General features: G+C 62.8%; 403 protein-coding genes, 12 tRNA genes, 1 pseudogene and 1 riboswitch (2 of these 417 running past the window's edge). Of the genes and pseudogenes, 179 read left to right on the top strand and 237 right to left on the bottom strand.

Annotated elements, in window-relative coordinates; genetic code table 11:
* The 6 genes from ACVC5H_RS11195 to ACVC5H_RS11170 form a co-directional block, all read right to left on the bottom strand.
* A protein-coding gene (locus ACVC5H_RS11195; protein WP_489622363.1) for an alpha/beta fold hydrolase crosses the window boundary here: on the bottom strand, positions 1-716 show its 5' portion. Its footprint begins 100 nt before the window's first position; only the first 716 of its 816 coding nucleotides appear in the window; the start codon lies at positions 714-716; its stop codon lies off the left edge, out of view.
* Between the two features lie 116 nt (positions 717-832).
* Positions 833-3322 (bottom strand): DNA internalization-related competence protein ComEC/Rec2, encoded by a 2490-nt coding sequence (locus ACVC5H_RS11190; protein ID WP_489622362.1) that lies wholly within the window; start codon positions 3320-3322, stop codon positions 833-835.
* On the bottom strand, positions 3322-4128 hold the full coding sequence (locus tag ACVC5H_RS11185; protein WP_489622361.1) for a TatD family hydrolase: 807 nt from the start codon (positions 4126-4128) through the stop codon (positions 3322-3324). Before ACVC5H_RS11185 ends, ACVC5H_RS11190 begins: the two co-directional genes overlap by 1 nt.
* A 292-nt stretch (positions 4129-4420) precedes the next feature.
* On the bottom strand, positions 4421-5593 hold the full coding sequence (argE, locus tag ACVC5H_RS11180) for an acetylornithine deacetylase (RefSeq protein WP_489622360.1): 1173 nt from the start codon (positions 5591-5593) through the stop codon (positions 4421-4423).
* A 104-nt stretch (positions 5594-5697) separates the two neighbouring features.
* The gene (gene lolD / locus ACVC5H_RS11175; RefSeq protein WP_489622359.1) at positions 5698-6414 is read right to left on the bottom strand and encodes a lipoprotein-releasing ABC transporter ATP-binding protein LolD; all 717 of its coding nucleotides are present in this window, start codon (positions 6412-6414) and stop codon (positions 5698-5700) included.
* Positions 6407-7672, bottom strand: coding sequence for a lipoprotein-releasing ABC transporter permease subunit (locus tag ACVC5H_RS11170; RefSeq protein ID WP_489622358.1), 1266 nt, complete (start codon positions 7670-7672; stop codon positions 6407-6409). The genes lolD and ACVC5H_RS11170 overlap by 8 nt, the downstream gene beginning before the upstream one ends.
* Positions 7673-8001: 329 nt before the next feature.
* On the opposite strand from ACVC5H_RS11170, the gene ACVC5H_RS11165 reads away from it, so the two are divergent.
* The 4 genes from ACVC5H_RS11165 to ACVC5H_RS11150 all read left to right on the top strand — a co-directional run bounded on the left by ACVC5H_RS11165 (position 8002) and on the right by ACVC5H_RS11150 (position 14802).
* Positions 8002-10125 (top strand): ATP-dependent helicase, encoded by a 2124-nt coding sequence (locus tag ACVC5H_RS11165; RefSeq protein ID WP_489622357.1) that lies wholly within the window; start codon positions 8002-8004, stop codon positions 10123-10125.
* A gap of 71 nt (positions 10126-10196) precedes the next feature.
* Positions 10197-11228, top strand: a complete 1032-nt coding sequence (locus tag ACVC5H_RS11160) for a hypothetical protein (protein ID WP_489622356.1) — start codon at positions 10197-10199, stop codon at positions 11226-11228.
* On the top strand, positions 11225-12919 hold the full coding sequence (recJ, locus tag ACVC5H_RS11155; RefSeq protein ID WP_489622355.1) for a single-stranded-DNA-specific exonuclease RecJ: 1695 nt from the start codon (positions 11225-11227) through the stop codon (positions 12917-12919). Before ACVC5H_RS11160 ends, recJ begins: the two co-directional genes overlap by 4 nt.
* 200 nt (positions 12920-13119) lie before the next feature.
* Entirely contained in the window at positions 13120-14802 is a 1683-nt protein-coding gene (locus ACVC5H_RS11150; RefSeq protein ID WP_489622354.1) for a bifunctional diguanylate cyclase/phosphodiesterase, read from the top strand.
* Here the strand turns inward: ACVC5H_RS11150 and ACVC5H_RS11145 are convergent.
* Together ACVC5H_RS11145 and ACVC5H_RS11140 are read right to left on the bottom strand one after the other, a co-directional pair.
* Positions 14744-15475 (bottom strand): hypothetical protein, encoded by a 732-nt coding sequence (locus tag ACVC5H_RS11145; RefSeq protein ID WP_489622353.1) that lies wholly within the window; start codon positions 15473-15475, stop codon positions 14744-14746. The genes ACVC5H_RS11150 and ACVC5H_RS11145 overlap by 59 nt on opposite strands.
* An 89-nt stretch (positions 15476-15564) precedes the next feature.
* On the bottom strand, positions 15565-17520 hold the full coding sequence (locus tag ACVC5H_RS11140; RefSeq protein ID WP_489622352.1) for a PhoX family protein: 1956 nt from the start codon (positions 17518-17520) through the stop codon (positions 15565-15567).
* 176 nt (positions 17521-17696) lie between these two features.
* Between ACVC5H_RS11140 and prfB the strand changes: the two genes are divergently transcribed.
* The 6 genes from prfB to ACVC5H_RS11110 all read left to right on the top strand — a co-directional run bounded on the left by prfB (position 17697) and on the right by ACVC5H_RS11110 (position 23884).
* A protein-coding gene (prfB, locus tag ACVC5H_RS11135; RefSeq protein ID WP_489622351.1) for a peptide chain release factor 2 occupies positions 17697-18801 on the top strand; the annotation gives its coding sequence in 2 pieces (ribosomal slippage) (positions 17697-17777 and positions 17779-18801; 1104 coding nt in all).
* A gap of 76 nt (positions 18802-18877) precedes the next feature.
* Positions 18878-20419 (top strand): lysine--tRNA ligase, encoded by a 1542-nt coding sequence (lysS, locus tag ACVC5H_RS11130; RefSeq protein WP_489622350.1) that lies wholly within the window; start codon positions 18878-18880, stop codon positions 20417-20419.
* Between the two features lie 277 nt (positions 20420-20696).
* Positions 20697-21371, top strand: coding sequence for a glycine zipper 2TM domain-containing protein (locus ACVC5H_RS11125; RefSeq protein WP_489622349.1), 675 nt, complete (start codon positions 20697-20699; stop codon positions 21369-21371).
* Positions 21372-21793: 422 nt separating this feature from the next.
* Entirely contained in the window at positions 21794-22726 is a 933-nt protein-coding gene (locus ACVC5H_RS11120) for an alpha/beta hydrolase (protein WP_489622348.1), read from the top strand.
* Positions 22727-22815: 89 nt separating this feature from the next.
* Positions 22816-23331, top strand: coding sequence for a DUF4118 domain-containing protein (locus ACVC5H_RS11115; RefSeq protein ID WP_489622684.1), 516 nt, complete (start codon positions 22816-22818; stop codon positions 23329-23331).
* Positions 23332-23449: 118 nt separating this feature from the next.
* Positions 23450-23884 carry a response regulator gene (locus tag ACVC5H_RS11110; protein WP_489622347.1) on the top strand — a complete coding sequence of 145 codons (435 nt, stop codon included), beginning with the start codon at positions 23450-23452 and terminating at the stop codon, positions 23882-23884.
* On the opposite strand, the gene pdxR (ACVC5H_RS11105) is transcribed toward ACVC5H_RS11110, so the two are convergent.
* Positions 23866-25338: a MocR-like pyridoxine biosynthesis transcription factor PdxR gene (gene pdxR / locus ACVC5H_RS11105; RefSeq protein ID WP_489622346.1), complete on the bottom strand. Its 1473-nt coding sequence runs from the start codon at positions 25336-25338 to the stop codon at positions 23866-23868. The genes ACVC5H_RS11110 and pdxR (ACVC5H_RS11105) overlap by 19 nt on opposite strands.
* Positions 25339-25441: 103 nt before the next feature.
* Between pdxR (ACVC5H_RS11105) and ACVC5H_RS11100 the strand changes: the two genes are divergently transcribed.
* Positions 25442-26200: a GNAT family N-acetyltransferase gene (locus ACVC5H_RS11100; protein WP_489622345.1), complete on the top strand. Its 759-nt coding sequence runs from the start codon at positions 25442-25444 to the stop codon at positions 26198-26200.
* On the opposite strand, the gene ACVC5H_RS11095 is transcribed toward ACVC5H_RS11100, so the two are convergent.
* A complete protein-coding gene (locus ACVC5H_RS11095; RefSeq protein WP_489622344.1) occupies positions 26166-27083 on the bottom strand; it encodes a LysR family transcriptional regulator in 918 nt (305 codons plus the stop codon). The two genes, ACVC5H_RS11100 and ACVC5H_RS11095, sit on opposite strands and share 35 nt — an antisense overlap.
* Before the next feature lie 155 nt (positions 27084-27238).
* Between ACVC5H_RS11095 and argC the strand changes: the two genes are divergently transcribed.
* Together argC and ACVC5H_RS11085 are read left to right on the top strand one after the other, a co-directional pair.
* Positions 27239-28168 (top strand): N-acetyl-gamma-glutamyl-phosphate reductase, encoded by a 930-nt coding sequence (gene argC, locus ACVC5H_RS11090; RefSeq protein ID WP_489622343.1) that lies wholly within the window; start codon positions 27239-27241, stop codon positions 28166-28168.
* A gap of 224 nt (positions 28169-28392) precedes the next feature.
* On the top strand, positions 28393-28620 hold the full coding sequence (locus ACVC5H_RS11085) for a hypothetical protein (RefSeq protein ID WP_489622342.1): 228 nt from the start codon (positions 28393-28395) through the stop codon (positions 28618-28620).
* A gap of 82 nt (positions 28621-28702) precedes the next feature.
* On the opposite strand, the gene ACVC5H_RS11080 is transcribed toward ACVC5H_RS11085, so the two are convergent.
* The 6 genes from ACVC5H_RS11080 to ACVC5H_RS11055 form a co-directional block, all read right to left on the bottom strand.
* Positions 28703-29728, bottom strand: a complete 1026-nt coding sequence (locus ACVC5H_RS11080; protein WP_489622341.1) for a TRAP transporter substrate-binding protein — start codon at positions 29726-29728, stop codon at positions 28703-28705.
* Positions 29729-29780: 52 nt separating this feature from the next.
* Positions 29781-30905 carry a zinc-dependent alcohol dehydrogenase family protein gene (locus ACVC5H_RS11075; protein WP_489622340.1) on the bottom strand — a complete coding sequence of 375 codons (1125 nt, stop codon included), beginning with the start codon at positions 30903-30905 and terminating at the stop codon, positions 29781-29783.
* A 66-nt stretch (positions 30906-30971) separates the two neighbouring features.
* Positions 30972-31811, bottom strand: a complete 840-nt coding sequence (locus ACVC5H_RS11070) for an HpcH/HpaI aldolase/citrate lyase family protein (protein ID WP_489622339.1) — start codon at positions 31809-31811, stop codon at positions 30972-30974.
* Entirely contained in the window at positions 31811-33001 is a 1191-nt protein-coding gene (locus tag ACVC5H_RS11065) for a CaiB/BaiF CoA transferase family protein (RefSeq protein WP_489622338.1), read from the bottom strand. Before ACVC5H_RS11065 ends, ACVC5H_RS11070 begins: the two co-directional genes overlap by 1 nt.
* A gap of 24 nt (positions 33002-33025) precedes the next feature.
* Positions 33026-34192, bottom strand: a complete 1167-nt coding sequence (locus ACVC5H_RS11060; RefSeq protein ID WP_489622337.1) for an acyl-CoA dehydrogenase family protein — start codon at positions 34190-34192, stop codon at positions 33026-33028.
* A 43-nt stretch (positions 34193-34235) separates the two neighbouring features.
* On the bottom strand, positions 34236-35096 hold the full coding sequence (locus ACVC5H_RS11055) for an HTD2 family dehydratase (RefSeq protein ID WP_489622336.1): 861 nt from the start codon (positions 35094-35096) through the stop codon (positions 34236-34238).
* Between the two features lie 242 nt (positions 35097-35338).
* On the opposite strand from ACVC5H_RS11055, the gene ACVC5H_RS11050 reads away from it, so the two are divergent.
* Positions 35339-36280: a LysR family transcriptional regulator gene (locus tag ACVC5H_RS11050; RefSeq protein WP_489622335.1), complete on the top strand. Its 942-nt coding sequence runs from the start codon at positions 35339-35341 to the stop codon at positions 36278-36280.
* A gap of 26 nt (positions 36281-36306) precedes the next feature.
* Here ACVC5H_RS11050 and ACVC5H_RS11045 read toward each other — a convergent pair whose 3' ends face one another.
* Complete coding sequence (locus ACVC5H_RS11045; RefSeq protein ID WP_489622334.1) at positions 36307-37071, bottom strand: sulfite exporter TauE/SafE family protein; 765 nt, start codon at positions 37069-37071, stop codon at positions 36307-36309.
* A gap of 12 nt (positions 37072-37083) precedes the next feature.
* On the opposite strand from ACVC5H_RS11045, the gene ACVC5H_RS11040 reads away from it, so the two are divergent.
* The 3 genes from ACVC5H_RS11040 (at position 37084) to ACVC5H_RS11030 (ending at position 38323) form a co-directional block, all read left to right on the top strand.
* Positions 37084-37230 carry a hypothetical protein gene (locus ACVC5H_RS11040; RefSeq protein ID WP_489622333.1) on the top strand — a complete coding sequence of 49 codons (147 nt, stop codon included), beginning with the start codon at positions 37084-37086 and terminating at the stop codon, positions 37228-37230.
* A gap of 97 nt (positions 37231-37327) precedes the next feature.
* Entirely contained in the window at positions 37328-38116 is a 789-nt protein-coding gene (locus ACVC5H_RS11035; RefSeq protein WP_489622332.1) for an SDR family oxidoreductase, read from the top strand.
* 117 nt (positions 38117-38233) lie between these two features.
* Positions 38234-38323, top strand: a tRNA-Ser gene (locus tag ACVC5H_RS11030).
* Between the two features lie 98 nt (positions 38324-38421).
* Here ACVC5H_RS11030 and ACVC5H_RS11025 read toward each other — a convergent pair.
* Positions 38422-39228, bottom strand: a complete 807-nt coding sequence (locus ACVC5H_RS11025; protein ID WP_489622331.1) for a DMT family transporter — start codon at positions 39226-39228, stop codon at positions 38422-38424.
* Positions 39229-39514: 286 nt separating this feature from the next.
* Between ACVC5H_RS11025 and ACVC5H_RS11020 the strand changes: the two genes are divergently transcribed.
* Complete coding sequence (locus ACVC5H_RS11020; RefSeq protein WP_489622330.1) at positions 39515-40012, top strand: TetR/AcrR family transcriptional regulator; 498 nt, start codon at positions 39515-39517, stop codon at positions 40010-40012.
* A 41-nt stretch (positions 40013-40053) separates the two neighbouring features.
* Here the strand turns inward: ACVC5H_RS11020 and ACVC5H_RS11015 are convergent, their stop codons facing one another.
* The 5 genes from ACVC5H_RS11015 to ACVC5H_RS10995 all read right to left on the bottom strand — a co-directional run bounded on the left by ACVC5H_RS11015 (position 40054) and on the right by ACVC5H_RS10995 (position 49854).
* Positions 40054-41505 carry a TolC family protein gene (locus ACVC5H_RS11015; RefSeq protein ID WP_489622329.1) on the bottom strand — a complete coding sequence of 484 codons (1452 nt, stop codon included), beginning with the start codon at positions 41503-41505 and terminating at the stop codon, positions 40054-40056.
* A complete protein-coding gene (locus ACVC5H_RS11010; protein WP_489622328.1) occupies positions 41495-42838 on the bottom strand; it encodes an HlyD family type I secretion periplasmic adaptor subunit in 1344 nt (447 codons plus the stop codon). Before ACVC5H_RS11010 ends, ACVC5H_RS11015 begins: the two co-directional genes overlap by 11 nt.
* Positions 42835-45009, bottom strand: a complete 2175-nt coding sequence (locus ACVC5H_RS11005; RefSeq protein WP_489622327.1) for a type I secretion system permease/ATPase — start codon at positions 45007-45009, stop codon at positions 42835-42837. Before ACVC5H_RS11005 ends, ACVC5H_RS11010 begins: the two co-directional genes overlap by 4 nt.
* A gap of 86 nt (positions 45010-45095) precedes the next feature.
* Complete coding sequence (locus ACVC5H_RS11000) at positions 45096-48314, bottom strand: calcium-binding protein (RefSeq protein ID WP_489622326.1); 3219 nt, start codon at positions 48312-48314, stop codon at positions 45096-45098.
* 418 nt (positions 48315-48732) lie between these two features.
* Positions 48733-49854: a porin gene (locus ACVC5H_RS10995; protein WP_489622325.1), complete on the bottom strand. Its 1122-nt coding sequence runs from the start codon at positions 49852-49854 to the stop codon at positions 48733-48735.
* 294 nt (positions 49855-50148) lie between these two features.
* On the opposite strand from ACVC5H_RS10995, the gene ACVC5H_RS10990 reads away from it, so the two are divergent.
* From ACVC5H_RS10990 to ACVC5H_RS10970, 5 genes are all read left to right on the top strand, one after another.
* Complete coding sequence (locus ACVC5H_RS10990; RefSeq protein WP_489622324.1) at positions 50149-51282, top strand: MlaE family ABC transporter permease; 1134 nt, start codon at positions 50149-50151, stop codon at positions 51280-51282.
* Entirely contained in the window at positions 51276-52106 is an 831-nt protein-coding gene (locus ACVC5H_RS10985; RefSeq protein ID WP_489622323.1) for an ABC transporter ATP-binding protein, read from the top strand. Before ACVC5H_RS10990 ends, ACVC5H_RS10985 begins: the two co-directional genes overlap by 7 nt.
* The gene (locus tag ACVC5H_RS10980; RefSeq protein ID WP_489622322.1) at positions 52106-53023 is read left to right on the top strand and encodes an MlaD family protein; all 918 of its coding nucleotides are present in this window, start codon (positions 52106-52108) and stop codon (positions 53021-53023) included. Before ACVC5H_RS10985 ends, ACVC5H_RS10980 begins: the two co-directional genes overlap by 1 nt.
* Positions 53020-53622, top strand: coding sequence for an ABC-type transport auxiliary lipoprotein family protein (locus ACVC5H_RS10975; RefSeq protein ID WP_489622321.1), 603 nt, complete (start codon positions 53020-53022; stop codon positions 53620-53622). The genes ACVC5H_RS10980 and ACVC5H_RS10975 overlap by 4 nt, the downstream gene beginning before the upstream one ends.
* A 100-nt stretch (positions 53623-53722) precedes the next feature.
* Complete coding sequence (locus tag ACVC5H_RS10970; RefSeq protein ID WP_489622320.1) at positions 53723-54640, top strand: LysR family transcriptional regulator; 918 nt, start codon at positions 53723-53725, stop codon at positions 54638-54640.
* A 13-nt stretch (positions 54641-54653) separates the two neighbouring features.
* Here ACVC5H_RS10970 and ACVC5H_RS10965 read toward each other — a convergent pair whose 3' ends face one another.
* From ACVC5H_RS10965 to ACVC5H_RS10955, 3 genes are all read right to left on the bottom strand, one after another.
* The gene (locus ACVC5H_RS10965; protein WP_489622319.1) at positions 54654-55397 is read right to left on the bottom strand and encodes an LrgB family protein; all 744 of its coding nucleotides are present in this window, start codon (positions 55395-55397) and stop codon (positions 54654-54656) included.
* Positions 55397-55777: a CidA/LrgA family protein gene (locus tag ACVC5H_RS10960; RefSeq protein ID WP_489622318.1), complete on the bottom strand. Its 381-nt coding sequence runs from the start codon at positions 55775-55777 to the stop codon at positions 55397-55399. Before ACVC5H_RS10960 ends, ACVC5H_RS10965 begins: the two co-directional genes overlap by 1 nt.
* Before the next feature lie 76 nt (positions 55778-55853).
* Positions 55854-56609, bottom strand: a complete 756-nt coding sequence (locus ACVC5H_RS10955; protein ID WP_489622317.1) for a sulfite exporter TauE/SafE family protein — start codon at positions 56607-56609, stop codon at positions 55854-55856.
* 432 nt (positions 56610-57041) lie between these two features.
* On the opposite strand from ACVC5H_RS10955, the gene tauA reads away from it, so the two are divergent.
* From tauA to pdxR (ACVC5H_RS10935), 4 genes are all read left to right on the top strand, one after another.
* Positions 57042-58070 (top strand): taurine ABC transporter substrate-binding protein, encoded by a 1029-nt coding sequence (gene tauA, locus ACVC5H_RS10950; RefSeq protein WP_489622316.1) that lies wholly within the window; start codon positions 57042-57044, stop codon positions 58068-58070.
* A 43-nt stretch (positions 58071-58113) separates the two neighbouring features.
* On the top strand, positions 58114-58899 hold the full coding sequence (locus tag ACVC5H_RS10945) for a taurine ABC transporter ATP-binding protein (RefSeq protein WP_489622315.1): 786 nt from the start codon (positions 58114-58116) through the stop codon (positions 58897-58899).
* A gap of 47 nt (positions 58900-58946) precedes the next feature.
* On the top strand, positions 58947-59798 hold the full coding sequence (locus tag ACVC5H_RS10940) for an ABC transporter permease subunit (protein WP_489622683.1): 852 nt from the start codon (positions 58947-58949) through the stop codon (positions 59796-59798).
* Between the two features lie 68 nt (positions 59799-59866).
* Entirely contained in the window at positions 59867-61378 is a 1512-nt protein-coding gene (pdxR, locus tag ACVC5H_RS10935) for a MocR-like pyridoxine biosynthesis transcription factor PdxR (protein ID WP_489622314.1), read from the top strand.
* A gap of 29 nt (positions 61379-61407) precedes the next feature.
* On the opposite strand, the gene ACVC5H_RS10930 is transcribed toward pdxR (ACVC5H_RS10935), so the two are convergent.
* From ACVC5H_RS10930 to ACVC5H_RS10915, 4 genes are all read right to left on the bottom strand, one after another.
* Positions 61408-62811: an NAD(P)/FAD-dependent oxidoreductase gene (locus tag ACVC5H_RS10930; protein ID WP_489622313.1), complete on the bottom strand. Its 1404-nt coding sequence runs from the start codon at positions 62809-62811 to the stop codon at positions 61408-61410.
* Between the two features lie 47 nt (positions 62812-62858).
* A complete protein-coding gene (locus ACVC5H_RS10925; protein WP_489622312.1) occupies positions 62859-63281 on the bottom strand; it encodes a nuclear transport factor 2 family protein in 423 nt (140 codons plus the stop codon).
* A gap of 91 nt (positions 63282-63372) precedes the next feature.
* Positions 63373-64194: an ABC transporter permease gene (locus ACVC5H_RS10920; protein WP_489622311.1), complete on the bottom strand. Its 822-nt coding sequence runs from the start codon at positions 64192-64194 to the stop codon at positions 63373-63375.
* Positions 64191-64772 carry an ABC transporter ATP-binding protein gene (locus tag ACVC5H_RS10915; protein WP_489622310.1) on the bottom strand — a complete coding sequence of 194 codons (582 nt, stop codon included), beginning with the start codon at positions 64770-64772 and terminating at the stop codon, positions 64191-64193. Before ACVC5H_RS10915 ends, ACVC5H_RS10920 begins: the two co-directional genes overlap by 4 nt.
* Before the next feature lie 252 nt (positions 64773-65024).
* On the opposite strand from ACVC5H_RS10915, the gene ACVC5H_RS10910 reads away from it, so the two are divergent.
* From ACVC5H_RS10910 to ACVC5H_RS10845, 14 genes are all read left to right on the top strand, one after another.
* On the top strand, positions 65025-65993 hold the full coding sequence (locus tag ACVC5H_RS10910; RefSeq protein ID WP_489622309.1) for a hypothetical protein: 969 nt from the start codon (positions 65025-65027) through the stop codon (positions 65991-65993).
* Between the two features lie 121 nt (positions 65994-66114).
* Complete coding sequence (locus ACVC5H_RS10905; RefSeq protein ID WP_489622308.1) at positions 66115-66687, top strand: kinase inhibitor; 573 nt, start codon at positions 66115-66117, stop codon at positions 66685-66687.
* Positions 66677-67498 carry a helix-turn-helix transcriptional regulator gene (locus ACVC5H_RS10900; RefSeq protein WP_489622307.1) on the top strand — a complete coding sequence of 274 codons (822 nt, stop codon included), beginning with the start codon at positions 66677-66679 and terminating at the stop codon, positions 67496-67498. The genes ACVC5H_RS10905 and ACVC5H_RS10900 overlap by 11 nt, the downstream gene beginning before the upstream one ends.
* A gap of 189 nt (positions 67499-67687) precedes the next feature.
* The gene (locus tag ACVC5H_RS10895; protein WP_489622306.1) at positions 67688-68122 is read left to right on the top strand and encodes a hypothetical protein; all 435 of its coding nucleotides are present in this window, start codon (positions 67688-67690) and stop codon (positions 68120-68122) included.
* A gap of 248 nt (positions 68123-68370) precedes the next feature.
* Positions 68371-68862, top strand: a complete 492-nt coding sequence (locus ACVC5H_RS10890) for an MgtC/SapB family protein (RefSeq protein WP_489622305.1) — start codon at positions 68371-68373, stop codon at positions 68860-68862.
* Between the two features lie 11 nt (positions 68863-68873).
* Positions 68874-69191, top strand: coding sequence for a YnfA family protein (locus ACVC5H_RS10885; protein ID WP_489622304.1), 318 nt, complete (start codon positions 68874-68876; stop codon positions 69189-69191).
* Between the two features lie 366 nt (positions 69192-69557).
* Complete coding sequence (locus ACVC5H_RS10880) at positions 69558-70865, top strand: MFS transporter (RefSeq protein WP_489622303.1); 1308 nt, start codon at positions 69558-69560, stop codon at positions 70863-70865.
* A 10-nt stretch (positions 70866-70875) separates the two neighbouring features.
* Positions 70876-73449 carry a nitrite reductase large subunit NirB gene (nirB, locus tag ACVC5H_RS10875; RefSeq protein WP_489622302.1) on the top strand — a complete coding sequence of 858 codons (2574 nt, stop codon included), beginning with the start codon at positions 70876-70878 and terminating at the stop codon, positions 73447-73449.
* A gap of 146 nt (positions 73450-73595) precedes the next feature.
* Positions 73596-73958, top strand: coding sequence for a nitrite reductase small subunit NirD (nirD, locus tag ACVC5H_RS10870; RefSeq protein ID WP_489622301.1), 363 nt, complete (start codon positions 73596-73598; stop codon positions 73956-73958).
* Between the two features lies 1 nt (position 73959).
* A complete protein-coding gene (locus ACVC5H_RS10865) occupies positions 73960-75183 on the top strand; it encodes an NAD(P)/FAD-dependent oxidoreductase (RefSeq protein ID WP_489622300.1) in 1224 nt (407 codons plus the stop codon).
* Between the two features lie 40 nt (positions 75184-75223).
* Positions 75224-77992: a molybdopterin-dependent oxidoreductase gene (locus ACVC5H_RS10860; RefSeq protein ID WP_489622299.1), complete on the top strand. Its 2769-nt coding sequence runs from the start codon at positions 75224-75226 to the stop codon at positions 77990-77992.
* Between the two features lie 68 nt (positions 77993-78060).
* A tRNA-Pro gene (locus ACVC5H_RS10855) sits at positions 78061-78137 on the top strand.
* Positions 78138-78233: 96 nt separating this feature from the next.
* Positions 78234-78310: transfer RNA gene (locus tag ACVC5H_RS10850), tRNA-Arg, on the top strand.
* Positions 78311-78509: 199 nt separating this feature from the next.
* Positions 78510-79736 (top strand): IS256 family transposase, encoded by a 1227-nt coding sequence (locus ACVC5H_RS10845; protein ID WP_209585377.1) that lies wholly within the window; start codon positions 78510-78512, stop codon positions 79734-79736.
* Positions 79737-79748: 12 nt separating this feature from the next.
* Here the strand turns inward: ACVC5H_RS10845 and ACVC5H_RS10840 are convergent, their stop codons facing one another.
* Positions 79749-80105: a hypothetical protein gene (locus ACVC5H_RS10840; RefSeq protein WP_489622298.1), complete on the bottom strand. Its 357-nt coding sequence runs from the start codon at positions 80103-80105 to the stop codon at positions 79749-79751.
* Between the two features lie 566 nt (positions 80106-80671).
* Between ACVC5H_RS10840 and ACVC5H_RS10835 the strand changes: the two genes are divergently transcribed.
* Together ACVC5H_RS10835 and ACVC5H_RS10830 are read left to right on the top strand one after the other, a co-directional pair.
* Positions 80672-81319 (top strand): MCP four helix bundle domain-containing protein, encoded by a 648-nt coding sequence (locus tag ACVC5H_RS10835; protein WP_489622297.1) that lies wholly within the window; start codon positions 80672-80674, stop codon positions 81317-81319.
* Between the two features lie 190 nt (positions 81320-81509).
* On the top strand, positions 81510-82028 hold the full coding sequence (locus ACVC5H_RS10830) for a DUF4440 domain-containing protein (RefSeq protein WP_489622296.1): 519 nt from the start codon (positions 81510-81512) through the stop codon (positions 82026-82028).
* Positions 82029-82138: 110 nt separating this feature from the next.
* Here ACVC5H_RS10830 and ACVC5H_RS10825 read toward each other — a convergent pair whose 3' ends face one another.
* Together ACVC5H_RS10825 and ACVC5H_RS10820 are read right to left on the bottom strand one after the other, a co-directional pair.
* A complete protein-coding gene (locus tag ACVC5H_RS10825; protein WP_489622295.1) occupies positions 82139-83755 on the bottom strand; it encodes a methyl-accepting chemotaxis protein in 1617 nt (538 codons plus the stop codon).
* A 419-nt stretch (positions 83756-84174) separates the two neighbouring features.
* Entirely contained in the window at positions 84175-84633 is a 459-nt protein-coding gene (locus tag ACVC5H_RS10820) for a GNAT family N-acetyltransferase (protein ID WP_338715410.1), read from the bottom strand.
* A 447-nt stretch (positions 84634-85080) separates the two neighbouring features.
* On the opposite strand from ACVC5H_RS10820, the gene ACVC5H_RS10815 reads away from it, so the two are divergent.
* Both ACVC5H_RS10815 and ACVC5H_RS10810 read left to right on the top strand, forming a co-directional pair.
* Positions 85081-86568: a DUF3300 domain-containing protein gene (locus ACVC5H_RS10815; protein WP_489622294.1), complete on the top strand. Its 1488-nt coding sequence runs from the start codon at positions 85081-85083 to the stop codon at positions 86566-86568.
* 233 nt (positions 86569-86801) lie between these two features.
* On the top strand, positions 86802-88487 hold the full coding sequence (locus ACVC5H_RS10810; RefSeq protein ID WP_489622293.1) for a peptide chain release factor 3: 1686 nt from the start codon (positions 86802-86804) through the stop codon (positions 88485-88487).
* A 256-nt stretch (positions 88488-88743) separates the two neighbouring features.
* Here ACVC5H_RS10810 and ppa read toward each other — a convergent pair whose 3' ends face one another.
* The 5 genes from ppa to hemC all read right to left on the bottom strand — a co-directional run bounded on the left by ppa (position 88744) and on the right by hemC (position 93748).
* Positions 88744-89277, bottom strand: coding sequence for an inorganic diphosphatase (ppa, locus tag ACVC5H_RS10805; protein ID WP_489622292.1), 534 nt, complete (start codon positions 89275-89277; stop codon positions 88744-88746).
* A 269-nt stretch (positions 89278-89546) separates the two neighbouring features.
* Complete coding sequence (locus ACVC5H_RS10800) at positions 89547-90746, bottom strand: heme biosynthesis protein HemY (RefSeq protein WP_489622291.1); 1200 nt, start codon at positions 90744-90746, stop codon at positions 89547-89549.
* Between the two features lie 20 nt (positions 90747-90766).
* The gene (locus ACVC5H_RS10795) at positions 90767-91975 is read right to left on the bottom strand and encodes a uroporphyrinogen-III C-methyltransferase (RefSeq protein WP_489622290.1); all 1209 of its coding nucleotides are present in this window, start codon (positions 91973-91975) and stop codon (positions 90767-90769) included.
* 35 nt (positions 91976-92010) lie between these two features.
* Entirely contained in the window at positions 92011-92808 is a 798-nt protein-coding gene (locus ACVC5H_RS10790) for a uroporphyrinogen-III synthase (protein WP_489622289.1), read from the bottom strand.
* On the bottom strand, positions 92792-93748 hold the full coding sequence (gene hemC / locus ACVC5H_RS10785) for a hydroxymethylbilane synthase (RefSeq protein WP_489622288.1): 957 nt from the start codon (positions 93746-93748) through the stop codon (positions 92792-92794). Before hemC ends, ACVC5H_RS10790 begins: the two co-directional genes overlap by 17 nt.
* Before the next feature lie 244 nt (positions 93749-93992).
* Between hemC and ppc the strand changes: the two genes are divergently transcribed.
* Positions 93993-96908, top strand: a complete 2916-nt coding sequence (gene ppc, locus ACVC5H_RS10780) for a phosphoenolpyruvate carboxylase (RefSeq protein WP_489622287.1) — start codon at positions 93993-93995, stop codon at positions 96906-96908.
* A 68-nt stretch (positions 96909-96976) separates the two neighbouring features.
* Here the strand turns inward: ppc and ACVC5H_RS10775 are convergent, their stop codons facing one another.
* Positions 96977-97435, bottom strand: coding sequence for a YbaN family protein (locus tag ACVC5H_RS10775; RefSeq protein ID WP_489622286.1), 459 nt, complete (start codon positions 97433-97435; stop codon positions 96977-96979).
* Entirely contained in the window at positions 97432-98076 is a 645-nt protein-coding gene (locus ACVC5H_RS10770) for a biliverdin-producing heme oxygenase (protein ID WP_489622285.1), read from the bottom strand. Before ACVC5H_RS10770 ends, ACVC5H_RS10775 begins: the two co-directional genes overlap by 4 nt.
* A gap of 269 nt (positions 98077-98345) precedes the next feature.
* On the opposite strand from ACVC5H_RS10770, the gene ACVC5H_RS10765 reads away from it, so the two are divergent.
* Complete coding sequence (locus ACVC5H_RS10765; RefSeq protein ID WP_489622284.1) at positions 98346-100622, top strand: TonB-dependent receptor domain-containing protein; 2277 nt, start codon at positions 98346-98348, stop codon at positions 100620-100622.
* Between the two features lie 374 nt (positions 100623-100996).
* Complete coding sequence (locus ACVC5H_RS10760; protein ID WP_489622283.1) at positions 100997-101929, top strand: dienelactone hydrolase family protein; 933 nt, start codon at positions 100997-100999, stop codon at positions 101927-101929.
* Positions 101930-102091: 162 nt separating this feature from the next.
* On the opposite strand, the gene ACVC5H_RS10755 is transcribed toward ACVC5H_RS10760, so the two are convergent.
* Positions 102092-102916: an HDOD domain-containing protein gene (locus ACVC5H_RS10755; RefSeq protein ID WP_489622282.1), complete on the bottom strand. Its 825-nt coding sequence runs from the start codon at positions 102914-102916 to the stop codon at positions 102092-102094.
* A gap of 502 nt (positions 102917-103418) precedes the next feature.
* Between ACVC5H_RS10755 and argH the strand changes: the two genes are divergently transcribed.
* The 9 genes from argH (at position 103419) to ACVC5H_RS10710 (ending at position 112888) form a co-directional block, all read left to right on the top strand.
* Positions 103419-104813 (top strand): argininosuccinate lyase, encoded by a 1395-nt coding sequence (gene argH / locus ACVC5H_RS10750; RefSeq protein WP_489622281.1) that lies wholly within the window; start codon positions 103419-103421, stop codon positions 104811-104813.
* A 305-nt stretch (positions 104814-105118) separates the two neighbouring features.
* Positions 105119-106276: an ABC transporter substrate-binding protein gene (locus ACVC5H_RS10745; protein ID WP_034335504.1), complete on the top strand. Its 1158-nt coding sequence runs from the start codon at positions 105119-105121 to the stop codon at positions 106274-106276.
* Between the two features lie 292 nt (positions 106277-106568).
* Complete coding sequence (locus ACVC5H_RS10740) at positions 106569-107450, top strand: branched-chain amino acid ABC transporter permease (RefSeq protein ID WP_489622280.1); 882 nt, start codon at positions 106569-106571, stop codon at positions 107448-107450.
* Position 107451: 1 nt separating this feature from the next.
* Complete coding sequence (locus tag ACVC5H_RS10735) at positions 107452-108327, top strand: branched-chain amino acid ABC transporter permease (RefSeq protein WP_489622279.1); 876 nt, start codon at positions 107452-107454, stop codon at positions 108325-108327.
* Positions 108327-109088 carry an ABC transporter ATP-binding protein gene (locus ACVC5H_RS10730; RefSeq protein ID WP_489622278.1) on the top strand — a complete coding sequence of 254 codons (762 nt, stop codon included), beginning with the start codon at positions 108327-108329 and terminating at the stop codon, positions 109086-109088. The genes ACVC5H_RS10735 and ACVC5H_RS10730 overlap by 1 nt, the downstream gene beginning before the upstream one ends.
* On the top strand, positions 109085-109816 hold the full coding sequence (locus ACVC5H_RS10725) for an ABC transporter ATP-binding protein (protein WP_489622277.1): 732 nt from the start codon (positions 109085-109087) through the stop codon (positions 109814-109816). Before ACVC5H_RS10730 ends, ACVC5H_RS10725 begins: the two co-directional genes overlap by 4 nt.
* A 137-nt stretch (positions 109817-109953) precedes the next feature.
* Positions 109954-110038: transfer RNA gene (locus ACVC5H_RS10720), tRNA-Leu, on the top strand.
* A gap of 271 nt (positions 110039-110309) precedes the next feature.
* Positions 110310-110394: transfer RNA gene (locus tag ACVC5H_RS10715), tRNA-Leu, on the top strand.
* A gap of 277 nt (positions 110395-110671) precedes the next feature.
* Complete coding sequence (locus ACVC5H_RS10710; protein ID WP_489622276.1) at positions 110672-112888, top strand: alpha/beta hydrolase domain-containing protein; 2217 nt, start codon at positions 110672-110674, stop codon at positions 112886-112888.
* A 62-nt stretch (positions 112889-112950) separates the two neighbouring features.
* Here the strand turns inward: ACVC5H_RS10710 and ACVC5H_RS10705 are convergent, their stop codons facing one another.
* From ACVC5H_RS10705 to speB, 7 genes are all read right to left on the bottom strand, one after another.
* Complete coding sequence (locus ACVC5H_RS10705; protein ID WP_489622275.1) at positions 112951-113895, bottom strand: 2-hydroxyacid dehydrogenase; 945 nt, start codon at positions 113893-113895, stop codon at positions 112951-112953.
* Between the two features lie 11 nt (positions 113896-113906).
* Complete coding sequence (locus ACVC5H_RS10700) at positions 113907-114662, bottom strand: class II aldolase/adducin family protein (RefSeq protein ID WP_489622274.1); 756 nt, start codon at positions 114660-114662, stop codon at positions 113907-113909.
* Between the two features lies 1 nt (position 114663).
* Positions 114664-116193, bottom strand: a complete 1530-nt coding sequence (locus ACVC5H_RS10695) for an amino acid ABC transporter permease/ATP-binding protein (RefSeq protein ID WP_489622273.1) — start codon at positions 116191-116193, stop codon at positions 114664-114666.
* Between the two features lie 30 nt (positions 116194-116223).
* Positions 116224-117033 carry a transporter substrate-binding domain-containing protein gene (locus ACVC5H_RS10690; protein ID WP_489622272.1) on the bottom strand — a complete coding sequence of 270 codons (810 nt, stop codon included), beginning with the start codon at positions 117031-117033 and terminating at the stop codon, positions 116224-116226.
* Positions 117034-117094: 61 nt separating this feature from the next.
* Positions 117095-118159, bottom strand: a complete 1065-nt coding sequence (locus ACVC5H_RS10685) for an isopenicillin N synthase family dioxygenase (RefSeq protein WP_489622271.1) — start codon at positions 118157-118159, stop codon at positions 117095-117097.
* Positions 118160-118161: 2 nt separating this feature from the next.
* Positions 118162-119055 carry a sugar phosphate isomerase/epimerase family protein gene (locus tag ACVC5H_RS10680; RefSeq protein WP_489622270.1) on the bottom strand — a complete coding sequence of 298 codons (894 nt, stop codon included), beginning with the start codon at positions 119053-119055 and terminating at the stop codon, positions 118162-118164.
* Between the two features lie 11 nt (positions 119056-119066).
* Positions 119067-120017, bottom strand: coding sequence for an agmatinase (speB, locus tag ACVC5H_RS10675; RefSeq protein WP_489622269.1), 951 nt, complete (start codon positions 120015-120017; stop codon positions 119067-119069).
* A gap of 131 nt (positions 120018-120148) precedes the next feature.
* On the opposite strand from speB, the gene ACVC5H_RS10670 reads away from it, so the two are divergent.
* Complete coding sequence (locus ACVC5H_RS10670; protein ID WP_489622268.1) at positions 120149-121084, top strand: LysR family transcriptional regulator; 936 nt, start codon at positions 120149-120151, stop codon at positions 121082-121084.
* On the opposite strand, the gene pbpC is transcribed toward ACVC5H_RS10670, so the two are convergent.
* The 3 genes from pbpC to ACVC5H_RS10655 form a co-directional block, all read right to left on the bottom strand.
* Positions 121081-123273 (bottom strand): penicillin-binding protein 1C, encoded by a 2193-nt coding sequence (gene pbpC / locus ACVC5H_RS10665; protein WP_489622682.1) that lies wholly within the window; start codon positions 123271-123273, stop codon positions 121081-121083. The genes ACVC5H_RS10670 and pbpC overlap by 4 nt on opposite strands.
* A 62-nt stretch (positions 123274-123335) precedes the next feature.
* Positions 123336-129200 carry an alpha-2-macroglobulin family protein gene (locus tag ACVC5H_RS10660; protein ID WP_489622267.1) on the bottom strand — a complete coding sequence of 1955 codons (5865 nt, stop codon included), beginning with the start codon at positions 129198-129200 and terminating at the stop codon, positions 123336-123338.
* A 104-nt stretch (positions 129201-129304) separates the two neighbouring features.
* A complete protein-coding gene (locus ACVC5H_RS10655) occupies positions 129305-130186 on the bottom strand; it encodes a LysR substrate-binding domain-containing protein (RefSeq protein ID WP_489622266.1) in 882 nt (293 codons plus the stop codon).
* A gap of 134 nt (positions 130187-130320) precedes the next feature.
* On the opposite strand from ACVC5H_RS10655, the gene ACVC5H_RS10650 reads away from it, so the two are divergent.
* Positions 130321-131502: an MFS transporter gene (locus tag ACVC5H_RS10650; protein ID WP_489622265.1), complete on the top strand. Its 1182-nt coding sequence runs from the start codon at positions 130321-130323 to the stop codon at positions 131500-131502.
* Between the two features lie 15 nt (positions 131503-131517).
* On the top strand, positions 131518-132615 hold the full coding sequence (locus ACVC5H_RS10645; protein ID WP_489622264.1) for an SDR family oxidoreductase: 1098 nt from the start codon (positions 131518-131520) through the stop codon (positions 132613-132615).
* A gap of 88 nt (positions 132616-132703) precedes the next feature.
* On the opposite strand, the gene ACVC5H_RS10640 is transcribed toward ACVC5H_RS10645, so the two are convergent.
* From ACVC5H_RS10640 to ndk, 15 genes are all read right to left on the bottom strand, one after another.
* Positions 132704-133234 carry a phosphoribosyltransferase gene (locus tag ACVC5H_RS10640; protein ID WP_034332511.1) on the bottom strand — a complete coding sequence of 177 codons (531 nt, stop codon included), beginning with the start codon at positions 133232-133234 and terminating at the stop codon, positions 132704-132706.
* Positions 133235-133287: 53 nt separating this feature from the next.
* Positions 133288-134601: an adenylosuccinate synthase gene (locus tag ACVC5H_RS10635; RefSeq protein ID WP_489622263.1), complete on the bottom strand. Its 1314-nt coding sequence runs from the start codon at positions 134599-134601 to the stop codon at positions 133288-133290.
* 3 nt (positions 134602-134604) lie between these two features.
* Positions 134605-135765: an ATP phosphoribosyltransferase regulatory subunit gene (locus tag ACVC5H_RS10630; RefSeq protein ID WP_489622262.1), complete on the bottom strand. Its 1161-nt coding sequence runs from the start codon at positions 135763-135765 to the stop codon at positions 134605-134607.
* Positions 135766-136039: 274 nt separating this feature from the next.
* On the bottom strand, positions 136040-136933 hold the full coding sequence (gene hflC / locus ACVC5H_RS10625) for a protease modulator HflC (RefSeq protein WP_489622261.1): 894 nt from the start codon (positions 136931-136933) through the stop codon (positions 136040-136042).
* Positions 136933-138291, bottom strand: a complete 1359-nt coding sequence (gene hflK / locus ACVC5H_RS10620) for an FtsH protease activity modulator HflK (protein WP_489622260.1) — start codon at positions 138289-138291, stop codon at positions 136933-136935. Before hflK ends, hflC begins: the two co-directional genes overlap by 1 nt.
* Before the next feature lie 89 nt (positions 138292-138380).
* Positions 138381-139505 carry a GTPase HflX gene (gene hflX, locus ACVC5H_RS10615; RefSeq protein ID WP_338715515.1) on the bottom strand — a complete coding sequence of 375 codons (1125 nt, stop codon included), beginning with the start codon at positions 139503-139505 and terminating at the stop codon, positions 138381-138383.
* A 39-nt stretch (positions 139506-139544) separates the two neighbouring features.
* Entirely contained in the window at positions 139545-139784 is a 240-nt protein-coding gene (hfq, locus tag ACVC5H_RS10610; protein ID WP_006463311.1) for an RNA chaperone Hfq, read from the bottom strand.
* 140 nt (positions 139785-139924) lie between these two features.
* On the bottom strand, positions 139925-141268 hold the full coding sequence (gene der, locus ACVC5H_RS10605) for a ribosome biogenesis GTPase Der (RefSeq protein ID WP_489622259.1): 1344 nt from the start codon (positions 141266-141268) through the stop codon (positions 139925-139927).
* Positions 141269-141300: 32 nt separating this feature from the next.
* The gene (gene bamB, locus ACVC5H_RS10600; RefSeq protein ID WP_489622258.1) at positions 141301-142500 is read right to left on the bottom strand and encodes an outer membrane protein assembly factor BamB; all 1200 of its coding nucleotides are present in this window, start codon (positions 142498-142500) and stop codon (positions 141301-141303) included.
* Positions 142501-142627: 127 nt separating this feature from the next.
* A complete protein-coding gene (locus ACVC5H_RS10595; RefSeq protein ID WP_489622257.1) occupies positions 142628-143272 on the bottom strand; it encodes a YfgM family protein in 645 nt (214 codons plus the stop codon).
* A gap of 45 nt (positions 143273-143317) precedes the next feature.
* Positions 143318-144673: a histidine--tRNA ligase gene (hisS, locus tag ACVC5H_RS10590; protein WP_489622256.1), complete on the bottom strand. Its 1356-nt coding sequence runs from the start codon at positions 144671-144673 to the stop codon at positions 143318-143320.
* A 129-nt stretch (positions 144674-144802) separates the two neighbouring features.
* A complete protein-coding gene (ispG, locus tag ACVC5H_RS10585) occupies positions 144803-146065 on the bottom strand; it encodes a flavodoxin-dependent (E)-4-hydroxy-3-methylbut-2-enyl-diphosphate synthase (RefSeq protein ID WP_489622255.1) in 1263 nt (420 codons plus the stop codon).
* Between the two features lie 14 nt (positions 146066-146079).
* Positions 146080-147159, bottom strand: a complete 1080-nt coding sequence (locus ACVC5H_RS10580; RefSeq protein ID WP_489622254.1) for a RodZ domain-containing protein — start codon at positions 147157-147159, stop codon at positions 146080-146082.
* A 300-nt stretch (positions 147160-147459) separates the two neighbouring features.
* Complete coding sequence (gene rlmN, locus ACVC5H_RS10575) at positions 147460-148632, bottom strand: dual-specificity RNA methyltransferase RlmN (protein ID WP_175344317.1); 1173 nt, start codon at positions 148630-148632, stop codon at positions 147460-147462.
* Between the two features lie 96 nt (positions 148633-148728).
* A complete protein-coding gene (gene ndk / locus ACVC5H_RS10570; RefSeq protein ID WP_338715540.1) occupies positions 148729-149154 on the bottom strand; it encodes a nucleoside-diphosphate kinase in 426 nt (141 codons plus the stop codon).
* 269 nt (positions 149155-149423) lie between these two features.
* On the opposite strand from ndk, the gene ACVC5H_RS10565 reads away from it, so the two are divergent.
* The gene (locus tag ACVC5H_RS10565; RefSeq protein WP_489622253.1) at positions 149424-150113 is read left to right on the top strand and encodes a Bax inhibitor-1/YccA family protein; all 690 of its coding nucleotides are present in this window, start codon (positions 149424-149426) and stop codon (positions 150111-150113) included.
* A 71-nt stretch (positions 150114-150184) separates the two neighbouring features.
* Here the strand turns inward: ACVC5H_RS10565 and rlmD are convergent, their stop codons facing one another.
* The 20 genes from rlmD to ACVC5H_RS10465 all read right to left on the bottom strand — a co-directional run bounded on the left by rlmD (position 150185) and on the right by ACVC5H_RS10465 (position 173948).
* On the bottom strand, positions 150185-151546 hold the full coding sequence (rlmD, locus tag ACVC5H_RS10560; protein ID WP_489622252.1) for a 23S rRNA (uracil(1939)-C(5))-methyltransferase RlmD: 1362 nt from the start codon (positions 151544-151546) through the stop codon (positions 150185-150187).
* Positions 151547-151949: 403 nt separating this feature from the next.
* Positions 151950-152963 (bottom strand): RNA polymerase sigma factor RpoS, encoded by a 1014-nt coding sequence (rpoS, locus tag ACVC5H_RS10555; RefSeq protein WP_489622251.1) that lies wholly within the window; start codon positions 152961-152963, stop codon positions 151950-151952.
* Between the two features lie 3 nt (positions 152964-152966).
* Positions 152967-153935 carry a peptidoglycan DD-metalloendopeptidase family protein gene (locus ACVC5H_RS10550; protein ID WP_489622250.1) on the bottom strand — a complete coding sequence of 323 codons (969 nt, stop codon included), beginning with the start codon at positions 153933-153935 and terminating at the stop codon, positions 152967-152969.
* A 219-nt stretch (positions 153936-154154) separates the two neighbouring features.
* Positions 154155-155120 carry a protein-L-isoaspartate(D-aspartate) O-methyltransferase gene (locus ACVC5H_RS10545; protein WP_489622249.1) on the bottom strand — a complete coding sequence of 322 codons (966 nt, stop codon included), beginning with the start codon at positions 155118-155120 and terminating at the stop codon, positions 154155-154157.
* Positions 155117-155854 carry a 5'/3'-nucleotidase SurE gene (gene surE / locus ACVC5H_RS10540; RefSeq protein ID WP_489622248.1) on the bottom strand — a complete coding sequence of 246 codons (738 nt, stop codon included), beginning with the start codon at positions 155852-155854 and terminating at the stop codon, positions 155117-155119. The genes ACVC5H_RS10545 and surE overlap by 4 nt, the downstream gene beginning before the upstream one ends.
* Positions 155855-155926: 72 nt before the next feature.
* Positions 155927-156874, bottom strand: a complete 948-nt coding sequence (locus ACVC5H_RS10535; protein WP_489622247.1) for a flagellar brake protein — start codon at positions 156872-156874, stop codon at positions 155927-155929.
* Between the two features lies 1 nt (position 156875).
* A complete protein-coding gene (gene yoaA, locus ACVC5H_RS10530; RefSeq protein WP_489622681.1) occupies positions 156876-159026 on the bottom strand; it encodes a DNA repair helicase YoaA in 2151 nt (716 codons plus the stop codon).
* 217 nt (positions 159027-159243) lie between these two features.
* Entirely contained in the window at positions 159244-159450 is a 207-nt protein-coding gene (locus ACVC5H_RS10525) for a YdcH family protein (protein WP_006463294.1), read from the bottom strand.
* Between the two features lie 99 nt (positions 159451-159549).
* Positions 159550-160491 (bottom strand): hypothetical protein, encoded by a 942-nt coding sequence (locus ACVC5H_RS10520; RefSeq protein WP_489622246.1) that lies wholly within the window; start codon positions 160489-160491, stop codon positions 159550-159552.
* 11 nt (positions 160492-160502) lie between these two features.
* The gene (gene zapE / locus ACVC5H_RS10515) at positions 160503-161600 is read right to left on the bottom strand and encodes a cell division protein ZapE (protein WP_489622245.1); all 1098 of its coding nucleotides are present in this window, start codon (positions 161598-161600) and stop codon (positions 160503-160505) included.
* 137 nt (positions 161601-161737) lie between these two features.
* Positions 161738-163165 (bottom strand): dihydrolipoyl dehydrogenase, encoded by a 1428-nt coding sequence (gene lpdA / locus ACVC5H_RS10510; protein ID WP_489622244.1) that lies wholly within the window; start codon positions 163163-163165, stop codon positions 161738-161740.
* A gap of 113 nt (positions 163166-163278) precedes the next feature.
* Complete coding sequence (gene odhB / locus ACVC5H_RS10505; protein WP_489622243.1) at positions 163279-164517, bottom strand: 2-oxoglutarate dehydrogenase complex dihydrolipoyllysine-residue succinyltransferase; 1239 nt, start codon at positions 164515-164517, stop codon at positions 163279-163281.
* Positions 164518-164605: 88 nt separating this feature from the next.
* Positions 164606-167470 (bottom strand): 2-oxoglutarate dehydrogenase E1 component, encoded by a 2865-nt coding sequence (locus ACVC5H_RS10500; RefSeq protein ID WP_489622242.1) that lies wholly within the window; start codon positions 167468-167470, stop codon positions 164606-164608.
* A 368-nt stretch (positions 167471-167838) separates the two neighbouring features.
* Positions 167839-169140 carry a citrate synthase gene (gene gltA / locus ACVC5H_RS10495; protein ID WP_338715558.1) on the bottom strand — a complete coding sequence of 434 codons (1302 nt, stop codon included), beginning with the start codon at positions 169138-169140 and terminating at the stop codon, positions 167839-167841.
* Positions 169141-169299: 159 nt separating this feature from the next.
* Positions 169300-169581 carry an FAD assembly factor SdhE gene (locus ACVC5H_RS10490; protein WP_489622241.1) on the bottom strand — a complete coding sequence of 94 codons (282 nt, stop codon included), beginning with the start codon at positions 169579-169581 and terminating at the stop codon, positions 169300-169302.
* A gap of 133 nt (positions 169582-169714) precedes the next feature.
* Complete coding sequence (locus tag ACVC5H_RS10485) at positions 169715-170425, bottom strand: succinate dehydrogenase iron-sulfur subunit (protein WP_006463281.1); 711 nt, start codon at positions 170423-170425, stop codon at positions 169715-169717.
* 11 nt (positions 170426-170436) lie between these two features.
* On the bottom strand, positions 170437-172215 hold the full coding sequence (sdhA, locus tag ACVC5H_RS10480; protein WP_058896047.1) for a succinate dehydrogenase flavoprotein subunit: 1779 nt from the start codon (positions 172213-172215) through the stop codon (positions 170437-170439).
* Positions 172216-172217: 2 nt separating this feature from the next.
* Complete coding sequence (gene sdhD / locus ACVC5H_RS10475; RefSeq protein WP_489622240.1) at positions 172218-172583, bottom strand: succinate dehydrogenase, hydrophobic membrane anchor protein; 366 nt, start codon at positions 172581-172583, stop codon at positions 172218-172220.
* A gap of 2 nt (positions 172584-172585) precedes the next feature.
* Entirely contained in the window at positions 172586-172996 is a 411-nt protein-coding gene (sdhC, locus tag ACVC5H_RS10470) for a succinate dehydrogenase, cytochrome b556 subunit (RefSeq protein ID WP_338715568.1), read from the bottom strand.
* A gap of 166 nt (positions 172997-173162) precedes the next feature.
* Entirely contained in the window at positions 173163-173948 is a 786-nt protein-coding gene (locus tag ACVC5H_RS10465) for a GntR family transcriptional regulator (RefSeq protein ID WP_489622680.1), read from the bottom strand.
* 467 nt (positions 173949-174415) lie between these two features.
* Here ACVC5H_RS10465 and ACVC5H_RS10460 point away from each other — a divergent pair, with 467 nt between their 5' ends.
* The 5 genes from ACVC5H_RS10460 to ACVC5H_RS10440 all read left to right on the top strand — a co-directional run bounded on the left by ACVC5H_RS10460 (position 174416) and on the right by ACVC5H_RS10440 (position 181462).
* Entirely contained in the window at positions 174416-175405 is a 990-nt protein-coding gene (locus ACVC5H_RS10460; RefSeq protein ID WP_017451784.1) for a malate dehydrogenase, read from the top strand.
* 105 nt (positions 175406-175510) lie between these two features.
* Positions 175511-176512: an HpcH/HpaI aldolase/citrate lyase family protein gene (locus ACVC5H_RS10455; protein WP_489622239.1), complete on the top strand. Its 1002-nt coding sequence runs from the start codon at positions 175511-175513 to the stop codon at positions 176510-176512.
* 20 nt (positions 176513-176532) lie between these two features.
* A complete protein-coding gene (locus tag ACVC5H_RS10450; RefSeq protein ID WP_489622238.1) occupies positions 176533-177168 on the top strand; it encodes a hypothetical protein in 636 nt (211 codons plus the stop codon).
* Positions 177169-177305: 137 nt separating this feature from the next.
* Positions 177306-180017, top strand: coding sequence for an aconitate hydratase AcnA (acnA, locus tag ACVC5H_RS10445; protein WP_489622237.1), 2712 nt, complete (start codon positions 177306-177308; stop codon positions 180015-180017).
* 197 nt (positions 180018-180214) lie between these two features.
* Complete coding sequence (locus tag ACVC5H_RS10440; RefSeq protein ID WP_489622236.1) at positions 180215-181462, top strand: DUF2863 family protein; 1248 nt, start codon at positions 180215-180217, stop codon at positions 181460-181462.
* 264 nt (positions 181463-181726) lie between these two features.
* On the opposite strand, the gene ACVC5H_RS10435 is transcribed toward ACVC5H_RS10440, so the two are convergent.
* The 15 genes from ACVC5H_RS10435 to phaC all read right to left on the bottom strand — a co-directional run bounded on the left by ACVC5H_RS10435 (position 181727) and on the right by phaC (position 197449).
* On the bottom strand, positions 181727-182233 hold the full coding sequence (locus ACVC5H_RS10435) for a chemotaxis protein CheW (protein WP_489622235.1): 507 nt from the start codon (positions 182231-182233) through the stop codon (positions 181727-181729).
* A gap of 18 nt (positions 182234-182251) precedes the next feature.
* Positions 182252-184432 carry a chemotaxis protein CheA gene (gene cheA, locus ACVC5H_RS10430; RefSeq protein WP_489622234.1) on the bottom strand — a complete coding sequence of 727 codons (2181 nt, stop codon included), beginning with the start codon at positions 184430-184432 and terminating at the stop codon, positions 182252-182254.
* A 52-nt stretch (positions 184433-184484) separates the two neighbouring features.
* Positions 184485-184850: a response regulator gene (locus tag ACVC5H_RS10425; RefSeq protein WP_338715577.1), complete on the bottom strand. Its 366-nt coding sequence runs from the start codon at positions 184848-184850 to the stop codon at positions 184485-184487.
* Between the two features lie 129 nt (positions 184851-184979).
* Complete coding sequence (locus ACVC5H_RS10420) at positions 184980-185534, bottom strand: chemotaxis protein (RefSeq protein WP_489622233.1); 555 nt, start codon at positions 185532-185534, stop codon at positions 184980-184982.
* Positions 185535-185618: 84 nt separating this feature from the next.
* Positions 185619-186557, bottom strand: coding sequence for a flagellar motor protein MotB (gene motB / locus ACVC5H_RS10415; RefSeq protein ID WP_489622232.1), 939 nt, complete (start codon positions 186555-186557; stop codon positions 185619-185621).
* 56 nt (positions 186558-186613) lie between these two features.
* Positions 186614-187474: a flagellar motor stator protein MotA gene (gene motA / locus ACVC5H_RS10410; RefSeq protein ID WP_039785305.1), complete on the bottom strand. Its 861-nt coding sequence runs from the start codon at positions 187472-187474 to the stop codon at positions 186614-186616.
* A 200-nt stretch (positions 187475-187674) separates the two neighbouring features.
* On the bottom strand, positions 187675-188469 hold the full coding sequence (locus ACVC5H_RS10405; protein WP_489622231.1) for a class I SAM-dependent methyltransferase: 795 nt from the start codon (positions 188467-188469) through the stop codon (positions 187675-187677).
* 77 nt (positions 188470-188546) lie between these two features.
* Positions 188547-189161, bottom strand: a complete 615-nt coding sequence (gene flhC, locus ACVC5H_RS10400; protein WP_489622230.1) for a flagellar transcriptional regulator FlhC — start codon at positions 189159-189161, stop codon at positions 188547-188549.
* Between the two features lie 173 nt (positions 189162-189334).
* The gene (flhD, locus tag ACVC5H_RS10395) at positions 189335-189652 is read right to left on the bottom strand and encodes a flagellar transcriptional regulator FlhD (protein WP_008329990.1); all 318 of its coding nucleotides are present in this window, start codon (positions 189650-189652) and stop codon (positions 189335-189337) included.
* Between the two features lie 689 nt (positions 189653-190341).
* Complete coding sequence (locus tag ACVC5H_RS10390; RefSeq protein ID WP_489622229.1) at positions 190342-191541, bottom strand: cystathionine beta-lyase; 1200 nt, start codon at positions 191539-191541, stop codon at positions 190342-190344.
* A 195-nt stretch (positions 191542-191736) separates the two neighbouring features.
* Positions 191737-192165, bottom strand: coding sequence for a hypothetical protein (locus ACVC5H_RS10385; RefSeq protein WP_489622228.1), 429 nt, complete (start codon positions 192163-192165; stop codon positions 191737-191739).
* Complete coding sequence (rimO, locus tag ACVC5H_RS10380) at positions 192165-193541, bottom strand: 30S ribosomal protein S12 methylthiotransferase RimO (RefSeq protein WP_489622227.1); 1377 nt, start codon at positions 193539-193541, stop codon at positions 192165-192167. Before rimO ends, ACVC5H_RS10385 begins: the two co-directional genes overlap by 1 nt.
* Positions 193542-193733: 192 nt before the next feature.
* Positions 193734-194300, bottom strand: coding sequence for a polyhydroxyalkanoate synthesis repressor PhaR (phaR, locus tag ACVC5H_RS10375; protein ID WP_139971410.1), 567 nt, complete (start codon positions 194298-194300; stop codon positions 193734-193736).
* A gap of 310 nt (positions 194301-194610) precedes the next feature.
* A complete protein-coding gene (locus ACVC5H_RS10370) occupies positions 194611-195351 on the bottom strand; it encodes a 3-ketoacyl-ACP reductase (RefSeq protein ID WP_489622226.1) in 741 nt (246 codons plus the stop codon).
* Between the two features lie 247 nt (positions 195352-195598).
* Positions 195599-197449: a class I poly(R)-hydroxyalkanoic acid synthase gene (gene phaC / locus ACVC5H_RS10365; protein WP_489622225.1), complete on the bottom strand. Its 1851-nt coding sequence runs from the start codon at positions 197447-197449 to the stop codon at positions 195599-195601.
* Between the two features lie 57 nt (positions 197450-197506).
* Here phaC and ACVC5H_RS10360 point away from each other — a divergent pair, with 57 nt between their 5' ends.
* Positions 197507-197776: a hypothetical protein gene (locus ACVC5H_RS10360; protein ID WP_489622224.1), complete on the top strand. Its 270-nt coding sequence runs from the start codon at positions 197507-197509 to the stop codon at positions 197774-197776.
* Positions 197777-197917: 141 nt separating this feature from the next.
* On the opposite strand, the gene ACVC5H_RS10355 is transcribed toward ACVC5H_RS10360, so the two are convergent.
* Complete coding sequence (locus ACVC5H_RS10355) at positions 197918-198196, bottom strand: hypothetical protein (RefSeq protein WP_489622223.1); 279 nt, start codon at positions 198194-198196, stop codon at positions 197918-197920.
* On the bottom strand, positions 198193-198978 hold the full coding sequence (locus ACVC5H_RS10350; RefSeq protein WP_489622222.1) for a sulfite exporter TauE/SafE family protein: 786 nt from the start codon (positions 198976-198978) through the stop codon (positions 198193-198195). Before ACVC5H_RS10350 ends, ACVC5H_RS10355 begins: the two co-directional genes overlap by 4 nt.
* Before the next feature lie 171 nt (positions 198979-199149).
* Here ACVC5H_RS10350 and ACVC5H_RS10345 point away from each other — a divergent pair, with 171 nt between their 5' ends.
* Entirely contained in the window at positions 199150-200043 is an 894-nt protein-coding gene (locus tag ACVC5H_RS10345; protein ID WP_489622221.1) for a LysR substrate-binding domain-containing protein, read from the top strand.
* An 89-nt stretch (positions 200044-200132) separates the two neighbouring features.
* On the opposite strand, the gene pgeF is transcribed toward ACVC5H_RS10345, so the two are convergent.
* The gene (gene pgeF, locus ACVC5H_RS10340; RefSeq protein WP_489622220.1) at positions 200133-200879 is read right to left on the bottom strand and encodes a peptidoglycan editing factor PgeF; all 747 of its coding nucleotides are present in this window, start codon (positions 200877-200879) and stop codon (positions 200133-200135) included.
* Between the two features lie 12 nt (positions 200880-200891).
* A complete protein-coding gene (locus ACVC5H_RS10335) occupies positions 200892-202007 on the bottom strand; it encodes an RluA family pseudouridine synthase (RefSeq protein WP_489622219.1) in 1116 nt (371 codons plus the stop codon).
* 111 nt (positions 202008-202118) lie between these two features.
* Here ACVC5H_RS10335 and ACVC5H_RS10330 point away from each other — a divergent pair, with 111 nt between their 5' ends.
* Positions 202119-202919, top strand: a complete 801-nt coding sequence (locus ACVC5H_RS10330; protein WP_489622218.1) for an outer membrane protein assembly factor BamD — start codon at positions 202119-202121, stop codon at positions 202917-202919.
* A gap of 105 nt (positions 202920-203024) precedes the next feature.
* Here the strand turns inward: ACVC5H_RS10330 and yaaA are convergent, their stop codons facing one another.
* Positions 203025-203801, bottom strand: a complete 777-nt coding sequence (gene yaaA / locus ACVC5H_RS10325; protein ID WP_489622217.1) for a peroxide stress protein YaaA — start codon at positions 203799-203801, stop codon at positions 203025-203027.
* Positions 203802-204151: 350 nt separating this feature from the next.
* Here yaaA and ACVC5H_RS10320 point away from each other — a divergent pair, with 350 nt between their 5' ends.
* From ACVC5H_RS10320 to ACVC5H_RS10305, 4 genes are all read left to right on the top strand, one after another.
* Positions 204152-204436, top strand: coding sequence for a hypothetical protein (locus ACVC5H_RS10320; RefSeq protein ID WP_489622216.1), 285 nt, complete (start codon positions 204152-204154; stop codon positions 204434-204436).
* Positions 204437-204450: 14 nt separating this feature from the next.
* The gene (locus ACVC5H_RS10315) at positions 204451-204972 is read left to right on the top strand and encodes a putative toxin-antitoxin system toxin component, PIN family (protein ID WP_489622215.1); all 522 of its coding nucleotides are present in this window, start codon (positions 204451-204453) and stop codon (positions 204970-204972) included.
* A gap of 63 nt (positions 204973-205035) precedes the next feature.
* Positions 205036-206193, top strand: coding sequence for a pyridoxal phosphate-dependent aminotransferase (locus ACVC5H_RS10310; RefSeq protein WP_489622214.1), 1158 nt, complete (start codon positions 205036-205038; stop codon positions 206191-206193).
* 81 nt (positions 206194-206274) lie between these two features.
* Positions 206275-206967, top strand: coding sequence for a glutathione binding-like protein (locus ACVC5H_RS10305; protein ID WP_489622213.1), 693 nt, complete (start codon positions 206275-206277; stop codon positions 206965-206967).
* Positions 206968-207012: 45 nt separating this feature from the next.
* Here the strand turns inward: ACVC5H_RS10305 and ACVC5H_RS10300 are convergent, their stop codons facing one another.
* The 12 genes from ACVC5H_RS10300 to mfd form a co-directional block, all read right to left on the bottom strand.
* Positions 207013-208851: a sensor domain-containing diguanylate cyclase gene (locus tag ACVC5H_RS10300; protein ID WP_489622212.1), complete on the bottom strand. Its 1839-nt coding sequence runs from the start codon at positions 208849-208851 to the stop codon at positions 207013-207015.
* Between the two features lie 204 nt (positions 208852-209055).
* Positions 209056-209511: a MaoC family dehydratase gene (locus tag ACVC5H_RS10295; RefSeq protein WP_489622211.1), complete on the bottom strand. Its 456-nt coding sequence runs from the start codon at positions 209509-209511 to the stop codon at positions 209056-209058.
* A gap of 64 nt (positions 209512-209575) precedes the next feature.
* Positions 209576-210604, bottom strand: coding sequence for a GGDEF domain-containing response regulator (locus tag ACVC5H_RS10290; protein WP_489622210.1), 1029 nt, complete (start codon positions 210602-210604; stop codon positions 209576-209578).
* 25 nt (positions 210605-210629) lie between these two features.
* On the bottom strand, positions 210630-211652 hold the full coding sequence (locus ACVC5H_RS10285) for a chemotaxis response regulator protein-glutamate methylesterase (RefSeq protein WP_489622209.1): 1023 nt from the start codon (positions 211650-211652) through the stop codon (positions 210630-210632).
* Positions 211649-213943 (bottom strand): hybrid sensor histidine kinase/response regulator, encoded by a 2295-nt coding sequence (locus ACVC5H_RS10280; protein WP_489622208.1) that lies wholly within the window; start codon positions 213941-213943, stop codon positions 211649-211651. Before ACVC5H_RS10280 ends, ACVC5H_RS10285 begins: the two co-directional genes overlap by 4 nt.
* Positions 213940-214617 (bottom strand): chemotaxis protein CheW, encoded by a 678-nt coding sequence (locus ACVC5H_RS10275; protein WP_489622207.1) that lies wholly within the window; start codon positions 214615-214617, stop codon positions 213940-213942. Before ACVC5H_RS10275 ends, ACVC5H_RS10280 begins: the two co-directional genes overlap by 4 nt.
* The gene (locus tag ACVC5H_RS10270) at positions 214610-215881 is read right to left on the bottom strand and encodes a CheR family methyltransferase (protein WP_489622206.1); all 1272 of its coding nucleotides are present in this window, start codon (positions 215879-215881) and stop codon (positions 214610-214612) included. Before ACVC5H_RS10270 ends, ACVC5H_RS10275 begins: the two co-directional genes overlap by 8 nt.
* Positions 215878-216345: a chemotaxis protein CheW gene (locus ACVC5H_RS10265; RefSeq protein WP_489622205.1), complete on the bottom strand. Its 468-nt coding sequence runs from the start codon at positions 216343-216345 to the stop codon at positions 215878-215880. Before ACVC5H_RS10265 ends, ACVC5H_RS10270 begins: the two co-directional genes overlap by 4 nt.
* A gap of 26 nt (positions 216346-216371) precedes the next feature.
* The gene (locus ACVC5H_RS10260) at positions 216372-217997 is read right to left on the bottom strand and encodes a methyl-accepting chemotaxis protein (protein WP_489622204.1); all 1626 of its coding nucleotides are present in this window, start codon (positions 217995-217997) and stop codon (positions 216372-216374) included.
* A gap of 213 nt (positions 217998-218210) precedes the next feature.
* Positions 218211-218573 (bottom strand): hypothetical protein, encoded by a 363-nt coding sequence (locus ACVC5H_RS10255; protein WP_145603708.1) that lies wholly within the window; start codon positions 218571-218573, stop codon positions 218211-218213.
* 37 nt (positions 218574-218610) lie between these two features.
* A complete protein-coding gene (gene serB, locus ACVC5H_RS10250; protein WP_489622203.1) occupies positions 218611-219477 on the bottom strand; it encodes a phosphoserine phosphatase SerB in 867 nt (288 codons plus the stop codon).
* Positions 219478-219535: 58 nt separating this feature from the next.
* Positions 219536-222973 (bottom strand): transcription-repair coupling factor, encoded by a 3438-nt coding sequence (mfd, locus tag ACVC5H_RS10245; RefSeq protein WP_489622202.1) that lies wholly within the window; start codon positions 222971-222973, stop codon positions 219536-219538.
* Between the two features lie 187 nt (positions 222974-223160).
* Here mfd and ispD point away from each other — a divergent pair, with 187 nt between their 5' ends.
* From ispD to ACVC5H_RS10230, 3 genes are all read left to right on the top strand, one after another.
* On the top strand, positions 223161-223901 hold the full coding sequence (ispD, locus tag ACVC5H_RS10240) for a 2-C-methyl-D-erythritol 4-phosphate cytidylyltransferase (RefSeq protein ID WP_489622201.1): 741 nt from the start codon (positions 223161-223163) through the stop codon (positions 223899-223901).
* On the top strand, positions 223898-224401 hold the full coding sequence (ispF, locus tag ACVC5H_RS10235) for a 2-C-methyl-D-erythritol 2,4-cyclodiphosphate synthase (protein WP_489622200.1): 504 nt from the start codon (positions 223898-223900) through the stop codon (positions 224399-224401). The genes ispD and ispF overlap by 4 nt, the downstream gene beginning before the upstream one ends.
* Before the next feature lie 316 nt (positions 224402-224717).
* Entirely contained in the window at positions 224718-224924 is a 207-nt protein-coding gene (locus ACVC5H_RS10230; RefSeq protein ID WP_006464465.1) for a cold-shock protein, read from the top strand.
* A gap of 144 nt (positions 224925-225068) precedes the next feature.
* Here the strand turns inward: ACVC5H_RS10230 and aceB are convergent, their stop codons facing one another.
* The gene (gene aceB / locus ACVC5H_RS10225) at positions 225069-226655 is read right to left on the bottom strand and encodes a malate synthase A (RefSeq protein ID WP_489622199.1); all 1587 of its coding nucleotides are present in this window, start codon (positions 226653-226655) and stop codon (positions 225069-225071) included.
* 253 nt (positions 226656-226908) lie between these two features.
* Between aceB and ACVC5H_RS10220 the strand changes: the two genes are divergently transcribed.
* Positions 226909-227817, top strand: a complete 909-nt coding sequence (locus ACVC5H_RS10220) for a LysR family transcriptional regulator (protein ID WP_489622198.1) — start codon at positions 226909-226911, stop codon at positions 227815-227817.
* 23 nt (positions 227818-227840) lie between these two features.
* Here the strand turns inward: ACVC5H_RS10220 and ACVC5H_RS10215 are convergent, their stop codons facing one another.
* Entirely contained in the window at positions 227841-229451 is a 1611-nt protein-coding gene (locus ACVC5H_RS10215) for a methyl-accepting chemotaxis protein (RefSeq protein WP_489622197.1), read from the bottom strand.
* 661 nt (positions 229452-230112) lie between these two features.
* Here ACVC5H_RS10215 and ACVC5H_RS10210 point away from each other — a divergent pair.
* Positions 230113-231414 (top strand): MFS transporter, encoded by a 1302-nt coding sequence (locus tag ACVC5H_RS10210; protein WP_489622196.1) that lies wholly within the window; start codon positions 230113-230115, stop codon positions 231412-231414.
* Positions 231415-231429: 15 nt separating this feature from the next.
* On the opposite strand, the gene ACVC5H_RS10205 is transcribed toward ACVC5H_RS10210, so the two are convergent.
* The 5 genes from ACVC5H_RS10205 to ACVC5H_RS10185 form a co-directional block, all read right to left on the bottom strand.
* Positions 231430-231765, bottom strand: a complete 336-nt coding sequence (locus ACVC5H_RS10205; protein ID WP_489622195.1) for a helix-turn-helix domain-containing protein — start codon at positions 231763-231765, stop codon at positions 231430-231432.
* A 109-nt stretch (positions 231766-231874) separates the two neighbouring features.
* Entirely contained in the window at positions 231875-232261 is a 387-nt protein-coding gene (locus ACVC5H_RS10200) for a helix-turn-helix domain-containing protein (protein ID WP_489622194.1), read from the bottom strand.
* A gap of 20 nt (positions 232262-232281) precedes the next feature.
* A complete protein-coding gene (locus ACVC5H_RS10195) occupies positions 232282-232674 on the bottom strand; it encodes a hypothetical protein (protein ID WP_489622193.1) in 393 nt (130 codons plus the stop codon).
* Between the two features lie 9 nt (positions 232675-232683).
* Complete coding sequence (locus tag ACVC5H_RS10190) at positions 232684-233526, bottom strand: vesicle formation protein (protein WP_489622192.1); 843 nt, start codon at positions 233524-233526, stop codon at positions 232684-232686.
* Between the two features lie 223 nt (positions 233527-233749).
* Positions 233750-235615, bottom strand: a complete 1866-nt coding sequence (locus ACVC5H_RS10185) for an ABC transporter transmembrane domain-containing protein (RefSeq protein ID WP_489622191.1) — start codon at positions 235613-235615, stop codon at positions 233750-233752.
* Here ACVC5H_RS10185 and ACVC5H_RS10180 point away from each other — a divergent pair.
* Entirely contained in the window at positions 235605-235838 is a 234-nt protein-coding gene (locus tag ACVC5H_RS10180; protein WP_489622190.1) for a hypothetical protein, read from the top strand. The two genes, ACVC5H_RS10185 and ACVC5H_RS10180, sit on opposite strands and share 11 nt — an antisense overlap.
* A gap of 912 nt (positions 235839-236750) precedes the next feature.
* Here ACVC5H_RS10180 and ACVC5H_RS10175 read toward each other — a convergent pair.
* The 6 genes from ACVC5H_RS10175 to msrP form a co-directional block, all read right to left on the bottom strand.
* Complete coding sequence (locus ACVC5H_RS10175) at positions 236751-237596, bottom strand: EAL domain-containing protein (RefSeq protein ID WP_489622189.1); 846 nt, start codon at positions 237594-237596, stop codon at positions 236751-236753.
* A 65-nt stretch (positions 237597-237661) separates the two neighbouring features.
* Positions 237662-238987: a TolC family protein gene (locus ACVC5H_RS10170; protein ID WP_489622188.1), complete on the bottom strand. Its 1326-nt coding sequence runs from the start codon at positions 238985-238987 to the stop codon at positions 237662-237664.
* Positions 238988-239230: 243 nt separating this feature from the next.
* On the bottom strand, positions 239231-240946 hold the full coding sequence (locus ACVC5H_RS10165) for a tetratricopeptide repeat protein (RefSeq protein WP_489622187.1): 1716 nt from the start codon (positions 240944-240946) through the stop codon (positions 239231-239233).
* Between the two features lie 55 nt (positions 240947-241001).
* On the bottom strand, positions 241002-241697 hold the full coding sequence (gene msrA / locus ACVC5H_RS10160) for a peptide-methionine (S)-S-oxide reductase MsrA (protein ID WP_489622186.1): 696 nt from the start codon (positions 241695-241697) through the stop codon (positions 241002-241004).
* Positions 241698-241767: 70 nt separating this feature from the next.
* Positions 241768-242424 (bottom strand): protein-methionine-sulfoxide reductase heme-binding subunit MsrQ, encoded by a 657-nt coding sequence (gene msrQ, locus ACVC5H_RS10155; RefSeq protein WP_489622185.1) that lies wholly within the window; start codon positions 242422-242424, stop codon positions 241768-241770.
* A gap of 16 nt (positions 242425-242440) precedes the next feature.
* On the bottom strand, positions 242441-243409 hold the full coding sequence (msrP, locus tag ACVC5H_RS10150; RefSeq protein WP_489622184.1) for a protein-methionine-sulfoxide reductase catalytic subunit MsrP: 969 nt from the start codon (positions 243407-243409) through the stop codon (positions 242441-242443).
* A 231-nt stretch (positions 243410-243640) separates the two neighbouring features.
* Between msrP and ACVC5H_RS10145 the strand changes: the two genes are divergently transcribed.
* The 8 genes from ACVC5H_RS10145 to ACVC5H_RS10110 all read left to right on the top strand — a co-directional run bounded on the left by ACVC5H_RS10145 (position 243641) and on the right by ACVC5H_RS10110 (position 250535).
* On the top strand, positions 243641-244312 hold the full coding sequence (locus ACVC5H_RS10145; protein ID WP_338715651.1) for a heavy metal response regulator transcription factor: 672 nt from the start codon (positions 243641-243643) through the stop codon (positions 244310-244312).
* Positions 244309-245754: a heavy metal sensor histidine kinase gene (locus ACVC5H_RS10140; protein WP_489622183.1), complete on the top strand. Its 1446-nt coding sequence runs from the start codon at positions 244309-244311 to the stop codon at positions 245752-245754. Before ACVC5H_RS10145 ends, ACVC5H_RS10140 begins: the two co-directional genes overlap by 4 nt.
* A 336-nt stretch (positions 245755-246090) precedes the next feature.
* Complete coding sequence (locus tag ACVC5H_RS10135; protein WP_489622182.1) at positions 246091-246660, top strand: GbsR/MarR family transcriptional regulator; 570 nt, start codon at positions 246091-246093, stop codon at positions 246658-246660.
* Between the two features lie 5 nt (positions 246661-246665).
* Complete coding sequence (gene cydP, locus ACVC5H_RS10130) at positions 246666-246926, top strand: cytochrome oxidase putative small subunit CydP (RefSeq protein WP_044528720.1); 261 nt, start codon at positions 246666-246668, stop codon at positions 246924-246926.
* A gap of 6 nt (positions 246927-246932) precedes the next feature.
* Positions 246933-248558 carry a cytochrome ubiquinol oxidase subunit I gene (locus ACVC5H_RS10125; RefSeq protein ID WP_489622181.1) on the top strand — a complete coding sequence of 542 codons (1626 nt, stop codon included), beginning with the start codon at positions 246933-246935 and terminating at the stop codon, positions 248556-248558.
* A gap of 28 nt (positions 248559-248586) precedes the next feature.
* Positions 248587-249726 carry a cytochrome d ubiquinol oxidase subunit II gene (gene cydB, locus ACVC5H_RS10120; RefSeq protein WP_489622180.1) on the top strand — a complete coding sequence of 380 codons (1140 nt, stop codon included), beginning with the start codon at positions 248587-248589 and terminating at the stop codon, positions 249724-249726.
* Positions 249727-249762: 36 nt separating this feature from the next.
* On the top strand, positions 249763-249933 hold the full coding sequence (cydX, locus tag ACVC5H_RS10115; RefSeq protein WP_008330178.1) for a cytochrome bd-I oxidase subunit CydX: 171 nt from the start codon (positions 249763-249765) through the stop codon (positions 249931-249933).
* 80 nt (positions 249934-250013) lie between these two features.
* Positions 250014-250535, top strand: coding sequence for a DUF2867 domain-containing protein (locus ACVC5H_RS10110; protein ID WP_489622179.1), 522 nt, complete (start codon positions 250014-250016; stop codon positions 250533-250535).
* Between the two features lie 109 nt (positions 250536-250644).
* Here the strand turns inward: ACVC5H_RS10110 and ACVC5H_RS10105 are convergent, their stop codons facing one another.
* Both ACVC5H_RS10105 and ACVC5H_RS10100 read right to left on the bottom strand, forming a co-directional pair.
* Complete coding sequence (locus ACVC5H_RS10105; protein WP_338715657.1) at positions 250645-251079, bottom strand: organic hydroperoxide resistance protein; 435 nt, start codon at positions 251077-251079, stop codon at positions 250645-250647.
* Between the two features lie 236 nt (positions 251080-251315).
* Complete coding sequence (locus ACVC5H_RS10100) at positions 251316-251801, bottom strand: MarR family winged helix-turn-helix transcriptional regulator (RefSeq protein ID WP_489622178.1); 486 nt, start codon at positions 251799-251801, stop codon at positions 251316-251318.
* 131 nt (positions 251802-251932) lie between these two features.
* On the opposite strand from ACVC5H_RS10100, the gene earP reads away from it, so the two are divergent.
* Both earP and ACVC5H_RS10090 read left to right on the top strand, forming a co-directional pair.
* A complete protein-coding gene (gene earP, locus ACVC5H_RS10095) occupies positions 251933-253126 on the top strand; it encodes an elongation factor P maturation arginine rhamnosyltransferase EarP (RefSeq protein WP_489622177.1) in 1194 nt (397 codons plus the stop codon).
* Between the two features lie 116 nt (positions 253127-253242).
* Entirely contained in the window at positions 253243-253818 is a 576-nt protein-coding gene (locus ACVC5H_RS10090; protein ID WP_017451702.1) for an elongation factor P, read from the top strand.
* Between the two features lie 250 nt (positions 253819-254068).
* Here ACVC5H_RS10090 and ACVC5H_RS10085 read toward each other — a convergent pair whose 3' ends face one another.
* On the bottom strand, positions 254069-254905 hold the full coding sequence (locus ACVC5H_RS10085; RefSeq protein ID WP_489622176.1) for a FadR/GntR family transcriptional regulator: 837 nt from the start codon (positions 254903-254905) through the stop codon (positions 254069-254071).
* Positions 254906-255046: 141 nt separating this feature from the next.
* Here ACVC5H_RS10085 and denD point away from each other — a divergent pair, with 141 nt between their 5' ends.
* Positions 255047-256021, top strand: a complete 975-nt coding sequence (gene denD / locus ACVC5H_RS10080; protein WP_489622175.1) for a D-erythronate dehydrogenase — start codon at positions 255047-255049, stop codon at positions 256019-256021.
* A gap of 80 nt (positions 256022-256101) precedes the next feature.
* Here denD and mmsB read toward each other — a convergent pair whose 3' ends face one another.
* From mmsB to ACVC5H_RS10065, 3 genes are all read right to left on the bottom strand, one after another.
* On the bottom strand, positions 256102-256995 hold the full coding sequence (mmsB, locus tag ACVC5H_RS10075) for a 3-hydroxyisobutyrate dehydrogenase (RefSeq protein ID WP_489622174.1): 894 nt from the start codon (positions 256993-256995) through the stop codon (positions 256102-256104).
* Between the two features lie 10 nt (positions 256996-257005).
* Positions 257006-258514 carry a CoA-acylating methylmalonate-semialdehyde dehydrogenase gene (locus ACVC5H_RS10070; protein ID WP_489622173.1) on the bottom strand — a complete coding sequence of 503 codons (1509 nt, stop codon included), beginning with the start codon at positions 258512-258514 and terminating at the stop codon, positions 257006-257008.
* 64 nt (positions 258515-258578) lie between these two features.
* The gene (locus tag ACVC5H_RS10065; protein ID WP_489622172.1) at positions 258579-259811 is read right to left on the bottom strand and encodes an ABC transporter substrate-binding protein; all 1233 of its coding nucleotides are present in this window, start codon (positions 259809-259811) and stop codon (positions 258579-258581) included.
* A 209-nt stretch (positions 259812-260020) separates the two neighbouring features.
* Here ACVC5H_RS10065 and ACVC5H_RS10060 point away from each other — a divergent pair, with 209 nt between their 5' ends.
* The 4 genes from ACVC5H_RS10060 to ACVC5H_RS10045 all read left to right on the top strand — a co-directional run bounded on the left by ACVC5H_RS10060 (position 260021) and on the right by ACVC5H_RS10045 (position 262714).
* Positions 260021-260938: a LysR family transcriptional regulator gene (locus tag ACVC5H_RS10060; protein WP_489622171.1), complete on the top strand. Its 918-nt coding sequence runs from the start codon at positions 260021-260023 to the stop codon at positions 260936-260938.
* Between the two features lie 92 nt (positions 260939-261030).
* On the top strand, positions 261031-261612 hold the full coding sequence (locus ACVC5H_RS10055) for a DJ-1/PfpI family protein (RefSeq protein ID WP_489622170.1): 582 nt from the start codon (positions 261031-261033) through the stop codon (positions 261610-261612).
* 152 nt (positions 261613-261764) lie between these two features.
* Positions 261765-262352, top strand: a complete 588-nt coding sequence (locus ACVC5H_RS10050) for an RNA polymerase sigma factor (RefSeq protein WP_489622169.1) — start codon at positions 261765-261767, stop codon at positions 262350-262352.
* Entirely contained in the window at positions 262352-262714 is a 363-nt protein-coding gene (locus ACVC5H_RS10045) for a hypothetical protein (RefSeq protein WP_489622168.1), read from the top strand. Before ACVC5H_RS10050 ends, ACVC5H_RS10045 begins: the two co-directional genes overlap by 1 nt.
* Before the next feature lie 154 nt (positions 262715-262868).
* Here the strand turns inward: ACVC5H_RS10045 and ACVC5H_RS10040 are convergent, their stop codons facing one another.
* From ACVC5H_RS10040 to apbC, 8 genes are all read right to left on the bottom strand, one after another.
* Entirely contained in the window at positions 262869-263678 is an 810-nt protein-coding gene (locus tag ACVC5H_RS10040; RefSeq protein ID WP_489622167.1) for an enoyl-CoA hydratase-related protein, read from the bottom strand.
* A 284-nt stretch (positions 263679-263962) separates the two neighbouring features.
* Positions 263963-264038 (bottom strand) — tRNA-Glu (locus tag ACVC5H_RS10035).
* A gap of 73 nt (positions 264039-264111) precedes the next feature.
* Positions 264112-264187, bottom strand: a tRNA-Ala gene (locus ACVC5H_RS10030).
* Between the two features lie 109 nt (positions 264188-264296).
* Positions 264297-264372: transfer RNA gene (locus tag ACVC5H_RS10025), tRNA-Glu, on the bottom strand.
* A gap of 56 nt (positions 264373-264428) precedes the next feature.
* A tRNA-Glu gene (locus tag ACVC5H_RS10020) sits at positions 264429-264504 on the bottom strand.
* A gap of 80 nt (positions 264505-264584) precedes the next feature.
* A tRNA-Ala gene (locus ACVC5H_RS10015) sits at positions 264585-264660 on the bottom strand.
* A 73-nt stretch (positions 264661-264733) separates the two neighbouring features.
* On the bottom strand, positions 264734-266134 hold the full coding sequence (gltX, locus tag ACVC5H_RS10010; protein WP_489622166.1) for a glutamate--tRNA ligase: 1401 nt from the start codon (positions 266132-266134) through the stop codon (positions 264734-264736).
* A gap of 135 nt (positions 266135-266269) precedes the next feature.
* Complete coding sequence (gene apbC / locus ACVC5H_RS10005) at positions 266270-267358, bottom strand: iron-sulfur cluster carrier protein ApbC (RefSeq protein ID WP_489622165.1); 1089 nt, start codon at positions 267356-267358, stop codon at positions 266270-266272.
* A gap of 230 nt (positions 267359-267588) precedes the next feature.
* On the opposite strand from apbC, the gene metG reads away from it, so the two are divergent.
* The 7 genes from metG (at position 267589) to ACVC5H_RS09970 (ending at position 275507) form a co-directional block, all read left to right on the top strand.
* Entirely contained in the window at positions 267589-269652 is a 2064-nt protein-coding gene (gene metG / locus ACVC5H_RS10000; protein ID WP_489622164.1) for a methionine--tRNA ligase, read from the top strand.
* A gap of 33 nt (positions 269653-269685) precedes the next feature.
* Positions 269686-270165 carry a GNAT family N-acetyltransferase gene (locus ACVC5H_RS09995; protein ID WP_489622163.1) on the top strand — a complete coding sequence of 160 codons (480 nt, stop codon included), beginning with the start codon at positions 269686-269688 and terminating at the stop codon, positions 270163-270165.
* A 215-nt stretch (positions 270166-270380) separates the two neighbouring features.
* The gene (locus ACVC5H_RS09990) at positions 270381-271358 is read left to right on the top strand and encodes a sugar-binding transcriptional regulator (RefSeq protein WP_489622162.1); all 978 of its coding nucleotides are present in this window, start codon (positions 270381-270383) and stop codon (positions 271356-271358) included.
* A 24-nt stretch (positions 271359-271382) separates the two neighbouring features.
* Complete coding sequence (locus ACVC5H_RS09985; protein WP_489622161.1) at positions 271383-272432, top strand: ABC transporter ATP-binding protein; 1050 nt, start codon at positions 271383-271385, stop codon at positions 272430-272432.
* Positions 272433-272486: 54 nt separating this feature from the next.
* Positions 272487-273779, top strand: a complete 1293-nt coding sequence (locus ACVC5H_RS09980) for an ABC transporter substrate-binding protein (RefSeq protein ID WP_489622160.1) — start codon at positions 272487-272489, stop codon at positions 273777-273779.
* Positions 273780-273804: 25 nt separating this feature from the next.
* Positions 273805-274680: a carbohydrate ABC transporter permease gene (locus ACVC5H_RS09975; RefSeq protein WP_489622159.1), complete on the top strand. Its 876-nt coding sequence runs from the start codon at positions 273805-273807 to the stop codon at positions 274678-274680.
* A complete protein-coding gene (locus ACVC5H_RS09970; RefSeq protein ID WP_489622158.1) occupies positions 274677-275507 on the top strand; it encodes a carbohydrate ABC transporter permease in 831 nt (276 codons plus the stop codon). Before ACVC5H_RS09975 ends, ACVC5H_RS09970 begins: the two co-directional genes overlap by 4 nt.
* Before the next feature lie 12 nt (positions 275508-275519).
* Here ACVC5H_RS09970 and bamE read toward each other — a convergent pair whose 3' ends face one another.
* On the bottom strand, positions 275520-276047 hold the full coding sequence (bamE, locus tag ACVC5H_RS09965) for an outer membrane protein assembly factor BamE domain-containing protein (RefSeq protein WP_489622157.1): 528 nt from the start codon (positions 276045-276047) through the stop codon (positions 275520-275522).
* A 70-nt stretch (positions 276048-276117) separates the two neighbouring features.
* Here bamE and ACVC5H_RS09960 point away from each other — a divergent pair, with 70 nt between their 5' ends.
* Genes ACVC5H_RS09960 through ACVC5H_RS09945 form a run of 4 tightly spaced genes read left to right on the top strand, consistent with a single transcriptional unit; the run spans position 276118 to position 279014 of the window.
* Positions 276118-276321, top strand: a complete 204-nt coding sequence (locus tag ACVC5H_RS09960) for a DUF3460 family protein (RefSeq protein WP_489622156.1) — start codon at positions 276118-276120, stop codon at positions 276319-276321.
* Positions 276322-276330: 9 nt separating this feature from the next.
* Positions 276331-277227, top strand: a complete 897-nt coding sequence (locus tag ACVC5H_RS09955; protein WP_034337179.1) for a segregation and condensation protein A — start codon at positions 276331-276333, stop codon at positions 277225-277227.
* A 56-nt stretch (positions 277228-277283) separates the two neighbouring features.
* A complete protein-coding gene (panC, locus tag ACVC5H_RS09950; RefSeq protein ID WP_489622155.1) occupies positions 277284-278123 on the top strand; it encodes a pantoate--beta-alanine ligase in 840 nt (279 codons plus the stop codon).
* Between the two features lie 3 nt (positions 278124-278126).
* Positions 278127-279014 (top strand): cobalamin-binding protein, encoded by an 888-nt coding sequence (locus tag ACVC5H_RS09945; protein ID WP_489622154.1) that lies wholly within the window; start codon positions 278127-278129, stop codon positions 279012-279014.
* 104 nt (positions 279015-279118) lie between these two features.
* Here ACVC5H_RS09945 and ACVC5H_RS09940 read toward each other — a convergent pair whose 3' ends face one another.
* The 4 genes from ACVC5H_RS09940 to ACVC5H_RS09925 all read right to left on the bottom strand — a co-directional run bounded on the left by ACVC5H_RS09940 (position 279119) and on the right by ACVC5H_RS09925 (position 283668).
* Complete coding sequence (locus ACVC5H_RS09940) at positions 279119-279718, bottom strand: outer membrane protein (RefSeq protein WP_489622153.1); 600 nt, start codon at positions 279716-279718, stop codon at positions 279119-279121.
* A 196-nt stretch (positions 279719-279914) separates the two neighbouring features.
* On the bottom strand, positions 279915-280685 hold the full coding sequence (locus ACVC5H_RS09935) for an ABC transporter ATP-binding protein (RefSeq protein WP_489622152.1): 771 nt from the start codon (positions 280683-280685) through the stop codon (positions 279915-279917).
* Positions 280682-281662 carry a FecCD family ABC transporter permease gene (locus ACVC5H_RS09930; protein WP_489622679.1) on the bottom strand — a complete coding sequence of 327 codons (981 nt, stop codon included), beginning with the start codon at positions 281660-281662 and terminating at the stop codon, positions 280682-280684. Before ACVC5H_RS09930 ends, ACVC5H_RS09935 begins: the two co-directional genes overlap by 4 nt.
* A gap of 23 nt (positions 281663-281685) precedes the next feature.
* Positions 281686-283668 (bottom strand): TonB-dependent receptor, encoded by a 1983-nt coding sequence (locus ACVC5H_RS09925; RefSeq protein ID WP_489622151.1) that lies wholly within the window; start codon positions 283666-283668, stop codon positions 281686-281688.
* Here ACVC5H_RS09925 and ACVC5H_RS09920 point away from each other — a divergent pair.
* The 3 genes from ACVC5H_RS09920 (at position 283667) to ACVC5H_RS09910 (ending at position 287204) form a co-directional block, all read left to right on the top strand.
* Entirely contained in the window at positions 283667-283792 is a 126-nt protein-coding gene (locus ACVC5H_RS09920; protein ID WP_489622150.1) for a hypothetical protein, read from the top strand. The two genes, ACVC5H_RS09925 and ACVC5H_RS09920, sit on opposite strands and share 2 nt — an antisense overlap.
* Positions 283750-284041: riboswitch (cobalamin riboswitch) on the bottom strand. (Overlaps the previous gene by 43 nt.)
* 497 nt (positions 284042-284538) lie before the next feature.
* A complete protein-coding gene (locus tag ACVC5H_RS09915) occupies positions 284539-285282 on the top strand; it encodes a protein phosphatase CheZ (protein WP_489622149.1) in 744 nt (247 codons plus the stop codon).
* The gene (locus tag ACVC5H_RS09910; protein ID WP_489622148.1) at positions 285282-287204 is read left to right on the top strand and encodes a chemotaxis protein CheA; all 1923 of its coding nucleotides are present in this window, start codon (positions 285282-285284) and stop codon (positions 287202-287204) included. Before ACVC5H_RS09915 ends, ACVC5H_RS09910 begins: the two co-directional genes overlap by 1 nt.
* A gap of 244 nt (positions 287205-287448) precedes the next feature.
* On the opposite strand, the gene ACVC5H_RS09905 is transcribed toward ACVC5H_RS09910, so the two are convergent.
* A complete protein-coding gene (locus ACVC5H_RS09905; protein ID WP_075258928.1) occupies positions 287449-288390 on the bottom strand; it encodes a CysB family HTH-type transcriptional regulator in 942 nt (313 codons plus the stop codon).
* A gap of 171 nt (positions 288391-288561) precedes the next feature.
* On the opposite strand from ACVC5H_RS09905, the gene ACVC5H_RS09900 reads away from it, so the two are divergent.
* From ACVC5H_RS09900 to cobA, 7 genes are all read left to right on the top strand, one after another.
* The gene (locus ACVC5H_RS09900) at positions 288562-289335 is read left to right on the top strand and encodes a sulfite exporter TauE/SafE family protein (RefSeq protein ID WP_489622147.1); all 774 of its coding nucleotides are present in this window, start codon (positions 288562-288564) and stop codon (positions 289333-289335) included.
* A gap of 63 nt (positions 289336-289398) precedes the next feature.
* A complete protein-coding gene (locus ACVC5H_RS09895) occupies positions 289399-291096 on the top strand; it encodes a nitrite/sulfite reductase (protein WP_489622146.1) in 1698 nt (565 codons plus the stop codon).
* Positions 291089-291616 carry a DUF934 domain-containing protein gene (locus ACVC5H_RS09890; RefSeq protein ID WP_489622145.1) on the top strand — a complete coding sequence of 176 codons (528 nt, stop codon included), beginning with the start codon at positions 291089-291091 and terminating at the stop codon, positions 291614-291616. Before ACVC5H_RS09895 ends, ACVC5H_RS09890 begins: the two co-directional genes overlap by 8 nt.
* A 30-nt stretch (positions 291617-291646) precedes the next feature.
* A complete protein-coding gene (locus ACVC5H_RS09885; protein WP_489622144.1) occupies positions 291647-292378 on the top strand; it encodes a phosphoadenylyl-sulfate reductase in 732 nt (243 codons plus the stop codon).
* Between the two features lie 49 nt (positions 292379-292427).
* Positions 292428-293363, top strand: coding sequence for a sulfate adenylyltransferase subunit CysD (gene cysD, locus ACVC5H_RS09880; protein ID WP_489622143.1), 936 nt, complete (start codon positions 292428-292430; stop codon positions 293361-293363).
* Entirely contained in the window at positions 293363-294694 is a 1332-nt protein-coding gene (locus ACVC5H_RS09875) for a sulfate adenylyltransferase subunit 1 (protein ID WP_489622142.1), read from the top strand. The genes cysD and ACVC5H_RS09875 overlap by 1 nt, the downstream gene beginning before the upstream one ends.
* Before the next feature lie 37 nt (positions 294695-294731).
* Positions 294732-295505, top strand: a complete 774-nt coding sequence (gene cobA / locus ACVC5H_RS09870; RefSeq protein ID WP_489622141.1) for a uroporphyrinogen-III C-methyltransferase — start codon at positions 294732-294734, stop codon at positions 295503-295505.
* A 105-nt stretch (positions 295506-295610) separates the two neighbouring features.
* Here cobA and ACVC5H_RS09865 read toward each other — a convergent pair whose 3' ends face one another.
* Genes ACVC5H_RS09865 through lptF form a run of 3 tightly spaced genes read right to left on the bottom strand, consistent with a single transcriptional unit; the run spans position 295611 to position 298314 of the window.
* Positions 295611-295994, bottom strand: coding sequence for a sirohydrochlorin chelatase (locus tag ACVC5H_RS09865; protein WP_489622140.1), 384 nt, complete (start codon positions 295992-295994; stop codon positions 295611-295613).
* Positions 295995-296051: 57 nt separating this feature from the next.
* On the bottom strand, positions 296052-297182 hold the full coding sequence (gene lptG, locus ACVC5H_RS09860; protein WP_489622139.1) for an LPS export ABC transporter permease LptG: 1131 nt from the start codon (positions 297180-297182) through the stop codon (positions 296052-296054).
* Position 297183: 1 nt separating this feature from the next.
* The gene (gene lptF, locus ACVC5H_RS09855; protein WP_489622138.1) at positions 297184-298314 is read right to left on the bottom strand and encodes an LPS export ABC transporter permease LptF; all 1131 of its coding nucleotides are present in this window, start codon (positions 298312-298314) and stop codon (positions 297184-297186) included.
* A 166-nt stretch (positions 298315-298480) separates the two neighbouring features.
* Between lptF and ACVC5H_RS09850 the strand changes: the two genes are divergently transcribed.
* The 7 genes from ACVC5H_RS09850 (at position 298481) to xth (ending at position 306907) form a co-directional block, all read left to right on the top strand.
* On the top strand, positions 298481-300001 hold the full coding sequence (locus tag ACVC5H_RS09850) for a leucyl aminopeptidase (RefSeq protein WP_489622137.1): 1521 nt from the start codon (positions 298481-298483) through the stop codon (positions 299999-300001).
* 170 nt (positions 300002-300171) lie between these two features.
* On the top strand, positions 300172-301017 hold the full coding sequence (locus ACVC5H_RS09845; protein WP_489622136.1) for a dienelactone hydrolase family protein: 846 nt from the start codon (positions 300172-300174) through the stop codon (positions 301015-301017).
* Positions 301018-301170: 153 nt separating this feature from the next.
* Positions 301171-302277: an alkene reductase gene (locus tag ACVC5H_RS09840; protein WP_489622135.1), complete on the top strand. Its 1107-nt coding sequence runs from the start codon at positions 301171-301173 to the stop codon at positions 302275-302277.
* 146 nt (positions 302278-302423) lie between these two features.
* Entirely contained in the window at positions 302424-303191 is a 768-nt protein-coding gene (locus ACVC5H_RS09835) for a MipA/OmpV family protein (protein WP_489622134.1), read from the top strand.
* Between the two features lie 668 nt (positions 303192-303859).
* Positions 303860-304435 carry an FxDxF family PEP-CTERM protein gene (locus ACVC5H_RS09830; protein WP_489622133.1) on the top strand — a complete coding sequence of 192 codons (576 nt, stop codon included), beginning with the start codon at positions 303860-303862 and terminating at the stop codon, positions 304433-304435.
* Positions 304436-304936: 501 nt separating this feature from the next.
* A complete protein-coding gene (locus tag ACVC5H_RS09825) occupies positions 304937-305875 on the top strand; it encodes a hypothetical protein (protein ID WP_489622132.1) in 939 nt (312 codons plus the stop codon).
* Between the two features lie 264 nt (positions 305876-306139).
* Positions 306140-306907, top strand: coding sequence for an exodeoxyribonuclease III (gene xth, locus ACVC5H_RS09820; RefSeq protein ID WP_489622131.1), 768 nt, complete (start codon positions 306140-306142; stop codon positions 306905-306907).
* 48 nt (positions 306908-306955) lie between these two features.
* Here xth and ACVC5H_RS09815 read toward each other — a convergent pair whose 3' ends face one another.
* The 6 genes from ACVC5H_RS09815 to prpB all read right to left on the bottom strand — a co-directional run bounded on the left by ACVC5H_RS09815 (position 306956) and on the right by prpB (position 312864).
* A complete protein-coding gene (locus ACVC5H_RS09815; RefSeq protein ID WP_489622678.1) occupies positions 306956-307243 on the bottom strand; it encodes a hypothetical protein in 288 nt (95 codons plus the stop codon).
* Complete coding sequence (locus tag ACVC5H_RS09810; RefSeq protein ID WP_489622130.1) at positions 307243-307746, bottom strand: arsinothricin resistance N-acetyltransferase ArsN1 family B; 504 nt, start codon at positions 307744-307746, stop codon at positions 307243-307245. Before ACVC5H_RS09810 ends, ACVC5H_RS09815 begins: the two co-directional genes overlap by 1 nt.
* 101 nt (positions 307747-307847) lie before the next feature.
* A complete protein-coding gene (locus ACVC5H_RS09805) occupies positions 307848-309734 on the bottom strand; it encodes a propionate--CoA ligase (RefSeq protein ID WP_489622129.1) in 1887 nt (628 codons plus the stop codon).
* 353 nt (positions 309735-310087) lie between these two features.
* Entirely contained in the window at positions 310088-310555 is a 468-nt protein-coding gene (locus ACVC5H_RS09800; protein WP_489622128.1) for a hypothetical protein, read from the bottom strand.
* Positions 310556-310767: 212 nt separating this feature from the next.
* Positions 310768-311922: a bifunctional 2-methylcitrate synthase/citrate synthase gene (prpC, locus tag ACVC5H_RS09795; RefSeq protein ID WP_489622127.1), complete on the bottom strand. Its 1155-nt coding sequence runs from the start codon at positions 311920-311922 to the stop codon at positions 310768-310770.
* Between the two features lie 51 nt (positions 311923-311973).
* Positions 311974-312864 (bottom strand): methylisocitrate lyase, encoded by an 891-nt coding sequence (gene prpB, locus ACVC5H_RS09790; RefSeq protein WP_489622126.1) that lies wholly within the window; start codon positions 312862-312864, stop codon positions 311974-311976.
* Between the two features lie 312 nt (positions 312865-313176).
* Here prpB and prpR point away from each other — a divergent pair, with 312 nt between their 5' ends.
* The 3 genes from prpR to ACVC5H_RS09775 all read left to right on the top strand — a co-directional run bounded on the left by prpR (position 313177) and on the right by ACVC5H_RS09775 (position 318470).
* The gene (prpR, locus tag ACVC5H_RS09785) at positions 313177-314829 is read left to right on the top strand and encodes a propionate catabolism operon regulatory protein PrpR (protein ID WP_489622125.1); all 1653 of its coding nucleotides are present in this window, start codon (positions 313177-313179) and stop codon (positions 314827-314829) included.
* Positions 314830-315068: 239 nt separating this feature from the next.
* The gene (locus ACVC5H_RS09780; RefSeq protein WP_489622124.1) at positions 315069-316352 is read left to right on the top strand and encodes an MFS transporter; all 1284 of its coding nucleotides are present in this window, start codon (positions 315069-315071) and stop codon (positions 316350-316352) included.
* 462 nt (positions 316353-316814) lie between these two features.
* On the top strand, positions 316815-318470 hold the full coding sequence (locus ACVC5H_RS09775) for a methyl-accepting chemotaxis protein (protein WP_489622123.1): 1656 nt from the start codon (positions 316815-316817) through the stop codon (positions 318468-318470).
* Between the two features lie 130 nt (positions 318471-318600).
* Here the strand turns inward: ACVC5H_RS09775 and ACVC5H_RS09770 are convergent, their stop codons facing one another.
* The gene (locus ACVC5H_RS09770) at positions 318601-319530 is read right to left on the bottom strand and encodes a LysR substrate-binding domain-containing protein (protein ID WP_489622122.1); all 930 of its coding nucleotides are present in this window, start codon (positions 319528-319530) and stop codon (positions 318601-318603) included.
* 157 nt (positions 319531-319687) lie between these two features.
* On the opposite strand from ACVC5H_RS09770, the gene ACVC5H_RS09765 reads away from it, so the two are divergent.
* The 3 genes from ACVC5H_RS09765 to ACVC5H_RS09755 are packed head-to-tail and all read left to right on the top strand — an operon-like array spanning position 319688 to position 321425.
* A complete protein-coding gene (locus ACVC5H_RS09765; protein ID WP_489622677.1) occupies positions 319688-320233 on the top strand; it encodes a sugar ABC transporter in 546 nt (181 codons plus the stop codon).
* 4 nt (positions 320234-320237) lie between these two features.
* On the top strand, positions 320238-320564 hold the full coding sequence (locus ACVC5H_RS09760) for a hypothetical protein (RefSeq protein ID WP_489622121.1): 327 nt from the start codon (positions 320238-320240) through the stop codon (positions 320562-320564).
* Between the two features lie 27 nt (positions 320565-320591).
* On the top strand, positions 320592-321425 hold the full coding sequence (locus ACVC5H_RS09755; RefSeq protein ID WP_489622120.1) for an MBL fold metallo-hydrolase: 834 nt from the start codon (positions 320592-320594) through the stop codon (positions 321423-321425).
* A gap of 190 nt (positions 321426-321615) precedes the next feature.
* On the opposite strand, the gene ntrC is transcribed toward ACVC5H_RS09755, so the two are convergent.
* The 3 genes from ntrC to glnA all read right to left on the bottom strand — a co-directional run bounded on the left by ntrC (position 321616) and on the right by glnA (position 325912).
* Entirely contained in the window at positions 321616-323121 is a 1506-nt protein-coding gene (ntrC, locus tag ACVC5H_RS09750; protein WP_489622119.1) for a nitrogen regulation protein NR(I), read from the bottom strand.
* 136 nt (positions 323122-323257) lie between these two features.
* A complete protein-coding gene (gene glnL / locus ACVC5H_RS09745; protein WP_489622118.1) occupies positions 323258-324331 on the bottom strand; it encodes a nitrogen regulation protein NR(II) in 1074 nt (357 codons plus the stop codon).
* Between the two features lie 165 nt (positions 324332-324496).
* Positions 324497-325912, bottom strand: coding sequence for a type I glutamate--ammonia ligase (gene glnA / locus ACVC5H_RS09740; RefSeq protein ID WP_489622117.1), 1416 nt, complete (start codon positions 325910-325912; stop codon positions 324497-324499).
* A gap of 465 nt (positions 325913-326377) precedes the next feature.
* Between glnA and ACVC5H_RS09735 the strand changes: the two genes are divergently transcribed.
* Positions 326378-326839: a rhodanese-like domain-containing protein gene (locus ACVC5H_RS09735; protein WP_489622116.1), complete on the top strand. Its 462-nt coding sequence runs from the start codon at positions 326378-326380 to the stop codon at positions 326837-326839.
* Between the two features lie 15 nt (positions 326840-326854).
* On the opposite strand, the gene ACVC5H_RS09730 is transcribed toward ACVC5H_RS09735, so the two are convergent.
* Positions 326855-327559 carry a response regulator gene (locus tag ACVC5H_RS09730; RefSeq protein ID WP_489622115.1) on the bottom strand — a complete coding sequence of 235 codons (705 nt, stop codon included), beginning with the start codon at positions 327557-327559 and terminating at the stop codon, positions 326855-326857.
* Positions 327560-327583: 24 nt separating this feature from the next.
* Positions 327584-328309, bottom strand: coding sequence for a response regulator transcription factor (locus tag ACVC5H_RS09725; RefSeq protein WP_489622114.1), 726 nt, complete (start codon positions 328307-328309; stop codon positions 327584-327586).
* Between the two features lie 447 nt (positions 328310-328756).
* On the opposite strand from ACVC5H_RS09725, the gene ACVC5H_RS09720 reads away from it, so the two are divergent.
* The 4 genes from ACVC5H_RS09720 (at position 328757) to ACVC5H_RS09705 (ending at position 333374) form a co-directional block, all read left to right on the top strand.
* A complete protein-coding gene (locus tag ACVC5H_RS09720; protein ID WP_489622676.1) occupies positions 328757-330226 on the top strand; it encodes a DUF1800 domain-containing protein in 1470 nt (489 codons plus the stop codon).
* A gap of 22 nt (positions 330227-330248) precedes the next feature.
* A complete protein-coding gene (locus tag ACVC5H_RS09715) occupies positions 330249-331568 on the top strand; it encodes a DUF1501 domain-containing protein (RefSeq protein WP_489622113.1) in 1320 nt (439 codons plus the stop codon).
* 187 nt (positions 331569-331755) lie between these two features.
* Positions 331756-332976: a DUF6402 family protein gene (locus ACVC5H_RS09710; RefSeq protein WP_489622112.1), complete on the top strand. Its 1221-nt coding sequence runs from the start codon at positions 331756-331758 to the stop codon at positions 332974-332976.
* Between the two features lie 101 nt (positions 332977-333077).
* Positions 333078-333374, top strand: coding sequence for a hypothetical protein (locus tag ACVC5H_RS09705; RefSeq protein WP_489622111.1), 297 nt, complete (start codon positions 333078-333080; stop codon positions 333372-333374).
* Positions 333375-333409: 35 nt separating this feature from the next.
* Here ACVC5H_RS09705 and iscX read toward each other — a convergent pair whose 3' ends face one another.
* From iscX to iscR, 9 genes are all read right to left on the bottom strand, one after another.
* Positions 333410-333604, bottom strand: a complete 195-nt coding sequence (gene iscX / locus ACVC5H_RS09700; RefSeq protein ID WP_488928394.1) for a Fe-S cluster assembly protein IscX — start codon at positions 333602-333604, stop codon at positions 333410-333412.
* A 33-nt stretch (positions 333605-333637) separates the two neighbouring features.
* Entirely contained in the window at positions 333638-333976 is a 339-nt protein-coding gene (gene fdx, locus ACVC5H_RS09695; protein WP_013235088.1) for an ISC system 2Fe-2S type ferredoxin, read from the bottom strand.
* 45 nt (positions 333977-334021) lie between these two features.
* The gene (gene hscA, locus ACVC5H_RS09690) at positions 334022-335887 is read right to left on the bottom strand and encodes a Fe-S protein assembly chaperone HscA (RefSeq protein ID WP_489622110.1); all 1866 of its coding nucleotides are present in this window, start codon (positions 335885-335887) and stop codon (positions 334022-334024) included.
* Between the two features lie 45 nt (positions 335888-335932).
* Complete coding sequence (locus ACVC5H_RS09685) at positions 335933-336559, bottom strand: LysE family translocator (protein ID WP_489622109.1); 627 nt, start codon at positions 336557-336559, stop codon at positions 335933-335935.
* 15 nt (positions 336560-336574) lie between these two features.
* The gene (gene hscB / locus ACVC5H_RS09680; protein ID WP_489622108.1) at positions 336575-337090 is read right to left on the bottom strand and encodes a Fe-S protein assembly co-chaperone HscB; all 516 of its coding nucleotides are present in this window, start codon (positions 337088-337090) and stop codon (positions 336575-336577) included.
* 185 nt (positions 337091-337275) lie between these two features.
* Complete coding sequence (gene iscA, locus ACVC5H_RS09675) at positions 337276-337599, bottom strand: iron-sulfur cluster assembly protein IscA (RefSeq protein WP_006712826.1); 324 nt, start codon at positions 337597-337599, stop codon at positions 337276-337278.
* 54 nt (positions 337600-337653) lie between these two features.
* Complete coding sequence (gene iscU / locus ACVC5H_RS09670; RefSeq protein WP_338715727.1) at positions 337654-338052, bottom strand: Fe-S cluster assembly scaffold IscU; 399 nt, start codon at positions 338050-338052, stop codon at positions 337654-337656.
* 78 nt (positions 338053-338130) lie between these two features.
* Positions 338131-339384 (bottom strand): IscS subfamily cysteine desulfurase, encoded by a 1254-nt coding sequence (locus tag ACVC5H_RS09665; RefSeq protein ID WP_034331343.1) that lies wholly within the window; start codon positions 339382-339384, stop codon positions 338131-338133.
* A gap of 17 nt (positions 339385-339401) precedes the next feature.
* Complete coding sequence (gene iscR / locus ACVC5H_RS09660) at positions 339402-339896, bottom strand: Fe-S cluster assembly transcriptional regulator IscR (RefSeq protein WP_034331344.1); 495 nt, start codon at positions 339894-339896, stop codon at positions 339402-339404.
* Positions 339897-340232: 336 nt separating this feature from the next.
* Between iscR and ACVC5H_RS09655 the strand changes: the two genes are divergently transcribed.
* Both ACVC5H_RS09655 and kdgD read left to right on the top strand, forming a co-directional pair.
* Entirely contained in the window at positions 340233-340997 is a 765-nt protein-coding gene (locus tag ACVC5H_RS09655) for a FadR/GntR family transcriptional regulator (RefSeq protein WP_489622107.1), read from the top strand.
* Between the two features lie 257 nt (positions 340998-341254).
* Positions 341255-342175 (top strand): 5-dehydro-4-deoxyglucarate dehydratase, encoded by a 921-nt coding sequence (gene kdgD / locus ACVC5H_RS09650; protein WP_489622106.1) that lies wholly within the window; start codon positions 341255-341257, stop codon positions 342173-342175.
* 141 nt (positions 342176-342316) lie between these two features.
* On the opposite strand, the gene ACVC5H_RS09645 is transcribed toward kdgD, so the two are convergent.
* The 4 genes from ACVC5H_RS09645 to ACVC5H_RS09630 all read right to left on the bottom strand — a co-directional run bounded on the left by ACVC5H_RS09645 (position 342317) and on the right by ACVC5H_RS09630 (position 348532).
* Positions 342317-344098, bottom strand: a complete 1782-nt coding sequence (locus tag ACVC5H_RS09645) for a methyl-accepting chemotaxis protein (protein ID WP_489622105.1) — start codon at positions 344096-344098, stop codon at positions 342317-342319.
* Positions 344099-344404: 306 nt separating this feature from the next.
* Entirely contained in the window at positions 344405-345463 is a 1059-nt protein-coding gene (locus ACVC5H_RS09640) for a lactonase family protein (RefSeq protein WP_489622104.1), read from the bottom strand.
* Positions 345464-345545: 82 nt separating this feature from the next.
* On the bottom strand, positions 345546-347114 hold the full coding sequence (garD, locus tag ACVC5H_RS09635; protein WP_489622103.1) for a galactarate dehydratase: 1569 nt from the start codon (positions 347112-347114) through the stop codon (positions 345546-345548).
* A 77-nt stretch (positions 347115-347191) separates the two neighbouring features.
* Positions 347192-348532, bottom strand: coding sequence for an MFS transporter (locus tag ACVC5H_RS09630; RefSeq protein WP_489622102.1), 1341 nt, complete (start codon positions 348530-348532; stop codon positions 347192-347194).
* A gap of 351 nt (positions 348533-348883) precedes the next feature.
* On the opposite strand from ACVC5H_RS09630, the gene ACVC5H_RS09625 reads away from it, so the two are divergent.
* Complete coding sequence (locus ACVC5H_RS09625; protein WP_489622101.1) at positions 348884-349951, top strand: permease; 1068 nt, start codon at positions 348884-348886, stop codon at positions 349949-349951.
* Positions 349952-349957: 6 nt separating this feature from the next.
* On the opposite strand, the gene mnmH is transcribed toward ACVC5H_RS09625, so the two are convergent.
* The 7 genes from mnmH to ACVC5H_RS09590 all read right to left on the bottom strand — a co-directional run bounded on the left by mnmH (position 349958) and on the right by ACVC5H_RS09590 (position 354907).
* On the bottom strand, positions 349958-351049 hold the full coding sequence (gene mnmH / locus ACVC5H_RS09620) for a tRNA 2-selenouridine(34) synthase MnmH (protein WP_489622100.1): 1092 nt from the start codon (positions 351047-351049) through the stop codon (positions 349958-349960).
* Positions 351049-352083, bottom strand: coding sequence for a selenide, water dikinase SelD (selD, locus tag ACVC5H_RS09615; protein WP_489622099.1), 1035 nt, complete (start codon positions 352081-352083; stop codon positions 351049-351051). Before selD ends, mnmH begins: the two co-directional genes overlap by 1 nt.
* Positions 352084-352173: 90 nt before the next feature.
* Positions 352174-352575 carry a hypothetical protein gene (locus tag ACVC5H_RS09610; protein ID WP_489622098.1) on the bottom strand — a complete coding sequence of 134 codons (402 nt, stop codon included), beginning with the start codon at positions 352573-352575 and terminating at the stop codon, positions 352174-352176.
* Positions 352562-353143, bottom strand: a complete 582-nt coding sequence (locus tag ACVC5H_RS09605; RefSeq protein ID WP_489622097.1) for a nucleotidyltransferase domain-containing protein — start codon at positions 353141-353143, stop codon at positions 352562-352564. The genes ACVC5H_RS09610 and ACVC5H_RS09605 overlap by 14 nt, the downstream gene beginning before the upstream one ends.
* 114 nt (positions 353144-353257) lie before the next feature.
* A tRNA-Asn gene (locus ACVC5H_RS09600) sits at positions 353258-353333 on the bottom strand.
* A gap of 181 nt (positions 353334-353514) precedes the next feature.
* Positions 353515-353590: transfer RNA gene (locus tag ACVC5H_RS09595), tRNA-Asn, on the bottom strand.
* A 99-nt stretch (positions 353591-353689) separates the two neighbouring features.
* Complete coding sequence (locus tag ACVC5H_RS09590) at positions 353690-354907, bottom strand: amino acid aminotransferase (protein WP_489622096.1); 1218 nt, start codon at positions 354905-354907, stop codon at positions 353690-353692.
* Positions 354908-355329: 422 nt separating this feature from the next.
* Between ACVC5H_RS09590 and uvrB the strand changes: the two genes are divergently transcribed.
* Both uvrB and ACVC5H_RS09580 read left to right on the top strand, forming a co-directional pair.
* A complete protein-coding gene (gene uvrB, locus ACVC5H_RS09585) occupies positions 355330-357411 on the top strand; it encodes an excinuclease ABC subunit UvrB (RefSeq protein WP_489622095.1) in 2082 nt (693 codons plus the stop codon).
* An 86-nt stretch (positions 357412-357497) separates the two neighbouring features.
* Entirely contained in the window at positions 357498-358298 is an 801-nt protein-coding gene (locus tag ACVC5H_RS09580) for a uracil-DNA glycosylase family protein (RefSeq protein ID WP_489622094.1), read from the top strand.
* A 37-nt stretch (positions 358299-358335) separates the two neighbouring features.
* Here ACVC5H_RS09580 and ACVC5H_RS09575 read toward each other — a convergent pair whose 3' ends face one another.
* Positions 358336-360345, bottom strand: coding sequence for a methyl-accepting chemotaxis protein (locus ACVC5H_RS09575; RefSeq protein ID WP_489622093.1), 2010 nt, complete (start codon positions 360343-360345; stop codon positions 358336-358338).
* A 442-nt stretch (positions 360346-360787) separates the two neighbouring features.
* On the bottom strand, positions 360788-361042 hold the full coding sequence (locus tag ACVC5H_RS09570) for a hypothetical protein (RefSeq protein WP_489622092.1): 255 nt from the start codon (positions 361040-361042) through the stop codon (positions 360788-360790).
* A gap of 103 nt (positions 361043-361145) precedes the next feature.
* On the opposite strand from ACVC5H_RS09570, the gene ACVC5H_RS09565 reads away from it, so the two are divergent.
* The gene (locus ACVC5H_RS09565; RefSeq protein WP_489622091.1) at positions 361146-362084 is read left to right on the top strand and encodes a LysR substrate-binding domain-containing protein; all 939 of its coding nucleotides are present in this window, start codon (positions 361146-361148) and stop codon (positions 362082-362084) included.
* A 22-nt stretch (positions 362085-362106) separates the two neighbouring features.
* Here ACVC5H_RS09565 and ACVC5H_RS09560 read toward each other — a convergent pair whose 3' ends face one another.
* From ACVC5H_RS09560 to ACVC5H_RS09545, 4 genes are all read right to left on the bottom strand, one after another.
* Positions 362107-362424: a putative quinol monooxygenase gene (locus tag ACVC5H_RS09560; RefSeq protein WP_489622090.1), complete on the bottom strand. Its 318-nt coding sequence runs from the start codon at positions 362422-362424 to the stop codon at positions 362107-362109.
* An 80-nt stretch (positions 362425-362504) separates the two neighbouring features.
* Positions 362505-363425, bottom strand: coding sequence for a metal ABC transporter substrate-binding protein (locus ACVC5H_RS09555; protein WP_489622089.1), 921 nt, complete (start codon positions 363423-363425; stop codon positions 362505-362507).
* Between the two features lie 49 nt (positions 363426-363474).
* A complete protein-coding gene (locus tag ACVC5H_RS09550; protein WP_489622088.1) occupies positions 363475-364362 on the bottom strand; it encodes a metal ABC transporter permease in 888 nt (295 codons plus the stop codon).
* Positions 364359-365219: a metal ABC transporter ATP-binding protein gene (locus tag ACVC5H_RS09545; RefSeq protein ID WP_489622087.1), complete on the bottom strand. Its 861-nt coding sequence runs from the start codon at positions 365217-365219 to the stop codon at positions 364359-364361. The genes ACVC5H_RS09550 and ACVC5H_RS09545 overlap by 4 nt, the downstream gene beginning before the upstream one ends.
* Before the next feature lie 421 nt (positions 365220-365640).
* Between ACVC5H_RS09545 and ACVC5H_RS09540 the strand changes: the two genes are divergently transcribed.
* The 4 genes from ACVC5H_RS09540 (at position 365641) to ACVC5H_RS09525 (ending at position 369139) form a co-directional block, all read left to right on the top strand.
* On the top strand, positions 365641-366234 hold the full coding sequence (locus tag ACVC5H_RS09540) for a DUF2796 domain-containing protein (RefSeq protein ID WP_489622086.1): 594 nt from the start codon (positions 365641-365643) through the stop codon (positions 366232-366234).
* 122 nt (positions 366235-366356) lie between these two features.
* Positions 366357-367091, top strand: a complete 735-nt coding sequence (locus ACVC5H_RS09535) for an ABC transporter ATP-binding protein (RefSeq protein WP_489622085.1) — start codon at positions 366357-366359, stop codon at positions 367089-367091.
* A complete protein-coding gene (locus tag ACVC5H_RS09530) occupies positions 367088-368356 on the top strand; it encodes an ABC transporter permease (protein WP_489622084.1) in 1269 nt (422 codons plus the stop codon). Before ACVC5H_RS09535 ends, ACVC5H_RS09530 begins: the two co-directional genes overlap by 4 nt.
* 15 nt (positions 368357-368371) lie before the next feature.
* The gene (locus ACVC5H_RS09525) at positions 368372-369139 is read left to right on the top strand and encodes a DUF3299 domain-containing protein (RefSeq protein ID WP_489622083.1); all 768 of its coding nucleotides are present in this window, start codon (positions 368372-368374) and stop codon (positions 369137-369139) included.
* Positions 369140-369279: 140 nt separating this feature from the next.
* On the opposite strand, the gene ACVC5H_RS09520 is transcribed toward ACVC5H_RS09525, so the two are convergent.
* From ACVC5H_RS09520 to ACVC5H_RS09475, 10 genes are all read right to left on the bottom strand, one after another.
* Positions 369280-369855: a hypothetical protein gene (locus ACVC5H_RS09520; RefSeq protein WP_489622082.1), complete on the bottom strand. Its 576-nt coding sequence runs from the start codon at positions 369853-369855 to the stop codon at positions 369280-369282.
* A 763-nt stretch (positions 369856-370618) separates the two neighbouring features.
* Entirely contained in the window at positions 370619-371287 is a 669-nt protein-coding gene (locus ACVC5H_RS09515; RefSeq protein WP_489622081.1) for a DUF2026 family protein, read from the bottom strand.
* 312 nt (positions 371288-371599) lie between these two features.
* On the bottom strand, positions 371600-371911 hold the full coding sequence (locus tag ACVC5H_RS09510; RefSeq protein ID WP_489622080.1) for a hypothetical protein: 312 nt from the start codon (positions 371909-371911) through the stop codon (positions 371600-371602).
* 422 nt (positions 371912-372333) lie between these two features.
* Complete coding sequence (locus tag ACVC5H_RS09505; protein WP_489622079.1) at positions 372334-373533, bottom strand: M20 aminoacylase family protein; 1200 nt, start codon at positions 373531-373533, stop codon at positions 372334-372336.
* Positions 373533-374951: a M20 family metallopeptidase gene (locus tag ACVC5H_RS09500; protein WP_489622078.1), complete on the bottom strand. Its 1419-nt coding sequence runs from the start codon at positions 374949-374951 to the stop codon at positions 373533-373535. Before ACVC5H_RS09500 ends, ACVC5H_RS09505 begins: the two co-directional genes overlap by 1 nt.
* A 39-nt stretch (positions 374952-374990) precedes the next feature.
* A complete protein-coding gene (locus ACVC5H_RS09495; RefSeq protein WP_489622077.1) occupies positions 374991-375836 on the bottom strand; it encodes an ATP-binding cassette domain-containing protein in 846 nt (281 codons plus the stop codon).
* The gene (locus ACVC5H_RS09490; RefSeq protein ID WP_489622076.1) at positions 375833-376837 is read right to left on the bottom strand and encodes an ABC transporter ATP-binding protein; all 1005 of its coding nucleotides are present in this window, start codon (positions 376835-376837) and stop codon (positions 375833-375835) included. The genes ACVC5H_RS09495 and ACVC5H_RS09490 overlap by 4 nt, the downstream gene beginning before the upstream one ends.
* 22 nt (positions 376838-376859) lie before the next feature.
* Positions 376860-377780, bottom strand: coding sequence for an ABC transporter permease (locus ACVC5H_RS09485; RefSeq protein ID WP_489622075.1), 921 nt, complete (start codon positions 377778-377780; stop codon positions 376860-376862).
* A 17-nt stretch (positions 377781-377797) separates the two neighbouring features.
* On the bottom strand, positions 377798-378715 hold the full coding sequence (locus tag ACVC5H_RS09480) for an ABC transporter permease (protein WP_489622074.1): 918 nt from the start codon (positions 378713-378715) through the stop codon (positions 377798-377800).
* 75 nt (positions 378716-378790) lie between these two features.
* The gene (locus ACVC5H_RS09475) at positions 378791-380329 is read right to left on the bottom strand and encodes an ABC transporter substrate-binding protein (RefSeq protein ID WP_489622073.1); all 1539 of its coding nucleotides are present in this window, start codon (positions 380327-380329) and stop codon (positions 378791-378793) included.
* A gap of 334 nt (positions 380330-380663) precedes the next feature.
* Between ACVC5H_RS09475 and ACVC5H_RS09470 the strand changes: the two genes are divergently transcribed.
* The gene (locus ACVC5H_RS09470) at positions 380664-381575 is read left to right on the top strand and encodes a LysR family transcriptional regulator (protein ID WP_489622072.1); all 912 of its coding nucleotides are present in this window, start codon (positions 380664-380666) and stop codon (positions 381573-381575) included.
* A 37-nt stretch (positions 381576-381612) separates the two neighbouring features.
* Here the strand turns inward: ACVC5H_RS09470 and ACVC5H_RS09465 are convergent, their stop codons facing one another.
* The 5 genes from ACVC5H_RS09465 to ACVC5H_RS09445 all read right to left on the bottom strand — a co-directional run bounded on the left by ACVC5H_RS09465 (position 381613) and on the right by ACVC5H_RS09445 (position 391188).
* The gene (locus ACVC5H_RS09465) at positions 381613-385842 is read right to left on the bottom strand and encodes a S8 family serine peptidase (RefSeq protein ID WP_489622071.1); all 4230 of its coding nucleotides are present in this window, start codon (positions 385840-385842) and stop codon (positions 381613-381615) included.
* Positions 385843-386130: 288 nt separating this feature from the next.
* Positions 386131-386658, bottom strand: coding sequence for a hypothetical protein (locus ACVC5H_RS09460; protein WP_489622070.1), 528 nt, complete (start codon positions 386656-386658; stop codon positions 386131-386133).
* 296 nt (positions 386659-386954) lie between these two features.
* Positions 386955-388430, bottom strand: a complete 1476-nt coding sequence (locus tag ACVC5H_RS09455) for an efflux transporter outer membrane subunit (protein WP_489622069.1) — start codon at positions 388428-388430, stop codon at positions 386955-386957.
* Positions 388430-389998, bottom strand: a complete 1569-nt coding sequence (locus ACVC5H_RS09450; protein WP_489622068.1) for an MDR family MFS transporter — start codon at positions 389996-389998, stop codon at positions 388430-388432. The genes ACVC5H_RS09455 and ACVC5H_RS09450 overlap by 1 nt, the downstream gene beginning before the upstream one ends.
* The gene (locus ACVC5H_RS09445) at positions 389995-391188 is read right to left on the bottom strand and encodes an HlyD family secretion protein (protein ID WP_489622067.1); all 1194 of its coding nucleotides are present in this window, start codon (positions 391186-391188) and stop codon (positions 389995-389997) included. The genes ACVC5H_RS09450 and ACVC5H_RS09445 overlap by 4 nt, the downstream gene beginning before the upstream one ends.
* A gap of 191 nt (positions 391189-391379) precedes the next feature.
* Here ACVC5H_RS09445 and ACVC5H_RS09440 point away from each other — a divergent pair, with 191 nt between their 5' ends.
* Positions 391380-391904 carry a MarR family winged helix-turn-helix transcriptional regulator gene (locus ACVC5H_RS09440; RefSeq protein WP_489622066.1) on the top strand — a complete coding sequence of 175 codons (525 nt, stop codon included), beginning with the start codon at positions 391380-391382 and terminating at the stop codon, positions 391902-391904.
* Between the two features lie 69 nt (positions 391905-391973).
* Here ACVC5H_RS09440 and pip read toward each other — a convergent pair whose 3' ends face one another.
* Positions 391974-392942: a prolyl aminopeptidase gene (pip, locus tag ACVC5H_RS09435; protein ID WP_489622065.1), complete on the bottom strand. Its 969-nt coding sequence runs from the start codon at positions 392940-392942 to the stop codon at positions 391974-391976.
* Between the two features lie 59 nt (positions 392943-393001).
* A complete protein-coding gene (locus ACVC5H_RS09430; RefSeq protein WP_008330522.1) occupies positions 393002-393463 on the bottom strand; it encodes an Lrp/AsnC family transcriptional regulator in 462 nt (153 codons plus the stop codon).
* A gap of 198 nt (positions 393464-393661) precedes the next feature.
* On the opposite strand from ACVC5H_RS09430, the gene ACVC5H_RS09425 reads away from it, so the two are divergent.
* From ACVC5H_RS09425 to fnr, 4 genes are all read left to right on the top strand, one after another.
* On the top strand, positions 393662-394729 hold the full coding sequence (locus ACVC5H_RS09425) for a 1-aminocyclopropane-1-carboxylate deaminase (protein WP_489622064.1): 1068 nt from the start codon (positions 393662-393664) through the stop codon (positions 394727-394729).
* 223 nt (positions 394730-394952) lie between these two features.
* A complete protein-coding gene (locus ACVC5H_RS09420; protein ID WP_489622063.1) occupies positions 394953-395579 on the top strand; it encodes an OmpW/AlkL family protein in 627 nt (208 codons plus the stop codon).
* A gap of 255 nt (positions 395580-395834) precedes the next feature.
* Positions 395835-396905, top strand: coding sequence for a fatty acid desaturase (locus ACVC5H_RS09415; RefSeq protein WP_489622675.1), 1071 nt, complete (start codon positions 395835-395837; stop codon positions 396903-396905).
* A gap of 350 nt (positions 396906-397255) precedes the next feature.
* Positions 397256-398104, top strand: a complete 849-nt coding sequence (gene fnr, locus ACVC5H_RS09410) for a fumarate/nitrate reduction transcriptional regulator Fnr (RefSeq protein ID WP_489622062.1) — start codon at positions 397256-397258, stop codon at positions 398102-398104.
* A gap of 75 nt (positions 398105-398179) precedes the next feature.
* On the opposite strand, the gene ACVC5H_RS09405 is transcribed toward fnr, so the two are convergent.
* The 11 genes from ACVC5H_RS09405 to hemN form a co-directional block, all read right to left on the bottom strand.
* Positions 398180-398437: a hypothetical protein gene (locus ACVC5H_RS09405; RefSeq protein ID WP_489622061.1), complete on the bottom strand. Its 258-nt coding sequence runs from the start codon at positions 398435-398437 to the stop codon at positions 398180-398182.
* 75 nt (positions 398438-398512) lie between these two features.
* Complete coding sequence (locus tag ACVC5H_RS09400; RefSeq protein WP_489622060.1) at positions 398513-399058, bottom strand: FixH family protein; 546 nt, start codon at positions 399056-399058, stop codon at positions 398513-398515.
* 54 nt (positions 399059-399112) lie between these two features.
* Positions 399113-400600 (bottom strand): cytochrome c oxidase accessory protein CcoG, encoded by a 1488-nt coding sequence (ccoG, locus tag ACVC5H_RS09395; protein ID WP_489622059.1) that lies wholly within the window; start codon positions 400598-400600, stop codon positions 399113-399115.
* Between the two features lie 140 nt (positions 400601-400740).
* Complete coding sequence (gene ccoP, locus ACVC5H_RS09390; protein WP_489622058.1) at positions 400741-401673, bottom strand: cytochrome-c oxidase, cbb3-type subunit III; 933 nt, start codon at positions 401671-401673, stop codon at positions 400741-400743.
* Positions 401666-401863, bottom strand: a complete 198-nt coding sequence (locus ACVC5H_RS09385; protein WP_489622057.1) for a cbb3-type cytochrome oxidase subunit 3 — start codon at positions 401861-401863, stop codon at positions 401666-401668. Before ACVC5H_RS09385 ends, ccoP begins: the two co-directional genes overlap by 8 nt.
* A gap of 4 nt (positions 401864-401867) precedes the next feature.
* Complete coding sequence (gene ccoO / locus ACVC5H_RS09380) at positions 401868-402482, bottom strand: cytochrome-c oxidase, cbb3-type subunit II (protein WP_338715782.1); 615 nt, start codon at positions 402480-402482, stop codon at positions 401868-401870.
* A 12-nt stretch (positions 402483-402494) separates the two neighbouring features.
* Complete coding sequence (ccoN, locus tag ACVC5H_RS09375; protein ID WP_489622056.1) at positions 402495-403922, bottom strand: cytochrome-c oxidase, cbb3-type subunit I; 1428 nt, start codon at positions 403920-403922, stop codon at positions 402495-402497.
* A 152-nt stretch (positions 403923-404074) separates the two neighbouring features.
* Positions 404075-404248 (bottom strand): cbb3-type cytochrome oxidase assembly protein CcoS, encoded by a 174-nt coding sequence (gene ccoS, locus ACVC5H_RS09370; protein ID WP_489622055.1) that lies wholly within the window; start codon positions 404246-404248, stop codon positions 404075-404077.
* On the bottom strand, positions 404248-406764 hold the full coding sequence (locus tag ACVC5H_RS09365) for a heavy metal translocating P-type ATPase (protein WP_489622054.1): 2517 nt from the start codon (positions 406762-406764) through the stop codon (positions 404248-404250). Before ACVC5H_RS09365 ends, ccoS begins: the two co-directional genes overlap by 1 nt.
* A gap of 2 nt (positions 406765-406766) precedes the next feature.
* The gene (locus ACVC5H_RS09360; protein ID WP_489622053.1) at positions 406767-407618 is read right to left on the bottom strand and encodes a sulfite exporter TauE/SafE family protein; all 852 of its coding nucleotides are present in this window, start codon (positions 407616-407618) and stop codon (positions 406767-406769) included.
* Between the two features lie 16 nt (positions 407619-407634).
* Entirely contained in the window at positions 407635-409086 is a 1452-nt protein-coding gene (hemN, locus tag ACVC5H_RS09355) for an oxygen-independent coproporphyrinogen III oxidase (protein WP_489622052.1), read from the bottom strand.
* 517 nt (positions 409087-409603) lie between these two features.
* Here hemN and ACVC5H_RS09350 point away from each other — a divergent pair.
* Positions 409604-410158, top strand: a complete 555-nt coding sequence (locus tag ACVC5H_RS09350; protein ID WP_489622674.1) for a hypothetical protein — start codon at positions 409604-409606, stop codon at positions 410156-410158.
* 100 nt (positions 410159-410258) lie between these two features.
* Here the strand turns inward: ACVC5H_RS09350 and ACVC5H_RS09345 are convergent, their stop codons facing one another.
* Positions 410259-411137 (bottom strand): LysR family transcriptional regulator, encoded by an 879-nt coding sequence (locus tag ACVC5H_RS09345; protein ID WP_489622051.1) that lies wholly within the window; start codon positions 411135-411137, stop codon positions 410259-410261.
* Between the two features lie 128 nt (positions 411138-411265).
* Here ACVC5H_RS09345 and ACVC5H_RS09340 point away from each other — a divergent pair, with 128 nt between their 5' ends.
* The 4 genes from ACVC5H_RS09340 (at position 411266) to ACVC5H_RS09325 (ending at position 414472) form a co-directional block, all read left to right on the top strand.
* A complete protein-coding gene (locus ACVC5H_RS09340) occupies positions 411266-412279 on the top strand; it encodes an aldo/keto reductase (RefSeq protein WP_489622050.1) in 1014 nt (337 codons plus the stop codon).
* 104 nt (positions 412280-412383) lie between these two features.
* Positions 412384-413625, top strand: a complete 1242-nt coding sequence (locus ACVC5H_RS09335) for an MFS transporter (protein ID WP_489622049.1) — start codon at positions 412384-412386, stop codon at positions 413623-413625.
* A gap of 94 nt (positions 413626-413719) precedes the next feature.
* Positions 413720-414169 (top strand): hypothetical protein, encoded by a 450-nt coding sequence (locus tag ACVC5H_RS09330; RefSeq protein ID WP_489622048.1) that lies wholly within the window; start codon positions 413720-413722, stop codon positions 414167-414169.
* A 39-nt stretch (positions 414170-414208) separates the two neighbouring features.
* Entirely contained in the window at positions 414209-414472 is a 264-nt protein-coding gene (locus ACVC5H_RS09325; protein ID WP_489622047.1) for a hypothetical protein, read from the top strand.
* On the opposite strand, the gene ACVC5H_RS09320 is transcribed toward ACVC5H_RS09325, so the two are convergent.
* From ACVC5H_RS09320 to yddG, 6 genes are all read right to left on the bottom strand, one after another.
* Entirely contained in the window at positions 414469-416130 is a 1662-nt protein-coding gene (locus ACVC5H_RS09320) for a histidine-type phosphatase (protein ID WP_489622046.1), read from the bottom strand. The genes ACVC5H_RS09325 and ACVC5H_RS09320 overlap by 4 nt on opposite strands.
* 49 nt (positions 416131-416179) lie before the next feature.
* Positions 416180-418294: a TonB-dependent siderophore receptor gene (locus tag ACVC5H_RS09315; protein ID WP_489622045.1), complete on the bottom strand. Its 2115-nt coding sequence runs from the start codon at positions 418292-418294 to the stop codon at positions 416180-416182.
* A 121-nt stretch (positions 418295-418415) separates the two neighbouring features.
* Entirely contained in the window at positions 418416-418829 is a 414-nt protein-coding gene (locus tag ACVC5H_RS09310) for an ExbD/TolR family protein (RefSeq protein WP_489622044.1), read from the bottom strand.
* Positions 418829-419563 (bottom strand): MotA/TolQ/ExbB proton channel family protein, encoded by a 735-nt coding sequence (locus ACVC5H_RS09305; RefSeq protein ID WP_489622043.1) that lies wholly within the window; start codon positions 419561-419563, stop codon positions 418829-418831. Before ACVC5H_RS09305 ends, ACVC5H_RS09310 begins: the two co-directional genes overlap by 1 nt.
* Before the next feature lie 21 nt (positions 419564-419584).
* A complete protein-coding gene (locus ACVC5H_RS09300) occupies positions 419585-420292 on the bottom strand; it encodes an energy transducer TonB (RefSeq protein ID WP_489622042.1) in 708 nt (235 codons plus the stop codon).
* A 168-nt stretch (positions 420293-420460) separates the two neighbouring features.
* Entirely contained in the window at positions 420461-421354 is an 894-nt protein-coding gene (yddG, locus tag ACVC5H_RS09295) for an aromatic amino acid DMT transporter YddG (RefSeq protein ID WP_489622041.1), read from the bottom strand.
* A gap of 188 nt (positions 421355-421542) precedes the next feature.
* Between yddG and ACVC5H_RS09290 the strand changes: the two genes are divergently transcribed.
* Complete coding sequence (locus ACVC5H_RS09290; RefSeq protein WP_489622040.1) at positions 421543-422199, top strand: 7-cyano-7-deazaguanine/7-aminomethyl-7-deazaguanine transporter; 657 nt, start codon at positions 421543-421545, stop codon at positions 422197-422199.
* 92 nt (positions 422200-422291) lie between these two features.
* Complete coding sequence (locus ACVC5H_RS09285) at positions 422292-423449, top strand: MFS transporter (RefSeq protein ID WP_489622039.1); 1158 nt, start codon at positions 422292-422294, stop codon at positions 423447-423449.
* Positions 423450-423531: 82 nt separating this feature from the next.
* On the opposite strand, the gene argE (ACVC5H_RS09280) is transcribed toward ACVC5H_RS09285, so the two are convergent.
* Positions 423532-424734 (bottom strand): acetylornithine deacetylase, encoded by a 1203-nt coding sequence (gene argE / locus ACVC5H_RS09280; RefSeq protein WP_489622038.1) that lies wholly within the window; start codon positions 424732-424734, stop codon positions 423532-423534.
* A gap of 522 nt (positions 424735-425256) precedes the next feature.
* Between argE (ACVC5H_RS09280) and ACVC5H_RS09275 the strand changes: the two genes are divergently transcribed.
* Complete coding sequence (locus ACVC5H_RS09275) at positions 425257-425727, top strand: response regulator (RefSeq protein WP_489622037.1); 471 nt, start codon at positions 425257-425259, stop codon at positions 425725-425727.
* An 87-nt stretch (positions 425728-425814) separates the two neighbouring features.
* Here the strand turns inward: ACVC5H_RS09275 and ACVC5H_RS09270 are convergent, their stop codons facing one another.
* From ACVC5H_RS09270 to ACVC5H_RS09260, 3 genes are all read right to left on the bottom strand, one after another.
* Positions 425815-426099 (bottom strand): hypothetical protein, encoded by a 285-nt coding sequence (locus ACVC5H_RS09270; RefSeq protein WP_489622036.1) that lies wholly within the window; start codon positions 426097-426099, stop codon positions 425815-425817.
* A gap of 155 nt (positions 426100-426254) precedes the next feature.
* Complete coding sequence (locus ACVC5H_RS09265; protein WP_489622035.1) at positions 426255-426692, bottom strand: hypothetical protein; 438 nt, start codon at positions 426690-426692, stop codon at positions 426255-426257.
* 36 nt (positions 426693-426728) lie between these two features.
* Positions 426729-427834 (bottom strand): IS3 family transposase gene (locus ACVC5H_RS09260; protein WP_489620920.1). Its coding sequence is split into 2 segments (ribosomal slippage): positions 426729-427588 and positions 427588-427834, totalling 1107 coding nucleotides; the frame shifts between segments, so codons are not numbered across the junction.
* A 264-nt stretch (positions 427835-428098) separates the two neighbouring features.
* Between ACVC5H_RS09260 and ACVC5H_RS09255 the strand changes: the two genes are divergently transcribed.
* The 3 genes from ACVC5H_RS09255 to ACVC5H_RS09245 are packed head-to-tail and all read left to right on the top strand — an operon-like array spanning position 428099 to position 429568.
* Positions 428099-428602, top strand: a complete 504-nt coding sequence (locus ACVC5H_RS09255; protein WP_489622034.1) for a DUF4123 domain-containing protein — start codon at positions 428099-428101, stop codon at positions 428600-428602.
* The gene (locus ACVC5H_RS09250; protein WP_489622033.1) at positions 428586-428933 is read left to right on the top strand and encodes a hypothetical protein; all 348 of its coding nucleotides are present in this window, start codon (positions 428586-428588) and stop codon (positions 428931-428933) included. The genes ACVC5H_RS09255 and ACVC5H_RS09250 overlap by 17 nt, the downstream gene beginning before the upstream one ends.
* Positions 428933-429568 (top strand): Tox-REase-5 domain-containing protein, encoded by a 636-nt coding sequence (locus ACVC5H_RS09245; RefSeq protein ID WP_489622032.1) that lies wholly within the window; start codon positions 428933-428935, stop codon positions 429566-429568. The genes ACVC5H_RS09250 and ACVC5H_RS09245 overlap by 1 nt, the downstream gene beginning before the upstream one ends.
* 662 nt (positions 429569-430230) lie before the next feature.
* Here the strand turns inward: ACVC5H_RS09245 and ACVC5H_RS09240 are convergent.
* The 6 genes and pseudogenes from ACVC5H_RS09240 to ACVC5H_RS09215 form a co-directional block, all read right to left on the bottom strand.
* Entirely contained in the window at positions 430231-432336 is a 2106-nt protein-coding gene (locus ACVC5H_RS09240; protein WP_489622031.1) for a hypothetical protein, read from the bottom strand.
* A gap of 163 nt (positions 432337-432499) precedes the next feature.
* Positions 432500-434134: a hypothetical protein gene (locus ACVC5H_RS09235; RefSeq protein ID WP_489622030.1), complete on the bottom strand. Its 1635-nt coding sequence runs from the start codon at positions 434132-434134 to the stop codon at positions 432500-432502.
* Between the two features lie 144 nt (positions 434135-434278).
* A pseudogene (locus ACVC5H_RS09230) lies at positions 434279-434374 on the bottom strand (IS5/IS1182 family transposase); the annotation flags it as partial.
* A gap of 952 nt (positions 434375-435326) precedes the next feature.
* Complete coding sequence (locus tag ACVC5H_RS09225; protein WP_489622029.1) at positions 435327-436385, bottom strand: hypothetical protein; 1059 nt, start codon at positions 436383-436385, stop codon at positions 435327-435329.
* A gap of 473 nt (positions 436386-436858) precedes the next feature.
* On the bottom strand, positions 436859-437911 hold the full coding sequence (locus ACVC5H_RS09220; protein WP_489622028.1) for a phage portal protein: 1053 nt from the start codon (positions 437909-437911) through the stop codon (positions 436859-436861).
* On the bottom strand, positions 437911-439692 hold the full coding sequence (locus ACVC5H_RS09215; protein ID WP_489622027.1) for a terminase ATPase subunit family protein: 1782 nt from the start codon (positions 439690-439692) through the stop codon (positions 437911-437913). The genes ACVC5H_RS09220 and ACVC5H_RS09215 overlap by 1 nt, the downstream gene beginning before the upstream one ends.
* A 143-nt stretch (positions 439693-439835) precedes the next feature.
* Between ACVC5H_RS09215 and ACVC5H_RS09210 the strand changes: the two genes are divergently transcribed.
* From ACVC5H_RS09210 to ACVC5H_RS09120, 19 genes are all read left to right on the top strand, one after another.
* The gene (locus ACVC5H_RS09210; RefSeq protein ID WP_489622026.1) at positions 439836-440678 is read left to right on the top strand and encodes a GPO family capsid scaffolding protein; all 843 of its coding nucleotides are present in this window, start codon (positions 439836-439838) and stop codon (positions 440676-440678) included.
* A 49-nt stretch (positions 440679-440727) separates the two neighbouring features.
* Positions 440728-441771 carry a phage major capsid protein, P2 family gene (locus ACVC5H_RS09205; protein ID WP_171940856.1) on the top strand — a complete coding sequence of 348 codons (1044 nt, stop codon included), beginning with the start codon at positions 440728-440730 and terminating at the stop codon, positions 441769-441771.
* Entirely contained in the window at positions 441771-442490 is a 720-nt protein-coding gene (gpM, locus tag ACVC5H_RS09200) for a phage terminase small subunit (RefSeq protein ID WP_489622025.1), read from the top strand. Before ACVC5H_RS09205 ends, gpM begins: the two co-directional genes overlap by 1 nt.
* A gap of 89 nt (positions 442491-442579) precedes the next feature.
* A complete protein-coding gene (locus ACVC5H_RS09195; RefSeq protein WP_489622024.1) occupies positions 442580-443071 on the top strand; it encodes a head completion/stabilization protein in 492 nt (163 codons plus the stop codon).
* Entirely contained in the window at positions 443071-443280 is a 210-nt protein-coding gene (locus ACVC5H_RS09190; protein ID WP_209567400.1) for a tail protein X, read from the top strand. Before ACVC5H_RS09195 ends, ACVC5H_RS09190 begins: the two co-directional genes overlap by 1 nt.
* A 40-nt stretch (positions 443281-443320) precedes the next feature.
* A complete protein-coding gene (locus ACVC5H_RS09185) occupies positions 443321-443695 on the top strand; it encodes a hypothetical protein (RefSeq protein ID WP_489622023.1) in 375 nt (124 codons plus the stop codon).
* On the top strand, positions 443692-444222 hold the full coding sequence (locus ACVC5H_RS09180) for a glycoside hydrolase family 24 protein (protein WP_489622022.1): 531 nt from the start codon (positions 443692-443694) through the stop codon (positions 444220-444222). Before ACVC5H_RS09185 ends, ACVC5H_RS09180 begins: the two co-directional genes overlap by 4 nt.
* Entirely contained in the window at positions 444219-444788 is a 570-nt protein-coding gene (locus ACVC5H_RS09175) for a lysis system i-spanin subunit Rz (RefSeq protein WP_489622021.1), read from the top strand. The genes ACVC5H_RS09180 and ACVC5H_RS09175 overlap by 4 nt, the downstream gene beginning before the upstream one ends.
* Complete coding sequence (locus ACVC5H_RS09170) at positions 444742-445227, top strand: phage tail protein (protein WP_489622020.1); 486 nt, start codon at positions 444742-444744, stop codon at positions 445225-445227. The genes ACVC5H_RS09175 and ACVC5H_RS09170 overlap by 47 nt, the downstream gene beginning before the upstream one ends.
* Complete coding sequence (locus tag ACVC5H_RS09165; protein WP_489622019.1) at positions 445224-445694, top strand: phage virion morphogenesis protein; 471 nt, start codon at positions 445224-445226, stop codon at positions 445692-445694. The genes ACVC5H_RS09170 and ACVC5H_RS09165 overlap by 4 nt, the downstream gene beginning before the upstream one ends.
* Before the next feature lie 148 nt (positions 445695-445842).
* The gene (locus ACVC5H_RS09160) at positions 445843-447552 is read left to right on the top strand and encodes a methyl-accepting chemotaxis protein (RefSeq protein WP_489622018.1); all 1710 of its coding nucleotides are present in this window, start codon (positions 445843-445845) and stop codon (positions 447550-447552) included.
* Between the two features lie 110 nt (positions 447553-447662).
* Positions 447663-448307, top strand: coding sequence for a phage baseplate assembly protein V (locus ACVC5H_RS09155; protein WP_489622017.1), 645 nt, complete (start codon positions 447663-447665; stop codon positions 448305-448307).
* Positions 448304-448648 (top strand): GPW/gp25 family protein, encoded by a 345-nt coding sequence (locus tag ACVC5H_RS09150; RefSeq protein ID WP_489622016.1) that lies wholly within the window; start codon positions 448304-448306, stop codon positions 448646-448648. The genes ACVC5H_RS09155 and ACVC5H_RS09150 overlap by 4 nt, the downstream gene beginning before the upstream one ends.
* Positions 448645-449568, top strand: a complete 924-nt coding sequence (locus ACVC5H_RS09145; RefSeq protein WP_489622015.1) for a baseplate assembly protein — start codon at positions 448645-448647, stop codon at positions 449566-449568. The genes ACVC5H_RS09150 and ACVC5H_RS09145 overlap by 4 nt, the downstream gene beginning before the upstream one ends.
* A complete protein-coding gene (locus ACVC5H_RS09140) occupies positions 449561-450181 on the top strand; it encodes a phage tail protein I (protein WP_489622673.1) in 621 nt (206 codons plus the stop codon). Before ACVC5H_RS09145 ends, ACVC5H_RS09140 begins: the two co-directional genes overlap by 8 nt.
* Entirely contained in the window at positions 450178-451404 is a 1227-nt protein-coding gene (locus tag ACVC5H_RS09135) for a phage tail protein (RefSeq protein WP_489622014.1), read from the top strand. The genes ACVC5H_RS09140 and ACVC5H_RS09135 overlap by 4 nt, the downstream gene beginning before the upstream one ends.
* Before the next feature lie 2 nt (positions 451405-451406).
* Positions 451407-451703, top strand: a complete 297-nt coding sequence (locus ACVC5H_RS09130) for a phage tail protein (protein WP_489622013.1) — start codon at positions 451407-451409, stop codon at positions 451701-451703.
* 24 nt (positions 451704-451727) lie between these two features.
* The gene (locus ACVC5H_RS09125) at positions 451728-452903 is read left to right on the top strand and encodes a phage tail sheath protein (protein ID WP_489622012.1); all 1176 of its coding nucleotides are present in this window, start codon (positions 451728-451730) and stop codon (positions 452901-452903) included.
* 57 nt (positions 452904-452960) lie between these two features.
* Positions 452961-453139, top strand: partial view of a phage major tail tube protein gene (locus ACVC5H_RS09120; RefSeq protein ID WP_489622011.1) — the start only. Its footprint extends 331 nt past the window's final position; 179 of the gene's 510 nt are visible here — the first part of the coding sequence; it begins with the start codon at positions 452961-452963; its stop codon lies beyond the right edge, outside the window.

Genomic DNA, 453139 nt, shown 5'->3' with positions numbered 1-453139 from the left:
GCAATCTGGCGGAAATGCCGGCCGACCAGACGCCGGGTGGCGTCCAGTCCGGCCATGCGGCACTCCACCGAATCGATGCCGCCGACGAAGCCCACCGGCAAGGGATAAGGCTGGCGCGCCAGGCGGCCCAGATGATGGGGAATGGTGCGATAGACCTGGGTTTCGGTCTCGCGCGAGAAGCGCAGGCGCACCCCTCCACCGGGCTGGGCCACCAGCCCATGCTGCACGTAGTCGCGCAGCACCTGCTGCGGCCAGGCCGCGAACAAGGCCTTGGCGGCGTAGTGCTGGTAGGCCGCCTCCATGTCGGGCCAGGTATCCCGGCGGCGCGCCGAGGCCACCGAGGGCGAATGCCGGCTTTCAATCTTGAGCAGCTTGGCCAGCCGCAGAACATGTGCACGCCAGCCCGCCACGATGGGCGAATCCAGCAGCACCACGCAACGCACCAGCGCCGGGCGCTTGCGCGCAGCCATGAGCGCCAGGATGCCGCCCATGGAATGGCCGACCAGGATCACCGGCGCCGTATAACTGCGCTCCAGTTCCTCGCGCAGTTCGCGGGCCAGCGTACGCCAGCCGTCATCGACCGGAAAACGCGGATTGTGGGCATGGATCGGCAAGGCGCGTACATCATAATGGGCGCGCAACTGTTCGAAGAACATGCCGTAAGTCCCCGCCGGATAACTGTTGGCGTGGGCGAAATGAAGGATGGGAAGGCTCATGGACAGGCACAGGCTAGGCAATGGCGGCAGCATAGCAAAACGGCCAGCGCCGCGAGCGTGCTATTTTCCCGCATGGCGAAATGCGCATCCGGGCCGCGCCGAAGCGGCCCCGCCCCTCAATGCCCGTACCAGTAACGGGCGTGCTGCTTGCGGTATTGTTCCACCTGCAACTGGTCCCCCATCGTCATGATCAGTGCACCGGTCTCGTCGGTGCGCAGGCGGCGGATGCCAAGGCGGCCATAACGTTCAACCACTTCTGGGTTGGGGTGATTGAAACGGTTGCGATAGCCGACCTGGAAAATCGCCAGCTCCGGCCGCACCGCCCGCAGGAAGGGCTCGGTGGACGAGGTGCCGCTACCGTGATGCGGTGCCAGCAATACGGTGGATGGCAGGCGCTCGGCCAGCGGGCCGTTGACCAGTTCATCCTCCTGGACCGCCTCGATATCGCCGGCCAGCAGGATCGACTGTCGGCCAATCTGCACCTTCAGCACGCAACTGAGGGCGTTCGGTCGCCATTTGTCGCTGTCATAGCTGGCCGCCTGCGGATGCAGGACGGTGAAACCGATACCATCCCAGTTCCAGGATTGCCCGGCCTGGCAGCGTGTATGCTCGGGCGCGGCACGCAGGATGGGGCTGTCCGGGGCCAGCGAGGAATAGACGCTCGCCACCGGCAGTTGCTTGAAGATAGACAGGGCCCCACCGGAATGGTCATTGTCATTGTGCGAGATCACCACGCGGTCCAGGCGATCGATGCCGCGCGCGCGCAGGTAAGGCAGGATCACCCGCGTGGCCCCGTCCGAGTCGGGGGTGTAATAGGGGCCGGTGTCGTAGAGCAGGCGATGGCCCGGCGTTTCCACCAGCACTGCCATGCCCTGGCCGACGTCGAAGGCGGTCACGCGCATGCTGCCCTCGGCCGGCGCCACCGGCGCATTGAGCAGCAGCGGCAGCCAGCCGAACAGGCCCAGCCAGCGCACCGGCCAGCCGCGCGGCGCCAGCACCAGCAAGGTGCCGCCCAGGGCCAGTGCGAACATCCAGGCGCTGGGCAGCGGCGTTTGCCAGACCGCCCAGGGCATGTCATTCAAGGCCTGCAGGAATTCAGCCAGCCATGCCAGCAACTGATGCGGCACCTGCAGGACGAATTGCGCCAGCACCGCCGGCAAGATGCTGCCCAGCAGGGCCAGCGGCGTGATCACCAGCGAGACCAACGGAATGGCCACCGCATTGGCAATCGGGCTGACCAGGGAATACTGCCCGAACAGCAGCATCGTCAACGGCACCAGCCCCAGTGTCACCACATATTGGGCGTAGCCGGCTTCCTTGATCCGCTGCAGCAGCGCCGGCCACCAGTGCTTGCGCGAAGCGGCCGCGGCCATAGCCTGCGGCGGCTGCATGCGGCCCACCGAACCATACAGCAGCAGCGCCACCGCCCCGAAAGACAGCCAGAAGCCCGGCCACAGCACCGCCCACGGATCCAGCAGCAGGACCAGTCCCAGCGCCAGGCATTGCACCACCGAGACGCGCACGATGCGGCCGCGCCAGAACGCGATGCCGACCACGATCAGCATATAAAGCGTGCGCTGGGCCGGCACCCCGAACCCGGCCAGCAAGACATAGAGGAAAGCCGCCAGCATGCCCACGATCACCGCCACCTTCTGGGCGGGCAGGCGCAGCGGCAATTGCGCACCCGTAAAGAAGGACCGCCGCCACAGCCAGCTCGCCAGGCCGCCGCACAGGGCCGCCAGCATGGTGATGTGCAGGCCGGAGATGGCCATCAGGTGGCCGATGCCAGTGCGGTTGAAGACGGTCCAGTCAGCCTGGTTGATGCCGCGCTGGTCACCCATCACCAGGGCTGCGACGACGCCCGCATACGGCGCACCGGGCAAGGCTGCATAGATACGGTCGCGCAGCCAGCCGCGTGCACTGTCGATTACATGGGAAGGCGTCCATACGAAGGAATCGACGCGCCGGTTGACGGCCGTGACCGGCGCCCCTGCCGCAGCCAGGCGGCCGACCACGTAGCCGGTGGCGCGCACGTCATCCTGCAGCAGCCACAATTCATAGTCGAAGCCATCGGGATTGGCATTGCCATGCGGACGCTTGAGCCGCACCTGCAACCGCCAGCGCTCGCCCGGCCGCAGATCGGGCACCGCCAGCCGGGGCGGGGCCGCCTGCTCGCCATCTTCGGACGGCATCTGGTAACGCTGGTTGCCGTACCAGGACAGCGCCAGCCGGGGCGGCACAGGTGGTTTCACGCCGCCCTGCACCACCACCTGCTCCACGTCGAAGCGGAACCGCACGCCCTGCTCGTTGTGCACGGGCAGGTCGGCGACGGTGCCAATGACGGTGATGTCACGCCCTTCCCAAGCGCTCGGCAATTCCTGGTCCAGATAATAGAGCGCAAAGGAAGCCGCCCACAGGAAGCCCAGCCAGGCGCCGCAGGTCAGCAGCGAAGGCACGCGCAGGAAAGGCTGCCAGAACTTCCAGGCGGTGAAGGCCAGCAACACGGAAAGCACCAGCCCGACCGCAACCCATTCGATACCGGGCAACTGGCCCTGCACCTGCAGCAAGCCCACGCCGATGGCAAAACCGATGATCAGCGCGCGCATCAGAGGGCCAGTCCTGCCTGGGCCAGGCGCGGCAGCGCGGCCTGGGCATTGGCCGTGGTAGCGGCAGCGATGTCGTGCAGCGGCAACTGGCGCAGTTCGGCCAGAACCTCGCCGATGCGCGGGATCTGGTCAGGCGTGTTGATCCCGGGATGGCGCCAGGCCGGCGCGATATCCGGCGCATCGGTCTCCAGTACGATGGAGGACAAGGGCAACTCCGCCGCCAGGCGCCGGATCTGCAGCGAGCGCGGGAAGGTCATGGCGCCGCCGAAGCCCAGATGCAAACCCAGCTCCACGAACGTACGGGCCTGCTGGTCGCTGCCATTGAAAGCGTGGGCGATGCCGCCCGTCACGCGGATGCGGCGCAGGTACTTGAGGATGGTGTCCTGCGAGCGCCGCACGTGCAGCAGCACCGGCAGGTCAAAGTCGCGCGCCAGCTTGAGTTGTTCGGCAAAGAAGAATTCCTGCTTCTCGCGCAGCGGGGTTTCCTTCAGGGCGGGCACGAAGAAATCCAGGCCGATCTCGCCGATGCCCACGAAAAGCGGATCTGCCAGCGCATCGTCTACGGCCGTGCGCAGCAGTTCAAGGTCGGATTCCTGGGCCGTGGGGACGTACAGCGGATGAATGCCCAGCGCATAGACGGCATTGCCGGCCTCGCGCGCCAGCCGGCCGACTTCCTGGAAGTTGGCCCTGGCGATGGCCGGGATGACGATGGCACGCACCCCAGCCTGCGCGGCCTCGGCGGCCACGGCAGCGGAACGGGCGCCGAATTCCCCGGCATCGAGATGGCAATGCGTATCAACCCACATGTGCTGGCTTGGCGAAAATCGGAAGACCGGCACATTGCGCGCCAGTTCCGGATGACGACACACGCAATGGGAGCCGCTACCCGGTACGATCCGGCTCGCCTCCCCCGAAGCGTCTTGTTGTTTGTACAGCGTATCCTGTTCGTGCAGGATGCAGACACGGGAGTGTACCGTTTAACCCCCTCTTTCAGGCATTAACAATCGTAAAGAATGACTTCCTGAAAGGCATCAATGCAAAAAAGGACGCGATCACTCGCGCCCTCTCCATTTCCTTCATATCGCTCGTGCAAGGCAATCACGCCGCCTGCAGCGACTTGCCCAGCTTGCGCAGGAACTGCTCGCAGCGTTCCATCTGGGACAAGGTGACGAACTCGTTGGGCTTGTGGGCGTTGCCGATGTCGCCGGGGCCGCAGACGATGGTCGGAATGCCAATCTGCTGGAACAGCCCCGCCTCGGTGCCATAAGCCACCTTGCGGGTTTCGCGGTCGCCCGTGAGCGCACGCACCAGCTCGGTGATGGCCGCCTGCTCGACCGCTTCCAGCGCCGGGCTGCCGGCGAAGTTGTCGATCTCCACTCGGGCCTCGGGGAACTCGCTGCGCATCTTGGGCAGCAACACCTCGGCAATGTACTTGTCGATCTGGGCCTGGATGTCGGTCACGCTCATGCCGGGCAGGTTGCGGAATTCGTAAGTAAATTCACATAGCTCGGGAATGGTGTTGACCGCAATGCCGCCACGGATCTGATTGGTGGTCATGGTGCTGAAAGGCACATCGAAGAATTGGTCATAGGGGCCATTTGCCTTGTAGCCATCGGCAAAATCGCGGATGGCGCAGATCAGGCGAGCGGCGTGCTCGATGGCATTGCAGCCCTGCGGGGTCAGCGAAGAGTGCGCCGACTTGCCGTGCACCTTGCAGGCAAACACGTTGATGCCCTTGTGCGCCACCACCACGTTCATGCTGGTGGGTTCACCGACCACGCAGCCATCCACCTTGATGCCGCGCCTGACGATTTCTTCCAGCATCACGGGCGCACCGATGCAGCCGATTTCTTCATCATAGGAGAAGGCCAGGTGAATCGGCTTCACGCGCGGCATGGCCAGGAATTCCGGCACCAAGGCCAGCGAGGTGGCGATGAAACCCTTCATGTCGCAGGTGCCACGGCCGTACAGGCTGCCATCCTTTTCAGTGATCGTGAAGGGATCGGTATCCCATTTCTGGCCATCGACCGGCACCACGTCGGTGTGGCCCGAGAGCACGATGCCGCCCTCGGTGCTGCCGGCATCGGGGCCGGCGGTGGCGGGCAAGGTGGCGAACAGGTTGGCCTTGGTCTGCTCCTTGTTGTGCGCCAGCCAGGAGGAGATGCCCTGCTTTTGCAGGCTGTCACGCACGGTCGTGATCAGTTCCAGGTTGGAATTGCGGCTGGTGGTATCAAAGGCGACCAGGGTCTCTAGCCATTGGCGGGTGTTCATTGTGTTGCTCCAGTGTCCATCTGTTCAGATATTCGTATCATCAAAAGCACACCGCCGTCTTGCATCAAGACGGCGGCGTCAGGCCCTAGCTTACCCGGAATGCATCAAGGCTGCTGCACAGCCACTTTCAGGCCCTGGTCGGACAAGCGCAACACGCGCGCACAGCGGCCTGCCAGTTCGATGTCGTGGGTCACGATCACGAAGGCCGTGCCCAGCGTGCGCGAAAGCTCGATCATCAGCTCGAAGGTGCGGTCCGCCGTGCTGCGGTCCAGGTTGCCGGTTGGCTCGTCCGCCAGCACGCAGGCCGGACGCGTCACCAGCGCCCGCGCCAATGCCACGCGCTGGCGCTCGCCGCCGGAAAGTTCACCCGGCACGTGCGTCACACGCTGCGCCAGGCCGACCTTCTCCAGCATCTCGCGCGCCTGCTCCTGGGCCTCGGCACGCTTGACGCGCCGGATCATCAGCGGCATGGCCACGTTATCCAGCGCCGAGAATTCCGGCAGCAAATGGTGGAACTGGTAGACGAAGCCCAGCGACTGGTTGCGCAAGCTGCCCCGCTCGCTCTCGCCCAGGTTGGCAAAATCCTTGCCCAGCAGGTTCACGGTGCCGGTGCTGGGCGTATCCAGCCCGCCCAGCAGATGCAGCAGGGTCGACTTGCCCGAGCCCGAGGCACCAACGATGGCCACCTGCTCGCCATGGTAGACGTCGATGTCGACATTGCCCAAGACCTTCACCGAATATTTACCCTGGGTGAAGGTCTTGCCGAGGCCGCGCGACGACAGCACGGCCTGGCGGTTCTTGATCGGATCGGGATTATTCATAGCGCAGCGCCTCCGCCGGTTTGACACGGGCTGCAGCCCAGCTCGGATACAGCGTGGCCAGGAAAGCCAGCACCACGGCCACGCCGCCGATGGTGTAGACATCCGACCAGATCAGGTCGGAGGGCAATTCAGAAATCACGTAGATGCTCTTGGGCAGGAACTGCACATGGAAGGCGTGCTCGATGGCCGGCACCAGCACATCGATGTTGAGCGCCACCAGTACCCCCAGGCCGACGCCGATGGCCGTACCGATCAGCCCCACCAGCGCCCCCTGGATCACGAAGATCTTCATGATGGACCCGGGCGACGCGCCCAGCGTGCGCAGGATGGCGATGTCGGCCTGCTTGTCGGTCACCGTCATCACCAGCGTGGAGACCAGGTTGAAGGCTGCCACCGCAATGATGAGGGTGAGGATGATGAACATCATGCGCTTTTCGGTCTTCACCGCTGCGAACCAGTTGCTGTTCTGCTGCGACCAGTCGCGCAGGTAGAGGTCGCCCGTCAGGGTGCGCGCCAGCTGCTGGGTCACTTCCGGGGCCTGCAGCATGTCGCGGATGCGCAGGCGCACGCCGGTCGGGGCATCCATGCGGAACAGGGTTTCGGCATCCTGGAGATGGATGAAAGCCAGGGTCGAATCAAATTCATAATGGCCCGCCTCGAAGATCCCGGTCACGGTGAACTGCTTCAGGCGCGGCAGTACGCCGGCCGGGGTCACCTGCCCTTGCGGCACGATCACCGTCACCTTGTCGCCCAGCCCCACACGCATGCCGCGCGCCAGCTCGCCGCCGATGACGATGTTGAATTCGCCGGGTTTCAGGGAATCGAAGCTGCCCTGCTTGACCTGCTTGGCCACGTCCGAGACCTTGGGCTCTTCCTCGGGCAGCACGCCGCGCACCAGCACGCCGCGCAGGTTGTCGTCGCGCGTCATCATGGCCTGGCCGGCCACGTAGGGTGCGGCGCCCAGCACTTCGGGATTCTGGAAGGTCTGCTTGGCCACGGACTGCCAGTCCTTCATGGAACCGGAGGCATCGAACACCTCGATATGCGCCAGCACGGACAGCATGCGGTCGCGCACCTCCTTCTGGAAGCCGTTCATCACCGAGAGGACGACGATCAAGGCAGCCACGCCCAGCGCGATGCCGGACATCGAAATAAGGGAAATGAAGGAAATGAAACTGTTGCGGCCGCTGCGCTTGCCGGCCCGCGTGTAGCGGATGCCGACCAGCCATTCGAACGGCAGGTTTTTAATCAGACTCAAAGTTGCTCCGGGAGAGGGCCTGCACAATGTGCCGCCAGTGGCCTCGCGCCCCCGTTGCAGGAACGCAATCCTCTGGCCGCACGCCAACACGGGCGAAGACAAAGCGCGAAGTTTGCCACAGTTTGGCGCCTCGGCCCATCCCTGGCCGGGCTCCCATGCTCGCGCTTGACCCGTCGATTGCTCGCCGTGATGCATGTAGATTCACTTCCACGGCAGAGGTTCGCGCCATCCAGCTTCATATAAAGCATGCGCGACCTGTTGCGGCGGCAACTGTTTATATATACAGTATCCGCTTGCTCACCCATTGCCCCTATGAATTTCCCTGCACCATGCCCACTGAACTGACCCAGGACGCGCCTGAAGCCTGCAGCCCACCCGCTGCCGAGCGCGATCCGTTCGCGCGCCTCAATGCCTGGCAGCGCGAAGCCGTCGATCACGGCAGCAAGCTGCCCCCGGCGCAGCAGCCGCCGCTGCTGATCGTGGCTGGCGCCGGTTCGGGCAAGACCAATACCCTGGCGCACCGGGTGGCGCGGCTGATCCTGGACGGCGCCGACCCGCAGCGCATCCTGCTGCTGACCTTCTCGCGCCGGGCCGCCGCCGACATGGGCCGCCGGGTCGGGCAGGTGATCCGCCAGGTGTTGGGCCTGGGTGCCGCCGATGCCCCGCCGCAACTGCCGTGGTCGGGCACCTTCCACGCCATCGGCGCGCGCCTGCTGCGGGAATACGCGGCCGTCATCGGATTGGAAGAAGACTTCACCATCCAGGATCGCGGCGATTCGGAAGACCTGATCGGACTGCTGCGCCATGAGATGGGGCTGTCTGCCACCGACAAGCGCTTTCCGCTGAAGGCCACCTGCCTGTCCATTTATTCACGTGCGGTCAATACCCGGCAAGATCTGGGCACGGTGCTGCAGACCCAGTTCCCGTGGTGCCGGGAATGGGAAAGGCTGCTGGGCGAGCTCTTCACCCGCTATGTCGAGGCCAAGGAAGCCCAGCACGTGCTGGATTACGATGACCTGCTGCTGTTCTGGGCCGACATGCTGTCGGACCCCGAGATCGCGCAATCGGTCGGGGCGCGTTTCGATCATGTGCTGGTGGATGAGTACCAGGACACCAACCGCCTGCAAGCCGAGATCCTGCAAAGGATGAAGCCCGACGGTGCCGGCGTGACGGCCGTGGGCGACGATGCCCAGTCCATCTATTCTTTCCGTGGCGCAACGGTGCGCAACATCCTCGACTTCCCCGAGCTGTTCACGCAGCCGGCGCGGCTGTTGACACTGGAGCAGAACTACCGCTCCACACAGCCCATCCTGCAGGCCTCCAATGCGGTCATCGCCGACGCGCCGGAGCGCCACGTCAAGCAGCTCTGGAGCGACAAGCCTTCTTCGCAGAAGCCGCAACTGGTGGTGATTCCGGATGAGGCCGAACAGGCGCGCTGGGTGGCCAACCGCATCCTGGCGCATCGTGAAGAAGGGCTCACCCTGAAATCCCAGGCGGTGCTGTTCCGTACCGCCGCCCACAGCGCGGCGCTGGAGCTGGAACTGGTCAGGCGCAACATCCCCTTCGTGAAATTCGGCGGCCTCAAGTTCCTGGAAAGCACCCACATCAAGGACCTGCTGTCGCTGCTGCGCCTGGCGCACAATCCCAGCGGCCGCATGGCGGGTTTTCGCGCGCTGCAGCTGATCCCCGGCGTGGGCCCGGCCACCGCCAGGAAGGTGCTGGACCTGATGGCCACCGCCAGCGACCCGGCCGATGCCCTGCTGCAGTTCGGCGCCCCGGCCAACATCGCCCTGCAATGGCAGGCCTTTGCCGATACCTATGCCCTGATGCGCCGCGCCAGCGCCGCCTGGCCGACCGACATCCAGGCCGCGCGCGACTGGTATCTGCCGCAGCTGGAGCAGCGCTACGAGGATGCCGACGCCCGCGCCGCCGACATCGAGCAACTGGCCGCCCTGGCCAATGGCTACGCCTCGCGCGAGAAATTCCTCACCGAACTGACGCTGGACCCGCCCGAGGCCAGCAGCGATTTCTCCGCCCCGCCCTACCGCGACGAGGATTACCTGACGCTTTCCACCATCCACTCCGCCAAGGGCCAGGAATGGCGCTCGGTGCATGTCCTGAACGTGGTCGATGGCTGCATCCCGTCCGATCTGGCCACCGGCAGCGAGGCCGAGATCGCCGAGGAGCGGCGCCTGCTGTATGTCGCCATGACGCGCGCCAGGCAATATCTGCACCTGGTGGTGCCGCAGCGCTTCTACATCACCCAGCAGACCGCGCAGGGCGACCGCCACGTCAACGGCATCCGCAGCCGCTTCATCACGCCGCGCATGTTGCCCTTCTTCGAAGACAGCCTGTGGCTCTCGGCCGAGGTCAACGGCGCCCGCACGCCCATGCCGGACAGCGTACGCATGCTGGTGCGGCAGCGCGCCAAAACCGCCTGGAACAAGCAATGACACTGCCTTGAAGTGAAGCTTTGTGCAGACGACGGGGCCAAGCGGCGCGCCAGCCGCTAAAATAGCGCCCCATGAATCAACTCGACATCCTCATTCCGTTCGCCCTGCCCCCGGCCGAGCTGGCGCGCGACCTGCTGCGCCAGTGCCAGGCGCCGGCCCTGGCCATGCTGCTGGGCCGGGGCAAGGCCGCGCCGCGCCAGGCGCATGATCCGTTTTCGCGCGCCCTGCCGCATGAACACTGGCTGGCACAGCGTTTCGGCCTGCCCCCGGCACCGCAGGATTCCAGCCCGGCCGCCGCCAGCGCCCTGATGCAAAGCCTGGGCCATGCACCTGCAGCTGGCCACTGGTTCGTGCTGCACCCGGCGCACATCCACGTGGCGCGCGACCATCTGGTGCTGACCGACATCGGCCAGTTGCAACTGGAAGAGGACGAATCGCGCCGCCTGTTCGATGCCGCCCTGCCGCTCTTTACCGAGATCGGCCATGAGCTGGTCTATGGCGATGCCCGCACCTGGTTCATCCGGGCCGATGCCTGGGCCGGCCTGCGCACCTCCACGCCTTCGGCGGCCAGCGGGCGCAATGTCGATATCTGGATGCCGGAAGGTCCGGGCGAGCTGGCCTGGCGCAAACTGCAAAATGAAGTGCAGATGCAATGGTTCGCCGAGTCCCTCAACGAACAGCGCGAAATGCGCGGCCAGAAGGCCATCAATTCGATCTGGATCTGGGGCGGTGCCGACGCCGGCACGCTGGCCCAGGACCGCTATGCCAGCCGCTTCGGCCTGCGTGGCTGGCTGCGCGCCTTCGGCGAAGAGGTCAAGGAGAGTGGCGCAGCCCAGATCGTGCAAACCGGCGGCCATCGCCTGCTGGTCCTCGATGCGCTGGCCGAAGCCGCTCTCGCCGAGGAATGGGGCCTGTGGCTGCAACACCTGGAACATCTGGACCGCGACTGGCTGGCGCCCTTGCTGGTGTCGCTACGGGCCGGTGCGCTGGAGTCGCTGAACCTGATCCTGACCGGCGCGGACCGCAGCCAGGAAGTGGTGGTCACGCGCGGCGCATTGCGGCGTTTCTGGCGCAAACCTTCGCTGTCGGGGCTGTCGGCATGATTCGCGTCACCACCCGTACCTATGACATCGCCCAGGCAGAACAACTCATTGCCGAAGGCGTGCACCCGGTGCTGGCGCGCGTCTATGCGGCGCGCGGCCTGTCCACCGCGCGTGAGCTGGCCAGCGAACTCAACGCCCTGATCGCCCCGTCCGGCCTGCTGCACATCGACGCCGCCGCCAGCTACCTGGCCGATGCCATCGCCGCGCGCAAGAAACTGGTCATCGTCGCCGACTATGACTGCGACGGCGCCACCGCCTGTGCGGTCGGCCTGCGCGGACTGCGCCTGTTGGGGGCGCAGGTGGACTACATCGTGCCCAATCGCTTCGAGTACGGTTATGGCCTCACGCCCGAGATCGTCGAACTGACCGTGCGCGAGAAGAATCCCGACATCATCGTCACCGTCGACAACGGCATCGCCAGCATCGATGGGGTGGCCGAGGCCAAGCGGCGCGGCATCGACGTGGTGGTGACCGACCACCACCTGCCGGGCGACGCCCTGCCCGAGGCGCGCGTGATCGTCAATCCCAACCAGCCGCAGTGCGGCTTCCCGAGCAAGAACCTGGCGGGTGTGGGGGTGATGTTCTACGTACTGCTGGCCTTGCGCGCCGAGATGCGCAAGCGCGGCCTCTTCGATGCCCAGACCCAGCCCCGCCTGGACAGCCTGCTCGACCTGGTGGCCCTGGGCACCGTGGCCGACGTGGTGAAACTGGACGCCAACAACCGTATCCTGGTGGCACAGGGCTTGAAGCGCATGCGCAGCGGCAAGATGCATCCCGGCATCGCCGCCCTGTTCCGCGCGGCCGGCCGCGAGGCACGCCGGGCCACACCCTTCGACCTCGGTTTTGCCGTCGGCCCGCGCCTGAACGCCGCCGGCCGCCTGGCCGACATGTCGCTGGGCATCGAATGCCTGACCACCGACGACGAAGGCCGCGCCTGGGCCATCGCCCAGCAACTGGACGCCATCAACCGCGAACGGCGCGACATCGAAGCCGGCATGCAGGATACCGCCCTGCTGCTGCTGGACGACTTCAACCCGGCCGACCGCCGCACCATCGCGGTCTTCGATCCGTCCTGGCACCAGGGCGTGATCGGCATCGTGGCCTCGCGCCTGAAGGACAAGTTCTACCGTCCCACGATCACCTTCGCGCCGGGAGATGAAGGTTTCATCAAGGGCTCGGGCCGCTCGATTGCAGGCTTCCACCTGCGCGATGCGCTGGACCTGGTGTCCAAGCATGCACCCTCGGTGATGACCAAGTTCGGTGGCCACGCCATGGCGGCCGGACTGACCATCCATGCCGAAGCCTTCGACGCCTTTTCACAGGCCTTCGAGGCGGTCGGCCGCGACTGGCTGACGCAAAACCAGCTGGAGCGGGTCATCGAAACCGATGGCGAACTCGAAGACAGCTACTATTCGGTGGAATTCATCAGCCTGATGGACCAGCAAGTGTGGGGCCAGGGCTTTGCACCGCCGGTCTTCTGCGACCATTTCCGCGTGCTCAGCCAGCGCATCCTCAAGGACAAGCATCTCAAGCTGCAACTGGAAAAAGGTGGCCGCAAATATGACGCCATCTGGTTCGGCCATACCGATGCCCTGCCCGACCACGCGCAGGTCGCCTTCCGCCTGGATGCCAATGAGTACAACGGCAAGACCACCGTGCAACTGATGGTGGAACACGCCGAACCAGCCTGATCCTGACAATCAGCCGACATCCATCCCTGGCCGCGAAAGCCGCGCCAAGCATGGATTGCAGACAGACAACAGTGTACAAAAAAGGCCGCCAAGCGCTTGGTTGCAGTGGCACAATGTTGGGTTGGAGCGACTTCCGGACAGAGTTGAGGGAAGCTGTCAACACGGGCGCTCCAGGAATAACAACAACATCAAACCCCTGAATGAAGATCAAGCGCTTCAATTGCAGCCTGGTGACCCGGCTCGTCCTCTTCGGCCTTGTGCTGATCGTGGGCAGCGCGTTCCTGCGCTATTACCTGCTGGTGGGCTTCCTCGAAAAAGAACAGGCCCAGGTCGCGGCCGACCAGCAAAGCACCATTGCCAGCTATCTGGCCGATGACATCGGCTACCGCGTACAGGAGCGCGTTCATTATCTGGAAGGCTTGTCACGGCATCTGCCGCCAGGTCTGCAGGAAGATCCGGCTGCCGCGCGGGCCTGGCTGGAAGGCCATCAGCAATTGCTCCCCCTGTTTGGACAGGGCCTCTTCATCGCCGACCTCCATGGCCGCATCCTGGTGGAGTACCCGACACAGAACGGCCGCCGCGCGCTGTCGCTGACCCAGTACGCCGACTTCGAGCGGGTGCTGCAAGGCGACACCGTGATCGGCCCGCCACTGGCCAACCCGGTAACTGGCAAACCCATCATCGCCATGCTGACCCCGCTGCGCAACGCGGCAGGCCAGGTCGTCGGCGTCATGGGCGGCAGCCACGAACTGAACGCGCCGGGCTTGCTCGATCACCTGCAGCGGGCACGGCGGGAGCCGATCGGCAGTTTCTTGCTGATTTCACCGGCGCAGCGGATGGTGATCGCCTCCAGCGACGAGGCCCTGCAGTTGACGCTGCTGCCTCCGGCCGGCCAGGACCCCTTGATGGATCAGGCCCTGCAAGGCTTTCGTGGCAATGGGGTGGGCCTGGCCGCCAATGGCGTCAATGAGATCAAGGCATTCGCCTCGGTGCCGGGTACCAGCTGGATGGTCGCCGTGACCTTGCCGCTGGCGGCGGCGATGCCGAAGACCGAACGGACCCGCGCCCTGATCGGACGCGGTGGCCTGATCCAGTCGGTGATCATCCTGGCACTGGTCCTGGGGGCGTATTTCTGGTTCTTCCGTCCCTTGCACCGCGCCGCCGACCTGGCCCGCCGCATGACGCGCGGCGAGCTGCCGCTGTCGCCGCTGCCGGTGGAGCGGCGCGATGAAGTCGGACATCTGACCATGGCCTTCAATGGCTTGCTGTCGCGGCTGAAGATGCACCAGGCCGAACTGCAGCACCAGGCCCATCATGACGTACTGACCGGCCTGCCCAACCGCATGATGCTGGCCGAGCGCATGGAAGCCGCCCTGACGCACGCCTGCCGCGAACGCAATGGCGTGGCACTGTTGTTCCTGGATCTGGACGGCTTCAAGCCCATCAACGATACCCTCGGCCACAAGGCCGGTGACCATGCGCTGCAGGAAGTCACCCGCCGCCTGCGCCAGGTGGCGCGCCATGGCGACACCCTGGCGCGGGTAGGTGGAGACGAGTTCGTGCTGCTCGTCACCGATCTCGGACGGCCCTTCGAAAGCGGCGCCCAGGTGCTGGCCGAAAAATGCATCAAGGTGGTATCCGAACCGCTGCACCTGCCCCAGGGCGAGTTCCAGCTGGGTGTATCGGTCGGCATTGCCGTCTGTGATGGCAGCTGTGATGCCGACAGCCTCCTGCAAGCGGCCGACAAGGCCATGTACGCCGCCAAGGGCAACGGGCGCGGCTGCTACGTGATCGCCCCGGCGCGCCCGGCGGCGGCAGAAGAACTCAGCGCACCGGCAGAAACTGCAGGAATGAGCCGCCCAGCAGGTTCTGCACATAACTGATGCCGGCGCGGCGATAGCGCTCGGTCATGAATTCGGCCATCAGGTCCAGGCGGCCGACGATCTTGCCGAATTCGCGTTCAAAACTGAGATTGCGCGCCTCGTTGCCGATCTCGTCGGACAGCAACAAGGGCACGCCAGCGGCATTACGTCGGCTGGCCAGGATCCATGCGGCAATTTCAACGTTGCGGGCTGCGTTGTAGAGATGCTGGGCATCAAGCCCGTCGACCAGGAAGAATTCGATCCTGTTGCCGTGCGCCACGATAATCATATCGGCAGTGGCATGGATGAAGGCGGCTACGCGGTCTCCCTTGAATTCCGGTGCCAGCGCCAGAGTCATGGCCTGGATGTCGCGCTTGCCTTGCAGCTCGGGCCAGGGCTGGCGCTCTTCGATGGCCTGGCGTACTTTCTTTTCGGCCTCTTCGCGGGTAGTTGCAGTCTTTTTCCATTCGGCCGGATTGCGCCGATACAGCTTGGACATCAACAGGTACAGGCTGTCCAGATTAGCCCGCATGGCCAGCGTGGCCACGCGGTTGCTGTCGGATTGCCCCATCTCGCGCGAACTGGCCTCGACCCCTTTGACCTGGCCGTGCGGCGCGGGAGTGCTGGCACATGCGGCCAGCAGCATGGCACACAGGAGCGGTAGCGATAAGGAGGAAGACAGCTTTCTGGTCATCGGCGAGCGGGACGGAACGAGCTGTTAGGACTGATCCTGGCAGAATGCGTTCCGTCCACCCGCTTCAGGGTGAACCCCTTTACTTCACATCAGGCCTTTCCCGTATGCGGCAAACCGGTCAGGTAGCCGACCGTGGCACCGAAGCGGTCCTTGTAGTTGGCCCGCACCAGCGGATCGAGGGTGTCCTTCACCTTGTCGTGCAAGCCCTTTTCCCAGTCGCCGGCGTGCTGGAAATTGCTCATCACGTAGGTCCAGCCGTTGATCTCGTCGACCGCATGCAGGCCGGTCGATTCGGCACCCGCCGGGCAGGACAGCACCCGGGTGAGCGCCTTGGTATCGACGTTGTAAGCCCACAGGAAGTTGTTGACGTGCATACCGCTGTCTTCGCCGATGAACAAAGTGCGCAGCTTTTCGGAAAACTTGATGTTGTCCGGATTGGCGATGTGTTCCTGGTCGGCCAGGTTGCCCAGCGCATCCGGGGTCTTCAGGTCCACACCGACCAGCGCTGCCGGCGCGGCCATGTCGACGGCCACCCATTCGCTGTCGATGGCCTTGCCCGCCGCATCGCGCTGGCCGCCGCGCAGGTTCAGGGCATACACGGCACCAGCCTTGGGGCCTTCGACCTTGATGTGGCCGGAACCATTGAGCATCGAGGTCTGGATGTAGGACATGGCCGAATAGGCGATCTTGTCGCGCGCATTGACGGTCGTGCCTTCCATCTTGGTGAAGCCCAGGCTGCCGCCAGCCAGGGCAGCGTAGCGGTGGGTCTCCAGGAAGGCCGCGGCCTTTTCCATACCCGGCTTGACGCGCACCCAGTTGAACTTGCCATTGAACGGGATCTTGGAGAAGGAGCCATCGGCCGGATCGCTGGTGCGGATGTCCATGATGTCGGCGGCCTTGTAGCGGTCCGCCATGGCCTTGACTTCGGCGCTGGTGGCGCTGCCCAGGCGCACCCAGGACAGCTTGCCGGCGCCCGGACCGACGCCCGAGACCTGCTCCCAGCGCGCCACGTAGAGCGTGCCGGAGGACAGGTCGGCGGCGCGATCGGCGATGAACATGAACAGGCCGCCATTGGTGGCATCGTCGCCCATCAACACGGTGCGCTGGTCGGGCATGACCTGCACCAGCTCGTGCGAGATGCGGCCCAGGCAGTAGTGCTTCTTGATGGAGCCGGTGCCGTCCGGGTTGACGGTCACTTCCGGCAGGTGGCCGTAGTGGTAGGGATTGGCGCGGTTCTCGTCGCCATAGAGATTCTTGCTGAAGGCCTTGAATTGCGGATTGGATGCGATGGCCGAGGCGTCCGGTTCATATTCTTCCGACGACAGGTGCGTATTCCAGGGCGACAGGCTGGCACCGCAGGTGATCCACAGGCCGTTGACCTGGGATGTGTCGACGTTGTGGTATCGCACCAGCGAGAGCTTGCCCGAGGACGGATCCTGGTCCAGCGTCAGTACGGCGATGGGCGACGGCAGCTGGCCGTACATGGCAGCCTGCTTCTGGTCGCGGGTGGTGTACTCGAATTGCACCACGGCAAACACCGCATTGCCCTTCACGCCGGGCACTTTGGCGTTTTGCAGAGTCAGCAGCGAGGAACCATCCGGGCAGTCGGAATAGAACTGGCGCTCCCGGCCCGCAACCGAGCGGTCGATGATGGGCTGGTTGTGGATGTCCAGGTAGCCGCCGGCCAGGATGGTGCCGCCCTTTCCGTTGGGCACCATGTCGCCGGTCATGAAGAAGGGCTGGTAGGCCAGCTTGTAGCTCTGCTTGCTGCCATCCGTAAAGCTCACTTCCAGGGCCGAACCGACGGTGGTGGCGGCCATGGCGGCCGGGTTGTCCAGGGTCGGGGCAGGCATGCCGGTGAAGCGCGCCGAGGCGAACGGCTTGCCCGCGCCCGGGGTGGCACACGCGGCCAGCAGGGCCGAGGCCGACAGGCCACCGGTCAGCGGCAGCAGGGGCGCGGCACCCAGGGCCTTGAGCAGGCTGCGGCGGCCGGCTTGCGGCGCTTCGGCGGGGGATGGGTGGGCGGTGGGGGCGGGCTGTCTCATCGAAGGTTCTCCGTATTGGCTAGCAGGTGGCAGGCAGCGCCGGGCGCCGCCGTCAGGATTTTGTCAGTCAAACAAGCGCGCCGATGGTAGCGAGGGAAAATGACAGGCGCGTGACGGGGGTGAAACTGCCCTCCTCCTCTTGTATAATTCGAGGTTTGATCGCAAAAGAAACCATCATGGAAGCAGAACGCCTCAATTCCCTCCAATCCCTGCTCGACGACCTGGCCACCCGCGCCACCGAGCTTCGGAGGTATCTTTGACTTCGATGTGAAGTCGGAGAAACTCGAACAAGTCAACGCCGAACTGGAAGACCCCAACGTCTGGAACGACCAGAAGCGGGCCCAGGACCTCGGCAAGGAAAAGAAATCGCTGGAAGCGATCGTCCACACCCTCATCAAGATCGACAGCGAACTCACCGATGCCCGCGACCTCTTCGAGATGGCCCGCGAGGAAAAGGACGAAGACACCATCGTCTCCATCGAAGGCGACGCCGAGAACCTGAAGAAGCTGGTGGAAGAAATGGAATTCCGCCGCATGTTCAGCGGCCCCATGGACGCCAACAACTGCTTCATCGACATCCAGGCCGGTGCGGGTGGCACCGAAGCCCAGGACTGGGCTTCCATGCTGCTGCGCCAGTACCTGCGCTACTGCGAACGCAAGGGCTTCAAGGCCGAGATCCTGGAACAGTCCGACGGTGAAGTGGCCGGCATCAAGACCGCCACCATCAAGGTCGAGGGCGAATACGCCTATGGCTTCCTGCGCACCGAAACCGGCGTGCACCGGCTGGTGCGCAAGTCGCCCTTCGACTCGTCCAATGGCCGCCATACCTCCTTCTCCAGTCTCTTCGTCTACCCCGAAGTGGACGAATCCTTCGAGATCGAGATCAACCCGGCCGACGTGCGGGTGGACACCTACCGCGCCTCCGGTGCCGGTGGCCAGCACATCAACAAGACCGACTCCGCCGTGCGCCTGACGCACGCGCCGTCGGGCATCGTCGTGCAATGCCAGAACGACCGCAGCCAGCACCGCAACCGTGCCGAAGCCTGGGACATGCTGCGCGCCAAGCTGTTCGAACTGGAACTGCGCAAGCGCATGAGCGAGCAGCAGAAGCTGGAAGACTCCAAGACCGACGTCGGCTGGGGCCACCAGATCCGCTCCTACGTGCTGGACCAGTCCCGCATCAAGGACTTGCGCACCAACTTCGAAACCGGCAACACCAAGGCCGTCCTCGATGGCGACCTCGACGACTTCATCGCGGCCTCGCTGAAACAGGGCGTCTGATCCGGAGCGGCCGCGCGGCCTTGCTGCGCGGCCGGCTCTTGCTGATCCGACCGTTCAACCTTCAAGAATTCCAACCATGACCACGCAAAACACCCCCGCCGCCCAGCCGGCAGCCGACGAGAACAGCATCATCGCCGAGCGCCGCGCCAAGCTGGCGGCCATCCGCGAACAGGGCGTCGCCTTCCCCAACGATTTCCGTCCGGCCAACAACGCCGCCGACCTGCATGCGAAATATGACGGCTTCGAGAACGAAGCCCTGGAAGCCGAGCCGGTCACCGTCACCGTCGCCGGCCGCATGATGTTGAAGCGGGTCATGGGCAAGGCTGCCTTCGCCACCCTGCAGGATGCCTCCGGCGTGCGTGCCGATGGCCGCATCCAGCTCTACGTGACCCGTGACGTCACCGGCGAAGAAGCCATGGCCGCCTTCAAGCACTATGACCTGGGCGATATCCTGGGTGCCGAAGGGTCGCTCTTCAAGACCAAGACCGGCGAACTGTCCATCAAGGTCACCAAGCTCAAGCTCATCACCAAGTCGCTGCGCCCGCTGCCGGACAAGTTCCACGGCCTGGCCGACCAGGAAATGAAGTATCGCCAGCGCTACGTCGACCTGATCATGAGCGAAGAGACCCGCCGCACCTTCAAGGCGCGTACCGCCGCGATGTCGTCGATCCGCCGCTTCATGGAAACCAACGGCTTCATGGAAGTGGAAACCCCGATGCTGCACCCGATCCCGGGCGGCGCGGCGGCCAAGCCTTTCATCACCCATCACAATGCGCTGGACATGCAGATGTTCATGCGCATTGCCCCCGAGCTGTACCTGAAGCGCCTGGTGGTGGGCGGCTTCGAGCGCGTCTTCGAGATCAACCGCAACTTCCGCAACGAAGGTGTCTCGCCGCGTCACAATCCCGAATTCACGATGATGGAGTTCTACGCCGCCTACGTGGATTACCAGTGGCTGATGGGCTTCACCGAACAGGTGATCCGCCAGGCCGCCATCGATGCCCACGGCACTGCGGTACTGACCTACCAGGGCCGCGAGCTGGACCTGTCCAAGCCCTTCGACCGCCTGACCATCACCGGCGCGATCCTGAAGTACGCACCCAACTACACCGAAGCGCAACTGGCCGACATCGACTTCCTGCGCACTGAACTGAAGAAGTTCGGCGTCAAGACCGACCAGGCCCCGCTGGCCGGTGCCGGCATCGGCGCACTGCAACTGGCGCTGTTCGAAGAAACGGCCGAATCGCAGCTGTGGAACCCGACCTACATCATCGACTATCCGGTCGAAGTCTCGCCGCTGGCGCGCGCTTCCGACACCGTGGCCGGCATCACCGAGCGCTTTGAGCTCTTCATTACCGGCCGCGAGATCGCCAACGGCTTCTCCGAACTCAACGATGCCGAAGACCAGGCCGCCCGCTTCCAGGCCCAGGTAGCCGCCAAGGATGCCGGTGACGAAGAAGCCATGTATTACGACGCCGACTACATCCGTGCCCTGGAATACGGCATGCCCCCGGCCGGTGGCTGCGGCATCGGCATCGACCGCCTGATGATGTTGATTACCGACTCGCCCAACATCCGCGACGTGATCCTGTTCCCGCACCTGCGCCGCGAAGACTGATCCTGCTGTACCGGGAGACGGCGCCCCCCGCGCCGCTCCCGGGTGGTATCGTCATTGCCCTCCTGCGCCTCCCGTCCGGGATGCGTGCCTCCTCCCCCGTACTTTCCTCACCGTCTCCGGCTAACGTTGTCTTGCCGCAAACCCGCTTTACGTGCCGCTGTTGCAGGATTACATGTCCTTACAACTGACACAGAATCGGGATTTTTTTTGGCCCGTGACCACTCCATAATCCAGTCATCCACTCATCAACGACAACAGAACAACTAGAGAGGTCATCATGGAAACCAATACCCCACAACACGTGAATGCAAACAACAACGGTCTGGCTCAACCCTCCCAGCCGTCGTCCTCAGGCCGCATCCATCCGCTGGTCGCCGGTGCTTCGGTAGCCGTCATCCTGGTCAGCCTGATCGGCGTGGCCGCCATGACGGGCCTCTTGCCCAGCTCCAAGAGCGCCAATTCGCCGCAGCAGATTGCGGCCATGGAACAACCGGGCCAGTCCCCGGCGCAACAGCAGCAAGCGCAGCAACCCGCTGCGCAATCGACTTCCTACCAGCCGCAGCAAGGCGCCTATCCGGCCCAGGCGGCCGCCCCGGTGGCGCAGCGCGCCCCGGCCGTCTGCAGCAGCTGTGGTGAAGTGATCGGCGTGCGCACCGTGCGCCATACCGCCCCCACCAGCGGTGTGGGCATTGCCGGCGGCGCCGTGGTCGGCGGCCTCCTGGGCAACCAGATCGGCGGCGGTACCGGCCGCACCCTGGCCACCATCGCCGGTGCTGTCGGCGGCGGCTATGCCGGTAACGAAGTCGAAAAGAACGTGCGCGCCACCACCAGCTATGTGGTCGATGTCCGCATGGAAAACGGCAAGACCCGCAGCTTCCCGCAGAGCAGCGAGAACTGGCGCGTCGGCGATCAGGTGCGGGTGGTCAATGGCCATCTGGAAGGCCGCGGCTGATCCCGCTGACCGCGCAGTCCTGTTGAGCAAAGCCCTTCGAGTTCGCTCGAAGGGCTTTTTTTGATGGCGCTGTCGCTGCGCGGCCACACAGGGCCCGGTTCAAGGCATTTTCAGCAAAATATGAAGCCTTGTGCACCCATTGCGTACTTACAACGTTATTCTGTCATCGGATTGTCATTTTCCTGCCGGATAGCAACCAAGGCCTCCCTCACCCGGGGTTGGCGGGAATGCATCTGATAAACGCTGGCAACATTCCATTCAGACAGTTAGACTTTCGCCAAAAGTCATCCGCCTGGACGGCAGCGGAGTTGGTAGCCGGGAAACAGAACGCGCTCAAGCGTCGGCCCGCTTACTCGTACTGAACGGGGGGCGAACGATTCGCCAGGCCGCGCCGGCGAGGCGCGAAAAGCGTTTGAAGATTTATGGACTCACTGTCACCCATTGATACCAGCGGCACCACGAGCGCGGTTGCCGAGCCCGCCGACGAGCGGCACACCGAAGAGCGCCATGGCGGTCCCCACAAGGACCACGCAGTCATCCTGCTGCACGGCTTGTGCGGCTCGCATCTGGAAATGGGCTCCATCCCCAAGCAGCTCAAGAAGGCAGGCTGTACCGTCATCCCGCTGAATATCGACAATTATTCCGCCGCCCTGACCAATCCGCGCGTCTCGCCCGACTGGGAAGACTGGTGCGCCGTGGTCGAGAGCCGGGTAGCGCGCCTGAAGGAAGAATTCCGTACCGTCTCGCTGTGCGGCCTGTCCATGGGGGCCACGCTGGCCCTGGCAGTGGCTGCGCGCAGCAAGGACCTGCTCTCGGTGGTGCTGCTCTCGCCGGTGCTGCAATATGACGGCTGGTCGGTTCCCTGGTACTGGAAGCTCCTCACCGTGGTCTACGACCTGGGCCTGCGCAACTGGTCCTACAAGGAAAGCGAACCCTACGGCATCAAGAACTTCGAGATGCGCCGACGCGTGGCCGCTGCGCTGGAAAAGGATGGCGTCGCGGCCGTGGGTGCAGCCTCCATCCCGGCGCGCCACCTGCGCGCGGCGCTGCGCATGATCGCCTTCGTGCGCAGCTCGCTGCCGCTGGTGCGCACCGATACCCTGATCATCCACTCCATCGACGACGAGACCGCCTCCCCGCGCAACGCCGAAATGATCCTCCAGCAGATCAATGCCGAGGTGCGCAAGGTGGTCTGGCTGGGCGACTGTTATCACATCATCACGGTGGACAATGAACGCGAGATCGTCACCAATGAAACCGTGATGTTCATCAAGCGCAGCATCGAGATCCACGGCAACGAGATCAGCCGCAAATATCTCGCCCACTCCTCACCGCTGAAGGACAGACGCTACTGAGTTGATGCGCTGGAACAACGCCAGTAAGCCTTTTGACAGACAACATTCTTAACATGATCCCATTGCACCATGGTGCGATGTAAATGAAGATGGACACGACCCGCCCCCATTCCAAGACCATCATGAGCCTGATCCGACTCAAGAACGCCAAGAGCTGGCGCCCGCAGGGGTTCCGGCCGCTGTACGTGAGCACGTTCGGTTTCGTGGCGGCGTTCGGGTTGCGCTATGCGCTGGCGCCGTTTGTCGAGGAATCGCTGTCGATGCTGTTTTTTGCCGTCAATTGCATCGTGATGAGCTATCTGTTCGGCTATCTGTATTCCCTGGGCCTGCTGGCGGTCAGCATTCCCACGGCCATGTTTTTCTTCCGCAAGCCCTACTACACGATGGATGGACTGGATGACAAGGACATCTTCCTGATCCTGGTCTACATGGTCATCGTCGCCACGGCCTCGATCATCATCGAATGGCTGCAGCGCGAACGCTATGCTGCGGTGTTGCAGCAGCGCGTCTCCGAAACCCGCTATCGCCTCCTGATCGAATCCGACCAGGCGCGCCGCGCCGAATACGCCCGCCAGTTCGAGAACAGCACCCGCGACGGCGTTTGAACGTCTGTCCGGCTGGCCTGCGCCGCTCGCGCGCAGGCAACCGGTCCATCAGGAAGCTCCTGATAGCCCACCCGGCTCAGCTCTCCTAAGATGCCTCCATCCCAGCAAGGAGGCCGCCATGTCCCTGACTCATCACCTGCCCCGCATCCTCGTCATCGACGCCGACCTGGACGCCATCGAAACCGCACGCTTTGCGCTCTGGCGCAGCCAGTTGCCTTGCCAGTTCGAATGGTTCGATGATGCCGAGCTGGCCAATGCCTCCCTGCTCACGCAGGCGCTGTGCCGCAGCAAGGACCTGCCGGCCCTGATCCTGCTGGACCCGCGCAGCTTCTCCGGTACCGAGGGCTATGAATTGCTGCGCACCCTGTGCGTCTACCAGCAACTGGCGCATATCCCGCTGGTGCTCTTCACGGCGGCGCCCCTGTGCGCCGATTTCGCCCAGGAACAGGACACCCGCATCTGGTACGCCGCCAAGCCCGCACGCGCGGCCGATTACATGGCCGTGGTCACGCGCTGCGTACAGCAGCGCCTGCATCAGCCCGCCGTGTTCTGATCCCGCAGGACACGCCGCACGATCATGGCCAGGCGCCGGATCAGCGGACCGAACTGCTCTTGCGCGGTATTGCCGTAGCCGATCACCAGGCCATTGCTGTACCGCTGCGCCTGCCCCACCGAAAACGACGACAGCGCCCCCACATTCATGCCGGCCGCCTGCGCGGCCGTACTGACGGCGCTATCCGGACAGTGCGCCGGCAGCCGCAGCGTCAGGTGCAGGCCGCTGTCACCACCCAGCACCTCCAGTGCCGGCAGATGCGTCTGCAAGGCCATCCGCAAGGCGTGCTGGCGCTCACGATAAAGCCGCCGCATGCGGCCAAGGTGGCGCGCGAACTGGCCAGCACCCATGAACTCCGCCAGCGCCAACTGCTCCAGCCGATGCCCGCCGCGCAGCAGCTCGGCCAGGGCCGGCGCGGCGCCCTTCCCGGCTGAGGCCGGCAACACCAGGAAGCCGATACGCAAGCCCGGGAACAGGGTCTTGCTGAAAGTCCCCACATACAGCACCGGCGCATCCGGCACCAGCCCCTGCATGGCCGGTATCGGATGGCCATGGTGGCGGAACTCGCTGTCGTAATCGTCTTCGATGATCCAGCAACCGTGTTCACGGGCGCGCGCGATGAGCGCCAGGCGCCGCGCCAGCGACAGCACCGCCCCGGTCGGATATTGGTGCGAAGGCGTCACATGGATCAACCGCGGCGGCGAACGCCAGGCCCGATCGGCAATGACGATGCCCTCGCCGTCGACCGGCATTGCACGTATCTTCATATCGCCCGAATGGAAGGCTGCACGCACCCCGCCGTAGCCCGGATCTTCCAGCCAGGCGCGCTCGCCGGGATTGGCAAAGAGCCGCACGCACAGCGACAGCGCTCCCTGTGCGCCCTCGGTCACCACCACCTGCCCGGCCTCGCAGCGCACCCCGCGCGCCACCCGCAGATATTGCGCGATCGCCTCGCGCAGGACGGGCTCGCCCAGCGGATCACCATAGGCCAGGGCCATCGGACCCGCGCGTTTGAGGGCGCGCTCCTGGGCGCGCAGCCAAGCATTGAGAGGAAAGCGATTGAGCGCCGGCATGCCCGGCGTCAGCGGCAGGCATCGGTCACCGGCATCCCGTGTGAGCTGCATGGTACTGACCCGGCGGGACTGGCGTTCACCCGTGCGCCGCAATGGCGGCTCGGCGGGAATCTTCACCGGCGCGGCCAGTAGCGTTGCCACCCGCGTGCCTTGCCGGTCTGCTTCGGCATAGCCTTCGGCCACCAGTTGCTCGTACACCGCCAGCACGGTATTGCGTGCCACCTGCAACTGCTCGCACAGGCCGCGGGTGGAAGGCAGGCGGCTACCCGGTGGCAACTGCCCGCCCAGGATGGCGCGCTTGAAGCGCTTGAGCAATTGCTGCTGGCGCGACGCAGCGCCGGGTCGGACATCGAGTGCGGAAGACAGCAGGGCAAGAGGCATGGCGAGGCGCTTTCGTGGCTCCATCAAATTGTCATTTCGTGGCACTTTTGATGATGCCACGAAAACGCTATCGTGCCAGCTCTCACTCGTCCTGAAAGCCACCATGACCGACCTCGCCTGTCCCCGCACCAATACCTACCAGCAACCCATCGGTCCCGCCCTGCCGGACTGGCAGCCGCGCGCCCGCCCCACCGGCCAGACCTTGCTGGGCCGCAGCTGCCGGCTGGAGCGCCTGGACGCCGCACGCCACGCCGGCCAGCTCTACACCGCCTATGCCGAGGCGGACGACGGACGCGACTGGACCTACCTGATGAGCGGCCCGTTCGCCGATGCCGCCAGCTACCGGCAACACGCCGAACTGATGCAGGCCAGTGAAGACCCCCTGCACCACGCCGTGATCGACCTTGCTACCGGCCAGGCGGTGGGCACCCTGGCACTCATGCGCATCGAACCCGCCCATGGCGTCATCGAAGTAGGCCATGTCACCCTGTCGCCGCGCCTCAAGCGCAGCCGCATGGCCACCGAGGCGCAGTATCTGCTGATGCGCCACGTCTTCGACGAGCTCGGCTATCGCCGCTATGAATGGAAGTGCGACAGCCTCAATGCCCCCTCGCGTGCGGCTGCGCAGCGCCTGGGCTTTCGCTTCGAGGGCATCTTCCGCCAGGCCATCGTCTATCGGGGCCGCAGCCGCGATACGGCCTGGTTTTCCGTGATCGACAGCGAATGGCCGGTGGTACGCCAGGCCTTCGAACGCTGGCTGGACGACCGGAATTTTGATGCGCAGGGACAGCAGCGCCAGTCCCTCTCTTCCCTGATGAAGGCAGCACTCACGACCCTGAACGCGCCGTCTTCAACTGCTTGAGCTCCCACAGTGCCTCCAGCACGTGACGCGTAGCTGGCTCCAGCTGGGTAGCGCGATGTGCGATGCCCAGCGGCCGCCACAGCGCCGGCCGCAATGGCCGCATGACGATGCGCGGGTCCAGCGGCACCGCGCTGGCCTGCGCACTGGCTTCGTGCGGCAACAGCGTGGCGCCGTAACCGGCCGCCACCAGGCTCTTGATGGCATCGTTGAAATTGAGCTGGATACGCGGCACCGGGTTTTCTCCGGCGCCGGCAAACCATTCACCGGTCAGGCGCGAGAGCCGCGTCTCGGGCGCATTGAGGATCAGCGGCTGCGCGGCCAGCCAGGCTGGCGTCACCCACCGTGGCGCCTTCCACGCGGCAGGCACAAACGCCATCACCGGATCACGCCGCCAGGGCTTGACGGTCAAGCCGCCCACAGGCGATTGCGGCAGCGCCACCAGGCCGATGTCGAGCCGCCCTTCAGTCAGTTGCGACAAGGTTTCCTGCGAAGTCAGGATGTGGATCTGCACGTCGATCCCCGGATGGCGCTGCCCCAGCCGCTCCAGCACTTGCGGCAACAAGGTGGCAATGGCGCCGGTGGAGGCGCCCAGCCGCACGCGTCCGGCCAGCCCCTGCACCTGGCGCCCCACTTCTTCCAGCGCCTGGTCGGCCGCGGCCAGCAATTGCCGCGCACGCGCGATCAAGGTGGCACCGATGCCCGAGGGCCGCACCTGGCTGCGCTGGCGCAACAGCAGCGGCGCACCGATACGCTCTTCCAGCTCGCTGATGTGCAGGCTCACCGTAGGAGGCGCCAGGTGCAGCTCACGGGCGGCGGCAGCAAAGGAGCCCAGGTCGGCGATGGCGACCAGGGTACGCAGGCGGTCCAGGCTCAATTCACGCATGACAAGACTCCGGGGCAAGCAAACCAACATTCAGGAAAACTGAATGATCTCTTTGTAATATTCAACTTTTCCAATTATACGATTGCGCGCACCATGCAGGTCTTCGGCAAGCGCCGGCCGTTTTTTCGGCGCCCTTCCCTGCACTGGAGCAAACCGTGAGCACTCTTCCCCTGATCTTCATCGATGGCGACCAAGGCACCACTGGCCTGCAGATCCACGAACGCCTGCGCGGCCGCAATGACCTGCGCGTACTGACCCTGCCGGCCGCCGAACGCAAGGATGCCCGGCGCCGCGCCGAGGCCATCAACAGCGCCGACATCGCATTGCTGTGCCTGCCCGACGCCGCCGCCCGCGAAGCCGTGACCCTGATCGAAAATCCCAAGGTACGCGTAATCGACGCCAGCTCAGCCCATCGCACCACGCCGGGCTGGGTGTATGGCTTCCCGGAGATGGCCGCTGAACAGCCGCAGGCCATTGCCAACGCCCAGCGCGTCACCAACCCCGGCTGCTACCCGACCGGCGCCATCGCCCTGCTGCGTCCGCTGGTACAGGCCGGCCTGGTGCCGGCGGATTATCCGCTGACCATCCATGCGGTCTCCGGCTATTCCGGCGGCGGCCGCGCCCAGGTCGACCAGTACGAAGGCCCCGCTGCCGCCGAGGCCGCGCCCTACGTGCTGTACGGACTGGGGCTGGCGCACAAGCATCCGCCCGAAATGCAACGCTATGCGGGCCTGTCGCAGCGGCCCATCTTCGTGCCCAGCTACGGTGCCTTCCGCCAGGGCATCGTACTCTCCATTGCCTTGCAGACGCGCCTGCTGCCGGCCCACGTCACGCTGGAGAGCCTGCGCGCCACACTGCAGAAGCACTACGCCGGCGCGCGCCATGTCGCGGTACTGGATGCCGAACAAAGCGCCGCCACGGTCCAGCTTGACCCGACCCGCCACAACGACAGCAACGACATGACGCTGGGCGTGTTCGGCAACGCCGCCGAGGGCCACATTCTGCTGTGCGCGGTGTTCGACAACCTGGGCAAGGGCGCTTCCGGCGCCGCCGTGCAGAATCTGGACCTGATGCTGCGCGGCTGATGACTCGCGTATGACGGTTAGCGTGATACGCAGATGAATCAGGAGGAGCGGGTGCATCCCTGGCGCAACGCCCGCCGTCAAGACGGTGGCTCGTAAAATGCCGTAAAGCGTTGATCGGGGCCAGGGCAAAAATGCGCAGGCTGTGGCATGATTGCACCTCGATTCGCCACCCAGACCGCAGGCGACGGCCATGGCAGAGCTGGCCGCCGCCCCCTCGAAGCAAGATGTCCACCACCCTAGGCGCCATCGCGTGCAAGTATTTCGACGCGACTATCAAACTGACTCCCGTATTGCGTACCGATGGCAAATGGACGGCGTTCGTCCATATTGACTTCCCGGACCGCACCACGCATGAATTCGGCGATTTCAAGCCGGGCAATTCCAAGATGGCAGCGTTGCAGAATGCCGTCACTGCCGCCGAGCAATACATCCGCGAGCGCAAGAAAAAATAAGTTTTTCCGCTCTGCCTGCAGCGCAATGGAAAACGGCCTGCATCGCTGCAGGCCGCCATGCACGGCTATCCGGGCGACGGGCTCAGTTCATCTTCACGCCCGCAGCCTCGCTTTCCTTATAGATCGCATCGATCAACTCCTGCCCCACGCGCGCGGCCATGCTCTTGTGCACCGGTAGCAGCGCCCGCCGCCACTCGGCTTTTTCTTCCTCGCTCAGTGTATATACCTTGGTCTTGCCGCTGGCCTTGATGGCGGCCAGGGCATCGTCGTTTTCCTTCTGGGCGATCTGGTTGGCGTAGACCGTGGCCTGCTTCATGGCGCCCTCAAGCTGGCTGCGCACGTCCGCCGGCAGGGCATCCCAGAATTTCTTGTTCACGATCACCGCATAGCCGATGTAGCCATGCTCCGAGACCGTCAGGTTGGACTGCACCTCATGCATCTTCTGTGTATATACGTTGGAGGGCGTGTTCTCGCTACCATCGACCACCCCGGTCTGCATGGCCTGATACACCTCCGAAAACGCCAGCACCTGCGGATTGGCCTTGAGCGCGCGGAACTGTTCATCGAGCACCTTGGAGGACTGGATGCGCATCTTCAGCGCCCGGAAGTCCGACACCTTGTGCAACGGGCGATTGGCCGTCATCACCTTCATGCCGTTATCCCAATAGGCCAGGCCCTTTATGCCACGGCTCTCCAGCTTCTGGAACAGGCCCTGCCCGACCGGGCCTTCGGTCACGCGCTTCAAGACCGTCTTGTTGGGGAAGATGTAGGGCAGATCGAAGACCTCGAATTCCTTGGCGCCCAGCGGCCCGAACTTGGCCAGCGACGGCGCCAGCATCTGCACCGAGCCCAGCTGTAGCGCTTCCAGCTCTTCCTTGTCCTTGTAGAGCGTGCTGTTGGGATAGACCTCGACCTTGACGCGGCCGTTGGTGGCCTTCTCGGCCAGTTCCTTGAAACGTTCCGCGCCCTTGCCCTTGGGCGTGTCATTGGCCACCACGTGGCTGAACTTGATGACGATGGTCTGCTGGGCCAGCGCTGCTGCGGCCGGCCAGCCCAGCGTGGCAAAGGCGCAGGCGGTCAGTGCCGCCCGCATTCTGGTGATGGTCATGCGTGTCTCCTCGGGGTGAAGCCAGGCGACCGATGACCTCGGCCGGCCAGCGTTAAAACACAATCAGGTCGCGCAGGCCCTCCCCGCTGTGCAGGCGGTCAAAGCCGCGATTGATGTCGGCCAGGGCCATGCGCTCGCCCATGAGCTTGTCCACTGGCAGCTTGCCGGCCTGGTACAGGCCGATGTAGCGCGGGATGTCGCGCACCGGCACGCAGGAGCCGATGTAGCTGCCCTTGACGGTGCGTTCCTCGGCCACCAGGCTGACCTGCTGCAAGGCCCAGTTCTGGTTCGGTGCCGGCAGGCCGGCCGTGATTGTCATGCCGCCGCGCCGGGTCATGCGATAGGCCGCCTCCATGGCCTGCACCGAACCGGCCATTTCAAAGGCGTAATCGACACCGCCACGGGTGAGCGCCTTGACCTTCTCCACCGCGTCCGGATCACGGGCATTGACGGTGGCCGTGGCACCGAGTGCGCGCGCCACCTCCAGCTTGCTGTCGTGCAAATCGACTGCGATCACCTCGCGCGCACCCGACGCAAGCGCCCCCAGCATGGCGCACAGACCCACACCACCCAGGCCCAGCACAGCGGCCGTGGTGCCGGCCTTGACCTCGGCCGTATTGACCGCCGCGCCCACGCCAGTGAGCACGGCGCAACCAAAGAGCGCGGCCTCCACCGGATCGATATCGGCCTCGATCTTCACGCAGGAGCGGCGCGACACCACCGCGTGATCGGCAAAGGCCGACACCCCCAAGTGATGATGCACGTGCCCGCTACCGTCATGCAGGCGGCGCTGGCCGCTCAGCAACTGGCCCACCGTATTGGTCGCAGCACCCGGCTCGCACAGCGCCGGGCGGCCTTCCATGCAGGGCAGGCAATGGCCGCAGCTGGGCACGAAGACCAGCACCACCAGATCGCCCGCGCGCAGGTCGCTCACGCCGCTGCCCACCTGCACCACTTCAGCCGAGGCTTCATGACCCAATGCCATGGGCACCGGACGCGGACGCACGCCGGTGATGACCGACAGGTCGGAGTGGCACAGGCCGGCCGCCTTCATCCTGACCAGCACTTCACCGGGGCCGGGCGGATCAAGGTCGAGCTCCTCGATCTTCAGCGGCTGGCTTGCCGCAAACGGGTGGGCCTCGGTCATTTCGCGCAGCACGGCGGCATGGATCTTCATGGTGTCGTCTCCCTCCTGGTTGGAAAACGCCTAGGTTACACGAGCCACGGCTGCCTCGATCCGCGCTCAATCAAACCAGCGCCCGGCCGCGCGCAGCAATTGTTCCGCCTGCAGGATCACCGGCTTGTCGATCATCCGCCCCTTGAGCGAAATGGCGCCGCCATCGCTGGCGCGCACCGCTGCCATCACCTCCTCGGCCCAGGCCAGTTCCTTTTCGCCGGGCATGAAGCCGCGCCTGACGACGGCCACCTGACGCGGGTGGATGCACAGCTTGGCGCCAAAGCCCAGGCGCCGCGCCCGCTGCACCATGCGCGCCAGAAAGGCGTCGTCATTGAAATCGGTAGTCACGCCATCGATGGGTGGCGCAATACCGGCCAGGCGCGACGCCATCACCATTTCCACACGCAAATGCATCAGCTCTTCTTCCTCCGGTCCACATTGCATGCCAAGGTCCACCTGCGCATCGATGGAACCGAAGGCCAGCCGCTGTATGCCCGGCACGGCCGCGATCTCGCGCATGGCGGCCAGGCCGGCTGCGCTTTCGATCAGGGCGATCAGGCCGCATCCCGGTCCCAGGCGGCGTGCAATGGACGTGAGCGTGCTGGCCTCTTGCGCCTTGGGCAGGACGATGCCGGCGATCGATGGCGCAGAAAACGTCAACAGGTCATCGCCATGCCATTCGGTATCAGCTGCGTTGATCCGCACCCACAGGCGGGGTTGCGGGCCATTGCCCTGCAGCCAGCGTGCCAGCGTGGCGCGTGCCTCTTCCTTTTGCGAGGGCGCCACGGCATCTTCCAGGTCGACGATGACGGCATCGGCCCCGCTCTCCAGTGCCCTGGCATAGCGTTCGGGCCGATTGGCCGGCACGAAGAGGTAGCTGCTTGCCGTGCTGATGGGGGGTGCCATCACACTGCTCCCCGTTCACGCAGCGCCGCGATGGCAGCGGCGTCGTAACCCAGCCTGTGCAGGATGGCGTCGGTATGCTGGCCGAGCGCGGGGATGGCGTCCATGCGGTAGCCATAGCGGTCATTGCTGCCCGGCGGCAAGAGCGCGGCGACCTTGCCTGCAGGCGTATCGACCTCGGCCCAGCGCTCGCGCGCGGCCAGTTGCGGGTGCTGCCACAGGTCCTGCATGGTGTTGACGCGGGCATTGGCGATCTGCGCCTGATCCAGCCGCGCGACGACCTGCTCGGCCGTCATGTCGGCGAACATGGCCAGGATCAACTGGCGCAAGGCCTCGCGATGCTCATGCCGAAGCGCATTGCTGGAGAAGCGCGCATCGCCGGCCAGGGCGGCATCCTGCAGGACCACTTCGCAGAAGACCTTCCATTCACGCTCATTCTGCAAGCCCAGCATGACGGTCTTGCCATCGCCCGCGACGAAGGGGCCATAGGGATAGATGGTGGCGTGCTCGGCCCCCGAGCGGGCCGGTGCGCTGGCCCCTTGATAGGCGTAATACAGCGGAAAGCTCATCCACTCGGTCAACGCCTCCAGCATCGACAGATCGATGTGGCTGCCGCGCCCATCGCGCCCACGCTGGATGAGTGCGGCCAGGATGTTGGAATAGGCGTACATGCCGGCCGCGATATCGGCAATCGAGCAGCCGGCCTTGACCACTTCATCGGGCGTGCCGGTCACCGAAAGAAAACCGGCCTCGCTCTGGATCAGCAGGTCATAGGCTTTCTTGTCGCGGTAAGGCCCGTCCTCCCCATAGCCGGAAATATCGCAGACGATCAGACCCGGATACTTCGCCTGCAGCACCTTGGCGGAAAGCCCCAGCCCGGCTGCTGCACCCGGCGCCAGATTCTGTACCAGCACGTCGGCCTGGGCCAGCAGTTGATCGATGATGCGCTTGCCCTCCTCATCCTTGAGATCAAGGGTGAGGCTTTCCTTGGAACGATTGGTCCAGACGAAATGCGAGGACAGGCCATGGACGCGCGTGTCATAACCGCGCGCAAAGTCGCCCGCGCCCGGACGCTCGATCTTGATGACACGGGCACCCAGGTCCGCCAGCTGGCGCGTGCAGAACGGCGCTGCGATGGCGTGTTCCAGACTGATGACGGTGATGCCCTCCAGCGGGCGTGGCGCGTGCGGCATGGAGACTCCCTTGATCGGCCGGATTCAGAAGGACCGGGGCAAACCGAGGACGTGCTCGGCCACGTAAGAAAAAATCAGGTTGGTCGAAATCGGCGCCACCTGGTACAGCCGCGTCTCGCGGAACTTGCGTTCGACGTCGTATTCGCAGGCAAAGCCGAAACCGCCATGCGTCTGCAGGCACACATTGGCCGCTTCCCACGAAGCCTTGGCCGCCAGGTACTTGGCCATGTTGGCCTGGGCGCCGCAGTCCTGCTGTGCGTCGAAGCGTGCGCAAGCCTGGTAGCGCATCAGGTTGGCAGCCTCGATCTCGATATAGGCATCGGCAATCGGGAACTGCACACCCTGGTTCATGCCGATGGGCCGGTCGAACACCACGCGCTCCCTGGCATAGGCGGTGGCCTTGTCGATGAACCAGTAACCATCGCCGATGCATTCGGCCGCGATCAGGGTGCGCTCGGCGTTGAGGCCATCGAGGATGTAGCGGAAGCCGCGTCCTTCCTCGCCGATCAGGTTCTCGGCAGGAATTTCCAGATTATCGAAGAACAGTTCATTGGTCTCATGGTTGACCATGTTGAGGATGGGCCGCACCTCCAGCCCCCGGCCAAGCGCTGCCTGCAAATCCACCAGGAAGATGGACATGCCTTCGGATTTTTTCTTCACCTGCTCCAAAGGCGTGGTCCTTGCGAGCAGGATCATCAGGTCCGAGTGCTGCACCCGCGAGATCCATACCTTCTGGCCATTGACCACGTAGTGGTCCCCTTTCTTCACCGCCACCGTCTTGATGCGGGTGGTGTCAGTGCCGGTGGTGGGCTCGGTCACGCCCATCGATTGCAGGCGCAGTTCACCGCTGGCGATCCTGGGCAGGTAGTGCTGCTTCTGCTGCTCGGAGCCATGGCGCAGCAGCGTGCCCATGTTGTACATCTGGCCGTGGCAGGCACCCGAATTGCCACCGGTCCGATTGATCTCTTCCATGATGACCGAGGCTTCGGTCAGGCCCAGGCCGGAGCCGCCATATTCCTGCGGAATCAGCGCGGCCATCCAGCCGGCCTTGGTGAGCGCATCGACGAAGGCTTCGGGATAGCCGCGCGCCTCGTCGACCTTGCGCCAGTATTCCGCCGGAAAGGTCTGGCACAGGTCGCGCACGGCATCGCGCAGGTCGGTGTAGGCATCGGGGACGGCTTGGTACGACATGAAGGGTCTCCACCAAATTATTATTCAAATGGTTTATATCGTTTCAATCGAGCAGGGCTTCCGCCTGCATGGCCAGCTCGCCCTGCGCGTTCTGCGCCCACAGCGCCACGCTCCTGCCATCGGCAGCGGGATTGCCGCACAGCGTGAAGGCTTCGGTATCGAAGAGACTGCCCACGGCGCGGAAGTTGAATGCGCGCATGACGGCCTGCGGCCTCTCGCGCGCCACTAGATCGGCCAGCAAGGTGGCGATCAGCGGACCGTGCACGATCAGGCCGGGATAGCCCTCCACCTCGGTGACGTAGCTGCGGTCGTAATGGATGCGATGGCCATTGAAGGTCAGCGCCGAATAGCGGAACAGCAGCACCGGGTCCGGCTCTATCCGGCGCGACCACAGCGCATCGGTGGGCGCGCTGCGAGGCTGGACCAGCGGCGCGCCAGGCTGCGGCAGATCGCGGTACACGATGTCATGCTCTTCGGTCAGGCAAACCTGGCCTTGATGCCGAATGGTGTGCTGCACGGTGACGAAGGCCAGCGCCCCGGTGCGCCCTTGCTTGACCTCCACGCTGGCGATGCGCGAGACCTTCTCGGCCTGTGCGCCGATGGGTAGCGGCGCTGCAAAGCGCAGCCGCCCACCCGCCCACATGCGGCGCGGCAAGGGCACCGGCGGCAAGAAGCCGCCGCGCTGCGGATGTCCATCGGGCCCCACTTCGGACTGGCGGCACACATTCCAGAAATAAATCCAGTGCCACAGCGGCGGCAGATCGTCGCCCGCTACCGGCTGGCGCGCGCCATCCAGCGTTGCGGCCAGTGCAGCGGCCATGGCGGGACTGATCTGGTCATGCAGGGTGTCGGTCTTGTCCAGCCATTGCTGCAGCAGGGCCAGATCGAGGTCGGGGTGCGACATGTCTCCTCGCATCGTTATCGGTTGGGCGCCAGTCTGTAGCCGCCACGCGCCGCAGACAATCTGTATTTTTGGAAGGGGGGCTTACGCAGAACTGAAGGCAGGTGTGGTCAGCAACTGCGGCGGCGCAGCACAAGGAAGCTGCATCAGGCTGCATGAAACGGCGCAAATCGGCGTAGCATGGGCCACTATCGCCGACACGTTTTCAGCGCGCGGCCAAGTCGCTGATTCTTCCGGGAGACATCATGCTTTTCGATCTGACCGACCTGCGCCTGTTCATCCTCATCGCCGAGCTCAACAGCCTCACCCGCAGCGCCGAGCGCATGAACCTCTCGCTGGCCGCCACCAGCAATCGCATCAAGGAACTGGAGACCCGCTTCGGTACCCGCCTGCTCTATCGGGAGAGCAAGGGCGTGCAGCTCACCCCGGCCGGGCAGACGCTGCTGCATCATGCGCAGCTTTTCATGCAGCAGGTGGAACACCTCAAGAGCGACATGCAGCAGTACAACAACGGCATCAAGGGTTACATCCGTATCTTCGCCAACACCACGGCGGTCACCGAATTCATGCCCGAGATCCTGGGCAAGTTCCTGGCCAAGCATCCGCAAGTGAATGTCGCACTGGAAGAGCGCCTGAACCACGACATCCTGCGCGGCATCCAGGAAGGCACGGCCGACATCGGCATCGTCGCCGGACCGGTACAGGGCGATGGACTGCAAGTGCTCAACTTCTCCACCGACCGCCTGGTACTGGCCACCGCGCTGGAACACCCGCTGGCCGGCGCCGGCAGCCTGCCCTTCCTCGACACGCTGGAATACGAACACATCGGCCTGCACGAGGGCAGCACCTTGCAGCATTTCTTGAACAAGATCGTTTCCGAACATGGCCAGCGGCTCAAGCTGCGCATCCAGGTCCGCAGCTTCGAAGCCATGTGCCGCATGATCGAGACCAACGTCGGCATCGGCATCCTGCCGCGCTCAGCGGCGCAGCGGCATCAGCAGACCATGCAATTGTCGGTGGTGGAATTGAGCGACCCGTGGAGCGTGCGCGAACGCAGCCTGGTGTTCCAGAACCTGGATACGCTCTCGCCGCATGCGCGCAACCTGGTGGACTTCATCCGGGAAGAGATGATGCGGCCCGATGAAGAGGACAAGATCGTCTCCCTGCTCGACAAGATGAGCGCCTGAAGCCGCGCCCGGCAAGACCGCCGGATTCAGCCGCCGATCATCATCCACACCGACAGCACCAGCAGCGCTGCGCAGAAGAGAATGCGCAGCCGCCGCTCCGGCAGATGGTGTGCCAGCGCCACGCCCCAGGAAATGCTCAGCACGCCCCCGAGCGCCATGGGAATACCGACCGACCAGTCCACATGTCCCGCATGGGCATAGGTCCACAGCGCCACCAGCGTCCCGGGCGTGACCATCGCCAGCCCCAGACCTTGCGCGGCCGTCTGCGTCACACCGAAGAGCGCCGTCAGCAAGGGCACCGCCACGATGGCGCCACCCACGCTGAAGAAGCCCGCCGATGCACCGGCCGACATGCCCACCAGCGGAATGTAGCGGCGCGGCAGGACCAGGGAGGATTCGACGCTGCGCTTGTTGCGCAACAGGGTCCACAGGTAGTACAGCGCCAGCAGCCCCATGAAGGCGGCGAAGCAGACATGCAGGCTGCGCGCCGCCATGGCCGTGGCCACGCGTGCCGAGAGATAGGTCGTGAAGACGGCCGGCACGCACATCATCGCCGCAGTGCTCCACTCGATGCGGTTGCGCTGCTTGTAGCGCCAGAAGGCGATGACCACGTTGGGCACGATCATCACCAGCGCCGTGCCCTGGGCCAGTTGCTGGTCCATGCCGTAGAGGTAGCCCAGCACGGGAATGGCGATCAGGCCGCCGCCAATGCCGAACAGACCGCCCATGGCGCCCAGCAGGCCGCCCAGCAGGAAATTGACTACGCAGGAGAAAAACAAGGAAGACGTCATCGGTGTACAGTGATGCCTCTGCGGACCGGCTGCCGTTGGCAGTGGCCGCATCGAAGGATAAAAAAGGAGACTGACATGAGCGGTGTCATCGTGTTTGCGCTGGAGATGGGCGTGGTCGCCCTCATTGCGCTGGCCATCTACATGGTGATGAAGAAGTAGCCCCGCCGGTCAGGCCCGACAGTGTAGCGCAGCCCGCCCCCTGCTGTCCTGGCGGCCGGTGCTCCCCCTGCAATCCCCCTCAGTCAAGGAAGACAGAATGGATCTCGGCATCAAAGGAAAAACCGCGCTCGTCTGTGCATCGAGCAAGGGCCTGGGCCGCGCCTGCGCGCTCTCGCTGGCGCGCGAGGGCGTGCACGTCACCCTGCTGGCACGCGGCGCGGAAGCGCTGGAAGCCACAGCCCAGGCCATCCGCCAGGAAACCGCCGCCACCGGCGCCATCATCACCACCGTCGCCTGCGACATCACCCCCCCGGAAGGACGTACCCTGGCCCTGGCGGCCTGCCCTGCCCCGGACATCCTGGTCACCAATGCCGGCGGCCCCAAGCCGGGCGATTTCCGGGAGTGGACGCGGGATGACTGGATTGCGGCAGTGGATGCCAACATGCTCACGCCCATCGAGCTCATCAAGGCTACGGTCGATGGCATGATGGCGCGCGGTTTTGGGCGCATCGTCAACATCACCTCCAGTGCGGTGCGTGCGCCGATTGACATCCTGGGGCTGTCCAACGGCGCGCGTTCGGGGCTGACGGGCTTTGTGGCGGGGCTGGCGCGCAAGACGGTGGCGCATAACGTGACCATCAACAATCTGTTGCCCGGTCCCTTCGAGACTGACCGTTTGCGCTCGACCGCCATGGGCGCGGCCAAGGAGAGTGGCCGTACGGTGGATGAGGTGCTGGCCGACCGGCGCAAGCTCAACCCTGCGGGGCGTTTTGGGGATCCGGCCGAGTTTGGCGATGCTTGCGCTTATCTGTGCAGTGCGCAGGCGGGGTTCATCACGGGGCAGAATCTGTTGATGGATGGCGGGGCTTATCCGGGGACGTTCTGATGGAGGGGTTCGCGGGCTCTCGCGTTACATGATGGCAAGGGTGGATGCAAAGCAAGTGATGTGATGTATAATGCGGCCCTCGTGCGACGGGCGCCATGCCCGTAGGTAGCTGCACAAGGAGGTTTGGGTGAGTGGTTTAAACCAGCAGTCTTGAAAACTGCCGACGGGGTGACCCGTCCGTGAGTTCGAATCTCACAGCCTCCGCCAGGACATCATATGGAACGGGCCTTTCAGGCCCGTTTTTCATTTCCACTCGCAAATCCCCAAAAACATTCGTTCTCACGCCCCATCAAGCACACCAATGCCTATCGCATCCCTTGCCGACCAAGAACGAGACCAACCAAGATAATCACCGCCGAAAGAATCAGCGCTAGCTCAATCCGTTCACCTAGAACGACTGCCGCAATTCCGATGCCGAGCACAGGCGTAGCAAGAACCCCGAGAGCTGAAGTAGCAGCGGAAACCCGCCTATTTACGACAGTCATCGCCCAAAACCCAAGTGCCGTACCGATAGCACCGTTGTAGGCCAGTGCGAATACTGTGGCCGAGCTTACGTGAGCAGGCGGCAATCCTTCCAATCCCAGAGCAAGGCCACTGAGCACCAGGGTCGCCAGCAAACATTGCCATGGCATCAGTTGAAGAGGCGTAGCGGCCCAGCGATGAGCACGCGTGTAAATGATGCTGACCGACCAGCTGAGCGAAGCCAGAAGCGGAAGGACATTCCCCCAAATGGCGTCCCTGCTTCGCCAATCAGACGCATTCGATCCGACCAGCAACAAGAGCCCGCCAATGCTGATTACCATGCCCAACATCTGTCGAATTGACATTTTCTCTTTGAGAAAAACGAACGCCGCAGGCGCCACCCAGAGTGGTGTCGTGTAGCCCAGGACAATGGCCCGGCCAGCAGAAATATGCGTCAGCCCCAGCGTCATCAGGGCCGCGAAGCCAACCATGTGAAACAGGGAAATGCTGACGATAACCGGATAGTCACTTCGCGGCGGAAGGATAAGCTGGCGATTCAGATAGAGGATGGGAAAGAGCAATATCGCCGCCAACGCCGTCCTCACCGCGACGGCCCATAACGGTGCGATATCATGAACGGCCAGCTTCATGACCACCCAATTAAGACTCCAGGCTAACACGACAAAAATGAAGAGCCCGATAGTTGACCACGTAGCCGGCACCGGCTGGCCAGAATGCGAAGATGTGCTCGAGGTGGATGTCATGGCCGGCCCTGGTAGACAAGTCGTTCTACATTGCCAGATGTAGACTGATCTGTCTACACTAAAAACCATGCGACCACTTGTAAAGCCCTCACCTCCTCCCCTATCCCCGCGAGACCGCATCCTGCAGGCGGCGCAAGACCTTTTCTATCAGCATGGAGTAAGGGCTACCGGGGTGGATCGGGTGATTGCCGAGGCCGGCGTGACAAAGGTCACTTTTTATCGTCACTTCCCGTCCAAGGATGACCTGATTCAGGTATTTCTGCAGCAGCGCCACGAACGGTGGATCACGTGGTTCCAGACGCAGCTTGCGATAGCACGGGCATCTCAGACGCCAGCAAAAAGAAAGAAGCATCCCCTCGCTCCGCTGCTGGAGGTTGCTCGGGAATGGTTCGAAGCGCCAGGCTTTCGCGGTTGCGCGTTCGCTAACACCGTGGCCGAGGTCGGACACGGCATGCCGTCGATCATGGAGATTGCACAACAACACAAGAGAGAAGTACAGGAGGCCATTGAGGCGCTTCTCCCAAAAGGCGCAACATCTTCCGACATCGCCTGGGCTGCGACTGTGGCCTTGGATGGGGCCATTGTGAATGCTCAATTCAGCGAATCGTCGAAAGAATCTTCCCTTGGGGTTCTGCAGCATCTGCTTCGAGAGTTGGAGAAAAACCTCTGATGACTTTTCTTTAGGCATCCCGCCCTTACTGCGGCGCTCTCTCAACGACGTGCCACCGGTCTGAAACTGGCCCTCCCCATCTCCCCCGCATTAGCCAACAACCGCAACCGCGCCGACCGCCACTCCCCCAGCGAACGAATACGTTCCAGCTCGGCATCACTGAGCCCCGACTGCGCATTGAGCATCTCAACGATATCGGCAGCCCCCGCATCATACTTGCGCCGCACCGACTCCACCGCCCGTTGCGCCGCCTCCAGCAAGCTCCTTGCAGAGGCCATGCTACGCAAGGCCGTGGTCGCCTCGACGTAAGTGGTAGCGATATCACCCAGCACCTGCGCCTGCACATCGCGCAACTCAGCTTCGCGCAATTCGACCTGAGCCTGCGCACCGTCGATCTTGTAATTGCGTGCAAAACCTTCAAACGCGGGAATATTGAGATTCAGCCCCACCACCGTTTCACGGTCACCCCGGCTGCCCCCGCCCTGATTGGGACGTCCGTTGACAAAGCGGCTCGCGCTCAAGTCCAGCGTCGGCAACCCTTCCGAACGTGCCACCTTCACCTTCTCGCGCGCCGCCTCCACCTGCGCGCGCGCGCCCAGGATGGCGGGGTGATACTGCCTGGCTGATTGCAGCCATCCCGGCAGATTCTGCTCCAGCCCCAGCGGATCTTCTTCCACCTCCGTCGACAGCGACAACGCAGGCGCATCCCCGGCCTCGTCCAGCAAACCCAGCCCCACCGCCAGCGCCACCAGGCTGCGCTTGTGCTGGCCGGTAGCACGCGCCAGTTCCAGTTCTGCCTTGGCCACAAAGCTGCGCGCCTGCAGGGTTTCCGGCAAGGCGCCCACGCCCCGCTGCTCGCGCTTGATGGCCGTCTCCAGCACCTGGCGGGCCAGTTGCAGGCTGCGCTCGCGCGCCTGCTGGGTGGCGCGGGCACTGTGGGCGTCATAGTACAGGCCAACCGCACCGGCCATGGCCTTTTGCAGGGTCGCATCCTGGCTGGCCAGAGCAGCCTGCAACAAGACATCGGCCGCACGCTGGTTGGCGCTGCGGCCACCAAAATCAAGCAACCGCCAGGTCAGCGTGGCATAGAGCGTGCTGACCGAGCGGCTGCTGCTGCCCTGCTCCGAACTGGCGCTGTCGCGATAGCGGCTGGCACCGGCACCCAGCGTGGGCAGGTACGCCGCACGCGCCTCGCCCAGTTGCGCCGCCTGCAGCTTGATGCTGGCCCAGGTGGCCTGCACCTGCGGCTGGTGGCACAGCGCCAGGTCCACCGCATCCGCCAGCGTCAATACCTTGCCGGGGACAAAACTGCTGCTGGTGCAAACCATGGCCTGCTGGTCGCCCGGCAGCACCTTGCCATGATCCAGTTCGGGCGGCCGCGCCAGCAAGGGATCGAAGCGCGCAGGCTCGCCGCTGCGGGCCGGGGATGCCGCCAGCAGCGCAGCCGCCATTCCCAGAGCAAGCGGCCAACGGTGCAGAGGATCAGCGCTCATGCAGGGCCTCCTTCTGGTGGCGCAACAAGGGCGAGAGCGCATATTCGATCACGCGGCGGCTGCCCGTGCGGATGCCCACATTGACCGCAAGACCCGCCGACAACGGCAGCCTGCGGCCATCCACATCGAGACTGTTTCTGTCCATGACGATGCGGGCGGTGTAGATCAGGCCCTTCTTCTCATCCTGGATGGCGTCGCGTGAGACCGAGACTACCCTGGCCGGGAGCGTGCCGTACTTGGTGTAGTCGAAGGCATCGACCTTCACCTCCACCTCCTGGCCGACCTCGACGAAGCCCACGTCCTTGTTTTCGATCTGGGCCTCGATTTCGATATCGTCTTCCTCCGGCACGATCTGCATGAGCGGCTGGGTCGCCGCCACCACGCCACCGATGGTATGCACGTTGAGCTGCTGCACGGTGCCCGTGACCGGCGCGGTCAAACGCAACAACTTGCTGTGCTCGTCGGCGCGGCGCTGGTCCTGGCGGGCGGCCTCGATGATCTTCTCGGCCTCGATGCGGCTGTCGTGTGCTTCCTTCTGGATCTGCGCCAGCAAGGCCGCGCGCTGGTTGCGGGCATCGGCCAGCTGGCCCTGCACATCGACGCGCGCTTGCTCCTTCTCCAGCCAGGCATGATGCGACACGCTATGGTCTTCCATCAATGCACGGTAGTCGCTGGCACGCTGGCTGGCCAGGCGCAGCGCTGCACCGTAGCGGACGATCTCGTCATCCAAGCGAGCCAGCCGGGCGCGGAAGTCATGGTACTGCCCCTGCAACTGCCGCTGCACGGAGTCCCATTGCGGCTGCGCCACGTCGGGCACTTCCTCCAGTTGCGGCGCGCGCAGTTGCTGCACCGCCTGCATCATGGCGGCCGCCCGCGCCACCTGCAGCCGCGCCTGCGCCACCGCATCGGCGGCCTTGTCGCGTTCGGCGTCACTGCTGGTGGTGTCGAGTTCCACCAGCGGCTGGCCGACTCGCACGTGCTGCCCTTCGCGTACCAGGATGTCGCGCACGCTGGCCACTTCGACGGAGGCGATGGTCTTGGTGCGGCTGGACGAAATGACCTTGCCATTGGCACTGACCACGATGTCGATCTGCCCGATCAATGACCACGCCAGCACCAGCACGACCATGGACACCAGCACGCGTGCCGTCCAGCGCAGGCTGGCAGAATCGGGCGCTTCCTGCAGTGACAGCGCGGCCGGCAGGAACTCAGCTTCCTGCTGGTTGAACAGGCCAACCTGCTGCTGGTGGCGCGCGCGCCAGGCCTGCAGGAAGCGGCGCCCATAGCGATGCCACAAGGCCATCCAGGCCTGGGAACGATGATGCAGGCTCATGCTGATTCTCCCTGTATCGGCTTGCCTGCCTGCAGCGCATGCAGATGGGCATAGATGCCATTGGCCAGTCCCAGCAGTTCCTCATGGCGGCCACTCTCGACGACGTTGCCGCGCTCCATCACCAGGATGCGGTCGGCCTCGCGCACGGCCGAGAGCCGGTGGGCGATGATGAGCACGGTGCGTCCGGCGCAGATCTGGCGCATGTTGTCCTGGATGATTTTTTCGGATTCATAGTCCAGGGCGCTGGTGGCTTCATCGAAGATCAGGATGCCGGGATTGCTGATCAATGCGCGCGCAATGGCAATGCGTTGGCGCTGGCCCCCGGAGAGGCCCGTGCCCTGCTCGCCGACCAGCGTGTCGTAACCCTCGGGCAGCTCGCAGATGAAGTCATGCGCGCCCGCGAGGCGGGCTGCGGCGATCACTTCCTCGATGGAGGCCGAAGGATCGACCAGGGCAATGTTGTCGCGGATGGAGCGCGAGAACAGCGTGTTCTCCTGCAGCACCACGCCGATCTGCTGGCGCAGCGAGGCAGTATCGATGATGGAAATATCCTGCCCGTCCACGCTGATGCGCCCGCTCTCGCAGACATACAGCCGCTGCACCAGCTTGGCCAGGGTACTCTTGCCGGAACCGGAACGGCCGACGATGCCAATGACCTCGCCCGGCCGGATCTGCAGCGACAAGCCGCGAATCACCTCCGGCGTTTCCGGCCGATAGCGAAAGCTCACGTGCTCAAAGGCAATCGCCCCGGTCACGCGCGGCAAGCGCGTGCGATGGCCGGCGATCTCGCTGCGGGCATCGAGCACGTCCGCCAGCCGGCTCATGGAAATGCCGACCTGCTGGAAGTCGTTCCACAATTGCGCCAGCCGCAGGATGGGCGCGGCCACCTGTCCAGCCAGCATGTTGAAGGCCACCAGCTCGCCGACCGACAAGGCGTTGTCCACCACCTGCAGTGCGCCCAGCCACATGATGCCCACCCCGACGAGCTTGCTGACCAGGCTCACGCCACCGCTGGCCAAAAGGCTGATGTTGGTGGTGGTCAGGCCGGCGGCCACATAGCCGGCCAGTTGCTGGTCCCACTTGCGTTGCCAGTGCGGCTCCACGGCCATGGCCTTGACGGTATCCATGCCGGTCAGCGTCTCCACCAGGAAGGATTGGTTCTCGGCGCTCTTGTTGAACTTGTCGCTCAGACGGGCGCGCAGCAGCGGTGTGAAGATCAGTGACAGCAACAAGTAGACCGGGATGGACGCCAGCACGATCAGGCTCAGCGGCACGCTGTACCAGAGCATCACCGCCAGGAAGATGAAGGAAAACACCAGATCCAGCACCAGCGTCATGGCATTGCTGGTGAGGAAGCTGCGGATGTTCTCCAGCTCGCGCACCCGCGCAATCGAGTCACCTGCACGGCGCACCTGGAAATAGGCCAGCGGCAGGCTCAGCAGATGGGCAAACAGGCGCGCGCCCAGTTCCACGTCGATCTTGCTGCTGGCCTTGGCGAAGATGGCAGTGCGGATGCCATTGAGCAGGGCCTCGAAAATGGTGGCGGCGATCAGGCCCACCGCAATCACGTTCAAGGTCATCATGGCGTGATTGACCAGCACCTTGTCCATCACCACCTGGAAGAACAAGGGCGTGACCAGCCCGATGATCTGCAGCACCAGCGAGATCAGCAAGACCTCGCCCAACACCTTGCGGTACTTGACCACGGCCGGGATGAACCAGGTGAAATCGAAGCGCGCCGATTCCCCGGTGTAAGTCGCCTTGCTCGTCATGAGGATGACCTGCCCACACCAGAAGGCGGAGAATTCCGCACGCGACATCACCTGCGGCGGCTGCCCCGGCTGCTGGATCAGCATGCGCGCGCCCGCACCCGGCTGGCCTTGCCCGGGTTCGATCTTGGCCAGCACGAAGAAGCGGCCCTCATGATCGATGCCGATGGCTGGCAAGGGAGTACGCTCCAGCCGTGCGGGATGCTGGCGAATGCAGCGCGCCTTCATGCCCAGCGTGCGCGCGCCCAGCAGGATGTTCTGCACACCGAAGGGCTGGCGGCCGAAGCGGTGCTGCAATTGCTGCGCATCGGCGGCGATGCCGTGCAACTTGGCCAGCATGATCAGGCACAGCAAGCCACTGTCCATGCCTGCCTGGCCGGCGTCGTTATCGCTCTGGTTCATAGGATTCCCGAAGAGGGTGGATGACTGTCGTCGTGATCGTCGGCCCGATGGCGGGACACCGATCACGTAAGCGCTTCCGGGCCTGCTCAGTGATTGACCGTCAGCAGCACCTTGCCCGCTGCGCTGGCCTGGCCGCTGGTCCATTCGGTCTGCAACGGTGGCGGTGGCCCGAAGCTGGCCATGGCCTGCACCAGCTGGGCCACATCGGTGTCGTAGAGGGTGTAGCCCTCGGCGGTACAGATGCGTTCGACGTGATTGTCGGTGCCACTCATGCCGCCCACGTACCAGTCCTTGATGGTGAGGCGGTCGCTGCTGTCCAGCACGTCGATCTGCAGATCCTGGCCGGACTGGCTGAACCAGAGATTGGTCTGCCTGATGTCCTTGAACTGCAGCAAGTCCTGGTTGCCGCGGGTGGCATCGCTGTCGATGATCTGGTCGCGGCCATCGCCGCGGGCGAAGACATAGGTATCGTTGCCGGCACCGCCGATGAGGATGTCGTCGCCACGTCCGCCGGTGAGGATGTTGTTGCCGCGATTTCCCGTGAGCACGTTATCGAGGGCATTGCCGGTGGCATCGGTGTTCTCGTTGCGCACCTTGATGGGGTCGCGCGTATAGACCATGTTGGCACCGTATGCGTCGGCCACCTTGCGCATGTCCTCGGCCGACAGGTAGCGGTTGGCATCGGCCAGTTGTCCGCGTCCCGAGTCGGCGATGTAGAAGCCAAGCACATCGCCGCTGCCGGCATCACACGCCACGCCGGTGACCGTGACCACGTGGTTGAGCACACCGCCCTGGACATAATCCGGGTCGCCCCACAGCTTGCCTGCGTTGACGGCGATCAGGACGCCACGGCCATCCTTGAGCAGGCTGGCCAGCCTGGCCTGGTCGTAACCGTCGCTGACCTCGGCCGGCAGGCCGAAGCTCTTGAGCAGATTCACCTGATCGTACTGATTGCAGCCCCCGCGCGCAGCGTCGCTGGTGGCCTGCGTACGGCACCAGCCATTGGCGATGGCGCGCTTGACCACATCGGCCTCGTTCTCCTGCTGGCCGGACATGATGCAGATGTTGGCCACGCTGGTCTCGCCGCAGGTTCCCTTGTAGCCCGGCACCTCGTCGCCCTGCGAATAGTCCAGGTCATAGTTGTGCGGGAATCCGTACACCAGCGCCGCCTTGCCGTTGATGGTCTCGGCCTGTGCGCTGGTGCTGTCCATCAGGGTCAGGTTTTCGAGGTTGTCGCCCAGGGTATAGCTGATCTTGGAGAGGACCGTATCGATGCCTTCATCGGCCTGTTCCACCACCTTGTCGCCGGCGTTGTCGACCACATAGGTATCGTTGCCCTTGCCGCCGATGAGGGTGTCGGCGCCCTGGCCGCCGTCGAGCAGGTTGTCCTGGCTGTTGCCGGTGATCAGGTTGTCAAGGGTGTTGCCGGTGCCATTGAAGTTGTCGCCTTCGGCCAGGTGCAGATCTTCCACATAGGCCGTGAGCGTGTAGTTGCAGGAGGCGATGACGGTGTCATGTCCTTCGTTGGCTTGCTCGGCCACCGTGTCACCACTGCAGTCGACCACGTAGGTATCGTCGCCCTTGCCGCCTTCCAGGTAGTCGGCCCCGGTGCCGCCGTCGAGCAGGTCATTGCCCACGCTTCCATACAGGGTATCGTTGCCGGCGCCGCCATAAAGCAGGTCATCGCCACCGATGTCGTTGGTCGCTGCGGCGTAGGCACGCATGTAGTCACCATAGAGCACATCATCGCCGTCGCCGCCTTGCAGGACATCGTTGCCAGCGCCGCCATAGAGACGGTCGTTACCCTCGTCGCCATAGAGCTTGTCATCGCCGTCATCGCCATAGAGGTTGTCATCACCTGTGCCGCCCCATAGCTGGTCATTGCCGAAGCCGCCCGAGATACTGTCGTTACCCGCGCCGCCCACGATCTGGTCGTCATCGGTCTGCCCGGCTTGCAGGCCCTTGGCACCGTGCACGCTCAGGTCATTGCCATACAACTGGTCATCGCCATCGCCGCCCCAGATGCGGTCATTGCCCAGGCCCCCAAAAATATGGTCGGCACCGGCACCACCCGAGAGCAGATCGTTACCGTCATCGCCGACCAACTGATCATCGCCGTTTTCGCCATAGAGTTGGTCGTCGCCTTCCTTGCCCCACAAGAGATCCTTGCCATCGCCGCCCCACAGGATGTCGTCGCCCTTGCTGCCATTGATCACGTCGTCACCGCCGCCACCGGCCAGCTGCCGGAAGGGACCGGCCTGGGTGTTGACGTTGTAGTTGGAGGTGCCGAGGTTGGGGTCGAGCAGGTCATTGCCGTCGGTGCCAACCAGGCAGCCCGGGCAGCTGTTGAGCGCCTTGATCTGGCCCGGGCCGAAGTTCACCGTGCGGCCGTTGTCGAGGTGGAAGGCATTGCCATCGTCACGCAGGCTGCGGAAATTGCTGTCCGGGACGGGCGGCTCCGGGGGCGGTGCCATATAGATCGCAGCGGGCGGCGCTATATAGCCGGTAAGCGCGGGGACGGAGGGAGTTGCAGGAGCGACGGCCGGTGCCACTGCTGGCGGCACATCAGCCGATACCACCGGCGCACCTGGACTGCTTGGCACAGGGGCTGGCACCGGGCAGGGAACGAGCGAAGAGACCGGCACGGGCACGCAATCGAAGCTGAGGATCACGTCCGGAGGAAATGCATCAGCCAGGGGCACCAGGTCGGTGGTCCAGCAAGGCGCCTGATTGGGCTTGGTCTGCGGCGGTGCGGTCTGGACGACCGGGCCAGCGGGATCAGGCTGGAGTGAAGCGGGCATGGCGGAAAAGGGAAGAACCGGGCAGGCCGGCGCCAGCATGGGCGCTGCCGTACCCGCTGCGGATACGGCCTGTACGTCCTCGCCCGGCGCTATCGCCGGCTTGCCCACAGCCGGGACAACGGCACGCCCCTTGACCAGATCGGCCTGCGCCACTTCGGACGAGCCGGCTTCGCTCCAGGCCGGTAAGCCGGGGCTCCCGACAGTCGGTGCCACCAGCGGCGGTGCGCCCTCCTCCTCGTTCTTTGCGCGGGAGGTCTGGTCGCGGCGGCTTGCGCGGGCCGCGCGCGCGGCTGGCGCTGGGGCGGAGAACGGATTGGCCTCCGCCGCCGGGTCCGAAGCGAAGGCGGAGACGGGCGTGATGCCCTCCTCTACCACGGTCGGCGCATGGACGAAACTGGCGGTACTGGTCAGCGTGGCGGCCGCAGCCTTGCGTTGACGAACGGGCGTGGTCGGCGGCGTCGAAGCCAGCGGCGAGACGCGATTGGGGGCAATAGTGATGGTCATGGCGTTTTCCCTGAGCGGTGTGAATCGATGGCAATGACACGCATCGAGCTTGTTGCCGGGCCACGCCTGCACCTTGCGGACGGCACTGCTGCCGGTCAGGTGCGTGTGGCCTCATCTCGAATTTATTCGTGCCAAAACTCGTAAAACTTCTTCCCGCTGCCATTCAACCCAAGCTTGCCGCCGCCCACAATCGCACCATGGTGCCGAGACGGCACGGCCTGGAAAGCCCATCGGACGGGCGCATGGGGGCCAGGTGAACGCTTCTTCAGCACCTCCCTAGGCGGCTAGCCGCACGAACATGATTTATGTGAATAAAAAGGCGAAAACGCAGGCGAAGAAATCTTCACCCTTGCTTCGCTGGAATGGAAAACATACAACACCGGGCAAGGCGGAAAACCGCACCCGCCCGGCGCTGGCCTCAGAACTTGTGCCGCAAGCCAATGCGCAAGACGTTCTGGCTGCTGTCGTCGGCGGGCGCCGACGAATAGGCCGCGCTGATCACACCGGGATTGAGCACGTCACTGGCGCTTTGCCGGCTGGCCATGGCATACACGTCGGTGCGCTTGCTGAAGAAGTAATCGACGCCGAGGTTGAACTGTGTGGTGTGCCCACGGGTTGCCCCGCCATTGGTACGCGCCAGGTCGGCGCGGTCATGGATGACGCTGGCCAGCAGGTGCAGCTTGGCGTCCATCGCATAGTCCACGCCCACGTCGAACACGTTGGCACGGGTAGCGCTGGTGATGGCCACCAGGCCGGTGGCGGCCAGCGGTTGCTGCGTAGGACGGCGTACCTGCGACCAGGCCGCGAACAGCTTGGCTGGCCCAGCCTGATAGCTGGTGCCGAGGGTGAAGGTCTTCAGGTCGGTATCACCGGCCGACGACGGCGGCGCATCGGCGGCCAGCTTGCTCTGGTAATAGGCTGCGCCGATGCCGGCATTGCCACGCTGGTAGTTGGCGCCTACGCCGAAGGCTTGCCCGGCCGAGGTCTGGCCGGCGACTTCACCGAAACCATAGAAGAGGCTGCCGGTGAATCCATCGATCTCGGCCGTATCGAAGCGCACCGAATTGTTGGTGCGCGCTCCGGTCAGACGGTCCAGGCTGTTGAAGTGGCCGGCGCGCACACCGCCGCCGCCGAAGATCTGGAAGGAGCTGTATTGCAGGCCGATCTCTTCCAGATAATCGGTCTGGCGGCCCACGGTGAGGGTGCCGTAACGGCCGCTCAGGCCAACCACCGACTTGCGGTCGAACAGGGTGCCGGGCGTGGCCATGGCGCCGTCGTCGGCCGAGAATCCGGTTTCCAGCTGGAAGATGGCGGCCAGTCCGCCACCCAGTTCTTCCCTGCCGCGAAAGCCGATGCGCGAGGCCATGGCATCGCCCGAGTCCAGGCTCACGCGGCTGTTGTTACCGGTGCCGACCTTGCTGGTGTAGACCATGCTCATGTCGATAACGCCATAGACGGTGACGGTGGAGGTCTGGGCCTGGGCGAGTTGGGCGGCATTGGCAAGGCCCAGCGCTGACAGTGTGAGGATGAGTTTTTTCATGAGAAGCGCGCCGTAAGCGGCATGGTGCAGAAAACGTCAAATCATCCCTGGTGCTTTCTGCCGGGTGAAGGAGCAGGATTGCGCTGGCCAGGTCCAGGCAGAGCGCATGGTAGAAGCCACGCTGCACACCGGCAATTACCTCTTGGGATAGTGCGCGGCAGGCTTGCACAGCGGCTGGCGCGAACCCTCCCTGCATGCCATACTTGCCGCGGCCTGCTGACGCTTTTTGCGCATCGGCGGGCAAGTTCGGTAAACTGCCCTCTTCCAACCCTGCCCGCGCTGGCCTGATCCGATTTGAATACCGCCGCCACCTTCCGCCTGGAACCGTCCAGCCCGCCCGTGCTGCACGTGGAAGGCGACTGGACCTTGCGCAACTACCGCGCGCTGTCGCGCCAGATTGCGCAGCAGCGGCCGGCCGCAGGCGAGGAGGTGGTGTTGACGTTTTCTGCACTGACCGCCTTCGACACCGTGGGCGCCAAGCTGCTGGTGGATCTGCTGGGCGTGCCCGCAGCGCTGCGCCAGACCGGTGACGACAGCAGCCTGCCCCGTGCCTGGCGCGGCCTGCTGGCCGCTGTCGCCGAAGCCAAGGCCATCGCCATGCCCAAGGCCGCGCCACCGTCGCAGGCCTGGATCACCGACATGCTGGAACGCGCCGGTATCGCCACGCTCAACCTGCGTGCCTGTTCGCGCGGGCTGCTGGGCTTTGCCGGGCTTTGCCTGCAGACGCTGGTGGCCTCGTTCTGGCGCCCTTCGCGCTGGCGATTCACCGGCGTGGTGGTGCAGGTCGAGCAGACCGGGCTGGATGCGGTGCCCATCGTGTCCCTGCTGACCTTCATGGTGGGCGCCGTGGTGGCCTTTCTTGGCGCCACCGTGCTGGCCGACTTCGGCGCCAGTCTCTATACGGTGGACCTGGTGGCTTTTTCCTTCCTGCGCGAATTCGCCGTGCTGCTGACCGCCATCCTGATGGCCGGACGTACCGCCAGTTCCTTTACGGCGCAGATCGGTTCGATGAAGGCCAATGAAGAGATCGACGCCATCCGCGCGCTGGGCATGGACCCGGTGAACCTGCTGGTGCTGCCGCGCATCATCGCGCTGTTGATTTCGATGCCGCTGCTGACCTTCATCGCGATGATGTCGGGGCTCTTCGGGGGCGCCATGGTGTGTGCGCTGTCGCTGGACATCAGCCCGACCATGTTCCTCTCGCTGCTGCAGCAGGACGTCGGCATACGTCACTTCGTGCTGGGCATGGTCAAGGCACCGCTGTTCGCCTTCGTGATCGCCATCATCGGCTGCAATGAAGGCTTCAAGGTCAGCGGCAGCGCCCAGTCGGTGGGCCAGCACACCACCTCCAGCGTGGTGCAGTCGATCTTCGTGGTGATCCTGCTGGATGCGCTGGCGGCGCTGTTCTTCATGGAGATGGGATGGTGAATCCTGTTCACGCCAACGGCACCGTGGAGTCCATCATCGACGTGCGCGGCCTGCGCAACCAGTTCGGTACCCAGGTGGTGCACGACCAACTGGACCTGCAGGTGCGGCGCGGTGAAATCCTCGGCGTGGTGGGCGGTTCGGGCACCGGCAAGTCGGTCCTGTTGCGCAGCATCGTCGGCTTGCAGCGTCCGGCAGCGGGCCAGGTGAAAGTGTTTGGCCAAGACCTCTCGGCCTTGTCCACCGAAGCCCGCTCGCAGTACGAGCGGCGCTTTGGGGTGCTGTTCCAGCAGGGTGCGCTGTTCTCCTCCCTGACCGTATTGGAAAACATCGCCCTGCCCCTGACCGAATACGGCGGCCTCGATGCCGACGAGGCGCGCGGCGTCTCGGCCATGAAGCTGGCCCTGGCCGGCCTGCCCATCGCCGCCGGCGACAAGTATCCGGCCGCGCTCTCGGGCGGCATGATCAAGCGCGCCGCGCTGGCCCGCGCACTGGCACTGGACCCGGACATCCTCTTTCTGGACGAGCCCACGGCCGGGCTCGATCCCATCAGCGCGGCCGCCTTCGACCGCCTCATCCTGACCCTGCGCGATGCGCTGGGCCTGACCGTGTTCCTGGTCACGCATGACCTCGATACCCTCTACGCCATCTGTGACCGCGTGGCCGTGCTCTCGGCTAAGCGCGTCCTGGTGGCCGACCGCATCGAGGCGGTGGCGGCCTTCGATGATCCGTGGATACAGCAATACTTCCAGGGCCCGCGCGGACGGGCCGCCAGCCAGGCCGCGCTGCGCGCAGCGGCCGCCCCAACGCATCAAGGAAACGCCTAATGGAAACGCGTGCCCATCACGTCCTCATCGGACTCTTCACGATCCTCGTCGCCCTGGCGGCGCTGGTGTTCTGCCTGTGGCTGACCAAGGTCGGGCAGGACCGCGACGTCGACTACTACACGGTGATCTTCAACGAGGCCGTCAGCGGCCTCTCGCGCGGCAGCCCCGTGCAGTACAGCGGCATCAAGGTGGGCGACGTGGTGGGCCTGAGCCTGGACCCGGCCGATCCGCGCAAGGTGCGTGCGCGCATCCGCGTCACCGGCAAGGCGCCGATCAAGGAAGATACCGGCGCCAAGCTGGCCCTGGCCGGCATTACCGGCACTGCGCTGATCCAGCTCACCAATGGCACCCCCGAGAGTCCGCGGCTGGAATCCAAGGATGGCAGTGATCCCGTCATCATCGCCTCGCCCTCGCCGCTGTCGTCCCTGCTCTCCAATGGCGAAGACCTGCTCTCCAACGTCAACGAAGTGCTGCTCAATGCCAAGCAGTTCCTGGCCCCCGAAAACGCCCGCCGCCTGAACCAGACCCTGGCCCACCTGGAGCAGTTGACCGACACCCTGGCCGCCCAGCGCGGCAACGTCGGCACCGCCATGCAGGAGCTGGCTGCGGCCGCGCGCCAGGCCAACCTGGCCATGCAATCGGCCAACCAGTTGCTGGCCACCCGGGGCAACGATGCCATGGGCAACCTGCAGCAAGCCATGCGTTCGCTGGCCGCCAGCAGCCAGCAGATCGAAAAGCTGATCCAGCAGAACCAGGCTGCGCTCAACAATGGCGCCCAGGGCGTGGCCGAGATCGGCCCGGCCATCACCGAACTGCGCAGTACGCTCTCTTCGGTGCGGGCCATCAGCCGCAAGCTGGAAACCAATCCCGGCGCTTACCTGTTGGGCCAAGACAATCTCCAGGAATTCCAACCATGATGACCCCGCTCCTGCGCACCGCGCTGGTCGCCGCCAGCCTGGCCCTGACGGCGTGTTCCATCCTGCCCAAGGCCGATCCGCTGGCGGTCTATCGCCTGCCGCCGCTGGCCTCTGGCAATTTTCCCCAGTCCGGCACGCCCTATCGCTCGCTGCGCATCGCCACGCCTGCGGCCAATCGCAGCATCGACAGTGAACGCATCCTGGTGCTGCCCGAAGGCGACGTGATCAAGTCCTATGCCGGCGTGCGCTGGAGCGACCCGGCACCGCAGCTGCTACGCGACCGCCTGCTGGATGCCTTCCAGGCCGACGGCCGCTTCCCGCGCCTGTCCGCCGACAACACCAACATCGCGGCCGAGGTCGAGCTCGATGGGACGCTGACGGCCTTCCAGACCGAATATCGCAAGGGAGTACCGAGCGTGATGATCGTCTACGATGCCCGCCTGATCGATACGTCCAGCCGCCAGCAGCTGGCTGCGCGGCGCTTTGCGGCGGTGGAAGCGGTGGATGGCAGCAAGGTGCCGGAAGTGGTCAGCACCTTTGGCAGCGCCTCGGCGCGGCTGGCCGCAGACGTCGTGGCCTGGGCTGCCACGGTGCGATGAACGATTTGCGTCGGCGCGCCATTATCCAAACGTAGCATGGGCAAATCTGCTTGCCTGTGGCAGTCTGGCCGGTATTTTTCTTGCGGATCGGAAGGCAACCATGGACAAGTTGCAAGCGATGGAGACCTTTGTCGCCGTGGTCGAGAGCGGCAGTTTCGTGGCGGCAGTGGATGTCACGGGCCAATCCAAACCGGCCGTCTCGCGCCAGGTGTCGGAACTGGAACAGTTCCTGGGCATCCGCCTGCTCCACCGCACCACGCGGCGGCTCTCGCTGACCGATGAGGGCCGCGTCTACTTCATGCGCTGCAAGGAATTGCTGGAATCCATCCAGGATGTGGAGAGCGAAGTCGGACTCAATTCCGACCAGGCCTGCGGCCGCCTGCGCATCGGTGCCCCGCAGGATTTCGGGGTCGAGCAACTGGCGCCGCTATGGGGCAAGTTCACCGAACAGCATCCGCTGATCACGCTCAACATCGTCCTGTCGGACCGCACCATCGACCTGCTCGAAGAAGGTTTCGACATGGCCATCCGCATCAGCACCCTCGGCGACAGCCGCATGGTGGCGCGCCCGCTGGCGCCGGTGCGCATGATCGCCTGCGCCTCGCCGGCCTTCCTGCAGCGGCATGGCACGCCGGTGAGCCCGGCGGAGCTGCGCGACTTCCCCTTCATCTCCTACAGCTACCGCAACGGTGGCGACGAGTGGCATTTCAAGCACGAGCATGGCGACACCTGCCAGGTGCGCGTGCGCTCCACCGTCTACGTCAACAACGGTGCCACCTGCCGCGCCATGGCCATTGCCGGCCAGGGGATTGCGATCCAGCCGGACTTCATCGTCAATGCCGCCATCCAGTCCGGCCAACTGGTCGAATTGTTCGAAGGATGGACCACCGGCGAGCAGCTGGTAGTGCACACGCTCTACCCGACCCGCACCCATCTGCCGCCTAAAGTGCAGCGCATGCGGGATTTCCTGGTGGAGCAATTCAAGGTGCCGCCATGGTGCCCGAAGCCGTCGGCGTAAATGATTTACGACTTTATCGGTGCCCCATCCAGCGCAGCAACAAGGGCATCAGCACCGGCACCAGCACGGCGGTGAAGACACCATTGAGCCCCATCCCCAAGCCGGCGAAGGCCCCCATCTCGGCACTGACCTGCAAGGCGCGCGCCGTGCCGATGCCATGCGAGGCCACGCCCAGCGCGAAGCCGCGCACCGGATGGCTGTCGATGCGCAGGAAGTTGAGCACGTAGCGCGCCAGCACCGCCCCGAGGATGCCGGTACAGATCACCAGCACGGCGGTCAGTGACGGCAGGCCGCCGAAGCGTTCCGAGATGGCCATGGCAATGGGTGTGGTGGCGGACTTGGGTGCCATGGAAATGACGATATCGCGCGAGGCGCCCATCGCATAGGCGATGCCCACTGCCGAAACAACGGCGGTCACCGAACCTGCCGCCAGCCCCAGCAGTAGCGGCAGCACTGCGCGCCGGAAATTGTGCCACTGCTTGTAGAGCGGCATGGCCAGCGCCACGGTGGCCGGGCCGAGCATGAAGTGGACGAATTGCGCGCCCTCGAAGTAGGTCTTGTAGGGTGTGTGCGTAAGGGTGAGGATGCTGACCACGATGGCAATGGCGATCAACACCGGGTTGGCCAGCGGGTTGTAGCCCAGGCGGCGGTAGACCCACAGGGCAAACAGATAGGCCACCAGCGTGGTGGTCAGCCCCAGCAGCGGCGAGGCTGCGAGATAGACCCAGACGTCGGTCAGGCGGGCCAGGCCGTGCATCAGTGCGACTCCTCGTCGCTGCGCGCTGGCCGCGCGCTGGAGAAGCGTTTCATGGCCGCGTTGGTCACCAGCGCACCGACGGCGATGGCCAGCACGGTACTCACTACCAGCGCCACCACGATGGCCGGCAGATCGCCTTTGAGCTGGCCGGCCGCGGCAATCACGCCTACCCCGGCGGGCACGAACAGCAGCGACAGATGCTGCAGGATGCCCCAGGAAGTTGGCTCCATCAGTTGCGCCAGACGTGGTGAGGAGAGAAAGGCGATCAGCAGCAGGAGCATGCCGATCACCGGACCGGGAATGGGCAGGCCCAGCAATTGCGCGGCACCTTCGCCCAGGCATTGGAAGACCAGCAGGATGGCTAGGGGGGTAAGGTTCATGGTCGGCCTTCAAGGATACGATGCAGTTCAGAGGACGCCATCTTAGCCTGCCCGCCTGATGCCATGTATTTTCGCTTCAGCCGGCCAGGGCCACCATTCCTGCACAAAACAGCAAGCCCGCTACGATGCGCTGGAACCATAGCGGCGACAGCCATCCGTAGATACGTTCGCCCATCAGCACCCCGCCAGCAAAAGCCGGCACCAGCCAGGCGCTCATCGACAGTTGTGACCAGCCGACCTGGCCATCCCAGGCCAGGATCAGGGCAGCGCCAAAGAACAACACCATGAAATACGCCAGCAGATTGGCCCGCAGGCACGCTGTCTGCTCTCGCTGGGCCAACGACCCGGCCCCGCGCCGGATTCCGTCGAAGTAATACACGGCAGCCACCCCGCCAATACCGCACAAGGCAGTCATCATCCCCGAGACCGCACCTGCGGCCAGCGTGGCGGTGGCGCCCCCGCCATGACGCCAGCGCCAGCCCAGCACGTGCAGTGCCGTCACCGCCAGCACGGACAGTCCGATAAGCCGATGCAGATCCGGCAGGCGTCCGCTGGCAATGAGTTGCACGCCCACGGCAGTACAGGCCAGGGCAATGGCGGCCAGTGGCAAGACCGTGGGCCAGTGGGCGCGCCCTATCCAGCCGCGCCAGCCCTGCAGCGAAGCTGCGCAATTGACCAGCACGATCAGGGCCGCGGCCTGCGAAGACGGCAAGACCAGCCCGAATAGCGGCGCCATGACCAGCGCCCCGCCGAAACCGGTCACGCCCTTGGTCAACCCGGCCAGCAGGCTGACCGCCATCAAGCCTGACAGCAGCGGCAAGGAGGGACTCATGCAGCCACCCCGGCAACAAGGAAAAGGGATCGTTCAGACATGGCGCAATCATTGCATTGACCATGGCAGGCACATAAGACCAGGGGGAGCTTTTCATGGAGCCAGCGGCCAAGGCGGGTGCTACCGGCAGCACGCACGAAAACGGTGCCAGCTGCCACCATGCTGCACCATCGCCGGTCTCCGCGACCGGCGCTCCTGCACAGCAGGCGCCCGGGTGCGGCGCCCTGCAGCTCTTGCCGTTGGACAGGATGCGAGGCAGACCGGCATCAAGCCTGCTGGTCCAATCGAAAGCCTGCCGTGGCTCCATCGGATGGCCCGGTTTCTGCGTCACAGTAGACGCGCTGCCAACTCCGTACCAGGCAAGGCAGTCGCAGGCCGCCTTGCCTGCTCCCATTCCTGCATCACGAACATCACGACAACGAGGGGTTCCACATGAAAGCATTCGCATTGCGCCGTACGCTGTCCACTCTGCTGGCTACCGCCTGCCTGTTTTCCGCCACCCTGGCCAGCGCCGCTGACAAGGAGGTCACCATCGCCTACCAGGACATGATGGTGCCCTGGCGCTACGCCCAGCAACTGGACGAAGCGGCCAAGGAAACCGGCTACAAGGTCAGCTACCGCAAGTTCGGCGGAGGCGGCGACGTGATCCGCGCCATGGCCTCGGGCAACGTGCAGATAGGAGAAGCCGGGTCCAGTCCGGTGGCGGCCGGACTGTCACAGGGCCTGCCCATCCAGCTGTTCTGGATCCTGGACAACATCAATGACGCCGAGGCACTGGTGGTACGCAACGGTTCCGGGATCACTTCGGTGGCGCAGTTGAAGGGCAAGCGTCTGGGTGTGCCCTTCGTTTCCACCAGCCACTTCCATGCATTGATGGCCATCAAGCAGGCCGGCCTGTCTCCCTCGGACGTGAAGGTACTCAACATGCGTCCGCCTGAAATCGCCGCCGCCTGGGAGCGCGGCGACATCGATGCGGCTTACGTCTGGAACCCGGTGCTGGCCAAGATCGGTGCCAGCGGTTCGGTGGTGACCAGTTCAGGCAAGATCGCCGCGCAGACCGGTATCGCCACCTTCGATGGCTTCGTGGTCAACCGCGACTGGGCCAAGGAAAACGAAAAATTCATGCTCAGCTTCACCCGCATTCTGGCCAAGTACGACGCCCTGTACCGTGCCAACCCGGCGCAGTGGACCGGCGATACCCCACAGGGCAAGGCGGTAGCCGCCATCTCCGGCGGCGAGCCGGGTGAAGTGGCGGCCGCCCTCAAGCTCTACCAGTTCCCGACGCCGGCCGAACAGGCGTCCACCCGCTGGCTCTCGGGCGGAAAGGAGGCCGGTGCGGTCAAATCGCTGCAGGCCACGGCCGAGTTCCTGAAGGAACAGAAGACGCTGCAAGCCGTCCTGCCGGATTACTCGGTGGGCGTGACCGACCAGTACGTCAAGGCCATTGCGGCCGGCAAGTAAGCCGGGCGGCAGCCGTTCCACCCCTTCAACCTGGAGAGCGACCATGCTGGAAATCGACCAGATCTCAATCGAATACCCGGCCCGCAAGGGGCCACCCAGCCTGGCGCTGGATCAGGTCTCGCTGGCCATTGCGGCAGGCGAATTCGTGGTGGCCCTGGGGGCATCGGGGTGCGGCAAGACCACCCTGCTCAATACTATCGCCGGCTTCATCGCACCGACCCGCGGCGAGATCCGGCTGGGTGGCGAGACGATCGAAGGTCCGGGTTCGGATCGCGGCGTGGTGTTCCAGAAACACGCCCTCATGCCATGGATGAACGTGGTGGAAAACGTCGAGTTCGGCCTCAAGCTACGCAAGATGCCACTGCACGAACGGCGCCGCATCGCCCTGGAATGTCTCAACAAAGTAGGCCTGCTGTCCTCGGCCTACAAGCAGGTCTACGAACTTTCCGGCGGCATGCAGCAACGCGTGGGCGTGGCACGCGCCATCGCTTCCTCGCCTGCGGTCATGCTGCTGGACGAACCGCTGGGGGCCCTGGATGCCTTCACCCGCGAAGCCATCCAGGAACTGTTGCTGGACCTGTGGAATGAATCGCAGGGCGTGTTCTTCTTCATCACCCACGATGTCGAGGAAGCGCTGTTCCTGGCGACCCGCCTGCTCATCATGGCACCCGGTCCGGGCCGGGTGGTACATGATCTCCCCATGCCCTTCGCCAAGCGCTACCTGGCCACCCGCGATGCACGCCGGACCAAGGCCGATCCCGAATTCATCGCCGCACGCGAACACGTGCTGGCGCTGGTGCACCAAACCTCGTCCAGCGGAATGCACTGATGAACACCACCGCCCCTACCCTCACCCCCGATACAACGGAGACTGCCATGCCAGCCAGCCCGCTCCCGGCTGCCACCGGCCAGACCAAGCCACGCAAGCGCCGCCGTCCGCGCAACTATGGCGCGCCTGGCCAGGGCAGTACCTGGGTCATCAGCAGCCTGACCATCGTGGCCCTGCTGCTCTTGTGGTGGCTCGCGACCACGCTGCACTGGATCAAGCCACTGTTCCTGCCCACCCCGCAAGCTACGCTGGCGGCCCTGATGGAGGCCTTGCACGGCCAGACCCAGGGCGATACGCCACTGGCCCAGCACGTGCTCATCAGCATCACCCGGGTGATGGTGGCCTTCCTGCTGGCAGTGCTCACGGCGGTACCGGTTGGCCTGGCCATGGGAACCTCCCGCCTGGTACGCGGCATTGCCGATCCCATCATCGAGTTCTACCGTCCGCTGCCGCCGCTGGCCTACCTGCCGCTGATCGTAATCTGGCTGGGCATCGATGAAAGTGCCAAGGTCACGCTGATCTACCTGGCCTGCTTCGCCCCGCTGGCCATGGCATCCAAGGCCGGTGTGCGTTCGGTGGCCATCGAACAAATCAATGCCGCTCGTTCTCTGGGTGCGAGCAACTGGCAGGTGATCCGCATGGTGGTGTTTCCGGCCGCCTTGCCGGAAATCCTCACCGGCATGCGCATCGCGGTCGGCTTCGGCTGGACCACTCTGGTGGCCGCCGAGATGGTGGCGGCCACGGCCGGCATCGGGCAAATGGTGCTCAATGCCTCCAACTTCCTGCGCACCGATGTGGTCATCATGGGCATCATCGTCATCGGCGTGCTGGCCTACCTGATCGACCTGCTCATGCGCAAGATGGAGCGCAAGCTGATCCCCTGGAAAGGCAAGATGTGAACCGGACACGGCCGCTGGCTGGCACGAATCCTGCGACAGCGCAGGCTTTGGGATTGCGGAGCAGAGGCGTGCGTGACCACCAGGCCCATCAGGTAATGTGGCATCAGATCTTCCCCGAACCGCAGCGCCAGGGGGCCACCCTGCAAAGCCAGCTGCGGGTGCGGCTGGTCGATGCAGTACTGGACGGCCGCCTGGCCGCGGGCATTCGCCTGCCTTCCAGCCGCGAGCTGGCCGACATGCTGGCCATCTCGCGCAATACCGTCGTGCTGGTCTACGAAAAACTGGCCGAGGACGGCTACCTGGAAAACCGTCCGCGCAATGGCTATTACGTCAGCGAACGCTACCTGCACCAGCAGCCGCCAACGCCGGCCGCCGCACAGCCGGCACCGGATACCGCACCGCACGCGGTGAACTGGCAGGCCAGGATGCAGAGCGAACCACCCGGCATCAAATGGCTGGACAAGCCGGAAGACTGGCAGCGCCATCGCTACCCCTTTCTCTATGGCCAGTTCGATCCCAGCCTGTTTCCCATTGCCGACTGGCGCGAATGCAGCCGACAGGCGCTGGACGTCAGCTCGATTCGCGGCTGGGCGCCGGATGCCATCGACCACGACAACGCCTCGCTGGTGGAGCAGCTGATCAAGCGCGTGCTGCCCCGGCGCGGCATCGCCGCGCGCCGTGACGAAGTACTGCTGACGGTGGGCGCCCAGCAGGCGCTGTATCTGGTGAGCGAACTGCTGGTGCCGCCGGGTTCTACCGTGGCTGTGGAAGACCCGGGCTACATGGATGCGCGCAACATCTTCCTGTGTCGTGGGGCGCAACTGGTCGGACTGGAGGTGGACCGCGATGGCGTGCTGCCCGACGCAGCCGTGCTGGCGCAAGCGCAAACCCTCTATTGCACGCCCAGCCACCAATGTCCGACCGGTATCACACTGTCCACCGAACGGCGCCTGGCCTTGCTGGAATGGGCCAGGCACCACGATGGCGTGATCATCGAGGATGATTATGACGCCGAGATGCAATACGCCGGCAAGCCCTCCCCGGCCCTTAAAGCCATCGACCATGACCGGCGGGTGATTTACATCGGCAGCCTGTCAAAGACGCTCTCGCCGGGGCTGCGCATCGGTTACATCGTGGCGCCGGCCGAAGTGGTGGTACGCCTGCGGGTGCTGCGGCGGCTGATGATCCGCCACCCGGCCACCAACAACCAGCTGGCAGCGGCGCTGTTCATCTCGCACGGCCACTACGACCGCTTCCTGCACCAGATGCGCGAAGAACTGGCGCGGCGCGCAGCCCTGCTCATCGCCGCCGTGCACACGCATCTGCCGATGATGGACTTCACGGCGCCCGATGGCGGCTCGGCATTGTGGGGCCGATTTGCGCCTGAGATCGACACCCGTCTGCTGCGGCAAGCGGCCTTCGGGCAAGGCATCCTGATCGAATCGGGCGAGGCCTTCAGCCTGCAGGACCCGGCCCATTTCAACTGCCTGCGCCTGGGGTTCTCGTCGATCCAGGCCGATCGCATCGAACCGGGCATTGCCGCGCTGGCGGCCTTGCTGCCGCGTTGCCGCAGGCGCTGAGGCAGTCCTGCCCGGGGAACAAACGCGCCTCAGAGAATCTCGTCGCGCAGCCAGTACCAGTGATACAGCATTCCCTGTCCGAGGCGGCGAAACGGCGCAGCCCATTCTCCCTGGCGCGGAAAAGGCAGGGCGCTGTCATAGATGGGCAGATCGACCTCGGGCCCGCGCAACCCTGCCACGCGTTGCGCCATGCGGCGCCCGGCGTGGGCCGAGAAGGAGACGCCGTTGCCCCCGTAGCCGAGGGCGTAATACACGCTTTGTAGCGGATCGGGCTGCACTACGCGCGGCATCATGTCGTGACTGACGTCGACCCAGCCCCACCAGGAGTGGTCGATGCGGATACCCTTCAAGGCCGGAAACTTGCGTGCCAGACCATCGACCAGCAGTCGATAGTGGCTGTCGCGGTGGGCATCGGCGCCCGTGATGGCACTGCGGCTGCCAATCTGCACCCGGCGATCGGGTAGCAGGCGGTAATAGAAGCGCAGCGTGCGGGTATCGGTGATGGCCTGGTGCGTCAGGAAATTGGTCGCCTGCAATTCTTCGTCGGTGAGCGGGCGCGTAACGATGGAGTTGGAGAGCACCGGAAAGACCCGGTTCTTCAACAGCGGCGTCAAGCCCGGCAAGCCATACGCGCCGGTGGCCACCGCCACCGCACGGGCGCGCACGGTACCGCCGGGGGTGCGCAGGTAGTGGACGCCATGGCGGGTCTCCCAAGCCGTGACCGGGCTGGAGGGATGCACGCGCGCGCCAAGGGCGCGGGCCATCTTCATGTAGCCGAAAGCCAGTTTGAGGGGATGGACGCAGATCCCCACCGGCTCGTGCATGGCACCGGCGGCCTCCTGGTCGCCGCACCAGTCACGGCGGACATCTTCACCCGTAAGGATGCGGGTGTCGTAGCCGAAACGGCTGCGCATGACCTCGGCTTCGTGGCGCAAGAAGGCCATCTTCTTGGGACGATGGGCGATATAGAGGTGGCCGCCGGGTTGCGCATCGCAATCGATCTCCTCGGTGAGCTGGCGGAAGGTCTCGAAGCCGCTACGGATTTCCTCATCCAGCCGCAAGGCGGTCTGCAAGCCCCAGCGTTCTATCCATTGCGAGCGATACAGGCGGCCGCTGGCGTTCTGCCCTTGCCCGCCATTGCGGCTGGTGCAGCCCCAGGCCACCTGATTGGCTTCGAGCACGGTAGCGCGAATGCCATGTTCGCGCGCCAGGAACAAGGCGGTGGCCAGACCGGTGAAACCGGAACCGATGATGACTACATCGGCGTCGGTATCGCCATTGATGGGGCCGTCGTCCGTGGGCGGCTCACCGGCGCTGGCGACCCAGTAGGTCGGGGCATACTGCATGTTGTGGCCTGGCGAATGCGAAACCAGAGGATCGAAGGCGGGATCGTAGGCGGCGGCGCCCAGTTCGGCGCGGGACAAGCTGTTCATGGCGGTGACCCTGTTGGCGGTTCAGGAAGATGATGCTGCAGCGGCGCTCAGGCCGGCTTGGGGGTGCGGTTCTTGCGGAACACGTTTTTCTGCAGGATCTTGCCGTCGCGGAAGACGAACAGGTCCACGCCATCGGCCTGGATGGGCGTGCCGTCGGCGGCAGTACCTGTGAAGGTCCATTCGGACACACCGCGCTCGCCGGATACCCAGTGCCGGCCATTGCGCCACTGTGCATCAGGCACATTGATCCAGGCCGAAGCGAAGGCCCGCGCTACCGCTTCCGTGCCGGTGTGGCGGGTGCCGTGAGCGTCGTGGCCGGCAGCAGCAAGGAATTCACACTCGGGGTGCATGAAGCGCATCAACGCATCGATGTCATGACGATTCCATGCATCGGAAAAGGCTTGCAGGGTTTCTACCGTCACCGGTGCATCGGCGCTGGAAGAGGAAGGCAACTGGACGGACGAGGACATGCGGGCTCCATGGAATGGCCTGATGCAGGCCGATGACACACAGCCTAAAGGACCCTGGACCGCTGGCCATAGAGCCAGCGGGAGCTTTTGATCAGGCCAGGCCGGTACCGGTGGCACCAGGCTGGCGCAACCGATCCAACCGCAACCGCTGCCGCCCATCCGTCAATCGCCACATGGCCAGCGTCGCCGCACCAAAGGCAGCCAACCCACTGGCCCCGGCCAGGATGAACATCAACAGGATCTGATATTTGGCGGCCGACAAAGCATCCATGCCAGCCAGCACCTGGCCGGTCATGATGCCCGGCAGGGTGATGATGCCCGCCGCCGACATCTGGTTGATGACCGGCAGCAAACCGCTGCGGATGGCCGCCATGCGCGGCGCACGCAGCGCTTGCTGACGGGTCTGGCCCAATGCCAGCCGCGCTTCGATGATGGCCGCCGACTGGCGCGCCCCGGTCAGGAAGGCGTCCAGCGCGATGCTGGCCGAATTGAGGACGCTGCCCAGGACGATCCCCATCAGCGGGATGGCATAGCGCGGGTCGTACCAGGGATCGGGACGCAGCGCCGTGGACAAGGCCAATCCCACCGTCAGCAGGGAGGCCGTGCCCACCACGACGGCGCTGATGCGCAGCCCGGCGCTGCCCGCCAGCGGCGTACGCGGACGGCTGGCGACTTCGCGCGCGGCGGCGGCGATCATCAGCAGTACCGCCACGGCCGTCAGCCAGGGCGATTGATGGCCGAGAATCCAGCGCAACACCAGCCCCACCAGCAACAGCTGCGCCACCATGCGCAGCGCCGCTACCAGCAGTGGACGGTGAATCTGCAAACCCAGCGCCAGCGACGCAATGGCGTTGACCAGCACCAGGATGGCCGACAGGGCCAGGTCGCCAGAGGACAATTCCAGGACGCTCATGCGCACTCCCGCTTCATCACGCGCAGCACACCGCTGGCCAACCGCTGCGCCTGCTCCTGCGCATGCGTCACCAGCAGCAGCGCCATGCCCTGCTGCATGGCCTCCCTCAAGACGGCTTCCACCCGGGCGACGTTATCGGCATCCAGCGCACTGGTCGGTTCATCCAGCAAGAGCACGGCGGGCTGCTGCAGCAAGGAGCGGATCAGCGCGGCGCGCTGGCGTTCGCCGGTCGACAATTGCGCCAGATCGGCATCGAGCCGGCTGGCCGGCAAGGCCAGGCGCGCCGCCAGCGCAACGGCGGCCGCGCGATGCTGCGGGCGCAGGTGCGCCATGACGCAGCTGTCCCACCACGCCGACTCGGCCGCCTGGTACAGCACCTGGCGCCGCCATTCGGGTGCCGGCATGGCACTGCGCGGCTGGCCCTGCAGCCAGGCCTCGCCCTGTCCTTCGTCAAGATCGGCGATCAGGCGCAGCAGGCGCGTCTTGCCGGCGCCGGATGCGCCTTCCACCGCCAGGCACTGGCCGGCCTGCACCGAAAAACTGAGCGGTGCCACGACGGCCGAACCAAGGTCTTGCACGCGCAGGCGCGCAACTGCGCCGGCAGAAGGAAATGAAACGGGGTGAGCAGAAGCCATGGCAAGGAAAGCACGAAAAGGTAGCGCACCGGAGCGGGCAATGCCCGGCAGTTTGACACAAGCGCGCCCCGCGCCGCTCTCGGGCGGGCCGACATCTTCACATCCTGTTACGTTTGTGAACGATCTTCCCATGGTAGCCAGGGCGGGCTGCCACCATGATGGCAAGCCGGCACCCTGCCGCGTCACTGCATCTCCATGGACATCCTCTACCTGCACAGCCCCATCACCTATTCCATCGCGCGGCAACTGGAGCGCGATGGACGGCTGTTGGGGCCCGTGGTGGTGTGCGGGCGCGGCATGGAGTGGCACGGTCCCTTCGTGCGCGTGACCGACGACGGCATCTGGGATCCTGCACGCACCGTGGAGTTTCTCGTCCGGCTGGCAAGCGCACTGCCCGGAACGATGACGCCGCTGCGCATCTTCCTGCCTCATACCGGCTTCCTGCTGGGCAAGCTGCTCAAGCTGGCCACGTCGGTGCAGACCGTGTGCTATCTGGAAGAAGGCAATACCTCCTGCAATCCCGATCTGGCCCGGCCGGCACAGGATGCTGCGGTCGACGCCGCAGCGCTGCTGCAATTGCTGCAAGCCCAGCCCCTGTTGATGCAGCGCCTGGGGCTCACGCCGCAAGCGGTCCTGCAGGTCAACAGCGTGCCCGCCATCTGGTTCGATGCCGCCAGTCCGAAATATGGCGGTGCCTATCGCGTCTCGCCAGCCGCCTTCCCCGGCCTGCCGGGAGTGCACACGGTCAGCCTGGCGCCGCAAGGGGCGCTGCGCGAACCGGGCCGCCACTGGCTGTGCTTCCTGCCCAACATCATCAACATGGTGGCGCGCTGCGGACAGCACAGCGAAGAAGCCCAGCAGAACCTGCACGGCCTGATGAGCTCGCTGCGGACCATGCAGGCGCTGGTGGCCAGTCAACACGCACGGCTGGTGATGAAATTCCATCCGGTCGACGAAGCCAACCTGAACCCGCAGTTCAAGGAGCAGTTCTATGGCTTCGGCCTGAGCTATGCCAGCTTCGCCGCCCAGCAAGCCATCGATGCCCAGCTGGAACCGGCCCTGTTCGACTTCTCCCGCTTCATCGTCATCAATGAATCGGCCGCCAGCCGTTATGTGGAACTGTTCCAGGGCATGGATTACCTGGTCTCGCTGAACCTGTTCTGAACGCGCTGCGCTGGCTCAGGCGCGTTGACGCTTTCTGCACCGAAGCTGACGTTTTCTGCACCATGTGGTGGTCGTTGGCCTTCTACCATGGGCGCTCCTCAACCTTGATTGGAGCGCCTTCATGCCCTTTTCCCGTAATTCCCTGGCCGCGCTGGCCCTGACGTTTTCTGCACTGTCGGCCCAGGCTGCCGATTTCACCGTAACCAGCAGCGACATCAAGGAAGGTCAAACGCTGTCGATCGCGCAAGTCTTCAACGGCTTCGGCTGCATGGGCTTGAACCACTCGCCGCAGTTGTCCTGGTCGGGCGCGCCGGCCGGCACCAAGAGTTTTGCCGTGACCGTGTATGACCCGGATGCACCCACCGGCAGCGGCTGGTGGCACTGGACCGTGTTCAACCTGCCGGCCTCCACCACCAGCCTGCCGGGCGGCATCGATGCGCAAGGCCGCGGCTTGCCGGCCGGTGCCGTGCAGGGCCGCACCGACTTCGGCAGCAGCGGCTTTGGCGGCGCCTGTCCGCCGCAGGGCGATAAACCGCATCGCTATCAGTTCGTCATTTGGGCACTGAAAACCGAAAACTTGCCACTGGATGCGCAAGCCAGCGGTGCTATGCTCGGCTACTTCCTGAATGCCTCGGCACTCGGCCAGGCCAGGCTGACTGCCTACTACGGACGTGAACTCCCGCATGCCAAATGACATCGCCATCCTGCCCTTCGCACATGGTCCGCGCCCCACGCTGACCCGCATCCGCGCCCGCCACGAACAGCAACTGCGCCAGGTCTTCATCGGCCTGGCCAGCATCTGCCACGTACGCCAGGGCAAGAAGCGCCTGCAATGGGGCCATCGCCATCTGCTGTGCGGCCAGGATGTCTTGTTGCTCATCGCGGCCGGCACCCAGGTCAATGTCGCCAACCTGCCCAAGGGGGGTGAGTATGCAGCCGACATGATTTCGCTGCCGCCGGCACTGATCGAGCGCTTTCGTCTGCACTATCCCGGCCAGGGGGTGCAGGCGCGCGATGCCAGCGCGGTCAGCAGCGTGGCCCAGGATGCCGACATCCTGCGTGCCTGGCGCCATCTGCAGGACTGCATCCGCGAAGAAGCCGCCATCGAACTGCAGTGCCAGGCCGCCGAGGGCCTGTTGCTGGCACTGAGCCTGCGCGGGGCCATCGGCGGGCTGCTGCGCGAACGGGGGGATGCCATCAGCCACCACATCGAACAGCACCTGCTGATGCTGGCGCCGGAAGAACGCAGCCTGGAGCGCGTGGCCGAAGCATTTCATTGCAGCATCTCGACGCTGCGCCGGCGCCTGGCACGCGAGCAGACCGGCTTTCGGGAACTGCTTGACAAGGTGCAGCTGGGACTGGCACTGGACCAGTTGCAGGCCTCTTCCCTGCCGATTGCCGACATCGCCTCGGCCTGCGGCTACGACTCGCCCTCGCGCTTTGCGATGCGCTTTCGCCAGCATTACGGCATCAGCCCCAGCGAACTGCGCCAGACCCTGCCCTGAGCGGGCGCACATGCGTGGGCACTGGCGCGATGGCCTGCGCGGCTCAACAACACGCGCCGTCATCCGGGTACGAAAGCACCGACACGCGTTTGAAACTGCGTCCGACTGCCCGCATTCGGTGCAGCACCTAGTATGGCTCCAACGGCTCGCGATGGCGGGACGCCCCCACAACAACCCTAGGAGAACCCCATGTCCAAACCGACTTTGAAATTCCTCGGCACCGCCCTGGTGGTCGCCGCTTTCAGCACCGGCGCCTTTGCGCAGAATTCCGGTGCCGGCGGTAGCGCAGGTTCCGGATCCGGCGCGGCCGGCTCGGGCGCAGCCGGTGCCACTGGCGCACAAACCACGCCCAACAATGGCGCCTCGGACGCAGGCAGCTCTTCCTCCAGCAAGAGCATGCGCAACCACAACAAGTCGGACAAGAGCAGCAGCCACAAATCCCGCTCCGGCACCAATTCAGGCTCCAGCGGCATGAACAACGGCACCCTGGGCACCTCCCCGGGCGGCAACGGTGGTGCTGGTGGTAGTTCCGGCGGGGCTGGAGGCACCGGCACCGGCGCGGGCGGTGCTGCCGGTGGTAGCGGCACCGGCGGTGCCGCAGGGGCTGGCGGTTCGGGTTCCTGACCGGCGCCGACACGCAAGCGCCAGGCGCCGGGAGGCGAATGACGCTTTTCGGTAGTGGATGTTGTTTCCTGTTGTTTGATGCTTGAGCGCAGCATGGCGAAGCCTCCAGAGTCTTGCGCCATGCCTGATTTGCCCCGTCGAAACTGGCGGGGCTTTTTTGTGCGCGCCGCCTGGCAGGTGCGGGGAGATGAAAGTTGCGCAGCGCGCCGGGGTTACAATGTCGCCCTCGCTCACTGCACCTGCCTCCCATGACCGATTACCTGGAAATCTTTTGCCGCCTGCTCTTGGCCATGCTCATCGGCTGCGCCATCGGCATCGACCGCAACCTGCGCGGCAAACCGACGGGCATGAAAACCCTGGGCCTGGTGGCGCTCGGTTCGGCCCTGGTCACGCTGGCGGCGATGAATTTCGCACTGGACGGCAACGAGCAAAACCGGGATGCCGTGAGCCGCGCGATCCAGGGCGTCATCACCGGCATCGGCTTTTTGGGCGCTGGCGTCATCGTCCATGAGCAGCGCAGCGAGAAGGTACGCGGCCTGACGACCGCCGCCTCGATCTGGGTCACGGCGGGAGTGGGCATCGTCTGCGGCGCGGGCTGGTGGCTGGTGGCGCTGATGGCTACGGGCCTGATCTTCATGCTCTTCGTGATCGGCCGTCCGCTGGAGCACTTCCTGCACCGGCAATGGATGCGCAAGACCGCCGACGAGCGCGCCGACATCAGCGCGCGCGAAGAAGACTGAGCCACCCCCGCATGAAAACGGTGTTCCTCTATCTCTGCACCGCCCTGGCCGAAATCGTCGGCTGCTATCTCCCCTACCTTTGGCTCAAGCAAGATCGCAGCATCTGGCTGCTCCTGCCGGCCGCTGCCAGCCTGGCCCTGTTCGCCTGGCTGCTGACGCTGCACGACGCCGCTTCCGGCCGCGTCTATGCGGCCTATGGCGGTGTCTACATCGCCGTGGCCATGGCCTGGCTGTGGGTCGTGGATGGGGTGCGGCCCTCGGCCTGGGATTGCGCCGGGGTGGCGGTTGCGCTGGCGGGCATGGCGCTCATCGCCTTCCAGCCGCGCTAGGCCCTGCCCTGCACGCCAGCGGCGCGTCGCCGCAACCCCACGCACCGCCACGATGCACTGCACCACGAATGCGCAGGCTGCACCCTGATACATCACGCAATGATATATATCGGTGATACCTCAGCCTGCCATGGTCGCGCTGCAGTTCTGCTCCCCACCCAGCAAAGCCGCTCCAGATGGAGCTTCCGGCCAAATTCCGCCGGCTGGCACGGGCTTTGCTCATTGATGGTCAGGATCAAGGACGATCCACCACATTGATGCTGATCTAACGATGGATCTGCAATGCATACGGACAACGGCGTCCGCTCAGACCGGGAAGGTTTCCTGGCGTTGAGCGGACGCCTTTTTGTTTTTACGGGACCCGACATGAGCAAATCCAATCGTATCGCGCTGTTCTCCCTGGGCACGCCCCAGATGCGCGCCTTCCACCTGACCTGGATGGCCTTCTTCGTCTGCTTCTTCGCCTGGTTCGCCTGCGCACCGCTGATGCCGGTGATCAAGGGTGAACTCCATCTCACCCCCGGCCAGATCGCCAACATCAACATCGCCGCCGTGGCCGTGACCATCCTGGTGCGCCTGATCGTCGGCCCGCTGTGCGACCGCTTTGGCCCGCGCAAGACCTATACCGGCCTGCTGCTGGCCGGCGCCGTGCCGGTCATCGGGGTGGCCTTCGCGCAGAGCTATGAGAGCTTCCTGTTCTTCCGCCTGCTCATCGGTGCGGTCGGCGCCAGCTTCGTCATCACCCAATATCACACCTCGGTGATGTTCGCCCCCAACGTGGTGGGTACCGCCAACGCGGCCACGGCCGGCTGGGGCAATGCCGGTGGCGGCGTGGCGCAGGGCGTGATGCCGCTGCTGATGGCGGCCATGCTGATGCTGGGCGTATCGCAGAGCTGGGGCTGGCGTGCGGCGCTGTTGGTGCCGGGCGTGCTGATGCTGATCATGGCCGCGCTCTACTGGCGCTTTACGCAGGACTGCCCGGACGGCAACTATGACGACCTGCGCGCGGCCGGCGCCACCATCGAAAGCGGCAAGCGCGGCGGCTGGGCCAGCTTCCGTGCGGCCGCTGCCAACTATCGCGTGTGGATGCTCTTCGTCACCTATGGCGCCTGCTTCGGCGTGGAGATCTTCATCCACAACATCGCCGCAATCTACTACGTCGAACACTTCCAGCTCTCGCTTGAGTCGGCCGGCATCGCCGCCGCCAGCTTCGGGCTGCTGGCACTGTTTGCCCGCGCCCTGGGCGGATTCATCTCCGACAAGGTGGCCCTGCGTGGCGGCCTGAACCGCCGCGCCACCCTGCTCTTCGTGATGATGCTGGGTGAAGGCCTGGGCCTGCTGTGGTTTGCCCATGCCGGCAGTGTCGTTGCCGCCGTGGTCGCCATGCTGTGCTTTGGCCTGTTCACCCACATGGCCTGCGGAGCCACCTATGCACTGGTGCCCTTCATCGACCGCAAGGCGCTCGGCGGCGTGGCCGGCATCATCGGCGCCGGTGGCAACGTCGGTGCGGTGCTGGCGGGCTTCCTGATGAAGGGGCTGGGCAATACCCAGCAAACCTTGTCGATGCTGGGCGTGCTGGTGACCATCTCGGCCCTGTGCGCCGTGGCCATCCGTTTCACCGCGTCGGACAAGCACGGCGAAGCCGCCCTGGCCGACAACAAAGCTGCAGCCTGAGGAGACACCCATGAACATCATCGTCATCGGCCACGGCATGGTCGGCCACAAATTCCTGGAATGCCTGGCCGAGAGCGGCGCGGGCGATCTCAAGGTCACCATCCTGTGCGAAGAACCGCGCCCGGCCTACGACCGCGTGCATCTCTCCGAATTCTTCGCCGGCAAGAGCGCAGAAGACTTATCTCTGGTGGCGCCGGGCTTCTTCGATGCCGGCCGCAGCGCGGTGCAGTTCGATCTCAAGCTCAACGCCAAGGCCCAGCACATCGACCTGGAACGCAAGCAGGTGCGGGTCAACATGGCCGGCGTGGAAGACACCCTGGCCTATGACAAGCTGGTGCTGGCCACCGGCTCCTATCCCTTCGTGCCGACCGTGGCCGGCAACCAGCGCAAGGATTGCTTCGTCTATCGCACCATCGAAGACCTGGAAGCGATGCTGGAATGCGGCAGCCGTTCGAAGAGCGGCGTGGTCATCGGTGGTGGCCTGCTGGGCCTGGAATGCGCCAAGGCCCTGCGCGACCTCAAGCTGGAAACCCACGTGGTCGAATTCGCCCCGCGCCTCATGGCCGTGCAGGTCGATGAAAGCGGCGGTCGCATCCTGCGCCAGAAGATCGAGGAACTGGGCGTGACCGCCCATACGCAAAAGAACACGGTGGAGATCGTCGATGGCAAGCTGCACACCCATCGCATGAACTTCGAAGACGGCTCGCACCTGGAAACCGATATGATCGTCTTCTCCGCCGGCATCCGCCCGCGTGACGAACTGGCACGCCAGGCCGGCCTGAAGGTGGGCGACCGTGGCGGCATCGTGATCGACAACAGCTGCCTCACCTCGGACGCCGCCGTCTATGCCATCGGCGAATGCGCGCTGTGGAACGGCAAGATCTTCGGCCTGGTCGCCCCCGGCTACGACATGGCCCGTACCGCCGCCAAACATCTGCTGTCGCACCGCGATGAAGCGATCGAAGTGCCCGCCTTCAACGGCGCCGACATGAGCACCAAGTTGAAACTCATGGGCGTGGACGTGGCCAGCATCGGCGATGCGCACGGCAAGGAAGCGGGCAGCCGTTCGTATCAGTTCACCGATGAGCGCAAGCAGATCTACAAGAAGATCGTGGTTTCCGAATCCGGCAAGCACCTGTTGGGCGCAGTGATGGTGGGCGATGCTTCCGAATACGGCACGCTCTTGCAGATGATGCTCAACAAGATCGAGCTGCCGGAGTCGCCCGAATTCCTGATCCTGCCGCAATCGGACGGCAAGGCCAAGCCAGGCCTGGGCGTGGATGCGCTGCCGGAGTCGGCGCAGATCTGCTCCTGCAACAACGTCTCCAAGGGCCAGCTATGCGCGGCGGTGGCCTCGGGGGTGACGACAATTGGCGATCTGAAGGCTTGCACCAAGGCCGGCACCGCCTGCGGCGGCTGCGTGCCGCTGGTCACCCAGGTGATGAAGGCGGAGATGAAGAAACAGGGCCTGGCGGTCAACAACCACGTCTGCGAACACTTCCCCTACTCGCGCCAGGAAATCCATCACCTCGTGCGCGTGGGCCAGATCAAGAGCTTCGATGAACTGCTGACCAAGCATGGCAAGGGACTGGGCTGCGACGTCTGCAAGCCCATGGTGGCCAATGTGCTGGCCTCGCTGTGGAATGATTTCGTGCTCAAGAAGGAGCATGCGGGCCTGCAGGATTCCAACGACTATTTCCTCGGCAACATCCAGAAGGATGGCACCTACTCGGTGGTGCCGCGCATGGCCGGTGGCGAAGTGACGCCCGATGGCCTCATTGCCGTGGGCCAGATCGCCAAGAAATACGGCCTCTACACCAAGATCACCGGTGGCCAGCGCGTGGACCTGTTCGGTGCCCGCGTGGACCAGTTGCCGGACATCTGGGAAGAACTGATCGCTGCCGGCTTCGAGACTGGCCACGCCTACGGCAAGTCGCTGCGCACGGTGAAGTCCTGCGTCGGCTCGACCTGGTGCCGCTATGGCGTGGGCGACAGCGTGGGCTTCGCCGTGCGACTGGAAAACCGCTACAAGGGCCTGCGCTCGCCGCACAAGATCAAGTTCGGTGTCTCCGGCTGCACCCGTGAATGCGCTGAAGCACAGGGCAAGGACGTGGGCATCATCGCCACCGACAAGGGCTGGAACCTCTACGTCTGCGGCAATGGCGGCATGAAGCCGCGCCATGCCGAGCTGATCGCCTCGGACCTGGATGAAGCCACGCTGACCCGCTACGTGGACCGCTTCCTGATGTTCTACGTACGCACCGCCGACCGCCTGCAACGCACCAGCACCTGGCGCGAGAACCTGGAAGGCGGACTGGACTACCTCAAGAGCGTGGTCATCGACGACAAGCTGGGCATCGCCGCCGAGCTGGAAAGCGAGATGCAGCACGTGGTCGACACCTACCAGTGCGAATGGAAGAAGGCCGTCACCGATCCGGAAACGCGCAAGCGCTTCCGCCACTTCGTCAACAGCAAGGCGGCCGATGGCAATATCAAATTCGTCGAGGAACGCGGGCAGATCCGCCCGGCCACGGTGGCCGAGAAAAAGCTGCTCGACATTCCTGTCGTCGTCGAGACCGTCTGATATCCGGCCGTAGTCGCGCCTTCGATACGTCGCGGCGCGACTACTCAGTCCGAACGGTGCTCAATGAACAAAGAACCGTTCGTCCTGAGTAGCGGCAACGCCGCGTATCGAAGGCGCACCCGCCGTACAACCATGAGGAGCCCCGCATGCACAGCGACCAACAAATCAAGCAATGGACCCCGGTCTGCGACCTGGCCGAGATCGTCCCCAACACGGGCGTGGCCGCGCTGATCGGCGACCAGCAGGTAGCCATCTTCCACGTCATCGACCGCAGCCAGGGCGAACCGCAGCCGCGTGTCTTCGCCATCGGCAACTATGATCCCAATGCGCAGGCCGCCGTGCTCTCGCGCGGACTGGTGGGCAACCTGGGCGAACGCATCGTGGTGGCCTCGCCGATCTACAAGCATCACTTTGATCTCACCACCGGGCAGTGCCTGGAAGAACCCGCCAATTCGGTACCCGCCTGGCCGGCGCGCATCGATGAAGGCAAAGTCTGGATCGGTGGCTGAGATGACGAGCGCCAAACCCTCACTGGTCGTGGTCGGCAATGGCATGGCCGGCATGCGCACGGTGGAGGAATTGCTCAAGCTGGCACCGGACCTCTACGACATCACCGTCTTCGGTGCCGAGCCGCACGGCAACTACAACCGCATCATGCTCTCGCCGGTGCTGGCCGGTGACAAGAGCATCGATGACATCATGCTCAACCCGCGTGCCTGGTACGACGACAACGGCATCACCCTGCACGCGGGCGATCCGGTGGAACGTATCGACCGCCGCCAGCGCACCGTGCATGCGCGCTCCGGCCTGGCGGTGAAATACGACCGCCTGCTGCTGGCCACCGGCTCCACGCCGTTCATCATCCCGGTACCGGGCCATCAATTGCCGGGCGTGATTGCCTTCCGCGACATCCAGGACGTGGACACCATGCTGCAGGCCGCACGCACGCATCGCCATGCGGTGGTCATCGGGGGCGGCCTGCTGGGGCTGGAAGCGGCCAATGGCCTGATGCGCCAGGGCATGGACGTGACCGTGGTGCACGTCACCGATGCACTGATGAACCAGCAACTGGACAAACCTGCCGCCGCCCTGCTGAAGAAGGCGCTGGAAGACAAGGGCCTGCGTTTCCTGCTCAATGCCCATACCGAAGAGATCGTCGGCCCGGATCGCGTGAGCGCCGTGCGCTTCAAGGACGGCAGCAGCATTCCCGCCGACCTGGTGGTGATGACGGCGGGCGTGCGTCCCAACATCGCGCTGGCCAGGTCCGCCGGCTTGCACTGCGAGCGCGCCATCATCGTCGACGACACCCTGCAGACCTACGATCCGCGCATCTATGCCGTGGGCGAATGCGTGCAGCACCGCAAGGCCACCTTCGGCCTGGTGGCACCAATTTGGGATCAGGCGCGCGTCTGCGGCGCGCACCTGGCCGGTGCCGGCCATCGCCGCTACGTGCAGCAGGCGACCGCCACCAAGCTGAAGGTAACTGGCGTGGACCTCTATTCGGCGGGTGATTTCATCGGCGGCGAAGATACCGAAGACCTGGTGGTGCGCGATCCGCGCCGGGGCATCTACAAGCGGCTGGTGCTGCGCGGCACGCGGCTGGTTGGTGCGGTACTGTATGGCGACGTCAAGGATGGCCCGTGGTATTTCGACCTGATCCAGAGCGGACGCGACATCAGCGCCTTCCGACGCGAGCTGCCCTTCGGACAGGCCATGTGCCAGCATGCGGCCTAGCCACCAGGCTACCGACGGCAATTAGTAACAAAGGATACCAATGAATCTCTCCCAGACTCCGCTGGCCCTGGCCGTGGCCACCACCTCGACCACCTGCCCCTATTGCGGCGTGGGTTGCGGCGTGACGGCCTCGATGAAGGATGATGGCAGCGTGGGCATCCAGGGCGATGCGCAGCATCCGGCCAACTTCGGCCGCCTGTGCGTCAAAGGATCGGCACTGGGTGAAACGGTCGATCTCGATGGCCGCCTGCTGCATCCGCAACTGCGCGATGCGCAGGGCCAGCTGCAACAGGTATCCTGGGAACAGGCACTGGACCACGTGGCAGGCAGGTTCTCGGCCATCATCGACGAGCATGGTCCGGATGCGGTGGCGCTCTACGTCTCGGGCCAATTGCTGACCGAGGACTACTACATCGCCAACAAGCTCATGAAGGGCTACATCGGCAGCGCCAACATCGATACCAATTCGCGCCTGTGCATGTCCTCGGCGGTGGCCGGACACAAGCGCGCCTTTGGCGAAGACCTGGTGCCGGTCTGTTATGAAGACCTCGAACTGGCCGACCTGATCGTGCTGGTGGGATCGAATGCGGCCTGGTGCCACCCCATCCTGTTCCAGCGCATCGCCAAACTGAAGGAAACCCGCCCGTCCCTGCGCCTGATCGTGATCGACCCGCGCCGCACCGCGACCTGCGAACTGGCGGACCTGCACCTCCCGGTCAAGGCGGGCACCGATGTATGGCTCTTCAATGGCTTGATGAGTTACCTGGCCCATCGCGGCCTGCGCGACAACGCCTTCATCGCCGCGCATACGAATGGCTTTGACGAGGCACTGGCGGTGGCCGATGCCGATTGCGCCGATCCCGCTACGGTAGCGCGGATCTGCAAGGTCGGCCTCGACGATCTGCTGGCCTTCTATGAAGCCTTTGCCCAGACCGAAAAAGTCGTCACCGGTTTTTCCATGGGCGTGAACCAGTCCTCGGCCGGCACCGACAAGGTGAACAGCATCATCAACTGCCATCTGGCCACCGGCCGCATCGGCAAGCCCGGCATGGGCCCCTTCTCCATCACCGGCCAGCCCAATGCGATGGGCGGACGCGAAGTCGGCGGCCTGGCCAACATGCTGGCCGCGCACATGGACCTGGACCAGCCCCTGCACCGCGAGATCGTGCAGGACTTCTGGCAATCTCCGCGCATCGCCGACAAGCCGGGCCTGAAGGCGGTGGACATGTTCCGCGCCATCGAGGAAGGCCGCATCAAGGCCGTGTGGATCATGGCCACCAATCCGCTGGTGAGCCTGCCCGATGCCGACCTGGTGCAGCGTGCCTTGCAGAAGTGCGAGCTGGTGGTGTCTTCGGACGTCATCACCCAGACCGATACCAATGCGCTGGCGCATGTGCTGCTGCCGGCGCTGGCCTGGGGCGAGAAGGATGGCACGGTCACCAATTCCGAGCGCCGCATCTCGCGCCAGCGCGCCTTCCTCAGCGCCCCCGGCCAAGCGCGCGGCGACTGGCAGATCATCTGCCAGGTGGCGCAGCGCATGGGGTTCGACGGTTTTGATTTCACCGGACCGCATGCGATCTTTGACGAACACGCACGCCTGTCTGCGTATCGCAATGGCGAGGCCGATAGCGGCTGCGTGCGGCGCGTCTTCAACCTGGCCGGCCTCACCGGCATGGACAAGGCCGGCTATGACGCCATGGCGCCGATCCAGTGGCCGGTACAGCGTTTGTCCGATGGCAGCGTAAGCGGCACGGCGCGCGTGTTGGAGGACTATCGTTTTACCCACGCCGATGGCCGTGCCCGTTTCGTGCCGACCGCACCGCGCAGCCCCGGCCATGCCGCCTGCGAGGATTACCCGCTGATCCTCAACACCGGCCGCGTGCGCGATCACTGGCACACCATGACGCGCACCGGCAAGTCGGCCACGCTGGCCAGCCACATCCCGGAATCCTTCATCGATATCCACCCGCAGGATGCCTTGCTCTATGGCGTGCGCGAAGGTGGCCTGGCGCGCATCAGCAGCCGCTGGGGTGCGATGGTGGCGCGCGTGCAGCACGGCGGCGGGATTGCGCGCGGGACGGTGTTCGTGCCTATCCACTGGAATGGCCAGTCGGCTTCCGATGCCCGCGTGGGAGCGGTGGTCAATCCGGTGGTCGATCCGGTCTCGGGTGAACCGGAGTTCAAGCACACGCCGGTGGCCATCGAGGAATTCCGCGTGGGCTGGCATGGCTTCATCCTGACCCGCCATGCGCTGGAGCTGGACGACATCACGCACTGGACACGCGTGCAGGGCCGTGATTTCGTGCGCTATGAACTGGCCGGACGCAATCAGATCAGCGACCACACCGCCTGGGCGCGCGCCTTGCAGGGCGTGCAGGCGGACGATGCCGACTGGCTGGAATATGAAGACCTCAGCGACGGCAGCTATCGTGCCGTGCACGTGGTCGATGACCGCATCGACATGTGCCTGTTCATGTCGGCCCGCCCTGACCTGCCCTCGCGCTCGTGGCTGGCGGGCCTGTTCGCCAGGGACAAGCTGGAGGAAGCCGACCGTGTGGGCCTGCTGGTGGGCCAGCCCATCGAGAAAGGCGCGGACACCGGACCGACGGTCTGCTCCTGCTTTGGCGTGGGCCGCAACACCATCTGCAATGCCATCCGCGAGCAGGGCTTGAGCGAGGTGAGCCAGGTCACGGCCTGCCTGAAGGCGGGCGGCAATTGTGGCTCCTGCGTGCCGGAGATCAAGAAGCTGATGGTGGAGATCAAGGTGCTGGCAGCGGCCGAAGCAAGGGAGCGCGAGACGGCGGCCTAGGCGATGACGCGAGGAAATTGCGAACGCAGTTGACCGTCTGCAAGGGATCCTGTTATTATCTCACTTCTCGGAGTGTAGCGCAGCCCGGTAGCGCACCTGGTTTGGGACCAGGGGGTCCAAGGTTCGAATCCTTGTACTCCGACCACTCATCAAAAACGGGCTGTCGTGGACAGCCCGTTTTCTTTTCTGGATCGTTGGCGGTAGCGCATCAGCGCAGCATCACACCGCCAGCCACGCCGAACTGCCCTTAGCTCAACTGGATAGAGCAATGGCCTTCTAAGCCATAGGTCGGGGGTTCGAGTCCCTCAGGGCAGGCCATTCTCATCGGAAAAGGCAATTCTATTCGCCACCTTCGCTTAGGTAAGCGAAGCCGATAAACGCGCCGTTCAAGCCGCTATTATTGGCAGAGAAATCCCCCTGCTAGCGGTAATCGCTAATCTCCTTCACGTGCGGGCCTGTACATAATTTTGTGTAAACGGACTATTGGCAGGAAACTGTCGCCTTGTCCGGAGCCACAATGAGTAAAAAGAAACACGACGTACCCGAAGAATTACTGGCTGGATTGCTAGCCAATTACAAGAATCCCGAAGATTTAATAGGTGAAGAAGGCCTGTTGAAGCATCTCACCAAGCTGGTGGTGGAACGAGCCCTGGAAGCCGAGCTGAGCGAGCACCTGGGCCATGAGAAGCACGGGAGCGTAGCCAATGAGTCGGGCAACACCCGAAACGGCAAGAGTCGCAAGACGCTAAAGGGCGAATTCGGCGAGTTGCCAATTGAAGTTCCTCGAGACCGTCATGGCAGCTTCGAACCGAAGCTGGTAACCAAGCATCAGACGCGCTGGGCCGGCTTCGACGACAAGATTATTTCGCTGTATGCCCGTGGCATGACAGTAAGAGAGATTCAGGCGCACCTGGAAGAGATGTATGGAACCGAGGTGTCACCCAGCCTGATTTCATCGGTCACTGACGCCGTTGTCGATGAAGTCAAAGCCTGGCAAGCTAGGCCATTGAATCCAATTTATCCCATCGTTTATCTCGACTGTATCCATGTCAAAGTGCGTGAAGGAACGGTGCGAGTAAAAGCCGTCTACCTAGCCATCGGCATCACCATGGACGGTGAGAAGGAGGTGTTGGGACTGTGGCTAGCGCAAACGGAAGGCGCCAAGTTCTGGCTGCAGGTTGTCACTGAGCTGCGTAATCGCGGCGTGCAAGATATCTTCATCGCTTGCGTTGACGGCTTGAAGGGCTTCCCGGATGCCATCGAAGCTGTGTTCCCGAAGACCACGGTGCAGCTGTGTATCGTCCACATGGTCCGGCACAGCTTGAATTACGTCTCATGGAAACGACGTCCGGAGGTGGCGGCTGACCTACGATTGATTTACCAGTCGGCAACCGCCGAAGAAGCCGAACTCCGACTCGGTGAATTCGAAGAGAAATGGGATGCAGAGTATCTGCCTATCGGCCAATCCTGGCGGCGCAACTGGCCCCGTCTGATTCCGTTCTTCGACTTCCCACCAGAGATTCGAAAGGTCATCTATACGACCAATGCCATCGAGTCGGTCAACATGAGTTTGCGCAAGCTGACTAAGAACCGGGGCTCGTTCCCCAGCGATGAGGCGCTGATTAAACTCTTCTTCCTGGCCCTGCGCAACATCAGTAAAAAGTGGACGCTGCCCATCCGAGATTGGAAAGCTGCACTGACTCGGTTTACTATCCAGTTCGGTGAACGTATCTCTATGAATTAAACGAAATCCCGTTTACACAAAAAATCGGACACGCCCGATCGAGACTTCATCGAGAAACTTTGTGAGCTTTCTTACTGTATGCAAAAGGTGGTCTTCAGCTTGCTCGCCGGTAGATTGATGCAGATGATGCTTCAAGACATCGAAGTCCAAACAGATCCAATTAACCGTGAAATCCTGATTTCTCTGATAACAAGCAACCGAGCCTCGATTGACAAGCATCTTTTCTAATGTGGACGCTGTAAGTCTGCCCGGGGTTTTAGCATATGCCCCATCCGGTTTTTGAGTTGCGTGAAAAACAGAGCTTGATGAAAAAAAACGCATCAGCAACGCTACAAGCTCCCGCGATCCCTGCTCCATAATTAACCCCATGATTTTTATTTATTCATGACTTTACAATAAAACCATAGGCAGGACGAATTAGAGGTGATCAGCAAGAACTTTATCAATTAAACCAGACAGAAATTACGGAAGTGACTCGCAGATCACGATGATCGCTTGTACAGTGGTCTCACGCCGAGTGCCCCAATAGCAGCAGCATCACATCGACCCAATCCGGGAATCCCCAAGTCGGGCGATCAAAAACCGAGCGCATCGGGTCATGCAGATCGCAATAAACGCGCACTCACATGCCGATGGGACGAACCAGACGACCTGCTCCGCAATGCTTGCCACCGGAGATTGTCAGCCTCCGCTGTAGGTTGACCGGTGCCCAAGTGGGCTCGCTTCCAGCCTTCGTCATCTTGCGCAGAAGCACTACACGCTATGCGCACATCACTTGAACAGGCGTCGCCGCGCGGAGAAAGATCAAAGAGGAAATATGTGATTCTCAATGTCTGGCTACTGGAAACGCCGTATTTGATAGCCCTATTCCCGCAAATGCCCATCGCCGCCTTCGTCTAGGATTGAATGCTCACCGATGAGACGGGAATTGACTGATGACGATTGCAAAAACACTGTACGCAATGGCGGCCATCGCCATTTTCGGCGTGGTTCTGCTTGCCAGCGTCGAAACCTACCATATCGAACAGGTAGATACTGCGGCCAGTTACGCCAGCGTCAATACTGTCCCGAGCATCTTGACACTGGATCGCGTAGTGGAAGGGGTGTACGCCATGCGCGTAGCCACCTGGAAATATCTGGCCGCCCGAACTCCTACCCAACGCCAGGAAACAGAAAAAATCATCAGTGCATCCTCAGCCCAGATAACCAGGGCGCTGGACGTCTACGAAAAAGAGGATATCTCCGACGCCACCGATGCCGATATGCTCAATGATGTCCGCAAGCACATTGCCGCCTATGACGCATCCCTGACCAAGGTGATGACACTGGCCCAGACTGATCCCGTGGCTGCGCATCAAGCCATGGTCGCCGATCAGGCGATTGTCGATGCCATGATGGCAGCGCTGGAAAACCAGAAGAAGTACAACCAGAATCTGGGCAAGGCGGCCGTGCAGACCGCCACCAACAGCAAGAATCGCGCGACGGTCACGGCCCTTGCGATTTCTGCGCTCACAGCAGTACTGGTCGGTCTGTTGCTGCACTTCCTGCTGATCAGACCAGCCACGAACGCCGGGAAGCGGTAGGTACTACCGATTGCAATCTGACAGTGTGGGCAGAGGGCATCAACCATGAACGGCAGTAACGATCCTCTCAGCCGGACATTTGCCATGACTATCATCAGCCACTTAAAATGCCCTGCGCAGAAGACGTCAGATTTGCTCATCCGCCTTCTCCAGAACGCCTGAATGAATCCATTACGAGGGGAGAAAAAAAATGAAATTAGTACTTGGCCTATCCGCATCCGCATTAATCCTCACCGCCTGCGCCACGCCCCAACCAAGCAATCCTGCGCCCGACATGGCAATTGCCGGCCCCGGCAACAACCCGGTCTGCAAGGTCACCAGCGGAAAAGAAATCGCCGGCCTGTTCGACCGCTGGAACCAGTCGCTGCAAACGCTCAAGCCCGAAGCCGTGGCCGCCAACTACGCCCCTCGCTCGCTGCTGTTGCCGACCGTTTCCAACAAGCCCCGCTTTACCAACGAAGAGCGCATCGATTACTTCGAACACTTCCTGCACAACAAACCGGTCGGCAAGATCGACCAGCGCTGGCTCTGGATCGGCTGCAACACCGCCATCGATGCCGGCCTCTACAGCTTCACCTTCGGCACCACCGGCCAGGTCGTGCATGCCCGCTACACCTTCACCTATGAATGGGATGGCAGGGACTGGCTGATCAGCAGCCACCACTCCTCGACCATGCCGGAGAAGACCGGAGAAGCGGCGTCGCATTGATCCCTCCACGCAAACGATGAAAACAACAAGGGCGCAGCAATGCGCCCTTGTTGTTTTCATTGAGGGATGGCGACTTGCACCCGGGTTGCAAGCCAGCCCGCACATCCAAATCAGGCCGGCAGCGCCAATACCTCCTGCTGCATCGTGGCAGCGCTGCCCTGTGGCGCAGCGTCCTCCGCGATCATCTGCACCTCATGCCCCAGCTTGAACACGGCCATCGCATCGGCCAGCACCACGGCTTGCTCCCGCATTGACTGTGAGGCTGCGGCGGCCTGCTCGACCAGGGCGGCGTTCTGCTGGGTGGACTGGTCCATCAAGGCCACGGCCTGGTTGACCTGGACGATGCCATCGCTCTGCTCGGCACTGGCCACCGTGATGTGGCCCACGATATCGGTCACGCGGCGCACGCTGTCGACCACCTGCTGCATCGTCTGGCCGGCCTGCGCGACGAGGTGGGCGCCGCTTTCTACCTTGCCGACCGAGTCATCGATCAGTTCCTTGATCTCACGCGCGGCAGCGGCCGAGCGCTGCGCCAGTGAACGGACTTCGGCAGCCACTACCGCAAAGCCGCGTCCCTGCTCGCCGGCACGGGCGGCTTCGACGGCAGCGTTGAGGGCGAGGATGTTGGTCTGGAAGGCGATGCCGTCGATCACGCTGATGATGTCCACGATCTTCAGCGAGGAAGTATTGATGGCTTCCATGGTCTGCACCACCTGCTGCACCGCCTGGCCGCCGGCAGCGGCGACGCTGGAGGCCGAGGTCGCCAGTGCATTGGCCTGCTGGGCGCTGTCGGCATTCTGGCGCACGGTGGTAGTGAGCTGCTGCATGGCCGCCGCCGTCTCTTCGATGGAACCGGCCTGGGCCTCGGTGCGGGCCGAGAGATCGAGATTGCCGGCCGCGATCTCGGCGGTGGCAGTAGCGATGGTGTTGGCACTGTTGCGCACATTGCCGACGATGCGCACCAGGCTGTCGGTCATCTGCTGGATGGCCTGCATCAACTGGCCCACTTCATCGTTGCTGCGGCGGCGGATGCGCATGCTGAGGTCGCCGGTGGCAATGGCGCGGGCAGCCAGGACGGCTTCGCCCAGGGCCTTGGAAATGGTGCGCGAAATCAACAGGCTCACCGCACCCACTACCACAAACACGGCCAGGCTCATCAGCACGGCCTGGTACACGGCCGAACGCAGGCTGGCCCGTGCGGCCTGCACGCCCTGCTGGCCAAGCTGATCGTTGTAGCTGCGATGCGCGGCCAGGGCCTTGATGAGCTTGTCGCCGGGCGGCACTACCAGTTGCTCCACGGCTTTCAGGGCTTCTTCCGTCTTGCCTTGGGCACCCAGGGCAATGACGGTCTGCCGGTTTTTCTCGTAGTCGGCGAAGGTGTCACGGTCGTCCTGCAGCAACTGGCGATCAGTGGCATCGGAGAGGTCTTCCTTCTCGTAGCGGTCGAAGGCGGCGATGACCTTCTCGCGCTGCTGGTTCATCGATTGCTCCAGCTTGGTACGGGTGGCCGGATCGGTGGCGGCCGCATAGCGCCAGATGCCGACCCGAATGCGGAAGATCGCTTCGCCCGCCTCACCCAGCACCAGCAGGCTGGGCACGGTGTTCATGGAAGAATAGCTGGCGGCATCGGCAATACGGTTGCTGTGGTAGACGCTCAGGCCAGTGAGGCTGGCCAGGCCGAGGACGACGGCGAGCAGCAGAAGGCGGAGTTTGTTGGCAATGGTCATGGTCAGGTGGCGAGCGCCCCATGCGGGCGCGTCGGAGTGATGGACTGAAATGAAGGAATGCCAAAAATTATAAGTCTGCAGAAAATACTGAAAATTCACATCTGGCCACTTCTTGATGCGGATCAGCTTTGTGGCGCAGGCAATGGCACCGGATCAATGGATCGCAAAAACTTAGTTGCATCCTCCGTACAGAGGCGTATAAGGCGATGCAGGCAATAAAAAAACTTAGCTAATCGGGAAAAATAAAGTGTTCTCTCATGGCGGGAAATCACATGAGGAAATCAACGGTACCACTCGGGAGGAGGACGATACAGCCGGGCATGAAGAAAAAACTAAGTTTTTTACCACGCCATCGATCTGCATTGGACAAGAAATCAGCGGAGCCAAGCTGCGCCCCGCTGGTTCAGAAGAGGAAGAATTTACTGCTGTGCGTTCTGGCGATAGATATCCGGACGCGAGATATGCCACACGAAGTCACCGCGGTTGATGGCTTCGAATCCGCAGCTGGCATACAGCCAGGGCGCGGTGGAGGTGGTCAGCATGACGCGGCGCAGTCGCTGCAGGGTCGGATGCTGGTTCACCGATTCGATCATCCAGCGACCCAGGCCCTGGCCGCGCAGGTCGCCGACGACGAAGACGTCGCACAGGTAGCCGAAGGTGGCGTGATCGGTCACCACGCGGGCAAAGCCGATCTGCTGCTTGCCGCGATAGAGGCCGAAGCACAGGCTGTTGGCCAGCGCCGTGCGCACGGTGTTGAGATCGATGCCGGGAGACCAGCTCGAATGGGTCAGTACGTCGTGGATGAGGGGGATGTCCAGCCGGTCGGGATCGGTGTCGATGAGAAAATCATCGCGCCGCCAGATCAGGTGATGGCTCATGGTCGTTCCTTGCTTGTTGGCTTGTTGTCGTAAAAAATTTGCCTTGGTACCTGCTGCCTGCTGTGTGCTGCCTGCTGCACAAACAGTTTAGAACGTTTCTCCTCTTCCGGTGCAACGCAGCGCCGGCCCATCGTGGCGGGCCGTGGCGAAGCCTGGGAGCTCATTGGCGATGGTTCCGAGCGGCCGTGCATATCGCTCGATTCGTCGGCGCCGCTGATGAGATTCGTTCCGTGGCCGTTCATGATGCCACAGGGCCCCCCGCCTTGCGCAAGGCTTTCCGTCGGGCAACCGCATTCCAAACCTCCCCACTCTGCCTGAAACATCGCTTGCACTTCCGTTACACCTTGCCGGTCCGGGCTGGCGGACCATAGCTTCACCTGAGTGCGCTGGACGCTGCAGTATGTTGGTCAGCGCTTTTATCGCACGCATTTCGGCAAGGAGAACGACATGAACAAAACTACCCTGGCCTGGGCCGCTTGCCTGGTCTTTTCGCTGGTCTCGGGCATGCCTGTGCAGGCACAGACCGCAACCCCGCCCGCACCGGCAGTCTATACCCAGCAGCAGCTGGACCAGATGCTGGCGCCCGTGGCGCTGTATCCCGATTCGCTGCTGGCCCAGGTGCTGATGGCCTCGACCTATCCCCTGGAGGTGGTACAGGCCCAGCGCTTCGTGGAAGCGCGTCCCGGCCTGCAGGGCGATGGCCTGGCGCGGGCCGTGGCGCCGATGCCGTGGGATCCGAGTGTGAAAGCACTGGTGCAGTTTCCCTCGGTGCTGGCGATGATGAATGACCGCCTGGACTGGATGCAGCAACTGGGGCAGGCCTTCCTGGGCCAGCAGCCGGCCGTGATGGATACGGTGCAGAACCTGCGCGAACGCGCACGCATTGCCGGTACGCTGGAGTCGAGTCCGCAGCAGCGGGTGGTGGTGCAGGACGAGGTGATCGAGATCCTGCCCGTCAATCCTCAGGTGGTCTACGTGCCCTACTACAACCCGACCGTGGTCTATGGCAGCTGGTGGTGGCCGTCGGCACCGCCGGTGGTATGGGCTCCGCCGCCGCGCTATCGTCCGCCCAGCTATGAGCCGGGATTCTCGGCCAGCATCAGCTTTGGCACGGGTATCGGCGTGATGAGCGCGGTCTTCGGGGATGCCCGTCCGGACTGGCGCCAGCGCCAGGTGCTGGTGACCCAGACGCGCATCAACAACGTCACCAATGTGACCAACGTCAACAACACCAACGTCATCAACAACCGCATCGTGAACAACAACGTCACGATCAATCGCAACGCGACGATGAGCCAGCGCCCGGTGGTATGGCATCACGATGCCCGCTATGCCGGTGGCCGCTATGCCCAGCAGCCGGCCCCTGCCCTGGCGCCGCCACCGGGACAGCGCCCTCTTTCTCCGCCCCAGGCACAGAGTCTGGCGCAAACTCAGCAGGGGCGCGGTGCACAGGCACAGCCGCTGCCCGCCAATGCAGCCCATCCCTTGCCCGTGACCGATAACGCCCAGCAGCGCGTGATACAGCAAGACCAGTTGCGCCAGCGCCAGGCCATCGATCAGCAACGCCAGCGCGAGCAGCAGGCCAACGACCAGTTGCGTCAACGGGAGCAGATGATCCGCGACCAGCAGCACCAGCGTGACCAGCAGGCACAGGCGCAGCGCCAACAGCAGCAGGGCCAGGAGCGCCAGTGGCAGCAGCACCAGCAACAGGTGCAGCAGCAGATGCAGCAACGGCAGCGCGAAGAGCAGATGCGCCAGCAGCAACAGCAGCAGCATGAATCGCAACGCCAGCAACAGATGCTGAACCACCAGCGTGAACAGCAGCATCAGGCCGCGCAGCGCGAGCAGCAGGGGCGCCAGCAGCAAGCCCAGCAGCGCGAAGCCCACCAGCGGCGCGAGGACAGGCGCGATGAGCGCCGTGATGAGCATTCCTGAGTGAACGTTGCCCAGGTCTGGCCGGCCCGCCCCGCACGTTGCCATCCGGCAAACATGCGGGCAAGCGGGCCGCTTCAGTTATAATCTCGGGTTTTCCAGAGCTTACGGAACAGGGCTTGCGGCGCCTCCTTTGATTCATCGAGGACAGTGCGCGCCGGCCCGGCCATGCGGGTTGGATCCTCCAGCCGCGCCAGGGGCCGCGTTCCTGCGGCCTCCGACCCGACCGATCCGCCATGCAAGAACCCAGCAACGAACTCCCCGATGCCGCCGGCGCCGCCGATGAAGGCGCCAGTGCACCCAGCGCCAGCCCCAAGGTCTCGTCCGACCTGATCGCGCGCGAAGTCAAGCGCCGCCGCACCTTCGGCATCATCTCCCACCCCGACGCCGGTAAAACCACGCTGACCGAAAAGCTGCTGCTGTTCTCGGGCGCGATCCAGCTGGCCGGTACCGTGAAGGCCCGCAAGAGCGGCCGCCACGCGACCTCGGACTGGATGGAAATCGAAAAGCAGCGCGGCATCTCGGTGGCCAGCTCGGTGATGCAGTTCGAGTACCGCGACCACGTGGTCAACCTGCTCGACACCCCCGGCCACCAGGACTTCTCCGAAGATACCTATCGCGTGCTGACCGCCGTGGACTCGGCGCTGATGGTGATCGATGCCGCCAAGGGCGTGGAAGAGCAAACCATCAAGCTCTTGAACGTCTGCCGCATGCGCAATACGCCCATCATCACCTTCATGAACAAGCTGGACCGCGAAACCCGCGATTCGCTGGAGCTGCTCGATGAGCTGGAGTCGGTGCTGAAGATCCAGTGCGCGCCGGTGACCTGGCCGATCGGCATGGGCAAGAATTTCCGTGGGGTGTATCACCTGCTGCGTGACGAGATCATGCTGTTCAAGGCCGGTGAAGAGCGCGCCAATGGCAGCGTGGAAATCATCAAGGGCATCGACAATCCCAAGCTGGCCGAGATGTTCCCGCTGGAGATCGAACAGCTCAAGATGGAAGTGGAACTGGTGCATGGCGCCTCCCACCCCTTCAACCTGGACGACTTCCTGGCCGGTGTGCAGACGCCGGTGTTCTTCGGTTCGGCCATCAACAACTTCGGCGTGCGCGAGATCCTGGATGCGCTGCTGGACTGGGCTCCGGGGCCGGGTGGCCGCGATGCTACCGTACGCGAGGTCAAGCCGACCGAGGAGCCCTTCTCCGGCTTCGTCTTCAAGATCCAGGCCAACATGGACCCGGCGCACCGCGACCGCATCGCCTTCCTGCGCGTGTGCTCGGGCCGCTTCGAGCGCGGCATGAAACTGAAGCACCTGCGCCTGAACCGCGACATCAAGGTGTCCTCGGTGGTGACCTTCATGGCCTCCAGCCGCGAACAGGTGGAAGAAGCCTATGCCGGCGACATCATCGGCCTGCCCAACCACGGCAACATGCAGATCGGCGACAGCTTCTCCGAAGGCGAGATGCTGCAGTTCACCGGCATTCCCTACTTCGCCCCGGACTTCTTCCGCGTGGCGCGCATCCGCAATCCGCTCAAGATCAAGCAGCTGCACAAGGGCTTGCAGCAGCTGGGTGAAGAAGGCGCGGTGCAGGTCTTCAAGCCCGTCACCGGCAGCGACCTGATCCTGGGCGCGGTGGGCGTGCTGCAGTTCGAAGTGGTGGCCAGCCGCCTCTTGAATGAATATGGCGTGGATGCGGTGTTTGAAGGCACCAGCATCAGCAGCGCGCGCTGGATCAGCTGTGACGACAAGAAGAAGCTGGCCGACTTCGAGAAGTCCTCGGCCGGTGCCAACCTGGCCATCGATGCGGCGGGCAGTATGGCTTACCTGGCCAGCTCCGGCGTGAACCTGCGCCTGACGCAGGAACGCTGGCCGGAGATCACCTTCCATGCCACCCGCGAGCACGCGGCCAAGCTGGACTAAGGTTTTGCTCTTGCACTGCGCACGCCCCTACCGTTCGGACTGAGTAGACGCGCAGCGTCGTATCGAAGACGCGGCGACAGCGAATATCCGCCGACGGAGCGCCCCTTCGCCAGGCTCAGGACAGGCTTCGATACGGCCCGTTCGGGCCTACTCAGTCCGAACGGTGGTCCTGGTGATCGACGTATAAAAAAATTGCCCGACAGGTGTAAACCTGTCGGGCAATTTTTTTGTCGCGGCTGCAGTGGGCCGCGCGGAATTACTTCGCGTTCTTGAACGCTTCCACACCGGCCAGGATTTCAGCGCGGGCAGCATCCGGGCCTTCCCAGCCTTCGACCTTGACCCACTTGCCCTTTTCCAGGTCCTTGTAGTGCTCGAAGAAGTGCTTGATCTGGTTCAGGCGCAGTTCGTTCAGGTCTTCCGGCTTTTGCCAGTGGGTGTAGATCGGCAGGATCTTGTCGACCGGCACGGCCAGCAGCTTGGCATCGATACCCGATTCATCGGCCATCTTCAGCACGCCGATGGGACGGCAGCGCACCACGACACCGGGGATCAGCGGGAACGGGGTGATCACCAGCACGTCCACCGGATCGCCGTCTTGCGACAGGGTCTGGGGAATGTAGCCGTAGTTGCACGGATAGTGCATGGCGGTGCCCATGAAACGGTCGACGAAGATGGCGCCGGTTTCCTTGTCCACTTCGTACTTGATCGGATCGGCGTTCATCGGGATTTCGATGATCACGTTGAAGTCATTGGGCAGGTCGCGGCCAGCGGGGACGTTGTTCAGGCTCATGGGATTCTCACTAGGGAAAGAAACGGAAAAGCGGTTTCCGGTCGGCATTGCACCAGCATTAACGCTGAATCAAACAGCATTAAGCGGGGCTTAATGCTCATGAAGGGCAAGCCTGACATCGGAAAGCCGCAATTATAGCGGCATTCGGCACCTGTCCGGCATCTTGGCCGGTGCAACTTACGCCAACATGACAGTGCCCGGCACCGCGCGTGAAAAAGGCGGAAGGGCTTGCGCCGCTTCCGCCTTGGTCATTCATCACAGCAACAAGTTCAGCGGATGGCCGTGGCCAGCGCGCATTGCTTGTAGTGGCCGGCGGCCTGGTCGGGCTGGTCCAGGGCCTCGTGCAACTGGGCCAGCGCCAGGTGCGATTCGCGCACGGTACGCGGCTCGATGGCATCCGACAAGGCTTGCTCCAGATGGCGCTGGGCCTTGCCCCACAGCTTCTGGCGCAGGCAGAACATGCCCAGGGTCAGGGCCAGTTCGGCGTCGGTCGGGTTCTTGGCCAGCCAGGATTCGCAATGCTCGATCTGCGAGAGCAGAGCCGGCGAGCCGGCTTCGGCGGTGGATTCACGATAGGCACGCAAGAGGCGGATATCCCAGTCGGCCGCCAGGGCGCGCTCCAGCAGGCTGCGCGCTTCGTCATGCAGGCCACGGCTGGAGAAGGCGTGGGCGGCACGCACCGCGATGTAGGGTTTCAGCTTGTCGGCAGCGGGGACGCCATTCCACAGCAGGCGGATCGATTCGGCATCGTGCGAACGATCCGACAGCAAGGCATCGTAGGACATCTCGCGCAGGCGGTTCGACAAGGCCGGATGCAGGGCATTGCGCTTGTCCAGGGTCTGTACCAGGCGCAGCACTTCGGGCCAGTTCTTGGCTTGCTGGTTGGCCTTCAGCGCCCATTGCAGCGCCTGGATATGGCGGGTGCCGTTGGCGTTCAATTCTTCCACGGTTTCCAGCGCCTGCTTGAAGTGGTGTTCGTCCACTTGCAGTTCCAGTGCCGTCATCAGGCGCGCGGCCTTCAACGTGGGATCGACTTCGGTGCTGGCCAGCCAGATGTCGCGGCGGTCGCCCTGGCGCATGCGGTGCGCGGCGCGGGCGGCCACGAGCGCTGCGATGCCGGCGTTGTCGGGCAGGTCGGCCGCGCGCGTGGCCGATTTTTCAGCCTGGCCGAAACGGCCTTCGAAGTAGGCTTTCAGGGAATCGCGCAGGGCCTTGTTGCTTTCGTTCTCGCGCTTGGCACGGCGATAGGCGATCACGCGGCCGGGCAGCTTCTGCGTCATGCGGATGGCGCGGATAACCACGTAGATCGTCACGAACAGCGCCAGCACGGCAAAGAGGAAGAAGTTCAGCGACAGGTCGATGCGGTACGGCGGATAGAACAGCACCACATTGCCCGGGTTGAAGCGCGCCAGCATGGCCAGGCCGATGGCGGACGCGAAGAGGGTCAGAAGCCAGAACAGTATTTTCATATCAGGTTCCCGTCAGCGGCTCACGGACGGGCCTTGTAGTTGCGCACGGCGTTCAGGCTTTCAGCCAGCGTGGGCAACTGGATGGAGACGTTGCTGCCCTGCACCTGCTTCAACAGCGCCTGCGTGGTCTGGACCTGCTTGGCGCGGGTATCGAAATACTTGGCGATGGTGTCCTGGGCCGAGGCCAGGTCATTGCGGAAGGCGAACTCGTTGCGCGAAAGCAGTGCCAGGCGCGCATTCAAGAGGCGCAGCTTGAGGTTCTCGCGCACGAAATAGGCCTGCCCCGGCGAGAGCAGGATGGCTTCGGGCGTCTGCACTTCGCGGATGCGCACCAGCTGGCGCAGCTCGGTCCACATCTCGGTGCTCATGCTCTGCCAGGTCTCGCGGGCACCAGCCAGCCATTGCGACCAGGCGGAGGCTTCGGCGGGCGCGGCTTCGGCCCGGGTCTTGGCATGATTCGCCTCGCCCTTGGCGGCCGGCTTTTCGGCGGCAGCGGTCTTCACCGGCTGCGGCTTGGGCTCGCTGGCCGATTCCACCGGACGCTCATCGACCAGCAGCGGCAGGTTGTCGACCTGGCCGATAACACTGTCCAGGCGCACGGCAATGCCGGCGATGTCGACGGTGGGCAGGGCCTTGAGGCGTTCGATGTCACGCGCCAGTGCACGGCGGATGGCGATGAACTGCGCCTTGTCCGAGCGCGACAGGCTCTTGTCGGCGTTCTGCAGGGCGATCAGCGCGCCTTGCACGTTGCCGGCCAGTTCCAGTTGCTGGTCGGCGGTGGAGAGGACTTCCTCGATTTCGGAGAGGGCCCAGTCGTCGCGGTTCTTGTTCAGATCCTGGTACATCTGTTCCAGCGCCAGTTGCTGGCTCTGGGATTCGGCCTGCTTGCTGTCGAGCACGCTGACTTTCGATTGCAGTTCCTTGGTGCTTTCCTGTACCGCCTTCAACACGCCCTTCAGTTCATTGCTGTTGTTGTCGCCAGTCTGCAGGCGCTGCGCGACTTCGCTGCGCAGGTCGCGCAGTTCGGTATGCGAGACCCACCACTGCGCGCCCAGGCCGGCGATGACCAGCAGCAACAGGATAGTCTGCGCACGCTGGCGGCGGCGCAGCACGGCCGTGCCATCGGGAGGGGTGAAGGTAAAGGACGCCTGCGGGGCCGCAGTGCCAGCATTGTGGCTGGCTTGCGGTTGAGGCTCCGGCAATTGGGGAGTGGGTTGCTGTTCGTTCATGGGCTGGATTGTAACGCGGCAAATTACGCGGCCGCTCAGGGAGCGGGTGGAGCTAGGGCGGCAAGCAGGCGTTCATCCCCCGAACCGGTCAGCACGACCTGCACGAAACCCAGCTCCCGCGCGGTCTCGGCGATCCTGTGGTGGGAGACGACGATGCGTTGTCGTTGCAGTTTTACCACACGTTCCTCGCCCCCGGCTAGTCTTGCCAAGTGAAGCAAATTGCGCAAGGCCTCGGAACTGGTGATGACCCAATCGGCGCCGCCGTCCAACAAATCCAGCAGTTGCAGGCGGCCCGGGGCGTCCAGTTCGGGGGCCAGGCGGCGATAGGCGGTCACGTGCTCGACCTCGACACCTTGTTGTCGCAAAGCTTCACTGAGGAAATCACGACCGTCCTGGCCGCGCACGATCAGAGCGCGCTTGCCGCGCAATTGTTCCAATGGGAGAGACTTGAACAATTCCTCCGAATCCATCTTGTCGGCGCGCTGCGGACCGTAGATCGTCGCCTGGCTGCCCTCCACGCCATGCGCGCGCAAGGCCACCCGGCTGCCCTCGCCAACGATGCCGATGGACACCTGGCGCGGCCAGCCCTGCAGATGCGCAAAGGCGGCATCAATGGCATTGGGACTGACGAAGACCACCAGTGCAAATTCCTGCAGGCGTGCCAGTGTTGCCTTGAGTTCGGCCTCATCCTCGACCGGGCCGATGGCCAGCAGCGGGAATACCACGGCGCGCCGCCCGATCTGCTGCACGCGCTCGGCAAACCCGCTCGCCTGTTGCAGCGGCCGCGTCACGACCACCGGCAACGGCGCTGCGGTCTCAGGCAGAAGCGGCATCAGCCTGGGCCTTGCAGAGCGCGAGGATGGCGTCGGCGCCGCGCGACTTGAGCAGATCGGCCACTTGGACGCCCAGGGCTTCAGGAGCGTCCGGCGAACCCTCGGCCTCGGCGCAAGCCGCTTGTGTGCCGTCGGGGGTAGCGATCATGGCGCGCAGGTGCAGGCGCTCGCCCTCCAGCGTGGCATAGGCCGCCAGCGGAATCTGGCAGCTGGCGCCAAAGATGCGCGAGACCGACCGCTCGGCGGCCGAGACCACGGCGGCGGGCTCGTCATGCAGCGGGGCCAGCAGGCGCTTGATGTCCTCACGGCCCTCGGGGATCTCGATGGCCAGCGTGCCCTGGCCGGGCGAGGGCAGGCTTTGTTCGGGATCGAGGAAGGAGCGGATACGCGCCTTCAGGCCCAGGCGTTTCAGTCCGGCCACGGCGAGGATGATGGCGGCATAGTCGCCCCGGTCCAGCTTGGACAGGCGGGTATCAAGATTGCCGCGCAGCGGCTTGACCACCAGTTCCGGATAGCGCGCGGCGATCATGGCCTGGCGGCGCAGGCTGCTGGTGCCGACGATGGCGCCGTCCGGCAGGGCATCCAGCGAATCGTAGTCGTTGGAGACGAAGGCGTCGCGCGGATCTTCACGCTCCAGGATGGCGGCCAGCTCGAAGCCTTCGGGCAGGTCCATGGGCATGTCCTTCAAGCAGTGCACGGCGAGATCGGCACGGCCTTCGGCCATGGCCACTTCCAGTTCCTTGACGAAGAGGCCCTTGCCACCGACCTTGGAGAGCGCACGATCAAGAATCTGGTCGCCACGCGTGGTGGTTCCGAGAATATGGATGCTGCACTGCGGATATAATGCGGCCAGACGGTCCCGCACGTATTCGGCCTGCCACATGGCGAGGCGGCTTTCACGCGAGACGATGACGATGTTGGAAGGAGGAAATTCTTTCAAGACGGGCTTTCCGATTCAGTCGTGGCAGACGCGGCAGAGGAGACAGGGAAAGCAGGAGACCGGCGAATCCAGACTGAACAATTCGATTAAAAAACGCGATCAAGAGCGACCAGCTACACAGATCGATCATGGAGACCAAAGCGAGACGCACACCAAAAACGAGGCAAATTCTAGCACGCACACCTACGGCAATCCGATCCAGCAGCACGACTTTCTCCTCCGAAAACCGCAGCAACCGTTGATCATGGCGACTACAAATCCAACTAAACGCAGTGCCCGTTCCGTCACATCCACTCCCCGCGCCACCGCTGCCGCCAAGAGCAGCCCGGCCAGCAAACCCGCCGCCAAACCCTTGCGCAGCACCGACAAGGACGCGCCCCTGAAGGAAGACATCCGCCTGCTAGGCCGCCTCCTGGGCGAAGTCGTACGGGAACAGGAAGGCGATGAAGTCTTCGAGGTAGTGGAAACCATCCGCCAGACCGCCGTGCGTTTTCGCCGCGAATCCGATGCCAAGGCCGGTGCCGAGCTCGACAAGCTCTTGAAGAAACTGACCCGCGACCAGACCAATTCGGTGGTGCGGGCGTTTTCGTATTTCTCGCACCTGGCCAACATTGCCGAGGACCAGCACCACAACCGCCGCCGCCGCGCCCACCTGCTGGCCGGTTCCGAGGCGCAGCCGGGCAGCGTGGCTTATGCGCTCTCGCGCCTGGATGACGCGGGCGTCTCGGGCGCCCAGGTGCGCAGTTTCCTGAAGGAAGCACTGGTCTCGCCGGTGCTCACCGCCCACCCGACCGAAGTGCAGCGCAAGTCCATCCTGGATGCCGAGCGCGAGATCGCCCGCCTGGTGGCCGAACGCGACCTGCCCCTGACGCCGCGCGAGCTGCGCCACAATACCGAACTGCTGCGTGCGCGCATCGCCACCCTGTGGCAGACCCGCATGCTGCGCTATACCAAGCTGACGGTGGCCGACGAGATCGAGAACGCCCTCTCCTACTACCGCATCACCTTCCTGCGCGAACTGCCGGCGCTGTATGACGACATCGAAGCCGAGATCGACAGCCAGTTCCCCTCGCGCGCCAAGACCCGTCCTACCGAACTGCCGCCCTACCTGCAGATGGGCAGCTGGATCGGCGGCGACCGCGACGGCAATCCCAACGTCAACGCGGCCACCATGCAGCACGCGTTGAAGCGCCAGTCCACCACCATCTTCGATTACTACCTCGACGAGGTGCATACCCTGGGTGCCGAGATGTCCATCTCCACCCTGATGGTCGATGCCAGCCCGGAATTGCTGGCCCTGGCCGATGCCTCCCCGGACCACTCCGACCACCGCGCCGACGAGCCCTACCGCCGCGCGCTCATCGGCATCTATGCGCGCCTGGCAGCGACCGCCCGCTCGCTCGGCGTGGTCAACATCCTGCGCCAGGAAATCGGCAGCGCCGCACCCTACGCCAGCCCGGCCGAGTGCGTGGCCGAACTGGAGGTGCTGGTGGCGTCGCTACAGGCCCATCATGGCGCCGCGCTGGTCAAGCCGCGCCTGGCGGGATTAAAGCGTGCGGTCGAGATCTTCGGATTCCACCTGGCCACGCTGGACATGCGCCAGAGCTCCGACGTGCATGAACGCGTACTGGCCGAGCTGTTTGCCAAGGCCCAGGTCGAGGCCGATTACGCGGGCCTGACCGAAGAGCGCAAGATCGCTCTGCTGCTGGGTGAACTGTCGCGCCCTCGCCTGCTGTATTCGCCCTATCTCCAATATGCCGACGAAACCAATTCCGAGCTGACCATCCTGCGCGCGGCGCGCGAGATCCGCCGCCGCTATGGCGAGCGCGCCATCCGCAACTACATCATCTCGCACACCGAAACCCTGTCCGACCTGCTGGAAGTCCTGCTGCTGCAGAAGGAAACGGGGCTGCTGCACATCGAGGGCAACCAGTTGCACGAACTGGAGCTGATGGTCATTCCGCTCTTCGAGACCATTCCCGACCTGCGCTGCGCGGCCGAGATCATGCGCGGCTGGCTGACGCTGCCGCAGGTCAAGGGCCTGATTGCCAAGCATGGCAAGCTGCAGGAAGTGATGCTGGGCTATTCGGATTCGAACAAGGATGGCGGCTTCCTCACCTCCAACTGGGAGCTCTACAAGGCCGAGAACCAGCTGGTGGAACTGTTCAACGAAGCCGGCGTGAAGCTGCGCCTGTTCCATGGCCGTGGCGGCACCGTCGGCCGTGGCGGCGGCCCCAGCTACCAGGCCATCCTGGCGCAGCCGCCGGGCACGGTCAACGGCCAGATCCGCCTGACCGAACAAGGTGAAATCATCGCCTCCAAGTTCTCCAATCCGGAAATCGGCCGCCGCAACCTGGAACTGCTGGTGGCCGCGACGCTCGAGGCGAGCCTGATGCCGGCCGCCACCGACGGCAAGGAAGCCAGGAAGCTCGCCGAGTTCGAACGCGTGATGGAAGAACTCTCCGAACGCGCCTACCGCGCCTATCGCAACCTGGTCTACGAGACACCGGGCTTCACCGATTACTTCTTCGCGGCCACCCCGATTGCCGAGATCGCACAACTGAACATCGGCTCGCGCCCCGCCTCGCGCAAGGCGACCCAGCGCATCGAGGATCTGCGCGCGATTCCCTGGGGCTTCTCGTGGGGCCAGTGCCGCCTGCTCTTCCCCGGCTGGTATGGCTTTGGCAGCGCCGTGTCGGGCTGGCTGGACGACGCCGGCAACGCCAGGGAAACCGCCAGGCGCCTGGCCACGCTGCGCGCCATGTGCAAGGAATGGCCGTTCTTTGCGGCGCTGCTGTCGAACATGGACATGGTGCTCTCCAAGACAGACCTGGCCGTGGCCTCGCGCTATGCCGGGCTGGTGGCCGACCGCAAGCTGCGCACCACCATCTTCGGCCGCATTACCGGCGAGCATGAACGCACCAGCGCCATGCTCTCGGCCATCACCGGCAGCAAGGAACGCCTGTCGGGCAATCCGCTGCTGGCGCGCTCGATCAAGAACCGCTTTGCCTATCTCGATCCGCTGAACCACCTGCAGGTCGAGCTCATCAGGCGCCACCGCGCAACGGCGGCGGCCAAGCGCACGCCGGAAGAGCGCGTGCAGCGCGGTATCCACCTCACCATCAACGGGGTGGCGGCGGGCTTGCGCAACACCGGATGAGTCACGGCCACGTCAGGAACAAGGCTGAGTAGCACCAAGCGCTTGCTCTCTCAGATCCCCCCGCTGCGTCATGCACCGGGGGGATCTTTTTCGAGCAAGGCCTTCCCAGCTTTCCCCCTCCCCGCAGGCTCGGGACGAGACCACATCCACGCGGCCCCCACCGCCATGCCCAGTGCCGCCACGAGGATGATCCAGCGGCGATGATGGATGGTCAGGCCCATGATGATGAGGCAGAGCATCATGGTCAGCGAGGCGCTGAGCTTGGCGCGCATCGTCACGGCACGGCCATGGCGCCAGTTGTAGATCATCGGCCCGAACAGGCGATGCCCTTCCAGCCAGCGCTGCAGACGCGGCGAGCCCCGGCTGGCGGCCCAGGCTGACAGCAGGATGAACTCCGTCGTCGGCAGTCCGGGAATGAAGATGGCAATCACGCCAATGGCCAGGCTCGCATAAGCCAGCAGCAGCCAGGCCCACCGCACCAGCCTGCGCACACCGGCACTGCCCTCACCGGCCGCAAGCCTGGTCACGCTGCCATCCCCGCCGAAGGAACACGGCAGAACTGCCTGACATGGGACGATACCCGTGCAAAGGCATCACAAGCTCCCTCGATGACCTGCGCCTCCGCCGAGGCATCCAGCGCGACGGCATTGAGCTGGGCGACGAAACCGCGCCAGTTGGGCGCGCGCCCCTCCGGATGCGGTGCCAGATGGCGCGCACCATGGTTGCAGTGCAGACCCAGCCGGGCCGCCATCTTGTAGAGAAACGCCCCGCCCAGATTGGAACCTTCTTCGACATACAGCCAGCCGATTGCCGCTGGCAGGCTGAAGCTGCCCGCAGAGAACACCGGCGCCGGCAGGTCCGGCAGCGGCACTCCGACATCCTGCAGGTCGGCGATGACCTGCGCCAGGCGCGAGCGCTCCTTCAGATGGGGAAAGAGGCGGTTCAGCGTGGCGTCTTCAAACAGGGCCGCGACATCGCGATGGAAGGCATATTGCATCTGCAGGAAGCAGCCATAGCGTTGCGCCGAGCCGAACGGATCGAAGCGCATGATGTCCGCATCCAGCGCCTCATGGGCGCGGCTGGTGGCCTGTTTCAAGGAGACGGCGCGATCAGGATTCGGATACGCCGCAGCGTTGGTATCAGTGGGGGTAGAGGTGAAAGTGGTCATGTCCTTGGATCCCTGGAGAAAACAAACCGACGTGGACACTCCCGACTCGGACGAATACATTCTAAATGCAAATGATTATTAATTACATTGCCTTTGCAAAAACTTAACCCTAGAATGCCGAACTCATTCACGCAAGATGAATCAGCCAGCCACTTGTTCTAGTCCACCCGCCGGTACCGATGAAAACAGCGTCAGCGATTTGATGACCCATCACGCCGCCGATCCTGCCAACGCCGGCGGTACCCACAAGACTAGAAGAGGAAGCAGCAATGATTGCAGCAATCAAGCGGCGCGTGACAGCGCCGACCCCGGCACGTCCCACGCCCAAGCACCTGGCCATCGCCATCCAGCTGGCCCTGGCCGCACTGGCCATCAACCCCGCCCATGCCGAAGACGACACCCGCAGCGAAGGCAGCCTTCCGCCCGTCAGCGTGACGGCGGACAAGGCCAGCCGCGCCACCTCGCTGAGCGCGGAAGACCTGCAGCGCAACGGTGCCACCGACATGGCCAGCGTGATCCGCTACCAGCCGCTGGTGAGCGCTCCGTCGGCCCTCAGCGGTGCGGCCAACCTGTGGGATGGCAGCGGCACGTCGGGCTACAACATCCGTGGCGTGGAAGGCAACCGCATCGGCCTGGACGTGGACGGCATCGAGCTGCCCTCGGCCGTGCCCTTGCCGGACAGCCTCAAGGCCACCGGTGTGGGCATCGGCCGCGATTACATCGATCCTGAAATCTTCCGCAAGGTTGACATCATCTCCGGCACCACCTCATCGGGAGAGAACGGTGCCACCGGCCTGGGCGGACGCGTCTCGTTCCAGACCAAATCGCCGGACGACTACCTGAGCGGCGGCAAGACCAGCTATCTCGGTGCCAAACTCGGCTACACCTCGGCCGACCAGGCCTGGGCCGAAGCCCTGACCACGGCCCAGAAGATGGGCGACTGGAAACTGCTGGCCCTGTATTCCAATCGGGATGGCGCGCTTACCCAGTCCAAGGGCGTGAGCGATGGCAACCGGGACAACTGGCATTCGGATGCCATCCTCTTCAAGGCCTTCTACGAAGGGCTGGCTCACCACAAGCTGGGCGTGACGCTGGACTTCTATGACCGCACCGACGACCGCATTCTCGACGGCGCTACCTACAGCGCCTATCCGGCCGGCGCCACCCAATACTCCACGACGCGTCGCCATCGCATCCAGGTCGAGGATGAATACACCCCGGCGGCCGGCAGCATCGCCGCCTTCGACAAGCTGCGCATCCAGGCCTTCTATCAGGACAGCAAGAAGGAGGACTACACCATCGCCGCCAACTCGACCAACAGCTACACCCGCCGCATCGACACCTATCTGGCCACCACCAGCGCCGGTGTGGGCGCCGATGCCAGCAAGCGCATGGGCGCGCATGATCTGTTCTATGGTCTCTCGCTGAGCACCCTGGATGAACAGCGCCCGTGGACCGAGGCGCGCTATACCAATGCCACCGGCGCGCTGATGAGCGGCTATCCCTACACCAAGGACCGCATGGCGCCCACCCGTACCAACAAGCTGGTGGCCTACGTGCGCGACGACTGGCACCTGACCCCGCGCGCCACGCTGACCCCGGGCCTGCGTGCCGAGTACTGGCACACCCAGCCGGGCGACCTGAGCAATTACCTTTCCAACGTCGGCAGCGCCGCCAGCGAAATCAAGTCCGACCATACCGCCTTCCTGGCACCCAGCCTGCGCTTCGCCTATGCGCTCACGCCGACCTACGACTTCTTTGCGCAGTACAGCCGGGGCGTGCGCGTGGCCACCGCCGCCGAGAAGACGGGCACCTACGATTCATCCACCTACGCCAGCTCGGCCTTCCTCTATGCCATCCTGGGCAATCCCGATCTCAAGAACGAGACCAGCGATGCCTTCGAACTGGGTACCAAGGGTGAGCTGATCGATGGCCTGACGCTGAACACCTCGCTGTTCTACACCAAGTACAAGAACTTCATCGACTACCAGACCACCACCTACAGCGGTACCGCCCTGGCCTATCGCCTGCAGAACATCGCCAACGTCGATATCTATGGCGCCGAGGTCTCGGCCCAGCTGGACCTGGGCACCTATGCCGGCGCGCTGCGCGGCTACAGCCTGGGCAGCAGCGCCGGGGTCTCGGCCGGCCGCTCGCGCAACGATGCCGGGGCCAGCGGCTCGGTCAACTCGGTGGGACCGGCCAAGGGCACGCTGCGCGCAGCCTACGATGATGCAGCAGGCCGCTACGGCGGCAGCCTCATCATGACGGCAGTGAAATCCAAGCGTGCCAGCGCGGATGACGTGTCGGTTTATTCCACCAGTGGTGCTTACGTGAACGTGCCCGGTTATGCCTTGTTCGATCTCTCCACCTACTGGAAGCTGAGCACCAACGTCACCCTGCACGCCGGCATCTATAACCTGACCGACCGCAAGTACTGGGACTACGCCACCGTGCGCGGCCTGACCACCTCGCAATCCGTGCTGTTCCAGCGAGCTGCCCAACCCGGCCGCAACGCGGCCATCACCCTCAACATCGATCTCTGAAGCCGCGCTTGCCAGGATGCCGCTGTACAGTTGTCGCGGCGGCATCCTGGGCTTGTTCAGCGGAGAGACGCCCCGTCTCAAGTTCGGCCTTTACATGCCGATAACAGTTGGTTCAGTTGACATTTGACGAAGCAACAAGCTGTTGCGGGCGGCGCACAGGTGCAGACATGCGCCTGTGCCAGATCAGCTTTTTGCAGCGCAAAAATGATTCTTCCCTGCCGCGCGACGCTTCACTTTTGTAAAATGGAAGCTGAACTATTAAATACATCCAGCTGTCGTAATCGCTGAAGGATATTGCTTCAGCGACCATCTTCCCCAGGGGCGGGAAAGATTGGTAAACGTTGGCTGGGCATCGACTCGGGGAATCAAACATCATGCGACATTGGGCAAAACCGCTGGCCGCGTTCTGCATTGCAGCATCGCTGGCCCTGGCCGGTAGCTGGGCGCACGCCGCGTCCAATGCGGCGCCACTGGAGGCGAGCCGCGTCTCGCTCACCAGCGTCGACCAGAAGGGTGGCAAGGCCACCGCACTCTATGGCGTGTGGATCAAGGCGCGCAAGACCCTCAACAGCAAGGGCCCCTTCCCGACCGTGATCGCACTGCATGGCTGTGGCGGCCTCTACAGCATCGTCAAGGATGGCCGTGGCGAATTCACGCCGCGCCACCTGGCCATGGCGCGGGTACTCACCGACGCCGGCTACAACGTGCTGTTCCCCGACAGCTTCACCCCGCGCGGGCGCCGCTCGACCTGCCAGGACACGGTGGCCCAGCGCGAGGCCAGCGCCATGAACCGCCGCTTCGACGTCGAAGCCGCCATGCACTGGGTGACGGCGCAGCCGGACGTGGACGTCAAGCGCATCGCCCTGCTGGGCTGGTCGCATGGCGCCTCGACCCTCTTGGCCTCGATCAACCTGGCCGAGACCGACGTGGCCATCCGCAAGATCCAGCCGCGTGCAGCAGTGGCCTTCTATCCGGACTGCCGCCCCTACGCCAAGACCAGCGAGCCCTTCAAACCGGCCGCGCCCCTGCTGATCCTGATGGGCAAGAACGATGACTGGACCCCGCCCCAGGCTTGCGAAGCCATCGAGCAAAAGATGCAGGGCAGCGACACCGAGATCGCCCTGCGCCTGTATCCCGACACCTATCACGACTTCGACGCTCCCGGCCTGCCGGTGCACGTGCGCATGGACGTGGCCGGCGTGGGCAGCAAGCGCGGCGAAGGCGTCACCAGCGGCGGCAACCCGGATGCGCGCAGCCAGGCCTATCGCTCCATGCTCAACTTCCTGGATGCCAAGCTGAATTACTGAGCGATCCGACCGGACGGAAAAGTCCGGATTTTGGGAATTTTCTTCACCAAAAACAATGCCGGCCCCTTGCGGGAGCCGGCATTGTCGTTTTCTTTGCACCGTTTCTTCACATCGGCCGGAAACCGCCGTCCACTGGCGTTCTCCGGACGATGTCCGGCCTGGTCAGTCGAGCAGGTCTTGCATGCCCTCGCCCAGTTCTTCCAGCGGCGGCATCTCCTCGGTGAAGGTCTGCAGGGTCAGGCCCAGCTTGGCGGCCACCTCGGCCGGGAAGGTCGACTCCAGCTCGTCGGGGGAATACTTGTTTTCCTCGGCGCGGGCGCGCCAGGCGGCCACGTGGATGAGGGCGGCGAAGGGATCGTAAGTCCCCTGCAGCGGCTGCGGGAAGGCCTTGATGACCCGCGCGAACTCATCCGGGAAACGCCAGCGGCGCGCCAGTTCGGCGCCCACGTCGGCAAAGTCGTAGCCGAAGGAGGTGCGCTCCACATCCAGGCGCCGCGCATCCAGGGGCCCGGCCACCTTGTCCACCTCGAGCGCCTGCTCGGGCATGCCGGCATGCATCACCAGCTGGCCGATGGCATGCATCAGGCCCACCGTGAAGGCAAATTCGGAATTGAGCTTGACCTGCTTGGACAACCACTTGGCGATGATGGCCGTATCGAGGCTGTAGCGCCAGAACAGCTTCAGGTCCACGCCGGGCAGCTTCTTGAAGCTGCCGGCCATGCCGGTGCTGATCACCAGCGTGCGCACGGTCATGAAACCCAGCATCAGCACGGCATCATCAACGGTGCCGATGGTACGGGAGACATGGTAATAGGACGAATTGGCCAGGCGCAGGATCTTGGCGCTCAGCACCTGGTCGGCGGCCAGCTTCTTGGCGATCTGTTCAATCGAGACCGCTTCGTTGTTGAAACTTTCGATGACTTCCTGCACCACCTTGGGAATGCTCGGCAAGGCAGTTTGCTGCTGAAACAGTGCTTCCAATTTCATGCTTCTCTCCTGTAAGACGACCCCCAGACATCTCTTGAGCGCTTATCAGGACCACCCCCGTGGCATGTGCGGCCGGACGATGCCCCCACGACGCCGACTGGCCCCGGCATCATCCTGGCTGCGCCTTGGCTGGCAGCCCTCTCTTCTCCGGAAACCAGCAGAACTTCTCCCGGATCTGTCATCGCCCCTTGAGTATAACGTCAGCAAATGTCAGGAACCCACGTCTTTTTTGCAACGCAGGAGTACGGGTACAAAAACAACAAGCCGCACTGATGCCATGGCGAAACTCGTTGATTCGTTCCTCTTCTTGCTGCATGGGGGAAGCCGCAATCACCAGCGGCTGGGAATGGATGGAAAGAAGCTGGTGGAAGGATGCAAAAAAGCAGCGCCCCGGGCGCAGGGAAACGCGAAAAATCCGCGCCAGGCAGCATTTCCGGCTGCATTGCCGTGGCTTGGCGCAGTTGTGCTTGCTATAATCGCCCCTTCTCCGGAATTCCCTGATATGACAGACCAATTTGCTAAAAAGGGCGAAGCCTGGTCGGCTCGCTTTTCTGAACCCGTCTCCGATCTCGTCAAGCGCTATACCGCATCGGTGTTCTTCGACAACCGCATGGCCCAGGTCGACATCCAGGGCTCGCTGGCGCACGCCGAGATGCTGGCCCACCAGGGCATCATCAGCGCCGCCGACTACGCCGACATCCAGCGCGGCATGGCCCAGATCAAGGGCGAAATCGAGTCCGGCCAGTTCGAATGGCTGCTGGACCTGGAAGACGTTCACCTGAACATCGAGAAGCGCCTGACCGAACTGGTCGGTGACGCCGGCAAGCGCCTGCACACCGGCCGTTCGCGCAACGACCAGGTCGCCACCGACATCCGCCTGTACATGCGCGGCGCGGTGGACGACATCATCGGTCTGCTGCGCGAGCTGCGCGGCGCCCTGCTGGACCTGGCCGAGCAGCACGCCGACACCATCCTGCCGGGCTTCACCCACATGCAGGTGGCACAACCGATCACCTTCGGCCACCACGTGCTGGCCTATGTCGAAATGTTCGGCCGCGATGCCGAGCGCATGATCGATGCCCGCAAGCGCATCAACCGTCTGCCGCTGGGCGCGGCCGCCCTGGCCGGCACCACCTTCCCCATCGACCGCCTGCGCGTGGCCAAGACCCTGGGCTTCGACGACGTGTGCCGCAACTCGCTGGACGCCGTCTCGGACCGTGACTTCGCCATCGAATTCTGCGCCGCTGCCGCACTGGTGATGACGCACATCTCGCGCATGTCCGAAGAGCTGGTGATCTGGATGAGCCCGCGCGTGGGCTTCATCGACATCGCCGACCGCTTCTGCACCGGCTCGTCGATCATGCCGCAGAAGAAGAATCCGGACGTCCCCGAACTGGCGCGCGGCAAGACCGGCCGCGTCAACGGCCACCTGATCGCCCTGCTGACCCTGATGAAGGGCCAGCCCCTGGCCTACAACAAGGACAACCAGGAAGACAAGGAACCGCTGTTCGATACCGTCGACACGCTCACCGATACCCTGCGCATCTTCGCCGACATGGCCCGCGGCATCAGCGTCAAGCCGGAAGCCATGCGCGCGGCGGCCCTGCAAGGCTACGCCACCGCCACCGACCTGGCCGACTACCTGGTCAAGAAGGGCCTGCCCTTCCGCGACGCCCACGAAGCCGTCGCCCACGCCGTGCGTACCTGTGTGGACAAGGGTTGCGACCTGGCCGACCTGTCGCTGGATGACCTGCGCGCCTTCTCCAGCCTGATCGGTGAAGACGTGTTTGCCGTGCTGACCCTGGAAGGCTCGGTGGCCGCACGTGACCATATCGGCGGTACTGCACCCAACCAAGTGCGTGCAGCCATTGCGCAACTGCGCAAGGAACTGAACTAAGCAAGACCTGGCACCACCCTCGTCCGCTGGCCGGACGATGTTCGCATGCCGCTCTGGCGCGCCCTACCCGGGCGCGTTGCAGCGGGTTGTAAGCGCTGGCGCAGCCTGTCTTTGCAGGCGGCTGCGGCGGCTGTATCGAAAGAGACCGCAAAACGGTCTTCAGAGGATGGAGCACAAGTCCCGGCCATCCCGGGCGCCTTTTGCATCATCCTCGATGAAGGAATCGCCATGTGACGTTGCGCTGCCCTGGTCAGCGCGCCGTGATGCGGCCGGTTTCTACAATATCTAACTGAGGAGAGAACTCGATGCAATTCAATACCATGCTCAAGACCATTCCGGCCCTGCTGATCGGTGCCACCCTGTCTTCGGCCGCCCTGGCCGCCGACATCAAGCTGGGCGTCGCCGAAGCGCTGACCGGCCCGGCCGCCAAGTATGGCGTGGCCATCAAGAACGGCTTCACGCTGGCGTCCGAAGAAATCAATGCCAAGGGCGGCGTCAACGGCGACAAGCTGGCCCTGGTGATCGAAGACGAACAAGGCAAGAAGGAAGAAGCCATCAACGTCTTCAAGAAGCTGATCTTCCAGGACAAGGTGCTGGCCGTGTTCGGTCCCACCCTGTCGAACTCGGCCTTCGCTGCCGACCCGATCGCCAATGCCGCCAAGGTGGTGGTGTTCGGCACCAGCAACACCGCTGACGGCATCACGGCCATGGGCCCCTTCACCTTCCGCAATTCCGTGATGGAAGCCGACGTGCTGCCCGTCACCGTCAAGGCCGCCGTGAAGCACTTCGGCATCAAGAAGGTCGCCGTGATCTACGGTAACGACGACGCCTTCACCAAGTCCGGCTACGACGTCTTCAAGGCCACCCTGGAACAGCAGAAAATCCCCGTCACCACCACCGAGGCCTATGCCAAGGGCGACGTCGACTTCAAGGCCCAGCTGACCAAGATCAAGGCCGGCAACCCGGACGCCATCGTCTGCTCCTGCCTGGCTGAAGAAGCCGCCAACATCATCCTGCAGACCCGCGCGCTGGGCATGAAGCAGCCCTTCATCGGCGGCAATGGCCTGAACTCGCCCAAGCTGTTCGAGATCGCCAAGGATGCCGGCGACAACACCCTGATGGGCAGCCCCTGGTCGGCCGAGAACCAGACCCCGGCCAACAAGGCCTTCATCGCGGCCTACAAGGCCAAGTTCGGTTCCGACCCTGACCAGTTCGCCGCGCAAGCCTATGACGCCATGTACATCATGGCCGATGCGATCAAGAGCGTGAAGCTCTCCGGCAACCTGGCCAAGGACCGCGACGCCGTGCGCGCCGCGCTGCCGGCAGTCAAGATCGATGGTGCCACCGGCAAGTTCGCCTTCCGTGCAGCCCCGGCCGTAGCCGGCAAGCAGGTCGGCTTCGATGCCGACCAGGAAGCCATCGTCAACATCGCCAAGGGCGGCAAGTTCGTCCTGCTGAAGTAATCCGTACCGTCATCGGTACGATGCAGTCCGCCTGATGGCGGCACGCCCATCAAGGGGCGTGCCGCCACGGCTTTCCCCAGTGGTGCAGCCGCCGCAAGCCGCCTGCAGCATGGCTGGGAGGCGATATGAAGCAAATCGCCAGGCCGGAACGGGAGAACATCCACAACCCGCATCACGCGGGCGAGTTGAACCCGGTCCGACGACGCAACGAGGGATTGCCCCGCGCAAGCTGCACATTCGTGTCATTTTGCGAGCGCGGCGCATGGCGCCCCATCACCTATTGCAGGTTCCAATGTTAGAACAACAGCTCATCAATGCCCTCTCGCTGGGCAGCGTGTACGCGCTCTTCGCGCTCGGTTTCACGCTGGTCTTTGGCGTATTGGGCGTGATCAATCTTTCGCACGGCGCCATCTTCATGCTGGGCAGCTATGCCGCCCTGCTGCTGGTGGAGCAGATGGCCCTGCCCCTGTGGGTGGCGCTGCTGCTGGCCATGGTGGCCACGGGCCTCTTGGGCCTCATCATCGACGTGCTGGTCCTGAAGCCCTTGCGCCGCCGCAATGCGCCGCACCTGATCCCGATGATCGCCACCATTGGCGTGGCCATCATGATCACCAACATTTCGCAGGGCATCTTCGGTGCCGAGAACAAGCGCTTCCCCCAGGGCACCATCCCTGAAGAGAGCGTGAGCCTGGGCAACCTGCACATCAACGCCGTGCAGGTGGCGATCATCGTGATCGCCTTCGTGCTGATGGTGGTGCTGCTGGGCGTGATGCGCAAGACCCAGCTGGGCCGCGCGCTGCGCGCCATTGCCGAGTCGCCCAAGGCGGCTTACCTGCTGGGCATCAACGTCGAGGGCCTGTTCCTGCTGACCTCCTTTGCCGCAGCGGCCCTGGGTGGCGCTGCCGGCGTGCTGGTGGGCGTGTCCTTCAATGCGATCTCGCCCTTCATGGGCCAGCCGATGCTGCACAAGGGCATCGCCGTCATCATCCTGGGCGGCATGGGCGATATCCGTGGCGCGATGATCGGCGGCCTCTTCCTCGGCTTTGCCGAAGTGCTGACGGTGGCCTATATCTCGAGCGACTTCCGCGACGCGGTGGCCTTTGGCCTCCTGTTCCTGATCCTGCTGGTAAAACCCTCCGGCATGTTTGGCAAAGTGCTGGAAAGGAAGGCATAAGATGGGCTTCATGGATTGGTGGGATGGCTTCTGGGCCACCTACAACACCGTCATTTTCAGCATCGGCGTCAATGCCATGCTGGCACTCTCGATCTACGTCACGCTGTCCTGCGGTCTGCTGTCGCTGGCCAATGCGGCCTTCATGGGCATCGGCGCCTATACCGCGTCGCTGTTGACGATGCAGTTCGACATGCCCTTCCCCATCGCACTGGCCGCAGGCGGCGTGCTGCCCGCGCTGGTGGCGCTGGTGATCGGCATCCCCACGCTGCGCCTGTCGGGCGTGTATCTGGCCATGGCAACGCTGGGCTTTGGCGAAGTGGTGCGCGTGATCGTGCTGAACCTGGACATCACCGGTGGCCCCATGGGCCTGAACGGCGTGCCGCCGATCACCGAGTGGTGGCATATCGTGCTGCTCTTGGGCGTGACCATCTATGCGCTGGCGCGCCTGCGCCGTACCAAGATCGGCCGTGCCTTCGAGGCCATCAAGGAAGATGAAATCGCCGCGCGCCTGATGGGCGTGAACGTGGCCGGCTACAAGCTGCTGGCCTTCGTCATCGGTGCGGCCATCGCCGGCGTGGCCGGTGGCCTGAATGCACACTTCACCTTCACCATCGGCCCCAACAACTATGGCTTCGAGAATGCCGTGGACATCCTGACCATGGCCGTCTTCGGCGGCACCAGCAACCTGATCGGCCCGATGATCGGCTCGACCATTCTCTCGCTGCTGCCGGAAGTGCTGCGTCATTTCAAGGACTTCCGCCTGGCCATCAATGGCCTGATCCTGATCCTGGTGGTGCTGTACCTGCCCAAGGGCATCTGGGACCCGCGCCGCATCCGCGCCGTCCTGGGCCGCAACGCTGAGAAGAAGGTGAAGTAATGCTTTTACAACTGAACGACATCAGCAAGAACTTCGGCGGCCTGCAGGTGCTGCAGGGCGTGAACTTCAACGTCAGGGAAGGCGAGATCTTCGGCCTGATCGGCCCCAATGGTGCCGGCAAGACCACCGTCTTCAACCTCATCACGGGCCTGCTGCGCGCCTCTTCGGGCAGCATCCGCTTCAATGACGATGACATCGGCGCGGTCGCCCCGCACAAGATCACCGAGCGCGGCATTGCCCGCACCTTCCAGAACATCCGCGTGTTCAAGGAAATGACGCTGCTGGAAAACGTCGTGGTCGGCATGCACGATCACCTGAACTATGGTGTGGCGGGCATGCTCTTCAACCTCGGCGGTTTCCGCAAGGCCGAGAAAGAAGCCCGCGAACGCGCGCTGGAACTGCTGTCCTGGGTGCGTCTGGATCACAAGGCGCACATGCTGGCCGACAGTCTCTCCTATGGCGAGCAGCGCAAGCTGGAGTTCGCCCGCGCCCTGGCCACCAAGCCCAAGCTGTTGCTGCTGGACGAGCCGGTGGCCGGCATGAACCCGGCCGAGAAGACCGAGCTGATGAGCGAGATCGTCAACATCAAGCAGCGCGGATTCACCATCTTCATGATCGAGCATGACATGCGCTTCGTCATGGGCCTGTGCGAGCGCATCGCGGTGCTGAACTTCGGCAAGATCATCGCCGAGGGCACGCCGGACCAGATCAAGAACAACCAGGAAGTGATCGAGGCCTATCTCGGCAAGGAAGAAGCATGAGCGCCAGCGGCAACAAGCAACCCATCCTGCAGGTCGAGGACCTGGCGGTGGCCTATGGCCACATTGAAGCGGTCAAGGGCATCAGCCTGTCGCTGAACGAAGGCGAGATCACCGCGCTGGTCGGTGCCAATGGCGCCGGCAAGAGCACGTCGCTCTTGGCCATCTCCGGCCTGGTGAAGGCGCAGCGCGGGCGCGTGCTGCTCAATGGGCAGGACCTGCTGCAGATGTCGCCGCACCGCATCGTCGAATCCGGCGTGGTGCAGGTGGCCGAAGGCCGCGCCACCCTGACCACGCTGACCATCGAAGAAAACCTGGCCCTGGGCGCCTACACCCGCAAGGACAAGGACGGCGTGGCGCGTGACCTGGAGTGGGTGTATTCCCTCTTCCCGGTGCTGAAGAACCGTGCGACCGGGCTGGCGGGCAATCTCTCGGGTGGCGAGCAGCAGATGCTGGCCATTGGCCGCGCACTGATGGCCAAGCCCAAGGTGCTGTTGCTGGATGAGCCCTCGATGGGGCTGGCTCCGTTGATCATCCAGGAAATCTTCCGCATCGTGCAGGAGATCAACAAGACCGGCATGACCGTGCTGCTGGTGGAACAGAACGTGCGCCAGGCGCTGCGCATTGCGCAACGGGGCTATGTGCTGGAGACGGGCAAGATCGTGCTGGAGGATAGCGGAGCGAATCTGCTGGGCAATCCGAAGGTGGTGGAGGCTTATCTGGGGGGCTGATGCGCTTGATCTGTTGCATGTGGCGGGGCTGGAGAAAAAATAATAAAAATTTTCTCAATTAGGTGTTGACCATCAGCCTGATAGGCCTTAATATGCAGCCTCTTTCAAGCACAGCAAGTCACCGCTGATGCCAGAAGGCCCACGTGGCGGAATTGGTAGACGCGCATGGTTCAGGTCCATGTGCCGCGAGGTGTGGGGGTTCGAGTCCCTCCGTGGGCACCAGACATAAAAGGCCGGTTGATGAAAATCAACCGGCCTTTTGCGTTTCTTCGGTCAGAAAATAGTTTAATTTTTTGGTAGTTCTCTTCGAGAATTACTTCTCCAATTTGTTAGGTTTCAGGGGTCTTCTTCCCTCTTGGGCAGCAATTTTTTTATTAGTTTTCGGATTAGTTTTTCGGAATAGAAAAACTTAAAAAAATAAGTGACAACTTAAAAGTTTACCCTTAGAATGCAGCCTCTTTCAAGCAATGCAGTTTGAACGCATTTGCAGAAGGCCCACGTGGCGGAATTGGTAGACGCGCATGGTTCAGGTCCATGTACCGCGAGGTGTGGGGGTTCGAGTCCCTCCGTGGGCACCAAAACAAAAAAGGTCGGTTGATGAAAATCAACCGGCCTTTTGTGTTTTGGGGCGCACGAGCAAAGCGCCTGCGCGCTTTGCGGGAGGGACGAGAAAGTCCGGCCTTGCAAGGCCGGACGGGGTCGCGGGACGTGACCGAGTCCCTCCGTGGGCACCAAAATAGAAAAGGTCGATTGACGCAAGTCAGTCGACCTTTTGTGTTTTAGCTCGATAAAAAACGTCAGCCCTGTTTAAGGTAGGCTTAGGCTTCCTCGTCGTTATCGATCATCAGGGAGACCATGAAAACCACCCTCATCCTGCTGGCCACCGTCCTAAGCACGACCGCCCTGGGACAGTCCCACGCCGCCACACCCCGCAAGCCAGCCGGCTATATCGAGCAGCTAGAAATCATCCAGACCGCCGATGCCTTCGGTGGCGCAACACCGGCCGGCGCAGCGGGCCCCTACCAATTGATCTCGGGCATCGTGCACGGCAAGCTCAATGCGCGGCATCCCGACAACGCCAGCATCACCGATCTCGACAAGGCGCCCAGGGACGCCGATGGCTACATCTCCTACACGACCGACTTCGTGATCCTGCGCCCCAAGTCGGCCACGCAGGCGCGCCGCGTGCTCTTCTATGACGTGGCCAATCGTGGCCGCAAGCTGGCCGAGGAATTTTTCATCGGCAGCAAATCCTTGCGCAATGGCCCGGCCCCGGGCGAGAACTACCCTTCCCTGCTGCGCGCCGGCTACACCATCGTCTGGAGCGGCTGGCAGGGTGACCTGAAGCAATCAGGCGCGGCCATCGACGCAGCACTGGGCACACGGTTCCCGGTGGTCACGAACAAGGATGGTTCGGCCATTACCGGCTTGAGCCGCGAGGAATACATTCCCGATTTCCATCAGGGACACAACGCATTCAAACTCACCTACGCCCCCGCATCGTTGCGCGACAAGTCGCAAGTCAGCTTCACCGTGCGCCAGACCTGGCGCAATGCACAGGGCCAGCAGGACTACCAGGCGCCCTCTGCCGTCGTCACCGACTGGCATTACGAACCCAAGGCAGACGGTAGCGTGAACGTGGTCTTCACACCGCCCTCGGCGGTGCCGGGGCCCGATGGCGCAAGCGTGCCTGCCGACCAGGGCAGCATCTACAGCTTCGTCTATCCGGCGACCCATCCCAAGGTCATGGCCATCGGCTTTGCCGCTGTGCGCGACCTGGTGAGCTTCCTGCGCGATACGCCGGCCGATGCCAGGGGCACTGCCAATCCCCTCAACGACATGAAGGACGCTGCCTGCGTCAGCCAGAAGGCCTGCACTGCCCACGACAAGCGTAATTTTGACTTAACCATTGGTGAAGGTATTTCACAGTCGGGGCGGTTCATGCGCGACTTCCTCTACATGGGATTCAACAAGAATGCACAGGGAAACAAGGTCTTCGACGGAATGATGGCGATCATCCCTGGTGGACGCCGCGCCTGGATCAATGAACGCTTTTCGCAACCCGGCCGCTGGTCCAAGGGCCACGAAGAACACTGGATGCCGGGCGACCAGTTCCCCTTCGCGTACAACGTCATGAAAGATCCGGTCAGTGGCGTGACCGATGGCTTGCTCAAGCAATGCAGCGCCAGCGCGACCTGCCCGAAGATCATGCAGATCGATGGCAGCTTTGAATGGTGGGGAGGCCGTGGTGCGCTGGTGGTCACCGATGGCAAGGGCAAGGATCTGGTCTTGCCGGACAACGTGCGCTACTACCTGATCTCCGGCACCCAGCACGCAGGCGGCCCCGGCATCAGGAATGGCGTGGTGAAGCAGAACGGCAAGGACAGCATGTGCCAGTTCCCGGCCAGCCCCGTGACGCAAGCGCCGGTGCTGCGCGCCATGATTCCCGCGATGGAAAACTGGCTGGCAAAAGACCAGTTGCCGCCACCCTCGCGCTACCCGACGGTGGCCAGCGGCACGGCGGTCGCGCCAGAGCAGGCCTCGGTCGGTTTCCCTGCACTGGACAATGTGCTGGTACCACTGGCCGATTCCGCAGGGACGGTGACGCCAACCGCACTGCAGTTGGCCTACAGCGGCATCCACAATCCGCTGACCGTCACCGACTATCGCAACGCCATCCCGGTGGCAGATGTCACGCGGCCCTACCGCATCCTGGTGCCCAAGGTCGATGCCGATGGCAATGAGCTGGGCGGCATCGCCCAGCCGGAAGTGGCGGTCCCCCTGGCGACCTACACGGGATGGAACCTGCGCGCCGCCGGCCATGCGAGAGGGGAAACCTGCTCTTCGCTGGGCAGTGCCATTCCCTTCGCCGTGAGCGGTGCGAGCAAGAGCAGCAGTGATCCCCGGCCTGCACTCGACCAGCGCTACCATGGTCGGGCGGACTATGCCGCGCAGGTCAAGGCCGCTGGCGACAAGTTGGTGCAGGAAGGGTATCTGCTGCCATTGGATGCCGAACACATCTTTGCGGCACATGCGCGGCAGGTGTCGCCGCAATTGATCCCGCAACCCTGAGTGATGTTGCCAGGTCCATGGGTGCAGGCCGGCCCATGGATCACCTACCTTCGTAGTAGGCCTTAATACCCCAGACCGCGATCAACACTATTCAGGACAGCCTCCCCACTGCGCACCCGCTGCAGATTATCCAGAATCTGCCCGACGATCACCTCCGGCTGCGCACTCGACGCCATATGCGGCGTGACCACCACGCGCGGGTGTGCCCATAGGGCATTCGATGTCGGTAGCGGTTCCTGCGCAAACACATCCAGCACGGCTCCGCGCAAATGCTGCCGGTCCAGCGCTTCCAGCAAATCCTCCTCCACCAGATGCTCGCCCCGGCCACAATGCACCAGCGCTGCGCCAGGCTTCATCGCCGCAAATACTTTGCGGCCGAGCAGCTTGCGAGTGGCGTCCGTCAGCGGCAACAGGCAAACCACGATATCGGCCGCCTGCAGGAATATGTCGAGCGTATCGTCACCGGCATAAGTGCTTACGCCATCGATGTGGTGTGCGGAACGCGACCAGCCACTGACCGCAAAGCCCTGATCGCGCAGCACCCGGGCCAGATGGCTACCCAGCGCACCCAGCCCCATCAGGCCCACATGGGTCTGATGCGCGGGCTTTTGCACCGGGATCTTCCACACGCGCTGCACCTGCTGCTGCAGCGCCTGGTCCAGCGCACGGTGGTAATACAGCACGGCCCACAGCACGTATTCGGCCATGCCTGCGGCCAGCCCGGGATCGACGATACGGCAGACAGGGACTGCAGGATGGGCCTGCGCCGGGCCAAGTACATGATCGACACCCGCCGCAATCGAACAAATCAGACGCAGATTGGGCAAGCGCTCGATGACTGCAGGAGGTGGATACCAGGCAGCAATGGCTTCGACCTCGGTTGGGTCGGGTAGGTCCGGCCATAGCCGCACCTGCAGCTCAGGCATGCGACGCGAGGCTTGCTCACGAAAGACCGCGTGCAGATCGCTCAGATCATCGGTAGCGCTACAAAGCAGCAAGGTAGGCATACAACGGCTCCTCAGTCTCGGTAAGAAGGATCGATCCGGTCCAGGCGGCGCAGCCAGGCTTGCCAGAGGATCTGGCGCTCATGCTCGACGCCTTGCAGCTGTTCGCAGGCATGCTGGCTGAGATGCGCGGGGATTTCAGTGACAGGACCGGCGACGGCCGCCATCTGCGCCGCGGCGATCTGAATCTCGCAGGCGCGGTTAAGGTAAAACATGACGTAAAACGCGTCCGCCACCGTGGCACCTACCGACAACAAACCATGATGGCGCAGCAGCAAGGCAATGTTGTTGCCCAGCGATTGCTGAATGCGTACGCGCTCCTCCAGATTGAAGGCGACGCCTTCGTAGGCATGCACGCCCACGCGCTGGTAGAACTCGGTGCTGATCTGATTGAGCTGCAACAGCCCCTGCTCGCAGGCCGCCACCGCCATGCCGGCCAGCGTGTGGGTGTGCAGGACGCAGTGGGCATCCTCACGAGCCATGTGCACGGCGCTATGGATGGTGAAACCGGCGACGTTGTAGTCGGCGCTGCCGGAGACCACGCGCCCGTGCAGGTCGACCACCAGCAAATCGCTGGCGCGCACTTCGTCGAACATCATTCCGAAGGGATTGATCAGGAAACGATCGTCCTCCGGTGCGGCATTGGCCGCACGCGGCAGCCGTACCGAGAAGTGCGTGTAGAGCGTGTCGTCCCAGCCGAACAGCGCGGCCAGTCGGTATGCTGCGGCGAGGTCGCGGCGCAGGCTGAGTTCGTCAGAAGTCATCGTCATCTCAAGCGTCCAATCCCATGAAGCGGCGCACGCGCAGGGTCGCGGCGTCGGAGGTCGTTGCCTGGCGGATGTGCTGGGGCGAGGCATCCAGCTGGACAAGGCCGTTTTCCATGAACAGCACGCGGTCCGAGATCGTCAGCGCAAAGTCCATTTCATGCGTGACGATCACCATCGTCATGCCCTCTTGGGCCAGATCCTGGATCACCTTCAAGACCTCGCCGACCAGTTCGGGGTCCAGCGCCGAGGTGGGTTCGTCAAACAGCATCACATCGGGCGACATGGCCAGTGCGCGGGCAATCGCCACCCGCTGCTGCTGCCCGCCCGAGAGCTGGTGCGGGTATTTGTGCTGGTGCGCCAGCAGGCCAACCTTGTCCAGCAGTTGCAGGGCTTGGGTCTTGCGCAGCACCGCATCGGCCGGCTGGTGATGATAGCGCGGCGCCAGCAACACGTTTTCCAGTACGCTCAGATGCGGGAACAGGTTGAAGCTCTGGAACACCATGCCGATGCGGCCGATGCCATTGCGTACCAGGCTGCTGTCGAGCGAGGCATGGGCGCTGATATAGCCTTCGCCGAAGAGGATGATCTCGCCCTGGTCGATCTTCTCCAGCGCATTGATGGTACGGATCAGCGAGGTCTTGCCGGAGCCCGATGGACCGATGATGGAAATCACCTCGCCCGTGCGTACGCTCAGGTTCACGCCTTTGAGCACCTGATGCGCGCCATAGGCTTTGTGGATGTTGACCAGCTCCAATGCGCTCGGCTGGCCTGGCGCCTGCGTCACTGCTGGCGCGGCCGGCGGCCTACCGAGCTGCTTGCGCAAGGCGCTGCAGTCGGCTTCGCTGAGCGTGGCGGGATGGCGCTTCTGCAGATCCAGCCTGCGTTCGAGCCAACCCAGCAGCGTGCTGAACAGGGTGACCAGCAACACGTAATACACGGCCACCCCGAGCAGGGTTTCCATCACCAGGAAATTCTGCGAATACAGCCGCAGGCCCGTCATCAGCAACTCGGGCAGGGAGATCACCGACACCAGCGAGGTCAGCTTGATGATGGTGACGTATTCGTTGATGAGCGTGGGCAAGGCGATCCGGAATGCTTGCGGGATGACGATCAGCCGCATCGTGCCAAACAGGCTGAAGGCCAGCGCACGCCCGGCTTCGCGCTGACCGCGGGCGACCGACTGCAGGCCGCTGCGGTGGATTTCAGCCATGTAGGCGGCTTCGGTGAGCACCATGGCGACCAGGCCGGCAAAGAAGGGATCGCCAACGATGCTGCGGCTCATCGGGAAGATCTGCGGCAGGTTGAACACCACCACCACCACGACCAGCAGCGGCAGGCTGCGGAAGAGCCAGATATAAAGCCCTGCCGCCCAGCTGACCCAGCGCGTGCCGGAGGTGCGGGCACAGGCCAGCAAAAAGCCCAGCACCATCCCCAGCACCCAGACCAGCGAGCCAAGCTCGACCACCGTGAGGCACGCGCGCCAGAAGATCCCCATCGAAAACAAGGACCAGAAATACGACCAATCTAATGCCATGCGAGGGCTCCCGGAGGGTCAAGCTGGAAATTACTTGGCGGCCACAGGCTCAAGATCGTACTTCTTGATCAGGGCTGCATAGTCGCCGCTGGCCTGGCTTGCCGCCAGCGCCTTTTGCAATGCCTGGTACAGGCCGGTATTACCCTTCTTCACGTAGATGCCGAGCGTCTGCGGATACACCAGGGCGGGCGAGCTGATCACGATACGGCCCTTGCTGCGTTCGGCCAGCATCTTGGCGGCACCGGCGATTTCCATCTGCGCCTGGATGTTTTTCGACAGCAGGGCTTGCGAGACTTCAGGTGCAGTCGGGAACTCGCTCACGGCCACTGCTGGCTTGCCATGGGGAGCACAGTAGTCGCTGGACAGCTTCTTCAATGCGTTGACCCAGCTGGTCCCGGCCTGCAGGCCGACCTTCAGGCCGCACAGATCGTTTTCGGTCTGCGGCATCACACCGCCGTCCTTGGCTACCATGATGGCTGCGCCAGTACGGCCATAGGCGATGGCATCGGCCTGGGCCGTGCGCTCGGGGGTGATGTACATGCCGGAAATGACGGCATCGAACTGTCCACCACCCAGACCCAGAATCAGGCTGGGGAACTTGGTATCGACAAAGGCAGGCTTGACCTTCATCACCTTGCCCAGCATCTCGGCGAACTCGGGATCAAAACCAACCACCTTGTCGCCTTGCCAGGATTCGAACGGCGGATAGGTGATCTCCATGCCGACCTTGAGCTGGCCGGGAACCATGGTTTGGGAGAACGCCGCCAGGGGCAGCAAGGCCGACAAGGCGAAGGTGAACAGACTGCGCTTGAAGGAAACGGAACGGAGGGTGGTGGTCATGGCGCTGGACTCCTGGAGTGAGCGGGGCTGGAAAAAAGAAACAGGGAACAAAGACGGAAACTCAATCGCTGACCGGCGTTTTGGGCCGGGTGTAACCAAAACTGCCAGGCTTCAACGCTCCTGCAGGCATAGCAATCTCACCGGCTTCAACCTTGCGCTTGAGATAGGTATAGGTCTGCTGGGCCTGAGAAACCATATGCTCGCCGATGGACAGTTCGCCGTAGCTGGTAGCGTCATCCGAAGCGCTGGCAAACTGCGGCAATGGCCGGATACGGGTGTGGTAATCGCAGGCAAAGAACAGCGGGAAGGAATAACGTTCATGCCGGACCTTGCGCACACGGTGCGAGGTGGCCGGGAAGGCGCCTGCGGTCATCACTTCCAGCATGTCGCCGATATTGATGACGAAGGCCTCTTCACCCGCCACCGAACACGGCGGCGCATCGATCCAGGCCCCCTGGTCGTTCATCACTTCCAGGCCGGGCTGGTCCGACAGCAGCATGGTGAAGCACTCGTAATCGGTATGTGCGCCGATACCGGGCGCATCGACCGCTTCCGTGTCGACCGGATAATGGATCAGGCGCAGCTTCGAGGGTGGACAGGTCACCAGGGATTCAAACGCATCTTCGGGCTGCCCCAGCGCCAGGGCAAAGCCACGGAACAAGGTGCGGCCCAGCGCGAACACCGCCTCGTAATAGCGGGAAACGGCTTCCTTGAAACCGGGCAGGTCGGGCCATTTGTTGTTGCCAATGAGGGGCGTACCGGCCAGCACCAGCGGATGATCGTCAGGCACCTCGTAGCCGATGTCGAAGGCTTCCTTGTGATCGGGCCGGCCCTTGGAATAGACCTCTTCGCCTTCGGGCACATAACCCTTGTGGCCCCAGGAGTCACCGATGTAGTAACGCATCTTCCACTGCATCTCCTGCGCAAACAGATCGCGGCTGGCCGCACGCAACCCTGCGATCAGTTGCGGATCAATCCCGTGGCCGATGATGTAGAAAAAACCGACGTCACGCGCCGCCGCCCCGAGCTGGTCGGCCACCGCCTGGCGCTGTGCGAGCGCATCGTGGTAGAGGCCACGGATATCGATCACGGGCAAGGCCGTGAAATTGCGTTGTCCGGTGTGCATGGTCAAAGTCCTGACGTAGGTTGATATTGCCTCGGTGACGCAGAGAGAACGCCGTGTTGCTGCGACCAGCGCCCGAAATGCGCGCGCTCCTGCTGCGCCATCCAATGATTGAGCTGCCACAGATCGGCTACCGGGCTACGGGTATAGGGCAGCAGATGCAGGTAGCCGTCCGGGCCGAACTCAGGCGTGAGCGTGGTCGCGGCATAGCCTTTGCCGTGCTGGAAAGCCCAGACCGTCTCCCAGATGCGCTGGTGAAACGCCAGCTCGGGCGCGTACTCGGGCGCGGCCGGATCGGGCACCTGCGGTCCCTGGGCATAGCCCACGCGGGCCTGGACATGGTGTACGCGCTGGAGAAACGGCGTGAGGTCATCCAGCGGATCGTCCAGCAAACGCTCGCACACCACCACCCAGTGGCTGATGTCGGCGGTGTACTGCAGCTGGGGCAACTGGCGCACGATGTCCAGCGTGACCCAGGGACTGTAGAGTGAACTGGCGCGATGGGTTTCAAAGCTGCAGCACACCCCGGCGCTGTCGGCCAAGGCCTGCGCCCGGCCCAGGAAATCGACCTGCTCGGACAAGGACCAGCGATCGTTGCCGGCCAGCAGGTTCACGAAGCGCGGGTTCAGTTCCGCCGCTGCATCGAAGGCCCGGGCCAGGTGCTGCAAATGCACCTCCGGACCGTCCGCCTGGCGCGGGATGACGTCGGCACCACTGAAGACGGTGGCGATGTAGTCCAGCGCATCGGCCTGCAGGCGGTCACGCAATGCGCGCCGCTCTTGCACCACCATGGGCAGGCGCGCTTCCAGACCGGCACAGCCGGCCTCGCGCAGCTGCGCCACACAGGTGCTCCAGCTTACCTGCACGCCCCAGGTGGAGCGGAATATCTTCAGTTCCATACGGCCGCCTCTCAGCGATAGGTCACACCGGGCAGCACACACAGCATTTCGTATAGCAAATTCGCGCCGAGCTGCGAGGTATTGCCGCTTAAGTCATAAGGCGGCGAGACCTCCACCAGGTCACAACCGATCAGGTTCATGCCGCGGCATCCGCGCACGATTTCCAGGGCCTGGATGGAAGTCAGTCCGCCGACTTCGGGGGTGCCCGTGCCGGGTGCCCAGGCCGGGTCGATGCCGTCGATGTCGAAGCTCAGATAGACCGGGCCACTGCCCATCTGTGCGCGCACTTCTTCCATGAGCGGTGCCAGCGAGCGGTGCCAGCATTGTTCGGCCTGCACCAGGCGGAAACCCTGATCCACGCCCCATTGGAAATCGCCGCTGGCGTAGCCTTGCGCACGCTGCCCGATCTGCACCACGCGCTTGCAATCGAGCAAGCCCTCTTCCACGGCGCGACGGAAGGTGGTGCCGTGGGCGATCTTTTCACCGAACATGTCGTCGTTGGTATCGGTGTGGGCATCCACGTGTACCAGGCCGACCGGGCCATGCTTGCGGGCGATGGCGCGCAGGATCGGCAAGGTGATGGTGTGGTCGCCGCCCAGCGTGAGCGGAACGACCGGATGCGCCAGCAGGCTGGCATAGGCTTGCTCGATGACGCGGACCGATTCGAGCAGGTTGTAGGTATTGATGGCGACGTCGCCAATGTCGGCCACCGACAGCGAATCAAAGGGCGCGGCACCGGTGGCCATGTTGTAGGGGCGGATCATGACCGATTCGGCACGGATCTGGCGCGGACCGAATCGGGTACCGGCGCGCAGGGACGTGCCGATATCCAGCGGCACACCGATGAAGGCGGCATCCAGGCCTTCGGCGCTGTCCATCGCGGGCAGGCGCATCATGGTGGAGCGGCCGGCAAAGCGCGGCATGTCGTTGCCGCTCTGGGGCTGGTGGAAGATTTTGGACATTGCGTATCACCCTTGATCTGGCAGCAACATCATGCTGCGACGAGGCGACTATACAATGGGCAATAGTTATCAAAAGATAGCTGTAATCAAATAATAAGTTGTTAAAATCCGAAACTAATGTCAGGAGCCGGATGCCGATCCGGACCGCCCACCCGACCGATGATTTTTCCATGACGCCAGGCATTGATTTCAAGTTATTGCGGATATTTGCCACGGTGGTGCGCCACCAGGGTTTTGCCAGGGCCCAGCAGGAGCTGAACCTGACCACTTCGGCCATCAGCACCTATATGGCGCAACTGGAAAGCGACGTCGGCTTTACCGTGTGCAGGCGCGGCCGGGGCGGTTTTGCGCTGACCGACAAGGGCGAGCTGCTGCTCTCGGAAACCCTGCGCGTGCTGGGTGAGGTAGACAGTTTCGAGCGCTATACCCAATCGCTCAAGGGTGAACTCGGTGGCACCTTGAAGATCGGGGTGCTGGATACCACGGTGACCGACTCTTCGCTGCCGCTGGCGGAGGCCATTGGCATATTTTCCAGCAAGTACCCGGCGATGCACCTGAACCTGCTCATTCGCAGCCCCTACGAATTGCAGAAGGGCCTGCTGGACAATGACCTCGACATCGCGGTCGGCTTTTTCCCCGCCAAGGCCAACGGCCTGGTTTATCAGCCACTCTATCGCGAACAACAGTGGCTGTACTGCAGCGACCGGCATCCTTGTTTTCACCAGAGGAACCTGCGCGCCTCGACGGTTTCGGAACTCAATGTGGTCAGCCGCAGTTACTGGAGCCAGACCGAGCTGAGCCGGCACGGCTTCAAGCGCAGCGTGGCCACCGTGGAGAGTATGGAAGCGCAGTTGATCCTGATCCTGTCGGGCCGCTACATCGGCTACTTGCCCGAACACTACGCCCAGTCCTGGGTCGATCAGGGGCGGCTGAAGGTCTTGCTGCCTTCGGAATTCGGCTACCAGTCGCAGTTCTCGCTGGTGCTGCGCCGGGGCCGCAGCCGCGAACTGCCGTTGCAGGCGATGCGCGAGCTGCTGCAGGCCGGCAAGCGGGGCAGCAAGCGTTAGGGCCTGCGTGCAGCGGCCGGACGCACTACCGCGCCCCGGACTTCAAAGCGCACGCTATCGAGGGGCTTGCCGTCCTTATCCTGCAGCACCAGCACATGCTTGCCCGGCCAGGGCATCCAGTCGAAGCCCAATGCATCTTCTCCCGTGGCGGCCACCTGCTGCGTCCTCACCCTGCCCGCCTGCATCACGGCCTCCGGCATGAGCTTGTCATCCAGCATCCAGCGGCTGCCCATCGGCGCGCCCTGGGCACGGAACCGGATGCGCTGCCGCGCAGGCGGAATATCAGGGTCCAGTGCGGCCAGCATGCCTGCAGTCGGATAGGTGATGGCAGCACGAATGTCACCCGCATGGGCAAGCCGGATCTCGGCCTGCACCGTGCCCGGCAGGAAGTACTCGGTGCGCGCGGCTTCGACCTCCTGCTCATAACGGATCCTCCGCGCCTGCACTCCCGCAGGCTGGGCGGGCGGTCCGTTGCCGGCAGCCCGGCTGGCGCTGCGGCCGCGCTCATGCAGATATTGCATGACCTCCTGCCAGACCGGTGCCGCACCGGTTACGCCTGATACGTCCCACATTGGCGCCCCGGACGCGTTGCCCACCCATACGCCCACGGTATAACGCGAGGAGTAGCCGACGCACCAGTTGTCGCGCATGTCCTTGGAGGTGCCGGTCTTGACGGCCGTCCAGATGCGTGTGGACAGCGCATTCTCCAGCCCGAAGGTGCGGGCGCGGGCGCTGCGGTCGGAGAGGATGTCGCCGACGATCCAGGCCGCATCGGCATCCATCACCTGCGTAGCGTGCGCTGGCGTGCGTGCTTCATCGAGCCGCGTGCGCAAGGGCGTGTAGCGGCCCTGGTTGGCCAGCACGCGGTAGGCGTTGGCCAGATTGGCCAGCGTGACGTCGGCGCTGCCCAGCGCCAGGCTGTAGCCGTAGTAATCGCCGCTCTCGCGCAGGTTGAAACCCAGCGCCTGCAGGCGCCGGAAGAAGCGCTCGGGCGTGACCATCACCAGCGTACGCACGGCCGGGATGTTCAGCGAGGAACCCAGCGAGGTGCGCAGGCTGACCAGGCCCTTGTATTGCCTGTCGTAGTTCTGCGGAATGTAGAGCCCGGCCGAGGTGGCGAGATTGACGGGGGAATCGTCCAGCAAGGAGGCGGCCGTCAGCCACTTCTTTTCAATCGCCAGTTCGTAGAGGAAGGGCTTGAGTGTCGACCCCGCCTGCCGCTGCGCCACCACGCCATCCACATTGGCCGCCGCCGACAGCGGTCCGCTGGAACCGACCCAGGCCAGTACTTCGCCACTGGCGTTATCGATGACGATGAGGGCGCCATCCTCGATGTTGCGGTCGGCCAGTCCCGCCAGTTGATGGCGCAAGGCTTGCGTGGCAAAGCGCTGCAATGGCGCATCCAGCGTGGAACGCAATTGCTGCCCCGCTGTACTCAGGAGCTTGCGCGCCAGATGCGGTGCCAGTTGCGGCGCATCGCTGGTGCCCGGCAAATCGCGCCTGGCCGAGACGCGCGCCAGGGCCAGTTCGGTGCGACCATCGATGCCGCTGCACTGTTCGCCTGCGCCCTCCTCCTTCAGGATGGCACAGGCACGTTCGGCCACGCGGCGCGGCGTGGCGTTGGGCGCACGAATGAGCGCCACGGCGATGGCCGCTTCGCCTTGATCGAGGCCGCTGGGATGCTTGCCGAACATCACGCGCGACAGAGCATGCACGCCCACCAGCTCGCCCCGGAAGGCCACCAGGTTGAGGTAGGCCTCCAGGATCTGGTCCTTGCGCCAGCTGCGTTCCAGCGATTGCGCAATCCACGCCTGCGAAACTTTCTGCGTGAGCGAACGCGCAGCGGATTTGCGGCGCAGATCGTCATAGATCAAACCCGCCAATTGCATCGTGATGGTGGAAGCCCCGCGTGTCTTCGTATTCCACAGATTGCCCCAGGCCGAGGCGGCGACCGCGCTCCAGTCGATGCCGCTGTGCTGGTAGAAGCGCCGGTCTTCGGAAGCGATCAGGGCATGCCGCAGCGCCGGGGACACGTCTTCCAGTTTGACCCAGGCCAGCTTGCGCTCGTCCATGTTGATGCGCAGGCGCTGCAGCAGCTCGCCGTTGCGATCCAGCAGGCTGGCTTCAGAGGGCAGGAAGTCGCGCTGCACCTCGCTGAAGGAAGGCACGGCCCTGGCCGCCACCGGCATCAGCAAGGCCAGCACCAGCACGCACAACGCGCTGGCCCGAGACTTGCGGACAAGCGTGACTATCACTGCGCCGCCTTCACGACCAGCTTGCCATTGGGGACTTCACCGAACATCTCGGGCGCATACATCGCTTCCACCCTTGTCGGCGGCAGCTTGAACTCGCCGGCATTGTTCAGTCGCACGGTGTAGCTGATGCTGGTACGGCCCTTGGGCATGGCTTCGTAGTAGGCACGATAGGCTTCGAAGCTGCGCTCTTCATAGGCCAGCCAGCCCATGCCACGGTCACGCGCGGCGTCCTGCTTGCCTTGGGCAATGGCAGAGTCGCGGCCGAGGCCGGAACCCAGCAAGGTCGCGCCACCCGGCACCGGATCGCTGACCACGACCCAGGTCATCTCGGCTTGCGCATCGATGTCCAGCGTCACGCGCAGCACGTCGCCGCGCGTATAGACACCGGCCTGCTTCTGCTCGATGGCCTCGACCTTGCGCGTGATGCGATAGCCGGCGGCGAAGGGCTGCTTCAATGGCACTGCCGCCAGGCTCTGCAGCGTGACCCAGGGCTTGCCGTTGCCCTCTTGCGCCAGGCGCACACTGCCACCTTGCGCATTGCCTTCGGGCCAGGGCAACTGCAGCTTGCCGCCATTGGCTGCGCCGCTCCAGGCCAGGCTCTGACTGGCGGTGCTGGCGCCGCTCTGCTCCAGCGTGGCGCGGGTGGTGCCGGTGACCGGTTCGGATTCGAACTTGCGTGCGAATTTCTCCAGTGCCAGGCTGCCCCAGACGTTGGCGGTCGTGGTGCTCCAGTGGCCGCGCTGCTGGCGGCCGATGGCACCGGCGATGAGTCGCGGCATGTCCTCGCGCCAGGCCGGATTGTTCAGTTCCAGCAGGATCAGGCGGTTGGCGTTGGCGTCGCCACTGCTCATGAGCCACCACCAATAGTCGCCCTCTTCATTCGAGAAGCCCATGCGCGTGCCCTGGAAATTCAGGCGAGCGCGCAGGATCTGGTCGGCCTCGTCCAGCTTCTTCTGCCGGTCCGGGATGGCGGCGACGCGCTGCAGGATACCGATCCAGTCCAGCAGGCCCGAGGTCGGCCAGGTGTTGGGATTGATCTGCAGCGAGCCCAGCATCGCGGGTTGCACGCGGTTGTAGCGCGACAGCGCTTCCAGGGCGGCCAGCTTGCGTACGTCCAGGTCCTTCTGGGGCGACCAGAAATCCCGCATGAGCTTGCCCTCAACGAAGGCCGACAGACCGTCCAGCATCTTGTCGCGGCTGGCTTGCGGGATGGCATAGCCGGCTTCGTTGGTGGCGGCCAGCAAATAGGCCGTCAAGGTATCGCTGCCACGGCGTGCGCCGCTGTCGCTGGGCGGGAAGTAATAGGCCAGGCCATCGCCATCCAGATAGGTCGGCAGGTCAGCCGCGATCCTCTGCCAGGCGGCCTCATCGCGCAGGCCGATGGCCTTGGAGGTCTTCTGCTCCAGGCAGGCGAAGGGATAGTTGAGGAAATACCGCGTCAGCGCATCGCTGCCACCGGCCAGGCTGGGCTTGAGCGAGATCGCCAATCCACCCCGTCCCGGCAGGCTGTCGGCCGGACGTGCCACGTTGAGGGTGGCGCTCTTGTCCAGCTGGAACAGCGTAGCCTGCTGCACCGTAACCGGCACCGCAGGAACCACGCGCTGGGTGAACTTCATCGTATCGCGGGCGTTCTGGCCGCCCTGCTCCTGAGCGCTGATTTCCCACGCGAGCTGGTTGATGCCGTCGGGGGTCTGCACCGGCCACATCACTTCGGCCGACTGTCCGGCCGCCATCTTCACCTCGCGCTCGGGCAGCGTCAGCGTGCTCGCGGCGGTGCCACCCTGCGCGCGCGCTGCGACCTTGATCGTCATGTCGTGCGTGGTGGTGTTGCGTACGGTGACGCTGCCGTTGAAGCTGTCACCCTCGCGCACCAGCGGCGGCAGGCCGGCGATGATCTGCACGTCCTGCGTGGAGCGGATGCTGATGCTGCCGGTCCCGAAGTCGCCGACGCCACTCTCGGCAATGGCGACGATGCGGAAGGACGTCAACGCATCATTGAGCGGCACATCGAGCCGCGCCCTGCCCTCCGCATCCAGCGTCACGTTGGGTTTCCAGACCAGCAGGGTATCGAACAGTTCGCGCGTGGGCGCACGGCCGCCGCCACCACCGGCAGGCGTAGCCTTCTTGCCGTAGTGGCGCTTGCCGACCACCTGCATCTGTGCGGTGGAGGTCTCCACGCCATAGCTGCGCCGTTGCAGCATGGCGCGCAGGACATCCCAGCTGCCGTTGGGCTGCAGTTCCAGCAACGCTTCATCGACCGCCGCCAGCGCGAATTCGCCACCCGCCGCAGGTTTGCCGTTGGGCAGCGTCACCTGCACCTGCACCTTGGCGGTGGCGCGGATGGGATAGGCGGGCTTGTCGGTACTGACCGCCACCTGCAGGCGATGGCCGGCATCGCCAACGTTGACTTCGGCGATGCCGAATTTCCAGGCCGGCTTGGAGAGATCGACGATGGGGCCCGGTCCCTGATACTCGCGGAATTCGTGCCACCAGTTGATCGGCTCCTTCCATCCCCAGACAAAGAAGGAATACCACGGCACCTCGCGCATGCGGCCACGTACGGCCAGCACCGAGACATAGACGTTGGGGCCGTACTCGGCCTTCATCGGCACGCTGATGGTCGGGTCCTGGCCCGACAGCTGGACCACGCGTGTATCGATCACACCCTCGCGCTCCACTGCTACCAGGGCGGTAGCGTAGCGGAAGGGCATGCGCACCTGGAAGGTGGCGTTTTCGCCTGGCTGGTAATTCTTTTTCTCGGGCAGGATGTCGATACGGTCCTGGTTCTCGCCATCGAACCAGACTTCGCCGCGGCCGGTGACCCACACCGAGGAACGCGCGGAAGCGGCGTTGCCATTGCCATCCTTGACGCTGGCGATCAGGTCTACATTGCCTGCTTCGGCCAGTTCGGTCTCACAGGTGAACATGCCGTGCTGGTCGCTCTTGCCCGCGCAGAGCTTGCCGAGGTCCTGCTTGCTCTCGTCATTTTCATAGGCATAGAAACCACCCACCATGCGCTTGCGATGCGAATTGGTCTTGCGCGCGAGGCCACGGATTTCCACCGGCACGCCTGCCTGCGGCTGGCCGCTGGTGTTGAGGGTGACGGCGGTGAGCGTCAGCTTCTTCTTCACCGAGACCCAGGTGCCGGTGCGCAGGCCCACCACCACGGCCGCAGGCCACAGCGGCGTGACGGTGGAAATGGTCTGCACTTCGCCGTTGGGATCGCTGTAGGTCATCTCGGTGAGCAGTTCCTGCGGGCGTTGCGGTGCGGGCAGCTTGCCGATCACGGCGCGGCCGGCGCCGTTCTTGTCGAGGGTGACGGCCAGCTTGTCGGCGACGATCTTCTGGTCATCGGCATTGCTGTCGTCATCGCTGCGTGGCGCGTCGAAGGAGAAGCCATCGTAGCCCGCGATATTGAGCGAACGCGAACGCAACAACGAGGACACCTGCACGGCCTGGTTGGCCGCTGCGCCGCCATTGATGTAGTTCAGTTGCAGGTCCAGCGGCAGTTCCTTGATGGCCACCTGTGCGCCCTTGGGCGGGGTGATGCGTCCCTGCATCAGCGGCAGGCGGAATTGCTCCACGCGGAAGGTGCCAGTGGCGTAGCTGGCGCGTCCATAACTGCCCCCGTCCTCGCCCTCATCGGATTGGCCACCCGTGTTCGCAGTGACCTTGCCCTGATCGAGCGCCACCTCGTAAGTCCCCAGCTTGGCTTCCTTGGGCAGGACGAAGGTGGTCTCTGCGCTCTTGTTGCCACGCCAGGTGAGCGGGAACAGGTATTGCTGGCCGCTGCCGAGATGGCTGATGCGAATGCGCGTGGGCAGGTCTTCCTTGCGCACCAGACCGAAGCCTTGCAGGGTTTCGGTACGGATCACGTGCTTCATGGAGACCGTCTCCCCGGCGCGGAACAGGGTGCGGTCGAAGATGGTGGTGGCGCGCGTGGTGGCCGACTTGTCCATGTCGGTGGGCAGGTTGAAGCGCCAGGATTCGATGCCTTCGTTCCACGACGTCAGCGCGAAGGCCATGTCCTGGCGGCCCTTCTCATCGGTCTTGCGGGCGCTCACGAAAAGGCCGTTGATCTTGTCGGCGTTGTCGGCACTGTAGCCACGATTGACGCAGGCGTCTTCAAGGGCCGGCATCATGGCCACGCCATTGGCGTTGGTCTTGCCCTGCCAGAGCTGGGTGCCGTCGCAATTGGAGACGCGAACGTCGGCATCGGCCACCGGCCTGGCATCGTCCAGCCGGGTCACCCAGACGGCACCATTGGTGCGGCCCAGCTTGACGTGGACCGACAGGTTGGTCACCAAGGCGCTGGTGCGCACATACATCGGCTGCGGCTTGCCCAGCAGCGACGCGCCCAGCTTCTGCGATTCCAGTTCGACCACGTAGAAGCCGGGGTCTTTCAACGGGATGCCGATCACTTCGAACGGCCATTCGCCGTCCTTGAGCGCCTTCTGTGCGGGCAGATCGAGTTTCTTTGCGCCCGGCTCCTTGTCCAGGAGGCTGATGCTGCGCGTGTCGACCTTCTTCGGATCACCCCATTTTTCGTGATACCTGTTCAGGCGCGTGAGCCAGGCGATGACCGCCTTGTCGCCATCGACCTTGAGGTCGGCCACCTGGCCCGGCATGGCGCGACCATCCTTGCCGCGCACTTGCAGACCGGCTTCCACGCGGCGCAGCGTGACCGGCAGCGTGGGGTCGGCATTGAGTTCGATGATGCCGAACGGGGCAGCCGGGAACTTGGCCAGCGGAGGGAAATCGGCCAGCGCCGACTTCAGCGGAAAAGCGCCCGCATTGGCCAGCGTGCGGCCATCCTCATCCTTGAAGCCGGACGGCAGGCTGATGGTGAATGCGGATTTCTCCGGGAATGGCGGCTTGAAGCGCAGCTCGCGCACGGCTTCGTCCTTGTCGCCCTCCAGCGCGGGCTTGATCTTGCCGGTAGTGGCATTCATCACCACCTGTTCGGCCAGCTTGCGCGGCACCGGTGCCGAGAATGAAAGCGTCACCGGAAGAATCGGCGAGCAGGCCGCATTGGCGTTCTCGCGCTGGCACGACAGGCCGGCGGCAAATTCGCTGCGCACCTGGAAACTGAAGACCTGCGGCCTGGAGGTAACGATGGCCGGTGCGCTGGCCGCAGCGATGCCGCGATCCCAGACCAGCTTCACGTGGGCGTCATTGGGCAGGCGCTGCTGGCACTGCACGATGGTCACGGCAGCCGGGTCCACGCCCTTGGCGAACTGCTGCAGCAGCGCCTTGCGGTCGGTCTCGCCGACGGCCTTGGCGGGAATGCGTTCGTTGATGCCTTCGGCTTCGCAATACAGGTGTTCGCGTACCGACGCCTCGGTGGCCGGCCCGTTCTGGAACAGGATGAAGGCCTGGTCTTCGGCGATCTGCGCGCCACTGTAAGGTTCGACCCGGCTCACTGCCGGACCGCCAGTACTGAACTGGAAGCGGGTCTTGCCGCTGACGGCATTGCCGGCGGCCGATCTGGCATCGGCGCGCAGGCTGAAGCTGCAGCGGGTGCCGGGCGGCAGGTCGCGTTCGAAATCGTAGACCCAATTCTTGTCATCGGCCCAGCGCGCGGTGCCGGCGATGGCGCAATCGGCATCGAAGGGTGAACCCGCCTTGGGATCGCCAAACTTCACCATGGATTCGGAGAAGCGCGCCCGCACCTGGCGGATGCGCTGGACTTCGCCCTGCGGCGAAAACGACAGCACGCTGGCATTGGCGGCCAGGGCTGAAGGTGCAGTCAGGGCGGTGGCCGTCGCCAGGCTGGCGAGGGCTGCGCCTGCCAGCAGCAGGCCGCGCAGCGCCGATCTCCATGGACGACCGGTGGCCGTGCCGTTTTCCGTGTGCTTCATCTTGTTCTCTCCGGATCAATCTTGTCTTGATGACGGCCACAGGTTCCTTCCCCCTTGCGGCGATGCTGGCGCTCAGACTGGAATAACGGCAAAACGTTTCCGATTTATAGCTTGCATTGCAAAAAATCGAGGAAGCAACTGATGCGGCGCGACAGCCGGGTGTTGTGGTAATACACCGCCGATATCTTCTGGCGAAAGCCGCTATCGTAGTGATCCAGCACACGAACCAGACGCCCTGCGGCCAGGTCGGCATCGGTCATGAAGGCGGAGAGGCAAGCGATGCCCTGCCCCTGCAGCGCCAGATGGCGGATGGTTTCGCCGCTGGAAGCGCGAATCGCCGGCCGTACCTGGTAGCGGTCGCCGGCGGTGTGGCGCAGTGGCCAGTGGTTGAGGCTGTCGGGCAGGGAGAAGCCGATCAGCTGGTGCTGTTCCAGCGCCTCCACTGATTCGGGCATGCCATGCCGGGCCAGGTAGTCAGGACTGGCGACGATGTTCAGGCGGGACGAAGTGAGGGGCCGGGCATGCAGGGTGGAATCCTGCAGTTCGCCGATGCGGATGGCGATGTCCGCGCGCTGCTCCACCAGGTCGATGAAGCGGTCATTGGTGGTCAGCTCCAGTTCGATGTCGGGATAGGCGGCGCGGAAAGCGCCCACATGCGGCACCACACAGTGCAGCATGAAAGGCACGGCAGCATCCACGCGCAGCTTGCCGACCGGCTTGCGGCTGCGCATGCGCACGGTGTCTGCGGCCTGTTCCATGGCGGCCAGGATGGCGCGGGCCTGCTCCAGGAAGGCTTCGCCCTCCTCGGTCAATTCCATGCGGCGCGTGGTGCGGGTCAGGAGGCTCGCGCCCAGCTTGTCTTCCAGACGCGACAATGCGCGGCTCACGCCCGAGGTGGTCTGCTCCAATACTTCGGCTGCAGCCGACAGCGTGCCGGCTTCCACCACGGCGACAAAAGTGCGCAATTCCTCGGACTGCATCGTCATTGTTGACTCCAGATCAAATATTCTTTGATTGTAACGGCATTTTTCTCAACAAAGACTGCGCGCACAATCCTTCATATCGCTGGCAATCCATCACCGATGGACCAGCCTGAACCCCTCACCCCACAAGGATTGCCATGCCAATTGCACTTTGGGCGCTGACCATCAGCGCATTTGCCATCGGAACCACCGAGTTCGTCATCATGGGCTTGCTACCGGAGGTCGCCACCAACCTGGGCGTGAGCCTGTCCTCGGCCGGACTGCTGGTGACCGGCTATGCACTGGGCGTGTTCGTGGGCGCCCCGCTGGTGACCGCCACCACCGGCCGCCTGCCACGCAAGACCTTGCTGATCGCGCTGATGGTGGTCTTCGTGGTGGGCAACCTGGCCTGCGCCATCGCGCCGGGCTATGCCACCCTGATGATCGGGCGCGTGGTGGCTTCCTTCGCCCATGGCGCCTTCTTCGGCGTCGGTTCGGTGGTGGCCACCAGCCTGGTGCCCAAGGAAAAGCAGGCCTCGGCCATCGCCCTGATGTTCACCGGCCTGACCGTGGCCAACGTGCTGGGCGTGCCCTTCGGCACCTGGCTGGGCCAGAGCGATGGCTGGCGCGCCACCTTCTGGGCGGTGACCGCGATCGGCGTGATCGCGCTGGTCGCCACGGCCGTGCTGGTGCCGCGCTCGCAAGGCGGCGACGAAGCCGACTTCGGCAAGGAAGTGCGCGTACTGATGCGCCCGCAGGTGATGCTGGGGCTGTTGATGACGGTGCTGGGCTTTGGCGGCGTGTTCGCGGCCTTCACTTACATTGCCCCGATCCTGACGGACATCAGCGGTTTCCCGGCCTCTGCGGTCTCGCCCATCCTGTTGCTGTTCGGCCTGGGCCTGGTGATCGGCAACCTGGCCGGCGGCAAGCTGGCCGACAAGAAGCTCATGGCCACCCTGCTGGGCAGCCTGGTGCTGCTGGCGGTGGTGCTGGTGCTGTTCGGTCTCACCAATGAGAACAAGATCGCCGCCATCATCGGCGTCGGCCTGATGGGCATGGCCGCCTTCGCCACCGTGCCGCCGCTGCAGATGCGCGTGCTGGAAAAGGCGACCGGCGCGCCCAACCTGGCCTCGTCGGCCAACATCGCCGCCTTCAACCTGGGCAATGCGGCCGGGGCCTGGCTGGGTGGCGTGACCATCGATCATGGTCCGGGGCTGCATGCGGTGCCTTACGTCGCGGCGCTGCTGCCGCTGGCGGGGATCGTGGTGGCGTTGGTGAGCTGGAAGATGGATGCCAGCCCGGCCGCGCTGTCCCGCACCGAACGCGCCACGACCTGCTGATCCCCGGAGAGCGCCATGACCCATTGCGCAATCGCCACCCCGCCGCAGCGCCCCACCGCCCTGGTGGTGGGGGCCCACGGCGTGATCGGCAGTCAACTGATCGCATACCTGCTATCCCTGCCGCAATGGGAGGTAATCGGCCTCTCGCGCCGGGGTGGCGAATCCCGCAAGCAGGAGCGCCTGCGCCACGTCGCGGTGGACCTGCTCGACGCCGCCGATACCGAGCGCCGGCTGGCACCGCTGGAACAAGTCACGCACGTGTTCTACGCCGCTTACCAACACCGCCCCAGCTGGAGCGAGCTGGTCGCGCCCAACCTGGCCATGCTGCAGCACACGGTGCAGGCGGTGGAAGCCCATGCGCCTGGCTTGCGGCATATCAGCCTGATGCAGGGCTACAAGGTCTATGGCGGCCATCTCGGTCCCTTCAAGACGCCGGCGCGAGAGAACGATGCGCAGTTCATGCCGCCCGAATTCATGTTCGACCAGCAGCGCTGGCTGGCGCAGCGGCGCATTGATTCAGGGCGCAACTGGAGCTGGTCGGCGCCGCGCCCGGCGGTGGTCGGCGGCGCGGCGCTGGGCAATCCCATGAACCTGGCGTTGGCCATTGCACTGTATGCCTGCATGTCCAAGGCGATGGGGCTGCCGCTGCGATTTCCGGGCAAGCCGGGTGCCTACGACAAGCTGGTCGAAATGACCGATGCCCGCCTGCTGGCCAAGGGCACGGTCTGGGCCGCCACCACCGAGGCCGCCGCCAACCATGCCTTCAACTTCGGCAATGGCGACCTGTTCCGCTGGAGCGAGATGTGGCCGAAGATCGCCCGCTATTTCGGCATGGAAGTGGGCTCGCCACTGCCGCTGAAACTGGCCGAGGTGATGGCCGACAAGGCGCCGTTGTGGGAGCGGATCGTCACGGCGCACGGCTTGAAGCAGCACCCTTATGCTTCACTATCGGCGTGGGAATTTGCCGATTTCGTGTTCTCCTGGGACTATGACATGTTCGGCGATGGCAGCAAGGCGCGCCGGCTGGGGTTTCATGAGTATGTGGAGAGCGAGCAGATGTTTTATCAGCTCTTTGATATCTTCAAGGAGGGCAAGGTCATTCCTTGGTCCTGATGCCTCGCCCGGACTCGACGGACGAAAAAAAAGAGCTTGCCGCGGCAAGCTCTTTTCACATCTGCTTCCATGAAACTGAAGCAAAAGATCAGGCCCCCTTCTTGATCCAAGCTGCCAGCTGATGCGGGCCCAGGCCGTCATATTCTTCGAACGGCTGATGGATCCAGGGATTGGTGGGCAGGTAGTCGATGTGGAAATCGGGTTCCACGACCGAGCAGGCCTTCCACCACAGCACGGCACTCTTGATCTCGGTGACGGAAGGATAGTGTTCCTTCAGGTGGACCATCACCTTCTGCAGGGTCACGCCCGAATCTACCAGGTCGTCCACCAGCAGGATGCGTCCACCCAGGGTTCCCTTGGTGATGGTGATGTACTTGGCGATGTCCAGGGAACTGCGAATGGTGCCGGCCGCTTCACGGTAGGAGCTGGTCGAGAGGATGGCCAGCGGGACATCGAAAATGCGCGACATCACGTCACCCGGGCGCAGGCCGCCGCGCGCCAGGCACAGCACCTGGTCGAACTGGTAGCCGGACTCATAGACCTTCAGCGCCAGTCGTTCGATCAGGCGGTTGTAGTCATCCCAGGAGACCCAGAGGTCTTTGTCGTCAGAGATCTTCATATTCTTGATTGCTTCGTAGTGCCTTGTGCCGATAACGGCGATTGCTTGGTGAATTACTTGAACGGATGGCGCAGGACGATGGTCTCTTCGCGGTCCGGGCCGGTGGAGATCATGTCGATGGGCACGCCCACCAGTTCCTCGATGCGCTTGATGTAGGCGCGGGCGTTGGCCGGCAGCGCATCCAGCGACTTGGCGCCGACGGTGCTCTCGGACCAGCCGGGCATTTCTTCGTAGATCGGCTCGCAAGCGGCAGCTTCTTCGGCGCCAACCGGGAAGATGTCCACGGTCTTGCCGTTGAGCTTGTAGCCGGTGCACAGCTTCAACGACTCCAGGCCGTCCAGCACGTCCAGCTTGGTCAGGCACATGCCGGAGACGCCATTGATCTGCACCGAGCGCTTCAGCAGGGCCGCATCGAACCAGCCGCAACGGCGCGCACGGCCGGTGACGGTACCGAATTCATGACCAACCGAGGCCAGGTGCTTGCCGGTGCCGGCATCCGTCGGCAGTTCGGCCGGGAACGGGCCGGAACCCACGCGGGTGGTGTAGGCCTTGGTGATGCCCATGATGTAGTGCAGCATGCCCGGGCCCACGCCCGCACCGGCGGCGGCGTTGCCGGCCACGCAGTTGCTGGAGGTGACGAACGGGTAGGTGCCGTGGTCCACGTCCAGCAGGCTGCCTTGCGCGCCTTCGAACAGGATCTTGCCGCCGGCCTTGTGGATGGCGTACAGGTCGCTGGAGACGTCGGTGACCATGGGCTTGATGCGCGGCACGTTGGCCAGGGCTTCGTCCAGGGTCTTCTGGTAGTCCACCGGCTGGGTCTTCAGGTAGTGGGTCAGGACGAAGTTGTGGTAGTCCAGGTTGGCCAGCAGCTTCTCGGCAAAGCGCTTTTCGTTCAACAGGTCGGCCACGCGGATGGCGCGGCGGGCCACCTTGTCTTCGTAGGCAGGGCCGATGCCCTTGCCGGTGGTGCCGATCTTGTCGACGCCACGGGCGGCTTCACGCGCCACGTCCAGGGCCACGTGATAGGGCAGGATCAGCGGACAGGCGTCCGAGACCTTCAGGCGCGAGCAGACTTCCACGCCGGCGGCTTCGAGCTTGTCGATCTCGCGCAGCAGGTCGGGCACCGACAGCACCACGCCGTTGCCGATGTAGCAGGCCACGCCAGCGCGCATGATGCCCGAGGGAATCAGTTGCAGCGCAGTCTTCTTGCCGCCGATGACCAGCGTGTGGCCGGCATTGTGGCCGCCCTGGAAACGCACCACGCCTTGAGCGTGATCGGTCAGCCAATCGACGATCTTGCCCTTACCTTCGTCGCCCCATTGCGTACCGATGACGACGACATTCTTTGCATTGCTGTTCTGTAACATGACTCAACCCAAGTTTTTGATAATCCAGTTTCCATTGCTGAAATCGAGTGCGCGATCGCAATCGAATTCGTCCTGATCGTGTTCGTGGCCGGGAAGGCTTTGGATCACGATCTCTCCCGCTTGCCGCAATTGCGCTATTTTCTCACGCAGACCGGCGTCCCTGCCCCAAGGGGCGAGGATGGCGCGTTTTCGTTCTGCGCCCGGCATCAGTCGTGCCAGTTCACGCAGGTCCAGGGAGAAGCCGGTAGCCGGCCGCGCACGGCCGAAGGCTTCACCCACATGGTCGTAGCGGCCGCCGCGCACCACCGCATTGGGCAGGCCCGGCACATAGGCGGAAAACATCACGCCGCTGTGGTAATGGTAGCCGCGCAGGTCGGCCAGATCGATGGTGACGGCCGCGCCTTCATGGCCAGCGGCCAGTTCCACCAAGGCCTGCAGCTCGTCGAGCGCCTGGCCGATGCCGGGCAGCGCCGGCAAGGTGATGCGGGCGCGGGCGATGACCGCGATGTCGCCATACAGGTTGGGCAGCGCCAGCAGCGCGGCGCGGGTGCCCTCCTGGTAAGAGGCGGTGATTTCCTTCAGTCCCGGCACATCCTTGGCCTGCAGCAGGCCGAAGAGCTGGGCTTCGTCGCGCTTGGCGGCCGCATCATGGGCGATGATGGCGCGCAGCACGCCGACGTGGCACAGGTCCAGGCGGATGGTGCGCATGCCGGCCAGGGCCAGCGAATTCAGGGCCAGTTCCTGGATCTCGGCGTCGGCCTCGATGCCGGCATGGCCATAGATCTCGGCACCGATCTGGATCGGCTCGCGGGTGGCGTGCAGGCCGGTCGGGCGCGTATGCAGGACGCTGCCGGCATAGCACAGGCGGGTGACCGAGGCGCGGTTGAGCAGGTGGGCGTCGATGCGCGCCACTTGCGTGGTCATGTCGGCGCGCACGCCCAGGGTACGGCCGGAGAGCTGGTCGACCAGCTTGAAGGTGCGCAGGTCGGTGTCCTGGCCGGCGCCGGTGAGCAGCGACTCGAGGTATTCCAGCAGCGGCGGCATGACCATTTCGTAGCCGTACAGGCGGAAATTGTCGAGCAGGCGTCGACGCAGTTCCTCGATCTTGCGCGCTTCCGAGGGCAAGACGTCGGCGATGTTTTCGGGAAGAAGCCAGTTAGGCATAAACAAAAGTCAAAGCAGAAAAAAACGGTTTGCGTACTTGCGTGGCGCGGGCAACAACGATGCAAGCAGGCGTCCAGACGAACAATCGGGGCGGTCCGGGAATACCTGCCGCCCCTCTTCTTGCAATCCGGGAAAATTGCATCCCGGAACATGATTGTCCGACCCAAAAAAAGGAAAGATGCCCTTTACCAGCGGCATCCATCCGGTTGGCCCTGCCCACAGGAAACGCACGGCGGAGCAGAACACTTCACATTATCGCCTGATCAGCGGATTTTTACTTCTTCGCAGCGCTGGTGGCGCTGCCGCCCACTCCCTTGAAGTACTTGAAGAACTCCGAGCTCGGGTCCACCACCATGACGTCGTGGCGGTTCTTGAAGCTGGCACGGTAGGCTTCCAGGCTACGGTAGAACTTGTAGAAGTCAGGGTTCTGGCCGAAGGCCTGGGCGTAGATCTGCGAAGCCTTGGCATCGCCGGCACCGCGGATCTTTTCGGATTCGCGATAGGCTTCGGCCAGGATCACCACGCGCTGGCGGTCAGCATCGGCGCGGATCTTTTCGGATTCGGCCGCACCGGTGGAGCGCAGTTCGTTGGCCACCCGCACGCGCTCGGACTTCATGCGTTCGAATACCGAGTTGTTGATCTGGTCCACGTAGTCCACCCGGCGCAGGCGCACGTCGATGACTTCCACGCCGATCTGCTTGGCTTCGTTGGCCACGCGGGCCTGGATGGCATCCATGACGTTGTTGCGCTGGCTGGAGATGACTTCGCGCACGGTGCGCTTGGTGATTTCATCGTTCAGCGCAGCCTTGACGATCTGCGACAGGCGGTCCTGGGTACGGCGTTCATCAGCGCCGAAGCTGACGAAGTACAGGCGCGGGTCGACGATGCGCCACTTGACGTAGGCGTCGACCAGCACGTTCATCTTTTCGGCGGTGATGAAGCGGTCGGCGTCCGGGGTATCCAGGGTCTGGATGCGCTTGTCCAGGTACATCACGTTCTGGAACGGCGGCGGCAGCTTGAAGTGCAGGCCGGGTTCGGTGATGACCTGCTTGACTTCACCCAGGGCGAAGACGATGGCCGAAGAACGCTGGTCCACCACGAAGATGGTGGACGAAGCCAACCAGATCGCCACCACGGCGACGATGACGGAAGTAACGAGGCGGCCCATCAGCGCACCTCCCTTTCGCGCGCATCACGGGGATCGCGGTTTCTCGAATCTCGCATCAGCTCGGAAGAATACACGGTGTCGTTTCCTGCAGTCGAATTGGTGGACGCCGCACTGGGCAGCGCCTGGCTGGCCGCCGGGCCCTGCAGCTTGCTGCCGGCCGGGGCTGCATCGGCACCGCTTTGCTGGATCAGCTTGTCCAGGGGCAGGTACAGGAGGTTGCTGCCATTCTTCACATCCACCATGACCTTGGTGGTATTGGCGAAGATCTGCTGCATGGTTTCCAGGTACATGCGGTCGCGGGTGACGGCCGGGGCCTTGGCGTAGGCTTCCTGCACCTGGGTGAAGCGCGAGGCGTCACCTTCGGCATTGGCTACCACGCGGGAGCGATAGGCTTCGGCTTCTTCCAGCAGGCGCGAGGCGGCGCCGGAAGCGCGCGGGATCACGTCGTTGGCATAGGCCTGGCCTTCGTTCTTGAGGCGTTCGCGGTCCTGGCCGGCCTTGACGGCATCATCGAAGGCTGCCTGCACCTGTTCGGGCGGTTGCACGCCTTGCATGGTGACGTTGGTGATCTGCACGCCGGACTTGTAGCGGTCCAGTATCTGCTGCATGCGCTGGCTCACGTCCAATGCGACCTTTTCACGGCCTTCGTAGAGCACGAAGTCCATCTTGCTGCGGCCCACGATTTCGCGGATGGCGGTTTCGGCAACCTGGCGCACGGAATCATCCGGGTCGCGGTTGTTGAACAGCCATTCGGCGGCATTCTTGAGCTTGTACTGGACGGCAAACTGGATGTCGATGATGTTTTCATCATCGGTGAGCATCAGGGATTCCTTCAACTGCTTGTTGCGCACATTGCCGCGGTAGCCGATCTCGGCGGTCCGTACCTGCGACATGTTGACGATCTCGTGGCCCTGGATGGGATAGGGCCAGCGCCAGTTGAAGCCGGGCAGCGTGGTATGGCTGTAGCGACCAAAGGTGGTCACCACGGCGGTCTGGCCTTCCTGCACGATGAAGAAGCCGCTGGCCAGCCAGAGGAAGACGACGATGATGGCGATCACGCCCACGCCGATGCCGGCGCCCTTGACGTCGCCACGATTGAAGCCGCCACCACCGTTGCCGCCATCGGAACCACCACCGCCCTTGCGCCCGAGCAGGCCGGCAATGCGCTGGTTGAAGTCGCGCCAGAGCTGGTCGAGGTCTGGCGGGCCGTCATTGTTGCCGGACGGTTTTTCGGGCCGTTTGTCGCCGTTACTTCCGTTATTCTGATTCTCGCGGTTGTCGTTTTGCGAACCACGTCCCCATTGGGGGTCGTTCAACGAAAACTTGACACCGATTTTCCTGAATAAAGACACAAGCATGCGTTTGCGTTCCGGCTGAAGTGATGGATTAAGAGAATCTAGGAGGAATGCGCGCCAGGAACGAGCAACAGGCCGTCCCCTCGAACGGCTCAAGCGTGCATGTCTTCGGAATCGACTGGCTCAGAACGGCTGCGACCCCTGGCCTCCAAGGCGGCCTTGAGCGAAGCGGCGATCGCTTCGCGCAGCAGATCCAGGCCAGCACCAGACTTGGCACTGACGAAAACCCGCTGGATTTTACCATACTCGTCATATTCGACCGCCGGTTCCAGACCGGCGGCGTCGATCTTGTTCCAGACCAGGATCTGCGGTACGTGGTCAGCGCCGATTTCCTTCAAGACCAGATTGACCTGCTCGATCTGCTCCATCCGCACCGGGCTGGCGGCATCCACCACGTGCAGCAGCAGGTCGGCATGGATGGTTTCTTCCAGGGTGGCACGGAAGGCTTCGACCAGCTGGTGAGGCAGTTCGCGGATGAAACCCACGGTATCCGAAATCACCACGTGCCCAACCTCGCCCAGGTAGACGCGACGGGAAGTCGTATCCAGCGTGGCGAAGAGCTGGTTGGCGGCATACACCCCGGCCTTGGCCAGAGAATTGAAGATGGTCGACTTGCCGGCGTTGGTGTAACCCACCAGCGAGACCGAGAAGGTTTCGCTGCGGCCGCGCGCCCGGCGCTGCGTGGCATGTTGCCGGCGCAACTTGGCCAGCACCGCCCGCAAGGCCTTGACGCGCTCGCCCAGCAGGCGGCGGTCGGTTTCGAGCTGGGTTTCACCGGGACCACGCAGGCCGATACCGCCCTTCTGGCGCTCCAGGTGGGTCCAGCCGCGAATCAGGCGGGTCGCCAGATGCTGCAACTGCGCCAGTTCGACCTGCACCTTGCCCTCGTGGCTCTTGGCGCGCTGCGCGAAGATGTCGAGGATCAGGCTGGTACGGTCGAGCACACGCACCTTCAACACCCGCTCCAGGTTACGTTGCTGGGCCGGTGACAAGGCGTGATTGAAAATGACCAGTTCGAGCTGGAGATCGGCTACGGCCTCGGCGACTTCTTGTGCCTTGCCGGTACCAACGAAGAGAGCGGCATCCGGACTGGCACGGCGACCGGTGATGGTAATCACCGGTTCCGCACCAGCCGATTTTGCCAATAGGAAGAGCTCATCCAGACTAGCGGCGAAATCGTTCTTGCCGAAGTCCAGGCCGACTAACGCGGCACGCATGTCAAAATGCCCACGGCGTCAAGCCGGCCAGGTAGACCATTATTCGTCGGACGAGGATTCGAGACTGAGGTTGACCGCACGTGCAGGCACGACGGTAGAGATGGCGTGTTTGTAAACCATTTGCGTAACAGTGTTACGCAGCAGGACCACGTATTGATCGAAAGACTCCACATGGCCTTGCAGCTTGATGCCGTTGACCAGATAGATAGAGACGGGAACGTGCTCTTTTCTCAATGCGTTCAGGAATGGGTCTTGTAACAATTGCCCTTTGTTGCTCATGGCAGCTCCACGGTGTTGTTGTGATTAGGACTTGGAGGCACTTCAAGGAATATCAAGTGCTTTACCAACTTTATGCTATTCAATTTAAACGATTTTCGCTCCAACGCCAAAAAACATTGATCGAATAGCAGGATTTACGATTATTTTTCCTGCCGGATGAAAGGATTCTTGCCCGACTTGAACTCGATACGCAGTGGAGTGCCGACCAGGGAGAAAGTTTCCCGGAAGTGCTTTTCCAGATAGCGTTTGTAATTGTCGTCGATGGCTTCCAGGGCATTGCCGTGGATCACCACCACCGGCGGGTTCTGGCCACCCTGGTGCGCATAGCGCAGCTTGGGGCGGATCGAACCCTTGCGGCGCGGCTGCTGGTGTTCCAGCGCTTCTTCCAGCGCACGCGTCAGACGCGGCGTGCTCAGCTTGGCCATGGCGGCGGCATAGGCCGAATCGATGGATTTCATCAGCGGGCCGATACCGGTGGACTTCAACGCCGAGATGAAGTGGAACTTGGCGAAGGAAAGGAAATTCAGTTTGCGCTCCAGATCCATCTTGATCTGGTTGCGCTGGTCGCTTTCCATGCCATCCCATTTGTTCACACCGACCACCAGCGCCCTGCCCGACTCCAGCACGAAGCCGGCGATGTGGGCATCCTGTTCGGAAATATCCTGCTGGGCATCCAGCAGCAGCAGCACGACGTTGGCGTCTGAAATCGATTTCAGCGTCTTGACCACGGAAAACTTCTCGATGGCCTCGAACACCTTGCCACGGCGGCGGATGCCGGCGGTATCGATGAGGGTGTAGTGACGGCCTTCGCGCTCGAACGGAATTTCAATCGAGTCGCGCGTGGTGCCCGGCATGTCGAAGGCGATCACGCGCTCTTCGCCCAGCAGGGTATTGACCAGGGTCGACTTGCCCACGTTGGGACGGCCGACGATGGCGATCTTGGTGCCGCGCACGGCCGGCTCTTCTGCTTCGGGCTCCTGAGCACGTTCTGCCTCGACCTGATCCAGCGCTTCCTGCACCAGATCGGCCACGCCGTCGCCGTGGGCGGCGGAGATCACATAGGGATCGCCCATGCCCAGTTCGTAGAAGTCGGCGGTGACCGAGGTGTACTTCATGCCTTCGGACTTGTTGACCACCAGCAGCACGGAACGGCCGCACTTGCGCAGGAAGTCGGTGATGGTCTTGTCGTGCGGCGTCAATCCCTGGCGGCCGTCGACGATGAACACCACGATGTCGGCCTCGACCACTGCCTGCTTGGTCTGCTTGGCCATCTCATACATGATCCCGTCCTTGGCGACGGGTTCGAAGCCACCGGTATCGATCACCAGGAACGGACGTTCGCCGACCCGGCCTTCGCCGTAGTGACGATCGCGCGTCAGGCCGGGCAGGTCCGCCACCAGCGCATCGCGGCTGCGGGTGAGCCTGTTGAACAACGTCGATTTGCCGACGTTGGGACGGCCTACAAGTGCAATTACCGGTTTCATTTCTTTTCTTGGGGGTCGTTCGTCACTGCCGGTTATTCGGCGACGACGGAGACCACGGTTCCTGATTTGGTTTGGAAAACGACAGACGAGCCGGTCGAGACCGGAGGCGCCTGGATAGCACTGCCGTCGGTAGCCAGACGGGCCACGAAGGCACCATCTTCCCGCGACAGGAAGTGAATATAACCCTGGAAGTCACCCACCGCCACAGCCTTGCCGACGCCGATGGGGCTGGAGAGCACGCGGTTCTTCAGGCGGTCGTTGCGCCAGATGACGGCACCGGTATCGCGCGCGAATTCGGTGACGGCACCGTTGACATCGGCCGCGTAGACGTAGGCGTCATCCAGATTGACGCCCACATCGCTGGAAAACTCCTTGATCCAGCGCACATTGCCGTTGAGCAAGTCGAAGCAGCCGATACGGCCCTGATAGGATACCGCGCAGATGTCCCGCGAACCCAGTGCCGGCACGCCCGACACATCGGAGATACGCTCCAGTTCGGTGGTGCCGCGCGGATCGCCCACCGGCACTTCCCAGCGCGGACCGCCGTTGTTCAGTGCCAGGGCCGACAGACGGCCGCCCGGCAATGCGACGAAAGCGGTCTGCGAACCGATCACGATACCCGGCGCATTGCGCAAGGTCAGCGAGGGTACGTTGCGCTGGACCATCCAGCGCTGGCTGCCATTGTCCGCATCATACGCGGTCACGCGGTTGTCGATGCTACGAATGACCACCAGGCCTTCGCCCACGGCCGGAGCCGACAGCACTTCGCTGGGCGCCTGGGCGCTCCAGGTCGGCTTGCCGGAAGCGGCATCGAAGGCCTGGATGCGGCCCTTCTCGCCGACCACCACCACGGTGCTGCCATCGCTGCCCACGCCGGCCGTCAGTTCGCCCTCGGCGCGGCTGCGCCACAGGGTCTGGCCGTTCTGGGCATTGATGCGCACCACGGTGCCATCGTTGGCAGCAGCAAACACGCTGCCGGCGGCAAAGGCCGGGCTGAACTGGTAATTGCCGGACTTGCCGACCGCAACCGTCCAGGCAGCCTGGGCACGCATTTTCTGGGTGAATTCGACCAGCGGTGCCGGCGGATTCGGATCCTTCTTGCTGGAGAACAGCGAGCAGCCGGACAAGGCCACCACGGCGGCCATGGCGGCCACGTTCAGCGCCAGCTTGCCGGCGCGGCGGGATCGAGCAAAGGATGTTGCCTGGGCAGCAGTGGCTGTCACACTACGCATATTCTGTTTCCTCTAAGCGATGGATGGGTTCGCGTGGGATTGCGGTTCAATTCCCTGGCTGCGCGGGCAGCCCGCCGGGCAGGTGATCCGCCGCAGCGGATCATGGCCCCGTCAGTTCAGTAGCGGTTCAGGCCTTGGGGGCTTCGCCGCCGATGGCGTCAAGCTTGATCTGGATCAGCTGGCGGCCAGGGTCCTTGGCGTCGCTCTTTTCCAGTGCCAGCTTGTAGGCGCTGCGGGCTTCGTCGCGCTTGCCCTGGGCCGCCAGCACATCGCCCTTGCGGTCGGCGATGGCGCCGGCAAACTGGGCAGGATAATCGCCCGACAAGACCTTCAGCGCCTCGTCATATGCCTTGGCATCGAGCAGCACGCCAGCCAGGCGCACTGCCGCGATGGCCTTGTATTCCTTGCCGCGGCCATGGTCGAGGACCCACTGCAGCTGCTTCCTGGCCGAGTCCAGATCATTGGCATCGAAGGCCGACTTGGCCGCTACCAGCGCGCTCATCTCGGCGTAGGCGGTGCCGCTGAACTTGTCCTGGATGTCCGCAGCAGCGCGTTGCACCTTGGCATTGTCCTTGGCAGCCAGCGACTTCTGCTGTTCTTCGTAGAGCACCGAGGCTTGCGCCGACTGGCGGCCCTGGTAGGTGTTCCAGCCGGTCCAGGCGGCATAGCCGGCCAGCGCGATGATCAGCGCCCAGGTCACCAGGTTGCCGTATTTCGCCCACCAGGCCTTGATGGAATCCAGCTGTTCTTGTTCTTCGAGATCGTATGCCATGTAACTCTGCGTTTAGATAAGTTGACGGTCGAGGTGGACGGGTCTTCAGGGGTGATAGTGCACGTGGTCGTGATCATGGTCATGATCGCCCACGATCTGTTCCACGATGTAGTCGACCACGCCGTCAAAGGCCAGGTTGCTCTGGTTGGCACGTCCTTCCTCGGCATTGCCTTCGCGCATGTGCTTGACGGTGGCGGTACCGGCCTTGAGCTCGTCTTCGCCGATGATCACGGCAAAGGCAGCGCCACTGGCATCGGCGCGCTTCATCTGCGCCTTGAACGAACCACCACCATTGGACGATGCGCAATGTAGCACAACATCGAGCCCGGCAGTCCGCAAACGTTCAGCCAGGACAAAAGATTGCAACTGTGCATCTTCGCCTTGATGGACCAGATAGACGTCGCACTGATTGGGTGCGTACTGCTCGCCGCTGGCCTTCATCAGCTCCAGCAGGCGTTCCACGCCCATGGCGAAGCCGCAGGCCGGGGTCGGCTTGCCGCCGAACATCTCGATCAACGGATCGTAGCGGCCACCGCCGCAGACCGTGCCCTGCGAGCCCAGTTGATCGGTGACCCACTCGAAGACGGTACGGTTGTAGTAGTCCATGCCGCGCACCAGGCGCGGGTTGATGGTGAAGGGAATATTGTTGTGGCGCAGGATCTTCTGTACGCCCTCGAAGTGCGCGCGCGATTCTTCACCCAGGTAATCCAGCAGCTTGGGGGCCGCGTTCACCATCTCCTGCATGGCAGGATTCTTGGTATCGAGGATGCGCAGCGGATTGGCGTGCAGGCGGCGCTGGGCGTCGGTGTCCAGCAAGTCCTTGTGCTGCTCGAAATAGGCGATCAGGTCGGCACGGTGCTTGTTGCGCTCCTCGGCGTTGCCGATGGAGTTCAGTTCCAGACGGATATCGGACAGGCCCAGGTCGTCCCACAGGCGCTGGCACATCATGATCAGTTCGGCATCGATGTCCGGGCCGCTGAAGCCCACGGCTTCGGCACCCACCTGGTGGAACTGGCGATAACGGCCACGCTGCGGACGCTCGTGGCGGAACATCGGCCCGACATACCACAGGCGCTTGGGGCCGTCGTAGGTCAGGTTGTGTTCGAGGGCGGCACGCACCACGCCGGCGGTGTTTTCCGGACGCAGGGTCAGGTTGTCGCCGTTCATGGAATCGGTGAAGGAATACATCTCCTTCTCGACGATATCGGTCACCTCGCCCAGCCCCCGCGCAAACAGCGCGGTCGGCTCGACGATGGGGGTGCGGATCTGCTGGAAACCGTAGCTCTTGAGCACCGATTGCACGGTGTTCTCGAACAGTTCCCACAGCGGTGCGTCAGCCGGCAGGATGTCATTCATGCCTTTGACGCCAACGATTTTTTCGACTTTCTTTTGTTCTGACATACCGAAATCCGGAATTTTGCTTTTTACTTCATTTTTGGAAGCTGGAATATGTCGCATCTTTCGTGCGACGGGCCAGCGCAAGTGTACTGCATGGCCTGGAACACCCTAGGGTGGCCGGCCACGCGGTGATCAGGCATGGCTACCCTGACCGTAATGCGATTCGACGTATTCCAGCACCACGCTCTGGAATTCCTCGGCGATGCGTTCGCCGCGCAGGGTCATCTTCTTTTCGCCATCGATGAACACCGGTGCCGCCGGCGATTCGCCGGTGCCGGGCAGGCTGATGCCGATGTTGGCGTGCTTGGATTCACCGGGACCATTGACGATGCAGCCCATCACGGCCACGTTCATGGCTTCCACCCCGGGATACTTGCCCTTCCACACCGGCATCTGCTCGCGCAGGAAGGTCTGGATCTTGTCTGCCAGATCCTGGAACACGGTCGAGGTGGTGCGGCCGCAACCCGGGCAGGCGATCACCATCGGGGTGAACTTGCGCAGGCCCATGGTTTGCAGGATTTCCTGGCCGACCACCACTTCCTTGGTGCGGTCGCCGCCCGGCTCGGGCGTCAGCGAAATGCGGATGGTGTCGCCGATGCCCTCCTGCAGCAGCACCGACAGCGCAGCCGTGGAGGCGACGATCCCCTTGCTGCCCATGCCCGCCTCGGTCAGGCCAAGATGCAGCGGATAGTCGCAACGGCGCGCCAGTTCACGGTAGACCGCGATCAGGTCCTGCACGCCGGAGACCTTGCAGGAGAGGATGATCTTGTCGCCTGCCATGCCGAGTTCTTCGGCGCGCTGGGCGTTCTCGATGGCCGAGGTGACCAAGGCTTCATACATCACCGCCTGGGCCGGCCAGGGTTCGGCGCGCCCGGCGTTTTCGTCCATGATGCGCGCCAGCAGGGCCTGGTCCAGGCTGCCCCAGTTGACCCCGATGCGCACCGGCTTGTCGTACTTGCAGGCGACTTCGATCATCTGCGCGAATTGCGTATCGCGCTTGGCCCCCTTGCCGACGTTGCCGGGGTTGATGCGGTACTTGGAAAGCGCCTGGGCGCATTCCGGATAGTCCGTCAGCAGGGTGTGGCCGTTGTAGTGAAAATCTCCCACCAGCGGCACATCCACGCCCATGCGGTCGAGCTGCTCACGGATCGCCGGCACCGCTGCCGCCGCCTCGGGCGTATTGACGGTCAGGCGAACGATTTCGGAGCCGGCGCGGGCCAGCTCCTTGATCTGGATCGCCGTGCCGATGGCGTCGGCGGTGTCGGTATTGGTCATGGATTGCACCATGACCGGTGCGCCACCGCCAACAATGATCTCGCGCGCCCCATGGCTGATGACCACGCGGCGGCTGTTGCGGCGGGCCAGCGGCCCGGAGGCGATCGGGGAGGAAGACATGATAGGCAGTCGGTTCAGTTCAGGTTCAGGCGTGCAACATTGCTGCCGCCCGGGGATTTCAGGTCCAGCGGCTGGCCGCGCAAGGTGGCATCGACGCCGGCAGCGTTGCCGATGATCAGGGTGGTGGCGTCTGACACATCGAAGGTCTCGGTGGTGCCCGCCTTGAGCAGGCGCGAGATGATCGTGCTCTTGTCCGCGCGGCGGATTTCCACCCACGAATCCTCGCGGAAGGTCAGGCGCAGCAAATCCTTGCTGTTGACGATGTTCAAGCCGCTGGGCACGCTGGTCGACGACATCTGCGACGGCGCTGCAGAGGAGGATGCCGCAGAGGCGGACGTCGACGCCGGCTGGCTGGCAGCAGGGGTGGCAGCCTGGACCGGTTCCGGCTTGGACGCAGCGGGTGCCGACACAGCAGGCTCAGGGGCGTCTGCTGCCGGGGCAGCCGGCTTGGTGGCTTCCTCGGTCGCTGCGGGCGTGATGGTCTCGACGCGCGCATTGACGGGCGTATCGCTGGAAGCCACATCGGTGTTCGGCGCAGGGTCCGCTGCGGCGTCCGGCGCTGCGGCCGATTCCACATGGTGCGACTTCAGGAAGGCCAGCTGCGGCACGTTGGCGCCCAGTTCGGTCCAGCGCACGGCGGCAGCGCCAGCCAGCAGTACCACTACTGCCACGCCTGCCAGGATGGGCAGCGCCGAGCTGTTGCCGCGCGTACTCATCATCATGGCCGGCAGCGGACCTTCCGAGAAGGGCGTGGACAGCGAGTGCTGCGGCACGATGTGATCGCGCTGCTGCACTGCCGATTCCTGCGGCATGGCGGCCGCGAGCGCATGGGCATCCAGCCCCAGTACCTTGGCATAGCTGCGCACGAAGCCGCGCGCCACCGCCAGGCCAGGCAGGGCGGCGTAGTTGTCAGCTTCGATGGCCTGGATCTGGCGCGGGGCCAGCTTGACCAGGCTGGCCACCTGCTCGACGGACCAGCCCTTCTTCTGCCGCGCCGCAGCCAGCAAAGCACCGGGCAAGACCTGGGCCGGGGACGGTTGACCGGGGTCTTGCGGTTGCTGCGACGACATTTCGTTCATTTGTTGATCACTCATCAAATGCTCCACATGGAAAAGCTTTTTTTAGCCGGCGCTGGCCGGATTCTTTGGGAGCGTCCCTGCGCGGCAACTGCCGCGTCCCTTCGGGGAAATTCGATAACTTCAGCCTACCCTGACAGACATCGGCAAGGCAGGCGATAACTTCAGTGAAAACACAAAAAGGACGTACGACGCTTGCGCCCCAGCGCAACATCGACGCCCCCGCTACATATTCTGTTAAACACGGTGCAGCCTCCCTCGCCTTGGCGGCAAAGGCTGGCACCGCAGGACCAGCAAGAAAGTGGCACCGCCCTGCCGTCACCCGGAGATCTCCACGATGCGGCCGAAGTCGCGGCCGAACTTGGCCTGGTATTCGGCCATCTTCTGCATGCGCTCCTGCACCCGGGTACGATCCTTCACTTCGCCGGCCAGCTGGCCGCAAGCGGCATCGATATCGTCGCCGCGGGTCTTGCGGATGGTGGTCACGATGCCGGCATCCATCAGTATCTGCGCAAAGGCCTTGATACGCGGATTGTGCGAACGCTTCAAGCCCGACTCAGGGAAGGGATTGAAGGGGATCAGGTTGAACTTGCAGGGAATGGCGGTCTCGCCTTCCTTCACCAGCGCGACCAGTTCGCGCGCATGGGTGTCGGTATCGTTGACGCCATCGAGCATGCAGTACTCGAAGGTGATGAAGTCGCGCGGCGCAAACTCCAGGTAGCGCTTGCAAGCCAGCATCAGCTCGCGCAGCGGATGCTTGCGGTTGAGCGGAATAAGCGAATCGCGCAGCGCATCGTTGGACGCGTGCAGCGAGACGGCCAGCGCCACCGGGCATTCCTGGGACAGCTTGTCAATCATCGGCACCACGCCGCTGGTCGACAGCGTTACGCGGCGGCGCGACAGGCCATAGGCATTGTCGTCCAGCATCAGGCGCAAGGCCGTCACGGTCGGCTCGAAGTTGAGCAGCGGCTCGCCCATGCCCATCATCACCACGTTGGTGATCTGGCGCTCGCCCTTGGGACCACCCTCGATGCCCTTGGTCTTGCGCAATTCGAATTCCGCCATCCACAGCTGGCCGATGATCTCGGCCACGGTCAGATTGCGGTTGAAGCCCTGCTTGCCCGTCGAGCAGAAGCGGCAATTCACGGCACAGCCCGCCTGCGTCGAAACGCACAGCGTGCCGCGGTTTTCTTCAGGAATGAACACGGTTTCCACCGCATTGCCCTGACCCACGTCGACCAGCCACTTGCGTGTGCCGTCGGTGGAGGTATGGTCGCTGATGATGGCCGGCGCACGGACTTCGGCGCGGGTCTTCAGCTTGTCGCGCAGCGATTTGGCCAGATCGGTCATCTGATCGAAATCAGACACGCCGAACTGGTGTATCCAACGCTGCAACTGCTTTGCACGAAACGGCTTCTCACCCAACTCGCCGCAGTAGGCGACGAGTTGCGCGGGATCCATATCCAGCAGATTGGTGAGAGCTGTAGTCATGATGCTTGCGGTCGGGACCAGGACAGAAAGACGCTGCAGGAATTGCGGCGCCGGTTTCCGCCCCAGCCCGGTAGACCGGTGAAAAACAGGAACAGATTAACGCGAATAAACGTTCAGTGCCGGGAAGAAATAAGCGATTTCGCCCTTGGCGGTTTCTTCGGCGTCCGAACCGTGCACGGCATTGGCGTCGATGGAGTCGGCGAAATCGGCGCGGATGGTGCCCTTTTCAGCCTTCTTCGGATCGGTAGCGCCCATCAGGTCGCGGTTCTTCAGGATGGCGCCTTCGCCTTCCAGCACCTGGATCATCACCGGACCGGAGACCATGAAGTCCACCAGATCCTTGAAGAAGGGACGCTCGCGGTGCACGGCATAGAAGCCTTCTGCTTCAGCGCGCGACAGTTGTGCCATGCGGGCAGCGACGATCTTCAGGCCAGCGTTTTCGAAACGGCTGTAGATCTGGCCGATCACGTTCTTGGCGACGGCATCGGGCTTGATAATCGACAGGGTGCGTTCAATTGCCATGAGAAAAACTCCAATAAAAATAATGGCTTAAAGCCAAGAATTGATAATCCAATGAACCTTGTATTTTATCATGAAACCATTACATATCATGTCAATTCACCTCCTTTGACGCGGCATGCGGACGATGGCGGGCGCCCCGGGTCCGCACTGGGCAGGGCACAGGGGTTCATATAATGCGTCCGTATCTCGAACCAGAGCGAGGGAAGATTTGTCTTAAGAGTGAGCCATCATGCTATTCTCTGGCTCGCATTCAACGCTTCGGAGGACATATGAATCAACTGGACACGACCTTCGGCCACTCGACCACGAGCCTGGCCACCCGTAACCGCGTGCTGCGCAACACCTACTGGCTGCTGGCGCTGTCGATGATCCCGACCGTGCTGGGCGCCTGGCTGGGCGTGCAGATGCATTTCAGCCTCTTCGCTGCCAGCCCGATGATCGGCTTCGTGCTGTTCCTGGCGATCGCCTTCGGCTTCTTCTTCGCCATCGAGAAGACCAAGAATTCCGGCTGGGGCGTGGCCTTCCTGCTGGGATTCACCTTCTTCATGGGCCTGATGCTGTCGCGCCTGATCGAGTACACGCTGGGCTTCTCCAACGGTGCCGGCCTGATCATGACAGCCTTCGGCGGCACGGCCATCATCTTCTGCGGCATGGCCACCATCGCTACCGTGTCCAAGCGCGACTTCTCCGGCATGGGCAAGTGGCTCTTCGCAGGCGTGCTGGTGATCCTGGTGGCCTCGCTGGCCAACATCTTCCTGCACCTGCCGGCACTGCAACTGACCATTTCGGTGGTCGCCATCGCCATCTTCTCGGCCTACATCCTGTTTGACGTGCAACAGGTGGTCAACGGCGGTGAAACCAACTACATCTCGGCCACGCTGGCGATTTACCTGGACGTCTACAACGTCTTCGTCAATCTGCTGTCCATCCTGGGCATCCTGGGTGGCAACCGCGACTGAGACAGGCTGCATTATCTCAAGAGCAACAAAAAAAGCCGGCAACGCCGGCTTTTTTTCGTCCTCGCCCGCTCTTATTCGGGCAAGTCGAATACGGCAATGGATTCAACGTGGGCCGTATGCGGGAACATGTTCACCACACCAGCATACTTGAGGGCATATCCACCCAGATGCACCAGCATGCCGGCGTCGCGCGCCAGCGTGGCCGGGTTGCAGGAGACATAGACGATGCGCTTGGGCTTGAGGTGCTGCTGTTCCGGCGGCAACTCCACCAGCGCCTTGCAGACCTCCATGGCGCCTTCGCGCGGCGGGTCGATCAACATGCGGTCGAACTTGCCCAGCGCCACGAAATCCTCCGGCTTGGCTTCGAAGAGGTTGCGGCAATAGAAACTGGTCTTGGCATCCACGCCGTTGACCTTGGCGTTGTCCAGCGCGCGTTCCGTCAGGGCGGTGCTGCCCTCGATCCCGACCACCTCGCGCGCCAGCGTGGCGATGGGCAGCGTGAAGTTGCCCAGGCCGCAGAACAGGTCGGCCACGCGATCTTGCGGCTGCACATCCAGCAAACGCAGTGCACGGGCCACCAGCACGCGGTTGATCTGGTGGTTGACCTGGGTGAAGTCGGTCGGCTTGAACGGCATGCGGATGCCGAATTCGGGCAAGGTGTATTGCAGACGTGACTCGGCCGGATAGTAAGGCGCGGCCGTGTCCGGCCCCTTGGTCTGCAGCCACCATTCAATCTTGTGCTCGTCGGCAAAGCGCTTGAGCAGGGACTCATCGGCCGGGCTCAGCGCCTCCATGATGCGCAACACCAGCACCGTGACCTTGTTGCCATCATCGCCCTCGCCCACGGCCAGTTCGATCTGCGGCATGCGGTCGCGGATCGACAGCGCCGCCACCAGCTCACGCAGTGGCACCAGCATGGCCGAGACATTGGGCGGCAGAATTTCACAAGTCTTCATATCGGCGATGAAGGATGAGCGCTTTTCGTGGAATCCCACCAGCACCCCGCCCTTCTTGGCCACGTGGCGCACCGAAATGCGGGCGCGATAGCGATAACCCCAGGTCGGCCCGTAGATGGGACGCAGCATCACCTCGGCCTTGGTCTTGCCCAGGTGCCAGAGGTTGTCTTCCAGTACGCGCTGTTTCATGGCGACCTGGGCCGAGGGCTCCAGATGCTGCATGGCGCAGCCGCCGCAGGTGCCGAAATAGTCACATTTCGGCTTCACGCGCAGCGAAGACTCGCGGTGCAGCGTGGTCATCACACCGGCTTCCCACTTGGGCTTCTTGCGATAGGACTCGAAACTGACGCGTTCGCCCGGCAACGCGCCTTCGACGAAGATGACCTTGCCTTGCGTGCCATCCTCGTTCTCGAGATGACCAACGCCGCGCCCGTCCATGTCGAGCGACTTGATTTCAATGATGATGTCTTGTTGCATGAGGGAAACCACAGGGTAGGACCGAAGCCCGCTGCCGAAAACAAAAGCGGTATTGTCCGCGATCCGGGACCGGGAGGGAAGCAGCAAGCGCGCCCGGGCGTGGCCGGCGTGCAGAAAACAGCGGCGGTGGAGGTGCTAGGGCCTGTTCACATTAAATCTGCGAGTGCGAGAGGTCGCCAAGCGTTGACTGCCTAGGCGCGGCGACGCGCCGTAGTGGTGCTACGGCAAGGAGCTGCAACAACGGCAGGCGACGCTTGGCGGCCTCTCCCGGAGGGTTGCCCCCAGAAGGCGCGCTGGCCGCGTTGCACGTCAGGGCTGGTGGCACCACCACCAGCCCTGACGCGCGCCTTGCCACCACGCCTTCTGGGGGCAACGCATCTCGCAGATCTAATGTGAACAGGCCCTAGAACAACGCGTCCCGGCTCACGCCACGGGAGGTCAGCAAGCGCTTGAGCTTGACCAGGGCTTCCTGCTGCACCTGACGCACACGCTCCCGCGTGATGCCCATCTCGCCGGCCAGTTGCTCCAGCGTCGAGGGATCATCGTTGTCCAGGCCGAAGCGCCGGGCTACCACGACGCGTTGTTTTTCAGACAGGCTCTTGAGCCATTCACGGATCAGCAAGGCCATTTCCTGGCCCTCGGCCCGCGTATCGGGATGCTCTTCCACGGCACTGGGCAAGAGGTCCATCAGGCTGGCCTGGGGGTCGTTGTCCAGCGGGGTATCCAGCGAGGCGGCGTGCTCGGACAGGGCCAGCACATCCTGCACCTCCTCGACCGGGCGGCCGACCAGGTGCGCGATGTCTTCCGCGCTGGCGTCTCTTCCGTCACGTTGCTGGGCCTCAAGGTGATACTTTGCGCGCAATATCTGGTTCAGTTCGCGCACCATGTGCACGGGAAGCCGCACGGTACGGGCCTGATTCATGATGGCCCGCTCGATGCTCTGGCGAATCCACCAGGTGGCGTAGGTGGAGAAGCGGAAACCGCGCTCGGGCTCGAACTTGTCGATGGCGCGCATCAGACCCAGGTTGCCTTCCTCGATCAGGTCCAGCAGGGCCACACCCCGGTTGATGTAGTGTTTGGCGATCGACACCACTAGCCGCAGGTTGTGCTCGATCATCTTCTGCCGTGCGACGAATTCACCAGCCTTGGCCTGGGTCGCAAAGTGCAATTCCTCAGCGGCCGTCAGCAGCGGCTTGGCGCCGATCTTGTTGAGGTAATGCTGGGTGGTGTCGGTAGAGAGTTCGGCCGCCAGCACCTTCTTGAGCTCGTCCACGCCTTCGGCGGGCGCCGGCTCCTGGGGCTGGTCGGCGGCATCGCCGTCGATCACTTCCGGTTCGTCGATCTCATCAATGGGATCGTCCATGTCCTCTTCGCGAGGGTCCTGGTCTGGCAAGTGATCGCGGCGATTGCTTGTCATACGCTAGCGGGGCGGTAAGTATTTTGAAGGATCAACAGGTTTACCCTGCTGGCGGATCTCGAAGTGCAATTTAACGCTGTCGCTGTCGGACTTGCCCATTTCAGCGATCTTCTGTCCCTTGGTGACACTCTGGCCCTCCTTGACCAGGATGGTCTTGTTGTGGGCATATGCCGACAACAGGTTGTTGGTGTGCTTGATGATCACCAGGTTGCCATAGCCACGGATGCCGCTGCCGGCATACATGACCTTGCCCCCGGCGGCGGCCAGCACGGCCTGGCCATCCTTGCCGGCGATGTCCACACCCTTCTTGCCACCTTCAAAGGTGCCCACCACCTTGCCCTCAGCCGGCCACATCCACGACACGCCTTCATCGTCGCTGGCCACAGGCTGGCTGGCTGCGGCCGGCTTGTCAGCCGCATGCGGCGCTTCCGGCTTGGCCGTGGCAGCAGGCGCCGCAGCGGGTGCGGCATCAGGCTTTTCCAATTCAGCCAGGGCAGCTTCCGAGTAGGCACGCTTGTCGCCGCGCGGGCCGGTCTTGTTGCTGCCCGAGGCCATCGGCGTGGCTGCCGGTGCAGCGGCACCCGGCGCACCCAGCGGCTTGACGTCCAGACCCGCACCCGGCGCGGCCACCACCGCCGCCGTCTGCACCGGACCCGCCCGATCCGGCGGTGCCACACGCAGCACCTGATCGACCTTGATGTCGTTCGGATTGGTCAGGTTGTTCCAGGCGACGATATCGCGCCAGTTCTGCCCGACGTCGAGGGCGATGCGATACAGGGTATCGCCCTTCTTGACGGTGTAGTAGCCACGTCCCGAGGGAACCGGCGCGGCCGGCGCGGCAACAGCCTCAGCCGGCTTGGCGGTGCTGGTGGTGCGCTCGACGACGGGCGCCGGCTGCTGATTCGGTGTCGAGCCGCAGGCGGCCAGCAAACTGACGACACTGCCCAATACAGCCAAACGAATTTTCTTCATGCTCTTACGTTAGATTTTGTACGACGCTAGTTGACACGCAGCCAGCGCCAGAAGTTCATCAGGGAAATGCGGCCCCCTCGCCTGCCCATCCGCTCTTGTCATCGACCTGCGGCTTGGATGCTTGTGCTTGTTGCCGCCCGTCCCTGTTTCGATGATGCGTGGCGGACCTGATATCCGCCGATGCTGCTTGTTTCGTCCTGCACCTGCCGCGCCTTGCGGTCACACCGTTCCCGGCTTCAAGGGCACGAAATGGCATTGTTCCAAAGTGCTACGCCGCCAGTCGCGCTGGCCGACCCGTTCAATCAGTTCCAGCACTTGCTGACGCTCGCCCACGGGTGCCACCAGCCTGCCGCCGATGGCCAGCTGCTCCAGCAGCGCCTGCGGCACTTCCAGCCCGGCCGCCGCCAGGATGATGCCATCGAAGGGCGCCACCTGCGGCAGGCCAAGCATACCATCTCCGTAATGCAAGCGGATGTTTGCCACGCGCAAGGGACGCAGATTGGTCTTGGCCAGTTCATGCAAGGGCTTGATGCGTTCGATGGAATACACCTCGCCCGCCACCCGCGACAGCACGGCGGCCTGGTAGCCGCAGCCGGTGCCGATCTCCAGCACCCGGTCCAGGCGGCCGCCATGGCGGTTCTGGCGCATCAGTTCGATCATGCGCGCCACGATGTAGGGCTGGGAAATGGTCTGGTGATGGCCGATCGGCAGCGAGGCATCGATATAGGCCTGGCTGGCCAGTCCCGGCTCCACGAACATGTGGCGCGGCACCGCCTCCAGCGCGGCCAGCACCTTGGCATCGGCCACCCCCTGCTTGGCCACCCGCGCCACCATGGCCTTGCGTACCGCTTCGGAAGCCAGCGGCGAGGCGTGGTGCGAGGCATTGGTCTGGGTCACCGACATGACGTTCTTGACCGCAGTACGCGGCACCGGAGCTGCGCTCAGCAGCGGCTGGGCCGGTGCCAGCGGGGCGCGCGGAGCGGCCGGGGGCGGGCGCAGTGCCTGGGCCAGGCCCTGCTGCACCGGCTTCAGGGCTGCGCGCTGCGAGGACTGCGCCGCATTCTTGGCCGCCGTCTGGGTGGTGGCCTGGGGACGGCCGGACGCATCACGGCCGGCAGCGGCGGTCTTTTTCTTGTCGACCACCGAGGACAGGCTCAGCGGAAAGCGGCTGGGCTTGTCGCTCATGCAAGCGCTTTCTTGAGATTGTCCAGTTGCGCGGAATGGGTCAGGTCGATCTGCAGCGGCGTAATGGACACGTAGCCATTGGCCGTCGCATGGAAATCGGTGCCCTCCCCGCCGTCCTTGGCGGCCCCGGCCGGACCGATCCAGTACAGGTCGCGGCCATGCGGATCGGTCAGCTTGTGCACCGGCTCGGACACGTGGCGCTTGCCCAAGCGGGTGGCCACGCTGCCCTTGATCTGCGCATAGGGCAGATTGGGAATGTTGACGTTGAGCAGGTAAGGCTTGGGCAGGCTGTCGAAGCGGCGCTCCACGATCTCGCGCGCGATGCGGGCGGCCGCATCCAGTTCGGCCCAGCCCTTGTGCAATTGCGAAAACGCAATGGAGGGGATGCCGAACAGAAAGCCCTCGGTCGCCGCCGCCACAGTCCCGGAGTAGAGCGTATCGTCGCCCATGTTCTGGCCCTGGTTGATACCGGAGACGATCAGGTCCGGCCGCTCCTTGAGCAGGCCGGTCAGCGCCACGTGGACACAATCGGAGGGCGTGCCATTGAGGTAGTAGAAGCCGTTGGCGGCTTGTTCCACCCACAGCGGGCGATCCAGCGTCAGGGAATTGGAGCTGCCCGAGCGATTGCTGTCGGGCGCCACCACGGTGATGTCGGCGATGGGTGCAAGTGCCTCGGCCAGGGCATTGATGCCGGGCGCAAGGTAGCCGTCGTCGTTGCTGATGAGGATTTTCATGGGCTGAATTTTAACCGAAGCCGGGCCTTGGACAGCCCCTCCTCCAGACATTCTCCTGCCCTGTTGTGCCGCCTATTCCTGCAGCGTAAGTTCCTGGTAGACATAGGCGGACAGCACCAGCTTGTCGCGCACCGTCAGTTGCCCGAATTCCACGCCGTACTGATGAAAATCCGCCTCACCCAGCGGTTTCACCGCCCGCAGCACCACCGGCAGCTCCAGTGGCAATTGCTGGTCGGCCACCGAGGCCACGAAGCGCAGCTTGCCGGTCACGCCCTTGCTGGCCGTCACCTTGCCCGATAACGAAGTCGCCACCAGCGAGGCACCGGCCAGGCTCAGGTCGATCACGCTGGCCGCCAGCGGCTGGGCACCATCCACCGCCAGGTAGCCTTCGGCGCCCACGGGTACACGGGTGGCCTGGCGGATCACAGTGGAACGTACTTCCCTGGGCAGGGAAAGATGCAGGTAAACGAAGGGCGTCTGCTGGTACTTGAGCAACTGGGCGGCGAAGGCATAGGCCCGGCGGCCGGTCAGGGCGCGCACCACGAAAGCCTGACCCTCTCGAACGAAGAGCTGCTTGCCCTCCTTTTGCGGGGCCGTGACCAGGATGCTGCGGTTGGGCAGGCAGCCCACCAGCGAGACTGCATAGCGCTGGCCGGCATCATCAGCAAATTGCAGCCAGACGGTATCGCCGATGCGCCAGCGCATCTCGTCCAGCGCAATCACGCTTTCCTGGCCGCGCACGGCGGCGGCGCGCTTCGCAGGCTTCTTGCCGCCATGTTTCTTGCGCAGCACGTCGCGCGCCTGCGGCACGGGGACCGATTCGGTATCGGGTTCGGCAATCCAGCGGGCATTGCGGTAGAGGCCGTTCTCGATCAGGCCGGCCAGTTGATCCGGCGTATCGATCAGGGTGCCGCGTGCCAGCAGCAACTTGCCTCCCTCGTTGTAGATGGACCATGGCGCGGGCTGGCCCAGGCTCAACTCGGAGGCGCGCACCGGCACCAGGGACGTGTGATCGGCCATCTCAACCCTCCGCTGCAGCGTCCTCGCCCGCGGCCGCGGCGGCACGGCGGGCGTCCTGCTCGCGGAAGAAGGCTTGCACCACTTCCAGCTCGCGCGTGCGCTTGAAGGGAGGCAGGCTCTGCCAGATGCGGCGGCCGTAGTTCTTGGTGATGATGCGCGGATCGCAGATCATCAGCACGCCGCGATCACCCTCGTCACGGATCAGGCGGCCTGCGCCCTGTTTGAGGTTGATGATGGCTGCCGGCAACTGATGATGCACGAAACCGTTCAAGCCCTGCTTTTCCATCTCGCTGATGCGGGCGGCCAGCACCGGGTCGTCCGGTGGCGAGAACGGCAGCTTGTCGATGATGACCAGCGACAGCGCATCGCCGCGCACGTCCACACCCTCCCAGAAACTCTGGCTGCCGATCAGCACACCATTGCCGGCGGCGCGGAAGCGGTCCAGCAATTCGGTCCGTCCGGCTTCGCCCTGGACGAACAGCGGGAAGTCATGCCCGCGCGCCTTGAACTCGGTACGCAGGCGCTCGGCGGCACGGTTGACCGCGCGCAGCGTGGTGCACAGGAAGAAGCAGCGGCCGCCAGCGGCCTCGATGGTCGGCAGCGCAGCGTCGATCACCGCATCGGTGTACTCGAAGGAATTGGGCTGCGGCAGATTCTGCGGCACATACAGGATGCCCTGCTCGCCGTAATTGAAGGGACTGGGCCAAGACTGCGCCGGAGCATTCCACAAGCCCATCTGCGCGGCATAGTGATTGAAATCTTTCTTCACTGCCAGCGTTGCCGAAGTGAAGATCCAAGAGCGCGGAGTGCCTTCGCGCTGCTTGTTGAAGATGGGTGCGATCGACAGCGGCGTGCGGTGCAGTTGCAGCGAAGACTGGAACGCTTCCACCCACAGCACGTAGAACGGCTTCTGGGCGGGCGCTTCTTCCTGCGCCTCTGCCTCGCCTGCCCGCTGGGTCTCGGCGGGCTTGCTTGCCTTGGCGGCGGCTTCAGCCTGCATCTTGGCCAGCTCCTCGGGCGTGCCCCAGTTTTCCAGCTGACGCAGCAATTCATTGGCGCGGTCGCGGCACTGTTCGATGGTCTCGGCGCGCTCGGCCTGTTTTTCCAGCACGGCGATCATGTCGTCCATGCAGTCCTTCAAGGTATCCAGGGCCGGGAAGAAGGTGCTGGACGGCGCGATCTGGTTCAGCGCCAGACGCACCGATTCTTCCGGAAACGCCAGTCGCAGATCGCGCGCGGCACGTTCCACGGGCGCGACCAGGCCTGCCCAGTCGGCACCATCGCGGGCATGGGCAAGGCCTTCGGCCAACACGTCGCGGCACAGTTCGAGGATCTGCGAGGTGGTAATGGTTTCGCCAAAGAAAAGCGTGGCAGTATCCGGCAATTGATGGGCCTCGTCGAAGATGACGGTATTGGCCGAGGGCAGCAGTTCGGCGATGCCGGTGTCCTTCAAGGCAACGTCGGCAAAGAACAGGTGATGGTTGACCACTACCACGTCAGCCTGCTGCGCCTCCTTGCGCGCCTTCATGACGAAGCAATCCTGGTAGTACTGGCATTCTGCGCCGAAACAGGTATCGCGCGTGGAGGTAACCAGGTTCCATACCGAGGCCGTTTCCGGCACCTTGGTCAGCTCGGCCTTGTCGCCGGAGGAGGTGGATTTGACGAAGCGCGAGATCTCGCGCAGATAGCCCACGTCCTCGCGCGCGGTCAGGCGGCCGTTCTGCAGCGTGCGCTCCAGATGGAAGTGGCAGACGTAGTTGCTGCGCCCCTTGAGCAGCGCCACCGACACAGGCGCATGCAAGGCCTTGCGCACGGTCGGGATGTCACGATTGAACAGTTGGTCCTGCAATGTCTTGGTGCCGGTGGAGACGATGGTCTTGCCGCCCCACAGAAGGGCCGGGACCAGGTAGGCAAAGGTCTTGCCGGTGCCGGTACCGGCCTCGGCGATCAGCGTGCCCTGGCTGGCAATGGCCGCGGCAATGGCCTTGGCCATTTCGGTCTGGGCGTGACGCGGACGATAGCTGCCGACCGCCCCGCCCAGGGGACCACCGGCACCGAACAGGCGCTCGATCTCGGCATCATGGACACCAGGTTCTTCGGGCGCGGCGCCGTCCGCCTCGGCGGGAACGGTGCGGGCGCTGCTGTCGATGATGTCGGCGGGGGCTTCGGGAGCTGTCACTGCGGCAAACCTGTAGGAAAACACGTGCTCCACAGGGGCCGGCGACACCTGGGCTCTTTGCACGTCATTGGGAACAAGGCGCTATTTTACGCGGAGTCGGCAGTGCGCCCCTGACTTGCATGAAAGACTTCATGCAGCAGGCAATCGGAATACCAGAGGATCGCCGGCACAGGCTGGCGCGCAGCGGGGTTCAGGCGGGGATATCGGGAACGAGCTGCATCTTCAGCAGCGCGATGTGGTCCTTCAATTGCAGCTTGCGCTTCTTGAGGCGGCGCAATTGCAGGTCTTCGGAACGGGCATCGCGGATGAGCATGTCGATCACGCTATCGAGATCACGGTGCTCGACTTCGAGTTCGATGATGCGGCGCTGGATGTCTTCGCGATGCGTACTGGTCATGATGGCGGCTGGTTGCTGATGTGCTTGCTAGTGTAATGCACCCGCTCGCGCACGCCAAATCGGCATGCGCAAGCGGGAGGAAGGCCAGCATACGCCAGCTCAATTGGCTGCTGGGGTGTCCTGGGCCGGTTTCTGCTGTGGCTGCGACTGATTCTGCTGATCCTGTTGTTGCTTCTGCTTGCGTTCGGCGCGCTCACGCTCGTTCTCGGCCTTCTTGCGCTCCACTTCCTGGCGATGCTCTTCGGCTTCCTTGATGCGGCGCTGGCGTTCGGCCGCATTGGCAGCACGGGCGGGAGCGCCGGCAGCGTCCTCGGCCTTCTGGCGCTGCACCTCGGCCTCGTGCTGGCGCACGCGGTAATCGGCCGGGACATTCTTATTCTGGTCGATGCGCTGCTGGACTTCGCGGTTCTTGGAGCGGCTTTCCTGGACCTTGCGGGCGGAATCGGCTTCCTTCTGTTTCTGGTCGGCCAGGCGGCGGGCGGAATCTTCCTGATCCTTGGCGCGCTGCTCGGCCAGCGAACGATCACGGTCATCCACGGTGGCCTGGCGCTGGTAGACCTTGGCCTCATACTCCACCGCCTTGATGCCCTTGTCGGTCAGGCGCTTGCGGTCGCGCGCGGCTTCCAGGCATTGCGAGACCAGAAACTTGGGATAACAGGCGCGCTGGTCCAGGATGTAGCGCAGCTCGGCCACCTGGCGGTCTTCGGCGGCCTCGTCCAGCGCCTTTTGCGCGGCTTCGTCGGACTTGATGGAGCCGGCCGGGTAACGCTGGGCAATCGGCGCGCGAGCCTCCAGTTCATCAAAGCGTTCACGGCTCATGGCCGGGGCTGCTGCGGCGGCCTGTGGCGCCGGGCTGGCCAGATCCTTGGAAGCCTGCGCCTGGGCCTTGATCTGTCCGGGCTGTGCGCCCGAGGTGGTGCTGGCCGACGCCTGCCCTTGCGCCGCGCAGGCGCCGGCAGCCAGGGCCAGCATCAGGCCGCACAGGGAAGAAGTGACGCCCTTGGCATCGGCAAATGGACCTTGCATGGATTTCTTGTTCATCAGGTAGTTGTTCAGGAGAGGCTGTCGGCAATCGAGCGGCGGTCCGCATCCAGATACTCTTTCGACTGCATCTCAATGATACGTGAAACGGTGCGGTGGAATTCGTTGGAGAGCGTGCCGACGGTGTAAAGCTCGTCCGGCTCCACGGCGGCCGACATGATCAGCTTGACCTTGTGGTCGTAGAAGACGTCGATGAGCCAGGTGAAGCGGCGCGCCTCCGAGGACATCGCCGCCGACATGCGCGGAATGCCCGACAGGATCACGGTCTGGAAGCGGCTGGCCAGTTCCAGGTAATCGTTCTGCGAGCGCGGACCGCCGCACAGCGTGGCGAAGTCGAACCAGATGGCGCTGCCGGCCCGGCGCAAGGCGCGGATCTCGCGGGCTTCGATGTGCACGCGCGGATCTTCGTCGGCGGCTTCGGCGACGGCGGCAAAGGCGCTGCGCAATTCTTCATCGGTCTTGGCGTTGAGCGGGGTGTGGTACACCTTCACCTGCTCCAGCACCCGCTTGCGGTAGTCGATGCCGGCGTCGATGTTCATGACGTCCAGTTTTTCCTTCAGCAGGGCAATCGTCGGCAGCATGCGGTCGCGGTGCAGGCCATCCGGATAGAGCGTGCTCGGCTCGTAGTTGGAGGTCATCACGAAGGACACGCCATGATCGAACAGGCCCTTCAACAGGTTGTAGAGGATCATCGCATCGGCGATGTCGGAGACGTGGAATTCGTCGAAACAGATCAGGCGATACTTCTTGGCGATGCGCTTGGCGACTTCATCGAGGGGATCGGAAATCCCCTTCAATTCATCAAGCTGGCGATGCACGTCACGCATGAATTCATGGAAGTGCAGGCGCGTCTTGCGCACCACCGGCACCACGGAATAGAAGCTGTCCATCAGGAAGGACTTGCCGCGCCCTACCCCGCCCCACATGTAGACGCCGCGCGGCACGGCCGGCCGGCTGATCAGACGCTTGAAGGTGGAGGCGCGTTGGGCCTTGTAGGCAACCCATTCCTCATAGGCGCGCTGCAGGCGCTCAATGGCGCGCAACTGCGCTTCGTCGGGTTGATAACCGCGCTGGGACAGCGACTGTTCGTAGAATTGACGGACATCCATGGTGTGGTCTTGTAAAACGACAATGGGCGAGCCAGGCTCGCCCATTGGGTTGGCATCTCAATGCTGACTATGCGGGCAACTCAAACCTGGCCATGCTGGCAGGCATGAGCGACGCGTATTGTCGCACTGATCGCGCATCAGAAGTTCAATGCACGCTTGTCGACGGCCAGAGCCGCTTCCTTGGTCGCTTCAGACAGCGAGGGGTGAGCGTGGCAGATGCGGGCGATGTCTTCGGAAGAAGCACGGAATTCCATCGCCACCACGGCTTCGGAAATCAGCTCGGAAGCCATCGGGCCGACGATGTGCACGCCCAGGATTTCATCGGTCTTGGCATCGGCCAGGAACTTCACCATGCCCGAGGTATCGCCCAGCGCACGGGCGCGGCCGTTGGCCAGGAACGGGAAGGTACCGGCCTTGTACTGCACGCCTTCGGCCTTCAATTGCTGCTCGGTCTTGCCGACCCAGGCGATTTCCGGCGAGGTGTAGATGACCCAGGGAATGGTGTTGAAGTTGACGTGACCATGCTGGCCGGCAATACGCTCGGCCACGGCAACGCCTTCTTCTTCGGCCTTGTGGGCCAGCATCGGGCCGCGCACCACGTCGCCCACCGCCCACACGTTGGGCAGGTTGGTCTTGCAATCACCGTCCACGGCGATGAAGCCGCGCTCGTCCAGCTTCAGGCCCACGCCTTCGGCGTTCAGGCCAATGGTGTTGGGGGTACGGCCAATCGAGATGATCAGCTTGTCGAATTCGCCCGTATGGGCTGCGCCCTTGGCATCGGTGTATTCGACGGAAACGCTGTTCTTGCCGGCCTTGATGGTGCCGATCTTCACACCCAGGTTCACGGCCAGGCCCTGTTTGGTCAGCAGCTTCTGGGCTTCCTTGGCGATCTGTTCATCGACGGCACCCAGGAAGGTCGGCAGGGCTTCCAGCACGGTCACTTCCGCGCCCAGGCGACGCCAGACCGAACCCATTTCCAGGCCGATCACGCCGGCGCCGATCACGCCCAGCTTCTTCGGCACTTCGGTGATCGACAGTGCACCGGTGTTGGAGAGAATCAGCTTTTCATCGAACTCGGCGCCCGGCAGTGCACGGGCGTTCGAACCGGTAGCAACGATGACGTGCTTGGCAGTGATGGTTTCTTCGGCAGCACCGGCGACCTTGATCTCGTAGCCATTGGCATCGCCCTTGACGAAGGAGCCACGGCCGTGGAAGAAGGCGACCTTGTTCTTCTTGAACAGGTACAGGATGCCGTCGTTGTTCTGCTTGACCACGGTGTTCTTGCGGCCCAGCATCTTTTCCAGGTTCAGGCCCAGGCCCTTGACTTCGATGCCGTGCTCGGCGAAGCCGTGGCTGGCGTGTTCGTAGTGCTCGGACGATTGCAGCAGCGCCTTGGAGGGGATGCAACCGACGTTGGTGCAGGTGCCGCCCGGTGCGGGGCCGCCCTTTTCGTTCTTCCATTCGTCGATGCAGGCGGTGTTGAAGCCCAGTTGCGCTGCGCGGATGGCGGCGATGTAACCGCCGGGGCCGCCACCGATGACGACCACGTCAAAATTCTTGCTCATGTGTATTTTCCTGATTCGTTGTGCGCATCCGCCTGAACTGGAAGCGGATGCAAAAAGGCGCTGAATGCCTGGGGGCCGTTCAGCGCCTCGCTCACGCCGTGATGGCCGGTTGCTTACAGATCCAGCAGCAGACGTGCCGGATCTTCCAGTGCTTCCTTGATCGCGACCAGCGACAGGACGGCTTCGCGGCCGTCGATGATGCGGTGGTCATAGGACAGCGCGAAGTAGTTGATCGGACGGACCACGACCTGACCGTTTTCGACCACTGCGCGTTCCTTGGTGGCGTGGATGCCCAAGATCGCCGATTGCGGCGGGTTGATGATCGGGGTCGACAGCATGGAACCGAAGGTACCACCGTTGGAGACGGTGAAGGTACCGCCCGACAGTTCTTCGATGGACAGCTTGCCATCCTTGGCCTTCTGGCCGAATTCACCGATCTTCTTCTCGATGTCGGCAATCGACATCTGGTCCGCATCACGCAGGATGGGCACCACCAGGCCGCGCGGCGAACCGACGGCGACACCGATGTCGAAGTAGCCGTGGTACACGATGTCGTTGCCATCGACCGAGGCGTTGACGATCGGGTACTTCTTCAGGGCGTGCACGACCGCCTTGACGAAGAAGGACATGAAGCCCAGCTTGACGCCGTGTTCCTTCTCGAACTTGTCCTTGTACTTGTTGCGCAGGTCGATGACCGGCTGCATGTTGACTTCGTTGAAGGTAGTCAGGATGGCGTTGGTCGATTGCGACTGGACCAGACGCTCAGCCACGCGGGCACGCAGGCGGCTCATCGGCACGCGCTGTTCCGGACGGCTTTCCAGACCGGCCTTGACCGGCGCGGCCACTTGCGCCAGGGCCGGCTTGGCAGCAGCAGGTGCAGCGGCAGGCGCCGACAGGGCACCCAGCACGTCGCCCTTGGTCACGCGGCCATCCTTGCCGGTGCCGGTGACTTGCGAGGTCGACAGGTTGTTGTCGGCCAGCAGCTTGGCAGCGGCCGGCATGGCGACGTCGCCCTTGGAAGCCAGCTCGGGAGCGGCAACCGGGGTCGGTTCGTTGGTGGCTTGGGGAGCGGGAGCGGCCTTGACTTCGGTCGGGGCCACTTGAGCGGAGGCGTCGGTGTCCAGGATGGCGATCACTTCACCGGCCACGACGGTAGCACCGTCGGCCTTGATGATCTGGGTGATCACGCCAGCGTCCGGCGAGGGCAGTTCCAGCACGACCTTGTCGGTCTCGATGTCGATCAGGTTTTCGTCACGGGCGACGGGTTCGCCAACCTTCTTGTGCCATTGCAGCAGGGTCGCTTCGGCGACGGATTCCGACAACTGCGGGACTTTTACTTCGATTTGAGCCATTTTCAGGATTCTCCGATTTTCGGGTGATTTCGTTCTTATGGAAACAGGGACGCACTGCCCTCGCAGCGCGTCCCGTTTGCATCAATGATTACTTGGTCAGCACAAAGCCCTTGAGCTTGGCGAAGGCGGTTTCGATCAGTGCCTTTTGCTGTGCGTAGTGCTTGTCGTAGTAACCGACGGCCGGCGAAGCGCTGGCCGGGCGGCCTGCATAGGCCAGCTTCTGACCTTCGGAGAGATTCTCGAAGATGTTGTGCTGGATCTGCAGCCAGGCGCCCTGGTTCTGCGGCTCGTCCTGTGCCCACACCAGTTCGTTGAAGTTGGGGAACTGCTTCAACGCGGCCGCGAAGGCCTTGTGCGGGAACGGATACAGCTGCTCGACGCGGATGATGGCGGTATCGGTCTGGCCGCGTTCCTTGCGGGCGTTGACCAGGTCGTAGTACACCTTGCCCGAGCAGGCGACGATGCGCTTGACCTTCTTGGCGTCGATGGTTTCGTCGACTTCCGGAATCACGGTCTGGAACGAACCCTTGGCCAGATCGGACAGCGGAGAACCGGCATCCTTGTTACGCAGCAGCGACTTCGGCGTCATGATGATCAGCGGCTTGCGGAACAGGCGGATCATCTGGCGGCGCAGCAGGTGGAAGATCTGCGCAGCGGTGGTGGGCTGCACGACCTGCATGTTGTTGTCGGCGCACAGCTGGAGGTAACGCTCGATACGGGCCGAGGAGTGTTCCGGACCCTGGCCTTCGTAGCCGTGGGGCAGCATCTGCACCAGACCCGAGGCACGGCCCCACTTCACTTCGCCGGAGCTGATGAACTGGTCCATGACGACCTGGGCACCGTTGGCGAAGTCGCCGAACTGGGCTTCCCAGATGGTCAGGGTGTTCGGTTCAGCAGTCGAGTAGCCGTATTCGAAGGCCAGCACGGCTTCTTCGGACAGCACCGAGTCGATCACGGTGAAGGTGGACTGGTTCTCAGCCACGTTCTGCAGCGGGATGAAGGTACCGGCATCCCAACGCTCGCGGTTCTGATCGTGCAGCACCGCGTGACGGTGGGTGAAGGTGCCACGGCCGGCATCCTGACCGGTCAGGCGCACGGCATAGCCGGAGGAAACCAGGCTGGCGTAGGCCAGGTGCTCGCCCATGCCCCAGTCCAGGTTCATTTCGCCACGACCCATGGCCGCGCGGTCGTTCAAGACCTTCTCGACCAGCGAGTGGACCTTGAAGCCTTCCGGCACGGTGGTGATCTTGGTGGCCAGGCGCTTCAGTTCCGCCATCGGCACGGCGGTTTCGGCGGCGTCGGTCCACTTGCGGTTCAGGAACGGCAGCCAGTCGACGGCGTACTTGCTCTTGAAGTTGGTCAGCACCGGATCGATGGCGTGCTTGCCGGCGTCCATCGCAGCGCGGTAAGCCTTGACCAGCTCTTCGCCGCCATCGGCGGGGATGGTCTGCTGGGTCACCAGCTTGTCGGCGTAGAGCTTGCGGGTGCCGGGGTGCTGGGCGATCTTCTTGTACATCAGCGGCTGGGTCAGCGCAGGGGTATCTTGCTCGTTGTGGCCCAGCTTGCGGAAGCAGATGATGTCGACCACGATGTCCTTCTTGAACTTCATGCGGTAGTCGACAGCGATCTGGGTGGCGAACACGACGGCTTCCGGATCATCGCCGTTGACGTGCAGCACCGGGGCTTCGATCATCTTGACCACGTCCGAGCAGTACAGGGTCGAGCGGGAGTCGCGCGGGTCGGAAGTGGTGAAGCCGATCTGGTTGTTGATGACGATGTGAACGGTGCCACCGGTGCCATAGCCACGGGTCTGTGCCAGGTTCAGGGTTTCCATCACCACGCCTTGGCCGGCGAAGGCGGCATCGCCGTGCACCAGGATCGGCAGCACTTGCGAACCATCCTTGTCGCCGCGGCGATCCATACGGGCCTTGACCGAACCTTCGACCACCGGGTTGACGATTTCCAGGTGGGACGGGTTGAAGGCCAGCGACAAGTGCACCGGGCCGCCAGGGGTGGAGACGTCGGAGGAGAAACCTTGGTGGTACTTGACGTCACCGGCCGGCAGGTCGTCGGCGTGACGGCCTTCGAATTCGGAGAACAGTTCCTGCGGGGTCTTGCCCAGGATGTTGACCAGCACGTTCAGGCGGCCGCGGTGGGCCATGCCGATCACGATTTCCTGCACGCCCTTTTCACCGGCGCGCTGGATGGTTTCATCCAGGGAGGCGATGAAGGATTCGCCGCCTTCCAGCGAGAAGCGCTTCTGGCCGACGTACTTGGTGTGGAGGTAGCGTTCCAGGCCTTCGGCGGCGGTCAGGCGTTCCAGGATGTGCTTCTTCTTCTCGGCCGAGAAGCTGGGCACGGCACGGGTCGGCTCGAGACGCTCTTCCAGCCAGCGCACTTCGGACATGTCCGAGATGTAGGTGAACTCGGCACCGATGGAGCGCGTGTAGGTGTCGCGCAGCATCTGCAGCAGGTCGCGCAGGGAAGCGGTTTCCGGGCCGAAGTAAGTGTTGTTGATGTTGAACACGATGTCCATGTCGGCATCGGTGAAGCCGTAGAAGGAGGGATCGAGTTCGGGGATGTTGGGGCGTTCCTGGCGTTGCAGCGGGTCCAGGTTGGCGAAACGGGAACCGAGGTCACGGTAGCCGGCGATCAGCTGGGTAACAGCGACGCGCTTGCGGCCCATGTCGGAGTCGGCGGAAGCGATGACGGTGCGGATCGGGCCTTGCTTGGCGCGTTCGGCGAAGGAAGCGATCACCGGAGCGTGGGCCACATCGGGACGGGTGGAGCCGTCGGTGGCGGGAACGTGTTGCACGGCGTCGAAGTATGCACGCCAATTGTCAGGGACGGAGCCGGGGTTGTTCAGGTAGGCTTCGTACAGTTCTTCGATGTACGGAGCATTCCCACCGAACAGGTAGGAGTTGATGTTGTATTGCTCGTAGAGCTTTGTCATTTGCTCACCTTTCTTCGCGCTTCGCGAGATTAGCGGGTTTCTACACCTTCCGCGACACGGCCTGACCGGTTAGCGGATTGCATCAAGTTGTGGGGGAAGGACCTTGTCTACCTGAACTTCTGTACGTCATCCAGTCAGCGCATCGGAATTATATCTCCTAATATCAAATAAAAAAGCGAATCCTAAGGGATTCGCTTTTTTATTTGAAACATGAAGCAACAGGCGTTTCTCGCTACCAACGCAGGCCCGCAAAGCCTTGCCGGACGGGCCTTGCGCCCTCCCTCGAAACCATCCCGAATGACGGGAAACCGGGCCATCCGGCTGACTTTGTTGTCCGTCCGGCTAGGCAGACGGACAACAGGCTGCGATCAGCGCTTGTCGATCGGCGGCACGTCGCGGCGCGGCGAACCGACGAACAGCTGGCGGGGACGGCCGATCTTCTGTTCCGGATCCGAGATCATTTCGTTCCACTGCGCGATCCAGCCGATGGTACGGGCCATGGCGAAGATGCAGGTGAACATCGAGGTCGGGATGCCCAGGGCGCGCTGCACGATGCCGGAGTAGAAGTCGACGTTCGGGTACAGCTTGCGGGACACGAAGTATTCGTCTTCCAGCGCGATCTTTTCCAGCTCCATGGCCAGCTTGAACAGCGGGTCGTCGTGCAGGCCCAGTTCGTTCAGGACTTCGTAGCAGGTTTCGCGCATCAGCTTGGCACGCGGGTCGTAGTTCTTGTAGACGCGGTGACCGAAGCCCATCAGCTTCACACCGGAGTTCTTGTCCTTCACTTGCTTGATGAACTCTGGGATCTTGTCGACCGAACCGATCTGTTCCAGCATGTTCAGTGCAGCTTCGTTGGCACCGCCGTGGGCAGGGCCCCACAGGCAGGCGATACCGGCAGCGATACATGCGAACGGGTTGGCACCGGAGGAGCCAGCCAGACGCACGGTCGAGGTCGAGGCGTTCTGCTCGTGGTCAGCGTGCAGGATCAGGATGCGGTCCAGCGCGCGCACCAGCACTTCATTGACCTTGTACTCTTCGCACGGGTTGGCGAACATCATGCGCATGAAGTTGGCGGTGTAGGACAGGTCGTTGCGCGGATACACGAACGGCTGGCCGATGCTGTACTTGTAAGCCATGGCGACCAGGGTCGGCAGCTTGGCGATCATGCGGATGGCCGACACTTCGCGGTGGTTGGCGTTGGAGATGTCCAGCGAGTCGTGGTAGAAGGCCGACAGCGCGCCCACGGAACCGGTCAGCACGGCCATCGGGTGCGCATCGCGGCGGAAGCCGCGGAAGAAGAAGTTCATCTGCTCGTGCACCATGGTGTGCTGGGTCACGGTCTGGACGAATTCTTCCTTCTGCTTGGCATTGGGCAGCTCACCATGCAGCAGCAGGTAGCAGGATTCCAGGAAGTCGCAGTTCACCGCCAGCTGTTCGATCGGGTAGCCACGATACAGCAGCTCGCCCTTGTCGCCATCGATGTAGGTGATGGAGGAATTGCAGGAAGCGGTCGACATGAAGCCCGGGTCGTAGGTGAACTTGCCGGTGGCGCCGTACAGCTTGCGGATATCGATCACATCAGGGCCGATGCTGCCCTTGTAGATAGGAAAATCTACGGACGGAGACCCGTCGGAGAACGACAGGGTAGCTTTGATATCGGTATTGGACATAGCTTTTCCTTTGGCTGGGATGGTGAAACCGTTAATCAAACGCCGCGACCGCAAGCCGGGCGGCATCGTGGTGCGGATGCGCCGGGCGGCGAGTTGGAGCCGGCCGCGATCGGGCAAAATCCGTCTGGCTTGTGGCCAGGCGCAATAATCGTGCAACAGTCAGGCAGTACGCAGTCTCTTGAGCAACGCATGCACTTGGGGCAGATCGACCGCCGCTTCGGGCTCCTTGCGAGCCAGCAACAAGTCCATCAGGTCGTTGTCAGTCAGGTCCATCAGGCGCGAGAAGGCATCCACCTCGTCGTCGCTCATCTCGGCCTCATGGGCATCGAGATAGCGCGTCAGGATCAGGTCGTTCTCCAGCAGCCCGCGGCGCGCTCGCCAGCGCAGACGCGCCCGTTTGGCCGGATCATCCTGGTGACGCTCAGTCGTGAACTCGCTCATTTCTTGTCTTTCCATTCACTTCAACCGGACCAAAACTGACCGGACCGGTCGGGGAAGCGGCTTGCAGCACCGCCTCCCCTCGCTGCAGCCCGCCAGGGACGGCGGGTCTGGCAGGGCTGTCAACCGAAGAGGCTTACACCGAACGGCGCACCATCAGTTCCTTGATCTTGCCGATGGCCTTGTTGGGATTCAGACCCTTGGGGCAGACATCGACGCAGTTCATGATGGAACGGCAACGGAACAGGCGGTACGGGTCTTCCAGGTTGTCCAGGCGCGCGCCGGTGGCTTCGTCGCGGCTGTCGGCGATGAAGCGGTAGGCTTGCAAGAGGCCAGCCGGGCCGACGAACTTGTCCGGGTTCCACCAGAACGACGGGCAGGAGGTCGAGCAGCAGGCGCACAGGATGCACTCGTAGACGCCATCCAGTTCTTCACGCTGTTCAGGCGACTGCAGGCGCTCCTTCTCGGGCGGGATGCTGTCGTTGATCAGGTACGGCTTGATCGAGTCGTACTGCTTGAAGAAGTTCGTCATATCGACGATCAGGTCGCGGATCACCGGCAGGCCAGGCAGGGGCTTCAGAACGATGGGTTCGGTCAGTTCGTTCAGGTTGGTGATGCAGGCCAGGCCGTTCTTGCCGTTGATGTTCATGGCGTCGGAACCGCACACGCCTTCGCGGCAGGAGCGGCGCAGGGCCAGCGAATCGTCGACGTCGGACTTGATGCGCTGCAGGGCATCCAGCAGCATCTTGTCGGTGGGCTTGAGTTCCACCGTCAGGTCTTGCATGTACGGCTTGTCGTCCTTGTCCGGATCGTAACGATAAATCTTGAATTTCAGGGTGCGAGTCATGTTGCGACCTCTTAGAAAGTACGTGCTTTAGGTTTGAAAGTCTCGACGGTCAGCGGCTGCATGTTGACCGGCTTGTAGTCGAGACGATTCCCCTCGGAGAACCACAGCGTGTGCTTGAGCCAGTTCACGTCGTCGCGCTGCTCGTAGTCGCTGTGCGCGTGGGCGCCGCGCGATTCCTTGCGAGCTGCTGCGGAGGTGATGGTGGCCTTGGCCGTTTCGATCAGGTTATCCAGTTCCAGCGCTTCCACGCGGGCGGTGTTGAAGACCTTGGACTTGTCCTTGAAGGAGACGTGCTTGCGGCGCTCGTCCAGCTCCATGATCTTCTTGTAGCCTTCCTGCAGCAGGGCGTCGGTACGGAACACGCCGCAGTACTTCTGCATGGTGGCGCGGATGTCGTTGGCCACGTCCTGCACGCGCTCGGAACCGGTGCTGCTTTCCAGGTGCGCAATGCGTTCCAGCGAACGGTCCAGGGCGCCGGCCGGGATCGGCTTGTGGCTCTGGTCCTGCAGGCGGGTGCCGACGATGTGGTTGCCGGCCGCGCGGCCGAACACCACCAGGTCCAGCAGCGAGTTGGTGCCCAGGCGGTTGGCGCCGTGCACCGACACGCAGGCGCATTCGCCGATGGCGTACATGCCCTGCACCACTTCCTTCATCGAACCGCCCTTGGGCGCGACCACCTGACCGTGGACGTTGGTGGGGATGCCACCCATCTGGTAGTGGATGGTCGGCACGACCGGGATCGGTTCCTTGGTTGCATCGACGTTGGCGAACTTGTGGGCGATTTCCAGGATCGAGGGCAGGCGCTTCTTGATGGTGTCGGCACCGATGTGGCGCAGATCCAGCAGCACGTGATCCTTGTGGGGACCGACGCCGCGACCTTCCTTGATTTCCTGGTCCATCGAGCGCGACACGAAGTCACGCGGCGCCAGGTCCTTCAGGGTCGGCGCATAGCGCTCCATGAAGCGTTCGCCATTGCTGTTGATCAGGATGCCGCCTTCGCCGCGCACACCTTCGGTAATCAGCACGCCCGCGCCAGCCACGCCGGTCGGGTGGAACTGCCAGAATTCCATGTCCTGCAGCGGCAGGCCGGCACGTGCAGCCATGCCCATGCCGTCGCCGGTGTTGATGAAGGCATTGGTCGAGGCAGCCCAGATACGGCCTGCACCGCCGGTGGCGAACAGGGTGGTCTTGGCGTGCAGCATCATGATTTCGCCGGTTTCCATTTCCAGCGCGACCACGCCGAGGACGTCGCCCTCTTCGTTGCGGATCAGGTCCAGCGCCATCCACTCCACGAAGAAGTGGGTCTTGGCGCGCACGTTGCGCTGGTACAGGGTGTGCAGCAGGGCGTGACCGGTACGGTCAGCCGCAGCACAGGCACGCTGCACCGGCTTTTCGCCCAGGTTGGCGGTGTGGCCGCCGAACGGACGCTGGTAGATGGTGCCATCCGGGTTGCGGTCGAAGGGCATGCCGAAGTGTTCCAGCTCGTAGACGGCCTTCGGTGCTTCGCGGCACATGAATTCGATGGCGTCCTGGTCGCCCAGGTAGTCCGAACCCTTGACGGTATCGAACATGTGCCAGTACCAGTTGTCTTCGGACATGTTGCCCAGCGAAGCGCCGATGCCGCCTTGGGCAGCCACGGTGTGCGAGCGGGTCGGGAAGACCTTGGACAGGACAGCGACGTTCAGGCCGGCTTCGGCCAGTTGCAGCGAGGCGCGCATGCCGGAGCCACCGGCGCCGACGATGACCGCGTCAAAGCGGCGGGTAGTGATGGCGGATTTGATTGCAGCCACGATTAGTTTCTCCACAGAATCTGCGCGGCATAGCCAGCGCAACCGATCAGCCACACGATAGTGGCAACTTGCAGGACCAGGCGCAGGCCAACGAGCTTGACGTAGTCCATCAGCGCATCACGCACGCCGATCCAGGCGTGGAAGAACAGCGCCATGAACACGGCAAAGGTGGCCACCTTGAACCATTGATGCGAGAACAGCGCCGCCCAGCCCTCGTAGCTGAAATTGGTCGCGGTAAAGAAGCACACCAGCAGGATCACGGTGTAGATAGCCATCACGACGGCCGTGGCGCGTTGCGCCATCCAGTCACGCAGGCCATAGTGAGCGCCCACGACCAGGCGCTTGGGTCCGATGTTGTTATCAGCCATTTTCAGAATGCTCCGAACAGTTTCAATGCGACCAGGACCATCAGCGTGATGCTGATCACCAGGACAGTTGCCGAGGACTTGCGTGCGCTGTCCTTGTCCAGACCAATGTGGTTGTCCATGATCAGGTGGCGGATGCCGGCGCAGAAGTGGTGGAGATAGGCCCAGGAAAGAGCCAGGATGACGAGCTTGACGAACCAGCCCGATGCCAGGCCCTTGAGATAGGCGAAAGTACCTTCCGAGAGCAGGCTGCTGTCCAACATGAACAGGATGAAAGGCAGCATCAGGAACAGGAACAGACCGCTGATGCGGTGCATGATCGAGACGATGGCAGCCAAAGGCATGCGGTAGCCGGCAATTTGGGTTAGGTGTATGTTACGAAATTGCGGCCGTTGTGGTTTAGCGGCTTCAGACATACAAGGTTCTCCTCAGTTTAAAACAATCATGCAATTTTCGCCGATTTTCGAAATCGCCATCAACTTTTATTGCGCTTCGCAGCAAGCCGAAAAGGCTTGACACCAGCCCTTCTCCGCTGGACAGGCGGTACCCGCCAGCACGCGACAACGACCGGTTCCGGTTTGCTCAGCTCAACTCGCTTTGGTAATGATGATTCGTCGTCAGATACAGACCGCGCCGCATTTCCACCGGCTTGTCGCCATAGGTAAATGAAGCCCGCTCCACACTCAGCAACGGCGTTTGGGGCGCTACGCCCAGAAACTCTGCGGCATCCTGATCCGCCCCGACGGCACGGATGCGTTCTTCGGCACGGATCATGCGCGTGCCGAACTCGGACTCGAACAGGCCATACAGGGGCCCGCGGTACTCCACCAGGCGCTCGGCCGTCAAGCCTTTGAAGATGGCGCCAGGCAGCCAGATGTCTTCGAGGATGATGGGAGTGCCATTGAAGGATTTTACCCGGCGGATGAAAATGACGGAGTCGCCCGACTTCATGTCGAGCTGGCGCGCTACCTCGGCCGAGGCGCGCACGCGCTTGACTTCGACGATCTTGTTTTCGGGACGCTGCGGCTCGTCGCTGTCAGCCATCAGCCGCAGGAAACGGAACTGCGCCTGGGTCTCGTGATGGGTGGCGACGAAGGTGCCCTTGCCCTGGCGGCGCACCACCAGGTTTTCGGCCGCCAGTTCGTCGATGGCCTTGCGCACCGTACCCTGGCTGACCTTGAAGCGGCTGCCCAGCTCCACTTCACTGGGGATCAGCTCGCCCGGCTTCCACTCGCCGGCTTCCAGGCGCTGCATGATGAGCGCCTTGATCTGCTGGTACAACGGACTGAAGGTGGGCGCCGGACTGGCAACACCCGCCCCCGCGGCTTGCGCGTCGACGTTGTTCGGATTGGGCAGGATCGAGCTCATAACCTCGAATTTCACCACAAAACTCCTTACGGCGTCCAGCAAAAACTAGGCAATAATATGTCTTATATAAGACATAAGATATTGATTGACAGCAGTCTTTCGCAAGCCTACACTCGCGTGCAACCTGAAGACCCGCAAGGCAGACTGGATGCGATTTACAGCCCGAAAGACGCTAACGAGAATCACTCTCATCTAGCCCCTTCCAACGCGACGGTTTTCTGCAGGCAGAACGCAAGTTTGACAGGTTTTTGCTTTGTCGGCAGGACCCGGACCGAAAGCAACTGACTGGTTGCGTTTTCGACGGTATCATGGCGGCCTAACAAGAATTCGAGGAAAACCGCGCATTTCTCATGCGCACCCCTGAAGCAACCGCAGATGGCCCTGCCGCGCCTTGCGCGACGCGACCGCAACGTGCGCTTCGATGCAGTCTGAATGCTTTTTTTCATCACCTCTTTTGGAGATTCAACATGGCTAAAGCCCCCATGCGTGTTGCCGTCACCGGCGCCGCCGGTCAGATCGGTTACTCCCTGCTGTTCCGCATCGCCAACGGCGACCTGCTGGGCAAAGACCAGCCGGTCATCCTGCAACTGCTGGAAATCCCCGATGAGAAGGCACAGAAGGCGTTGAAGGGCGTCATCATGGAAATCGATGACTGTGCCTTCCCGCTGCTGGCTGGCGTGACCGCTCACAGCGATCCGATGACCGCCTTCAAGGATGCCGACATCGCCCTGCTGGTCGGCGCCCGTCCCCGTGGCCCCGGCATGGAGCGCAAGGACCTGCTGGAAGCCAATGCCCAGATCTTCACCGTGCAGGGCAAGGCGCTGGACGCCGTGGCCTCGCGCAACGTCAAGGTGCTGGTGGTCGGCAACCCGGCCAACACCAACGCCTACATCGCCATGAAGTCGGCCCCCAACCTGCCGGCCAAGAACTTCACCGCCATGCTGCGCCTGGACCACAACCGCGCCCTGTCGCAAGTGGCTGCCAAGATCGGCAAGCCGGTCTCGGCCATCGAAAAGCTGTGCGTGTGGGGCAACCACTCGCCGACCATGTACGCCGACTACCGCTTCGCTACCGCCGATGGCGCGTCCGTGAAGGACACCATCAACGACCAGGAATGGAACAAGAACGTGTTCCTGCCCACCGTCGGCAAGCGCGGCGCCGCCATCATCGAAGCCCGTGGCCTGTCCTCGGCCGCTTCGGCAGCCAACGCGGCCATCGACCACGTGCGTGACTGGGTGCTGGGCACCAACGGCAAGTGGACAACCATGGGTATCCCCTCCGACGGTTCCTACGGCATCCCCGAAGGCACCATGTTCGGCTTCCCGGTGACCACCGAAAACGGCGAGTACAAGATCGTCCAGGGTCTGGAGATCGATGAGTTCTCGCAAGAGCGCATCAACATCACGCTGAAAGAGCTGATGGAAGAGCGCGAAGGCGTAAAGCATCTGGTCGGCTGATTATTGACCAGGGCGCGGCAGCCCGCAGGGCTTGCCGCGCCTGCTGCCTTGCCCCCCGTGACACCGAACGTTTCGACAACCTCTACCCCGCTCTCATTCGCAGCAATGCATCCTTCCCAGGTCTTGTTCCCAGGTGCCCAGCAGCCGGTTTCGCTTCCGGTGTGCGATCACTACGCCGGCTCCGAAAAGCTGATGCGCAAGTCGATGGCCCTGCAGCAGGAACTCGGCCCCTTGTTCGACATCACCTTCGACTGCGAAGACGGTGCTGCCGCCGGCAATGAAACCGCGCACGCCGAACTGGTCGCCTCGCTCATCGCCAGCCCTGCCAACGTCCACCGCCGCATCGGCGCGCGCGTGCACGACGCGGGCCATGCGCATTTCGAGCAGGACGTAGCCATCATCTGCGGCGCCGCTGCGCGCGAGCTGGCCTACCTGATGCTGCCCAAGCCGGAAGGTATCGAGGATGTGCTGCGCGCCCTGGAGAGCATCAACCGCGCATGCCGCCCGGCCGGCCGTGCGCAGTTGCCGGTGCAGGTCTTGATCGAAACCCACGGCGCCCTGGCCGATGCCGGCAAGATCGCCGCCCTGCCCCAGGTGCAATCGCTGTCCTTCGGGGTGATGGATTTCGTCTCGGCCCATTACGGCGCCATTCCCGGCAGCGCCATGCGTTCACCCGGACAGTTCGACCATCCGCTGGTGCGCCGCGCCAAGCTGGAGATTGCCGCCGCCTGCCATGCGCACGGCAAGGTGCCGTCGCACAACGTGACCACCGACATCAAGAATCCCGCCGCCGTGGCTGACGATGCGCGCCGCGCGGCACAGGAATTTGGCTATACCCGGATGTGGAGCATCCATCCTGACCAGATCCGACCCATCGTGCAGGCCATGTCCCCGGCGACCGCAGAAGCCGAACTGGCGGCACAGATCTTGCTAAAGGCGCAGGCGGTGCAGTGGGGCCCGATCCAGCATGAGGGCAACCTGCACGACCGCGCCAGTTATCGGTATTACTGGAGTATCCTGCAACGCGCGCACGCCACCGGCATTGCGCTGCCGCCGGAAACGGCCTCCTGGTTCGTCCGCGGCGACTCCTCCTCAATCACGCACTAACCTTGTTTCGATAGACGTTCATGAAAAAGTATCTGACCATTTTCGCCCTGCTGGGCGCCCTGTTTGCCACCGCCGGTATCACTGCGGCGCAGGCCCAGACCGATGCAGCGCCGGCTGCCAAGAAGAAGGCCGTCAAGAAGACGACCGACAAGAAAACGACCGGCAAGAAGGCAGCTCACAAGAAGGCCGCTGAGAAGAAGACAACCCACAAGACCAGCGCCAAGACCGCCGCCACCCACAAGACACACCCCAAGAAAGTCGCAGCAGCCGCACCGGCAGCGTCCAAGATGCCGTTCTCCTCGGATGCCGAGGACGATGACCGCGAACCCGAACTGAGCGGTACCCGATCGGACGACTACCTGTGCGAGATGGGCAACAAGCTGACCATCTGGAAGAACGAGGCCGATGACAAGCACATCGCCATCCGCTGGGACAAGCGCATTCATCGCCTGACCCGCGTGCCCACCACCACCGGCGCCAACCGCTTCGAGAACCACAAGCTCGGCCTGGTCTGGATCGGCATTCCGGCCAAGGGCCTGCTGCTGGACTCCAAGAAGGGCCAGCAACTGGCCAACGAATGCAAGGACGCCGACCAGATCAAGGCCGCTGCAGCAGCACCGGCAGCTACCGTCGCGGCGGCGGCCCCGCAGCACTGAGCAGGCGGCAGCCGGCCCAGACCGTTTCAACACACGAAGTCTCACAGAATCAGGCAGCACCCCGCAGTTCACCATTGCAGCGCAAACCGGATTCGACTAGCTAGCATCACTAAATTGCCAAATAAGGAGAAGAGGCCATGTCTCGCAACACATTGAACACCCTGAAGGAATTCAAGATTTCCGGTTCCAAGAAGGGCAAGTTCTACTCCCTGCCCGCCCTGCAAAAGTCGCTGGGCGTGAATATCTCGCGCCTGCCGGTGTCCATCCGCATCGTGCTGGAATCGGTGCTGCGCAACTGCGACGGCCAGAAGGTCACCGAAGAACACGTCAAGCAGCTGGCCAACTGGGGCGCCAAGGCCGCCCGCGTGGATGAGATCCCCTTCGTGGTGGCCCGCGTGGTGCTGCAGGACTTCACCGGCGTGCCCCTGCTGGCCGACCTGGCCGCCATGCGCAACGTCGCCAGCAAGCTGGGCAAGAACCCCAAGAACATCGAACCGCTGGTGCCGGTGGATCTGGTGGTGGACCACTCGGTGCAGATCGACCACTTCCGCGAGAAGAAGGCCCTGGACCTGAACATGAAGCTGGAATTCTCGCGCAACAACGAGCGCTACCAGTTCATGAAGTGGGGCATGCAAGCCTTCGACACCTTCGGCGTGGTGCCCCCGGGCTTCGGCATCGTCCACCAGGTCAACCTGGAATACCTGGCACGCGGCGTGCACAACAAGACTGGCGTCTACTACCCTGACACCCTGGTCGGTACCGACTCCCACACCACCATGATCAACGGCATCGGCGTGGTCGGCTGGGGCGTGGGCGGCATCGAAGCCGAAGCCGGCATGCTGGGCCAGCCGGTCTACTTCCTGACCCCGGACGTGGTCGGTGTGAACCTGACCGGCGCCCTGCGCGAAGGCGTCACCGCCACCGACCTGGTGCTGACCATCACCGAACTGCTGCGCCAGACCAAGGTCGTGGGCAAGTTCGTCGAATTCTTCGGTGAAGGCACCGAATCGCTGTCGCTGACCGACCGCGCCACCATCGCCAACATGGCCCCGGAATACGGCGCCACCATGGGCTTCTTCCCGGTGGACGACGCCACCATCGCCTACTTCAAGGGCACCGGCCGCACCAAGGCCGAGATCGACGCCTTCGAAGCCTACTTCAAGGCGCAAGGCCTGTACGGCGTGCCCAAGGCCGGCCAGATCGACTACACCCAGGAAGTCTCGCTGGACCTGGGCACCGTCGCTCCGTCGCTGGCTGGTCCGAAGCGTCCGCAAGACCGCATCGAGATTGGCAACGTCAAGACCACCTTCTCGGACCTCTTCACCAAGCCGACCGCAGAAAACGGCTTCAACAAGAAGGCCGAAGACCTGACCGCGTCCTACAAGAACGCCGACGGCGTTGACCTGCACAACGGTGACGTGCTGATCGCCGCCATCACCTCCTGCACCAACACCTCCAACCCAAGCGTGCTGCTGGCTGCTGGCCTCCTGGCCAAGAAGGCCGTGGAAGCCGGCCTGAAGGTCGCTCCGCACATCAAGACCTCGCTGGCCCCCGGCTCGCGCGTGGTGACCAAGTACCTGGAAGCCGCCGGCCTGCTGCCGTACCTGGAAAAGCTGGGCTTCGGCGTGACCGCCTATGGCTGCACCACCTGCATCGGCAACGCTGGCGACCTGACCCCGGCCATGAACGAAGCCATCGTCAAGAACGACGTCGTGGCTGCCGCCGTGCTGTCGGGCAACCGCAACTTCGAAGCCCGTATCCACCCGAACATCCGCGCCAACTTCCTGGCTTCGCCCCCGCTGGTGGTGGCCTACGCCATCGCCGGCAACGTCACCCGTGACCTGATGACCGAACCGGTCGGCAAGGGCAAGGGCGGCAAGGACATCTACCTGGGCGACATCTGGCCGACCTCGCAAGAGATCGAAAAGCTGCTCAAGTTCGCCATGAACGCCAAGACCTTCAAGGAAAACTACGCCGATGTGAAGGGTGCTCCCGGCAAGCTGTGGGAAGCCATCAAGGGCGTCGCCAAGGGCGAAGTCTACAACTGGCCGACCTCGACCTACATCGCCGAGCCGCCGTTCTTCGAGAACTTCAGCGAAGAGCCCAAGGCTGCCGCGACCGGCATCAGCGGCGCGCGCGCACTGGGCGTGTTCGGCGACTCGATCACCACCGACCACATCTCCCCGGCCGGTTCGATCAAGGAATCCAGCCCGGCCGGCAAGTGGCTGCAAGCCAATGGCGTGCTGAAGGCTGACTTCAACTCCTACGGCTCGCGCCGCGGCAACCACGAGATCATGATGCGCGGCACCTTCGCCAACGTGCGTATCAAGAACCTGATGATCCCGGCCAAGGAAGACGGCTCGCGCGTGGAAGGCGGCATCACCATTCACCAGCCCTCCGGTGAAGAAATGTCGATCTACGACGCCGCCATGAAGTACGTGGCCGAAGGCACCCCGACCATGGTCTTCGGTGGCGAAGAGTACGGTACCGGCTCCTCCCGTGACTGGGCCGCCAAGGGCACCCAGCTGCTGGGCGTGAAGGCCGTGATCGCACGTTCCTTCGAGCGTATCCACCGTTCCAACCTGGTGGGCATGGGCGTGCTGCCGCTGCAGTTCCTGGGCAGCGACAGCGTGCAGTCGCTGGGCATCACCGGTGAAGAAAGCTTCGACCTGAAGGGCCTGGAAGGCGAAATCAAGCCGCAACAGGAAGCCACCCTGGTGATCCACCGCAAGAACGGCCAGACCCAGGAAGTCAAGCTGCTGCTGCGCATCGATACCCCGATCGAAGTGGACTACTACAAGCATGGCGGCATCCTGCCGTTCGTGCTGCGTCAACTGCTGGCAGCCTGAGCAGTGGACCGGCGGCACTGCCTTCCGAGGCGGCGCCGCCTGTAGCAATAAAAAACGCCGGACATATGTCCGGCGTTTTTTATTGTCCCCGCCCCTTTTATTGCCCCTTGGAGCGATGCAGCCGCTGCAGCGGCTGACAGCCGTGACAAATCAACTACAATAGGCGGTTTCGTTCCCACAGATTACAGATAGCCTACATGCGTCGTCCCGCCAAACGTTCCTCCTCCAAGCTTTCTGCCGACAGCCAGCATCTGGTGACCTTTGCGCAAGCCATCGCGCAGGCTTCCAGCCGGCTCGAAGAGCGCGCCTGGCTGAAGCCCCTGGACGCCCTGCTCAACAAGCTGCTGCGCACCGGCCATCAAGGCTTGATCGATGCCGCCCTGGATCATCTCTTCAAGGCCGACCTGGATGCCTACGACGTCCTGATCGAAGCCGTCGAGGCCGGCAGCGAAGCCACCTCCCTGGAACATGAAGGCCAGGATTATGACGTGCAGCTGCTGGTCCTGCCGGTACTGGCCTGGACCCGCTTTGCCATCGCCTCCGGTCCGATCGGCAGCGAATTGCTCAACGCCATCGCGGCCCACCTGCATGCCCACGTCCTGGCCAAGGATGCCCGCCTGGCGCTGGCGCCGGCCCTGTTCTCCATCGAACAGCTGCCACGCATGCACGCCGACGTCTATGCCCTGACCCGCCAGATGGGCCAGACTGCCCTGAAGACCGGCCCGGTGCAGCTGCGCGGCGATCAGCCGCCCACCGCCGCCTTCCTGGCCGATACCCGCTACGTGATCGCGGCCGTCGTGGTGCCGGCCGGCGGCGCCCTCTTCCACTGGCAGGAAAGCGAACAGCAGAGCCATTTCTCCTCCCGCAAGGCGGCTGCCTTCGACGCCTGGACCCAGCAGGCCACGCCGCTCTTCACGCGCCTGTTGCCCGGCTGCAGCGTGGAACTGCTGCTGCCGCAGGCGTATTTCTTCGGTTGCCGCGAGGCCGACAAGCGCATCCGCCCGGCCTCCATCCGTGCCGCCGACTACTTCCTGACCCAGACGCTGGACATTTCCTCCTCCGAACTGCACGCCAGCATCGGCGGCTTCTCGGAAGACATCAATGGCCAGATCGATGAATACCGCATCGGCTTTTCCATCGGCGGCGACCCGACCGTGGTCTATGGCACGGTCTGGCCCTTGTATGAACAGGAAAGCGGCGAAGAACTGCCCATGATGATCCCGGCCGGTGCCGGTCTGCTGGAAGGCCTGCCGGCCAGTCCGCTGCAGCAGATCCTGACCGTGCTGCGCGAATGCGGCATCGTGCACATCAAGCATCATGCAGAACGCTTCACCATGGAGTTTTGCGATGACTGCGGCGCGCCCCTCTTCCCGGACCGCGAAGGTGAACTGGTACACGCAGAAATGCCCGAAGATACGCCGCCTCCGGTCGAGCACTTCCACTGATAAGTGAAGCAATGCGCTGCCTGACGGCAGCGCCGGCTGGCCGGGCCGCACAAAGCTTCATCTGGGCAAAAAGACGTGCATCAGCAGTAACCCGATGCAAACCCGGCGCCCATAAAAAAGGCATCCACCACACGGCGGATGCCTTTTTCTCTTCTGTATCGGGCTATCGTGCCCGCTTTTCCTGTGCGGCCGAATGACAACAAGGCCAGGTCCGGACGCGTCTCCTCCGGATCCTGCACTGCCAGCCTGCAGAGCCTTGGCGGCTCAGGCGGCCAGTTTTTCGATCAGGCCCATTTCGGCGCTGGACATCAGCTTGTCGATGTCCACCAGGATCAGCATGCGCTGTTCCAGGGTGCCCAGACCGATCAGGTAGTCGGAATCGAAGGTGGTACCCATCTCCGGTGCCGGCTTGATCTGTTCCTGGGTCAGGGTGATCACGTCGGACACGCTATCGACCACCATGCCCACGACGCGACCGCCGATGTTCAGGATGATGACCACCGTGAACTGGTCATAGGTCGGCTCGCCCAGCTGGAACTTGATGCGCATGTCCACGATGGGGACGATGATGCCGCGCAGGTTCACCACGCCCTTGATGAAGTCGGGCGAATTGGCGATGCGGGTGACGGCTTCGTAGCCGCGGATTTCTTGAACCTTCAGAATATCGATGCCGTATTCTTCCTTACCCAGGGTGAAGGCAAGAAATTCGTTTCCGTTGCTGTCGGCTTTTTCGCCGAAGCCGGAAAGATTCTTGGTTGCATTGTCAGACATGTTGAGGCCCTTTAAAAATCAGGAAAATACAGATTCGTCATTCAGTTGGCGGCTGGATCGCAGCAAGGCTGCCACATCGACAATCAGGGCAACGCCGCCGTCGCCCAGAATGGTAGCACCGGAAATGCCCGCGACCTTCCGGTAATTGGATTCCAGATTCTTGACAACGATCTGCTGCTGTCCGATCAGGTCATCCACGAAAAGTGCCGCTTTTTTCCCATCTGACTCCAAAATGACCACCAATCCTTGCGAGGGATCGGTGAATGAAGGCTCGATGTTGAAAATATGATAAAGCGGGATCAGCGGCAGATATTCGCCGCGCACGCGCAGCACCTGGCCCTGACCGGAGATTTCCTTGATATCTTGCGACAAAGGCTGCAAAGATTCAACCACATATCCTAGCGGCAATATGTAAACTTCTTCACCAATCCGGATCGACATGCCATCCAGGATCGCCAGGGTCAGCGGCAGCGAGATCGAAATCGTGGTGCCGAAGCCCTTGCTGGAGCGGATATCCACGGCGCCGCCCATGGCCAGGATGTTGCGTTTGACCACATCCATGCCCACGCCGCGGCCCGAGACATCGGTGACCTGCTCGGCGGTGGAGAAGCCCGGCTCGAAGATCAGTTGCCAGACTTCGGCGTCTGACAGACTGTCGGTCACCGGCATGCCCTGCTGCTTGGCCTTGGCCAGGATCTTTTCGCGGTTCAGGCCGCCACCGTCGTCGGTGACTTCGATGATGATGTTGCCGCCCTGGTGCTCGGCCGACAGCGACAGCACACCGGCTTCGCCCTTGCCGGCAGCGCGCCGGGCTTCGGGCAGTTCGATGCCGTGGTCGATGCTGTTGCGCACCAGGTGCGTGAGCGGATCGACGATGCGCTCGATCAGGCCCTTGTCCAGTTCGGTGGCCGCACCGTGGGTGACGAACTCGACCTGCTTGCCCAGCTTGTGCGCCAGGTCGCGCACCATGCGCGGGAAGCGCGAGAAGACGTAATCCATCGGCATCATGCGGATCGACATCACCGATTCTTGCAGATCCCGGGTGTTGCGGCTCAACTGGCTGACGCTGTTGAGCAGGTGTTCATGGTGCATGGGATCGAGCTTGCCTACGCGCTGCTCGATCATGGCCTGGGTGATGACCAGTTCACCGACCAGGTTGATGAGCTGGTCGACCTTTTCGATGCTGACCCGGATCGAGGACGATTCCTGCCCGGCGCCGGCACCGCCCTTGGCGGACTTCTTTTCTCCGCCATGGTCGCCATGCAGGTGGCCGTCGTCATGATGGCCATTGCCGTTGCCATTTCCGTTGCCGTGAGCGGCAGCCTGCGCCTCGCCCTCGCTCTTCCTGGCGCTGATGTCCAGCGGCACGAAGGGGGCGAAGAAGCCGTAGCCCTGCTCGCGCTCCTTGTCTTCGATGGCGGTGTGGTTGTCGAAGAAGCCGTAACCCTGGGTACGCTCGCGTTCTTCCTGGGTGACGAAATTGTCGAAGAAACCGTAGCCGCGCTCTTCATCCGTGCCCTGGGCCGGCGCGACCGCTTGCGAGACCTTCAGGTCGGCGACATTGACGATGAAGGCGCAGATGGCCACCACGTCATCGATCGGCTCGGCCGTATCCAGGATGAAAATCCACTTGCCTTCAGGCGACTTGGACTTTTCCAGCTTGCCCAGCATGCCCAGTTCCTCGGCCAGCGCCTCGGCATCCTTGTCGGTGATCTCCGGCATGTCCAACCGGTAGCGGCGCTGGCCGTCCGGCCCGACCACGGCACCGGCCGGGGCAACCGCCTCGGTCTTGGGCGCGGCAGCCGAACTCTTGCCCTGGGACAGGGCCTCCAGCAGCATGCGTACATCCCCCACGGCGTCCTGGTCCACCTCGGCACCGTGCTTGTGCCCGTCCAGCATGGACTTGAGCACGTCCTTGGCGGCCAGGAAGGCATCCACGTGTTCCGAGGTCAGCGCCATCTGGCCCTGGCGGATACGATCCAGCAGCGACTCCAGGACGTGGGTGACCTCGGCGATATCGGTCAGGCCGAAGGTGGACGAACCACCCTTGATCGAATGTGCGGCGCGAAACACCGCATTGAGGTCTTCCGGATCGGGAGACGCCACATTGACGGCCAACAACAGCTTTTCCATTTCCGCGAGCCCTTCCTCGGCCTCGTCGAAAAAGACCTGGAAAAACTGGCTCATATCAATGCTCATGCCTGGGCTCCATGCTGGATGCAGTACGTGTCTTCTTATTATTCCGGCAAGATCAGCCGATCACCTTGCGCACCACCTCGGTCAGGCGCTGCGGATCAAACGGCTTGACCAGCCAGCCATTGGCACCGGCGGCCTTGCCCTTGGCCTTCATCTCGTCGCTGAACTCGGTGGTCAGCATCAGGATGGGCACGCGTGCGTAACTGCTCAGCTCGCGCAGGGAGCGGATCAAGGTCAGGCCGTCCATGCGCGGCATGTTCTGGTCGGTCAGCACCAGGTCGAAGGTATGCGTCTTGGCCTTTTCCAGCGCGTCCACCCCATCGACCGCCTCGGTCACGTTGTAACCTGCAGCTTTCAGACTGAATACCACCATCTGACGCAGTGACCCGGAATCATCTACTGCGAGAATCGTTTTGGACATCGTTACTCCCTGTTTCTTCAATAAGGCTCATGCGCGTATGCATTATGCCGCACCCTTGGCCACCGACCTACCATCCTGCCAAGGCCGGAATGACCTAGTTCAATCTTGTACCACTCAGCCAGCCACTGCTCAGAACAGCTCGATGTCGCCGCTTTCCATGCGGGTCTGGCGTACTGCCTTCCACAGCCCGCTATCGAGCACGGTCAGACGCTCTTCGATGGCCTGCACGGTGCTGGCCAGCAATTCCTTGACCTCTTCGTCGGTCTGGCCCTGCTCGGGCACGATCTCGAAGCTGTTGGCGCTCAATACCCCCAGCGCTTCGCGCAGGCCGATCACGCGGCGCACGATACGCTCCAGCAGCTGGCTGGTCATGTCCTGGAACTGCAGGCCGGTCACGGCCGCATTGACGTGGTGACTAACCTGGCCCTGCGTGGACTTGAGCTGCTCGATGCTGTCACTGTCGAATTCGCCGGTGCCGTTCATCAGGCTTTCCAGAATGGCCTGCTGCATCTGTACCGAACGATGCAGTTCCATGAAGCTGTTACCCAGCTTGCCAATGGCTTCCCCCAACAGGATGTTGGTCTGGACCAGGTCCGACTCCACTTCCGTCAATTGGCGGCTGCCGCCGCTGGCAGTATCGAGCAACAAGCGCTTGAGCTCCTGCAGCATGGTCTTGGTCGGCATATCCGGCTCTCTTCCCCTGTTCAATTGGAACATCTCTGCTTCATTGACACGCCCCGCGCAACCGCGCAGGCCGCCCACCCTCTATCAATTCTTGGCCGGCGTACTCAGCCCCTGCTGCACATCTTCATCGCTGGCGTCGGTGGGCACATTGAGCGAGCCACTATCCTTTTCCACCAGTTCTTCGGCCTTCTTGTTCATGACGATGATGCTGATGCGGCGGTTGATCGGGTTGAACGGATCTTCCTTGTCCAGCAAGACCGCCGAGGACAAGCCCACCACGCGCAGCACCTTCGATTCATCCATGCCGCCGGTAATCAGTTCGCGCCGCGAGGCATTGGCGCGGTCGGCTGACAGCTCCCAGTTGCTGTAGCCCTTCTCGCCCCGCGAATACGGCGTGGCATCGGTGTGGCCGGACAGGCTGATCTTGTTGGGCACATCGTTGAGGGTGCGGCCGATCTCGTGCAGGATTTCCTTGGTATAGGGCTGCAGCTGGGCACTGGCCAGGGCAAACATGGGACGGTTCTTCTCGTCCACGATCTGGATGCGCAAGCCTTCCGAGGTGATGTCGATCAACAGCTGGTTCTTGAACTGCTTGAGCGTGGGATTGGAATCGATGGCTTTTTCGATCCGCGCCTTCAGTTCCTCCAGCCGGGTACGCTCGGCGCGCTCCAGTTCCTGCTGTGCCTGCTTCAAGGTCTGCTTGCGCACCGTGATGTCGGTTTCACCCTTGCGCAACTGGCCGTCCTGGCGGGTCAGGTCCTTGCCGCCGCCGGGCAGCACCGTGTTGGCGTCACCACTGCCGGAACCGCCGGCCATGGCCACCTTCAGCGGCGTCTTGAAGTATTCGGCGATACCGTTCAGGTCACCCTTGGCGGTGGAGCCCAGCAGCCACATCAGCAGGAAGAACGCCATCATCGCAGTCACGAAGTCGGCGTACGCAATCTTCCAGGCGCCACCGTGGTGACCCCCGCCGCCCTTCTTGATCCGCTTTACGATAATGGGACGTAGCCCTTCGTCGGCCATGCCTGTGCTCCTGCTTCAATACTGCTGTCTGTGTGAATCGCCCTGCAACCTGTGCCTTACTTGCCCTTGGCCTGCTTGACGTGCTCTTCCAGTTCGAGGAAGGTCGGACGTTCGGTCGAGAACAGGACCTTGCGGCCGAATTCGATCGACAGCGCCGGCGCATAGCCGTTGAGGCTGGCCAGCAGCGTCACCTTCACGCACTGGTAGATCTTGGTCGATTCGTGCAGCTTCTGTTCCAGCAAGCTGGAGAGCGGGCCCACGAAACCGTAGGCCAGCAGAATACCGAGGAAGGTACCGACCAGCGCGTGCGCGATCAGCATACCCAGCTCGGAGGGCGGAATCCCCACCGATTCCATCGTGTGCACCACCCCCATCACCGCCGCCACGATACCGAAAGCCGGCATGCCGTCGCCCAGCTTGGCGATGCAGTGCACCGGAATCTCGCCCTCGTGGTGATGGGTCTCGATTTCGTTGTCCATCAGGTTTTCGATCTGGAACGCATCCATGTTGCCCGAAACCATCAGCCGCAGGTAGTCGGTCATGAACTCGATCAGGTGATGGTCGGCCAGCACGCCAGGGTACTTGCTGAAGATGGGGCTGCTCTCCGGCTCTTCGATGTCGCCTTCAATCGACATCAAACCCTCTTTACGCGACTTGGTAAGGATTTCGAACAGCAGCGCCATCAACTCCATGTACAGCGCCTTGGTATAGGTGCTGCCCTTGAAGACGGTGGGCAAGGCTTTCAGGGTGGCCTTGATGGCCTTGTTGTTGTTACCGACCAGGAAAGCACCCCCGGCGGCACCGCCGATCATGAGCAGTTCGATGGGCTGGAACAGTGCCCCGAGGTGCCCCCCCGCCATGGCAAAGCCGCCAAAGACGGACGCCATGACCACGATATATCCAATGATGACTAACAAGTGCCTACTCCCGTCCCTGTGGCGTTGAGTGTATTTTCACGTTCATCAGATTACAGGTATTCCAGTCAAGCAAATGGGGGAATACATATCCGAAAAACGTCCTTCCTTTTCGATTTACGGCTGAATTCGCGCAAACTTGATACGTCACGTCTCGCCGCCCGTCGACAGGGCTCCCTCACCTCCGGACATTTACATTTTCTTCACATGTACCACCCGTGCAGCACCCGACCGCCCTCGGGTGGCTGGACCACGACGTCAGGCGTGGCACCGGGGATATGAAACTCGTAACTCAAAAGCAGTGTGCCCGGCTTCATTTCAGAGCGCGCCTTGTGCCACAGCGCCACCATCGCCGCCGGCGACAGGTAGGCGAACACCACGTCGTAGTCGCCAAAATCCAGCAGCAGATAATCACCCCGCACGAAGCGGCAGCGGTTGCCCGCCAGCGCCGCCCGCACACGGCTGATCAGCCACGGCAAGGGGGCGATCTCGATACCGGTGAAAGCACTCTCGGGACGGCGGCGCGACAGATCCAGCACGGCGCCGCCCAGGCCGCTGCCGATATCCATGAAGCGGATCGGCCGCCCTTGCGGCAGCAAGCCGGCCACCGCATCCCAAGCGCTCTGGCCGGAAGGATAGAACGGCACCTGGCTGCGGAAGGTCGACCAGAACAACACCAGCAGGAACAGGAATACCGCCAGGAACACCCATGGCGGCCAATGCAGCTGCCCCACCCCCAATGCGGCCACCGGGAACACCAGCAGGATCAGCCACCACCACACTGCCATGCGGCGCAGGCGCGCCAGCAGCGCGGCGAGCACGCCATGCAGCAGTGAAGTCTGGAGGGGGGAGAGAGGAGCAAGACCGGCGCGCTGGCCCAACACATCGAGCACATTGGCGCCGACCAGGCCCAGCACGAACAGCAGCAGGGCCTGGATCGCCGGTGCCTGCCGCAGTGGCCTGCGGGGTACACCAGCGTGGTTCTGATCTTCGGACATCGAGGCTATCGGCCTTGTTCTTGTGGTTGACCGACCCGGCCCATTAACGCATCAATACGACAGCACGGGCGGCCACTTCAGGCCACCGCAGCCAGCACCGGCACGGCTGCCATGGGTGCCGATGCCGCCACCGGCATGGCCGCTTCGACCAGGCCCATGACCACGGCATCCTTGGCCTTCTTGGTCTTGCCGGCACGCGAAGGCATGTGGCACAGGCCGCACAGGTAATCCTGATGCAGGTCCAGGCGATGCACCACGAAGTGGCCGCCGCACTTGCAGCACGGCGTGGTCATGAGCATCTTGCTTTCGAAGAAGCGCACCAGCGTCCAGGCCCGGGTCAGCGAGAGCACCGGCTCGCCGGCATCGTTGTAGCCGACCTGCTCCAGATAGAGCTTGTAGGCCTTCATGACCGCTTCGATGCCGCTGATGCGTGCATGCTCCACCAGATAGCGGTGGATGTTGATGAACAGCGAAGAGTGGATGTTGGGCTGCCAGGTGATGAACCAGTCCGTCGAGAACGGCAGCATGCCCTTGGGCGGCGAGACCCCCTTCAATTCCTTGTACAGCTTCAGCAGGCGCTCACGCGACAGCGAAGTTTCCGATTCCAGCAACTGGAGGCGCGCCCCCAGGTTGATCAATTCAATGGCCAATTGAATTTCCTGCGCCTCTGTGACAACGCTCTTCTTAGCCATGGTGCTACCCCCCGGTGATTTCGTAGTAAAACCGCCTGACCCCAGTCCACGCGCCCCAGGCAGGCGGACTCTCAGGCATGATTCAAGACACAAACGATAACTGCTTAGAAACGACCTCCCCTCCGGCGCGTTGACTTCCCCTGGACACGCCGGCCCTGCTTTGTCTTGTTGTTTTACGAAATTTGTTCGCTGGGCTGACAGGCCATCAGGATGGCGGCATGCGACTGCGCCAGGCTTTTGTCCTTGTTGTAGTTGGTCAGCATGCCGAGGATGGCGCCATCATCGAAACGGAAGCGGGTCAACATCATGTTGGTCGCCGCCAGCTTCATGATCTGCACGTTGGACAGGCCTTCGATCAGATCGGCGATCTCGGCGCTGATGCCCAGACGAAAGATTGCGGTCGGCTTGTCCGAACGGATCATTTGCTGCGCCAGCATGAGATAGCTCAGGTTGGCATCGCGGATCTCCGCCATCATGTCGTTGGTATTCATTGGCACCCCACCTCGGTAAGAACTTCCTACGGCTCACACGGCTGGAGGCCGCATCGAGCTGCTTACAATCGCTTACATTTACTTGACTGCAAGCCAATTCTGAGGGGGGCAGGACAGGCGGGAAATTAGACTTGATCGGTATTTTTCGACCGAAAACAGCCCGTATCACCTGTAGGATTTTGTCTTACACGGAGGAAAGATAGGGAGGAAGTTTTTCGTGCTGTGCACTGAAGAGCCAGTATTCTTGCGACTTTGCGCGCCAATCAGGAATTTCCTGACCAAAAGGTTTCTTGCTCGAAATGAAGGAAGAAAGTTGTCATTAGAGAAACAAAAAATTATGTAAATATTGGGGCTTTTCGCTCTTCTTGTTGCTGGAGGACGACTAGCTCATCAAGAATTCTTCAGATATCCCCAAGTTAAACTGTAGTTTCCTTCTGCACGAGACCTAATAAAACTTGCACATATTTACTCTTCTTGATGAATTTTGCGCAACATCTTCACGTTTCGGAAAACTGGCTGGGGAGCGTATCGAGAATTGCTATCATTTTATGAGCTGTCGAGCTGTCTCAAAACGCTGAACAGACGAGGCATTTACCTTTATTCAATTTCTTGCCAGCAAACCGGGCCTTGGGAATGGCCGGCCAAGTCGGCCTGCTGCCGTGCCGGATGGCAGCAGGATGCATGTCGGCTTACAAGCGGTCCAATGCCTGCCCGATGTCGGCAATCAGGTCTTCCGGGGCTTCCAGCCCGATGTTGAAGCGCACCAGGATGCCTTCGCGCTGCCACTGATGGCGCATGCCCTGCATACGGTAAGGCACGCACAGGCTATGGGCTCCGCCCCAGCTGTAGCCGATCTTGAAGAGCTGCAGGCTGTCGACGAAACGGTCGGTCTGCTCTTCGCTGTAACGCGGATCGAAGATCACCGAGAACAGCCCCCCTGCTCCCGTGAAGTCGCGCTTCCAGTGCGCATGGCCGGGGCAATCCTCGGAGGCCGGATGCAGCACTGCGGCGATTTCCGGGCGCTGCCTGAGCCAGGCCGCGACCTTGCGGGCCGCTGCATCGTGCGCTTCGAAGCGCAGGCGCATCGAGGACAGGCTGCGCAGGACCAGGTAGACGTCATCCATGCCCACGCCAAATCCCAGGCGCATGTGGGCCAGTTCCAGCTTCTCGTTGAGGGCCTGGTCGCGCACGATCACCGCGCCCATGAGCACGTCGGAGCCGCCCGACTGGTATTTGGTAACGGCCTGCATGACGATATCCACGCCGTGTTCGAAGGCCTTGAAGGCCAGGCCCGCCGACCAGGTATTGTCGATGGCCACCAGCACGCCCCTGGCATGGGCCGCACGGCACAGGGCCGGGATGTCGGGCACTTCCATCGACACCGAACCCGGCGCTTCGGTCCAGACCAGCCGTGTATTGGGCTGGATCAGTTCCGCCATGCCTGCTTCACCGATCATGGGATCGTAGAAACGCGCGCTGATCTGGAAATCGCGCTCCAGCCAGCGTCCAAGGTCCTTGCTGGGACCGTAGACGTTATCGGGCAGCAGCACGTCGTCGCCGCTCTTGAGGAAGGCGAAATTGACCATGGCGATGGCCGCCAGGCCGCTGGGAGTCACGCGGCAATAAGTGCCACCCTCGATCTCGGCCAGCCGGGCTTCGAGCACGAAGCTGGTCGGGGTACCGTGCAGGCCATAGGTATAGCCGAGCTTTTCCCGCCAGTCGCGCGAACGCATGGCCGCCACGTTCGGGAACAGCACGGTGGAGGCGTGATGGATGCCCACCGGGAAGGCTTCAAAGCCATCCGGGGCGCGGTAGCTGCTGTGGACCAGTGCGGTCTGGGGATCGAGCGGAAAGGAGGGTGCGGGGGGCGTTGCTTTGAAATCGGACACGGATCTGCCTCTGGAAACGATGGCGCCCCAGGAGCCGGGGCGCAAAAACCTCACTATACGCGCAGCTTGTTCACATCGAAAGCAACAGGCCTGGCCGGACAGCCGCCAATGTCGGCAGGCATGGCTGGACTGCGTGAACAGCGCTTCATATCGCCTGTTCAGCACCCCTGGTCAGCACCTCGGTACGGCCAGCCATCAGGGCAACTGCAAGGTGAAGGGCTTGTTGACGCTGCCATCGGCATTGGACCAGGTTCCGATGATGGACTGGCCCTCGCGATGCCCTTCCCATTGGCCCGATACATCCTTGCCGTTGAGCGACTCTTCCATGAGGAAATCGTCCTTGTCGACCTCCCCCGCCACCAGGATCTCGGACGAACCGCCGAAGAAGAAGTAGCGCCCTTCCAGGCCATCTTCGTTCTTCTTGGGCTGCAGCGAGAGCTGGATCTCGCGTCCATCGATCTGGCCGCGCAGCACCAGGGCGTGCGTCATCAAGGTCTGCTGCAGCGAGCCTTCGGGGGCAGTGGCGGCCAGACCGGAGGCGGCCGCCTGGGCCGGCATCAGCACGGTGGCGCTGCACAGCGCCAGCGCAGCCGCCAGCAGGCCGCGCATCATCCTGGCGCGCATCACTCAGCCGCGCCCCACAGGTCATGGGCGTCGGCAGCGGTGATGCGTACGTCGACGAACTGGCCGACTTCCAGCTTGCGATGCGGCTCGAACGGCGGCTTGACGTAGACCACGCCATCGATCTCGGGCGCATCCGAATAGGTACGGCCGGTGCCGCCATTGCGGTCCACTTCATCGATGAGCACGCGCAGGGTCTTGCCGACCTTGGCTTGCAGGCGATTCTTGGAAATCTCTTCCTGCAGCTGCATGATGCGGCCACGGCGTTCTTCGCGCACTTCTTCGGGTACCGGATTGGCGATCTCGTTGGCGGTCGCCCCTTCCACCGGGGAATAGGCGAAGCAGCCCAGGCGGTCGATCTCGGCTTCCTTCAGGAAGTCCAACAGATATTCGAACTCGGCCTCGGTCTCGCCGGGGAAGCCGGCGATGAAGGTGGAGCGGATCGTGATGTCCGGACACAGGGCGCGCCAGGCCTGGATGCGCTCGATGTTCTTCTCGCCATTGGCGGGACGCTTCATGCGTTTGAGCACGTCCGGGTGGGCGTGCTGCAGCGGCACGTCCAGGTAGGGCAGGATCTTGCCTTCGGCCATCAGGGGGATGATCTGGTCCACGTGCGGGTACGGGTAGACATAATGCAGGCGCACCCAGGCGCCATACTGCTGGGCCAGTTCGCCCAAGGCGCCGACCAGTTGGGTCATGTGGGTCTTGATCGGCTTGCCGTTCCAGAAACCGGTACGGAACTTCACATCCACGCCATAGGCGCTGGTGTCCTGGGAGATCACCAGCAATTCCTTCACACCGGCCTTGAACAGGTTCTCGGCTTCCAGCATGACATCGGCGATGGGACGCGACACCAGGTCGCCACGCATGGAAGGAATGATGCAGAAGCTGCAGCGATGGTTGCAGCCTTCCGAAATCTTCAGATAGGCAAAATGCTTGGGGGTGAGCTTGACGCCCTGCGGCGGCACCAGGTCAATGAAGGGGGCATGCGGCTTGGGCAGGTGCTTGTGGACCGCCTGCATGACTTCACCCACGGCGTGGGGGCCGGTCACTTCCAGGACCTTGGGGTGGATCTTCTGGATGATATCCTCGCCCTCGGCATCCTTCTTGGCGCCCAGGCAGCCGGTGACGATGACCTTGCCGTTTTCGTTCAGGGCTTCGCCGATGGCGTCCAGCGACTCCTGCACGGCGGCATCGATGAAGCCGCAGGTATTGACGATCACCAGATCGGCGCCGTCATAGGACTTGGCGGTATCGTAGCCTTCGGCGCGCAACTGGGTCAGGATCTGTTCGGAATCGACCAGTGCCTTGGGGCAGCCGAGGGAGACGAAGCCGACCTTGGGCAGGGCCGGGGTGGCGGGAGAAGACGGGTTGGACATGGCAGAAGGCTCAGTGAGACGGGCCGGAAACGGCCGAACGTACGGGAAAAAGCGGGAAATGCTTTAAAAATCAGGGCGCTATTGTACATCGTCCGCTCGCCGGCGCCTGATTTTGCTACCTGCGGCATGCCGGCTGCGCCACAAATGCAAAACGGCCCACGTGGGGCCGTTGCTGCAGGGCCGGGCGGCCGCTTACTTCTTCTGATCCGGCGGCGTCCCCGGATTGCCGAAGGGGAAGGTGCCAAACATGTTCTTGGTCTGGCTCTGCATCTGCTCCTGCATCTGGATGAACAGGTTCTTGCTCTGCTCGATGTAGTTGCTCATCATGCCCTGCATCATCGGACCCTGCACGTTCATGAACTGGGTCCACATCTCGGGGCTAAAGGGCTTGCCCTCGTAGAAGCCCTTGGAGTTCTCGGCCAGCTTGTTCTGGATGTCGATGAAGGTCTGGATGTTCTTTTCCAGGTAGTTGCCCATCATGCCCTGCATGGCATGACCGTAATAACGGATGATCTGCGACAGGGCACCGCTGGAGAACATCGGCACGCCATGCGACTCTTCTTCCAGGATGATCTGCAGCAAAATGCTGCGGGTGAGGTCGTCGCCGCTCTTGGCGTCGACCACGGTGAATTCTTCATTGTCCAGCACCAGTTGCTTGACGTCGGTCAGCGTGATGTAGGAACTGGTCTGGGTATCGTACAGACGGCGGTTGGGATATTTCTTGATCAAGCGATCTGCCGAATTTTTTGCAGTAGTCATCTGAAGTCCAGTCTCTCTCTCATTGCAGCCGTCTTGCCGGCCTTGGTTTGCAGCGGTGGCGGGTGGCATCGGTGCAGTCCACACCCCCGGGCGTCCGGGACATTGCGCTGTCCTCTCCTTGCTTCTTCTACTGTGTTCGTCCTGCATTTTGCAGGGCAGCAACGCAAGCCATTATAGGGGCGAAGGCCGCCAAAAGGGGAGCTCTATCGTGCAAGACTGACAAAATCCCAGCCGGCAATACAAAGACAGCGCGCGAAAAAATGGCCACGGATGCGGCGCTGCACCGCAAGCGTGGCCCTGCGCTACGGCATCAGCCCATGTAGAGGCCGCCGTTGAGCGAGAAGTCAGAACCGGTGGCGTAACCGCCTTCGGCCGAAGCGATCCAGGCGACGATGGAGGCGATTTCCTCCGGCTCGCCCAGGCGCTTGACGGGAATGCCCGAGACGATCTTCTCCAGCACTTCCGGACGGATCGCCCGCACCATGTCGGTGCCGATATAGCCCGGCGAGACGGTGTTGACGGTCACGCCCTTGGTCGCCACTTCCTGCGCCAGCGCCATGGTGAAGCCGTGGATGCCGGCCTTGGCGGTGGAGTAGTTGGTCTGGCCGAACTGGCCCTTCTGGCCGTTGACCGAGGAGATGTTGATGATGCGGCCAAAGCCACGCTCGCACATGCCTTCGATGACCTGCTTGGTGACGTTGAAGAGCGAATTCAGGTTGGTGTCGATGACCGCATCCCAGTCCGCCTTGCTCATCTTGCGGAACTGGCCGTCACGGGTGATGCCGGCATTGTTGACCAGCACGTCCACTTCGCCGATCTCGGCGCGCACCTTCTCGAAGGCGGCCTTGGTGGATTCCCAGTCCGAGACGTTGCCTTCGGAGGCGTGGATGTCATAGCCGTGACCGCGCATGGTCGCCAGCCAGGTATCCTTGCGGGTGGAATTGGGGCCGCAGCCGGCCACCACGGTATATCCGTCCTTGCACAGACGGGTGCAGATGGCGGTTCCGATGCCGCCCATGCCGCCGGTCACATATGCGATACGCTTGCTCATTATGTTGCCTCCTATAGGGATGGTGATTATTGGGGTAAGCCCTGCCCCCCTCTTTCGCGTCTGCTTTGCGCCGCATTGGTGGAGGCCCTTCGTGCGAAGGACGCTCCTTTGTCTTGTCAGGCCAGGCTGCGCCGCGGATGCGCTGCTGGCCGTCTCTCTCTGTCGGCGGGCCCGCGTGGGTCACCGCCCTCTTTTTCATCGATGCCGCCGGCTTCTGTCATGCCCCCTGGCCGGCTGGCAGATTTCTTCAGCCCACCAGCTGGTCGGCCTTGACCTTCACGTAGCGCCCCGGTGCCGGCTCGATGTGCTTGTAGCGCGTCGAGCCCAGGGTCTTGGGCGCGGCCACCTTGCGCCCGCCATGCTTGGCCAGGAACGCCGCCCACTCGCCCCACCAGCTGCCGGGATGCTCGGTCGCGCCCGCCATCCAGGTGTCGGCATCGCTGCCCAGCCTGGCCTTGTCGTTGACCCAGTAATTGCGCTTGTTCTTGGAGGCCGGATTGATCACGCCGGCGATATGGCCTGAAGCGCCCAGCACAAAACGGTTGTTGCTGCGCTTGCCGGTATTGATCAGCTCCAGCGAGGCATAGGCCGATTTCCAGGGCACGATGTGGTCATCGCGCGAGGCATAGATGAAGGCCGGCGCGCTGATCTTGCGCAGGTCGATCTTCTCCCCGCCTACGGTCAGCCGGCCAGGTTCCTTGAGCGCATTCTCCAGGTACATGTGCCGCAGGTAGTAGCAGAACATCGGCCCCGGCAGATTAGTACTGTCGGCATTCCAGTACAGCAGGTCGAAGGCGCTGGGCTTCTCGCCCTTGAGGTAATTGGATTCGACGTAGTTCCACAGCAGGTCGTTGGGACGCAGGCTGGAAAAGGCGCTGGCAAAATCGCGCCCGGCCATCAGGCCGCGCTGGCCGATCATCTGCTCACGCAGGGCCAGCTGCATCTCATCGATGTAGACATCGATGGCACCGGTATCGGAAAAATCGAGGAAGGTGGTCAGCAGCGTCAGGCTGGACACCGGATCTTCGCCGCGCGCGGCCAACAGCGCCAGCGCGCAGGACAGGATGGTGCCGCCCACGCAGAAGCCCAAGGCATTGATCTGCGGCTGCTTGCTGATTTCCTGGACGATGTGGATGGAGCGCACCACGGCGTCGTCCACGTAGTTTTCCCAGGTGGCGGTCTCGACGGTCGCATCGGCATTGCGCCAGGAAATCAGGAACACCGTATGGCCCTGCTCCACCGTATAGCGCACCAGCGAATTCTGCGGCTGCAGGTCGAGGATGTAGAACTTGTTGATGCACGGCGGCACGATCAGCAGCGGCACCGCATGCACGGTCTTGGTCAGCGGCGCGTACTGGATCAGCTGGAACAGTTCGTTCTCGAAGATCACCGAACCGGCGCTGGCACCCACGTCGCGGCCGACCTCGAAGGCGGTTTCATCGGTCTGCGAGATGTGGCCCTTCTGCAGGTCCGCCAGCAATTGCGCGATCCCCTGGGTCAGGCTCTCGCCGCGCGTCTCCAGGATCTTCTGCTGCGCCACCGGGTTGGTGGCCAGGAAGTTGGCCGGCGACATGGCATCGATCATCTGCTGCACCGCAAAACGCAGTTTGTGGCGCACCTTCTCGGTGCCCTTGACCGCATCGGCCAGGGCCAGCAGGAAGCGCGAATTCAATTGATAGGCCGCGGCCTGGAATGCGAAGTAAGGATGTTCGTGCCAAGCCGGTGCCGACAGGCGGCGGTCGGTGATGGCCGGCGTCTTGGCCGCCAGCATCGATTGCCACAGCTCGCCGAATTCGCGGGTGTAGTCCTGCTGCAATCGCACCAGGTCGGCGGGATCGAGCGTGGCGCCCATCTCGCCGAGCTGCTTGAGCAGCACGGAAGGATCGATCTGTCCGGCGCCCGGCGGCAGCGTGCCACCCGGGAAGCCTGGCATTTGCGGCATCCCGGCCATCGCGGGCATGGGCGGCAAATGCGACTTGAACTGGTCGAAGTGGGATTGGAACTGGGACTGCAGCGAGGTCCAGAATTTCGGATCGGACATCTGTGCCAGCCACGCGGATACATCGGGAGAGGGTTGCTGCGGATTCTGCTTGTTCATGCTCGGATCTGCAATTTTCGCGTATCGTTATGGTTTGTCTCGAAGCGCCATTTCACCATGATCATCGTCGCTATCGCATGGCTCTACGTCGTCTTCATGATGTCGATCACCGAACAGTCAGCGATCGCTGGCGTCGCTACTTTCCTGCTGTACGGGATAATTCCCTTGACCATCGTTTTATACCTGATGGGTACGCCGCAACGCAAGCGGAATCGTCAAAAGATGAAGAAATTGACAGCTGGCCGCAAGGAAGAAAACAAAGATGACCGTTCCGTTAAACGCGAGCACGACATCAGCGGAGACGAGCCGCCCACCCCTGCCTCATGACCCTGCCAGCGCGCCGGCACCGTTGCTGAAAACTTAGAAAACCCCACCGCCACGCACTATTGTCGTGAGCCCGAAAACCTTCAGCAGCGCAGGTTTGCGCAATGCACCATGACACGCGCGAGGCCTATAAAACTCAGCAAATCAGCGGCTGGCCCATCCGCGCCGTACTGCGCGCCGCAGAGCGATCTGGCGATAACGGGGTTTCAGTACGGCAAGCATATCGCGCAGCACGGCCGATCCGCGCCAGGGTGGCGACACATAAGCCATACGTAACTTCAGATCCCCACAGTCACGTAACTCACAATCAAGCATGGCAATCATGCCGCCATCGAGCCAGGCGTAGACATGCACCTCATTGGCCCGGCCTTGCTTGGGCCCTTCGATCTGCCAGCCGCAAGCGCGCTCGCGCGGGGAGCTCATCGGCCCACTCCGAACAGATCAGGCAGATGCCAGGCCAGATGCAGCCCCAGCAGCAGCAAGCCGATGAAGAAGCAGCGGCGGAAGGTAGCGGCCCGCACCAGCGCACGCACGCGGGTGCCCAGGGCCATACCGAGCAAGGCCGGCAACAGCACGATCAGCGAGGCCCAGCCTACGGCTGCACTGAAGGCTCCGCCCTGCCCCAGGTTGACCGCCAGGGCGAACGTGGAGACGGTGAAGGACAGCCCCAGCGCCTGGATCAGTTGGTCGCGCGGCAACCCCAGCGCCTGCAGGTAAGGTACCACCGGGATCACGAACACCCCGGTAGCGGCAGTGACCAGCCCCGTGAGCAGACCGACGACGGGCGACCACCATCGCTCATGATGCGGCCGTACCGTGGGCGTCCATGCCGCCAGGCCGGCCAGCGCATACAGCATCAGCGCCACGCCCAGTCCGATGATGGCGTGGCGGCCGCCATCGGCGCCCATGAATCCTGCCCCAGCCAGGGTCCCGGCGATGATGCCCGCCAGCAGGCCCCACAGGCGGCGTACCAGCATCAGGAAAGCGCCGCCGGTGGCCAGTTGCCAGCCATTGGTCACCATGGAAGGCAGGATCAGCAGCGCCGCCGCCTGCACCGGCGGCATCACCAGGCTCAGCAAGCCCACCGCCACCGTCGGCAAGCCCAGGCCGATCACGCCCTTGACGAAGCCGGCCAGCAGGAATACCGCCAGGCTGACGGCAAGCAGGGTGGCATTCATGTCGACGAGGCAAAGCAGGCTGGGCATGGCAGGACGAAGACCGGATAACGGGACAGCGGGATAGCAAGGTTTCCCAGTCTGCCAGTCCTCGCCCGCGCTGGAAATGTGGAATACACTTAGCCAGCCTTCGGCCTGGCCGAAGGCTCAATGTCGCGGCAAGACCTTTTCTTTCCCTTCTGCTTCTGCCCCTGCCCGCCGATGAGCCAACGCTTCGAACTGTCCGACCTGCGTCTTTTCCTGCACATCGTCGAAAGCGGCAGCATCACTGCGGGTGCCGAACGCGCCCACATGGCGCTGGCCTCGGCCAGTGCGCGTATCCGCAACATGGAGGATGCGCTGGGCACGGCCTTGCTGGAGCGCGGCCGGCGCGGCGTGCAGACCACCGATGCCGGGCGCGCGCTGGCCCATCACGCGCGCATGATGGCGCAGCAGATGGCGCAGTTGCGCGATGAACTGGGCCAGTATGCGCAGGGCTTGAAGGGGCATATCCGCTTGCTCTGCAATACCTCGGCCATGACCGAATTCCTGCCGGAGGTGCTGGCGCGCTTCCTGGCGCGGCATCCGCACACCGATATCGAACTGGAAGAAAAGCTGAGCTATGAAGTCGTGCAGGCAGTGGTCGATGGCGTGGCCGACGTGGGCATCATCGCCGACTCGGCCGACAGCGGTCCCTTGCAGACCTATCCCTTCCGCCAGGACCATCTGGTGGCGGTGCTCTCGAAAAAACATCCGCTGGCGCGGCGCAAGTCGCTGGCCTTCAGTGAGTTGCTGGGCGAGGATTTTGTCGGGCTGTCCGGTGACAGCGCCTTGCAGCAGCATCTCTCGGGCCACGCCACCCGCGCCGGGCGGCGCCTGCAATACCGCGTGCGGCTGCGCAGTTTCGATGGCATCTGCCGCATGGTGGAGCATCAGGTCGGCGTGGCGGTGATGCCCGAAACGGCCGCCCGGGCCTGCGCCGCCCACATGGACATCCGCGCCATCCCGCTCACCGACGGCTGGAGCCAGCGCCAGTTGCTCATCTGCGTGCGCGGGCTGGAAGGCTTGCCGGGGCATACGCGCGACCTGATCCTGGCCTTGCAACGGCACGCATGAAGCATCATGAAAAATGGCGGCTTCGGAAAGCCGCCATTGCGTCGTCGAGGCCAGGCAGGATCATCTCGACGTGAAGTTTTCGCCCGATTTCACTTGAGCCAGATCAGCGAGCCCATGCGCCCGGTGGTCTTGTCGCGCCGATAGGAATAGAACCGCGGATCGGCCACGGTACACAGGCCGCCACCGCTGACGTCGCGTACATCCACCTTCGCCAGCCGCTGGCGCGCCAACTGGTAGATGTCGGCCAGGTACTTGCCGGGGCGCCCCGGATAAGCCCGGAAGGCGCTTTCCGCCTCGGCCTGCTGATCCATGAATGCCTCGCGCACTTCGCCGCCGACCTCGAAATGCCCGGGCCCGATGGCCGGCCCCAGCCAGGCGAGGATGTCCTGGGCGCCGCGCGCGCGCATGGCGGCCACGGTCCGTTCCAATACACCGGCCGCCAACCCGCGCCAGCCTGCATGGGCCGCGCCCACCACCGTGCCGGCGCGATCGCAGAACAGGACCGGCAGACAATCGGCCGTCATCATCACGCACACCGCGCCGGGCGTGCTGCTGATGCTGGCATCGGCGGTAGGCTGATCGGGCAGCGCGGCCGCGTCCAGCACGTTCACCCCATGCACCTGCGTCAGCCAGGCCGGCTCGGCCGGCAGCAGGCGGCGCAGCAGCGCACGGTTGCGGGCGACCAGCGCCGGATCATCGTCCACGTGGGTGCCCAGGTTCAGGCCCGGACCGCCCTGCCCGTCGCCGTAGGGCGCGGGGCTGAAGCCGCCGGCACGCAAAGTGGTCAGGGCGCCGATGTTGGCCGGTGCGGCCCAGTCGGGGATCAGCAGCTCCATGGGCGGGCTCGCTCAATAGTCGTCATCGTCTTCGTCGTAATCGCCCAGGACGGGATCGGCTTGCTCGCTCATCTCGGGGATCACCGCCAGGGCCGGGTCGATCCTGGCACGCTGGAGCAAGGCCACGATGTCTTCCGGCAAGGGTGCGGCCCATTGGCGGAACTTGCCCGAGGTCGGATGCACCAGGCCCAGCCGACCGGCCAGCAAGGCCTGGCGCGGGAAGATGGAAGCCAGGTGCTGCTTGCCGTAGAGCGCGTCGCCTACCAATGCAAAACCCAGCGATTGCAGGTGCACGCGGATCTGGTGCGTGCGTCCGGTTTCCAGGCGGCAATGCACCAGGCTGACCGGCTTGCGATCGATCTCGCCCGTGGCCAGGCGGCGGTAATGGGTCACGGCCGGCTTGGCCCGCATGCTTTGGGACACGGCCATCTTGATGCGGTCGCGCGGGTGGCGTGCCATCGGCGCATTGATGGTGCCGGAGAGCTGCGGCAGGCCCCATACCAGGGCCAGGTACTGGCGCTTCATGCTGCGCGCCTGCAACTGGCGCACCAGGTCGGTCTGGGCGGCCAGGGTCTTGGCCACCACCATCAGGCCGCTGGTTTCCTTGTCCAGCCGGTGCACGATGCCCGCGCGCGGCACATTGGCCAGGGCCGGGCAATGGTGCAACAGGCCGTTCAAGAGCGTGCCGCTCCAGTTGCCGGCGGCAGGATGCACCACCAGGCCGGCCGGCTTGTTCAGGATGATGATGGACTTGTCCTCGTGCAGGATGTCCAGGTCCATGGCCTCGGGTGCATAGGGCTGGTCGGCCGGCACCGATTGCGGTGCCACCTCCACCAGCTCATCGCCCAGCATGGTCATCTTGCCCTTGGCGGGCGCGCCGTCGACGGTCACATGGCCGTCTTCGATCCATTGCTGGATGCGGCTGCGCGAGAATTCGGGCATGAGGCCGGACAATACCTTGTCCAGCCGCTGGCCGATGACCTCATCGTCGAGGCGGAAACTCAGGGGCTCCAGGCCGGTGGCGCTTTCGTCGGCTTGCTCGCCGTCATCGAAATCGTCCTCGGGCGGAAGGGCGTTCTTTACAGGCTCATCGCCATTTGTAATCGGAAGGGGTTTCTTACGTGACATCAGCTATAATCGCCGGATCGGGTTGATTGTATTTCGGGTATCGATGCAGCCGGCTCGGGTAGGCGCTTGCGCCATGCACAACTGATAGTCCCAGACAAGCACACAAGAGTCATGCACAAAATCTTATTGAAGTTCTTCATCATCGGTTTTGCCCTCTCGCTGACCGCCTGCGGCCTCTTGCCGGAACAAAAAGACGAGACGGTCGGCTGGTCTGCCGCGAAATTATACTCGGAAGCCAAGGATGAACTGAATGCCGGCGGCTACGACAAGGCCATCAAGTACTTCGAGAAGCTCGAATCGCGCTATCCCTTCGGTACCTACGCCCAGCAGGCACAGATGGACATCGCCTACGCCTACTACCGCCAGAACGAGCAGGCACAGGGCCTGGCAGCGGTGGACCGCTTCATCAAGCTGCACCCGAACCACCCCAATGTCGACTACATGTACTACCTGCGTGGCCTGATCAACTTCAATGATCGCACCACCATCTTCGACACCTTCACCGACCAGGACAACACCGAACGCGATCCCAAGGCCATGCGTGACGCCTTCGATTCGTTCAAGCTGCTGGCCGAACGTTTCCCCGACAGCAAGTACACCCCGGACGCCATTGCCCGCATGAAATACCTGGTCAATGCCATGTCCCAGTACGACGTCCACGTGGCCAACTACTACTTCCGCCGTGGTGCCTACGTGTCGGCCGCCAACCGCGCCCAGGCCGCCATCAAGCAGTATCCGGATTCGCCGGCCAACGAAGAAGCCCTGTTCATCCTGATGCGCTCTTACGAAGCGCTGGGCCAGACCAAGCTGAAGGAAGATACCGAACGCATCATCCAGGCCACCTACCCCAACAGCCCCTGGTACAACGGCGGCCCCAAGCCCAAGACCAAGCCGTGGTGGAAGGTCTGGTAAGCCAGCCTGTGCAAGTTTCAATAAAAAACCCTCGCCATGGCGAGGGTTTTTTATTGGCTGGTCCAGGCAGCCCGCCTGATCCCGGCGGGCTGCGAGATCAGGCGATCAGGCTTCCAGCTTGCGGCGGAACACCCACTGGCTCTCGGTAGACGCCTCGGGCGCGAAGGCATAACCCTCCACGTCGAAGGCCTTGAGCTTTTCCGGCTGGCTGATGTTCTTCTGGGCTGCATAGCGCGCCATCAGGCCGCGCGCACGCTTGGCGTAGAAGGAAATGATCTTGTACTTGCCGCCCTTCCAGTCCTCGAATACCGGCGAAATCACCTGGGCCTTGAGCAGCTTGGGCTTGACGACCTTGAAATATTCTTCCGAGGCCAGGTTCACCAGCACCGGTGCCTTCTGTGCGGCCAGCTCGGCGTTGAGCGCCTCGGTGATCTCGCTGCCCCAGAACGCATACAGGTCCTTGCCGCCCGGATTGGCCAGCTTGGTGCCCATCTCCAGGCGGTACGGCTGCATCAGGTCCAGCGGGCGCAGCATGCCGTAGAGGCCCGAGAGGATACGCACGTGGCCTTGCAGATAATCCAGCTGTTTGGGATTGAGCGAGGCCGCATCCAGGCCCTCGTAGACGTCGCCGTTGAAGGCCAGCACCGCCTGCTTGGCGTTCTTGGTGGTGAACTTGCGCGACCAACTGGCATAGCGGTTCACGTTCAGTACCGACAGCTGGTCGGAAATGCCCATGAGGCTGCCGATCTCGGCGGGCGACTTGGTCTTCAGGACCTCGATCAGCTCAGCCGAGCGCGATACGAAAGCCGGTGTGGTGTGGATGTCGGTAGTGGGAGGCGTGTCATAGTCCAGCGACTTGGCGGGAGATAAAACAATCAGCATGAGGGGGCATCCAATGATCAGGTTCAGACAAGGTGGCCGTCATGATACCCAAAGCGCGGCCATTCCGTGCGCTTGGGCCCGGTTTCGGAACGATATGAATATTTGGACAGCAAACCCCGGGCTGTTGCGCCTTTGCTCCCCGGCTGGCAGCTCCTAAACTGAAGTATTGGACGTTTTGGAAGGAAATCCGGATTCAAGTTCAGCCGCGGACTTGCCGTTAATCAACAAGCCAACACCAACCAGGCATGCCCAAAGTGAGCTGCAGCCGGCCGACAGCGAACTTGTGTTGACACGTTGTCGGCACTTTACCCACCTTTCGCTGTCCATGTAGAACCGGCAAGGAGGAGATCATGAAACGCGACAAAGCCCTCATGGGCGAAATCCTGAAGCAACTGGCATCCTTCGGCACCCTCTACGGCGACGTGGAAAAGATCCAGAGCGCCCTGCCCGGACAGGTGGCGCCGGAGGTGATCCTGCATCATCTGCGCCTGCTCTACGACCGCGGACTGGCGGCGGTGGACATGCACAATTTCTGGCGCGTCACCGATCAGGGGTATGATGCGCTCGAAGCCGGCGGCGACCTGTTCAGCCAGCAGGAAGCGCCGCCGCCCGGCCAGCGCGGCATCGACAACTAGTTTCCACTTCTTCAATGAGCATCCAGGCAACACCTTCCCTCACCTCCCCGCTTCCCCTTCCCACCGCCACGTCCGCCGACGCCCCCTCCGGGCGCCAGCGCGTGGTGCTGGACACCAACGTCTGCCTGGACCTGTTCGTCTTCCGCGATCCGCGCTGGGCGGCCCTGCAGGCGGCGCTGGAGCAAGGCACGGTCCAGGCCTATACCCGCGAGGATTGCCGCAGCGAGTGGCTGGCCGTGCTGGATTATCCGCACCTGCCGGTCACACCCGAGACCAAGCCGGCCATCTGCGCCGAATTCGACCGTCTGCTGCAATGCCTGCCGCTGGCCCAGGTCAACACCTTCGGGCTGCCCGTCTGCACCGACCGCGATGATCAGAAATTCCTCGAGCTGGCGCTGCAATGCCAGGCTCACGTCCTGGTGAGCAAGGACAAGGCCGTCCTGAAGCTGGGCAAGCGCACCGTCAAACGCGGCATGTTTGCCATCGTGCCGCCGCAGCTCTGGCGCGCCGATGCCTTCCTTGATCCGGCCACCTGAACGGTGCAGCGAATCCGGCTAGAATAACGGGCTTGCGATCATCACAAGAACGAGCCCGCTGCAATGAGCACCCCCAACATCGTCACCAAGCTGCCCAAGGTCGGCACCACCATCTTCACCGTCATGTCGGCCCTGGCCAGCGAAAAAGGCGCGGTCAACCTGGGCCAGGGTTTCCCCGATTTCCATTGCGATCCGGCGCTGGTGGATGCCGTCACCCGGGCCATGCAGGATGGCCTGAACCAGTATCCCCCCATGGCCGGCGTGCTGCCCCTGCGCGAAGCCATTGCCGCCAAGGTCGAGCGGCTGTACGGTCATCGCTATGATCCGGTCTCCGAAATCACGGTCACGGCCGGTGCCACGCAAGGCATCCTGACCTCGGTGCTGTGCGCCGTGCATCCGGGCGATGAAGTCATCGTGATCGAACCGGTCTATGACTGCTACGTCCCGGCCATCGAGCTGGCCGGTGGCGTGCCGGTGTTCGTGCAGATGGAAGTGGGCGCGGCCGGCTACAGCATTCCCTGGGCCAGGGTTCAGGCTGCCGTGACACCCAAGACCCGCATGATCATGGTCAACACTCCGCACAATCCGACCGGCAGCGTCATGCGCGCGGCCGACGTAGCGGCGCTGGCCGACATCGTGCGCGGCACCGACATCCTGATTCTGTCCGACGAGGTGTACGAGCACATGGTCTTCGACGGCCAGCCGCACGAATCGCTGGCGCGTCATCCGGAACTGGCCGAGCGCAGCTTCATCAATTCCAGCTTCGGCAAGACCTACCACGTCACCGGCTGGAAGGTCGGCTACGTGGCAGCACCGGCCGCGCTGACCGCTGAATTCCGCAAGGTGCACCAGTTCAACGTCTTTACCGTCAATACCCCGGTTCAGTACGGATTGGCCGAATATATGAAGGATCCCGCACCGTACCTGGACTTGCCGGCGTTTTACCAACACAAGCGTGATCTTTTCCGCTCAGGATTGGCCAATACGCGTTTCGAGCTGCTGCCCTCGCAAGGCACCTATTTCCAGTGCGTGAAGTACGGCGCCATTTCGGACCTGCCCGAAGCCGAGTTCTGCAAGTGGCTCACCAGCGAGATCGGCGTGGCCGCCATTCCGGTCTCGGCCTTCTACAACACGCCCAGGGAATCGGGCATCGTGCGCTTCTGCTTCGCCAAGAAGGAAGAGACGCTGCAACTGGCGCTGGACCGGCTGGCCAGGCTGTAATGCCGCCAGCGCGCAAATCATTTATATCGTTTTCCGTTCCGTGACCTCCCCCCTCAACACGACACGCAAAAAAGGAAATCCATGATCGACGTCTACAGCTGGGCCACCCCGAATGGCCACAAGGTCCACATCATGCTGGAAGAATGCGGCCTGCCCTACACCGCGCATGCCATCGATATCGGCGCCGGTGACCAGTTCACGCCCGAATTCCTGAAGATCTCGCCCAACAACAAGATCCCCGCCATCGTCGATCCCGAGGGTCCGGACGGTGCGCCGATCTCGCTGTTCGAATCGGGCGCCATCCTGATCTACCTGGCCGGCAAGACCGGCCGCTTCCTGGGCGAGACCGTGCGCGAGAAGTATGAAGTGCTGCAATGGCTGATGTTCCAGATGGGCGGCCTGGGACCGATGCTTGGCCAGGCGCACCATTTCCGTCTCTATGCACCTGAGCAGATCGAGTACGCCGTCAACCGCTACAGCAATGAAGCGCGCCGCCTGTATCAGGTGATGGACAAGCAGCTGGGCCAGCATGCCTACCTGGCCGGCGACAATTACACCATTGCCGACATCGCCTGCTTCCCCTGGACCCGTTCGCACAAGAATCAGGGCATCGATCTTGCGGACTTCCCCAACGTCAAGCGCTGGTTCGATGCCATCAACGCCCGTCCGGCCGTGCAGCGTGGCGTGACCGTGCTGGCCGACAAGCGCAAGCCGCTGCACGATGACAAGGCCAGGGAATTACTGTTCGGCAAAAGCCAGTACGAAAAACGCTGACCGGTGATGGCTGCAGGCGGGTCGCAGATCCGCCCCGGCATCCCGTCAAGGGCAGGCGAAGGGCGCAAACTCGACACGGTTGCGCCCTTTTTCCTTGGCGCGGTACAAGGCGTCATCGCTGGCCCGCAGGACTTGCTCCTGGCTGCCACAGTCCGCCTGCATCAGGGCGATGCCGACGGAGAGCGTGACCTGCAATGGCTGGCCTTCGTGCAGCAGCGGCTGGCTGGCAAAGCGGGCCTGCAGGCGCATCGCAAATTCGGCGGCGGCCTGCAGATTGGCGCCGGACAGGATCACCGCAAACTCTTCTCCCCCCAGCCGCCCGGCCGCATCGGACTTGCGCAACTGGCGCTGGAGTACCTGCGCAAAATGCTTCAGCACCTGGTCTCCCACGGCATGGCCCAAGCTGTCGTTGATGCGTTTGAAGTGATCCAGATCGCACATCAGCACCGCTGCCGTATCGCGCACGCCGCGCTGGATGCGGCTGTGCTCTTCCTGCAGGCGCTGCATGAAGTGACGGCGGTTGGGCAGCTGCGTGAGGTAATCGGTGAGGGCGTATTCCTGCAGCTCCAGTTCGAAGGCCTTGCTCTGGCTGATGTCGCTGATGAAACCGTGCCAGAGCGTAGTGCCATCCTCCAGCCGGCGCGGACGGGCCTGCCCGCGCAGCCAGCGCACGCCATGGCCGGAGGTGATCACGCGAAACTCCAGCATCCAGTGTGAGGCGCCAGCCAGTACCGCCTGGCGCGCGGCCTCATAGCGCGCCATGTCTTCGGGATGGATGATGGTATCAATGATGGTCGGGGTCTCCAGCAACTGCTGAGGCGTGAGTCCAAAGGTCTCGCGCGCGCCTTCGCTGACGTAGGTGAAATAGCCGCGCTCGCCCGGCGGCACCCGGAACTGGAACACCATGCCGGGAATTTCACTGGTCAGGTAATCGAGCATGCGGCTGCTCTTGGCCAGTTTTTCGGTGAGCTGCCTGACCTCGGTGATGTCCGTAGTGGTACCGATCATGCGCAAGGCATTGCCCTGGGCATCGCGCGCCACCACCTTGCCACGGCTGCTGATCCACTTGTAGCTGCCGTCGCGGCAGCGGATGCGGTGCTCGACCTGATAGGTGTCAGAGCGCGAAGCGAAATGCTGGCGGATGGTTTCCTGCACATAGGGCAGGTCGTCCGGATGGATGCGCTGGTAGGCATCCTCGATATGGCTGGAGAGCTCCCAGTCCTCATAGCCGAGGATGGCCTTCCAGCCGCGCGAATAATAGATCTCGCCGGTGACGGCGTTGCGGTCCCAGATGCCCGTGCCGCTGCCTTCGATGGCCAGCGCCATGCGTTCGTTGGCCTCACCGGGTGGCTCGCTCTTGACCTGTACGTGGGCCGGCACCAGGGCGCGCTCGATGGACAGCATGGCCATCGACACGGCCGCACCGACCGTATCGCGGTAGGCCTGCTCCAGGTGGGACGCATCTCCCGGCGCATCAGCAGCCGTGCAGACGGTCAGCACGCCGGCGAGTTCGCCGGCAAACGAGCGCAGCGGCAGCAGTTCCAGGAGGCAACGTCCGTGACGTGCGCTGAGCGCAGTCAGGCGGTCCCAGAATGGTGGCGTATCGGGGTCATGGCCATCGAGCTCCGCCAGATCGGCCAGGAACGCAGGCGGCAGGCTCGGTGCCGCGCCCACGCTCATGCGCCGCGCCTGGCGGTCGAACAGGAAGATGGCCAGCGCGCGTTGCGGATAGCTGGCCGAGAAGCCGCGGGCGATACGGTCCAGCAATTGTGGAAGCGGCGCGCCGCGCGCGATATAAGAGAGAGTCTGGTTGTTGAAGGCGAGCGCCTTCCGGCAGGATGCGGTATCGGCGTCGACTTGTAGGGGCGGACGTTCTGACATCATCAGTGGCAGGATCAGCAAGGACGCAGCGGCTGCGCCACACTGGCGCTGCCGAACGATTGCACATTAGCACCTAATGACAGCTTCGCGCCATGGCCTCCGTCAAAATCCATGCAGGCAATGGACAGCGATGCGCTCAGGCCACACCATGCATGAGCTTCTGCGAGAAAGGCATCGCTTCCTCGCAGGCTCGAGGGATGACTGCACTCAATAACGGCGCACCAGGAATTCGGCCACGCACACCGGCTTGTCCGATCCTTCGCACTCCACCGTGATGAGCCAGGCCAGCTGGACACCGCCGGGAATGTCCTCGGTGGACTCCAGCCGGATCACGCCCCGCACCTGGCGCCCCACCGGCAAGGGTGCCGGGAAACGCACGCGATTCAAGCCGTAGTTGAGCAGCATGCGCACATCCGGGCCCAGGCTGATGGACTCCGACAGCATGCGCGGCAGCAGCGCCAGCGTCAGAAAACCATGTGCCACCGTGCCGCCGTAGGGCAATTCGCGCGCGGCGCGCTGGGCATCGACGTGGATCCATTGATGGTCGCCGGTGGCATCGGCAAAGCGATCCACCTGCTCCTGCGTGATGGTGATCCATTCGCTGCAGGCCACTTCCTGGCCCGCCAGCGATTTCAATTCTTCCAGGCTGGCGATGGTACGCATGCCGGATTCCTTCCCATGGGGTTATCGTAAGGACTGCGCGCCATCGATGCACGCAGCGTTGTTGTCAGCCATCCTGCCAGACCACCCGGTTGCGGCCCTGCTGCTTGGCCAGGTAGAGGCGGCGGTCGGCCATCTCGACCAATTCACTGACGTCCTGCTCCCTGCCCGGTACGATGCAGGCGGCGCCGATGCTCACCGTGAGCCAGGGGCTGATCCTGGAACCTTCATGCGCCACCTGGTTCGCCTCGATCAGTTGGCATACCTTCTGGCCCAAGGCATGCGCACCTTCCATGGGCGTATGCGGGAGGATCATGGCGAATTCCTCGCCACCAAAGCGCGCCGCCAGGTCGGCCGGACGCTGGATGCTGTTGTCCAGCGTCTGCGCCACCCGGCGCAGTACGGCATCGCCTGCCACGTGACCATAGCTGTCGTTGTAGAGCTTGAAGAAATCGACGTCGATCAGCAGCAGCGACAGGTGCAGGCCGTCACGCCGGGCACGGCGCCATTCGGCACCCAGGTAATCGTCGAAATAGCGGCGGTTGGCAATGCCCGTCAACCCATCGGTATTGGTCAGGCGCTGCAGTTCGAAATTGGTCTTCTGCAACAGCTGCTGGCTCTCGCGCAGTGCACGATACGCTGCGTCCCGCTGCAGCAGGTTGATGTAAGAGCGCGAGTGATAGCGCAGCCGCGCCACCAGTTCGATCACGTCCGGCAGCTTGACCATGTAATCGTTCGCGCCACCGGCAAAGGCATCGCGCTTGATCTCGGGATCGTCGCGCGAGGACAGCACGATGATGGGGACATTGGCCAGCGCCGGGCTGGCACGATACTGGCTCACCAGCGTCATGCCATCCACGCCGGGCATCACCAGGTCCTGCAGGATTACCGTGGGGCGCGTCTGTTCCGCCACGGCCAGCGCTTCATTGGCACGGGTACAGAAATGGAAGTCGATATGCTCTTCATTGAGCAGCGCGCGGCGGATCGCCTCGCCCACCATGGCCTGCTCATCCACCAGCAGCACCATGATCTTGTATTCGTCAGCGGGCAATATGGGGCCGCCGCCCACCGTGTCGGTTGCTTGCACCGAACTCATCATGCTTTCCTTCTGTTCAATTGCGTCATGCCTCTGCCAACAAGGCTTGCAGCCGCGCTGCCATGGCACTGACGGGCAGCACGTCGACGGCGGCATTGAGCGCCACGGCGGCCTTGGGCATGCCGTAGACGGCGCAGCTTTTCTGGTCCTGTGCCAGCGTGTGGTAGCCGTTGTCGCGCAAGGCCTTCAGGCCGGCTGCGCCATCACGGCCCATGCCGGTGAGCAGGACGCCGGTAGCCCGGCCCTCCCAGTGGCGCACGATGCTGTGGAAAAAAGCGTCTACCGAAGGCCGGTAGACATCCGTGGGCGCGCCTTCGGCATAACCCAGGCGGCAGCCCTCCTTGAAAACCAGGTGATGGTTGCTGCCCGCCAGCAAGACGTCGCCGCGCCGAGGCAGGTCGCCTTCCGCGGCCAGCCGCACGCGCAGCACCGACTGTTGCTGCAGCCATTGCGCCATGCCGGGGGCGAAGGCGGCATCGATGTGCTGCACGATCACGATGCTGCCGGGAAACTCGCGCGGCACCTGCTTGAGCAGGGTCGACAGCGCCGAAGGACCGCCCGCTGACGCGCCGATGGCCACCAGCGGCGCCAGCTCGCCGTGGACTACCGGCGACAGCGCGCGCAAGGACGGCCGTACGGGCGCCACCACCTCCTCGGGGCTCAGGCGTCCGAGGTTGTCGATCTTCTCGATCAGGGCAGCCGCGTCGCGCTTGCCGGCCGCCCCGATCAGGGCCGGCGTCTGGGTGGCGTCGAGCGCACCGTGGCCCATGGCTTCGTAGATCTTGGCGGCGCTGGTATCCATGTCGGAGGTCACCACCAGGATAGGGCAAGGGGTTTCCTGCATGATGCGGCGGGTGGCTTCCACGCCATCCATCCTGGGCATGAGCAAATCCATCAGGACCACGTCGGGCAATTGCCAGGCACACATCTGCACTGCCTGCTCGCCGTCGCGGGCGATCCAGATCAGTTCGTGGCGGGCGCTTTCGGCAATCACCCGGCGCAGTACTTCCACCATCATGGGGGTGTCGTTGACGATGCCAATCTTCACGTTGTGGCCTCTCCAATCAAATCCGTGACGGCCTGCAGCAGGCTTTCGTCATGGAAACTGCTCTTGGTGAAATAATGATCGGCACCGGCCGCCAGGCCACGCTGCCGATCTTCTTCGCGGTCCTTGTAGGACACGATCATCACCGGCAGCGACTGCAATTGTGCGGCACCGCGAATCAGGGTGACCAGTTCGATGCCATCCATGCGCGGCATGTCGATATCGGTGATGACCAGATCAAAATGCTCGGCACGCACGGCGTTCCAGCCATCCATGCCATCCACCGCCACCGTGACCTGGTAGCCCCGGTTGGTCAGCAGTTTGCGTTCCAGCTCGCGCACGGTGAGCGAATCGTCCACCACCAGCACCTTCTTGCGCGCGGTCACGGCCGCCGCGCCAGTGCCGTCCTGATCGACCTTCTGCAGGCGCCCGGAAGCGGTCAGCTTTTCCACCGTGCGCAACAGGTCGGCCACGTCCAGGATCAACAGCGGCGCGCCATCTTCCATCAGCGCCCCGGCCAGGATGTCGGGGATCTTGCCCAGCCGCGCATCCAGCGGCTGCACCACCAGCATGCGCTCGCCCAGGAAGGCATCGACGGCCACGCCATAGCTGTGTTCGTCCTGGCCGATGACCACCACGCAGACGTTGCCGTCACGGGCGCGCCACTGGCCGCGCTGCAGCACCTGGTGCGCACTGACCAGGCCGACCTGGCGGCCCTCGCGGCTGAAGTGCTGGTAACCCTCCAGCGTCTGCAAGGCCTCGGCCGGCAAGCGCAGGGTCCGATTCACGTAGGCCAGCGGAAACGCATAAGGTTCACCGGCAATCTCCACCAGCAGGCTGCGGATCACCGAGAGCGTCAACGGCAGCTGCAGCAGGAAGCGGCTGCCCTGCCCCGCACGCGTGGTGATTCGGATCGTGCCGCGCACTTGCTTGAGCATGTCCGCCACCACGTCCAGGCCGACGCCGCGTCCTGAAATCTCGGTGACGGTCTCGCGCAGGCTGAAGCTGGGCAACAGCAGGAAGTCCAGCAGTTCGGCTTCGGACAGGCGCGCGGCGATATCCTCGGTGGACAGTCCGCGCGCCACCACGGTGCGGCGCAGCGCATCCAGGTCGATGCCGGCCCCATCATCGGACACCTCGATCAACAGCATGCCGGCACTGTGGTGCGCCTCCAGCCGCACCACGCCCTGCTCCGGCTTGCCGGCGGCGCGGCGGGTGGCAGCGTCTTCGATACCGTGATCCACCGCATTGCGCAGCAGGTGACCGAGCGGCGCTTCAAGTTTTTCCAGGATGTCGCGGTCGATCTGGGTGGCATTGCCGCTGATCTCCAGCCGCACCGACTTGCCCAGCGTATGGCCGACGTCGCGCACCATGCGGGCAAACCCGGCAGTACCGTCGGCGAAGGGCCGCATCCGGCAGGCCAATGCCTCGTCGTACAGTTGCTGCGAGAGATTGACCGAGCGCCGGTCAAAGGCATCCACCGCAATCAGTTGCTCGCCCAGCAGTTGCTGATTGGTCTGCATCAGGGCCCGCAATTCAGCCAGGGTGGTCTGAGCGAACTCATCGAGCTGGCTGGCCGACATTTTTTGTTGCAGCAGGTCCAGTGCCTGCATCGCCTCGCGCTGCACGCGTTTCATGCGCAACATGCTGGCCGAGAACTGCTTCAAGCGCCGCGACTCCACCAGGGATTCGCCCGTCAGGCTCAGCAGCCGGTCCAGGCTCTCCGGACTGACGCGCACCGCGCGCCCGGCAGAGAACTGCGCAGAGGGATGGACGGGCGCAGTCTCTGCGCCGTGCATGGTTTCCGGCGGCACAGCCGGTGCCGCGGGCAATGGCTGTGCCGCCTGCATTGCCGTCGACGGCGCGGGCCACGGAGCTGCCTCGCCGCCGCTCATCACGGCCGGCAAGGCCTGCAGGAAAGCCTGCACTTCGGCACTGCCGGCATGATCGGCCCAGGCCTCGTCGCCATCGGGTGGCGAGGCAATGCGTCCCAGCAGGTCGGCCCCGCGCAGCAGGACGTCGATGTGTTTTTTCTCCAGATGGAGCTTGCCCTGCTGGGCCAGCACGAAGCAGTCCTCCAGCACGTGGGCCACCTTGACCGCAGTTTCCAGACCGACGATGCGGGCCGCTCCCTTGAGCGAATGGCCGGCGCGCATGCAGGCTTCCAGATGCTCGGCCGCCGTGGGCTGCTGCTCCAGCGCCAGCAGGCTGGTGTTGAGCTGGGCGATCTGGCTTTCCGCCTCGAAGCGGAACAGGTCCAGCATGGACATCTGGCTGAGGTCGGGCGTACTCATGTCATGCTCCGGTTGAGTACGTAGAACAGCAATTCATGATCCAGCAAGCCGATCGGATGGCCGCGCCACTCCACCATGCCGCGCGTGTACTGGATGGCGGACTGGGCCAGCGTGGTCGGCACCGGCATCAGGCCGCCGTGCGGGTAGCGATGCACACCCGCCACCTGTTCCACCGGAAACACCAGAACCTGTCCTTCATGCGAGGCCACCAGCAGATGCGGCGCCGGCGTCCCGGTAGGCAGCTGGAACAGATGCGCCAATGAAACGCAGATGCGCAAGGCGCCACGGATATTCACTATCCCGGCAATGGCCGTATTGCGCTGATGTGGCAGGCTATGCAGCGGCCGTGTCTCGGTCACTTCCTGCACGACGGAAGTGGCGATGGCCAGCCATTCACCGGCGATGCGCACCACCAGGGCCGAGGCCAGGGCACTGTGGTCCTGCTCCTGCTCCTGCTCCTGCACGGCCACGCCGGCGTGCCGCCATTGCTGCGCGACCTCGGCCGAAGCCTCCACCCGATCAAGCTGCTGCAAGGCGGCGCGGGCAAACGTGGGACAGTTCAGGCAGCGGACGTGATGCGCCAGCTCGGGGCAACTGCCATCGCCCTTGATACCGATGCGGTTCCAGCAGTCATCCAGTTCTGCGCGGGACGGTGCCATGGTCGGTTCAGCCATGATGGTTCTCCTCGGCCGGGCTCACGCGTGCGGCACGCTGGCGCATGCGCTCGGCACCGGCCGCATCGCCCCGGGCTTGCAGCAAGGCAGCCAGATGCAGCAAGGCAGCCTGATGCTGAGGTTCCAGGTACAGCACCTTGCGATAGCAGCGCTGGGCCAGTTCGCTTTCACCACCGGCATCGTGGACCAGCGCTTGCAGATAGAATGCCTCGGCACTCGGCCCCTGCTCGCCGATGGCTTGCTCGCACAGGGCCGCGGCCTGGGTGAGCTGTCCCTGGTCGGCCAGCAGGCGGGCCTGCTGCAACAAGGAGGGGGAGGCCGCGCGAAGCACGGTCGGCTTGCCGGGCGCAAACGAGGTCGGCCTTGGTGCCGCTGAAGTCACCGGCACCGCCGTGACTGCCGGCCGCACGGCGCGGGGAAAGCTAAAGGCCGGCAGCGGCACAGCCCGCAGCCGGGCCGGCCGCTCGACGGCCACCCGCTTGCGAAAACCGAAAGCCAGGGCGATACCGGCCGATTCCAGGCGCGGGCTGAGCAGGATGCCCCCTTCAGCCGGACCGACGAAGATCAGGGCGTCGGGTTTCATGAGGCTCTCCAGCAGGGCCACCACCTGGCGCTGCACTTCGCGCTCGAAATAGATCAGCACGTTGCGGCAGAAGATGAAATCGTAAGGCGCGGCCTGGCGCAAGAAATCCGCGGCCAGCAGATTGCCGGGCGCAAAGCGGACCTGCTGGCGAATCGCCTGATGCAGTTGCCAGCCCTGCTCCAGCGGCGCGAAATGGCGCTCCCGGAACCCGAGCTCATGACCACGGAAAGAATTGCGGCCATAGATGCCGGCAGCGGCAATCTCCAGCGAGCGGGTGCGGATATCGTAGGCATCGATGACGAACTGCCCCGGCAGGACACCCTCCTCCAGCAGCGCCATGGCCAGCGAATACGGTTCTTCACCGGTCGAACATGGCAGGCTGAGGATGCGCACCGGCACCTCCGGCTGCAGCGCCAGCCGCTCACGGGCAAGGCGGGCTGCGGCCAGGATGGCTTCGCGGTCGCGGAAGAACCAGGTCTCGGGCACCACTGCCAGTTCGATCAGGGCTTGCAGCTCAGCGGCCGAACCATGCAGACGCGCCAGGTAGCGGCCGTCGTCATCGATCTCCAGCGCCGCCATACGCTCGCGCACCACGCGCTCGATCAGGCTGCTGCCGACGGTGGCCATGTCCATGCCCATGGCCGCCTTGAGCTTGGCGGCGATCAGCGGCAGGGTCTTCATGCCGGCACCTCGGGATAAAGCAAGGCACGGGTGGCCGCATCGAGCAGGTCGCCAACCTGCACGCGCTGCAGCAATCCGCCCTGGTAAGGCATGACCGGTCCCAGGTAAGGCGCCCCCTCGTTGCGAATGGCCGCAGGCACGAACTGGGCCGGGTCGACGCGCAAGGTATCGGTGGCGCGCTCCAGGATCAGGCCCAGCAACACGGGCGCGGCCTGGCCGATCCAGTAATGCACCAGCACCAGGCGCGTACTCACGCGTGCCGGGGCGGGCCGGCCCAGCGCCAGCATGGACAGGTCAATCACCGGCACGTGGCCGCCGCCATACGGCAGCAGCCCGGCCACCCACGCAGGCGCGCCAGGCAGGACCTTGCAGGGCGAGAGCGGCAGCACCATCGCCACCTCGGCGGTGGCCAGGGCATAGCGTTCTTCACCCAGGGAAAAGAGCAGGTACAGGGGCTGCGTCATGGTCAGGAGCGGCGACGGGACCGCAATCAGTCCGTCACCCTGAAGCGCGACACGCCATTGCGCAATTCATTGGAGACCACGTTCAGTTCGTCGATGGCCTGGCTCGATTGCTGCAGGGATTCCACGGTCTGCTGGGCCGCTTCGGACAGCTGCACCAGCGCCTGGTTGATCTGCTCGGCGCTGCTGGCCTGGGCCTGCATGCCTTCGTTGACGATCTGAAAGCGCGGCGCCAGCGCCTGTACCTGGGCGATGATCTGCGAGAGCTGGCTGCCGGCCGTCTGCACATCCTGCATGCCGCGCCGCACCTGGTCGGAGAACTTGTCCATGCCCATCACGCCGGCGGCGACCGCCGACTGGATTTCCTTGACCATCACTTCGATGTCGTAGGTGGCCACGGCAGTCTGGTCGGCCAGGCGGCGAATCTCGGTGGCCACCACCGAGAAACCGCGTCCGTGTTCACCGGCCTTTTCGGCCTCGATGGCCGCGTTCAGCGAGAGCAGGTTGGTCTGGTCCGCCACCTTGGTGATGGTGGTGACGACCTGGTTGATGTTGCCCGCCTTCTCGTTGAGGATGGCCAGCTTGGCGCTGACCGAACCGGCCGCCTCCATCACGTTGTGCATGGTGTCGCCCATGCGGGTCAGGCCGGCCTGGCCGCTGCCGGCCAGGGCCGAGGTCTGTTCGGAGACGACCGACACTTCATTCATGGTGCGCACCAGATCACGCGAGGTGGCGTGGATCTCGCGCGAAGTGGCGCCGATCTCGGTGGTGGTGGCGGCTGTTTCGGCAGCGGTGGCCTGCTGCTGGCGCGCGGTGGCGGCGATCTCGGTGACCGAGGTGGCCACCCGCGCCGAAGACTTCTGCGCCTGCGAGACCAGGCTGGTCAGCTCATCGGTCATGCGGTCAAAACCGTTGCCGAGCATGCCGAACTCATCATTGCGCTCCCACCCAACGCGGCGGGAGAAATCGCCCGAACGCATGATGTCGAGCAGACCCACCAGCTTCTGCAGCGGCTCGTTGATGGCCCGCATGAGGAAGAAACCGCACACCAGCGCCACCAGCAAGGCCGCCATGAGCGCAGTCGTCATGGCGAACTGGGCGGAGGTGACGGCATCGCTGATGCGGCTGGCGGCATCGTCGGCAATGCTCTTGTTGGTATCGACCATGCGCTGGGTGAACTGGTAACCGGCGCGCCACTGCGGACGGATCTGCTCATTGACGATCTTGTCGATGGCCGCACGCTGGCTGAAGTCCATCTTGAGCACCTCGCTGACGATGGCGCGATACTTGTGGCGCGCCTCCTTGAATTGCTCGAAGAGCTTGCGGTCGGTGTCGCTGAAGACGGTCTTGTCGTAATCGTCCTGCAGTCGGTCCAGACGCTCGCCATTGCGGCGTAACAGGATCAGGTCGGCCTGGCGCTCCACATCATTGCTGTCGATCTGGATGATCTGCTGCGTCATCAGCAGGTTTTCGTACCAGGCCGCGTTGATCTGGGTGCTGTAGTAGAGGCCGGGTGTGGAATCCTCGCGCAGGGCCGTGGCGCTCTTCTCGATGCGGCCCAGGTTGACCGCCGAAATGCCGGCCATGAGTGCCATCAGCAGCAGGATGAGCCCGAAGCTCCCGAGGATGCGTTGCTTGATCGTCCAGTTCTTCATGCGCAGGTTCCCCCTTTTTGGAGTGCACGTCCCCGTCCTCGCTCCCGGTTCGGCAGCGCATGAACGAAAGTTCGTATAGTGCTATTTAGAAATACTTCGAGATTATCATTGAAATCTTTCAATATAACCATTATCCCTTGCAATCTCTTTTCGCCTGCGGGAATGGAAAACGGCGCCCGCAGGCGCCGTTCCGGATGAGTTGCAGCAGGTGGATCAAACCGGCATGGGCTTGTTGTCCTGCAGGTCGAGGAAGCCCTTGATGAGACGGTAGGCCTTCCAGATCCAGGCCAGCGAAAAGACCAGAATGGCCAGTGGAATGCCGATCACCGTGGCCCACAGCACGCCACCGGCAAAGAGCCAGAACAGGTACCACCAGAAGGAACGGATCTGCCAGCGATGATGGGTATAGAGGAAGGTATCGCGCACGTCGCCGCGCTTGAGGTAATTGACGATCAGCGGCAGCCACGACAGCATGCCCAGCGAAAACACCAGGCAGGCGGCATGCGCAAGGTAGAGCCACCACACCAGATCACGGCCGGTTTGGGTCTGTGGATCGAATACCAGTTCCTGGTTCATCGCGTCTCCTGAAATGAGGGAAAACCGGCCGCAAGCATCAGGCCAGCAGATTCAAGATGCCGTCCAATCCGACGAAATTCAAGCCCACGCTGGCCTGAGCACGCACCACCGGCTTGGCACGGAAGGCCACCGACAGGCCGGAGATGCCCATCATGCGCAAGTCATTGGCACCATCGCCCATGACGATGGCCTGGGCCGGCCCGGCGCCAATCTCGCGGCAGACACGCTCCACCGTCGCGCGCTTCTCGTCGGCATTGACGATGCCGCCGACCACCTTGCCGGTGAGCTTGCCATCGAGCACTTCCAGCGTATTGGCATGGGTGTAGTCCAGGCCCAGGCGCGCCTTCATGCGGTCGGTGAAGAAGGTAAAACCGCCCGAGACCAGCAGCGTCTTCAGGCCTGCGGCCTGCACGGCTTTCAACATGTTCTCCGCCCCCGGCGACAATTGCAGGCGCTCATCGTAGACGCGCTGCAAGGCACCCGCATCGAGGCCCTTCAACAGCGCCACGCGGCGGGTCAGGCTTTCGTTGAACTCGATCTCGCCACGCATGGCGGCTTCGGTGATTTCGGCCACCTGCGGCTTCAAGCCCTGCATGTCGGCGATCTCATCGATGCATTCGATGGTGATGAGGGTGGAATCCATGTCCATGGCCACCAGGCGAAAATCCGTCAGCTTGCGGCCTTCCTCGATGAAGGCATAGTCCAGTCGTGCCTGCAGGCAGGCGGCGTCAATGCTGGCCTTGAGCGCATCGCCCAGGCTCACCCCGGCCACGCGCCAGGCATCGGCGTTGGGCACGCGGCTGTCACTGATGCGTTCGGCGCGGCCACCGGCCAACTCCGCAATGGTCTCGATGGCCGAAGAAGAAACAGCGTGGTGCTTGGGAGCTTGCAGGATCAGGTTCATGTTGTTCTGTTGATTCGTTGATGCGGTTGGAGTCGGTAATACGCGGCCAGGAAGCGGTTCAGCCGGTGAGTGCCTTCATGGTCGCCTTGACCTGCTGCACGCGGGCATTCAGATCGGGCATGCTGGCCGTGATGCGCAGCTTGTCGGGGCCATTGAGCTTGACCTGGCGGTTCTTCTGCACCAGCTCGATGATGCGCATGGCATCAATCGGCGGATTGGGAACGAACTGCAGCAGCGCAGCCTCCGAATGCGCGTCGATCTTGATGATGCCCAGCGGCTTGGCGGCAATGCGCAGGCGATGCGTTTCGATGAGGGCCTTGGCGGCATCGGGGAGCTTGCCGAAGCGGTCGATCAGCTCTTCCTGCAGGGCGTCGATGGCATCGGGCTTCTCGCAATTGGCCAAGCGCTTGTAGAGCGACAGGCGCTCATGCACATCGCCGCAGAAGTCATTGGGCAGCAGCGCAGGGGCGTGCAGGTTGATCTCGGTGGTGGTCGAGAGCGGCGCGGCGAGGTCGGGTTCGCGGCCATCCTTCAGGGCGCGCACGGCTTCGTTCAACATGTCGGAATACATCTGGAAACCGATCTCGTGGATCTCGCCCGACTGATGATCGCCCAGCACTTCGCCGGCCCCGCGGATTTCGAGGTCGTGCATGGCGAGATAGAAACCGCTGCCCAGTTCCTCCATCTGCTGGATCGCTTCCAGCCGGCGCTGCGCCTGCTTGGACAAGCCCTGCACATCCTGCACCAGCAGGTAGGCATAAGCCTGGTGATGCGAACGGCCGACCCGGCCGCGCAACTGGTGCAGCTGCGCCAGGCCGAACTTGTCGGCGCGATGCATGATGATGGTGTTGGCAGTGGGCACGTCGATGCCGGTCTCGATGATGGTGGTGCAGAGCAGGATGTTGAAGCGCTGCGCCACGAAATCGCGCATCACCTTTTCCAGGTCGCGCTCGTGCATCTGGCCATGCGCCACGCCGATGCGCGCTTCCGGCAACAGCTGCTCCAGGGCGGCCTTGCGGTTGGCGATGGTTTCCACTTCGTTGTGCAGGAAGTAGACCTGGCCGCCGCGTTTCAACTCGCGCAGGCAGGCTTCGCGGATGGTCGATTCCTGCTCGGCGCGCACGAAGGTCTTGATGGCCAGGCGTTTCTGCGGTGCGGTGGCGATCACCGAGAAATCGCGCAGTCCTTCCAGGGCCATGCCCAGGGTGCGCGGGATCGGCGTGGCGGTCAGGGTCAAGACATCCACCTCGGCGCGCAGCGATTTCAGGGCTTCCTTCTGGCGCACGCCAAAACGGTGTTCTTCATCGATGATGACCAGGCCCAGGCGCGAGAACTTCACCTCATCGGAGAGCAGCTTGTGCGTACCGATGACGATATCGATGGTGCCATCGCCCAGGCCCTTGATGGCTTGCGTGACTTCCTTGCCGGTACGGAAACGCGACAACTCGGCAATCTTGACCGGCCAGTTGGCGAAACGGTCGGCGAAAGTGGCCGCGTGCTGTTCGGCCAGCAGCGTGGTCGGCGCCAGGATGGCGACCTGCTTGCCGCCCATCACCGCCACGAAGGCGGCGCGCAAGGCCACTTCGGTCTTGCCGAAGCCGACGTCGCCGCAGATGAGGCGGTCCATGGGCTTGCCGCCGGTCATGTCCTTGATGACGGCATTGATGGCCGCGGCCTGGTCGGCGGTTTCCTCGAAACCGAAGCTGTCGGCGAAAGCTTCATAGTCATGCGCCGAATACTGGAAGGCATGGCCCTGGCGCAGCGCGCGGCGGGCATACAGGTTCAGCAGTTCGGCGGCGGTATCGCGCACCTGCTGGGCGGCCTTGCGCTTGGCCTTTTCCCACTGGCCCGAGCCGAGTGCATGCAGTGGCGCATCTTCGGGCGAGGCACCGGAGTAGCGCGAGATCACATGCAGTTGCGAGACCGGAACGTAGAGCTTGGTTTCCTTGGCGTATTCCAGATGCAGGAATTCGGTCTCGCCCTCCCCCAGGTCCATGCTGACCAGGCCCATGTAGCGGCCGATGCCGTGGCTGCTGTGGACCACCGGGTCGCCGATCTTCAGTTCCGACAGGTCGCGCACCATGTATTCGACGTCGGTGGCGGCCTGCTGCTTGCGGCTGCCGACACGGCGGCCGCTGCCGGCGTACAGTTCGGTCTCGGTGATCAGCGCAAGGCCGCCGGCAGTGACGAAGCCCGCATGCAGCGGGGCCACACCCAGCATCAGCGGCTCATTGCTGGACAGGAAATCGTTCCAGTCATCGCACAGCGCCGGATGCAGGTCGTATTCGGCAAAGTACTGCTGCAGGGTTTCACGCCGGCCATTGCTTTCGGCACAGATCAGCACACGCTCGGCACCCTTCAGGAGGAAGCTGCGCAGGTTCACCAGCGGATCCTCTGCGCGCCGGTTGACGGCGATGTTGGGCAGCGGGGCCGAAATCGCCGAGGGCGCATCATCGCTCTTGAGCACCCAGCGGGCGTGGGGTTTCAGCAGGGTGAAGAAATCTTCATCATCCAGGTAGATGGCGCGCGGCTCCAGCACCGGGCGCTCGCGGTCGGCGTGAAGGAAATTCCATCGGGAGCGGGTATCGCTCCAGAAGCGCTTGATGGCCTGCTCGATGTCGCCGACGGTGGCGAACATGGCATTGGCCGGCAGGTACTGGAACAGCGTAGCCGTCTCTTCGAAGAACAGCGGCAGGTAGTATTCGATACCCGCCGAGGCGATGCCGTTGCCGATGTCCTTGTAGATGGCCGAGCGTGATGGATCACCCTCGAACACTTCGCGCCAGCGGTTGCGGAAGGCCAGGCGCGAAGCCTCGTCCATGGGGAATTCGCGGCCCGGCAACAGGCGCACTTCGGGCACCGGATAGAGCGAGCGCTGGGTATCGGCATCGAAGGTGCGGATGGTCTCGATGGTGTCGCCGAACAGGTCCAGGCGGTACGGCAGTACCGAGCCCATCGGGAAGATGTCGATCAGGCCGCCACGCACCGAGTATTCGCCCGGCGACATCACCTGGCCCACGTGGGTGTAGCCGGCCAGGGTGAGCTGGGACTTGAGCTTGCCTTCGTCGAGCTTTTCGCCCTGCTTGAAGAAGAAGGTATAGGCCGCCAGGAACTGCGGCGGGGCCATGCGCAGCAAGGCGGTAGTAGCCGGTACGATCAGCAGGTCGCATTGGCCGGACTGCACTTCATAGAGCGTGGCCAGGCGTTCGGACACCAGGTCCTGGTGCGGCGAGAAGGCGTCATAAGGCAGCGTTTCCCAGTCCGGCAGCAGGTGGCAGCGCAGGCGCTCGCCCTCCTTGGGCTGGAACCAGGGGATCTCGGCCAGCAGTCGCTGGGCATCGGTAGCACCGGCCACCACCACGGCCAGCATGCGCCCTTCGGCCCTCAGGGCCAGCGCGGCCTGGGCCAGCAGATACGCATCGGCAGAACCGTGCACGGCAGGAGGCTGGAAACGGACACCTGCCTTGGGCAGGCTTTTTTTCGGGTCAAAAGACATCAGGATCGGGAGGATCGGCTTGGTTTGGACTTGATTCGGCCGCAGGCCCGGCGGCGGCGGCCATGCTGGCAGCGCCGCAAAATGCCGGTCGCTTGCAAGGGATTGGCATTAGAATTCAGCCTCTCATTATAAACGAAGGCCCCATCGCAGGCCGCCGCCAGGCGGGTGCCGGGGCCAGGTGCATGGCATGAACCCTTCGCAGTCCGCTTCTTCCCCGGCCCGCCACTTTGCGCTCATCCCCGCCGCAGGCGTGGGCGCGCGCATGGGCGGCCAGGTCCCCAAGCAATACCTGCCGCTGGCCGGCCAGCCCATGCTGCTGCATGCGCTGCAGACCTTTGCCGCCCATGCGCGCATTGCCCATACCTTTGTCGTGGTCAGTGCCGAGGATGGCTGGATCGATTCCCTGATGACGCCGCCCCTGCTGCAACGCGTGAGCATCCTGCGCGCAGGCGGCCCGACGCGCCAGGACAGCGTGTTCAATGGGCTCAACGCCATCGGCGACACGGTGGGCGATGCCGACTGGGTGCTGGTCCATGACGCGGCACGTCCCGGACTGGATGCGCCACTGCTGGACCGTCTGCTCGATGCCCTGGCCGGCGATGAGGTGGGTGGCCTGCTGGCCTTGCCGGTAGTGGACACGCTCAAGCGCGGCGATGGCGCCGCTTCCTCCCGCTCGCAGGAGACCGTGCCGCGCGCGGGCCTGTGGGCGGCGCAGACGCCGCAGATGTTCCCCTACGCCCTGCTGCAGCGCGCCCTGCGCCTGGCGCAGGAGCAAGGCCGGCTGAGCGAGATCACGGACGACGCCAGCGCCATCGAGATGCTGGGCCTGCGCCCGCGCCTGGTGGAGGGCAGCCCCCGCAATCTCAAGGTCACGCTGGCGCAGGACGCCGCGCTGGCCGAATTCTTCCTGAAAGGTCCGCACGCATGAACGCTTCTTCCCCCTTCCCTTTCCGCATCGGCCAGGGTTATGACTGCCACGCCCTGGTGGAAGGCCGCCCGCTGATCCTGGGCGGCGTCACCATTGCCCACAAGAAAGGCCTGCTGGGCCATTCGGACGCTGACGCCCTGCTGCACGCCATCACCGACGCCCTCTTTGGCGCGGCCGCGCTGGGCGACATCGGCCGCCATTTCCCCGATACCGACCCGCAGTTCAAGGGCGCCGATTCGCGCATCCTGCTGCGCGAAGCTGCCAAACGCCTGACCGAGGCCGGCTACGCCATCGGCAACGTGGACGCCACCATCATCGCCCAGGCCCCCAAGATGGCGCCGCATATTCCCATGATGGTGGCCCATGTGGCCGCCGACCTGGGCATTTCTGAGGGACAAGTCAATATCAAGGCGAAAACCAACGAAAAAATGGGATTTTTGGGCCGTGAAGAGGGGATTGCGACCGAAGCGGTTGTGCTGATCCATCGCCAAAACGGCTGAAACGGCCTGTCAGAAACTGCCCGACAGTGTTGCGTAGGACACTCACCGACACGCCGAAACCCGCACCACACAAGGGATTGCGGGCGATGCAATGCACCAGTTTCCGGCACACATGGAAATCTAAAGCACCGAAAAAAACCATTAAAACTTTTAATTGAACTTTCGTACCGAAAATGGCTTGCATTCTCGATTTAATGAGTATAATCGTCGCGTCGTTAGGATTCGAGCTGGTAGTGCGGTTCTTCGCTGTCATTCCTCCCGAGTAACGATAAAGAGCCGGGCGCAAGCCCCAATCAATTAAATTTAGGAGTCCGTAATGGCAACTGGTACCGTCAAGTGGTTCAACGATGCAAAGGGTTTTGGTTTCATCACCCCCGATGAAGGCGGCGAAGATCTGTTCGCTCACTTCTCGGCTATTCAATCGAATGGTTTCAAGTCCCTGAAGGAAAACCAACGCGTTTCCTTCGAAGTGACCACCGGCCCGAAGGGCAAGCAAGCTTCGAACATCGTTCCGGCTGCTTAAGCTTTTCTAGCTGATAAAAAATCCCCGACACGTCGGGGATTTTTTTCGTCTGCAGCTTTCACAGTGTGAAGAAGCAGACCTCAAAAAAATCCCCGCCCTCTTGCGAGCGGCGGGGATCTTCATTTGGACTGAAGCGGATCTGAATCAGATTTCTTCGTACAGCGGCAGCGTCAGGAACTCGGCGAAGGTCTCCGAAGTGGACATTTCTTCAAAGATCTTGGCCGCGCGGTCATAGGTCGGGCCATCGCCTGCCACTTGCTTCACCTTGGCCAGCTCTTCCGGGATCATCGCACGCACCATGTCGGCGGTGACCTTGCGGCCGTCTTCCAGGTTGCCCTTGGCACTGCGGATCCACTGCCACACCTGGGCACGGCTGATTTCGGCGGTGGCCGCATCTTCCATCAGGTTGTGGATGGGCACGCAGCCGTTGCCGGCCAGCCAGGCACCCAGGTAGTGGATGCCGACGTTGATGTTGTAGCGCAGGCCGGCTTCGGTGATCGGGGTTTCCGGCTGGAAGTTCAGCAGGTCGGCGGCCTTGACTTCCACGTCCGGACGCTGCTTTTCGAACTGGTTGGGCTTGTCGCCCAGCACGGCCACGAATTCCTTCATGGAGGCCTCGACCAGGCCCGGGTGGGCCACCCAGCCGCCGTCGTAACCGTCGGTCGCGTCACGGCGCTTGTCGTTGATGATGCCTTGCATGGCGATGGCGTTCTTTTCCGGATCGTTCTTGATCGGGATCAGCGCGCTCATGCCGCCGATGGCCGGGGCGCCGCGCTTGTGGCAGGTCTTCAGCAGCAGCAGTGCGTAAGCGCGCATGAAGGGCGAGGTCATGGTGACCTTGGCGCGGTCGGCCAGGCAGAAGTCCTTGTCGTTCTTGAACTTCTTGATGCAGGAGAAGATGTAGTCCCAACGGCCGGCGTTCAGGCCAGCACTGTGCTCGCGCAGTTCGTACAGGATTTCTTCCATCTCGAAGGCGGCAGTGATGGTTTCGATCAGGACGGTGGCCTTGATGGTGCCTTGCGGCAGGCCGATCTCGTTTTGGGCCATCACGAAGATGTCGTTCCACAGACGGGCTTCCAGGTGCGATTCCATCTTGGGCAGGTAGAAATACGGACCGGCGCCGCGCGCCAGCTGTTCCTTGGCATTGTGGAACAGGAACAGGGCAAAGTCGAAGATGCCGCCGGAGATGCGCTTGCCATCGATGGTGACGTGCTTCTCGTCCAGGTGCCAGCCACGCGGACGCACCACCAGGGTGGCGATCTTGTCGTTGAGCTTGTAGCTCTTGCCGTTCGATTCCAGCGAGATGGTGCGGCGGATCGCGTCAAACAGGTTGATCTGGCCGCTGATCTGGTTATCCCACACCGGCGAGTTGGAATCCTCGAAGTCGGTCATGTAGCTGTCCGCGCCCGAGTTGAAGGCGTTGATGACCATCTTGCGCTCGACCGGGCCGGTGATTTCCACGCGGCGGCACTTCAGGGCTTCGGGGATGGGGGCGATCTTCCAGTCGCCGGTACGGATGGATTCGGTTTCCTTCAGGAAGTCGGGGCGCTCGCCGGCGTCCAGGCGCTTGACGCGCTCGGCACGGGCGGCCAGCAGTTCCTGGCGGCGGCCTTCGAAGGCGCGCGAGAGCTTGGCGACCAGCGACAGGGCATCAAAGGTCAGGACGTTCTCGTAACCCGGCTTGATCTCGCCGGAGATTTCCATGCCGGTGGGCAGCTTCAGTTGCGTCATGCTGGACTCCTCAAAAAGAAAAATGGACTGGGTGATCTTGTTTTCATGATTGTGCCTGAGAGCGTGCAGCTTTTTGCGTCTCATCAGACAGTTGATGTACGCAGTATATTTAAACCAAATCGATATGAGTGAAAGCTTTTATCAATTTATCTTTGCGTTTTAGTCACAAGTGAGCGGATAATGCCCAAATCGCGTCCGGCCACGGCCGGCGCGGCTTTGCTGCCCGTTCCAGGGCGTTTTCAAGGGGTAGCGCATGGACCAGTTCAAACAGATTTCCACCTTTGCCGAGGTGGCCGCCCGCGGCAGCCTCTCGGCTGCTGCGCGCGCCGAGGGCATCGCCCCGGCCATGATCGGCCGCCGGCTGGATGCGCTGGAGGAACGTTTGGGGGTCAAACTGCTGCAGCGGACCACCCGCAAGATCGTGCTCACCAACGAGGGCGCGGCCTTCCTGGAAGACTGCCAGCGCATCCTGGCCGACCTGGAAGATGCCGAATCGGCCGTCTCCGAACGCAGCGCGCGCGCCAGCGGGCAGTTGCTGATCTCGGCCCCGGCCGGTTTCGGCCGCCAGCATGTGGCGCCGCTGGTGCCGTCCTTCCTGGCCGAGCACCGCGACGTCACGCTCACCCTGAACCTGAACGACCGCATCGCCGACGTCATCGGCGAAGGCATCGACGTGGCCATCCGCATCGCCACGCTGACCGATTCCAACCTGGTCAGCGTGAAGCTGGCCGATAACCATCGCGTCATCGTCGCCGCGCCCTCCTACCTGCGTCGCCACGGCACCCCGCAAACCCCGGATGAACTGGTGCGCCACAATTGCCTGGCCATGAGCAGCGAGGGCAGCCAGCGCGGCTGGACCCTCAAGCAATCGGGCAAGGTGAGCGTCTACAAGGTCGGGGGAAACATGGTCTGCAACGATGGCGAAGTGCTGCACAACTGGGCGCTGGCCGGGCGTGGCCTGGCCTGGCGTTCGATGTGGGAAGTCGGTGCAGCCATCGAAGCTGGCGAGCTGGTGACGGTGCTGGACAAGTTTGCCGCTCCGGCACCGTCCATCTATGCGGTATTTGCGCAGCGGCGCCATTTGCCGCTGCGTATTCGCGCCTTCGTGGATTTTCTGCGGCATGCCTATGCGCAGCAGGATTACTGGAAACAGCGGGTCTGAGCCTGTCCCGGTGAGGTGGATGTTCAGCGCGGCAGCGTCGGGCTGGCCGGCGTTACATCGATCTCCGGCCGCATCAGCACTTCCCCTTCACTGAGCCGGAACACGCTGACCGTCTGCGCCAGCCGCCCTGCCTGGTTCTGCATCGACGCCGCCGCCGCTGCGGCCTGTTCCACCAGGGCCGCATTCTGCTGCGTCATCTGGTCCATCTGCGTGATGGCCAGGTTGATCTGTTCGATGCCGGTGGTCTGCTCGGCGCTGGCCGCACTGATTTCGGTCACGATATCGGTTACGTGGCGCACACTGCTGACCACTTCCTGCATGGTCGTGCCCGCCTGTTCGACCAGGCGGCTGCCATCGCCGACCTTTTCCACCGAGTCGTTGATCAATTCCTTGATTTCCTTGGCCGCCGAGGCCGAGCGCTGGGCCAGTGAGCGCACTTCCGAGGCCACCACCGCAAAGCCGCGTCCCTGCTCGCCGGCACGCGCCGCTTCCACCGCCGCATTGAGCGCCAGGATATTGGTCTGGAAGGCGATGCCGTCGATCACGCTGATGATGTCCACGATCTTGCGCGAGGACGCATTGATGGCGCCCATGGTATCGACCACTTGGCTGACCACCCCGCCCCCCTGCTCGGCCACGCTGGAAGCCGACTGCGCCAGCTGGGCCGCCTGGCGCGCGTTGTCGGCGTTCTGGCGCACGGTGGAGATGAGCTCTTCCATGGCCGAGGCGGTTTCTTCGAGCGAACTGGCCTGCTGCTCGGTGCGGCCGGACAGGTCCAGGTTGCCGGCGGCGATCTCGGCCGAGGCCGTGCTGATGGTATCGGTGCCATTACGCACGTTGGAGACGATGCTGCGCAGGCTGTCGTTCATGTCCTTGAGCGATTGCAGCAGCTGGCCGGTCTCGTCGGCGGAAGTCACTTGTACCTGGGTCGCCAGGTCCCCCTCGGCGACCTTGCGGGACACCATCACGGCCTTCTGCAGGGGCTTGGTGATGCCCAGCGTGAGATAGCGCGCCAGCACGATGCCCAGCAGCAGGATCAGGCCTTCCAGCACCAAGATCAGGATGCGGCTCTGGGCGGCGATGTTGTCGATCTCCGCGGCGGTGTCATCGATGTCCTTGCGCTGGATGTCGACCATCTGGCGCATCAACTGCTGGTATGTCGCAGATCCCGGCACAAACACCTTCTCCAGCACGCGCATGGCCTCGTCCACGTTGCCGGCGGCCTTGAGCTTGACGATCTCGTCGCGTGAAGACAGGTAGACCTTGCGCTGCTCGCTGATCTTCTGGAACAGCGCCTTTTCTTCCGGTGTAACCAGCAAGGCTTCGACCTGCTTCTGGTACTCGCCAGAAGCCTTGCTCGAGGCCACGGCCTCCTCGGCGAAATAGGTAGCCAGCGAAGGATCACTGCTCTTGGCGATGGCCAGCGTGCGCCGGATACCGGCGGTGACGTTGGTATACCAGTCCGCCATGATACGCTCCGTCTTGAGCGGATCATTCATCATCGCGCGCGTGGCCGTGGCGACCTGCTCCAGCCGCCACAGACTGATACCGGCCACGACCACGGAAAACGCCAGGATGATGGCAAAGCCCAGCGTGAGGCGCTTGCCGATGTTCATGTTGCCAAGGATATTCATATGAGATCCGCCCCTATCGCTGCTCCCGCGCGGAAGCACGAATTGCCATCTTTGCTTGTTGTTGTGACAGCGACAGTCCCCGACTGCCACTGACGAGCACTATGGCACGCCGGATCGGTCAGGACAAGTCAGCTAAGCCCCGAACAAACGTGCATTGGCGGCTCTCTTCCCTTGCGCAAGGCAGGCCCGGCACGGATGAGCTGAAGTGGCCGGTAAATAGCCCATATGAACAAGTCTTCACCAGCGAGGCTGATTGCACGTGAAACCCGCTCAGCGGTTAACGCAGAGGTGAAGGTTCAGAGCAAAACCCGCAGGCCCTTGTCAGCCAGCAAGTTGAGCAATCCCTGGGCAGGACTGGTGGGGCGGCTTTCGCCCCTTTCCCGTTTGTGCATGAACAAGTGTGTATGAAACAAGATGGCGCCAAGTCAACACCTGACCATCTGTGCTGTCTTTACAGCCTGCATATTGCTTAACTCCCTTCTTGCCCCTACTCTTGCAAGCCGCCCTGTCCGGCCTGCCGCATTGATCCGGATGCGTCTACCGTGCGATGGCGGCACAATATTGCGCGCGCTCATCCGTCAGCGCAGACACTGCGCCCTGCCATCGACACCCGGGCGCGATGAACCCGCCGGTCCGCCGGCCGATACGCCAAGGAGTTCCTTTGAGTCAGCCCCCTGCCCGCCCACCCGCCAGCGCCCCAAGCCAGACGGGTTTCACTCGCTACCAGAAGACCGTGGCCGGTCTGCTGGCTTTCCTGCAATTCGCGGTCATTCTCGATTTCATGCTGATGTCGCCGCTGGGCGCGGTGATCATGCCGGCCATGGAGATCACGCCGCAGCAGTTCGGACTGGTGGTGTCGGCCTATGCCTTCAGCGCCGGCGCCTCTGGCTTGCTCACGGCCGGCTTTGCCGATCGCTTCGATCGCAAGCGGCTGTTGCTGTTCTTCTATAGCGGCTTCGTGCTGGGTACGGTGTGGTGCGGGCTGGCGCAAAGTTTCGAGAGCCTCCTGGTGGCGCGCATCGCCACAGGCATCTTCGGCGGCGTGATCGGCTCCATCACGCTGGCCATTGCCACCGACCTGTTCGCACCGCACCTGCGCGGGCGCGTCATGGGGATCATCCAGACCTCCTTCGCGGCAAGCCAGGTGCTGGGCATCCCGATCGGGCTCTATCTGTCCAATACCTGGAACTGGCATGTGCCCTTCCTGGCCATGGCTGTGCTGGGCCTGGTAGGCGGCCTGGTGGTCAGCATCAAGATGCAGCCGGTGGACGGCCACCTCAAGCTCAAGCAGGAACACTCGGCCTGGATGCACCTCTATCACACCGTCGCCGAGCCGCGCTACCTGGTCGCCTTTGCCACCACGGCGCTGCTGATGACGGGCGGCTTCATGCTCATGCCCTTCAGCAGCGCCTACCTGGTGGGCAACCTGGGCATCAATCTGCATCACCTGCCTACGGTCTACCTGATCACCGGGATGTGCACCATCGTCTTCGGTCCGCTGATCGGACGCGCCGCCGACAAGGTGGGCAAGTTCCGGGTCTTCCTCTTCGGCGCCACGCTCTCCATCATCATGGTGCTGATCTATACGCACCTGGGTCCGGTGACCGTACCCATGATCGTGTTGATCAATGCGGTCCTGTTCCTGGGGATCTTCTCGCGCATGATCCCGTTCCAGGCGCTGGTGGCCTCCGTGCCCGCCCCGCAGCAGCGTGGTTCCTTCAACGCCATCAGCGCCTCGATCCAGCAACTCTCGGGTGGCGTGGCCTCGGTGGTGGCCGGCCATATCGTCACGCTCGGCGCGGACGGTCGCCTGCAGCATTTCGATGTGGTGGGTTACGTCATCGTCGGGAGCACTCTGCTGGCCTCGCTGCTGGTGTGGCGGCTCAACCGCGACGTGCAGGCGCGCGCTGTCGCCACGGCGCAAGCGGCCGCAGCAGAACCGGCTGGCGCTGCCGGCCACTGAGGCGGCATTGCGCGCTCAGGAGGTATTGCGGGCGGCATAACTGGCCAGGATGCGGATGATTTCGCGTCCCTGCACATCGACGCGGCAATAATGATCGACCAGTTGCCGCACGTCCGCATCGCTCTCCTGCGGCAGCACTTCGGGTTCGCTGCCGGTGAGCAGCCAGTTGATGTCGACGGCGAATTCGCGGTAGAGCTGCAGCAGCAGCTCGCCACCGGGCATGGCCTTGCCGGCTTCCAACCAGCTGATGTGGCCGGTGGAGGTGTGGAGGCGCTGTCCCAGTTCACGCTGGCTCAGGCCGTGTGCGAGCCGGATCTCCTTGATCCGGCCGCCGATTTCTTCACTGAACATGTCCTCTCCTCTGTACGGGCCTTGCCTGTATGCGCCGCCCGACTCCCTGTGAGCCGGGCGGCTGCCAGCCACTGCGGACGGCAGCCGCGGCCGGCATGGGCCGCTGTCTTCAACCGCTCCTGGCCACCAGGAAATTGGCCACCGACATCACCAGGGACTTGCCGCGTTCTGTCGCGCGGATGTAATCCCCGATGAGCACCTTGACATGAAAGCCGTGGCGCGGCGGCAATTCCTGCTCCAGCCCCGTCAGCAGCCAGTTGATGTTGACGTCGAACTCCCGGTGCAGCGAGCGCAGGAAACGCCCGCCGGGCATGCTGTGCCCCAGTTCCACGCAACTGATGTAGGCGCCCGAGGTCCCGAGGCGGCTGGCGAAGTCGCGCTGGTTCAGGCCGCTCATCATGCGCGTGGACTTGAGGCGTTCGCCGATGGCTTGCTTGCAGCAGCGCATGGATTGGACCACATGCTCTGCAGCGGCCGCTTCCGTTGGCGTTGGCACGTCAGCTGACTCATCCATCCTCAACCTCCGAACGGAAACACGGAACCATGATTCCATTGCGGTAGCGGCCTGCCCTCCACATCGGCCACATGCAGCGCCGCGTCGACGCCGGAACCGGACTGGTTCAGGAAGTCGAACTGTTCACTTTGCATGAAGATCTGCTGAAGGGTCAGTACGCCATCACTGAACTCCAGGCGCCGGTTGGGATTCACCAGCGCATCCAGCGCGCCTTCCCGCAGCAGGATCTGGCCGCCGCTGCGCAGCACCAGCAAGAGATCGATGCCCAGGCTGCGGACATCGCTGATCGTCTCGATGGGGATCCTGCGCAGGGCGGTGCCGGCCTGGGTCACATCCAGCGTATAGGTGGTCTTGCCGACCAGGGCTTCCTCGATGGAACTTGCGGCATCAGACATCGGGCCTCCTCACTCGGTCTTCTGGATGCGGATTTCCAGGCCTTCCGTCCCGCTCTGGCGCGCCGCCGGCACCGGTTCGATGCGCTGGCGGATACGCGCGGCCGGCACGCCGATGGACAACAGGTGGTTACGCACTGCCACCACGCGATAGAAGGCCATGCGGTTGGACTCCGACAATCCCTCCACAGCGGCCGAGGAGATGGTGAAGTTCTGTTCGCGGTTGTTGTTCCAGTCGAAGTGGCTGATGAAGGTTTCGTTCATGCGCTTGGCCTCATTGGCGTTCAGGTCCACGGTACCGGGGCGGAAGCGCACGCTCGGCCGCAGAGCCAGCTGCTCCACGCCCTTGGGCAGGGAACCTGCGCTGCCGCTGGCATCGACCACGCGGTCGGACGCGCCGTCCTGGGCCAGGTCGGCGTCAGGGGTGGACTTCATGTTGTTGCCGCGTTCCTTCTGGTTGGGCTTTTCGACCTTGGCCAGGCCCGAGGCCTTGAAGCGCTGATCGCTCTCGCGCAGCTTTTCCTTCAGTTCGGCCACATCGGCCTTGTAGCGGATCTCGTTGTTGTTGAGCGTCTGGCGCATCTGTTCGATCTGAGCGTGCAGCTCCTCGGCACTGGGGATCACCGGCGTGAGCGCGTTGGGACCCGGCAACGCCTTGGGGAAAGGCTTGCCCGGCATCTCCATCTCGGTCGCCTTGCTGTCCTTGGCTTCGTCACGGGCGCGCATGGAAAAATACATCACGGCCATGGCCAGGATGGCGATCAACAGCAACAGGTACATGACCATGTTGACCATCGAATCGACATAGCCGGGCCAGAAGTTTTGTTCATCGGAATCTGCGGATTGCGCTGCCATTTTTTTCTCCTTCATCTAGTTTGAAAAATTCCGGACGGAGCCCTGCCGGCCCGTCCGCTTGCTTGCGGGAGCACCGGCCCGAAACGGGCCGATGCGTTTGCAGGTCAACGATCACGGTTGATGTGCAGGCCATCACACCCCGAAGATCGTGTGGGTGTTGACGCTGGCCAGCGGCATGGCATCGATGGCGCTGCCCAGCAGCGCTGCGCCGGAACCATCGGCATCATTGGTGGCGCTGGCGTTGCCCATGCTCAGGCCCAGCGCAGCATAGTCGGTCGCCAGCGGCAGCGCACTGGCCGCCGTATTGGCGCTGCCATCGGCCAACGCAGCGATCTTGGCCACCGTTTCGGCGGCTTTTTGCAGTTGTGACTGATCCTTCACCTTGTCTGCGCCCAGACGCGGCAATGCGCCATCCAGCAAGCCCTTGTTCTGAAGATTCAGACCGGAAAGACCGACTGCTGCATAGTCGTCCACCCTTGTTGGCGAAATTACCGGCAGTAGAGCCGACCTGATCCACGTCCTTCTGGGTCAGGACGTAATCGTAGGTGAAGGGTTTTGCATTCTGGACCGGGCTGCCATTCGCGTCCAACTTGATGAATTCGATGCGCAGCGTATCGCCGGCCTTGGCCGAGGCGGCGGTGTTGACCTTCAGCGTCAGGCCATCGGTAAAGTTGGCCGCGCTGAGGGTGACATCCGCGCCGGGGGCAGGCTTCTGTCCGGCAGGGATGTCTTCCTTGCGCGCATCGATGGTGACATACGGAATCTGCCCGCCATTGGCACCCGTATCCTCCACGGCGGCAGCCTTGAACAGGCGCGCGGCGCCTTCATCCAGGCCAACCTGGGCGGTAGTGTTATCGGCCTTGGTGAAGGTACTGCTGCGGATCTTGTCCAGGTTCAGGACGAGCTTGCCTTCCTGCGTTTCGAACGCGCCGGCCAGCAGCGTCAAGGCGGAGCCCAGGGCCTGGTCGCTGTCCACGCCCGCAGCGCGGTAGGCTTGCGCCACCCCGGCCAGCACGCCCAGGGCCAGACCATAGTTCTGGCTGTCCGCCGTGATGACGGAGCTGCCGCCACCGGCCAGGAAGGTCGGCAGCACATGCACCAGATCGCCGGAGCTGATGCCGAAGGCCTTGGCGATGGCGGCATGGACAGTCTCCATGTTGGCGGCGGACAGGTCTTGTCCGATGCGGGTGTCGGGGGTCAACTGGCGTTCGCTGCCCTGGTCGGTCTGCAGGGCGTAGATCTTTTCCAGTCCGGCCAGGGTGGCCTTGGTATGCGCACGCTGCACCATCAGGCCGGGAATCATGGCCACCGGCGCCAGGATGCGGCCGCCCAGGATGGAACAGGCGATGAGCGCACCCATGGTGATCTGCCCGTTGATGACCAGGAAGGAACCGACGATGACGGTGGTGGAATAGCTCAGTTGCTGCAGCATGGCGGCGATGTAGCCCGCGTGGTCGCCGATGGCGCGCATGGCCATGTCGCTGCGGATGGATTCGGCGCTGACGTCGATCCAGCGTGAAAGGAATTTCCAGCCGCCGGAGCCGGACTTGATGGTTTCCACGCCTTCCACTGTTTCTACCAGCAGGCCGGTCTTGAGATTGGAGGCCGCTGCGCTCTTGTCGGCCAGGCGCACCACCTTGCGATTGGAGAGGTAACCGATGCCGATGGCCGCCAGGCCGAAGAGCGTCGGCACCAGGGCCATCCAGGGGCTGGCGATGAAGGCGATCACCAGCACGAACAGCAGGCCCAGCGGCAGGTCGACCAGGGTGAACAAGGTCTGCGAGGTATAGAAGGAGCGGATCTGTTCATAACCGCGCAACTGCCCGGCCAGACTGCCGACAGAGCCCGGCAGCTGGTCCACCCGCACCGACAGCAGGCGTTCGAAGAGCGCCTGCGAGAGCTTGGCATCGAGGCCCGAGACCACGCTGTCCATGATGTGGGAGCGCGCGAACTTCATGCCCAGTTCGAAGATGATGGCCAGCGAGACGCCAATGGCCAGCACGATCAGCGTGGCCACGCCGTGGGTCGGGATCACCCGGTCATAGACCTGCATGGAGAAGATCGAGGCGCCCAGGGCGATGACGCTCATCACCACCGAGGCGATGACCACCTCGATGAAGACCGGACGGAAGCTGCGCGCGCTCCGGCTTGCCCAGGTGCTGCGCCTTGGGCAGGCTCAGGGCGGTGCACAGGGCGTGGATGTCGACGCCGGCCGCAGCGTCCTTTCCCATTGCGACGGCAATGGCGGCATTGAGCCTTACGCTGTCGATCACGACGCCGTGACGCCGCGCTGCGGTCATCACGGCCCATGACAGGGATGACGCCAGTTCGCTCATTGCAAGGCTCCCGGCAGACGGTCGAGGCAGCAAGATGGCAGGTCGGCGCGACCGTGGTCGGGTGCGGCGCAGGTGCAATGCGGCAATCTGGGGCGGGAATGAATATTCTTTCTCATGGCGATTCGTTTGGTTTGGTATCAGCAGCGACGATCAGCCTTCCTTCAAGGGAAGGACTGTCGATGGCGCCTCTTCAGGACGTACTCGGCTTGATCGACAGTGAGAGCGAAAAGCGGGAGAGAACCCCTCGAACGATGCGTCGCGTGATGCCAGAGAAGACCCGGATGACGTCATCGAAGATGTTTCGCCGCGCTAGGAGAAGTGGGCAAAACCGAGGGAGATCACGTCCGGAATCAGGCGCTGCGGCAGATCGTCAATGAGGCTAATGATCTTTGAAAATATAGAAATTTTTAATTGTCCTTTAGTTCATTGAGGACATATTTTTCATCACATAAAAACTAAGTAAATGACGAATCTTTTTGATCGTGCATTGCGACACAGAGAGATGGAGGACGGAGCGAATTTTTAATAAGTGAAGAGAAATGACATCCCTTCTTTTTCCTGCTCAAAGAAATATGGGCATTTTCCCCAAAGCCTCTATTCATCAGCCTTTAAAAGAGAACTCCCCTCGAACCACAATGAATCCGAGGGGAGCTTGTTGCCATTCGCCACCTGTTGATCCGACACAAAGTCAGCACCGGTGACAGCGTCTCCGCTAGACCATGGACAGCGACGCGGAAATCACTTTATCTAACAAAATTACATTTCAAAATTGTCTGATGGTGCAGTCATGATGCGGCCTCTTTTGGCACATGCTGCCATCGATGAAAGACGCGCCGAAAGGAGACAAACAATGCAGCACAACCCAAGCGTGCGCAACCCGACATCCGCTCACGGAATGCACGCCGGCACCTCCATCGCCTCCTCCCGCCATGCATTTGCACTGGCTTGATCATGCACCGGCAGCGCCGCTGGGGGATCGCCCGGCAAACCGCAATATTGCGCAAATTCGGCGGCCAGCATCGGCCGCGCGTAATGCCACCCCTGCGCATAATCGACCCCGGCCTGTTGCAGATAGCGCGCCTGGGCCGCCGTCTCCACCCCTTCGGCGACGATGCCGAGCTTGAGCTTGCGGGCCATGTCGATGATGCAGCCGAGCACCGGATGCGGCGGCAACCCGGTGCCGATACTGCTGATGAAGGAACGATCCAGCTTGAGCACGTCGCAGGGCAGCTCGTGCAGGTAGCGCAGGCAGGAATAGCCGGTACCAAAATCATCGAGTGCGATGAGATGGCCGTTGCGCCGCGCCCGTTCCATGACTGCGCGGCAGGACTCGGTTTCCATGCTGCTGCCTTCGGTGATTTCCAGCCAGAGCTGGGCCGCAGCGATGCCGGTGGCGGCGAGTTCGGCCTCGATCACCGTCAATATCCTGCCGCTGTTGATGTCCTGGGCCGGTATGTTGACGGCCACGTGCATCCCGGGATGGCAGCGCAAAGTCGGGGCCAGGTCGGCGAGGGTCTGCGTGACCACCAGATCGGTGATGGCGTCCAGGTAGCCGTGCCGTTGCGCGTCCGGCAGGAAACGATCAGGCGCGAGCAAGGCGCCATCGTCGCGCTGCCAGCGCACCAGCGCCTCGGCACCGGCACAGCGGCCATCGGCCAGGGCCACGATGGGCTGATAGACGACGATGAATTCGTTGCGCTGGATGGCGCGCTTGAACTGCGCTTTATTGTTCATGTTCTTCCCCGCCACAGCGACATCGCGGCGCCTGTGGTTGCGCCTTGCCCGGGTGCCGATGAAGTTCAGCGCAGCTGATCCAGACCGTAGGCCCACAACTGCAGCTTGCGGCCATTGGCGATGATCATGGCGGTGACGTCGGCCTTTTGCAAATCGGTCTGCACCACTTCGCGCACGGCATTCATGACGTCCAGCCAGGAACGCCGGCCGGACAGGTACTGGCGGTTATAGGAAGCCAGGACCTCCTCAGCCGACAGCGCCACGTCTTCCAGATTGCGTGAGCGCGCCTCGGCCTGCTGGTACTCGGTGTAGGTGGCGGCGATCTGCGAGATCTGCTCCAGCCGCGCCGCATCCACGGCCAACAGCGCCGCCTGGTAGCGGCCTTGCGCGGCCGCCACTTCGGAGCCCAGCGAGAGGCCGGCGCCCAGCTGCATCTGCATGCCGATGAAGGCGCGGTTGGCACTGGGCAGGTGCGGCACGCTGAAGTTGCCGCGCTGGTGTTCCAGGCGGGCGTAGACCTCCGGCCAGTAGGAGGCGCTGCGGATCTGGATGGCCGACTCCTGCACCTTGGCATCGGCGCGCAGGCGCATGAGCAGCGGACTGCTCTGGATCATGCTCTCGGTGAGCATAGGCAGGTCTTCGCTGACCGACACCCGGATGACATCGGCGCGCAACTGCTCATCGTTGAGCGGCAGGCCCACCAGCTGTTCCAGCTGCAAGCGCGCCGACTGGCGGCTGGCCTTGGCGGCCAGCAGGTCGGTCAGCGCCTGGTCGCGGCGACCACGCACCAGGGTCACGTCGACCCGCGCGGCCGCGCCTTCCTTCTCGCGGCGCTGGCTCTGGGCAAGGAAATCCTCCAGCGCCTTCAGGTTCTTCTGGTTGGCTTCGCTGGCCAGGTCGGAACGCACCCACAGGCTATATTGCGAGATGACCTGCTCGGCCAGGCGGAAGCGCTGTTCACGCAGCGCCTGCTCGGCCGACTGGTGGTTGTGTCCGGCCTGTTCCAGCTGCGCCGTCAGGCGGCCGCCGGACCACAGGGTCTGCTGCAGGCGCAGGGTGACCACGGTGTCGTCGCCGTTGTAGGACACATCGCGCGCACTGGTCACGCCGGCGCGTTCAACCGACATCGAGGGGGTGGGAAAGAATTGCCATTGGGCCGAAGAAATGCTTTCGGCAGCGGCCTCGACGGCGCGCTGGCGCGCCACGGCAGCGGGATTGTTGAAGGCGGCCTGCTTGACCAGTTCACCCAGGGTGATGGCCCCGGCCGGCAGGCTCAGCAAGCCCAGGGAAACTGCCAGCACGGCCGCCAGGCGGGTCCGCCAGCGCTGGCCGGGCAAGGTGAGCAATGACTGCGGGCCACACGCGCCGCCAAGGGGGAGGTTGTCGTTCATCTGCGTTCATTTTCGGTTGATCTCGTCCGGGGAGGGGGCGTCGCGCACCAGGCAGGAGGACAGCGCGCGCCAGCATGCGAAGACGGAAGACGAGAGTTGGCTTTGGATGATCGCGGAAACGACAGGAGGGACTAATTGTCCGTTGGTGCTGAAACCTTCATATCAACTCGAAAACATTCGAGAAACCCGGCGAAGATTCATGAAGAACCAGGACAGACGCTGCCACCAATGTCTGCTGCCCTGTCATTGCGGAGAAAAGGACGCCACCGCCAGTGCGGCGCGCAGCAAGGTGATCACCTCGTCCCAGTCGCCCGCGCGCTGCTGGCGGAACAGGCGAGCGGACGGATACCAGGGCGAATCATGACGTTGCAGGAACCAGCGCCAGTCCGGCGCATAGGGCAACGCGATCCAGACCGGCAGGCCCAAGGCGCCAGCCAAGTGTGCCGCTGCCGTGTCGACGCTGATGACCAGATCCATGCAAGAGAGCGCAGCGGCCGTATCGGAGAAGTCACGGATGCCCCCGCCCAGCGCATGCCATTGCCCGCCTGCCTGCTGCAGCCACTGCGCATCCTGCGCACGCAGGTCGGGCTGAATCGCGAAGAAGGACAAGCCGCCACGCGCCCTCTCCAGTTCGGCAAAGCGGGCCAGCGCAATGGACCGGCGGCCATCGTTGACATTGCCGGGGTTACCGGAACAGACGATGCCCACCCGCAGTTGCCCCGGCGCGCGCGGGGCCAGCTTGGCGATGTGCTGCTCCCACTGCTGCTTCAGGCCGATATGAACATTCAGGTAAGGCACCGGTGCCGGGATATTGTCCCTCGCGGTATTGCACACCAGCGGCAGGCTCATCAGCGGCAGCTGGTAGTCCACTGCGGGCAGCGCCGCGCCGGAGGGCAGCAGCTGGATGCGCGAGGCCGCCGGCAAGCCCTGCATCAGGGTGAACAAACTTTCCGGGATCTCGAACACCACCTCGGCGCCCGCCTCGACGATCTGCTGCACGTAGCGGCTGAAATGGATGGTATCGCCCTGCCCCTGCTCGGCCCACAGCAGGATGCGCTTGCCGGTGAGCGAGCTGCCGCCGTTCCAGGCCGGGATGACGGCGTGGCGATAAGGATCGGCATCGCGCGCTTCCCAGCGCCATTCATAGAGCGGCCAGGCTTCTTCCAGCCGGCCCAGCACCAGCAGCGACAGCGCCAGGTTGACGTGGGCATCAGCGTCCTTGGGATGCATGCGCAGGGCGCGGCGGAAGCTGTCGATGGCTTCTTCGTGATCGCGCAGGCGCGCCAGCGTGGTGCCGCGACTGACGTGAGCATCCACCAGATCGGGGTCGAGGATCAGGGCCTGGTCGTAGTAACGCAGCGCTTCTTCATAATTGCCCAGGGCGTGTTCGATCAGGCCGGCATCCAGCCAGTACTGGGCGCGATGATCGAAGCGCAGCAACACCTGGCGCAGGCATTCGCGCGCATCTTCCCACTGGCGCGCACGCTCATGCAGGCGCGCCTTGCGGTGCCAGGTATCGGGGACATCGGGATTGCGCTGCAGCGCCTCCTCCAGCAAGGCCAGCGCCTGGGCATCATTCTTGCCGGAGGGCGACATGCCCACCAGGGCGGCGGAGGCGGCCACGAAGAATTCGGGACGTTCGTGTCCGGCTTCGATCAGGTCCCGATACAGCAGGAAGGCATCTTCGAAACGCCCCTGCTCGTAGAAAGCGCGTCCCAGACGATAACGCAGGGCCAGGGCTTCTTCGCTGTCCGGGTCCACCAGCGGCAAGGCCTGCTGCCAGGCCAGGGCGGCTTCCTCGAAGCGTCCCTGCTGGGCCACCACGCTGCCCAGCAGCTGCAGGGCATCCTTGTGGCGAGGCTGTGCCTCCAGCAGGCCAAACAGCAATTGCTCGGCGGCGGCGTAGTCGTCCTGGTTGAAATGGTCGAGGGCGAGGCGCAGGGTATCGGTGGCGTTCATGGCAAGCGGGATGAGACAAACCCGCCTATTGTCTCATCCCTGCCCGCCCGGCGCGTCAGCGCTTGAACACCAGCACCGGATCGGCGCGATAGAGGGCGGGATACATCTTCTGCAGATTGCTGATCTTGGGCAGGTCGTTGTAGGCGATGTAGGGCTGGTTGGGATACAGGGTGGCGTAGTCCTGGTGGTAATCCTCGGCACGATAGAAGCCCTGCAGCGGCGCGACCTGGGTCACGATGGGGGCGCTGAAGACCTTGGCCGCATTGATCTGGGCGATGTAGGCCTGGGTCGCCTGGGCCTGCTCGCTGCTGGAAGTGAAGATGGCCGAGCGGTACTGCGTGCCGTGATCCGGTCCCTGGCGATTGAGCTGGGTCGGATCATGCGCGACCGAAAAATAGATCTGCAGGATCTGGCCGTAGGAAATCTTGCGCGGATCATAGGTCACCTGCACCGCCTCCGCATGGCCGGTGCTTCCTGAACTGACCATGGGATAGCTCGCCGTGTCGGGCTTGCCACCGGCATAGCCTGAGACCGCCTGCAACACGCCCTGGGTATGCTGGAACACCCCTTGCACGCCCCAGAAACATCCCCCTGCCAGAACCACGGTGGCACTGCTGGCCGTGGAGTTGAGCACGGCCTTGCCGCTGGGCGCGGGAACGGCGACGGCGGCTTCGGCAGCAAACGCGGGGGCGGCACAGGCCAGCGCCAGGCAGAGACTGGCGGCCAGGGCGGCAGGTTTCAACAGGGACATGGCGAGACTCCGAAAAAAATCCTGAAAATCGGCTAAGACGATCAGTTCAAACAAAAGCGATATGAAGCTTTTAGCGCCGCACGGGCTTTCCCGGCGTGGTCGATGCCCGGCTCTGCCGCCACAGCAGGCGCAAAGCGAGCATCACCCCGACCAGCACGGCAAACAGCAGTGGCTGGGCGATCAGGTTCTTGCCGGCCTTGTCCCACCAGTAATGCAGCACGCCCAGCGGCACGATCAGGTAGATCAGGCGATGCAAGGCCTGCCAGCGCTTGCCGCCCAGGCGCCGCACCATGCCGTTGGTACTGGTGATGGCCAGCGGAATCGACAACAGCAGCGCCAGTACGCCGACGGTAATGAAGGGCCGCTTGACGATATCCTTCCAGATCTCGGCGACATCAAAGAAGTGATCGAACCAGACGAAGGTCGTGAAATGCAGGCACAGATAAAAGAAGGCCATCAACCCCAGCATTCGCCGCATGCGCACCAGCCAGTTCATCCCCGTGATCTTGCGCAGGGGCGTCACGGCCAGGGTGATGCAGAACAGGTAGAGCGTCCAGTCGCCGGTGCTGTGGGTGATGAATTCCAGCGGATTGGCGCCCAGCCCGCCCGTAAAGGCCAGCACCACCAGCCGCGCCAGCGGGACGAAGGCCAGGGCCAGGAACAGCCACCACAGCACGGTGACGCTCTGGGGCTTGAGGTTGCGCAAGGCGGTGGGGGCAAGCTGCATGGGCGGTCCGGTCGAATCAGAAGAACTTGCGCAGGTCCATGCCGGTGTAGAGGCTGGCGACCTCGTTGTAACCGTTGAACATCAGCGTCTTGCGCTTGGGCGTGAAGAGCCCGTCCTCGCCGATGCGGCGCTCGGTGGCCTGCGACCAGCGCGGATGGTCCACGTTCGGGTTGACGTTGGAATAGAAGCCGTATTCCTGGGGTGCGTAGAGATTCCAAGCGGTCTTGGGTTCGTCCTTGACGAAGCGGATCTTGACGATGGACTTGGCCGACTTGAATCCATACTTCCAGGGCACGATGATGCGCACCGGCGCGCCGTTCTGGTTGGGCAGCACTTCGCCGTACATGCCCAGGGTCAGCAGCGTGAGCGGATGATTGGCCTCGTCCATGCGCAAACCTTCACGATAGGGCCAGTTCAGGATCGGGGTGGACAAGCCTGGCATCTGTTTCTTGTCGGCCAGGGTGACGAATTCTACATAGCGCGCGTTTCCGGTGGGTTCGGCCTTCTTGATCAGGGCCGAGAGCGAATAGCCGATCCAGGGAATCACCATCGACCAGCCTTCCACGCAGCGCATGCGATAGACGCGCTCTTCCAGCGGGGCCAGCCTGGTCAGGGCATCGAGGTCCAGGGTCATGGGCTTCTTGACTTCGCCTTCAATGTCGATGGTCCAGGGGCTGGTCTTGAGGGAGCCGGCATTCTTGGCCGGATCGGCCTTGTCGGTGCCGAATTCGTAGTAATTGTTGTAGGTAGTCGCGTCCTTGTAGGCGGTCTGCTTGTCCATGACCGCATAGGCGTTGTTGAGCTGGGCGGACAGCTTCCTGCCCTGTTGCGCAAAGGCCTGGGGCAGCGCGCCCATGCCGCCGGCCAGCGCCGTGCCGGCCGCCACGCGCGCCATGAAGCTGCGGCGCGACAGGTAGAGATCGCGCGGCGTGATCTCGGAGGCGGTCGGAATATCGATCTGGTCGGGACGAATCTTGATCAGCATGGTGCGCTCCAGCAAAAAAAGGGGATGGATGCAAAGCGAAGGCAGGGCATGGACCTTGCCGAATTGACGCCATGGTAAAAGCGCCGCGGTGACACATCAGTGGCAATTGGATGACAATTTTGTCATGAAGAAAAATCCCTCCATTGCTAGAATCGAGTGCATTTTCAAGCCATTCTCCCCGATCCCGCCTGCCTTTGCAGCGGCACTCCATTCCACACGACTCCTCACAGCATGGCCATCCTGGTAATCGAAGACGACCCCAAGACCGGTGACTACCTGCGCAAAGGCTTGCGCGAATCCGGCTATGCCGTCGACCTCGCCCGCACCGGCAGCGACGGCCTGCACATGGCGCTGGAACAGGATTACGACCTCGTGGTGCTGGACGTGATGCTGCCGGGCCTCGATGGCTGGCAGGTCATGAGCGCGCTGCGCAGCAAGCGCGACCTGCCGGTGCTGTTCCTGACCGCCAAGGACCAGGTGGAAGACCGCATCCGCGGCCTGCAGCTGGGCGCCGACGACTACCTGGTCAAGCCCTTTTCCTTCACCGAGCTGGTACTGCGCATCCGCACCCTGCTGCGCCGGGGCGTCACACGTGAAGCTGAAGTCTACGAGATCGCCGACCTGCAGCTGGACCATGTGCGCCACAAGGTCACGCGCCAGGGCGTCAACATCGCCCTGACCAACAAGGAATTCATGCTGCTGCATCTGCTGATCAAACGCCAGGGCGAAGCGCTGTCACGCAGCGTGATCGCCTCGCAGATCTGGGATATGAATTTTGACAGCGACACCAACGTGGTCGACGTCGCCATCAAGCGCCTGCGCGCCAAGATCGATGCACCCTTCGAGAAGAAACTGATCCACACCGTGCGCAGCGTGGGTTACATGTTTTCGGAAGATCCATGAACTCCGGTACATCGACCGTGCGCGGCTGGACCCTGACCTCGCGCGTCACCGCCCTGTTTGCCCTGATGACCGCCCTGGTGGTGACCGGCCTGGGCTTCTACCTGGACCGTGCCGCCAACGACGCCCTGTCCCTGCGCGCCGACCAGGCCCTGATCGGACGCGTGGAACACTTCCGCAACCTGATGCACGATCTCTACAACGTCGAGCAGATGGAGCAACGCCCGGCGCTGTTCGAAAGCATGATGGGCAACGAGCAGGATGTACGTATCTTCCGCCGTCAAGGTGAAGCTCCCTTCATCCAGAGCAATCCCGACCATCTGGTGCCGCCACCCATGACACCGCTGCCGGTGGGCAGCCCGGTCAGCGCGGCCAGCCTGCAGACCAGCCATCGTCCCGATGGCGTGCGGGTGCGCTGGGTGTCGGCGCTGGCCGATGTGGGCAAGGGTGGCCAGGGCGGTGACCGGGTGGAAATCGTGGCGGCCTACGTGATGGTGCAGGAAGACCGCATGATGCACAGCTACCGCTGGCGCATCGCCGGCGCGGCCGGGGCGGCGATCCTGCTGACCTCGCTCCTGGGCTTCCTGTTGCTGCGGCGCGGACTGCAGCCGCTGGAAGCGATGAGCCAGCGCGCCGCCCAGATCACGCCGGATCGTCTGTCCACCCGCCTGGAGCAGGACGGCATGCCCGCCGAACTGCGGCGCGTGGCACTGTCCTTCAATGCCATGCTGGATCGTTTGGAAGCTGGCTACGACCACCTGGCGCAGTTCTCGGGCGACCTGGCCCATGAAATCCGCACCCCCATCAATGTGCTGATGGGCCAGAGCCAGGTCGCGCTGGGCCAGCGCCGCAGCCTGGATGAATATGAACAATTGCTCGAATCGAACGTGGAGGAATTGCAGCGCCTCGCCCGCATCGTCGAGAACATCCTGTTCCTGGCCCAGGCCGACCATGCCACGCTGGCGGTCGAGTGCAGTACGCTGGATCTGCATGAAGAATTGGGCAAGGTAACCGACTACTTCGAGGGCATCGCCGATGAACGCGGCCTGCGCTTCGAACTGCAGGCGCAAGGCAGCTGCCACGCCAACCGCGACATGTGGCGCCGGGCAGTCAACAACCTGGTCATCAATGCAGTGCGCTACGGCCAGGCCGACAGCATCATCCGCATCCAGGCCGAGGGCGATGCCAGCGGCAGCCGCATCCTGGTGGACAACCGCTGCGAGGGCGTCACGCCCCATGCCATGGCCCGCATGTTCGACCGTTTCTATCGCGGCGACCGCTCCCGCAGCGCCTTCACCGAATCCAACGGCCTGGGGCTGGCCATCGTCAAGGCCATCATGGCCTTGCATCGCGGCACGGCGACCGTGGAATGTCCGCAACCGGGGTGGATCCGCTTCAGCCTGCTCTTCCCTGCAGCGGCCGGGCCGCAAATGCAGCTGGTTTGATCCGCATCATGTTTCCTGCTGGCCAGAAGCTTCCGCGTGCGCAGGAAAGCGTGAAAATACGTTCACGCAGCGCAACATGATGCTGAACAGGGCTGCGTCCTTGTGGAACCGGGAAGTCCACAAAGACGCGATGTCGTGAGTCAGAAACGGTCCACCGTTCCTCCCCTGCCAGCCTTCTGAGCCTGCCAACGACCAGCGCCTGCGCGAACGCGCCGGGCGTGCGTCATTCTCATCCGTGATGTCTGTTATCAGCAAATACGCAGGTGCGTAGCATTGCGATGGGTCAAGCATTTGTTTTAAATTTCAGTAATTACTGAAATTTCGAAAGTTTTTGACATGGAAAACACCGTACTCACGCCCATGATGCAGCGTTTCATCAGCCATTTCGGCGAGATGGGCAGCCGCTGGGGCATCAATCGCACCGTCGGCCAGATCTATGCCCTGCTCTATATCTGCGGGCGCGCGCTCAATGCCGACGAGATTGCCGAGTACCTCAGTTTTTCGCGTTCCAACGTCAGCATGGGACTCAAGGAACTGCAGTCCTGGCGGCTGGTGAAACTGCTGCACAAGCCCAATGACCGCCGTGAATATTTCGAACCGCCCGGCGACATCTGGGAAATCTTCAAGGTGCTGCTGGAAGAGCGCCGCCGCCGCGAGATCGAGCCGACGCTCTCCATGCTGCGCGACGCCCTGCTGGAAGCGCCCGGCAACAAGGAAGACAAGGAAGTGCAAAAGCGCATGCGCCAGATGTATGAACTGATCGAACTGTCCAGTTCCTGGTTTGACGACGTGCAGCGCCTGTCGCCGGAAACGCTGGTGTCGCTGATGAAGATGGGTTCCAAGGTCAAGAAGCTGCTGGACGTGCGCGACAAGTTCCGCGTCGGCGGCGCCAGTGAAAAGGAGTAAGCCAGATGCAACTCACGCACCCTTCCCGCAAACGGCCATGGCAATGGCCCCGCCTGACCCGGCTGCCGCTGGGAGTGGAGATCACCGTGCTGCTGGTGATCAAGATCGCCCTCATCACGGTACTGGCCAAGACCTTCTTCGCGCATCCCGAAGCCAAGCACATGCAGATGCCGGTGCAGAGCGTGGAGCAGCGCATGCTGTCCTTCACCTCGCCTGCAGCAACCGCACAACACCAAGACCTATCCGCCAAACAACAACCGGAGTAACACCACATGGTTCCCATCGATGAAGTCGTCTCGCTGTCACGGCTGCAGTTTGCCGTTACGGCGCTCTATCACTTCCTGTTCGTCCCCTTGACGCTAGGTCTGTCCTGGATCCTGGTCATCATGGAGTCGGTCTATGTCATGACCGGCAACCAGATCTATAAAGACATGACCCGCTTCTGGGGCAAGCTGTTCGGCATCAACTTCGCCATGGGCGTGGCCACCGGCATCACGCTGGAATTCCAGTTCGGCACCAACTGGTCCTATTACTCGCACTACGTGGGCGACATCTTCGGCACCCCGCTGGCCATCGAAGGCTTGATGGCCTTCTTCATGGAATCGACCTTCGTGGGCCTGTTCTTCTTCGGCTGGGACAAGCTCTCGCGCAAGCAGCATTTGATCGTTACCGTGCTGGTGGCGGTGGGTTCGAACCTGTCGGCACTGTGGATCCTGATCGCCAACGGCTGGATGAACAATCCCGTGGGCGCCGAATTCAACTTCGAAACCATGCGCATGGAGCTGGTCAGCATGACCGACGTGATCTTCAACCCGGTGGCGCAGGTCAAGTTCGTGCACACCGTGGCAGCTGGATATGTGACTGCCTCCATGTTCGTGCTGGGCATCTCGGCCTGGTATCTGCTCAAGGCCCGCGACACCGCCTTTGCGCTGCGCTCCTTTGCGGTGGCTGCCGGTTTCGGCCTGGCCGCCACGCTCTCGGTGATCGTGCTGGGTGACGAATCGGGCTACACCGCCGGTGAAGTCAACAAGGTCAAGCTGGCCGCCATCGAAGCCGAGTGGGACACCCACCCTGCCCCGGCCGGCCTGACCCTGTTCGGCCTGCCCAATGAAAAGGAGCAGCGCACCGACTACGCTGTCAAGATTCCCTATGTGCTGGGCCTGATCGGAACACGCTCGGTCGATACCCAAGTGCTGGGCATCAAGGACCTGAAGAAGGAAAACGAAGTCCGCATCCGCAACGGCATGCTGGCCTATGCCGCGCTGACCAGACTGAAGTCCGGCGACAAGTCGCCCGAGGCACGCGCCGACTTCAACAAGCTCAAGAAGGACCTGGGCTATGGCCTGCTGCTCAAGAAGTACACCAACAACGTGGTCGATGCCACGCCCGAACAGATTGCCCTGGCCGTGGATGACACCATTCCCAAGGTAGCGCCGATGTTCTGGTCCTTCCGTGGCATGGTCGGCCTGGGCTTCCTGTTCCTGTTCATCTTCGCGGCTTCGTTCTGGTTCCTGGCCAAGAAGCAGCTGGCCCCGCAACGCTGGCTGCTGCGCCTGGCCGTGATCGCCATTCCGCTGCCGTGGATCGCCGCCGAACTGGGCTGGGTCGTGGCCGAATATGGCCGCCAGCCGTGGACCATCGCCGGCATCCTGCCGACCCATCTGTCGGCCTCCTCGCTGCAACCAGGCAGCCTCTACTTCAGCCTGGCCGGTTTCGTGCTGTTCTACACCTTCCTGCTGGTGGTGGAGATGATCCTGATGTTCAAGTACGCACGCCTGGGCCCGAGCAGCCTGCACACCGGCCAGTACCACTGGGAGAACAAGGGCCATGAAACAAGCACCGGCGATGTCCTGCCGCCGCCCCTGAATCCGGCCGCCAACGCCGGCAGCCAATCCTGATGCCACCAGAAGAAATGAGGAAAGCAGAATGATCTTCGATTACGAAACACTCAAACTGATCTGGTGGGCCTTCGTGGGCGTGCTCATCATCGGTTTTGCATTGACCGATGGCTTCGACTTCGGCGTGGGCATCATGCTGCCCTTCGCCGCCAAGGACGATACCGAGCGCCGCATCCTGATCAACTCCATCGGCCCCACCTGGGAAGGCAACCAGACCTGGCTCATCACCGCCGGCGGCGCCACCTTCGCGGCCTGGCCGCTGGTCTATGCGACGGCCTTCTCGGGCTTCTACATCGCCCTGATGGTGTTGCTGTTCTCGCTCTTCTTCCGCCCGGTCGGCTTCGACTACCGCAGCAAGGTCGCTGATCCGCGCTGGCGCAATGCCTGGGACTGGGGCCTGTTCATCGGCGGTTTCGTGCCGCCCCTGATCTGCGGCGTGGCCTTCGGTAACCTGCTCCTGGGCGTGCCCTTCCACTACGACGATTCGATGCGGGTGGAATACACCGGCAGCTTCTTCGCCCTGCTGAACCCGTTCGGCCTGCTGGCGGGCCTCCTGTCGGTGGCCATGCTGCTGATGCACGGCGCGGCGTTTGCCTTCGTGAAGACGGATGCGGCCATCGGTGAACGTTCGCGCAAGACCGTCATCGGCGCTGCGCTGGTGACCGTGCTGCTGTTCATCGCCGGTGGCTTCTGGGTGGCCCATATGCCGGGCTATCGCATCACCTCGATGCCGGACGTCAACACGGCCTTTACTCCCCTGGCCAAGACCGTGGAAATGGTTACCGGTGCCTGGTTCGACAACTACGCCAAGTGGCCCGTAACCAAGCTGTTCCCGGCGTTCGGTGTGGCCGGTGCCGTGCTGGCCGCGCTGCTGGCGCTGGTGCGCAGTGCCCGCCTGGCCTTCATCGCCAGTGGCCTCTCGGTGACCGGCATCATCCTCACGGCTGGCATGTCGCTGTTCCCCTTCGTGATGCCCTCCTCGCTGGATGCCAAGAGCAGCCTGACGATGTGGGATGCGGTCTCCAGCCAGAAGACGCTGGGCCTGATGTTCTGGATGGTGCTGATCTTCCTGCCGATCATCCTCATCTATACCGGCTGGGTCTATCGCGTGGTCAAGGGCAAGGTCACTGCCCGCGACATTCATGAGAACGAACACACTGCGTATTGATTACGCGCAATCGCAATCTGCAACGAGGAGAACATCATGTGGTATTTCGCCTGGATACTCGGCATCGGCCTGGCCCTGGCCTTTGGCATCATCAACGTCATGTGGCTGGAAGCCAACTACGCCTTCGGCCGCCGCAAGGCCGAGGAAACCCACGAGCGCTTCGCCAGCGCCCGCGCGGCGGAAAAGCAGCGGCGCAACGGCAGGTAAGTTCGCTTGATCGGGTGATCCTGTGAACAAGGCCGGCAGCGTCGCTGTCGGCCTTTTTTTCAACTTGCCTGGAGACCATCATGCCTGCCTCCCCTGCCCCGCACGCCGAAGAAGTCGCCCCCGCAGCCCGTCACTGGGCCCTGCTGCCGGGCGCCGGTTTCGCCGACAGCTACCGCATCCGCCTTACGCCCCAGCTGGCGCAATTGAACAGTACCGAGATCGCCGAGCGCATGATGGCCTCGCAACCCGCGTGGATCGGTACCCTGATGCAACTGCGGGACCGGCTGGTGGCGCCGCTGGGATTCAAGCGCGCTGGCGACCATGGTGCGCCGGCAGGTTTTCCGCTGCTGCTGGCAGAACCGGCGCGGGTGGTGATGGGGCTGGATGACAGCCATCTTGATTTCCGCCTGTGCGTGGAAAAGTCGCCCGCAGAGACGGAGATGGCGCAGGCAGCCGATGGCCCCTGGGTCACCGTCACTACCGTGGTCCGGACCAAGCGCTTGCTGGGGGAGTTCTACCTGGCCGCCATCCTGCCCTTCCATCGCTGCGTCGCGCGGACTTTGCTGCAAGGTTTGCTGCGGCCGGAACGGCCCGCGCACTGATGCGCCTCAAACGGCAAAACGCCGCTGCGACCTCGGGGACGCAGCGGCGTTTTCTTTCACACTCTCGACGCAGGCAGGCAGCGAATCGCCCCCGCCTGGCCTGAACGCATTACACCAGGTTCAGGGTCACGTTGATGTTGTCGCGGGTGGCGTTGGAGTACGGGCACACCTGATGCGCCTTGTTCACCAGATCCTGCGCCACGGCGCGGTCAATGCCCGGCAGGGAGATGTTGAGCTCGGCTTCGATGCCGAAACCGCCCGGGATCTGGCCGATGCCGACCTTGCCGGTGATGCTGGCGTCAGCAGGCACGGCGATCTTGGCCTGGCCGGCGACGAACTTCAGCGCGCCCAGGAAGCAGGCCGAGTAACCGGCTGCGAACAGTTGTTCCGGGTTGGTGCCATTACCACCGGCGCCGCCCAGTTCCTTGGGGGTGGACAGCTTGACGTCCAGGACGCCATCGGAGGACTTGGCCGAACCTTCACGGCCGCCCGTGGCGGTAGCGGTGGCGGTGTAGAGGGCTTTTTCGATCTTGTTCGAAGGCATGGTATTTCCTTTCAAAGTTCAGGTTGTCGTCACCCTTGCGGGCTACGTTTGAGGGGCGTGGTGCCGAAAGATTCGTTTTCGTTCACCACTGGCTTGCCAGATTGTCTTGCTGCTTGTTTGCTACGGATGTGCTGCTTCACTTGCGGTATGGCGCTCTTCGGTACGGCGGCGTCAACGATATAAATAATTAACTATATTATTGCGCACAATTTAAAACACAAAAACTTGCTGCTTGTTCATTCATCCTCGGCGTTTACCAAGCCCTTGCGCACTTCCTTCAACGCCACCACCAGGGTCTTGATCTGGTCCAGCGTGGGCAGCATGCAACTCATCTGCTGCGGCACGGCCTTGGCCTTGTTGCGCAGCGCGCGGCCAGCTTCGCTCAGGCTCACCACCACCCGGCGCTCGTCGCCAGCATCACGGTTACGGTGCAGCAAGCCCATGCTTTCCATGCGCTTGAGCAGCGGGGTCAGCGTACCAGAATCCAGGAACAGGCGCGTGCCCAGCTCCGAGACCGTGATGCCATCCCTTTCCCACAGGACCAGCATCACCAGGTATTGCGGATAGGTGATCTCCAGCGGGGCCAGGATCTTCTTGTAGGCCTTGGTCATCGCCAGCGACGCCGAATACATCGCAAAACACAGCTGGTTGTCGAGAAGCAGGGCTTCATCGATCAGCGCGTCCGGGAGATTCGTTGTGTGCGTCTTGTCCATGAACTGCATATTAAACTGCTCAAAATTGAATTGCAAGCTATTTAATTTGAAAAAATTTGACCTTCTTGTTCATGTCCATTCGTCAGCCTGCCCGGCAAGCCGGTATCATGCGCCCTGCTTACGCACTTTCCTGCATATCGATGAATTTCCACCCCAATCCCCTGCGCACCCTGGACCTGTTCTGCAAGGTCGTCGACAACTATGGCGACATCGGCATCTGCTGGCGCCTGGCGCGGCAACTGGCCCATGAACACGGTCTGGCCGTGCGGCTGTGGGTGGATGATCTGGTGAGCTTCCGGCGCATCTGGCCGACGGTCGACACGCAGGCGGAAGTTCAGCAGATCAGCGGCGTGACGGTGCAGCACTGGCGCAGCCAGGATGGTGAGTTCACTGCCGCCGACGTGGCCGACATCGTGATCGAGTTCTTCGGCTGCGAGATCCCGCCCGGCTACGTGCAAGCCATGGCGCAACGCACCCCCAAGCCGGTCTGGTTCAACCTGGAGGGCTTGTCGGCCGAGGCCTGGGTCGAGGGTTGCCATACGCTCCCCTCGCCGCACCGCTCGCTGAAGCTGACCAAGTATTTCTTCTTCCCCGGTTTCAACGAACGCACCGGCGGACTCAGCTTCGAGGCCGACCTGCAAACCCGACGGCAAGCCTTCCTGGCCGCCGATGAAAGCCCCGCCTTCCTGGCACGGCTGGGGGTAACGCCGTCAGAGGAACAAGCCTGCAAGGTCTCGCTGTTCTGCTACGACTATGCCCCGATCCCCGAACTGTTCGCGGCCTGGCAAGCGTCGTCTGCGCCGGTCACCTGCCTGGTGCCGGAGGGCGTGGGGCGCACGGCCGTAGAGGCCTTCCTCGCCGCGCCCATGAACGTCGGCAGCGTGGCCACATGCGGCGCGCTGACCGTGCGCGTGCTGCCCTTCGTGGCGCAGACGGATTACGACAAGCTGCTGTGGAGCTGCGACCTCAATTTCGTCCGGGGTGAAGATTCCTTCGTACGGGCGCAATGGGCCGGTCGCCCTTTCATCTGGAACATCTACCACCAGGACAAGAACCTGCACCACACCAAGCTCAATGCCTTCCTGAAGATCTACGACCCTGCCACGCCCGCCGTGATCGACCTCAATCGTGCCTGGAACGGCGCCTGTCCGGGCGAACCGGACTGGCACGCGACCTGGCAAACCCTGCAAGCGCAATTGCCGGCATTAAACGAGCAAGCGGAACAATGGGTACAGAAGATGTTGGCAAATGGCGACTGGATGAACAATTTGCTGGACTTCGCCGCGCGACGGGCAGCCGAAGACTGGAAGACTGCCGAAAATGGGTTAAAATAGCGGGCTATCGTTTTAACTAACGCAATTTGGAATTCAATCGAACGTGGGCTTGCGGTGAAGTTTTACCAGTGGGCTACTGACAGTTTGAAAAAACCTACTTTTCACGACACATCGCTATGAAATTTGCAAAAGAAATCCGCGTCGGCAACATCATTATGGTCGACAGCAAGCCCATGATCGTCCTGCGCTCGGACGTCAACGGTTCTTCCCGTACCGGTTTCACCTACAAGTGGAAGATGAAGAACCTGCTGACCAACAGCCCGCAGGAAAGCGTCTTCCGTGGCGACGACAAGTTCGACGTCGTGGTGCTGGACAAGAAGCCGGTGACCTACTCGTACTTCGCTGACCCGCTGTTCGTCTTCATGGACGAAGAGTACAACCAGTACGAAATCGAAGGCGAGAACATGGGCGACGCCATCGGCTACCTGAAGGATGGCATGCAGTGCGAAGCTGTCTTCTACGACGGCAAGGCCATCTCGGTCGAAATGCCGACCACCATCGTGCGCAAGGTTGCCTACTCGGAACCGGCCGTCAAGGGCAACACCTCGGGCAACGTCCTGAAGGAAGCCAAGATCGAAAACGCCATCGAAGCCAACCAGATCACCGTGATGGTGCCGCTGTTCGTGAGCCAGGATGACGACATCGAAATCGACACCCGCACCAACGAATACAAGAAGGTCGTGCGCGGCTGATCGTTTGCCGATGCCAATAAAAAACGCTGCCTGGTGCAGCGTTTTTTTATGCCTGTTTGATACCTGTTTGCCGGACAATCCACTGACCGTTCGTCCTGAGTAGCGGCATCGCCGCGTATCGAAGGCGCGCCGAAGCCTGTGCCGAGTTCGCCGAAGGCGCGCACCGCAGTTTCGCGGCCAGTGAACCCTTCGATACGACGCTGCGCGTCTACTCAGGGCGAACGGGTAGACAGTTCGCCCGCTGTCCCGCTCACCCTCCACCCCTGACCCGCGCCAGATCCCGCGCTGCAGCCTGCCCTTCCGCACTGGCCCAGAAGGCCTTGTCGGCGGCCTGGAGTCGCTGGGCCGAATTTTCCATATGGCGCAAGGCCGCCGCCCGTGCCGCCTCGGCATCGCCGTCGCTGATGGCTTGCGCCAGCGCGGCATGCTCGGCCCGCACCTGCTGGACGAAATCATTGCTACGCGCCTCGTTCATGCGCGCCACGCGGATGGCGGCATGCAGGAACTGGCTCAGGAACTGCACCAGCGAGGTGTAGAGCGGATTGTGCGAGGCATTGGAAATGGCAGCATGAAACGCAAAATCCTCCTGCACGCCATCACGCCCCGCAGCGGCTGCCGCATCGATGGCCTGCAGCGCCTGCTGGATTGCCAGGTTCTGCGCCCGGGTACGGCGCTGCGCCGCCAGGGCTGCCATCTCGCCTTCAACGCCACGACGCAGCTCGATCACCCGCAGCACCGCCTGGATGGAGTCACGGCCATCATCCACATTCAGGTCCAGTCGGAAGGGTGTGGCCTGCGTGACCGGCAATACCACCGTGCCACTGCCCCGGCGCGAGCCGACCAGTCCCTCGGACTTCAACCGTGAAATGGCTTCGCGGATCACCGTGCGGCTCACCGAAAAACGCTCCGTCAACTCCATCTCCGAAGGCAGGCGCGCATCGGGCGCAAATTCGCCGCTGCGGATCTGTTGCGCCAATACGCTGGTGACATGATCGGCCAGCGTGGTCTTGCCGCGCGAGGCAGCGGCCAGCGAAGCCAGGGCTGAGCCCTGCGGCCTGGAGGAGGAGGAAGTCTTCATGGCGCGCATGATACCGCGCAGGCATGGGCTTTTGTGACTTCCGCTTCATATTCTCAAAGTTGTATTACAACTTCCGCTATAATGCGCTGCGCGGGTTTCGCTCAAGCGTTCATATCCCCCTATTCCGACGACAGATCACGAGGAGAACACATGCATATCGTCATCACCGGCGGCGCCGGTTTCCTGGGCAGCCGCCTGGCACGCCAGCTGCTGCAGCGCGGCACCCTGACCGGCCGTGATGGCCAGCCGCAAGAGATCAAGCGCATCACCCTGCTGGACGTGGTGCTGGCCCAGGGCTTCAATGATCCGCGCATCGACGCCGTCACCGGCGACATCGCCGACGCCGCCGTGATCGAGCGCGTCATCACGCCTGAGACCCACTCCATCTTCCACCTGGCCGCCATCGTCAGCGGCCACGCCGAGGCCGATTTCGATCTGGGCATGAAGATCAACTTCGACGCCACCCGCGTCATCCTGGAACGCGCCCGTGCCCTGGGCACCAAGCCGCGCGTGGTCTTCACCAGTTCGGTGGCGGTGTTCGGCGGCGAACTGCCGGCCGTGGTACCGGACAATACCCTGCTGATGCCGCAAAGCTCCTACGGTGCGCAGAAGGTGATGGGCGAATTGCTGGTGCAGGATTACTCCCGCAAAGGCTTCATTGACGGCCGTGCGCTGCGCATGCCGACCATCTCGGTGCGTCCGGGCGCGCCCAACAAGGCGGCCTCCAGCTTCGCCTCGGGCATCATCCGCGAGCCGCTCAATGGCCAGCCCTCGGTCTGCCCCGTGACTCCGGATACGCGCATGTGGCTGATGTCGCCGCGCCAGGCCATCGCCAACCTGATCCACGGCCATGAAATCAATGGCGCCGACCTGGGCCTGGCCCGTTTCCTCTCCATCGATGGCCTGTGCGTGACCGTCAAGGACATGGTTGATGCCCTGGAACAAGTGGCCGGCAAGGAAGTGGTCCGGCTGATCGAATGGAAGGAAGACGAAGCCATCAAACGCATCGTCAATTCCTGGCCCGGCGCCTTCGAAGCCAAGCGCGCCAAGGCGCTGGGCTTTACGGCCGATGCCAATTTCGCCGACATCATCCGTGCGCACATCGAGGATGAAGTGAAGAAATAAGCTGCACATCAACATGCATAAAAAGGAAGGGACAGCCCCGCAAGAGGCTGTCCCTTTTTTGCTGCCCGCCCTCTTGGGCCTTACTTCGCCTTGCCCAGCATGTTGAAGATGCTGGAGAAGTCCAGCTTGCCGGCACCGTTCATGCTGTGGATATCGTAGAGATTGCGCGCAGTGGCACCCAGAGGAATGGCGCAGTTGGTCGCCAGCGAATTCTCGACGGCCAGCCCAAGGTCTTTCAACATCAGGTCCACCCCGAAGCCACCAGCATAGTCTTTGGAAGCCGGCGCGGTGTCCATCACGCCGGGACAAGGGTTGTAGACTTCCAGCGTCCAGTTGCGGCCGGAACTCTTGGACATGATTTCCGACAAGACCTTGGGGTCCATGCCATTGGCCATGCCAAGGCGGATGGCTTCGGATGTCCCTATCATCAGGATGCCCAGCAGCATGTTGTTGCAGACCTTGACGGTCTGGCCGCTGCCACTTTCCCCGGCGTGATAGATGGCCTTACCCATCTTCTGCAGGTAAGGCTGGGCTGCCTCGAACGCCTGCGCACTGCCGCCGACCATGAAGGTCAGCGTGCCGGCAGCCGCGCCATTGGTGCCACCGGAGACTGGCGCATCCAGCATCTCGAAACCGCGCGCCCTGGCCGCTGCCGCCACCTTGCGCGCCGCCTCCGGGGCGATGGTGGAACAATCGATCAGGAGCGCCCCCGGCCTGGCCGAGGCCAGCACGCCGGCCTCGCCGAGGTAGAGCGACTCCACATGCCGGCTGGCCGGTAGCATCGTGATGACCACATCGGCCTTGGCCACGGCCGCCATGGAGTCGGCTTCGGTCTTGCCGCCGGCTTCCACCAGCTTGTCCACGCTGGCCTTGACCAGATCGTGGCCGCTGACCGAAAAACCGGCCTTGACCAGGTTCTGCGCCATCGGCAAGCCCATGTTGCCCAGGCCGATGAAGACGATGTTGGCGCTCATGCTGCTCTCCTTATTTCAGGGTGATGGTGGTGTTGACCTGGCCGGCTTCTTCATCGGGCGCATACCAGCGCGCGGTGACGGTCTTGGTCTGGGTCCAGAAGGTCACGGCCTGCTTGCCGTTGGGGCCTAGGTCGCCCAGCTTGGAGGCACGTGACCCGGTGAAGCTGAAATAGGCCACCGGCACGGGAATAGGCACGTTGATGCCGACCTGGCCGACGTCGATCTCGTTCTGGAACTTGCGCGCGGCATAGCCCGAACTGGTGAAGATGGAAGTCCCGTTCCCATTGGGATTGGCATTGATGAAGGCAATGGCTTCATCCAGCGTGTCCAGTTCGACGATGCACATGGCCGGGCCGAAGATTTCCTGGGTGTAGATATCCATCTCGGGCTTCACGCCAGTGAACACAGTCGGCCCCACGAAATTGCCGTTCTCACTGCCGGCCACCTTGCAGTTGCGGCCATCCAGCAGCAAATTGGCGCCTTGTTCCACACCGCTGGCGATCAGGCGTTCCACGCGCTCCTTGGCCGCCCTGGAGACCAGCGGACCGACATCGGCCTTGCGGTCCGTGCCGGGGCCGACCTTCATGGCCTTGGAGCGCTCCACGATTTCCGGAATCCATTCGCGCGTCTGGCCCACCAGCACCACCACCGAATTGGCCATGCAGCGCTGGCCGGCCGCACCGAAGGCCGCGCCCAGCAGGTTGTTGATGGCCTGATCCTTGGGCGCATCGGGCAATACGATGCAGTGGTTCTTGGCGCCCATCATGCACTGGGCGCGCTTGCCGGCCTCGCTGGCACGGCGGTAGATGTGGGTACCGACATGGGTGGAGCCGATGAAGGAGACCGCCTTGATGTCGGGATGGTCGCAGATCATGTTGGCCACGTCCGGGCCGCCATGCACCACGTTCAAGACACCCGGCGGCAAGCCGGCCTGGTTGGCCAGCTCGACCAGGAACAGCGAAGAGCTCGGGTCCTGCTCGGAGGGCTTCAATACGAAGGTATTGCCGCAAGCCACGGCGATGGGGAACATGAAGCACGGCAGCATCACCGGGAAATTGAAGGCGGTGATGCCCGCCCCCACGCCCAGTGGCTGGTAAAGCGTGTAGACGTCCACGCCGCCGGCCACGTTCTCGGCCAGTTCCCCCAGTTGCAGCGAGGTGATCGAGCAGGCGTGCTCCACCACTTCGAGGCCGCGCATGACTTCACCTTCGGCGTCCGGCAGGGTCTTGCCGTGTTCGCGGGTGATCAGTTCGGCCAGCGGGGCGATGTTCTCGCGCAGCAGTTGCTGGAACTTGAGCATGATGCGCATGCGCTGGGCCAGTGAAGTATTGCGCCAGGTCTTGAAGGTTTCCTTGGCATTGGCGACGGCGCGATCGACTTCTTCCCTGGTGGCGAAGGGCACGCGCGCCACCACTTCCTGGGTGGCCGGATTCAATACATCGCGCCACTCCTTGGAAGTGGACTGCACCTTTTCACCGTTGAGGTACAGGGGAACGTTGGGGATGTTGGCTTGGCTCATTGCGATTTCCATTATGGAGAGGTGGGGAGAGCAAGGCCGGCAGCATGGCTCCCGGCCACCGGCATTACTGCTTGACCAGCGGGCAGGCCGCGTCCATCGGACGGAAGGCCTGCTGGGCCGGGATCACCGAGAGCAGCTTCAGGTAATCCCACGGGCCCTTGGACTCGGCCGGGGTCTTGACCTGGTACAGGTACATGTCGTGGATCACGCGGCCATCCGGACGGATGGAGGCATTGCGCATGACGGCATCCGAAATCGGGATCTCGCGCATCTTCTGGGCCACCACCTTCCAGTCGGAGGTCTTGGCGGCTGCGCGCGCCTTCAGGAACTGGTAGACGCTGGAATACACGCCCGCCTGCACCATGGTCGGTTTGATGTTCTTGAACTGCGCTTCAAAGCGCTTCGAGAACGCGCGGGTCTGCTCGTCGTAGTCCCAGTAGAAGCCATCGGTATAGACCAGCCCCTGTGCCGCCTCCAGCCCCAGTGCATGCACATCCGACAGGAACACCAGCAGCGCCACCAGGCGCTGGTCCTTGCCACCGACGGCAAAGGAGCGTGCCTGCTTGATCGCATTGACCACATCGGTGCCGCCATCGGCCAGGCCGATCACCTGGGCCTTGGAGGCCTGCGCCTGCAGCAGGAAGGAAGAAAAGTCGGAAGCGTTCAGCGGATGGCGCACCGAACCCACCACCGTGCCGCCATTGGCCTTGACCACATCGGAGGCATCCTTCTCCAGCGAATGGCCGAAGGCATAATCCACCGTCACGAAATACCAGGACTTGTTGCCCAGCTTGGTCAGCGCCGCCGCTGCACCGGCCGCCTGCGAATAGGTATCGAACATCCAGTGGAAGCCATTGGTGGCACATTCGGCCGTGGTCAATGCGCCCGTGGCCGGGCCGCTGTACATGGCGATGCCGCCCTTTTCCTTGATCAGCTTTTGCACCGCCAGCGCTACCGAGGAATTGGTGAGATCGGCGATGGCTTCCACCTTGTCACGGTCCAGCCATTCGCGGGCGCGGGTGACGCCGACATCGGGCTTGTTCTGGTTGTCGGCCGAGAGGATCTCGATCTTCATGCCCTTGCATTCATTCTTGAGGCAGTCTTCCACGGCCATCCTGGCGGCGACCACCGAACCCTGGCCGCCCATGGCTGAATAGGGGCCGGACATGTCGGTCAGCACGCCGATCTTGACCGTGTTGGCGTCCTGCGCCCGGGCGGGAATGGTAGTGGCGGCCAGCGATACCGTACAAGCCACGGCCGCAGCCGTGAGCGAACGGCCCAAAGCGTTCTTGCGCATCTTGTCTCCTTCATCTTGTGATTGTTGTCGGACCTGCCCGCGTTCATGGACGCCGGGTCTTGCCGTTGTCTCCTGCCGTGCAGCACCTCTCCTCTCTACGCGGGGTGCCGTCACGGCCCCGCTATTCTGCATGTGCGTATTTATCGATACAATAACCACAAAGACAAAACGCTTTTGCATTGATGCAAATTGCAGCCCACGGAGACCACATGCTGGACTGGGACAACCTCAGGATCTTTCTCGAACTCACGCGCAGCCAGGGCCTGGTGGATGCCGCCAAGAAGCTGGGCATCGATCACTCCACCGTGTCGCGGCGCATGAAACGCTTCGAGGAACAGGTCGGCAGCCAGCTCTTCGACCGCAACAACCACGGCTACAAGCTCACCGCCGACGGCTACCGGCTGGTGGAATATGCCGAGCAGGTCGAAAGCACCCTCTATGCCGCCACCGAAGAGCTGGGCGGGCATAACAGCAAGCTCTCCGGCCAGGTGCGGCTGGGTGCCACGGAAGGCTTCGGCACCTTCGTGCTGGCGCCGCATCTGGCCCACTTCTGCGCCCGCAACCCGCACATCACGGTGGACATGCTGCCCATGCCGCGTTTCGTGAACCTCTCCAAGCATGAGGCCGACATCAGTGTCTCGATCGAGCGGCCCTTGTCGGGTAATTACGTGGTCACAAAACTGTCCGACTATGTTCTGAAGCTTTATGCTTCACGTGACTATCTGGCGCAGCACACATCCATTCATACAATGGATGACCTGGCGCAACACAACTTCATCGGCTACATCGATGATCTGGTCTTCAGTGAAGAATTGCGCTACAAGGATACGGTGGCGCCCGATGCCTTCCGGGCCTTTCGCAGCACCAGCGTGGTGGCGCAATACACGGCGGCCTGTGCCGGCCGCGCGCTGGCCATCCTGCCCTGCTTCCTGGCCCAGCAGTCCGAAGAGCTGGTGCCGGTGCTGCCGGAGGAGATCGCCATCACGCGCACCTTCTGGCTGGTGGCCTCCAGCGAACAGCGCCACGTGGCGCGGGTCTCGGCCCTGTGGAGCTACCTGCGCGAGTGCGTGGAACTGAACCGCGACTTCCTGATGGGCCAGTCGCGCCGGATGCGCTGGCTGGAGTGAGACAGGCGGCCAGCCCATCCGCAACGAAATGCGTTTCAACCCGGCCGCCCGGCCCTCCCCCGCGTCGGCGGCCTTACCCCAAGGAGATGACGATGGCTGCAAAGAAGATCCTGCTGTTGACCGGTGATTTCGCCGAGGATTATGAAACCATGGTGCCTTTCCAGGCCCTGCAGATGGTCGGCCACACCGTTCATGCGGTCTGCCCCGGCAAGAAAGCCGGCGACAAGGTGAAGACCGCGATCCACGATTTCGAAGGCGACCAGACCTATACCGAAAAGCCGGGCCACCAGTTCGCCCTGAACGCCAGCTTCGATGAGGTCAGCGCTTCCGGCTACGATGCCTTGGTGGTGGCCGGTGGCCGCGCTCCGGAATACCTGCGCCTGAACCCCAAGGTGATCGAGCTGGTGCAAGCCTTCGCCAAGGCCGACAAGCCCATCGCGGCAGTCTGCCATGGCCCGCAGGTGCTGGCGACGGCCGGTGTACTGGAAGGCAAGAAGGTGTCGGCCTATCCGGCCTGCGCCCCGGAAGTGAAGCTGGCCGGTGGCCAGTTCGCCGATATCGCGGTGGATGCGGCCATCACCGATGGCAAGCTGGTCACGGCCCCGGCCTGGCCGGCGCATCCGGCCTGGCTGGCGCAGTTCCTGCAGGTACTGGGCACGCGCATCGAGCTGTAAGGCCTGGAGCCTCAAGCGGGGAGCGGCTGCCGAGGGCGGACCTCCCCGCGCAAGGCCGCTGATTTTGCTTTTTTCTTCATTTCCCTTCGCGGTTTTCCCCCTTTTTTTGCTGCTGGCCCACAATATGCCCTGAGATCAACCGTCTTCAGGGCATGCAGCCCATTTCCACCCTCTCCCCGATGAGCGACCAGGACCGCGAGATTACCGCCACCGTCATGCGCGAGCGCGGCCGGCTGGGCGGTTTCATCCGCCGTCGCGTGGCCGATGCGGGCGAGGCCGAAGACATCCTGCAGGAAGTGTTCTACGAGTTCGTCCAGGCCTATCGCCTGCCAGAACCCATCGAGCAGGTCAGCGCCTGGCTGTTCCGGGTGGCGCGCAACCGCATCATCGACCGCTTCCGCAAGAAGAAGGAAGAGCCCCTGCCGGAGGCGCGCGACATCGAGGAAGTCGAGGGTGCCGAGGACGCCTGGCGGCTCGATCTGGTCTTGCCGGCCAGCGATGGCGGCCCGGAAGCGGCCTACGCCCGCGCCACCCTGATCGAAGCCCTGCAGGAGGCGCTGGATGAGCTGCCCGAGGCACAACGCGAGGTCTTCATCGCGCATGAGCTTGATGGCCTCAGCTTCAAGGAAATGGCGGCCGCCAGCGGTACCAGCTTGAATACCCTGCTGGCGCGCAAGCGCTATGCAGTCCTGCATTTGCGTGAACGCTTGCAGGCGGTTTATGACGAATTGGAGATGTAATGGATCAGAATGAAATGCCCCCACGCCCTGTCCACCCGACACGCCGCTATCTCGGCCGTCGCGCCTGGGGCCTGAAACTGCTGCTGTGCCTGCTGTGCGTACCGCTCTTGGGCGTGGTGGTGATGCTGCTGTGGAACTGGGTGATGCCGCCGATCTTCCCGGGCGTGGCCGAGATCGGCTTCTGGCGTGCGCTGGGCTTGCTGGTGCTGTGCCGGGTGCTGTTCGGCGGTTTTCGCGGGCGTCATGGCGGCTGGCGCGAGAAGCGCCGCTTCATGCGGGCGCGCTGGGAGGCGATGACGCCCGAGGAACGCGAACGCTGCCAGCTGCGCAGTCGCATGTTCTGCCGCGAAGAGCGCAAATGAAGATAAAGGCAGCCTTCGTCTGAATTTCCTCAGCCCAGGGCCGCGGGCTGGGGCGCGACGGTCCGGTCGCGTTCCCGCAAGCTGGTCGATGTGAACGAATCGGCCAACATCCGGGCCAGCCGTTGTGGTAGCCCGATCAACGCCAGCATGAACCTCATGCCGATCCGGGGCTTGAAGGTGCCAGCGTCCAGGCCGGCGCGTCTTTTTCGAGGAAAGCGCGCAGGCCTTCGCGGCCTTCCGGTGAGGCGCGCAGGTCGGCGATGACGCCGGCCGTGTATTCCGACAATTCAGGTGTCACCTGCAGCGGATTGGCCACCTGCACCAGTTGCTTGGCGGCGCGCATGGCCTGCGGCCCGTTGGCCAGCAAACCGTCGATGATCTGCAAGACCTTGGCATCGAGTTCCTGGGCCAATACCACTTCATGCACGAGGCCGATGGCAGCGGCACGAATGGCCGTGAACCGCTCGCCCGAGACGAAGAAGCGCCGCGCCTGCGCCACGCCCATCTTGGCGATGACATACGGGCTGATGGCCGCTGGGGCCAGGCCCAGCTTGACTTCGGAGAGCGCAAAGAAAGCCGCCTCGGACGCCACCACGATATCGCAGCACGACACCAGCCCGACCCCGCCACCCATCACCGCGCCCTGCACCTTTGCCAGGGTCGGGGCCGGGAAGCTGTTGAGGGTTTCCATCAGCAGGGCCAGCTTGCGGGCATCGCGCAGATTGTCCTCACGCGAGGCATCGGCCATGCGGCGCATCCAAGCCAGGTCGGCACCGGCGGAGAAGGACTTGCCGGTGGAGGCCAGCAGCAGGACGCGGGTGCGTTTGTCGTCACGCGCCTCGTTGATGAGGTCAATCAGGTGGGCGATCAGCTGATCGTCGAAAGCATTGTGGACGTCAGGGCGATTGAGGGTCAACGTGGCCAGGCCACGAGGGTCGATGTCGAGATGGGCGGCTGCGGTCATGAAGGCTCCTGCGATGAGGTTTGCCGGGAGGATAGCGCAAAATGCCGGGGGAAAATGTTACTGGGAAGACAAATGCACTTTCGGTTGGCTGTGTTGGATTGGATCACGTCAGGTGCGCGCGCCACAGCCCTCTAACGCTCGCTGCGCGAGCGAGGGATTCGCCCACGTGCCGCGGGCCCGGTTTCGCTTGCAAGCGAAACCTTTCGAATCCCCCCCGCGATGTGCTCAAGCACATCGCTAGGGGCCACCAAACAAAAAAGCCCGCTTGCGCGGGCTTTTTTATTTGGCGTCCCCTGGGGGATTCGAACCCCCGTACTCACCGTGAAAGGGTGATGTCCTAGGCCTCTAGACGAAGGGGACAAAACGGTCACAACTACAATATTCCTCGAATCAGCTCTTCCGCCAATTCACCCCACATATCCATGCGGGTCGCTGGTGGAGGTAAGCGGGATCGAACCGCTGACCTCTTGCATGCCATGCAAGCGCTCTCCCAGCTGAGCTATACCCCCTGCGAAAGGAAAAGCCCCAAACTCCGGACTATCCAACCTCAAGGTAGCCTGATCAATCAGACTACTTCAACTATCAACAGAACGACGGAAATCGAACTGCTCTACAACCTGGCGTCCCCTGGGGGATTCGAACCCCCGTACTCACCGTGAAAGGGTGATGTCCTAGGCCTCTAGACGAAGGGGACACTGTACCGCTACATACCTGCGCTGCCTGCTGGGTGACAGCGCAGATATCGAAATCTGGCGTCCCCTGGGGGATTCGAACCCCCGTACTCACCGTGAAAGGGTGATGTCCTAGGCCTCTAGACGAAGGGGACAAGCAGGTACTTCACATTACTTCTTGTTTCTACACTTCAAGCATCGCCTGAAATATCACCGCCAAACATCTGCGGGTCGCTGGTGGAGGTAAGCGGGATCGAACCGCTGACCTCTTGCATGCCATGCAAGCGCTCTCCCAGCTGAGCTATACCCCCGTTGCGAAGAAGCGAGATTATGCAATACCTATTTTCAAAAGACAACATGTTTTTGAAAAATAATTTCTCTTTTTCAAAGATATGCCGCCAAACGTGCCTTAACAGCCTCACGACCAAACAATTGCAGCACGGCGTCAATGGCCGGGGTCTGCAATTGACCTGCCACGATCAGGCGCAAGGGCATGGCCAGCTGCGGCATCTTGATGCCGTGCGCAGCCAGGACTTCCTTGATCATCAGAGCAATGGCTTCCTTGGTCCATTCCACCGTGGCCACGCGCTGGGCAAAGTCGGCCAGCGCCGGCTTGATGGCCTCAGTGATGTGCTGCGCCACCAGCGCTGCATCCGGGGCCGGCTGGCGGTAGAACATCAGGGCCGCCGCAGCAATCTCGTTGACGGTATTGGCGCGGTCCTTCAGCAAGCCGATCACGGCCGCCAACTCAGGCGCGCCTTCGAAAACCGCACCCTGCGCTTCCAGCAGCGGGCGTACCAGCCCGGCCAGGCGGGCGTTGTCGGCCAGCTTGATGTAATGGTTGTTGAGCCAGTTCAGCTTTTCCGGGTTGAACTGCGCCGGGGCCTTGGTCAGGTGATCCAGGTCGAACCATTCGCAGAACTGCTGCATCGAGAAAATCTCGTCATCGCCATGGCTCCAGCCCAGGCGCGCCAGGTAGTTCAGCATGGCTTCAGGCAGATAGCCCTGGGCCGGGTAATCCATCACGCTCACGGCGCCATGGCGCTTGGACAGCTTCTCGCCATCGGCACCCAGGATCATCGGCACGTGGCCATACTCGGGCAGCGTGCCGCCCAGGGCCTTCAAGATATTGATCTGGCGCGGCGTATTGTTCACATGGTCGTCGCCACGAATGACGTGGGTGATCTTCATGTCCCAGTCATCCACCACCACGCAGAAGTTGTAGGTGGGAGTGCCATCCGGACGGGCGATGACCAGATCGTCCAGCTCACGGTTGGAGATGGTGATGGGGCCCTTGACCACATCGTTCCAGCTGACTTCGCCATCCTGCGGATTCTTGAAACGCACCACCGGCTTGCGGCCTTCCGGAATGGCCGGCAGGGTCTTGCCCGGTTCCGGACGCCAGGTGCCGTCGTAGCGCGGCTTCTCGCCGGCCGCACGCTGACGCTCGCGCATGGCTTCCACTTCTTCCGGGGTGCAATAGCAGTCATACGCCGTGCCCTGCTCCAGCATCTGCGCAATCACTTCGCGATAGCGATCCATGCGCTTCATCTGGTAGAACGGACCTTCGTCATGCTCCAGACCCAGCCACTGCATGCCCTCGATGATGGCCTGCACCGCTTCCGGGGTGGAACGCTCGACGTCGGTATCTTCGATACGCAACACGAAGGTGCCGCCAAAGCGACGGGCGTAGGCCCAGGAGAACAGCGCCGTGCGGGCGCCGCCCAGGTGCAGGTAGCCGGTGGGACTGGGAGCGAAACGGGTACGAACTTGAGTGGCAGTCATGATAGCGAGTAAAAATCAGGCCGGTCCTGGAATGCCAGGGCCGGCCATCGATCAAGCAAAGAAATTCGGAAAGGCGTCATTTTAACGCCTTTGGAGGGCGGCACGCCATGCCGACGCCCCGCCCCGAGGCCCGCATCAGTCGTTCTGCACCACGATGCTGGGGAACTTGCTGGTCATGTCGCGCGCCTTCTCGGCCACCTTCACGGCCACCTTGCGGGCGATGGCCTTGTAGATCTCGGCCACCTTGCCCTCGGGATCAGCCACCACGGTGGGCTTGCCGGAATCGGTCTGCTGGCGGATTTCCATGGTCAGCGGCAAGGCGCCCAGGAAGTCCACACCGAAGTCGGCACACATCTTTTCGCCGCCACCCACGCCAAAGATGGGCTCGGCATGGCCGCAATTGGAACAGACGTGCATGCTCATGTTTTCCACGATGCCCAGGATCGGGATGCCGACCTTCTCGAACATGCGCAAACCCTTGCGCGCGTCCAGCAGGGCGATGTCCTGCGGCGTGGTCACGATCACGGCACCGGTGACCGGCACCTTCTGCGATAAAGTCAGCTGCACGTCGCCGGTGCCGGGCGGCATGTCGACGATCAGGTAATCCAGGTCGCGCCAGTTGGTCTGGTCCAGCAATTGTTGCAGGGCTTGCGTGACGATGGGGCCGCGCCAGACCATGGGTTCGTCGGGATCGATCATGAAACCGATGGAAGAGACCTGCAGGCCGTGATTCTCCAGCGGCTCCATGGTCTTGCCATCCTTGGTTTCAGGCTGGCCGGAGATGCCCATCATCATCGGCTGAGAAGGACCGTAGATATCGGCATCCAGGATACCCACGCGCGCGCCCTCGGCCGACAGCGCCAGCGCGAGATTGACGGCCGTGGTGGACTTGCCCACCCCGCCCTTGCCGGAGGCCACGGCGATGATGTTCTTGACGTTGCTCTTGAGCTTGATGCCGCGCTGCACTGCATGCGCCACGATCTTGAAATAGACGTTGGCCTCGACGCCGGTCACGCCGGGCAGCTTGCCCAGTGCCTCTTCGACCAGCTGGCGGATCGGCGCGACCTGGCTGGCGGCCGGATAACCCAGCTCCACGTCCAGCAGCACGCGGCCGCCCTCGACGCGGATGTTGCGGGCTTCCTTGCCCCGGATCAGATCCTTGCCGGTATTGGGGTCGATCACCTGCAACAGGGCCGCCTTGATCTCTTCCACGGTAATGCTCATTGGTTCTCCTTGCTCAGAACCCGCAAGTCTAAACCAATCGCGCCAGCGCCGCCCTGTGCGCCGATCAAAGCGCCCTTGCAGAACCCTTCATATTGATTGCAACGGAGCAACTACTGCGCCCAAGGCCCGCTGGCTGATAGAATGCCCCTCTTTCATGGCAGTTTTATTGCAGTTTTCTTGCTATTTCGGCGCGCACGCGCCTTAACCCACTTGCATCGTCCGTATCGCCAATGAGCACTTCCGCACCTCGCCAACTCTTCGTCACGACCGCACTCCCCTACGCCAACGGCGCTTTCCACATCGGCCACATCATGGAATACATCCAGGCCGACATCTGGGTCCGGTTCCAGCGAATGCAGGGCAATGAGGTGCACTTCGTCGGCGCCGACGATGCCCACGGCGCGCCCATCATGATCGCCGCCGAAAAGGCCGGCATCACGCCGCAGCAGTTCGTGGCCAACATCGCCGCCGGCCGCAAGCAATACCTGGATGGCTTCCACATCGCCTTCGACAACTGGAGCTCCACCGACAGCCCGGAAAACCACGAACTGTCGCAGGAAATCTATCGCGCCCTGCGCGACGAGGCCAAGCTGATCTCCACCAAGACCATCGACCAGTTCTACGATCCGGTGAAGAACATGTTCCTGCCGGACCGCTACATCAAGGGCGAATGCCCCAAGTGCGGCACCAAGGACCAGTACGGCGACTCCTGCGAGAACTGCAGCGCAGTCTATTCGCCCACCGACCTGAAGAATCCGTACTCGACCCTCTCGGGCGCCACGCCCGTGATGAAGTCCTCCGAGCACTTCTTCTTCAAGCTGTCGGATCCGAAGTGTGTAGCCTTCCTGCGCGAATGGGCGCTGGACAGCAACCGCCTGCAGCCGGAAGTGGCCAACAAGGCCAAGGAATGGCTGGATGGCGAAGGTGGCCTGGGCGACTGGGACATCAGCCGCGACGCGCCCTATTTCGGCATCGAGATTCCGGATGCACCGGGCAAGTATTTCTATGTCTGGCTGGACGCGCCCATCGGCTACCTGGCCTCGCTGAAGAACTACTTCGTCAAGACCGGCCGCGACTTCGACGCCTTCATGGCCGATGACAAGACCGAGCAGTACCACTTCATCGGCAAGGACATCACCTACTTCCACACCCTGTTCTGGCCCGCCATGCTCAAGTTCGCCGGCCGCAAGACGCCGACCAACGTCTTTGCGCACGGCTTCATCACCGTCAGCGGGGAGAAGATGTCCAAGTCGCGCGGCACCGGCATCTCGCCGCTGCGCTATCTGGACATCGGCATGAACCCGGAATGGCTGCGCTACTACATCGCCGCCAAGCTGAACGCCAAGGTCGAAGACGTGGACTTCAACCCGGACGACTTCGTCGCCCGCGTCAACGCCGACCTGATCGGCAAGTACGTCAACATCGCCAGCCGCGCTGCCGGCTTCATCGCCAAGCGTTTCGAAGGCCGCGTGTCCACGCAGTGGGCCACGGCGGACGATGCCTTCCTGGCCAAGCTGCGCGGCGTGGCCGACGAGATCCGCAGCCTCTACGAGCAGCGTGAATACGGCAAGGCCCTGCGCCTGGTGATGGAGCAAGCCGACGCCATCAACGCCTATGTCGATGCCAACAAGCCCTGGGAACTGGCCAAGGACAGCGCACGCGACGCGCAACTGCACGAAGTCTGCAGCCGCCTGCTGGAAGCCTTCCGCATCCTGACCATCTACCTGAAGCCGGTGCTGCCGCAACTGGCCGCCCAGGTGGAAGCCTTCCTGCAAGTGGCACCCTTCCAGTGGAGCGACGTCACCACGCCGCTAGCCGACAGCCACGTCATCAATGCCTATTCGCACCTGATGCAGCGCGTCGATCCCAAAATGCTGGATGCCCTGTTCGAAGCCCCCGAAGCACCCGCAGTTGCCCCGGCAGCGCAAGAAAGCGCCATCGAGGAACTGGCCCCGGAGATTTCCATCGATGACTTCGCCAAGGTCGACCTGCGCATCGCCAAAATCGTCAACTGCGAAGCCGTGGAAGGTTCCACCAAGCTGCTGCGCCTGACCCTGGATGCCGGCGAAGGCCGCACCCGCAATGTCTTCTCCGGTATCGCCTCGGCCTACAAGCCGGAAGAACTGGTCGGCAAGCTGACCGTGATGGTGGCCAACCTGGCGCCGCGCAAGATGAAGTTCGGCGTCTCCGAAGGCATGGTACTGGCGGCGTCGGCCAAGGACGAGAAAGCCAATCCGGGCATCTACGTCCTGAACCCGTGGCCGGGCGCCGAGCCGGGCATGCGGGTGCGCTGAAGCCCGTTCGTCTCTGCCGGAGGAAAGATCGTCATGAACCTGGTGATACGTGAAGCCACCTCGGAAGATGCCAGTCTGATCGCCGAGCTGACCCGTCATAGCTGGGCCAACAAGGTGGCGCCCAGTTCCTCGGGTCACCGCGAGGCGCCCGACCACGTGCAGGAAGACCTGCAGCATGGCGGCGCCTTCATCCTGCTCAGTGGCGAAACACCGGCCGGCTCCGTGCGCTGGCTGCCGCTCGATACCGAAAGCGACGTCTGGGAAATCCGCCGCATGGGCATCGCCCCGGCCTTCCGGGGTGAGCGCCTGTCGCAGCACCTGATGGAAGCCCTGATCCACCGCGCCCAGTCGGCTGACGTGCGCGAGCTGCGGCTGGCGGTGCGTACCGACCAGGCGCAACTGGTGGACCTGTATGCCGCCTTCGGCTTCGAGATCGCGCCGGAACTGGAATACACCCGCGCCAATCCACTGGAAGCCCCGCCGATCGTGATGCGGCGGGTCATGCGGCACTGACCCTCTCCCATCCCCCGAAAGCGACGCCTGGTGCGTCGCTTTTCTTTTGCCTCGCCCTCCTCCCCGCAAATCGGAACGTTTGTTCATCATGCGGTAACAATCGCTCGCTACCATCATGAAAACGTTGTCAGGAGGCGCTGCCCGCCTGGCCTGCCGGGGGGGGCAGTCCAAGGGCCGGTGCTGAAGATTCACATTCACCGGTAAGCACAATAACAATGGCCCAAGGGGATAAACAGGAAACCGCCTACCTGGCGGTGCGGGTGGCACGGCTGTACTACTTCCAGAACATGACCACCGCCGCCATCGCCGATGAAATCAGCACCTCGCGCGCGACCGTCTCGCGGCTGCTGTCCTTCGCGCTGGAACGCGGGCTGGTGGAAATCCGTGTGCACGACCCGCAGCAGGTCTCCGGCAGCCTGGAAGCCGCCATCGCCCATCACTACCGACTGCGCTCCATCCAGGTGGTCCCGGTGGCCGCCGCTGCCACCGACAAGGAAACCCTGCAGCGCGTCACCTGCCACGCCGCCGCCTACGTCAATTCGCTGGTGACGCCCGGCACCATCATCGGCCTGGCCTGGGGCACCACGGTGGCGCAGATCGCCGACCAGCTGCTGCCGCGCCACGTGCATGACGTCGACGTGGTGGCGCTCAATGGTTCCGGCAGCGGGGCCAGCTTCATCAACAGCTTCAGCGAATCCATCGTCTCGCGCTTTGCCCATAACTATGGCGCGCGTGCCCACCACCTGCCGGTGCCGGCCTTCTTCGACTATCCCGAAACGCGCAGCGCACTGTGGCGGGAAAAGAGCATCAAGGCCATCCGCGACCTGCAGGAGCGCGCCTCCATCCTGCTGTTTTCCATCGGAGCCGAGGCGACCGGCAGCTACATTCATACCGCCGGCTACCTGGGTGAAGAAGAACGCCGGATCCTGCGCGAAGACGGCCTGGTCGGCGACATCGCCACCGTCTTCTTCCGCGCCGATGGCAGCTGGCGCGACGTCGCCATCAATGCCCGCAACAGCGGTCCCGACATGGATTGCTTCGCCCGCGCCGCGCACTCGCTGTGCGTGGTCTCCGGCACCGGCAAGCTGCCGGGCCTGAAGGCGGCGCTGCGCGGCGGCTTCATCAACGAACTGATCATCGACGAACCGAGTGCGCGCCTGCTGGTGGAGCAGATCCGCAGCGGCGCGGCGTGATCGCATCACCACGAGGAACCAAGCATGGCAGCCATCTCCTTGCAGGGCGTCTGCAAGCACTGGGGTCAAGCCCAGGCCGTCAGGAACATCGATTTCGAGGTGCAGTCGGGCCAGTTCACCGTCTTGCTGGGCCCCTCCGGCTGCGGCAAGTCGACCACCCTGCGGCTGATCGCGGGACTGGATAAACCCAGCTCGGGCAGCATCCACATCGGTGGACGCGACGTAACGCAGCTGCCGCCGGCGCAGCGCAAGATTTCCATGGTGTTCCAGTCCTATGCGCTGTTCCCGCACCTGAGCGTGCGCGACAACATCCTCTTCGGCGTACGCGTGCGCAAGGAGCCGCGCGCCGGTTACGAATCGCGCTTGAAGCGCGTGGCCGACATCCTCGGCCTGGCGCATCTGCTAGAACGCCGCCCGGCGCAGCTTTCCGGGGGCCAGCAGCAGCGCGTGGCGCTGGGCCGCGCCATCATCGCCGATGCGCCCGTCTGCCTGATGGACGAGCCGCTGTCCAACCTCGATGCCCAGCTGCGCCAGGAAATGCGTCGCGAAATCCGCGCTCTTCAGCAGCAGCTGAACATGACCATGGTCTACGTCACCCACGACCAGACCGAGGCCATGAGCATGGCCGACCAGGTGATCCTGCTGCGCGAGGGCCGCATCGAACAGGATGCCGCCCCGGCCGACCTGTATGCCCAGCCTGCGACCGCCTTCGCCGCCCGCTTCATCGGCACGCCGCCGATGAACCTGCTGCCGCTGGAATCCCACGCCGAAGGCTTGGCCATCCGCGACAGCGACGTGATCCTGCGTGAGCTCGGCCAGGCGCCATTGCAGCTGGGCCTGCGTCCGGAACACATCCGCCTGGCCGCTCCCGGCGATTCGTCCGTGCCCGCCGTGGTCGAGACCGTCGAATACTTCGGTGCCGACACCATCATCGCTGCCCGCATCGGCGCAGCCTCGCTGCTGGTACGCGCACCCGGCCAGCACAGGCTGGCGGCCGGCGACCCGCTGCACCTGGCCTGGGACGCCCGCGACCAGTACTTCTTCGATCCCGCCAGCGGCCTGCGCCGGCCGTGATCCGTCCAACGATTTCCGCAGCAAGCCAACCCATCCACCTCATGGAGATGCATCATGCGTAGAACCTTCCTCAAGTCCCTGGCCGCAGTGGCCGTCTCGGCTGCCTTCTGTACGCCGGTCCTGGCCGCCAACCCGGTCGAGATCAGCTTCTATTACCCGGTCGCCGTGGGCGGCGCGGTCACCAAGACCATCGACAGCATGGTGGCCGACTTCGAAAAGGCCAATCCCGACATCAAGGTCAAGGCCATCTATGCGGGCACCTACCAGGAAAGCATCGTCAAGGCGCTGACCGCCTTCAAGGGCGGCACCCCGCCGACCCTGGCCGTGTTGCTCTCGACCGACCTCTTCACCCTGATCGACGAGAACGCCATCGTCCCCATCGACAGCCTGGCTGGCAGCGCCGAGGACAAGAAGTGGATCGACGGCTTCTACAAGGGCTTCATGGAAAACAGCCAGACCGACGGCAAGACCTGGGGCATTCCCTTCCAGCGTTCGACCATCGTGATGTACTACAACAAGAACCTCTTCAAGGAAGCCGGCCTGAACCCCGACAAGGCCCCCGCCAACTGGAACGAGATGGTCGAAGCCGCCAAGAAGCTGACCAAGCGCGACGCTGCCGGCAACGTCACTCAATGGGGCGTGAAGATTCCTTCCACCGGCTTCGGCTACTGGATGTTCCAAGCCATGACCGCCTCCAATGACACGATCCTCATGAACAGCACCGGCACCAAGACCTATTTCGACAAGCCGGGCGCCGTGCAGGCCCTGCAACACTGGGTCGACCTGACCACCCGTGACAAGGTGATGCCGGCCGGCTCCATCGAATGGGGCACCACGCCCAAGGACTTCCTGGAACAGAAGGCTGCCATGGTCTGGACCACCACCGGCAACCTGACCAACATCCGCACCAATGCCAGCTTCCCCTTCGGTGTGGCGATGCTGCCGGGCATCAAGCATCCGGGCAGCCCCACCGGTGGCGGCAACTTCTACGTCTTCAACAAGACCTCGCCGGCCGAACAACAGGCCGCCATGAAGTTCATCCGCTTCGCCACCGAACCGGCACGCGCCGCGCAGTGGTCGATTGCCACCGGCTACGTGGCACCACGCCAGGATGCCTGGGATACCCCGGAAATGAAGAAATACCTGCAGGACGTCCCGGCCGCCGACGTGGCACGCGAGCAGATGAAGTATGGCGTGGCCGAACTGTCCACCCACGACAACCAGCGCGTGACCAAGGCACTGAACGACAACCTGCAGGCCGCCTTGTCCGGCACCAAGACGCCGGAAGCGGCCTTGAAGGATGCCCAGCGCGAAGCCGAGCGCATCCTGCGCAGCTACGGCCGTTGATGCGCTCCCTGCACAAGGCCTGCCGATGAAACGCCTGTCCTCCTCCGTGCTGCCCTGGCTGCTGCTGTCGCCGGCGATGGTGCTGCTGATCGCCTTCACGCATTACCCGGCGCTGGCGACGCTCTGGCACAGCTTCTTTTCCACGCCCAAGGGAGCCCGGCCGTCGGTCTTCGTCGGACTGGAAAACTATCGCCTCATGGTGGACGATCCGGTGTTCTGGCAGGCCCTGTGCAACAACCTCTGGTTTGCTCTGGGCACCATCCCGCTGGCCATTGCCCTGGCCATCCTGATGGCGCTGTGGGTCAACGAGAAACTGGCCGGGCGCGGACTGCTGCGCCTGGCCTATTTCACCCCGACCGTGCTGCCGATGATCGCGGTGGCCAATATCTGGCTGTTCTTCTATACCCCGCAATATGGCCTGCTGGAGCAGATCACCGGCGCGCTCGGCCTGCCCTCGCACAACTGGCTGGGCAATCCCGACACTGTGCTGGGGGCGCTGATGGTGGTGGCGGTGTGGAAGGAAGCCGGATTCTTCATGATCTTCTACCTGGCCGCGCTGCAGCAGATCTCGCCGGTGCTGGCCGAAGCGGCCGCACTGGAGGGCGCGTCGCGCTGGCAGTACTTCTGGCGCGTGCAATTTCCGCTGCTCATGCCCACCACGCTCTTCGTGCTCATCAATGCGCTCATCAACGCCTTCCGCCTGGTCGACCACATCGTCGTGATGACCAAGGGCGGGCCGGACAATGCCAGTTCCCTGCTGCTTTACTACATCTATGAAGTTGGCTTCGCCTTCTGGGATTCTTCCTACGCTGCAGCCCTCACGGTAGTGCTGCTGGCCCTGTTGGGATTGATTGCGCTGGTGAAGTTTCGTGTACTTGACCGCAGGACCCATTACCAATGATCGCGCCCACCTCGCCTTTTGCCGAACGCCATCGCGCACTGGAAACCGTCTCTGCCTGGGTGCTGGCACTGCTGTGGCTGCTGCCGCTCTTGTATGCGCTGTGGACCGCCTTCCACCCGGCCGCCTTCGCCACCCGCTTCGTGCCGGACGCCCCGCTGACGCTGCAGAACTTCGTCAACGCCTGGCAGGCCGCGCCCTTCCCGCGCTATTTCCTCAACACCTTCCTGCTGGTGACATTGATCCTGGTGGCGCAGCTGATCCTCTCCACGCTGGCGGCCTATGCGTTTGCCCGCTTCACCTTCCGGGGCAGCAATGTGATGTTCATGCTGGTGCTGATGCAACTGATGGTGATGCCCGACATCCTGATCGTGGAGAACTACCAGACCATGAACCTGCTGGGCCTGCGCGATACCATCCTGTCGATTGGCCTGCCCTATTTCGCCTCGGCCTTTGGCATCTTCCTGCTGCGCCAGACCTTCAAGACGGTGCCGCGCGAACTGGATGAAGCGGCTACCGTGGAAGGTGCGTCGCCGTGGCAGATCCTGATGCAGGTCTACGTGCCGCTGGCCAAGCCGATCTATATCGCCTTCGGGCTGGTGTCGGTGAGCACCCACTGGAACAACTTCCTGTGGCCGCTGATCGTGACCAATTCGGTGGAATCGCGTCCGCTGACGGTGGGGCTGCAGGTGTTTTCATCCACCGACCAGGGCGTGGACTGGTCCATCATCACGGCCGCCACGCTGATGACGTCGGCGCCGCTGTTGCTGGCGTTCCTGCTGTTTCAGCGGCAGTTTGTACAGTCGTTCATGCGGGCGGGGATACGCTGAAGCGGCCAGGCCTCAATGGCCCGAGATTTCCGAGATCGAGGTCCGCACGACCTGCTTGGTATTCATATCGAAATGCACATTGAAGAGCCGGTCCTCGTGCACGTAGTGATACTTCCAGTCCCACACTTCCTCATTCTTGCGGGCGAACTGCACCACGCTGCGCGGCCGGCCAAACTGGCGGCGGACCTGCTCGGCCGTCATGCCGGGACGGATGGTGTCGAAATGCTCCTGGGTCAACACCTGTTGATAGTCGATCAGCGTGCCGGAGGCGCCGATGCTGAACATCCACGTACGGATGCCTTCCGGGCCCTTGGGATATTCCAGGGTCCTGGCTCCGCCGCCGTCCTCCCACACGGTATCGGGCTGTCCCATCACGCCGCGCACGTCGGCTTCGCTGGAGATGCCCTTTTGCAGCTTGTCCAAACCGAACTCCTCGATGGGATTGCCGTTGCGGTCGCAGCCCAACAGGGCCAATGCGGCAAGCAAAGCCCCGAATTGAGCGGCATGGCGACGCAGGCGAGTGAAGATGGGTTCATGCATAGGAATTGATTATCCCTGATGAAGACAAGGTAAAATACGGCTTCTGTGTAACATTTGGCCTGAAAATATCATGCTCTTCGGAAAAAAGACCACCTACGTATCTGAAATCACCCAGTTCATCGACGAACTGAAGACGAAGAACCCGAAGCTGGAAGAGTCCCAACGCGCCGGCCGCGCCCTGCTGTGGGACAAGGAACCGCTGGATCTGGACAAGACCGCCCGCGAGAAAGCCTCCCGCGTGGCCCAGCAGCCCTACGTCTACCAGAGCCACTAAGCTGTCGGCATGACGGTTCAAGCAGGTGGCGCCGATCCCGCCGGCCAGCCCGGCGCGGAGCCCAGCGCCGACGCCATCGACATCACTCCCGCAGGACAGCAGGACACCACGCCCGACGTGATCGACGGCGTGGCCTTGGCGCGCCTGTACGGCGAGCCGCTATTCCAGCTGCCCAACGACCTCTACATCCCGCCGGATGCGCTGGAAGTCTTCCTGGAAGCCTTCCAGGGGCCGCTGGACCTGCTGCTGTACCTGATCCGCAAGCAGAACTTCAACATCCTCGATATCCCGCTGGCGCAAGTCACCGCGCAGTACCTGGAATACGTCGAGCAGATCCGCAAGCAGAACCTGGAACTGGCCGCCGAATACCTGCTGATGGCCGCCATGCTCATCGAAATCAAGTCGCGCATGCTGCTGCCGGCCAAGAAGGCCGAGCCCGGCGAAGAGCCGGAAGATCCGCGTGCCGAGCTGGTGCGCCGCCTGCTGGAATACGAACAGATCAAGCTGGCCGCCCAGGAGCTGGACCAGTTGCCGCAGGTCGGCCGCGACTACGTGCGCACCCAGGTGCATATCGAGCAGACCGTGGTCACCCGCTGGCCCGAGGTCGACATCGATGACCTCAAGGCCGTCTGGGCCGATATCCTCAAGCGCGCCAAGCTGACCCAGCATCACCACATCAGCCGCGAAGAGCTGTCCGTGCGCGAACACATGACGGGCATCCTGCGGCGACTGCAATCGGCACGGTTCGTCGAGTTCTCGGACCTCTTCGATCCCTCGCGCGGGGTGCCGGTGGTGGTGGTCAACTTCATCGCCCTGCTTGAGCTGGCCAAGGAAACGCTGATCGAAATCACCCAGGCCGAAGCCTTCGCTCCCATCTATGTCAGACTGTCCTACTCGCCCAGCTGAACGGGCGCAGCAGACCGGCAACCGGGCCTGAGTCCGCCCGCAACCAGAGAATCCGCATGAAAATCATTTCCTCCATCGAAGAACTCCGCGACCACCTGCGCGGCCAGCTGCGCACCGCCTTCGTGGCGACCATGGGCAACCTGCATGAAGGCCATCTCTCGCTGATGCGCCTGGCACGCACCCATGGCGATCCGGTGGTGGCCTCGATCTTCGTGAACCGCCTGCAGTTCGGCCCCAACGAGGACTTCGACAAGTATCCGCGCACCTTCCAGGCCGACGTCGAGAAGCTGGAGAAGGAAGGCGTCTACGTGCTCTTCGCCCCGACCGAAAAGGACATGTATCCGGAACCGCAGGAATACCGCGTGCAGCCGCCCGATGACCTGGGCAACATCCTGGAAGGTGAATTCCGTCCCGGTTTCTTCACGGGCGTATCCACCGTGGTGATGAAATTGTTCTCCTGCGTGCAGCCGCGCGTGGCCGTGTTCGGCAAGAAGGATTACCAGCAGCTCATGATCGTGCGCAACATGGTGCGCCAGTTCGCCCTGAACACCGAAATCGTCGGCGCCGAAACCTATCGCGCCGAAGACGGCCTGGCGCTGTCCTCGCGCAACGGCTACCTGTCGCCCGAAGAACGCGCCGAAGCGCCGCTGCTCTACCAGGTGCTCAACGAGGTCGCCAACGAAGTACGCGGCGGCCAGCACGACGTCGCCCTGGCCGAGCGCGTGGCCATGGAACGCCTGGCCGCCCGTGGCTGGAAGCCCGACTACGTGGCCGTGCGCAAGCGCATCGACCTGCAGCCGCCGACACCTGCCGACATGGAGCAAGGTGCAGCGCTGGTGGTCCTGTCGGCAGCCAAGCTGGGCGCCACCCGCCTGATCGACAACCTGGAAATCTGAATCATGCGCAGGCTGGCGGGCTGGCTGCTGTCCCTGGCGGCGTTGCTGGCCGCCGATACCGCGCAGGCCGACATCACCGTCCAGGATGACCTGAGCCAGAGCGTCACCCTGGCCAAACCGGCGCGCCGCATCATCAGCCTGGCGCCACACGTGACCGAGCTGCTCTACGCCGCCGGAGCGGGCGCGCAGATCGTCGGCGCCAGCAATCACAGCGACTATCCTCCGCAGGCCGCACAAATCCCCAGCCTGGGCGGCTACAACGCGCTCGACATCGAACGCATCGCCACCCTCAAGCCCGACCTCATCGTCGCCTGGCACAGCGGCAACAAGCCCTTGCAGCTGGCGCGCCTGCGCAGCCTGGGCATTCCCGTCTTCGAGAGCCAGCCGGCCGACTTCGGCATGATCGCCTCATCGCTGGAACGGCTGGGCCAGCTGGCCGGTACCGACATCACCGCACAGGCTGCCGCAACGGCCTTCCGGGCCCGCTGGCAGCAGCTGGAGGCGCAATATCGCGGACGAGCCCCGGTGAGCGTGTTCTATCAGATCTGGAGCCAGCCGCTGATGACGCTCAACGGCCAGCACATGGTCTCTGCCGTGCTGCGCCTGTGCGGCGGCCGCAACATTTTCGCCGAGCTGCCGCAACTGGCGCCCACGGTCAGCGTGGAAGCGGTGCTGGCGGCCGATCCGCAAGTGATCCTCACGGCCGGCGACGCCCGTGACCAGCCGCTGGAGCGCTGGAAAGCCTTTCCCCGCCTGCGTGCGGTGCGCGACGGGCAGCTCTACACCGTCAATGCCGATTGGCTCAACCGCGCCGGACCTAGAGTGCTGGATGCGGCGCAGGAGGTCTGTGGGAAGCTGGACCAGGCACGGCGACTGGCACCTGCACCATAAAGCGTTTGCGGTGCAGCCTGCGCTTTGCTCTGCGCCGCACACGGACGAAAAAAATCCCTCCGCCAGGGAGGGATTTTCAAGACCTGCGAAACACAGATAACAGCTTAGAACTTGTACTTCACACCAGCCGTGTACAGGTTCATCTTGTTGTCGCTTTCGCCGCCCAGCTTTTCGAAGTGGGTGTAGCCGACGTTGATGCCAACGTTCTGCGAAACGCTGAATTCATAGCCCAGGCCAACCAGGTAGCCCGTACCGGTCTGCGAGAAGGAGCTCGTGCCGGACGGCTGGCTCAGTTCCAGGGAAACCTTGGAACGGGTAGCGCCTGCCTTCAGGTACAGACCCGGCACGAATTCGGTGAACTTGTAGATCACGGACAGATCTGCGCCCTTGACGTTGGCCTTCACGTTGTAACGCACGGTACCGGTACGGTTTGTGCCGTCCTGCTTGAAATCGTCGGTAGCGAAGTAGCCCAGTTCCACGGCGAAATTCTTGTTGATCTGATAACCGACCAGGGCGCGCAGCGCTGCGGCTTCGTTGGTTTCGGAGGTCTTCACGCCGTTGGTCGGCGTGGCAATGGCGTTGATCGAGGCGATACCACCTTCGACGCCCACGTACACGCCGCTGTCGGCGGTCTGGGCGGCGGCCGAACCGGCGGCCATCATGGCGGCGAGTGCAGCGACTGCTGCTACGATATTTTTCTTCATTCCTGATAATCCCTAGATGTTGTTTATAAGTACTACCTCAGGGTATTCCCCGGCGGCAATTATATCGAGGGATGAGAACTTGTAAATCTCGGTAAAGGACTTTCAAGTAACTTTTGGAGATTTTTTGCCGAAATACAACATATCAGCACATGAGAATGTGAAGATCTTTACAATCCATGCGGTTTTGCGGCACCCTCTACCCCGCCACGAAGACCACTCCGTCCGGGCTCCCGAGGGCGACAAAGCGGCAACCGAAGGCTGCTTCCAGCAAAGCCGGCTGCATGACGCTCTCCACCGGCCCGGCCTGGGCGCAGGCGCCATCGAGCAGCAGGATATGGGAGGCGAACCGTCTGGCCAGATTGATATCGTGGCAACTCGCCACCACCGCCTTGCCCCGCTGCGCGAGCCCCCGCAGCAATTGCATGACCTGCAATTGCGCGGCGATGTCCTGATGGGAGGTCGGTTCGTCCAGCAGATACAGCGCAGGCGCCTGCACCAGCAAGGTCGCCAGCGCCACGCGCTGCCGCTCCCCGCCCGACAGGCGCAGCAGATCCTGGCTGCCGAGGTGGGCCAGCCCGACCTGCTCCAGCGCCTGGCGTGCCAGGGCCATGTCGCCAGATGCCCCAGCCCAGCCATCGCCGTGCGCAAAGCGGCCAGCCGTGACCGCCTCCAGCACCGGCAGCGAAAACGCATCCTGCTGATGCTGCAGCAGCAGCCCGCGCTGCCGGGCCAGTTGCAGCGGCGACAGCGACGACAAGGCTTGTCCCTGCAGCACAATCTGACCTTCATACGGATGCAGGCCCGCCACCGTGTGGAGCAGACTGCTCTTGCCCACCCCGTTGCGGCCCAGCACGCACCAGAATTCACCACCTGAAACCTGCCAGTCCAGCCCTTGCAGCAAGACCCGCGTTCCGGCGCGCACCGTGAGCTGGCGCGCCTGCAGGATGGCAGGTGACGAAGTCTTCATACGCGGCTCCGCGCCAGCAGCCAGAGGAACGCCGGCACGCCGATGAGCGCCGTGATCACCCCGACCGGCAACTGCAGCGGTGCCACCACCGTGCGCGCCAGCAGATCGGCCAGGGTCAGCGCGGCCCCGCCGGCCAGCACGCAGGACGGCAACAGCAGGCGCTGATCATTGCCGATCACCAGGCGCAGACCATGCGGCACCACCAGGCCGACGAAACCGATGGTCCCGGCCATGGCCACCGCGCTGGCCGTACAGGCGGCGGCCACGCACAGCAGCATCACGCGCAGCCGCATCACCGGCACACCCAGCAATTGCGCAAAGGCGTCGCCGCGCGCCAGCAGGTTCAGCGAAGGGGCATGGCGCCAGCTCCACAGCAATGCCAGCAACAGCACCAGCGCCGTCACCGGCAAGAGGCGCGCGTCATCGAGGTCACCGATCAGCCAGAACACCATGCCGCGCAATTGCGCATCCGGTGCCACCGACAAGGCCAGCGAAATCAGCGCGCCAAACCCGGCCGCCAGCATCACCCCGGTCAGCAACAGGCGCTGGCTGGAAAGCAAGGGCGACATGGCCAGATACCGCAGCGACTGGCGCACCAGACCGAACAGCAGCAGCATGGCCAGCCCGGCCCCCAGCAAGGCGCCGGGCGCGGTCACCGCCTGCAGCGGCCATCCCAGGCGCAGCGCCGCCAGCATGGCCAGCAAGGCGCCCGCGGCCGATCCACCGGACAGGCCCAGCACATAAGGATCGGCCAGGGGATTGCGCAACAGCACCTGCATCAGCGCCCCCGCCAGCGCCAGCGCACCGCCCACCGCAAAGGCGGTCAGCGCGCGCGGCACCCGCAGCGACAGCAGCAGCGCCACGCTGTCGGCCGAAGCCGAGGGACGCAGGCAACCGCTACTGCCGCACAGCGCCGCCGCCGACAAGGCCAGCAGGGACAGCAGCAGGAGGCACAGCACGGGCAGGTAAGGTCGCATCGGCATCAGGCTCAGGACAGGTTTCAGAAGTCGTAACGGGCCGTGAATTTTACTGCCCGTCCGTCTTCCGGGTAGATGCCCGAGACAGCACCGCCACTGCAGTCATAGGCCTGCGAGTAGTACTTGCGGTCAGCCAGGTTGGTGCCGGTCACGGCAAACTCCCAGGCACTCACCCGCAGCGCATAACGGGCATCGACCGTAGTAAAGGACGGCATGCGCGCGCAGGTGTTGGCGAAGTCATTGCCCATGCGCTGGCGGTCCACCCAGCGTGCACCGACGTCGGCACTGTGCTGGCCGGATGTCCAGTTCAGCCGCGCCGACAGCGTATTGGCCGGCACCAGCGCCAGTTGCTTGCCGCTGTTGTCGCCCTCGTCGAAGCGCGCATTGACGTGCTGGTAGGTGGCGGTCGCGCCCAGTGTCTCGGTCAGCTGCACGCGCCCTTCCAGCTCCACGCCCTGATGGCGGGTCGGCGCCAGGTTGCTGTTGGCGCCGAAGCCGCCATTGGCGGTGGGGTCGTAATACAGTTCGTCGCGCACGCGATGGCGGAACCAGCGCACCGTCACCTGGCGTGCTGCATTGCCCAGGGTCGCACCCAGTTCCAGGTCATGCGAGACCTGGGGCTTCAGGACTGCGCCGGTGGGCAAGGCCGTGTAACCGTTCTCGTCGGCCGTGGCCAGGCGATAGCTCTGGCCGGTCTTGACGAAGCCGCGCAGCAACGGCAGCGGTGCGTAGCTGGCCTGCAGGTCCCAGGCATTGACGGCACTGGTGCGGCCATAGGCGCCGGAGCCACTTAGCTGGGTGAACTGCTCGCGGCGCACGCCAGCGGCCAGGCGGGCATTGTGGTCGAACTCGATTTCATCACGCAGGTACAGCGCCTTCGAATGCTGGGATGCATCGCTGTCTCCATAGCTGGCGTTGGTGGCCGAACTCCATTCGGACAGGTCGACCCCGGCGATGGCTTCGTTCTTCCAGAGGCCGCGCTCCAGCACCTGGCGCAGGCGCGGCGAGAACTGCGTCACGCGCACGTTGGTCTGTGCGGACGAGCCGCTGCTGACATAGGTGGAGCGCGAGATCTTCTCGCGATGCGACAGCTCGGCGGCGACATCGATGTCGCCGAAGCGGCGTTCCAGGAAGGCCGTGATGCTGTCGTTGTCATAGGAACCATGGTCCAGCGGCTTGCTGCTCTGGTGCGCATTGGCCTCGTATTGCGCTTGCGTCAGGCTGCCCGGCAGGCCGAAATCGGCGCGCGAGAGGTTGGCGCGCAGGCCGAAGCGCCAGTCGCTGGCGAACCACTGCACCGTGGCACTGGCGTTCTCCTGGTTGGCACGGCTGTTGTCGCGCCAGTTGTCGGCGTGCGATTTGGCATAGCTGGCGTCGATGGACATGTTCTCCCAGCCGCGCGAGACCGCCGCCCGGCCGCCGCGCTGGCCGTTGCTGCCGGCCTCGGCCACCACGGTGCCGTGCGCCGCATTGGCTTGCGGGCGGCGCGTGATGATCTGGATGATGCCGCCGGTGGCGCCGCTGCCATAGAGCACGCTGCTGCCGCCGCGCACGATCTCGATGCGTTCGATGGTCTCGATGGGAATCGAGGACAGCAGCGGCGTGGTCAGCTCATTCTCCGAAATGCGCACGCCATCGACCAGCACCACCATGTTCTGGTCGCCATTGGTGCCGAAGCCGCGCAGGTCCAGCGGAAAATCGCGCGGACCGGCCAGGCTCTGGCGTCCGTAGACGCCACCCAGCTTGCGAATGGCTTCGTTGGCATCACCGATGCCGGCTTCACGGATCTGCTCGGCCGTGATGACGGTGGCCGCCACCGGCGGGAACGCCGGATCATTGGGAAAACGCGAGGCCGACACCACCACGGGCGACAGCGGCTGGTCGGTGTCAGAGCTGGCAGCCAGCGCCGGATGCGCCAGGGTGACCAGGATCAGCGCACAAGCGGTGCGCAGGGCAAAACGGGGACGTGGACCGCCGTGGCAGGCCCGGAAATAAACGATATGCATGAAAAAGACAGGTGATGAAGGTGTACAGCCTGCCTCCCCGCAAGCTGCATTCAACGGAAAACCGCACTGGTATTGCCTGTGCGGCTTCCTCCTGTTCTGGCCGGTCTCCGGACTGCAGGCGTGACCATCGGCCTTCCCATGCGGCGAAGTGAAGGTTCGCGCAAAAACACAGTGGCGTGGAAGATGGCGTTGCCGGCCATACGCAACGAATCAGAACGAATCGTCTCGCCACCGGCACCTGGTTACCGTTGCGGGGGCAGTACACCTTGGCCAGACCGCCTGCTGCCGAGCACCTGCAGCGGGCCTGGCGCGTGTTTCCCGTTCAACTGCCGGCGAGGACACGCCGGCGGGCACCAAAACCGCGCCATTGTAGGCGTGCAGCGTAGCCGCCACAAGCCCGGACCCCGGATGATGTAAATCAGCACAAGCCCGGGGCTGTTTAATTGCTTTCAAGAAAAAGCCGGATAGAATTCATGCTCAGCGTAGTTATATAGAACAAATTCGATATCTTTATCGAAAACATTTGATTCGCGGCCGCCGTCAGTTCTTTGAAGGCGGTCGAAAAATCGAAACAAATGGGGGATTTCACTCGCTGTTTGGCCGATGAGATGGCGGCAGGCAGTCCTATACTTGGCGCCATGGCATGGTCGAGGGGGACTTTTGCTGCTCAGCCGGCCTTACCTGTCATCCCTGAATCGTTGTCGTGGTCTGCGAGCCTTCAGACTTCGCCTTGGGCTGCCGATATCTGTCTGATATCGGGGTCGAGGTGGTTGCTGTGCCTCTTGGAACGACGCATTTGATCCGCCTACGGGCAACTTTGCACAGCAGTGCGCCCACGAGCGCACACCTTTGTTGGGAGAATCAGTAATCATGAGCGACGACGTTGATCTGGAAGCATTGTTTGACGAAATTTCCTCGCAGACGCTACCGGCCATGACTGCCGGCGACCCGGCTGCCGACGCCACCGCCCAGAGCACGGACGCGGCCGCTGCCGGCGAACAGGAGGACCAGAGCGACAAGCCCATGTACGAACGCCTGGGCGGCATCGTGCGCCTGCTGCATGACTCCATGCGCGAACTGGGCTACGACCGCTCGCTGACCGACGTGGCCGAGCAGATCGGCGACGCCCAGAGCCGTCTGGAACACATCGCCACCCTGACCGAACAGGCCGCCAACAAGGTGCTCAATGCCCTCGATTCGGGCATGCCGGCGCAAGACCGCCTGCAGGAGCAAGCCAAGGACATCAACGCCCGCTGGACCAAGCTGTATGCCGGTCAGATGACCATCGACGAATTCAAGGCGCTGGCGGGCGACTCGCAAAAGTTTTCGACCTCGGTGCTGGAATCGACCGAAGCCGAAAAGGCCCGCATGCTGGAAATCATGATGGCCCAGGACTTCCAGGACATCACCGGCCAGCTGATCAAGAAGATCGTGGCCATCACCGCCGCCGCCGAGCGCGAGCTGGCGCAATTGCTGCGCGACAACGCGCCGCCGGAAGTCAAGGCGCAGATCGATGCAGACAAACCGGTAACCCTGATGAATGGCCCCTCCGTGGGAGGCACCGCCATGGGTCAGGACGACGTGGACGACTTACTCGATAGCCTGGGGTTCTAATGGATGACGAAATGCTCAAGGATTTTGTCGTTGAAGCGTTGGAGCTCGCCACCAACGTGGAAGAGCACCTGCTGACGCTGGAACGACATCCTGATGACCTTGAAATCCTCAACGCGGTCTTCCGCGCATTCCACACCATCAAGGGTGGTGCCGGGTTCGTCAACCTGCCGGCCATGGTGTCGGCCTGCCACCTGACCGAAAACCTGTTCGATGCGCTGCGCACCGGCAAGGCTCCGGTCACGCCGCTGGCCATCGAAGCGGCACTGCAGGCCAGTGGCTTCGTGGCCGACCAGCTCAACGAATTGTCCAACGGTGCCGCGCCCGACAGCCTGGCCTCGATGCCGACCGAACTGAAGGACATCCTGACCCAGGCCATCGAAGGCAAGAGCGAAGCCGCCCCCGCTGCCCCTGCCCCTGCGCCGGCTGCTGCCGCCCCCGCCGCTGCCGTGCCGGTGGCCGCTGCCGTGGCAGCCGCCCCGGTGGCCTCCGGTGGCACGGTCGATGGCAGTGCCAGCGTGATGAAGAATGGCGAACTGGACTGGCCCGCGCTCTACCAGGCGCTGGTACCGGGCGCAGCCGCCGCTGCCCCGGAAGCACAGGACCAGGCCGAAGCCGCTCCGACCACTGCTCCCGCAGCAGCACCGGCGGCAGCGCCCGCCGCCGCTGCGGCAGCCGATGGCGAGCCCAAGGCCGCAGCGCCGGTCCAGCAAAACCGCCGCTCCACCGACTCCCCTGGCGGCACCAAGGAAGAAAGCATCCGTATCGATGCCGGCAAGCTGGACGCCCTGCTGGAAGTGGCCGGCGAATCGGTACAGGCCGCCAACCAGGCCGCCGTGCTGCTGGAAAAGCTGCAACAGTTCAAGTTCGAAGGCACGGCCGCCGCGCTCATGTCGACCCTGGCCGAAACCCTGGGCCGCGCCTCGCGCTATTCCAGCGAACTGCAGCGGGCCACGTTGTCCACGCGCATGCAGCCGGTCGGACGCCTGTTCCAGAAATTCCCCCGACTGGTCCGCGAACTGGCCAAGGACCTGGGCAAGGACGTCGATCTGGTCATCACCGGTGCCGAAACCGAAGTCGACCGCGTGGTGGTGGACAGCCTCTACGACCCGCTGGTGCACATGCTGCGCAACTCGCTGGACCACGGCATCGAAGTGGACCGCGCCGCTGCCGGCAAGCCCAACAAGGCGACCATTTCGCTCAACGCCTGGCAGGCCGGCAGCAGCGTCATGATCGAAGTGTTCGACGACGGCAAGGGCATGGACCCCGACATGCTGCGCAGCAAGGCGCTGGCCAAGGGCCTGATCAACGAACACCAGGCGCTGACCGCCGACGAGGCGCTGCAGCTGGTGTTCCTGCCCGGTTTCTCGACCAAGGAAGTGGCTTCCAGCGTCTCCGGACGCGGCGTGGGCATGGACGTGGTCAAGACCGCCGTGGAAAAGCATCGCGGCACCATCCGCATCGAATCCACCATCGGCAAGGGCACCAAGTTTTCGATCCGCCTGCCCATCGAGCTGTCGATCATCCCGACCATGCTGGTACGCTGTGCCGGCGCCCCGCTGGCCCTGCCGATGGCGGTGGTCGAACGGGTGGTCGAGCTGCCCGAGACCTTCGACGAAGTGGGCGGCGCCCCGGTGCTGCGCGACCAGGGCCGTCCGCTGCCGGTCAACTCGCTGGCTGGCGTGCTGGGCTACGAGCCGGGCAATGAGCGGGTCGGTATCGTCATGGCGGTGCCGCACCCCTACATCCTGGGCGTGGAATCAGTCGAAGGCACGGCCGACCTGGTGATCAAGCCGCTGACCGCCATCCACACCGCCGGCATCACCGGTACGGCCCGTTCGGCCGAGGGTGAGCTGGTGCTGGTGGTGGGCTTGTCCTTCCTGCTGGATGGCTGCCGCGACCTGGAGCGTACGGCGGTGGCATAACACTGCCGCCAACCGCTGCAAACACAAACGGCCGGATCTGCAAAGATCCGGCCGTTTGCCATTTCGCCCCGCCCCTTGTCCCAGGGCCTAGCACGCCTGACTCCCGTTCGCCCTGAGCAGCGGCGCAGCCGCGTATCGAAGCCTGTCCTGAGCTCGCCGAAGGGGTCCCCGTCAGCACGCCTTCGATACGGCCCTACCCGGGCCTACTCAGGCCGAACGGTGATCATTACATCCAAAAACGGACTTAAAGTTCATACATGTCCTTTTCGCCTTCCATGACCTGCGCAATCAGCTTGCGATTGAGGGTCGGCGCCAGCAATTCGATGAAGGTATAGACATATCCCCGCAAATACGCCCCTTGCTTCAGGGCCACGCGCGAGACATTGGTACCGAACAGGTGACCGGCCGGAATCGCCCGCAGGCCGCGGTCGCGCTCGGCGTCGAAGGCGATGCCGGCAATGATGCCCACCCCCATGCCCAGTTCCACATAGGTCTTGATGACGTCGGCATCGATGGCTTCCAGCACTACGTCGGGTTTCAACTGACGCAACGAGAAGGCATGGTCGATCTTGCTGCGGCCGCTGAAGGCGGAGTCATAGGTGATCAGCGGATTGGTGGCGATCTCTTCCAGCGTCAGGCTCTTCGATTGCAGCAGCGGATGGTCGGGCGGCACCACCACCACGTGCTCCCACTGGTAACAGGGCAGCGACACCAGCCCCTCGCCGGAGGCCAACGCCTCGGTGGCGATGGCAATGTCGGCCTGGTCGTTGCGCACCATCTCGGTGATCTGCTTGGGATTGCCTTGCAGCAATGACAAATGCACCTTGGGATATTTCTGGGTGAAGGCTTGTACCACCTTGGGCAAGGCATAGCGCGCCTGCGTGTGGGTGGTAGCGATGGTGAAACTGCCGCTGTCATGGGCGGCGAATTCCTTGCCGATGCGCTTCAAACCATCCACTTCCTGCATGATCAGTTCCACCGACCGCAGCACCGCCCGACCCGGCTCGGTCAGGCCACGGATGCGCTTGCCGTGGCGGGTGAAGATGTCCACGCCCAACTCTTCTTCCAGCTCGATGATGGCCTTGGAAACGCCTGGCTGCGAGGTATAGAGGGCCTTGGCGGCCTCGGTGAGGTTGAAGTTCTGCCTTACCGCTTCACGAACGAAACGGAACTGATGAAGATTCATGTGGGAATTCCTTCGCTTCTACCTAGTAAGCGGGCAGCGCCCGGCGCCAGCCCTGCCTGCTTCATTCGCCGCATTTCCATATGCCAAAGGCGTATATAAGCAAATAAATACTATGTAGTTTGGTTTGAAACATAAGTTTATTACGATTCGCAGACTAATGGGCGAGGTGTTATGACTGTTTCTTATGTAGTAAGCGGATTTGCCGTAGGACTGCTGGTCGGACTGACCGGGGTCGGTGGCGGCTCGCTCATGACACCGCTGTTGACCTTGCTGTTCGGCATTCATCCTTCGGTGGCGGTCGGTACCGACCTGGCCTTTGCCTCGGCCACCAAGACCGCCGGCACCCTGGCCCACCGCTTCAAGGGCACGGTGCGCTGGGACGTGGTGCGCCGCCTCTCTTACGGCGCCCTGCCCGCCGCGCTGCTGACCACGCTGCTGCTGAAGCATTTTGGTGCCGTGAGCGACGGCATTGCCCTGACCATCCGCTATTCGATTGCGATCTCGGTGTTCCTGACCGTGGTCGCCCTGCTGTTCCGCTCGCGCATGCAAGCCTGGCTCAACGCCCATCCGGAAGCGCAGCTGCAGGGTACCAGACTGGCCGGCGCCACCATTGCCGCCGGCGCCCTGCTGGGTACGCTGGTGACCATTTCTTCCATCGGTGCCGGCGCCGTGGGCGCGACCTTGCTGGTGTTGCTGTATCCTCGCCTGTCTCCGGCCGAGATCGCCGGCACCGACATCGCCTATGCCGTCCCGCTGACCGCCCTTGCGGCCCTGGGTCACTGGTGGCTGGGTTCGATCAACTGGGAACTGCTGGCGACCCTGTTGCTGGGTTCGGTGCCGGGTATCACCATCGGTTCGCTCGCCGCGCGGGCGGTGCCGGAGAAATTCTTGCGCGGCCTGCTGGCCATTACGCTGACGAGCGTTGCAGTCAAGCTGATTTGGTAGGCTGATTTTCAATCGGGCGCACCCTGATCCGGGCGCCCATAAGACGTTAACAGGGAAGACAAGATGTACCGCTATGACCAATACGATCACCTGATCGTCAAAGAGCGAGTCGCACAATACCGGGACCAGGTGCGTCGGCGCCTGTCGGACGAGCTGGCCGAAGACGAATTCCGTATCCTGCGCCTGCAGAACGGCCTGTACCTGCAACGCCATGCCTACATGCTGCGCATCGCCATTCCCTACGGCATGCTGGCCTCCAAGCAACTGCGCAAGTTTGCCGAGATCGCCGTCAAGTATGACCGCGGCTACGGCCACTTCACCACGCGCCAGAACATCCAGTTCAACTGGATCAAGCTGGAAGAATCGCCCGAGATCCTGGAGCAGCTGGCCAGCGTGGAAATGCACGCCATCCAGACTTCCGGCAACTGCATCCGCAACACCACCTCGGACGAGCTGGCCGGCGTGGCCGCCGATGAAATCGTCGATCCGCGCCCCTATGCCGAACTGATCCGCGAGTGGAGCACCTTCCACCCCGAGTTCGCCTACCTGCCGCGCAAGTTCAAGATCGCCATCAGCGGCGCGGCCGAAGACCGTGCGGCCACCGCCGTGCATGACATCGGCCTGCACGTCATCAAGAACGAGGCCGGCGAAGTGGGCTTCCGCGTGCTGGTGGGTGGCGGCATGGGCCGCACGCCCATCCTGGGTAGCGTCATCCGTGACTTCCTGCCCTGGAAACACGCCATGTCCTACCTGGAAGCGATCCTGCGCGTCTACAACCAGTACGGCCGCCGCGACAACATGTACAAGGCCCGCATCAAGATCCTGGTCAAGGCCATCGGCGCCGAGGAATTCGCCCGCCAGGTGGAAGCGGAATGGGCCGACATCAAGGACGGCCCCTCCACCCTGACCGAAGAAGAACTGCAGCGCGTGGCCAAGTTCTTCACCGATCCGGCCTATGAAACCCTGCCGGTGGTGGATGCGGAATATGAACGCCTGAAGGCCGAAGACCGTGGTTTCGCCAACTGGATCAAGCGCAACGTCAAGGCACACAAGAAGGCCGGCTATGCCGCTGTCGTACTGTCGCTGAAGAAGCCGGGCGTGCCTCCGGGCGACATCACCGCCGACCAGATGAACTTCGTGGCCGACCTGGCAGACCAGTACAGCTTCGGCGAACTGCGCGTGACCCACGAACAGAACCTGGTGCTGGCCGACGTCAAGCAATCCGAGCTGTACGCGCTGTGGCAAGCCGCCAAGTCGCATGGCCTGGCCACGCCGAACATTGGCCTGCTGACCGACATCATCTGCTGCCCGGGCGGTGACTTCTGCTCGCTGGCCAATGCCAAATCGATCCCGATTGCCCAGGCCATTGCCGAGAAGTTCGAGAACATCGATTTCCAGCATGACATCGGCGACATCGAACTGAACATCTCCGGTTGCATCAACGCCTGCGGTCACCATCACGTGGGCAACATCGGCATCCTGGGCGTGGACAAGGATGGTTCCGAGTGGTACCAGGTCTCGCTGGGCGGTGCCCAGGGCAACGAGTCTTCGATCGGCAAGATCATCGGCCCGTCGTTCTCGGCCACCCAGATGCCGACCGTGATCGACCGGCTGCTGCAGGTCTACGTGCAGCAACGCACGGAAGAAGAACGCTTCATCGACACCGTGCGCCGCATCGGTGTGACCCCGTTCAAGGAATTCGTTTACGCAACGCCGATCCGCTCGGCCGAGTATGTCGCAGGAGAAGACGCAAATGCCTGAAATCATCAAGAACAAGACCGTCGTCAGCGACGACTGGACCGTCCTGCGCCTGGCTGAGGGCGAGACCGCAGACACCGTAGCGGTGCCACAAGGCCGCGTGATCGTGCCGTTGAAGGTATGGCAGGCCCAGGGCGACGCCCTCAAGGCGCGTACCGAGATCGGCGTGTGGCTGGCCAGCGATGAGCGGCCGGAAGAACTGAAGGGCCAGCTGGAGAACTTCAAGGTCGTCGCTGTCGACTTCCCCAAGTTCGCCGATGGCCGTGGCTATTCCATCGCCTACAACCTGCGCGCCCGCCTGGGCTACTCCGGTGAGCTGCGTGCCATCGGCGACGTCCTGCGCGACCAGCTGTTCTACATGCAGCGCGTGGGCTTTGACGCCTTCGCAGTGCGTGCCGACAAGAACATCCACGATGCCGTCAAGGGCCTGACCGACTTCTCCGAGAAGTACCAGACCTCCTGGGACGAGAAGAACCCGCTGTTCCGCCGCGTCAGGCGCGAAACCGTGCAGGCCGCCGACTGAGCCGCGATTGTGAAGAAGGAAGGACAGCCCATGGCCAACCCAGGCTTGCAAGACCTCATCGCCAAGACCCAGGCCACACTGGAACGCATCGCCGCCGAGTACGCCCCGGCTGCGTTGGCCTCCAGCCTGGCCGCCGAAGACATGGTGCTGACCGACCTGATCCTGCGCGGCAAGCTGCAGGATCGCATCAGCATCTTCACCCTCGAAACCGGTCGCCTGCACAAGGAAACCGTGGGCATGATCGACCGCATCCGCGCGACCTACGATTACGAAGTCGCGCCCTACCGTCCGCAGCCCGAAGCGGTAGAAGCCTACGTACGGAAGAACGGCGCCAACGCCTTCTACGACAGCGTGGAACTGCGCAAGGAGTGCTGCCACATCCGCAAGATGGAGCCGCTGAACCGCGCCCTGGCCGGCAAGGCCTCCTGGGTCACCGGCCAGCGTCGTGCGCAGTCAGTCACACGTGCAGAACTGCACGTGCAGGAACGCGACGAAGCCCATGGCATGGAGAAGTTCAACCCCCTGGCCGACTGGTCGGAACAGGACGTGTGGGACTACATCCGCGCCAACGACGTGCCCTACAACCCGCTGCACGACCAGGGTTACCCCTCCATCGGCTGCGAGCCCTGTACCCGCGCCATCCAGCCCGGTGAAGACATCCGCGCCGGCCGCTGGTGGTGGGAGAACCCCGACTCCAAGGAATGCGGCCTGCACGTGGTCGATGGCAAGCTGGTGCGCATCAAGGCGCACGCGGCGAGCTGAACCAGAATTCAATCAAAGCAACAACAAGTAACGCATCGGAAGGTCCGGCATGAACACTGCGGTAGACACCCTCTTTTTGGACAACGCCAGCAACCGTCACCTCGACTGGCTGGAATCGGAAGCCATCCACATCATGCGCGAGGTCGCGGCCGAGTGCAGCAACCCGGCGCTGCTGTTTTCCGGCGGCAAGGACTCGGTGGTGCTGCTGCGCATCGCCGAGAAGGCCTTCCGTCCCGGCAAGTTCCCCTTCCCGCTGGTGCACATCGACACCGGCCACAACTTCCCGGAAGTCATCGAATTCCGTGACCGCCGCGCCGCCGAACTGGGCGAGCGCCTGGTGGTGCGTTCGGTGGAAGATTCGATCAAGCGCGGCACCGTGCGCCTGCGCAATCCGCAGACCGATTCGCGCAATGCCGCGCAAGCCGTGACGCTGCTGGAAACCATTGAAGAATTCAAGTTCGACGCCTGTATCGGCGGCGCGCGCCGCGATGAAGAAAAGGCCCGCGCCAAGGAACGCATCTTCTCCTTCCGCGACGAGTTCGGCCAGTGGAACCCCAAGGCCCAGCGCCCCGAACTGTGGGACCTGTATAACACCCGCGTGCACCCGGGCGAGAACATGCGTGTCTTCCCCATCTCCAACTGGACCGAACTGGACGTGTGGCAGTACATCGCCCGCGAAAAGCTGGCCCTGCCCTCGATCTATTTTGCGCACGAACGCGAGGTGATCCCGCGCAATGGCCTGCTGGTGCCGCTGACCGACCTCACCCCGGCGCGCGAAGGCGAGACCGTGGAAAAGCAGATCGTGCGCTTCCGCACCGTGGGTGACATCTCCTGCACCTGCCCGGTGGCCTCCGATGCCGCTTCCGTGGAAGCCATCATCGCCGAGACCGCAGTGACCCAGATTACCGAGCGCGGTGCCACCCGCATGGACGACCAGACGTCCGAAGCCTCGATGGAAAAACGCAAGAAGGAAGGATATTTCTGATGAACGCCGCCGCAACCCAAGCACAACTGGCCCAGGCCTCCGCACAATCGCACGAACGCGGCCTGCTGCGCTTCATCACCGCCGGTTCCGTGGACGATGGCAAGAGCACCCTGATCGGCCGCCTGCTGTTCGACAGCAAGGGCATCTTCGCCGACCAGCTCGACGCCATCTCGCGCGCCAAGCACAAGCGTACCGTGGGCGATACCGTGGACCTGTCGCTGCTCACCGATGGCCTGGAAGCCGAGCGTGAACAAGGCATCACCATCGACGTGGCCTATCGCTACTTCGCCACCCCCAAGCGCAAGTTCATCATCGCCGATACCCCGGGTCACGAGCAGTACACCCGCAACATGGTCACTGGTGCATCTACCGCCGATGCCGTCATCATCCTGGTGGACGTCTCCAAGGTAAAGCTGGGTGACGATGGCAGCGTGGAACTGCTGACCCAGACCAAGCGCCACTCCACCATCGCGCACCTGCTGCAGATCCAGCACGTGATCGTGGCCGTCAACAAGATGGACCTGGTGAATTACGACCAGACCGTCTATGACCGCATCGTCGGCGCCTACCAGCAGTTCGCCCAGCAACTGGGCTTGCAGGACGTGCACGCCATCCCGCTGTCGGCGCTGGCCGGCGACAACGTGGTGGAAGCCAGCGCACGCATGCCCTGGCACCAGGGCCCGACGCTGATCACCCTGCTGGAGTCGCTGTCGGTGTATGAAGATGCACACGAAGAAGCCTTCCGCTTCCCGGTGCAGCTGGTGGCGCGCCACAACGGCCACGAAGCCAATGACTTCCGCGGCTACATGGGCCGCATCGAAGCCGGCAAGGTGGCCAAGGGTGACAAGCTGGTGGTGCTGCCCAGCGGCCAGAGCGCGACCGTCAAGGACATCCAGACCCTGGATGGTTCACTGGAATCGGCCTCGGCCGGCCAGTCCGTGACCATCCTGCTGGACGAGTACCTGGACATCTCGCGCGGCGACCTGCTGGCCTCGGCGGCCCAGTCCTCGACCATCCTGAAGACCGTCAATGCCGACGTCTGCTGGCTCTCCGAAGAACCGCTGGACCTGCGCCGCAAGTACTGGCTCAAGCACACCACCAAGCAGGTCGCCGCACGCGTGGCCAAGGTCGATACGCTGCTGGACATCAACACCCAGGAACGCCGTCCCGCCGACACGCTCAAGCTCAACGACATTGCCCGCATCAGCGTGAACGTGCAGCAGCCCATCGCGGCCGATGCCTACCAGGACATCCGCGCCACCGGTGCCTTCATCCTGATCGACGAAGTGAGCCACCAGACGGTTGCCGCTGGTATGATTCGGATCGACTGATTTTCCTTCGATCCGCAATCGTCTCTTCGACCAGGCCATGGCCACCCAACAGGCAGCGACTTCCTACTCTTCCGATTCACCCGCCCCCAGCCCGGAACATCCGGGCATGGTGTGGCTGGTCGGCTCCGGCCCTGGGGCCGCTGACCTGTTGACGGTGCGTGCCGCGCGTCTGTTGGCGCAAGCCGAGATCGTGCTGCACGATGCCCTGGTCACCCCGGACATCCTGGCACTGTGCCCGCAGGCCGTGCTGGTCCCGGTGGGCAAGCGCAGCGGCCAGCGCTCCACGGCCCAGCCCGTGATCAACCAGAAGCTGGTGGAAGCGGCTCAGCAGTATCGCCGCGTGGTGCGCCTCAAAGGCGGCGACCCCATGCTCTTCGGCCGCGCCGATGAAGAAATGCGGGCGCTGGAAGAACACAACATCCCCTACGAAATCGTCCCCGGCATCACCGCCGCACTGGCCGCCGCCTCGGCTGCCAAGCGGCCGCTGACGCGACGCGGTATTGCGCGCAGCGTTTCCCTGTTTACCTCCAGCACGGGCGTGGACGAGCCGGACGAAGTGCGCATGCCCAATGGCGATACGCTGGTCCAATACATGGGCGGACGCGAAGCCACGGCCACGGCACAACGCCTGCTGGCCCTGGGCCATGCGCCCGAGACACCGGTGGTGGTGGTGGAAAACTGCAGCCGTGCTGACCAGCACATCTACCATCTGCAACTGGCTGGCCTGGAAGCCGGGCTGCAAGCCTGTAGCGGGCCGGTGCTGGTGATGATCGGGCCGGCGCTGGCGGATCGGGACGCCGCCCCAGCCTGACCGGAGCCCCAAGCGGCTTGGCCATTGCGAGCCAGGTTGGCTGTGCCCAAAAGCCGATGGCCCGTTTCCGGGCCATCTTTGCTTTTACAGCGACAAGCGTTCAGATCAGCCCTTGGCCATTCCCACGCAATACGCCGCAATCGCCTGCAACACCGCTTCATCTTCCCCCACCGCCGGCACGGTGCGCACGTCCACCCCCGGATGCGCCTGGCGCAGCTGTTCCAGCAATTCCGGCAGATCGCGGCGCACGTGGCCACCCTGCCCCAGGAACACCGGAATGACGGTGATGCACCGGCTGCCGGCGGCAACCTGCTGGGCGGCCACAGTCGGCAGGTCCGGCTGCATCAGTTCCAGAAAGGCCAGTTGCACCTGCGCACCCGGCATGGCGGCTTGCGTGAGCGCACGCAGGCGCTCGAAAGGCGCCGCCCAGGCAGGGTCGCGGGCGCCATGGGCGAACAGGATCAGGCTTGGGGAAGTGGCTTCGCTCATGATGTACAGCAGTCTTTCAGGCTAAAAGGACTATCGTCGAACCCGCGCCGCAACGGCTCAGGTCCGCTCCACCCACCACAGAGAACCGATGGCCAGCACCATGAACAACAGGCTGGGCAAGGCAGCGGTGATGAAGGGCGGCCAGGTGTTGAGCAGGCCGAGGTGCGAGAACAGGCTATTGATGAGCTGGAAGCACACGCCGATCATGATGCCCGTGAAAATCTTCAGGCTCACGCCACCCGCGCGGAAATGCAGGTAGGCAAACGGCAAGGCCAACGCCAGCATCACGAAGATCGACAGCGGATAGACGATCTTCTTCCAGAACGCGATCTCGTAACGGTCGGTGCGCTGATTGTTGGCTTCCAGGTGCTTGGTATAGGCCAGCAGATCGTAGGCCGACATGCGATCCGGATCGGCGAACAGTACCGAGAGGATTTCCGGCGTCACCTCGGACACCAGCTTCATCTGCGCCAGCTTGACGGTCTTGACCGGCTCGGTGATCTTGCGGTCCTTGCCGCCGACGAAATCGGACTGCATCACGTCGCTGAGCACCCATTGATGGTTGCCCTCGTAGACGCCGCTCTTGGCCGCGACCATGCGCGCCATGTGGAATTCGCTATCGAGCTCGTAGAGCTTGACGCCTTCGATGCGGCCATCCGGCTGCACCGTCTGGATGTTGATGAAGCGGCTACCGATCACATTGCCTTCCAGGCCGTTGTCCTTGATCACGTCCTTGGCCCACATGCCCGAACGGAACTGCGAAGACATCGATGCGCCCTGCGCCTGGAGTTTGAGCTTCTCGGCCCATTCGGAAGCCTTGGGCGCGACCAGTTCGCCGAAGACGATGGTCAGCACCGCAAAGCCTACGCCGATGCGCAGCAGCACCTTGGCCGCCATCCCGGTGGACATGCTGGAGACGCGCATGATGGTGAATTCCGAGCGCGCCGCCAGTTGCGAGAGCGTATAGATGGTGCCGATCAGCACCGCCGTGGGCATGAGTTCATAGACGTTGCCGGGCAAGCCCATGAGCACGTAGAACACCGCCTGCTGCAGCTTGTAGCCATTGCGGCCGACCTGCTCCAGCTGGCCCATCATCTCGAAGAAAGCGAACAGCGCCAGGAAGGCGGCCAGCGCAAAGAGCACCGAGCGGGTGATCTCGGAAGTGAAGTAACGTTGGATGACTCTCATCTCAGGCCTCGCGCTTGAACGTCATGGCGCGGCGCACTCGGCTCCACAACCGGGATGGGTGGTAGGGATGATTGATGTTCAGGCGCATGGCGAACATGCCCACGGTCAGCGCCGCCACGATCACGTGCACCGGCCACCAGGCCATCATGAAACTCATGCGCTGCTGCGCCACCGAGGCCTGGAACACGCTGACCGTATTGCTGTACACCACGAACAGCAGCAAGGCCACCAAGAGTCCCAGCGAGCGGCCCGCACGCGGGTTCACGAAGGACAGCGGAATGGCCAGCAGCATCAGCGCCAGCGCCATGAGCGGCAGCGCGATGCGCCACAGCAGCTCGCCGCGCGCATAGCCGTCCTGCTTGGCCAGCAGCTCACCCATCTGCAGCGCCCGCGCCGAACGCTCGCCGGCGGCGGACTGCGACTGGTTGCCGATCAACAGGCCATAGCGTTCGAAGTCGACAATCTGGAAATCGGGCAGGCTGGGCGAGCCATCATAGCGGCGGCCCTTGCTCATGACCACGAACTTCTCACCATCGGCGTCCACCTGGGTCTCGCCTTCCTTGGCGACCACCACGCTGTTCTTGCCATCGCTGTTGATGGTGTTGACGAAGACGTTGCGGACCTTGGAAGCATCGCCGGAAATGCCTTCGACGAAGAATATCCGGTTGGCGGCAGCCGACTCCTGGAACTTGCCCGGAGAGACGCGGGCGATGTCCTGGCGCTGCTCGAAGCGGCTGCGATATTCGCTGCTCTGTTCATTGGCCCAGGGCGTCACCACGAAGGACAGGACCGCCACCAGGGCCATGATGGGCCAGCCGAAACGCAGTACCGGCGGGATCCAGCGCGTGAGCGACATGCCACAGGCGAACCAGACCACGATCTCGGAATCCTGATAGCTGCGGGTCATCACCAGCAGCACCGAGATGAAGCCGGTGAGGATGAGGATGATGGGCATGTAGTTCAGGGACTGAAAGCCGATCAGGGCCAGCACGTCTTGCGACGCAACCTCGCCGCCGGCGGCCTGGCCGAGGATCTTGATCAGCATCACGGTCAGCGTGATGGTGAACAGCGTAGTGAAGACCCCACCTGCGGTGCTGGTCAATTCGCGTCGTAGGGCGCGCTGAAAAATCATGGGAATACTGGCTTGGTTTCTGGTGTCGGGGTCATTAACGGATGGCCGGCGCGGATGGCCGGCGCCCGGCATGGTGTCCGAGACTGGCTTGCCTGGCTGAACGCATGCGCCCGCGGCGTCGAAATGGGCTCTATAATCGCCAGGTAATTCATATAAAGGACGAACGATGGACTTTAGCACAAAAACATTGGACGCAAAAAACGCCTTGACGGGCGTCAAGACCGGCGCGCTGGTCGTGGGCATCCATGAAAACCGCAAGCTGACCAAGGCCGCTGGCGCCCTCGACAAGCTGGGCGCCATCAGCGCCGCGCTGAAGTCGGGCGACATTTCCGGCAAGCCGGGCTCGACCCTGCTGCTGCGCGGCGTCACCGGCATCGCCGCCGAACGCATCGTGCTGCTCGGCCTGGGCACCGAAGAAGAACTCAGCGACAAGAACTTTGCCGCCGCCAGCAGCGCCCTGGTGCGCACCCTGGCCACCCTGGGCTGCGACGATGCCGCCCTGGCCCTGCCCTTCGAGGGCGTCAAGGGCCGTGGCCTGGACTGGGCCGTGCGCAACGTGGTCCTGGCCGGCTGCGAGGCGGTCTACCGTTCGGATACCCTCAAGAGCAAGAAAGACCCCGCTCCCACGGGCGTGAAGAAGATCACCCTGCTGGTGGACGTGGCCGACGGCGCCGCCGCCAAGGCCGCCCTGGGCGAAGCCGTGGCGCTGGCCAATGGCATGGCGCTGACCAAGGAACTGGGCAACCTGCCCGGCAACGTCTGCACCCCGACCTACCTGGCCAATACCGCCAAGAAGCTGGCCAAGCAATTCAAGCTGGGCGTGGAAGTGCTGGACCGCAAGCAACTGGAAGCGCTCAAGATGGGCAGCTTCCTCTCGGTCACCAATGGCAGCGACGAGCCGCCCAAGTTCATCGTCCTGAAGCACCTGGGCGGCAAGGCCAAGGATGCACCGGTGGTGCTGGTGGGCAAGGGCATCACCTTCGACACCGGCGGCATCTCGCTCAAGCCGGGCCTGAACATGGACGAAATGAAGTACGACATGTGCGGCGCCGCCTCCGTGCTGGGTACCTTCCGTACCATCGCCGAACTGGGCCTGAAGATGAACGTCATCGGCGTCATCCCGACCTGCGAAAACATGCCCTCGGGCCGCGCCACCAAGCCGGGCGACATCGTGACCTCGATGTCCGGCCAGACCATCGAAGTGCTCAACACCGATGCAGAAGGCCGCCTGATCCTGTGCGACGCCCTGACCTACGTGGAGCGCTTCAAGCCGGCCGCCGTGGTCGACATCGCCACCCTGACCGGCGCGTGCATCGTCGCCCTGGGCCATCACAACTCGGGCCTGTTCACCCGCGAAGACGAAGCCCACGACCAGTTGGCCAACGCCCTCCTGGCCGCTGGCCGCGAAAGCGGCGACACCGCCTGGCGCATGCCGATCCAGGATGTCTACCAGGAGCAGTTGAAGTCCAACTTCGCCGACATCGCCAACATCGGCGGCCAGCCGGCCGGCAGCGTCACTGCCGCCTGCTTCCTGGAGCGCTTCACCCGCAAGTACACCTGGGCCCACCTGGACATCGCCGGCACCGCCTGGAAGAGTGGCGCCGCCAAGGGCGCCACCGGCCGTCCGGTACCGCTGCTGACCACCTGGCTGCTCAACCAGGCAGGCGCCAAGCCGGCCCGCGCCTGATCGGCCTGCGGCAGATGGACGGGATCGGCAACATCCTGACCGCCCGGCTGCCGCAGCCGCAGCCGATTACTGTCCTGCACCGACCACCGCAGCCCTTCGGCTTGCGGTGGTTTTTTTTCATCTTTTTACTCACCTTGGGCGCCGTCTTCCTGGGCACGCCGGAAAAGGCCATGGCGCAAGACACGCCGCTGCCCCCTGCGCAGACCGTGCGTTTTCCTTCATCTGACGGTAAAACCACCCTCACCGGCTATCTCTACACGCCCTTCGGTGCCGGACCGCATCCGGCCATGGTGCTGCTGCACGGGCGAGGCGGCCTGTATTCCTCGCGTGTGAACGCCAACTGCACCCAGATCGGGCCGGCCATTCCCTCGCCCTGCGATGCCGATACCCTCACCGCGCGCCATCGCACCTGGGCCGCCTATTGGCTCGCACGCGGCTACGTGGTCCTGCTGGTGGACAGTTTCGGCCCGCGCGGCGTGGCCCATGGCTTTGGACGCTACACCCACGGCGCGCCTGAACGCGCCGCCGTCAATGAACTGACCGTGCGCCCGCTGGATGCCGAAGGCGCGCTGCAATGGCTGGCTGCGCGCAGCGAGGTCGATGTCCGCCGCATCATGCTGCAAGGCTGGTCCAACGGTGGCAGCACGGCCTTGAACGTGATGCAGCGCCAGGCTGAGCGGCCCGCAGGCGAGGGACCCGCGTTTGCCGCTGCACTGGTGTTCTATCCCGGCTGCGGACGGCAAGCCCTGCTGTCTTCCCATCCCGAGATCGACAAACCCATGCAGGTGCTGCTGGGCAGCGCCGATGAAGAAGTCTCCCCGGTGACCTGCCAGCGCGTGCTGCGCCAGGCCATCCGCATCCGCGAGGCGCCTGCCCCCGTGGTCACGCTCTATGCAGGAGCCACCCATGACTTCGACGACCCCGGCAGTGCGCGCCAGGCGGTCGAGGCCAACCGCATCGCACGCAAGGATGCGCTGGCGCGGCTGGGGCCATGGCTCGATCAGCTGGCGCCCTGAAGCTTGCCCGGCAGCAAAGTCGCCGGGCTTTCTGCAAGCCCGCCCGTTCCCGTCTAGACTGATGCTCCTTTGTCGGAACACTGCCAACCCGCCATGGTCGGTCAGCAGGTCGACGCAGTACACCTCAATGTATGCCCACAAGAAAGGATCAGCATGACCAACGCCAATGCCCATCTTCAAAGCGACCTCTTCAAGCCCGTACAACTGGGCGCCGTGCAATTGCAGAACCGCATCGTCATGGCTCCGCTCACCCGCAGCCGCGCCCGGGCCGGCGACGTGCCAAGCGAACTGGCCGCCGAGTACTATGCCCAGCGCGCCGGTGCCGGCCTGATCATTGCCGAGGCCACGCAGATCTCGCCGCAGGGCAAGGGATACGCCTGGACACCGGGCATCTACGACCAGGCCCAGGTGGCCGGATGGAAGAAGATCACCGATGCCGTGCACGCCAAGGGTGGCCGCATCTTCCTGCAACTGTGGCACGTGGGCCGCATCTCGCACCCCGACCTGCAACCCGGCAACGCGCTGCCGGTCGCGCCCTCGGCCGTCAAGCCCGAGGGCAATGCCTTTACCGAGAGCGGCTTCAAGCCCTTCGTCGAACCGCGCGCGCTGGCGGCGTCCGAACTGCCCGGCATCGTCGAGCAATACAAGACTGCCGCCCAGCTGTCGATGCAGGCCGGCTTTGATGGCGTGGAAATCCACGCGGCCAACGGCTACCTGCTGGACCAGTTCCTGCGCGACAAAACCAACCAGCGCACCGACGCCTACGGTGGCAGCATCGAGAACCGTGCCCGCCTGCTGCTGGAAGTGGTGCAAGCCGTGACCTCGGTGGTGCCGAGCGAACGGGTAGGCATCCGCCTCTCCCCCGTCAGCCCGGCCAACGACATCGCCGACAGCGATCCCAAGGCACTGTTCAGCTACGTGGTGGAGCAGTTGAACCGCTACAAGCTGGTCTACCTGCACGTGGTGGAAGGCGCCACCGGCGGCCCGCGCGAGGTCGAGGGAGGCTTCGACCTGCAGGTGCTGCGCGATCTATTCAAGGGCCTCTACATCGCCAACAATGGCTATGACCTGGAGATGGCCGTCAAAGCGCGCGAGCGCAACCTGGCCGACCTGGTGGCCTTCGGCCGCCCGTGGATCGCCAACCCGGACCTGGTGGAACGCTTCAAGGCCGGCGCCGCGCTGGCGCAGTTCAACCAGGCCACGCTCTATGGCGGCGGCGCAGAAGGCTACATCGACTATCCGGCCCTGCAGCAGTCCTGAGCCGGTACGATACGTTCTGCGAGAATGGCCTGCCTGAGCGGCAGGCCATTTTTTTATGCAGCCGTGTTGCTGACCCGATGCACTTTGAGACCGGGATGCGGCCCTGCCCGCTACAATGCGACTTGCTTTCATCTCCACGGCTCATCATGAAAACCTTCTTCGCCACTCTCGCGCTGGCCGGCTGCGCGCTTCCCGCCCTGGCCCAGCAAGCCGACGCCACGGCCAGCTCGGCTGATCCCCTGCAACTGCAGGACCGCATCACGGGTGACCTTGGCGCGGGCGTGTTCAACATGGACCGCAGCGGCCCCGATCCGCACCGTCGCACTGAAGTGCTGCCCTATGCCTACTTCGACTATGGCCGCTTCTTCGCGCGTCTGGACACCTTCGGCGTCAAGACCGTGCGCATGGGCTACGGCTACCTGGAACTGGCCGGACGCGCGACCTCGGACGGCTTCGACGCCCAACGCGGCGTGGACCGCCGCTCGCACGCGCTGCCACTGGGCATCGGCACCTATCAGGAAACGCCCTTCGGCGCCTTCTTCTTCAATGTCTTCCGTGACTTCAACAAGTCGCACGGCACCCTGGCCGAGGCCATGTATGCCGCCCAGTTCAATCTCGGCCCGGTGAGCTTCTATCCGCAAGCCGGTGTGCAATACCGCAGCGGCAGCTACAACGACTACTTCGTCGGTGTCTCCGCCAGCGAAGCGGCGGCCAGCGGCTTGCGCCAGTACAGCGCCGGCGCCTCCACCAGCCCCATGCTGGGACTCGCGGCCGACGTCCCGCTGACCGGTGACTGGCACCTCAACCTGCAGTGGCTACACAAATGGCTCGACAATACGCTGGCCGACAGCCCGCTGGTACGCCGCCACACCGATGACACCGCCATCGTGGCAGTGACCTATCACTTCAAGTAATCCGCGTCTGCTCCCGATGCTGGCCGCCCGGCCGGCTTCGGGTGGTGGCGAGCCTGCGCTGCTGCCCTGCCTGCTTCCCTTTCGTTTTTCTTTCTTCCCCATTCTTCCCTGCGCGTCCTGATGCGAGCGTTGTCATGGGCTCGCAGGAGACTTGCGTTATGCCTGGTGACACAGCCCTCTTCACCCGACACGCAAGCACGCAATGATGAGCTTGCCTCGCTTGCTAATTTTTTTACTGTAGAGCTGGCTTCCACGGCCGCGCTTTCAATGCGTAAATAATTCCCGAATGTTTTCATGCGTCACTTTTTCTGACGCAAAATTTGTCCTATTTTTCAGCGCATGAGAACAAAAACAGTTGCCGGAAAAACTTAGTTTCCGCAATCAAATACATTGCCTCAAGATAACCCATATATCGCCTGAAACGCTTTACCAGAGCGACTTCACGGATTCCTACATCGCAACAGGAGTTACCAGAAAAACGTAATAATTTGTTGCAAGTCTTAGTATTTATCCATTACTCTCACTCCGTCTCCTTGAACAAAAATCACAAACCGAGACGCACACTTCTGGCCTTGCCAACACCAACAATAAAACCTGCCGGAAGACATTTCCCCTTGCAGTGCTTTCGCAATCAAATACCAATCAATCGAACTGGAAAGAGGTGTGTTATGAAAAAACTGTTGAGCAGTTTCCTTGTCGCGTCCGCTTTCGTCGCGATGGCATCTTCGGCAAGCGCGGCCGATCTCGAACGCACGCGTGCTTTGGTGTGGACCGACGCCACGTCCACCTTCAATGCACGCTACGGCGACGGCACCACCGGGCTGACCTTCCTGGAGAATTTCACCTTCAACGTGGGCAGCGCAGGTTCGGCGGTCTCCTCGGCAGTGGTATCGATTGCCCTGGACGGCCTGTCGCGCCTGGGCATCGACAGCTTCACGCTGAGCGGCAATGGCCAGACCTACACCGGCACCCAGGTCAGCAGCGGTGACCTACAGACCTTCAGCCTGCGCACCAATGGGCTGACTGCCGGCCTGTATACGCTGTCGGTGGCGGGTACCGTACTGGGTACGTCCGGTGGCAGCTTCGCGGGCAACATCAGCGTAGCGCCGGTCCCGGAAGCCTCGACCACGGCCATGATGCTGGGCGGCCTGGGCCTGATCGGCTTTGCGGCTTATCGTCGTCGCAAGGCGGGGGATAAGGGTGACAAGGGTGCGCGGATGGATGGGCAGATGATGCCGGCGTAAGCGCGTTGATCTAACTGCTGAGACCGGCTAGCAGGTGCTTCAGGTCAGGGCAAGGGGAGCACCTGGGAAGGTGTTCCCCTTCTGCTTTGTAGAACACGGAGTATTTGGAATGACAGCATTCGGCTCACTCGACGTGATTGCTCTTCGACACGTTTTCCGCACGGCATTTGTATTTTTACCAACCGAGGCTTTTCTTCGCGCGATAACGGCACTTCCCGTGCTAGATTCATTGCCATTAACATAATGGCTCTTCAAAAACCATGAGCTCACCAGCCTCCTTTCACACTACGCAACGTGGAGATTACGGCATTGATTTATTAAGGCTTGCCAATACTTAGCAGGGCTTTTTCATCGATGCGGACCGCTCCATTACGTTCTCTCCAATCCTCACATGACTGCGAAATAGAGGGAGACCTAAACCTTAATGCTATTGCTTTCCGCTACCGCCGGAAATTACACAAGAACCCTTACCAAAAGGCAACTATCGGGGGTTGAAGAAAAATGTCGCAGAACTTTTTCGATATTAAGATCGAGCGTTCGCAAAACACCGAAGAATATTTGCGGTCTATTGAGCCAATAGAAAGGAAGAACGCAATAGGCTTGTTATTTCAGTGGATTCCCGAAGTTCTGTCGCAAGTTTGGTCGTATCAATTTTCCGCAATCGATCCGATCGAAATAAGAGTTCTTCCTAGCGACGAATTCATCGCGCAAGGAATTCATGGACGGATAGAGATAAGCCGAGGAATGATTGACCATTGCCTTTCAGTCCCCTCCCCCCCTATCAACGATCTTGTTGAATTCTGGCCTTACCGCTCGCCTTCATCTGCATTCCCAAACATGTCATTTGCTTGGATGCTAGCGCATGAGGCTTTTCACAGCGTGCGCAGACATAATTCGGTTTGCGAAGAACTAGGCGAATCGGAAGCGCGCCTCCACGCGATAGAACTTGACGCAGACATGTGCGCGACGGCGGTCCTTTTTAGACTCTTACAATCCATGTATGAGATTCGAGTCACGCATATTTCCATAAGAGAGATTACCGCTGTTCACGTCTGCTGGATCCTGCGACACTTTCCTAAAACAGAGAGCATCAGTGCCCATCCAGAGCTCCTACGTCGTATGTATCACTGCCTATCAAAAATCTCTCATCTGTCTCCCTTGCCATTAATGCTTCACTTGGACCAGCACAAAAATGGCGATGCGGCAATGATGAAATACTATCGCGCTGTTTCTACCATCGCAGTGAAAGTGGATTCTTTCATTCAGAATACCAGTGATCAGGAATTCGAAACTTACTCAGAGTTCTACAAAAAATTTTCTAAGGAAAATGGCTGGAAGAAATTTACCGATACATGGCGTGATATGGCTCCAAATGTGGAAGCGACCTCAAACACCATAACCAGCCCCAGGGGTTTTCTCAGACGGAAAGGCACCATTTGAATCGTCACAATTCTGATCATTTATACCCTCTCTCATTCAGATAAACGACCTATTCATCGAGTTCATTCATTTGAAGGGCCCCGTTCCAGAATGCTATGACCTCAGAAAAGTCAGTAGCGTGCAGACTTAAGGGACCAGGTCTGGTGCAAGTGGCAGCGGGGGACCTGCCCCAGGCGCGAATGCGGTAAGATGGCGCCCGTTGCCCGTTCCGTATCGGCGCCGATGCGCCCGGGCCCGCCTCCGATTCACCATCGCATTGTCCCCATGAAAATCGCCACCTGGAACGTCAACTCCCTCAAGGTCCGCCTGCCGCAAGTGCTGAAATGGCTGGAAGAAAACCCGGTCGACGTGCTCTGCCTGCAGGAAACCAAACTGACCGACGACAAGTTCCCCACCGCCGAGATCGCGGCCGCCGGTTACCTGGTCGAGTTCTCCGGCCAGAAGACCTACAACGGCGTGGCCATCCTCTCGCGCCATCCGATGAACGATGTGGTCAAGAACAATCCGCTCTTCCCCGACGAGCAGCAACGCATCATCGCCGCCACCATCGAAGGCGTGCGCTACGTCTGCGCCTATATCCCCAACGGCCAGTCGCTGGAATCCGAGAAATATCCCTACAAGCTGAACTGGCTGGCCGCCCTGCACGAATGGCTGGCGCAAGAAAAGGCAAAGAACCCGCGCCTGGCCCTGCTGGGCGACTACAACATCGCCCCCGAAGACCGCGACGTGCACGATCCGGTGGCCTGGCAAGGCCAGGTGCTGGTGTCCGAACCCGAGCGCGAAGCCTTCCGCAAGCTGCAGGCCCTGGGCCTGACGGACTCCTACCGCCTCTTCGAACAACCCGAAAAAATGTACAGCTGGTGGGATTACCGCCAGATGGGCTTCCGCCTCAATCGCGGCCTGCGTATCGACCACATCCTGCTGTCGGAAGAACTGGTGCCGCGCTGCACCGCCTGCGTCATCGACAAGGTGCCGCGCAAGTGGGAACAGCCGTCGGATCACGCCCCCGTGATTGCCACGCTGGCGGACTGATGTTCGCGCAGCCTGGGCATAAATAATTTATATCGTTTATGCCAAGCTTTACTCAGCGCCACCTTCGGGTGGCGTTTTTTCTTTCTTGTTGCGCATGTTCTTCTCGAACTGCACGTCCAGCTTGCTCACGCGCTTGGCCTTCTGCGGTCCCTGGGCATTGACGAAGGCGACGAACTCGTCCAGCTCCATGGCTTCATTGAGTTTTTCCAGCGGCTGGCCGGCCACGCGCCGGGTCAGGATGAAACGCTCGTCCGATGTACGCAGCATCGAATACTCGCGCGATTCGGTACGGTTGTTGAGGCGCTCGATGGCGCTGGCGGCTCGGGTGGATCGCATCATTGGGCCTCTTGCAGTTTGAGTTGCCAGTAGCCGACGTCGATCCAGCGGCCCATCTTGTAACCGACTTCGGTAAAGACGCCACACTTCACGAAGCCCACGCTCTCATGCAAGGCCACGCTGGCCGGATTGGGCTGGGCGATGCCGCCAATGACCAGATGCACGCCCAGCGGCTTGAGCTGGGCAATCAGCTCGCGATACAACTGCTTGCCGATGCCACGTCCGCCAGCATCGTGACGCAGGTAGACCGAGCTTTCCACGGAATGCCGGTAAGCCGCGCGCGGCTTCCATTTGCTGGCATAGGCGTAACCCAGCACCTCGCCCTGCTCCTCAAAGACCAGCCAGGGAAAGTTCGCCTGCACCTCGGCAATGCGCGCGGCCATGGCCTCGTCGCTGACCGGCTCAGTCTCGAAGCTGATGGCAGTGGTCTGCACGTAGTGGTTGTAGATGCCGCAGACGGCGGGAGCATCGGCGGCAGTGGCCGGGCGAATGGAAGGCTGCATGGGCGGACGGTATCGAGGAAAAACGGAATCCGTCAGTGTAACCAAATTACGCAGGCGACGGCGGCCCTGCACCAAAGCAAGGCCGCCTGCTCGCGCATGCATCAGTCCTTGATGACCACCCTCACCTGCTCCAGCGCGGCCGGATCCTCGATGGTCGGCAGCTCGCCCGGATCGCGGCCTTCGCAGATGGACTGGATGGCCCGGCGCAACAGCTTGCCCGAGCGCGTCTTGGGCAGGCCGCTGACGAAGAACACCCGCGCCGGCCGGCCCACTGCACCGATCTGCTTGTCCACCACGGCCATGATCTCGGCTTCCAGGGCCTTGCGCTGCTCGGGCGTAGCCATCGCATCGGCCTGCTTGGGAATGGCGAAGGCAATCGCCACCTGACCCTTCAGCTTGTCTTCCACGCCGACCACGGCCACTTCGGAGACATTGGGATGGCTGGAGATGCTCTCCTCGATCTCACGCGTACCCAGGCGGTGACCGGCAACGTTGATGACGTCATCGGTACGGCCGAGGATGAAGTAGTAACCGTCCTCATCGCGGATACCCCAGTCGAAGGTGGAATACACCTCGCGCGGCAGGCTGCGCCAGTAGGTCTTCACGAAGCGCTCATCGTCGCCGTAGACGGTCTGCATGCAGCCCGGTGGCAACGGTCCTTCGATGGCGACCACACCTTTCTCGCCGGGGGCGCAGGGTTCGCCGGTGGCCTCGTCGAGGATGGCCAGGCGATAGCCCGGCATGGGCACGCCCGGGCTGCCCAGGCGCGTGGGCTTGTCGCTGATGCCCTTGGCGATGGAGATGATGGGCCAGCCCGATTCGGTCTGCCAGTAGTTGTCGATGACCGGCACCTTCAAGGCGCCCGAAATCCAGCTCGACGTCGTTTCATCCAAAGGCTCGCCCGCCAGGTAGAGCGCCTTGAGCGAGGAGGTGTCGTAGCGCTCCATGCATTCCGGTGGCTGCTTCTTGAGCACGCGAATGGCAGTGGGCGCGGAGAACATGCGGGTGACCTTGTATTTCTCGACGATGTTCCACCAGATGCCGGCATCGGGGCGGATCGGCAGGCCTTCATAGAGCACGGTGGCCATGCCGGCGATCAGCGGTCCATAGACGATATAGGAGTGCCCCACCACCCAGCCGATGTCGGAGGTGCAGAAGTAGGTCTCGCCGGGCTTGCCGCAGAAGATGTGCTGCATGGACGACGCCAGCGCCACCGCATAGCCGCCCACGTCGCGCTGCACGCCCTTGGGCTTGCCGGTGGTGCCGGAGGTGTAGAGCACGTAGCTGGTTTCATTCGATTCCAGCCAGGCCACCGGCACCGGCTGGTCCAGGTGCTGCTGGCGCAAGGGGGCGTAGTCGACGTCGCGCCCTGTAGTGCGTGCCATGTCGGCCAGGCCGCGATCGACCAGCAAGACCTTCTGCGGTTTGTGCCCGGCCAGGTTGATGGCCTCGTCCAGCAAGCCCTTGTAGGGAATCACCTTGCCGCCGCGCGAACCGGCATCGGCCGAAACGATCAGGCGCGGCTGTGCATCATCGATGCGCGAGGCCAGGCTGTTGGAGGCAAAGCCGCCGAACACCACCGAATGCACCGCGCCGATGCGCGCGCAGGCCAGCATGGCAAAGACTGCCTCGGCGATCATGGGCATGTAGATCAGTACCCGGTCGCCGCGCTGCACGCCCAGCGCCAGCATGGTGGCCGCCATGGCCTGCACTTCGCGGTGCAGCTCGGCAAAGTCGTAGACGCGTTCGGTATTGGTTTCGGTGGAGATGGCGATCAGTGCCGCTTGCCTGGCACGCTCGCCCAGGTGACGATCCACCGCGTTGTAGCAGAGATTGGTGGTGCCGCCGATGAACCAGCGCGCAAAGGGTGCGCGCGAATAATCGAGGGTGCGGGTGAAGGGCTTGTCCCAGTAGATGCGCTGCGCTTCTTCGGCCCAGAAGGCATCGGGCTGCTCGATGGAACGGCGATGGAAATCCTCGTATTGCATGACGTCTCCTCATGTCTCTCGAATTGGAAAACTGCGCTCGACCTGATACTGCCTGCCCTGCAGGTCGATGGTCGCGTGGCTCTGAAGCAGGTGCAGAGCGCGCCCTGCCATGCGTGGCCCTCATGCGACGGTCAATTCAGTCTTGCACCTGAAGCTTACGGCTCACTGAATCCTCTTCTCCTGCGAACGCTTCTCGCAGGGGCGGATGATGCAGATCAAGTGCGCAGACGAACAACGGCTGGAGCGATGCCGATGACGCTGACGCCATCGGCATGACAAGGGAAGAGAGGAAACGGAAAGTGGAGAGAACGCGCCGAGCTCAGGCCATCACGACGGCGCGATGCGCTGCAGAATCAGCGCGTGCGGCAGTCGTTGGCCAGTTGCTGCCCGATCTTGGAATTGAGCAGCATGGACTTCGACGGGATCTGGATCCACACCAGGCCTTCGCCCTTGTTCTCCAGACGCACTGCACCGGTCGAGGTGCTGACTGGGTTCATCATGTAGCTGCTGCCCTTCCACACCAGCGTGACACCATCGGTGACACGGCCTTCCATGCGGATCTCGACCTTGTTGCCCATCTCGCAACTGAAAGCACCGGTCTTCAACTGGGTGGCCCAGCTCGGTTGCGTGGCGGCGGGCGCCTGCAGCAATTGCGGCAGTACCGGCTTGGTCTCGGTGACCGGGACCGGCTCGGGCGTGGACGAGCAGGCGGACAGCGCGAAGGCAACGGCACCGGCCAGGCCCAGGGACTTCAGGGGCAAGCCAGAATCACGGCAGACATCAAGGCGGGAAACAAGACGGGAAGCGACGGCAGCAATCATCGGATGATCCATGGAGAGTCAATGGTAGAGGCGGGCTCGGAAATGATCCGACCGCATCTTAACAAGTTTTTTCACTTGCCTCGACCATAAACTACACATGTTACAAATGTCAGGAATGGGGCGGCCGACACACGCCGGCCGCCGCTTCCTTCTTCTGGCTGCTCCCTCTCCCTCTCTTGCTCCTTGCGCCTCCCGGCCGCCTGTCTGCAGGCTTACTTGCGCTTGCCAATCGGCACGAACTTCAGATCTTCCGGCCCGACGTAGTTGGCCGAGGGACGGATGATCTTGTTGTCGATGCGCTGCTCGATGATGTGCGCGGCCCAGCCCGAGGTGCGGGCAATCACGAAGAGCGGCGTGAACATCGCCGTGGGCACGCCCATCATGTGGTAGGACACGGCCGAGAACCAGTCCAGGTTGGGGAACATCTTCTTGATGTCCCACATGACCGTTTCCAGGCGTTCGGCGATGTCGAACATCTTGGTCGAGCCGGCTTCCCTGGAGAGCTTGCGTGCCACTTCCTTGATGACCTTGTTGCGCGGGTCGGAGATGGTGTAGACCGGGTGACCGAAGCCGATCACCACTTCCTTGTTCTCGACGCGGCGGCGAATGTCGGCTTCGGCTTCGTCCGGATTGTCATAGCGCTTCTGGATCTCGAAGGCCACTTCATTGGCACCGCCATGCTTGGGGCCGCGCAGCGCGCCGATGGCGCCGGTGATGGCCGAGTACATGTCCGAACCGGTGCCGGCGATGACGCGGCCGGTGAAGGTGGAGGCGTTGAATTCGTGTTCCGCGTACAGGATCAGGGAAGTGTGCATGGCCTTTTCCCAAGCCTCGGAGGGCTTCTCGCCATGCAGCAGGTGCAGGAAGTGGGCGCCGATGGAATCGTCATCGGTCTCGACTTCGATACGGTTGCCGTTGTGGCTGTAGTGGTACCAGTACAGCAGCATGGAACCGAGGGAGGCCATCAGGCGGTCGGCAATATCGCGGGCGCCGGGGGTGTTGTGGTCATCCTTCTCGGGCAGCACGCAGCCCAGGGCCGACACGCCGGTGCGCATCACGTCCATCGGGTGGGAGGCGGCCGGCAGCCATTCCAGCGCCGCCTTGACGTTGGCCGGCAGCCCGCGCAAGGCTTTCAGTTTGGCCTTGTAGGCGCGCAGTTCGGCGGCGGTGGGCAGCTTGCCGTGCACCAGCAGGTGGGCGATTTCCTCGAACTCGCAGCTGTCGGCCACGTCCAGGATGTCGTAGCCGCGATAGTGCAGGTCATTGCCGGTCTTGCCGACGGTACACAGGGCGGTGTTGCCGGCGGTGACGCCAGAGAGGGCAACGGACTTCTTGGGCTTGAAACCGGGGGCTTGCTGGTCGCTCATCGTGTTCTCCTCGTAATCGGTATGGGGTGACAACGCTTTATCGGAAGGGGCTTACTTGTTCTTCTGCTGGGCGAACAGCGCATCCAGGCGCTGCTCGTAGCTGTGGTAATCGATGCGGTCATACAGTTCCATGCGGGTCTGCATGGTATCGACCACGTTCTTCTGGGTGCCGTCGCGGCGCACAGCCTGGTAGACGTTTTCGGCGGCCTTGTTCATGGCGCGGAAGGCCGAGAGCGGATAGAGCACCAGGCCCACGTCGGCGCCCTTCAATTCCTCCACCGTGAACAGCGGGGTCGAGCCGAACTCGGTGATGTTGGCCAGGATCGGCACTTTCACGGCATTGGCGAACTGCTTGTACATGGCCAGGTCGGTGATGGCTTCCGGGAAGATCATGTCGGCACCGGCTTCGACGCAGGCCACGGCGCGCTCGATGGCGGCCTCCAGTCCTTCCACGGCCAGCGCATCGGTGCGCGCCATGATGACGAAGTTCTCGTCGGTGCGGGCATCCACGGCGGCCTTGATGCGGTCCACCATTTCCTGCTTGCTGACGATTTCCTTGCCGGGACGGTGGCCGCAGCGCTTGGCGCCAACCTGGTCCTCGATATGCACGGCAGCGGCGCCAAACTTGATCATGGATTTGACGGTGCGCGCCACATTGAAGGCGGAGGCGCCGAAGCCGGTATCGATATCCACCAGCAGCGGCAGGTCGCACACGTCGGTGATGCGGCGCACGTCGGTGAGCACGTCATCGAGGTTGGAAATGCCCAGGTCGGGCAAGCCCAGCGAACCGGCTGCCACACCGCCGCCAGAGAGGTAGATCGCACGGAAGCCGGCGCGCTTGGCCAGCAGGGCGTGGTTGGCGTTGATCGCGCCGATGACTTGCAAGGGGGATTCTTCCTGGACGGCCTGGCGGAACGCTGCGCCTGCGGAGTGGAGAGCCATGATGGACACCTTCTCGGTAAGTTGGAGTGGCTGAAGATTTCAACAAAGCTGGGCAGCGCCGGAAAAAATCCCGTTCTGCGACACATGCCTTCACCATTGCAACGGCCGTGCCATCGCAGTGCAGCATGCGCTGGTTGCGGGCCTGAAGAAAGCTTCACCCTGCCCGGAACCTCAATCACATCAAGGGTTTCCGGCTGGCCTCCGGGAAGGCGCGAGAGCGCGGCGCGGCACCAGGCAGCTTGATCTGCCGCAAGCGAGAGCGTTTCAGCGATGTTACATTAACGTTTCACTGAAACAGCACGAACACCCACCATGAAACGCCCTGCCCCCGCCGACCGCGATGCCCATCAACCGGTGATCTGGACCGTGTCCGTCTCCCGCCTGTCCGAGCTGTTCCGCGACATCACGCTGGAATTCGACGAGGTAGCCGACATCGAGCCCATCCACCTGGGTTTCGACGAGGCCGTGCGCGCCATCCGCGAACGGCTGGCCAGCGAGCGCTGCGACGTGGTGATCTCGGCCGGCTCCAACGGCGCCTACCTGAAGAGCCGCCTGCCGGTGCCGGTGGTGGTGGCGCGCGCCAGCGGCTTCGATGTCATGCAGGCGCTGGCCCGCGCCCGCCAGATCAGTGCGCGCATCGGCCTGGTCACCTATCAGGAAGCCATGCCGGCCCTGGCCGAATTCCAGCAGATGTTCGGGCTGGACATCGCCCAGCGCACCTATGCCACCGAGGAAGATGCGCGGGCGGTGGTGCAGGAACTGAAGGCAGGCGGCATCAAGGCTGTCGTCGGTGCCGGACTGATCACCGACCTGGCCGAGGAAGCCGGCCTGCAGGGCATCTTCCTGTACTCCTCGGCGACGGTGCGCCAGGCCTTCGAGGATGCGCTGGAACTGGCGCGCCTGACGCAGCTGGAGAGCACGCGCGGCCCCAGCCTGCCGGTGGCTGACAGCCTGCGCGCACGGCATCACCTGAAGGACTTGCGCGGCGACTCGGCGGTGATGGAGGCGGTGCGCCAGTCGATCACGCTCTTTGCGCGCTCGCCGGCCAACGTGCTGATCCAGGGCGAGACCGGCAGCGGCAAGGAACTGGCCGCGCAAGCCATCCACCGCGCGCATCCGCGCATGCAGGGCAAGACGCAGGCGGCGCACCCGTTCGTGGCCATCAATTGCGGGGCGCTGGCTGAATCATTGCTGGAGTCCGAACTGTTCGGCTACGAAGAAGGCGCCTTCACCGGTTCACGCCGGGGTGGCCGCGCCGGGGTGTTCGAAGCGGCGCATCGCGGCACCCTGCTGCTCGATGAAATCGGCGAGATGCCGCTGCCGCTGCAGACGCGTTTGCTGCGCGTGCTGGAAGAGCGCGAGGTGGTGCGCGTGGGCGGTACGCGGCCCATTGCAGTCCAGGTGCGCATCATCAGCGCCACCCACTGCGATCTGGAAGCACGCGTGCGCGAGGGACGATTCCGTGCCGACCTGTATTACCGCCTCAGCGTGCTGCGCCTGCAACTGCCGCCGCTGCGCGCGCGCCGCGACGATATCCCGGCGCTGGCCGAGTGGCATCTCAAGCATGCCCTGGCCGCGCTCGACGCACGCCCGCACGCCAACCTGGGCGCCGAGATCCTGCGCTGCGCGCCGTTGCTGTGTGCGTATGACTGGCCGGGCAACGTGCGCGAACTGCGCAACCTGATGGAGCGGCTGGCGCTGTTCCTCGCGGCCGAGCCGCTGCAGGCACTGACGGCGGCGCTGATCTTGCGGGTGGCGCCGGAGCTGGGGGGGGCCTCTGCTGCGGCAGATGCATCCGCTGCGGACCTGCAGGTCCCCAGTGAATCCGTTCCCGACCTGGAGGAGATCCACGCCGCGCTGCGCCGGTTTCGCGGCAATCGCGCCGCTGCCGCGCGGCACCTGGGCATGAGCCGCACGACCTTGTGGCGCAAGCTCAAGGAGACGCCGCACGAGGCTCAGGAGTGAGCCAGCGGGGTGAGGATTCAGGAAAATAATTTAGCAATATCCCACTGGCGTCCTGCCCTCTGATAATCCCCCGCATTGCGCCTTGACAGTGCCGCATCGCGCCGCCTATCCTCGCCCGCTGTAACGGCTGCGGCCGTCACAGGGGAGCCTGCCGCCACCCCCGCACAGCCACGCCGCCGCTGCCCTCGGGCCAAAAAGGCGCGCCGCTCCTCCATCCACCGTATCCATCAGGAGTCTCCATGACCAGCAACACCACGGCGCCCGGCGCCGGCACCACGCATCCGCAAGCGCGGCGTGCGATCATCTCCTCTTCCATCGGCAATGCGCTCGAATGGTTCGACATCCTCATCTATGGCGCCTTCGCCGTGGTCATCGCCAAGCAGTTCTTTCCTACCGGCGACGATAGCGTCTCGCTGCTGCTGACCTTCGCTACCTTCGGCGTGTCCTTCTTCATGCGTCCGCTGGGCGCGGTGGTGCTGGGTGCGTATTCCGACCGCGCCGGCCGCAAGGCGGCGCTGATGCTGTCCATCACCCTCATGACCATCGGCACGGCCATGATCGCCTTCATGCCCAGCTATGCCAGCATCGGCCTGTTGGCACCGGCCGGCATCGCGCTGGGCAAGATGATCCAGGGCTTCTCGGCCGGCGGCGAGTTCGGCAGCTCCACCGCCTTCCTGGTGGAACACGCGCCGCATCGCCGTGGTTTCTTCTCCAGCTGGCAGGTCGCCAGCCAGGGCATCAGCCTGTTGCTGGCGGCGGTCTTCGGCGCCGTGCTCAACAACATGCTCACGCCGGAACAGCTGGCGTCCTGGGGCTGGCGCGTGCCCTTCATCTTTGGCCTGTTGATCGCCCCGGCCGGCATCTACATCCGCCGCCACCTGGATGAAGCACCGGAGTTCAAGGAATCCAGCGAGAAGACCGATGCGCCCCTGCGCGATACCTTCGCGCAGCAGAAGATGCGCCTCTTGATCGGTGCGGGCAGCGTCGTCATGGCGACCGTCTCGGTGTATCTGTCGCTGTACATCCCGACCTACGCGGTCAAGCAGCTGGGCCTGCCGGCCTGGTCCTCGTTTGCCGCGATGTCGGTGGCCGGGCTGATCATGTTCATCGGCTCGCCGCTGGTGGGCGCACTGTCCGACAAGATCGGCCGCACGCCCTTCATGATCGCCAGCAGCGCGCTCTACATCGTGCTGACCTATCCGATGTTCGTGTTCCTGACCAACTCGCCGGGCTTCCTGCAACTGCTGTTGCTGCAGACCGTGATCGGCGTGCTGATGACCATGTACTTCGCCGCGATGCCGGCGCTGCTGGCCGACATCTTCCCGGTGGCCACGCGCGGCACCGGCATGTCGCTGGCCTATAACATCGCCGTGACGATCTTCGGCGGCTTCGCCGGCCTCATCATCACCTGGCTGATCGACTTCACCGGCAACAAGCTCTCGGTGAGCTACTTCGTCATCGTTGGCGCGGTGCTGAGCCTGGCGGCAACGCTGGCGGCACGCTACGTCTTGCGCCTGCGCTGATCTTGCCCCCCCTGCTGCCTTCTGAGGCAGCAGATCCTTGCTTTGCCGGGGCGGTGATTTTCCGCCGCCCTGCGCCTCTTCTTTTGACTCCCCTCCGACGTTTTCTCACCAGGCGCGACCAAGACGCGCAAGGTGGCGTCCGATCTGGCTCATCGGCAAGAAACTACATATTGTGCTCGGGAAACACTCACATTACAGTGCGGTGCGCGTCCTTCCAATGCAGGATTTGGCAGCATATGAAGGACGCGTACTCGCGTTCCGGTATGCACTGCAGACGTAGCCCGACGACCCCGACGAAGCCGCCAGACATGCTCTCCAAAGCAATGAAAAACTTCACCGGTACCATGCCAGCAGGGTTTTGCTGGCCGAGGCGCGCAAGCCACCAGGCCAGGCATTCCGAGCATCCGTCATCCACCGCGCAGGCCGCCTTGAGGTGGCTGGTCGCATCCCTCGGGGTCCATCGTGAATTTCAAAACAACCAAAGTCTCCACCCAGCTGATGCTGGGGTTTTCCATCCTGATCCTGTTCATGGCCGCGCTGGGTGGCAATGCCCTCTACCTGATGGGCAACATCAATGCCCAGCTCATCGAGGTCCAGACCAACTGGATGCCCAGCGTCAGCACGGCGCAAACCATGCTCGCCGAAATGCGCGCAGTCAACCTGGCCCAGTACCGCGCCCTTACCGCCAACGACGCCCAGCGCATGCAAGACGCCCGGACCCGCATCACCTCGGCCCTGGGCCGCTACGGCAAGGCCGCTGAACAGTATCGCCAGTTGATCAGTACGCCGGCCGAACAGAAGGCCTTCGATGCACTGCAGGACTTGCTGGTCAAGTACAAGCAGATCGGCGACCAGCTGTTGCAAACCGTCGAGCACGGCAATGACATCGAAGCCGCCAACATCATGAAGGACACGCTCTATCCGGTGCGTACCGCCATGGAAGCAAAGATCCAGGAGATCATCAGCATCAATCAGCAGGGCGCTGCCCAGGCCGCCGAACAGGGGCAGTCCAGTTACGCGCGCAGTTACGGAATCATCACCACCTTCACCCTGGCCGCAGCCGTGGCCGGCCTGGTGATCGCCCTGCTGATCAGCCGCCGCCTCACGCGCCAGCTGGGCGGCGAGCCCGGCCAGGCCATGTGGCTGTCAGGCCAGATCGCCGCTGGCAACCTCGCTGCGCGGCTGGAACTGAAATCCAATGACCAGAGCAGCCTGATGCGTTCGCTGATGATCATGCGCGACCAGCTCGCCGGCCTGGTGGGCCAGATCAAGCAGGCCAGCGGCGCCATCCACGTGGCCGCACAGGAGATCGCGCAAGGCAACGTCGACCTCTCGCAGCGCACCGAAGAACAGGCTGCGTCGCTTGAAGAGACCGCCTCCAGCATGGAGGAACTGACCAGCACCGTGCAGCAGAACGCCAACAATGCACGCCAGGCCAGCCGCATGGCCGGCGATGGCGCGGCCGTGGCGCAGCGGGGCGAATCCGAGATCGCAAAGGTGGTCACTACCATGCGCGAGATGAGCGTGAGTTCGCACCAGATGTCGGACATCATCACGGTCATCGAAGGCATCTCCTTCCAGACCAATATCCTGGCCCTCAATGCCGCCGTGGAAGCAGCGCGGGCCGGCGAAAACGGGCGCGGCTTTGCCGTGGTGGCTACCGAAGTACGCGCGCTGGCACAACGCAGCTCGGCCGCCGCCAAGGAAATCAAGGACCTGATCGAAAGCTCGGTGGGCCGCATCCAGAGCGGCACCCAGCTGGTCGAAGCAGCCGGCGGCACCATCGCGGAGATCATGCGTTCGGCCACCCGTACCACTGAACTGATGCAGGACATCGCCTCGGCCTCGGAAGAACAGAGCGCCGGCATCGGCCAGGTCAACACCGCCATCGTGCAGATGGACCAGGTGACGCAGCAGAATGCCGCCCTGGTCGAACAGGCCGCCGCAGCGGCGCAATCCATGATGCAGCAGGCACAGGCACTGACCACGGCGGTCTCGGTGTTCCAGCTGGAAGAGGAGCGGCTCAACACGCTGCAAGGAGGGCAGTCCGTCAGCCTGGGCAACGCTTCGGGCGCGGTGGCGCATACACGACTGCTGGCAACGTCCGCTTCGCATTGAAAGCGCCATCCGAACTTTATAAATAATATATATGATTTATTTAATTACCGTTCTTTCTAGTCGGACCATGCCATAAAGATGGCCTGGAACAGCACCCCACAGCCTGGATTTCCAGCTTTTGGGGCGCTGTTCAATCCAGCCCATTTTCTTTAGTCTCTAGCCAGCCAAGCCCGGCCGGCCGTTTGGCTTCTTCCAGGAGCCATTGTGCGAACGCCTTGAGGGGCTCGCCAGCATGTTGCAACGGCTCAGGCAGCACCAGACAGAATGTTTTGGAAATGCCTGCATCTTGCGGCCATGGCGCCACCAGCCGGCCTTGCGCCAGCTCCCCTTCCACATACAGGCGTGGCACCAGCGCTACGCCCAGGCCGGCCAACGCGGCCTCGATGAGCATCCCATGCAAGTCATAGCGGGGGCCTTGGGCGGCATGCGTCAGGCTTATCCCGGTCTGCGCGGCGTAGCGCTGCCAGGCGTCGTGATTCTGGCGTCGATGCAATCTGGGCAAGCTGTCCAGTGCCGGCGTACAGCTTGCGCCTCGCAACAATGCTGGATGACATACCGGAACCAGCACCTCATCGAGCAAGCGATAGGTGTGCATTCCAGCCCAGGCCGGATGGAGGAAATGAATCGCCGCATCCAAGCCACTGTCGGCCAGCAGGAACGGCTCCATGCGTTGGGAAAAATGAACCGTGATGTCGGGATGCAATGCTGTCAAGCGCGGTAGACGGGGAATGAGCCAGCGCATGGCGAACGTGGGGCTCACTGCGATATCCAGGCTGAACCCATTGGTGGGCTGGGACATCAGATGCTGACTATCGCGGTCCAGACGCTCAAGTATTTCCCGGACGTGGCTGGCGTAGCGTTGGCCATGTGGCAGCAAGCGCACACGATTGCCGATCCGCTCAAACAGCGTTACCCCGAGAAATCCTTCCAGACGCCCGATCTGACGGCTGATGGCACCTTCCGTCAGCGCCAGTTCTTCGGCAGCCCGGGCGAAGCTGCCGTGACGTGCCGCAGCCTCGAATGCCATGAGTGAACTGTTGCTAGGGATCCTGCGTCGCATGGGGTTCCTGACCGGGAGATAAGTGGCTACTCCAGCCTTAGCTTTTGTCATTGAAGCTTACCTAAATATCGATTTATTGGGGAAAAAATGCTACCTATCATGACAACTCCTCAACCACACACGCCACCGTCCCGAGGACTGGCGGACCGTCATCATGATGATCTACACCGTCGAATGCAGCTTTGCCGATCCCGTCAGCGAGGCAGAATGGAACGATTTCTATAGCCTGGAAAAGCTCCCCGCCCTCATCTCCGTGAGCGGCTTTCGCACTTCGCAACGATTCAAGGCCTTGAGCAAAGGCTGCCCGGTCTATCTTGCGCTGCATACCATCGACCATCTCGACGTACTGCTCTCCGAGGAGTATCGGCGCAAAGGGGGCGGCAATTTCGCACGCTGGCAGCAACACATCACGCACTGGCACCGCAACCTCTACGAAACACCGGCACCTGCGCCTGCCCTGCTCCACGGCGCCTATCTGCTGCTCAGCGCGACGGGCCCCGATCCGCTACTGGCGATGGGATTATCGCCTTGGCTGCTCAATGCAGTCGCATTGGAGAAATTTCCGCCACAGCGATGGATGGCGGTCCTGCCCGATTCCATGGAGATCGATCCCGCCGCTCTGCCTGAAGGAATCCACCTCTATACGCCCATGACCGCGCAACTGAGGAGCGGTAGCGGACCGGCAAACCAACCAGCGAGCTGACGCGATGCCCAACGTGACAATCTTCATCCGCCAGGAACGGATGCCTGGCGCAGACTGCCTGGACAGACTGAGCGCAAGCTGCGAACGGCTCTGCACCGGAATTCTGGAGGCCCTGCCGGAAAACGTGCATATCATCTATGTCGCAGCCATCCATGGAAAAGGTCATCCGGCATGGGCCGAGATCCGCTATCGGATGGCGACCAACAGAACGCCGGCTGTCATGGACGATTTCATGCAACAACTCGACGCGGCCATACAAGCCCATACCGGACTGATCCCGCGCATCCGCTGCTTTGCCTACGCAGCGCAGGCCATCAGTGCGCGCAATTGATACCTCACCGAAGACGACAACACGAAAATGAATTTCCCCGGTCAGCAAATCGGCGATTTTTCCGTCACCGCCATCAGCGACGGTTTTCTCAGCGCCCCACTGGACGTACTGTCCAACATCGATCCCGCGGAGGCCGCTCGGCTGCAGCACGAAGCCGGTGTGAGCGCCCCCTCTGCCATCCATATCAATTGCTATCTGATCCGCAGCCAGAGCCGAACCGTGTTGATCGACACGGGTGCAGGTGGCTTCAAGCAATGGGGTGGCAAGTTGCAGGACAATCTCAAACGGGCCGGTGTACGACCTTCCGACATCGATACGGTGCTCCTGACCCATGCTCATCCCGATCATATCGGAGGGTTGCTCAATGGCGCAGGAGAACTCAGTTTTCCCGACGCCGAGTTGGTATTGCATGAACAGGAACTCTCCTTCTGGCAAAACGATATCCACCTGCACCGCGCCAACGAGCGGTCTCGCGGCAACTTTCTCTTGGCGCGCCAGGTGTTCGAGCAGTATCGGGACCGCATCCGCACCTTCGCTGGCGAAGAGGTACTCCCGGGCATCAGCGCCCTGGCGCTTCCCGGACATACCGCCGGACATTGCGGGTTTCGGGTCCAGTCGAATGATCAGGACCTGCTGATCTGGGGTGATATCGTGCATTTCCCACACCTGCAGATCAGTCGCCCTGAAGTCTCCATCGCATTCGATCTCGATCCCCATCTTGCCGCTGCCACTCGGATGCGCTTGCTCGATATCGTCAGTGCCGACCAACTACTCATTGCGGGTATGCACCTCGGCGAAGAAGGCTTCGTGCGGATTATCCGAGCCGGCAACCACTACCGGCTCGTCAACCAGCAGCGGTGAAGCGGGTGAACCACGTACCTGCCAGGCAACCCAGGGATGAACGATGCACATAAAAATGGCCTGGATCTCACGATCCAGGCCATTTCCTTTTTATGGGCCGCCGCCTCTTCCCCTTGCTGATCCTGCCCACGCGGCGGCACGCGGGCAGGCCTCCCCTGCTGACTGTTGCTAACTGTTTGCTGATGACCGCTCAGTCGTCTTCGGCGCCGCCGATGCCCAGTTCCTGGATCTTGCGGGTGATGGTGTTGCGGCCGATGCCCAGGCGCACGGCGGCGTCGTTCTTGCGGCCGTGGGTATGCTTCAGGGCGATCTTGATGAGCGCGGCTTCAAACTGGCGGCCGAGGATATCCATCACCTCGGGCTGCTCGGAAGCCAGCATCTGGGCCGCTTCGGTTTCCAGCAGCGAGATCCAGGTACCGCCTGCGGTATCCGCCGCTGCCACGCCAGCAGCCGGATCGGCATACGCCACCGGCGCGGCCAGCGCGGCCGCCGATGCCGACGCGGGAGCGGAGACGGTCTGCGCCGGTTGCGGTGCGTGGACGCGTTCTTCCACCAGGTCTTGCGGCAGGTCCTTGATCTCCACGGTCTGGCCCGGGGCCATCACGGTGATCCAGTTGCACAGGTTTTCCAGCTGGCGCACGTTGCCGGGGAATTCCAGCTGCGACAGGAACTGCATCGCCTGCGGCGACAGGCGCTTGGCTTCCACGCCCAGCTGGCGTGCGCTTTGCGCCAGGAAGTAGCGGGCCAGGATGGGAATGTCTTCGCTACGTTCGCGCAGGCTGGGCAGGCGCAGACGGATCACGTTCAAGCGATGGTACAAGTCTTCGCGGAACAAACCTTCACGTACACGCTGCTCCAGGTTCTGGTGGGTGGCCGCAATGACGCGTACATTGGCCTTCAACGACTGATGGCCGCCGACACGATAGAAGTGACCATCTGAGAGCACACGCAAGAGGCGTGTCTGCAGGTCCAGCGGCATGTCGCCGATTTCATCGAGGAACAGCGTGCCGCCCTCGGCCTGCTCGAAACGGCCGCGGCGCATGGCTTGCGCGCCGGTGAAGGCACCGCGTTCATGGCCGAACAGTTCGGATTCCAGCAGATCCTTGGGGATCGCAGCCGTGTTGAGCGCCACGAAAGGCTGGCTGGCACGCGGGCTGTGCTTGTGCAGGGCACGCGCCACCAGCTCCTTGCCGGAGCCGGATTCACCGGTGATCAGCACGGTGACGTTGGATTGCGACAGACGGCCGATGGCGCGGAAGACGTCCTGCATGGCCGGCGCCTGGCCGAGAATCTCGGGAGTCTGGGCGGCACCCTGCTCGATGTCGGTCTCGCGCAGGCTCTCGTCGAGGGCGCGGCGGATCAGTTCGACCGCCTTGTCGACGTCGAAGGGCTTGGCCAGGTATTCGAAGGCACCGCCCTGGAAGGCGGAGACCGCCGAATCCAGGTCGGAGAAAGCGGTGATGATGATCACCGGGATGCCGGGATGCTTGGCCTTGATGGTCTGCAGCAGTTCCAGGCCGGAGGCGCCGGGCATGCGGATGTCAGACACCAGCACTTGCGGCGTGCCGCTCTGCAGGGCCGCCATGGCGTCGCGGGCGCTGGAAAAACTCTGCGTGGCGAGATTTTCTCGGGCCAGTGCTTTTTCGAGCACCCAGCGTATCGATTCGTCGTCGTCAACAATCCAGATTGGCTTCATAAATAACTTCTTCCTGCGTTGGTCATGCTGTTAATGCTCCCGCGAATCACGGCGCTTCTGGCACCCTGTCCGCGCCCCCTTGGTGGACCGGATGCCCTGCGTCCACTCAGCTTTGGCGCGCTGCCTGCGGCCATGCTCACGGCAGCGGTATAAGTATTCTGAAATCGGTACAACCGGGCCGGCTGTCGCATTCGATCACGCCCATGTGCTGATGCACGAACGTCTGCGCCAGGGTCAGCCCCAATCCGCTACCACCTTCCCGACCCGATACCAGGGGATAGAAGATTCTTTCCTGGATGTCGGGCGGAATACCCGGACCGTTATCGATGATATGCAAGTCTAGTGCCAGCCGGTATCTGACCTTGGATAGCGTCACCTGGCGCGATACGCGGGTGCGCAAAATCAGCTCGGCATCGCCGGCACGGATGCGGTCGGCCAGCGCTTGTGCGGCATTGTGGACGATGTTCAGGACCGCCTGGATCAGCTGTTCCTTGTCGCCCCGGAATTCGGGAATGGACAGGTCATAGTCGCGCTTGATGGTCAGCCCCTGCGGAAACTCGGCCATCACCAGGCTACGCACGCGTTCACAGACTTCGTGGATGTTGACGTCGCCGACGATGTGGGGATGGCGGTGCGGTGCCAGCAGGCGGTCCACCAGCGTTTGCAGGCGGTCGGCTTCCTTGATGATGACCTGGGTGTATTCGCGCAATTCCTTCAGGTGGCGCTCGGGCAGCTCCAGCTCCAGCAACTGCGCTGCGCCACGGATACCGCCCAGCGGATTCTTGATCTCGTGGGCCAGGTTGCGGATCAGCTCCTTGTTGGCCTGGCTCTGGTCGAACATGCGTTCTTCGCGGTCCAGCTTGAGTTGCTGGACGTTCTCGCGCAGCTCCAGCAGCACCGGCCAGTCGATGCTGTCGAGCGGCGTGACGATGGTGTGGACCTGCAGTGGCTCGCGGTTGGCGCGTTCCAGCACCAGGTCCAGGCGCTTGTCGGCGAACTGGTGTTCGATGGCCTGGTAGAACAGCGCGGTCAGCTCCTTGCCATTGAGGAAGAGCTCCGACAGCTTCTGTTGCGAGAGTACCTTGAAGGAGCTCTCCAGCAGGTTCTCGGCAGCGGCGTTGGCATAGACGATGCCGCCGTTGGCGTCGAGGATGATCACGGCCGAGGCCAGCAGGTCGAGGCCATCGAGGGAAGGAAGCGGTGTCTTCATGGGAGGATTCGTGATGCCTGGGGTCATGTCTTCTTGCTCGGTCTTGCGCAGTCGTTGATCCATACTGACTAGCAATTTTCGGGCGCACTGCGTGCTGAGATCGGCCGCACCGCGCATAAAAAAAGGGGAAGCAAGCTTCCCCTTTTTCTCCTGATACGGATTCGATTACAGCGAGTAGTACATGTCGAATTCGATCGGGTGCGTGGTCATGCGGAAGCGTTGGACTTCCTGCATCTTCAGATCGATGTAGGCATCGATCATGCTGTCGGTGAAGACGCCGCCACGGGTCAGGAACTCGCGGTCCTTGTCCAGGTGTTCCAGGGCTTCGTCCAGCGAGGCGCAGACGGTCGGGATCAGCTTGTCTTCTTCCGGCGGCAGGTGGTACAGGTCCTTGGTGGCAGCTTCGCCCGGGTGGATCTTGTTCTGCACGCCATCCAGACCGGCCATCAGCAGGGCCGAGAAGCACAGGTACGGGTTGGCCAGGGGATCCGGGAAACGGGTCTCGATGCGGCGGCCCTTCGGGTTGGCCACGTGCGGGATACGGATCGAAGCGGAACGGTTGCGGGCCGAGTAGGCCAGCTTGACCGGTGCTTCAAAGCCGGGGACCAGACGCTTGTACGAGTTGGTGCCAGGGTTGGTGATGGCGTTCAATGCCTTGGCGTGCTTGATGATGCCGCCGATGTAGTACAGCGCGAACTCGGACAGGCCGGCATAGCCGTCGCCAGCGAACAGGTTCTTGCCATCCTTCCACACGGACTGGTGCACGTGCATGCCGGAGCCGTTGTCGCCGACCAGGGGCTTGGGCATGAAGGTAGCGGTCTTGCCGTAGGTGTGGGCGACGTTCCAGATCACGTACTTCAGGGTCTGGGTCCAGTCAGCGCGCTCGACCAGGGTCGAGAACTTGGTGCCCAGTTCGTTCTGGCCAGCGCCGGCCACTTCGTGGTGGTGCACTTCGACGGGGATGCCCATGGATTCCAGGATCAGGGACATTTCCGAACGCATGTCCTGGAAGCTGTCGACCGGGGGAACCGGGAAGTAGCCGCCCTTGACGGTCGGACGGTGGCCGGAGTTGCCGCCTTCGATCTCGGCGCCGGTGCTCCAGGAAGCTTCTTCGGAGTCGATCTTGACGAAGGAACCGGACATGTCCGCGCCCCAGCGCACGCCGTCGAAGATGAAGAATTCGGGTTCCGGACCGAAGTAGGCGGTGTCGCCCAGGCCGGAGGACTTCAGGTAGGCTTCAGCGCGCTTGGCGATGGAGCGCGGGTCACGGTCGTAGCCCTTGCCGTCGGACGGCTCGATCACGTCACATTGCATGAAGAGGGTGGTCTCTTCCATGAACGGGTCGATGTTGGCGGTGTTCGGGTCCGGGATCAGCAGCATGTCGGAGGCTTCGATACCCTTCCAGCCGGCGATCGACGAACCGTCGAAGGCGTGACCGGATTCGAACTTGTCGATGTCGAAATGCGAAACCGGCACGGTCACGTGCTGTTCCTTGCCACGGGTGTCAGCGAAACGGAAGTCGACAAACTTGACTTCGTTGTCCTTGACCATCTTCAAAACCTCTGCGGCCGTCCTTGCCATGCGAATCTCCTAAAACGAGGAAGTAGTATAAATTGGGTTGTTGAGCCGTTTTCTGCGACTGGATCTTTGCATTTGATACAACGGTCTTGCGCCGAACTCAGTCGCGGATGATAGCAGATTCCATGCCACCAACCTTTCAGGTGCGCCAATAATGGAATATTTTAGGGAGGCTGCGGCAGACGGGGCGTTGAGCGCGGTGCAGAGGGACTGCCAGCACGCATTATTTTAGTGCGATACGGCGAAAATGCACCGCAATAATGCATATCTTCAGCACAAGAGCTGAATTGCACCAATAAAGAGCATGCGCCATCTTGGGGCGGGCTTGCCCCGGATGAAGCAGCCTGCACCGGCTTGGGAAGATAGCCTAATTGTTTATATTGTTTAAAATCAGCGCTGCTGCGCCACACCGATTTTGCCGGACTTCACCGACATTCCGACCACTCCTCGCCCTTTAGAGACTTTCCCATGAGCAACAACTCCATTCTCAGCACCGCCACCCAACGTGCCGCCGACGGCCAACTGCCTTATGCCGGTGCCGTGACGCCCCAGGAAGCGCTGGCGCTGCTGCAGTCCGATCCCGCCATCAAGCTGGTCGACGTGCGCACCCGCGCCGAGCGCGACTGGGTGGGCGTGGTCCAGATTCCGGCCGCGCAGCACCTGGCGGTGCAATGGAATCTCTACCCCGAGGGCAAACCCAACCCGCAATTCCTGGAACAACTGAATGAGGTCGCCCAGCCGGGCGAGGTACTGCTGTTCCTGTGCCGCTCGGGCGTGCGTTCCAAGCATGCGGCCAAGCTCGCCACCGAGCACGGTTACACCCGCTGCTTCGACATCCTCGAGGGCTTCGAAGGCAACAAGGACGCCAACGGTCACCGCAAGACCATCGAAGGCTGGTGCAAGGCCGGCCTGCCCTGGACCGGCGCCTGAAGGCGGCGCGCGCCCTCAGCCCTGCAGGCTGCGCGCCTGCAGGGCGCTGGCCAGCGACTGCAGCAAGAGGCTGATGGCTTCCAGGCCGCCGGCATCGGCGCGCAGCGCTTCTTCCACACAATCGAGCAAGGCCACGATCTCCTGCCGCCCCATGGTCAGGGCGGCCCCCTTCATGCGGTGCGCCAGCTGCGCCATGCGCGCGCGGTCTGCCGCCAGGCTGGCCTGTTCCAGCGCCTGCAGGTCGTGCAGCGTGGTCTGCAGGAAGAGCCGGTCGAGGTCGCGGCTGTGCTCCTCTTGCGGCGTGGCGGCGTCGCCCTCGTCCTCACTGTCGTGATCGCACCAGAGCACCAGCAGACGGCGGATGGCCTGGGTCTGCAAGGGCTTGCCCAGCATGCCATCCATGCCGCTGTCCAGGCAGCGCTGCACGTGCAGGGCGTCGGTCTCGGCCGAAATGCCGATCAGGGGCGTGTAGGGACGATGGCGGTCCTGCTGCTCCAGGCGGCGCACCTGGCGCGCCACTTCCTGGCCCGGCATGTCCGGCAGGAAGCAATCGAGCAGTACCAATCCATACGGCCGGGCCTGGATGGCAGCCAGGGCGCTGCTGCCATCGGCCACGCAATCGACCTGGCAGCCCAGCCTCTGCAGGCGGTTCTGGATGGCGTAGCGAATGGTGGCCGAATCATCGACCAGCAGCACGCCGGTTTGATTCGGATGGGGCATTGCGCTTTCCCTCTGGTGCGGCATTTACAGCTCCTTGATCTGGTATTCGATCTTGAACAATTCGTGGTCGCTGCGTACGCCCAGCTTGCGGAAGGCCGACTGCTTCTGTCCGCTGATGGTCTTGACGCTGCGGGCGAATTTTTCGGCGATCTCGGTGACGGACATGCCATCGAGGCAGCAACGCAGGACCTCCCGCTCACGCGGCGACAGGCTGGGCATGTCCGAGAGCGTATCGGAGGAAGCCGGCGCGCTGCGGGTGCGGGGGCGTTTCGGGCGGGGTTCGGGCTGGCTGCGGGTGGTCGCCTCGGCGGCCTGCATGGCGGCCAGTTCGCGCGTCATGGCGCTGTTGAGATATTCACGTCCACGACAAACGATACGAATGGCTTGGATCAATTCGGTCAATTCCTGCGACTTGCTGACGAAACCGCGCGCGCCCGCCTTCATCGCCATGGCCACGGTAGCCGGGCTGCCGTGGGCCGAGGTGACCAGGATTTTGCTGCGCGGGAAACGCACCCGCAGTGCGCGGATCAGGTTCAAGCCATCGATGTCATTGCTGCCCAGCGAATAATCGATCAGCAACAGGTCGGCCGGCGAGGCGCGCAGGGCCGTCATCAGTTCCTTGCTGGTGGCGAAGGCGCCAATGACGGCAAAGTCCGGCTCCTCGGCCAGGCGTTTGGCCAGGCCATAACGCACCACGGCGTGGTCGTCGAGCAAGGCGATGCGCATCGCCGATGCCAAGGTCCATGTCATGCGCTCTCCCCCTCGAATGTTGGTCTCATGAAGCTGCTGCAGTGCGTCATCCCTTACGCACGATGCGAGCGCTGGCAAAGGCGTTATTGTGGTCGAGCGCAGCCGGCCAGCGCATAAGAATCGTCTGAAAAACCATGAGAAATCGCAGCGTTCACTACTTTACCGCCCTTGCCGGATGCTGACGATAGCGTCAGCTTTGTAACACCCTGTATGAAGGGACAGGCTTGCTGCGCTACAGTGGCGCCCATTGGCCCGGATCGGCGGCCCGTCGCTCGCCGGATGGCGCATTACACTTTCTTACAGCCCGTGGCGCGGCCGTTGACGATACTGGCTTGCGGCTTTTCTCCACCTTTTTCGATCCTGCGAGGCTCGTCGATGCTCCCGCACCAACCCGTTCTGCCCTCCCGTCGCGCTGCCTTGTTGACGCTCGTCCTGCTGGCCGGCCTGATGGGGCAGGCACGGGCCGCAACACCGGCTGCCAGCGGCGCGCCGCTGACGGAACAGGAACGCGCATTGCACGTGCTGAACCGCCTGGGCTATGGTCCGCGCCCGGGCGATCTGGAGCAGGTCGAACGCATGGGCGTGAAGCGCTACATTGATCAGCAGCTGCATCCCGAGCGCATCCCGCTGCCGCAGGACTTGCAGGCCAGCCTGGCCGCCTTGCCGGCCTTGCAGATGACGTCCATGCAGGTCTTCAACGAGTATGGTCCGCCCTCCTTCAAGCGCGACGCCAGCAAGGAAGAACAGCAGGCCGCGCGCCAGCGTGCGCCGCGTGAACTGCCACCGCAATTCCACATGGCGCGCCTGCTCCAGGCCACCCAAAGCCCGCGCCAGCTGGAAGAAGTGATGACCGAGTTCTGGGCCAATCACTTCAATATCTTCGAGGGCAAGGAGTGGGTGCTCTACTGGGTCGGCGACTATGAAAAGAATGCGATCCGTCCTTACGCGCTGGGCAACTTCCGCGATCTGCTGGGCGCGGTGGCACATCATCCGGCCATGCTCTACTACCTCGACAACTGGCTCTCCAGCGGCGCCGGCACCCCGGGTGCGCGCGGGCGCTTCAAGGGCCTGAACGAAAACTATGCGCGCGAGCTGATGGAGCTGCATACCCTGGGCGTGGATGGCGGTTACCAGCAGGCCGACGTGATCACGCTGGCGCGCATCCTCTCCGGCTGGACCATCGATGTGGATGCCATGAAGGCCGGTGCCTCGCCCTTCCGTTTTATCGCCCAGCGCCATGATGACGGCCCCAAGATCTTCCTCGGCAAGCCGCTGCAGGCCAGCGGTTACCAGGAAGGTGAAGCGGCATTGGACATCTTGGCCAGCCATCCTTCGACGGCGCGTTTCATCTCGACCCAGCTGGTGGAATATTTCGTCTCTGACCAGCCCGACCCGGCACTGGTGAACAAGCTCGCGCAGAAATTCCTGGCCAGCCATGGCGATATCCGGGCGGTGTTGCAGACGCTCTTCGACAGCCCGCAATTCTGGGCGCGCAGCAATTACCAGACGCAGTTCAAGACGCCTTACCAGTTCGTGGTTTCGGCCCTGCGTGCGGGCGATATCCCGGTGCGCAACAGCAAGCCGGTCAATGGCGAACTGGGGCAATTTGGCATGCCGCTTTATGGCTGGCTCACGCCCGAAGGCTACAAGTATTCGCAGGCCGCGTGGCTCAATCCGGGGGCGCTGCTGCGGCGGATCAACTTTGCCGGCAGCCTGGCCGGTGGCAAGTCGCCGATTGCCCGCGCCGAAGGCGCGCCGGCACCCACCAATGCCGAAGCCCCGCCGCTGGATGCCCAGCAGTTGCTGCGCACGCTGGGCCCGGCCATCACGCCGCAGGCCGCCGCCCAGATCGATGCCGCGCCCGCCAACCAGCGCGCCGGCCTGATCCTGGGCAGTCCCGATTTCATGAAGCGTTGATTCCCTTATCGCAGAGGTCAGCATGAACCGCCGCCATTTTCTCCGTTACCTGGCCGCTGCCGGCAGCGGCGCCATCCTGGTGCCGATCGGCTTGTCCGGCTGCGCCGTCGTGCCCGGCGGCGACCAGACCATCAGCCGCGCCAGCCACACGCCGGGCCAGGTGGCCTACGGTTCCCCTGCCCCGCGTGCGCACGCACAGGGCGATGGCGCACCGCGCATGGTGGTGGTGTTCCTGCGCGGTGCGGTCGATGGCCTCAACGTGGTGGTGCCGCATGGCGATCCGCTGTATTACCAGGCCCGTCCCACCATTGCGGTGGCGCGTCCGGGGCAGGCCAATGGCGCGCTGGACCTGACCGGCTACTTCGGCCTGCATCCGGCGCTGCAGCCCTTGATGCCGTATTGGGAAAGCGGCCAGCTGGCCTTCGTGCATGCATCGGGATCGCCCGATGGTTCACGCTCGCATTTCGAGGCGCAGGATTACATGGAAACCGGCACGCCCGGCCAGCACAACACGCGTGATGGCTGGCTCAACCGCTTGATGGATTACCTGCCGCCGGAGCAGTCGCCACTGCAGGCCATCAACGTCGGCAGCGCCACGCCGCGCATCTTCAGCGGCCACAATGTGGCGGCGAATCTGCAGACCGGCCGCGAAGCCACGCGTGCGAGCATGATCGACCAGCCGCGCTGGAGCCAGGTCTTCGACCCGCTCTATGGCGGCGACGATGCGCTGGGCAAGGCCTATCGCGACGGCATGACCGCGCGCAAGCAGCTCATGGCCGAGATCAACAGCCAGGAGCAGCAGATGGCCAACAATGGCGCGCCGCTGCCCAATGGGCTTTCCATGGACACGGCGCGGCTGGGACGGCTGATGCGCCATGATTCGCGCATCCGGCTGGCTTTCCTGGCCGTGGGCGGCTGGGATACGCATGCCGGCCAGGGTAATGGCACCGGCAAGCTGGCCGGGGGGCTGGCGCCGCTGGCCACGGGCTTGGCCACGCTGGCGCACGAACTGGGGCCGGCCTTCAATGACACGGTGATCGTGGTGATGTCCGAATTCGGCCGTACCTTCCGCGAAAACGGTAATGGCGGTACCGATCACGGTCACGGCAATGCGATGTGGCTGATGGGCGGCAATCTGCGTGGCGGCAAGATCTACGGGCAGTGGCCGGGGCTGAACCAGAGCGCCTTGAACGAGGGACGCGACCTGGCCATCACGACGGATTTCCGCGCGGTGCTGTGCGCGCTGTCGGAACGGCATATGCGCATTCCGGATCAAGCATTGGAGAAAATTTTTCCCCAATATGCTGCGGGTTCCAAAGGTGTGCCTGCGCTCTTTGTCTAAGAAAGTACAGCAGATTCCTAGGATGATTTCCCACTCTAGTTTCGAAGATTTTTGATGCCAGATAGCGGTAGCCTCTTGCTTTCGTTGACATTTTCCGCCTCCGTAGTAGCGAAATGCAATGTGCGAAGCAAAACTTGTCCATCCCCATAGGTATGGAGACGACTGGCTAATCTAGAAACGGAATTTCATGGCTATCGATGTAAAAAAAGCTCCGTATTACCAGCTTCAGAAAGGATTGTTCAGTCCGACGTTAAGAAAATTCGAAGGCGCCCGCGGGTGTGTTCCTCTAGACACTCAAAAAGGTATATCACTCGACAGGCCTGCACCGGGTATGAAACCTCCGTCGACAGCCAAGCCACCTATCAAGCCGACAAAAGCTCTTAAACAAGCCGAGGCAAAGCAATACAAACAACCAAAAGCGGAACAGCCGAAGTCGAAGCGGCCCACAATGCAACTCGAAGCTGAAATTTGCGAACAGCCGCCGATTTTCGATCTTCAGGACGTACCTGTAGCAATGGATAATTTGGGCTGGACGGTCTCGGCAAAACTTGCACGACGATGGTTTGCTAGTCCTGCTCATACCTTTAACGACGACCCAAAGTCGGTGCAGCCCATCGATGATCTCGAGGTTGCTCTTGACTGGACATTGAAGTTCGGAAACGTCAGAAGGAAATACCAGAAGTTTCTGGAAAATGATGTCTATAGCGAACGAGCAATTGCGGCGGCAACGGACGCCATTAAGGTATCCGTTCGGAAACTCTTCGAGGACAGAAGCTCAACGTTAAGCTTTAATACGTCCGGGTTTTTAGGTGATTTGCGGAAGTTTCATGTTGATTGGCAGTTCCAGACGCTGAAAATAGGTGACAGAGACACTTTTGATGGGCTCACACTGACCGACCTCACGGGATCGCTGGCCAATTTCAACATCTATGCCGCCATCGGAAATGTTGATATTTCGAGCGAAAAATACTTCAGATATGAGAGAGGCAGTACCCGCTACTGTCTAAATGCCACGGGCAAAATTACACATATATATGTCTATGTGAAGGACAATTACTCCTTCAACGGAAAGCAATATCTCGGTCACTGGAATAGGCACGGAATTATTTTTGCACCGGGCACTTGGCTAGCAGGATCAGGCTCGCCCAAGAGCGACTCAGATATGGACGTTTGGGTGAAAGCAATCAACAAACCGGTGGATACGCGCAAAAGCTTGTTTGGAAAATTCAAAGAACCCGACGTCTACTTTCCTGTGTTTAATGCGGACTACAATCGCTGGCGAGAAAGACACGGTAGGGGTGGTGACTTTATGGTGTATTCGAAGCCTGTTTACCTGAAATTGAAGAAGCCAATCAGCCTCAAACTTGGTGAGATATGCAGAATAGAACCGTTAAGTTCTTTGGGCTAGCTCTTTTGGTTTATCTCGCGCTAGGCTTGCTCGTTCATTTCACAAGACCCCACTATGGTCGCTGCGACTTTTACAATCGGCCGGACACGTTGGACGGTGGTGTGAAACTCTTGAACGGAACGTCATATCGTTTCCAGATGTGTGGTACTGGCGGAAATGATCAGGACGGAACGAACGATAAAATCGAACTGAAGGTATTCAACGATCAAGGCACGCTGCTCGCCCGGAGATATTTTTCGGTCAACTGGTATGCAGGCAGAAGCTTCCATCCACCCTTGGCCTACGAGGACGACTTCGTTCGATATATTGACGTGACTGAAAACTCAAGCTTCGAAAAACGCATGAACATCCCGCCAACAAAGTGGGATTGGATTCGAGCCAGATTGCCGTTGTTTTGACCCAAGCTTGGTCACCATTGCCAATCTGGCTGACATCACTCCGCCTCAGCAATCCACGCCGCCTGAATCGCCTCCAGAATGCGCTCTCCAGACCGGTTGGGATCATCCTCGAAACCCTCCAGCTCCATCACCCACCGATGCAGGTCGGTAAAGCGGATGGTCTTGGGATCGACATCGGGAAACTTGTCGTAAAGTTCCTCGGCAATCTGCTGGGTATCAGTCCATTTCATGTCAGTCTCCCTTGCACGGCGATGAAACCGCGCTCAGTGGTTTTCGGAAGCGTGGTTGATGGTGTACTTGGGGATCTCGACGGTCAGGTCGTCTTCCCCCAGCACCACCTGGCAAGACAGGCGGGACGTGGCTTCCAGGCCCCAGGCCATGTCCAGCAGGTCTTCTTCCTTGTCGGTCGGATCATCGAGGGTCTCGAAACCTTCGCGGATGACGACGTGGCAGGTGGTACAGGCGCAGGACTTCTCGCAGGCGTGCTCGATGTCGATGTCGCTGTCCAGCAGCGCATCGCACAGGGTCTTGCCGGCGGGGGCGTCGATCACCGAGCCTTCGGGGCAAAGGACCGGATGGGGGAGGATGACGATCTGGGGCATGGTGGCTCTCGTATCTTGTCTACAGTATTCAGGTGAGGAAATCGCTCAGGCGACTTCATCCAGTTTCTTGCCAGCCAGTGCGGCGTGGACGCTGCGGTCCATGCGGCGGGCGGCGAATTCTTCGGTGCCATGCGCCAGCGCATCCACGGCCGCCTTGATGGCGAGATGGTCGCTGCCTTGCGCGGCAGCTGTCACGGCCGCCATCTGGGCTTCGATGGCCGCACGCTCGTCTTCCGACAGCAATGCAGCATCGGCCTGCAGCGCCGAGCGCGTGGCCAGGACGATGCGCTCGGCTTCGACCTGTTCTTCGCGCAGGGCGCGGCGTTGCATGTCTTCATCGGCGGAGCTGAAGGATTCCTGCAGCATGCGGGCGATCTCGTCATCGCCCAGGCCATACGACGGCTTGACGGTGATGGAAGCCTCCACACCCGAGGTCATCTCGCGCGCCGACACGGCCAGCAAGCCATCGGCATCGACCTGGTAAGTCACGCGGATGCGCGCCGCACCGGCCGCCATCGGCGGAATGCCGCGCAGCTCGAAGCGTGCCAGCGAGCGGCAATCTGCGACCAGCTCGCGCTCGCCCTGCACCACATGGATCGCCATGGCCGTCTGGCCATCCTTGAAGGTGGTGAACTCCTGGGCGCGGGCACAGGGAATGGTGGAATTGCGCGGGATGACCTTCTCGGCCAGGCCGCCCATGGTCTCGATGCCCAGCGACAGAGGAATCACGTCCAGCAGCAGCCAGTCGTCGCCCGGCGCACGATTGCCGGCCAGCAGATTGGCCTGCACCGCCGCACCCAGCGCCACCACCTTGTCGGGGTCGATGTTGGAGAGCGGATTGGTCTTGAAGAACTCACCCACCGCGCGGCGGATGTGCGGCATGCGGGTGGCACCGCCGACCAGCACCACGCCATCCACGTCTTCCACGGTCAACCCGGCATCGCGCAGGGCCTTGCGCACCGGCGCCATGGTCTTGGCCACCAGGTGCTGGGTGATCTCGTTGAATTGCGCGGCCGTGATCGACAGGTGCACTTCTTCACCCGACTTGAGCACGGCATCGATCTGCACTTCATCCTTGCTGGAAAGCAGTTCCTTGACCTCGCGCGCCTTGACCATCAACAGGCGCGTGTCTTCATCCGACAGCGGCTGCAGTTGCGCTTCATGGCTGATCCAGCAGAACAGGCGATGGTCGAAATCGTCCCCCCCCAGGGCCGAGTCGCCGCCGGTGGCCAGCACCTCGAAGACGCCGCGCGTGAGCTTGAGGATGGAGATGTCGAAGGTGCCGCCGCCCAGGTCATAGACGGCGAAGATGCCTTCGGAGGCATTGTCCAGGCCATAGGCAATCGCCGCCGCAGTGGGTTCGTTGAGCAGTCGCAGCACGTTGATGCCGGCCAGTTGCGCCGCATCCTTGGTGGCCTGACGCTGGGCATCGTCAAAGTAGGCGGGCACGGTAATGACGGCGCCTACCAGGTCGTCGCCCAGGGCGTCTTCGGCGGTCTGGCGCAGCGTGGCCAGGATCTGGGCCGAGATTTCCACCGGGCTCTTCACGCCGGCCACGGTCTTGATCTGCACCATGCCGGGTTGGTCCTGGAAGTCGTAGGGCATGTTCTCGGCGTGGGCGATGTCCTTCAGGCCACGGCCCATGAAACGCTTGACCGAGACGATGGTATTGCGCGGGTCGATGGTCTGCGCAGCCTGGGCCTTGTAGCCGATGTTGGCGTGGCCGTTGGGCAGGTAGCGCACGATCGAGGGCAGCAGCACGCGGCCATCGTCATCGGCCAGGACCTCGGGGATGCTGTTGCGCACGGTGGCCACCAGCGAATTGGTGGTACCCAGGTCGATGCCGACGGCCAGACGGCGCTGGTGCGGCGCGGTGGACATGCCCGGTTCGGAAATCTGCAGTAAAGCCATAAGGTGTGGACTCGTCGTGGAACGTTGTGGCGAGATGACTCGCTGTTATTCGGGTAAGGCCATCCGGATGCCCAGGCCGATGAAGGCACAGCCTGCAAGACGATTCAGATGGACGGAAGCAGACGCACGGCGGCGGAAAACCGCACCGACGGCGCCGGAAAAAAGTGCAATGGCGCTGAAGATGACGAAGGCCTGGGCGATGAAGACCAGGGCCAGCACCAGCATCTGCATCGCTTCATGGCCGGCTTCGCGCTGCACGAACTGCGGCAGGAAGGCGATGAAGAACAGCGTCACCTTGGGATTGAGCATATTGGCCAGCACGCTCTGCCAGTAGATGCGCCGCAGCGGCACGGCGGCAGCGCCCTGCTCGCCGGTGGCCAGCGCGATGCCGGCCGAGGCCGAGCGCAAGGTACGGAAACCGAGATAGGCCAGGTAGGCCGCACCCGCATATTGCAGGGCGTGATAGGCCAGCGCGTAAGCCTTGATGAGGGCGGCAAAGCCCAGCACCGCCAGCAGGGTATGGAAAATCAATCCCGAACAGAAACCGGCGGCAGCCACCAGGCCGGCCTTGCGGCCTTGGGCGATGCCACGGGTGAGCACGTAGATGTTGTCCGGGCCGGGTGCCAGGGTCAGGGTCATGGCGGCCAGCAGGAACAGCAGCAGATCAGGCATGGTCGGCTCCTGGCATCAGCCTTCGATGAGGGTGAAGGCATCGCCGATCTCCGCCCCGAACTTGTCGAGGAACATCAGCTGGCGCACCAGCTTGCCGGCAGCGGCGTAGTCGCCCGCATCCAGCAGGGCTTCGATGCGCGCAATCTCGGCCTTCTTCTCGGCCAGCAGTTCGGTGTTGAGCTTGTCCAGCGCGTTGATGTCCTTGCCGGCCTTGGCATCGTCCAGGGTCTCGCGCCATTCCATCTGCTGCATCAGGAAGGCCGGGGCCATGGCGGTGTTGGATTCGGTCTGCAGGTCCACACCGTGCAGCTCGCACAGGTAACGGGCGCGCTTCAAGGGATTCTTCAGCGTCTGGTAGGCCTCGTTGGCGCGCGTGGCCCATTGCATGGCTACGCGTTTCTCGACATCGCTGGCATGGGCGAACTTGTCCGGATGGGCCTGGCTCTGCACGCGATGGAAAGCCTGCTCCAAGGCCTTCAGGTCGATGGCGAAGCGTTGCGGCAACTGGAACAGGTCGTAGTGGTTTTGCATGGCTGAAAAATAAAAAGCCTGTCGGACTGCAACAGGCTTGGCACATCAGGGACGGCGCGGTGACCGGGCGGCCCCGGATGGAGCGATCACGAGGCTGTCACGGTATCGGCTAAGCACTGGGGCCGCACACCGTACAGCTGGCGCAACGGCATCGACAAGGATTGAGGATGCGGCCGGGAGACAGCTCAGATGCGGAAGCTCTCGCCGCAGCCGCACTCGTCCTTGACGTTGGGGTTCTGGAACTTGAAACCTTCGTTCAATCCTTCGCGGGCAAAGTCCAGCTCGGTGCCGTCGATGTAGGGCAAGCTCTTGGGATCAACGAAGACGCGCACGCCATGCGACTCGAAGACGGTGTCTTCGGACGATTGCTCATCCACATACTCCAGCTTGTAGGCCAGGCCGGAGCAGCCGGTGGTGCGCACACCCAGGCGCAGGCCGATGCCCTTGCCACGGCGCTCCATGTAGCGGCTGATGTGTTTTGCTGCCTTCTCTGTCAACGTGATTGCCATGATGCTTGCCTTACGAAATCGAAAACGGCCGTGCTGCTTGCCCTGACACCGCGCTCAGGCGGCCTTCTGCTGTTCGCCGTGCTTGGCCTTGTAGTCTTGCACTGCAGCCTTGATGGCGTCTTCGGCCAGGATGGAGCAGTGGATCTTCACCGGCGGCAGGGCCAGTTCTTCGGCGATCTGGGTGTTCTTGATGGACAGCGCTTCGTCCAGGGTCTTGCCCTTGACCCACTCGGTCACCAGCGACGACGAGGCGATGGCCGAACCGCAGCCATAGGTCTTGAACTTGGCATCCTGGATGACGCCATCGGCACCGACCTTGATCTGCAGCTTCATCACGTCACCGCAGGCCGGTGCGCCGACCATGCCGGTGCCCACGGTCTCGTCGCCCTTTTCGAAGGCGCCGACGTTGCGGGGATTTTCATAGTGGTCGAGTACTTTTTCCGAATAAGACATGTTCTTGCTCCCTAGATGATGGTTTCGGCCATCGCCCTGCCCTGCTATGGCTGCTGGCGATGGCTGGCAAAGTCCTGGTCAGTGGGCCGCCCACTGGATGGTGGACAGGTCCACGCCGTCCTTGTACATATCCCACAGCGGGGACAGCTCGCGCAGCTTGCCGACCTTGCTCTTGATCAGCTCGATGGTGAAATCGATGTCTTCCTCGGTGGTGAAGCGGCCGATGGTGAAGCGGATCGAGCTGTGTGCCAGTTCGTCGCTGCGGCCCAGGGCGCGCAGCACATAGGACGGCTCCAGGCTGGCCGAGGTGCAAGCCGAACCGGACGAGACGGCGATGTCCTTGATGGCCATGATCAGCGATTCACCTTCCACGTAGTTGAAGCTCACGTTCAGGTTGTGCGGCACGCGGTGATCCATGTCGCCGTTGATGTAGGTTTCTTCGATCTCTTGCAGGCCCTTGGCCAGGCGGTCGCGCAGGGCGCGGATGCGGGACAGTTCGCTGTCCATTTCTTCACGGGCCAGGCGGAAAGCTTCGCCCATGCCGACGATCTGGTGCGTGGCCAGGGTGCCCGAACGCAGGCCGCGCTCGTGGCCACCGCCGTGCATCTGCGCTTCGATGCGCACGCGCGGCTTGCGACGCACGTAGAGGGCACCGATGCCCTTGGGACCGTAGCTCTTGTGGGCCGAGAAGCTCATCAGGTCGACCTTCCAGTTTTCCAGGTCGATCTTGACCTTGCCGGTGGCCTGCGCCGCGTCGCTGTGGAAGATGATGCCCTTGGAGCGGCAGAATTCACCGATCTCCGGCACCGGCTGGATCACGCCAATTTCATTGTTCACCAGCATGACCGAGACCAGGATGGTGTCCGGACGCACGGCGGCCGCGATCTGCTCGACGGTGACCAGGCCATTGTCCTGCGGCTGCAGGTAGGTGGCTTCGAAGCCCACGCGCTCCAGCTCGCGGAAGGTATCCAGCACCGCCTTGTGCTCGGTCTTGACGGTGATGATGTGCTTGCCCTTGGACTTGTAGAACTGTGCCGCGCCCTTGATGGCCAGGTTGTTGCTCTCGGTGGCGCCGGAAGTCCAGATGATCTCGCGCGAATCCGCGTTGACCAGCTTGGCCACTTCTTCACGCGCTTCTTCCACGGCCTTTTCGGCGGTCCAGCCATACATGTGGCTGCGCGAGGCGGGATTGCCGAACTGCTCGCGCAGGTAGGGAATCATCTTGTCGGCCACGCGCGGATCGACCGGGGTGGTCGCCGAGTAGTCCATGTAGATCGGGAAGTGCGGAGCCTTGATGGTCTCCAGCAGGCTTTTTTCCAGGGGTGCGTTCATAAGGTCCTTGCTCCAAATCAGGCTGCGGCTTGCGGGCGGTGCATCACCACCACGCTCTGCGAGTCGGCGGCACGGTGTTCGGCCGCCTTGGGTTCTTTTTGCTGGTCCACCAGGTCCTGGAGCGATACCGAATCCAGGTACTCGACCATCTTTTCGTTCAGGGTGGACCACAGCTCATGTGTCATACAGCGTGCACCGCCGGGATGGGCGGCGCTGTGGCAGTTCTCCTTGCCACCGCACTGGGTTGCATCCAGGGGTTCGTCCACGGCGATGATGATGTCGGCGACCGACACGTCGGCGGCCTTGCGGGCGAGATTGTAACCACCGCCAGGCCCCCTCACGGACTCGACGATCTGGTGACGCCGCAACTTGCCGAACAACTGTTCCAGATATGATAAAGAAATTTCCTGGCGCTCGCTGATGGCCGACAGCGTGACCGGGCCCTTGCCCTGGCGGAGGGCCAGGTCAATCATGGCGGTCACGGCAAAACGGCCTTTGGTGGTAAGACGCATGGAGTTCGCTCCAGAAACAAATGAACCGGCGGGGCCGGTTACCCTGAATTCCCGAATATTTGAGTCAAGTATAGCAAACCCGAGTAATTCTGTCAGGTACCCAGTCCTTTTCCTTCATATGGTCAAAAGCTGGCCGCGATCAAGCCAGCGGCAAATTCTGCAGAAACTTGTCTGACCTCTTGCACAAAGTGCGCTAATCTGCGGTCTACGGCTGGTATTGGCGTCGTGGCTGCTTAGTGATCTGGTAAGATGCCGCGACAATGTTCACCTCGCCTGATACGGACCGACCACCTCTTGCACGAAGGTCCGCCAGCGCCCCCCGAGAAATAAAACGATATGGATGTTAGCGATACCCCCAACCCGCTGCTGCGCCCGCGCCGCAAGCCCCAGAGCCTGTCGCAGGAAGTGGTGGCGGCGCTGACGGCGATGATCAGCAACGGCAGCCTCATCCCCGGCGACAAGCTGCCCACCGAATCCGAGATCATGCAGACCCAGGGTGTCTCGCGCACCGTGGTGCGCGAAGCCATCTCGCGCCTGCAGGCGGCCGGACTGGTGGAGACGCGCCACGGCATCGGCACCTTCGTCCTGGAAGCCAAGAAGGGCGGCAACATAAGCATCGATCCTGCCACCATCACCACCATGCGCGACCTGCTGGCGCTGCTGGAACTGCGCATCAGCCTGGAAACCGAAACCGCCGGCCTGGCCGCCGCCCGCCGCACCGATGCGCAACTGCAGGAAATCCGTGAGGCGCTGGACCTGTTCCGTGCCAACCAGCAGAGCGGCGACACCGTGGGACCGGACTTTCGTTTCCACTTCGCCATCGCCAATGCCACCGGCAACCGCTACTTCATCGAGATTATCAGCCATCTCGGCATGGGCGTGATCCCGCGCAAGCGCATCAATACTGCCGAGCTGGCCCATGACCAGCAGTCCAGCTACCTGGAGCGGGTGCAGCGCGAGCACGAAGACATCTACGAAGCCATCGCCCGCGGCGACGCCGAGGCCGCCCGCGCCGCCATGCGCAATCACCTCACCAACAGCCGCGAGCGCCTGCGCCGCGCCGAGCAGGAAGCCGAATCCAGCGCCGCTGGTAACTCCTGATTGTCTGCCGCAGGGCCGAACCGGAAACGGGTCGGCCCGTTCGGTGCCCGCAGTGCCTGCCGCCCCGCCGACCTCCCCCTCCCCTCTCTACAATTCCACCCAGACCTCACGCAAGCCGTCATAAGAAATCGCTGGCTTTCTGAATTCCTATGTTGTACGATGACTGATATCCTAATCGGATACAAGAAGAACCAGAGACAACATTCAACACACTTGCCTCGTTTTCCAACCCATTCCTAACGGCGTCGAGCGAAACCATGTCCCAGTACACACCCCAAGACCTCAAACAGATCCTTTCTTCCGGCCTGCTGTCGTTCCCGCTGACGGACTTCGACGAGCAAGGCGATTTCCGCCCCAAGACCTACATCGAGCGCCTGGAATGGCTGGCCCCGTATGGCGCCAGCGCCCTGTTCGCGGCCGGTGGTACCGGTGAATTCTTCTCGCTGGTGCCGGGTGAATATTCGGACATCATCCGCACTGCGGTCGACACCTGCCGTGGCAAGGTGCCCATCATCGCCGGTGCCGGCGGTTCCACCCGCGCTGCCATCGCCTATGCCCAGGAAGCCGAACGCCTGGGCGCGCACGGCATCCTGTTGATGCCGCACTACCTGACCGAAGCCAGCCAGGACGGTATCGCCGCCCACGTGGAAGCGGTCTGCAAGTCGGTCAACTTCGGCGTCATCATCTACAACCGCGCCGTCTGCAAGCTCAACGCCGACACCCTGCAAAAGCTGGCCGACCGCTGCCCCAACCTGATCGGTTTCAAGGATGGCATCGGCGAGATCGAACCGATGGTGCATATCCGCCGCAAGCTGGGTGACCGTTTCACCTACCTGGGTGGCCTGCCGACCGCTGAAGTCTATGCGGCCGCCTACAAGGCGCTGGGCGTGCCGGTGTATTCCTCGGCCGTGTTCAACTTCATCCCCAAGACCGCCGTGCAGTTCTACGAAGCGATTGCCAAGGATGACCACGACACCGTGGGCAAGCTGATCGACGAATTCTTCCTGCCCTACCTGGCCATCCGCAACCGCAAGGCCGGTTATGCGGTGTCCATCGTCAAGGCCGGTGCCAAGATCGTCGGCCACGATGCCGGCCCGGTGCGCACGCCGCTGACCGATTGCACTCCGGAAGAGCACGAAGAGCTGGCAGCCCTGATCAAGAAGCTGGGTCCGCAATAAGCCTCCGCCAGGCTTTACCCTCGAAGGGCCACAGGAAACTGTGGCCCTTTTTGCATGATGTGAACCTTAATGCACATCCAGGCCGAAAAAAACCTCCGTGGCCGAAGCGACGGAGGTTTGCATGAAGGAACAGGCCAAAACTCAGAATTCTTCCCAATCCTGTGCATCGTCCTTGATGCGGCTGCCGGGTGCGGGTGGGGTGGCCTTGGCCGGCTGGGCGGGCTTGGCTGGCGGCAGCTTGGGCGCAGGCTTGACGGAAGCCGGTGTCGCGGTGACTGCCGCTACCGGGGCGGCCGGTGCGGGTGCTGGGGTCACCGGCGGCGGCGCCTTCGGTGCCGGACGCGGCTTGGCGGCGTGGCTGGCCACCTGATGGGCATCGATCTTGAAGATGCTGACCGCGCCGACCAGGTTGGTGGCCTGGGCCTGCAAGGACTGGGCGGCGGCAGCGGCCTGCTCCACCAGCGCGGCGTTCTGCTGGGTCACCTCGTCCATCTGGGTGATGGCGCGGTTGACCTGTTCGATGCCGGTGCTCTGCTCGCGGCTGGCTTCGGCGATCTCGCCCACGATGTCGGTGACGCGTTGCACGCTGGTGACCACTTCGCTCATGGTGGCACCGGCCTGCTCGACCAGCTGGCTGCCGGCTTCGACCTTCTCCACCGAGTCATCGATGAGCGACTTGATTTCCTTGGCGGCGGCGGCCGAACGCTGGGCCAGCGAACGCACTTCCGACGCCACCACGGCAAAGCCGCGGCCCTGTTCACCGGCACGCGCAGCTTCCACCGCCGCGTTCAGGGCCAGGATGTTGGTCTGGAAGGCAATGCCATCGATGACGCTGATGATGTCGACGATCTTGCGCGAGGATTCATTGATGGCCTGCATCGTATCCACCACCTGCGACACCACTTCCCCGCCCTTGCTCGCGGTAGAAGAGGCTGAATGCGCCAGCTGGTTGGCCTGCAGCGCATTGTCGGCATTCTGCTTGACGGTGCCGGTCAGCTCTTCCATGGAGGCGGCGGTTTCTTCGAGCGAGCTGGCCTGCTGCTCGGTACGCGAGGACAGGTCCATGTTGCCGGCGGCGATTTCCTTGGCGCTGGTATCGATGCTGTCGGAGCTGCTGCGCACGCGCGAGACCGTGGTCAGCAGCGCCTGCTGCATGCTGCGGATGGCCGAGAACAGGCGGCCGATCTCGTTGTTGCTCTGGACGTCGACCTTGGTGGTCAGGTCGCCATTGGCCACCAGATCCAGCAGATGCACGGCGCGGTTAAGCGGCGTCAAGACGATGTTGCGCAGCAGGAAATGCACCCCGATCACGAGGAACATGGCGCCGATCAGGCCGGTCACGACCAGCCAGACCACCAGGCTGTACTCGCGCTGACGCTCCTGAGTAGTCTTGTCATTGAGTTCCATGGCGCGCTTCTGGTAGGCATCCAGCGCAGTGGAGAAGCGCGCACCGGCCTTGCTGATGAAATTGTTGTTGAGCTGCGAATACCCCGCCGCATCACCGGCCTTGAGGGTGTCCGTGGCTTTCTTCAGGATATCGTTCAAGGCCTTGGCCGACTCAATGAGTTCCGTCTTGGTCGCAGGATCCTGGCCTTCCAGGTCTGGGAGCTTGGCGTAATCATCCAGATACTTCAGGCTACGGTCATACGTCAACTGGGCGCTCTTGAACGCGGTGTCGATGACTGCAACATCGCCTTTCTCCATCAGGGTCGAATAGATACGCGAATGGGCGGCCCGGGTCCGGGTGGTGTCCTTGTAGGCGTCATTGATCAGCAAGGCGCGCTCGGTGATCTCGTGGACGTACTCGGTAGCATGGTTGGCGCGGCCCAGCGCAAAGATGCCCACCGCAGCACCTACCACGATCATCACTGAAAACAGCGCAAGCGCGCTCATCAGGCTGAAGCGAACCGTCAGATTTCGCATTACCTCTCTCCGCTTAATATTTTAATAACAAGGTGAAATCACCACATCGGCACGACGATACAGCAGTGCCACGCATCCCATAACGGACGCAAGCTGACCAAAAACACCCCAATTCCCGGTTAGGGTGGTCAGGAAGCTTTCCTTTTGTCTATTGTGCAACGGCAACATTGCCCTGTGGCTGTCCTGGATCAATCAAGCTTCATATCGGGACGCAAGAAAATGAAAAGGCTTGTCGGAATGACATCCGACAAGCCCGAAAAACAACATACGCAGCATGGCAGCCATGAAGCTGCCTTCACGCCGGCATCAAGGCAGGTCGATGATCTCGACCCAGTTGGGATTACGGCCCAGGGTGTAGCGGAACACCGGGGTCAGTGCGCCGCTGTCGCGGTCGATGGCGTAGCTGGTCAGTCCGGCTTTCTGGCCGACCGCCAGCAGGAAGCGGCCTTGCGGATCGATGTTGAAGCCGCGCGGCTGGGTTTCGGTGGGGATGTTGAGGATGCGGGTCAGCTTGCCGCTGGCCTGGTCCACGCGGTAGCCGGTGAGGGTGTTGGAGGTGCGTTCGGTGGCGTAGAGGAAGCGGCCATCCGGGGTCAGGTGCAGGTCCGCTGCGGCCAGCTGCTCGCTGCTCTTGAAGCCTTCCGGCAGGGCCGAGTCGCTGGCCTGCAGGGCCAGCGTGCCGGTGTGGCGGTCGTAGGCATAGGTATTGACGGTGGCATCGAGCTCATTGATCGCATAGACGAAGCGCTGGTCGGGCGAGAACACGAAGTGACGCGGACCCGCGCCGGCCTTGGTGGCCACCGACGGCGGCGTGTTGGGCATGACGGCGCCGGATGCGGGATCGAAGCGGTACTGCAGGATCACGTCGCTGCCCAGGTTGGAGGCAAAGACAAAGGCATTGGCCGGATCGACCTGCACCGAGTGCGCATTCTTGCCGGTCGGGATCACCGCCAGCGGCGGCACCTGCACGGTGCCGTCGCTGCCGATGGCATTGACCGAAATCTTGTTGCCGAAATAGGACGCCGCCAACAGGTAGCGCCCGGTGCGGTCGGTGGCAATGTTGGCCATGTTGTCGGCCAGCGGCACCTTGGAAAGGACCTTGAGCTTGCCGCTCTTCGGATCGATGGCATAGCTGACCACCGAATACGGCTCGCCGCGCAGGGAGGCATACAGGAACTTGCGATCCGGGCTCAGCGCCAGCGGCATCACGGTGCTGCCGGTATCGACCTGCTCGATCAGGTGGACGCTGCCGTCGCCATTGAGCTGGAGCACGTAGATGTCCTGGCTGTCGGCGTTGGAGACGTAGGCGACAGTGGTGGCGCCAGCCTCGCGGGTGGCCGGCTTGAGGGGAGAAATGGCGTTCAAGGTAATGAGGACGATGAAGAGAATGAAAGGCCGAACCAGCCGAAAAGCAAAAAAGGACCCGCAAGCGGGCCCTCAAGGAGGATCAGGTCACCGGCGCCGGGTTGAACAGGGTCAGTGCATTGTGCAGCTTCCATTGTTCGGCCCAGGTGCGCTTCTTGCCGCTGGCCACGTCCAGCATCAGCTGGAACAGCTCCCAGCCGACCTGTTCGATGGTGGCTTCGCCGCTGGCGATGCGGCCGGCGTTGACGTCCATCAGGTCATGCCAGCGCCGTGCCAGGTCGTTGCGGGTGGCGACCTTGATGACCGGCACCGCAGCCAGGCCATAGGGCGTACCCCGCCCGGTAGTGAAGATATGAAGATTCATGCCGGCCGCCAGCTGCAAGGTGCCGCAGATGAAGTCCGAGGCCGGGGTAGCCGCGTAGATCAGGCCCTTCTGCTGAAGTTTGTCGCCCGGCGAGAGCACGCCCGAAATCGGGCTGGAACCGGACTTGACGATGGAGCCCATGGCCTTCTCGACGATGTTGGCCAGGCCGCCCTTCTTGTTGCCGGGGGTGGTGTTGGCGCTGCGGTCCACGCCGCCCTGCTTCAGGTAATTGTCGTACCAGTCCATCTCGCGGATCATGGCCTGCGCCACTTCCTCGTTGACGGCGCGCGAGGTCAGCTGGTCGATGCCATCGCGCACTTCGGTCACTTCCGAGAACATCACCGAGGCGCCGGCACGCACCAGCAGGTCGGTGGCATAGCCCACGGCCGGATTGGCGGTCACGCCGGAGAAGGCATCGCTGCCGCCACACTGCACGCCCACCACCAGGTCGGACGCCGGGCAGGTTTCGCGGCGGCGCTTGTTCAGTTCGGTCAGGCGCGCTTCGGCCATCTTCATGATGGAATCGATCATGGAGTTGAAACCGACGTGTTCCGCATCCTGCAGGCAGACCACGTAGGGCTCGCCCTCCTTGTGGATGGGGATCATGTTTTCCGGCAGCAGGCGATTGGGCTGCAGCTTTTCGCAACCCAGGCTGACCACCATGGCCTGGCCGCCGAAGTTGGGGTTCAGGCTGATGTTGCGCAGCGTGCGGATGGGGATGCCGGCATTGGGCGCATCGATGGCCACGCCGCAACCGTAGGTGTGCTCCAGCGCCACCACGTCTTCGACGTTGGGATACCTGGGCAGCAGCTCGGCGCGGATGCGCTTGACGGCATGCTCGACCACGCCCGCCACGCATTGCACGGTGGTGGTGATGGCCAGCAGGTTGCGCGTGCCCACCGAGCCATCGGCGTTGCGATAACCCTCGAAGGTATAGCCTTCCAGCGGCGGCTGCGGTGCCGGCTTCTTGGTGGCGATCGGCAGGTTGTCCAGTTCGCGCGCTGGCGGCATCTGCACCAGCGATTCCTCGATCCAGCTGCCCTTGGGAATGTCGCGCACGGCATAGCCGATGGCCACGTCGTAGCGCACGATGGCCTCGCCCTGCTTGAGATCGCGCAAGGCGATCTTGTGGCCCTGGGGAACGCGGTCGACCAGGGTCAGACCGTCGGGGAAGACGGTGCCGGCCGGCAGGCCGCCGTCATTGACGACGATGGCGACATTATCCGTGTCGTTCATCATGATGTAGCGCGGAGTGAATGCCTGGCTGGCGGCGGTATCGGTGCTCATGCTAAGTCCCATACGACAAAATGCTGCAATTCCAATGAAATGGCGGCCACTGCACAGGCGGCCGCCGACAAAACGGATCAGGCGTCCTTGAGTTCGACGCGCTTGATTTCCTTGACGATGACAAGATAGCTGATCACGGTCACCAGCGCATTGATGCCCACGAACACCAGGGCACCGGCGAAGGAACCGGTTTCCTTGACGATGTAGCCGATCACGATGGGCGTGGTGATGCCGGCCACATTGCCGAACATGTTGAACAGACCGCCCGACAGGCCCACGATCTGCTTGGGTGCGGTATCGGCCACCACGGCCCAGCCCAGCGCGCCCACGCCCTTGCCGAAGAAGGCCAGGGCCATGATGCCCACTACCATCCACTGCGCCTCGACGTAATTGCACAGGATCATGGTCATCGACAGCAGCATGCCGCCGACGATGGGAATCTTGCGCGCCCAGGTGACCGACAGTCCGCTCTTGATCAGGCGGTCCGAGATCAGGCCGCCGACGACGCCACCAATGAAGCCGCACACTGCCGGAATCGAGGCCACGAAGCCGGCCTTGAGGATGGACATGCCGCGCTCCTGCACCAGGTACACGGGGAACCAGGTCAGGAAGAAATAGGTAATCACGTTGATGCAGTACTGGCCAATGTAGACGCCCAGCAGCATGCGATTGGACAACAGCTGGCGGATGTAACCCTTACCCTTGGTGGAGGGGGCGGCGACCTTCTTGTTGTCCATGTCGACCAGGCCGCCACCGGATTCGATATGCTGCAGTTCGGCCTGGTTGATGCGCGGATGGTCCTTGGGGCTGTAGATGATCTTGCCCCAGACCATGGCCAGCAGGATCCCGACCACGCCCATGACGGTAAACACGTGATGCCAGCTGTAGGTGTGCACGATCCAGGCCATCAGCGGCGTGAAGATCACGGCGGCGAAATATTGCGCCGAGTTGAAGATGGCCGAGGCGGTGCCGCGTTCCTTGGTCGGGAACCAGGCCGCGACGATACGGCCGTTGGCCGGGAAGGATGGCGCTTCGGCCAGGCCCACCATGAAACGCAGCAGGAACAGCGCAATCACGGCCGCGCCGGTGCTCATCCAGGTCACTCCCGCTTGCAGGAAAGTGAAGAAGGACCACAGGGCGATGCTCCACATGTAGATCTTCTTGGAGCCGAAGCGGTCCAGCAGCCAGCCGCCCGGCAACTGCGCCAGCACGTAGGCCCAGCTGAAGGCCGAGAAGATGTAGCCCATGGTCACCGGATCGAGCGACAGCTCGGTCTTCATGGCCGAGCCGGCGATGGACAGGGTGGCGCGGTCAGCGTAGTTGACGGTGGTGACGACGAACAGCAGGAACAGGATCAGGTAGCGGAGTTGGGTCGGCTTGACCGCCCCTGCTCCGCTGGGGGTATTGCTTTGCGCCAATTGGATTCTCCAGGTCTCTCGTCATCCGCGCCACCTGCCGGGTCCGGGAACGCTGTCCGCAGGAAAGCGGACAAGGCAGCATCGGGCCGGCGGGACTGTCTCTTGACGTATTGTTGTGATTTGAAGTGAATTGTTATAAGACGTCATACAACGTCACTCGGAGTATAGCAGGACCCGAAGCGGACGCAAGCGCTGAATGTGCCCGTTGCATTGCTGCCCTGGCGGCATATCGGGAGGGCGTGCCGCCAGCCTGCCCGGAGGGATGAGTTGTACGACATGTCCATCGGACGCACTGACGAAGCGCCGCGCCACAGGTATGATGCGCGCAGTCTTCATTTCGCCGGATCTTCCATGAAATTCTCTTCCAGCCTGCCGGCCGCCCCGCGCGGCAACTCCACCTGGCTCAAGCCGCTGCTGTTCGTGCTGGTGGCCGCCATTGGCCTGTATTACGTCAAGTGGTCGCCCTATTACCTGAAATCCTTCGTCGCCGCCGACAAGCACAGCATCGGCGCTTCCATCCTGGCCAATGCGCCCGCTGCCCCGTGGTCGGCAGCACTGGAGTATGCCACCGTCTACTTCCTGGCCATCTGGAAAGCGGCCGTGCTGGGCGTGCTGCTGGGTTCGCTGGTGCAGGTGCTGGTGCCGCGCGACTGGCTGCTGCGCCTGTTCGGCCGCGCCGGGCTGGGCTCGACCATCCGCGGCGGCCTGTTCGCCCTGCCGGGCATGATGTGCAGCTGCTGCGCCGCTCCGGTAGTGGCCGGCATGCGCCGCCAGCAGGTGTCAGTCGGCGCCGCACTGGCGTTCTGGATCGCCAACCCGGTGCTGAACCCGGCCACGCTGGTGTTCATGGGTTTCGTGCTGGGCTGGCATTTCGCTGCACTGCGCCTGGTGGCAGGCGTGCTGCTGGTGGTGGGCGTGTCGCTGATCGCCCAGCGCGTGGCACAGAATGAAACCCTGCCCCAGGCGGCGCTGGATGCCGTGGCCGCCGCCGAGTACGAACCGCTGGACGACGGCCGTCATTTCCTGGTGCGCTGGGGCAGCAAGCTGTGGCAATTGTTCTGGACCACGATGCCGGTCTACATCGTCGTGGTGTTGGCTCTCGGTGCGGCGCGGGTGTGGCTGTTCCCGCAGGTGGACGCGAGCATGGGCAACAGCCTGCTGTGGATCGTGGCACTGGCAGTAGTGGGCACGCTCTTCGTGATCCCCACGGCCGCCGAAATCCCCATCGTGCAATCGATGCTGTCGCTGGGCATGGGCGTGGGGCCGGCAGTGGCCTTGCTGATGACGCTGCCCAGCATCAGCCTGCCTTCGCTGCTGATGCTGCGCAAATCCTTCACGCCCAAGGTACTGACGACCGTCGCGCTGCTGACCATCCTGATCGGCGCGGTCACCGGAATGGTGGCCGTGGTGCTGCTGTAATTTCGTTCAGGGACGATACTGCCGCAGGAAAGCGACCACCTCGGCCTGCTGGCCGGCAAAGAGCAGACGGGATTGCCTGGATTCCCGCTGGAAGGCGTAGATGGGATCGTAGTATTCCGCCAGCAAGGCATCGATCCAGGCGCGGTGCAGGTCGACCACGCCATCCTGCTCCTGGCGCGCCAGCGCGGATTCCATCAGCTGCAGCAGACGCCGGTAGCGCTGGTCGCCCAGGCGCTTGACCAGCTTGCCGAGTGCCGCCAACAGATGGGCGCGATAGCGCTCAAAGCCGTGGCGCGGGCCCAGCGCCACATATTCCTCGCACAGGCCGCTGACGTAATCGCGCAGGATGCGCTCCACCCGCCCTTCCCGGCTGTCCTCCAGCCACACCATGGGCAGGCTCTGCATGCGCTGGTGCAGGGCCAGCGGCAAGGCGCAGGCACCGATCAGGCGGCTTTCATCTTCCAGCGCAAACCAGTGATGACCCTGCGCCTGCAGCTTGATGAGAGCAATCGCCAGGCGATGCTCGAAATCGATGGGAGATGGTTGCGGACTGGCGCGCTTGCCGAAGCTGGAACCACGATGATTGGCATAGGCCTCCAGGTCCAGCGCATTATCCAGCTGCAGCAGCACGTCGGTCTTGCCGCAGCCGGTCATGCCGCCGACCACCACGAAGGCGCACTCGGCCAGGGCCTGGTCGATGGCTTCCATCAGGAAGTGGCGCAGCGCCTTGTAGCCGCCGGCCACGCGCGGATAGGCGATGCCGGCCTCGCTCTTCAACCACTGCTGCGTGATCTGCGAGCGCAGGCCGCCGCGGAAACAATACAGGCAGCCTTCCGGATGCACCCGCGCGAACTCGGCCCAGGCCGCAATCCGCTCTGCCTTCACCGCTCCGCTGACCAGTTGATGGCCCAGTTCGATGGCGGACTGCTGGCCCTGCTCCTTGTAGCGCAGACCGACCTGATGACGTTCGCTGTCATTCATCAGCGGCAGGTTCACCGCCGTCGGAAACGCCCCCTTGCCGAACTCCACCGGCGCCCGTGCATCCAGCATGGGCGTATCGGCGAGGAACAGCGCACGGCTGGGCTGCAGATCGGCCATCAAAGCACCTCGACCGCGTAACGCTGTCGTTCCACCAGTTCGCCGATGGGCGCCAGTTCCAGCCCCAGCGCGGCGGCGGTGGCGAGGAATTCCGGATTGGCGTCAGGCCGCACCGCCACCAGCAGGCCGCCGCTGGTCTGCGGATCGCACAGCAGGTGTTTCTGGCTTTCGCTCAAGGGGCTGATCTTGCTGCCATAGCTCTCGAAGTTACGGCCGGTGCCGCCCGGCACGCAGCCTTCGGCCAGGTAATACGGCACGCCCGGCAGGCTCGGCACCAGCGCATGCTGGATGCGTGCGCTCACGCCGCTGCCTTCGCACATCTCCACCAGGTGGCCCAGCAGGCCGAAACCGGTCACGTCGGTCATCGCGCTCACGCCGGCCAGCTTGCCGAAGCGGCTTCCGGACTGGTTGAGCTGGCACATCCAGTCGCGCGCCGTGCCAACGTCTTCGGGACGCAATTTCCCCTTCTTCTCGGCCGTGGTGAGGATGCCGATGCCCAGCGGCTTGGTGAGATACAGCAGGCATCCGGCGCTGGCGGTGTCGTTGCGCTTCATGTGGCGCTTCTCGACCACGCCGGTCACGGCCAGGCCGAAGATGGGTTCCGGTGCATCGATGGAATGCCCCCCGGCCAGCGGGATGCCGGCCGCATCGCAGGCTGCGCGGCCGCCGCGCACCACCTCGCGCGCCACTTCGGGCGGCAGCACGTTGACCGGCCAGCCGAGGATGGCGATGGCCATCAGCGGATCGCCGCCCATGGCGTAGATGTCGCTGATGGCGTTGGTGGCGGCAATGCGGCCGAAATCGAAGGGATCATCGACGATGGGCATGAAGAAATCAGTGGTGGAGACCACGCCGCGTTCTTCATCGATGGCATAGACGGCAGCATCATCGCGCGACGCATTGCCGACCCAGAGTTTGGGATCAAGATGCTGGGCACCGCTGCCGGCCAGGATGACTTCGAGCACCTGCGGCGAAATCTTGCAGCCGCAACCGGCGCCATGGCTGTATTGGGTCAGACGAATGGGGTCGCTCATGGGAAAGTCCTGGCTGATCGGGGGATGCCGATTCTAGCAGCGATTGCGGCCACAGGATGAGCCCAGGTCACTCCGAGGACAGCTGGGCAATCACGACAGGCGTTCCAGCACCTCAGCACAGCGAATCACTTGCAGGCCGAGATCTTCGGTCACCTCGTCACTGCCTTCGTATTCAAAACCATTGCGAACATCATGCGCCCGCGCGAGCAAGCGCCACACGTCGGGACCGACCTCCAGCGTGTGAGGCAGGCACTGGAACACCACATAGCGGCTGGCGGGCCGGAAACCATGACGCCGCAAAGCCGCCAGCGAGAACGCATACGCCGCGCTGTAGCCGAGAAGGAAGCGGCCGGATAACGAAAGACCCGGTGCCGAGGCATCTTTGAGCCGATCCCTGCCACTTTGGAGATGGGTATCGATTTCAGTCGCCGAAGGAGGCTCCGGCTTCAGTTGCCCCAACCTGAGAAGATTTTCAAGCTCATTGCGCCCCATCCTGTGCTCCGATCAATTCAATTTTCGGACCAGCCATCACGGAAACCAGAAAATGATTCCGCGCCGCGATCTTTTTCCGGAATTCAGCGGGGCGATAGACCGTGAGGGAAATCTTCCTGCCCAGTCTTGCCTCCAGCGCCACCAGCTCGGGGTAAAGATCGGCACTGCCGAGGTCATCCGCCAGCACCAGCAAATCGATGTCACTGGCCGCCGTATCCAGACCCTTGGCAACCGATCCATACAGGAAGGCGCGCTCGATGCGTTCCGAAAAAGGCAGCAGCATAGCCTTGATGGTATCGGCGACGCCAAAGGTCTTGCGAATAATGGCGCTCAGTTCCGAAAAAATTGGAGAGTCCGGATTGGGCTTGTAGAGCAAGACGCGCCCCACCTCTTCCCGCAGCAACAGGCCGGCCTCGGTCAACCTGCCGAGCTCGCGCTGAGCCGATGCCGAGCTGATGCCGGTGCTGTTCATCAGCGCGCGCAGATGCATGCCCTCCGGCCGCAGGAACAGCTGGCCGAGAATGGCTTGGATGGATTTGGAGAAAAGGGCGTCACTGAGGGTGCTCATGCGCTCAATTCTAGCTCAATTGCGCTAAATTTGAGCACAAGCAAGCAGAGATGATGCTTGGCGGAGGCCAAAAACAAAAAAGCCCCGCAAGAAACTTGCGAGGCTTTCGTATTCTGGCTCCCCGACCTGGACTCGAACCAGGGACCTGCGGATTAACAGTCCGTCGCTCTACCGACTGAGCTATCAGGGATCAATTGAGGGCGCGATTATGAACGATTTTTTTCAGATTTACCAGAGAGGAAAACGAAAATTTTTTACATCGTTCTGCATCGTGGCGGCATAGCCCTGCCGCCCTTGCGCGAGACCTGAAACAACCAGCCTCACACTAATTGAAAAGGCCCCGCAATCACTTGCGAGGCCTTCGCATTCTTTGGCTCCCCGACCTGGACTCGAACCAGGGACCTGCGGATTAACAGTCCGTCGCTCTACCGACTGAGCTATCAGGGAACAGCTGAGAAAAAGATTATGACGTGATTTTTATTTCATGTCAAAACTTTTTTCAGGGAAAGGGACTTCTCTCATAGGAGAAAGTCCCTCCCGCAGCCCTTACAGCACCTTGGCAATGGCGGCGACCACCACGTCGATGTTCTTGGTATTGAGCGCAGCCACGCAGATGCGGCCGGTGTCGACGGCGTAGATCGAGAACTCGTTGCGCAGGCGTTCCACCTGGGCCTTGGTCAGGCCGGAGTAGGAGAACATGCCGCGCTGCTTGATGACGAAATCGAAGTCATGGCCGGGCGCCTTTTCCTTCAGCTTGGCCACCAGCAGTTGACGCATTTCGCGGATGCGTACGCGCATCTCGGCCAGTTCGTCTTCCCACAACTTGCGCAGTTCGGGCGACGCCAGGGCAGTGGCGACCACCTGGCCACCATGGATCGGCGGGTTGGAGTAGTTGGTGCGGACCACGCGCTTCAATTGCGACAGCACGCGGGCAGCTTCTTCAGCGCTGGCGGCAGCGATGGACAGTGCGCCCACGCGTTCGCCATACAGCGAGAAGGACTTGGAGAAGGAGTTCGACACGAACAGCGGGCCACCGGCTTCGGCGAAGCGGCGCACCACCTGGCCGTCTTCGGCGATGCCGTCGCCAAAGCCCTGGTAAGCCATATCCAGGAAGGGCACCAGGCCGCGCGAGGTGACTACTTCGATGACCTGGGTCCACTGGTCGTCGGTCAAGTCGGCACCGGTCGGGTTGTGGCAGCAGGCGTGCAGCAGCACGACCGAGCCGGTCTTCATGGACTTGAGCGCCTCCAGCATGCCGGCGAAGTTCACGCCACGGGTGGCCGGATCATAGTAGGGATAGGCGTTGACCTTGAAACCGGCCATTTCGAACAGGGCGCGGTGGTTTTCCCAGCTCGGGTCGCTGATCCAGACTTCGGTGCCGGCCGGCGAGAAATGCTTCAGGAAGTCGGCACCCAGCTTGAGCGCACCGGTGCCGCCCAGGGCTTGCACGGTGATGGCACGCTTTTCGGTCACCACGGCGCTGCCGGCGCCGAACACCAGTTCCTGCACGGCGCGGTCATAGGTGGCCAGGCCATCGATGGGCAGGTAGGTGCGCGGGGCCAGCTTGGCCGCCAGTTCCGCCTCGGCTTTCTTCACGCATTCCAGCAGGGGGACCTTGCCGTTGTCGTCGTAGTACACGCCCACGCCCAGGTTGGTCTTGGCCGGGTTCTGGTCGGCGTTGTAGGCTTCGGTCACGCCCAGGATGGGGTCGCGCGGCGCCATTTCGATGGCGGAAAACAGGGAGGCGGAGACAGGTGCGTTCATCGTGATAACATGAAAAGTTAGCTGCAACAAAGCGCTGCAGAAGGAAATGGATGCACATGGAGAGAATCGGGTGTGCACCTTTTTGCAACACTGCATTCTAACAAATGTGGATGGCCAATCACAGACACAGACAGGCCCAATTGCCTGCTGAATCTGCATGGAGCCATGTCCAATCGACATAACCCGCCCCCCGGCCGAGCCGCCCTCCCCCGTGGATGAGCTGGCTGCTGACGCTGCTTTGCGTCCGGTTTTACAGGGCACGGGCTCGTCGATTGCGTCTTGAACTTACATATCCTGGCAGCATTTGATGAATATTCACGCCACCACCTTGCCTGTGTGCAACGCCCCGCTTGCGGGCGTTGCCGGTTCTTCCTGCACCGTGGCGGCTCACCGGAACCCGCGCGACAAAGGCAACCCAGACCATGGCTGAACTGACCCCCATCAATACCGAGCTGGACGAGAGCAAGTTCGTCACCTTCCCTGACTCGCCCTTCAAGCTCTACCAGGTCTTCCCGCCGGCGGGCGACCAGCCCGCGGCCATCGACAAGCTGGTCGAAGGCGTCAACGACGGCCTGTTCTACCAGACGCTCTTGGGCGTGACCGGCTCGGGCAAGACCTACACCATGGCCAACACGATTGCCCGCCTGGGCCGCCCGGCCATCGTGTTCGCCCCCAACAAGACGCTGGCGGCGCAGCTCTACAGCGAATTCCGCGAATTCTTCCCGCACAATGCCGTGGAATACTTCGTCAGCTACTACGACTACTACCAGCCGGAAGCCTACGTGCCCCAGCGCGACCTGTTCATCGAGAAGGATTCTTCGATCAACGAACACATCGAGCAGATGCGACTGTCCTGCACCAAGTCATTGATGGAACGGCGCGATGTGGTGATCGTGGCGACCGTCTCGGCCATCTACGGTATCGGTAACCCCAACGAATACCACCAGATGATCCTGACCCTGCGCGCCAAGGACAAGGTCTCGCAGCGCGACGTCATCGCCCGCCTGATTCAGATGCAGTACACCCGCAACGAAGTGGACTTCGGACGCGGCACCTTCCGCGTGCGTGGCGATACCATCGACGTCTTCCCGGCCGAACACGCTGAACTGGCCGTGCGCATCGAAACCTTTGATGACGAGATCGACAGCCTGCAACTGTTCGACCCGCTCACCGGCCGCGTGCGCCAGAAGATCCCGCGCTTCACCATCTACCCCGGTTCGCACTATGTGACGCCGCGCTCCACCGTGCTGCGCGCCATCGAGACCATCAAGGAAGAGTTGGCCGAGCGCCTGGAATTCTTCCGCAAGGAAAACAAGCTGATCGAAGAACAGCGGCTGGAACAGCGCACCCGCTTCGACATCGAGATGATGACCGAGATCGGCTTCACCAAGGGCATCGAGAACTACTCGCGCCATCTCTCCGGCGCCAAGCCGGGCGATCCGCCGCCAACGCTGGTGGATTACCTGCCCAGGGATGCAGTGATGTTCCTGGATGAATCGCACGTGCTGATCGGCCAGTTGAACGGCATGTACAACGGCGACCGCGCGCGCAAGGTGAACCTGGTGGACTACGGTTTCCGGCTGCCCTCGGCGCTGGACAACCGGCCGCTGAAGTTCGAGGAATTCGAGAAGAAGATGCGCCAGACCATCTTCGTCTCGGCCACCCCGGCCGACTATGAAAACACCCACGCCGACCAGGTGGTGGAACAGGTGGTGCGCCCGACCGGCCTGGTCGACCCCATCATTGCGGTGCGCCCGGCCACCACGCAGGTGGACGACCTGATGCAGGAGATCAACGACCGCATCGCCAAGGACGAGCGCGTGCTGGTGACCACGCTGACCAAGCGCATGGCCGAGCAACTGACCGAATTCCTCTCCGACAATGGCATCAAGGTGCGCTACCTGCACAGCGACATCGATACCGTCGAGCGCGTGGAAATCATCCGCGACCTGCGCCTGGGCACCTTCGACGTGGTGGTCGGCATCAACCTGCTGCGCGAGGGTCTGGACATTCCCGAAGTCTCGCTGGTAGCGATCCTGGATGCGGACAAGGAAGGCTTCCTGCGTTCCGAGCGCAGCCTGATCCAGACCATCGGCCGGGCCGCCCGTAACCTCAACGGCATGGCCATCCTTTATGGCGACGTGGTGACCGATTCCATGCACAAGGCCATCACCGAGACTGAGCGCCGCCGTGCCAGGCAGATGGCCTTCAACGAAGCCAACGGCATCGTGCCGACCGGCATCAAGAAGGAAATCCGCGAGCTGATCGATGGCGTCTTCAACCCGGCCCAGGCGCGGACCGAACTGATGGTGGCCGAAGAGAAGCGCAACTACGAATCCATGAGCGAGAAGCAGATCAGCAAGGAGATCAAGCGCCTGGAGAAACAGATGCAGGAACATGCCAAGAACCTGGAGTTCGAAAAGGCCGCCGCTGCGCGCGACCAACTGCATCTGTTGAAGCAGCAACTGTTCGGCGCGCCGGGCAGCGATACGGCGGTGGCCTGACGGCCAACTGATCACCACCTCGGCGGGGAGGCCGGGCGGTATACAATGCCGCCATTTTGTTGCTACGGCCGTTCGCCTCCCTTTTCATGTCCACCGCTTCCACCGCCCTCCCTGCCGTCCTGCTGGACCTGATCCAGACTACCCACCCCTCCTGGCATGCCGCCCTGCGCGCGGGCCTGGAGGCCATCGCCCAAGCCGATCCGGCCTATCTCCCCGCCCTTGCCCAGGATGACTACCTGCCCACCGAAGGCCGCCTGTTCGCCGCATTCAGGCAGCCGATGGACCATGTGCGCTACGTACTGGTGGGCGAAGGCCCCTACCCGCGTGCAGCCAGCGCCACGGGCGTGTGCTTCATGGATGGGGCGGTGGGCTCGCTATGGTCGGAGAAGGGCTTGTCCAAGCAGGTCAATCGCGCCACCTCCCTGCGCAATTTCATGAAGATGCTGCTGGTGGCCGATGGCGCTCTGCAGGCTGGCCAGACCAGCGGCGATGCGCTGGCAGGTATCGCGGCCCGAGCCCAGGCGGACGTGCAAGGCACGATCCAGACCCTGGCCGATCTGCAGGACAACCTGACGGCGCAGGGTTTCCTGCTGCTCAATGCCAGCCTGGTCTTCCGCGCGCACGTGCCGCCGGTCAAGGACGCCCGCGCGTGGAAACCCTTCTTCGAGACCATCCTGCGTGCCCTGGCCGGGCATGGCCAGACGTGTCACACGCCACTGCCCACGCTCGTCCTGTGGGGCAAGATCGCCGAACAACTGCACAGCCTGCCGCTGGTCACGCAATTTCCGCGCGCCGTGGCCGAGCACCCCTACAACCTCAGCTTCATCGAGCACAGTGGCATGCAGCAACTCTTCGGTGCCATGCACCTGCTGAAGAAGCGGGCCTGATCCGGCCCGCTTCAGCGCGCTATACGAACGGCCCGGATCAGAACTCTTCCCAGTCGTCGCCACCGCTGCTCTTGGCGGGTGCCTTGGGCTCGGCTGGCAAGGCCGGCTTGTTGGCGGGCTTGGCCTTCAGGGCAGCGGGCTTGGGCGTGATGTTGACCGGGGCCGCTGCGGGAACGGGCCGGGCAGGCTGGGGCGCGGCCTGGTTCGCTGCCTGCCGGGGAGCGGGGGCCGGTGACGCTTTCTGCGGCGCGGCAGCGCCACTTTCATCCAGCTTGAACCCGGCCACCACGGCCGCCAGGTGCGCCGCCTGCTCCTGCAAGGACTTGGCCGCCGCCGCAGCCTGTTCCACCAGGGCCGCATTCTGCTGGGTGGCGTTATCCATCAGCGTGACGGCATTGCCCACTTCGGTGATGCCAGCGCTCTGTTCCTGGCTGGCCGAACTGATCTCGCCCACGATATCGGTCACCCGGCGCACGCTGGAGACCACTTCATCCATGGTCGATCCCGCCTGGGCCACCAGCTGGCTACCGGCTTCCACCTTGTGGACCGAATCATCGATCAACAGCTTGATTTCCTTGGCGGCCGTCGCCGAGCGCTGCGCCAGCGAACGCACTTCCGAGGCCACCACTGCAAACCCGCGCCCCTGCTCGCCGGCCCGCGCGGCTTCCACGGCGGCGTTGAGCGCCAGGATATTGGTCTGGAAGGCAATGCCATCGATCACGCTGATGATGTCGACGATCTTGCGCGAGGATTCGTTGATGGAGCTCATGGTGGCGACCACCTGCCCCACCACCGTGCCGCCGTGCACGGCCACCTCCGAGGCCGACACGGCCAGCTGGTTGGCCTGGCGCGCGTTATCGGCGTTTTGCTTCACCGTGGAGGTCAGTTCTTCCATGGCCGAGGCCGTCTCTTCCAGCGAACCTGCCTGCTGCTCGGTGCGTGCGGACAGGTCCATGTTGCCGCTGGCGATTTCAGTGGAAGAAACCTTCACAGACTCGCTGGCGCGCCGGATATCGAGCAAGGTGCGCGAGATCTTGTCGGCAAAATGATTGAAGGCGCGCGAGATCTGCGCCAGTTCATCCGTGCCGCTGGTATCGAGCCGGCGCGTGAGGTCGCCGTCGCCCGAGGCGATTTCTTCCATGGCATTGCGCACGATCCCCAGGCGCCGCAACAGACGCGTGATGGTGTAGCTCAGCAGCAGTGCCGCCGCCACGATGGCCACCAAGGCCAGTACCGCCGCCAGCGCCATCAGGGCGCCGATGGCGTGGGTGGCTTCACGGTAATCCAGCGCCACCACCAGCGACCAGTCGGTGTTGTCGATAGGCTGGGTAAAGAGCAGGTAAGAGACGCCGCCGATGGTGGCGCGCCCGCCCTGCGTCATTCCGGACAGCGAGGCGGCCGACAGGTTCTGGTCCAGCGCCGAGACCGGTTTCAAGGCCAGCTCCTTGTTGGGATGCGTGATGATGAGCCCATCCTTGCCGACGATGAAGGCAAAGCTGGACGGCGTGGGCTTGATGCCAGCCACGGTGCGCACCACGTTGTCCAGTTGCACGTCGGACCCCAGCACGGCCAGCAGATTGCCCTTGTCGGACACCGGCTCGGCAAAGGTCACCACCAGCTTGCCGGTGGTGGCATCCACATAAGGTGCGGTCAGGATCGGCTTGCCCTCCTGCACCGCCTGCTTGTACCAGGGCCGGGCGGTCGGATCGTAGCCGGCCGGCATCGGGTGCAGGGCCAGCATGCGCTTGTCGGGATAACCGATATAGGCATCATCGAAGGAACCGGCCTCCTTGGCCGCTCCCACGATGGGTAGCACATCGCTTTGTGTCAGCGCCTGCCTCATGGCCCCGGTGATGACCCGCTTGCTGCGCACCCATTCACTGATATTGGCGGCGTGGCTTTCGGTCAGCTGGCGCGTCTGGCTGGAAATGGCTTGCAGCGTATCGCTGCGCACGGTGTAGATATTGGCGCCACTGAGGACGATCATGGCCACCGCGACGATCAGCACGCAAAGGACGATCAGACGGGCACGAAGTGAAGACAGCATGGTGAACTCCCCTTGAAGATACAAATACTGCAGATACTTTGGGGCTTGCATGAACAGCAACGCAAGCCTCTCCCCGTGGGGAATGTAGCAGCGCTGTGTCACCGCACGATGTCATCTTTGTAAAGTAAGGTTGCTGTGGAGCGTAAACGACAAATCCCCGCAAAGGCGGGGATGGGGGAATCTCTGCGCAGCGTGCGCCTGACCATGTTGGGGGCGCTGTCGGCCAGGGGGGCCGCCGTTGCGGATACTGCTGGATCAAGCCGGGTGATGCTGGCGCGGCACGGTCTGCCTCTGTGGGCGACTGCTGGCTGCCTGCTGCGGCCCCGGGCTGGCGGAGCCGGTCTCTTCGTCATCGTTCATCAGGCGCATCGGGCCTGGTCCTGCTGGTCCTACTGATACTTCAGCTACTGCGGTACTGACATGAAGCTTGCCGCGATGACGCTCAGATCTGCGATTGCAGCTTCCAGACGGCTTGCAGGTGGCTATGGTCCAGCTGGCGCAGGCGCACTTCCATCTCGAAGTGGTCGGTCACGCCGTCGAAGTCGGCCGCGTCATTCAGTTCACTTGCATCGTTGCGCACGGGCTTCAAGGCATGGGCGGCGATGACTTGCTGGACAGCAAACTTCACCAGCTCGACCAGCGAGCGCAAATTGTTAGAAAAACCGGCATCTTTTGCCAATATACTGACGTTGTTCACGATGAACTCCTTCTGTTTGTCGTTTGGGTGATTGAAGAATAAGGTCGCCCCTGGCTTTTGCAAAGCAACATTTTCCGTCACCACTATAAGTTTTTCTTACAGCATGTCTTCTTCCCTGCCCCCGCTGAAGTCCCTCAAAGTGTTCGAAGCGGCAGTCCGGACGCGGAGTCTGACGCTGGCGGCGCATGAACTTTTCATCACCCACAGCGCAGTCAGCCAGCAGATCAAATCGCTGGAAGAGTATTTCGAACAACCGTTGTTTTTACGCCAGTCGCGTGGCGTGGAACCCACGGAAGCCGCGCTGACCTTCTATGCCGAGGTCAAGGCCAGCCTGGACCGCATCGCGCTGGCGGCCGAGCAGTTGTCGCTGGCCGGCAAGAGCCGCGTGGTGCGCCTGATTGCCGCGCCCTCGGTGGCGATGCGCTGGCTGATCCCGCGCCTGTCGCAGTTCCAGATCGACAACCCGCGCATCGAGGTACGGGTGACCACCACCATGTCGGAGTATTTCGAGGATGTGAAGGATCCTTTCGACGTCATCATCTGGCGCAGCCCGCTGGAGCGCAGCGGTTACGAGTGCGCGCGCTTCCTGGATGACGTCTCGGTACCGCTGGCCTCGCCGCACTTCCTGGAGACGCACCCGATCCGGGTGCCGCGAGATTTCGTGGAGGTGCCGCTGATCCATCTCTCCAGCCGTTCATCGGCGTGGTCGCAGTGGCTGGGCAAGGCGGGGGTGGCGGTGCGGCGCAAGATGCCGGGGACGGTATATGAACATTCCTTCCTGAGCCTGCAGGCCGCAGCGACCGACCAGGGCGTGGGCATGGGCACGCTGGCGCTGGTGGATGACGATCTGGCGGCCGGCCGGCTGGTGCGGCTGTTTCCGGAGATCGTGCTGCATGGGGAGGGATACCACATGCTCTATCGCAGCAACGCCGACACCAATCCGGCGCTGAAGACCTTCATCACGTGGTTGAAGCAGATGGGCCAGGCCTCGTCCTTCGATCCGCAGCGGACCTGGCCAGCAGACTTCCCCGGCGAGTATTGAAACCGAGCCGGGGATAGAGGGTTTAGTCCGCCGACTTGAGCACGTGGACCTTGCGGTCAGCGATGAGGTCCTTGGACTTCTCGCGGTAGTCGGTCATGTGCGGCAGGGTGAAGTGCAGGCGCAGCGCCTCTTCATCCTTCCATTTCTCGACGAAGGCGAAGGTATCCGGGCCCAGCGGCGCCTGGTTGGGGCCGAAGCCTTCGACGTCCGTCACCAGGCCATATTCGATGCAGCCTGCTTCGGCGCGCACGGCGGCCAGGTTGGCGCGGGCGATGGCCAGCAGTTCTTCACGCTTGCCGGGCTTGGCGGTGATGATGGCGACGACGGTGACGATACTCATGCGGGGATTCTCCTGAGCAAGATGACTGGCGCCGCCAAGGCAGCGGCGCGGGGCCACCAGCATACGCGATTTGCGCAGCCTCAGTTGAGACGGATCTTTTCCAGCAATTGCGTGATGTTGTAGCGCATCAGCGAGAGGTAGTCCGCCGCCGGGCCATCGGCCTTGGAGAGCGCATCGGCATACAGCTTGCCACCGGCCGCCGTGCCCGATTCGCGGGCGATCTGCTGCAGCAGCTTGGGGTTGCTCATGTTCTCGAAGAACAGGGCCTTGATCTTTTCGCTGCGGATCTGGCGGATCAGGGCGGCGATGTCACGGGCGCTGGGTTCGCTGTCGGTGGACACGCCCTGCGCGGCCAGGAAACGCACCTTGTAGCGCGCGCCAAAGTATTCGAAAGCGTCATGCGAAGTGATGACCTTGCGCTTGGCATCGGGAATCTGCGCGAACTGGCGCGCGGCCCAGGCATCCAGGTCCTGCAGCTTGGCGATGTAAGCCTCGCCGTTCTTGCGGTAGACCGCGGCACCGGCCGGGTCCAGCTTGGCCAGGGCAGTGACGATGTTGCGGGTGTAGACGATCACGTTCTGCGGATCCTGCCAGGCATGCGGATCATCCTTGCTGTGGTGCTCGTGGCCATGGCCCTCTTCTTCCTCACCCACGCGCTCACGCGCCTGGATGCCGGCCGAAGCCACCACGATGGGGCCGTGGTAATTGGCCGACTGCGCCAGGCGCTCCATCCAGCCTTCGAAACCGAGGCCATTGACCACGATCAGCCTGGCGCGCGAGACGGCCTTGATGTCGTCCGGGGCCGGCTGGAAGACGTGGGCATCTTCATCCGGGCCGACCAGGGTGGAGACGGCGATGCGGTCGCCGCCGACATTGGCCACCACGTCACCCAAAATGCTGAAGCTGGCCAGCACCGGGATGCGCTCGGCGGCAGCCGCCGGCAGGCTCGCTGCCAGGACCAGGGCGGCCAGCAGCGCAGAGAGAGGACGAAACAGTTTCATGAAAACTCCGGAAGAAACAAAAAACAGAAAAACGGAAGAAAGCCTCGTATCAGGCCTGCAGATGCGGCCGCCGCAACAGGCGCGGTAGCCAGCCGCGCGGGGCGAACAGCAGCGAGGCGGCATACAGCACGCCGGCACAGACGATGATGACCGGGCCGGAAGGCACCGAGGCGTAATACGAAATGAGCAGGCCGGCATACCCCGCCAGCGCCGCCTGCAGCACGCTGTTGCACAGCTGCGCCGGCAAGGTGTCGTGCCACAGCCGTGCCGAGACCGCCGGCAGCATCATCAGGCCCACCGCCATCAGCGTGCCCAGGGTCTGGAAGGACGCCACCAGGTTCATCACCACCAGCATCAGGAACACCTGCTGGTAGATCGCCCCGCCGCTGCGTCCGCCGCCCACGGCCATGTAGGATGGATCGAAGCTCTCCAGCAGCAGCCCGCGATAGAGCGCGGCGATGCCCAGCACGCTGGCACTGGCCACGCCGGCAATCAGTACCAGGCCTTCGCTGTCCACACCCAGCACATTGCCGAAGAGGATATGCAGCAGATCGAGCTGGGTGCCGTGGCGCGAAATCAGGATCACGCCCAGTGCCAGGGCCACCACGTAGATGGCGGCCAGGCTGGCATCTTCCTTGAGTTCGGTATGGCGGCTGATCCAGCCGGCCACCGCCACCACCAGCACGCCCGCAGCAAAACCGCCGATGGACAGCGCCGGCAGCGACAGCCCGAAGAAGATGAAGCCCACCGCCACCCCCGGCAGCACGGCGTGGCTCAACGCCTCGCCGAACAGGCTCATGCGGCGCAGGGTCAGCAGCACGCCCAGGGGCGCGCTGCCCAGCGCCAGGGCCAGGGCAGCCACGAGGGCACGGCGCATGAAGGAAAATTCCAGAAACGGGGAAATCGCCAGCGTCTGCAAGGTCGAGAACACGCTCATGACTGGCCTCCCGGGGTGGAGGAACCAGGCGTGGAAACATGCCCATGTGAATGATCGTGCGCATGGCCGTGCGGATGGTCGTGCTCATGTGCGTGAGTGCGGGACAGCGCCAGCACCTCCGCCTCGCTCACCTCGCATACCCCGGCGTGCTCATCGACGGCCTCGGCCATGGCGCGGGCGCGTTGCAGGTTTTCGTCGCACATCACTTCGGCAGTGTCGCCCCAGGCCACCACATTGCGCGCCAGCAGCAAGGTCTGCGGGAAGGCGCGGCGCACCTGGTCATGGTCGTGCAGCACCGCGATCACGGTACGGCGCTCGGCATGCCAGGCGGAGATGATGCGCAAGAGGTCGCCGGTGGTGCGGGCATCGATGGCATTGAAAGGTTCATCGAGCAGGATCACCTCGGCATCCTGCAGCAGGATGCGGGCAAACAGCACGCGCTGGAACTGCCCCACCGAGAGGCTGGAGACCGGACGCGCGGCAAAGCCGTCCAGCCCGACCGCAGTGAGTGCCTGCACCGCGCGCTGGCGCATGCCCGCGTCGATGCCCCCCCAGTTGCCCTTGGCCTGCCAGTACCCCAGCAGGACGCAATCGAGCACATTGATGGGGAAGCTGCGATCGATCTCGGCCTGCTGCGGCAGGTAGGCGATGCGGCGCGCATCCACGTGGGTATGCACGCGCCCGTCATTGCAGCGCACCAGCCCCAGCATGGTCTTGAGCAGGGTACTCTTGCCGGCGCCGTTGGGGCCGACGATGGCCGTCAGCGAACCGTGCGCAAAAGCGCCGTTGACGTGGTGCAAGGCCGGATGGCGGCGATAGCTGACGGTCAGGTTGTCCAGGGAAATGGCAGCATCCATGTCAGCCCTCCCCCAGCGCCCAGTGCACGCCCAGCCACAGCAGCAGGATCACGGGCGCAACGGCCAGCACGCGCTGCCACCAGGGGCTGGCGAGCACGCCTTGCTTCAGTATGAATCGAGAGAAAAACGACACGGCAGACCATCCGGGAAGAAGCAATACGGCAGCCAGACAAGGCGGCCAGCAGGGCTGACCGGGAGCGCTTGTCCTTTGGCGCAACCGAGTTGCAGAAACAGGAAAAGCAGGCATTATAATGCAACCCTGTTGCAGAATGTAACAAGGCTGCAAATTCGGCCGGTGTCCGGGGCACAATGCCGCACTGACGGCAGATCTTCTGACCTGTTTTGCAGTCTGTCTCTTTGCATTGTCGACTTGCCGCCGCCCCCTTGAATTTCCTTTACAACAAGCACAAGAAAGCCGCCCATGTTCCGATTCCGTCCGTCCTTGTCCCTGATTCCGCTCGTCCTGCTGTCCCTGGCCAGCCTGCCCGCACTGGCGGCCGATGAGGGCCATGACCATCATGGCAACCATCCCGCCCACGTGCACGGCGTAGGCAAGCTGGACGTGGCGCTGGAGGGCAATACCCTGACCCTGCACCTGGATAGCCCGCTGATCAACCTGGTCGGCTTCGAACATGCCGCCAACAGCGGCAAGGACAAGGACACCGTGCGCGCCGCCGTCAAGAACCTGCGCGACGTCAACCGCATGTTCGCCACCAATGCCGCCGCCCAGTGCAAGCCGGCCGAAGTGCAACTGGAATCGGCTGTCCTGACGCCCGCCCTGCTGGGTGAAAAGAGCGCCGCCAGCAGCGAACCGGCTCCCAATGATGGCCATGCCGACCTCGATGGCGACTTCACGCTGGTCTGCGCCAGTCCGGGTGCGCTCACTGCGGTGGACGTGAGCGGCCTCTTCGCCGCCTTCCCCGGCTTCCACAGCATCGACGTGCAACTGGCTACGCCCAAGAAACAAGGTGCGGTGCAGCTGGTGCCGGGCAGCGCCCTCATCCCCCTGAACTGATTCCCCCCAACGCTGCCAGGGCTGCCTGCCCTGGCGGTCAGTCAGGGCAATGACAGCCGGGGGCGCTATGATCGGCAGTGATCGCCCCCGCTGTCGCTTCTACGCTTTTCCTTCACGTTGTCATGACTCTTCCTGAACACCCTTCCCCGGCCGCCGCCATCGCCATGCGCGATCTGCGCTTCACCTGGCCCGGCCAGGCGCATCCGGCGCTGGCCTTGCCGCATTTCCAGGTCGCCCCTGGTGAACATGTCTTCGTCAGCGGCCCCAGCGGCAGCGGCAAGAGCACCCTGCTGGCCGCCATCGGCGGCATCATCGTGCCCCAGGCCGGCCAGGTGGAGGTGCTGGGCCAGCCCTTGCAGAGGCTCTCGGCGGCGCGCCGCGACCGCTTCCGGGTGGATCACATCGGTTTCATCTTCCAGCAGTTCAATCTGCTGCCTTATCTCTCCATCCTCGACAACGTGCTGCTGCCCTGCCAGTTCTCGGCGGTTCGCAAGGAGCGCGCCGGCCAGCAGGGTGCGGATCTGAAGAGCGTGGCGCAATCGCTGCTGGCCGCGCTGGACCTGGCGCCCAGCCTTTGGTCGCGCCCCGTGACGCAGCTGTCCATCGGCCAGCAGCAGCGCGTGGCAGCGGCCCGCTCGCTGATCGGCCGGCCGGAAATCATCGTTGCCGATGAACCGACTTCCGCGCTGGACAGCGACCGCCAGCAAGCCTTCCTCGACCTGCTGCAGCGTGAATGCGCGCAAGGTGGTGCGGCGCTGGTGTTCGTCAGCCACGACCTGCGCCTGGCCGAGCGCTTCGACCGCCGCATCGCGCTGGAACAGATCAACGAAGCCGCCCGTCCCGAGGAGGCCGCATGAAGCTGCTGTTACGACTGGCCGCGCGCAGCGCCTGGAACCGGCGTTTCACGCTGGGGCTGATGCTGCTGGCCATTGCCCTGTCCACCACCATGCTGCTGGGCATCGAACGCGTACGCCATGAAGTACGGGCCGGTTTCTCGCAATCGGTCTCGGGCACGGACCTGGTGGTCGGCGCCCGTACCAGCCCGATCCAGCTGATGCTGTATGCTATCTTCCGCATCGGCGGCGCCACCAACAACATGGGCTGGGATAGTGCCCAGACCCTGGCGCGCGATCCGGCGGTGGCCTGGACCATCCCGATCTCGCTGGGCGATTCGCACCGCGGCTTCCCGGTGCTGGCCACCAATGGCGACTATTTCACCCACTTCCGCTATGGCAGCGGACAGTCCTTGAAGCTGGTCGAAGGCAAGCCCTTTGCCGGCGTCTTCGATGCCGTCCTGGGCGCGGACGTCGCCGAGAAGCTGCACTACCACCTCGGTGACACCATCGTGCTGGCCCACGGCATGGGCGGCATGGGACTGACCCAGCATGCCGACAAACCCTTCAAGGTAGTCGGCATCCTGGCGCGCACCGGCACCCCGGTGGACCGCACGGTGCACATCGGCCTGGACGGCATGCAAGCCATCCACCTCGACTGGGAAGGCGGCGCACCGATGCCGGGCGTGCATATCCCGGCCGAATTCGTGAAGAAATTCGACCTCACCCCGACCAGCATCACCGCCGTGCTGGTGGGCCTGAAGAGCCGCGCGCGTGTCTTTGCCGTGCAGCGTGCCATTGCCGATGGCGATGGCTACAAGGAACCGCTCATGGCCGTGTTGCCGGGCGTGGCGCTGGACCAGCTGTGGGATGTGGTCGGCATTGGCGAGAATGCCTTGCTGGTGGTCTCGGGCATGGTGGTGGTGGTCGGCCTGGCCGGCCTGGTGGCGGCGATCCTGGCCAGCCTGGGCGAGCGGCGGCGCGAGCTGGCAATCCTGCGCTCGGTGGGCGCGCGTCCGCTGGATGTGCTGTGGCTGCTGTGCGTGGAAGGCCTGGGCGTGATGTTCTCGGGCGTGCTGGCGGGCCTGTTGCTGTTGAGCGTGCTGATCTGGGCGCTGGGACCGCTGCTGGCGCAGCAATTCGGCATCGCGCTGCAACCGGCGTGGCCAGCCGCAGGCGAATTACAATTGCTGCTCTGGACCGTCCTGGCCGGGCTGGTCGCCAGCCTCTTGCCGGCCTGGCGGGCATATCGCCTGAGCCTGTCGGACGGTCTGACGCCAAAAATCTGATCTGGATGCACTGATATGAAGACTCTTTACTGGATGGGCGGCATCGTCGCCGCCGGCCTGCTGGTGGGCACGGGTGTGCGCCTGCTGGCGCATGGCGATGCCCAGGCAGCGCCGGCACCGGTTCCCGCTGCGGCCGCCGCCACCCCTGGCGGCCCGCTGGCCGGCGCGGTGCCGGCCGTGACCGCGCGCGCCAATAGTGGCAGCACCGTGCCGGGCGTGGCCGACGCCTCCAGCGGCCAATACCAGGTGGGCGACCACCTGCAGCAGAGTGCGGCCGTCACCGACCAGCCTTACCAGGCCTCGGGCAAGATGGTCAACGGCTTCCAGGAGATCGCCTGGGAGTCGCTCATCCCCAAGGACTGGGACCCGATGGCGCCCTTCAAGGGCATCCAGCTGGACCAGTTGAGCGACGACGACCCGCGCGCCGCTGCCGCCCTGTGGAAGGCCAAGAAATACTGGAAGGATGCGCCCGTCGATCCCTCCATGGAAGGCAAGCCGGTGCGCCTGCCCGGTTTCGTGGTGTCACTGGACCGCGAGGGCGAGGCGCTCAAGGAATTCCTGCTGGTGCCCTACTTCGGCGCCTGCATCCACGTGCCGCCGCCACCGGCCAACCAGATCATCCACGTCAAGAGCGCCAAGGCCGTCAAGAACGTGCGCACCATGGATGCGGTCTGGATCAGCGGCGTGATCAAGGTGGAGCGCTCGGATTCCTCCATGGGCGCCTCCAGCTACAGCATGAAGGCCGTCAGCGTCGAACCCTATACCGCGCCCGACAAAAGCTGAGGCTTATCCCCAATTTCCCCACCTCCCTCGCAAGGCCTGCCATCCGCAGGCCTTATCCACATTTTACGGGGGCAAGCTTGTGGACAAGGCTTTGACAAGCCACTCAAGCCATTGATTTTCCAGAGATTTTCTCCAGCGCTTCAATGCGGTGCAGGTTGCCGGACAGCTAGCTTCAGCGCAGCCGCACGCGAGCTTATCCCCGCAACTTGTCCGGATATCCACATTTTTTGGGAGCAAGCCTGTGGAGAAGCGCTGGGCAAGTCGGACAAGCGCTTGATTCCAAAGGAGTTTCCTGCGGCGACATGCCAGGTGGCAAAAAACGGGCAGCTTTCGCTCACGCGGACGCGCGCCATGGTGCGGGACGATATCCACATTTTCTGGTGGCAAGCTTGTGGAGAAGCACTTGACAAGCCATTCAAGCCGTTGATTTCAAACAACTTTTCAATAGCGCAACAGGCGCACGCAAAACCCTGCAAAATGCCGCCGGGCAGCTCTTTTTGCGCTGCCGCAACCCGGAAAAGACGAGTAGCCAGACGCCTTTGCAAGGATATCCACACTTTTTGGGAGCAAGCCTGTGGACAAGGGCTTAGCAATAGACCCAAACGTTTGATTACAAAGGGAATTTTCTTTCCGATGCAAACCAGGGCAGCATTGAGGCCATTCAGCGCATCCGGCGCAAAGCCGCGCCCACACTGGCCTGGCGCGACGATATCCACACTTTTTGGTGGCAAGCCTGTGGACAAGCACTGGACAAGCCGCTCAAACCATTGATTTCAAACGAGTTTTCACTTCATGTCAGCGCGCAGGCAACGTTGCAGCCCGGGGCTGGCTGCATGCGGATATCCACATCTTTTGGTGGCAAGCCTGTGGAAAAGCCTTGGGTAAGCGATCCAAGTCATTGATTGCAAACGGGATTCATCGCCAGAGCAGCGGATGGGCAGAAAAGGAACAAGGGAGGGGGAAAAAGCGATGGGCAGGCCCCGGTGACGGAGCCTGCCCTGAAGGGAGAAGCCGCACCCCGCGCCGCGCACCGGCAAGCTTGCGCTTGTCGGGAAGGGAGGACCGCGGCTTCCATCACGTGTGCGACCTGCCGGGTTACGACGCCACTGTCCGGCCTGGGCGTGAAGCATGAAGCATTCTGCAAGGAGAAACTGGCTGACCCGGAGAAAAAAGCCTGCGACGCGCTCGCGTCGCAGGCAAAACATCTGCACTGAGTCAGAGGAGACAGGCGCAAGTCTAGTGGCCTGGTATGACCACACCATGACAGTGCGCCGGGATATGAAGGAAAAAGCAGTCGCGCAAAACCCGTTGAGGAAATGTCATGAAGGCGTCATAACGATGCACTAAAGTGGGAACCCTAGTGCGGTACATGCAACCGATATGCATGATCGCATGGTGTGTTGGACATCTGTCCAGCACACCCTCCTCTCGGAGGCGTCCGCCTCCACGACCTTCCCCTGAAGAACTTGCAGAACGGTGTTACCAGACGCCTTCGATGGCGGTGGCTTGCAACTTGATGCGCGAGATTTCGCCCTCGGCGCCTTGCAGGGCCAGATCGTCCGGCATCGCCTTGGGCGGCTTGCGGAACCATTCCAGGCACAGTTGCGAAAGATTGGTGAGCGCCTTCTTGGCCATGAACTGCTGCAGCAGCTCGCGCGTGAGTTCCAGGTTGGAGGCCAGGAAGAAGTCCCCCGGCTTGCGCAGCGCCTGCACACCCGCGCTCATGCGCTGCAGGTCCTTCTGGAACATCTGGCGCGGCACCGGCAGCGGATGGCCAGCCGAGACCAGCAATTCCTGGAACAGCGGCGCCATGAAGTCCAGCGCATAGCCATCGCATTGCACCCAGGCGTGGAAGGCATCCTGGTTGCTGGCCACGCTCTGGCCGTCTTCGCCCAGGGTGCCGAAGGACAACGCGCCGCCGCCATCTTCCCGAATCAGGTAGAAGGCTGCGCCGGCCACGGGGAAGGCGTTGCGCTTGTAGAACTTCTTGAGGATCTGGGCGGCAGTGACGGAAAAGAAGAAACTGGCGGCCGGAATATCGGCTTCCACGCTATGCAGCACGGAATGGATGACGCGGAAGATGCGTTGGTAATCGGCCAGGGGAATCAATGGGCGCAGGTTCTGCGCGGAGGAATGTGAGCTTTGCATGGGCGCTATTTTCTCATGGAAAAGAACGGGCAAGCCGCTAGGCCGCTTCACGGGAATGTCAGACTGCACACTCCCGCTGCGTGACGCGCGCTTTGGAACAAAAGCGGTTTCACGACTTGCCGTTCCACCTCAAGAGAATTTACTGCTCAACTCTGCTTCTACTGCAACAACTGCTACTGCTACTACGCACTGCTACTGCTACTACAACAACGACTGCTCGCTGATGCGGCAGGCACTACCCCTAGTGCCCTGCAATGTTGCTGCTTCACTTCCCCTCTACTTCCCCCTCCACCCGCACTTTCCCCCAGGCATTCAATCCGGCTTTTTCAGCTCCTGCATGAAACAGGTGCAATCGACGTCGTGATACTGTGCGCAATGTTGCAAGGACGGCCGGGTCAGGCCGTTGTTGAACAGCGAGCGTTCATCGGCATCCACGCTCGCATAACGCATGGCCGAGGCCATCGCCTGCTGGTCGCGCTGGCTCATGTCGTCCAGCGACACTTCCAGGTTGCCCCACTCCTTGTCGGTCTTGACGAACAGATACATCAGCACGGTGCAAAAGACCAGGTAACTGATGAACATCAGGGTGATCTCACCCGGTACGGATTCGTTGATGAATTGCATGGCTGACTCCTGGCAAAGGCAAGCTACTTCGGCAAGGTCTTGCGTGCCAATGGCGACTTCACCGTGATGTCGGGAGTCCGGAGCACAGACCGTGTTTCATTGGTTCCCATGGTAGTGGCCGAACGTGACTGCGAACATCGGGGAATTCCTGATCCTGGTATCGGCTTTCTTAGCTCAACAGCAAGCCCACATTGGGAAGCCGCCCCGGGAGCGCTCCCGCGAGTTACGTAAATTTCAAGCTGGCATGCACCGGAGGCACTGCGAAAAAAAACCCGCCAGGCTTGCGCGTGGCGGGTTCAGGCTCGAATTGTCCAAGTCCAAGGACGTCTGAGGAGACGCATCCAATGTAATGGACCGTGCGCTTGCTGGAAACGAAGCATTCATCATGCACTTATGCCCGAGATGCATAAGCCGCGCCGCCCTCAGTCCCCCTGCACAGGCAGCCAGCGCTCCACCAGCCGCGTCCAGAAGGCCGCACCGACGGGGATGTTGGCATCATTGAAGTCGTAGCCCGCGTTGTGCAGCATGGGCTGGCCCTGCCCATTGCCCACGCGCAAGAAGCAGCCGGGACGATGCTGCAGGAAGTAGGCAAAGTCCTCGCTGCCGGCAATCGGTCCGAAGGGGGCGATCACCTTGTCGGCCCCTACCAGCTCCTCGGCTACGCTGCGGGCAAACTCGGTCTCGGCCTCACTGTTGATCACCACCGGATAGCCGCGCAGGTAGTCGATCTCCGCACGCGCGCCGTAGCTCTCGGCATGCAGCGCCACCAGCGCGCGGATGCGCTCTTCCAGCAGCGCGCGCACCTCGGGCTTGAAGGAACGCACGCTCAATTCCAGCGTGGCGAATTCGGGGATCACGTTGGCCACCTTGCCGGCGTGCAGGCTGCCGACCGTGACCACGGCCGTTTCCATCGGATCGACATTGCGCGAGACCACGGTCTGCAAGGCCATCACCAGGCTGGCCGCCGCCACCACCGGATCGACCGACAGATGCGGACGCGCCGCATGGCTGCCGCGGCCGGTGAGGCGGATCTTGACCGTATCGCAGGCCGCCATGAAGGGGCCGCTCCTGAACATGAAAGTGCCCGCCTCTACGCCAGGGTGATTGTGGATGCCGAAGATGGCATCGCAGGGGAAACGCTCGAAGAGGCCATCGGCCAGCATCTTCTGCGCCCCGCTATCGAAGCCGGCTTCCTCGGCCGGCTGGAAGATCAGGTGCAGCGTGCCATCGAAACGGCGCGTACGTGCCAGGTGCTTGGCCGCCCCCAGCAACATCGCGGTATGGCCGTCATGGCCGCAGGCGTGCATGGCGCCGGGCTTGGTGCTGGCCCAGGCCAGTCCGGTTTCTTCGTGGATCGGCAAGGCATCCATGTCGGCGCGCAGGCCGATGCTGCGCGGACTGTCGCCGACACGCAGGGTCGCCACCAGGCCGTTGCCGCCGATGTGGCGGGTGACCGCATAGCCCCATTCTTCCAGGCGCGCCGCCACCAGGGCGGCGGTATCGACTTCCTGGAAGGACAATTCCGGATGCTGGTGCAGGTGGCGACGAATGCCGGTGATTTCGTCGTGGATGTCGTGCAGGTCAGCGACCTCGCACAGACCGTGAGCGTGGGGGTGGTTCATCATTTCTCCGTAGGGGATGCGCGGCGCGCCAGCACTGCGCGGCCCTGTTCGGCCAGGTCCCAGAACAGGCCGGCCATCAGCTGCAGCGACTCGCGCGAGACGCTGGCCAGTATATGCTCGTTGGGCGCGTGCTGTGAGCAGGCCGGATAGGAGTGCGGCACCCACAGCGTGGGCAGCCCCAGCGTCTCGGAGAACACGTCATTGGGCAGCGAGCCGCCCAGGTTGGGCAAGAGCGTGGGCGTCTTGCCGGTGGTCTCCTGCATCGAGGCCAGGCCCCAGCGCACCCAGTCGTCATCCGGATCAAGCCGGGTGGCGGCAAACTGCACCCCGGACAAGGTAACGTCGACATCATCGAAACCATGCTCATCCAGATGCGCACGGATGTGCTCGATGAAATGCGCATCATCGCTGCCAACCACAAAACGGATCTGGCAATGCGCGCTGGCGCGGCCGGGGATGGCATTGACCGGCGCTTCCGGATTACCGGTCTTGAAGGCCAGCACTTCCAGCGTATTCCAGCCGAAGACGCGCTCGGCCGGGGTCAGGTCGGGTTCGCCCCAGTCCGGATCGATCTCGGGATCGGTCGGGCCACCGCCCACCTTGACGCTGGCCAGCGCCTTGCGCACGCTCTGCGGCAGCGCATCCGGCAGCAGCGCCGGCACGCGAATGGCACCGCGTTCATCGACCAGGCAGGCAATCGCATTGGCCAGGCGCACGCCGGGATTGCGCAACAGACCGCCCCAGTTGCCGGAATGGTGGCCGCCGTCGCGCAGGTGGCAGGTCAGGTCGAAATTGCAGCCGCCACGCGAGCCCAGGAACATGGTCGGCGTCGGCGCATTGACGCGCGGACCGTCCGAGGCAATGAAGAGATCAGCCTTCAGCCGTTCGGCATGGTGCTGGCAGACCTCGTTCAAGCCAGGCGAGCCGTTTTCCTCGCCCATTTCCAGAATCAGCTTGACGTTGTAGCCCAGGCGGCCGCCGCGCGCCTTCAGCACTTCTTCCAGCGCGGCAAAGTTGATGGTGTGCTGGGCCTTGTTGTCGGCAATGCCGCGACCATACCAGCGCTCGCCCTCGACCACGATCTCCCACGGCTTCAGGCCGGTGCGCCATTGATTGTCGTAACCGCGCACCACGTCGCCGTGGCCATAGGTCAGCACCGTGAAGCCGGCGCCCTCTTCGCTGCGCTCGGCAATGAGGAAGGGGCCACCGCCCTTGACCGGATTGTCGACCACCTCGCAATGGAAGCCCAGCCCTTGCAGATAGGGCGTGATCTCATCGTTGAGGTAGTCGTAGAGGATGGGCAGACTGGCCGCTTCCTGGCTCTCGGTGCGGATGGCCACGCGGCGCTTGAGGGTTTCCATGAAACGGCCGTCGTCGAAGTAGGCTTCTACGCCGGCGATGGCTTGTGCTCTGCTCATGCTGCTGCTCCTTGAAATTTGTCGTATAGGTTCATGTGCTCAGGCGGCCGTGGCCAGGGCCGGAATGCCCAGGCCCGGATCGGGCGTCAGCGCCGAGGCCAGCAGCATGCGCGTATAGGGATGCTGCGGGTCGCTGAAGAGTTGTTCACGTGGCTGCAATTCCACGATGCTGCCCTTGTTCATCACGGCCACGCGGTCCACCAGATGGTCCACCACGCCCAGGTCGTGGCTGATGAAGAGATAGGTGAGACCGAATTCGGCCTTGAGGTCCAGCAGCAGGTTCAGGATCTGCGCCTGCACCGACACGTCCAGCGCCGAGGTCGGTTCATCGCAGATCAGGATGTCGGGCCGCAGGATCAGTGCGCGGGCAATCGCCACCCGCTGGCGCTGGCCGCCGGAAAGCTGGTTGGGATATTGCGTATGGGTGCGTTCGGGCATGCCCACCAGGTCGAGGATCTGCCTGACCTGGCGGCTGCGCTCGGCGGCCGTGCCGAGGCCGTGCAGCTTCAACGGCAGGCCGACGATCTCGCCCACGGTCTTGCGCGGATTGAGCGAGGAATACGGGTCCTGGAAGATCGGCTGGATGTGCCGCGCATGCTGGCGGCGCTGGGTCGGATCGACTTCCTGTCCGTTGATGAGCACATTGCCCGAGGTCGGTGCCAACAGGCCCAGCAGCATCTTGGCCAGCGTGCTCTTGCCGCAGCCGGATTCGCCGACCAGGCCCAGGGTCTCGCCGCGATACAGGCGCAGCGACACGTCGTTGACCGCCTTCAGTTCACCCGGTGCCTGGAACAGGCCACGCTTGAGCGGATACACCTTGGACAGCGCACACAATTCGAGCGCGATGTCATCCAGCGGCGGCTGGGGCTTCAGAGACGCGTTCATGCTGCCACCTCCAGCGCCGCCACCGGCGCATCGAGCTTGAGGCAACGCGCCTCGTGCGGTGCGGCGCTGCTGCCCTGCTGCACCATCGGGGGATCCTGTTCGCAGCCGCTGTCGGCCAGCGCGCAACGATTGCGGAAGGCGCAGCCGCTGACCTGTCCGATCAGACTGGGCACCACGCCGGGAATGGCTTGCAACCGGCTTCCCGGCAAGGTCTTGCCGCGCACCGGAATGCAGTTGAGCAAGCCGCGCGTATAAGGATGGCGCGGCTGCGCAAAGAGTTGCGCCACGTCGGTGGTCTCCACCACCTGCCCGGCATACATCACCGCCACGCGATCGGCGATGCGCGAGACCACGCCCAGATCGTGGGTAATGAAGATGACGGCGGTGCCGAACTCCTGCTGCAGCTCGCGGATCAAGCGCAGGATCTGCGCCTGGATGGTCACGTCCAGCGCCGTCGTGGGCTCGTCGGCGATGATCAGGTCAGGATTGCACATGAGCGACATGGCGATCATCACGCGCTGGCGCAAGCCGCCCGAGAGCTGGTGCGGATACTGGCGCAAGCGGTCTTCGGCATTGCTGATGCCGGTGCGATTGAGCAGGTAGAGCGCACGTTCACGCGCCTCGCCGCGGGTCACGCCCGGCTGCTGCAGCATTGCCTCGCACAGCTGGTTGCCCAGCGTGTAGGCGGGATTGAGGGAAGTCATCGGCTCCTGGAAGATCATCGCCATGCGCTTGCCGCGCAATTGCATGCGCTGCTTTTCGCTCATGCCGTTGAGATCAACGCCATCGAAGCGGATATGGTCGGCGCTGCACTGCGCCTTGCGCGGCAGCAGCCCCATCAGGGCCAGCGAGGTCATGGACTTGCCGCAGCCGGACTCGCCGACCAGGCACAGCATCTCTCCCTTGCGGACCTGGAAATCGATACCGCGCACGGCGTGCAGCATGCCGTTTTCGGTAGGCAGGTCCACCTTCAGGTTCTTCACGTCCAGCAATACGCTCATGGTGTTCTCCTTGCGTGCAGGGTTAGTTGCGGCCATCGGGCGCGTTGACGTCGCGCAGGCCATCGCCGACCAGATTGATCGCCAGCACCAGCAGCGCCAGCGCCACACCCGGAATGACGATCACCCATGGCTTGAAGAACATGTAGGTCTTGCCCTCGGCCACCATCAGGCCCCACGACGGCGTAGGCGGCTGCACGCCCAGTCCCAGGAAGGACAGCGTGGCCTCCAGCAGGATGGCGTGTGCCATTTCGAGGGTTGCCACCACGATGAGCGCACCCATGATGTTGGGCAGGATCTCGCGCAGCAGGATGTAAGGTGTGGAAGCGCCGATGGCCTTGGCGGCGGCGATGAATTCGGCATCGCGCAACTGCTGCGTAGCCGAGCGCGTGACGACGGCAAAGCGGTCCCACAGCAACAGGCCCAGCAGCAGGATCACCACCTTGAGCGAGCCGCCTACCAGCGAGGCCATGGCCAGCGCCACCAACACCACCGGCATGGCCAGGCGTGTCGTGATGAGATAGCTGATGACCGCATCGGTGCGCCCGCCGAAGTAACCGGCCAGCACACCCAGGGTAGTCCCGATCAGGCCCGAGATCAGCGCGGCGGCAATGCCGATGGTCAGCGAGACACGCGCACCGAAGATCAGGCGCGAGAGATAGTCGCGGCCCAGCTTGTCGGTGCCGAGGATGTGTTCCCAGCTGCCCTGGGCCTGCCAGACCGGCGGGATCAGGCGTGCCGTCACGTCCTGGTCGAAGGGATCATGGGGCGCCAGCAGGGGCGCGAAGATCGCCGCCAGCACGATGAGCGCCAGGACGAGTGCGCCCAGCATCAGGCCGCGATGGCCCAGCAGGCGGCGCAGCTTGCGGCGCCAGGCGGGCAGCGGCGGCAAGGCGGCGTTGAGCACGGGAGTGGAAGACAAGCTGGTGGAAGGAATGGCGCTCATGTCGGCTCCAGTAAAAATCAGCGGGTGCGGATGCGCGGATCCAGCAGCGCATTGATGACGTCAGCCAGGAAGGTCAGGCCGATGTAGAACATGGCGATGATCAGCACCACGGCCTGCACCACCGGATAGTCATTGCGCGAGATCGCATCCCAGGCCAACTGGCCCAGGCCCTGCATGGAATACACCGATTCGATGACCACCGAGCCGCCCAGCATGAAGCCCAGCTCGACGGCGGCCAGCGCCACCACCGGAATGACCGCATTGCGCAGCGCATGCTTGAACACCACCCGCGATGCCGAGAGTCCCTTGGCGCGCGCCGTGCGGATGTAATCTGCGCCCAGCACTTCGAGCATGCCCGAGCGTGTCAGCCGCATCATGGCCGGCATGGCGTAATAGCCCAGCGCCACGGCCGGCAGGATGAAATTCTGCCAGCCGTCATTGCCCGCCACCGGCAACCAGTGCAGGGTGACGGCGAAGATCAGGATCAACGTCAGCCCGAACCAGAAACTGGGCATGGCCTGGCCGACCACGGCGATGAGCAGCGCGATGCGATCCAGCCAGGTATCCCGATAGATGGCCGCCAGCACGCCCAGCGGGATGGCCGTCAGGATGGCCAGCAACAAGGCGCTGCCGCCCAGCTTCAGGGTGATGGGCAGGCGTTCGGTGATCATCTCCGTCACCGGGCTCTGGAAGTAGAAGGAATTGCCGAAATCGAGCTTCACGGCGCGGCCCAGCCACTCCACGTATTGCGTGGTCATGGGGCGGTCCAGGCCGAACTGGGTGCGTATCGCTTCGACCTGGGCAGCGCTGGCTTCCGGCCCGGCGATGGACACCGCCAGGTCGCCCGACATGTGCAGCAGCGTGAAGCTGACGATGGAGACCGTCAGCGCGACGCACAGGGCGATGCTCAGACGGCGCAGGAGATAGATCAACATGGCGACCCTCGCGTGAAGAGGCTAGTCGTGAAACAGCATGAAGGGGGGCGCACCGGGCGGCGCGCCCCGTGGCACTTACTTCCAGGACGCTTCGTAGAAGCGCGGCAGCTCGTCCGGATATCCCTGGAACTTGAGCTGGGCGTTGTAGGCGTAGTAAGTCGAGTAGGAGAACATCGGAGCGACGTAGGCCTGCTTGGAAATCAATTCCAGCGCCTTGCTGAAATTGGCCTTGCGCACCGCCGGATCGACCGAGGTATCGGCGATCTGCAGGAACTGCTGCAGTTGCGGATCCTTGGTGATGTCGTCGGCGCCGCCCTTGAAGTAGTTGCCGGCAAAGGCCGAGGTATCGTTCACCGAGAACGAACCCCAGGAATAGAAACTCATGGGCGTCTTGCCGCTGCGGTATTCGGTCTGCAGCGCCGGGAACTTCATGTAGTGCAGGCGCGCGCGGATGCCGACCTTGCGCAGGTCGCCGATGATGGCCTCGGCCACCTCGCGTTCGCGATAGGCATAGATGTCGGTATCGAAACCGTTCGCATAACCGGCTGCGGCCAGCAGTTCCTTGGCCTTGGCCGGGTTGTAGTCGTACTTGACGGCGACACTGCCGTCACAGCCGAACTGGGTACGGAAGCAGGCCGTATAAACCGGCTGGCTGCCGCCGCGCATGAGGTTCTCGGCGTAGCCCTTGCGATTGATCGCATAGTTGACCGCCTGGCGCACGCGCACATCCTTGAAAGGCGAATTGGGCGCCGAGCTGCCCGTCACATCCAGGGTGATGAAACCGACCCGCATGGTCTCGCCACTCTGCACGGTCAGCTGGGGATTGGTCTTGAGCGAGTCGGCCTGGTCGGGCGGCACGCGCCAGATCCAGTCGATGGCACCGGTCATCAGTTGCGCGGCGCGGGTTTCCGGATCGGGGATCACCACGAACTTGATGTTGCCGATGGAAGGCTGGCCCTGCGGGCTCTCCTTGAAGTAATTGGTGTTCTTGACCAGGGTCACGCCCTGCCCCGGCGTGATGCTGGTGACCTTGTAAGGACCGGTGCCGATGGGCGCCTTGGAAAAACCTTCCAGCCCGACCTTCTTGAAGTAGGCCGCCGGATAGATCGGCAGCGGACCGGCCAGGTATTCCAGCGCAGCGGGGAACGGGCCCTTCAGGTTGATGCGCACCTTGTAATCGCCCAGCTTGTCCACGCTCTTGATCCAGTCGATGTTCTGGCGCGTGACGGCCTTGGATTCCGGCGAGACGGCGTAGTTGAAGGTGAACACCACGTCGTCGGCGCTGAACTTGTCGCCATTCTGGAATTGCACGCCCTGGCGCAAGTCCAGCACCAGCGCGGTGGGCGACTCCCACTTCCAGGCGGTGGCCAGTTGTGGCTTGTACTCGTTGGTCTTGGGATCGCGGTAGATCAGCGTGTCCCAGATCAGGTGCGACAGGATCACGCCTTCGCGTACGTTGTTGTGGTACTGGCTGATGTTCTCGACTTCGGTGTCCGAGGCATAGACCAGGGTGTCATTGGCCTTGTTGGCGTGCGCAGCCACTGCGCTCAGCGTTCCCGCCACGAGTAAGGCACATCGTGACCAGCCCATGATGGATTTGTGTAGTGCGTTCATTCCAGCCCCTTCGTTCCGATAAGAGAAATAAGAAAAAACAGCGACGTCGAGGGGCATACTAGGCTAGGATTTATCGATGCCACAATCATCAAATTTCTAAGCCTGCGTTGCCGATACCAGAACGCAGAAATGCTGCACCACAATGTGACCACCCCCGTAAAAGCCGCATCCCTGCTGGGCTGCGGGCGGTGGAGCAGGTGCAGCATGGCAGTGCGCGGCGGATCCGCGAGCACTGCACCAAAGCCGTGAAAGACGCACCAAATAAAGCGGGAATTATTTGCCGGGCCGGCATGGCATGCCGGTCAGCATGGGTCAGGTTTGAAGGAGTCTCTGGATGAAATCACAGCAATTGCAAGACACCGCACTGCGCTACTTCCTGGAAGTGGTGCGTTGCGGTTCCATCAGCGAGGCCTCGCAGCGCCTGAACGTGGCCAGCTCGGCCATCAGCCGCCAGATCAGCAGCCTCGAAGAAACGCTCGATACGGTCTTGTTTGAACGCCGTCCGCGCGGCATGGTGCTCTCGGCCGGGGGCGAGATGCTGGCCGCCCATGCGCGCAAGATGGCGCTGGAGGCCGACCGCGTGGTGGCCGACCTGCAAGCCCTGAAAGGCTTGCGCAGCGGGCGGGTGCGGCTGGCCACCTCGGAAGGCTTTGCCATCGATTTCCTGCCGCGCCTGATCAATGCCTTTCAGAAAAAATATCCGGGCTTCGTGTTCCAGCTCTTCGTGGGCGCGCCTGCGGTGGTGTCGCGCCAGGTGCGCGAAGGCAATGCCGACATCGGGCTGACCTTTGCGCGCCTGCCCGAGCCGGAAATCAAGGTGGTCCACCGCCAGCCCGGACCGATTGCGCTGGTGATGCGCAATGAGCATCCGCTGGCGCGGTTCCGCCAGATCTCCCTGGGCCAGCTCAAACCCTATCCCCTGGCCCTGCCCGACCCCACCACGACGCTGCGTCAATTGTTCGACATCGCCTGCAGCCGCCAGCAGGTGGTGATCGAACCGGTCATGACCAGCAACTACATCCAGTCGCTGCACAACTACGTGCTGGACAACGATGCCCTCTCCATCACCGGCGACGTCACCGTGCGCTACCGCATCGAGCGCGGCGAACTGACCATGCGGCCGATCCGCGACTGCCCGGCCGATGGCCGTTTCGTCGAAGTGCAGACGCTGGCAGGACGGACCTTGCCGCGCAGCGTGGACATCTTCCTCGATTATCTGGTGGCAGAACTGAGCAAGGATCTGTGATCGCCACGCGGCCGCCGCCACGGCGGCCGCGCACGCATCAGAAGCGCCAGCTGGCCTTGAGCGCCGCCGACTGGTTGATGAAACCGCTGCGGCCTTCGGCATCGAAGCGCAGCGAGATATCAGCCGCCGCCGTCAACTGGTAGCGATAGCTCACGCCCGCCTTGAAGAGCCAGGGGGAGCGGGCCGCACCAGGTGCGGTAAAGGCCTGCCCCGGGGTGCCGGCGTAGGTGGCCACCAGATCGTCGCGATCGTTGATGACGTCGTAGCTGGCACCGAGGGTGGTGCTGATCTGCGAGGCGCTCGTCACGGCGTAGTTCAAGCGGGTGCTCACGCCCAGCAACAGAGCCTGGCTGCGCTTGCCCTGCACCGACAGGCTCAGGTCCCCTGCCCCGCTCTCGGCGTAGGACGGGCTTTGCAGGCGGGTGTAGTCGAGCTGCAGGGCAGGGACTACGCTCAATGCTTCACTCAAGGGCAGCGTGTGCGACACGTTTGCGCCCAGATGCGCACTCCAGGTGTGGTAGCGGCTGCCGGCGACGCGGTTCAGGCCGCCGAACTGCAGTTCTCGCGCCAGGCGGTTGCTGTTCCAGCCGACATCGGCCTGCCAGGCCAGCGCCAGTTCGCCCACCGGGACGCTGCCATAGAGTGCCACCATGTTGGAGTCGATACGGCTGCGGCTGCCGACACCGGTGATGGCGGTATTGCCGCTGGCGGTGGTGCTGGCATAGGCGTAGGAAAGGCCGACACGCGCGCTGTCGAACTCCATCTCGGCGCCGGCGGCCATGCCCCAGGTACTGGCGCTGAAACCGGAATCACCACCCCGGTCACCCTGGTTGGAGCGCGATTCGAAAGGCATCAGCCAGACCTGGCGATCACCGCCGCTCTCCCCATAGGCCAGGCCGCTACCTGCGCCATTGCTGGCGACGTTGCCGCTGTCGATGCGCGTGGCGATGACGCGATTGAGCGAGGCCAGGGTGCCACGGATGGCGCTGTCGCTGACGTCCCGGGGCAAGGTCTGGCTGGCGGCGCGCAGCACGCTGGCGGCATCGGGCAGGCGTCCCAGGGCGGTGACCACCTGGGCCATGTCGCTGCTGGACGGATGCTGGATCTGGCGATCCAGTACGGGTGCCACTGCGGCGGCCGCGGTGGCGGCGGCGACCGCCGTGGGAGCACGGCTGACCGGGGCTGCCGGCGTAGGTGCCGCGGCCGGTGCCACCGCCGAGGGTACCGCTGCTGGTATTGCCGGTACGCTTGCAGCAGGTGTACTGGTGGTTGGTGCGCTGGCGACCGGTACGCTGGCCGCAGGTTTGCTGGTGACAGGTGCGCTGGCGACCGGGGTGTTCACCGCAGGTGTACTGGCAGCAGGCGCGCTGGCGACCGGTACGTTGGCCGCAGGTTTGCTGGTGACAGGTGCGTTGGCGACCGGCGTGCTCACAGCAGGTGTACTGGTAGCAGGTGCGCTGGCAACCGGCGTGCTCACGGCAGGTGTACTGGTGACAGGTGCGCTGGCGACCGGCGTGCTCACGGCAGGTGTACTGGTGACAGGTGCGCTGGCGACCGGCGTGCTCACGGCAGGTGTACTGGTGACAGGTGCACTGGCGACCGGCGTGCTCACGGCAGGTGTACTGGTGACAGGTGCACTGGCGACCGGCGTGCTCATAGCGGGTGTGCTGGTGACAGGTACGCTGGCAACCGGCGTGCTCACGGCAGGTGTACTGGTAGCAGGTGCGCTGGCGACCGGGGTGCTCACAGCGGGTGTACTGGTGACAGGTGCGCTGGCGACCGGCGTGCTCACGGCAGGTGTACTGGTAGCAGGTGCGCTGGCTGGCACTACGGCCGGTGCGAGCGTATCGCGAACCACCTGCTGGATGCTGACCACATCGACGATGTTCAGATCCACCGCATTGCCTGCCACTACCGGCTTGAAATCAAACAGCAGCGAATTGTCGGATACGTTCAGGTCTGGCGCGCTCAGGCTGCCGGCCGTGATGACCCCGGCCAGGGTCTGCCCGTTGGCCAGCGTCGCGGCCTTGGCCACGTCCACCGCCAGTCCGGCACCCGGTGCGAAGCTGGCCGCGCCGGTGACGGCCAGTTTGCCGTATTGCGTGGCGCTGGCCACCCCGACGGTCAGGGTCTGCCCCGCCGTCTGCGTATAGGACGGCACGCTCAGCGTGCCGGCTGCGACGGTGGTGTTGCCGCTGTAGCTCACCGCGCCCAGCACGCGCAATGTGCCCTCTCCCTGCTTGACCAGGCTGCCCTGGGCGCTGCCATCGGCGATGCCGCTGTTGAGCGTCAGATTGAAGGCCTGGGTATCGATCCGGCCCGCGCCACTGATGCTCACCGCATTGTTCAAGCCAAGATTGTCGGCGGCCGCGCGCAGCGTGGTGCCATCGGCCATGGCGAGCGTGCCGGAGCCGAGCGCAGCGGACGAGGCCACACCCAGCGTGCCGCCCTCCAGACGGGTACCGCCCGAATAGCTGTTGTTGCCCGAGAGCGTCAGGCTGCCCTCGCCCGTCTTGACCAGGCTGCCCACATAGTCGGCGTCGGTCTTTTTCTGGACGGCAGCGAGGTAGGCAGTCTGGCCGTTGTAATTGCCCAGGGCCAGGTTGGCCGCCACGGTCTCCGTATCGGTCGAGAGCACGTAGGTCAGCAATTGCTCCTTGCTCAGCAAGGGACCCGTGCCCGACTGCTTGAGAATGGCCGCCGCCAGGGGATTGGCGGCCACGGCCTTGTCGGCGTTCTGGAACGCGGTGTTGTCTTCCTTCTTTTTGCTGGCCTGGTAGGTGGCGTTGCGCTGGGCGCGAGTCTGCACCAGCGCCAGGGCCGCATCGTAGCCGCTGTTGACGCGCGTGGTGGCCTGCGCGGTGGCGCTATCCACGGCTGCTTGCAAGGTCCTCGCCGACAAGGCCTGCCAAGCGGCCAGTTGCGCCTTCTCTTCGCTCTTGCGCTGGATCAGCGCAGCTTCGGAGATGTCATTGCTCCAGGTGTCGGCATTGCCTGCAGTGATGTTGGCCTTGAAAACACCCAGCAACTGGCCGGGGCCATTGAGGGCCTTGTTCAGGTCCGGCAGGCCCCAGCCGAACATGGTATTGGGTACGTCGGCCGGGCCGTTACCCAGGTGCCTGGCGGTGGTCAGCAGGATGGTGCGGATGGCCTGGTTGTCGAGATCGGGATAGCGCTGCATCAGCACGCCCAGGGCGCCCGTCACGTGCGGTGCCGCCATGGAGGTGCCGGAGGCATTGACCAAGGCAGTGTCGGAGGTGATGTTCAGGCTGGTGATGGCCGAGCCCGGTGCAGACAGGCACCAGTACTTGGCCAGCCCGCACTGGTTGGAAAAGCTGGGCAGCACCGAACTGGCGTTCACGGCGGCCACCGCGATCCAGTTCTGCTCCAGTTCCGGCCTGAAATACGGCAGCGCCGAGCGGATGTTGACGTTGGCCTTGCCGGTATTGCCGGCGGCCCACACCATCAGCGTGTTGGACGCTTGCGCCACGTCGGCCGCCGCATCCAGCCAGCTCTTCTTGCCGCCGCCCTGCAAACGCTGGTAGGCCGCTGCCACGCCGCTGATGCTGCCGAAATCATCGCGCGAATCCGGGCTGCCCCAGCTGCTGTTGATGGCGCGCACGCCCGCGCTGGCGAGGTTGCCATAGGCCGCCTTGAAATAGTTGTAGTCCATGTTCACGCCATAGACCGAACTATCGGTGCCGTTGGTGTTGGTGATGTAGTAGTCGCTGTCGAACGCCACCCCCATGATGCCGGCGCCATTCCTGGCCGCCGCGATGCTGCCGGAGACGTGGCTGCCGTGCTTGTCGTTGAGCGGGCTCAGCGCCCCGGTGGTGCTGAAGGCGTCACCGGCTTTCCAGGGCTGGCTGCCATCCTGGTATTGCGATCCGTCGTTGGCGTAGGTGCCGGTGACGGCCAGGGCCTTGACGGTGCGGCTGGCGAATTCGGCGTGGGTCAGCAAGAGCCCCGAATCGACCGATCCGAGTTTGATGCCCAGGCCGGTGTAGCCGGCCACGTAGGCATACTGGGCGTTCATGGCCCCCAGGCCCCAGTCGGTCTTGAACTCGGTATTGCCGGTCCAGCTGGCCAGGGCGGCCGTGGCATCGGTGCCGGTGCTGCCGTCATAGCTGATGTAGCTCTGGGCGCTCGCCGGTACGTTCAGGGCCGGGCCCAGGGTCAGCAATACGGCGGCGTACAGACGTTGTTTCCTGAAGGCGGCCGGAGGCACCAGCGCGACTTGTTGTGGCGACTTCTTGTTCTTCTTCATCTTCCCTTCCTAGGTCGATCATGTGGAATTGGCCAGGAGATCGGGAATGCTTGCCCGCCCCCGAGCTTGTTGTCGTCGCCCCGGGTGCCGGCTGATACCGGCTTTTTTGTAGGGGCGCATTGTCGGGGGCCGACCGCGTTCTGCACATTGTCTTTTAGTGCCGTTTGCACGCAGACAATGTGCAGCTTTTGGCATCACGTCAGAGCGTGATGAGAGGTAGAAAAAGGCGGAAAAACAGGAAGAAAAACGCAAGCCGGGCGGCACCTGCCGCGCTTGGCGGCGCCCGGTTCAGAAGCGCCAGCTGGCTTTGATCCGATAGCTGACGCTGGCCTTGAATGGCCAGGGCGGACGCGGCGTTCCCGGCACGCCCTCGGCAACGGTGGCCAGGCTGTCGCGCGCGGCGAGGAGGTCAAAGCGGCTGGCCTCATGCGTACTGTGTGGAATGGCGTTCCTCCAGCCCGGATGCATGCGCGCCACCAGGCCTGAGAGCGGGGTTTCGCCGCGCTTGCCGGGCGCCGACAGGTTCAGTTCACCCATCCCGCCCATGCCGGAAAACACGTCTTGCAGGCGGAAAGAGTCCAGCTGCAGGCCCGGATCAAAGCCACCCCGGGCGATGCCCAGGCCCGCCGCCAGATTGACCATGCCGGCTGCGGCCGCCAGGCTGCGGCCAACGCCATCGACCTGCTGCTGGGCCTTGGCCGCCAGCCCCAGGATCATGCCCACCGCCAGCAGCGTGGCGGCGCATAGCCAGTAGAAACGGAAAGCGGCCGGACTGCGCGGCGCACCATGCTTGCTCAGGTTCTCAGGATTGCTCATCTGTTTGCCCACCTCGTCGCTGCGGAATCGATCAGGGCGATCCCCATGCCGGGCCGCCCCATCCTCGTTTTTTTTGCCCCTGTGGGGACGCTGCTCACCGCTTGTTATGAAGCGCATTGTCGGAGGCCGGGGCGATTCTGGGCACTGTCTTTTGGTGCAGATTTATGAAAGAAAACATGACGCTTTTTTCGTCAGTTCACAAATCGATTAGATGAATTCAATGGTCAGAATGCGGCATGAAAAAAAACCGGCAGCGCCCAGAGGCACTGCCGGCGTGATGGTCAGCAACGGTGACATCAGCCCTGCTCGTCCGACCACCCCAGCCCCAGCGCCTTCTGGATCCCCACAAAACTGCGCGTGAGATTGGCCTCAGCCTGCAAGAGGTTCTGCTGCGCCACCAGTTGCTGGCGTGTGGTATCGAGCAGCTCGATCAGGGTGCCGGTCCCGGCCTGGTAGCGTTGCCGCGCCAGCGCCAGCGCACGGTCGGCGGAGACCTTGGTGCGCGCGATGGTAGCCACGCTGACACGGCCGTAGCGGAAGCGCGAAAGCGAATCCTCGGCATCGCGCAAGGCTTCCAGCACGGACTGGCGATACTTCATCTCGGCTTCATCACGCACGCGCTCGGCTTGCGTCACGCGCGCCTTGGCACGGCCGAAGTCGAGGAAATTCCAGCTCAGCATCGGTGCGCCCACGGCGGCGAAATCATCCAGGTGCGTCAGGTCCGACGGATGCGTGCCGCCCAGCCCGATCACGCCGAACAGCTTCAGGCTGGGATAGCGCGCCGCCTCGGCCTGGCCGATCTTGGCGGTGTCGGCGGCCAGCGTGCGTTCGGCCGCCCGCACGTCAGGACGGCGCCGCAGCAGCGCCACCGGATCACCCACCGCAACCTGCTGCGGCGGCAATGGCACCGGAACAGTGGCCGCGAGTTCGCCATCCAGCGTGCCCGGTTCCTGGCCCAGCAGCGTGGCCAGCTGGTTCAGGTAGGCATCGCGATCAGCCTGCAACGGCACCAGGTCGGCGCGGCTGGCATCGAGCTGGTTCTGGATGCGCAACTGGTCCAGCGAAGAGGCCGTGCCGCGTTCGACACGCTGACCGGTCAGCTGCAGCATCTGCTCCTGCGCCTGCACCGCCTGCTGGCCAAGTGCCAGGCGCTGCTGGCGATCGCGCAGGTTGATGTAGGCATTGGCTACTTCGGCCGCCAGGCTGACCTGTACGTCAGCCAGCGAGGCCTGCGCCGCATCGGCGGTGGCCGTGGCCGCCTGCACGGCGCGGCGGTGGGCACCGAAGAGATCGATCTCCCAACTGGCATCAAATCCCGCGCTGTAGAGATTGGCGCTGGTGGGCGAGCCATTGCCCGAGCTGGAACCACCGGTCAGCGCACCCAGGTTGGCCGGTGGCAGGCGCGCATGTCCGGCCAGTGCCGAGGCGCCCACGCTGGGCGCGGCATTGGCCTGCTCCAGCACCAGCCCGGCGCGCGATTGCTGCAGACGCGCGCGGGCGATGCCCAGATTGGGGTTGGCCTGCAAGGCGCGTTCGATCAGGCTGCTCAGCTCGGCATCGCCCAGGCCTTGCCACCACTGGTTCAGCGGCGCGGCGGCAGTGGCGCTGTCGCCGCCTCGCACGAACTTGTCGTTGTGCGCGGCCTGCGGTGCCGCTTCGGGCGGGCCGGCATACTCGGGGCCGAGCGCACAGCCGGCCAGCAGCGCAGCCGCCGCCAGGGCGATCAGGCGCTTGGCCGGAAAGGAAAAATGGGTCTTGTTCATGTTCATCATCAATGAGAAGCCACCGGTGCGGCGTGGGTTGGCAAGGGGCGCAGGAACAGCACCAGCGGCGTGACGCAGGCGATGGCCACGCCCAGCATCCAGAACAGGTCGGCATAGGTCATGGTCAGCGCCTGGGCCTGGATGGTGCTGCCCATGAGCTGGATCGCCACGTCCTGGCCACCCAGCAGGTGCGCTTGCGCAGCGATGCCGGATTGCACCAGGTCGGAATTGGCGTTGAGGCTTTCTTCGAGGCGGCGGCTGTGCAGCCACAGGCGCTGGTCCTGGATCACCGCAATGGCCGCCAGCGCCAGCGAGCCGCCGAGGTTGCGCGCCGCACTGTAGAGGCCGGACGCATCCCCGGCCTGCGAAGCCGGTACCGAGCGGATCGCGGCCTGGTTCAGGAACAGCATGGCCAGCACCGTGCCGACCCCGCGCATCAACTGCGACGCCACGAAGGAGCCGCCATAGGACAGCGGACTCAGGTCGGTCTCGATGAAGGCCGAGGTCGCCAGCAGCAGGAAGCCGGTACCCACGGCGATGCGGATGTCCACCAGCCGCATCAGCATGGGCGTGAAGGGCATCATCAGGATCATCGGTACGCCCGAGAGCAGCACGATCCAGCCCGACTGCAGCGAGTTGTAGCCGGCGATGCCGGAGAGGAACTGCGGGATCACGTAGGCCGTGCCATACAGCGCCACGCCGACGATCATGGCCATCATCACTACCGAGCCGAACTGGCGGTCGCGCAAGAGCCGCAGCTGGATCACCGGATGGCGCGCACGCACCTGGCCGATGGCCAGCAGGATGAAGCCCAGCACCGACGTGGCGGCCAGCCAGCGGATGTCCGGCGAAGAGAACCACTGCTCGCGCTCGCCCTCCTCCAGCACCACCGTCAGGCCGCCCAGTCCGAGCGCCAGTCCGGCGATGCCGAACCAGTCGGCCTCGGCGAATTGCTCGAACTTGGGACGCTCATAGGGGATCGCCACCAGCAGCAAGGTGATCAGCGCAGCGCCCACCGGCAGGTTGATGAAGAAGGCATAGTGCCAGCTGACGTTTTCGGTGAGCCAGCCGCCCATCACCGGGCCCAGCACCGGACCGAGAATGGCGGTGGCGCCGAACATGGCATTGCCGACCGGCTGCTGCGAACGGGGCAGCCGGGTAGCGATGATGGTCATGGCGGTCGGGATCAGCGCACCGCCGGTGAAGCCCTGCCCGACCCGGCCCACGATCATCATCGGCAAGGTGGTCGAGAGGCCGCACAGCACCGAGAACAGGGTGAACAGGCTGGCTGCGGTCAGCAGCAGCACGCGCAGGCCCAGCAGCCGTTCCAGCCAGGCTGACATGGGGATGATGACGATCTCGGCCACCAGGTAGGCGGTGGCGATCCAGGTCCCTTCGGTACCCGAAGCGCCGATCTCGCCCTGGATGGTGGGCAGCGAGGAGTTGACGATGGAGATGTCCAGCGTCGCCATCAGCGCACCCAGGGTACCGGCCGCCACCGCCAGCCAGGCGGCGGCATCGGCTTTCTCACCCTGGGCAGCCGGCGCTACCGGTTTGGCGGGGGCCGCGCTGCTCACTGCGGCTCCTTGCGGGTGGCGTTGGTTTCGCTGTTGCGCTCGCGCAGGTCGCGCAGTTCATCCTTGGCAGCGATGGTGTTGACCTCCACCGTCACCGACAGGCCGGCTGCGAAGGCGCGGGTTTCGTCGGGCGTGGCATCGATGGCCACGCGCACCGGCACGCGCTGGACGATCTTGGTGAAGTTGCCGGTGGCGTTCTGCGGCGGCAGCAGCGAGAACTGCGCGCCGGTGCCCGGCGAGAGGCTTTCTACATGGCCGTGGAATTCAACGCCCGGCAAGGCATCGACCTTGATGATGGCGGGCTGGCCGATACGCATGATACCGATCTGGGTTTCCTTGAAATTGGCCGTGACGTAGAAGCGCGTCGGCACCACGGTCATCATGCGCGTGCCGGGCGAGACGAACTGGCCGACGCGGACCTGCTTGTCGCCGATGCGGCCATCCATGCTGGCGCGGATCTCGGTATAGCCGAGGTTGACGCTGGCGGCGTCGTATTGCGCCTTGGCAGTCTCACCTTGGGCCTGGGCCTGGCGCACCTGGGCCTGCAGCGAGCGCACCCGCAACTGGGCCGCCTCCAGTGCCGCACGGCGGGCCGCGACGGTGCTGCGCGCCTGGGCTTGCTGGTTACGTAACGTGGTCAGGCGCTCGCGGGTTTCTGCGCCCGAAGCGGCCAGGGGGGTGTAGCGTTCCACCTCGGCGGTGGCAAAGCGCGCATCCTCGTCGGCCGAGGCCAGCTGGGCCTTGGCCTGGGCGATGGCAGCCTGCTGCTCGGCCAGTTGGGCGGTGGCGGCTTCTTCGCTGGCGTCGGCGGCATCGATCTGGGCCTTGGCCTGGGCGGCCTGGGCGGAATAATCGCGGGCGTCGATGCGCACCAGCGGCTGGCCCGCCTTGACGACCTGGTTGTCGGCCACCAGCACCTGGTCGACGTAACCGGTCACCTTGGAGGAAACCGTTACGCTGTCGGCCTGGACGAAGGCATCGTTGGTGCTTTCCAGATACTTGCCGCGGAACTGGTAGTACAGCACCCAGGCCGCCACGATGAGCAGCACCAGCAGGCCCAGCGCACGCAGGATGAAGCGGGCGCGCGGGCTCATGCGTTTCTTGGGGGCGGCGTTCTGGGCGTTGTCGGCGGGAGAGGAATCTGGCTGCGGAGGATTGGCTTCCTGGTTGCTGGGTGTGGCGTCGGTCATCTTTTTTATCCTAATATCTGGGCGCGGGGGAGCGGCAAACTGAATCAGTACAGTCGCAATACAGTGTTGATACGGAGCAATACACTTCACCGTAGAGCGCCAATACAGTGGCAATACGGCATCAATACAGTTTCACCCGAACGAACGGGGAATTTAATGAGGTACCATATGATATGGTATCCTGGAAAAATATGTCTACAGACTTTACACACGAGTACAGCAACAGTGCCGCCGAGGCGTTGCGCGACTTCTACGTGCGCTCGCACCGCACGCTGGACAAGCTCATGGCCGGAGAAGGCGCTTCGCTGGCGCGCAACAAGATGCTTGGCCACATCGAGCGCAACAGCCCCGTGCGCGCGGCTGACCTGGCCACCGCCTTCGGCTTTGCGCCGCGCACCATCACCGAAGCGATCGATGCGCTGGAGCGCGATGGATTGGTCCAGCGCAGCGGCGACAGCAGCGACCGGCGCGTCAAATACATCGCTTTGACCGCCGCGGGCAAAGAAGTGCTGTGCGCGTCCGAACCGGTGAAGAAGACCTTCATCAGCGGACTGTTCGCTGCATTGGATAAAGAAGAGATCTCCACGCTCACCACTGTATTGGGCAAGCTCAACCATCGGTTGGCGGAACTGGAAGAGGTGTATTCCTCAAATGGCGCGGCGGCAGCCGCCGTGACGGATCAGGTGGCCGGCAAACGCAGCCGCAAGAAAAGTTGAACCGGCAGTACAGTTAAAAAAAAGCGCTCCCGCAATGGGAGCGCCAGGGCTGCGATCAGCGCAAGCCCATCATTGATCGGCAAAACGGTCGGTCGCCGCGATGAGCTGGTCCAGGATGCCGGGCTCGTTGTAGGCATGGCCGGCGCTGTCGATCAGGTGCAACTGCGAACCAGGCCAGGCCTGATGCAGATCCCACGCCGATTTGGCCGGGGTGGCCAGGTCATAGCGGCCCTGCACGATCACGCCGGGGATGCCCTCCAGACGCGAGGCATTGGCCAGCAACTGGCCCTCTTCCATGAATCCCTTGTTGAAGAAGTAGTGGTTCTCGATGCGCGCAAAGGCCAGCGCGAATTGCGCATCGTTGAAGGAATTGATCAGGCCCTGGTCGGCCACCAGGGTGATGGTGCTGGCTTCCCAGCGGCTCCAGGCACGCGCGGCCTGCAGCTTGGCGGCTTCGTCGTCGCCGGTGAGGCGCTTGCGATAGGCATGCACCAGGTTGCCGCGCTCGGCCACCGGGATCGGTGCCAGGAACTCGTCCCAGCGGTCCGGCACCATCCAGGACGCGCCTTCCTGGTAGTACCAGTCCAGCTCGGCCTGGCGCAACAGGAAGATGCCGCGCAAGACCAGCTCGGTCACGCGCTGCGGATGGGTCTGCGCGTAGGCCAGCGCCAGGGTGCTGCCCCAGGAACCGCCGAAGACCTGCCAGCGAGCGATGCCCAGCAGTTCACGCAGGCGTTCGATGTCGGCCACCAGGTCCCAGGTGGTATTGGCCTCGAGGTTGGCATGCGGCAGCGAACGGCCGCAGCCGCGCTGGTCGAACAGGACGATGCGGTATTTCTCCGGATTGAACAGGCGCCGGTGCGAGGGACCGCAGCCACCGCCGGGACCGCCATGCAGGAACACCACCGGCTTGCCCTTGGGGTTGCCGCAGACTTCCCAATAGACCTGATGGCCATCGCCCACGTCGAGCAGGCCGTGGTCATGGGGTTCGATGGGGGGATAGAGGCTGCGCAGGGTGGCAGGAGCAGAATTGGTCATCAGCAGGTCCTTGAGGGTGAAGGGCAAAACATGAAGTATAGGAGTGGAATCACAATCCTTCACTCGACCACGAGTTCCGGATTGTTCTTGACCTCGTTGAGTACGAAGAAAGAACGCAATTGCCGCACGCCCGGCAGCCGCAGCAGCGTATTGGCATGCAGGCGGTTGAAGGCTTGCAGGTCTTTTACGCGCAGCTTGATCCAGTAATCGAATTCCCCGGCCAGCAGCAGGCATTCCTGCACCGCCGCGATCTCGCGCACGGCCTTCTCGAATTCGGCAAAGCTCTCGGGGGTGGAGCGGTCCAGCACCACGCCCACGGTCACCAGCACCGGCAGGCCCAGTTTCTCGGGGTCGAGGATGGCGCGCACTTCCTTCACGTAGCCTTCGTCCATCAGGCGTTTGGTGTGATTCCAGCAGGCCGTGGCACTCATGCCGAGCTTCTTGGCCAGCTCGGCATTGCCGATGCGGCCATCCTTCTGCAGCGCCTTGAGGATGCGCTTGTCCATGCGGTCCAGCGTCATGATGATTCTTTCTTCAATAGACAAATTATCGTAATTTTCTTTGCACGAAATAATTTACATCGCTTTTTCATCACGAATCATGCCACAAATTCGGAAGCACCATTTTAATCGTCAGGCGTAAAGTTGATCCCGGCGATTCGATATGAATCGGACCAGATTCGGACACATTTCGACCATCCACCTGAACCGGAGCACTCCATGCTGGCACTCGACAAACTCTTCCCCCGCAAGACGCTGGGCTTCTTCCCCTCCCCCATCCACAAGCTGGAACGCCTTTCCGCCATGCTCGGCGTGGAAGTGTGGGCCAAGCGTGATGACGTTTCGTCGGGCCTGGCCTTCGGCGGCAACAAGATCCGCAAGCTCGAATGGCTGGTGGCCGACGCCCTGGCCAAGGGCTGCGACACCCTGGTCTCGATCGGCAACATCCAGTCCAACCACACGCGCCAGGTCTGCGCAGCGGCCGCTGCCGTGGGCATGAAGTCCTATACCGTGCAGGAAACCTGGCTGGAATGGGATGACCCGGTTTACGACAAGGTGGGCAACATCCTGCTGACCCGCATCATGGGCGGCAATCCCATCATGGGCGGCTATGGCTACTCCACCACCGAGAAAGACACCTGGGCCCGCGCCCTGGAAGAAGTGCGCGCCAAGGGCGGCAAGCCTTACGCGATTCCGGCCGGCGCGTCGGACCATCCGCTGGGCGGCCTGGGCTATGCCAACTTTGCCGATGAAGTGGCGATGCAGGAACAGCAGCTGGGCATCTTCTTCGACAACATCGTGGTGGCCACCTGTACCGGTTCCACCCAGGCCGGCATGGTGGTCGGCTTTGCGGCGCAGGAGAAGCGCCGCCGCGTGATCGGCATCGACACTGCCGACGACGAAGCGATGACCCGCCGCGCCGTCACCAAGATCGCCAACGACACCAGCGAGCTGATCGCCTCCAAGGGCGGCAAGCGCGTCATCGTGCGCGACGCCGACATCGAGATCATCCCCGACTACAGCGGCCCGGCCTATGGCCTGCCGAGCGAGCAGACCATCGCCGCCATCCGCACCGCCGCCGAGATGGAAGCCATGCTGACTGATCCGGTGTATGAAGGAAAATCCATCGACGGCCTGATCGACATGGCCAAGAAGGGCCATTTCAAGGGCCAGCGCGTGCTGTACGCCCACCTGGGCGGTGCACCGGCACTGAACGCTTATTACAAGGCCTTCGAAGATCCGGAAAACCTGACCAAGCTGGCGCGCGAAGCACGCTACAAGGAGTAAGCCACACCGGCAGGATGAGGCGGTGACCCGACCGGTGGCCGCCTTCCTCTGCACAGCAAGCCCGCGCCTGTTCCTGCAGGCCGGGCTTGTGTCGTTTTTGATCACCAGGGCCTTCGCTTTGCTGCATTTTCGCCGCATGTACCAGCCCGCTTGATCGGCATCAAAGCCTGCAGAAAGCTTCACGCGTACCTTTCGGACATCCTCACTCGACAGGTAAAACACCGTGAAAAAAATCGTCACTCTCACTGCCGCCGTGGCAGCTCTGGCTTCTTCCTTCGCTGCTGCTCCCGTCTTCGCTCAAGAAGCGCAAAGCCCGTGGCTGATCCGCGTGCGCGCCGTCAACCTGAGCCCGGACAACAAGTCCGATCCGGTCGCCGGCAGCGGCGCGTCGGACCGCATCACCATCAACAACAAGGTGATCCCCGAATTCGACATCAGCTATTTCTTCACCCCGAACATCGCCGCTGAACTGGTGCTGACCTATCCGCAAAAGCAGGACGTGCGCCTGGACGGCAACAAGATCGGTACCTTCAAGCACCTGCCGCCGACCCTGCTGGTGCAATACCACTTCATGCCTGACGCCGCCTTCAGCCCCTACGTCGGCGCCGGTATCAACTACACCCGCATCTCCAGCGTGGACCTCGATGGCGGCCTGCAACTGGACAGCAGCAGCGTCGGTGGCGCCCTGCAGATCGGTGCCGATTACAAGATCAACAAGAACTGGTCCCTCAACTTCGATATCAAGAAAGTGCAGATCTCCAGCGACGTGAAGACTGCTTCCGGCACCAAGATTTCGAGCGTGCAGATCGATCCGTGGCTGATCGGCATTGGCGTGGGTTACCGTTTCTAAGGTATTCTTGCCGCACCCAAACGGCGCGATCCGTCATCCATGATGACCGGTCGCGTTGTTTTTTGGGATCAGCGCTAACGCTTTCGCCACGGCCGTGTGCCGGCCGCCATGTCTTGCAATGCCATCCGCCCTTGCAGCGTTAGCTGGAGCAGTCTCCTGCGGCATGCTCCCCCGTCCACCGTTTGAAAGTAGGAAGAGGTAATTTCGATGTCGACGACTTCGCACCCCAACACTCCGGTCGCACCTGGCGCACCGATGCCCCATCGCAAGATCATCCGTTCCTGGGTGATCCCCATCAGCCGGCGCAGCACGGCCATCGCCCTGGCGCTGTCGGTGCTGGACTTCTGCCTGTTCGGCGCCAGCCTGGCGGCCATCGTCTGGGCGCCCTGGCTGCTGGCCAAGATCGCGCTGGGCGTGGTCAATGGCTTCATCATCGGCCGCCTGTTCATCCTCGGCCACGATGCCTGCCACCAGGCCTTCACGCCCAATCGCAAGCTCAATACCTGGCTGGGCCGGCTGCTGTTCATGCCGTCGCTGACGCCCTATAGCCTGTGGGCCGTCGGCCACAACGTGGTGCACCACGGCTATACCAACCTGAAGGGGTTTGATTTCGTCTGGCAGCCGCGTTCGCTGGAAGAATTCCGCGCCCTGCCGCGCTGGCGCCAGCGCCTGGAGCGCATCTACCGCAGCGGCTTCGGCCCCGGCCTGTACTACATGATCGACATGTGGTGGAAGCGCATGTACTTCCCCTCGAAGAAGCAGATGCCCACCCGCCGCGCCGAATTCATCTGGGATGGCGTGCTGGTGACCGCCGTGGCCGCCGTCTGGATCGCCGGCCTGGCCTGGGCCGCGCAAGCCACTGAACAATCCTTCTGGACCCTGCTGGTGACCGGCTTTGCGATCCCGCTGCTGTTCTGGAAGGCCATGATCGGTTTCGTCGTGTACGTGCACCATACGCATACCTCGGTGGCCTGGTATGAAGACAAGATCACCTGGGCTGCTGCGCAACCTTTCGTTTCCACTACCGTGCACCTGACCTTTGGCCGCTACTGGGGCGCCCTGCTGCATCACATCATGGAACACACCGCGCACCACGTGGACATGAGCGTGCCGCTGTATCGCCTCAAGCAGGCGCAGAAGAAGCTCGAAACCATGCTGCCGGGTCGCATCGTGATTCAGCGCTTCTCGTGGCGCTGGTATTTCGATACCGCGCGTCGCTGCAAGCTGTACGACTTCAAGCGCCTGTGCTGGACCGATTATCGTGGCCGCCCCACCAGCACTCCGCTGCCGCTGCCCGAAGTCAGCAAGGCCACGGCTGAAGCCTGAGCCGGCCACCCCCTCCAGATAGCCACGGAGACTCTGGCGTTTCAATAACAAGACGGTCGCATGGAAGGGCATTCGCGGGTCCCCGGTAACCCCGCGATACCGCCCACTTTCCCCCATCAAGGCCGCTTCTCTCCCATTGCGCCGCGCAGTCAGAAGCTGTCAGTTCTGACGTCCTTCAGTGAAATTCCCCTGCAGACAACGGCCTTGCCTGGCCATCCGGGCGATTACTTGGACCAAGTTTGATCTGCGACAAGTAATGCCTTCTGATTCAGGAATATTGTGCTGCCTATCACGTTCCGCGCACTTAAAATCGAGGCATTCGATTGTCACATGTCCGCCGGGAACATCGTATGAACCAGTCTTGCCACTCCACTTCGCTCGCTGCTGCCGCCAACAACGCGGCCGCACCCCAGACCCAATGCTCGCTGAGCGCCGCGCGCGAAGCTGCCGCCAGCTCCGCCCTGCGTAGCTGCACCGCCTGCGGCATGCACCAGCTGTGCCTGCCCATGGGCCTGGACGAATCCGACATGAAACGCCTGGACAAGATCATCGGCCGCCGCAAGGTGGCGCGCGATGACTTCCTGTACCGCATCGGCGACCGCTTCACCGCCCTCTATGCAGTACGCGTGGGCCACTTCAAGACCTATCAGGAAAACCTCGACGGCGACCGCCAGATCACCGGCTTCCAGATGCCTGGCGAGCTGCTGGGCATGGATGCCATCAGCACCGAGCATCACCAGTGCGATGCAGTGGCCCTGCAAGACAGCGAAGTCTGCGAGATCCCGTTTGCGCGCCTGGAACAGTTGTTCGGCCAGATCCCGCACCTGCTGCGCCACTTCCACCGCATGATGAGCCATGAGATCACCAGCGAACAGAACGTCATCATGCTGTTGGGGAACATGCGTGCGGAGCAGCGCTTTGCCGCCTTCCTGGTGAACTTGTCTTCACGTTACGCTGCACGCGGCTATTCCTCGACGCGCTTCCAGCTGCGTATGACGCGCCAGGACGTGGGCAACTATCTCGGCCTGACCATCGAGAGCATCAGCCGTCTCATTTCCAAGTTCCGCAAGCAGGGCCTCTTGGCCGTGGAACAGCGCGATGTGGAAGTGGTCGACCTGCCCGCCCTCAAGCGCCTGGCAGCGGGCGTGGATGCCTGCACGCCGGTACAGGCGGCAGCAGCAGCCCGCGCCGGCAACTAAGCAGCAACTAAGCAGCAACCAGGCCGCAACCCAGCGGCCAGCAAACCACAACGATCAGGAAAAAGTCCGGGGCGCTCAGCCCTGGACGTAATGGCGCAGGCGCTCGCGAGGCAGTGCCTGGGTCAGCCGCACCGCCAGCAGGCCGCAGACGGCAAAACTTCCCCAGAAACAAAAGAACCCGATGGTATAAGCGCCTAGCGCATGCCATTCACGGCCGGAGGCCATGGCCAGTTCGTCGGGATTGAACAGGGAAAAGAACACGCCCTCGGCCGCAATGGCCATCAGAAAGGCCACCCAGACCACGATGGCAAGATTGCGTTGCTGTTTGCGCATGGCTGTCTCCTTGACGCATGAAGTTTCATCCGAAGATGGCCGGTCTCGAAGCCGGCTTCACTCCAGCTTAGCGCATTATTCGGCCGGTGCGTAGGCCTCCGCATTCATTTCGATACCACGCTGTTGCGGCCACACCCAGTTGCCGTGCAGGCGCCAGCTATGGCTGCCATCCTCGGCCACCAGACGCCAGCGGGCCTGTTCCAGCTCCGGCAACGGCAACGAGAAGCTGCCGTCGGCCGCCGTGCGCACCGTCAGCGTGCGGTCCTTGGACGGCTGGGTCGGGTGGACCAGGTTCAGCACCAGGGTCCGGCCCTCCTCGCCGGCGGCGGGCGCCTGGCGCATCTGCAGGCGGCCGCGCAGCACGGCACTGGCCGGATCATAAGCGATACCGATGGAGGCGCCCAGCCGCTGCGCTTCATGGTCGCGGCGCAGGTCCTTGTTGATGGCCTTGCCTTGCTTGTAATAATCGTCCGCTACCAGGGCATCGGCCCGCGAGATGGCCAGCCAGGCCGTGAACAGGCCTGCCACCACCACCACGGCCGGACCCGACATCAACAGCCAGGGCCAGCGGTGGCGATACCAGGGAACGGCATTGGCAAGCTTGGGGGAGATGGTTTGCATGGTTTCCTCTCGATATGACGTTAAGTTCATGTGGATTGCGCCGCCTGCACGCGGTCAGCGGCGCGGCACCAGGAAGACGGCCTTTTCGCTGACGTGCAGTGCGGGCTGATCCTCGGCCTGCAATTCGATATGAATCTTGTTGGAGCCTGACTCGCCTGCGCCATGCGGCGCCCTCACCCGCACCGGCACCATCAGGGTCTGGGTCGCGGCCAGCTCGATGGGGCCGGCCGGATCGACGGTCAGTCCTTCAATGCCGCTGGCGCTGATGCGATAGCGATGGCCGCGTTCATCGGTGTTGATGACCTGCAGGCGGTAGACGTTTTCGATGATGCCGTCTTCCACCTCGCGCCCCATGGAACCCCGGTCGCGGATCACGTCCAGCTTCAGCGGTGTCCGCACCACCAGCGAACCCAGGAACAGGCTGATGACCGTGCCCAGGATGGCGGTATAGATCAGGATGCGCGGACGGAACAGGCGGCGCCGGATTTCCGGCGTGGAGAAGCCCTGCTCGATGGCGTTCTCGGTGGAATAGCGGATCAGGCCGCGCGGGCGGTCGATCTTGTCCATCACGCTGTCGCAGGCATCCACGCAGGCTGCGCAGCCGATGCACATGTATTGCAGGCCCTGGCGGATGTCGATGCCGGTCGGGCAGACCTGGACGCACATGGTGCAGTCGATGCAATCCCCGGCCTTGGTACCCTCCTTCAACTTGGCCGCCTTGGCCACTGGCATGCGCGGCTCGCCACGGGCGTCGTCATAGGTGATGATGAGCGAGTCGCGGTCGAACATGGCGCTCTGGAAACGTGCATACGGGCACATGTACTTGCACACCTGCTCGCGCATCCAGCCGGCATTGCCGTAAGTGGCGAAGGCGTAGAAGACGATCCAGAAGCTCTCCCAAGGACCGAGCGCAAAGTGGCTGATTTCCGGCAGCAGATCGCGGACGGGCGAGAAGTAGCCGACGAAGCTGATGCCGGTCCACAGGGCCAGGCTACCCCAGGCGAAGTGCTTGGCGGACTTGCGCCAGAGCTTGCCGAACGACCAGGGCTGGCGGTCCAGGCGCATGCGCGCGCTGCGGTTGCCTTCGATGCGGCGTTCGATCCACAGGAAGATCTCGGTATAGACCGTCTGCGGACAGGAATAGCCGCACCACACGCGGCCAGCAATGGCCGTGAAGAGGAACAGGCTGAACGCGCAAATGATCAGCAGCGCGGCCAGCCAGATGAAGTCCTGCGGCCACAGCACCAGGCCGAACAGGTAGAACTTGCGCGAGGCCAGGTCGAACAGCACGGCCTGGCGCCCGTTCCAGTTGATCCACGGCAGTCCGTAGAAGACCAGCTGGGTCAGGAACACGCACAGCCAGCGCAGGCTGGCGAAGCGGCCCTGGATCTCGCGCGGGTAAATCTGCTCACGGGCGGCATACATGCGCACGACAGCGTAATCCTCCTTGCCGTCCTTGCTGCCTTTGTCCTGCTGCGCATCAGCCTGGGGCGGCGGGTCCCCTTCCTTGCCCTGCCTGGGTGTCATTGCGGCCTTGTTCATGATCTTGCCTGCTCTGCTTTCACTCTCTGTTGTGCGCCCCTTGGCCGGGCGCGGCCATCTTGGCCATCACGAAGAACGCCGGGGCCGCGCAGATCTGTGTCTGCGTCGGCCCCGGCGCGGGTTCAACTGCTCATGCCGTGTTACTTCGCAGCGGCGTTGCTGGGCTTGTTGGACAAGCTCCAGACATAAGCTGCCAGCACGTGCACCTTGGGTTCACCGAGGAATTCGCCAAACGCCGGCATGGTGTTGTCGCGGCCCTTGTTGATGGTTTCCTTGATGGTGTCGATACTGCCGCCATAGAGCCAGATCTTGTCGCTCAGGTTGGGCGCACCGATGGTCTGGTTACCCACGCCGCCAGCGCCGTGGCAGGCCGCGCAAGCCGCGAACTTGGGCTTGCCCAGCTCGGCCTTGATCGGATCATGGGCGGAACCGGACAGGCTCAGCACGTAGTTGGCGACGTTATCGACGTCCTGGGCGCTGCCCACGGCCGCAGCCATCGGCGGCATGACGCCGTGACGGCCCTTGAGGATGGTTTCCTTGATGATCTCGGGCGTGCCGCCATGCAGCCAGTCGTTGTCGGTCAGGTTGGGGAAGCCCTTGTTGCCGCGCGCATCCGAACCGTGGCACTGCGCGCAGTAGGTCAGGAACAGGCGCTCGCCGATGGCATGGGCCTGCGGGTCGGCGGCCACCACCTTCAGGTCTTGCTTGAGGTAGCTGTCGAAGAGCGGTCCGTATTTGGCTTCGGCCTGCTTCACGTCGGCATCGTGCTCGCTGGTGGAATGCCAGCCCAGGGTGCCGGGCAGGTTGCCCAGGCCGGGGTAAGCGATCAAGTAGCCCACCGAGAAGAAGATGGTCAGGTAGAACAGCCACATCCACCAGCGCGGCAGCGGGTTGTTCAGTTCGGTCAGGTCTTCGTCCCAGACGTGGCCGGTGGTCGAACCGGCGATGGGCTGGTCGCCCTTCTTGACCTTCCAGCTGGACTGCTGCCACAACAGCAGCGCGCAGCCGGCGATGCCCAGCACGGTCAGGACGATGATCCAGAGGTTCCAGAAACCATTGGTGAAATCAGCCATGGCGCACCTCCTTGTCGCTGCTCTCGGCGGCGGCGGGCTGGCCGATGTCGCCATCGGCGAAGGGGATCATCTCGGCTTGCGTGAAATCAGCGGGCTTGTGGCCGACATAGGTCCACCACAGAATGCCGGCAAAGGTGACGAAGCTGATCAGCGTGATCAGGCTGCGTGGATCGGTCAACATTTCAATCATGGTCTTATCTCTCCGCCTTGATCAGGATACCCAGGCCTTGCAGGTAGGCGATCAGCGCATCCTGTTCGGTCTTGCCGACCAGTTCGGCCGGGGCATTCTTGATGTCGTCTTCGGTGTACGGGTCGCCAATGCGCTTCAATGCCTTCATGCGCGCAACGATGTCGTAGTTGTCCAGCTTGGCCTGCTCCAGCCACGGGTAGGCCGGCATGTTGGACTCCGGCACCACGTCACGCGGGTTGTGCAGGTGGGCGCGATGCCATTCATCGCTGTAGCGGCCACCCACGCGGGCCAGGTCCGGACCGGTACGCTTGGAACCCCACTGGAAGGGGTGGTCGTAGACCGACTCACCGGCCACCGAGTAGTGACCATAGCGCTCGGTCTCGGCGCGCAGCGGGCGGATCATCTGCGAGTGGCAGTTGTAGCAGCCCTCGCGGATGTAGATGTCGCGGCCGGCCAGGCGCAGGGCCGAGTACGGCTTCAGGCCGGCGATCGGCTCGGTGGTCGATTTCTGGAAGAACAGCGGCACGATCTCGGCCAGGCCACCCACACTGACCACCAGCAGCACCAGGCCGATGAGCAGCCAGGGGTTCTTCTCAATCCATTCATGCGAAAACTTCATACTTTCCCCCAATCAGTGCGCAGCGTTGGTCACGGCAGGAATCGGTGCGACAGCCAGTTCGGTGCCGCGCATGGTGCGCCAGGTGTTGTAGGCCATCACCAGCATGCCGGACAGGTACATCAGGCCGCCCATCAGACGAATGATGTAGTACGGGTAGGTTGCCTTGACGCCTTCGACGAAGCTGTAGGTCAGGGTGCCGTCGGCATTGACCGCACGCCACATCAGGCCCTGCATCACCCCGGCGATCCACATGGCAGCGATGTAGAGCACGATGCCGATGGTGGCCACCCAGAAGTGGATTTCGATGAGGTCCTTGCTCCACATCTGGGTCTTGCCCGACAGGCGCGGAATCAGGTAATACATCGCCCCCATGGTGACGAAGCCGACCCAGCCCAGGGCACCGGAGTGCACGTGGCCGATGGTCCAGTCGGTGTAGTGGGACAAGGCGTTGACGGTCTTGATGGCCATCATCGGACCTTCGAAGGTGGACATGCCGTAGAAGGACAGCGACACCACCAGGAACTTCAGGATGGGATCGGTACGCAGCTGGTGCCAGGCGCCCGACATGGTCATCATGCCGTTGATCATGCCACCCCAGGACGGTGCCAGCAGGATCAGCGAGAACACCATGCCCAGCGATTGGGTCCAGTCAGGCAATGCGGTGTAGTGCAGATGGTGCGGACCGGCCCACATGTAGGTGAAGATCAGCGCCCAGAAGTGCACGATCGACAGGCGGTAGGAATAGACCGGACGGTTGACCTGCTTGGGGATGAAGTAATACATCATGCCCAGGAAGCCGGCGGTCAGGAAGAAGCCCACCGCATTGTGACCGTACCACCACTGGATCATCGCATCCTGCGCACCGCTGTACATGGAGTACGACTTGGTGAGCGTGGCCGGCATGGTCATGCCGTTGACGATGTGCAGGATGGCCACGGCGATGATGAAGGCGCCGTAGAACCAGTTGGCCACGTAGATGTGCTTGACCTTGCGCTTGATGAGGGTGCCGAAGAACACCACGGCGTAGGCCACCCAGACGATGGCGATCAGGATGGTGATGGGCCATTCCAGTTCGGCGTATTCCTTGCCGCGGGTCAGCCCCATCGGCAGCGTGATGGCCGCACCGACGATCACCAGTTGCCAGCCCCAGAAGGTGAAGGCCGCCAGGAAGTCGGAGAACAGCCGCACCTGGCAGGTGCGCTGGACGACGTAATACGAGGTTGCCATCAGCGCGCAGCCTCCGAAGGCAAAGATCACTGCGTTGGTATGCAAGGGACGTAGCCGGCCGAAGCTCAGCCAGGGTATCCCCATGTTCAGTTCGGGCCATGCCAGCTGGGCGGCGATGATTACACCGACCAGCATACCGACTACGCCCCACAGGATGGTCGCCACGGTGAATTGGCGCACAACCGTGTAGTTGTAGCTATTTTCTTTGCTCACGAAACTCTCCCCACTTTGTTGAGTACTGTTCAATGCGAGCTTACGGAACCTGCACCCGCTGGGCATTGACGTGTATCAAGTGGAAAGAGGCTTGGGATGAAACTCCGTGATTGCGGACAAAAACGCTACGCAATGGCGCTTGAAATGGACCTTCAGGGAAGATCCGCGCGATGCTGATCGGGCGTCGTATCGTCATCGTTGAGGATACGCATGGCCGGTCCTTCGAGGTCATCGAACTGGCCGCCGTCGGAGGCGCGGAAGAACACCCAGATCGCCAGGAAGACCAGCAAGGTGCTCAGCGGAATGAGCAGGTAGAGGGCTTCCATCAGGCTCCTCCTGCCAGCACGGGCTGGACTGCAGCAACGGGGGTCGGCACTGACTCCGCCGCGCGTGTGGCGCGGCTCAGGCGCAAGGCATTGCCGACCACCAGCAGCGAACTGGCCGACATGCCCACGGCCGACATCCACGGGTCGAGCAAACCGAATGCGGCGGCCGGAATGGCGAGGAAGTTGTAGACGCTGGCCCACACCAGGTTCTGGCGCACGATGCGCATGGTACGCCGGGCCATGTGCGCACACTGCGCTACGGCCGAGAGACGGTCGCTCATGATGACGGCATCGGCACTGACCTGGGCCAGCGCCGCGCCCTTGCCCATGGCAAAGGAAACGTCCCCGGCGCGCAGCATGGCCGCGTCATTGATGCCATCGCCAACGATGGCCACCACGGCCCCGTCCTGCTGCAATTCGCGCACCGCCTCCAGCTTGCGCTGCGGCGTGCAACCGGCGATCACTTCGCTGATACCCACGGTAGCGGCCACCTCGGCGCAGACCTCGGGCTGGTCGCCACTGAGCAGGATCACGCGCAAGCCCTGCGCGCGGAAAGCAGCAACGGTTTGCACCGCATCCGCACGCAGCGCATCGGCCAGATCGAAGCGCGCCAGCCAGCCGCTGCTGTTGCCCAGGTAGACCGAACCGGCTGCCGCCGTGGCGGTCTGGCTCAGTTCGGGCGGGATGACATCGCCGGCAATCTCGGCCACGAAACGGCGTGCGCCGAGACGATACGGCACGCCATCGATGAGGCAATGCATGCCCGCACCGGTGACGGAGCCCAGTTGTGCGACCTCGCAGGCGGCGATGTTGCGGCGCCCGGCCTCCTCGACCAGCGCCTTGGCCAGCGGATGCAGGCTGCCGCGCTCCATGGTGGCAGCCAGTGACAGCGCCTGCTCTTGGGGAATGCGGCTCCAGAGGGCCGTCAGTTGCGGCCGGCCTTGGGTGAGCGTGCCGGTCTTGTCGAACAGGATGGTATCGGCGCGCTGCAGGGTTTCCAGCACGTTGCCGCGCACCACCAGGGTGCCCTCGCGCAGCAGGCGGTCGGTGGCTGCCGCCAGGGCCGAAGGCGTGGCCAGTGACAGCGCGCACGGGCAGGACACCACCAGCACGGCGATGGCCGTGGCCCAGGCGCGGGAAGGATCAATCATATGCCACGCAACGAAGGTGATGGCCGCCAGCAGCAACAAGGCCACCACGAAGCGCGAAGCCACCACATCGGCCCACTGGGCCAGGGCCGGCTTGCCCTGCCCGGCCTGTTCGGCCAGGCGGGTGATGGCGGCCAGCGTGCTGTCGCGGGTGCTGCGCACCACCCGCAGCAACACCGGCTGGCTCAGGTTGACGGCACCACCGGGCGCTTCCTGGCCGAGCTGAAAAGTCTGCGGACGGCTCTCGCCGGACAACAGCGCCAGGTCCAGTTCGGCCACGCCTTCGATCAGGTAGGCATCGGCGGCGATGGTATCGCCAGGACGGGCCAGGACCACGTCGCCGGCCTGCAATTGTGCGGCTGCCACCAGAGTCGTCTCGCGTTGCTGCGGATAGCCGCGCAACACCAGCGCCGAGGCTGGAAAAGCCTGCTGCATGCGCTCCAGCGCCGCGGCCGACTTGCGCCTTGCGGCCGTCTCCAGATAGCGGCTGGCCAGCAGCAGGAAGATGAACATGCTCACGCTATCGAACCAGATCTCGCCCTCGCCGCGCCAGGTGGCGATGGCGCTGCCGGTGAAGGCCGCCGCAATGCCGATGGCCACCGGCAGGTCCATGCCCGGCGAGCGTGCACGCAAGCCGGCCCAGGCACCGGTGAAGAACGGCAAGGCCGAATAGAACACGGCCGGAATGGTCAGGAACAGGCTGGCCCAGCGCATCAGCGCCATCATGTCGGGATCGATGCCTTCATGGGTCATGTAGACCGGGATGGCATACATCATCACCTGCATCATCGACAGTCCGGCAATGAACAACTGACGGAACAGGCGGCGTGAAGCACGGCGTGCCTGCTCGCCCTGGCGCAGCGGATCGAAGGGATAGGCGGTATAGCCCAGGCCATGCAGGCCGCGCAGGATAGTCGAGGTAGAGCACCGGTTCGGATCGCGACGGATATGCAGGCGGGCGCTGGCCACGTTGAGCTCGGCCATCTCGATGCCAGGCAGCCGCGCCAGATATTTTTCGATCAGCCAGACGCAGGCGGCACAGCGCAAGCCATCGATGGAGAGCACCAGCTCCCGGGCCTGGTCATCGGTATCGGCAGAAACGCCGTCGCCTGCCTGCGCCGGAAGGTCCACCAGGACCAGCTCGGGCGGCAGCAATTGTTCGGGATCGACGCGCGCAGAGGGAACGGTGCGGCGCAGGTAGAAATCTTCACATCCGCTATCGACGATGAGCCGGGCGACGCTCTGGCAACCCACGCAGCACAGCTCGCGCGTGGCACCGCCGATGTCCAGCGTCCAGGACTCACCGGACGGCACCGGCTGGCCGCAGTGGAAACACAGGCTCGCCTTTGTATTTTCTTCATTGGCCATGGTCAGCTTCCATGCACCGGGCTGACACAGAACACGTCGATCCAGCCACGGGCGATGCCCAGGCCACCGATCTCGGCGGCACGCAACAAGCCCAGCAGGCCGAAGGCCAGTACCACCACCCCGGCACTGCGCCGCACCCAGGGACGCGCCGCCAGCTGGCGCAGGCGCGCACCGGAGAGTCCGGCCGCCAGCAACACCGGCAAGGTACCGGCCCCGAAGGCCAGCATGGTCAGCGCACCCTGCACGGCACTGCCGGCCATGAGCGCGGTGAGCAAGGCGCTGTAGACCATCCCGCACGGCAGCCAGCCCCACAGGCTGCCCAGCAGCAGCGCCTTGGCCGGCGTGTCGACCGGCACCAGCCGCGCCGCATGCGGGCGCAGGCGCGCCCACAGGCCGCTACCCAACTGCTCCATGCGTGACATGCCACTCCACCACTGGGTGAGATACAGCCCCAGCAGGATCAGCACCAGATTGGTCATGACATAGGCCACCGTCTGCGCTGGCGCCAGCCAACCCAGCACGTCGGCACCGCGCAGCAGGCCGGCCGCAATGCCACCGGCCAGGGCACCGGCCAGCGCATAGCTGGAGAGGCGGCCGAAGTTGTAGCCCAGCAACCGCAGCAGGTCCTGCCCGAAGGCTTGTACCTGGGTGGAGCTGGCGATATGAAGGGGAATGATGCGATGAACGGGACGGCCCTGCGGCACTGCCAGCGAGGCCTGAGCCAGCGCCTGTGCGGGAACGGCCGGGGCACGGGCCGGTCCGGCCGAACTGAGCGCGCCGACGATGCCACCGCACATGCCGATGCAATGGACGCTGCCCATCAGGCCTACCAGGAAGATCGGCAGCAGGTTCACGTGCGCTCCGCCCGGCTCAAACGGTCTGCGAGTAGCGCTGCGGTGCGTCCTTGTTCTGGCTCGCGGCTTTCGCGCGGTCCTGCGTCAGGTAGCGGTCGAACACCATGCAGATGTTGCGGATCAGCAGGCGGCCCTTGGGCTCGACGGTAATCCATTCGGGTTCGATGTTGATCAGGCCATCCTCTGCCAGTTGCTTCAGTTGCTCCATTTCGGAAGCGAAGTATTCGCGGAAGACGATGGGATAGGCGATCTCCAGCGAATTGATGGACAGCTCGAAATTGCACATCAGGCGCTGGATGATGAGCCGGCGCAGCACGTCATCCATGCCCAGCTGGATACCGCGTGCGATGGGCAGGGTGGAATTTTCCAGACGGGCGTAATAGCCATCTAGGGTCTTCTCGTTCTGGCTGTAGCTGCCACCCACGGCGCTGATGGCCGAGACGCCGCAGGCCACCAGGTCGGTCTCCGAATGGGTGGAGTAGCCCTGGAAGTTGCGGTGCAGGCGTCCCTGCTGCTGGGCGATGGCCAGGTCGTCGGTGGGCTTGGCAAAGTGATCCATGCCGATGTAGACGTAGCCGGCACCGGTCAGCTGGCGGATGCACAGCGAGAGCATGTCCAGCTTGCTGTCGGCGCTGGGCAGCTCCTCTTCCTTGATCTGGCGCTGGGTCTTGAACAGCTGCGGCATGTGCGCATAGTTGTAGACGGCGATGCGGTCCGGGCTGGCCGCGATGACCTTGGCCAGGGTGCGCGACATGGACATCACGTTCTGCTTGGGCAGGCCGTAGATCAGGTCGATGCTGACCGAGCGGAAGCCGGCGTCACGCGCCGCCGCAATGATCTGCAGGGTCTGTTCCTCGGATTGCACGCGGTTCACCGCCAGTTGCACTTCCGGATCGAAGTCCTGCACGCCCAGGCTGATACGGTTGAAGCCCTGCTCGCGCAGCTTGTGGACACGTTGCACCGACACCGTGCGAGGATCGATCTCGATCGAGTATTCGCCGACGTGATCCGGTGCCAGCGTGAAGCTGTGGCGAATGTGGTCCATCAGGTCGGACATCTGCTCGTCGGACAGGTAAGTCGGCGTGCCGCCCCCGAAGTGCAGTTGCTCGACCTGGTTCATGCCGGAGAAAAGCGAGCCCTGCATGCTGATCTCGCGCTTGAGGTAGCTCAGGTAGAGGGCGGCCTTGGCGCGGTTCTTGGTCACGATCTTGTTGCAGGCGCAGTAGTAACAGATGGTGTCGCAGAACGGAATGTGCAGGTACAGCGACAAGGCGCGCCAGGCGCTCATGTTGCGGCGGTCGGACACCGCATGCAGGTAATCGGTGACGGCGAAGTCGCTGGTAAAGCGGTCTGCCGTGGGATAGGAGGTATAACGCGGGCCACGCTGGTCCATTTTGCGCAGGACGGCCTTGTTCATGCCGGCGAGACTGGCGGATGGATGCAGGGTGGACGGATGGGCGACTTGCATGCGATGCTCCTGGCCGGCTGCCACGCCGGACTGACGCGGCGCGCACATGCGCTGGGCCGCGAGCCCACCGGGCGAGCTGGTATTGACTGGAGCTTGCAGGATAGCCAGATCATTGCAGGATCGCATTGATATGCATCAAAGGGGTCGCCCCGTAGGCCGGTCGCTCGCATTGGCGCTGTTGGCGAGACGACATCGAAAACCCGGCCTGCAGGCGCCTGCTGTGGCACGAATGACACGGCCGTGCGGCCTTCACCTGGTTTTTGTTGCTTTTCAGCATTGTCGCGCTTTACAGAACGATGGGGCAAACCCTAGGCTGCGATGGACGGCGCCTGACCGTCTGGCCATCGGCTGTTGGTCAACCAGTCCATCATCACTCCCGGGGGATCTTTTCGTGCATCGTTTCCAACTTTCCTGCGCTTGTCTCATCAGCCTGGCTGCCCTTGGCGGCAGCGCCCAGGCGGCCAACCTCGGACTGAGCGGCGAAGTCGGCACTACCGGCGTAGGCGTCCACCTGAGCGTGCCGCTGGCGCAGCAGCTCAACGCCCGCTTCGGAGTCAATTACTTCGATTATTCGTTCAATTCCAGCACCAATGATATGAACTATGACGCCAAAGCCAAGCTGCGCACCTTTGATGCGTTGCTGGACTGGTTTCCGTTCGACAATGGTTTCCGCCTCTCCGGCGGCGTGATCTACAACGGCAACAAGATCGATGCCACCGGCAAGCCCAAGGCTGGCGGCGTCTACACCATCAATGGCAACGTCTACACCGCTTCCCAGGCGGGCCAGGTTGATGGCCGCATCGATTTCAAGAAGTTCGCGCCCTACGTGGGCCTGGGCTATGGCAATGCGGCTGCGCCCGGCAAGTCAGGCTGGGGCTTCACGGCGGACCTGGGCGTGATGTTCCAGGGTAATCCCTCCACCTCGGTCAGCAACTCCGGCTGCAATGCCTCGGCCGCCATCTGCTCGCGTCTTGCCACCGACGTGGCGGCGGAAAATGCCGAACTCAACGACAAGGTGCATGGCTACAACCTGTACCCGGTGCTGCGCGTGGGTGTGAGTTATCAGTTCTGATTGCATATCTACCTTGCCGACCCGAGGCGCCACCGACTGAGGTCGTGGCGCCTTTTTCAATTCAGGCGAGGTCCCCTCCTTGGTGCGCCCCTCGCCGGCATCACAGCGCTGCAGCGGTTTCGGCCACCAGTCTGCGCAACCACCCGTGCGCGGGATCATCCCGGTAGCGCACGTGCCATGCCATGTGCAGCGGGAAGCTACCCAGATCCACCGGCGTGGGCAGCACCTTGAGCCGGCGGTCCTGCACCAGGCGCTGACAGATCAGCCGGGGCAAGGTGGCACAGTAATCGGTGGCAGCGATGATTTCAGGAATCGATGCAAAGTGCGTGACCGACGCCACCACTTCCCGCTTGAGCCCCTGCCGCTGCAGGACCTGGAACAGGCCCGTGCGCAAGCGTCCCGACGGCAGCACGTTCACGTGCTTGAGCCGCTCGTACTGGTTCTTGCCGATGCGATTGCCGATGACGGGATGGTCGGCCCGGACCACGCAAGCCAGCCCGTCGTCGGCGATGTGCTGGACCACCAGGTTGTCGGGCGCCTCCTCGATCCTTCCCAGCACCATGGCAGTATCGCCCGCGCTGACCCCGGTCTCGGCCAGATCGGTACCAAAGTTCAAGGTGCGCAGCCGTATTCCCGGCGCCAGCTGGCTCAGGCGCGCCACCAGCCTGGGCACCAGCACGAACTCCACGTAACTGTTGGGTGCGATCGTCACCTGATGATCTGCGCGGGCCGGATCAAACGCCTGCTGGCCGAGTACCACCGCGTCCATCGCCGCCAGTGCCGAGGCCAAGGCCGGGGCCAGCACCTCAGCCTTGGGGGTCGGCCGCATGCTGTAGCGCTCGCGGATGAAGAGCGGATCCTGCAGGGTGCCGCGCAGCCGCGCCAGGGCGTTGGACACGGCGGCCTGCGTCATGCCCAGGCGCAAGGCAGCACGGGTGACGCTGCGCTCTTCCATCAGGGCGACAAAAACGGGAAGCAAATTCAGGTCATATCTCATACAGATATATTCTGCACAATAAATCTTATTTATCAATAATAAATTTGCCGAATCTCTCCTCAGTGCCGAAGATGACGTTCATCGCAACCCCACTTGAACAGGAGAACACCATGAGCTTGAAGAACCTTCTCCCCGGCGCCCTGGGCTTCGGGACCGCACCGCTGGGCAACATGTTCCGCGCCATTCCCGAGCAGGAAGCACGCGCTACCGTCGATGCCGCCTGGAACGACGGCATCCGCTTCTTCGACACCGCGCCTTTCTATGGCGCAGGCCTGGCCGAGGCGCGGCTGGGCGACGCGCTCCGCGGCAAGGAGCGTTCCAGCTATGTACTGGCTACCAAGGTCGGCCGGCTGGTCATGGATGAACTGGAAGACGTGAGCGCGCGCGATCTCGGCGAGAAAGGGGATGTCTTCCGCCACGGCCGTGCCAACCGCATCGTCAACGACTACTCGGAAGACGCCACCCTGCGCTCCATTGACGACAGCCTGCAACGGCTGAAGACCGACCGGCTCGATATCGTCTGGGTACACGACGTTGCCCAGGATTTTTATGGAGACCAATGGCTGAGCGTCTTCGAGAGCGCCCGCAATGGCGCCTTCAAGACCCTGGACCGGCTGCGCGACGAGGGCGTGATCGGTGCCTGGGGTCTGGGTGTGAACCGGGTGGAGCCGATCGAACTGCTGCTGGACCTGCAGGAGCCGCGTCCGGATGGTTTCCTGCTGGCCGGCCGCTACACCCTGCTCGATCATGAGCGCGCCCTGCAGCGTGTCATGCCGCGCGTCAGCGAGCGGGGCCTGAGCATCGTGGTGGGTGGCCCTTACAGTTCGGGCGCCCTGGTCGGCGGTCCGAATTTTGAATATGCGCCCATCACGCCCGCCATCCAGGCCCGCGTACAGGCCATCAAGACGCTGGCCGAACGGTACGGAGTCAGCATGAAGGCCGCCGGCCTGCAGTTTTCACTGGCCCATCCTGCGGTGGCGGCGGTGATTCCGGGAGCAAGCCGCCCGGAACGTCTGGCGGAAGATCGCGCCGCCCTTACGGAGATCATCCCTGTCGACTTCTGGCGCGATCTGCGCGCAGCCGGCCTGATCCATTCGCAGGCACCGCTGCCTGCAGGCGCCTGAGCCGTTAAATCTCACCCCTCCCTCCCCGGCCTGAGCGGCACCGGACAATGGTCCCGGTGAGGGAGCACTTGTCCTTGCAATGTCAATCATCGAGGAGAACTTCCATGCGCAATCCAAGCCATCAAGCCTCATCGGCCACCCACGGCCTGCCTGAAACCAGCCGCACCCGCCATCCACGCCTGGCCCTGCTGGCCCTGGCATTGGGCACCTTCAGTATCGGCACCTCAGAATTCGCCAGCATGGGGCTGCTGCAGTTGTTTGCTGGCGAACTCGGATTGGACATCCCCACGGCGACGCATGCCATCGAAGCCTATGCATTGGGTGTGGTCCTGGGTGGCCCGGCGGCCACCTTGCTGGCGGCCAAGCTCAACCGGCGTCACCTGCTGCTGGCCCTGATGGCGCTATTCGTGGCGGGCAACCTGCTCTCGGCATTGGCGGCCGGGTTCGGCAGCTTCACGCTGGCGCGCTTGCTGAGCGGGATTCCGCAAGGCGCCTATTTCGGTGCCGGTGCCGTGGTCGCCAGTTACATCGTCGGCCCCGGACAGGGCGGACGCGCATTTGCGCTGGTCATGTCCGGCCTGACGGTGGCGACCATCGTGGGTTCGCCGCTGGCGACGCTGCTGGGCCAGACGCTGGGCTGGCGCAATGCCTACCTGGTGGTCTCGTTGCTGGGAGTGGCGTCCCTGCTGAGTCTGTGGCATTGGATACCGCGCAGCAGCGCCCTGGATGGCGGACCGGTCCGGCAGGAACTGCTGGCCCTCAAGCGAGGCCGCGTATGGGCGCTGATCGGCGTGGCTGCGCTGGGCGTGGCGAGCATCTTCGCGGTATATACCTTCATCGGTCCGCTGGTGACCCAGACGGCCGGACTGAGCGAGCGCTGGATTCCGGTTGCCCTGGCCTTGTTCGGCGTAGGGATGACCGCCGGTAACACCTTGGGCGGCCGCCTGGCCGATCGCCATGGTTCCCTGGGTCTGGTGGCCGGTTTTGGCAGCGCCCTGCTGGCGCTGGGATGGCTGGCCACGGCTGGAGCGGCCCCTTGGGTCTTGATGACCGGTCTGTTTGCCGTCGGTGCCACCATGATGGTTGCCATTCCCACCATCCAGGTACGTCTCACCGAAGCGGCACCCGATGCGCCCACCCTGATGGGCGCCATGAATCTGGCCGCGCTGAACATCGCCAATGCCATCGGTGCGTGGTCGGGTGGACAGGCCATTGCGCAAGGCTACGGTTTGCTGTCGGCAGTCTGGGCTGGATTTATGCTCACGCTGGCAGGACTGCTGCTGTTCCTGCTGGTGCAGCGCAAGCCTCGGGCGGTTCACACCATACAGCCTGTCTGCCAGCCCTGAGCACCTCAGTCCTGATTGCCTGCGCGGGCCTGTCCATAACAGGCCCGCAAGGCGTGATATGTCTGCAGGCGCTGGGCCTCTCAGGGAATCTGGCGTGGCCGTGCAAGCCCGGCCTGGCAGCCAGCAGCGACTGCGTGAAGGCTTCTGCGCTACCCACGGCACGATCCTTGCCGGAGCTGACCACGACCACCTCGCGCTGGCCCGACTTGGACTCACCGAACAAGTGATCAGCTATGGGATTGCAATCGCGACACTGGCTTTTCTTCTTTTGGGTTTTACAGCGAATTACATAACTGTTCTGGGACGCGAGATAGAATATGTGGACACCATTGCGCTGACGGTGACCGTGTTCTTGTTGAGAGTGCCTACCGTCTCGGGAACCCTGCGCAGAGCGCCTGACGACCATCCTTTCGTGACAGAGTTAACATCTCCGGTGTTGCTCGGATTTCACGCAGGTTTACTGTTGATGCTCATTGTCGGCCTTGGTGCGCAAATCATTCATCTGCGGAAGAGGCGCAAAAACGCCGCAACAGAGATCAGGTAAGCAGGGGATTCATCATCAGCGACCACCGAGGGAAGAATCATGGCGCGTAATCCGGTCACCCCGGTCATTCCTGTTGACCCGGTAGGAGAAGTCAGACCTGTCTACAGCGGCTCGACCTATTTCAGGCATTTGGAACAATGGCAGTTCATGTCGGAATTCAATGCTGCTGAACGCCGTCGCAAGCAGCGGAAAAGGGAGTCCGAACAAAAACCTGACGATGGCGAATTCAGAAAGATGTTGATAGAGAGCGCAGGGGGGAGTGATGAGACCTTGCCGGTCCGGATGACATCCATGCGCGCTTAATTCTTCACACTCAAGCGCGCAAGTTGCGGATCCATGATGGCGCCAAAAACCTCCGCGTTTCCATAGGCCCGGGCATCCTGTTGACGTGCTGATAGTCCCTGGAACGCCGATGCGCGTCCTGCGCCAGCCTGTCCGTAACAGGCCCGCAAGGCGTGATAGTCGTAGTAGTGACTGCGGGGCGCGATCCTGGCCTGGTCACAGGACGGCTTGAAATCCATCTCCCCTTCGTTGTACAGCAGGCGCACCAAGGTGTGTCCTGCCGCATCGGCAAACATGTCCCATTGCAGGTTGGCGGCCATCGGCGCGATCTGCGCGCCACGCCAGCCGTTGCGGGCGGGCGTATAGGGTTCACGCTCGTCCACCTGCTGCGCCGCCCCCGGCAGGCCCATGAGGGTCGCCAGCGGAATGACGATCTCGGCATGGGCGAAGCGCAGCTTGGCCAGATGCTGGCGCTGGCCACGGTCGATGGCGTCGGCCTCATCAAAGAAATCCTGCAGCAGGATGCGCCCCATGCGCGAGGTCACATCGCCCTGCTCCATCATGCCCGGTCCCTTGCTGTAGAAATCTTCAGCATCTTCGGCTTCGGCGAAGACCTGCGCCGCCATCGGCGGCATGAAACTGTCGAAAACCTTCACACTGCTGCCAGCCCGCTCCAGTTCGGTGCTCATCCCGGCGCTGATGGCATACAGGTCATACAGCGCCCAGGCTGCCTGCACGCCGTTGGCGATGACGCTGCGGCCGTCGCCGGTCAGGGTATTGGCATGACGTCCATCCTCGCTGGCAAAGCTCAGCGTGCCGCTGTTGCTGAAACGGTAGCCGCCCTGTGCCAGGCGCTTCAGGAAATCCGGCTGGAACAGTTGCGACAGGACCGCATCGGCAGCATCCTGCAAGCGCGGATCCTGGCGGATGCGCGCCAGTTGCGCCTGCAGTGCCGCGCCACGCTGATAGGCCTGGTAGACCTGGCTATCCTTCCAGGTCTGCAGGCGCAGGGCCTCGCGGGAATCTGGCGCGGCCGTCTCTGCCGGCGGGGTCTTGGGCAGACGATGGAAATACAGCAGGTAGGTATCCCTGGACGGTCCCTCCACATGGCCGCGCAAGCCCGGCCTGGCAGCCAGCAGCGACTGCGTGAAGGCTTCTGCGCTATCCACGGCGCGATCCTTGCCGGAACTGACCACGACCACCTCGCGCTGGCCCGACTTGGACTCATCGAACAAGTCCGGCAGTCGCTGCACCATCCGTCGCGCCAGCTCGGCGTGCTCCTGCAACCCGGTCAGCGTCTCATTGCCGTAGCCGGGTTCGCTGATGCCGGGCACCCCCGCCCCCAGCAGGAAATTGGCCCGCAGCATGGCCTGCAAGGCCGGTCCCAGCCTCTGGCCCAGCGGGGTCAGGGCGTGCTCCTGGTCGGCCTGCTGCCACAGGCGATAGAGGGCCAGATCGGATTTCATCCCGGTCAGGCCACGTGAACCATGGCGCGCCAGCAGCTGGGTGAACACCGGTGCATAGCCGGCAGGTACCGGCTCCAGGCTGGAGAGCGGCTGGCGCGGGGCATAAGGCGTCTTGGTCTGGCGATCGTCACGATCGGCGGCCTGCGCCAGGCTGGCGGCCAGCAACAGGCCGATCAGCCAGGCACAGGCCCTGGCAGATTTATGGGAGGTCATGCCACCGATCATGAGATATCAGCCTTTCCGTATCAAGAACCCATCACGCTCAGAACTCGGCGCGCACGTTCAGGTTCAGGGTACGCGGCGCACCCACGTTCAGGTAGGTTTCCTGATAGTAGGTCCAGTACTTGCGATTGGCCAGGTTGGTGATGTTGGCACTCCAGGTCGTCATGTGGCCACCGATGCGGGTGCGGTAATTCAAGCCGGTATCGAAGAGGCTATAGGGCGAGATCATGTTGGTGTTGGCCGAGTCCAGCGCCATGGTACCGACATACTGCGCGCCCGCATGCAACGACAGGCCCGGCAAGCTCGGCACGCGATAGTTCAGCTGCGCGCCGGCCTGCATCTCGGGCGCACCGACGACGCGCTTGCCATTGACGGCCGCGGCCGCATGGGTGACTTCCGAGCCCAGCACCATCACGCTGCCATCCAGGCTGAGGTCGCGCGTGATCTGCAGCGAACCATTGGCTTCCACACCGCGATAGATGCTCTGGCCATCAGAGACATAGACGTTGGCGCTGTTGGTGTATTGCGAGCCGCGCTCGATACGGAACAGGGCCAGGCTGCCAGTCCAGCCGTCATGCTCGGTCTTGACGCCCACTTCAGCCTGCTTGCTCTTGATGGGCGCGAAGGTCTGGTTGGCATTGACGGTGCTGGTCGGTGCCGAGGCACTTTGTTCCAGGGCCTCCGCATAGCTGGCGTAGACCGTGGTGTCGACGCGCGGCTTGTACATCACAGCCACCGTGGGTGTCCACGGACTGGCGGTGAAGCGGGCACTGGTAGCGTGGGTGGTGGTGTAGGCAGTATCGATGTAATTGGTATAGCGCACGCCGGCCAGCAGCGACCAGCGCTCGTCGAATTTCATCGTATCGCTGGCGAAGAAGGCGGTCTGGGTGGTCTTTTCATCGCGGTAGGTACCACCACTGTAGTTGACCGAATCGGCCGAGTAGATCGTCGGCGAATACAGATTGCCGGTACCGATGTAGGGCTTGGGCGTGGTCACCGAGGACGTCGAGAGCAGGTTCTGCGCCATGGCGCCGAACACCACTTCATGCTGCAGGAAACCGGTACGTACCTTGCCCTGCACCATGGCTTGCGCTTCATTGAATTCGTAGCCGTGGTATTCGGAGGTCAGGCGGTCACGGTAGTTGCCCGTATTGCTGGTGATGTAGTACTGGTCCTTCTTGTAGACGCGCACCGATTCGGAGTGGCGCACGGCGACGGTGGTCTTCCAGTCGTCCGAGAGGCGATAGTCGGCGCTCAGCGTGACCAGACGGTAATCGACGTCGGTGTAGGAGCCATTGCTGTAGAGGCGCGTATTGCCGTCCAGCGGTGAGGGAATCTTGAAGCCGCTGACAATGACGTCGGTGCCGCCGGTAGTGATGCGGCGCTGGTAGATGGCATCCAGGCGGACAGTGAGGTCGCTGGTCAGGCGGGCATCAAAGGAAGCGCCGATGGACTGGCGGTTGATGCTGCCGTGATCGGCCTTGGTATCGCCGTTCTCGTTGACCAGGTTGACGCGGTAACCGAAGCGCTGGTCTTCGCCGAAGCGGCCGCCGGCATCGACGTGTTCCTTCCAGGTACCGCCGCTGGCGTAGCCGACGTCGGTGGCGAAGAAGGGGTCATCGGTCGGACGCTTGGTGACGTAGTTGACGATCCCGCCCGGCGAACCAAAGCCATACATGAAGCCCGACAAGCCCTTGAGCACTTCCACCTGCTCGAACATTTCCAGCGGCATCTCGGTGCCGCGGTTGATGTTGGCCAGGCCGTCGATCTTGTAGCCGTTGAGGTCATCCAGGCGCAGGCCGCGTACCGAGATGGTCGCCGGGTGCGTGCCATTGACGGGGCTGCTGTTGGTGACGCTGGCATCATATTTCAGCACTTCGGCCAGCGAGGTGGCCTGGCGGTCTTCGATCTCGTCGCTCTTGACGGCACGCGTGGAGAACGGCGTCTCCAGTTCGGAACGGTCGCCGAGGGCACCACCACTGACCTTCTCGGCCAGCTTCTTCTTGTCGGCGTCATCGGTCACGGTGATCTGCGGCAGCACGCTGTCATCGGCCTGCGCCAGCAGCGGACCGGCGCTGCCCAGCAGGAGGCCGGCGCCCAGCAAGGCGCGCCGCATGGTGGAAGGGCGAAGGGTGGCAATACGTCTGGAAATCATATCGAACTCACAGTGGATGGTTGAGAGAGGGAAATGGTCTTGCTTTGTTGTATGGGCTGACCTTGGGCGTACCCGGTCAGCCTTCGGTATTGCTTGAATCTGATCTGCTGGCCTGCCTGTCTTATGGGCGCGGATCGGTCACGAAACCGATCTTGGCCAGCCCGCCGGCCTGGGCCAGGGCCATCACCTGCGCCACCTTTTCGTAAGGCGTGGTGCGTTCCGCACGCAAGTGCAGTTCGGGCGGCTGCGGCCGGGCGGCGGCTGTGCTGATGCGCTGCCTGAGCTGGGCCAGGTCGACCGGTTCGTCATTCCAGTAGGCCTTGCCGTCGGCATCGATGGCCAGGTTGATGCTGTCGGGCTTGAGCGTATCGGGCTGGGCGGTGGCGTGCGGCAGGTCGATCTTGACGGCGTTGTTCATGACCGGCACGGTGATGATGAAAATGATCAGCAGCACCAGCATCACGTCCACCAGCGGCGTCGTATTGATTTCGGGATTGAAGTCGTCGTCCGAATCCGACAGGGAACCCATGCCCATCACGCCGCTCCCTGGGCGCGCAGGCGCATGGCTGCGGGTGCCTCGCCCGAGCCGCTGGCGTGGTCGGCTCGAGCACCGGTGACGAAGAGCGCATGCAGTTCGAATCCGAACTTGTTCAGACGCGCGAGGATGCTCTTGTTGCCGCGCAGGAGTGCGTTGTAGCCGAAGGTGGCAGGAATGGCCACCGCCAGGCCCAGCGCCGTCATGATCAGCGCTTCACCGACGGGACCGGCCACCTTGTCGATGCTGGCCTGGCCGCTGCTGCCGATGGAAACCAGGGCGTGATAGATGCCCCAGACGGTACCGAACAAGCCCACGAAAGGCGCGGTCGATCCGACCGAAGCCAGCACCGCCATGCCCGACTGCAGGCTGGCCGAGGCCTCATCGATGGCCTGGCGCAGCGACAGCGTGACCCACTCGCTGACCGGCAGGCGATCCTGCAACTGACCCTGGTGGGTGGTGTGATGGTCGACCGAGGCCAGGCCGGCGCTAGCCAGGTCGGCAAAGGGATTGTCACGGCCCAGGACGGTGACGCCGGCAGCGACGTTTCCGGCTTCCCAGAAGGCATGGCCGGCGGCGTGGGCGGGCGCGCGGTAGCGCCACAGCTGCATGGCCTTGGTCAAGATCACGTACCACGATGCCATCGACATCATCGTCAACAGCACTGCCACCGCCTTGGTGACGATATCGCCTTGCGACCAGAGGGCCGAGAGGCCGTAGGGGCTTGCATCCATTGTTTCTTCCTTTCTGGGGGATTACTGGTTCAGTTGAAATTTGATCGGCACCACCACGTAGGCGGGCTGTGCCCTGCCCTGCTCCACATAAGGCTGGAAGCGGGCACGCGCGACGGCCTCGCGCGCAGCCTGATCGAGGCTGGTGATGCCGGAAGAGCGTTCCAGCGCAATCTGCTCCACGCCGCCCTGGGCGTTGATGAGCACGCGCAGCAGCACTTCGCCTTCATCGCCACGGCGCCGCGCAGCAGCGGGATAGACCGGTTGCGGAGGAGTGAGGTATTGCACGCCGCTGGTGACCAGCGCCGGCTTGGCCGGTGCAGCCGGTGTCGGCGCTGCCGGGGCGGCCGGCTCAGCGGCGGCCACCTGAGCGGCAGACGATGGCGCCGCCGTGGCAGGCGCTGCCGGCGCGGTCACGGCAGACGGCGCAGCACTCACCGGGGTCGGCAAGGAAGCGACCTTCGGATGTGGTTGGGGACGCTGCAATGGCACCGTGCGCACAGGCTGTGGCGCGGGCGCCTGGGCCGGCTGCGGCGCAGCTTCGAAAACCGCCAGCATCACGGTGGGCGGTGCAGTTACCGGAATCGCTGCAGGTGGCGCGGCGTGCATGGACGTGGCCAGCCACAGCAAGCCCACGTGGGCCGCGACTACCAGCAGCGCCGGCCGTGCGCTGCGCAGCATGGCCGCGCCCGGCGCGGCATGCTGCGGGAAATAAGGGAGGGAAGACTGCATGACTCTTGCCGCACGAAGCGGTGTCGCTTTGAAAAAAACAGGAGTCTAGGGAGACTTGATGACCTGGCCGTTACGCTTTTATGACAACGACGTCAGCAATACCAGAGTATGTGTAAAACTTTGTTAGCCCACTCAGACGGTGAGATTGAACAGTCAATGCCGAGAGTCTCAGGCCCCTCCGCGCCCCATGGTGGCCCGCCAGCACAGGATCGATCCGGCACACACCAGCGCCGCCCCAATCCAGAACGAAGGCGGCAGTGGTGCACGCAGCAGCAGCGCCGACAAGGCCGATGAAAACACGGGAATGAAATAGGAGGCCCCCGCCAGCACGGTCACGTTGCCATGCAGGATGCCCACGTTCCACGCCGCATAGCCCAGCCCCATCGCCGTGGCGGCCAGCAGCAGATAGGCGAGTGCGGGCAGACTGAAGGATAGTTCACCCGCATGCCCGCCCAGCAGGACCTTCGCCCACAAGGCCAATGCCACCAGCATGAAGAAAAATGTCACGCCGTTCTTGCCTTGGGCAAGGCGGGTAGTCACCGTGCAGTAGGCCGCCCAGATCAATGCTCCCACGAAAGCCAGGCCATAGCTCAGAGGATTGTCGCGGATGTTGTCCAGCATGCCGGCCAGGTCCAGGCCCTGGTCCCCGCCCAGCACCCAGCAGATGCCCAGCATGGACAGAATGAAACCCGGCACCACCAGCAGCGTGGCGCGCTGCCCTCCGAAGAGGATGGCGGCCACCAGCGTGAAGGTCGGCCACAGGTAGTTGACCATGCCCACCTCGATGGCCTGGCGGCCGGTATGGGCATAGCCGATGGAGAGCGACAGGCACAGTTCGTACGCCACGAAAAGCCCGCTGCCCCACAGCAGATACCGGCGCGGGAAACCCGACAGACGCGGGAATCCGACCGACACCAGGAGGATCAGCGAAGCCACTGTGTAGATGGCAGCGGCCCCACCAGTGGCGCCCAGGTGTTCACTCACCCCGCGGATCAGGCCGACGATGGCGCTCCACAAGACCACCGCACTCAGTCCGATCAGGGTTGCCTGCTTGCTCTTCATTGCGCCTGCCCAAAAGCGCCAAAGTGTACCTCAACGGGGCAGTTCCTCGTCCGCCCTGCCCCGCACAGCGGGCGGACAGCGGCGATATGTTAAACTCCTGCCCCTTCTACCCGGCCGCCAGGGCAGTCTTGCTGCGGCTGGAAGGTATCGCATGGGTTCCCTCGCCCCCATTCATCAAAAAGGTTCATATGACGACTCTCGACCTGCGCCGCCACGCCGCGCTGCTGACCTGGCTTTCGCTGTTCCATCTGCTGGTGATCACGTCCAGCAATTACCTGGTGCAGTTACCCGTTGCCATTGCTGGCCTGCATACCACCTGGGGCGCCTTCAGCTTTCCCTTCATCTTCCTGGCGACCGATCTGACGGTACGCTTCTTCGGTGCGCCGCTGGCCCGCCGCATCATCTTTGCGGTGATGCTGCCGGCGCTGTTCATTTCCTATGGTGTCTCGGCCCTGTTCTACCAGGGACAATGGCAGGGCTTCGATGCGCTGGCGCATTTCAACCTGTTCGTGGCACGCATCGCGGTAGCCAGCTTCATGGCCTATGTGCTGGGACAGGTGCTGGACGTGCAGGTCTTCAATCGCCTGCGCGCCTCGCGCCACTGGTGGCTGGCACCGGCGGTGTCGATGGTCTTCGGCAATGCCAGCGATACGATTGCCTTCTTCTCCATCGCCTTCTGGCGCAGCAGCGATCCCTTCATGGCCACGCACTGGGTGGAGATCGCGCTGGTCGATTACGGCTTCAAGATTGCCATCAGCCTGCTGTTTTTCCTGCCGGTGTACGGCGCACTGATGTCCTTCCTGAAGAGCTGGTTCGCCCGGCCGCTGGCGGCCGATCCGGTCTGAGTCCTGCAGCGATTTGCATAGGACGGTAAACTTGCGCCTTTGCGCGGTCACCGTCACTGCGCCCTCCCCTCCACCCTCCACCTGGACTGCGCATGAACTGGCCCCTGTTTGCCCTTGCCGTTGCCGCCTTCGGCATCGGCACCACTGAATTCGTCATCATGGGCTTGCTGCCCGACGTTGCGCGCGACCTGGGCGTTTCGGCCCCGGCGGCCGGCATGCTGGTCTCGGGCTATGCGCTGGGCGTGGCCGCAGGCGCTCCCATCCTCGCCATCCTGACCGCCAAATGGCCGCGCAAGCAGGCGCTGGTGGGGCTGATGTGCCTGTTCATCCTGGGCAACGTGCTGTGTGCGGTGGCGCCCAATTATGTGTTCCTGATGGTGGCGCGCGTGGTGACCGCCTTCTGCCATGCGGCCTTCTTCGGCATCGGCTCGGTGGTGGCGGCTGAACTGGTTTCCCCGCAAAAGCGGGCACAAGCCGTGGCCCTCATGTTCACCGGCCTGACCGTGGCCAACATTCTCGGCGTGCCGCTGGGCACGGCCTTCGGCCATGCGGCCGGCTGGCGCTCCACCTTCGGCGTGGTGACCGGCATCGGGGTGCTGGCTGCCGTCATGCTGTGGACCATGCTGCCCAGGAAAATCCCCATGCAGGGCGGCAACATCTTCCAGGAGTTCCGCTCCATCATCGATACCCGCGTGCAGCTCTCGCTGCTGACCTCGACGCTGGCCTCGATCAGCATGTTCAGCGTGATCACCTACATCGCCTACATCCTGCTGGACGTGACCGGCTTCAGCACCCAACAAGAGAGCTGGGTACTGCTGCTCTTCGGTGCCGGCATCACCGTGGGCGGCCTGGTCGGCGGCAAGCTGGCGGACTGGAAACTTATGCCCGTGATGTGCGGCGTGTTCCTCTGCATTGCCATCGTGCTGGGCCTGTTCTCCTTCACCAGCCATTACAAGTGGCCGACCCTGGCGACCATGTTTGCCTGGGGCGCCTTCGCCTTTGCGGTGGTGCCGGGCGCGCAGATCCGTGTGCTCGATACGGCGCGCGGCGCGCCCAACCTGGCCTCGACCCTCAACCAGGGCGCCTTCAACCTGGGCAACGCCACCGGCGCCTGGGTCGGCGGCCTGGCGATCTCGGCCGGCCTGCCGCTGACCGACCTGCCCCTGATCGGCTCGGCCTTCGCCCTGCTGGGATTGGTGACGGTGGCCTTCTCGGCCTCGCTGGACAAGCGCGTGCGCGCCACGGCCTGAACCACCGCCACGCTCGTTAAAAAAGGCGCTTGCCCCTCGCGGACAAGCGCCTTTGTTCATATTGCAGAAGAGGTAAAAAGCCTCAGGCCGCCTTCAGATGCGCCGAGGCGATGAAGTTGTCGAAGAAACTTTCACATCGTGCCAATTGCTCCAGGGTGACGAACTCATTGGGCTTGTGCGCATGGATGATGTCGCCCGGGCCGCAGATCACCGCCGGCATGCCGGCCTGGCCGAACAGCCCGCCCTCGGTACCGAAGCCGACCTTGCGCGCGCGCTCGCTGCCCAGGATGCGCAGCGCCGAACTCACCAGCGGATCATCGGGCGAGGTGCTCATGCCGGGATAGGCCGTCAGCGTCTCGAATTCGATACGCCCTTGCGCGCCCTCGATCTGCATCTGCGGCAGCACTTCCTGTTCTGCATAACGCTTCACTTCCTCGAACACCTCGCCCGGATCGATGCCCGGCAGGAAGCGGTGCTCGAAGACGAATTCGGCCTTGTCCGGGATGATGTTGGGGGCGTTGCCGCCGTTGGAGAGCGTGGTGACGATGGAGGAATACGGCACGTCAAAGTCGTAATCCTGCACCTCCGAATGGCGCACGCGCAGGGCGATCTCGCGGATCTTCAGCTGCATCATGGCGGCGTAGTCGATGCTGTTGATGCCCAGGTGCGGGCACGAGGAATGCGCCGCATGGCCATGCACCGAGCAGCGATAGGAGCGCTTACCCTTGTGCGCGATCACCGGCTGCATCATGGTCGGCTCACCGATGATGACGCCGGTGGGCCTGATGTCGTTCTGCTGCAGGTCGGCCAGCAGCTCGCGCACGCCCAGGCAGCCCACTTCTTCATCATAGGAGAAGGAAAAGTGCAGCGGCGTATGCAAGCGATCCTGGGCGATGGCCGGCAGGCGCGCCAGGCAGACCGCGATGAAACCCTTCATGTCGCAAGCACCGCGACCGAACAATTTGCCATCGGCCACATGGGCCACGAAGGGATCGGTGTCCCAGTTCTGGCCCTTGACCGGCACCACGTCGGTATGCCCGGAGAAGACCGTACCGAAACGGCCGGGACCGGCGTCGCCAACAGTGGCGAACAGGTTGGCCTTGCGCCGCTCGGCGTCATAGGTGAGGCGGGTGGTGGCGCCATGGCGCTCGAGGTAGTCGCGCACCCATTCGATGAGGCCCAGGTTGGATTCGCGGCTGATGGTGTTGAAACCGATGAGAGTCTTGAGGATATCCAGCGTCGCCGGCGTCGGTTCCGCGGCGGCGGGGTTCAGTGATGCGTTCATGATGATGGTTTGCCTGTTCAAATCCGGAACGCCGGACCAGCCGTCAAGAGGACAGGCCGTTTCCGTGTTCCCGCAGAAGTGCAGCAAGCCGCGTGCCACCACCGACGCCTGCCGGGATGGCGGCAGACGGGAGCGGATGACCCGGGCGGTAGAGCGCTCCCTCGACACCATGAAATCCCGCCCAATGGGAATTTCATTCTCCAAGGGAATCGTCTGCCCTGCAAAGAAAGACTTAGCTTACACCGCAATGCATATGCCGGCTGAGGAGATGAAGAGTTTTCACGGAGAGGCGTGCAGTTGTGCCCCGATGAGGGTTCGCCTGCAGAGGCAATTGCAAAGGCTTGGGCGGTCTTGTAGACAGTGAAAGCGGGCCGTATCAGGAAAATCCTGCTATGAGTTTCTGCGCATTTTTGTCAGACTGCGGCTGAAGTTTTGTGCCTGGAGAAGCGCCCGCAGAGGCCAGCATGCATTCCCAAGGCACAGGAATGGTGATCAGGGTCACTACAAGAGAAGGACAAGACCATGAAACCGCCGATCATACTGATGATTGAGTCGAACGGCGAAGCAGTGGAGCTGGCGCGCTTTGCGCTGTGGCGCCAGAATTTTCACTGTGTATTGCAGTGGTATGACGAAGCAGACGCAGCCATCGAACGTTTGCTGGAGCGTCGCCAGGAGGGCGACACGCAATTGCCGGGCATGATCTTCCTTGACCCGGGCATGATGGAGAACAACGGCCTGGACTTCATCCAGGCGATGAAGGCAGGCCGCGATACGCGGGGGGTGCCGATCGTGGTCTTTCCCGACAGTGACTATCCGCCCGAGATGCCGGCGCTGATCGAGGCTGGCGCCGTGGAATATCTGCTCAAGCCGGAGACGGCGCAGCAATACATGGACGTGGTGGTGGACCGTGCGCGGCGCTGGAGCAAGCGGCGGCGCAAGCGCAGTGGCGGTACGGGCGCGGCCCCGACTGGTGGCCAGAGCACGCCATCTTGAACGCAGACACCCATGAAAAATGCCGTGACATTCACCTGTCACGGCATTTTTATGAACACCCGCGCCATTGGCCGGGCCGATGGCTGCTTATTTCTTCACACGCGAGCTGATGTGCTCATCGAAGTCGCGCTGTGCGGCTTCCAGTTTCTTGAGGGCGTCCTGCCAGGGCTGGTAATCCGCTTCGGTGAGCCAGGAGCCACCGGGATTCTGCTTCCACTGTTCCAGCTTGGCGGTCATTTTTTCATATTCTTCCAGCTGAGCGACCAGCAGCGCTTCCATCTGTGTCTTCAGCTCTTCGGCGCGGATGATCCAGGGGTCTTGGTCTTGGTCTTGGTCTTGGGCTTGGTCCTGGTTCTGATCCTGTTCTGACATGGGCATCTCTCTTTGGGGTGAATGAAGTGGGTGGATGCTATCACGAACAATGGGCTGCTGAGTGCAGTTGGTCCTCGCCTGCCCGCGTGGCGGCCTTGAGAAGACAATGGGAGGTCGGCCCAATGGAGCGCGTGAATCCTGCGAGCCGCTCAACATCACCTGAATCGAGATTTACTGGCAATCGAATTCTCCAGATCCACCAACCTTTTTGCGACCCAGGCATTGCTCAACATGCCCTGCAATGAAAATGTGAGCGCTAACACGTCGTGGCAACGCTCGGTAATCATGGAGAAAGCCAGGTCACAGGGGAACCCTTCAAAGGGACGGGTAAGCTTGGCCAGATACAGGGCTGATGGTGGACCAACCTGATTATTTCGTGCGGTGACATAAAACTTCTGCGGCGCACCACCTAACGGGACTGACTCTCCTTCGGAGAACCTTTGCGCGGCCCCTAGCAAAATACTTTTATGTTCATCGACAGGCGCCAGATAAATTTCTATTTTTTGGTGGGTCGCCTCCAACATCTCCTCTTTGAGCTGACGAAAAACCTCGTCAATTTCGCGATGTGCCAGTTGGATATCTTTAGCCGCCAATCTGCCCGCTGCGAAAGCGCTGACCTGCTCCCCAATTTAGTACGAGAACGACTTGGAGTCTGCGGTTAAAAAAGTCTCTGCAAACTGTTGCGGCGTCAGGTACCCAAGGGAACTATGCGGCCTCTCAAAATTGTATTCTCGTCGCCAGGCGGCAATGACTTCCCGAGCATGCCGCATCGAAACAAACCAATGTTCATTCAGGCATTCATCCCGAAACTTGCCGTTGAAACTCTCGATGTAGGCATTCTGCTGCGGCTTGCCAGGTTCAATGAAGTTCAGCTTTAATCCGTGTGCATAGGCCCAGGCATCGAGCACCTTACCGGCGAACTCGGGGCCGTTGTCGATGGTAATCGATTGCGGCAATCCTCGAAGCTCTGATAGTCGCGACAGCACCGATACGACCCGTGTGCCTGGCAGCGACGTATCAACCTCGATAGCCAGACATTCCTTGGTGAAGTCGTCCACGATGTTCAGGCAGCGCAATCGGCGACCATCAGCCAATCCATCCGATACAAAGTCCATCGACCAGCTCTGATTGGACATCGTCGTCCGAACCTTCAATTGCCGCTCCACGCCCGCAATCCGCTTCCTCTTGCGGCGCCTGACGCTCAGGCCTGCCTGCCGATACACCCGAAGCAGCTTCTTTCGATTGACCTGCCATCCTTCCCGCTGCATCAATACATGCAGACGCCGATAGCCATATCGGCGTTTTATGGCCGCCAGTTCGCAAAGACGTTGACGCAACTCCTCATCGTCAGGACGACGGGATTCGTAGTGATACAAGGAACGAGAAATTCCTATTAGCCCGCAGGCACGGGTTACGCCTAGACCGTGAACATGCATGATGTGCGTCACGGCGCTTCGCCTATCCTGCGGGCTTACCACTTTCGGCCGAGAACATCCTTTAGCGCAGCGTTGTCCAGCAGGCTTTCTGCCAGCAGCTTCTTGAGCTTGGCATTCTCGGCCTCCAGAGCCTTGAGCCGTTGGGCTTCGGATACCGTCATCCCGCCGAACTTGGATTTCCAGTTGTAGTACGTCGCGTCGCTGATGCCATGCTTCCGGCAAACCTCGGCTACTTTCATACCGGCTTCGGCTTCCTTGAGTACGCCGATAATTTGCTCTTCGGTAAATCGTTTCTTCATGCTGCCTCCGTATGGGGCAGACTCTACATCATTGCCGTACTAATCTCGGGGAGCAGGTCACGAGTGTGGCGCCCGCCTGCTCTGCACGCAGGCGACAACAACCTGGTCAGACGAATCAACGATTGGCGATTCAGCAGCAGATGCCAAGGCAGAGGCACTAAGTGCGACATCCCAGGTCGCAGCCTCGACCGACTCCGGCATCTGCCTGGATTGCCTGCGCAAAGCCGCACACTTCGGCAGCCCAATCGTCATCCGGGAATGACAATGCTCGACGTGCAATCACGGTTGGAACAACTGCACCACTCCATTCCCGCGCTTCGGCTGTACGCACTGGTCGATGGTGTGCAGTACCAAGCCCAGCTCTGTAAGCGATTCCACCCGAGTAGCGGGCTGTTTCCGCTGTTTGCCCGGACGCCGGACGCGGCGCTGGCCCATGCAGGCCCTTGGCTGGTAGACACGTCCATGGCAGACGAGGCCGCCATCGCCGAGCTGACCACGCTCGAACGAGATGCGCCGTCGCTTACTTGGCTGATCGCGCCGCAAGACCTGGAAGGCCTCGGACAACTGCTGCAACTGCGAATGAACGTGAATCTTCCAGATGGCCGCCGCGCCTTGCTTCGTTTCTGGGATCCGCGTGTCCTGGTCAATCTGGCGCGCACGCTCGATGCGCCGCAGCGTGAAGAGTTCTTCGGTCACATTCATGAGTGGCACCTGCTGCATGAAGGCAGGCGCGTTTGGATTGGGAGGCAACATGCTGACGCTTACTGAGGCGCAGTGGCAAAATCTGCAACAAGGTGAAGCCCGCCAGTTCGTTGCAGCCGTGTGTGATGCGTTCCTGGCCAATCGGCCCGAGATGCGGGACCCGCCTGGACGAGACGAAGTGCTAAAGCGGATGCAGGACGCCTACGACTACGCCGCCCGGACAGGTTTCACCAGCACCCCACACATCGTGCGGCTGATGTACCTGTCTGCTGATGCTCCGCACATCTACGATGACCCGCTGGTCGATCACTACCTGCGCAAGCCCGGTGCGACGCCGGAACAACGGCTCGATGATCTCGATGCCGTCATGAAACATATGCTCAAGGGAGAACGTTGATGGCGTCACTGGCGGTACCGCTGATCGAGGGTATAGGAGCCCGTATCTTGACTGCACTAGGTGTAGGCGCCATTGGCGCGGCGGGCGAGGCTGCGAGGGAGCGTGCGCGCAAGCGCCAGGAAGAAGCTGAGCAGGCAAAGTCCTCCCCCATCGCGCGCACTGATGCCACAACGAAGGAGCGTAAGAAATGCAAAGACTGCCCTCCTGATAAAGGACATACAACGATTCGCAATCAGCAATGGGGGCCAGAAGTAGTTGCCTATCAGTTTCGTATCTGTGGCCTGCCATTTGGAGACGGATGGATAACGGAGTGGAACTTCTCCGATGTTGACTTTGATGGCTTTGATTCCAGCGAATGTTTGCTCAAAGAGGCCAAATCTACCTATGACCAGTTCTTTGACGATTTCGGCTACCTGCCTAAAGTGCTGACCTCGAAGCAAGTGCCAGAAGCCCGCGTGCTCACTCCAGTGATGGGCAAAGACGAAAAAGGGAAGGACATGCAAACCGGCACGATCCTGGTCAGCGTTACCGACGAACCGTTTTCCGACGAGAACCCGGAACACGTCAAGATCGCTAATGCCATCGAAATCCGCTTGGTCGATCAAGACTTGCTTCCCCGCTTTGCTGACATGTGAAGGTCGCCATCGCTCGGCTTGGAGCGGTTGAATTGCCGATCAATTTGTCTGCGAGATCGCTCATGATCCTCTCCCCTCATTGGCGGGAAGCTGATAGGGACGGAAGCTGACCACCTCCTGGCCGGCCCACTCGTTCAAGCATCCAAACTGCCCCTGCAACGGCTCAATCTCATTGCAGCCAAAGACGGCAGCCGGTCAATTTGGCGTCGGTATGGCGCACGTGATAGTCAACGAAAACGTCAGTCCACTTAAGCTCGGCGGGTGTTGCTTGGCGAAAAGATCTCGCACAAGTCACGCAACTCACTTTGCGGAAGTCAAGCAAAGCAAAAAGGCCCTGAGCGCTGTCACGCTTAGGGCCTTTGTCAGCAAGGCTTTCGCCTTACTTGCATTTGGTTGCGGGGGCGGGATTTGTTATTCAGAAACAGCGTGTAAAGCTCATATAACCTCCTGCCCCACCAATTACGAATTCACGGAAAAAGTCTTAAAAATCAATGACTTAGATTTATATTTTCTTCGTAATTATTTAAGGCAAGGTGCTACAAAGTCATATAGATGCTGGATAGTTTTGAAATTGCGGAGCAGATTCTATTCAGCTTGAATATGAGTTTGTGACATACATTTGATAGCACATTCCGTTCATTCTTCGCAGATCGCTAAAAAAATTACACTGAGAGTCTCGATTTTTTAAAATGGACAAGAGCACATGCCCTAAACAAATAAAAAAGAAAAATGGCGGTGAGTAACATCTCTCCTATCAACGCAATCAGGGCGAGCGGATCTTCGTATGCGACGCGAATAGTTCCACTTGCTGACGGTAATTTGTCGATCTTAATAATGCCTTCGTCTTCAATGAGAGGCACCAATTCTTTATGGCTATCTTTAGAAATAAAGTATGCGTGATACCGAGATAAATTTATTGCGCTTAGACGAATGCTTGTAATGCCATCTGGCTTTTCAATGGTAAAACCCTGGGAATTAGATGTCATAGCAAGCGATACCGGTTTTTGCTTTTCTTCTGTAGAAGCTATTGCACGTATTCCATCAAGTGTAAATAGCGAGATGCCCTTTTCCATTCGTTCTACCGAGAAGGAGCGAATTCCCGCCTGTTGCGCGGCGCTTGAATTGAGTGCTTTGGAGAGTTGAGATATTCGTGATGAATCTACCAAAATGTATTTTGAGGATGTAATTGTGATGGCCTTAAAAAGGCGAGCACATTCAACGGATTCATCAGTCTGAGCACAATTGTCGATATCTTTTCGGGCGATACCGCCTCCGTATTCCAGGCCATATCCTAATAATGGCAATAGGATCTGCCATGTCTTGATTGGTGGGCCAATGTGATATCCATTGGGTGAAGAAATCCCAATTATTGTTGCTGAATTTCCTCCTATGAGGTTGGGCTCAAATCGTGAATCAGATTCAGAAAGAAACCGATAATTCATTTTTTCGAAATCTGTTATGGAACGAAATGCAGCACCAGATAAGGTGAAACTGGCTTCAGTCGGGAGCGCTTGATGGAGTCGCTTACTAAGGATGTCGGACGTCTGGTACAGAGAGTAAAAAACAAGAATCAAAACAGTAACTGTTCTGATTAAACTTCTGGGGATAATTTTGAATGCCGGAATCGACATGACAACCAAGGTTGGCGGCACTAGAAAATACCATTTAAAACCAAACCTGAACTGATTTAGAACTGGAATGTGTTCGATGAAGATACCGCATGACGCAGTTAAAGCAACTAAGAGTGTAGCTACCGATGCGGCCATTAGTATATTGAGAGATAAAGGACTCTGCAGTTGATGTCTTTTTGCAAAATGCAAATAAATCCCAGCTGTTGCAGTAACTGCTAATCCGCCGATGAATAATTCAGAATATTGTCGATAGGTCTCCCCTACTTCAAAGCTGAAGTTTGTGCTGTAGAACATTGACGTTAGCAGTTTGAATGGCATCAATGAAAGTACAACTGAATCTTGAGGTCCCCTATTGATTACAAATTCGCTTGACGCTCGTAGCCAGAGAAGGAGCACCGGAAGCGCCGCGGAAAATGCAATGACTGTCTTTAATGCCCAGCTTGCGGCGCGAATTTTCTGGTGAAATCCAGCAGACAAAAGGATTATCATCGCAATAATGCAATGGTAGACAAAGAACTGGATGTTCCCGCAATAAGCCGAGAGTGCTAATGAAAATCCCAGCAAATATGTATTCCTATTATTGTGAAGATAGGTAGCTGCGCTATAGAAAAATAGCGGAATCAAGGAAAAATTAGTAAAAACATAGTACCAATTTCCATAGCTAATGTAGCAAGCACAACTTGAATATAATGCGACAGCAATTAATGCATCGAAGTGGCTGCACCAAATTCGCATTAGCTTATAGGTAACGAGATTTCCGACGAAAAAGCAAAGAATGAAGTAGGTGGTAATTGATGTCCAGCTTTGATGACCAAAGGCTCGAGAAACCAAGTAGCTAACTTGCATCATTGGATTCAGGATGCTGTAGTAACCGACATCAATGATTGGAATACCTAGCATCTGCTGAGTATTGAGGAGTGGTAATCTGAACTTTAGCAATTCTGAAAATGCGGCGTTCATCACAGGTTGCCACTGCAGAAGATTGTCGTCACTCACCGCGAACGAGAAATCTAGCCGTGTTAGTGTTATCAGCAATAGCACAATCAAACAGAATAACTGGATGGAGCGGCTTAATCCGCGAATCCAAGAATTTTTGTGGCAATCGCTGGCATTTACATTGATTTCATGTTGGCGCATTTAGGCATGTAACTTATAAAAAATGTTGTCGATTATAAATCAACGTATGTAAGTTCTATTTCATGCTTAACGCTCTATGCATTGTGATGAGGTGTTGCTTGACCATGCTTTTTTTGTGACGGTGATTAAATCGCTTTTAAGCATGGGACGTCTTCACAAGAAATTACGGAGTTGCACAGAGAGAACTTGTTGTTTCATAGAGTGCCGAGTTTCCAATGTTTTCGACAAGTCGAAATGTTATTCCTCCGAAGTGTATAGCTTCTCGATTAGATGCAATCTCAGCTCCAGCGATGTTACTAAACTGACTCAGGCCGATGTGTTTTAAGCGTTCATTGGTCAAGATATGAGTCACTTGCGATTTCGTTGGCAAGGGGAAGGAATTTAGCTCAGCAGAAAAAAAACTCTGTGGCAACCAGAACTGATTACGGAACTTGAAGAAGGGCGATGAATCGGGGATGGCTTCAGTAGCCCAGTCCCGAAGTCTGTAAACTCGAATATTTGGATCTTCGTTTTCTAACGCAAGCAGAAAATCAGTCGCCACAACTAATGGTTTCCCACAGCGGGGCATCGCTCTGCTCAATAGCTCGCGGATGCTTGAGCGCTCGTATTTCGCATCACTTAGCTCAGAGAGCACTTCGTGACGAATGCTAATGCGGCGTAGCGTTTCAGGCAACGATGCAAGAATGAGAAAAGTACACGCAACAAGTGCCCAGGGTTTAAGAGGGGTGGTCGGCACGGACATTGTCGTAGCCGCAATCAGCATTAATGCAGGTATCCACAAATACCAGTCAAAATAACCCTCACCAAAAATGATAAAAACAAAGCCAATTAAAGCGCTGACGACAATAATTCTAGGCAATTCGCTATCGTTGATATTTTTTCTATCTGTCGATATCCAATTGAGGGTGAAGAAAGCTAATGCACCCATTGCGCCCAGAAAGCTTATTGCGCCCCCGAGAGGAATTACATCCCATGTTGTATTCCTGTAGAAAAACCAGGTCAAAAAATTTTCACCGGAATAGTGGCGCCCCACGTTTAAGGAGGCCCACGAAGTCGCATTGAGACGACCTGCAACGGTGAAGAATGGCAGTAGGCACAATAAAAAGGTAACTACCGTAATCAAGTATGCAGGAATTGCCGCAAACGATACTTGCCGCTGCCGTACATAAGTCAAGATGCTATAGCCCCCCGCGGCGAGAAGCACAGGAAATGCGGTCAACTTTATTGCAGTCGCAATGAATGCCATACAAAGGGCAAATACTGTTTGTATTGCAAGTCTTCCTTGATCTTTCCACAAGAAAATGATGCTAGCCGCAGCCAAGGCCAACATTTCAAATTCAGGGGAAAATATTTTTCCGTAAAAAAAGAAGGCACTACAGGCAACGATCATCACGGCGAAAAATGACACGGCAGTTGGGCCGCGACGACGCCATATGAGCGGTAAAAATGCACCGAAGGAGAACCATTTCATCGCCAAAAAGATCAGTTTGTGAGCCGCGATTCCGTGTGTCATTGCGTCTGGAAGAGCGAGGATGATGCCAGCTGCTGTAAGCCAAAAAGGGAAGCCATACCCATAGGGAGTACCGAACGAAGAAATGGCATGCCAATCACCACTGACTAACAGTGTCGAAAGGATTTTTGCTTGATGGTAGAACAGTATTTCGTCAGGGACAGAGTCGTAGACCTCAATCAAGGTCGAATGAGATAGTGCAAGAACAAGATCAATGCCGATAGATACTCCGAAGAGAATCGTTGCCACAATGGCATTTACCCAAGTAAATCGCATTAAATTCTTCATGTTGTCAATTATTCTTTTACGAAAGAGGTAAAAAATGCTGAGTATAAGTCGTGCAAAAGTGCGGCGAGTATAAAACTGTCTGAATGGCAATTTACGTATTTATAAAATTGAATCGCCCCGGGGATCGTGGAGGCTAGGGCCTGTTCACATTTTCACGAATGGTCCGAATGCGCAGGCAAGCGAGACGAACACAAGGTAGCTGTCAGCGAGCTTGTCGTATCAAGTTGAGACGCGACGAAAACAAGATGTAAACACATTTCAGCAAATGTAAACAGACCCTCGTTGGTTTAAGTTAATGCATGGATATTGCGGAGTCGCCGATAGTAACTTTCCTCAGCTTAAGCCAGCGGGATGCATCAAAATGCGTCAGATTTGATGCCCTCTGGGCGGGGTGCCGGGCCACGCTGGGTGGGCTTCGGCACTTGACGCAAATTTGAGTCAAAACCGCCCTATGTAGCGAGCAGGCGCGGGGTGGGGGCAACCGCGCGCGCAAGGGCAAAACCGGCAAATAAGTGCTTTTTAGCAACTTTCATCTATCCTTCCGCTCCGTCTCACTGTCAGCTTTCACCTAGGCCTCTGCAACGTCCAGAGGCCTTCTGGCTACGAAGAGCTCCCCGCATCCAAAAACTTCAATCACGCTAAAAGCAGATAGAAAAAGGCCCCGACTCCATAAAGGAATCAGGGCTCTTCCGATGTCATGCAAATGATGCACCAAAACTTGCATATATTGTTAAAATAACCACTCATTCAAATGACTTGCTATTTTTGCAATGACAACATCCCCAACAGTTGTCTCGCCTCAGGAATTCGTCGCTCGGCTAAATGGCCAGATCAGCGCTAGAAGCGATTGCCAAAATGGCTGGCGTGTTAGCTTAGAACATAACATCATGCCCGGAACTTATAAGTTGGTTCCCATCTGCGGTGTGCCAGAACGCCTTGTCCGCGAATGCTGCGACGTATTACTCAGAAAATTTTACCCTTCCATACCGATCGGTCTGCACGATTTGTAATTTGTCTTCGATCAGCGAGGTATTAGGGACTCCAATGATGCGACGGAGTGCCCCTCGGGCGGCGCAGTTTTCGATGCTACATAGGGTGCTTTGAAACAACCAATCCTCTTGATCTCCGAGGATGTGGCTATTGCCGGCTGAGTTGCCGCTATCGTAACGATAGCGGCGGTGTGGTCATGAAATCAGAAGCTGTACCCGGTCACGAATATATTTACGTTGTTTATTCCATTGCCTGACGTATTTAAATAATAGATCGTCTGAGCGGTAATCAACTTCGTCCGATATGGAACTTGAACGACTGAAGCGCCAGTGGCATACATGGCATCGACACCAGCTGTCGATGAGGCAACACCGATTGTTACCGTGTCTGCCGAGCTGCCACCGTTGTAATTTTCAATATCTCCCCAAGCTTCCTTTGCATTTTTCGGAACCCACGTTGCAAGCGAGAGCGCGGTAAGAGAACTATTGGAGGCAGTCGATCCCAACGGCATTGCACGCACAAAAACAAATTCTCGATCAGCCTGGTACCCGATCACAAATAGATTTGCCGCTGTGGTTGGCCATACGCCAATCAGCGCAGATGCCGTATAGCCAGATGGCATATTTGCGCCACCATATACATTGCCTGCAGCCGCCGATGTTGCATTAGTTGCCAAGATGCTAGCTGTTGCAGTGGTAGGGTTGTAGATCGCATACAAGGCTACAAAGCCACTGGCTGGCGCAGTACCAGTATCCATGCCACCGGCACCGGTTGTCGCCAGGTTGATCGTTTTGCTGTAACTAGATAACTTGTACTGCAAGCCGCCGAGTGCGGTCTCCACAATGATTTCATCTGCTGTAAATGTGGCGGAGGCAGATGCTGCGGTCACACTCATTTTCGCGTTGCGCATGGAGCCGACGACGCCGGTCAATTGACCGAATTGCGCAGCCTGTAGGGATGCTATTGCCGGACCAAATTGAGCTGCTCCGCTGGTGCAACTGATCAGAATCCAGCACAGGCTGCCACTATTGAGCAACGAACCGACGTAGGACACTAAAGTAACGACGCCACCTGAAACAATTTCTCCACCCTGTAGCGCGGCCCCGCCCAATCCAAAAATTGGCGCTGCAGAAAGCCCGTCAGGCGAAAATGTTGATGCGCCGGAATTCGTCGCGTTGGCGATAAATTGCTGAGTAGCACCGCTTGTTGTTGGCAGTGCATTCATCGGGATTTGATTCGAAGCTGTGTATGCAGTTGTCATTGTTATTCCCTGAAATAGCTACGTTTCGATGGCCGCGATCAAAGGTGAGCGGCACTGTAAATATAGGATGAATTCAGAATATTTCTCCCTTATGGATCAGGTTTTTTCTTAATTTGATTTCAATTCTCCGATGGAATTTACCTTTATTTTCAATTAACGTACGGCACAGATATTCAGAGTTCTTTTCGAATACTGCAATGTGGAAACAGGTGATGAAATAAGATATTTGCAGATTGATTGCGTATTCTCTTAATCAAAGTGCAGTCTTCCTACTCGCCGCTTTGCAGCAGTCTCCTTTTCATAGTCATCCCGACAGTCCACATTACAGAACCGCATTCCGACGGCTACTAGGTCGTCGCAAAAATGGCAGCGGCAGTCAGGCTGAAGCGCTGGCGCACGTCGTGCGGCGGCTAGGCCGGCGGCGATGGTTCGATAGATTCTGCTGTCCGCGTTGTCGGCGTGATCGCTCATAGTTATTTGCCCTCATTGGTAAGAAGTTGATAGGAACGGAAGCGGACCACCTCTTGGCCGGCCCACTCGTTCAAGGAAAGGAACTGCGCCTGCAACGGCTCAATCTCGTTGCAGCCAAAGACGGCGGCCGCCTTCGTCACATCGCCGAATCCGCCGGTGTTGTTGGGCATGGTCCCGAGTAATTGCGGCGGCACGCGATGCGCGGCCAGCACGTCGTCACGCGTGCAGTTCTTGATATTGAAAAATTCGTCCTTGGCGGCAATCTCGGAGACCGGCAGGATCTGCAGGCCATCTTTCTTGCCGCCTGGTGCATACACAAACAGGTTGCGGAAGTTGCCCGGCCCTTTGCTGTTGCGCATCGCCTCGCGCAGCTTGTCCACGTCGTTGACGTTGCTGGCCGTGTCGGTCATGTAGAGGATGAAGCCCGCATGCGATCCGTTGAGGTAGTAGCGGCGACGAAAGAGCGTGGCCGACTCATTGAGCCAGGCCGATTGCAGCGCACTCACGTACTGCGGCACCCCATACACTTCCTGGTTGATGTCCGGTGCCTGCAGGTGCCAGATGCCGTTCGGCTCAAATTCGTAGGTATCTCGCCAGCCGTTGACGAAGAAGTAGCGGCCTGGCTCCACGCCTACCCGCGTGTATTTGGCCAACGCTGGCCTCAGGCTCAAGAGCTTGCCCGTCATGCTCTCGCGCCGCTCGGCGTAGCAGTTGCCGAACAGCAGGAAGTCCAGCGCCAGGCGCGTGAAGTCACCGCGCGACAACACGGCGGACGGCTGGAAGGTCGACGCGAGGATATTGACCTTGCACCAAATCGCACTGGCATGGTGGACGCTGGCATTCAAAGACTTGGCCAGGCCGACCATACTGAGCGGCGGCTCGTACCAGTCGCCATTGCGATAGCACTCGACATCGGCCAGCATGTCGCGGCCCTCCAGCACGGGCGAAGGATCGCCAAAAGAAAACGCTTCGATGGCCGGCGCCGGCGGCCTCTCGACCTTGGTCGGCAGCGTGTTGTCGGATGCAGCCGCGCGGCGGCGTGCTCTGTGTTTCATCAGAAGAACTCCATGGATGAGGTGTTGTTAGCGGTGGTGCCTTCGAAGGGCTCATAGTCGAGGGCGTGCATGACCGACCAGGCCAAGTCAGCGTGGCCCGTTTCTTCCGAGCGGCCAGCGTCATAGGTGACGGCGCGCCCGCTAGGCGTGAGGATCTTGCGAATGGCCATGAAGGACTGCGCGATGTCCGTCCAGCCCGCATCGAACTGCAGGCGGCCACTGCGGATGATGTTTTGCGCCTTGAGCACCATCCGCGTTTTGACTTCGGGCGAGTAGCTGATGGCGGTGGCGCCGGGGAAGAATTGCTTCACCAGCGGATAGACGCCCACGCCCATGCCGGTGGTGTCGATGCCGATGTACTGGACGTTGTAGCGGCCGCACATTTCCTTGATGAGCGCGGCCTGTTCCGCAAAATCTTTGCCGCGCCACTGGTGGCGTTCAAGAATGCGGAAATTGCCGCCAGGGACCAGCGGCGGGGCAATCACCGAACAGCCGGCGCTGTCGCCGGTCAGGGACGGGTCATAACCAATCCACACTGGGCGGTGGCCAAAGGGGCGAGCCGTGAACGGCTTGTAGTCATCCCAATCCACCCACGAATCCACCATGCCGCGCTGCAGGTCAGCTAGCGGGAATACCGACGCGGAATCGTCGATAAAGTTACACATCAACAGGTTGTCGAACTGGTCCGGCGAGTATTCAAAGTCGCGCAGTTCGTCGATGTCGAACAGATCGCAGCCACCGGCTGCAGCGTCCATGATCGTGACGATCTGGCGCCAGATTTTGTCCTCGCCCGTGAAGCCAGACGACAGGCGCTTGTGGCTCACATCGATGTTGACCTTCTCGCCCTTGGCGCGGCGTTTGTTGAACGCCTCGCCGGTCCAGAACGGATAGGCCTGGTGCGTGGTGGCCGAGGGCGTGGAGAAGTACGTTTTGCGCCACTTCTTGTGCAAGGCCATGCCGGACGCCACCTTGTTCAGCTCAGTAAAATTGTGCGTCCAGAAGAATTCATCGAAATAGAAATTCCCGTGATAGCCCTGGGCGGTTCGTGCGTTCGTGCCGAGGAAATACAGGTGCGCGCCATTGGGCAGCACGATAGGATCGCCGGACAGTTCCACCCCACACGCGTCCTTTGCAAACTGGATGATGTATTGCTTGAAGACGTGCGCCTGCGATTTCGAGGCCGACAGAAAAATCTGATTGCGTCCGGTCTGGATCGCATCAATCAGCGCCTCACGCGCGAAGTACCACGTAGCACCAATCTGGCGGGATTTCAGGATGATGCGCGTGCGCTCGCTGCCGTTTCGGTACCAGACCTTTTGATAGTCGAACAGGGAATCGTTGAATGCCTCGACGATGCGCTGCTGGGCCTCTTCGCTGAACTCGTTGCGCACCGGTTTCTTCTTCGGGCCAGCATTGCGATTGGCGATCTTGGGATTGAGGTCGGTTTCGTTTCCGCCCGGCTGCTCATAGCGGCGCACGCGCGCGGCCTGCACAAGCTGCCGCATTAGTGCATCGAGCTCCTTGTACTCGCCATTGCCCTTTACTTCCTTGGCGATCAGTTGCACTATGCGCGCTTCAAGGGCAATCTCTACGCGCTCCAGGCGTGAGACTTTTTCCCATTCATCGCGGTGCTTCCAGCTATTGACGGTGGAACGCTTGATCTTCAGATGGCGCGCAATCGACGAGATGCGCCAGCCCTCGAAATACAGGCGGCGCGCAAGCTGCCGAGGCTCAGTCGCCTGGTCGATGTTGTCCTTGATGTCTTCTGGAATTTCTAACATGCCGCAAGCGTAGGCGGCGCGCGCGCGTAGCGGGGACTTTGCCGAGTCGCTATCCCCCTTTTCAACCCTCAGTTCATTGATGCATTTCGCCCATCGGCAGAAGATGACGTTATCCGATCAACCGATAACGAGCGCGAAAACTCATGGCAACCAAGAGCAAATTTTTCCGCGTCGCGACCGAGGGCGCGACCACCGACGGCCGTAGCATCAGCCGCGAGCAAATCCAGCAGATGGCCGACAGCTACAACGTGAAAACCTACGGCGCTCGCGTGTGGGTCGAGCATCTGCGCAGCTTGCTTCCCGATGGTCCGTTCAAAGCCTACGGCGATGTACTGGCACTGAAGGCCGAAGAGGTCGACACCGAGAACGGTAAGCGCCTGGCCCTGTTCGCTCAGATCGAACCGACGCCCGCACTGATCGCCATGAACAAGGACCGTCAAAAGATCTTCACCAGCATCGAGCTGGCCGACAAGTTCGCCGACACCGGCAGTTCCTATCTGGTCGGCCTGGCCGTGACCGACAGCCCCGCCAGCCTGGGCACCGAGATTCTGCAGTTCTCGGCCACCAATCCCAAGGCCTCGCCCTTTACTCCCCGCAAGCTGAAGCCCGAGAACCTGTTCTCTGAAGCTATCGAGGCCAAGCTCGAATTCGAGGAAGACGGCCCGAGCGTGGCCGAGACCATCAAGCAACTGTTCAGCCGCATCGGCGGTGGCGAGAAAAAGGCCGATGTCCAGCACGCCGACGTGGTTGCCGCCATGAGCGCCATCGCCGAGAAGGTCGGCGAATTCGCGCAGGCCGCCACACAGGCCAGTAAGGATGCCGCCGAGGCCGTGGCACGCCTGGAGAAGCTGGAAAAACGCGTTGGCGATGAATCGACCGCCGCCGAGCAGTTCCGCCAAACCGTCAACTTGACCGACAAGAACAGCGTGCAGCGCCCGCCTGCCACCGGTGGCGGCAGCAACGGCGCCGCGCAGACCGAGTTCTAAGCCGGTCCCGCGCGAACCTATTTTCTGAATTTACCCTGGAGCAGAACACATGAAGAATCAGACCCGTGCCGCCTATAACGCCTACACTGCGCGCCTGGCGAGCCTGAACGATGTTGCCGGCGGCGCCGTCCACTCGACGTTTTCCGTGGACCCGACTGTGCAACAGAAGCTGGAAGACAAAATGCAGGAATCCTCCGAATTCCTGTCCAGCATCAACCTGATTGGCGTGGATGAGCAGGAAGGCGAAAAAATCGGCCTGGGCGTGTCCGGCCCCATCGCCAGCCGCACCGATACGCGCGGCGACAAGCGCCGCAGTACCCGCGATGCGTCGGCCATGTCGAACACTCGCTATCGCTGCGAGAAGACCAATTTCGACACGCATATCACCTATGCCAAGCTGGACGCCTGGGCCAAGTTCTCGGACTTCCAACTGCGTCTGGCCAATGCGATCCTGAAGCGCCAGGCACTGGACCGCATCATGATCGGTTTCAACGGCGTGAAGGTGGCCGCCGATACCAACCTCGACCTGTATCCGCTGCTGCAGGACGTGAACAAGGGCTGGCTGCAGCAGATCCGCGAGCAGTCCCCGCATCGCGTCATGGGCCTGGTCGGCCAGGATCTGCCGGGCAAAGTGGTCATCGGCAAGGGCGCTGGCGCCGATTACGTGAACCTCGATGCCGCCGTGTATGACGCGGTGACCAATCTGGACCCGTGGTATCAGGACGATACGGGCCTCGTGGTCATCGTCGGCCGCGAGCTGCTGCATGACAAGTATTTCCCGCTGATCAACAAGGATCAGGCACCGACTGAAGCCCTGGCCGCTGACATCATCGTGAGCCAGAAGCGTATCGGCGGCCTGCCGGCGGTACGCGTGCCCTCCTTCCCGGCCAATGCCATGCTGATTACCCGCTTGGACAATCTGTCGATCTACTTCCAGAACGGTGGCCGCCGCCGCCGTGTGGTGGATGAACCGAAGGCCGACCGCATCGAGAACTATGAATCGTCGAATGACGCCTATGTGATCGAGGATGAGGGCTTGGCCGCCCTGGTGGAAAACGTGGTGCTGCAGGATGCGGCAGCGGGCGGCGCCTGATGTCGCGCCTGTCTCCTGCTGCGCGCCACCGCGAGCGCATGCTCGGCAAGCTGGCGGCGTCTGCCGGTGAGCCGGGCGGCGTGACCACCGGCAGTGCCTATGAGCTGATGCTAATGAAGCTCCACGAAGACCGGCGCACGCTGTCCAACATCCAATCCATCGAACGCAAGATCGAAATGAAGGCCACCATGCTGCCGGCCTATCAGGACTGGATTGATGGCGTGCTGTCGGGCGGCCGTGGCGCGCACGACGAAGTGCTGGTCAATGTGCTGGTGTGGCACATCGATGTCGGCGACTACGAACGTGCCCTGCAGCTCTCGGCCTATGCCCTGGAACACAAGTTCACTTTGCCGGATCGCTACAACCGCACCTTGCCCACGCTGCTGCAGGACGATTTCGCGGGCGCCAGCCTGGGCGGCAAGTTGAAGGATGATCCGGCCCGCGCGGCCGACATCCTGCAACAGGTGCTGGCAATGACCGGCAACGCCGATACCCCCGATCAGGCGCGCGCCAAGGTGCATAAGGCGCTGGGCCTGGCCCTGCTGGAGCTGGTCAATCAAGTGGATGCAGAAAACATCACGGCGGCCACGGCTGATCGGGCCACGGCTTCACTGCAGCACCTCACCCGTGCGAGCGAGCTGCACCAGGCGGCCGGCGTCAAGAAGGAAATCGAGCGGCTGGAGCGGCGACTCAAGAAGTTCGCCGAACCGGCCAAGTAAAGAGCACCCCACGGCGCAGGGGCGGCCCGAGACGGAAGCGACATTGTTCGTCGGATGTCTCGGCCACCGCCCCCACATATTTCAAGACCATGAGCTATATCGACGAGGTGCCGGTAACGGCGGGGCCGACCGTACTGGCCGACGTGAAGGCCATCACCAATGACGGCTTTTTCCCCGACATCAGCATGCCGGCCATGCGGGATGCCATGCGGCTGGATTCGACGGTGACCGATGCGCGACTGCGCCCGGCCCTGGTGGACGCGATCCTGACCACCAATCGGCTGCTGCGGGACTGGCAGGCGGGCCACCTGGCCAGGGGACTCCAGAAGCTGGAAGAGGTGCCCGCGCTCAAGGTGGACGGCGAAAGCCAATACGTCGCGCACTATCGTCGCGCCGTCTACAGCTTCGCCAAGGCTGACATCTTCGAGAGCTATCGGGACTACGACACCACCGCGAGTGCCCTGACCGACAAGAAGAACATGGAATGGATGGACACTGCGCCGGACGTGCAGCGCCGTAACGGCCATTGGGCCATCAATGACATTCTTGGCCGCACGCATGCGACCGTGGAGCTGATCTGATGCAGGTGCGCAGCCAGCAGGGCGACACGCTCGATGCGTTGGTGTTTCGCTACCTGGGCGCCAGTAGCGGCTATGTGGAGCAGGCGCTTGCGCTCAATCCGGCCTTGGCCGCATTGGGGGCGGTGCTGCCAGCGGGAACGATGGTCACGCTGCCCGCTGCAGTGGAAGCGCCCAGCACCGCGCAAGACAGCATCAGCCTATGGGATTGACGACATGAATACCAAATTACTGACAAGGGGAAACCACGTTATGGCAGCAGAATCCGTCGGCGGCATCGCTGCCATCCTGAAAATCTACGGCATCAAGGCCGTGCTCGGCATGGTCGGTGCCGCGCTGCTGTATATCGTCCTGCCGCCGCGCAATGCCGATGGCTCGTTCAACGAAAAGGAATTCGTGGTGCGCCTGGCCTGCGCGGGCGCCTTCTCCATCATGTTCGGCGACCTGGCGTTTTCTCTGCTGCTCCAGTACGTGCCGGCCATCGCCGCCGTGCTGGGGCCGAAGCCGGTCGATTTGATGGTGGGTGCGCCGGCCTGGTGGATCACGCGGGCCGTGGCGCTGTGGTTCCAGCGGCGCCAGGGCAAGGACATTGCCGAGCTGGCACGCGACGTGAAGGAAACACTGTGAACGCTCTCGACAACCGCCGCGCCTTCCTGGGCATGCTGCGCTTCTCCGAAGGCACGTCCAATTCGCCGACCACGCGCGACCGCGGCTATGACCAGATCGTCGGGCGCACCCGTTTTACCAGCTACGCCGACCATCCACGCGTGCGCGTCTGGATTCCTCGCATCAAGAATTGGTCCACGGCGGCCGGTGCCTATCAACTGCTGATGCGCTACTACGATATCTACCGCAAGCAGCTCGGGCTGACCGGGTTCGGTCCGAAGGTGCAAGACGCCATCGCCCTGCAGCAGATCAAGGAATGCCGGGCGTTACCAGATATCGACGCCGGCCGCCTGGCCGACGCCATCGCCAAGTGCAAGAACATCTGGGCATCCTTGCCGGGCGCCGGCTATGGCCAGTTCGAGCATCGCTATGTGGATCTCGAAAAGGCATTCACGCGGGAAGGCGGCGAAGCCATCGTGCTGCCGACCCTGAAAACCAGCGAGGAACTGCATTTGGCCTTCGTGGACGCCGGCGGGGTGTTGGCATGACGCTGACCGACACCTGGCGCACCCGGTTGCGTGCCGGGCTCGGCGTCGGCTTGCTGGCAGTGGCCTTTACATCTGCATGGGCCATCCAGGGATGGCGCAAGGATGCCGACATTGACCAGTTGAAAGCCAGCATTGCGGCGGCCGACCAGGCGGCTGCCGACGCCCGCGCTGATCGTGCGGAAAAAGTCCTGGAGGCCGAGCGCAGTGCCCGCGATGCTATCCAGGCCGTTACCGACAAGCTCACCAATGAAAGGGATGCCGCCCGCCATGAGAAAGACACTTACATTGCTGGCGTGCGCAGCGGCGCTATCCGGCTGTCAGTCCCCGTCGTCGCTGCAGTGCCCGCCGGAGCCAGTTGCACAGATACCGGCGTTGCCGGCGGAGCTGGCCAGGAAGCGCGAGCCGAACTTACGCCAGCGGCAGCAGAGTTTTTTGACGACATCGCCAGCGAAGGTGATGACGCCATCCGACAAAGCAATGCCCTGATCGACGCCTACAACGCCTTGCGCGAGAAGCTGAATGTACAAGCCCAACAATCTGCGGGATTACCTGCGCAAGGCCATTAAGGATCTGGCGCAAAATCCGGACAAGCTACACATCTTCATCGATGAGGGCGGATCGCGTGCCACGGGCACGGCCGGTCTGTCCTTTGAGTATGACTATGTGTTGAACCTGATCTTGACCGATATCGGGCTGGACCTCGATCTGGTGTTCGTGCCGCTGCTGGCCTGGATGCGGGTTCATCAGCGGGAAGCCTTCGCCAATCCCGAGAACGCCAAGAAAGCCATCCGCTTCGAAGTGGACATGAACAGCGCCGATTCTCTCGATCTGTCGATCAAGTTGGCGCTCACTGAGCGCACCATTGTCAAACGGCAAGATGGCGGCCGGCTGGAAATCATCCACGCCGGCGAGCCTCATCTCACCCCGCCATTCGCTGATGACTTCTGGCAGCTCTACCAGGACGATAGCCTGCTGGCCGAATGGGCCGTGCCGACGCCGCCATGAGTGATGATCTGCAACGCCTGGAAGAATGGGCCGGCGCCTTGATTGCCAAGGTGCAACCAGCACAACGACGCCAGCTCGTGCGCCAGGTGGCCAACGATTTACGACGAGAGCACGCACGCCTGATCGCCCAGCAGGTGGCGCCCGATGGCACGCCCTATCCGGCACGCAAGAATCGCAAGGAACTGCGCGGCAAGTCTGGTCGGATCAAGCGGCAGAAGGCGGCCATGTTCAACAAGCTGCGCACGAATGCTTACCTGCAGGTTCAGGCGGATGCCAACCAGGCATCGGTCGGTTTCTTCGGCAAGGTGGCGCGTATTGCTCGCGTGCATCATGAGGGTCTGCCGGACAAGGTGGCGCCGCGTGGCCCAAGCTACAAGTATCCAGCCCGGAAGCTGCTGGGTTTCTCGCATAGTGATACTAAGAGGATTTGCGAGCTTGTTGTTTCAGCTTTGAAAGATGGCGCGTGATAATTGAGCTAGGGCAAGAAAGCAAAAAATCACGTTGATTGTCTATCTGATCCATGTATCTTATGCACTATAAGAACATTCGATTCCGCCAAAGCTATCGGGCACTTGCAACACAAGTGCCCGGATAAATTTTTCATTGGGGGAATAAATGCGCTTTCAGGATTTGCGGATTGGAACAAGATTAGGTATTGCCTTCGCGACGCTCGTTTTAATCATCATCGGTATCGTAGTGCTCGGATTAGCAAGACTTTCCGAGACCAATGAATCTTTGGATCATGTGGTGAACGACCGTTACAAAAAGGTCGCGATTATCAATACGATCGCAGGAAATACAGACGATATTGCGCTCTCAGTACGCACTAGGCTCATTTCAGCAAATCGTGAGGAAATAGCCAAAGAGAAAGCGGCCGCTGATCAGCTTGTAGTGGAAAATAACAAGCTATACGAGCAACTCAGCACGGCCATTGTTCTCCCGAAAGCAAAAGCGCAGCTGGAAAAAGTTATTCAATCTCGGACTGAATATACCGCTGTGATGTCCGAGGTTGTTCGACTTCTGGAGCAGGCAGACAGAGATGGCGCTGTCGAATTGCTCAGAACGAAAATGGCGCCGATGCAAAAGAAGTACATTAAGGAACTGGACAGTCTGTCTGAAACTCAACAAGAGTTGATGAATCAAGCGGTCGCCGAGGCAAAAGAGAACTACGAAAGCACTCGCGCGATTATGGTGGTGAGCGGGCTCGTCGCAAGTATCTTTGCAGCTCTTGTTGCGTTCTTTATTTCTCGTGGAATCACATCTCCCCTTAACCGTGCTCTTTCTGTTGCTGAGCAAGTGGCAGCAGGGGATCTTACGGCAGAGATAGCGCAATCCCAAAAAGATGAGACAGGGCGGCTTCTGCAGGCATTAGCGGTAATGAATCAGAAGCTGAAAGATATCGTCAGAGAGGTTCGGCATGGGACTGATGCTATGGTTACAGCTTCGACACAAATTGCCACGGGCAATCTGGACCTGTCGTCTCGCACTGAACAGCAAGCCAGCTCGTTGGAAGAAACTGCATCTTCCATGGAAGAACTGACGTCGACCGTAAAGCAGAATGCAGAGCATTCGCAGAAGGCGAGTGAACTTGCTTCGCGTTCTTCGCAAATAGCCCAACAAGGTGGCAACGTTGTCGAGAAGGTGGTTCAAACGATGAGCTCCATCAATGACTCGTCAAGAAAAATTGTCGATATCATTTCCGTCATTGATGGCATCGCTTTCCAAACCAATATTCTTGCCCTGAATGCGGCGGTTGAAGCCGCAAGGGCGGGCGAGCAAGGGCGCGGTTTTGCCGTAGTTGCATCCGAGGTTCGCGTATTGGCCCAGCGCTCTGCTACCGCCGCCAAAGAGATTAAAGAGCTGATACAAGACTCGGTCGACAAAGTAAATTCCGGGAGTGAACTGGTTGCGGAAGCTGGCCAAACAATGAATGAAGTTGTTGCCAGTATTCAGCAGGTCACGAACATAGTTACTGAAATTTCTGCCGCCACTCGGGAGCAAAGTGACGGCATTGAACAAGTCAATCAGGCTGTCATGCAGATGGATCAGGTAACGCAGCAAAATGCGGCCCTCGTCGAAGAAGCCGCCGCCGCTGCGCAGTCTATGCAAGATCAGATACAAAACCTATCGAAGGTGGTCAGCGTATTCCGCATTGATCAGTTGGATCGTCCTAATGCGCCGAAGTCACCGGGCGTCGCCCGTCATGCTGTTCGCGCCGCCATGGAACAGCCGCGACGGCAGAATGATGTGGCAAAGAGTACGCAGACACTCCCAGCTCCGACAAATAAGAAGAAGGAAAATGAAGAGGATTGGGAGACCTTCTAATCGGAGATGGCCTCCCCCATTTTCCTTAGATTCTTCTCTCTCAGTTAGATAGGTCGTTATCAACCCGCCGGGTCGTGCCTTCCCACGCGCGATCCGGCAACATGGGTTGCATGACGCCCGACCTCTCCGAACTCGTTCGCACCATCCCCAATTTGATCCGCACCGGCAAGATTGCCGAGATCAATGCGGACAAGGTGCGCGTGCGCTTATCTCCCTCGCTGCTCACCACCTGGCTGCAGTGGATCGCGCTGCGTGCTGGTGATGTCATCGATTGGTGCCCGCCGTCCATTGGCGAGCAAGTCATCGTCTTCTCCCCCAATGGCGACCTGACCCAAGGCAAAGTCCTGGCCGGCTTGTTCTCGGCCGAGTCGCCGGCGCCGCAGACCTCTCTCAACATCCGCGCCATCCACTACCCGGACGGCGCCGTAGTGCTCTACGATTTCGGCAAGCATTCGCTGTCGGCCATCCTGCCAACGGGCAGCTCGGCCCTGATTAAAGCCGATGTGGTGACCGCTGACGCACCACAAACCACCTGCACCGGCAATGTGACCATCAAGGGCAATTTGGTGGTGGAAGGCTTCAGCGCATTGAACAATGGCGCCAAGGTCCAGGGCGGTGACGGTGGCGCCGCGATGGTCATCGATGGCGAGGTGAACGCGACCGGCGACGTGAAGGCCGGCAATATCAGTCTGCGCAATCACCCGCACGGCGAGATCAAGCGCGGCGATGAGAAGTCGGGAGCGCCGCTGCCATGATCGCCATGAACGCCTCCACCGGCAGCAGCCTATCTCTGCTGGATCACATCCGCCAGTCCGTGCGCGACATCCTCATGACGCCGCTGGGCACCCGCATCTACCGCCGCGCCTATGGATCGGAAATCCCCGAGCTGATCGACCAGCCCCTGAATGGGGTGACCGTCATGCGCATCTATGCGGCCGTGGCCTATCGCCTGACGCTGTGGGAGCCGCGCATTTCTCTTTCGTCGGTGAATCTCAACCGGGATGCCAGCGGCGCAGTCTCGGTGGTGCTGCAGGGCGTGACCAATGGCACCGCTGTCGAATTCTCCGTGCAGGTCCGTGAATGGGCGACGCAATGAGCTCGCCTATCGACCTGTCCCTGCTGCCGGCACCACAAGTGCTGGAAACCCTGGACTTCGAAACCATCCTGGCCAGTCGCAAAGCGGCCGTGCTGGCGCTGCTGCCGGAAGACGAGCGAGAGGCCGCTGCCAATGTGCTATCCCTGGAGTCTGAGCCGGCTACCAAGCTGCTGCAGGAGAACGCCTATCAAGAGCTCTTGCTGCGCAACCGCGTCAACGACGCCGCCAAGGCAGTCATGTTGTCGTTTGCCATCGGTGCAGACCTCGACCAGATCGGCGCCAATACCAACGTCAAGCGCCTGGTATTGGTCGAAGCTGATCCGGACGCCTCGCCACCGGTGACCGAGGTATTGGAAGGTGACGATGCTTATCGCCTGCGCATTCAGGAAGCGCCTGATGCGCTCTCGACGGCCGGGCCGCGCAATGCCTACGAATTCCACGCGCGCAGTGCTGACGGCCGTGTGCTGGACGCGCGCGCCGTCAGCCCAGCACCCTGCGAGGTCGTGGTGGCGGTCCTGGCAAACTCGGATGACTGGCAGGCGCCTGCCGACCTGCTGCAAATCATCGATGCCGCACTGTCGGCCGAGGATGTCCGGCCGCTGGGCGATCTGGTCTCGGTCGTACAGGGCCAGGTCACGGACTACGAGCTGGAAGCCGTGGTGTATGTCGAGAAAGGTCCAGAGGCGCCCATTGCGCTGAACGCTGCGAGGTCGAACGCGGCCGCCATTGCCAAGCCGCTGCGCCCACTCGGCTATAGCGTCTATCGCAATGCCTACGTGGCCGCGCTGAAGGTCGAGGGCGTACGCAATGTCGTCGTGAAATCCCCAGCGGCGGACATCCTGTGCGGGCGCACGCAGGCGGCACGCTGCACCGGCATCACGATCACCGCCGAGGTGCTGGAAGAGGTGGATGATGTATAACCCGGTCCCGACCCTGCCGCCCAATACCACACCCCTGGAGCGGGCTCTTGCGCGCGCCTGCGCCGCCCTGGCCGACACGCCGGTGCCGCTTCGTCTGCTGTGGAATCCCGACCGCTGCCCGGTGGAGTTGTTGCCCTTCCTGGCCTGGTCCTTTTCTGTAGATCGCTGGGACGATACCTGGCCCGAGGCCATCAAGCGCGGCACGATCAAGGCCGCCCGCTATATCCACCAGCACAAGGGCACCATCGCTGCCGTGCGCGGCGTGGTCGAGTCCCTGGGCTACATCATCAAGATCAGCGAATGGTGGCAGACCGAGCCGCGCGGACCACGCGGCACCTTCGCGCTTGAGGTCGGCGTGCTGGATTCGGGCATCACCGATGAAATGTTCCTCGAAATGGAACGGCTCATTGACGACGCCAAGCCTCTGTCCCGCCATTTGACCGGGCTGCGTATCCATCTGGAGACCCGTGGACAGATCAACGTGGGTGCATACGCGCAGTTTGGCGAGGCGGTCACGGTCTATCCCTGGACCCCGGACAGCATCGAGACCGCCGGCGGGCCATTCATCGGCTGCGCCACCCACATTATCGAAATCATGAGCATCTACCCATGAGCACCTATTTTTCTATTCCGACCGAGATCGGCGAAGCCCGAATCGCCAATGCCCTGGCGCTAGGCATTCCGCTGAAGTTGACGCACATGGCCGTGGGCGACGGTAACGGCGTCGTACCGGTGCCCGACCGCAAGCAGACCGCCCTTGTCAAAGAGCAGCGCCGCGCGCCCATCAACACCCTCGACAAAGATCCAAAGAACGCCAGCCAGATCATCATCGAACAAGTTTTGCCGGCCGATGTGGGCGGCTGGTGGGTGCGCGAAATCGGCATCTTCGATGACGCCGGCAACCTGTGCGCGGTGGCGAACTGCCCGCCCAGCTATAAGCCGCTGTTGGCCGACGGCGCCGGCAAGGATCAGGTGGTGCGGGTGGTGTTGCTGGTGTCGAGCACCGCTGCCGTGGAGCTGAAGATTGATCCTGCTGTCGTCCTGGCCACCCGCAAATATGCGGATGACGCCATCGTCGCCTATGCGGCGCCCAAGGACCATATCCATGCCGACCTGGCGCCGCTGAAATCGCCAGCGTTGACCGGGACACCGACCGCACCCACGCCCGCCGCTGCCGCGAGCGATCAGCAAGTGACCAATGTGGAATTCGTGGCGGCGGCAATCGCCAAGGCCATCGGAGGCGTCATCCCATTTCTGACCGCCATCCCGGCGCAGAAGGTGGGCGACGTGGTGATGGTCAAGGGGATTGGCCTGATGGAGTGGACCGACGTGGTAGGCACGGGCGAATTCCACGGCTACCGGACCTTGCGATGCGGTGCCCTGGAATTTGGTACGACTGCGGCGCCGCGCGGCTATGAGGCGGATCTTGTTGGCGGGCTCGGCTCCAAAACGAGCCAAGCCTCTATCTGGGCGTGGGCGCAGCAAAACGGGCACAGCGTCGCTGCCAGCGCCTGGACCACGAAGATATTCAAATTTGCCGATGTGGACGCTAATACCTTCCGCTTCCCGGATCTGCGCGACATCTTCCCGCGCTTCATGGGAACCAATGCGGATAACGGCGCGGCCCGCACGCTCGGTTCTTATCAGGCCGACGCATTTAGGAGCCACCGCCATACCGGCGGCGAGGCTGGCTTTATTGCCGACCGCGCCGGCCTTGGCCAGTACGCCCCGCCGAATAACGGCACCAACTGGTCTCCAGGCTGGCAGATGACCTATGAGGGTGGAAGTGAAACCCGTCCCATGAACACCGCTTTTGCACCACGTATCCATATCTGACCATGACCCCGACTATTTGCTACCAGACCGACGACAGCGGCGTTTTCCTTCACGCCTTGACCGCCTACGCCTTCCCGATGGAGGAACGCCTCAACGTGCCCTATCAAGCGGTGCAGATCGCATTACCGGACATCCCGGAAGGCCATCGCGCCCGCTGGGTCTCTCCACTCAAGCCGATTGAACCCAATTACGACACCGTAGGCGAATGGGTCATCGAAGAAATCCCGGTACCGCCGACACCAGCCGAGGCGGCAGACGAACCCGACGAGCCGGCCACCGAATCCCCGGCGCAAGCCTAATCCGAACCACTAGGAGTTATCACTATGGCAGCTGACTACCACCATGGCGTGCGTGTCATCGAAATCAACGAGGGAACCCGCCCCATCCGCACCGTCTCTACCGCCGTCATCGGCGTGATCGTCACGGCCGACGACGCCGACGCGGAGACTTTCCCGCTGGACACCGCTGTGCTCATTACCAACGTGGTCGCCGCGCAAGCCAAGGCCGGCAAGCGCGGCACCATGCGCCGCGTGCTGGAAGCCATCGCAGCACAAGCTAAACCCCTGGTGGTGCTGGTGCGCGTGGCCGAAGGCGACGACGAAACCGAGCAAACCAGCCTGGTCATCGGCGGCGTCTCGGCCGAGGGCCGCTATACCGGTTCCAAGGCCCTCTTGGCGGCACAAGCCAAGCTCGGCATCAAGCCGCGCATTCTGGGCGCGCCCGGCCTGGATACCAAGGCGGTGACCAATGCACTGGCCTCCCTGGCGCAGACCCTGCGCGCCTTCGTCTACGCATCGTGCTGGAACTGCGCCACGGTGGTGGCCGCCACCGCCTACCGTGCGGAGTTCGGCCAGCGTGAAGTGATGCTGATCTGGCCGGAATTCGTATCGTGGGACACGTCCTCGAACGCCGACGTGAGTATCTCGGCCGTGGCCTATGCGCTGGGTCTGCGTGCCAAAATCGACGAGCAGACCGGCTGGCACAAAACCTTGTCCAACGTGGTGGTGAACGGTCCGACCGGCATCAGCCGTGACGTGTTCTGGGATCTGCAAGACCCGGCGACGGACGCCGGCGTGCTCAACGCCAAGGAAGTCACCACCCTCATCAACATGAGCGGCTATCGCTTCTGGGGCTCGCGCACCTGCGAAATCCAGGGCGGTTACTTCCCGTTCGAGAACTACACCCGCACTGCACAGGTGCTGGCCGACACCATCGCCGAAGCGCACATGGTCTATGTCGACCTGCCGATGACGCCCTCGCTTGTCAAGGATCTGGTGGCCAGCATCAATGCCAAGTTCCGGTCCCTGAAGGCCAGCGGCTACATCATCGACGGTGAAGCCTGGTTCGATGAGCAGTTCAACGACAAGGACACGTTGAAGGCCGGCAAGCTGACCATCGATTACGGCTATACCCCGGTCCCTCCCGTGGAAAACCTGCTGTTCCAGCAGCGCATTACCGACCAATACCTGGCCGACTTCGCCGCGCGCGTCGCCGCCTAATGGGTAGCCGGCCGGTACGCCCGGCCGCCTCCCGTCCTCACAACATAGGAGCAAAACATGGGCATGCCCCACAAACTGAAGGATTTCAACCTGTTCGAGAACGGTATCAGCTTTGCCGGCATGGCCACGGAGGTGACCTTGCCGAAGCTGTCGCGCAAGATGGAGGAATACCGCGCTGGCGGGATGTCCGGCCCTGTGTCGGTGGACCTTGGCCAGGAAGCCATGCAACTGGAGTG

The sequence above is a fragment of the Herbaspirillum sp. Her3 genome (assembly GCF_057961275.1).
This window is presented reverse-complemented; position numbering and strand designations above follow the sequence as displayed.

What these genes read in the sequence shown, in the direction of transcription:
- surE (WP_489622248.1), bottom strand. Translation starts at nt 155,854, where the DNA reads ATGAAAATCCTCATCAGCAACGACGACGGCTACCTTGCGCCCGGCATC.
- ACVC5H_RS10905 (WP_489622308.1), top strand. Translation starts at nt 66,115, where the DNA reads ATGCCCTTTTCCCGTAATTCCCTGGCCGCGCTGGCCCTGACGTTTTCT.
- ACVC5H_RS10755 (WP_489622282.1), bottom strand. Translation starts at nt 102,916, where the DNA reads ATGAAATTGGAAGCACTGTTTCAGCAGCAAACTGCCTTGCCGAGCATT.
- ACVC5H_RS11060 (WP_489622337.1), bottom strand. Translation starts at nt 34,192, where the DNA reads ATGTCGTACCAAGCCGTCCCCGATGCCTACACCGACCTGCGCGATGCC.
- ACVC5H_RS10170 (WP_489622188.1), bottom strand. Translation starts at nt 238,987, where the DNA reads ATGAACGACAACCTCCCCCTTGGCGGCGCGTGTGGCCCGCAGTCATTG.
- ACVC5H_RS09480 (WP_489622074.1), bottom strand. Translation starts at nt 378,715, where the DNA reads ATGTTGATCTATCTCCTGCGCCGTCTGAGCATCGCCCTGTGCGTCGCG.
- garD (WP_489622103.1), bottom strand. Translation starts at nt 347,114, where the DNA reads ATGAGCACCGATACCGCCGCCAGCCAGGCATTCACTCCGCGCTACATC.
- ACVC5H_RS10565 (WP_489622253.1), top strand. Translation starts at nt 149,424, where the DNA reads ATGAATCAACTGGACACGACCTTCGGCCACTCGACCACGAGCCTGGCC.
- ACVC5H_RS10195 (WP_489622193.1), bottom strand. Translation starts at nt 232,674, where the DNA reads ATGTCTGATGCCGCAAGTTCCATCGAGGAAGCCCTGGTCGGCAAGACC.
- ispD (WP_489622201.1), top strand. Translation starts at nt 223,161, where the DNA reads ATGAACCCTTCGCAGTCCGCTTCTTCCCCGGCCCGCCACTTTGCGCTC.
- ACVC5H_RS09335 (WP_489622049.1), top strand. Translation starts at nt 412,384, where the DNA reads ATGCGCAATCCAAGCCATCAAGCCTCATCGGCCACCCACGGCCTGCCT.
- hemN (WP_489622052.1), bottom strand. Translation starts at nt 409,086, where the DNA reads ATGCAAGTCGCCCATCCGTCCACCCTGCATCCATCCGCCAGTCTCGCC.
- ACVC5H_RS10790 (WP_489622289.1), bottom strand. Translation starts at nt 92,808, where the DNA reads ATGCCGCTTCTGCCTGAGACCGCAGCGCCGTTGCCGGTGGTCGTGACG.
- ACVC5H_RS09925 (WP_489622151.1), bottom strand. Translation starts at nt 283,668, where the DNA reads ATGCATATCGTTTATTTCCGGGCCTGCCACGGCGGTCCACGTCCCCGT.
- ACVC5H_RS10535 (WP_489622247.1), bottom strand. Translation starts at nt 156,874, where the DNA reads ATGGCCGATCACACGTCCCTGGTGCCGGTGCGCGCCTCCGAGTTGAGC.
- ACVC5H_RS10230 (WP_006464465.1), top strand. Translation starts at nt 224,718, where the DNA reads ATGGCAACTGGTACCGTCAAGTGGTTCAACGATGCAAAGGGTTTTGGT.
- ACVC5H_RS10100 (WP_489622178.1), bottom strand. Translation starts at nt 251,801, where the DNA reads ATGCAGTTCATGGACAAGACGCACACAACGAATCTCCCGGACGCGCTG.
- ACVC5H_RS09440 (WP_489622066.1), top strand. Translation starts at nt 391,380, where the DNA reads ATGTCTACAGACTTTACACACGAGTACAGCAACAGTGCCGCCGAGGCG.
- ACVC5H_RS09665 (WP_034331343.1), bottom strand. Translation starts at nt 339,384, where the DNA reads ATGAACGCACCCCTGGAAAAAAGCCTGCTGGAGACCATCAAGGCTCCG.
- ACVC5H_RS10835 (WP_489622297.1), top strand. Translation starts at nt 80,672, where the DNA reads ATGACGATTGCAAAAACACTGTACGCAATGGCGGCCATCGCCATTTTC.
- serB (WP_489622203.1), bottom strand. Translation starts at nt 219,477, where the DNA reads ATGAACCTGATCCTGCAAGCTCCCAAGCACCACGCTGTTTCTTCTTCG.
- ACVC5H_RS10175 (WP_489622189.1), bottom strand. Translation starts at nt 237,596, where the DNA reads ATGAACAATAAAGCGCAGTTCAAGCGCGCCATCCAGCGCAACGAATTC.
- hflC (WP_489622261.1), bottom strand. Translation starts at nt 136,933, where the DNA reads ATGGGCCGCCTCGTTACTTCCGTCATCGTCGCCGTGGTGGCGATCTGG.
- ACVC5H_RS09515 (WP_489622081.1), bottom strand. Translation starts at nt 371,287, where the DNA reads ATGCAAAGCTCACATTCCTCCGCGCAGAACCTGCGCCCATTGATTCCC.
- cobA (WP_489622141.1), top strand. Translation starts at nt 294,732, where the DNA reads ATGGCCACCCAACAGGCAGCGACTTCCTACTCTTCCGATTCACCCGCC.
- ACVC5H_RS09590 (WP_489622096.1), bottom strand. Translation starts at nt 354,907, where the DNA reads ATGAACGCACCTGTCTCCGCCTCCCTGTTTTCCGCCATCGAAATGGCG.
- ACVC5H_RS09540 (WP_489622086.1), top strand. Translation starts at nt 365,641, where the DNA reads ATGTTCCGATTCCGTCCGTCCTTGTCCCTGATTCCGCTCGTCCTGCTG.
- ACVC5H_RS09455 (WP_489622069.1), bottom strand. Translation starts at nt 388,430, where the DNA reads ATGATGAACATGAACAAGACCCATTTTTCCTTTCCGGCCAAGCGCCTG.
- hflK (WP_489622260.1), bottom strand. Translation starts at nt 138,291, where the DNA reads ATGCTTGTGTCTTTATTCAGGAAAATCGGTGTCAAGTTTTCGTTGAAC.
- ACVC5H_RS10355 (WP_489622223.1), bottom strand. Translation starts at nt 198,196, where the DNA reads ATGAGCTCCCCGCGCGAGCGCGCTTGCGGCTGGCAGATCGAAGGGCCC.
- lysS (WP_489622350.1), top strand. Translation starts at nt 18,878, where the DNA reads ATGACCACGCAAAACACCCCCGCCGCCCAGCCGGCAGCCGACGAGAAC.
- ACVC5H_RS09610 (WP_489622098.1), bottom strand. Translation starts at nt 352,575, where the DNA reads ATGGGGCGCAATGAGCTTGAAAATCTTCTCAGGTTGGGGCAACTGAAG.
- ACVC5H_RS10205 (WP_489622195.1), bottom strand. Translation starts at nt 231,765, where the DNA reads ATGTTCAGTGAAGAAATCGGCGGCCGGATCAAGGAGATCCGGCTCGCA.
- ACVC5H_RS09290 (WP_489622040.1), top strand. Translation starts at nt 421,543, where the DNA reads ATGACGACTCTCGACCTGCGCCGCCACGCCGCGCTGCTGACCTGGCTT.
- metG (WP_489622164.1), top strand. Translation starts at nt 267,589, where the DNA reads ATGAGCACTTCCGCACCTCGCCAACTCTTCGTCACGACCGCACTCCCC.
- ACVC5H_RS09945 (WP_489622154.1), top strand. Translation starts at nt 278,127, where the DNA reads ATGCGCAGGCTGGCGGGCTGGCTGCTGTCCCTGGCGGCGTTGCTGGCC.
- ACVC5H_RS10300 (WP_489622212.1), bottom strand. Translation starts at nt 208,851, where the DNA reads ATGATGTCAGAACGTCCGCCCCTACAAGTCGACGCCGATACCGCATCC.
- ACVC5H_RS09985 (WP_489622161.1), top strand. Translation starts at nt 271,383, where the DNA reads ATGGCAGCCATCTCCTTGCAGGGCGTCTGCAAGCACTGGGGTCAAGCC.
- ACVC5H_RS09655 (WP_489622107.1), top strand. Translation starts at nt 340,233, where the DNA reads ATGGATGTTAGCGATACCCCCAACCCGCTGCTGCGCCCGCGCCGCAAG.
- ACVC5H_RS09320 (WP_489622046.1), bottom strand. Translation starts at nt 416,130, where the DNA reads ATGACCTCCCATAAATCTGCCAGGGCCTGTGCCTGGCTGATCGGCCTG.
- ACVC5H_RS10270 (WP_489622206.1), bottom strand. Translation starts at nt 215,881, where the DNA reads ATGAAGACCCTGCCGCTGATCGCCGCCAAGCTCAAGGCGGCCATGGGC.
- ACVC5H_RS10190 (WP_489622192.1), bottom strand. Translation starts at nt 233,526, where the DNA reads ATGGCAGCGCAATCCGCAGATTCCGATGAACAAAACTTCTGGCCCGGC.
- ACVC5H_RS09205 (WP_171940856.1), top strand. Translation starts at nt 440,728, where the DNA reads ATGAAGAATCAGACCCGTGCCGCCTATAACGCCTACACTGCGCGCCTG.
- ACVC5H_RS10265 (WP_489622205.1), bottom strand. Translation starts at nt 216,345, where the DNA reads ATGACGCAGCCCCTGTACCTGCTCTTTTCCCTGGGTGAAGAACGCTAT.
- ACVC5H_RS10815 (WP_489622294.1), top strand. Translation starts at nt 85,081, where the DNA reads ATGAACAAAACTACCCTGGCCTGGGCCGCTTGCCTGGTCTTTTCGCTG.
- ACVC5H_RS09165 (WP_489622019.1), top strand. Translation starts at nt 445,224, where the DNA reads ATGAGTGATGATCTGCAACGCCTGGAAGAATGGGCCGGCGCCTTGATT.
- ACVC5H_RS09470 (WP_489622072.1), top strand. Translation starts at nt 380,664, where the DNA reads ATGAAATCACAGCAATTGCAAGACACCGCACTGCGCTACTTCCTGGAA.
- prpB (WP_489622126.1), bottom strand. Translation starts at nt 312,864, where the DNA reads ATGGCTCTCCACTCCGCAGGCGCAGCGTTCCGCCAGGCCGTCCAGGAA.
- ACVC5H_RS09910 (WP_489622148.1), top strand. Translation starts at nt 285,282, where the DNA reads ATGGATGACGAAATGCTCAAGGATTTTGTCGTTGAAGCGTTGGAGCTC.
- ACVC5H_RS10580 (WP_489622254.1), bottom strand. Translation starts at nt 147,159, where the DNA reads ATGAGTGATCAACAAATGAACGAAATGTCGTCGCAGCAACCGCAAGAC.
- ACVC5H_RS09935 (WP_489622152.1), bottom strand. Translation starts at nt 280,685, where the DNA reads ATGAAGACTTCGTCACCTGCCATCCTGCAGGCGCGCCAGCTCACGGTG.
- ACVC5H_RS10180 (WP_489622190.1), top strand. Translation starts at nt 235,605, where the DNA reads ATGACGCTCATCACCACCGAGGCGATGACCACCTCGATGAAGACCGGA.
- ACVC5H_RS09725 (WP_489622114.1), bottom strand. Translation starts at nt 328,309, where the DNA reads ATGACATGGACCTTGGCATCGGCGATGCGCATCGCCTTGCTCGACGAC.
- ACVC5H_RS10985 (WP_489622323.1), top strand. Translation starts at nt 51,276, where the DNA reads ATGGTGAATCCTGTTCACGCCAACGGCACCGTGGAGTCCATCATCGAC.
- ACVC5H_RS10690 (WP_489622272.1), bottom strand. Translation starts at nt 117,033, where the DNA reads ATGACCACCACCCTCCGTTCCGTTTCCTTCAAGCGCAGTCTGTTCACC.
- recJ (WP_489622355.1), top strand. Translation starts at nt 11,225, where the DNA reads ATGATTCGCGTCACCACCCGTACCTATGACATCGCCCAGGCAGAACAA.
- ACVC5H_RS09930 (WP_489622679.1), bottom strand. Translation starts at nt 281,662, where the DNA reads ATGCGACCTTACCTGCCCGTGCTGTGCCTCCTGCTGCTGTCCCTGCTG.
- ACVC5H_RS10730 (WP_489622278.1), top strand. Translation starts at nt 108,327, where the DNA reads ATGCTTTTACAACTGAACGACATCAGCAAGAACTTCGGCGGCCTGCAG.
- bamE (WP_489622157.1), bottom strand. Translation starts at nt 276,047, where the DNA reads ATGCATGAACCCATCTTCACTCGCCTGCGTCGCCATGCCGCTCAATTC.
- ACVC5H_RS09895 (WP_489622146.1), top strand. Translation starts at nt 289,399, where the DNA reads ATGTACCGCTATGACCAATACGATCACCTGATCGTCAAAGAGCGAGTC.
- ACVC5H_RS10650 (WP_489622265.1), top strand. Translation starts at nt 130,321, where the DNA reads ATGCCAATTGCACTTTGGGCGCTGACCATCAGCGCATTTGCCATCGGA.
- fdx (WP_013235088.1), bottom strand. Translation starts at nt 333,976, where the DNA reads ATGCCCCAGATCGTCATCCTCCCCCATCCGGTCCTTTGCCCCGAAGGC.
- ACVC5H_RS10670 (WP_489622268.1), top strand. Translation starts at nt 120,149, where the DNA reads ATGCCGATCCGGACCGCCCACCCGACCGATGATTTTTCCATGACGCCA.
- iscR (WP_034331344.1), bottom strand. Translation starts at nt 339,896, where the DNA reads ATGCGTCTTACCACCAAAGGCCGTTTTGCCGTGACCGCCATGATTGAC.
- ACVC5H_RS09800 (WP_489622128.1), bottom strand. Translation starts at nt 310,555, where the DNA reads ATGATTGCTGCCGTCGCTTCCCGTCTTGTTTCCCGCCTTGATGTCTGC.
- ACVC5H_RS10045 (WP_489622168.1), top strand. Translation starts at nt 262,352, where the DNA reads ATGGATCAGAATGAAATGCCCCCACGCCCTGTCCACCCGACACGCCGC.
- kdgD (WP_489622106.1), top strand. Translation starts at nt 341,255, where the DNA reads ATGTCCCAGTACACACCCCAAGACCTCAAACAGATCCTTTCTTCCGGC.
- ACVC5H_RS09210 (WP_489622026.1), top strand. Translation starts at nt 439,836, where the DNA reads ATGGCAACCAAGAGCAAATTTTTCCGCGTCGCGACCGAGGGCGCGACC.
- argE (WP_489622360.1), bottom strand. Translation starts at nt 5,593, where the DNA reads ATGAACACCCGCCAATGGCTAGAGACCCTGGTCGCCTTTGATACCACC.
- ACVC5H_RS10745 (WP_034335504.1), top strand. Translation starts at nt 105,119, where the DNA reads ATGCAATTCAATACCATGCTCAAGACCATTCCGGCCCTGCTGATCGGT.
- rlmD (WP_489622252.1), bottom strand. Translation starts at nt 151,546, where the DNA reads ATGCAACAAGACATCATCATTGAAATCAAGTCGCTCGACATGGACGGG.
- ACVC5H_RS09305 (WP_489622043.1), bottom strand. Translation starts at nt 419,563, where the DNA reads ATGGATGCAAGCCCCTACGGCCTCTCGGCCCTCTGGTCGCAAGGCGAT.
- ACVC5H_RS10315 (WP_489622215.1), top strand. Translation starts at nt 204,451, where the DNA reads ATGAGCATCCAGGCAACACCTTCCCTCACCTCCCCGCTTCCCCTTCCC.
- ACVC5H_RS10110 (WP_489622179.1), top strand. Translation starts at nt 250,014, where the DNA reads ATGCCTGCCTCCCCTGCCCCGCACGCCGAAGAAGTCGCCCCCGCAGCC.
- ACVC5H_RS09145 (WP_489622015.1), top strand. Translation starts at nt 448,645, where the DNA reads ATGAGCTCGCCTATCGACCTGTCCCTGCTGCCGGCACCACAAGTGCTG.
- ACVC5H_RS11125 (WP_489622349.1), top strand. Translation starts at nt 20,697, where the DNA reads ATGGAAACCAATACCCCACAACACGTGAATGCAAACAACAACGGTCTG.
- motB (WP_489622232.1), bottom strand. Translation starts at nt 186,557, where the DNA reads ATGGCCGACGAAGGGCTACGTCCCATTATCGTAAAGCGGATCAAGAAG.
- ACVC5H_RS11120 (WP_489622348.1), top strand. Translation starts at nt 21,794, where the DNA reads ATGGACTCACTGTCACCCATTGATACCAGCGGCACCACGAGCGCGGTT.
- pdxR (WP_489622346.1), bottom strand. Translation starts at nt 25,338, where the DNA reads ATGCCTCTTGCCCTGCTGTCTTCCGCACTCGATGTCCGACCCGGCGCT.
- ACVC5H_RS09955 (WP_034337179.1), top strand. Translation starts at nt 276,331, where the DNA reads ATGACGGTTCAAGCAGGTGGCGCCGATCCCGCCGGCCAGCCCGGCGCG.
- ACVC5H_RS10975 (WP_489622321.1), top strand. Translation starts at nt 53,020, where the DNA reads ATGATGACCCCGCTCCTGCGCACCGCGCTGGTCGCCGCCAGCCTGGCC.
- ACVC5H_RS09760 (WP_489622121.1), top strand. Translation starts at nt 320,238, where the DNA reads ATGCCCAACGTGACAATCTTCATCCGCCAGGAACGGATGCCTGGCGCA.
- ACVC5H_RS10970 (WP_489622320.1), top strand. Translation starts at nt 53,723, where the DNA reads ATGGACAAGTTGCAAGCGATGGAGACCTTTGTCGCCGTGGTCGAGAGC.
- mmsB (WP_489622174.1), bottom strand. Translation starts at nt 256,995, where the DNA reads ATGAGCGCCAACATCGTCTTCATCGGCCTGGGCAACATGGGCTTGCCG.
- lptG (WP_489622139.1), bottom strand. Translation starts at nt 297,182, where the DNA reads ATGAGAGTCATCCAACGTTACTTCACTTCCGAGATCACCCGCTCGGTG.
- ACVC5H_RS09645 (WP_489622105.1), bottom strand. Translation starts at nt 344,098, where the DNA reads ATGCGAAATCTGACGGTTCGCTTCAGCCTGATGAGCGCGCTTGCGCTG.
- ACVC5H_RS10810 (WP_489622293.1), top strand. Translation starts at nt 86,802, where the DNA reads ATGCAAGAACCCAGCAACGAACTCCCCGATGCCGCCGGCGCCGCCGAT.
- phaC (WP_489622225.1), bottom strand. Translation starts at nt 197,449, where the DNA reads ATGAACAAGCAGAATCCGCAGCAACCCTCTCCCGATGTATCCGCGTGG.
- fnr (WP_489622062.1), top strand. Translation starts at nt 397,256, where the DNA reads ATGAACCAGTCTTGCCACTCCACTTCGCTCGCTGCTGCCGCCAACAAC.
- iscU (WP_338715727.1), bottom strand. Translation starts at nt 338,052, where the DNA reads ATGTCTTATTCGGAAAAAGTACTCGACCACTATGAAAATCCCCGCAAC.
- ACVC5H_RS10880 (WP_489622303.1), top strand. Translation starts at nt 69,558, where the DNA reads ATGAGCAAATCCAATCGTATCGCGCTGTTCTCCCTGGGCACGCCCCAG.
- ACVC5H_RS09460 (WP_489622070.1), bottom strand. Translation starts at nt 386,658, where the DNA reads ATGAGCAATCCTGAGAACCTGAGCAAGCATGGTGCGCCGCGCAGTCCG.
- pbpC (WP_489622682.1), bottom strand. Translation starts at nt 123,273, where the DNA reads ATGCCGGTGGCGGCCAGGGCCGTGCCTTCCTTCAGCGAGGTGCAGCGC.
- yaaA (WP_489622217.1), bottom strand. Translation starts at nt 203,801, where the DNA reads ATGCTGATTGTTTTATCTCCCGCCAAGTCGCTGGACTATGACACGCCT.
- prpR (WP_489622125.1), top strand. Translation starts at nt 313,177, where the DNA reads ATGAAACGCCCTGCCCCCGCCGACCGCGATGCCCATCAACCGGTGATC.
- ACVC5H_RS09140 (WP_489622673.1), top strand. Translation starts at nt 449,561, where the DNA reads ATGTATAACCCGGTCCCGACCCTGCCGCCCAATACCACACCCCTGGAG.
- cydP (WP_044528720.1), top strand. Translation starts at nt 246,666, where the DNA reads ATGCAACTCACGCACCCTTCCCGCAAACGGCCATGGCAATGGCCCCGC.
- ACVC5H_RS09190 (WP_209567400.1), top strand. Translation starts at nt 443,071, where the DNA reads ATGCAGGTGCGCAGCCAGCAGGGCGACACGCTCGATGCGTTGGTGTTT.
- ACVC5H_RS09135 (WP_489622014.1), top strand. Translation starts at nt 450,178, where the DNA reads ATGAGCACCTATTTTTCTATTCCGACCGAGATCGGCGAAGCCCGAATC.
- ACVC5H_RS10640 (WP_034332511.1), bottom strand. Translation starts at nt 133,234, where the DNA reads ATGAAGATCTCTGACGACAAAGACCTCTGGGTCTCCTGGGATGACTAC.
- ACVC5H_RS10385 (WP_489622228.1), bottom strand. Translation starts at nt 192,165, where the DNA reads ATGCGCGCCAGGATGATGCGCGGCCTGCTGGCGGCTGCGCTGGCGCTG.
- xth (WP_489622131.1), top strand. Translation starts at nt 306,140, where the DNA reads ATGAAAATCGCCACCTGGAACGTCAACTCCCTCAAGGTCCGCCTGCCG.
- ACVC5H_RS11000 (WP_489622326.1), bottom strand. Translation starts at nt 48,314, where the DNA reads ATGACCATCACTATTGCCCCCAATCGCGTCTCGCCGCTGGCTTCGACG.
- nirB (WP_489622302.1), top strand. Translation starts at nt 70,876, where the DNA reads ATGAACATCATCGTCATCGGCCACGGCATGGTCGGCCACAAATTCCTG.
- ACVC5H_RS10925 (WP_489622312.1), bottom strand. Translation starts at nt 63,281, where the DNA reads ATGTCCTCGTCCGTCCAGTTGCCTTCCTCTTCCAGCGCCGATGCACCG.
- ACVC5H_RS11150 (WP_489622354.1), top strand. Translation starts at nt 13,120, where the DNA reads ATGAAGATCAAGCGCTTCAATTGCAGCCTGGTGACCCGGCTCGTCCTC.
- ACVC5H_RS11095 (WP_489622344.1), bottom strand. Translation starts at nt 27,083, where the DNA reads ATGCGTGAATTGAGCCTGGACCGCCTGCGTACCCTGGTCGCCATCGCC.
- ACVC5H_RS09885 (WP_489622144.1), top strand. Translation starts at nt 291,647, where the DNA reads ATGGCCAACCCAGGCTTGCAAGACCTCATCGCCAAGACCCAGGCCACA.
- ACVC5H_RS10695 (WP_489622273.1), bottom strand. Translation starts at nt 116,193, where the DNA reads ATGGCATTAGATTGGTCGTATTTCTGGTCCTTGTTTTCGATGGGGATC.
- ACVC5H_RS10055 (WP_489622170.1), top strand. Translation starts at nt 261,031, where the DNA reads ATGGCTGCAAAGAAGATCCTGCTGTTGACCGGTGATTTCGCCGAGGAT.
- ACVC5H_RS09125 (WP_489622012.1), top strand. Translation starts at nt 451,728, where the DNA reads ATGGCAGCTGACTACCACCATGGCGTGCGTGTCATCGAAATCAACGAG.
- ACVC5H_RS10310 (WP_489622214.1), top strand. Translation starts at nt 205,036, where the DNA reads ATGAGCACCCCCAACATCGTCACCAAGCTGCCCAAGGTCGGCACCACC.
- ACVC5H_RS09715 (WP_489622113.1), top strand. Translation starts at nt 330,249, where the DNA reads ATGAACCGCCGCCATTTTCTCCGTTACCTGGCCGCTGCCGGCAGCGGC.
- ACVC5H_RS10830 (WP_489622296.1), top strand. Translation starts at nt 81,510, where the DNA reads ATGAAATTAGTACTTGGCCTATCCGCATCCGCATTAATCCTCACCGCC.
- phaR (WP_139971410.1), bottom strand. Translation starts at nt 194,300, where the DNA reads ATGACTACTGCAAAAAATTCGGCAGATCGCTTGATCAAGAAATATCCC.
- ACVC5H_RS10060 (WP_489622171.1), top strand. Translation starts at nt 260,021, where the DNA reads ATGCTGGACTGGGACAACCTCAGGATCTTTCTCGAACTCACGCGCAGC.
- ACVC5H_RS09465 (WP_489622071.1), bottom strand. Translation starts at nt 385,842, where the DNA reads ATGAAGAAGAACAAGAAGTCGCCACAACAAGTCGCGCTGGTGCCTCCG.
- pip (WP_489622065.1), bottom strand. Translation starts at nt 392,942, where the DNA reads ATGACCAATTCTGCTCCTGCCACCCTGCGCAGCCTCTATCCCCCCATC.
- ACVC5H_RS10085 (WP_489622176.1), bottom strand. Translation starts at nt 254,905, where the DNA reads ATGCGCGCCATGAAGACTTCCTCCTCCTCCAGGCCGCAGGGCTCAGCC.
- ACVC5H_RS11070 (WP_489622339.1), bottom strand. Translation starts at nt 31,811, where the DNA reads ATGGCACCCCCCATCAGCACGGCAAGCAGCTACCTCTTCGTGCCGGCC.
- cheA (WP_489622234.1), bottom strand. Translation starts at nt 184,432, where the DNA reads ATGAGCATTGATATGAGCCAGTTTTTCCAGGTCTTTTTCGACGAGGCC.
- ACVC5H_RS10705 (WP_489622275.1), bottom strand. Translation starts at nt 113,895, where the DNA reads ATGCCTACCTTGCTGCTTTGTAGCGCTACCGATGATCTGAGCGATCTG.
- ACVC5H_RS10345 (WP_489622221.1), top strand. Translation starts at nt 199,150, where the DNA reads ATGAGCCAACGCTTCGAACTGTCCGACCTGCGTCTTTTCCTGCACATC.
- ACVC5H_RS09890 (WP_489622145.1), top strand. Translation starts at nt 291,089, where the DNA reads ATGCCTGAAATCATCAAGAACAAGACCGTCGTCAGCGACGACTGGACC.
- ACVC5H_RS10145 (WP_338715651.1), top strand. Translation starts at nt 243,641, where the DNA reads ATGGCCATCCTGGTAATCGAAGACGACCCCAAGACCGGTGACTACCTG.
- ACVC5H_RS11045 (WP_489622334.1), bottom strand. Translation starts at nt 37,071, where the DNA reads ATGACGTCTTCCTTGTTTTTCTCCTGCGTAGTCAATTTCCTGCTGGGC.
- ACVC5H_RS10185 (WP_489622191.1), bottom strand. Translation starts at nt 235,615, where the DNA reads ATGAGCGTCATCGCCCTGGGCGCCTCGATCTTCTCCATGCAGGTCTAT.
- ACVC5H_RS09525 (WP_489622083.1), top strand. Translation starts at nt 368,372, where the DNA reads ATGAAGACTCTTTACTGGATGGGCGGCATCGTCGCCGCCGGCCTGCTG.
- apbC (WP_489622165.1), bottom strand. Translation starts at nt 267,358, where the DNA reads ATGAGCATTACCGTGGAAGAGATCAAGGCGGCCCTGTTGCAGGTGATC.
- ACVC5H_RS10725 (WP_489622277.1), top strand. Translation starts at nt 109,085, where the DNA reads ATGAGCGCCAGCGGCAACAAGCAACCCATCCTGCAGGTCGAGGACCTG.
- ACVC5H_RS10955 (WP_489622317.1), bottom strand. Translation starts at nt 56,609, where the DNA reads ATGAGTCCCTCCTTGCCGCTGCTGTCAGGCTTGATGGCGGTCAGCCTG.
- mfd (WP_489622202.1), bottom strand. Translation starts at nt 222,973, where the DNA reads ATGTCTTTTGACCCGAAAAAAAGCCTGCCCAAGGCAGGTGTCCGTTTC.
- ACVC5H_RS09220 (WP_489622028.1), bottom strand. Translation starts at nt 437,911, where the DNA reads ATGAAACACAGAGCACGCCGCCGCGCGGCTGCATCCGACAACACGCTG.
- ACVC5H_RS09155 (WP_489622017.1), top strand. Translation starts at nt 447,663, where the DNA reads ATGACGCCCGACCTCTCCGAACTCGTTCGCACCATCCCCAATTTGATC.
- ACVC5H_RS09730 (WP_489622115.1), bottom strand. Translation starts at nt 327,559, where the DNA reads ATGCCCCATCCGAATCAAACCGGCGTGCTGCTGGTCGATGATTCGGCC.
- ACVC5H_RS09485 (WP_489622075.1), bottom strand. Translation starts at nt 377,780, where the DNA reads ATGAGCGCCATTCCTTCCACCAGCTTGTCTTCCACTCCCGTGCTCAAC.
- lolD (WP_489622359.1), bottom strand. Translation starts at nt 6,414, where the DNA reads ATGAATAATCCCGATCCGATCAAGAACCGCCAGGCCGTGCTGTCGTCG.
- ACVC5H_RS10275 (WP_489622207.1), bottom strand. Translation starts at nt 214,617, where the DNA reads ATGGCTGAACCGACCATGGCACCGTCCCGCGCAGAACTGGATGACTGC.
- ACVC5H_RS10280 (WP_489622208.1), bottom strand. Translation starts at nt 213,943, where the DNA reads ATGAGTACGCCCGACCTCAGCCAGATGTCCATGCTGGACCTGTTCCGC.
- ccoG (WP_489622059.1), bottom strand. Translation starts at nt 400,600, where the DNA reads ATGAACAAGGCCGCAATGACACCCAGGCAGGGCAAGGAAGGGGACCCG.
- sdhD (WP_489622240.1), bottom strand. Translation starts at nt 172,583, where the DNA reads ATGGCTGATAACAACATCGGACCCAAGCGCCTGGTCGTGGGCGCTCAC.
- ACVC5H_RS11185 (WP_489622361.1), bottom strand. Translation starts at nt 4,128, where the DNA reads ATGTGGGTTGATACGCATTGCCATCTCGATGCCGGGGAATTCGGCGCC.
- ACVC5H_RS10420 (WP_489622233.1), bottom strand. Translation starts at nt 185,534, where the DNA reads ATGCCGACCAAGACCATGCTGCAGGAGCTCAAGCGCTTGTTGCTCGAT.
- ACVC5H_RS10900 (WP_489622307.1), top strand. Translation starts at nt 66,677, where the DNA reads ATGCCAAATGACATCGCCATCCTGCCCTTCGCACATGGTCCGCGCCCC.
- acnA (WP_489622237.1), top strand. Translation starts at nt 177,306, where the DNA reads ATGTCTCGCAACACATTGAACACCCTGAAGGAATTCAAGATTTCCGGT.
- hflX (WP_338715515.1), bottom strand. Translation starts at nt 139,505, where the DNA reads ATGCGTGCCGCGTTAGTCGGCCTGGACTTCGGCAAGAACGATTTCGCC.
- ACVC5H_RS10840 (WP_489622298.1), bottom strand. Translation starts at nt 80,105, where the DNA reads ATGGGGTTAATTATGGAGCAGGGATCGCGGGAGCTTGTAGCGTTGCTG.
- ACVC5H_RS09225 (WP_489622029.1), bottom strand. Translation starts at nt 436,385, where the DNA reads ATGACAACTGCATACACAGCTTCGAATCAAATCCCGATGAATGCACTG.
- ACVC5H_RS10940 (WP_489622683.1), top strand. Translation starts at nt 58,947, where the DNA reads ATGCCAGCCAGCCCGCTCCCGGCTGCCACCGGCCAGACCAAGCCACGC.
- ACVC5H_RS10545 (WP_489622249.1), bottom strand. Translation starts at nt 155,120, where the DNA reads ATGAGCGACAAGCCCAGCCGCTTTCCGCTGAGCCTGTCCTCGGTGGTC.
- glnL (WP_489622118.1), bottom strand. Translation starts at nt 324,331, where the DNA reads ATGAAGACACCGCTTCCTTCCCTCGATGGCCTCGACCTGCTGGCCTCG.
- ACVC5H_RS09905 (WP_075258928.1), bottom strand. Translation starts at nt 288,390, where the DNA reads ATGAATCTTCATCAGTTCCGTTTCGTTCGTGAAGCGGTAAGGCAGAAC.
- ACVC5H_RS09255 (WP_489622034.1), top strand. Translation starts at nt 428,099, where the DNA reads ATGCTCGACGTGCAATCACGGTTGGAACAACTGCACCACTCCATTCCC.
- ACVC5H_RS10255 (WP_145603708.1), bottom strand. Translation starts at nt 218,573, where the DNA reads ATGAACCAGGAACTGGTATTCGATCCACAGACCCAAACCGGCCGTGAT.
- ACVC5H_RS11100 (WP_489622345.1), top strand. Translation starts at nt 25,442, where the DNA reads ATGACCGACCTCGCCTGTCCCCGCACCAATACCTACCAGCAACCCATC.
- ACVC5H_RS10500 (WP_489622242.1), bottom strand. Translation starts at nt 167,470, where the DNA reads ATGACAAAGCTCTACGAGCAATACAACATCAACTCCTACCTGTTCGGT.
- ACVC5H_RS09605 (WP_489622097.1), bottom strand. Translation starts at nt 353,143, where the DNA reads ATGAGCACCCTCAGTGACGCCCTTTTCTCCAAATCCATCCAAGCCATT.
- ACVC5H_RS10635 (WP_489622263.1), bottom strand. Translation starts at nt 134,601, where the DNA reads ATGTTACAGAACAGCAATGCAAAGAATGTCGTCGTCATCGGTACGCAA.
- ACVC5H_RS10710 (WP_489622276.1), top strand. Translation starts at nt 110,672, where the DNA reads ATGAAAACCACCCTCATCCTGCTGGCCACCGTCCTAAGCACGACCGCC.
- msrA (WP_489622186.1), bottom strand. Translation starts at nt 241,697, where the DNA reads ATGTCCCTGTTGAAACCTGCCGCCCTGGCCGCCAGTCTCTGCCTGGCG.
- ACVC5H_RS09415 (WP_489622675.1), top strand. Translation starts at nt 395,835, where the DNA reads ATGCCCCATCGCAAGATCATCCGTTCCTGGGTGATCCCCATCAGCCGG.
- ACVC5H_RS10295 (WP_489622211.1), bottom strand. Translation starts at nt 209,511, where the DNA reads ATGCGTACCATCGCCAGCCTGGAAGAATTGAAATCGCTGGCGGGCCAG.
- ACVC5H_RS09275 (WP_489622037.1), top strand. Translation starts at nt 425,257, where the DNA reads ATGAAACCGCCGATCATACTGATGATTGAGTCGAACGGCGAAGCAGTG.
- rlmN (WP_175344317.1), bottom strand. Translation starts at nt 148,632, where the DNA reads ATGACTACAGCTCTCACCAATCTGCTGGATATGGATCCCGCGCAACTC.
- nirD (WP_489622301.1), top strand. Translation starts at nt 73,596, where the DNA reads ATGCACAGCGACCAACAAATCAAGCAATGGACCCCGGTCTGCGACCTG.
- ACVC5H_RS09365 (WP_489622054.1), bottom strand. Translation starts at nt 406,764, where the DNA reads ATGGCCAATGAAGAAAATACAAAGGCGAGCCTGTGTTTCCACTGCGGC.
- ACVC5H_RS09495 (WP_489622077.1), bottom strand. Translation starts at nt 375,836, where the DNA reads ATGAACGCGTCTCTGAAGCCCCAGCCGCCGCTGGATGACATCGCGCTC.
- uvrB (WP_489622095.1), top strand. Translation starts at nt 355,330, where the DNA reads ATGGCTGAACTGACCCCCATCAATACCGAGCTGGACGAGAGCAAGTTC.
- ACVC5H_RS10050 (WP_489622169.1), top strand. Translation starts at nt 261,765, where the DNA reads ATGCAGCCCATTTCCACCCTCTCCCCGATGAGCGACCAGGACCGCGAG.
- pgeF (WP_489622220.1), bottom strand. Translation starts at nt 200,879, where the DNA reads ATGGAGCTGCTGATCCCCGACTGGGCCGCACCGGCCAACATCGGCGCC.
- ACVC5H_RS09995 (WP_489622163.1), top strand. Translation starts at nt 269,686, where the DNA reads ATGAACCTGGTGATACGTGAAGCCACCTCGGAAGATGCCAGTCTGATC.
- ACVC5H_RS09765 (WP_489622677.1), top strand. Translation starts at nt 319,688, where the DNA reads ATGATCTACACCGTCGAATGCAGCTTTGCCGATCCCGTCAGCGAGGCA.
- ACVC5H_RS11140 (WP_489622352.1), bottom strand. Translation starts at nt 17,520, where the DNA reads ATGAGACAGCCCGCCCCCACCGCCCACCCATCCCCCGCCGAAGCGCCG.
- ACVC5H_RS09810 (WP_489622130.1), bottom strand. Translation starts at nt 307,746, where the DNA reads ATGCAGCCTTCCATTCGCCCGGCCACTGCCGCCGATGCTCCCGCCGTC.
- ACVC5H_RS10135 (WP_489622182.1), top strand. Translation starts at nt 246,091, where the DNA reads ATGGAAAACACCGTACTCACGCCCATGATGCAGCGTTTCATCAGCCAT.
- rimO (WP_489622227.1), bottom strand. Translation starts at nt 193,541, where the DNA reads ATGTCCAACCCGTCTTCTCCCGCCACCCCGGCCCTGCCCAAGGTCGGC.
- denD (WP_489622175.1), top strand. Translation starts at nt 255,047, where the DNA reads ATGCATATCGTCATCACCGGCGGCGCCGGTTTCCTGGGCAGCCGCCTG.
- ACVC5H_RS10630 (WP_489622262.1), bottom strand. Translation starts at nt 135,765, where the DNA reads ATGCCTAACTGGCTTCTTCCCGAAAACATCGCCGACGTCTTGCCCTCG.
- hscA (WP_489622110.1), bottom strand. Translation starts at nt 335,887, where the DNA reads ATGGCTTTACTGCAGATTTCCGAACCGGGCATGTCCACCGCGCCGCAC.
- ACVC5H_RS11165 (WP_489622357.1), top strand. Translation starts at nt 8,002, where the DNA reads ATGCCCACTGAACTGACCCAGGACGCGCCTGAAGCCTGCAGCCCACCC.
- ACVC5H_RS11025 (WP_489622331.1), bottom strand. Translation starts at nt 39,228, where the DNA reads ATGAAGCTGGCCGTTCATGATATCGCACCGTTATGGGCCGTCGCGGTG.
- ACVC5H_RS09990 (WP_489622162.1), top strand. Translation starts at nt 270,381, where the DNA reads ATGGCCCAAGGGGATAAACAGGAAACCGCCTACCTGGCGGTGCGGGTG.
- ACVC5H_RS09560 (WP_489622090.1), bottom strand. Translation starts at nt 362,424, where the DNA reads ATGAGTATCGTCACCGTCGTCGCCATCATCACCGCCAAGCCCGGCAAG.
- ACVC5H_RS10770 (WP_489622285.1), bottom strand. Translation starts at nt 98,076, where the DNA reads ATGACCACTTTCACCTCTACCCCCACTGATACCAACGCTGCGGCGTAT.
- ACVC5H_RS09805 (WP_489622129.1), bottom strand. Translation starts at nt 309,734, where the DNA reads ATGCAATACGAGGATTTCCATCGCCGTTCCATCGAGCAGCCCGATGCC.
- ACVC5H_RS09405 (WP_489622061.1), bottom strand. Translation starts at nt 398,437, where the DNA reads ATGCGCAAACAGCAACGCAATCTTGCCATCGTGGTCTGGGTGGCCTTT.
- ACVC5H_RS10465 (WP_489622680.1), bottom strand. Translation starts at nt 173,948, where the DNA reads ATGAGCTCGATCCTGCCCAATCCGAACAACGTCGACGCGCAAGCCGCG.
- sdhC (WP_338715568.1), bottom strand. Translation starts at nt 172,996, where the DNA reads ATGTCTGAAGCCGCTAAACCACAACGGCCGCAATTTCGTAACATACAC.
- ACVC5H_RS11145 (WP_489622353.1), bottom strand. Translation starts at nt 15,475, where the DNA reads ATGACCAGAAAGCTGTCTTCCTCCTTATCGCTACCGCTCCTGTGTGCC.
- ACVC5H_RS10335 (WP_489622219.1), bottom strand. Translation starts at nt 202,007, where the DNA reads ATGTCACGTAAGAAACCCCTTCCGATTACAAATGGCGATGAGCCTGTA.
- ACVC5H_RS10490 (WP_489622241.1), bottom strand. Translation starts at nt 169,581, where the DNA reads ATGAGCGAGTTCACGACTGAGCGTCACCAGGATGATCCGGCCAAACGG.
- ACVC5H_RS09915 (WP_489622149.1), top strand. Translation starts at nt 284,539, where the DNA reads ATGAGCGACGACGTTGATCTGGAAGCATTGTTTGACGAAATTTCCTCG.
- ACVC5H_RS11050 (WP_489622335.1), top strand. Translation starts at nt 35,339, where the DNA reads ATGCTTTTCGATCTGACCGACCTGCGCCTGTTCATCCTCATCGCCGAG.
- ACVC5H_RS11085 (WP_489622342.1), top strand. Translation starts at nt 28,393, where the DNA reads ATGTCCACCACCCTAGGCGCCATCGCGTGCAAGTATTTCGACGCGACT.
- tauA (WP_489622316.1), top strand. Translation starts at nt 57,042, where the DNA reads ATGAAAGCATTCGCATTGCGCCGTACGCTGTCCACTCTGCTGGCTACC.
- ACVC5H_RS10995 (WP_489622325.1), bottom strand. Translation starts at nt 49,854, where the DNA reads ATGAAAAAACTCATCCTCACACTGTCAGCGCTGGGCCTTGCCAATGCC.
- ACVC5H_RS10860 (WP_489622299.1), top strand. Translation starts at nt 75,224, where the DNA reads ATGAATCTCTCCCAGACTCCGCTGGCCCTGGCCGTGGCCACCACCTCG.
- ACVC5H_RS10795 (WP_489622290.1), bottom strand. Translation starts at nt 91,975, where the DNA reads ATGAACGAACAGCAACCCACTCCCCAATTGCCGGAGCCTCAACCGCAA.
- mnmH (WP_489622100.1), bottom strand. Translation starts at nt 351,049, where the DNA reads ATGGCCGATCTGCAGCCCAGCCGTGCGCTGTTCCTCGCCGATACGCCC.
- ACVC5H_RS09315 (WP_489622045.1), bottom strand. Translation starts at nt 418,294, where the DNA reads ATGATTTCCAGACGTATTGCCACCCTTCGCCCTTCCACCATGCGGCGC.
- gltA (WP_338715558.1), bottom strand. Translation starts at nt 169,140, where the DNA reads ATGTCCAATACCGATATCAAAGCTACCCTGTCGTTCTCCGACGGGTCT.
- ACVC5H_RS10070 (WP_489622173.1), bottom strand. Translation starts at nt 258,514, where the DNA reads ATGAGCCAAGCCAACATCCCCAACGTTCCCCTGTACCTCAACGGTGAA.
- ACVC5H_RS10220 (WP_489622198.1), top strand. Translation starts at nt 226,909, where the DNA reads ATGGACCAGTTCAAACAGATTTCCACCTTTGCCGAGGTGGCCGCCCGC.
- ACVC5H_RS09195 (WP_489622024.1), top strand. Translation starts at nt 442,580, where the DNA reads ATGAGCTATATCGACGAGGTGCCGGTAACGGCGGGGCCGACCGTACTG.
- ACVC5H_RS10550 (WP_489622250.1), bottom strand. Translation starts at nt 153,935, where the DNA reads ATGAAGAAAATTCGTTTGGCTGTATTGGGCAGTGTCGTCAGTTTGCTG.
- ACVC5H_RS10065 (WP_489622172.1), bottom strand. Translation starts at nt 259,811, where the DNA reads ATGCGCAAGAACGCTTTGGGCCGTTCGCTCACGGCTGCGGCCGTGGCT.
- ACVC5H_RS09545 (WP_489622087.1), bottom strand. Translation starts at nt 365,219, where the DNA reads ATGGATGCTGCCATTTCCCTGGACAACCTGACCGTCAGCTATCGCCGC.
- ACVC5H_RS10305 (WP_489622213.1), top strand. Translation starts at nt 206,275, where the DNA reads ATGATCGACGTCTACAGCTGGGCCACCCCGAATGGCCACAAGGTCCAC.
- ACVC5H_RS10980 (WP_489622322.1), top strand. Translation starts at nt 52,106, where the DNA reads ATGGAAACGCGTGCCCATCACGTCCTCATCGGACTCTTCACGATCCTC.
- zapE (WP_489622245.1), bottom strand. Translation starts at nt 161,600, where the DNA reads ATGGATGTCCGTCAATTCTACGAACAGTCGCTGTCCCAGCGCGGTTAT.
- ACVC5H_RS10765 (WP_489622284.1), top strand. Translation starts at nt 98,346, where the DNA reads ATGATTGCAGCAATCAAGCGGCGCGTGACAGCGCCGACCCCGGCACGT.
- ACVC5H_RS09755 (WP_489622120.1), top strand. Translation starts at nt 320,592, where the DNA reads ATGAATTTCCCCGGTCAGCAAATCGGCGATTTTTCCGTCACCGCCATC.
- ACVC5H_RS10485 (WP_006463281.1), bottom strand. Translation starts at nt 170,425, where the DNA reads ATGACTCGCACCCTGAAATTCAAGATTTATCGTTACGATCCGGACAAG.
- ACVC5H_RS09845 (WP_489622136.1), top strand. Translation starts at nt 300,172, where the DNA reads ATGGCGCAAGACACGCCGCTGCCCCCTGCGCAGACCGTGCGTTTTCCT.
- ACVC5H_RS09385 (WP_489622057.1), bottom strand. Translation starts at nt 401,863, where the DNA reads ATGATTGAAATGTTGACCGATCCACGCAGCCTGATCACGCTGATCAGC.
- ACVC5H_RS09580 (WP_489622094.1), top strand. Translation starts at nt 357,498, where the DNA reads ATGTCCACCGCTTCCACCGCCCTCCCTGCCGTCCTGCTGGACCTGATC.
- ACVC5H_RS10820 (WP_338715410.1), bottom strand. Translation starts at nt 84,633, where the DNA reads ATGAGCCATCACCTGATCTGGCGGCGCGATGATTTTCTCATCGACACC.
- ACVC5H_RS10425 (WP_338715577.1), bottom strand. Translation starts at nt 184,850, where the DNA reads ATGTCCAAAACGATTCTCGCAGTAGATGATTCCGGGTCACTGCGTCAG.
- ACVC5H_RS09505 (WP_489622079.1), bottom strand. Translation starts at nt 373,533, where the DNA reads ATGAACCACCCCCACGCTCACGGTCTGTGCGAGGTCGCTGACCTGCAC.
- ACVC5H_RS10895 (WP_489622306.1), top strand. Translation starts at nt 67,688, where the DNA reads ATGTCCAAACCGACTTTGAAATTCCTCGGCACCGCCCTGGTGGTCGCC.
- ACVC5H_RS09425 (WP_489622064.1), top strand. Translation starts at nt 393,662, where the DNA reads ATGCTGGCACTCGACAAACTCTTCCCCCGCAAGACGCTGGGCTTCTTC.
- prpC (WP_489622127.1), bottom strand. Translation starts at nt 311,922, where the DNA reads ATGAGCGACCAGCAAGCCCCCGGTTTCAAGCCCAAGAAGTCCGTTGCC.
- msrP (WP_489622184.1), bottom strand. Translation starts at nt 243,409, where the DNA reads ATGCTGATCAAGATTCGTCCCGACCAGATCGATATTCCGACCGCCTCC.
- ACVC5H_RS09970 (WP_489622158.1), top strand. Translation starts at nt 274,677, where the DNA reads ATGATCGCGCCCACCTCGCCTTTTGCCGAACGCCATCGCGCACTGGAA.
- ACVC5H_RS09150 (WP_489622016.1), top strand. Translation starts at nt 448,304, where the DNA reads ATGATCGCCATGAACGCCTCCACCGGCAGCAGCCTATCTCTGCTGGAT.
- ACVC5H_RS09565 (WP_489622091.1), top strand. Translation starts at nt 361,146, where the DNA reads ATGTCTTCTTCCCTGCCCCCGCTGAAGTCCCTCAAAGTGTTCGAAGCG.
- ccoO (WP_338715782.1), bottom strand. Translation starts at nt 402,482, where the DNA reads ATGAAGTTTTCGCATGAATGGATTGAGAAGAACCCCTGGCTGCTCATC.
- ACVC5H_RS10140 (WP_489622183.1), top strand. Translation starts at nt 244,309, where the DNA reads ATGAACTCCGGTACATCGACCGTGCGCGGCTGGACCCTGACCTCGCGC.
- ACVC5H_RS10040 (WP_489622167.1), bottom strand. Translation starts at nt 263,678, where the DNA reads ATGACCGCAGCCGCCCATCTCGACATCGACCCTCGTGGCCTGGCCACG.
- ACVC5H_RS09530 (WP_489622084.1), top strand. Translation starts at nt 367,088, where the DNA reads ATGAAGCTGCTGTTACGACTGGCCGCGCGCAGCGCCTGGAACCGGCGT.
- cydB (WP_489622180.1), top strand. Translation starts at nt 248,587, where the DNA reads ATGATCTTCGATTACGAAACACTCAAACTGATCTGGTGGGCCTTCGTG.
- ACVC5H_RS10740 (WP_489622280.1), top strand. Translation starts at nt 106,569, where the DNA reads ATGTTAGAACAACAGCTCATCAATGCCCTCTCGCTGGGCAGCGTGTAC.
- ACVC5H_RS10370 (WP_489622226.1), bottom strand. Translation starts at nt 195,351, where the DNA reads ATGAGCAAGCGTATCGCATATGTGACCGGCGGCATGGGCGGCATCGGA.
- rpoS (WP_489622251.1), bottom strand. Translation starts at nt 152,963, where the DNA reads ATGACAAGCAATCGCCGCGATCACTTGCCAGACCAGGACCCTCGCGAA.
- ACVC5H_RS09245 (WP_489622032.1), top strand. Translation starts at nt 428,933, where the DNA reads ATGGCGTCACTGGCGGTACCGCTGATCGAGGGTATAGGAGCCCGTATC.
- ACVC5H_RS09780 (WP_489622124.1), top strand. Translation starts at nt 315,069, where the DNA reads ATGACCAGCAACACCACGGCGCCCGGCGCCGGCACCACGCATCCGCAA.
- ACVC5H_RS09770 (WP_489622122.1), bottom strand. Translation starts at nt 319,530, where the DNA reads ATGCGACGCAGGATCCCTAGCAACAGTTCACTCATGGCATTCGAGGCT.
- ACVC5H_RS09975 (WP_489622159.1), top strand. Translation starts at nt 273,805, where the DNA reads ATGAAACGCCTGTCCTCCTCCGTGCTGCCCTGGCTGCTGCTGTCGCCG.
- ACVC5H_RS11160 (WP_489622356.1), top strand. Translation starts at nt 10,197, where the DNA reads ATGAATCAACTCGACATCCTCATTCCGTTCGCCCTGCCCCCGGCCGAG.
- ACVC5H_RS11015 (WP_489622329.1), bottom strand. Translation starts at nt 41,505, where the DNA reads ATGAGCGCTGATCCTCTGCACCGTTGGCCGCTTGCTCTGGGAATGGCG.
- ACVC5H_RS09430 (WP_008330522.1), bottom strand. Translation starts at nt 393,463, where the DNA reads ATGACGCTGGACCGCATGGACAAGCGCATCCTCAAGGCGCTGCAGAAG.
- ACVC5H_RS10825 (WP_489622295.1), bottom strand. Translation starts at nt 83,755, where the DNA reads ATGACCATTGCCAACAAACTCCGCCTTCTGCTGCTCGCCGTCGTCCTC.
- ACVC5H_RS10760 (WP_489622283.1), top strand. Translation starts at nt 100,997, where the DNA reads ATGCGACATTGGGCAAAACCGCTGGCCGCGTTCTGCATTGCAGCATCG.
- ACVC5H_RS09735 (WP_489622116.1), top strand. Translation starts at nt 326,378, where the DNA reads ATGAGCAACAACTCCATTCTCAGCACCGCCACCCAACGTGCCGCCGAC.
- ACVC5H_RS11115 (WP_489622684.1), top strand. Translation starts at nt 22,816, where the DNA reads ATGGACACGACCCGCCCCCATTCCAAGACCATCATGAGCCTGATCCGA.
- ACVC5H_RS10215 (WP_489622197.1), bottom strand. Translation starts at nt 229,451, where the DNA reads ATGAATATCCTTGGCAACATGAACATCGGCAAGCGCCTCACGCTGGGC.
- lptF (WP_489622138.1), bottom strand. Translation starts at nt 298,314, where the DNA reads ATGATTTTTCAGCGCGCCCTACGACGCGAATTGACCAGCACCGCAGGT.
- ACVC5H_RS10735 (WP_489622279.1), top strand. Translation starts at nt 107,452, where the DNA reads ATGGGCTTCATGGATTGGTGGGATGGCTTCTGGGCCACCTACAACACC.
- bamB (WP_489622258.1), bottom strand. Translation starts at nt 142,500, where the DNA reads ATGCGTAGTGTGACAGCCACTGCTGCCCAGGCAACATCCTTTGCTCGA.
- ACVC5H_RS10450 (WP_489622238.1), top strand. Translation starts at nt 176,533, where the DNA reads ATGAAAAAGTATCTGACCATTTTCGCCCTGCTGGGCGCCCTGTTTGCC.
- ACVC5H_RS09500 (WP_489622078.1), bottom strand. Translation starts at nt 374,951, where the DNA reads ATGAGCAGAGCACAAGCCATCGCCGGCGTAGAAGCCTACTTCGACGAC.
- ACVC5H_RS10350 (WP_489622222.1), bottom strand. Translation starts at nt 198,978, where the DNA reads ATGCCCAGCCTGCTTTGCCTCGTCGACATGAATGCCACCCTGCTTGCC.
- ndk (WP_338715540.1), bottom strand. Translation starts at nt 149,154, where the DNA reads ATGGCAATTGAACGCACCCTGTCGATTATCAAGCCCGATGCCGTCGCC.
- ACVC5H_RS10090 (WP_017451702.1), top strand. Translation starts at nt 253,243, where the DNA reads ATGAAATTTGCAAAAGAAATCCGCGTCGGCAACATCATTATGGTCGAC.
- ACVC5H_RS10655 (WP_489622266.1), bottom strand. Translation starts at nt 130,186, where the DNA reads ATGACGATGCAGTCCGAGGAATTGCGCACTTTTGTCGCCGTGGTGGAA.
- ACVC5H_RS09960 (WP_489622156.1), top strand. Translation starts at nt 276,118, where the DNA reads ATGCTCTTCGGAAAAAAGACCACCTACGTATCTGAAATCACCCAGTTC.
- speB (WP_489622269.1), bottom strand. Translation starts at nt 120,017, where the DNA reads ATGTCCAAAATCTTCCACCAGCCCCAGAGCGGCAACGACATGCCGCGC.
- glnA (WP_489622117.1), bottom strand. Translation starts at nt 325,912, where the DNA reads ATGGCAAGGACGGCCGCAGAGGTTTTGAAGATGGTCAAGGACAACGAA.
- cydX (WP_008330178.1), top strand. Translation starts at nt 249,763, where the DNA reads ATGTGGTATTTCGCCTGGATACTCGGCATCGGCCTGGCCCTGGCCTTT.
- hscB (WP_489622108.1), bottom strand. Translation starts at nt 337,090, where the DNA reads ATGCAAAACCACTACGACCTGTTCCAGTTGCCGCAACGCTTCGCCATC.
- ppa (WP_489622292.1), bottom strand. Translation starts at nt 89,277, where the DNA reads ATGAGCCTGAACAACGTCCCCGCTGGCCGCGACCTGCCCAATGACTTC.
- ACVC5H_RS09510 (WP_489622080.1), bottom strand. Translation starts at nt 371,911, where the DNA reads ATGCAATTCATCAACGAATCCGTACCGGGTGAGATCACCCTGATGTTC.
- ispF (WP_489622200.1), top strand. Translation starts at nt 223,898, where the DNA reads ATGAACGCTTCTTCCCCCTTCCCTTTCCGCATCGGCCAGGGTTATGAC.
- ACVC5H_RS10945 (WP_489622315.1), top strand. Translation starts at nt 58,114, where the DNA reads ATGCTGGAAATCGACCAGATCTCAATCGAATACCCGGCCCGCAAGGGG.
- ACVC5H_RS09400 (WP_489622060.1), bottom strand. Translation starts at nt 399,058, where the DNA reads ATGCAAACCATCTCCCCCAAGCTTGCCAATGCCGTTCCCTGGTATCGC.
- ACVC5H_RS10525 (WP_006463294.1), bottom strand. Translation starts at nt 159,450, where the DNA reads ATGACCAGTACGCATCGCGAAGACATCCAGCGCCGCATCATCGAACTC.
- selD (WP_489622099.1), bottom strand. Translation starts at nt 352,083, where the DNA reads ATGAGCGACCCCATTCGTCTGACCCAATACAGCCATGGCGCCGGTTGC.
- ACVC5H_RS10845 (WP_209585377.1), top strand. Translation starts at nt 78,510, where the DNA reads ATGAGTAAAAAGAAACACGACGTACCCGAAGAATTACTGGCTGGATTG.
- ACVC5H_RS10960 (WP_489622318.1), bottom strand. Translation starts at nt 55,777, where the DNA reads ATGAACCTTACCCCCCTAGCCATCCTGCTGGTCTTCCAATGCCTGGGC.
- aceB (WP_489622199.1), bottom strand. Translation starts at nt 226,655, where the DNA reads ATGACGCAACTGAAGCTGCCCACCGGCATGGAAATCTCCGGCGAGATC.
- ACVC5H_RS10965 (WP_489622319.1), bottom strand. Translation starts at nt 55,397, where the DNA reads ATGCACGGCCTGGCCCGCCTGACCGACGTCTGGGTCTATCTCGCAGCC.
- ACVC5H_RS10520 (WP_489622246.1), bottom strand. Translation starts at nt 160,491, where the DNA reads ATGAACAAGAAATCCATGCAAGGTCCATTTGCCGATGCCAAGGGCGTC.
- ACVC5H_RS10290 (WP_489622210.1), bottom strand. Translation starts at nt 210,604, where the DNA reads ATGAGTTCGGTGCAAGCAACCGACACGGTGGGCGGCGGCCCCATATTG.
- ACVC5H_RS09720 (WP_489622676.1), top strand. Translation starts at nt 328,757, where the DNA reads ATGGGGCAGGCACGGGCCGCAACACCGGCTGCCAGCGGCGCGCCGCTG.
- ACVC5H_RS10700 (WP_489622274.1), bottom strand. Translation starts at nt 114,662, where the DNA reads ATGACGATGACTTCTGACGAACTCAGCCTGCGCCGCGACCTCGCCGCA.
- ACVC5H_RS09300 (WP_489622042.1), bottom strand. Translation starts at nt 420,292, where the DNA reads ATGCAGTCTTCCCTCCCTTATTTCCCGCAGCATGCCGCGCCGGGCGCG.
- ACVC5H_RS09840 (WP_489622135.1), top strand. Translation starts at nt 301,171, where the DNA reads ATGACCAACGCCAATGCCCATCTTCAAAGCGACCTCTTCAAGCCCGTA.
- ACVC5H_RS09310 (WP_489622044.1), bottom strand. Translation starts at nt 418,829, where the DNA reads ATGGGCATGGGTTCCCTGTCGGATTCGGACGACGACTTCAATCCCGAA.
- ACVC5H_RS10105 (WP_338715657.1), bottom strand. Translation starts at nt 251,079, where the DNA reads ATGCCTTCGAACAAGATCGAAAAAGCCCTCTACACCGCCACCGCTACC.
- ACVC5H_RS09490 (WP_489622076.1), bottom strand. Translation starts at nt 376,837, where the DNA reads ATGAGCGTATTGCTGGACGTGAAGAACCTGAAGGTGGACCTGCCTACC.
- gpM (WP_489622025.1), top strand. Translation starts at nt 441,771, where the DNA reads ATGTCGCGCCTGTCTCCTGCTGCGCGCCACCGCGAGCGCATGCTCGGC.
- ACVC5H_RS09215 (WP_489622027.1), bottom strand. Translation starts at nt 439,692, where the DNA reads ATGTTAGAAATTCCAGAAGACATCAAGGACAACATCGACCAGGCGACT.
- ACVC5H_RS09475 (WP_489622073.1), bottom strand. Translation starts at nt 380,329, where the DNA reads ATGAACGCACTACACAAATCCATCATGGGCTGGTCACGATGTGCCTTA.
- ACVC5H_RS09575 (WP_489622093.1), bottom strand. Translation starts at nt 360,345, where the DNA reads ATGCTGTCTTCACTTCGTGCCCGTCTGATCGTCCTTTGCGTGCTGATC.
- ACVC5H_RS09535 (WP_489622085.1), top strand. Translation starts at nt 366,357, where the DNA reads ATGACTCTTCCTGAACACCCTTCCCCGGCCGCCGCCATCGCCATGCGC.
- ACVC5H_RS09285 (WP_489622039.1), top strand. Translation starts at nt 422,292, where the DNA reads ATGAACTGGCCCCTGTTTGCCCTTGCCGTTGCCGCCTTCGGCATCGGC.
- ACVC5H_RS09815 (WP_489622678.1), bottom strand. Translation starts at nt 307,243, where the DNA reads ATGCGATCCACCCGAGCCGCCAGCGCCATCGAGCGCCTCAACAACCGT.
- earP (WP_489622177.1), top strand. Translation starts at nt 251,933, where the DNA reads ATGAATTTCCACCCCAATCCCCTGCGCACCCTGGACCTGTTCTGCAAG.
- der (WP_489622259.1), bottom strand. Translation starts at nt 141,268, where the DNA reads ATGAAACCGGTAATTGCACTTGTAGGCCGTCCCAACGTCGGCAAATCG.
- ACVC5H_RS10800 (WP_489622291.1), bottom strand. Translation starts at nt 90,746, where the DNA reads ATGAAAATACTGTTCTGGCTTCTGACCCTCTTCGCGTCCGCCATCGGC.
- ACVC5H_RS10865 (WP_489622300.1), top strand. Translation starts at nt 73,960, where the DNA reads ATGACGAGCGCCAAACCCTCACTGGTCGTGGTCGGCAATGGCATGGCC.
- ACVC5H_RS10910 (WP_489622309.1), top strand. Translation starts at nt 65,025, where the DNA reads ATGGACATCCTCTACCTGCACAGCCCCATCACCTATTCCATCGCGCGG.
- ACVC5H_RS10890 (WP_489622305.1), top strand. Translation starts at nt 68,371, where the DNA reads ATGACCGATTACCTGGAAATCTTTTGCCGCCTGCTCTTGGCCATGCTC.
- ACVC5H_RS10645 (WP_489622264.1), top strand. Translation starts at nt 131,518, where the DNA reads ATGACCCATTGCGCAATCGCCACCCCGCCGCAGCGCCCCACCGCCCTG.
- odhB (WP_489622243.1), bottom strand. Translation starts at nt 164,517, where the DNA reads ATGGCTCAAATCGAAGTAAAAGTCCCGCAGTTGTCGGAATCCGTCGCC.
- iscA (WP_006712826.1), bottom strand. Translation starts at nt 337,599, where the DNA reads ATGGCAATCACGTTGACAGAGAAGGCAGCAAAACACATCAGCCGCTAC.
- ACVC5H_RS09175 (WP_489622021.1), top strand. Translation starts at nt 444,219, where the DNA reads ATGACGCTGACCGACACCTGGCGCACCCGGTTGCGTGCCGGGCTCGGC.
- hisS (WP_489622256.1), bottom strand. Translation starts at nt 144,673, where the DNA reads ATGTCAGAACAAAAGAAAGTCGAAAAAATCGTTGGCGTCAAAGGCATG.
- ACVC5H_RS11190 (WP_489622362.1), bottom strand. Translation starts at nt 3,322, where the DNA reads ATGCGCGCGCTGATCATCGGTTTTGCCATCGGCGTGGGCTTGCTGCAG.
- ACVC5H_RS10405 (WP_489622231.1), bottom strand. Translation starts at nt 188,469, where the DNA reads ATGTCCGAAGATCAGAACCACGCTGGTGTACCCCGCAGGCCACTGCGG.
- ACVC5H_RS11080 (WP_489622341.1), bottom strand. Translation starts at nt 29,728, where the DNA reads ATGACCATCACCAGAATGCGGGCGGCACTGACCGCCTGCGCCTTTGCC.
- ACVC5H_RS09900 (WP_489622147.1), top strand. Translation starts at nt 288,562, where the DNA reads ATGACTGTTTCTTATGTAGTAAGCGGATTTGCCGTAGGACTGCTGGTC.
- ACVC5H_RS09185 (WP_489622023.1), top strand. Translation starts at nt 443,321, where the DNA reads ATGGCAGCAGAATCCGTCGGCGGCATCGCTGCCATCCTGAAAATCTAC.
- cysD (WP_489622143.1), top strand. Translation starts at nt 292,428, where the DNA reads ATGAACACTGCGGTAGACACCCTCTTTTTGGACAACGCCAGCAACCGT.
- lpdA (WP_489622244.1), bottom strand. Translation starts at nt 163,165, where the DNA reads ATGAGCAAGAATTTTGACGTGGTCGTCATCGGTGGCGGCCCCGGCGGT.
- ACVC5H_RS09340 (WP_489622050.1), top strand. Translation starts at nt 411,266, where the DNA reads ATGAGCTTGAAGAACCTTCTCCCCGGCGCCCTGGGCTTCGGGACCGCA.
- ACVC5H_RS10930 (WP_489622313.1), bottom strand. Translation starts at nt 62,811, where the DNA reads ATGAACAGCTTGTCCCGCGCCGAACTGGGCGCCGCCGCCTACGATCCC.
- ACVC5H_RS10685 (WP_489622271.1), bottom strand. Translation starts at nt 118,159, where the DNA reads ATGCACACCGGACAACGCAATTTCACGGCCTTGCCCGTGATCGATATC.
- ACVC5H_RS09865 (WP_489622140.1), bottom strand. Translation starts at nt 295,994, where the DNA reads ATGAGCGAAGCCACTTCCCCAAGCCTGATCCTGTTCGCCCATGGCGCC.
- msrQ (WP_489622185.1), bottom strand. Translation starts at nt 242,424, where the DNA reads ATGCAGCTTGCCCCCACCGCCTTGCGCAACCTCAAGCCCCAGAGCGTC.
- ACVC5H_RS09825 (WP_489622132.1), top strand. Translation starts at nt 304,937, where the DNA reads ATGTCGCAGAACTTTTTCGATATTAAGATCGAGCGTTCGCAAAACACC.
- ACVC5H_RS09130 (WP_489622013.1), top strand. Translation starts at nt 451,407, where the DNA reads ATGACCCCGACTATTTGCTACCAGACCGACGACAGCGGCGTTTTCCTT.
- ACVC5H_RS11110 (WP_489622347.1), top strand. Translation starts at nt 23,450, where the DNA reads ATGTCCCTGACTCATCACCTGCCCCGCATCCTCGTCATCGACGCCGAC.
- ACVC5H_RS10885 (WP_489622304.1), top strand. Translation starts at nt 68,874, where the DNA reads ATGAAAACGGTGTTCCTCTATCTCTGCACCGCCCTGGCCGAAATCGTC.
- ACVC5H_RS10260 (WP_489622204.1), bottom strand. Translation starts at nt 217,997, where the DNA reads ATGAAGAACTGGACGATCAAGCAACGCATCCTCGGGAGCTTCGGGCTC.
- ACVC5H_RS10125 (WP_489622181.1), top strand. Translation starts at nt 246,933, where the DNA reads ATGGTTCCCATCGATGAAGTCGTCTCGCTGTCACGGCTGCAGTTTGCC.
- ACVC5H_RS11035 (WP_489622332.1), top strand. Translation starts at nt 37,328, where the DNA reads ATGGATCTCGGCATCAAAGGAAAAACCGCGCTCGTCTGTGCATCGAGC.
- ccoS (WP_489622055.1), bottom strand. Translation starts at nt 404,248, where the DNA reads ATGGAAGCCCTCTACCTGCTCATTCCGCTGAGCACCTTGCTGGTCTTC.
- argH (WP_489622281.1), top strand. Translation starts at nt 103,419, where the DNA reads ATGACAGACCAATTTGCTAAAAAGGGCGAAGCCTGGTCGGCTCGCTTT.
- ACVC5H_RS09625 (WP_489622101.1), top strand. Translation starts at nt 348,884, where the DNA reads ATGAAATTCTCTTCCAGCCTGCCGGCCGCCCCGCGCGGCAACTCCACC.
- ACVC5H_RS10660 (WP_489622267.1), bottom strand. Translation starts at nt 129,200, where the DNA reads ATGAAGCACACGGAAAACGGCACGGCCACCGGTCGTCCATGGAGATCG.
- ACVC5H_RS10440 (WP_489622236.1), top strand. Translation starts at nt 180,215, where the DNA reads ATGCGTCGTCCCGCCAAACGTTCCTCCTCCAAGCTTTCTGCCGACAGC.
- ACVC5H_RS09685 (WP_489622109.1), bottom strand. Translation starts at nt 336,559, where the DNA reads ATGCCTGATCTGCTGCTGTTCCTGCTGGCCGCCATGACCCTGACCCTG.
- gltX (WP_489622166.1), bottom strand. Translation starts at nt 266,134, where the DNA reads ATGACTGCCACTCAAGTTCGTACCCGTTTCGCTCCCAGTCCCACCGGC.
- ACVC5H_RS10165 (WP_489622187.1), bottom strand. Translation starts at nt 240,946, where the DNA reads ATGAACGCCACCGATACCCTGCGCCTCGCCCTCGACCATTTCAACCAG.
- ccoP (WP_489622058.1), bottom strand. Translation starts at nt 401,673, where the DNA reads ATGGCTGATTTCACCAATGGTTTCTGGAACCTCTGGATCATCGTCCTG.
- ACVC5H_RS11040 (WP_489622333.1), top strand. Translation starts at nt 37,084, where the DNA reads ATGCCTCTGCGGACCGGCTGCCGTTGGCAGTGGCCGCATCGAAGGATA.
- ACVC5H_RS10920 (WP_489622311.1), bottom strand. Translation starts at nt 64,194, where the DNA reads ATGAGCGTCCTGGAATTGTCCTCTGGCGACCTGGCCCTGTCGGCCATC.
- ACVC5H_RS09270 (WP_489622036.1), bottom strand. Translation starts at nt 426,099, where the DNA reads ATGTCAGAACAGGATCAGAACCAGGACCAAGCCCAAGACCAAGACCAA.
- ACVC5H_RS10320 (WP_489622216.1), top strand. Translation starts at nt 204,152, where the DNA reads ATGAAACGCGACAAAGCCCTCATGGGCGAAATCCTGAAGCAACTGGCA.
- ACVC5H_RS10460 (WP_017451784.1), top strand. Translation starts at nt 174,416, where the DNA reads ATGGCTAAAGCCCCCATGCGTGTTGCCGTCACCGGCGCCGCCGGTCAG.
- ACVC5H_RS09160 (WP_489622018.1), top strand. Translation starts at nt 445,843, where the DNA reads ATGCGCTTTCAGGATTTGCGGATTGGAACAAGATTAGGTATTGCCTTC.
- ppc (WP_489622287.1), top strand. Translation starts at nt 93,993, where the DNA reads ATGGCGACTACAAATCCAACTAAACGCAGTGCCCGTTCCGTCACATCC.
- iscX (WP_488928394.1), bottom strand. Translation starts at nt 333,604, where the DNA reads ATGAAATGGACTGATACCCAGCAGATTGCCGAGGAACTTTACGACAAG.
- ACVC5H_RS10455 (WP_489622239.1), top strand. Translation starts at nt 175,511, where the DNA reads ATGCATCCTTCCCAGGTCTTGTTCCCAGGTGCCCAGCAGCCGGTTTCG.
- flhC (WP_489622230.1), bottom strand. Translation starts at nt 189,161, where the DNA reads ATGGCTAAGAAGAGCGTTGTCACAGAGGCGCAGGAAATTCAATTGGCC.
- panC (WP_489622155.1), top strand. Translation starts at nt 277,284, where the DNA reads ATGAAAATCATTTCCTCCATCGAAGAACTCCGCGACCACCTGCGCGGC.
- ACVC5H_RS09710 (WP_489622112.1), top strand. Translation starts at nt 331,756, where the DNA reads ATGGCTATCGATGTAAAAAAAGCTCCGTATTACCAGCTTCAGAAAGGA.
- ntrC (WP_489622119.1), bottom strand. Translation starts at nt 323,121, where the DNA reads ATGAAGCCAATCTGGATTGTTGACGACGACGAATCGATACGCTGGGTG.
- ispG (WP_489622255.1), bottom strand. Translation starts at nt 146,065, where the DNA reads ATGTCTTCCTCCCCGATCGCCTCCGGGCCGCTGGCCCGCCGCAACAGC.
- ACVC5H_RS09830 (WP_489622133.1), top strand. Translation starts at nt 303,860, where the DNA reads ATGAAAAAACTGTTGAGCAGTTTCCTTGTCGCGTCCGCTTTCGTCGCG.
- ACVC5H_RS09875 (WP_489622142.1), top strand. Translation starts at nt 293,363, where the DNA reads ATGAACGCCGCCGCAACCCAAGCACAACTGGCCCAGGCCTCCGCACAA.
- ACVC5H_RS09835 (WP_489622134.1), top strand. Translation starts at nt 302,424, where the DNA reads ATGAAAACCTTCTTCGCCACTCTCGCGCTGGCCGGCTGCGCGCTTCCC.
- ACVC5H_RS10360 (WP_489622224.1), top strand. Translation starts at nt 197,507, where the DNA reads ATGATCATCGTCGCTATCGCATGGCTCTACGTCGTCTTCATGATGTCG.
- flhD (WP_008329990.1), bottom strand. Translation starts at nt 189,652, where the DNA reads ATGAATACCAACGACATGATGGCGGAGATCCGCGATGCCAACCTGAGC.
- ACVC5H_RS09445 (WP_489622067.1), bottom strand. Translation starts at nt 391,188, where the DNA reads ATGACCGACGCCACACCCAGCAACCAGGAAGCCAATCCTCCGCAGCCA.
- ACVC5H_RS09250 (WP_489622033.1), top strand. Translation starts at nt 428,586, where the DNA reads ATGCTGACGCTTACTGAGGCGCAGTGGCAAAATCTGCAACAAGGTGAA.
- yddG (WP_489622041.1), bottom strand. Translation starts at nt 421,354, where the DNA reads ATGAAGAGCAAGCAGGCAACCCTGATCGGACTGAGTGCGGTGGTCTTG.
- ACVC5H_RS11010 (WP_489622328.1), bottom strand. Translation starts at nt 42,838, where the DNA reads ATGAGCCTGCATCATCGTTCCCAGGCCTGGATGGCCTTGTGGCATCGC.
- argE (WP_489622038.1), bottom strand. Translation starts at nt 424,734, where the DNA reads ATGAACGCATCACTGAACCCCGCCGCCGCGGAACCGACGCCGGCGACG.
- ACVC5H_RS10680 (WP_489622270.1), bottom strand. Translation starts at nt 119,055, where the DNA reads ATGGAACTGAAGATATTCCGCTCCACCTGGGGCGTGCAGGTAAGCTGG.
- ACVC5H_RS09240 (WP_489622031.1), bottom strand. Translation starts at nt 432,336, where the DNA reads ATGCGCCAACATGAAATCAATGTAAATGCCAGCGATTGCCACAAAAAT.
- ACVC5H_RS11005 (WP_489622327.1), bottom strand. Translation starts at nt 45,009, where the DNA reads ATGAACCAGAGCGATAACGACGCCGGCCAGGCAGGCATGGACAGTGGC.
- ACVC5H_RS09555 (WP_489622089.1), bottom strand. Translation starts at nt 363,425, where the DNA reads ATGAAACTGTTTCGTCCTCTCTCTGCGCTGCTGGCCGCCCTGGTCCTG.
- ACVC5H_RS10435 (WP_489622235.1), bottom strand. Translation starts at nt 182,233, where the DNA reads ATGTCTGACAATGCAACCAAGAATCTTTCCGGCTTCGGCGAAAAAGCC.
- ACVC5H_RS09170 (WP_489622020.1), top strand. Translation starts at nt 444,742, where the DNA reads ATGTACAAGCCCAACAATCTGCGGGATTACCTGCGCAAGGCCATTAAG.
- ACVC5H_RS09920 (WP_489622150.1), top strand. Translation starts at nt 283,667, where the DNA reads ATGAAAAAGACAGGTGATGAAGGTGTACAGCCTGCCTCCCCGCAAGCT.
- ACVC5H_RS10330 (WP_489622218.1), top strand. Translation starts at nt 202,119, where the DNA reads ATGCACAAAATCTTATTGAAGTTCTTCATCATCGGTTTTGCCCTCTCG.
- ACVC5H_RS09235 (WP_489622030.1), bottom strand. Translation starts at nt 434,134, where the DNA reads ATGAAGAATTTAATGCGATTTACTTGGGTAAATGCCATTGTGGCAACG.
- ACVC5H_RS09325 (WP_489622047.1), top strand. Translation starts at nt 414,209, where the DNA reads ATGGCGCGTAATCCGGTCACCCCGGTCATTCCTGTTGACCCGGTAGGA.
- ACVC5H_RS09980 (WP_489622160.1), top strand. Translation starts at nt 272,487, where the DNA reads ATGCGTAGAACCTTCCTCAAGTCCCTGGCCGCAGTGGCCGTCTCGGCT.
- ACVC5H_RS11075 (WP_489622340.1), bottom strand. Translation starts at nt 30,905, where the DNA reads ATGAAGATCCATGCCGCCGTGCTGCGCGAAATGACCGAGGCCCACCCG.
- ACVC5H_RS10595 (WP_489622257.1), bottom strand. Translation starts at nt 143,272, where the DNA reads ATGGCATACGATCTCGAAGAACAAGAACAGCTGGATTCCATCAAGGCC.
- hfq (WP_006463311.1), bottom strand. Translation starts at nt 139,784, where the DNA reads ATGAGCAACAAAGGGCAATTGTTACAAGACCCATTCCTGAACGCATTG.
- ACVC5H_RS09850 (WP_489622137.1), top strand. Translation starts at nt 298,481, where the DNA reads ATGGACTTTAGCACAAAAACATTGGACGCAAAAAACGCCTTGACGGGC.
- ACVC5H_RS11055 (WP_489622336.1), bottom strand. Translation starts at nt 35,096, where the DNA reads ATGTCGCACCCCGACCTCGATCTGGCCCTGCTGCAGCAATGGCTGGAC.
- ACVC5H_RS11065 (WP_489622338.1), bottom strand. Translation starts at nt 33,001, where the DNA reads ATGCCGCACGCGCCACGCCCGCTGGAGGGCATCACCGTCATCAGTCTG.
- ACVC5H_RS09550 (WP_489622088.1), bottom strand. Translation starts at nt 364,362, where the DNA reads ATGAGCGTGTTCTCGACCTTGCAGACGCTGGCGATTTCCCCGTTTCTG.
- ACVC5H_RS09940 (WP_489622153.1), bottom strand. Translation starts at nt 279,718, where the DNA reads ATGAAGAAAAATATCGTAGCAGCAGTCGCTGCACTCGCCGCCATGATG.